This window comes from Robbsia betulipollinis, from assembly GCF_026624755.1.
Lineage (GTDB): Bacteria > Pseudomonadota > Gammaproteobacteria > Burkholderiales > Burkholderiaceae > Robbsia > Robbsia betulipollinis.
Genome location: NZ_JAPMXC010000001.1, coordinates 2,242,576 through 2,680,366, shown reverse-complemented (window position 1 = coordinate 2,680,366; position 437,791 = coordinate 2,242,576). Strand labels below are relative to the sequence as shown.

Here is a 437,791-nt window from a genome sequence, read left to right as displayed (position 1 = left end):
GTCGTGATTCGTGTCGATCTCGTCGATCGCGCCCAGTTGGGAACGTGGATCGGCGAACGGCTGGCGGCCCAGCAGCAGCGGGTCGCGCCCGGCGAGCCGGGACGGCAGGCCTTGCAGTTCATCGTCGAACGCGTCGAGGGCAATCTGCTCGCGGCGTACCAGGAAATCCAGAAGCTCGGCCTGTTGTATCCGGCCGGGTCGTGATTCGTGTCGATCTCGTCGATCGCGCCCAGTTGGGAACGTGGATCGGCGAACGGCTGGCGGCCCAGCAGCAGCGGGTCGCGCCCGGCGAGCCGGGACGGCAGGCCTTGCAGTTCATCGTCGAACGCGTCGAGGGCAATCTGCTCGCGGCGTACCAGGAAATCCAGAAGCTCGGCCTGTTGTATCCGGCCGGCGTGCTGAGCGCCGAGCAGATCGAGGCCGCGGTGATGAACGTCGCCCGCTATGACGTTTTCAAGCTCCTGGCCGAAATCGAATTCCAGCTTGTAGTTCTTCGTCTCGCTGTCCTCGGCCAGTACTCGGGCGAGGACGGCGGCGAACCGCCCGATTTCTCCGCGCAGACGCCGGTGGGCGCCTGTCCGAAGTGCTCGTCCCATGTCTATGAACATGGCATCAGCTGGGCGCACCGCGAGCTCGCCGGGCAATACGGCATGGTCGTGTCGATGAGCCGGCGGGCGAACGCCTGGGACAACGCTCCGATGGAGAGCTTCTTCAAGACGTTGAAAGTGGAGCAGACTTCACGATGCCGATACGAAACTCGGGCACAGGCGAGACTGGATGTGGTCGATTGGATTGAAGGGTTTTACAATCGCGAACGCATCCACTCGTCAATCGGATACCGCACGCCTTGTGATTACGAAGCTATGCAAAAAGTAGCGTGAGTTGCTGTACGTGGAACCGAGGCATGGTCATCTTGCTGGACGTCATGCTGCAAGCGAAGCCGCCGCCCTTGTCGCTCTCGCACCCTCGTCGACCCCGGCACCGAAATCCGCGGATTCGTTCGACGTGTACGTGAACGCGCACCTGAACGACTTCACCCGGGTCGGTTGCATGCGGACGTACATCGCGACGCACGGTTACACGTACGTGCCCTTTGCCAAGCCCCACGCTGTACCTCACGACTTGACCAAGTTGACCACCTACGACGCGTTCCTAGACCCGCGATATGGCGCGAAGTGCGGCAAGGTCATGACGAGCAAGGACAAGTTGGCTGCCCGTTGGATCGCTATCAACGCGATTTGGGATGACCGAATCATCGGTTGGTTTGCCACTCTTTAAAGGAGGAATCGCATGTACAACCCCGTTTCATGGCGCAGCAAAGTCTATGACCGCATCGGACGAGCGATTTTCGGCGAACCGCCATCCAAGGATTTTTACTACATCGAAGGCGATCGGGTGTTGGAACAGACGCATGCCTCGTTCATACGCAGTGTGCACGCCAACCTCCTGCGTCGCGACCTGCGAGCGTTGGTGTCGTGCCGAATGTTGATCTTGGGGATCGTGCTTGGGGCGATCTGTTGGTGGAACGCGGGGGAATACACCGGGGCGTTGTCCCAAGCGATTCATTGGCACTGAGCAAACAACACAACGGAGAAGACCATGACCATCAAACTTGCGAAGGTATCGAAGCAAAGTACGAGTCGTCGCGGCGGGCTTTTGAGCTTTTTTGCGCCCTCGGCGTCCAGCAAGGTGCAGGACCGTGTGGCGCTCCAATGCCGCAACATTTTGGAAAGTGATGTCGAATCGCGCAATGTGCCGTTCGATCTGAAGGACATGAACGGTCAATGGCAACTTGCTGCCGACGGGACACCGCTGGTGCAACTGGTGAAGCTGGACGGTCCGCAGAGTGAGATTGGCGTGGGCAACGCCAGTCTTTCCGAGACCGCCGTTCAATACGCCTACCCTTTTATGACGCTCGCTGGCCAGGTTATGGCCGGCCAGCACTGGATCGGCCTCGGCACGTTCATGGGGCTGCAACTTGCCTGGGCGGCTGGTACCCTGCCGTTGATGGGCCGGAACTGGCGCCAAGGTATGCTGCCGATGGTCCGTTTCACGGTCGGGCTGACGATGCTTCAAGCTGCCGCATCGTACTTCTTGGGCTCCTTGGCGTCATCCTTTGTTGCTGCGGCGAGCATGCTCATGGTCGCACGCCCGTTTATCGAGCAGTTTCTGGTGAACGTCGACGGGTCCAGTCGCCCGATGCCAACGGACACCCCGTTCCATGCGCCGAACACGGAGCGCGAACTCGCGGCACGACGCCAGCAGAACGATTTCGCCCGGAAAGACCAAACCCCGGTCATGGTTCTTGGGTTCAGTGCGGGCGTCATGAAGGCCATGGGGGATCGCCGAGCGGCCGACCAAGGCATGCCGGTCGGCGTGACGCAAAACGAGCTGTCACAGCACATCATGATTTTCGGGGCATCGGGCAAGGGTAAGACGTACGGCTTTCTGACACCCCTCTTGAAGCAGTTTGTGACCCTTGGTCGTGTCGTCGTACGCAACGGCGCCAAGGTGTTTGTGAACGGTGGCGGAGCGCTTTTGCTGTGCGGAAAAGGCGTACTGGGCCGTGACCTCGTGAGCGCGCTGCGAAAAGACGGCCTCGACCGAACATTGAACATCCACCTGATTTCGCCCGACGAGGGCGATAGCCGCGTCGCTGTGCTGAAGGGCTTGACCGCATCGCAAGTCCAGTCAGCGTTCTACAAGCTGTATGCCTCGTCCGCCGACAGCGACTTCTTCGTGGGCGCCGGCGCGGAGCGCCTCGGAACGTCAGTCCAGTTGCTGGAGGCCGCCGTGGAACTGGAAAAGCTCAAACTCGAAGCACGCGCAGTAGCCAAGGGATTTCCGAACTACCAAGCATGGCGCGAAGCGATCGATGACGAGGTGCGCTCGAGGGTCCGCTCGACGGGAGAATCGTTTGGTTTCGAGGATCTTGACCATTTCAACGGTTACCTCGTTGCACAGAGGCAACCCCAACGGTACGAAGAGGCTCTACGGCGCTTCAAGTGGAACGTGACCATGCTGCACGACGCTACCGTCATGTGGTACGACGACCCAGTCTTTTTGTTGGGTGTCGCAGGCGCGGCTGCCGCTGGTATAACGTTGCCGTCCAGCGCGAACGCCCCGAAGTTTGACGAGGGGTTCAAGCGTTGGATTATGCAGCATCCCGACGTGCTGAATGGTACGCCACGCGGCCAGGTCATCGTCGATTCCATTCACGCGGCCGTCAAGGCGTTGGAGGATGATGGGAAAACCCGCGGCAACATCCGTGCGACGGTTCAACAATGGCTTAAACCTCTGATGTCCGACCCGGTGCTCCGAGGTTGGTGCGACATCGAAGACGGTCCTTACGTCGACGAGTTGCTCCGGACAACTGGAGCGGTGCGCACCGACGATAAGTGGATGCAGTCTCCCGTTGCGGACGTGTCAGACTGTTTGCACGGCGCGGTTATTGGCGTTTCACTCCCCAGGACTATTGCCGGTGAAACTTTTACGCACCTGATCAAATCGCGTGTGTACGGCGACCTTAACGAAAGGACGTCGGACTGGCGGGATCGAGACCCGACTGCGACTTCGGTGATGGTGATGATCGACGAGGCGCATCTGGTGATGAAAGGGTCCCAAAATGTCGAACCTGATGAGATCAAGATGGCGTCGATCGGTCGTTCGCTGGGCCTGGTGCTTGCTGAAGCTACGCAATCGCGCGATACCCTTGACGCAAAGTTCGGTGCGAACGCCACGGACGGTATGCTCGCCAACTTTGCTCATATTATTTCGTTCGACTCGACCCCATCGACCCTGGGCTACATGAACAACCGCATCGGTAAAGCTCCGATCTACAAGTACAACATAAACCTATGGAACGGTTATGTTGGATCCATCGCCTCGGACTTCCAACGGCACCGTGACTCGGCACGCCAGGACGTGCACGACGCTGGGACGATGGCGCTGCTGCATCGGCGCTATCGGTACGAAGCGTCCAAGCCCGCCGGTGTGTTATCCGTGTTGAGCAATGACGTCGAGCAAGGGACCGAGGACGTCCGGGGAACTGTGTTCCGATCGTCAATATCCCTACTGGAAACGTTCACCACGGGCCTCGTGACGAGTTTCGGTGAGGTCTTCGCTGGCACCAAGGGTTTGGTGGGAGCATCGTTCCGCGCTGCATCACGGGTTGCGCACGGGAAATCCCGCGACCTTAACGCGTACAAGGTCCCTGCGCTGCGCGAAATCTCCGGTCAAAAAGGGGAGAACGGTGAAACATCCGCGGGTCATACCGTCGAACTCTTCCCCGCGGAAAAGTGGCACGAGGTCGCAAACCATGCCTTCCATGCTGTTGCGTTCATCACCCGCGGCAAAAGCCCACGCCGAGAAATCATCGAGGGGTTGGGGGCCATCGGCCGTGTTGAGTTGGACCGTATAGCATCCCGGCAACCGGGTGTTGTCTCGCTCTACACCTTCCAGGAGGGAACGATGGGCAACTCGGAAGAGGCTCGATTGAGAGTGGAAATCGCTGGTCTTCATTCGGAAATCGCCGCTCGCAAAAAGGCGGGTAAAAAGGCATTATAAAAAACAGAAGGTCGCTCAACCAGCGGCCTTCTTATGTGCAAAGGCACAGATTTATTTATGCCTGGCTATTGACAGGCTCTTCCCTCGAGTTACTGTAAATACAGAGACATAGCGTCCGGAAAGGACCGTAACCCGAGGAGACTTTCAACATGAGCACCGCTAACCTTTCGTTCGATCATGCCGCCGCGAGTGCCGCCATGGACGCCTTGCATCCACCGAAGGTGCCGGATGGTCCCATCGGCTATCTGAGTGTCGACGGCTACCGGCGCCGATTCGAGGTCATTGCCGCGGGACTGGACCGCCAAGCCCGAATGCACCTCGCAGCCACCGTGCAACGAGTCGCCGAGTTTTTGATCGTTCGCAACGCGCCGGCCATCCACATTCTCATCAAGCTTCCCGATGGGTCGATCGTGTGCGCCCCTGCACTCGTGACGTCCACCCAACCGGAATGGCAAGGGCCCCGTGGAACGTTCATCGAACTAGCTGCGACCAAGGCCGGCATTGATCCCATGTTCCTGCGTTACCACATCGATATTTTGCTCGCCAAGACCTGGGAGCGGAAGGACCAACAATGGGCGGCGCACCGTCAGAACATGAGTCGTTATGAGGGTGACGCAGCGGCTCGTGTGCAAGCTTCGGCGCGTCGGTGAACCCATGACGAACAACGAAGGCTATGTGTATGTTCTGACCAATCCAAGCCTCCCCAGCCAAGTCAAGGTCGGCCGCACGGAGCGGGATCCACATACTCGCTTACGGGAGTTGTCGGCTGCCACGGGTGTGCCGACCCCGTTCGAGTTGGCGTACAGCGCTCATTTCTTGGACTGCCATGCGGCCGAAGCTTCGGCCCACGCTGAATGGAAAGACAAGCGAGTGAACGACGGTCGTGAGTTTTTCCGTGTGACTGTCTCCGAGGCTCTGCGTGTGCTGCGCAACTTGTCGGCCATCGAACGTCAGACCAACGACCCGCAGGTTATCGAAGACCTTTTGATTCGCGGGCGTCAATACCTGTTCGGCGCCCAGGGTGTACTTCGAAATCCCGAACGTGCGTTGTCGTTGTTCGAGGAAGCTGCTGCCATGGGGAGCGCCGGTGCTGCCTACTTTGCTGGCCGTGCGGCGTACAAGCTCGGCGACGACGGGACCAGGCAGGGCAAAGCGCAGCAAGCGAAGGCCAAGGCGTTCATGGAACGTGCGCTGGGCCATTTTCAGACGGCCATTGGGCTCGGCCACGCCAACGCCTGCGCATGAGCGTCGTGGGTCTACCGGGCGAACAAGCAGTACAACGAGGCCAGTGATGCCTGGCGTCTCTTCTTGACCCGGACGGATGCTGCCGGCGGACCGAAAGGAGAATCGATTCGATGGGTGCTGAACTGGGCGAAGGGAGATGTACACCATGGCAAGCCGCTGACCGACCCGTTTCTGTTGAAGCACAAGGGCGTGCTGCTCACGAAGCTGGACGAGAACACTAAAGTGTTACGCAGACCGTTGGGGCGGCTTGGCGAGTCCTGGCTTGCGTCGGTCGGGCATGGGCTGTTGGACGGCCTGGCGCGTTGCGGCAAAGCGATGGTTCGAGACTGGGTGTCGGCCTTGCTGATAATGCTGCCAGCAGGGATTGTCTACCTTGTTGGAGGCTTCCCGTTCGCGCTCCTGCCGTTGGTCGCGTGGCCCCTGCTCGTGTTGTTCAGAAGCCGTTCAGAACGGGGCGCCAAGGCGTATGTGCCGACGGCAAAGCCTCGTCGCCGGATCTCACGGTCAACGCGCCGGCGTTGATCTTCATAACTTTGATAGGAGACACATTATGTTTGCTTTGTACGTCATTTTTGGGATCGTCGTTGCCGCCGTCCTGTTGCGCGTTTTCTTCGTCAAAACGGGGCTCCGTGACCAGTTCCGTGCAAACTTGGCCAAGGTCGAGGCGGAATACGCGGCGAAGACCAAGGCTCAGGGTCCGGACGCGTAAAACCCACCTTGGGGGCTAGCGCCCCTTCCGTTGCCTACGGCCCGTTAGGGTGAGGAGGCGCCACGCGCCAAATGGGTTTGTTTTTTCCAGGGGCTGAAAGGCCCCTTGTCTTACATCAGCCAGCGCGGCCCACCGTCCTGCTGCGCAACATTGTTGTTCAGCAGAATCAGGCGGCGGGACGTGTTGAACACGTCGATGTGCCTGCGAACGACATGTTGAATCGCCTCGGGCAAGTCGCAAGTTAGATAACCCAGGTCTTCCAACACGCCGAGCGGCTCGTCCTCATCAGGTACATCCCCGAGCAATCCGCCGAAAAGCTGTTGCTGGATTGCAGATTTCAACTCGCGCCAGTCCCCGCCTTCGAAGGCGAACATGCGGGAGTTCACCGGTTCCTCAGGGTCGAAGTCATCGAGGTCCACGTCACGCATGCGCTGCACGAACGGCTCACGCTCTTCCACTGTCACTTCGTACGTTGTTCCGCGGAACCGTATGGCCACGGTCGCTGAGATGAGGTACGTCGAAAGTAAGGGGGTGCTCGCAAGACGCTCGCCCAGACGTACTACTTTGACGCTGCGTTTGATCGCTTCCAGTTCACGTTTACGATCGCCCCACTTGATGTTCGTCATCATCGCCTCCCTCAGCAAAGCTTGCCGTTCAAGAAACCTGACGACGACAACCATTTAGGATCGGGGTAATACGAGAACAGGTACGCCCCGGACTTGAGACTGTTGATCATGGGAACGATCACCCCACGTTGCACCGCGGCGCACCCTTCCGACGTGCTCACCGCTCCGCGAGCCGCGCGCTGGTCGTTGACGTAATCTGTTCCGTGCAGCCACAGGCCTCGCTCGACAGCATTGGAGTTGACCCCCTTTTCAAGACCGACCAATGGCATGGCCGGCCCGAACGGACCGTTGAACTCTTGCCCAAGCTCGAAAAGTCCGAGCGACGACTTGTTGGAATCTGGCACGTTCGAGAACGACCGAGCGTACAAGCCCTCGCCGGAACCGCTCCCGTGCAGGACATACTCATTCCACAGCAATGCAGGCCGTTTTACGTTGAACGCCCACAGGCGTCTGGCGGTGCTGGGCAACGAGTAGTCGATAACGATTAGGCGCTCCCGATCGCCGTACGTCTTGCTTGCACATTGCATCGCACGCAAAGCCAACCGCAGGGCCGTGGGATTGATCTCTGGTGCGAGGCTTTCTAGCCGTTCTCCGAGGGTTTGCGTGTCGGGATTGCGTACCGTCACGGGCACGCCTGACACGCTCAGACCAGACTCGACCTGCAACGATTTTGGCATTGTTGTCGGAATCGTGAACCGACGCATGGCGGAGGGCTTGGTGGTGAGCTTAGGCACACCTTGTGGGAACGCCACCTTGCCTTGCAGCAACACCTCGGCCGGCGTGATGCCGTGCCGAAGTACCGGTGCACGCGTTGCTGTTTGAAGCATGGGGATCAGCCCTACGCCCAGTGCCGTTCCAACGACGAAGGTCGTTGCGGCTTCTTTGTATGAAAGTCTCATGAATGTCTCCTCCTGGTGATGCCGCTTCGCCTCCTTTGCGTCGCTTGCGTTGTTCATAAAAAAGCCGGCCCAAAGACCGTCGGTCTTGCTACTACCCTCTGCCAAGCCCTGCTTTACATCGAGCGGCCCATGGTCCGCGTGCGCGCAGGCTCTTGTTCGTGACGCAGTACGCGTTCGTTCAGCGCGGTCCGATCGGGTATTGTCATCTGCGGTGCGGTCTGTTGCTGGTTCGACGGGGCTTGCTCGTGCTTGCGTTCGTCGGACTTCTGTTGCCACAAGTCTCGGACCTTGTTCATCGAAAACTTCTCGCGTTCTTGCTGCGGCGCGGGCTCGGCTTTCCGAGCAAGTTCGGCTTGCAACGAGGCGTTGACACGGCGCTGATGCTCCTGCTCGGCACGGCGTTGCGACTCTTGCTCAACCATTCGTGTTTGCATGTCCAACGTTGCTCGCTGTGCTTGCAGCGTGGCCGTCAGCAACATGTTTTGCGTTATTTCGTTCAGGCTCTCGACGAGAATGTCCATGGACCCTTCCAACAGCGCCACCTCGGGATTTTGCTGCTCGATGCCGTCGTTCATTTTCTTGCTCATTACCTACCCCAGTTGGTTTTTATGTGCTTTTGCACATCATTAAACCTAGCAAGTTTGATAGGTTTGGCAATAGCCGCGCGCTGTAAAAACCGTTTGATTTTTGACTTTTTCAACGAACGAATCGCGGCATTCCATTGATAAATAACACCGTCATACGTGGGACAAAAATAGTTCTAGAGATTTTCGCATGGCCATTGACGGGTTTAAATAACCTGCTTTACTGGGTCAACAAAGGCCCTACACGAGGCCTCCAAATTGACACATCGGGGAGACCAACATGCAGAGAAAGGGACTGTTGTACCGTGCGTTGAAGGCGTGCATCGCAATCGCGTCATTAGGTTTAACACTGAGCGTCGCAAGCCCTGCGGCGATGGCAAATCCCTTGCCGTTTTCGTGGACAGGTGAGCACCATTTCAAGTTGTACGAGGACGTGAGCGTGCGCTCGTATCACGTCGATCGTGCGGAGAAACGCGAGAACAACTTCAACGAGGCCAACTACGGTGGGGGCCTCGAACTCACCAACGAGACTTGGGGTGTCATGGGCGGGTATTACCGCAACAGCATCCGACGCCCATCGTTCTACGCCTTGGTCCGTTTTACCCCTTTTCACGTTCACTTTTCAGGCAAAGACGAACTTTCCATCGGTGGTGTTGCTGGTGGTCTATCGGGCTATGTCAAGCAGTTCACGGCGACGACCTCGACGTCGGATTGGGTCGCTCACACGGACAGCAACGGGTACCCCTACCTGACCCGCGGTGTTGATACTCAAACGCAATGGCATACGAAAGGCCGTGGATGGATGCCAGGCGCAGGAATCATGTTGAGTTACGAGCATGGGCAAGCCTGGGGAGCGAACGTGCTCGTCGTGCCCGAGGTCAAGTCACTGGGCGTGGCTGCGTTCGTCGGGCTGCAGCTAAGATTTCATCTGTTCAGCATCGCAAGTTTGTGAGCAATCCATCTGTGATTCGACCTGCATCCCTGCCCACCTCGCTTTTTTAAACTGATTGCTTTCTCGAAGCTTCATCGGAATGCCTATGTGTCCAGCATGTCCCATTCGTCCCCGAGAATCCATCGCAACGCGGAGAGCTTACCGTTGATCATTCCCCATTCGAAATCGTCCCACGGGCCGAGGTTCTCAATGCCGACCTCGTCTTCGGTCCGCCTCGCGGCCACGAGTGCACTTTCCCACACGGTATCGAGCGTCTGATCTGTCCGATAGGGGCTCCGGCTGTAGTCCTTCTCCGCGACGATATGATGTTTTCTAGTCTGAATCTCGTGGCGAAGGTTCCAGTGGCGGTTGTACCAGACCTGCAGGAATAACAGATGCTCGGCTTCGAGGATCTCCGGTAACCGCCGCGCTTCCTGCGAGTAGTTGAAATCAAAGTTTTGGTCGCCAAGAAGATCGGGGCAGTAATCATTTAGGAATTCAGCCATCGATATCCAATAAGATGACTTCGGAGCATCGAACAGATGCACGAGGTCGGCGTGCGCTTTCCGAAAGTTACCATTTGCGTCGCTGAAATCCTTCGTGTTGTGAGTGATGAACGCGCACGGCGCGTCCGTGGTCGCGTCCGAAGCAACATCGATGTACATTTCGACAAGGATGGCGTCTCCCACACTGTTCTTCGCACGATGATACGGGGCTTGCTTCGCGAGCGCGCGCTCAGTGACGCGCTGCTTGACCGCGTCGCTGGTTGCAAGCACGGGAGCGCGGTGTAGAAGTTTGTCGATGCGTTCGATGAAACCGCCTACCGCGTCGGCATTAACTCCTACCTGGTGGTCAACCTCGTTTAGCCCAGCCAGCAAATCGGCTTTCGCGCCGTCGTCACCGAACTGACTCACTGCCTGCCTGACCAGCCGGAAATGCGGCTGCAAGCCGCGTCGAGCCTCGTCGATGATGCGGGCCTTATTGCGGTCGAATTCGTCCACCACCTGCTGCGGCACGACGAGTTCAATATGACCGTTTTCCACAAGGTCTTCGAGTACATTGATGACGGGTTGCTCGCGATAGTCCTTTGCGAGGTCGAGCCAGACGCATGTATCAACCAGCAGCCGGATAGCCATGCCGCGCCTCTTGTATCGATGGGAAACCAGGGATTCTACGGGAGCATGAATGTTGATCGCGTTGACCAAGGCGCAGACGTGCCGCATGAAGATTCCGCCGAACAACACCTGAGCACAGGCCACGCAATGAAAGCGAAAGACTTGCTGATGCTCATTGTGCCGTCCGCGAACGCGGTAAGATCGCGCTCGAATTCACCATGCCTTGACTTTTAGAGTGGGCGGCACCGGTCCCCGGCCTGAAATACGATGTCCGGGTCGATGGCATCGACCATGCGGATGCTCTCCTGTACGTTTTCGCTCGAACGGATTGCGGTTTGCAACGTGTCAACGTACAGATCGTGCAACGCTTGCCGCTTCTCGCCGTCAAGCCACACCGACGACATGATGTCAGCCGTAGATCGCCACTGAACTGAAATATCTGGATCGGTGAGATAAGCATCAAGCTCGTCGATGGTCAACGCGTTCGCATGGGACACCACGACCGTTGTTTCCACGCCACCATTGATTGCATGCGTAACGAACCAAGGCTCGTCGTCTTGAAGGTCGAGCAGCGCTTCAAAAGACAAGCCCTTACGATTTCGGACAGCGGCTTCCCGCGGGTTGTTCAGCAATCGAGCGTCACGCCATCTTCTAAGATCGCCCATCCGGTATGTGACCGCATGATTGCGGGCGGTGCTCATACCATGCTTATCTTGCACGTAAGGCGGACCGGCCCCCTCACTCCGCAGTCGTTCTAGGCTTCGAGGCGAGCGGGCCAGAAAAAGCCCTGCGATTTCTGGGGAAACCGACACGTCGTCGTTGAGCGCTGCGATGCGATTCAGTCGCTCAACCATCACATCGTCAGACAGCGTTTCAAGCGTCAACATCGTGCTCGTCGTCCTCTTCTGAGCAATCATCCTCGCCCTTTGGGCTTCCGGAGACCCCATGTTTTCGCCAAAGTTCGGGCGGCACATCCCGCACTTCGATGCTGGCTCGGGGCTTGGGCCATTCCAAGGGTGTCGGCACCCAGACTTGCATCGGCGGATAATCCGGCGTCATCAACAGATTGTACAAGGCGGGACACCGAGTCAGGATGGTCGTCTCGATCGATTGCATGGCCTCCCTCAGCCGACCCTCTTCTACCTCCGTATACCGATTCGTAACGTTCGACAGATCCCGCGTGTTCATCAGCGTATGAGCAACGTTTGGCGTCAAAGCGTCGCGGAGTTCGATCCGCTGGTCCGTTTGCGAGCGTGCGTTCACAAAGTGATTCAAGAACCGCTTCGTTGTTTCTTCCGTCAAATGCAGCGCATCGGTTACCCCTGCGAAGGTTCGTCGAAGGTCATGCATTCCGAGAGCGGGCACTGGCACCTGAAAGCGATTCCCATTGGGATCGGTCTTGATCGACCACTTTATGATTCCAGCGTCCCGGCATAGGTACGCTCGCAGGGACTTGCTATCTTTATAGTGCGGCGACTTTCTGAGACGTGACACCGAGGACGGCGGGAACACCCACTGGATCCGAGCCGCTCGACGGAACGGGTCCCGATCTCTTGCAGCTTCTTCATCGCGTATTTGCTGCCGCTGTCGCAAAATCTTGGTGGCCGCATGAGCCAACGGCAGCGTGTGGTTCAGCCCGTTCTTGGTATCGCGGAGCAATACCAGTCGTCGATCCAAGTCGATGAACGAGACATGCTTCGCCATCTCTTCGGAAATCTTGTCGCGCCACATCAAATCGCTCGCTTCGGCCGACCGACATCCCCAGAGCGTTGCTAATAGTAGATAGTCACAACCCGTGCGGTTGTGACCACGCCGCTTGAAGATAGCCTGTAACCATGGCCCTAAGCTTTTGTCGAGGCTCAGCGGTGCTCGCTTGCCGTGCTCTTTGATTTGTTCTTCGAGTTCTTGCCGCGATCTGTACTTGCCACGCAACACACCAAAAGGGTTGTAGTTTAAGACCGGCGCTGTCGAGGCCCGAAGCGCAATCCGCCGGTCCCGCTCTATCGCGAAGTCTACTGCTGTTGATGCCCATCGCATGGTTTGCTCAGCAGTCGTTCGGGCAGTATTGGCAATCTCGTCGAAGCGCTCGATAACTACGTCATCGTAAAGTTCGTTAACGCGTTTATTGAGCCACGGCTCCAGCTTCCGAACTGCTTTGTCGAGTGACCGAAAGCTATTGACTTTGGCGGGCTTCTTGCGAGTCAGCAGCTCTGTTCGATACAGTTCAAAAACCTCACCTAGGGTAAGGTCTCTTGATTCCCGTGCCCGCTTCGATGGCCCTGGCGCGCGCCCCGTCTTCTGTATTTCGTGGGCCAGTTCACGGGCTCGGTTCCTTGCTTGTTGCAAGGTGAAGTCGACAACTTTGCCTATCGTGGCTCGGATGACCGCACCCGGGCCCGAAGCTCGAACCCGCCGCTGAACTATATAAGTGCTGCTGCCCGATGTGACTTTAAGGCCAAAACCGGTGGGCACGTCGCTGCTGGCATCGGTGATAATGTAGGCTTTTCGGCCAGGATTCGGCGGCCACTTGGCAACGGGCTCCCCTTCAATGGGAATCCTATCGACGTTTGCGTTCGTAGCGATCTGACTTGTGAGTTTGAGCTTCATCAGAGTGTATTCCGGGAAGAGCGCATGTATTCCGACCAATGTATTCCAAACGCATTTTACGTTATCCAGCATACGCTGGGCATACTTTTTAGTGCGGGCACTTGGCGGCATATGCCGATTAAAACCAGCGTCGATACGCATAAAATGGTATTAATAACATGCAGTTAGGTGAAAAAGGAGTCGTTTCATTCAGCGAAAATAAAGGGATGGAAAAACACACCCCGATGATGCAGCAATACCTCGGCATCAAGGCGGCGCACCCGCACACGCTCGTGTTCTACCGGATGGGTGACTTCTACGAGCTGTTCTACGACGATGCCGAGAAAGCCGCCCGGCTGCTGGACCTGACGCTGACCCAGCGCGGCGCCTCCAACGGCGTACCGATCCGCATGGCGGGGATCCCGCATCATGCGTCCGAGCAATACCTGGCCAAGCTCGTGGCGATGGGCGAATCGGTGGCGATCTGCGAACAGATCGGCGACCCGGCGACCTCGAAAGGCCCGGTGGAACGCAAGGTGGTGCGGGTCGTCACGCCCGGCACGCTGACCGATGCGGCCCTGCTCGCCGACAAGCGCGATGCCTATCTGCTCGCGGTGTCCTTCGTCCCGGCCAAACGCGGCGCGGCGGCGCTGGTGGGACTGGCATGGCTGAATCTGGCCAGCGGCGGCCTGCGGCTCGCGGAGACGACGCCGGCGGCGCTCGCCACGCTGCTGGAGCGCATCCGCCCGGCCGAGACGCTGATCGCCGACGGCGCCACGCCCGCCGAGTGGACGTCCGGCGGCGCGGGGGCGCTGACGCGCGTCCCGGTCTGGCATTTCGACGCGCCGGGCGGCCATGAACGGCTCTGCCAGCAATTGGGCGTGCAGACGCTGGACGGTTTCGGCGGTCAGGGGCTGAGCGCGGCGTGCGGCGCGGCCGGCGCGCTGCTGATCTACGCGGCGGCGACGCAGGGCCGGCAACTGACGCATATCCAGAGTCTGAAGGTGGAGCGCGAGTCCGAATATATCGGCCTGGATCCGGCGACCCGGCGCAATCTCGAACTCACGGAAACGCTGCGCGGCACCGATGCGCCGACGCTGATGTCGCTCCTCGACAGTTGCTGTTCGTCGATGGGCAGCCGGCTGTTGCGCCACTGGCTGCATCACGCGCCGCGCGATGCGGACGTCGCGCGCGCGCGGCACCAGGCGATCGGCGCGCTGCTCGCCGACGATCCACGCGGCGGCGGCATCGCGCCGCTGCGCCAGACGCTGTCGCGCATCGCCGACGTGGAACGCATCAGTGGACGCATCGCGCTGCAAAGCGCGCGCCCGCGCGACCTGTCGAGTCTGCGCGATACCTTCGCGGCGCTGCCGCGCCTGCAGGCGGAGCTGGCGACGCTAACAGGCGATGCGTCCGTTCTGGTGACGCTGCACGCGGCGCTGACGCCGCCGGACGAGACGCTCGCGCTGCTGCGCGAGACCATCGCCGACGAGCCCGCGGCGATGGTGCGCGATGGCGGCGTGATCGCCCGCGGCTACGATGCGCAACTCGACGAATTGCGCGATATCTCGGAAAACTGCTCGCAGTTCCTGATCGATCTGGAGACGCGCGAGCGCGCGCGTACCGGTATCGCGAACCTGCGCGTCGAGTACAACCGCGTGCACGGCTTCTATATCGAGGTCACGCGCGGCCAGACCGACAAGGTGCCGGACGATTACCGGCGCCGGCAGACGCTGAAGAACGCCGAGCGCTACATCACGCCGGAACTGAAAAGTTTCGAGGACAAGGCGCTGTCGGCGCAGGACCGGGCGCTGGCACGCGAGCGGCTGCTGTATGACGGCGTGCTGCAGACGCTGCTGGCGCATATCGGGCCGTGCCAGCGGGTGGCGGCGGCGCTCGCGCAACTGGACGTGCTCGCGGCCTTCGCCGAACGTGCGACCGCGCTCGACTGGAACGCGCCGCAACTGGTCGCGGACGAAGGGATCGAGATCGAGGCGGGCCGTCATCCGGTGGTGGAGGCGCAGATCGCGCATTTCACGGCAAACGACTGCCGCTTCCACGACGAGCGGCGCATGCTGCTGGTGACCGGCCCGAACATGGGCGGCAAGTCGACCTTCATGCGGCAGACGGCGCTGATCGTGCTGCTCGCCTACGTGGGCAGCTACGTACCGGCGCGCCGGGCGCGGATCGGTCCCATCGACCGGATTTTCACGCGCATCGGCGCGGCCGACGATCTGGCGGGCGGGCGCTCGACCTTCATGGTGGAGATGACCGAGGCGGCGGCGATCCTCAACGAGGCGTCGGCGCGCAGTCTCGTGCTGATGGACGAGATCGGCCGCGGGACGTCGACCTTCGACGGCCTCGCGCTCGCCTGGGCGATCGCCCGGCACCTGCTGGCCCACAACCGCTGTTTCACGCTGTTCGCCACGCATTATTTCGAGTTGACGCAGTTGCCGGAGAGTTTCCCGCAAGCGGCCAACGTGCACCTGAGCGCGGTCGAACACGGCAAGGGCATCGTGTTTCTGCACGCGGTCGACGACGGTCCGGCGAGCCAGAGCTATGGCTTGCAGGTCGCCCAGCTCGCCGGCGTGCCGGGTGCGGTGATCCGCGCCGCGCGCAAACATCTCGTGCTGCTGGAACGTCAATCCCTGGGTCATCCCACGCCGCAACTCGATTTGTTCGCCCCGGACGAGGCGACGACCGATGCGTCGTTCGACGACCCGGCGCCCCCGGATGGGCCCGATTCGGCCGTTCCGGAGGATGGCGACGCGCTGGCGCATGACGGCATGAATTCCTCTGCGACCGCGAGCGTGCCGGTGGCCGGCATGCCGCCGGCGGAACATGCGGCGCTGGCCCGGCGTCTGGCGCAGATCGACCCCGACGAGTTGCGTCCGAAGGAAGCGCTGGATGTGCTCTACGAGCTGCGCGCGATCCTGTATCCACGCCGCGCGGACGGCGACCCGGACCGGTGATCGCCATGCCGGGATGCCGCGCCCGCTCCCGCACGCCGTCACGGCGGCGCATGCTGGCGCTGGGCCTGTCCCTGGCGGTGCTGCTGGCCGCGTCGATGCCCGCCACACGGGCGTGCGCCGCGACGACAGCACGCGAAGCGGGCGCCGCCGAGCACGCGCTGTCCTTCGCGGTGGTGGCGGACCTGCCACAGGCGGCCAGCGAGGTGGCGCAGGCCGGCGCGCTGCTCGACTGGGTGGGAAAGCACGGCAAGGTGGCCTTCGTCGTGCATCTCGGCAATCTGAAAAACCGCGACGAGCCGTGCAGCGATGCGCTGTTCGCCGCGCGCCGCGCGCTGCTCGACAGCAGTCCCGTGCCCCTGATCTACCTGCCCGGAGAGAACGACTGGATCGCCTGCGCCCGTCCCGCGGCCGGCGGCGCGGATCCGCTCGAACGGCTCGACGCGCTGCGCGAGACGCTCCTGGGCGGCACGTCGAGTCTCGGACACCCTCCCCTGACCCTGACGCGTCAGTCGGAAATGGCAGCCTTTCATCCATACCGGGAAAATGTGCGCTGGAGCGCGGCGGGCGTGCTGTTCGTCACGCTGGACGTCCCCGCCGACAACAACCATTTCCGCGACGGCGGCGGACGCAACGGCGAATTCGAGGACAGGGAGGTGGCAAACCGCGCGTGGATCGCCCGTTCGACGATCGATGCGCAACGCCGCCATGCCCGCGCGCTGGTGTTTCTGTTCCAGGGCAATCCGCGCACCGCGCGCGAGCGCCGCGCGCCGATGGCGTGGTGGTTCCAGCAACGGCGGCAACGCGACGGCTTCGCAGCCTTGCGTCGCGACCTGACGGCCGCGGCGCGCAGTTTCGAGGGACCGGTTCTGGTGGTTCACGCCGGCGGCGAACATGCGCTCACCGTCGAATCCAGCGTGCTGACCCGCGAAGGGACGGAAATCCGCAATCTCGGCAGAGTCGAATTCGACATCCGCTCTCATCCTGCCCACTGGATCAGGATCAGTGTCGATACCGGCAGGCCAGTATTCCACGCGACCCTGGAACGTCTGCCGCCCGTGCCACCCACCGGCAGTCAGCCGGGCGCGGTGCCCCCTGCCCCGGCGAGCTTTCCGGGGACGGCGGATCCGGCCTTCGGGGATATCGCGACACCCACCCTGCTGCCGCTCCCGCCCCTGGGACCCGCGGGCGTGGCCGAGCCCGCGCGTGCGGCTTCGGCGCAGTGAAAACGCCGCGCCAAAGCTGAATCAGTGCAACGTCGGCGGCGAACCGGCGTCTTCTTCGTCCTCTTCATCCTCGTCGACCACTTCCAGCCCATCCAGCCCGTGCGCGTGTTCGTGCTCGATCTCGTCGGGCGTCGCTTCCCGCACCTCGGTGACCGTCAACGCGAAGCGCAACGCCATGCCGGCCAGCGGGTGATTGCCATCCAGAACCACCTTGTCGTCGGCCAGATCCGTAACGGTGTAGACGAGGGCATCGAGCGAATCGTCGGCTTCGTCGGGCGTGCCTTCGAACTGCATGCCCACTTCCAGCGGCTCGGGGAAGCGGTCGCGCGCCTCGATCTTGACCAGTTCCGGGTCGTAGTCGCCGAACGCGTCCGACGGCTCAAGCTGGATCTGCGTCTTGAAGCCGTCTTCCTGGCCATCGAGGGCTTCCTCGATCTTCGGGAAAGTGCCCTCGTAACCGCCATGCAGATACACCAGCGGCTCGTCGCTTTCCTCGATCATGTTGCCCTGTGCGTCAGAAAGCGTGTACGCGAGCGCGACAACGGTGTTCTTCGCGATTTTCATTCGGTTCTCCCATCTCAAACCCCATTATACGATGCCCGCCGGCCACGGATCGGCTTCCCCGCAGGCGCCGGCTTCCGGTATCGCCGCGAACATGCGACCATGGCGCCGGGCCCATGCGTCGGCCGCCGGAACCCACGGCGTTCGGCGCCGTCCGCCCTACCGCCCAATCCATTCCGCTTCCACCCCGCATACCATGTCAGACAGGCTATCCGCCGCTTCCTCCTCTCCGCGTGCCCGCGCCACCGCGCGGCGCACGGCGCTGCGTCGCCCCACGACACTGTTGGGCGGCCTCAGCCCCCAGACCTTCATGACGGAGTACTGGCAGAAGGCGCCGCTGCTGATCCGCCAGGCCGCGCCGGAGTATATCGACCGCTTTCCGGTGGACGATCTCTTCGAGCTTGCCGGCGACGACGACGTCGAATCGCGCCTGGTCACCCGCACGCGCGGACGCTGGAAACTCAGGCGTGGCCCGTTCGCCGACGATGCACGAGCCGCCCTGCCGCCACGCGACTGGAGCCTGCTCGTGCAGGGCGTGAATCTCTACGACGACGACGCGGCGGCCCTGCTCGAGCGTTTTCGCTTCATCCCCGACGCGCGCCTCGACGATCTGATGATCAGCTATGCGCCGGACGGCGGTGGCGTCGGCCCGCATTTCGATTCCTACGATGTCTTCCTGCTGCAAACGCATGGCCGCCGCCGCTGGCGCATCAGCCAGCAACGCGATCTGTCGCTCGACCCCCGCCAGCCGATGAAGATCCTGAGCCGCTTCGTCGCGGAACAGGAATGGATCCTCGAGCCAGGCGACATGCTGTACCTGCCGCCGCACGTCGCGCACGAGGGCGTCGCGCTGGGCGACTGCATCACCTGTTCGATCGGTTTTCGCGCCCCCTCGGAAACCGAGCTGCTCTCGCAATTCCTGCAACGCATGGCAGAGCGGATCGGCGCAAATGAAGCGGCACCCGTGCGCTATCAGGATCCCGAACAGGATGCGGTGGCGTGTCCCGCCGCGCTGCCGCCCCGCCTCGTCGCCGCCACCCTGAGCCTCGTCGAGTCGCGCCGCTGGGGTGTGGACGACGTGCAGCGCTTCCTCGGAAGCTATCTGAGCGAACCCAAGGCGAACGTGTATTTCGATCCGTCACCCCGTGCGACGCGGCGGGAGACCTTCGTGCGCAGGTGTCAGGCACGCAGTTTGCATCTCGACCCCCGCACGCAGATGCTTTACGATGAACATCGGCTCTATATCAATGGCGAACCGTTCGACGTGGCGTCACCGCGCAGCCGCAAAGTGCTTTTCGGTATGGCCGACGAGCGTTCGTTGGAACCGGTAGATTTTGTAACACTCTCTAACGATTCTTCGATAGTATCCGCGTTGTTCGAATGGTATCTTGCGGGCTGGATCGACCTCGTATGAGTGTTATTGTCAATGATTGCGCATCACTTTCCGAGAGAGACGCAGGCAGCGACAAAAAATACAACGTAGCGATACGTTTACGGAGTCGACGGTCCTACGGAAAATGCATATAATTTTGCGCAAGGCAGTCGGTGGCGGTGATCGGACGAAAGCGGCACGGTTCGCTCCCGCCTTCGCCGCCAACAAAAACGGTTGTTTCGCGCTGTTGCTTACTCTTCACCTATAAAAGGGACGTGATCATGAACAAGACTCTCATCGTTGCTGGTACGCTGGCACTGGCTCTGGCACTCGGCGCATGCGGCAAGAAAGACGACACGAGCAGCTCGGCCGCCGCAAGCGACGCAGCAGCTTCGTCGTCGATGGCAGCATCGGATGCAGGCGCAGCAGCTTCGAGCGCATCGGCAGCGGCGAGCGATGCAGCAGCATCGGCAGCTGACGCTTCGTCGGCAGCAGCAGCAGCTTCGGACACGGCTGCTTCGGCCGCTGTCGCTGCTTCGGGCGCCAGCCAGTAAGCTGTAACGCGTTAAGAAAAACCGGCCTGCGGGCCGGTTTTTTTATGTCCGGTCGCCGGACGCGGCCAAGGCTCGCACCGTCGCCGGCACGGAGCGTTCACACGCTCAACCAGTCGAAGCCCTCCTCCTGGCCCGCGACGATCACCTCGTCCGTCCGGCTCCCCAACGTGGCGGCGATCGCCTGCTGCGCGAGCGCGGACTGGTTGTTCTCCCGGCTCAGATGGGCAACGACGATATGCTGCAGGCGGGGAATGTCGAGTTCGCCTAGGAGCAGCGCGGCGGCATCGTTGGCGAGGTGTCCATGGCTGCCGGCGATACGTGCCTTCAGGGAAGCGTGGTAGCGGCTGTTGGCCAGCATCTCGCGGTCGTGATTGCATTCGAGGACGAGTGCGTCGCAGTCGGCAAGCGTCGCGACGATGTGCGCGGTGCCGCATCCCACGTCGGTCAGGACGCCCAGCTTTTGCGCGCCTGACGAGAAAACGAACTGCAACGGTTCGCGGGCGTCGTGCGGCACCGTGTAAGGCAGGATCTCGAGATCGCCCACGGCGAAGGCCGTGGCGCTCTCGCATACGCGCAGATCGATGCCTGTCGCATCCGCACCCACGGCGCGCGCGGTACCCCAGCTCATGTGCAGGGGCAGTGCGAATTTACGTGCCAGCGTGAGCGCGCCGCCGATATGGTCGGTGTGCTCGTGGGTAATCAGGATGGCATCCAGGTCTTCGACCCGCAGGGATAGGCGTTCGAGCCGCCGCCGCACCTCGCGCGCCGAAAACCCGCAGTCCAGCAGCACCCGCGTGGTCGTCGTGCCGTCGGCGACTTCGACGACCATCGCGTTGCCGTCGCTGCCGCTCCCCAGGCTGGCAAACCGCATCACCGGGGCCGGATCAGCTCAACTGCGCCTGCAACAGCGACAGAAGATGCCGTGCCTGCTTCGAATCGTCGACCTGGCCGTTGCCGTCCACCACCGCAACCTGCGTGCCGCCATTGCTCGCGGTGCGCACGCTCACGCGATACGGTTGACCGCGCGGCGCGCTGCCGGGCTTGCGGCCGAAGAGCTTGCCGAGGAAACCCTGGTGGTCGTTGTCCTTGACCGGATCGGCGTAGCGCACGACGAACATGCCTTGCGGCCGGTCGCGCTCGTCGACGACGAAATTGCTGCGGTCCAGCGCCAGGCCGACGCGCAGCCAGGCGCGCTCCAGCGGTTCGTTGACGATGATGACCGGGGCGCCGCTGCTCTCGTCCACCCGCGCGACACGCTCCACCGCCGGCCGCGCCTGCACGATCAGTTGCTTGGCCTGGGCGTTCGTCAGACCGAACTTTTCCATCAGGCGGCCCATGAAGGCGAGTTCGAGGTTCGGGTCACGCGGCCGGTCGGCCCAGCGTGTCGTTTCCTGATACCGGCCGACCGACTCCTCCTCCATGCCCTGATGCGTGATGAAGATCGCGGTGGAACCATCGGCTGCATGCTCCACACGGGTGCGGAACCGGTCGCGCGTACCCGACGAGTAGATGCCGTCGACCAGCTTGCCGAACGTCTTGCGGAACCAGTCCTGGGGAATCTTCGCGCGGTTCTCTGCCCAATCCGTCTGCATGACGCCGGTAGACGGGGAGTCGGTCGTGATGATGAACCCGTTCGCCGCCCAGAACGCCTTGAGTTCCGGCCACAATTCTTCCGGGGAGCGGCCGTCGACCACCAGCCAATGCTGGTCGCGGTCTTCGGCGACATGCATGCCCAGGGGATCGCTCGCCGTCGGCAGGCCGAGGGTGCGCGCACCGTCCTGGGTGATGCTCAACTGGGGTGCATTGCCATTGAGCACCGTCGCCGGGGGCGCGACGTATTTCGGATCCGTCGGTGGCTTGGTCAGGTCCTGCGGCACTTGCAGGGTGGGCGCGGCGCTGGCCTGCTGATAATTGATCCGGTCGCCGGCGAGCATGTCGCTCCACCCGCTACATCCGGCCAACGTGGACAGCACTGTGGCAGCGATTGCTCCCGTGACGGGAATGCGGCGTGATAAGCGTTTCATGAAGTCCTTCGAAAACAAATCGGAAAGTCAGGGGGTTCAGTGCAGGCCCGCGTCGCGCAATGCCGCGTCGAGGACGTCGTGGAACCCGGCGTGCAACGGCGTCAGCGGCAGACGGATGCCGCTCCCGATCCTGCCCAGACGCGCCAGCGCCCACTTCACCGGGATCGGGTTGGCCTCGACGAACAGCGCGCGGTGCAGCGACAGCAGTTTCAGGTGCAGCGTGCGCGCGGTGGCCAGGTCGCCCCGCATCGCCGCGGCGCACAGGTCGTGCATCGCGCGCGGCGCGACGTTCGCGGTGACGGAGATATTGCCGTGCCCACCGAGCAGCATCAGTGCGACAGCGCTCAGATCGTCGCCGCTGAACACCGAGAATCCGGCGGGTGCGTCGCGCAGCAGGCCCGCGCCGCGATCGAAATTGCCGGTGGCGTCCTTGACCCCGACGATGCCCGGCACCGCAGCCAGACGCAGGATCGTCTCGTTGCCCATGTCCGCCACGGTGCGACCCGGAACGTTGTAGAGAATCACCGGCAGGTCGACCTTCTCGGCGATCGTCGCGAAGTGGCGGTACATGCCCTCCTGCGTCGGCCGGTTGTAATACGGCACCACCTGCAACGTCGCATCGGCGCCCAGTGCTTTCGCCCGAGTGGTCAGTTCGACCGCCTCGGCCGTCGAATTGCCGCCCGCGCCTGCTATGACGGGAATCCGTTTGTCGACGTGCTCGACCGCGGTCTGGATCAGCCGCAGGTGCTCCTCGACCGGCAGGGTCGGCGACTCGCCGGTGGTACCGACGATCACGATGCCGTCGGTGCCTTCGGCGATGTGCCAGTCCAGCAGCGCGCGTAGCGCGGCCAGATCCAGGCTGCCGTCTTCGTGCATCGGCGTGACGAGCGCGACGAGACTGCCGCGAATGGGAGAGGCGATTGTCATGGACACGATGGGGGTCGGTTCTCGGTAATTCGCGATTGTAACGGATTCCGGTGCGCGGACCTATGGGGGAAGATCTGAGGCCGCGCCCACGCGGTTACGGTTTCTTTCGCCGGCGCCGTACGCAGGGGCGACGCGGACCCGCCCTGATTCAGCGGACCAGCGCGATCAGCGGCAACAGCAGCACGCTGATCGCGCTATAGGCCAGGTCCATCAGGGGCGTGAGCCAGAAACGTCCGAGCAGCCCGGTCAGCACCAGCGCCATGACGATGAAGAACCCGTACGGTTCGAGCCGCGCGAGTGCGCGCGATTGCCGCGGCGGCAGCACGCACAACAGCATGCGCCCGCCGTCCAGCGGCGGCAGCGGGAACAGGTTGAACACGCACATCACGAGATTCACCAGCAGGCCCGCCGCGGCCATGCGCAGGAAAAAAGGCTCGGTGACGTTGCCCAGCCGCAGCAGCACGGAGACCACGCCCCACAGCAGGGCCTGAACGAAATTGCACCCGGGGCCGGCCAGCGACACCAGCAGCGCGTGCCAGCGCGGATTGCGCAGCTTGCCGAAGTCCACCGGCACCGGTTTCGCATAACCGAAAAGAAAGGCGCCGCCGGTCGCGAAATACAGGACCAGGGGCATCAGCAACGTCCCGACGGGGTCGATATGCCGGGCGGGGTTCATGCTCACGCGGCCCAGCAGCAGCGCCGTGTTGTCGCCGAAACGCTGGGCGACGTAACCGTGGGCGGCCTCGTGGAGGGTGATGGCGAACAACACCGGGAGGGCGTAGACCGCGACGGTCTGGATAAGCGATTCGATCATGGTGCGGCATTGTAGCAAGACGCCGGGCCGTCCCAGGCGTCAATGCGCGGACGAAGCGCGGCCGCTGCATCGCGAACGCACCACACATGCATCGCACGCCCGCGATGCGCGCGGGCTATTCCTCGTCCGACAGCCCGAACGGTACCAGCGATCCCCGGCCGCGGCGCACCAGCACCGGCTCCGGACCCGTGAGGTCGACGACCGTCGACGGCTCGGCCGGGCAAGGCCCCCCGTCGATGACCAGGTCCACCACCTTTTCCAGACGCACGCGGATCGCGTCCGCTTCGTTCAGCGGCACGGTATCGGGCGGCAGGATGAGGGTCGAGGCGATCAAGGCCTGGCCCAGCCCTTCCAGCAGCGCGAGGGTCAGCGCATGATCCGGCACGCGCAGGCCGATGGTCTTGCGCGAAGGATGCGAGAGACGCCGCGGCACCTCCTTGCTCGCATCGAGGACGAAGACATACGGGCCGGGCGTGACGGCTTTCAGCAACCGGTACTGGCGGTTGTCGACGACTGCGAAATTCGCCAGCTCGGACAGGTCGCGCACCAGCAGCGACAGCAATTGCCGCTCGTCGAGGCCGCGGATGCGGCGCAGGCGTTCCACCGCGGCGCGGTCGTCGAGATGGCAGGCGAGCGCGTAGCTGGAATCGGTCGGCAACGCGACGATGCCGCCGGCGTTGATGATCTCCACGGCCTGCTTGATCAGACGCGGCTGCGGGTTGTCGGGATGAATGCGAAAAAACTGTGCCATCTGTGTCCGCGATTCCTTACCAGTCCTGCCATACCGGCACCAGGCCCGCCGGCAGCGGCGGCAGCGTGCCGGGCGCGTGCCGGCCCTCGCCCAGACCATGGAAATCCGAGCCGCGCGACGCGCGGAACCCGTAGCGCTGCGCCACGTGCGCGTATTGCGTGTACTGGTCGGGCGTATGGCTGCCCGTCACGACCTCGATCGCCGTGCCGCCCCGCTCCTTGAACTCGTCGAACAGGGCGCCGAATTCGGTCGGCGTGAAGCCGTACCGCCCGGGGTGCGCGACGATGGCCGTGCCGCCAGCGGCATGGATCCAGTCCATCGCGTCGCCCAGCGTCGCCCAGCGATGCGGCACGAAGCCGGGGCGGCCTTCGGCGAGGTAGCGGGTGAAGACGTCGCCCGTGGAGCGCGCCGCCCCGCTTTCCACGAGGAACCGCGCGAAGTGCGTGCGCGACACCATGTCGGGGTTCGACACGTACCGCATCGCGCCCTCGAACGCGCCCGGCACGCCGACTTCCGCCAGCCGCTCGCCGATCAGGCGCGCGCGCGCCAGGCGGCCGGAGCGGGTCCGTTCCAGACCGCCGACGAGGGTCGGATGCGCCGGATCGATCCGCAGACCGACGATGTGCACGGTGCGCGCGGCCCAGGTGACCGAAATTTCGACGCCGGCAACGTAGCGCATCCCGAGCGCAGCGGCGGCATCGCGTGCCGCGGCCTGGCCGTCGAGCTCGTCGTGGTCCGTCAGCGACCAGAGGTCGACCTTGCCCCGGGATGCGAGCGCGGCGACATCGGCCGGCGCGAGCATGCCGTCCGAGACGGTTGAGTGGCAGTGGAGATCGGCATTGAGCGTCATGTCCTCATTCTACCGTAATGACCGGCATGCGATGCGCGCTCAGGGCACGCCCGCGTCGCGCTGCAATGCATCCAGTTCGTCTTCGCCGAAGCCGGCCGCGCGTCGCGCCGGCAGGTTGAACGGCCCTTTCAGGCGAGGTGCGCGATAGTCGCGCGCGAGCACGGCGTAAAACGCCAGCGGGTCGTGACCGGCACGTTGGCACAGCCAGCGAAACCAGCGGTTGCCGATCGCCACATGCACGATCTCGTCGCGCAGGATGATGTCCAGGATGCCCGCGGCGACGGTATCGCCCGCCTGCGCGAGTTTCGCGCGAATCGGCGGCGCCGCGTCCAGCCCGCGGGCCTCGAGCGTGCGCGGCACCAGCGCCATGCGCGCCAGCACGTCGCCACGGGTGCGCACCGCCATGTCCCACAGTCCGTCGTGCGCGGGGTGCGCGCCATAGGCGCCGCCGAGCCGCTCCAGGTGATCGGCAAGCAGCGTGAAGTGGTAGCCCTCTTCCGCCGCCACCCGCCCCCAGTCCAGGTAATAGTCGAGCGGCAGCGCCGGAAACCGGGCGATCGCGTCGAGCGCCAGATTGATCGCGTTGAATTCGATATGGGCGATCGCGTGCAGCATCGCCACCCGGCCTTCCAGCGTCTGCACGCCGCGCCGGGACAGTTCGCGGGGCGCGACCAGCACGGGCCGCTCGGGACGTCCGGGCAGGTCGGGCAGCACGATGGGGCGGGCCGGATCGATTGCGCAGGCGCCGGCGCGCAGGCCGTCGTAGAGCCTGCGTGCGGCCTGTGCCTTGCGCCGCGGATCGGCTTCGCCAAGCGCGCACGCCGCAAGCAGGCGAGCCTCCGGAAGCGCGCCGTCGGGCGCGGGCGAACGCGACGGACCGGGCAAGCGGGAGGCGGAGGACGGTATCGGTAGCACGTGAGCGGCGTTCGGACGATAAGGGAGCGCAGCGGCGCATGGGGACGCAGGCGCTCATGCGATGGACGGGTTGCGGCGGCGCGGCCGAGGCACGGCGGCCGACAGCGGCGCGGCGCACGTTACAATCGGTTATTTACGGCCCGATAGCGGGACTGTCGCGCGGGTTCCGGCGGTCGTGGCGCCAGGCGCTCGCGCCGCCGCGCGCGGCTTGCAGCGTCGGGTCGCACCGCATCGAGCATACGCGAACACGGCGAACACAACGAACACGGCGAACACGGCGAACGCAGTGACCGGCCCGGCCGGAAGCTCTTTATTTTAGGCCATTTACCCCCATATCGGCTGGAGCGCGCCACGTGCCGGCTTCACCCCGGCCCGCGGTATTCGCGCCTTCGGCGCAACAGGAAACGACATGACGATTTACCGCCTCGGCGAGCATGTGCCCACCATCGACGAAACGGCATTCGTCGCGCCCGATGCCACGCTGATCGGCCAGGTGGTTCTCGAAGCCGGTGCCAGCGTCTGGCCGGGCGCGGTGCTGCGGGGCGATAACGAGGTCATCGTGGTGGGCGCGGGCAGCAATGTCCAGGACGGCGCGATCCTGCATACCGACGCGGGCTATCCGATGCATATCGCGCCGGGCGTGACGATCGGGCATCAGGCGATGCTGCACGGCTGCACGATCGGGCGCAACGCGATGATCGGCATCCAGGCGATTCTGCTCAACGGCGCGGTCATCGACGAAAACACGCTGGTGGGCGCAGGTGCCGTCGTCACCGAAGGCAAGCGCTTCGGCCCGGGCGTGCTGGTGCTGGGAGCGCCCGCCCGAGTCGCGCGCGAGCTGACCGCGCAGGACATCGCGGCATTGCGACGCAATGCGCAGCATTACGTCGAGCGCTGCCGTTACTACAAGGAAAACCTGGTGCGCGTGGGATAAAACGCCGCGCCATCGCTAGATGGGCGTATGCCCTCCGAGGAAAATGTCGTGAACGACCAGTTGCAGAGATTCATGTTCAAAACCGCGCCCGTACGCGGCGAATTCGTTACGCTCCACCAGACCTGGCACGACGTGCTGTCGCGCCGCGACTACCCGGCGCCGGTGCGCGCGATGCTCGGCGAAATGATGGCCGCCGCCGCCCTGCTCTCGGCGAATCTGAAATTCGACGGCGCGCTGGTGATCCAGATCTACGGGGATGGCCCGCTGCGCATGCTGGTGGTCGAATGCCATGCGGACCTGACGATGCGGGCCACCGCGAAACTTTCCGTCGATGCCGCCGAGATCGCGCCTGACGCCAGCTTCACCGATCTGGTCAACACGAACGGTCAGGGACGCTGCGCGATCACGCTCGACCCGCGCGACAAGAAGCCCGGCCAGCAGCCCTATCAGGGCGTCGTGCCGCTCACCGATGAAACCGGCCCGATCCCGACGATCGCGAAAGTGCTCGAACACTACATGCATCGGTCCGAGCAACTCGATACGCGGCTGTGGCTGGCGGCGGACGCGCAGCGGGCGGTCGGCATGCTGCTGCAGAAGCTGCCGCTCACTGGCGGTCCGAATGCCACGCAAGGCACGACGGAAGTGGATGCCGATACCTGGGACCGCGTCTGCACGCTCGGGAGCACGCTGAACGCGCCCGAGATGCTGGGCGCCGACGCGGCGACGCTGCTGCACCGCCTGTTCTGGGAAGAGCCGCGCGAACCGATGGCCTCCGGAACGACGCGTTTCGCCTGCACCTGTTCGCGCGACAAGGTGGGTGGCATGCTGACGATGCTGGGGCGTGAGGAAGTCGAAAGCATTCTCGCGGAATCCGGCGAAGTCGAGGTGCATTGCGAGTTCTGCAACCAGCGCTATGTGTTCGATCCCGTCGACGCCGCGCAGCTTTTCGTCGGGGATGCCGCGCGTACCGTCGCCGCAGCGCCCGACCAACGCCACTGATATCGCAGCGCCGCTGCCAGGAAACCCCCATGACACCCGTCCTTGCCGCTATGCGTGCCACCTCTCGAACCGGGTCGCGCCTGCGCACCGCCGCCTTCGCGCTGACGGTGCTGGCGGGGTTGGCCGGCTGTGCGGCGCCGCCGCTCGCCCCGGACGGCACGATTCTGAGCCGTCTGCCTGCGGATGCGCCGGGCGCGGCGGCATCGTCCGCAATCGCGCCCCTGCCCGACGCGGACGAACAGGCACGGCGATACGACCAGATCGACCGGCAGGCGCTCCAGGATTCGGAAAACGCGATTCGCGCCGACGCCGCGGCGCGCGCCGCGAGCGCGCTTGCCGCACAGTCACCGCTGTATTACGGCGATGGTTACGGCGGCTATGGCTGGACGGGACCGGCGTTTTACGGCTGGGGTGGACCCGCGTTCTATTGCTGGGGAGGACCCGGATGGTATGGGTACGGATACGGGTACGGGCCGAGCGGGTACGGAGGCGGTTGGAGAGGACCGCGCTCCGGGGTATTCATCGGTCGGCGTTGGGGCCGGTAGCGCCCCGCGCCGCACGGGATTTCTCCGCGCCGGCCTTGTGCCGGGCCGCCGCGGCTTCCAGCCGCTTGGTCTCGGCGCGGCCATGCGCCGGCGGTTCGGGCACCACGCGCAGGGGTGCCGCCGATACCTGGCCGCGCGTGGACGGCAGATTGGAACTCAGCGACGGCAGCCGTGCCTGGTCCTGCGGCGAGACGAACTGAACGAACACTTCGTCGTTCTTGACCATGCCCAGTTCGTAGCGCGCCCGTTCCTCGATGGCCGCCGTGCCGTTCTGCAGGTCGTCCACTTCTCCGGCGATGCGATCGTTGCGCGCCTTGAGCTCGGTATTCGTGCGCAGCTGGTCGGAGAACTGCTGCTGCAGGTCATGAACGCGCAGCCATCCGCCCATTCCCCACCACAGGGGGTACTGGACGAACGCGAGCAAGGCAATCAGAACAAATGTAACAGGCCGCATAGGATCGAATTTGCCGCCGCAGCCCGCACCCGGCGGGGCGGCGGCATCGCAGGGCCTTATCGTGCGAGGTTATAGAAGGTCGATCGACCCGGGTAGCTGGCGATGTCGCCCAGATCTTCCTCGATGCGCAGCAGCTGGTTGTACTTCGCGATGCGATCGCTGCGGGACAGCGAACCGGTCTTGATCTGCCCGACGTTCAGTCCGACGGCGATGTCGGCGATCGTGGAATCCTCGGTTTCGCCCGAACGATGCGACACGACCGAGGTATAGCCGGCGCGCTTGGCCATCTCGATGGCCGCGAACGTCTCGGTCAGCGTGCCGATCTGATTGATCTTGATCAGGATCGAATTCGCGACGCCCTGGGCAATGCCTTCCTTCAGGATTTTCGTGTTCGTCACGAACAGATCGTCACCCACCAGCTGCAGCTTCTTGCCCAGCGTGTCCGTGTGGTATTTCCAGCCTTCCCAGTCGTTCTCCGCCATGCCGTCCTCGATCGAGACGATCGGGAACTTGCCGGCCAGCGTTTCCAGGTAGTGCGTGAATTCCTCCGACGACAGTTCCAGATTCTCGCCCGCCAGCCTGTAGCGGCCGTCCTTGTAGAACTCCGACGATGCGCAGTCGAGCGCCAGCAGGATATCCTCGCCAGGGCGGTAACCCGCCGCCTCGATTGCCTGGAGCACGGTCGACAGGCAGTCGTCGTTCGACGTGAAGTTCGGCGCGAAACCGCCTTCGTCGCCCACGGCGGTGCTGAAACCCCGGTCGGCCAGGATTTTCTTCAGCGAGTGGAAGACTTCCGTACCGGCGCGCAGCGCTTCGCGGAACGTCGACGGACCCACCGGCACGATCATGAATTCCTGGATGTCCAGGCTGTTGTTCGCGTGCGCGCCGCCGTTGATGATGTTCATCATCGGCACCGGCAACTGCATCGCGCCGGAACCGCCGAAATAGCGATACAGCGGCAGGCCGGCTTCCTCGGCGGCGGCCTTGGCGACCGCCATCGACACCGCAAGCATCGCGTTCGCGCCCAGGCGCGACTTGTTGTCGGTGCCGTCGAGCTCGATCAGGGTCTTGTCGAGGAAGGCCTGTTCGGCCGCGTCCAGTCCCAGAATCGCTTCCGAGATCTCGGTATTGAGATGCTCGACCGCCGTGAGCACCCCCTTGCCGAGATACCGGCGCGCGTCGCCGTCACGCAGTTCGATCGCCTCGCGCGAACCGGTGGACGCGCCCGAGGGGACCGCCGCGCGGCCCATCGTGCCCGACTCCAGCAACACGTCGCACTCGACGGTGGGATTGCCGCGCGAATCCAGAATCTCGCGGCCGATGATATCAACGATAGCACTCATAGTTTTCTCGAAATGACAAAATCCGTCGGGCATCCCGGCCGCCAAGCAATGCGACCCCGGCATGCGTTATTTTTGGCAAACTGATCAGGCGATTGGCCCCGCGCCCTGGCCGGGCACGCCGGCCCGGCGTGTGCGGCTTGCACGCTCTAGTTGAAGTCGTTCTCCAGGAACGGCTCGCGCTTGACCGCCTCGTCCAGCGTCTTCAACGTCTCCAGCAGGCGGCGCATCTGTCGCAACGGCACCGCGTTCGGACCATCCGACATCGCCTTCGACGGGTCCGGATGGGTTTCCATGAACAGGCCCGCCACGCCGGTCGCCACCGCGGCGCGCGACAGCACCGGCACGAACTCGCGCTGACCACCGGAACTCGTGCCCTGCCCGCCCGGCAACTGCACCGAGTGGGTGGCATCGAACACGACCGGCGCACCCGTTTCCCGCATGATCGCAAGAGAACGCATGTCCGACACGAGATTGTTGTAACCGAACGAAACACCGCGCTCGCACGCGAAGAAGCGATCCTCGGACAATCCCGCCTCGCGTGCCGCATCCCGCGCCTTGTCGATCACGTTCTTCATGTCATGCGGCGCGAGGAACTGGCCCTTCTTGATGTTCACCGGCTTGCCCGACTGCGCGACCGCCCGGATGAAATCCGTCTGCCGACACAGAAAGGCCGGCGTCTGCAGCACGTCGACGGCCGCCGCAACCTGCTCGATCTCGTCGATCGCGTGCACGTCGGTCAGCACCGGCACGCCCAGCTGGCGACGCACCTCGGACAGGATGCGCAGACCTTCGTCCATGCCCGGCCCGCGGAAGGTCTTGCCCGAACTGCGGTTCGCCTTGTCGTACGAAGACTTGTAGACGAACGGAATCTGCAGTTCGCGGCACAACTCGACCAGATGGCCCGCGGTGTCGATCGTCATCTGCTCGGACTCGACCACGCAGGTGCCGGCGATCAGGAAGAACGGCTTGTCGAGGCCGACGTCGTAATTACACAGCTTCACGAAGCATCTCCTGGGCACGCGACTGCTGACGGGCGAGCGCGGCGCGCACGAACGACGTGAAGAGCGGGTGACCGTCGCGCGGCGTCGACGTGAATTCCGGATGGAACTGGACGCCGACGAACCACGGGTGCAGATCGTCGCGCAGTTCCATCATCTCCGGCAGTTCCTCGGTCGGGGTGCGCGCGCTGATCACCATGCCCTTCTGTTCGAGCTGGGGCACGTAGCGGTTATTGACTTCATAGCGGTGACGATGCCGTTCGTTGACGTCGTCGCCATAGATGGTCTGCGCGCGCGTGCCCGGCTTGATCGCGCAACGCTGCGAACCCAGGCGCATCGTGCCGCCCAGATCCGACTGCTCGGTGCGCTTCTCGACGCGGCCGTCGCGGTCGTACCATTCGGTGATCAACGCGACGACCGGCGCGCCGGTCATCGGATCGAACTCCGTGCTGTTCGCGCCGTCGAGCCCGACGACATGCCGTGCGAATTCGATCACCGCCAGCTGCATGCCCAGGCAGATGCCGAGGTACGGCACCTTGGCCTCGCGCGCATAGCGGATCGCATCGATCTTGCCCTCGGTGCCCCGGCGTCCGAAGCCGCCCGGCACCAGCACGGCGTCGAGGTGCGCGAGCGCGCCCACGCCGTCCTTCTCGATTTCTTCGGAATCGATGTACTCGATGTTGACCCGCGTCGACGTGTGGATCGACGCGTGCTTGAGCGACTCGATCAGCGACTTGTACGACTCGGTCAGATCGACGTACTTGCCGACCATGCCGATGGTCACTTCGTTTTCGAACTTGCCGAGCGCATCCACCAGCCGCGCCCACATCGACAGGTCCGCCGGCTTCGGCGCGAGCTTCAATTCGTCGCAGATGAGCTGATCGAGGCCCTGATCGTTGAGCATCTGCGGGATCTTGTAGATGCTGTCGACGTCCCACACCGAGATCACGGCTTCCTGGTGGACGTTCGAGAACATCGAGATCTTCGCGCGCTCGTCGTCCGGAATCGGCCGGTCCGCGCGGCAGATCAGCGCGGTCGGCAGGATGCCGATCTCGCGCAGCTTCTGCACGCTGTGCTGCGTGGGCTTGGTCTTCAGCTCGCCCGCCGAACCGATCCACGGGACCAGGGTCAGGTGAACGAAGCACGCCTGGTTGCGCCCGAGGCGCAGGCTCATCTGGCGCGCTGCCTCGAGGAACGGCAGCGATTCGATGTCGCCGACGGTGCCGCCGATCTCGACGATCGCCACGTCGGGTTCGCCGCAGGTCGCGAGCCGCGCGCCGCGCTCGATGAAGGCCTGGATCTCGTTGGTGATGTGCGGAATGACCTGCACGGTCTTGCCGAGGTATTCCCCGCGGCGTTCCTTGCGCAGCACCGATTCGTAAATCTGGCCGGTCGTGAAGTTGTTCGCACGGCGCATCTTCGTGCTGATGAAGCGCTCGTAGTGACCGAGGTCGAGGTCGGTCTCCGCGCCGTCCTCGGTCACGAACACCTCACCGTGCTGGAAGGGGCTCATCGTGCCGGGATCGACGTTGATGTAGGGGTCAAGCTTGAGAAGAGTGACTTTGAGGCCGCGCGATTCGAGAATCGCGGCAAGGGACGCGGCGGAGATTCCTTTTCCGAGTGAGGAAACGACTCCGCCGGTGACGAACACATATTTGGTCATCGCAGGATTGCTCGCGGGAAAGCGGAATTATACCGTAGAAGCCGCACCGCACACGCGTCCCCCCGCGCGTTTTTTTACGCCGCGTCCGGTGCGGCGGATTTTCCCCTTCTCCACGGCGCGGCCGGCGTGCCCTGTGCGCGACCCGCGGGACCGTCTCGCGTTGCGGCGCACGGGGCGAAGATACGTGCGTTGCGCGGAAGCCGGCGCGCGCGGGCCGCGCCGGGACGATTAGAGTCCGTCAGAAGCCGTTCCCTCATCCCGCGCCGCGCCGCAGCGTGGTGATTCCCCGCAGCGAACAACTGCTGCGGGTCAATGTGCCGGGGGCCGGAACGCCTTCCATTTCTCGCCAGGGTCTCTCATGCCAAAGATCGGAATGTGGTTCATACGGATCGCCCTCGTGGTGGCCGGCATCGCTGTCCTGTTCTTCTCGATGTGCCATAAATCGGAGCCGGAAAAGGACGCCGCGGTAAAAGAGGCGTTCCCCGACGACGCATCCACGGCGGGGCTCGCGGCACAAGCGGCCTCCGCGACCGGGCTGGATGCGGCCGCGGCGGCGGCGATCGCGCTGGCCTCCGCCACGGCCGCCGGCGTCGCCAGCGCCGCCTCGTCGGCCGGCGCGCCGACGTACCCCGATCCGCAACCCGATACATCGGCCGTGACGCCGCATCCCGATGACACGGCGTCGGAAGCGGCGACCGCCGCGACGTCACACGCGCCGACGCCGGCGCCAGCCGCCGCAGCGGCCGCGCAGGGGCGCCCCGAAGCCACGTTGGTGCCCACGCCCGCCTTGCAGAAACACCGTCAGATACAGATAGACGCGGCGCGGCGCGCGATCGCCCAACACCGGCCGCCGGCCAACCGGATGGCGCGCGCGCCCGCATCGCCACGCACTTCGGCGGTACCTGCCCCGGCATCGCGTCATCCCTCCGCGCCCGCGGCGGGCATCGCCGCCGCGCCGGGATCGGTCGACGCCGGCATGGCCAGTACGCAGCAGGCGGCCGCCGGGATTGCGGCGAATCGCGCGGACGCCACCGGTTCGGTACTGCCGACGTTGCCCGCCTTCGCCCCCTCGCCGGCCACCCGAGCGGGCATCCCGCACACCGTCAAGACGCATCGGACGCCGTACGAGGCCATGCCGCCATCCAGTAGCGTCGAAGATTTCTACGGTAGGCCATAACGTCGAGACGGGCGCCATGCGTTTCGAAGCGCACGGCGCCGTCGCGGTCGCTTCGGTACGACTGCGCCCCTTGCCGCGCGTAGCGTGCGACGACCTGCGGGTGCGGATGCCGGTACCGGTTCAGATAGCCCATCTGAAAGACCACGTGCGCCGGCGCGACCGCGGCGACGAAGGCATCGGTGGAGGACGTCCGGCTGCCATGGTGCGGCGCGAGCAGGATCGTCGCATCGAGTGGCGTCGCGGCACGCAGCATCGCTGCCTCCTGCGGTGCTTCGATATCGCCGGCGAGCAGGAGCGTGTGCCGCGCGTTGGCTACGCGGATCACGCAACTCATGCCATTGGGCGCGGCGCCGGCATCCGGGTCCGCCGGCCACAAAACCTCGAACGTCACCCCGTCCCAGCGCCATGACGCACCTCGCCGACAGCGGGTGACGCGCGCGCCGCCGTCGCGCGCGGTCATCCATAGAGGCTGCGCCGGCGGCAGCGATGCCAGCAGCTGCCGCGTCGTCATCTGGGTGAGCACCGTGCGCGCGCCGCCGTAATGATCGTCGTGATCGTGGCTGACGACCAGCGTGTCGAGCGTGGTCACGCCCTGTACGCGCAGCGACGGCACGATCAGACGTTCGCCGGCATCGGTGCGGCCCATCGGCGGGCCGGTGTCGTAGAGCATGCGGTGCCCGCGTGTCTCGACCAGCGCCGCCATGCCCTGCCCGACATCCAGCAGCGTCACGCGAAATTCGCCGCTGCCCGGCGGCGCCGGCCGGTAGAGAAACAGCGGCGCGCACAGAAGCGGCGCGAGCCGCTGCAACGGCAGGCCGCGCGGGCCGAGTCCCCATGCCACGCCGAGCAGCGCGGCCGCGAGCGTCGGTACGTCGGGCGCGGCGACGTTCAGCATGGCCCACCCGGGCGCGGCAAGCACATCGAGCGCGCGGCCGAGCCAGGCGATCAGCGTATGGGCGGCATGAAACGCCAGCGCATCGCAGGGTGCGGGCAGCACCACGCCCGCCAATACCGCCGGCACCACCAGGAAACTCACCCAGGGAATCGCCACGGCATTCGCGAGCGGCCCGAGCAGCGGCACCTGCCCGAAGAGGCTCGCACCCGCCGGCACCAGGGCGACCGTGACGGCGATCTGCACCCGCGCCGCGCCGCCGAGGCCCGCGGCCAGATGCGGCCAGGCGCGCCGCCAGGCACGGCGCGCGGGACCCGCGGGCGAGCGCGCCGGACCGTGCCGGGGGGAGGCGGGCAACGCCGCTGCTGCCGTCGCCGCGGCCGGCACCGCCGCGTCGTGCGGCGTCACGGCCCGCGCCGTCGACGTCGTTGCGAAGGCGATCGCCGCCACCGCGCCGAACGACAGCCAGAAACCGGCCGCCGACACCGCCCAGGGGTCCGCCACGACGACCGCCAGCAGCGCCCACGCGAGCACCCGCGACGGTGCCGGCGCGCGGCCGGCGAACGCGGCCGCGCACACCACCGCCAGCATCCAGAAAGCCCGTTGCGCCGGGACGCCGAAACCGGCCAGCGCCACGAACCATGCCGCCGCCAGCAGCGCGCAGACGGCGCCCAGGCGCGGCGCCGGCCAGCGCAACGGCAAGGCGCGGCCCCGCCAGACGCCACGCCGCCAGAGACCGCCCCCCAGCAGCGCGGCGAAGCCGGCGACGAGACCGACGTGCAGACCCGACACGGCCACCAGATGGTTCGTGCCGGTCCGACTGAAACGCAGCCAGTCCGCGCGCGTGATCCCGCCCTGATAACCGATCGCCAGCGCGGTCACCACGCCCGCATGCGGCCGCTGCGGCAGGACCGCGTCGATTCGCCGCGCGATGCCGCCGCGCACGCGATCGATCCATGCCCGCGCGGCGAACAGGGTGGCGTCCGGCGGGGAGATGCCATCGGCCGCCACCGCCGGCTGTCCCGTACGGACGTGGCCGGTGGCGCGGATGCCGCGTCGCAGCAGCCACGCCTCGGTGTCGAAACCCCCGAAATTCGCGTTGCCATGCGGCCGTTTCAGACGCACCGTCAAGGTCCAGCGCTGCCCCGCTTCGAGCGCCGGCACCACGCTCCCCCTGCGGTACGCGCTCGTCCACGACAGACGCACGCGCGCCGGGAAGCGCGCCGCGGCCACCCCGGCCGGCAGCGCGGAATGCACCGCCTCCACCCGCAGGACAAACCGCACGCCGTCGTCGGCCGGCTCGGGCAGGCCCTCTACCCGTCCGCTCAGGCGCACATCGCGTTGTTCGAGCGCTTCGGGCAGCACGGTCGAAAGCCGCATCTGCGCACGCCACGCGGCCCAGTCGTATCCGGCGAGAAGCGCCGCGCTGGCCAGCAGGAACGGCGGCACGCAACGCCACGCGCGGGAGTATCGGGACGCGAGCAGGAACAGTACGCAGGCCAGCGTCAGGGCCGCCAGCAGCGCCGACGACGGCAGGCTGGCGGCGCGCTGCACCGCACAGGCCCCCACCGCGAACGCCGGCGCGAAGATCCGCATCCTCCTGCCCCTCGAGTCTGCGGCGCCCGCGCGCCGCTCAGGCAGGAATTATCGCGGCACGTGCGCCAGCCGCGGCAAGGCGGCGAACGCATTGGCCGTCGTGCAGTCGGCCAGTTGGTCGAGGGACAGTTCGCGCAGCTGCGCCAGGGTCTGGGCAATGCGCGGCACCTGATCGGGGCTGTTGCGCTGCCTGTAGCGCCAGGCAGGCGCAATATCGGGCGCGTCGGTTTCGACGACCACCGCCTCGAGCGGCAGCGTCTGCGCGAGCCGCCGGATCTGCAGCGCGCGCTCGAAGGTCATCGCGCCGCCGAAGCCCAGCCTGAAGCCCTGGCGGATGAACCCATCCGCCTGCTGGCGGCTGCCGTTGAACGCATGCGCGATGCCCTGCGTGAGGCCGAAGCGCCGCAAACCATGCAGCACCTGATCCTGCGCACGCCGCACATGGCAGATCACCGGCAGATCGAATTCTCTCGCCAGCCGCAACTGGGCATCGAAGACCCCGCGCTGGCGCGCGTCGTCGAGCCCGGGCACGAAGTAGTCCAGGCCGATTTCGCCGATGCCGACGAAACGGGAATCGTCCAGGCTCGCGACGATCGCCGCGCGCAGGGTCGCCAGCGCCGCGTCGTCGGCCTGGGCGGTGAACAGCGGATGGATCCCCAGCGCGTACGCGCCGCCCTGGATGCGATGCGCCAGCGCGCGCACCGTGGCGAAGTTCGCCGGGGTCACCGCCGGGATGACGATCGTCGCGACGCCCGCCGCCCGCGCGGCGGCGGCGACCTGGTCGCGATCGGCGTCGAATTCACCGGCATCCAGATGGCAGTGGGTATCGATCCACATCGGCTGTCTGCCTAGAGCATTTCCCGGAAATCGGGATGCAGTCCCGTCTGCGCGCCGATCACCTCGGGCTGCTCGTCGAGCTTGCCGGTGCGCAGGCGCAACACCCGGTCGCACCGGCCGGCAAGGTCGAGATCGTGGGTGACGATCACGAAACTGGTGGAAAGCGTCTGCGACAGCTCCATCATCATCGCGAACACCCCATCCGCGGTGTCGCTGTCGAGGTTGCCGGTCGGCTCGTCGGCGAGCACGCAGGCCGGGTCCGTCACCAGCGCGCGGGCGATCGCCACGCGCTGCCGCTCGCCGCCGGACAGCTCGCCCGGGCGGTGGTGCGAGCGATGCGACAGCCCCACGCGGTCGAGCAGCGCCGCCGCCTTCGCGCGCGCCGCTTTCTCGGACAGGCGGCGGATACGCAAGGGCATCGCGACATTGTCGAGCGCGCTGAATTCGGCGAGCAGGTGGTGAAACTGGTAGATGAAGCCAAGCGAGCGGTTGCGTACCTGATCGCGCTCGCCTTCGCTCAATGTCGAGTACGGGCGGCCCAGCACCGCGACCGTGCCGGACGTCGCGTCGTCGAGTCCGCCGAGCACGTGCAGTAAGGTGCTCTTGCCCGAGCCGGACGCGCCGACGATCGCCACTTTCTCGCCGCGCGCGACGGTCATCGAGGCGTTGCGCAACACGTCCACGCTGATGCGCCCCTGCAGGAAGCTTTTCGACACGTCGCGCGCCTCGAGGACCAGGGACGGGTCGAGGGCGAGGGCCGGGGTCAAGGTGTCGGGATGCTTACTCATAGCGCAGTGCCTCCGCGGGTTTGACGCGCGAGGCGCGCCAGCTGGGATAGAGCGTGGCGAGCGCCGACATCGCGAAGGCGATCACGCCGATGCGCAGGACGTCGCTCGGCTCCAGCTGCGACGGCAGCTCGCTGATGAAATACACCGATGGCGGCAGGAACTGCACCTGGAATACATGTTCGATCGCCGGCACGATGACCGGGATGTAATAGGCGAGCAAGCTGCCGAATCCCACGCCCAGCGCGGTGCCGATGAAGCCGATCGTCACGCCCTGGATGAAGAAGATCTTCATGATCGAGCGCCGCCCCGCGCCCAGCGTGCGCAGGATCGCGATATCCGGCTGCTTGTCGGTGACCGTCATCACCAGCGAGGACACCAGATTGAAGGCCGCCACCGCGATGATCAGCGTCAGGATGATGAACATCATGCGTTTCTCGATCTGCACCGCCGAGAACCAGGTCTTGTTCTGCCGGGTCCAGTCGCGGATGTACAGGTCGCCCGAGAGCGTCTTCGACAGGTCGTACGCCACCTGCGGCGCGCGCTCCATGTCCTTCAGCTTCAGACGCACGCCCGAGGGCGCCGGTCGCCGGAACAGCGCCTGCGCGTCGACGATGTCGATCAGCGCGAGGCCGCTGTCGTATTCGTAATGCCCGGACGAGAACACGCCGACCACCGTGAACTGCTTGAGCCGGGGCAGCACGCCCGCCGGCGTCATCGTGCCCTCGGGCGCGACCAGCGTGACCTTGTCGCCCAGCCCCACGTCGAGGTTGCCGGCCAGCTCCTTGCCCAGCACGATGCCGAAGCCGCCCGGCGTCAGGTTCGCCAGGCGCCCCGCGGTCATCTCGCTGGCGATGTCCTCGACCTTCGCCTCGGCGCTCGGTTCGACGCCGCGCAACGCGACGCCGGAGACGGTCTCGCCGCGCGTGAGCAGGGCCTGCGCATCGACATACGGCGCGGCCGCGACGACCTCGCGATTGCGCAGCGCCTCGGTCGCGGTCTGCCGCCAGTCGGGGATCGCGCCCGTCGGCGAGTAGATCTCGACGTGCGCGAGCACCGACAACATGCGGTCGCGCACCTCGCGCTGGAAGCCGTTCATCACCGACAGCACGACGATCAGCGCGGCCACGCCCAGCGCGATGCCGACCATCGAGATCACCGCGATGAAGGAGATGAAACCGTTGCCGGTGGTGCGCTTGCCGGCGCGCGTATAGCGCCAGCCGATCTGCCATTCATAAGGGAGTTTCAAATGCGGTCTTCCTGGTCATAACGGGGTCAGCCGGCAAGTTTGCCATACAATGCGGTGATCTATGCATGAACCCACCCTTCACTTTCTCTTGCCGTTCGCGTTGCCTGCCGCGCAGGAAGGCGCCGCGGTACTGCCCGCGCGCGCGACGCCCGGGCTCGACCAGCTGGTGCGCCGGGCCACGCTGCGCGAACGCGTGCCCGGCGAGGATTTCCAGCGCAGCCTGCCGCACGAGCAGTGGCTGGCCGCGCGGCACGGCATCGCGGTACCCGACGGCGGCGACACCCCGCTCGCGCCCTATATGCTGCTGGCCGACGGCGGCGCGCCCGGACGGGCGACGTGGGCGTGCCTGCAACCGGCGCACGTCGCGGTCACGCACGACCATCTGGTGTTGCTCGACCCCGACACCCTGGCGCTCGACGACGCCGACGCCCGCGCGCTGATCGCGCAGGCGCAGGCGTCGTTCGACGAACGCGGCCTGACGCTGGTCGCGCCGACGCCGTTGCGCTGGTACGTCAGCGGCGACGCCCTGCGCGAGCTGGACGGCGCGGCGCCGCTGCGGGCGATCGGCCGCAGCATCGATATCTGGCTGCCGCTGGCCCGCGCCACGGGCGCGCGTTCGCGCCCGTGGATGAGTCTGCAAAACGAGATCCAGATGGCCTGGCACGAGCATCCGGTCAACGAAGCCCGGGAACGGCGCGGGCAACTGGCGGTGAATACCGTCTGGCTGCACGGCCAGGGCGCGCTCGCGGAGCCGGATGGGCCGGCGCACCCCGCCCGGGATGCGTCGTCGGATGCGTCGTCCGAACCGGCGCTGGCCCGCGCATTCGACACGCTCTATTCCGACGCCTGCGCGACGCGCGGCCTCGGGCTGGCGACGCGGGCCGGGGTCGCGCCGCTGCCGCCCACGTTCGCGGCGCTGTTGACCGGGATGACGGGCGCCGCCGCGACGCGCGCATCCGCACGTCCGGGGGACGGGCCCGTACCCCGCCCGGCCGACCCGCGCGCGCTGCCGATCCTGATCGAAATCGGCGGCCTCGCCGCCGCCTTCGTCAACCAGGACTGGGGCGACTGGCTGGCCCGGCTCGCCGACATCGATGCGCAGTGGTTCACGCCCGCGCTCCAGGCCTTGCGGGACGGCCGCGTAGGTCGGCTGCACCTGACGCTGGGCAGCGACACCGGCACCGTGACGCTCACCGTGACGCGTGGCGATCTGAAGAAATTCTGGCGCCGCCGCACCCTTCTTTCCCTGCTTGCCGGCACGGCCGACGTCATGGCCGCCGATGCCACGGCGGCCCCGCCCGCGACCCCCTCGGCGCACCCATGACCCGGATTCAAACACGCCCCTGCGCACCCGCCGACACCGAGACCCTGATCCGGCACGGCCTGCATCCCGTGCTCGCGCGGCTGTACGCGGCACGCGGCATCCGCGCCGCGCCCGATGTCGAGACCGGCCTCGACAAATTGCTGCCGCCCCACCTGCTGCGCGGCATCGATGCGGCCGCCGCCCGGCTTGCCGACGCCATCGCCGCGCGCCGGCGGCTGCTGGTGATCGCCGATTACGACTGCGACGGCGCGACCGCCTGCGCCGTCGCGGTGCGGGGCCTGCGCATGCTCGGCGCCGACGTCGACTATTTGGTGCCGAACCGCTTCGAATACGGCTACGGCCTGACGCCGGAGATCGTCGCGCTCGCCCTGTCGAATACGCGCCGCCCGCCCGAGCTGCTGATCACCGTGGACAACGGCATCGCCAGCGTCGAGGGCGTGGCGGCGGCGAACGCGGCCGGCGTCGACGTCGTCGTGACCGATCACCATCTGCCGGGCGACACGCTGCCCGACGCGTGCGCCATCGTCAACCCGAACCAGCCGGACTGCACGTTCCCGAGCAAGCATATCGCCGGCGTGGGCGTCATCTTCTACGTCCTGCTCGCGACCCGCGCGGCGATGCGCGCGCGCGGCGTGTTCGACGCCGCCAGCCAGCCGAAACTCGTGCGGCTGCTGGATCTGGTCGCGCTGGGCACGGTCGCCGACGTCGTGCGTCTGGATCCGAACAACCGGGTACTGGTCGCCCAGGGCCTCGCACGCATCCGCGCCGGCAAGACGCAACCCGGCATCGCCGCGCTGTTTCGCGCCGCGGGCCGCGAGGCGCGCACGGCCGGCGTGCAGGACCTCGGTTTCGCCGTCGGGCCGCGCCTCAATGCCGCGGGACGCCTGGCAGACATGTCGCTGGGCATCGAGTGCCTGCTGACCGACGATCCGGGCCGCGCGTGGGAACTCGCGCAGGAGCTCGACGGCATGAACCGCGAGCGCCGCGAGATCGAGACCGGCATGCAGCACGAAGCGCTCGCCGCCCTCGACAGCATCGACCCGAGCGACCCCGGCCGCACCACGCTGACGCTGTACGATCCGCTGTGGCACCAGGGGGTGATCGGCATCGTCGCCTCGCGCTTGAAGGAACGCTTCTACCGGCCGACGATCACCTTCGCCCCCGCCGACGACGACGGCGAACTGATCAAGGGCTCCGGCCGCTCGATTCCCGGTTTTCATCTGCGCGACGCGCTCGACCTGGTGTCGAAGCGCCACCCCGGCATGCTGCTGAAATTCGGCGGCCACGCAATGGCCGCCGGCCTGACGCTGCGCGCCGACGACTTCGCCCGCTTCACCGAGGCGCTGGAAACGGTCGGCCGGGAGTGGCTGCCGGAACAGGCGCTGCAACGCGTGCTGGAAACCGACGGCGAGCTCGAGGACGCGTATTTCACCGCGCAAGTGGTGGAGATGCTCGACGCGGCGATCTGGGGCCAGGGCTTTCCCGCGCCGGTGTTCTCCGGCGTGTTCGAGGTGCGCGCGCAGTCGCTCGTCAAGGACAGGCACCTGAAGCTGCAGCTCTTTCGCGGCACGCGGCGCTTCGACGCCATCTGGTTCAACCGCACCGAGCCGCTGCCCGAGCAGGCGAGCGTCGCCTACCGGCTCACGCGCGATACGTGGAACGGCGTGACGCGCGTGCAGATGATCGTCGAGCACGCGCACGCCTAGGCCGGCCGGGGATGCGATCGGCTATAATCCTCCGCTTGAAGAATCCCGTAAAAACCTAGCTTTTTGGAATGAAACGACATGGAAGCGGAACGTCTGAACGCAATCGACTCGACCATCGCCGATTTGCGCATTCGTGCGTCCGACCTACGGGGGTATCTTTGACTTCGATGTCAAGCAGGCGAAACTGATCGAAGTCAACAAGGAACTCGAGGACCCGACGGTCTGGAACGATTCGAAACACGCGCAGGCGCTCGGCCGCGAGAAGAAGCTGCTCGACGGCGTGGTCACCTCGCTGGTGCAACTCGACGAGGATCTGCTGAACGCGCAGGAACTGTTCGAACTGGCCCGCGAGGAAGGCGACGAGGACACGCTCGTGTCCATCGAAGAGGAAGTCGCCGAACTCTCCGCGCGCGTGGAGGGTATCGAGTTCCGGCGGATGTTCAGCAATCCGGCGGACCCGAACAACGCCTTCATCGACATCCAGTCGGGCGCGGGCGGCACGGAAGCGTGCGACTGGGCGGCGATGCTGCTGCGCCAGTACCTGCGCTACTCCGAGCGCAAGGGTTTCAAGGCCGAGATCCTCGAACAGTCCGACGGCGACGTCGCCGGCATCAAGAGCGCCTCGATCAAGATCGAGGGCGAGTACGCGTACGGCTATCTGCGCTCGGAAACCGGCGTGCACCGCCTCGTGCGCAAATCGCCGTTCGATTCCTCGGGCGGGCGGCACACCTCGTTCAGCTCGGTGTTCGTCTATCCCGAAGTCGACGACTCGATCGAGGTCGACATCAACCCGGCGGATCTGCGCATCGACACGTATCGTGCCTCCGGAGCCGGCGGCCAGCACATCAACAAGACCGATTCGGCGGTGCGGATCACGCACGTGCCGACGAACATCGTCGTGCAGTGCCAGAACGACCGCTCGCAGCACCGCAACCGTGCCGAGGCGATGGCGATGCTGCGCTCCAAGCTGTTCGAGGCGGAGATGCGCAAGCGTCAGGTCGAACAGGACAAGCTCGAAGCAGGCAAGACCGATGTCGGCTGGGGCCACCAGATCCGCTCGTACGTGCTGGACCAGAGCCGGATCAAGGACCTGCGCACCGGCGTCGAGATCAGCAACACCCGCTCCGTGCTGGACGGCGACCTCGACGAATTCATCGGCGCCAGCCTGAAACAGGGCGTCTGAGCGGTACGGACGCCACCGCTCCACCGCCACCTTGCCGGGCCCGCGCGTTCATCGCGCGTTCGGCACGGTCGGCCCGAATAATGCACCCGCTTGCCCGACGCTCACCCCGCAATGACCGATACCCAGAACACGCCCGCCCCGGATTCCGCTGCCGTCCCGGTCGCCGAAGACCATTCGATCCTCGCCGAACGCCGCGAGAAGCTCAACGCGATGCGCGCGGCGGGCCCCGCCTACCCGAACGATTTCGCCCCCACCCACCACGCCGCGCAGCTGCATGCCGCGCATGGCGAGTCGGACAAGGAGACGCTGGAAAGCGCCGCGCTCGACGTCGCGATCGGCGGCCGCATGATGCTCAAGCGCATCATGGGCAAGGCCAGTTTCGCCACCATCCAGGACGATGGCGTGCAGATCCAGCTGTTCGTCACCCCCGCCGACGTCGGCGCCGAGACCTACGACGCGTTCAAGAAATGGGACCTCGGCGACATCGTCGCCGCCAAGGGCAAACTGTTTCGCACGAACAAGGGCGAATTGTCGGTGCGCTGCGAGAGCCTGCGCCTGCTTGCCAAGTCGCTGCGGCCGCTGCCCGACAAATTCCACGGTCTCGCCGATCAGGAAATGCGCTATCGGCAGCGCTATGTGGATTTGATCGTCACGCCGGAGGCACGTCGCACCTTCGCGAATCGCACGCGCATCATCGCCGCGATCCGCCAGCAGATGGAGGGCGCGGGCTTTCTCGAAGTCGAGACGCCGATGCTGCACCCGATCCCGGGCGGCGCGAGCGCGAAGCCGTTCACGACGCATCACAACGCGCTCGACATGCAGATGTATCTGCGCATCGCGCCCGAACTCTATCTGAAGCGCCTGATCGTCGGCGGCTTCGACCGCGTGTTCGAAATCAACCGCAACTTCCGTAACGAGGGCGTGTCGCCGCGTCACAATCCGGAATTCACGATGATGGAGTTCTACGCCGCGTACGCCGATTACCGCTGGCTGATGACCTATACCGAGGACCTGATACGCGGCGCCGCCATCCGCGTGCTGGGCAGCGCGACGATTGCCTATCAGGGCCGCGAGCTGGACTTTTCCAAGCCCTTTCACCGCATGACGATCAAGCAGGCGATCCAGGCGCACGCGCCGCATTACAGCGATGCACAGCTGACCGACAGCGATTTCCTGCGCACGGAGCTGCGCACATTCGGCCTCAACACGGCGGCCGCGCCGCTTGCCAAGGCCGGCATCGGCGCGCTGCAACTGGCGCTGTTCGAGGAAACGGCCGAGTCCAAGCTGTGGGAGCCGACCTTCATCATCGATTATCCGGTCGAGGTCTCGCCGCTTGCGCGCGGCTCCGACGCGGACCCGGAAATCACCGAGCGCTTCGAGTTGTTCATCACCGGACGCGAAATCGCCAACGGCTTCTCGGAATTGAACGATCCGGAAGACCAGGCGGCGCGCTTTCGCAAGCAGGTCGAGCAGAAGGACGCGGGCGACGACGAGGCGATGTACTACGACGCCGACTTCATCCGCGCGCTCGAACACGGCATGCCGCCCACCGGCGGCTGCGGCATCGGCATCGACCGTCTGGTGATGCTGCTCACCGACAGCGCGAATATCCGCGACGTGATCCTCTTCCCGCATTTGCGCCGGGAGGACTGAACGCCGCGCGACCGGTACAACTCGTTACATCTTGTCACCCATGCCTTTCCTTTAATATCAGACACTAGTCTCAATAAAAATGCGTAAAGCGCACGGAGGTGGAAGATGGAACCAGTCAAATCAAACGGCAATGGCCGCTCGCGGATTCATCCGCTGATGGCGGGTGCCGCGGGCGCGGTGATCGTGGCATGCGGCGTGGGTGTCGCCGCCATGACCGGGATACTGCCGCACGCGGGTGCGCAGAATTCGCCGCCGCCGGTCGCGGCGCCCGCGCCGCTCGCCGCGGTGCCGCTCGCGCCCACGCCGGTCGCCCCGGCGGCCGCCCCCGCGCCGATGCAGTTGGCTCAGAACGAGGCGCCGCGGCCCGACTACCGGCCGGCTCCGCCGCCGCCGCCCCGCCCCGCGTTCTGTCACACGTGCGGCGTGGTGACTTCCGTCTCCCAGTACAAGACCGAAGGCCATGGCACGGGCCTGGGCGCAGCGGGCGGCGCGATTGCCGGCGGTCTGGTCGGCCATTCGTTCGGCGGCGGTAACGGCCGCACCGCGACGACGATCCTCGGCGCGCTCGGCGGCGGTCTGGCCGGCAACAGCGTCGAGCGGCACGTGCGCAGCACGACGTCGTTCCGCGTGAACGTGCGGATGGAAGACGGCACGTATCACAGTTTCAACTATGCCAACCCGCCGCCCGTGTCGCAAGGCGAACGCGTGCATATCGTGCACGGCGCGCTACGCGCGGGTTGAGCGCGGGTTGAGCGCCGCGGGCCCGGTCCGGCGCCACGCCAGGGTCGGCCCGATGCCGGCCGGTTCGGTTTTCCCCTAGCTTTCTTCCGGCCGGGTTCGGCGCAATTGCGCTTCGAACGCGTCGTCCAGTTTGCTGCGCCGCACCGGCCGGGCCGGGCCGAACGCATTCACGAAGGTCACGAAATCGTCCAGCGGCAGGCGCGGCGACAATGCCGCGTCGCCCTGGGCGCGGTCGACCAGATAGAACAAACCCCCGCTGACCATGACCATCGCATAGCGCGGATGGCCGGAACGTACCTTGAGCCGCTCGATGGCGGCGGTTGCGCGTGTGGAACGCATCATTTCTCCGCGGGTGGCGTCCGGCCCGACCGCCGCGCATGCTGTCGCGCGCGAAAGACGCCAGGGCCCGGACAGGGGACGACCCCCACTGTAAACCATCGACGCGCGGGCATCGCGTGCTTTCGTCATGGGCAGCAATGCAGGCGTTCAGACTTGCCCTATGGCTTTCGGGAGATGCCGCCCCTATAGTGGCATCTCAGTCGCCTGACACAGGCTTTTCGGACGCGCTGACGTCCCTCCCGTCCCTATCAATGCGACCCGGCCCGACCGACCGCCCGACCCATCATGAACGATCTCATCCGCGCTTCGCAGTCCGACGTCAGCACGCGACATTTCTTTAGGACCACACAATATCGCTCCCGAACCGCACGGCCGACACGTTCACGCAAACGGCAACGCGGTTTCGACCTCATACAGCTGGCGCTGGTCGTCGCGCTGATCGGCATGCTGATGAGCGGCGCGCTGGTCGGCGTGCCGCGGCTGATCGATTCGATCAAGACGGGTCAGCAGGCCGACGACATCCGCGTCTTCGCAACCCAGGTCCAGGGCAACGCGGCGATGTATCCCGAGCCGGAGATCACCGCCGCGGTACTGCACGGCTTCGACGTCTACCCGCTCGGCCAGGGGAACGTGAGCGGAACGGCGATCACGTATGCGGGGCGGCTCAACAGCGATGTGATCGTGACGAAGGTGGAGAAGCAGCGTTCGCTCACCGTGACGCTCTCGGTGCCGACATCCGCCTCCTGCCAAAAACTGGTGCGCGAGGTCGGGCCGCTCGCACGGGCGATCAAGATTGCCGGCAAGAGCGTCGAGCGCGGCACGAATTCCCGCTTCGACAACACGACGATTTCGACGAACTGCCAGGCCGCCGAGGGCGAAGATGCCGGCCGGGAGATCATTTTCACGATCGACATTTGACGCCCGGGCGGAGTTTGCGGCATGCGCATCACCTTTCCATCGATCCGTCGTCTCCCTTACGCCCTCCTTTATGCAGTCCCCTTGCTGACAAGCGTCGGCCCGGCCATGGCATTGCCGGAAGCCGCCTTCGACGCGTCGCCGCCGCCGTCGCCATCGGCGGCGGCGGCGGATAGGGCATTGGATGTGGCGGCCGGCATGGGAACCGCCGGCGTCCCGGACGACACGACCGCCGAACCGGACGTCACGCTGATGCTGCGCTCCGGCGAAGCGCGACTTTCCACCGTACTCGCCGAATTCACCCGGGATCACGGCTGGGAGCTTGCCTGGGAAATCGACCGCGACTTCCCGATCGATCATCCCGCGCGTTTCGACGGACCGTTCCTCGACATCATCGCAGCGGTCGTCGGTTCGCTGCGCAAAACCGATGCGCCGGTGCGGGCGAAGATCTACCGCGCCAACAAAGTCGTGAGGATCGTGCATGCGACACGCTGACCCCCTTCGAATGACATGGAAGACCATGCTGCTGGGCGGCACGGTCGCATTGCTCTCGGCCTGCCAGAACCTGAGAACCGTCGAAGAGGGCAAGGCCCGCGTCGATGCCGTCAGGTCCGACATCGACGCGGCGCGGGTCAATGCCGACAGTGCGCGGCAATTGCTGGCCCCGCTGGTGGAGGAAGACGGCGCCTGGCTCGCGCGACGCTCGATTCCCATCGAGGAAACCGACGTCATTCCCGCGCGGTTCCACCGGCCGGCCAGTTTCCATTCGGGACGCGGCTTGCCGCTGTCGCTGATCCTGGAAAAAATCGCGGCCGGACAAGGTATCGCCATCCATGTCGCGCCCGACACGCTCGCGACTCACCCTACCCCGCCACCGACGGGCCGGCCGCCGCACCACGGCGGCGCGCTACGCGCCTCGGTGGATGGAAAGGCCGATGTCGGCGAAGCGCGCGTCCAGCTCAATTACGCCGGTACGTTGCGGGGCCTGCTCGACGCATTGGCCAATCGCTCCGGCACCTATTGGACCTATCGCGACGGCAGCGTCGTCTTCGCCCGTTACAAGACGCGCACCTTCCAGATCGCGTCGATGCCGGGGACCTCGGTCTTCGCGTCCTCGGTGGGCAGTCAGGTCAAGACGACCGGCGAAGGCGGGAGCGGGAGCGGCCGGAATGCCGGCGAAGCCGGTTCGATGCAGATGAATTTCGGCGGTACGTCGCTGGTCGGCATGGGAACGAACCTGAACTTCTGGGAGGAAGCCAATACGGCGATTCAGTCGATGCTGTCGCCCGCCGGGCGAGTCAGCGCCTCGATCGCGACCAATTCGGTGACCGTCACCGATACCGCCGACGTCATCGACCGCATTCGTCGTTTCGTCGAGCGCGAGAACGCCGTTCTGGGCCGCCAGGTCAGCCTTCGGGTGCAGGTGTTCTCGGTCAAGCTCAAACAGGCGTCGCAAAGTGGCATCGACTGGAGCCTCGCCTTCCAGGCCGGTGGCGTCAATGCCGCGATCGGGGCCGGCAACCCCGACGGCGCGGCCCTGCGCGGCGCGCTGATCTCGGCGTCGAGCGGACCCTGGAGGAACAGCCGCTTCCTGGTGGCCGCGCTCCAGGAACAGGGCGACGTCACGACCGTCGTCGACACCGCGATCGTCACGCTCAACAATCAGCCCGCCCCGCTCGCGGTCACGAACAACCTGACCTATCTGTCGAAGATCAGCGTCAGTCAAAGCATGGCTTCCAGCGGCGGCGACCGCCTGTACTCGGCGGAGCCGGCGAACCTGACCACCGGTTTCATCATGAATCTGATGCCGACGCTGCTCGATAACCGCAGCGTCATGCTCCAGGTACAGCTGAATCTGTCGAGCCTGATCAGCAAGGGCAAGGCGGCATTCGGGCCGACAGGGGCGAACAGCAGCATCACGACGCCGGAGACCTCGGCCATCCAGACCCTGCAACGTGCATCGCTGAAGTCGGGCGATACCCTGTTGCTCACGGGGTTTCGGCGCGACGACAACGACAATCAGCGCCGGGGCCTGTTCAGCCTCCTGACCGGTCACGCCACAACCGCGAAGCAACAGGAGGAATTCGTCATCCTGATCACTCCGCAGTTGATCGAGGGCGTGTGACATGGCCCGTTACGTCAGCGACATCGGTGACATCGGCGGCATCGGTGGGGACCTGATGGTCGAACTGACCTGGGAAAACCTGCTGGGCGTCGACAAGGAAGCGCGCGAGATCGGCGACCTGTGCGCGCGGCGCGACGCGGATCGCGTGGTCGTGATCACCGACGATCTCGGATTGCGAACCGCGGGGCTCGTGGGCCGCGAGGATGCACGCGCCGATCCCGAGACGTCCGCGATCTACGCGCTCGCGGGCATTCTCGCCGGCCGCAGCGCGGGGCGCCCGCTGGTCTTCCTGCACGCGCTGGACGCGCGGGAAAACGATACCCTCCTCATCGCCGTGAAGGCCGGACGTCCCGAGATCGATCGGGTTCTGCCCTTGCCGGGCGCGCTGCGCGAAGCCGAACGCTTCATCGAGACGCTCGACGACGACTGCCGGCTTTGCGGCACCCATTCGGTTCCGGGAACGGTCGCCGAACCGATGCCGCTACCAAGCGGCGCGACGCTGTCCGACACGGAACGGAACAGGTATCGCATCGTTCGGCAGCACACACGTTTCGCCCGCCGCACCGTCACGCTGCGCGCGCGGCGCACGCAGGTACTGGCCGCCGGCGGCGGCGTACTCGCGCTCGCGCTCGTCGGGGTGAGCGCCGGCATCGCCACGCGGTTATGGCGCCGGCCCCCGTCTCCCGCGGCGCCGCGGGCCGCGCTGCCAACCGATGCCGTCGCGCTGCATCGGCAGCGTGTCGCGCATGCGATGGCACAGGCACGCAAGGCGCCGGGTCGGGCACATGCCGCGCGCATGGTCGCGCTGCTGCGCGACCTGCCGATCGACGCGGCACGGTGGCGCCTGGCCGAGATGCGGTGCGTGGATGACACCTGTTCGATCCTGTGGCGACGGCATCCGGGCGGGACGCTGGAGGATCTGCTCGACGTCCGCCCGGCGGCGCAGCCGTGCGAGGACGATTTCGATCGCGCAGCCGAGCACATCGCATGGCATGACGACACATCGGCCGCCGCACCGGCTTCACTCGCGCTGCAAAAGCGCGAGGACTTTTATCGCATCGCCAATTCCCGCGCGCAACGGTTGCGCGACGCCGGCCTCGCGATGGAACTGGGACCGACGAGCCCGATCGTGGCGATGCCATCCGACGTCGCCCTGCCCGCATCGGTGCCGGTTCCCGCCAAGGGCGAGTGGGCGGTGTCGGGGCATCTCGCCTTCATCGACTCGGTGCCGGGCCTGCTCGGCAGGACGGGAAATATGAGCGTGCGCGAAATGACGATCGAAACCGATCCCACGCCACCGCGGTTTCGCGCCGCAGGAGACTTCTATGTCGAATAAGACCGCTCACGCCACGCTGCGCGCGATGCGGTTCGCGCTGCCGTTCGCGCTGGCGATAGGTTTCGCGCCGTGCGCCGGCGCATCGCCCGCCGATGCATCGCCCGCCGATGCATCGCCCGCCGACGCAGGCGCGACCGACGCGCAGGAAGCGGTAGCGGCGAGCGAGAGCGTCGACGCGTTCGCGCGGCGCCAGCTGGAGGACCATCCGCGCGGGGCGGCGTCACCCGGCAGCGGACTCGAACTGATGTTCACACAGGCAGAAGGCAAGGCCCGTAGCGCCTATCTGCTGGTCGACGGACGCTACGGCAAGGACGTGCGACGCGGCGACATCGTCAAGGGCTGGACGGTTCGCGCGATCGATAGCGACGCCGTGGAGATCGACAAGGACGGACGGCGCGAGAAATTGTTGCTTGCCAGCGAGGCGACGTCGCATCAGGCGACGGCATCGACCGATCGCGCGCAAACCCGGTGACGCATCCCATGCGCACGTCCCTCCGCTCTTTCCTGACGCGTTGCCGTCCCGGAAGGACGGCGCGGCCGCACGGGACCACGCGCGCCGACGCGATGTCCACCGCGGTGCCCACGACGGCGGCGCTGCCGATCAGGCAGTTGTCGGTGGAGACACTGCGCAAGCACCATTGGCGGCTGGAGGTCGACCTCGTCCTCCCAGGGTACGAAGATCAATCGCTGGTGCTCGTGTCGCGCGCCACGATGCGCTATCTACTGCTGATCGACGAACAGGCGTTCCAGCGCATCGGGCCATCGGACCTGCTCGAACGGTTCGACAGCGCGCTGCGTTCCAGTCGCAAGCTGCGACGCGAAGGCCTCTACATCGGCGACATGGAAACGCTGCTCCTCGCCCATTCCCGGCTGCAGCAGGATACGGCGGTGGCCGCCAGGGTGATCGAGCAGCGCACCGGCGCGCACCGCAATTTCAACCTGCTGCTCGAGACCGCACTGGAACTCGACGCCTCCGACATCCATCTCGAATTTCGCGAGGGCAAGGACGTCGCCGTACGCTTTCGCGTGCATGGCAAGATGCGCAGCGGCCGCGAGACGTCGCCGCTGTTATCGGATCACGTCGCGATGCTCGACGCGGTGACCGCCGCCTACAACTCGCGCGCCGATTTCAGCAGCCGCAGCCACAACCACTTCGACGAGCATCAGCACCAGAGCTGTTCCGTGCCCGTGACGATCCGGGGCCGCCGGTATCAGCTGCGTTTTCAAAGCGTGCGGGAGAATCGCGGCCTCGACGTGGTGTTGCGGATCCTGCTCAACGAAGCGCGAGACACCGATGTGATGACACTCGCGGATCTGGGCTACGCCCCGGACCAGATCACCATCCTCGAAAACGCCGTGCTGCGCTCGCCGGGCCTGTTGATCATCGCCGGGGAAACCGGCTCGGGCAAGTCGACGACCCTGCGCACACTGATGGGCTATGAACGCGCGGCGGGCAAGAAATTCTATTCGATCGAGGATCCGGTCGAATACATCCAGCCGCACGTGACGCAGATCCCCATCCAGCGCCGTGCCGAGGCCGGCGGCGAATCCGCGTTCGGCGCGGCGGCGCGCGTCGTCCTGCGAGGCGACCCGGACAAGATCATGCCGGGGGAAATCCGTGACCGCGAGACCTGTGGTTTCGCGAAAGCGATGACCGAAACCGGCCATCAGGTGCTGTCCACCGTGCATGCATCGAGTTGCTTCGGCATCCTGCAACGCCTGACCAGCGAGGAGCTCGGCATGCCCCTGCATGCGATCGCGGCGCCCCGCTTCCTGGTCGCGCTCGTGTATCAGAAACTGCTGCCGGAATTGTGCGATCGGTGTCGCCGTCCGGCGCGCAGCCACCTCGACGACGCGCGTTGCGCGATCCTGTGCGAGCTCGGGTTCGCGTTGCAGAGCGTGCAGGTCGCCGGGCCGGGCTGTTCTTACTGCAAGTACCTGGGCACGCGGCGCCAGACCGTCGCCGCGGAGGTCTGCGAGATCGACGAGGCGATGCTGCCGCTGATCGCGGAGCGACGCTTCTGGGATCTTGAAAACCGTTGGCGCATGCTGTCCGACGCCTGCCTGGACAGTGCGCGAATGAGCGGTAAAACCGCGATGGAACATGCGCTGTACAAGATGTCGATCGGGCGGGTGGATCCGTGTGACGTCGAAGCGGCATTCTATCCATTGCGCAAACTGATGGAGGAACGGCGCGTGGCGCGTCCTGCCGCCGCGCCGCGAGGTGCGTCATGCTGATGCAGCGGCTACGCGCCATCCGCGCGCGCGCCGCCGTGCTGCCGCGCGGCGCGGCGTACCGAGGTTTGCGTGCGGCGGTTCGGCGCTTTCACAAACGCCGCGCCAAATTCTATGGCGACTTCGCCGACGCGCTCGAAGACGGCGCCAACCCCTTCGATCTGTTTTCCCGCAAGCATGCCCGCGCCGTGCAACGCAAGGATCCGATGGCACCGCTCTATGCGCTGTGGCGCGACCGGACCGGTGCCGGAAGTTTGCGCAAGGCATGGCATGGAACCGTCCCGGATGACGATCTGATGATCGTGGCTGCCGGCGAAAAGGCGGACCTTCCCGCGGCCTTGCGCTTCCTCGCGAAGGTCATCGCGATCCGCGCGCGGAACCGCACGGCCGTCATGCTCGCGGTGGCGCTGCCGGTGTTTCTGTTCGTGCTGATGATGGGCGTGCAGATCGGCGTGGCGCTCGGCATGATGCCGATCATGGTGCAGATCATCGCCGTGGAGCACATGCCGCCGGTCGGGCGCGCGCTGCATGACGTCTCGCTTTTCGTCGCGCGCTACTGGACAGTGGTCTATGGCGCGCCGGCGCTGCTCGCGCTGGCGTTCTTCCATTCGCTGCCGCGCTGGACCGGGCGGCTGCGCGCGAAACTCGACCGCTTCCCGCCGTACTCGATCTATCGGGATTTGCGTTCAAGCGAATTCCTGGTCTCGCTCGCCGCGCTGACCGCGGCCAATACCTCGACCTACGACGCCGTCGCCCTGCTTTCCGCCAATGCGTCGCCCTGGCTGCGGCAGCATCTCGCGCGCATGCGGCTGTCGCTGCGCAGCAGCCGCAGCATGCTGCTGGCGATGGACACGGGCCTGTTCTCCGACGAGATTTTCGACCGTGTCATCGAATACGCGGAACGCAGCAATTTCGAGCAAGGTCTGCGCAAGATCGGCATGACGACGATCGAGGAACTGGCGGAGACCCTCTCGCGGCGGTCGGTGGTATTGCGCAACGTCCTGCTGGTGGGCGTCGGGGGATTCATCCTGTTTACGGTGATGGGGATGCTGCAGATCGGTCAGGAAGCGTCGAACCGCATGCAGGCTTTGATGTGAAGAAGCCCTCGCCCGGCATGCGTAGCCCTTCCCATCGTCCTGCCGATGCGGCCTCGCGGCGCACGCAGCGCGGATTCGGTCTGATCGGCGCGGTGGTTGCCGCGGCCGTGCTGAGCATCCTGATGGGGACGATCGCAACGCGGATGTTGCACGACATGCGGGTGCGACAGGGGGAACTGATCGGCCAGGAAATGGCGCGCGTGAACAGTGCGGTGATCGATTTCACGCGCCGGTATCCCGAAGCGATCAAACGGCGCGCGTTTGGCGAAACCCCCTTCTCCTCGCCCGAAGCGATGAAAACGGAGCAAGATCGCGCCGCGGCACGGCTGCTGAATGAAACCCGGCTTCTCACGCCGCCCCGCACGCGGACGCCGTACCGCCTGCAACTCCGAGACGGCGCGCTGCACGACCTCTTTTTCAGTGTCTCGGCACGTGGCGTCGGCGTCGCACCGCCGCTGCCGGACCATCGCTATGTCGTTCATTTCGATGTGGGCGGCCCGCTGTGCGACGCGACCCGACCCGGACGTTGCGCGATCGACAGCACCCTGTATATCGACAAGCCTGTCCGGCGCAGCGAAAACGGCAAGGCGATCGATGACATCAAGCTGAATGCCGCCCTGCGTCAGCTTGGTCCCGGTGGCGGCATGTCCCTGCCCTCGTCGCCGCAGCGCATTACGTTCGCCGCACCGCAAAACGACAGGGAACGCCCTCCACACTACGACAACCCCGCCGAAAGCCACCCCGCCGGCATCCTGCTGATCGACAACCTGCGCCGCGTCGATCACCTCCCCTTCCTGCGCACCACGGGTGGCGAACTCAGCGGATCGATCGATATGGCCGGGAACGATGTGGACAACGTTCGCACGCTCGCGGTCGAGGAAATCGTGGTGGGATCTTCGGCACACGGCGAGGGAGGATCCGCCATCACCCTTGCGTCGGGGAGAATCAACCTTGGGGGCGCGGCGATCGATTCGGCGGGAAGCATCGGCGCCCAAAGCCTGTCCGTGAAAGACACGATCCTCGCCAAAGGCTGGCTCGAAGGCGGCAGCATAAAGACGGACGGCACCGTGCGCGCCGCGGGCGACATCGCCTCCGGCGGCGATCTTTCCACCGCGGGAAGCCTGGTTCTGGGAACGAAGAAAAAAGGACAACGGTGCGCGCCGGATGGCGCATTTTCCTCGGGAGCCGGCCCCATCCTGCTGCAGTGCCGGGCCGGACAATGGACGGAGATCGGCGCCGACGCCCGGACCGTCGCCAGCGAAGTGCGGATCATACAGCGGCGGGAGGAAGGCCGACTCGAGCAACGAAGCCTGAGCGTCAGGGTTGGACCGCGCTATCCACTGCAATACAACTACTCTTCCGCATCGATCGAGGACGAATGGGACAGCTGCGCGATCGATTATGTCGACGATCTCTTCGATGCCAGTCTGCGTTACACCCAGGGTACCTTCCGCAAACGCTGGTCGGTGCGCGGGCAGGCGCCGTATGCCTACGTAAGGGAGATGTGGGGCACGGCCTACGTCAAATGTGAAAGACGCATATTCGATTGAGATGTCCCATCATGCAACTGCGAGTCCGGCGCCTTCTCGCTCCGCACTCTCGCCGCACCGGCCACGTTCAATAATCCGCTTCCTCGATCCACGCCGATTGAATCGCTTCCAGGATCTTCTCGTTCGAGCGATCCGGCGCATCGTCGAACCCTTCCAGCGCCACCACCCATTTGTGCAGATCGGTAAACCGCACTTGCTGGGGATTGACGTCGGGATGCGCCTCCGACAGGGAGATCGCGATGTCGTTGGTGTCGTTCCATTTCATGATCCGGACTCCGTTCAGTGTTCTTCTTTCGCGTGGTTGATCGTGTAGCGCGGAATCTCGACGACGAGATCCGTATCGGCCGGCACGAACGCCTGGCACGACAGCCGCGACGCCGGCTCCAGTCCCCAGGCCTTGTCCAGCAGATCTTCCTCGTCATCCTCGGCCGGCGTCAATGCATCGAAACCCTCACGGATCACGACGTGACAGGTCGTGCACGCGCACGACTTCTCGCACGCGTGGTCGATCTCGATACCGTGGTCGAGCAGATTGTCGCAGATGGTCTTGGCGGTATCGGCGTCGATCACCGCGCCCTGCGGGCACAGCTGCGCATGCGGCAGCACTACGATTTGGGACATGGCATTCTTCCTGTTCAAACGGTCCTGACGTTTCCGGCCCCCGGGCCGGAACGCCTCAAAGAGTATGACGCAGCCTCTAGTCGATCTCGCGGATGTTGCGCCCGGCAAGCGCCGCGCGGATGCTCTTGTTCATCCGCCGCGCGGCGAACTCGTCGGTGACGGCGGCCATGTCCTTGATGGCGGCCTCGATCGCATCGGCGTCCTCGCCCGCGGCAACCGCGCGAAGCGCGATGACCGCCCGGTCCACCGCCTGCCGCTCCTCGGCGTCGAGCAGCTCGCCGTCCAGTGCCAGCGCGGACGCCGTGGCATCGAGCAGCCGTCCGGCATCGACCTGCTGTTCGCGCAGCGCACGTGCCTTCATATCGTCGGAGGCACTGCGGAAACTGTCCTCGAGCATCCGCGTGATGTCCTCGTCGCCCAGCCCATACGAAGGCTTGACGACTACCGACGATTCGACGCCCGAGAGCGTTTCGCGCGCGGACACCGACAGCAGGCCGTCCGCATCCACCTGATACGTCACGCGGATGCGCGCGGCGCCCGCGGTCATCGGCGGAATACCGCGCAGCTCGAAGCGCGCCAGCGAACGGCAGTCGGTGACCAGTTCGCGCTCGCCCTGCATGACGTGGATCGCCATCGCCGTCTGGCCATCCTTGAAGGTCGTGAATTCCTGTGCCCGCGCGACGGGAATGGTCGAATTGCGCGGGATGATCTTCTCGACCAGTCCGCCCATCGTTTCGACGCCGAGGGACAGCGGAATGACATCGAGCAGCAGCCAGTCGTCGCCGTCCGCGCCGCGGTTGCCCGCCAGCAGATCGGCCTGGATCGCCGCGCCGACGGCGACCACCTGGTCCGGATCGATGTCGGTGAGCGGCGGCTGGCCGAAGAAGACCTCGACCGCACGGCGCACGCAGCGCATGCGCGTCGCTCCGCCCACCAGCACGACGCCCTTGACGTCGGCCGGCGCCAGCGAGGCATCGCGCAGCGCGCGGCGCGTGGGAGCGAGCGTGCGCTTCACCAGCGGTTCGACCCATTGCGCGAAATCGGTTTCGGAAAAAGTAAACTGGATCACCTGTCCGCTCGATAGCGTCGCATCGACGCGGGCGTTATCGGCCCCCGACAATGCCTCCTTGGCGACCCGGACGCGATCGAGCAGCAACCGCGTGTCCTCGGCGGGCAGCGTGCCGTTCACCCCGGCCGCGTGCAGCAATTGCGCCAGCACGGCCTGATCGAAGTCGTCGCCGCCCAGTTCCGTGTCGCCGCCCGTCGCGAGCACTTCGAAAACGCCCTGCGTCAATCGCAGGATCGACAGGTCGAACGTACCGCCGCCGAGGTCGTAGACCGCGTACGTCCCTTCCGCACCATTGTCGAGACCGTAGGCGATCGCCGCGGCGGTCGGCTCGTTCAGCAGGCGCAGCACCTCGAGGCCGGCCAGTTGCGCGGCGTCCTTGGTGGCCTGACGCTGCGCCTCGTCGAAATATGCGGGAACGGTAATCACGGCGCCCACGAGGGACTCGGCCAGCGTCGCTTCGGCGCGCGCGCGCAGCACGGCGAGGATGTCGGCCGAGACTTCGACCGGACTCTTCACGCCCTGCACCGTGTCGATCTTGACCATGCCCGGTGCGTCGACGAAGGCGTACGGAGCCTGGCTGCGCTGTGCATCGGCGAGGCCCCGTCCCATGAAGCGCTTGACGGACACGATGGTGTTGCGGGGGTCGATCGCGGCCTGTTGCTTCGCGGCGCGGCCCACGCGGCGTTCGCCATCCGGCAGGTAACGCACGACGGATGGCAGGAGCACCTGCCCCGCTTCGTCCGGCAGGACATCGGCGATGCCGTTACGTACCGCCGCGACCAGGGAATTCGTGGTACCGAGATCGATGCCCACGGCGACGCGACGCTGATGCGGGGCGGGCGCCATGCCCGGTTCGGATATCTGAAGTAAGGCCATCTTGTCGTTTTAAGGGGGAGTGAATGGCGCAGGGCCGCGTCATGCAGCCGGGAGCGGAACGGCGGGGTATCGCGGCTTCGGCGCGTCGGTTCCGCACGGCGCCGGTGCATTGGCCAGGATCCGCGGCGCGTCGGCCGGCACCGCAGCGCCCACGCGGCGTGCGCCTGCGGTTACCGCCGTGCCGCTCATGCGTCTTCGAGACGCTCGATCTGCCTGCCCGCGGCCTCGGCGACGCGCTGTATGAACAACAGCTCGCGCGCGGTTTCGGCGGCGGGCTGATCGGCCCCGCCATCGAGCCAGCCGGCGAGCTTGTCGAAACGGATGCGCGCGGCATCGCGCAGTTCGCTCAGCACGGCGTCCAGCGCCGCGACATTGCGCGCCGCGGCGCCGTCGTCGATCGCTTCGCGCCATTCGATCTGCTGCATGAGAAAATCCGGCGCGATCGCCGTGTTCTGCTCCGCCTGCACGTCGATGCCGCGCAGTTGCAGCAGGTAGATCGCCCGTTTCAGCGGATCGCGCAGAACCTGGTACGCCTCGTTGGCGCGCGTCGCCCATTGCATGGCGACGCGTTTTTGCGCATCGTCGCCGCCTGCGAACCGGTCCGGATGCACCTGTGCCTGAACCGTGCGATAGGCGCCATCCAGCGCGACCTGGTCGAGCGCGAAACGCGCCGGCAGGTCGAACAGCGCAAAATGCGTCGCGTCGGCAGTAAGGGTGGAGATCGGCATCGGGATCGTTCCGTCGAAGCGAGTAACCGTCCGTCAGGAAAGGTCAGATGCGGAAGGATTCACCGCATCCGCACTCGTCCTTGACGTTCGGATTGTTGAACTTGAAGCCTTCGTTCAGGCCTTCGCGCGCGAAGTCGAGTTCCGTGCCGTCGATATAGGCAAGGCTTTTCGGATCGACGATCACCTTGACCCCATGGCTTTCGAAAACCTGGTCCTCGGCAGCCAGCGCATCGACGTATTCGAGCTTGTACGCCAGGCCCGAACAGCCGGTCGTGCGCACGCCCAGGCGCAGACCCATGCCCTTGCCCCGCCGCACGAGGAATTTTGCGACGTGCTGCGCCGCCTTCTCAGTCAAAGTAATCGCCATTTCTCTCGTCACGCCCCGCTGCGAGGCGCTCCTGTGGTCCGTCGTCGCCGCGGGAGGCCGAATCTCCCGCGGTCATGCTGTATACCCGCAGCGATACCGCTGCGTTCTCGCCGTACGCGGCGCGTCAGGCCGCGCGCGCCGCGCCTTCGTGGGCGGCGGTGCTGTCGCCAATCGCGTTGCCGGCCAGATCGGTCGATGCGCCGTGACGCTGACGATAATCGGCGATCGCGGCCTTGATCGCATCTTCGGCGAGGATCGAGCAATGGATCTTCACCGGCGGCAGCGCGAGCTCCTCGGCGATCTGCGAATTCTTGATCGATGCCGCTTCGTCGAGCGTCTTGCCCTTCACCCATTCGGTGATCAGCGAACTCGACGCGATCGCCGAGCCGCAGCCATAGGTCTTGAACTTCGCGTCCTCGATGATGCCGTCCGCGCCCACGCGGATCTGCAGCTTCATGACGTCGCCGCACGCCGGCGCGCCGACCATGCCGGTACCCACGCTGTCGTCGCCCTTGTCGAAGGAGCCGACGTTGCGGGGGTTTTCATAATGATCGAGTACTTTTTCGCTGTATGCCATAGTGCTTCTCCAGAATCAGTGAGCGGCCCACTGGATCGAATTGATGTCGATCCCGTCCTTGTACATTTCCCACAGGGGCGAGAGGTCGCGAAGCTTGGAAATCTTGCTCTTCATCAACTCGATGACGTAATCCACCTCGGCCTCGGTGGTGAAGCGGCCGATGGTGAAGCGGATCGAGCTGTGCGCGAGTTCGTCGTTGCGGCCCAGGGCGCGCAGTACGTACGACGGCTCGAGCGACGCCGACGTGCAGGCAGATCCGGACGACACGGCCACGTCCTTCACGGCCATGATCATCGACTCGCCTTCGACGAAATTGAAACTGATGTTCAGATTGTGCGCGACCCGGTGCGTCAGGTCGCCATTCACGTAAATTTCTTCCATACCCTTCAGGCCCGTCAGCAGCCGGTCCCGCAGCGCGCGGATCCGCTCGTTCTCGGCGGCCATCTCCACGCGCGCCAGGCGGAACGCCTCGCCCATGCCGACGATCTGATGCGGCGCCAGCGTGCCCGAACGCATACCGCGTTCGTGCCCTCCCCCATGCATTTCCGCCTGGATGCGCACACGCGGCTTGCGGCGCACGAAGAGCGCGCCGATACCCTTCGGCCCATAGGTCTTGTGGGCGGAGAACGACATCAGGTCCACTTTCAGCGTGGCGAGGTCGATCACGACCTTGCCCGTTGCCTGTGCGGCGTCCACGTGGAAGATGATGCCCTTCTCGCGCAACAGCTCGCCGATGCCGGCGATGTCCTGGATCACGCCGATCTCGTTGTTGACGTACATCACCGACACCAGGATCGTGTCGGGGCGCAGCGCCGCCTTCAGGACCTCGATATCGAGCAGGCCATCGTCACGCACGTCCAGATAGGTCGCTTCGAAGCCTTCGCGCTCAAGCTCGCGCACCGTGTCGAGCACCGCCTTGTGTTCGGTCTTGACGGTGATGATGTGTTTGCCCTTGCTCGCGTAAAAGTGTGCGGCACCCTTGATCGCGAGGTTGTTCGACTCGGTCGCGCCGGACGTCCAGATGATCTCGCGCGGATCCGCGTTCACCAGCGCCGCCACTTCCCCGCGCGCTTCCTCGACCGCGCGCTCGGCGTCCCACCCGTACGGGTGGCTGCGCGACGCGGGGTTGCCGAACTGCTCGCGCAGAAACGGAATCATCTTGTCGACCACGCGCGGATCGACGGGCGTCGTCGCGCTGTAATCCATGTAAATCGGCAAATGGGGACTATCGTTATTCATTATGTGCTCCGTAAGCGTGCTGCCAAACGTACTGCTTCTTTAACCCCGGCCGGGTCCGGCGAAACGCTCAGGACCGGGCCAGATTGAATACTGAATTCGGTCCCCGGGGCGTCACCCGCGCCGGCGGTTCGATCACGGGCGCCGCCTGCCGGCGATCGCGCACGACCGCCGTGGCATGCGGCTGGCCGCCCTGCTGATCGACGAGGTCCTGAAGAGAAACGGAATCCAGGTACTCGACCATTTTGCGGTTCAGCGTCGACCAGAGTTCGTGGGTCATGCAGTGCCCGTCGAGCTTCTTCGCACCCTCGCATTCGCCCTTGCCGCCGCACTGGGTGGCATCGATCGGCTCGTCGACGGCGATGATGATGTCGGCGACCGTCACGGCGTCCGCGGCGCGCGCCAGATTGTACCCGCCGCCGGGGCCGCGCACGCTCTCGACGATCTCGTGCCGCCGGAGTTTGCCGAACAGCTGCTCCAGATACGACAGGGAAATATGCTGCCGCTGGCTGATGCCGGCGAGGGTCACCGGACCCTGATTCTGGCGCAGCGCCAGATCGATCATCGCGGTGACGGCAAAACGACCTTTCGTGGTGAGTCTCATCAGGGAGCCTCAATCAGATGGTGGAGAATTCTCGACAAGTTTAGTCAAGTATAAATCTCCTAGTGAATTAGTCAAGTATTACCCCGCTCCGCCACGATGGGTATCGGATACGGAGCGGAAAGGCGATGCAAGAAAGACGCAAGCGTCGTAATACTTGTAAAGTGGCGGGCATGCGCTGTCCGCAGACCCTCACTCAGGCTGAACCGCCCATCATGACGACCCGAATGCGCCCTGTGACCACCCTGCTCCGGAGCGGCGTCCCCGCTCTGCGACGCACCCTCGCACGCCTCGCGACGGCTGGCGCCTGTCTCGCGCTCGCCGCCTGCGTCGTCCCGCCGTATGGCGGGTATGCCGGCTATTCCGGACAGCCGGCCTATATCGAGACAGGGCCGGCATATTACGCACCCGCGCCGTATTACGGCGCCGTCGAGGGCGGTGCGGCGTATTACTACGACGCAGGTCCCCGCTGGCGCGGCCCGCCGCCCGACCATGGCGAGGGCCCGCGCTTCGGGCCGCGCGGTGGCGCTCAGGACGGCCGCGGTCAACCCGGCCCCGGACGGGATGGCGAACCGGGTCGTACCCAGCAAGGGGGCCCGGGACAGGCGGCACAGGGAAGCCAGCCGGCGCGTTCCGGGCTCGCCACCGGTGCCCGGCCCGGCGATGGCGGTGTGCGCTCGGGAGGGGGTGAAGGACGCTGGAATGGCGGCTCGGGCGGCCACGCCGCGCCAGGCCGGGCTGCACCAACGGGCGGCGCCCGGGGGGCCGGCGAAGGCGGCTAGCGGATTCGATGCGCTTTCGTCGGTCCGCGCATCACGCCGCACATGGGAGGCCTCACGCTGGAAAGCGCAGAAATCGGCCGGGTCGTCAGGCTGCAGCCCCGCTGCCCGCTGCCCGCTTCCGGCGATTTACCGTGCCGATTGCTGGGCAGCGGCGAGCTGCTCGTTGCGCTGCGTGAGGAACGTCAGCAATCCGGCCACGCCCGACTGCTGCACCTGCGCGGCGAACTGCTGCCGATAGGCCTGAATCAGCCAGGCGCCCAGCACGTTGACATCGTAGATCTTCCAGCCCTCGGGCGTCTTTTCGAGCCGGTAATCGACGGGATAGGCGCGGCCCTGACTCATGACCTCGGTATGCACCACGACGTCGGATTGATCCGGCGTGGCGCGCAGCGGCTTGACCCGGACGGTCTGGTCGCCCACCTTGGCCGTCGCGCCGGCATAGGTATGAATCAGCAACATCTCGAACTGCTTGACCAGCTGATCCTGCTGCGCAGGCGTCGCCTGATTCCAGAAACGCCCCAGCGCAAGCCGCGTGGTGCGGCGAAAGTCCGTGTGCGGCAGCAGTTTCTCGTTCACCAATTGCGTGATCCGCGCCATATCGCCCGCTTTCACCTGCGGATCGGCCCGGACGGTCTGCAGGATGTCGGCGGCGAGCGTGCCGATCATCACGTCCGGCGCGCTTTCGTCGATGGCCGCTGCGCTGACCGGCGCCGCGATCGACCCTGTGGCCAGCATCGGCAGCCCATACAACGACGACGCCAGCAGCGTCGCCGCGCAAAGACGCTGCAAAGACCCTTTCGTACACCGCAACGCCACCATCAGCCATTCCTCGCTTTCGATTCCCGCCGGGTTGAGACACGCTCGACCATGCGCCGGCAAGCCCGCTGCCGGCCCCGAGACTCTATCATGCCCGCCTCATTTGCCGGACAACGGCCGCGCGGCGAAGGCGCCCGATGCATCCCACCCGCGGGTGAGACGAAAAAACCGCGTCCAGAGCAATATCGCGGCCGTGCTCAACCCCGCCAGCAAACCGATCCACATGCCCGGCGCGCCGTCGCCACGATGGATCGACAGCCAGATCCCTACCGGCATCCCCACCCCCCAGTAGGCGAACAGGGTCAGGAACATCGGGATGCGGGTGTCTTTCAGACCGCGCAGCGCGCCATTGCCGGCGACCTGCAGGCCGTCCGAGATCTGAAACAGTCCGGCAAGTTGCAATAGCAGCGTCGCGCCCGCGACGATCGCCGTCGAATCCGTATAAAGCGAAACGATCGCACCCGGCAGGAGCAGCATCACACTTCCCGACACGAGCTGCAGGCCGAGTGCGAGCCCCATGCCGACGCAGGCTGCACGCCGCACCCCGGCCGCGTCGCGCCGTCCGCGCGCGTCCGCCACCCGGACCGTGATCGCCATCGACAATCCCAGCGGCACCATGAAGGCGATCGTGATCACGTTCATCGCGATCTGATGCATGGCGACCGCCCGGTCGCCCAGCCGGCCGATCACCAGCGCGGTGGCGATGAACAATCCCACCTCCATCAGCAGCGTCATGCCCATCGGTATGCCCACGCGCAGCAACTCGGCGATGCGGGGCCACGACGGCGCATAGCCCGGCCGCTCCTGTCCCAAACCGCGATAGCGGGGATGGAACGCGACGTAGCACAGAAAGCCCAGCGCCTGGATCCAGAGCACCAGCGCCGTGGCGATGCCGCTGCCGAGCACACCCAGTGCGGGAAAGCCGAAACGGCCGTACATCAGCGACCAGGCGACCGGCGCGAGCAGCAGCGGCCCGAGAAGACCGAACCAGAACGAGGGGCGCGCGATCGACAGCCCTTCGGAGAGCCCCCGGCAGCTCAGCAACACCGCCAGCGCGGGGGCACCCAGCGCGATGGCGCGCAGGAAGCGCGAGCCGTCTTCGACCAATTCGGGCGCCACGCCCATGGTCGCCAGCATGTACGGGCCGCCGATCGCCACGACCAGTCCCATCCCCACGCCGATGCCGGCGGCCAGCCACAGCGCCTGCCGGAATAGCACCCAGATCTCGCGGCGCTGCCCCGCGCCGTTGAGCTGCGCCACGGCGGTGGGAACCGACAACAGCACGCCCTGGATCGTCGCCAGCGCCAGCGACCAGATGCTCGCGCCCATCGCGACCGATGCCAGCACGTGGACGCCAAGATGCCCGGCGAGCAGCACATCGATCAGGCTCATCCCGGTGGCTGACAGCTGGGCGGCAATGATGGGTACCGCCAGACGCAGCAGCAGGCGCGCTTCGAGACGGATGGAGGGCGGGAATGGCGGAAACGGGATGAAGGGCATTCAGGGGCTTGAAGACGCGGAGCAGGCCGTCATTATACCGGCCAAGCAGTGGCACCAAGCCGCAATCTGTCATTGCGGGTCGTCCAGAGGCGGGAATTCTCACGACGCATTTTCGAGATACATATTTTTTTCGGCACAGCCGATGTCAGCTTCGAAACGTCCCTCTGATAATTCGGAACGACAGCGATGCCATTCAGGAATTTTTCATTACCTTCGTAAAAATTCGCGATTTTTATTCCAGGTTCAGTACCCGGAAATGACGCTCTTTCGTATCGACTGAGTTGACTTTCACCGCGAACTTGCCAAAGAGTCCAAGAACATCCCAGGATTCAATGGGTTGCGCGGCTTGACCATTTTCCTGGTATTCATCCAGCACAAATTCAAGATTGAGGGAATCGATCTGGGGCGGCCAGTCCTGTTCGGTCACGCGCTTTACCTGTCGAATCTCATGACAGCCTACCGCCAGGAGTATGCAGGCATCATGGCGCATTTTTGGACGCTATCGATTGAAGAACAGTTTTATCTGATCATCGCTCCCGTGTTGCTATTCGCCACTGCGCGGCATCATATTGCGATTTACGCAGTTGGATTGCTGATGGCCATTGCAAAACAATATGGTTTCGCGATCGCGGGACAGGATGCAATCTTCATCCCTACTTTCTCGATCAACAATTTCGGCGTGATGTTGTGGGCAGCTTGGCCGTCCTGGCCGGTTATTCGTTCCGAACATCGGAGATGGCGGAAAACTCGCGACGGCACTGCATCTCAGCGGCAATTCTTTTATCACAAGATTTATAGGACTGCTTATTTATTTTTTCGTGTCAGTTATCGTTTCCCACCTTTCGTGGCGCTTCATCGAGCAACCAGTTTTGCGACTCAGGAATCGATCTGGCAGCCACAATGAAGGCAGGCGACACCGGCACGATAAAGAGATTTGGTGTCGCCATGATTCGACCAGCGCTGCGGGAACCAAATCACGGCGAACCAGCGGACTGCGGATCTTTATTTTCGCAAAAATAAATGAAGCCGGCTTGCTTCGAACGGAATTCTTGGTGCCGAGGACCGGACTTGAACCGGTAAGCCCGAAGGCGGCGGATTTTCGTCACACTACGTCTTTCGACGCCGCGCCAAGCGGGGGGTCGGCTAGCCGGAAAATGTCCCGGCTCCCTTCTCGTTCCGCCAATGGCCCGTTCGTGCGCTGGACTATGCCTTCACCCTACACGCCGCCGATGCTGCGCGGGCGGTGCGCTTAGGTGCCCTCCGTCTAGTCTCTACACCTTCCGCCCCGAAGCGAATCCGGCGCGGCTTGGCTCGGCGTTGCCTCGACCGCGCGGGTCAGGGGGTTCACCGAATTTGAAGGGTTCTACTCCACCCGTTTCCAGGCGGGCACTCAATGACTCAAGTCCGCTATGTTTACCAATTTCATCACCCCGGCAGGGGAGCAGGCGATTCTATCACCGTCGGCCGGTTCACTCCACTGATCTCGGCGCGACGCGGTACGCCAAGCCCGCTTATACTATCGCGGTAAAGGCCACGTTCGCCCTTATATTTGCCGTCGCGGTGCGCGCTGCCACGTCGTCTGCCTGCCACGGGCCGACACCGGCGACGACGTCCCCGCCGGCACGCCGCCCGATTGCTGCACCATTCCTGCCCCGATGCCCTCTCCCGCTTCCCCGTCCGCCGGTTCGCGCGGCACGCTGCTGTTGCTGGCCACGATCGCCGGCCTCTCCGTTGCCAACATCTACTACATCCAGCCGCTGCTCGATGTACTGCGGGCGGCGTTCCCGCACGACGCACGCTGGGTGGCGATCGTGCCGGCCGCGACCCAGCTGGGTTACGCCACCGGGATGTTCTTCGTCGCCCCGCTGGGCGACCGGATTGCCCGGCGCACCATCATTCTCTGGTTGATCGCCGGGCTCACGCTGACGCTGGCGGCAATGGCGTGGTCGCCTTCCCTGCTGTGGGTTGCGGCACTATCGGTACCGGTTGGCGTGCTGTCGACCATCGCCCAGCAGGCAGTGCCGTTCGCCGCCGAGATTTCCGCGCCCGAGAATCGGGGGCAGGCGGTGGGCACGGTGATGAGCGGCCTGCTGCTCGGCATCCTGCTGGCCCGTACGGCAGCAGGCATCATCGCCGAGCATGCCGGATGGCGGGCGGTCTACATCGTGGCCGCGCTCACCATGCTGGCATTATGGTTCCTGGTGGCCGCGCGCCTGCCGCACCGCAAGCCGGCCGACGCGCCCCGCTACCCCGCGCTGCTGGCGTCGATGTGGGTCCTGTTCCGCACCGAGCCGGTACTGCGCGATACGTCGATCACCGGTGCGGCGATGTTCGCCGCCTTCAGTGCGTTCTGGTCGCTGCTGGCGCTGCTGCTTGCGGGTGCGCCGTTTCATATGGGCGCACAGAGCGCCGGGCTGTTCGGGCTGGCCGGGGCGGCAGGCGCCCTGATCGCGCCGTTCGCCGGCAAATCCGCCGACCGGCGCGGACCGCGGCGCATCATTTCGATCGCGATCGCCGTGACGGCGTCGTCCTTCGTGATTTTCGCCTGCTCGGGGCATAGCCTGCTGGGGCTGGGCATCGGTGTCGTCGTGCTCGACGCGGGCGTGCAGGCCGCGCAGATCTCGAATCAATCCCGCATCTACGCGCTGCGTCCCGAGGCGCGCAGTCGCCTGAACACCGTCTATTTCGTCTGCTCTTTCCTCGGCGGCGCGCTGGGGTCGGCGCTTGCCGCGCTCGCCTGGGCGCACGCAGGCTGGCTCGGCGTCTGCGCGGTGGGTCTGGCCTGCACCGCGATCGCCGGTACCAATCACGCGCGCGGCGGCGCCTCGCTCACGCCCGCCATACGGTAACGCCTACCCAAACCATGAAACTTTTTGCCGACCTGCCGGCCGATGACGGCCTCCCCGGACGGGAACGACGCCTGGCGATGGCCGCCGTCATGCTGGGTACGACGATGGCCGTGCTCGACGGTTCGATCGTCAATGTCGCGCTACCGACGATCGCACACGCGCTGCACGTGGACGCGCCGGCGGCGATCTGGGTCGCGAACGCCTATTTGCTCGCCACCGCGATGCTGCTGGTGAGCTTCGCATCGCTTGCCGACATCGTGGGCTTTCGGCGTCTCTACGCGACGGGCCTGCTGGTGTTCACGCTGGCGTCGCTGGGCTGTGCGCTGTCGGGGTCCCTGGACATGCTCGTGGCGATGCGGCTGCTACAGGGAATCGGCGGCGCGGCGATGTTCAGCATCGGCCCGGCGATCTACCGGATGGTGTTTCCGACCCGGCTGCTGGGCAGCGCGCTGGGTATCAATGCGCTGACCGTGGCAGCCTCGACGGCGGCGGGTCCGGCGATCGGCGGTGCGATGCTGGCGGTGCTGGGCTGGCAATGGCTGTTCGCGATCAACGTACCGCTGGGCATCGTCGCGATCGCACTGGCGCTGCGCGCGATCCCGCAGCGGGAAAACCAGGGACGCTCCCCGGCGGGGCATGCAGCGGAACCGGTGGCGGCGCATGCCGCGGACCTGCCGCGGCGATCCGCGCGGTTCGATCTGGCGGGTGCCGTCCTGTCGGCGACGGCGATGGGCATGCTGATCATGGCGGCGGACGCGTGCGCGCAACTGACACTCCCGGGCAACCATTCGCGGGCCGGATGGTACGGCGTGATCGCGGTCGCCGCGACGTTCCTGTTCATCTGGCGTCAGCGACACGCCGCACGCCCCTTGCTGCCGCTCGACATCTTCGCGTCCGGACGCTTTTCGATGGCCGCGCTGACATCCTTCTGCTCGTTCGTCGGGCAAGGCATTACCTTCATCGCGCTGCCGTTTCTGTTCCAGGGCGCGCTCGGCTATTCGGCCCTGGAATCCGCGCTGCTGTTCACGCCCTGGCCGCTGGCAATCGTGCTGGCCGCACCCTATGCCGGCCGTCTCGCGGACCGCCACTCACCAGCGGTGCTGTCGAGCATCGGGCTCGCCGTACTGACCCTGGGCGTCGCCTTGCTGGCGGCCCTGCCGACGCACGCAACGGCGCTGGACATCTGCTGGCGCGGCTTCGTCTGCGGCCTGGGGTTCGGCTTTTTCCAGAGCCCGAACAACCGCGAGATGCTCGGCAATGTCGTGCGCGCGCGCAGCGGCGCCGCCTCGGGAATATTGGGGATCGCGCGCACGTTCGGGCAGTCCCTGGGCGCGGCAGTGGTGGCGCTGGTTCTCGCCGCCTATGCGTATCGCATGGATACCGCGGGAACCGGTCCGGCATCGGTTGCGTTGCAGGACGCAGCCGCCATGCACGGCGCGCTCTGGATCGCGGCTGCGATGACGTTGCTGGCGACGCTGTTGAGCGTGTCGAGGATCCCGCGCAAGGTCGCGGCTGCCGTCTGATTGGCGGGAGGGCGTCATCCGGGGGCGTCATGGTTCGCCCCAGGCCCGCTTTAGTCGATCAGGCGGTTCTTGATGGCGTAGTACGTCAGATCGGCATTGTTGTTCATGCCCATCTTTTCCAGCACGCGTGCCCGGTAGGTACTGACCGTTTTTACGGAAAGATGCAGTTCCTCGGCGATCTCGGTCGGCAGACGCCCCGAGGATAATTTACAGAACACCTGGAATTCCCGCTCTGAAAGCAACTCGTGCGCAAGCTGGTCGGCCGGCTGCGAAAGCTTGTGCGCGAGCGCATCCGCGGTGGACTCGGAAAGATAGCGGTGACCCCGCGCAACGGTACGGATCGCCCGCAGAATCTCGTTCGGCGGCACGTCCTTGGCGACATATCCATCGGCGCCGGCACGCAAAAGACTGATCGCATACTGACTTTCGGGATAACCCGAGAGCATCAGCACGGCCTGGTTCGGGCGAATCTGCTTGATGATGCGGAGCGTGTCGATGCCGTTCTTGTCCGGCATCGCGATATCCAGCAAGACGACATGGAAAGCCATTTCGCGCACTTTCGCAATGGTTGCGTCGCCTGTCGCCGTTTCCGCGGCCACGCGCATGTCCGCTTCTTCGGAAACGATCTGTGCGAGACCACTACGTACGATCGCATGGTCGTCCGCAATCAAGATCTCGATCATGGGCGCTGTCCAAATGGAAAGCGCCATTCTACCAACTCGCCCGATGCAGCGGCGTGAAAGCGCGCAAGCGCGCCGGCGGCCCCGCTATCTCACGATAGCCGGGCCGCGGGCGCGCTCGCATGGGTAGGCATCACAACAGGAAATGCTCCTCCTGTCGCGAATCCAGCCTATGGTATGGACCGTGTGGCTTAGTTCTTCGCGCCGTCGTCGTGATCGAGGAAATCGGCCATGTCGTCGGCGTGCTCCTCTTCCTGTTCAAGAATTGTCTCGAAAATGCGACGGCTGGTGGAGTCGCGGTCTCCCAGGTACTGGATGATTTCGCGATAGCTGTCGATCGCAATACGCTCGGCAATCAGATTTTCGCGAATCATGTCGTTCAGGGTGTTGCCTTCGACATACTGCGAGTGGCTGCGGCTGAGGAGGCCGTCCGGCGAGAAATTCGGCTCGCCGCCCAGCTGCACGATACGCTCGGCCAGCATGTCCGCGTGCCGCTGTTCGTCACCGGCGTGCTCGAGAAATTCTGCGGCGACCGGTTCGGCGTGGATGCCCTTCGCCATGAAGTAATGGCGCTTGTAGCGCAGGGTGCAAACAATCTCGGTCGCAAGCGATTCGTTCAACAGCTTGAGTACGGTCTCGCGGTTCGCACCATACGAATCGGTGACGGCGCCGTCCTTGATGTGCTGGCGGGCCCGCTCGCGGATGGCGGCGAGATCGATCGAGAATTCATCGTTCGAGGGCTGGGCTTGTTGCAAGGCGTTTGCCATAACTGCTCCTGGTATCGGGTCGGTGGGAGGCGACGCCTGCCGCCGATGGCGGACCGGGCGTCGCATGCCGTAGCGCTACGCAAGGTCTGCGCCAGCTCCCGGCACAAACCCGCTTGCTGGCGCCCGCGGCGGGTTGCGGCGTCTAGTCGACGACTTTCTTCGTGACGAAAAAGCCCAGCAGCAGGAACACCACGAACAGCACGAGAAACAGGATGAACAGGAATTTGGCGATGCCGGCGGCACCCGCAGCGATTCCGGTAAAGCCGAAGACGGCGGCGATCAAGGAAATGACCGCGAAAATCAAAGCCCATTTCAACATGGCACAACTCCTTTTTTTCAGTTGCGCCCATCGTAGCGACATGCGCGCACCCCACGCATCCGTCTCCATCCTGTTTTGCTGTGGGAATCCACCGACAGAAGAGGCGCTGGCGTAGGGTTCGCGTCGGCGCGTGCTCGAGACGAACCGGCCTTTACAGGACAATATTCACGACCGGCACGAGCGCGCTTTGGCAGGCGGGAAAGCGGCGTGCTGTGGTATCCATGCCGACAATGTGATTCGCGCGGGGGACGCGCTATCGCACGCCATGCCGCCGGGTGTAAAGTGGAACCGCATGTCGGACGGCGCTGACATGGGAATCCGTTTTCCGCCGACAGTCGCCATTGCGGCGACCTTCTAGGATACGGCCATGCATCGATACCGCTTTGCGGTATCGGGCAACCATGCCAACGATCAGCGCCGATAAGCTGCGAATGGCCCAACAACACAAGAGGAAAGTCACTATGAACCGCATCATCGCTCTGCTTCTGATCGCCGGAACCGCCGCTCTGGCCGGTTGCAACACGATGTCCGGCGCAGGCCAGGACATTTCGAAGGGCGGTCAAGCCCTGTCGAACACGGCGGAAGAGCACAAGTAACTCGCGGTCCGTAATCCGTACGCGCCGCACTGGCGCCAGCGGAAGCCGGACTCACGCATTCCCGATTGCGGGAATGCGTAAAAAAGGGCGTCGCGCTTTCGCGTGACGCCCTTTGTCTTTGGCGATCGCCAGTTGCTCTAACCTTGCAGACTCATCCACGAAGCGGCCGGCCGTGCCTGCTGGCGGTCGAGTTGACGAATGCGGAACTCGAGGTCGTGCAGGTCAGTGGCTTGCGACAGATAGTTCGCCTGGCGCGCTTCGCGACGCGCGTCGGCGCTAGTCGACAGGAAAACACTCAGCGAACGGAACATTTTCATTGCGGCTTTCATGACCAACACTCCACGGAATCTATTTAAGGGTTAACCCTATTGTAGGGTAATCCCTAGTCCCTGTCCATGCGAATGCGGCCTTGCCCCCGATCCACGCCGGGGTGTATCGTTTACGCTTCAAAGCGCGGGGGTCCTGCAACGTGTCGTTGTGGGTGAGAAATACCCTTTGAACCTGATCTGGGTAATGCCAGCGAAGGAAGCGCATCGGGATCGGACCCTCTCCAGGCGCTCGCATTCCGTCCGCGTTCAAGTCTCCCCTGCGCTCCCCACCCGGAGACGTCATGAACGCCAAGCCCGAATTCCTCTCGTCCGACGCGCGCGTCGACGCCGCAGCGATCCAGCCGCTGCCGCAGTCGCACAAAGCCTACATCACCGGTTCGCGACCCGACCTGCGCGTACCGATGCGCTTGATCCACCAGAGCGACACGCCCGCGAGCTTCGGCGCCGAGCCGAATCCGCCCGTCTTCGTCTACGACACCTCCGGCCCCTACTCCGACCCCGGCGCCACGATCGACATCCGCTCCGGCCTGGCGCCGATGCGTGCCGGCTGGATCGAGGAACGTGGCGACACCGAGGCGCTGGGCGGACCGTCGAGCGAATTCGGCCGCGCCCGCGCCGCGGACGAACGCACCGCCGCGCTGCGTTTCCCGGGGCTGCAGCGCACTCCGCGGCGCGCACGCGCGGGCGCGAACGTGACGCAGATGCACTACGCGCGTCAGGGCATCATCACGCCGGAAATGGAATACGTCGCGCTGCGCGAGAATCAGCAACGCGACGCCTACCTCGACAGCCTGCGCCGCAGCGGGCCCCAGGGAGACAAGCTGGCGGCTCTGCTCGGGCGCCAGCATCCGGGCCAGTCTTTCGGCGCGAGCACGCCCGGCAGCATCACGCCGGCGTTCGTTCGCGACGAAATCGCCCGCGGCCGGGCGATCATTCCGAACAATATCAATCACCCGGAAAGCGAGCCGATGATCATCGGCCGCAATTTCCTGGTGAAGATCAACGCCAACATCGGCAACTCGGCGGTATCGTCCTCGATCGGCGAGGAGGTCGACAAGATGACCTGGGCGATCCGCTGGGGCGCGGACAATGTGATGGATCTGTCCACCGGCAAGCATATCCACGAGACGCGCGAATGGATCATTCGCAACAGTCCCGTGCCGATCGGCACCGTGCCGATCTACCAGGCGCTGGAAAAGGTCAACGGCAAAGCCGAGGACCTCACCTGGGAAATTTTCCGCGACACTCTGATCGAACAGGCCGAACAGGGCGTCGACTATTTCACGATCCACGCCGGCGTTTTGTTGCGCTATGTCCCCATGACCGCGTCGCGGATGACCGGGATCGTGTCGCGCGGCGGCTCGATCATGGCGAAATGGTGTCTCGCGCATCATCGCGAAAGCTTTCTGTACGAGCATTTCGAGGATATCTGCGACATCATGAAGGCCTACGACGTCAGCTTTTCGCTGGGCGACGGTCTGCGTCCCGGTTCCATCTACGATGCCAACGACGAGGCGCAACTCGCGGAGTTGCGCACGCTCGGCGAGCTGACGCAGGTGGCCTGGCGCCACGACGTGCAAACGATGATCGAGGGCCCGGGGCATGTGCCGATGCAGTTGATCAAGGAAAACATGGACCTGCAGCTGACGTCGTGCGCCGAGGCGCCGTTCTATACGCTCGGACCGCTGACGACGGATATCGCGCCCGGTTACGACCACATCACCTCGGGCATCGGCGCGGCGATGATCGGCTGGTTCGGCACCGCCATGCTGTGCTACGTGACGCCGAAGGAACACCTGGGACTGCCCGACAAGGACGACGTGAAGACCGGCATCATCACGTACAAGCTCGCCGCCCACGCCGCCGATCTTGCGAAGGGACATCCGGGCGCGCAGATTCGCGACAACGCCCTGTCGAAAGCGCGCTTCGAGTTCCGCTGGGACGACCAGTTCAACCTCGGCCTCGACCCCGACAAGGCGCGCGAATTTCACGATGAGACGCTGCCCAAGGATTCGGCGAAGGTCGCGCACTTCTGCTCGATGTGCGGCCCGCATTTCTGTTCGATGAAGATCACGCAGGATGTGCGTGCCTATGCCGCCGAACAGGGTCTGTCGGAAAAGGAAGCATTGCACCGGGGCATGGAGGTGAAGTCGATCGAGTTCGTCAGAAACGGTGCCGAACTCTATCGCGCGCAGTGAGCGCGACGCGCGGGAGAGGCTGGCGCCACCGCGCACCGGGGTAAGGCATGTAAGGTTGACCCCGGGGGCGGCAAGAATTGCGCACGGGGGCGGCAGCGCCTGCCGAAAAGCATGGAAAGAACCGTGAAGCGCGCGGTTGCCGAGCCTGCATGGCGCGCTATTTGCTTTTTGTGTCCTGCACGAGTCGCCCTGCCTGGGGCGACAACCAATAAAAAGATAGGAGCAGCAAATGAAATCGATCAAGCATCTGGGCGCCCTGGCCGTCGTCGTGACCCTGGTGACGGGCCTCGCGGGCTGCGAAGGCATGACGACCCGTCAGCGCGACACCGCGCTGGGTGCGACGGCGGGCGGCGTGGCCGGCGCGGCCCTGGGCGGTGGCGCGCTCGGTACGCTCGGCGGCGCGGCGGCGGGCGGACTGATCGGCAACCAGGTCGGCAAGTAAGCCGGTACGCAGGCGCACAGGCGAGCAGCCTGGCCGGCGAACAAGCCGGCACGGCCGCCCCGCCGGCGCGCTGCGGCATGCACGGCGGGCGATGGCGGGCCCACGCGGGCCGTCGACCTGCCCGTCTGCGCAACCCGGCGGCCGACGCTGCCGCGGCACGGTATAATCCCGCCAGCCCGCGGCAGCCTTCTTCATCGCAGCCTCTTCATCGCGGCCCCGCCTTGCCGCCATTTCACGTCTCTCCCGCCGCCCCGCCATGTCCGTTCCGACCATCCCAGACCACGAGATCGAGATCAGCGCGATCCGCGCGCAGGGCGCCGGCGGCCAGAACGTCAACAAGGTGTCGAGCGCGATCCACCTGCAATTCGACATCCTCGCATCCTCGCTGCCCGCGGCGCTGAAGGAACGACTGCTCGCGATCAGCGACCACCGCATCACGCGCGGCGGCGTGGTCGTCATCAAGGCCCAGGTGCATCGCAGCCAGGAACAGAATCGCATCGACGCGCTCGAACGCCTGTACGAACTGGTCGCGCGCGCCAACGACGTCCCCCGGGCACGCAAGGCCACCCGCCCGACCCGGGCGTCCGGACGCCGACGGCTCGATGGCAAGACGCGGCGCGGCGCGATCAAGGCCCTGCGCACACGCGTCACCGAGTGAGTCCGGCGGCGTCAGGCTACCGGGCCACGGCCGACGACGTCCGCGCACGCCGCGCCGCCGCGTTTCCGTCGGCCTTCCGGTTTGTCTCCCCCCACGTTAGACTGGCGGCTCATCGCTACCGGCCGCCATGCGTTACTCGATCGAATTAAGGAAGTTCCTTTACAGTCAGCATCTCTTCAGCGGCTTGCGGATCTCGCTGGGCATCGTCCTGCCCGCCGTGGTGTTGCTGCTCGGCTTCGACGACCGGGAGCTGGGGTTCACCCTGGCAAGCGGCGCGATCGCGGCCAGCGTGGTCGACCTGCCGGGGCCGCTGAAGTACAAGCACAACGAGATGCTCGCGTGCTCCTTCCTCGGCTTCCTGTCGGCGCTGGCGACCGGCATCGCGACCTCCAGCGGCTTCGCGCTCTGGCTCACGGTCGTGCCGCTGACCTTCCTGCTGTCGATGATCGTCATGTTCGGCGCGAAGGGGCCGCAGATCAGCTTCGCGACGCTGTACATGATGATCACCAACCTCGAGCAGCACTTCACGCCCGTGGAGGCGCTGGTCAATGCGCTCTGGCTGCTGGGAGGCAGCCTCTGGTACACCTACTGGAGCTATCTGATCAGCCGCTGGCAGATCGAACGCATCGAACGGCAGGTGATCGCCGATGCGATCTTTTCCACCGCCGACTATCTGCGCGCGCGGGCGCGCTTCTACGATCCGGACACGGCGCTTGCGGACGACTACGAAGATCTCGTGAAGAAGCAGATCGCCGCCGTCGAGCAACAGGACGCGGCGCGCGACATCGTGTTGCGTACCCTGCCCCGCCTCAAGCGCAGTGACGGCGACCCGCGGCGCACACGGCTCTTCAACCTGTTCATCAATTCGGTCGACCTGCACGATACGGCCGTGAGTTCGCATACCGATTACGTGCTGCTGCGCAATACGTTCCGCGACGCGGACCTGCTCGTCTTCTTCCACGACCTGCTCGAAAAATTCGCCAACGAACTGGAAACGGTCGGCCTGGCGATCCTGCAGGATCGCGCATCGGTACAGCACGTGCGCCACAAGGCGGAACTGCGGGCGATCGAATTCGAGATCGACCGGATGCGTCGCAAGGATTTCCCCGCCCGGGATTCGGAAGCCTACGCGTCGACGGTCGCCACCTTCCGGCGCATGTGGACCGTGTCGCGTCTGACCGAGCGGATGCACCGCAACACGCGCGCGGCCACCGAGGGCAAGCTCGAAACCGAGATGCGCGTGGATCAGGCGCTGCACGGTTTCCTGAAAAGCCGGCGCATCAGCCTCTCGCAACTGCTGTCGAACCTGACCATGTCGTCGCCACCGTTCCGGCATGCGCTGCGGGTCACGATCGCGGTGGCCGCCGGCCTGGGCATCGGCAAACTGCTGCCGATCACCAACAGCTACTGGATCGTGCTGACCACGGTGATCATCCTCAAGCCTGGATTCTCCCTGACGCGGGAGCGCAATACGCAGCGCATCGTCGGCACGGTGATCGGCTGCGCGGCCAGCCTGGCCTTCCTGTTCGTGGTCAAGAGCACGCCGGTCATCCTCGGCGTGGTGTTCGCGTGCATGTTCATGGCGTATTCGCTGCTCTTGATCAACTACGCGGCGGCGGTGGTGTTCATTTCCGCCTATGTGCTTCTGCTGTATCACCTGCTGGCCCCGGTGGGCATGCGGCTGATCGGCGAACGCGCGCTGGATACGGTGATCGGTTCGTCGATCGCGGTGGCCATCAGTTATCTGTTCGCCAACTGGGAATACCGTCTGATGGGTCCGCTCGTCAAGGCGAGCATCGCATCGATGCGGGAATACGTGGATGCGATCCGCGCGGCGCGTCCGCGGGCGGGTGCCGTGCCCGCGTCGGCGGCCCCCGGTGGCGTCTCCCCCGGCGTGGCCGCTGGTCTGGACGCGGATTATCGATACCGGCTCGCGCGCAAGACGGTGCACGTCAGCTACGCCAATCTCGGGCAGGCTTTTCGGCGGATGATGCGCGAACCGAAATCGAAGCAGTATTACGTCGCGGAACTGAACGATCTGCTGGTGCAAAGTCATGCGCTCGCGTCGCAGATCACCGCCGCGGCACCCATGATCGCGGCGGTCGGCTCGCCCGAGCCGCCAGCGCTGCGGATCGCGCTGGACGCGGTGCGGCGCAATCTGGCGGAGGCCGAGGCGGCCGCATCGCGTGCCGCGGCCCCCACGCTGCCCGGTGTGCCCGCCGTCGGCGACACGCCGGACGCCCTGCGTGCGATGGGCAAGGCGCTCGACGACATGGCGGTGGCGGTCGAGAAAACGCAAGGCGTTCCCGCCGACGCCACGCACGAGATCAAGCTGCTGGTCTATCAGTGCAAGCAAATGCTGCGCTCGTCGCAGTTGATCCGCAAGGATGCGAGCGCGATCCATCTGCTGCTCGAGCATGATGACGCCCAGGCTGGCGCCGACACCGGCGTCGCGGCCACGGCGGCGGCCGCCGCAGCCGGGATCGCGGCCCGGGCCGAGGCCGACGGCGCCGCCGCGCGCGCGGCCGACGGCGCGACTGCATTTGCGGACGACAGGGCGGACGACGGCGCGGGCACCAGCGCGGGCACCGGCGCGACCGGTGACGCCGCCGCAATCAAGCCCGAAATCGAGGCGGAACCGGACGCATCGAGACCGACCGCCTCGGCGCGAGACGCAGTGGAATCCGGCGCGTCAGGGCCGGACGGAAGAAGCGGATAAGGGCGCCGCCGGAACCACGTCCGGGTGCGTGCGCTCCCAGGCGCGCGCCTGCGCCTCCTGCTCCGCCTGATAGGCGGCCTTGCCCGACAATGCCTTGTACAGCAAGGTGCCGAAGACGAAAAGCACCGCGACGACGACGATGAACATCACGGGCCGCGTCGGATCCCGCGGACGGGGCATTTTCCTGCCGTTTTCTACCATGTTGCATTACCTGCGAGGAGTGACCGGCGGACACCGGCGGATCCCCGATTGTACGCTGCAGCAAACGCCGCGCCGCATGCCCCGCCCCGGCGCCGGCACGGCGGGATCGCCCCTGCGGCGGACGATGAGCGAGCGCTTCGCGTCGGCCCCGCGCTCTAATTCTCGCGCACCGGCAGCGCGGTCGAATATTTCACCTGCTCCATCGCGAAATTCGACGTGACGTCGTGGAGCTGGATGGACTGGATCAGCGTGTGGTAGACGCGGTCGTAATCGTCGATGCCGCCCACTGCGAGGCGCAACAGGTAATCGCGGTCGCCGGTCATTCGGTAGACCTCGACCACCTCGGGCACGGTGGCGACCAGCGCCGAAAACCGTTCGCTCCACTCCGCCGAATGCTGCGCGGTGCGCAGCGACACGAACACGGTCGTGCCGACGCCCAGCGCGGTGGGATCGCACAAGGTCACCTGCCGGCGGATCACGCCCGAACGCTTGAGCCGCTGCACCCGCTTCCAGCACGGCGTCTGCGTCAGATGCACATGTTGCGCCAGCTCCGCGAGCGGCATCGAAGCATCCATTTGCAGCAGTTCCAGAATACGTCTGTCCGTGGCATCGAATCGCATGGTGTCTCCCCCGGGAAAATTGGATGATCTTTTTTATCAAAATTTCCCGGGCTTAGAAAGCGCTTTCTACGGACTCCTAGTAAATTGCACCACGCGAAAATGCTTAGAAGCGCCGCGTTTAACGGCTTACTTTCTCTTTTGCATTAATACAATAGGAAAAGGATGATTCTCAACGCGCCATGAAAGAAACGATTCCGCCTTTCGCCACCCGCGTCGCGAAAGGCGCTGCCGCGCGTTTTCAGGATGAAGCCGGGCCCGCCGGCGCGTCGCCGCCCGACACCGATGTCACGATCGGGGGCGCCGCCGCGGCCTGAAGCGGTGCCGGCGCCGCGGCAAGAACGGTCATGTGCGGCGTCGGCATGACCATTCCCGCCTCGTCCATGCGCATTTTGAGCAGCAGATTGAACGCCCGCCCCACCCCACTTTGCTGCAGCGGGCGCGTCTTGATCTGGCCTTTGACGATCATCCAGTTGGCTTCGAAGCGGTCCAGCCCCCAGATTTCCACCGGCCCGAGGATATTGGCACGATAGCGCACATCCTCGAGCATCTCATCGCCCACCGCGCGAATCATCCGGGTCACGTCGTCGATATCGGTCGCGAACGCCAGCCGCACCTCGAAGACCGCATAGGCGAAATCGCGCGAGAGATTCTTGACCGTCTTGATCTGACTGAACGGCACCGAGTGGATCGCCCCCTGCCCGTCGCGCAGCCGCACGGTGCGCACGGTAAGGTTTTCGACGATGCCGGCGTGGCCGCCGTCGACCTCGACCGAATCGCCGATCGAGATCGTGTCCTCGATCAGGATGAAGAGCCCGGTGATCACGTCCTGCACCAGCGACTGGGCGCCGAAACCGATGGCCAGGCCGATCACGCCGGCACCGGCGAGTAGCGGCGTGACGTTCAGCCCCATGTTCGCGAGCGTCGAAATCGCCACGATCACCACCAGCGCGCCCAGCAGGACATTGCGCAACAGAGGCAGGATGGTGCGGGCGCGGGTGCTGGGCGCGGCGCGCGACTTGCCGCGATGGCCCGACGGATGGAGCGTCTCGACGATCGCCGTGTCGATCACCAGCCAGAGAAGCCAGGCCGAGAACAGGGTCACGCCCGTGCTCGCCAGCGCATGACTGATACGCTGCGCCGCCGGTGAGCTCGACAGCGCGGTGAGCAGCGAGTGCCCCCAGAAACGGGCAGCCAGCTCCAGGAAGACGCACCACACCCCGAACACCAGCAGGGTGCCGAAGAAATGCACGAAGCGGCCGACATAGCCGGACAGCCGGCGTTGGCGGCGCACCCTGCCATGGCGGGCGCCGCCGGGAGGGTCGCCGAGACTCGCGACGTTGCCGGACGGGCGCGTGATGCGCCGCACCACCGCGGTGATGAAGAAGGCCAGCACCAGCAGCAGGGCCGTGACGATCGCGCGCCGCAGCGCGTCGGTCGACGAGTCGAGTCCCGCGAGGGTGGCGGTCACGGCGATGACCGCGAGCAGCAGCATCGGCAGGTGCCAGAGCGTGCCGAGGATCTCGAAGACTTCCGTCAACGCCTTCTGCCGCAGCCGCTGGTCGTGCGAGCGGTTGATGAAGAGATGCGCGACCGGACGGCGGAAGGCGAGCGCGAAATAACCCGTCAGCACGGCCGCGCAAAGATTGGCGGCGGTGGAGATCAAACCGGCGAGATTCGAGCCGAGCATCATGCTGACGTCGTAACTGCGGGTCGCGTCGCCCAGCGCGCCGCAGGCGCCGATCAGGAACAGCAGCCGGCGGGAATGCGCGATCAGCAGATGCACCGCGACGCGCCGGTGTCCCGCCCCGAACAGGGAGAACATCGTCAGGCACAGGGCCGAGAACACCGCGCCCACCACGACCGCGTAGGCCAGCACCATGGCGACCGTGCGCCCGAACGAAGGGACGAGCGTGCGCGCCAGCACCAGGCTGATCAGGAAGGCGATGATCCAGGGACCGACCCGGCGTGCGAGGAACACCATCAACTGCCGCGTCGTGGGTTCCGCCTCCAGACCCAGCACGATGCCCAGACGCCGGTGGACGCGATACTGGACATAGATCAACAGCGCCGCGCTGCCGCCCCAGAGCGCGAGCGTGGCGAGCAGGTCGAGCAGCGCGCGCCCGGTCGAATAACTGCCGCGCCCTGCCGCGATCGTGTTCAGTTCGTTGCCGGCGGCATTGAAGCGGCCCGACCAGTACTGCACCGGTGCGTCCTCGCCGGCATGACGGCTCAACGCGCCGACCGCCGAGCCGAGCATCCCCAGCAGACCAGCCTGGACGGCGCGTACCGTTTCGACCGCCGACCCGCTGCCGGGCGCGGGCGCAACGGCGGACGCCGCGCCGGCGGCACCCGTCCCGCCCGATGGGTCGGCGGCATCGTTCGCCGGCGCCCCGGCGCCGGTCGCCGCGTCCGTGTCCGCGACGCCGGCCTGCGTCGCGGCGGCCCCGTGCGCCGCCTGCGTGGCGGCGCGCAATTGCCGGAGCTGGGCGAGGAGCGCGGCGCGTTGCCGGTCGCTCTCCAGCGTGGCGATGACGCGGTCGAGCGAACCCGCGAGCGCCGCATCCCGGCCGGCGACGCGTGCCGCGTTCGCGCGCGCAGCATCGCCCGCGGCCCCCTGTGCCGCGCCGTCGGCCGCCACGTCCGGCGCGCTGTCGGCATCGCCGCTGGCTTGCGTGCCGTCCATGCCCGCGCCCGTGCCTTTGCGCGCCGCTTCGGACGCGTCCGTGACGCCGGCACCCGACCCCGCGCGGGCATCCGAGGCCGGCGCGGCGGGCGGCGCCATCAGCGCCTGGAGCGCCGCCGGCACATGCATGACCGGCGGCGCCGCCTGCGCGAAAACGACCGCTCCACCCAGCAACGCACCGACCGCGGTCGCCACCGCGCGCCGGGCGCCGGCCCGTGCGCCCGGAATCCGCCCGCTGAGCGCAATGGCCCGCGCCGGCCATGCCGCGCGCACCGGAAACCCCGGAGACCCCGGAAACACCGGAGACGCCGAGGCGCCACGGGTACGGCAGGAACGGCAGCAACGGCGGGCGCGGCGCAGCCAGCGCGCCAGGGTCGACGCGGCATCGATCGTCATGCGCGAATCTCGAAAAAACGGCGGGGTCCCATCTTAGCCGAACTCGGATCGCGCTCGCGCGCCGGGCACGCCGAGCACGGCCGCAACCGTTGCCGCACGCCCGGTCCGCCGCGTGCTGTGGTCCGTCCGCATCGCTGTAATGCATTGCAAAGTGGCGCCGATGGACGCGCGTGTGAATGTTCCGTAGGATTCGTTATCCTGCCAACCTGACGCGCGCGGCCCCTGCTACGGCCTCATTGCGCCTTCACTGCCGTACTCACTACGTATTCACTAGCCTAGCGATGGACGAAACCAAGCCCGATTCCGCTGCTCCCGTCACGCCTGCCGCTTCTTCTGCCGCACCCACGCCCGCGCCGCGCGCCGCCGCCCCGGCGCCCGGTGCGCCGTCGGTCCCGCCGCCCCTGCCACCCGAACCACGCCCCGCGCGGCGAGGCGGCAAGTCACGGCGCGTGATCTGGCTGATCGTCCTGTTGCTGGTGATCGCCGCGGTGTTGCTGATCGCGATACGGCCGTGGGGCCAGGCCGGCGGCGCGCGCCATGGCGGTGGCGGTGGCGGCGGACGGCATGGCGGCGGCGGCATGCCCACCGACCAGACGCAGACGGTGCGCACCGCGAGCGCCGTCATCGGCGAAATTCCGATCATCCGCAACGCGCTGGGCACGGTCACGCCGCTCGCCACGGTGACGGTGCACACCCAGATCGCCGGCACCCTGCAGAAAATCGGTTTCGTCGAAGGCCAGCACGTACACAAGGGCGATTTCCTCGCGCAGGTCGACCCGCGCCCCTACGAAATCCAGATGCGCCAGGCCCAGGGCACGCTGCGCAAGGATCAGGCGCTGCTGACGCAGGCGCGCCTGGACCTGCAGCGCTACAAGACCCTGCTCGCGCAGGACTCGGTCGCCCGCCAGACCTATGACGATCAGGTATCGCTCGTCGACCAGTACGTCGGCACCGTGGCCGCCGATCAGGCGTCCGTCGATACGTACAAGCTCGACCTGACGTACGCGCGCATCGTCGCGCCGATCGACGGGCGCGTGGGTCTGCGCCAGGTCGATGTCGGCAACTATGTGCAGACGAGCGATACCGACGGCGTGGTGGTCATCACGCAGACGCAGCCGATGAGCGTGCTGTTCACGCTGCCCGAGGACGATTTGCGGGTGGTCCTGCCGCGCATCGCGAGCGGCGCGGTGCTGTCTGCGTCCGCCTACGACCGCACCAATACCACGCAGATCGCCGTGGGCAAGCTCGCCACCATCGACAATCAGATCGATACCACGACCGGCACCGTCAAGCTGCGGGCACTGTTCCCGAACACCGACGAGGCGCTGTTTCCGAACCAGTTCGTCAATATCCGCCTGCTGGTCGACGTCCTGCGCAACGCGGTCGTGGTGCCGAGCGCGGCGATCCAGACCGGTTCGGTCGGTACTTTCGTCTACGTCGTGAAGCCCGATCACACCGTGACGGTGCGCAAGATCGTCGCCGGCGCGGTCGACGGCGAGCGCACTGCCGTCAGCCAGGGGCTGCAGGCGGGCGAGGCGGTCGTCATCGATGGGGTCGACCGCCTGCGCGAAGGCGCGAGGATCAGCGTCGCCGGCACCCAGTCCGGCGCCGGGGCCAGCCCGGCTTCCGGCACGCTGCCCGGCAGCGGCGCGGCACGCCGGCACGGTGGCCATCGCCCGCATGCCGCCAGCGCCGCCAGCAGCAATTAAGCCCGCATGAATCCCTCCCGCATTTTCATTCTGCGTCCGGTCGGCACGGCGCTGCTCATGGCGGCGATCCTGCTCGCCGGCCTGCTCGCGCTGCACTTCCTGCCGGTCTCGGCGCTGCCCCAGGTCGAGTATCCGACCATCCAGGTACAGACCCTCTACCCCGGCGCGAGTCCGGACGTGATGACCACGTCGGTGACCGCGCCGCTGGAGCGGCAGTTCGGGCAGATGGCCAGCCTGAACCAGATGTATTCGCAAAGCTCGGCGGGCGCCTCGGTCATCACGCTGCAGTTCGCGCTCGACATGCCGATCGATATCGCCGAGCAGGAAGTGCAGGCGGCCATCAACGCGGCGAACAGCCTGCTGCCAAGCGACCTTCCCGCGCCCCCGATCTACGCGAAGGTGAACCCCGCCGACGCGCCGATCATGACGCTGGCGATCACCTCGAATACGCTGCCGCTCACGCAGCTCGAGGACTACGCCGATACCCGCATCGCGCAGAAGATCTCGCAGGTGGGCGGCGTCGGCCTGGTCAGCATCAGCGGCGGCCAGCGCCCGGCCGTGCGCATCCAGGCGAACCCCCGCGCGCTCGCCGCGTACGGGTTGGGCATCGACGATCTGCGCACCACCATCGCCAACCTCAACGTCAACACCCCGAAAGGCAGTTTCGACGGGCCATCGCGCTCGTTCACGATCAACGCGAACGATCAACTGCAAAGCGCCGACGAATACGGCCGCGCGGTGATCGCCTACCGCAGCGGCCGCCCCGTGATGTTGACCGACGTCGCGACCGTCACCCAGGGCCCGGAGAACAAATACCTCGGCGCCTGGATGAACGGCACGCCCGCGGTCATCCTCAACATCCAGCGCCAACCCGGCGCCAATGTGATCGCCGTCGCGCAGCAGATCAAGCAACTGCTGCCGCAGCTGCAGGCCGCGATGCCCGCCGCGGTCAACGTCACGATGCTCGGCGACCGGACCACGACGATCCGCGCCTCGGTGCGCGACGTGCAGTTCGAACTGGCGATGTCGGTGGCGCTGGTGGTGCTGGTGATCTATCTGTTCCTCGGCAACTGGTACGCGACCCTGATACCCAGCCTGTCGGTGCCCCTGTCGCTGGTGGGCACGCTGGGCGTCATGTATCTGTTCGGCTTTTCGCTCGACAATCTGTCGTTGATGGCGCTGACGATCGCCACCGGCTTCGTCGTCGACGACGCCATCGTGATGATCGAGAACATTTCCCGGTACATCGAAGCGGGCGACCCGCCGCTGCAGGCCGCCCTCAAGGGCGCGCAGCAGATCGGTTTCACGATCATCTCGCTGACCGTGTCGCTCCTCGCCGTGCTGATTCCGCTGCTTTTCATGGGCGATGTCGTCGGCCGGCTGTTCTACGAGTTCGCCGTGACGCTGGCGGTGACGATCGTGATCTCGGCGATCGTCTCGCTCACGCTCGTGCCGATGCTGTGCGCGAAACTGCTGCGCCACCAGCCTCCCCGCAGCGACGCCGCGGGCCAGCCGCTGCCGCCGGTGCAGAGCCGTTTCGAGCGCGCCTCGCACCGTTTCTTCGAGGGCGTGATCGGTCAGTACGACCGGGCCTTGCGCGTCGTGCTGGATCACCAGCCGCTGACCCTGCTGGTCGCGATCCTGACGCTGGTCGCCACGATCGCGCTGTATATTTTCGTCCCGAAGGGATTCTTTCCGGTTCAGGACAACGGCCAGATCGAGGGCGTCTCGGTTGCCGCGCAATCCACCTCGTACCAGGCGATGGCCGCCAGCCAGCGGGCGCTGGCGGCGGTGATCCTGCAGGACCCGGACGTCGAGAGCCTGTCGTCGTTCATCGGCGTCGACGGCACGAACGTGACGCTCAACAGCGGCCGTTTCCTGATCAACCTGAAACCGCGCGACGACCGCAGCGCGACGGCGAGCGCGATCATCCGCCGTCTCAACGCCGCGGCCGCCCACGTGGCCGGCGTCTCGCTGTTCATGCAGCCCGTGCAGGATCTCACGATCGAATCCAGTTCCGGTCTCACGCAGTACCAGTTCATCCTGCAGAACCCGAATTTGCAGGCGTTCGACACCTGGATGCCCCGGTTGATCGCCAAACTGTCGGCGTCGCCGGTGCTCGCCGACGTCAGCAGCAATCTGCAGCAAAACGGCCGCTCGATCTACGTCGATATCGACCGCAACACCGCGGCACGCTTCGGCATCACGCCGGCGACGGTCGACAACGCGCTGTACGACGCGTTCGGACAACGCATCATCTCGACGATCTACACGCAATCGAACCAGTACCGCGTGATCCTGGAGGCGGAGCCCGCGCTGCAGCAAAGCATCGCCGCGCTCGGCGCGCTGCGTCTGCCGTCGTCCAGCGGCAGCAGCGATCAGGTGCCGCTGTCGGCGATCGCGCGTTTCGAGGAACGCCCCGCGCCGCTGCTGATCAACCACCTGGGCCAGTTCCCGGCGGCCACGGTGTCGTTCAACCTCGCCCCGGGCGCATCGCTCGGCGAGGCCGTCAACGCGATCACGGCGGCGGAGCAAGCCGTCGGCCTGCCCACGTCGTTCACGAACAATTTCCAGGGCGCGGCGCTCGCGTTCCAATCGTCGCTGTCGAACGAACTGTTCCTGATCCTCGCGGCCGTGGTGACGATGTACATCGTGCTCGGCGTGCTGTACGAAAGCTTCATCCATCCGATAACGATCCTCTCGACCCTGCCCTCGGCGGGCGCCGGCGCGCTGCTGGCGCTGATGCTGAGCGGCAACGACCTGGATGTCATCGCGATCATCGGCATCGTGCTGCTGATCGGCATCGTCAAGAAAAACGCGATCATGATGATCGATTTCGCGCTGGTCGCCGAACGCGAACAGGGTATGTCGCCGCGCGACGCGATCCATCAGGCCTGCCTGCTGCGCTTCAGACCGATCTTGATGACGACGATGGCGGCGTTGCTGGCGGGGCTGCCGCTGATGCTGGGCACCGGCTCGGGATCGGAACTGCGCCATCCGCTGGGCGTGACCATCGTCGGCGGCCTGATCGTCAGCCAGTTGCTGACGCTCTTCACCACGCCGGTCATCTATCTGGCATTCGACGGTCTGGGCGCGCGCTGGCGTCGCGGCGTGGCGGCACGCCGGGCGCGGCGGGCGCAACGTGCCCAACGCCCGCGGCCCTGAGCGCACGCCGATGAATCTGTCGCGTCTCTTCATCCTGCGCCCGATCGGCACGGTCCTGCTGTCGATCGGGCTCGCGCTGGCCGGCGTCTTCGCGTTTCTGAAACTGCCCGTCGCGCCGCTGCCGCAGATCGACCTGCCGACCATCGTGGTGACCGCCACGCTGCCGGGCGCCAGTCCCGAAACCGTGGCCACCAGCGTCTCCAGCCCGCTCGAACGCCGGCTGGGCGCGATCGCGGACGTGACCGAGATGACGTCGATGAGCACCTCGGGCACGGCACGCATCATCATGCAGTTCAGCCTGAACCGCGACATCGATGGCGCCGCGCGCGACGTGCAGGCGGCGATCAACGCGGCGCGCGCCGATCTGCCGGCGAGTCTGAAAAGCAATCCGACCTATCGCAAGTTCAACCCGTCGTCCGCGCCCATCCTGCTGCTGACGATGACCTCGCCCACGCTCTCCATGGGTCAGCTGTACGACACCGCCGCGACGGTCCTGCAGCAATCGTTGTCGCAGGTGGAGGGCGTGGGCAACGTGACGATCGGCGGCAGCGCGCTGCCCGCGGTGCGCATCGAACTCGACCCGCAGACCTTGTCGCAATATGGCATCAGCCTCGAGGACGTCCGCGCGGCGCTGGCCTCGGCGAACGCCAACAGCCCGAAAGGGTCGTTCGACAACGGCGCGCTGCGCTATCAGTTGTACACCAACGACCAGGCGCGGGCCGCGGCGCAATACCAGGATCTGATCGTCGCCTATCGCAACGGTTCGCCCGTGCATCTGTCGAGCCTCGGCAAGGTCGTCAATTCGGTCGAAGACGTGCGCAATCTCGGCATGTCCGGGAACCAGCGCGCCGTCATCATGATCATCTTTCCGCAACCGGGCGCGAATCTGATCGAGACGGTGGACCGCATCCGGCAGCGGATGCCGCAACTGCTCGCCGCGCTGCCCGCCAGCGTCGACGTCGAACTCACCCAGGACCGCACCACGACGATCCGCGCGTCGCTGCACGATACCGAACTGACGTTGCTGATCGCCGTGCTGCTGGTGATCGCGGTCGTATTCGCCTTTCTGCGGGACGTACGCGCCGTGCTGATCCCGGCCGTCGTGGTGCCGGTGTCGATCGTCAGCACCTTCGCCGCGATGTACCTGCTGGGCTATACGCTCGACATCCTGTCGCTGATGGCCTTGACCATCGCCACGGGCTTCGTCGTCGACGACGCGATCGTCGTGCTGGAGAACATCGCGCGGCACGCCGAAAACGGCATGTCGCGCCGCGAGGCCGCCCTGCTCGGCGCCAAGGAAGTCGGCCCGACGGTGGTGTCCATCACGCTCTCGCTGATCGCCGTCTTCCTGCCGATCCTGCTGATGTCGGGCATCGTCGGCCGGCTGTTCCGCGAGTTCGCGGTGACCTTGTCGGTGTCGATCGGCGTCTCGCTGCTCGTCTCCCTCACGCTCACGCCGGTGATGTGCGCGCTGCTGCTCGGCGGCCCCGCGGAGCGGGCCACGTCTGCCCGCGAGACCGCCGCCCCGGGCTTCTGGCAGCGTTGCGGCGCGATGCTCGCCCGCTGGGGCACGCGGGTGAGCGAGGGCTACGGCACGACGCTCGACTGGTCGCTGCGTCACCCGCCCGCGGTCCTGTTGCTGTTGTTTTTGACGATCTGCCTGAACAGCTATCTCTACGTAAAAATTCCAAAGGGCTTTTTCCCGCAGCAGGACACGGGCCGGCTGATGGGCGGCATCCAGGCCGACCAGAACATCTCCTTCCAGGCGATGGAAGGCAAGTTCGCCGAGATGATGGCGATCGTGCGCGCCGATCCCGCGGTCGCGAGCGTGGTCGGTTCGACAGGCAGCTCCTCGAACAGCGGCATGGTGTTCGTCCAGCTCACGCCCCGCTCCCAGCGCACCGTGTCGGCCGATCAGGTCATCGCCCGCCTGCGTCCGCGCCTCGAGGGGCTGCCGGGCGCGCGGCTGTTCCTGCAATCGGCGCAGGACATCCGCTCGGGCGGCCGGCAAAGCAACGCGCAATACCAGTACACGCTGCTGGGCGACTCCTCCGCCGAACTGTACCAGTGGACCAACAAGCTCACGCAGGCGTTGCAGGCATCGCCCGAAATGACCGACGTCAGTTCCGACCTGCAACAAAAGGGGCTGGAGACCGATATCGAGATAGACCGCGCGACGGCGGCCCGCTACGGCATCACCCCCGCGCAGATCGACAACACGTTGTATGACGCATTCGGACAGCGTCAGGTATCGACGATCTACAACGCGATGAATCAATACCACGTCATTCTGACCGTCGCGCAGAAATACTGGCAGGATCCCGAGATCCTCAAGCAGATCTGGATCAGCACCTCGGGCAACACGTCCGGCACCAGCTCGACGAATGCGACGACCGATTCGACGGCGACGACAACGACAACGACAACGACAACGACCACAGCGACGGCCACCTCAAGCAGCAGCACCACCGCCGCCCTGAACGCCGCGGCGACGCAGAATCAGGCGACCAATTCGATCGCGTCGTCCGGCAAGAGCGCGACCTCGACCGGCGCCGCGGTCAGCACGTCGAAGGAAACCATGGTGCCCCTGTCGGCGATCGCGCGTTTCGGTACCGGCAACACCGCGCTGGCGGTGAACCACCAGGGGCAGTTCGTGGCGACGACCATTTCGTTCAATCTGCCGCCGGGGCGCAATTTGAACGACGCCCTGGCGGCGATCCGGCAGAAAATGGCGCAGATCGGCGTGCCGGGCACCATCCAGGGCTCGGCGAGCGGCACCGCGGCGACCGCGCAGCAATCGCAGTCGGACATGCCGCTGCTGATCCTGGCGGCGATCGCGGCGGTGTACATCGTGCTCGGCGTGCTGTATGAAAGCTATGTGCACCCGATCACGATCCTCTCGACCCTGCCCTCGGCGGGGGTCGGCGCGCTGCTGGCCTTGCGCCTGTTCAACACCGAATTCGGCATCATCGCGCTGATCGGCGTGATCCTGCTGATCGGCATCGTGAAGAAAAATGCGATCATGATGATCGACTTCGCGATCGTCGCCTCACGGGTGCCCGGCACGAGCGCGCACCAGGCGATCTATCAGGCCTGCATGCTGCGCTTCCGGCCGATCATGATGACCACCTTCGCCGCGGTACTCGGTGCCGTGCCGCTGACGCTGGGCATCGGCGAAGGCTCGGAGATGCGCCAGCCGCTGGGCATCTCGATCGTCGGCGGACTGCTGGTGAGCCAATTGCTCACGCTCTACACGACGCCGGTGGTGTATCTTGCGCTGGAATGTCTGCGCACGCGCTGGACGACGGCACGCGAACGGCGGCGCCTGCGCCGGGCGGCACGCTGACGGGCGGCATGCCGAACGGCGCCGTACCGCGGGCGCCTGCCGTCCCCTTGCAGGCGTGCTGACCGGCGGCGGCCCGGCTGCCCCTTCCCCGGCCGCCCCTTCATTTCATGCCCTCGGGCTTCTGGACGCCATGACCATTCAGACCGACGACCTGCTGCAACACGACGTGGCCCCCGCTGCCGATGACGCGCGGCCGCTTCGCACCGATGTGCTGATTATCGGCGCCGGCCCGGTCGGTCTGTTCGCGGCGTTCCAGGCCGGGGTGCTCGGGCTGAGTTGCGCGCTGGTCGAGGCGCTGGACGAGCCGGGCGGCCAGTGCATCGAACTCTATCCGGACAAGCCGATCTTCGACATCCCGGCGCTGCCGGTCTGCACCGCCCGGGAACTGGTCGAACGCCTGCTCGAGCAGGCCCGGCCGTTCGGCGCGCCGATTCATCTGGGGCAGCGGGCGCAGACCCTGACGCGCGGCGCCGACGGGCGCTTCACGGTGCGCACCGACACCGGTACCGTGTTCGACGCGGCCAGCGTGCTGATCGCCGGCGGCAACGGTGCCTTCATGCCGCAGCGCCTCGCGGTGGAACGGGCCGGCGCGCTCGAAGGCCACAGCGTTCATTACGCGGTCCGCCAGGTCGAGGCGCTACGCGGCCAGCGGGTGGCCATCGCCGGCGGCGGCGATTCGGCGCTGGATTGGGCACTGGCGCTGCGCGACGTCGCGGCGAGCGTGACGCTGATCCATCGGCGCGATACCTTTCGCGCCGCGCCCGCCACCGTCGAGGCGCTGCGCGGTGCCGTCGCGCGCGGCGAGATCGCGCTGGAGGTCGGCGTGATCGACGCCGTCGAGACGTTGCCGGGAGCGCACGCGAGCGCGCTGGCGGCGCTCCAGGTGAAGCGGCGCGACGGCGAAGTCCGCCTGCCCGCCGACCAGCTCATCGTGCTGTACGGGCTGGTCGCCAGTCTCGGGCCGATCGCCGAGTGGGGCCTGGCGCTCGCCGGCGGCCGGGCCGAGGTCGACACGAGCAGTTACCAGACGTCGTCGCCGGGCGTTTTCGCGGTCGGCGACATCGCCACCTACCCGAACAAACAGAAACTGATCCTTTCCGGATTCCACGAGGCCGCCCTGGCGCTGCGGGCCGCCTACCGGCTTGCGAAACCCGATCAGACCCGCACGCACATCCACTCCAGCTACGACCCGCGCCTCGCGGCGACGGTTCTCGGCACGGACATGCAGGACGGCGGCGCGACGCGGGCCCCCGGCCGGTAAGCCGAGCGCTGTCCGCCATGCCGACCATGCCCTCCCGCCAGCGACGCATCTTCCGCGCGCTGCGCCTCCCCGAAGGCCATGCGATGCTGCTCTGGGGCGCCCTGGCCGGGGCGATCGGCGCGCTCGCCACCATCGCGTTTCGCGACGCGATCCGGTTGCTTCAGGGATGGCTGGCGGCGGGCGACCTGAGCGCCGGCAACAGCGACTCGGTGGTCGAACTGGCCCGGCATCTCGCCTGGTACTGGCGCCTGCTGCTGCCCGCCGCCGGCGGTCTCCTCGCCGGCGCCTTTCTCCTGCTCGCGCGTCGCATCCCGGCGCCCGCGGCCGGCGTCGACTACATGAACGCGATCGCGGTGGGCGACGGGCACGTTCCCGCCCGGCAGAGCGTGCTGCGCGCCGCGTCCTCCCTGTTCACGATCGTGTCCGGCGGTTCCATCGGCCGCGAGGGGTCGATGGTGCAGATCGCCGCGATGTCGGCTTCCCTGCTCGGCCGGGGCGTGCGCTTCCGACCCGAGCGGCTGAAGCTGCTGGTCGCCTGCGGCGCCGCCGCCGGCATCACCGCGGCCTACAACGCGCCCATCGCCGGCGCCTTCTTCGTCACGGAGATCGTGCTCGGCTCCATCGTCATGGAGCGCTTCGGTCCGATCGTCGTCGCCTCGGTCGTGTCGAACATCGTGATGCGCGCGTTTCCGGGCTACCGCCCCACCTATGAAATGCCGGCGTTCCCCGAGGTTTTCGGCATCGAGCAGTTGCTGTTCGTCGGGCTCGGCCTGGTCGCCGGCGTGCTGGCGCCGCAGTTCCTGCGTCTGCTGGAGACGTCGCGCCGGCAGTTCGCCCGGCTGCCCGCGCCGTTACCGCTGCGCCTGGCGCTGGGCGGCTTCGCCGTGGGCCTGCTCTCGATCGCCGTGCCCGAGGTCTGGGGCAACGGTTACAGCGTCGTCAATTCGCTGCTGCACCACGACTGGCTGTGGACCGCGGTGCTCACGATCCTGTTTTTCAAGGTGCTCGCCACCGCCCTGACCGTGGGCTCGGGCGCGGTCGGCGGCGTTTTCACGCCGGTTCTGTTCGTGGGCGCGGCGGTGGGCTGGCTCGAGGGCGCGGCGGTCCACGCGCTGTGGCCCGCCACGACCTCGGCCCCCTTCGTCTACGCGATGGTGGGCATGGGCGCTTTTCTCGCCGCGGCCAGCGGCGCGCCGCTGATGGCCATCCTGATGATTTTCGAGATGACGCTGAGCTATCAGGCGGTGCTGCCGCTGATGCTCGCCTGCGTGCTCGCCTATTTCACGGCGGGGGGCAGCGGCGAACGGTCGATGTACGCGATCATCTCCGTGCGCACCCAGCGCGCGCGCGCGAAAACCGCGCTGCGCAACGCGCATATGGGCGATCTGATCCGCCCCGCGCAAACCGTGCTGCCGCTGGACGCCGACGTCGCCTGCATGGCGGCGTTGTTCGCGCAGCATCCGGTCAAATACCTTTACATCGTCGACGCGCGACAGCATTACCTGGGCGTGGTCGCGCTGCAGGATCTGACCGCCGCGCTGCTGGCGGCGGATGCGCTCGGCCGCGAAAAACACGCCGCGGATTTCGTGCGCCGCGACCTCATCAATGTCGTCACGCCGGAGATGTCGCTGGCCGCCGGCCTCGAGCGCTTCATCGCCCACCAGGGCGAGCGGCTGCCGGCCGTGCGCTCGCTCGCCGAACCGGTGCTGCTGGGCGCCGTGTACAAAACCTCGCTGCTCGATGCGTATTTCCGGCTCGACAAGGACAGTTGAGGCACGCCGCGCGGCCCGCGCGCCGGCGCGGCCGCCAAAACTGCGCTAGGCTTTCAGGCAGGGGGCGAACGTCGTCGCCCTCACCGTCCACCGCCTGGAGCGCAGCACGCATGGATCTCGTCGTCGCCCGACCCGAAGGGCTCTACTGCCCGCCGGGCGATTTCTACATCGATCCGTGGCGGCCGGTGCCGCAGGCGATCATCACCCACGCGCACGCCGATCACGCCAGAGTGGGCCATGGCCGCTACCTGGCCGCGGCGCCGGGCGAGAACGTCCTGCGCGCGCGGCTCGGCGAGATCGCGCTGCGCACCCTGCCCTATGGCGAAACGCTGCGCGTGGGGGACACGCAGGTGTCGCTGCATCCGGCGGGGCATGTGCTCGGCTCCGCACAGGTGCGCATCGCCCATCGCGGCGAAGTATGGGTGGCCTCGGGCGACTACAAGACCGAGACCGATCCCACCTGCGATCCGTTCGAGGCGGTGCGCTGCGACACCTTCATCACCGAATCGACCTTCGGTCTGCCGATCTACCGCTGGGACCCGCCCGCGCAGACCATGGAGCAGATCAACGAATGGTGGCGGCACAACGCCGCGCTGGGGCGCCCGTCGGTCCTGTTCTGCTACGCGTTCGGCAAGGCGCAGCGCGTGCTGGCGTCCATCGACCCGTCGATCGGCCCGATCTTCTGCCACGGCGCGGTCGAACCGCTGAACCAGGCCTACCGGGAAGCCGGCGTCGTGCTGCCGGACACGACACGCGTGGCCGATGTCGACGCCAGGCACCGCTTCGCCGGGGCGCTGATCGTCGCCCCTCCCTCGGCCGCCGGCTCGACCTGGATGCGCCGCTTCGGCACGTATGGCGATGGCTTCGCCTCGGGCTGGATGCGCCTGCGCGGCGCGCGCCGGCGCCGGGGCGTCGACCGCGGTTTCGTGCTTTCCGATCACGCCGACTGGCCCGGCCTCCAGCAGGCGATCGTCGCCACGGGGGCGAGCCGCGTGATCGTCACACACGGTTCGATCGCGCCGATGGTGCGCTGGCTGAGCGAACAGGGCCTGGAAGCAGGGGCGTTCTCGACCGAATACGGCGACGAGGACGACGCGGCGACGCGTGGCGGCGACGCGACACTCTCCGGCAACGACGCCGCCGACGGTACGCCGGCCGCTTCTCCCGAAGACACTTCCTCCGCGGCATCATGAAAGCGTTCGCGCAGCTCTACACGACCCTGGACGCCACGACGTCGACGCGCGACAAGCTCGACGCGCTGACCGCTTACTTTCGCGACGCGCCGCCCGTCGACGCGGCCTGGGCCGCCTACTTCCTGGCCGGCGGCAAGCCGCGCCGGGTCGTGCCGACGCGCGCGATGCGCGAACTCGCGCAGGCGATCGCGGGCCTGCCCGAATGGCTGTTCGACGAGGCGTACCAGGCCGTGGGCGACCTTGCCGAAACCATCGCCCACATCCTGCCCCCGCCCCGCACCGCGACCGATATCGGTCTCGCGGTCTGGATGGAGGCGCGTCTGCTGCCCTTGCGCGGCGCCGCGCCCGAAGTGCTCGCCGAGCATCTCGCCGGATATTGGGACGAGCTCGACTGGTCCGGCCGCTTCCTGCTGAGCAAGCTGATCGGCGGCGGGTTCCGGGTGGGCGTATCGCGGCAGCTGGTGGTGCGCGCACTCGCCGAAGTGGCCGGCATCGACCACAAACGCGTCGCCCACCGCATGGTCGGCTGGACCGACACGCGCCGCATGCCCACCGCCGAGCGCTTCCTGCGGCTGGTGGCGGGCGATCCGGCCGCCGACGCCGCTGCCGCTGCCGCTGCCGCTGCCGACGCTACGGCAACGATCGAAGTCGCGGCCGACACGGCGGCATTGCCGGGCCAGGCGGTGGACCCTCCACGGAACGATTCGGCGCACGACCCCGCGCTTCCCCTGACGGGCGACGGCCGCGACGTCGCGCACGACGACGATGTCGGCCTGCCCTATCCGTTCTTCCTCGCGCACGCGCTGCAGGAGTCGCCCGAGATCCTCGGCGAGCGCGAGCGCTGGCAGGCAGAATGGAAGTGGGACGGCATCCGTGCGCAACTGGTGCGCCGCGCCGGCGGCACCTGGCTGTGGTCGCGCGGCGAGGAACTGATCACCGACCGTTTCCCGGACGTGATCGCGTTCGCCGCCGCCCTGCCCGACGGCATCGTCCTCGACGGCGAGATCCTCGCCTGGGAAAGCGGCGCGACGGCGCCCCTGCCGTTCGCGCGCCTTCAGACCCGCATCACCCGCAAAACCGTCGGCCGCAAGATCCTGGCCGATTCGCCGGCGCGCTTCATGGCCTACGACCTGCTGGAAGAACGCGGCGAGGATCTCCGGCAGCAGCCGCAGTCGGTGCGACGCGAGCGTCTCGAAGCGCTGCTGGCGCCTTCGCTGACGCGGATCGCCACGGCCCCGCCTGCCTCGTCGCTGCCCGCTTCGTCGCTGCCTGACTCGTCGCTGGCAGCGCTGCAGGTCTCGCCGCTGGTCGAGGCCGACTCCTGGGAAGCGCTCGCGCGACTGCGCGCGGAGAGCCGCGCGCGCGGCGTCGAGGGCCTGATGCTCAAGCGGCGCGACGCGCACTACGGCGTGGGCCGCACGCGCGCCGGCGGCGAATGGTGGAAGTGGAAGGTCGACCCCTATACCGTCGACGCGGTGCTGCTGTACGCGCAACATGGCCACGGCCGGCGCGCCAATCTCTACACGGACTATACCTTCGCGGTCTGGAGCGGCCCGTCGACCGACGCCGAACGGACGCTGGTGCCGTTCACCAAGGCCTATTCCGGGCTGACCGACGAAGAGATCCGCCAAGTCGACGCGATCGTGCGCAAGACGACGGTCGAGAAGTTCGGGCCGGTGCGCAGCGTCAAACCCACGCTGTTGTTCGAGATCGCCTTCGAAGGCATCGCACGCAGCCCGCGTCACAAATCCGGTATCGCCGTGCGGTTCCCGCGGATGTTGCGCTGGCGGCTCGACAAACCGCTGGAAGAGGCCGATACCCTCGACACGCTCGCCGCGTTGCTGGACGCGGCGGCATGAATGCACGGGATCGGGAGGTCGAGGGAATCGCGGGAATCGAAGAAATCGGTACCGGAAAGCGCGCGGCCCGCGGCGCGGGAAAACCCCTGAACGCCTGGTTCAGGACGCGCGGCTGGCGGCCGTTCCCGTTTCAGCGCGACGTCTGGGAACGGCTTGCTGCCGGCGACAGCGGCCTGTTGCATGCCACCACCGGCGCCGGCAAAACCTTCGCCGTCTGGCTTGGCGCCATTCTCGCATATGGCGGAGACCAGGCGCTGACCGCGCCGGATGCGCCGGCCGCTCCGGCGGCGCCCGTCGATTCGCCGGCCGCCACTCCGCCGGCGTCCGCCGCCGCTGCCCGGGCCATGCCGGCCGCCGGGCGCCGCCCACGCGCCGTGCCCGCGCCGCCGCTCACCGTCCTGTGGATCACGCCGATGCGCGCACTGGCAGCCGACACCGCCCGCGCGCTGAACGAGCCACTGGAAGCCATCGGCTCGCGCTGGCGCGTCGGCTTGCGCACCGGCGACACGCCCGCCGCCGAGCGTGCCCGGCAGGACCGCCGCCTGCCGACCGCGCTCGTCACCACGCCGGAGAGCCTGTCCCTGCTGCTCACCCGCGCGGCGGCGCACGACACGATGGCCGGCGTGCGGCTGGTCGTGGTCGACGAATGGCACGAACTGCTCGGCAGCAAGCGTGGCGTGCAGGTGCAGCTCGCGCTGGCGCGTCTTGCGCAGTGGCAGCCGGCCCTGCAGGTCTGGGGTCTGTCGGCGACGCTGGGCGACCTCGACCTGGCGCGCGACGCACTGCTCGCGGCGGTGCGCACGCCGACGCATCTGGTACGCGGCCTGACGCCGAAAAAACGCCTCATCGACACCCTGATCCCCGACACCATCGAACGCTTTCCGTGGGCCGGGCATCTCGGCACCCGGCTGGTGGCGGCGGTAGCCGCGGAAATCGACCGGAGCGACAGTGCGCTGGTGTTCACGAACACGCGCGCGCAGGCGGAGATCTGGTATCAGGCCCTGCTCGACCAGCGCCCCGACTGGGCCGGCGTCATCGCCCTGCACCATGGCTCGCTGGACAGCAGCGTGCGCGGCTGGGTCGAGACGGCCCTCAAGACCGGCAAGCTGCGCGCCGTCGTCTGCACGTCGAGCCTGGACCTGGGCGTCGATTTCGCGCCGGTCGATCGCGTATTCCAGGTGGGCTCGCCCAAGGGCATCGCCCGGCTGCTCCAGCGCGCCGGCCGCTCCGGCCACTCGCCCGGACGCGCCTCGCGCATCACCCTCGTGCCCACGCATGCGCTCGAACTGGTCGAAGCCGCTGCCGCGCGTCACGCGGTCGAGCTCGGGCGGATCGAATCGCGCGCGCCGCCCGAGGAACCGCTCGACGTGCTCGTCCAGCACCTCGTCACGGTGGCGCTGGGCGGCGGCTTCACCGCCGACGCGCTGCTCGCCGAGGTGCGCCGCGCCTGGTCGTTCCGGACGCTGAGCGCCGCACGATTCCAGTGGGCGCTGGCGTTCGTCGAGCATGGCGGCGGCTCGCTGGGCGCCTACCCGGATTACCACCGCATCGCACCCGACGCCGCAGGCGTCTACCACGTACCGCGCGCCGATCTGGCGCGCCGCCATCGCGCCAACATCGGCACCATCGTCGCCGACGCCGCGATGCGCATCGAATGGGTCAGCGGCGGGCGCATCGGCACCGTCGACGAAGCCTTCGTCTCGCGGCTGCGCCCCGGCGACGCGTTCACTTTCGCCGGGCGCACCGTCGAACTGGTACGGGTGCGCGAGATGACCGCCTACGTGAAGCGGGCCGCGGCGCGACGCGGAACGGTGCCGCAATGGCAGGGCGGCCGGATGCCGTTGTCGTCCGAACTCGCCAATTCGGTCATCGAACTGCTCGGCGCCGTGGGTGCCGGCGACGCCGCCGCGTCCGGCGCGCCCGAAATGCGTGCGATCGCGCCCCTGCTCGCCCTGCAACGCGACTGGTCGCAACTGCCGCGTCCCGGCGTCCTGCTGATCGAAACCCTGCATACCCGCGAGGGTTGGCACTTCTTCTGTTATCCGTTCGCCGGACGCACCGCGCATCTCGGGCTTGCCTCGCTGCTCGCCTGGCGCGCCGCGCAACGCGCACCGCGTACCTTCTCGATCTCGATGAACGACTACGGGTTCGAGCTGCTCAGCGCCACACCGGTGGACTGGCCCGCGTTGATCGCGGACGGCCTTCTCGCCGAAACCGGTCTCGAAGCGGACGTTCTCGCCAGTCTCAATGCGTCGGAACTGGCATCGCGGCGTTTTCGGGAAATCGCCCGGATCGCCGGCCTGATCTTTCAGAGCCACCCCGGCGAAGGCCGGAGCGCGCGACAGTTGCAGGCTTCGGCCGGCCTCTTTTACCAGGTGTTCGCGAAACACGACCCCGGCAACCTGCTGCTCGAACAGGCACGCAACGAGATTCTCCTGGAGGAACTGGACATCGGCCGCCTGCATGACGCGCTGCAGCGCATCGCGCGCGGCAGCGTCGCGATCGAAACCCCGGCCAAGCCCACGCCCTTCGCTTTTCCGTTGATGGTGGGCCGTCTGCGCGAACGCATCAGCACCGAACAACTCGCCGACCGCGTGCAGCGCATGCTCGCCGACCTGGAGCGGGCCGCCGGTCCGGAACCGAGCGACCCCGCCGCGCCCGTGCGGGCGGGACGCGCGTCACGTCGCGCGCAGGCCGATCCGGGCGGCGCATCGGTGCCCGACGACAGGCCCGCTGCCGGGGCGCAGTCATCCGGCACGCAACCTGCCATGTTGGCTGGCGTGGACGACGCTCCCGACGCCCACGCCAGTTCCGATGCCGATGCCGATGCCGGTGCCGATGCCGATGCTCCCGGCGAGTCCGGGCGGCGGATGCCGGGCCGCCGGCCGCGCCGCGCCCGGCAGCGTCGTCCTCGTCTGCGTCCGTTCTGAGCGCTACCCCTTATCGCGATATCGCCATGTCCCTTCCGTCCCCGCTCCCATCCCTCGCGGCGCGCGCCGAATCAGGCGCCGAATCCCTCGTGACTTCGCTGGCGATCGAGGTCGCGGGTCGTCCGCTCTGGCTCTGTCCGGAGCGGGCAGCCTTCGAGCCCCTCACCCGCAGTCTGCTGATCGCCGACGTTCACTTCGGCAAGGCCGCCACTTTCCGTGCCGCGGGCATCGCCGTGCCGGACGGCACCACCGGCGACAACCTCGCGCGCATCGACCAGCTCATCGCGCGGCATGCGCCGCAACGCATCGTTTTCCTCGGCGATCTGCTGCATGCGCGCCCGGCGCAAGCCGCGTCGATCGTCGCCGCGCTGTCAGCCTGGCGCGCGCGCCATCCCACGCTCGAATTGATTCTCGTCAGGGGCAACCACGATATGCATGCCGGTTCGCCGGCCGCGCAATTGCGCATCGAAGAGGTCGACGAGCCCTGGCGGCTGGGCGGCTGGACGCTGTGCCATCATCCGGGCACGGTCGCGGGAGAATATGTGCTGGCCGGGCACGAGCACCCGACGTTTCATCTGCGGGGCGCGGGCGACGCGCTGCGACTGCCGTGCTTTCGTTTCGGCGCGGCGCTCGGCGTGCTGCCCGCGTTCGGCGACTTCACCGGTGGCTATCCATCGGATGTACGGCACGACCAGGTGTATGTGGTCGCGGGCGAGCGCGTCATCGCAGTGGATCGACGCCATACCGGCCGGTCGAATCCGCGTGCGCGGCAGCGATCGCCCATGCCGCGCGAATAATGAGACAGGCGTGGTAGTCTTTCGCGCAACGTCCGTCACTCACTTACGCCATGACTTCCGTCAATCTCAATCTGGACGCCCGCAAGGCGCTGCTGTTCGCCCTGACCGCGGAGCGTCTTGCCGTGTATTACGAACACGGCCAATGGCCCGACGACAAGACCGCGGCGAATACCGCGACCGTCTGGCTGTACCGTCAGGCGCTGGTCGCGGACGCGAAATTGATTCGCGAACTGTCCACATTGAGCAACGAATTCGCGCACACGCTTGCCGCCACGCTGTCGCGCGAGGCGGGGCTCTATACCTCGCACGAAATGAGTCAGTCCCTCGACCCGAACTACCAGTCGCCGGTGGCGATGGATCTGCTCGAGGAATGCGCGCGCTTGCTGGCCGAACGCGATCTCGCCGGCTGAGGGCGCGCCACACGGCGCAGGTGGCGCGGGCCAGTCAGCCGTCGCGACCGAACCCTGCGTGGCCGAACACCAGGAATTGCGCGATATCGTCGTGGTCGAGCGTATCGAAACCCTCGGCCACCCATCTCGACAGCGCGACGGCGGCGGGATCGAGCGTCACGGGCGTGGACGCGGCGGCCTCCACGACCGGCGCGAGGTAAAAGCCGGCGCCGGACGGCGCGACCGAAGCGGAGACGGCAGCGCGGCCCGGCCGGAAACTGCGCTTGCGATTGACATCCATTAAGCCCATGGCGATCTCGGTAACATGAAAGCGATTCAAGCCTCCACGATAAAGGATGCGCCGTTCGCCAATCCCCGGGACAACCGTCCTTTTACCCGTCTGTTTCGTGTTTGCGAACGTCTTCAGCGGTTAACCCAGACGCTGAACGGATCGAAGACGTCGGTATCGCGCCCCATTTCTTCATGGCAGACGCCGCAACGATAGATCGCCTCCTCGCCGCCGATCCAGCCAGCGGTCTTGTAGGGGCGTCGACCGGTCTCGACGAGCGACGCGTGCGGCGGCGTCGCGACGGGCTGACCGGTGAGCGCCTGGCAGGGAAGGCAGCGCATGGGGAGTATCCAGTGGTTCGTGACGATGTTCGCATCGGGTGTGCGATCTTCGGCCGCGACGAATCCGTGAACAGCCCGACTCGCGAAGAATGTGAAGCCCGACTCGACACCGCCGGCCGCCGGCCGCCGTCCGGGCATTCTGCCGGTAGAATTGAAAAACGGCCCAGGCGGGCCGTTTCGTCATCGTATTCTGGCGGAGAGACGGGGATTCGAACCCCGGTTAGGTTTGACCCTAAACACGCTTTCCAGGCGTGCGACTTAAACCGCTCATCCATCTCTCCGAAGCCGCGCATTATAGCAAGATCCGGCGCGTGACAGGCACTTTTCGCCGTGTGATCGATAAAAAACATTCCGCGGCCCGACCTTCCCGCCGCGCCGCGCGTTTCGCCTCGGTCAAGACGGGTTTCGCTCCCGCTTCCCAGACCGACTCCCGGACCGACTCCCGGACCGCTTTCCCGTCGCCGCGATGCAGGGAAAACCCGATCGATCCCCGACTTTTGATCCGGCGATAATGACCGCGTCCCTTCGTCGTTCCCGTCAGGAAATCCTATGTCCCGTGTTCCCGCCGTCCCCACCCAGCAGGTATCGAACGACCGGGCCATCGTCACCGAATGGCGTTTTGCCCCTGGCAGCGAGACCGGCTGGCATATTCACGCGCACGACTACATCGTCGTCCCGCAAACGGATGGCGAACTGCTGCTCGAAACCCGCACCGGCGACCGGGAGTCGACATTGCGTGCCGGACAGAGCTATGCGGGCCTGAAGGGCGTGGAGCACAATGTCGTCAACCGGACGGACCGGGAGATCGTGTTCGTCGAGATAGAGATCCGATAACGCGGCGGGTTCGCATTGCAAGGTGCGGACGGCACGGGACCGACCGCCCGAAGCGCATCGCGCCCGCATCTGAAATCACGCGCCTATGATGCCCCCCGCACGTTCGAAACCGATCTTCCATGTGAGAATGACACATCGAATAGGCCATCAGACAGAACGGAGCCGGCATGGACACCGACACGCAACGCGCGATCACCGAGTTGAAACAGGAAGTGGCCACGCTCACCACGGCCCTGCTGCAGGTCCAGAAAACACTGATCAGCAGTTTTACCGCTCATAATGCGTCGATCAACGCCCATACCCAGGCGATCGACACGCATACCGCACAACTGTCGGCGCTGACGCCGATCAGCCAGGCGACGGTGATGCGTTTCGAATCCGATCCGGAATTCGCGCCGCTGCTCAAGCGCATCCTGGAAGAGATTTCCGCAAATCAGAACGCCTCGACGATTCCGGACAGCGCGCTGGAGCGCAGCGAACGTTATCTGCGCCGCCTCGTTCCGGCCCACCTGCTGCCCTGATCGGTTCGCACCCAATCCGACGCGTCGGCTCCGCCGACAGCGACCTACCGGACGGCGAGCGCCTGACCTGCCGTTAGTGCGGCGCCGACCGTGAGCGCCTGCGGCGTCGCATTCGCGGCATCCGCCGCATTCGTTGCGCCCGCCGTCACAGATCCCGCCGCCGCGCTTTCCCGAGCCGCCCGCGCCGCGCTGTTCAGCGCATCCGTCACGTAGGCGTTCAGCAAGGCCTGCGACTTGTCGCGCATGATGCTGCCCACGTCGCCCCGCTTCGCATTGAAATCGGCGATCCGGTCCGACGCCGCGCCCTGGTCGGCGAACGAACGCAGCTCTTCCTCGGTGTACACGGCGCTGTAGGCCGCGGCCAGATTCGCATCCCATTGTTCCTGATACTTCGGCGCGAACTGCACGAGCTTGTCGTGCACCAGCGTGTCGCCCGCGTGGTCGCCCAGCGCCTGCACGATCGCCGGATAGGCACGGCTGTCGCGTGCGACGTTCAAACCGATGCTCTGCAGATTCCGGCCGAAATCGTAGCGCTGCACCATCGTCAGGGCGGTGTCCTGCGTGCCCGCCACCGCCTGGTGGCTCAGGCCAACGAGGGGCAGCAAGGGCAACAGGGCGGCGGTAGCCACGGCGAGGCGCAGGCGCTGCGAAAGGCGAAGAGTCATGGTGAGGTCGGTGTCCGGTAAATTCTACGTCCTAACAGCGAGCGGGAGCGTGCCGGTAGGAATGAATCAGTGTGTCGTAACCACCAGCGAATTGTAGGTTCCCGAACGACAACGCTAGACGCCGATCAAAAGGGGAATCGCGCCGCATTTCAACGTTTGGCATTTTTTACCGATTTTCGGGATGGATATCCGGACATGCGCCCGAGACGCACGACAGGCGCGGTGGCGCGAGACCGATGCACGGGGCCTGAAGAAGTCGCGTCTCGGGTTCCGGCGGGATTGCGCGGGAATTTTGCATCTGCAAGAATGGGGCACTCCACCGCAGAGCCACTCGCACAATGAAATACCGCACCGCCCTTTTGTCCTCGGTCCTCGCCGGGCTCACGCTGACGAGCGCCGCGGCGCATGCCGATTCCCTGTCCGAAATCCAGAGTCGCGGGATGATCCGCATCGCCGTCCCTCAGGATTTCCCGCCTTTCGGGTCGGTCGACACGGACATGAGCGTCAAGGGGCTCGACATCGACGTCGCGACCCTGATCGCGAAATCCATCGGCGTGAAGCTGGACCTCGTCCCGGTCACGAGTGCGAACCGCATCGCCTATCTGCAGACCCACAAGGTCGACCTGGCGATCTCCACCCTTGGCAAGAACGCGGAGCGGGAAAAGGTCATCGCTTTCTCGCAGGCGTACTCGCCCTTCAACAATGCCGTCTATGGCGCCGCGAGCCTGAAGGTCACCGGCCCCGCCGATCTGGCGGGCCAGACCATCGGCGTGGCACGCAGCACGTTCGAGGACCTCCAGTTGACCGCCACCGCGCCAGCCACGGCCGTCATCAAGCGCTACGACGACAACAACGGCATGATCAGCGCCTATCTCGCGGGCCAGGTGCAGTTGGTCGGCACGGGCGACTTCGTCGCCAATGCGATCGCCGCGCGCAATCCGCCGAACAAGCCGGTCGAGAAATACGTGCTGCATGAGTCCGCCTGCTATGTCGGACTGAACAAGAACGAGGCGCCGCTGCTGGCAAAGGTCAACACCGCCCTGACCGCCGCCAAGAAGGACGGCGCGCTGAATGCCATCGTGCAGAAATGGCTGCACGTGCCGATGTCCAGGACGATGGCGACGACCTACGAGTAAGCGCACAGGCGACGCCATGCCCCTGATCGAAGAAATCGTCGCTCACCGGCCGGAGATCCAGGCGATCCGGCGGGATCCGATCGCCATGCAGATCGCCCGGGCGTGGCGGACGATCGTGTCACGCAATACCGACCCCAACGACGCCGCGATGACCTGTTGCCGGTCGGCGCTACTTATTGGGTGAGACTCGCGCCAGCATTCCTGAAACCGCCGGTGTAGCATCGTCGTCGACCTTCGGCGACGCATGGCGCCAGCCTCGCGCATGCCGGGGGCTGCCGCTGCGTCGATACCCCTCCGCTCCTGCCCGCGCGCGGTCTTTCCAACCTGGCATTGCTTCGCGTTCACGTCCTGTGCGCTTTTCAGGCGCCTTCCGCACCCTGCGGGCGCGCCACGGGCAAGCGGGACAGCAATGTCGACAAACCGTACACGATGGCCTATCAATTCGATTTTCCGGCGGTATTCGATTACACGCCGGTGCTGCTCAAGGGTATCTCCGTCACGATCGAGCTGATCGTGATCGGCGGCGGCCTCGGCATCGCCCTCGGCATCTTCGGTGCCTGGGCGCGCACCCAGGGGCCACGCTGGCTCAGGCCCATCGTCGGCGTCTATGTCGAACTGATCCGCAATACGCCGTTCCTGGTGCAGTTGTTCTTCATTTTCTTCGGCTTGCCGGGCGTGGGCCTGCGCATCAACGAGATGGAAGCGGCCATCCTGACGATGGTGATCAATCTGGGCGCCTATAGCACCGAGATCATTCGCGCCGGCATCGGCGCCGTCGCGCGCGGCCAGACCGAGGCCGCGCTGAGCCTGGCGATGACGCGCTTCCAGGTGTTCCGCTACATCATCCTGCGCCCCGCGCTGCAGAAGATATGGCCGGCGCTGTCGAGCCAGTTGGTGATCGTCATGCTGGGGTCGGCCGTCTGCTCGCAGATCGCCGTCGAGGAATTGTCCTTCGCCGCGAACTTTATTCAGGGCCGCAACTTCCGCGCGTTCGAATCGTACGGGGTGGCAACCGTCGTCTACCTGATCCTGGCGATCCTGCTGCGCCAGCTGCTCAGGCTCATCGGCGAGCGCTATGTGCTCGCCCGTCCCGCCCGCACCACCGACGGCCCCCGCCTGCGCAGGAGATCCGCATGAACTTCACTCTGTGGGACATCGTCCGCGCGCTGTTGCTCGCGTTGCGCTGGACCGCCCTGCTGTCCGTCGGCGCCTTCGTCTTCGGCGGCATCGTCGGCCTGCTGGTGCTGTGGTGCCGCATCTCGCGCGCGGCGCTGCCGCGCGTGCTGGCACGTTGCTATATCGAGCTCTTCCAGGGCACGCCGCTGTTGATGCAGCTGTTCATGATCTTCTTCGGTCTCGCGCTGTTCGGCCTCGAGGTGCCCGCCTGGCTCGCCGCCGGTCTCGGCCTGACGCTGTGGTCGAGCGCCTTTCTCGCCGAAATCTGGCGCGGCGCGGTGGAAGCGATTCACCGCGGCCAGTGGGAAGCCGGCGCGAGCCTGGCGATGAGCCGTATGCAACAGATGCGCCATATCGTGCTGCCGCAGGCGATGCGCATCTCGATCGCGCCGACCGTCGGCTTTTGCGTGCAGATCGTCAAGGGCACGGCCGTCACCTCGATCATCGGCTTCGTCGAACTGACGAAAGCCGGCACCATGATCACCAACGCGACCTTTCGTCCGTTCGAAACCTTCGGTCTGGTGGCCCTGATGTACTTCGCGCTGTGCTGGCCGCTTTCCGTCTATAGCCGTTTTCTGGAGAAAAAATTCCATGCCGCTCATCACCATTGACGACGTCAAGAAGCGCTTCGGCAGCAATGAAGTGCTCAAGGGCATTCGCCTCTCGGTCGAAAAGGGCGAAGTCATCGCGATCATCGGCAAGAGCGGTTCCGGCAAGAGCACCTTGCTGCGCTGCATCAACGGCCTGGAGACGATCGACGAAGGCGCGATCAACGTCGCGGGGGCTTATCTCGGACAGGGCGAGGCCGAACTGCGGCGGCTGCGGTTGAAAGTCGGCATGATCTTCCAGCAGTTCAATCTGTTCCCCCACTTGAGCGTGGGCCGCAACGTGATGATCTCGCCGATGGTCGTCAAGGGCACCAGCGAAGCGGCCGCGCGCAAGCTGGCGGTGCAGAACCTGGAACGGGTCGGGCTGTCCGAGAAATTCGACAGCTTTCCCGAGCAGCTTTCGGGTGGACAGCAGCAGCGGGTGGCGATCGCGCGCGCGCTCAGCATGGAGCCGAACGCCCTGCTGTGCGACGAAATCACCTCCGCGCTCGATCCCGAACTGGTCAACGAAGTGTTGAACGTGGTCCGCAAGCTGGCCGACGAAGGCATGACGCTGCTGATGGTGACGCACGAGATGCGCTTCGCGCGCGAAGTATGCGACCGTGTGGTTTTCATGCATCAGGGCAAGGTTCACGAGATCGGACCGCCCGAGGAACTGTTCGTGAACCCACGCACGCCCGAACTGCGTCAGTTCATCGGTATGACCAATCTCTAGCCAGGGAACGAAAAGGCGCAGGCGAAGGCAGGCGCGCCCCGCGCCGCCCATGAAAAAAGCCCGGCGGGATGAACCGACCGGGCTTTTTTTTCAGGACGGCACCAGTAGGCGCCGCCTGACGAACGACCGAACTTAGGGCTTCGGTGCCGACGACGGCGTTGCGTTGCTGGCTGCAACGCCGTGGTGCATGCGGTGATGCTTCTTGTGGTGATGCTTCTTCTTGGCCATCGTGCCGCTTGCCGGCGCCGCGTCCGTCACGGCCGGCGTGTCCGCTGCCGGTGCCGATGCCTGTGCGAAGGCAGCGACCGACGAAAAGCTGATCAGTGCCGCGATGATGAGTTGCTTCTTCATGTCAGAAACCCTTTGGTATTGAGTGCAGGAACTGCCCGGCAAGCCACGTGGCCTGTATCTACCTAAACGCCCCAGCCGGAATTAGGTTGACAGGAATTCGCGACGCCGAAGCGAAAGTTTGCGCCGACCCGCTACAATCGCGACATCCCACCCGGTTTCTCCATGAACGATCTCAAATATCTGGGCGCCTACCCGGCGGCGCTGCAGGACAAAGTGCGCCGCCTGATCGCCGACGACAAGCTGGACGCCTATCTGGCGGAGAAGTATCCGGACAGACATCCGGTGCAATCCGACCGGATGCTGTACCAGTACTGTGCCGCGCTGAAACAGGACTACCTGCGCGTGGCGCCCGCGATCGACAAGGTCGTCTACGACAGCAAGCTCGACGTGGTGCGCCACGCGCTGGGGCTGCACACGGCGATCTCCCGGGTACAGGGCGGCAAGCTCAAGGCGAAAAAGGAGATCCGCATCGCCTCCCTCTTCAAGGAAGCGCCCGCGCCCTTCCTGAAAATGATCGTGGTGCACGAACTCGCGCATCTGAAGGAAAGCGACCACAACAAGGCGTTCTATCGGCTCTGCGAATTCATGCAGCCCGATTATCATCAGATCGAATTCGACCTGCGCCTGTATCTCACGCACCGTGATCTGTCGCACCGGGCGCGCGGACCCGCGCCAACCGGACCCGCGCCAACCGGACCCGCGCCAACCGGCGCCGCGGACCCGAACCGGCACTCTCGTGTAAGCTAGCCGCAGGCCGCACGCCGCCCACGCGGACCCCGTTCCGGGTCAAAGCGCGCGAAGCTCGACTCCCGCCACGCACCGTTGCCAATAACAAGCAAATGAATAATCGCCGGGTATACGAAAAATCGTTTCACATCCTTCTGGTAATCGTCACGATCGGCATGGGCTCGATCCTGCTGCCATTTTTCAGCGCCGTCTTCTGGGGAGCAATCCTCGCCCTGATGTTCCAACCGGTGCAGCGCTGGCTGCTGGTGCGCATGGGAAACAAGCCGAATCTGGCGGCGCTCGCGACGCTCGCCTTCATCCTGCTGCTGGTGATCCTGCCTCTGGCGCTCGTAGCCGGCACGCTGATCCAGGAAGTCGCGCTGATCTACGCGCGCATCCAGCACGGGCAGTTGAACGTCGCGGGTTACTTCCAGAAGGCGCTCGCCCTGTTGCCCGCATCCGCCCAGCACCTGCTCGCCCGCTTCGGCCTGACGGATTTCGGCGACCTCCAGGCGAAGCTGACGGCCGGGGCGGCCACCATCAGCCAGGTGCTGGCCGCGCGTGCCCTGACCTTCGGGCAGAACACCTTCCAGTTCGTGGTCGCGTTCGGCGTCATGCTCTACCTCGTGTTCTTCCTGCTGCGCGACGGCCGGCACATCGGCCGTCTGATCCGACACGCGCTGCCCTTCGACGAATCGCACAAGGTACATCTGCTGCGCAAATTCACGACGGTCGTGCGCGCCACGGTGAAGGGCAATATCGTGGTGGCCCTGGTGCAGGGTCTGCTCGGCGGCATCATCTTCCTGATCCTCGGCGTTGAGGGTGCGTTGCTCTGGGGCGTGCTGATGGCCTTCCTGTCGTTGCTGCCCGCCATCGGCGCGGCGCTCGTCTGGGGTCCGGCGGCCATCCTGCTGTTCGCCACCGGCCACGAATGGAAAGCCACCATCCTGCTGCTGTTCTGCGTGTTCGTGATCGGCCTGGCCGACAACCTGCTGCGCCCGCTGCTGGTCGGCAAGGACACCAAGCTGCCGGACTGGGTCGTCCTGATCTCCACGCTGGGCGGCATGGCCCTGTTCGGCATCAACGGTTTCGTGATCGGCCCGCTGATCGCCGCCCTGTTCATGGCCAGCTGGACGCTGTTCGCGCAGCAGAATCACTCGCAGGATTGAAGCCGGCCGGGCGCGTAACCCGGGACTCGTACGCGGCGAATATCCGCTAGACTGTGCGACGATGTCCGTGTCGACGCCGCCCTGGCGTCCATGCGCCCCTGGCCTGTCAGTGTGCCCCGGCACCACCGCACGGAGACGTTCCCATGCACACCACCGTCGTTCCGCTGGAAAGCCTCACCGTCAAGGACGTCCCCCCCGGCGCGGCCATGGCGGACACGCCGCGCGACCTGCGCCGCGTCGACATCCATCCCGATCACTGGTATCCGCTCGCATGGTCGCGCGAACTCAAGCGGGGCAAGACCCATGCGGTGCGCTTCGCCGGCGATCCGATCGTCCTGGTGCGCACCGGAACCGGCAAGGTTTTCGCGCTCGAAGACCGTTGCGCGCACCGCCAGGTACCCCTGCATGCGGGCGTGGTCGAAGGCGAGACGATCCGGTGCTGCTATCACGGCTGGACCTACGACTGCGCCGGGAAGTGCATCGACGTCCCCTATCTGGGGCGCGAGCGCCTGCCCAACGGCGTGCGCGCCTACCCTTGCCGCGAGGAACAGGGGCTGATCTTCGTTTTCCCGGGGGACCCGGCGCTGGCCGAGACCGTGCCCTTCCCCACGTTGGGATCCGTCGCGGACCCGGCGTACAAGACCCGGCGTTTCGGCCGCGAAGTGCAGTGCCATTACTCGTTCATGCATGAGAACCTGATGGACATGAACCATCAGTTCCTGCACCGGCGCCAGATGGGACAGATGCAGGCGCGTTCGCTGGGCCGCCGCAAGAGCGAGGATTGGGTCGAGGTCGAATACACCTTCTCCCGCATGGCCGGCAAGCAGCCGATGGGCGAGGCGCTGGTCTTCGGCGAACGACGCCGGGTCGGTGCGAAAAGCGCCGACGCGAACGGCGGCGATACCAAGGGCAGCGCCGGGAGCCCCAAGGACGTGATGACGATCCGTACCGCCTACCCGTACCAGACGCTGCGCATCGAGACCTCCGACGGCACCCGGGTGATGGATTTGTGGATCGTCTACGTGCCGCTCGACGCGGAACAGCGCACGAACCGCACCTTCGGGCTGCTGTCGATCCGCAAGCCGAAGCTCGCGCCCCTGCTCGACGTGGCCTGGCCGCTGCTGGTCTGGTTCACCGAACGCATCTTCAAGGAAGACCGCTGGATCGTCGAGCGCGAACAGGCCGCGCACGACCGGCAGGGCGAGGATCTGAACCATGAGGTCTTTCCCGTGATTCTCGATCTGCGCGCGCTGCTGCGCGAATGCGGTGCGCCGGCGGGTTTCGCCACGCGCCCGCTGACGCGCCGGAGCACGTCGGCGGATGCCGGGCATGCCATGCAGCGGGTACCGCGTCCCGATGCGGCATCGTTGCCGGTGCCTGCCGATATCGGGGAAATGGCGGCGTTGCGCCAAAAAGAGGCACAATAGCGCCGCCAGCCTTTTTTAGTGGACGCCATCGCATGTCATCAGACCCCATTTCCTCCCCGGCGCCCCGCGCCGCCAACGCGCCGCTTCCGTTTTTCGAGGAAGCGAACGTCACGGTCAGCACCGCCCGCATCGTCGTCTATGGCACGCCTTTCCCGCTGAAGGACGCCCGCAGCGTGCGGGTCTTCGTCGATCAGCCCCACCGGCGTTTCGCCGTGCCGATCCTGGTCGTCGCCATCCTGGTGGCGATATACGGCATCGTGATCCGCTCGAGTCCGACGATCGCCATCGGCGTCATGCTTGCAGTGGTCAGCTACCTGACGTGGAAATTCCAGACGATGCGGCACCGCGTCCTGGTCGTGCGCGATGCCGGCGAAACCGAGGTGCTGGCGACGTCGGACCTGGGCTTCGCCAAACGCGTGGCCGCCGCGCTCGAGCAGGCAGTGGCCCTCGCGCCAACCCCGTCCGCCGCACGCGCCGCGGCGCCGCCGACCGCATGAAGGTGGCGCATTCGCGGGTTGACGCCCCGGCGTCGGCCGCTCCCATCGACGCGGCCTCTCCCGCTACCGGTGCGTTCGACGTCCCCGCCTTGCTGGCCCGGCTCGACCGCCCGATGGTGTTCGTCGATCTCGAGACCACCGGCTCGGACCCGCTCAAGGACCGGATCACGGAAATCGGTCTGGTCGAGGTCGGGCCCGAGGGTTTGCGTGAGTGGACGATGATGGTCGACCCCGGCCAGCCGATTCCGCCGTTCATCGAACAACTCACCGGCATCAGCAACGCGATGGTGCGGGGCCAGCCGAGTTTCGCCTCGCTCGCGCCCGCGCTGGCCGCGCAACTCGAGGGCAAGCTTTTCATCGCCCACAACGCGCGCTTCGACTACGGTTTTCTGAAAAGCGAATTCAAGCGGGCCGGTCTGCGCTTTCGCGCCGATGTGTTGTGTACGGTCCGGCTCTCGCGCACGCTGTTTCCGACGGCACGCAAGCACGGCCTCGATGCGCTCATTGAACGTTTCGCGCTGGTCCCGCGCGGCCGGCACCGCGCGCTCGCCGACGCCGATCTGCTCTGGCAGTTCTGGCAGCATCTGCACCGCCAGCACCCGTTCGCCACCATCGACGCCGCCGCGCGCACCCTGATCCGACGGGCGAGCCTGCCGGCGGCGCTCGACGAGGACGCGCTCGACAGCCTGCCCGCCCTGCCCGGCGTGTACGTCTTCTACGGCGCACAGGGCCTGCCGCTGTTCGTCGGCAAGGGCGCCGACCTGCGCAAGAGCGTGGGCGCGCACTTCTCCGCCGACCACCGTCAGTCGAACGATCAGCCATTGTCGTCGGCGGTGCGGCGGATCGAGCATCGGGTGGCCGCCGGCGAGACCGGCGCCGCGCTCGTCGAGGCGCAACTCGTCAAGGCCCTCGCGCCGCCGCACAACCGCGTGCTGCGCCGCCGCAGCACGCCGTGCAGCTGGTACTTTCCGCCGGAGGCGAGCGTGCCGCGCCTGGCCTGGCCGCATGAACGGGACTTCGGTCGCACCGAGGATCTGTTCGGCATCTTCGATTCCCGCGCGAAGGCCGAGTCGCGCTTGCGCAAGCTCGCGCGCGAAAACGGCGTGTACCCGGCGGCGCTCGGGCTGGAAAAGGACGCGCCGGCATGGGAAGCGGGCGAACTTGCCGATGACGCTGCCGATGACGTCTCTTCCGCAGAAGCGGCGGGCGCGCAGGCGGCGCGTCTGCGCGAGGCGCTCGCGCCGCTGCGCATCGCCTGCTGGCCGCACGATGGCCCGATCGCTTTCGCCGAGCGGCATCGCACCGGCCTGACCCAATGGCACGTGGTCGACAACTGGAGTTACCTGGGCAGCAGCGAGGATCCGCGCGCGTTGCCGGGACTGGCCGCCGCCACGCCGGTGCCGCTGTTCGACCGCGACACCTACGCGATCCTGCGCCGTGCGTTTCGCGACCCCACGCTCGATGTACTGCCGCTGCGCGTCGCACGTGCCCTCGAACTGGTCGCCCCCCCCGCCCCCGCCGCCCCCACCGTCGAACCGGATGCGGATGCCGCTCCCGCGGTCCTCTCCCGCACCGGCCCGGCAGCGCCGGCCGCGACGCGTGCCCGCGTGAGCGGCGCAGCGCGCGACGACAGGCAATTGCTGATCGATTTCGACGCTGCCCCGGGCGATCCCGCTACCGCGGGCGCCCGCGAGGCATAGCGCTCGGGAAACGGCGCGCCCGCGGGCAAGGTCCCGGCGCGCTACAGCGCCTCGCCGAGTTGCTCGAGAATCGCCGGGTTCTCCAGCGTCGACGTATCCTGCGGGGCCGTTTCGCCCTTTGCCAGACCCCGCAGCAGACGGCGCATGATCTTGCCCGAACGCGTCTTCGGCAGGTTGTCGCCGAAACGCAGATCGCGCGGCTTGGCGATCGGCCCGATCTGCTTGGCCACCCAGGCACGCAGTTCGTTCGCGATCGCCCGGCCCTCGTCGCCCGTCGGCCGCGTCCGTTTGAGCACCACGAAGGCGACGATCGCCTCGCCGGTGGTGTCGTCCGGCCGCCCGACGACGGCCGCCTCCGCGACCAGCGGATGGCTGACCAGCGCCGACTCGATTTCCATCGTGCCCATCCGGTGCCCCGAGATGTTGAGCACGTCGTCGATCCGGCCCATGATCGTGAAATTGCCCGTGGTCGCGTCGCGCACCGCGCCGTCCCCCGCCAGATAGAGCGTCCCGCCCAGTTCCTCCGGGAAATAGCTCTTGCGAAACCGCTCCGGGTCGCGCCAGACGGTGCGCAGCATCGCCGGCCAGGGCCGCTTGATCACCAGGATCCCGCCCTGGCCGTTCGGCACCTCCTGACCGGTCTCGTCGACCACCGCGGCCAGAATGCCCGGCAGCGGCAAGGTGCACGAACCCGGCACGAGCGGCGTCGCGCCCGGCAACGGGCTGATCACGTGGCCGCCCGTCTCGGTCTGCCAGAAGGTATCGACGATCGGGCAGCGTCCGCCGCCCACCTCGTCGTGGTACCACATCCAGGCCGCCGGATTGATCGGCTCCCCTACCGTGCCGATGACGCGCAGCGAGGACAGGTCATAGCGCCGCGGATGCACCTCGGGGTTCGCGTCCGCCGCCTTGATCAACGAGCGGATCGCCGTGGGCGCGGTGTAGAAGACCGTGACCCGGTGCTGCTCGATCATCTTCCAGAAACGGCCGGCGTCCGGATAAGTGGGAACGCCTTCGAAGATCACCTGGGTCGCGCCCGCCGCGGTCGGGCCATAGCAAATATAGGTATGCCCCGTGATCCAGCCGATGTCGGCCGTGCACCAGAACACGTCCTCGGACTTGATGTCGAAGGTCCACTGCATCGTCTGCTGCGCCCACAGCAGATAACCGCCGGTGCTGTGCTGGACGCCTTTCGGCTTGCCGGTGGAGCCGGACGTGTAGAGGATGAAGAGCGGATGCTCGGCGCCCACCCACTCCGGGGCACAGACGTCCGATTGCGTCGCGACCAGTTCGTGCAGCCAGAGATCGCGCGCCGCGTCCCAGTGCACGTCACCGCCGGTACGCCGGTAGACGATGACGCTCGTCACCGTCTCGGTGCCGCCCGCGGCGAGCGCCTCGTCGACGATCGATTTCAACGGCAGCGCGCGGCCGCCGCGCATCTGCTCGTCGGCGGTGATTACCGCGACCGCGCCGGCGTCGACGATCCGCTCGTTCAGCGATTTCGACGAAAAGCCGCCGAAGACCACCGAATGCGTCGCACCGATGCGCGCGCATGCCTGCATCGCGACCACGCCCTCGACCGACATCGGCATATAGATCACCACCCGGTCGCCGGTCTTCACGCCGCGGGCCTTCAGCGCATTCGCCAGGCGGCTCACGCGCGCGAGCAGGTCGCGGTAGCTGACCCGCGTCACCGTGCCGTCGTCGGCTTCGAAGATCAGCGCGGCTTTCTCGCCCAGACCGTTCTCGACGTGCCGGTCCAGACAGTTGTACGACGCGTTCAAGCGGCCGTCCTCGAACCATGTGTAGAACGGCGCACGGCTTTCGTCGAGCACCTTGGTGAACGGCGTCTGCCAGTCGAGCGCCGTACGCGCGAGCCGTCCCCAGAAACCCTCGTAATCGCGCTCGGCCTCCGCCACCAGCGCATGGTAGGCGGGCATTCCGGACACGGCCGCGGTTTCGACGATGCTCGCGGCCGGCTCGAATACCCGGCCCTCGTGCATGACTGACTCAATGGCGGCCATCGTTGTCTCCTCCTGTTCGCTGTGAATACGGCAGCGCGAAAACCGCGTTGCCGAAATGAGATTATGCCTCCGACGGTAAGGCCGGGACCTTACCTGAATCTTACGCCGCGAGCGCGACCCGGGCACGGTGGCGCCGGCGGTGACCGCGCTGGCCGACACCGCCGCGAAATCGTCCGCGAGCGCCCGGCGAACGCGCGAAACACCGCCGTCGCCAGTCTTGCGAAAAATTACGGAAAAGGCGAAAAAAGCCCGTAAAACGACGAAAAACCCATCTGAATGCGAATATTTCTGATTCAGGATCGCGATAGGGCGTCCTTTTCGCGCAATTTTATCGTCATGCTTGGCTTTTCCGCGCCGACCGATTATCGTGGGCGAACTTCCGCGCCGTGATCCGTCGCCGGGCGCTCCGATACCGATCGCGGGCGCCCGGCGAATCGCGGCGCCATCCTGCCCCACAGAAGGAAATTTGCCATGAAAAGCGACCCCAAGGTCATCGAATATCTGAACGCGCAGCTGAAAAACGAGCTGACCGCGATCAACCAGTATTTCCTGCACGCGCGGATGTACAAGCACTGGGGCCTGGAATCGCTCGGCAAGAAGGAATACGACGAGTCGATCGGCGAAATGAACCATGCCGACTGGCTGATCCAGCGGATCTTCATGCTCGACGGCCTGCCGAACCTGCAGGACCTGCACAAGCTGATGATCGGGGAAAACACGCCGGAAATCCTCGCCTCGGATCTCAAGCTGGAATACATCTCCCAGGCGACCTGCAAGGAAGGCATCGCCCACTGCGAGCTGGCACGCGATTTCGTCTCCCGCGAAATTTTTCAGAAGATTCTTGATGACACCGAGGAGCATATCGACTGGCTTGAAACCCAGATCGAACTGATCGACAAGCTGACGCTGCCGAACTACCTGCAAAGCGCGATGGGCGGCATCAATCAGTAACATGCGCACCGAGGGCGCGGCGCCGGTGGGCGTGTTCGATTCCGGCGTCGGAGGCCTGTCCGTGCTGCGCGCGATCCGGCAGGCACTGCCGGGCGAATCGCTGGTCTATTGCGCCGATTCCCGCTATGCGCCCTATGGCGCGCGCAGCGATGCCTTCCTCATCGACCGGTCGCTGGCGATCGGCCACTGGCTGGTCGCCCAGGGCGCGAAAGCGCTGGTGGTGGCCTGCAACACGGCGACCACGGTCGCGATCGCCGCGCTGCGCGCGGCACTCACGGTGCCGATCGTCGGCGTCGAACCGGGCATCAAGCCCGCCAGCCAGGCGAGCCGCAGCCGCGTCGCGGGCGTGCTCGCGACCGCCGCAACGCTGCGCAGCGACAAATTCCAGCATCTGCTCGCCACGCACGCGGGCGATTGCCGGCTGGTCTGCGTGGCCGGCGTCGGCCTGGTCGAGGCGATCGAGCGCGGCGATACCGGTTCTCCGACGCTGGCCGCCCTGCTCGAAGGGTATCTCCAGCCGATGCTCGATGCCGGCGCCGACACGCTCGCGCTGGGCTGCACCCACTACCCTTTCCTGATTCCGTTGATCCGTTCGCTGACGGGCGAACGCCTGCGCATCATCGACAATAGCATGCCGGTCGCCCGGCAACTCGGCCGGCTGCTCGACGCGCGCGGACTGCGGGCACCGGCGGCCCCTGTGGGTGCAGCACCGTCGGAGGCCGCGTTGACGCTGCTTTCCACCGGCTCGACCCACGCGCTCGACGGGCTGGCACGCGTGGCGTTGTCCGGCACGATGGTCCCGGCGGCAGTCCGGGATATCCCGTCGGTGCTGAGCGCAGCCGATGGCCCGTACGGCGGGCACTTCCCGGCGCATCACGCGGTGTGACGCTGTCCCGCGCCGGTCCGCGGCTGTGGGCCGGCGCCACGATCGCCGGCTCGGCAAAGCTTCGAAGACCGTTGCGTTGCCGCAGCCGGCGCGGCCAGGCGACGCCATCTCCCGGTTGATGTTGACGCAGGCATCCGCCAAACAAGGCGCGCGCCCGGCGACGTTCGCGCAGCCGCCATCACATGACATGGAAGCAACGCACTTGCCAAGTCTTCCATATTGAATGATAATAATTCGCATTACCCGCTTCCGACTCGCTCGCTCACTTATGATCGTCTGTGTCTGCAAGGCAATTTCCGACCGGCAACTGCGTGCCTCGATGCAAGCGGGTCACGATACCTTCGAAGCATTGCAATTCGAACACGGTGTCGCGACCTGTTGCGGACGGTGCGAAGAATCGGTGCATGAAGTTCTGGCCGGGCGCGAGATAGGATGTTCGCGCGCGGAACGCGCCGGCGATCGCGCGCAGGCCGTGCCCATGATGTTTCACGCGCGGGCCGCCTGAGCTGCGACGACAGGGTGCAAAGGTTCGTCCCGTTGCTCCTGCCCACGCCGCGCGGGCAGGAAACGCGCCTCCCTGGGCTGCTTGCCCGGGCGCGGTGCGTGATGCGTTCGAGCCCCTGCAGCGCCGGGTGATCGTCGGCGGGTTGAGATTTGCGAATACAATTTCCCATGGGTTGCCGCGCCGGCTCCGCGCACCGAATCACTCCCATCCCAGACGAACATGACACTCGGCCTTGTCTCTCGTTGCCTGGTTGCCCTGCACGGCGACGGCGGCGGGAAGCCCTCCTTCCGTGAATCGACGGGGCGCGACGCCACCGCGCAGCGCCCCGATCCAGGACAGCGCTCGAATTCCCGGCAGTGCGCATGAACTCGCCCGCCCATTCCGCCCTCACGCGTGATTTCACGCGCGTCGCGCCGTCGCATCGCGCTGCATGGACCGCGACCGCCGTCGTGGTCGCAGCCCACGCGCTGGCGATCGCGGCCTTTTTCCTGTTCAAACACCCCGATCCGGTGACAATCGTCCCGCCCCGGGTCGTCACGGCTTCGCTGATCAGTCCGGAACCGGCGCCCGTCCCGGTGGCCGCACCGACGCCGCCGGCGCCGCCCAAGACCGTCACGCCGCCGAAGCCGCAGGTGCACCGCACACCACCCAGGGTCGTGCCCCGGCCAACGCCCGCACCGGTCACGACATCCCGTCCGACACCGGTCGCCGCCGCGCCCAGCGCGCCACCCAGTCCACCGCAGCCTGCCGCGCCGCCGCAGCCCGCCGCACCACCCGCGCCTGCGCCCGCCCCCGCAGTCAATCCGAACATTCCGAAGGATGTCCGCCACCTGACCTGCAGCAGCACGCCGCCGGACTACCCGTCGCTGTCGCGCCGCCGTGGCGAAACCGGCACGGTGGTCATTCAGTTCATCGTCGACACGCACGGCAATGTCGAAAGCGCGCGCGTCAAATCGAGCAGCGGTTTCGACCGTCTCGACCAGGCGGCCCGCGCCGCGGCGCTGGCGAGTCCCTGCACTCCCTATATGGAAGGCGGTCAGGCGGTCAAGGCGATCACCGAACGGCCGTACAACTTCAGTCTGGATCAATGATTCATCGATTAAGGAATCGACATGCAACAATACGGTTTGGCCCACGTCTGGGATCAGGGTGACTTCGTCACACGCGGCATCGCGCTGCTGCTGCTCGTCATGTCGGTACTGTCGTGGACGGTCATCGTCGTCAAGTCCTGGCAGGCCTGGCGCCTGAAACGCCTTTCGAAAACGGTGGAGCAGGACTTCTGGCACGCCGGCGATTTCGACGACGGCATCCAGCGCATCGGCGGCGCGCTCGACAACCCCTATGTCGTGCTGGCACTGGCGGGCAAGGATGCGACCGAGCATCACCAGTCGAACGTGAAGGAACTGCACGGCGGAATGAACACCAGCGACTGGGTCGCCCGCTGCCTGAAAAGCTCGATGGACGAAATCGTCGCGCGCATGCAGGCCGGCCTCGCCGTGCTCGCCTCGATCGGCAGCACGGCGCCCTTCGTCGGCCTGTTCGGTACGGTCTGGGGCATCTATCATGCGCTGCTGGCCATCGGCGCGAGCGGCCAGACGTCGATCGACCATGTCGCCGGTCCGGTCGGCGAAGCGCTGATCATGACCGCTTTCGGTCTGTTCGTGGCGATTCCCGCGGTGCTCGGCTATAACGCCCTGACCCGCTCGAACAAGGCGAACGTGACCAAGCTGAACCGCTTCGTCCACGGCCTGCACGCCTATTTCGTCACGGGCGCGCGCGTGCGTTCGTCACGGCACGAAGGCCGCGGCGAAGGCCTGAAGCTCGCCGCGCGCGCGCAATGAGCCGGGAGCGCCAATCATGTCAATGAGCCAACTCGACAGCGATGACGACGACGGTCTGATGAACGAGATCAACATGACGCCGCTGGTCGACGTCATGCTGGTGCTGCTGATCATTTTCCTGGTCACCATCCCGGTGATGAACAACGCGATCAAGGTCGATCTGCCGCGCGCCAGCAGCCAGCCGCTCGATCAGAAACCGGCCTTCGTCGATGTCGCGGTCCAGGCGGATGGCACCGTGGTCTGGGACAAGACGCCGGTCAACGACGCCGCGCTCGACCTGCGCATCGCCGAGGCCGCGAAACGCGAACCGCAACCGGAACTGCGGCTGCGGGCCGACCGCGCGGTCCGGTACGAACGCGTCGCCCAGGTCATGGCGGCGGCGCAGCAGGGCGGCCTGTCGAAGATCGGCTTCGTCACCGAGCCCCGGTCGAAGTAAGCGACCGAAGCAAGCGACCGAACGGGCGCTCAGCGGCGGCGGGGCGGTCGTGCGAAAATGCAGCACCCGATGCGGGTCGCCACGTCCCGCCACGCCGGCGCAGATGTGCGCGGATCCGCTCTTTTCATGCCCCATACCGGAACGTCAGGCTTGAACTACGAACATCTCGTCCAGATCAACGACCCGCTGAATCCGCTGATCGCCCCGCTGTCGCGGGAACAACTCTGGCAGGGGCTGGTCCTGCGCGCCGAGCAGCCGGAACTGTTCGTCCTGGGGCTCGAAGGATGCACCATCCTGTCGCGCGAGGGAAATATGCTGCGGCGCGAACTCGATTACGGTCCCGCGAAGGTGCGGGACCGGGTCATCCTGCAGCCCCACGACCACGTCGAATACATCATCGAACCGACGGCCCATCACGTTGGCGGCAGCCTGCGCATCACCATCGAGACGCCCGACGCGCTGCAACTGTTCCTGCGCTTCGCGTATAGTACGTCCCTCCCCGCCGCCGACGATGCCGCAGCGGACGCCGAAACGGCCCGTACCAGCGAGATCGTCAAATCGGCCTACCGGGAAGCAGACATCGACACGGTCCGCACCATCCGCGAACTCGCCGATGCGGGCAAGCTGATCACCCCGTCAGGTCCGCTGCACTGACGCTGGCGCCGCCCGCAGCGCGAAGCGTCGCGGGCGGGGGTCGGACGGACACCATCGGAAAAGCCCGAAATTCTTATTGCAAATGGGAATGGTTATCATTTAATATAAACACATCGACGCCGCTTGGAGAGCCGACACATGAACCCCCTGCACCGCAGCATCACGCCCCGCACGCTTCACCTGCAGCGCCGCGACGCATCGGAGAGGACGTCGGCGGCACGGGCCACCGTGCTGGCACCGCGCCGCGTCGTGGTGCCGCTCAATGCAGCAGGCCAGGAAGTTGCACGCTCCGGCGCGGCACCGTCCGCAGCGGTGACGGTGCAGGCGGCATCCCCTGCCGCGCCTTCGGAGGCCATGCCGTCGATACGCAGCGCCCTGCCGTGCGTCGACGGCAGCGTGACCAGTGAAAATCTGCTGCGTGGCGGCAAGGTCGTGCGCATTCTGCACAACGGCGAGTCGTACCAACTTCGCGCTACGCGTCATGGAAAGCTGATCCTGACGAAATAGCCTTACCGTGTATTGTGGGGATCACCTCGACGAGGTGTTGGGTAGTAGCCAGCAAACGGGATCGCCGCGGAGGAACTAGACCCCTTCCGCGATGGTCCGGACAGCCAGCGAGACCATTTTTTTGCTACCAATGCCAGAACATCAGCCACCAGGCGCTGTCGGCCAGCGCCAGCGCGGCACCGAAACATAGCAGCGACGCACAGCGGGCGGCCCACGACGGGGCATAGCGCGCAACGAGCCGCGCAGCCAGCCAGACGCTCCAGGCGTTGGCACCCGCCAGCAGCAGCAAACGGGCGTCACCCGCCCAGGCGGTCGGAATATCGTGATGGCGCAGAATCGTGAGCGTCGTCGCCGTCAGACCCAGGAAGACGCCGCACCCCGCCTGGGGAATCAGCGCCTGCGCGAGATGATGCAGGCGACGCGTATCCCACCGGCCCAGACAGCGGTTTGCCGCTGCCAGCAGCAACCCCAGCAGCGTGCCGTAGATCAGGCCGGTGCCGAGCATGTAGCCGATCACCATCGCGCCATCCAGCCAGGTGAAGACGTCGTTCTGATCGGGATAATGCGTGAACACGTACCAGGGGGCATTGGTCGCGAGCGGCCACATGATGTCCCGATCGATCAGCCAGCCCGCGAGAAACACCTTTATCTGCACGAACCAGGGGCTGACGGTCCAGTGAAAGCCGCCGATCGCGACGCCCATCATGCCGTAGAGGATCAGCAGGGTGTCCCAGCCGCTCGCCCGCTTCGCCCCGGATTCGACGATCTCCTGCGATGCCGAACGCGTGCCAAGGGCGATCGCGTCGCGGTGTCCGCTACAGCGGCCGCACATATGGCAATCGGCCGCCTGGATGTTGCGCAGGGGCACCAGGGGCGCGCAGTTGATCGGGATCACCCGGTGGCCATGCTCGCCCTCTTTATAGGACCGCCGCCAGGCATCTTCGTCCACCTTGTAATGCACCGGGGAGAGCCGCGCAAGCAGACCGAAGACGCCATTGACCGGGCACAGATACTTGCACCACACCCGCTTTTCGCGACCATACAGCAGACCGATGACGATGGCCGCAACGGTCGATCCGCCCAGCACCACCATCACCGCTTTCGGATACTGGTACACGCTGACCATCTGGCCGTAGACCGTGGTGCCGCCGAATGCCACAAAAGGCCAGCCGCCCCAGCGCATCCAGCGAGGAATCGCCCGGCCGCGGCCATATTTGCTGGCGAACTCGCTGAGCGCGCCTTCCGGACAGAGCACGCCGCACCACACCCGGCCCAGCATCACCATCGACAGCAGTACGAAAGGCCACCAGATACCCCAGAACGCGAATTCCGCAAACACGGTCAGGTTGTTCCATAGCCGCGCGCTGTCCGGTGGCAGGGGCAGCAGCACCGGGCCGATGATCAGCACCGCATAGGCAAGCACGATCACCCATTGCAGCCAGCGTATGGGTGCTGCGTGACGCTGCATCCAGTCGCCCGCCCGTACGAGGACGCCGGTACGGGACGCGCCGCCCGTGCCCCTGAGCGAACTCATGCGGTTTCAGGCCGCGGGCGTGGGTCGAGACGCCGCGATGTATAGCGAAGCAAGGCCCAGACGACCACCCAGTAGACGAGATAGGCCAGCAGATTGGTCAGCGACGGATGCGCGCGGTAGCCGGTCAGCGTGGCGACGAGAGAGCCGAAGGTGGACGAATCGTCGAGCAGCGCGCTGCTGTCCCAGAGCTGATCGTTCAGCGTGGGCAGCAATTCCATGCCGATCAGCTTGTCGATACCCGTTTCGAACAGGCCCGCGGCCAGGAGCAGCAGCATGATCTCCGTGACACGGAAAAACAGACGCCACGAGAACACCTTGCCGCCGAGTTGCAGCAGGTAGAAGGTGGCGAAGGCCAGCGCCAGCCCGATGAAGACCGCGCCCACCATCGACGGCGCGACGTGACCGGACTGGCCGAAGCCCAGCCCGTACAGAAAGATGACCGTTTCGCTGCCTTCGCGCGCGATCGCGAGCGCGACAAGCAGGGTTACGCCCCACCAGTTCGCCGCTTCGGCACGCTGCCGCAGCGACGCTTCCATCTCGTGCTTGAGCGTGCGCGCGTGATGCTTCATCCAGATCACCATCTGCACGATGAGCACGCAGGCGATCAGCACCATCGCCGCCTGGAAATAGTCCTGCGCGGAACCGGACAGCACGTCCGTGAAACCCACGAGCGCCGCGCCCAGGCCGCATGCCGCCAGCAGGCCCAGCGCGACGCCGGCCCACAGATAGGGCAGGCCCTTGCGCGCGACCGCGTCGCCGTTCTTCAGCCAGGCATACAGAATGCCCACCACCAGCAAGGCTTCGACGCTCTCGCGCCACACGATGAAAATGACCTGCCCCATACCCTGCTCCCGCCCTGTATTCGCGCATCCGGACGCGCAGTCCCGCGTCGTGGACGACCCGGTCCCGCTATTTCGCGACGATCACGCCCTGCGCGGACTGATGAAAATCGTCGAAGAATTTATATTCGCCCGGCGACAGCGGCGCGATCACGACGAAGGATTTCGCGCCGGGGGCAAGCACCTTCTCCTTGCGCAGCTGGATGCTTTCGAATTCCGCGGCACCCTTGCCCGCATTCGTGATCTCGATCTTGATGCGGGTCTGGGCCGGCACCTGGATGCGCGCCGGCGTGAGCTTGCCGTCGTTCAGCTCCAGCGCGAACGTCGGCAGGTCGGCCGCGACCGCCGGCCTGATCGGCAAGCCCAGGCCCAGCAGCACGACGGCGAGCGCGGTGCCCGCCATGGCGCGACGCCCGGCGGCGTGCCGCGCACGTGCCACGGCGACGATCGCGTCTGTTTGCATGAAATCGCTCATCCGGTTCAGTAGCCGCCCTTCTTGCCCACGCCGGCGAACGGGAAGTCGTATTCGATCGTGAAAGGCTTGAACCACGGACCGACGCCGGTTTCCTTGTCGACATGGCGGCCGAATTCCTTGCCCGGCGGGTTGATCGTCAGTTTCATGTGGTATTTGCCCGGGCCGAACAGCTTGACGTTGTCGCCGTAGTGCGGGCCGTCGTTGGCCACCATCGGCATCATGTCGCCCTTGACCACCTGCGTCGTGCCGGCCTTCGACACTTCATAGGTGACATGCAGATACGGCATCCAGTCGCCCTCGGCGAACCCGGTCGGATTGTCCTTGACCGCGTGGATGTCCGCCTCCAGATGGACGTCGGACTCCGACGCCTTGCGCATCATGCCTTCGGGCGCCATCGTGATCGGCTGCAGGTACACCGCGCCCACCTCCATTCCGCCTTCGATATGCTGCTTGCCGATCGGGTATTCGGCGGCTCCGGCCGAGGCGCAGAGCGCGCCGCCGGCGAGCACGGCCACCATGGAACGAAGAGCGAAGCGCGTTGCGGCCATTCCTGACTCCCAGACGGCACGCGGACAGCGCCGCGCACCCAGTGTATGAATTCGAAGAACCGGCATCGCTGCAAAACGAAATGCGAACGATTCTCAGATCGAAAATTCTAACACTTTTTGTCTGTCCGGAACATGGGCACAATGTCACGCCGCGCCGCTGCTGGTCAGCGTGTCGTCGCCCCGGGCGCCGAAGACCTTTTGCCGCAGACTCGACAGCGCATCGCGCGCCTGGGCGGCCTTCTCGAATTCGAGATTCTTCGCGTGGTCGGCCATCTGCTTCTCCAGTCGCTTGATTTCGCGCGACACCTGTTTCTCGCTCATGTCCTCGAAGCGGGCACGCTCCTCGGCCGCCTTCAGCTCGGTGCGCGCGTCGTCGGCATCGTAGACGCCGTCGATGATGTCCTTGATGCGTTTGACCACGCCGGTCGGCACGATGCCATGCGCCAGATTGTGCGCGACCTGCTTGGCGCGGCGACGTTCGGTCTCGTCGATCGCGCGGCGCATCGAGTCGGTGACGCGGTCGGCATACAGGATCGCCCGCCCGTTGACGTTGCGCGCCGCGCGCCCGATCGTCTGGATCAACGAGCGTTCCGCCCGCAGGAAGCCTTCCTTGTCCGCATCGAGAATCGCCACCAGCGAGACCTCCGGGATGTCCAGCCCCTCGCGCAGCAGGTTGATGCCCACCAGTACGTCGAACGTCCCGAGCCGCAGGTCGCGGATGATTTCCACGCGTTCGACCGTATCGATGTCGCTGTGCAGATAGCGCACCTTGACGCCATGCTCGGCGAGGAAATCGGTGAGTTGCTCGGCGATGCGCTTGGTCAGCACGGTCACCAGCACGCGCTCGTTGACCGCCACCCGGGCGTGGATTTCCGAGAGCACGTCGTCGACCTGGGTGCGCGCCGGCCGCACCTCGATCTGCGGATCGACCAGCCCGGTCGGCCGCACCAGCTGCTCGGCCACCTGCCCGGCGGTGCGGTTCTCATAATCCCCCGGCGTCGCCGAGACGAAGATCGCCTGGCGCATCTTGCGCTCGAATTCGTCGAACTTGAGCGGCCGGTTGTCGAGCGCCGACGGCAGCCGGAAACCGTAGTCCACCAGGTTTTCCTTGCGCGCCCGGTCGCCGTTGTACATGCCGTTCAACTGCCCGATCAGCACGTGTGATTCGTCCAGCAGCATCAACGCGTCGCGCGGCAGATAGTCGACCAGCGTCGGCGGCGGCTCGCCGGGGGCGGCACCCGAAAAGTGACGCGAATAATTCTCGATGCCCTTCGTGAAGCCCAGTTCCTGCAGCATTTCGAGATCGAACCGCGTGCGCTGCTCGAGCCGCTGCGCCTCCACCAGCTTCCCATCCTGATAGAAATATTCGAGACGGTCGCGCAGTTCGCCCTTGATGGTTTCCACCGCGCGCATCACCGTGTCGCGGGGCGTGACGTAATGCGAGGACGGATAGACGGTGAAGCGCGGTATCTTCTGCCGCACGCGTCCCGTCAGCGGGTCGAACAGCTGCAGGGACTCGATTTCGTCGTCGAACAGCTCCACCCGCACCGCCAGTTCCGCATGCTCGGCCGGAAAGATGTCGATCGTGTCGCCCCGCACGCGGAACGTGCCGCGGCTGAAATCCGCCTCGTTGCGGTTGTACTGCATCGCGATGAGCCGCGCGATCACCTCGCGCTGCCCGATCCTGTCGCCGGTACGCAGCGTCAGGATCATCTTGTGGTACTCGCCGGGGTTGCCGATACCGTAGATCGCCGACACCGTCGCCACGATCACGACGTCGCGCCGCTCCAGCAGGCTCTTGGTGGCCGAGAGCCGCATCTGCTCGATATGCTCGTTGATCGAGGAATCCTTCTCGATGAACAGGTCGCGCTGCGGCACGTACGCTTCCGGCTGGTAATAGTCATAGTACGAGACGAAATATTCCACCGCGTTGCGCGGGAAAAAGTCGCGGAACTCGGAATACAATTGCGCGGCGAGCGTCTTGTTCGGCGCGAAGACGATCGCGGGCCGCCCCAGGCGCGCGATGACGTTGGCCATCGTGAAGGTCTTGCCGGAACCGGTCACGCCCAGCAGCGTCTGGAACGACAGGCCGTCGCCGACGCCCTCGACCAGGGTATCGATCGCGGTGGGCTGGTCGCCAGCGGGCGCGTAAGGCTGGTAAAGCTGGTAAGGCGAATTCTCGAACTGCACGAATTTCGACTCATCAAGCGCGTTGGTGACTTCCCGCAGTTCGGTCATTGGCTTAAAATATCGGGTCGGTACATCATTCTATTCCTTCCGACAGATGCCGGTCTCCACACCGCGGTTTTCTCACCGAGCCCTCGAAATGACGTTGTTTTCCGCAGTTGAACTCGCCCCGCGCGACCCGATCCTTGGCCTGAACGACGCCTTCAACGCGGATGCGCGCCCGTCCAAGGTCAACCTGGGCGTGGGAGTCTATACCAACGACGCCGGCCGGATTCCCTTGCTGCGGGCCGTCAGCGAGGCGGAAAAGGCGCGCGTCGCCGCAGCGACGCCGCGAGGCTATCTGCCGATCGAAGGGATTGCCGCCTATGATCAGGCGGTGCAGTCCATGCTATTTGGGAACGATTCCGCATTAATCAAGGCGCATCGCATCGTGACGGTGCAGGCGCTCGGGGGCACGGGCGCGTTGAAGATCGGCGCGGATTTCCTGAAGCGGCTGAACCCGTCGGCACAGGTCGCCATCAGCGACCCGAGCTGGGAAAATCATCGCGCGCTGTTCGAAGGCGCGGGTTTCGCGGTCGTCAACTACCCGTATTACGAGTCGGCCACCCACGGCGTGGCGTTCGACGCGCTGATCGCCGCGTTCGAATCCTATGCGCGCGGAACCATCGTCGTGCTCCATGCCTGCTGCCACAATCCGACGGGCGTCGATCTGACGACCGAGCAGTGGCGCAAGGTCGTCGAGGTCGTGGCGGCGCGCGGCCTCGTTCCCTTCCTCGACATCGCCTACCAGGGCTTCGGCGACGGCATCGACGCGGACGCGGCGGCCGTGCGCCTGTTCGCGGACGCCGGCGTCTCGGCCTTCGTCTCCAGTTCCTTCTCGAAGTCGTTCTCGCTGTATGGCGAGCGCGTGGGCGCGCTGTCGATCGTCACGCAAAGCGCGGACGAATCGAAGCACGTGCTGTCGCAACTCAAGCGCGTGATCCGGACGAATTATTCGACGCCGCCGACGCACGGCGGCATGATCGTCTCGGCGATCCTGAACGATTCGGCCCTGCGCGCGATGTGGGAAGAGGAACTCGGCGAAATGCGCACGCGGATCCGCACGATGCGCACGTCGCTGGTCGAGAAGCTGCGGGCTGCCGGCGCACGGCGCGACTTCGGTTTCGTCAGCGCGCAGCGGGGGATGTTTTCGTATTCCGGCCTGAGCGCGCAGCAGGTGGACCGTCTGCGCGAGGAATTCGGCATCTACGCGGTCGGGACGGGGCGGATCTGCGTTGCCGCGCTCAATACCCGCAATATCGACGCGGTGGCCGCAGCCATTGCCGCCGTCATCGACTGATCCCCATCCTACGCAGTAGAAGAGCCGGTGCGGCAGGACGCGCAAGCGTCTTCCGCCCGGCTTTTTTTTCGGAATAGGCATCGGCACGCGCGTCGCATCGTCGTCGCCGCGCGGGTCGACTTCGCAAGCGCGGGGCCGCGCGTGCCGATCCGCGCGCTGCCTACCCGGCAAAAGCGGTCGTTCCTGCGCTGCGTTACCCTAGAAAGACGCGCGGCGCGGCCATCGGCAGCCCGCAGGGCAAACGAGATCACCACTTCCGGCCAGAAGCCGGATCAGGAGCGAGACATGAACTATCGTAGATTGGGCAGATCCGGGCTGCAGGTCAGCGAACTGTCGATCGGATCGTGGGTGACCTATGGCAACCAGGTCGATGCCAAGGCGGCGCGCGAATCGCTCGCCGCGGCCTACGATGCGGGCGTCAACTTCTTCGACAACGCGGAAGTCTACGCCGGCGGTCAGTCCGAGACCCTGATGGGCGACGCACTCAAAACGCTGGCCTGGCCGCGTCTGAACTACATCGTGTCGACGAAGTTCTTCTGGGGAATCGACAAGGGTCCGAACCGTCATCACACGCTGAATCGCAAATATCTGCTCGACGCGATCGACCATTCGTTGAAACGTCTGCAACTCGATTACGTCGATCTGGTCTACTGCCACCGGCCGGACCCGCGCACGCCGATCGAGGAAACGGTGTGGGCGATGCATGACATGATCGCGCGCGGCAAGGCGCTTTACTGGGGAACGTCGGAGTGGAGCGCCGACGAGATCCGCAGTGCGTACGATATCGCCGAGCGTCATCATTTGCACAAGCCCGTGATGGAACAGCCGCAGTACAATTTGTTTCACCGTCAGCGCGTCGAAAAGGAATATGCGCGCCTGTACGAGGATATCGGTCTGGGACTGACGACCTGGAGTCCGCTGGCCTCGGGCCTGCTGACCGGCAAGTACCGTGACGGCGTGCCGCAGAACAGTCGGGCCGCGCTGAAGGGATATGAATCGATGCGCGAGGAATTGACCCATCCGGAGAAGAACCGGGCGGTCGGCGAACTCGCCGTCATCGCGCGCGAACTCGACGCCTCGGTCGGCCAGCTCGCGCTGGCGTGGATCCTGAAAAATCCCCACGTCAGCACCGTCATCACCGGCGCGTCCCGCATCGAACAGATCGGCGAAAACATGAAGGCCGCCGAACTGGCGACGCGGCTGACACCGGAGATCGTCGAGAAGATCGAACAAACGGTGGGCGATCTGGCCGACTGAGGGCATGCCGCCCTCCCGCAGATCCCCAAAGATCACCCTGAACGGAGGACACCATGTATAAGAAAATTCTTGCCGCGGTCGACGGCAGCGAAACCTCGAAACGCGCGTTCGCCGAAGCCGTGGGACTGGCCAAAACCCTGGGTGCGGAAATGCATGTGATCTATGTGGTCGACAGCCCGGGCATGTTGTACGGCGTCGGCTTTTACGATCCGGGCGAGTTGAAGAAGGCCTTCGTCGAGGAAGGCGCGTTGCTCACGCGCGCGGCACTCGAGACGCTGGCCGCGGCCGGGGTCCCGGGCGACAGCACGATCGTCGACGCGCATACCGCGGATGGTGACGTGGTCACCGCGATCGCGCAGGAGACGCGGCGCTGGGGCGCGGATCTCGTGGTGCTCGGCACGCATGGGCGCCGCGGCATGCAGCGAGCCCTGCTGGGCAGCGTCGCCGAGGAATTCATGCGTGTCGCGCCGGTACCCGTGCTGCTCGTACGGCACGCCGTCGACGCCTGATTCGGTGACGGGGCCGTGCGCCCACGCGCGGCCGTGGTTCGGCTTGCGCGCGGATCGGCTACACTCCCGCTTCCATCCGGCGTCCGCCGCCCGCCTCCCGTCAGCGCACCACTGCGCTTCTGCTTCTCCACGCCTCATATGTTCAGCTATCGTCACGGTTTTCACGCCGGCAATCATGCCGACGTCCTCAAACACGCGATTCTGGTGTCGTTGCTCCAGTACATGGCGCGCAAGGACAAAGCCTACTGGTATATCGACACCCACGCGGGCGCCGGCGCCTATTCGCTCGTCGAGGGCTTCGCCGCGAAACGCGAGGAATTCGGCAACGGCATCGGCCGGCTATGGGGCCGGTCCGATCTGCCGCCGGCGCCGCCGATGATCGCGGACTATCTCGCCGCGGTCGCGACGATGAATCCGGATGGCGCGTTACGCTACTACCCGGGCTCTCCCTACCTGGCCTGGCAGCATCTGCGCGAGCAGGACCGCATGCGGCTGTTCGAACTGCATCCGAGCGAAATCGACATCCTGGGCGAGAACTTCGACCAGGCGGGCAAGCGCGCGATCCTTACCCGCGCCGACGGCTTCGACGCGGTGCGCAGCGTCCTGCCACCCCCGACACGGCGCGCGCTGATGCTCATCGATCCCTCCTACGAGGACAAGCAGGACTACGGCCGCACCCTCGACAGCCTCGTCGAATCGGTCCGTCGCTTTCCGAGCGGCACCTATGCGGTCTGGTATCCGATCGTCACCCGTGCCGAGGCCCTTGCCTTCCCCCGGCGCCTGCGCGAACTGGGTTTCCGGTCCTGGCTCGACGCGAGCCTGTCGATCTCGGCAGCGCCCGCGGACGGCTTCGGTTTGTACGGCAGCGGCCTGTTCATCGTCAATCCGCCCTTCGTGCTGGAGGGCGAACTGCGCGACGTGCTGCCCTGGCTGGTAGATACGCTCGGGCAGGATGCACAGGCGCGTTTTACCCTCGACGCCGTGATTCCCTGACCCCGTGGCGCCTCGGAGTCGTGATTCCGACGGGGTCTTTTCGCCATGATTTCCGTTCGGGGCCGACGCAGCGGCGGCGGCCCCCACCCGCACCCTACTTCGTCACGCGCCAGACGGTATTGCCGACATCGTCGGCGATGATGAGCGCACCGTCCGGATCCTGCGCCAGGCCGACCGGTGCGCCATACAGCGATTTTTCGTCGGCGGAAGCGAAGCCCGTGACCACAGGCTTCGGCGGGCCGACCGGCCGGCCATTCTCGAAGGCGACATACGTGACCGCGTAACCGCTGAGCGGCGACCGGTCCCAACTGCCGTGCTCGCCGATGAATGCGCCCCCACGATACTGCGCCGGCAGATTGGTGCCCGTATAGAACAGCACGCCCAGCGGGGCGACGTGAGAACCGATCGCATAATCGGGCTTGATGGCCTTCGCGACCAGATCGGGGCGCTGCGGCTTGACCCGCGTGTCGACGTGCTGCCCGTAATAGCTGTACGGCCAGCCGTAAAACCCGCCATCCTGCACCGAGGTCAGATAGTCGGGGACGAGATCCGCGCCGATTTCGTCACGCTCGTTCGCGACCGCCCAGAGCTTGCCGGTTTTCGGCTCCCATTGCAGCCCCGTAGGATTGCGTATGCCGGCCGCGTAGATGCGACTGGCGCCCGTCACGATATCCACTTCCAGCACGTTGGCGCGCCGGTACTCGACATCGAGCCCGTTTTCCGTGATGTTGCTGTTCGATCCGACGCCCACGTACAGCTTCTTGCCGTCCGGGCTGGCGAGCAGGGCCTTGGTCCAATGGTGGTTGATCCGGTCCGGCAGGTCGGCGAGTTCGACACCGGGCCCCTGTATGGCCGTCTCGCCCGTCTTGTACGGAAATTTCAGGATTGCATCCGTGTCCGCCACATAGAGCGTGTCGCCCACCAGTTGCATGCCGAACGGCGAATGCAGATGGTCGATGAACACATGTCTTTCCCATTCGCCCGTGCCGTCCGCTCGCTTGCGCAGCAACGTAATCCGATTGGCGCCTTTCGCGCTCTTGCCCGAACGGCTCGAGACCAGACCCGCGATGGCCTGCTTCGGAGAGGTGAGCGGCTCCGCGCCCGGGCTATTGGATTCCGCCACCAAAATATCGCCGTTGGGCAAGGCATAAACCTGCCGCGGATGCATCAGCCCGGAAGCGATCGACTGGATTTTCAGCCCGTCCGCCACCTTCGGCGTCGCGCCATTCAGCCAGCCGACACGTTTGGGCACCTGCATCGGCGGGGTGAAGAAGCTTTTCGCGTTGGGCAAGGGCGGGTTGGATCCCGATTGCTGGGAAGGGTCGTAACTGGCGTGCTCGTTGCACCCGGTGATCGATGCCACGAGGGCGACTGCGAGCGCGACACGGAATGTCGGCTTGATCGGCTTATTCACGAACGCCCTCCTTGAAACCGAATTTATTGAACGCGAGCACGATATGTCCGAGTCCGATCAGAACCACCGTAAGAACAGAAAGGATGACGTTTTCCGGAACGATCCCGTAGGCATCCCGACTATGCACGAACGCGTTGAGGATGGCTGCCACTATGCCCAGTAAATTGAACCAGAAATCGATTCTCTCGGCCGGACCCACGGCGCCACGGGGGGCGAACCATACATGCGCAAGATTGATGAAACGCGGAATGATCGCGAAAAAGAGACCGATCGTGACAAGCCACGCCGCGCCCTTTGCCCACAGTACATCGGCGTTGGCTGTGTAGATAAGATCGAAGATCAGTGTCCCTACGAAAAATCCATAGGGGATGGGATTCAGCAGATCGAAGATCGCCGTGGCGGGTCTTGACCTGTATCTGAGACGGGTGGGTGTCATGCGCGAATCCTTTCTTGGGCGTTGACCGTATGGCGAATCGAGGTGCTGGCAACCATGTGACACATTGTCGCTGTCGAGCGAGCCTCGACGTATGCGCACGTCATGTGCCCGGCGACAGAAACTGCCGATGCGTTTTCATTTCCCTTTCGGGTACGACGCTTGCGACGTCACAGGGGGCGCTGGAAGCGGCGCTTTTCACGGCGACGGGTTTCACCAATCCGTTCGTTCTTTTTCGCTGGACGAGGAGGTCATATGCAATGGGTCACGCCGAGTTTTGTCGATATGCGTTTGGGCTTTGAAATCACGATGTACGTTTTCACGCGATGATGTTCCCGGCGGCCGCACCACGCGGCCGCCACTTATTTTCGGGATGCGTTGCGACGACGGCAACGCGTGCCTGACCTTCAAGCGTCTCCCTCCCTGGTGGATCTGTCATGAGACTACGGGTATTGGGGTCGGCCGCAGGCGGCGGATTCCCTCAGTGGAACTGTAATTGCCGCAATTGTGCGGGTGTCAGACAAGGCACCGTGAACGCCAGAACGCGCACCCAGTCTTCGATCGCGGTCAGCACGAACGGGAACGACTGGCTGCTCATCAACGCTTCGCCCGACATACTCTCCCAGATCGCCGCGTTCCCCGCGTTGCAACCCGCCCGGCAAACGCGCGATACGGGCATCGCCGCCGTATTGTTGATGGACTCGCAGATCGATCACGTGACGGGTCTGCTGATGCTGCGCGAAAACGCTGGCCCCCTGCATGTCCACAGCACGGAACCGGTCTGGAACGACCTGAATTCCGGTTTCCCGATCGGCCGCATGTTCGAGCACTACTGCGGCATGATGCATTCGCCGCTTCCCATCGACGGCAGCAAGATCGCGCCCGCCCCATTGGTCGAGGTGGACATCACGGCGGTACCGTTGTCGAGCAAGGCGCCGCCCTACTCGCCACACCGCGAAGCGCCCGTCCCGGGCGACAATATCGGCCTGTTGATGGAAAATCGTGCAACCGGAAAATCCGCCTTCTACGCACCGGGCCTGGGTCACGCCGACGCGCGCGTCATCGAAATCATGCACGGCGCGGATCTCTTGCTGGTGGATGGCACCTTCTGGACCCAAACCGAGATGATCGATCTTGGCTTCTCCAAAAAGACGGCGCTGGACATGGGGCACCTGGCGCAATCGGGGAAGGGGGGAATGATCGATCTCCTGGACGCACTGCCACGCCGCGACAGCCGCAAGGTGCTGATTCACATCAACAACACCAATCCCATTCTGATCGAGGACGGTGCGCAGCGCCGCATGCTGCAGACGCACGGCATCGAAGTCGCCCACGACGGCATGGAATTCCAGCTATGACGGCCTGCCGCGCCGGCCACTGTTCCTGACGTGTCCTTCCCTCGCCTGTTTTCCCCTTGATAAGCCGCCTCCCACTATGAACCCGGCCTCCCCTGCTTCCCCCCACCTGCAACTCAAGCCCCGCTTCCGGCTGCAGTGGGAACCCGCGCAAAACGCCCACGTGCTGCTTTATCCGGAAGGCATGGTCAAGCTCAACCTCAGTTCCGCCGAAATCCTGAAGCGCTGCGACGGCACGCGCGATCTCGCGAAGATCGTCGAAGACATCGAGGCTGCCTTCAACACGGAGAACCTGGGCGACGAAGTGCGGGGATTCATTGGCGAAGCGCAGCGGCGTGGCTGGCTGGAGTGAGGCCATGACCTTTTCCGCAGAGGCCGACGGCGCTCTATCGCCGCCGCTTTGGTTGCTGGCCGAACTCACCTACCGCTGCCCCCTGCACTGTGCGTTCTGCTCGAATCCCGTGGATTACGCAAGGCATCCCAACGAGTTGAGCACCGCGCAATGGGTCGACGTGCTGCGTCAGGGGCGCGCCCTGGGCGCCGCGCAGCTCGGGTTTTCCGGCGGGGAGCCCTTGCTCCGGGACGACCTGGAGGAGCTCGTCGCGGAGGCCCGACGTCTGGGCTTTTATACGAACCTGATCACCTCCGGAATTGGCCTGAATGAAGAGCGCCTCACGGCGTTGAAAACCGCCGGTCTGGATCACATCCAGCTCTCGTTCCAGGATTCGACGCGGGAACTGAACGACTTTCTCAGCAACACCAAGACATTCGATCTGAAAAAACGTGTCGCGTCCGCGATCAAGGCCCATGGTTTCCCCATGGTGATGAACTGCGTCCTGCATCGCTACAACCTGCCGCATGTGGACAAGATCATCGATATGGCATTGGCGATGGGCGCGGAATACCTTGAACTGGCCAACACGCAGTACTACGGCTGGGCACGCGCGAACCAGGCGCAACTCATGCCGACGGCCGCGCAGTTGCAGGAAGCGGAGGCCGTCGTCAACCGTTATCGCGAGACCATCGGCGAGCGCTGCAAAATTTATTTCGTTGTGCCGGACTATTTCGAAAACCGGCCCAAACGCTGCATGAACGGTTGGGGTGCGGTGTTCCTGGGCATCGCGCCGGACGGCGCCGCCCTGCCTTGCCATACGGCGCGGTCGATACCGGGTTTGCACTTTCCGAGCGTTCTCGAGCACACGTTGCGCGACATCTGGCACGACAGCGCCGCTTTCAATCGCTTCCGTGGCCTGGACTGGATGAAGGAACCCTGCCGGAGTTGCGATGAAAAACATCTCGATCTGGGCGGCTGCCGCTGCCAGGCCTACCTGCTGACCGGCGATGCGGCCAATGCGGATCCGGTCTGCGACAAATCGTCGAACCACGAGAAGGTCATTCAGGTGATCACCGCCGCCGCGATGCGCGACCGTACCGAGCAGCCCATCACGTTTCGAAATGACAAAAACTCCTTGGCGCTGTCCGCGAAGGCAAGCCACTGAGTCCCCCACCGGTAGTTCCTTCCATTCGGATAGGAGGTAAAAATTGGCCGATCTGCAGACTTCCGCCGTGCCGTCCCACGGGGCAGGCACCCCGCCGTCCGACGCAGCGCTTCCCTGGACACGCGAAGAATTCGAAGCGCAATTGCGTCTGAAAGGCAGCGCATATCACGTGCACCACCCCTTCCACGTCAAGATGAACCAGGGCCAGTGCTCCCCGGAACAGATTCGGGGCTGGGTTGCCTGCCGTTTTTACTATCAGGTCAACATTCCGCTGAAGGATGCGGCGGTCCTGTCGAATTGTCCGGATCGGGAGGTGCGGCGCCGCTGGGTGTTGCGGATCCTCGATCACGATGGGTACGGCGATAACGAAGGCGGCATCGAAAGCTGGGCCCGGCTTGGCGACGCCGTCGGCTTGCCGCGTGCGGAGCTGCTATCGATGCAACATGTCGCGCCGGGCGTCAAATTCGCCGTGGATGCCTACGTGAACTTCGCCCGACGTGCACCCTGGCAGGAGTCCGTGTGCTCGTCGCTGACGGAGCTTTTCGCGACGGACATTCACCGGCAACGGCTCGCCAGCTGGCCCGAACACTATCCCTGGATACAGCCCGAAGGCCTGCATTACTTCCGCTCACGCGTGTCTCTCGCACAACGCGATGTGGAGCATGGCCTGGAAGTGACACTGGATTATTTCAAGACACGGGAACAGCAGCGGCGCGCGCTGGACATCCTGCAGTTCAAACTGGACATCTTGTGGTCCATGCTGGACGCCATCGATAAGGCCTTTCCCGCCTGATCGATCCGGGTGGCGGCGTTCCGACGGCAGGACCCGCATCACGACCCGCATCGCCATGGCGGCCGACGTCATGCCGCCGTCACGTGTCCCGCTGCGGCGGCGCAGCCCGGTGCCGTGGCGCCCTGCCCGAGTCCGTCGAGAATGGGGCAATCCGGCCGGTCGTTCCCCTGACAGGCCTGCGCCAGATGATGCAGGGTCGCGCGCATCGCCGCCAGTTCGGCGATCCGGCGGTCGAGGTCGGCGACATGCTGCAACGCGATCGCCTTGACATCGGCGCTGCTGCGCCCATGATCGTTCCACAGCGCCAGCAGGCGCCGGATGTCATCGAGCGAAAAACCGAGGTCGCGGGCCTGTCGCACGAAACGCAGCGCATGCAGATCCTGCGCGCGATAGACGCGGTAGCCGGCGTCCGTGCGCGCGGTGGGCGCGAGCAGGCCGATGCTTTCGTAATAACGGATCATCTTCGCGCTGACGCCGGAGCGGCGCGCGGCTTCGCCGATATTCATGCGGGTTCTCACGGTTCGGTGACGCGGGGGACAGGCCGCCACCGCGACAGCAGCAAGGCATTGCCGACGACGCTCACGCTGCTCAGCGCCATCGCCGCGCCGGCCAGCACCGGACTCAGGAAGCCCAGCGCGGCGAGTGGAATGCCCACCACATTGAAGATAAAAGCCCAGAAGAGATTCTGCCGAATCTTGGCGTAGGAGCGCCGCGCGATATCGAGCGCGTCGGCGACACGACCGATATCGTCACCCATCAGCGTCATCCCCGCAGCCTGCATGGCCACGTCGGTGCCGCCCGACATCGCGATGCCGACCGCGGCGGTAGCCAAAGCGGGCGCGTCATTGATGCCGTCGCCGACCATCGCCACGGTCTCCCCGCGCGCGCGCGCCTGTCTCAGCCAGTCGGCTTTCTGCTGCGGCAACAGACCCGCGGCAACCGTGTCGATTCCCGCTTGCGCGGCGATCCGGGCGGCCGCGCCGGCGTTGTCGCCGGTCAGCATCGCGACCTTCACGCCTTGCGCCTGCAGCCGCACGATCGCCCCGCGCAGCCCCGGGCGGGGCGCGTCCGCGAAACTCAGAAAACCGAGCAGTCGTACGGCGGTACCGTCCGATGCACCCGATGCACCCGATGCACCCGATGCACCCGATGCACCCGATGCGCAGGACACCGCGACGGATGCGGGGTTCCCGCCGAGCCAGGACACCGTCTCCCCTTGCGCCTCGCGTTGCGCCGCCATCCGGGCGAGGGGCGTGCAATCGACGCCCGCCTCGCGCATCAGCGCCGCATTGCCGAAAAACCAGGGCGTACCGTCGATTTGGGCGCGCATGCCTTGCCCCGGAACGGCACGGATCTGCGTCGCGGCAGGCAGCGCCGCGCCCGCCGCAGGCCGCGAATCGCCGGACGCCGCCGGGTCCCGGTGCGCCGCATGCGCGAGCACCGCGCGCGCGAGTGGATGCGAACTGCCCGCCTGGATCGCCGCGACATGCCGCAACAGCGTCGCGGCGTCCAACCCGCCCCCCGGCACGCCCTCCACCGCCACCAGCCGCGGCCGCCCTACGGTCAGCGTCCCGGTCTTGTCGAAGGCGACCCGGTCGACCCGGTGCGCGGTCTCGAGCGTGGCGGCGTCCCGGATCAGGATGCCGTGCCGCGCCGCTACGCCCGTGCCCGCCATGATGGCGGTGGGTGTCGCCAGCCCCAGCGCGCACGGGCAGGCAATGACCAGCACCGAGACCGCGTGAATGATGGCGAGCGGCAGTGCCAGACCCGCCAGCCACCAGCCCGCCAGGGTCAGCAACGCGATCCCGAGCACGACCGGAACGAATACCGCCGCCACGCGGTCCACCAGGCGCTGGACCGGCGCCTTGCCGGCCTGTGCGTCCTCGACCGCGCGGATGATCCGCGCCAGCGTCGTGTCCGCGCCGATCGCCACCGTGCGCACGTCGAGAGCGGCGTCGCCGTTGATCGATCCGCCCATGACCCGCTCGCCCGCGGCCTTGAACACCGGCACGCTCTCGCCGGTGATCAGGGACTCGTCGATGTCCCCGCCGCCATGATGCACGACGCCATCGACCGGCACCTGCTCTCCCGGCGCAATGCGCACGATGTCGCCGACGCGCACCTCGGCGATCCCCACCGCGTCCACGCGTCCGTCGCGCAGCACGCGGGCCGTCACGGGCCGCAGGTGTTGCAGCGCCCGGATCGCATCGGTGGTGCGGCGCCTGGCGCGGCGTTCGAGCCATTTGCCCGTCAGCACGAGCGTGATCACCGCTGCCGAGGCCTCGAAATAGAGCTCCGGCGTCATGCCCGCCGGCGCATGCAGCAGCAGGTAGACGCTCAGCAGGTAACTTGCGCTCGTGCCCAGGGCGACCAGCAGATCCATATTGCCGCTACCGGCGCGCGCCGCGGCCCATCCGGAGCGGTAGAACCGCCACCCCAGACCGAACTGCACCGGCGTGGCCAACGCCCATTGCCACATGCCCGGCAGCATCGCATGGACGCCGAACGGCGCGGCAAGCATCGGCGCGAGCAGAGGCAGCGAGAGCAACGCGCCCAGCACGATTGGCCAGGCGTCGCCGAGCCGCACCGCCAGACGCGTTTTCGCCAGCCAGGAACCGGACAGACGCGTCGGTGCGCCGCGATCCGCGCTACCGGCACCGTCATCCGTTGCATCCGTTGCATCCGCACCCGGCGCCTCTTGCGACGTGTTCGCCGCAGCCGATATCGCGCGCGCGCCGAAGCCCGCCCGTTCGATCGCGGCGATCAGCGTATCGGTGGCCGCGCTGGCGTGTATGCGCGCCCGCTCGGTGGCCAGGTTGACGCTCACGGCGGCGACGCCGGGCACGCGCGAGACGACTTTCTCGATTCGCGCCGCGCACGACGCGCAACTCATGCCGGCGATATCGAGGTCGACCTCGCGTTCGCGGACCTGCCCGACGTCGCGCAGGTCGTCGGACAGGTCGTCGGACAGGTCGTCCTTTGCCGCCCGCGGCAAAGCGGAACGCGGCACCGCCAAGGCAGTTTCTTCAACTGCGTTCATCGCCGATGGCTCCTGGTGAGATGTGCGCACACCGCGTGAAATGTCACGCGATACCTGCATCCTATACCTTCCCACGATGGGAAGGAAAAATGGGGAAGCACCCCCACCTTCCCACGCGGGAACGCCGATAATGATCTGCATGCACGCGCGGTGGCGCGGCCCCGGCGAGTTTGCCGGCGCGCGCCGATGCCGCCGCTTTCGCTTCGTTCACCAGGAGATGACAATGAGCGTATTCAAGGTCGAAGGGATGAGTTGCCAGCATTGCGTGCAGGCCGTCACGCAGGCGGTCCGGCGGGTGGACCCTGCCGCCAGGGTCACGATCGATCTGGACGCCGGCACCGTGCATGTCGCGGGCAGCGGCAGCGATGCCGCGGTCAAGGCCGCGATCGACGATGCCGGCTATACGGTCGCCGGCTGAAGACGCCCGTCCCGCATGCCGCGATTCAGGCGACCGGCGGCGCCAGAAACGCGCTGAATATCGCCTGCGCGTAGGGCGCGGCCCGCTCCGCCAGGAACCGCGCGAACGACGCAGCGGCATGCTCGTCCGCCGTGTCCGAGATCGTTCGGACCATGGCGAACGGCACGTCGTGCTCGTAGCAGACCTGCGCGACCGCAGCGCCTTCCATATCCACCGCCAGCAGGTCGGGCAAGGCCCGTCTCAGGGCCGCGCGCTCGGTGTCGCCGGAGACGAAACGGTCGCCGCTCGCGATCATGCCCCGATGCAGTCGCGGCGGTGACCCGTCTTCCAGCACGGGCGCGCGCGGCAGAAAGGCGCCCACGGCTTGCGCGAGCCGGCCGGTCAGCCCGGGGTCGGCCTTGAAACGGGACTGGCCCAGCAGCGGCACCTCGAATCGCGGAAAGAGCGGCGAGGCGTCGAGATCGTGCTGGATCAGCGCTTCGGCCAGCACCACGTCGCCCACGCGCACGGCAGGTCCCATACCGCCCGCCACGCCGCTGAAGACGATCGCTTTGACATCGAAACGGTGAATCAGCGTCGCCGCGCTTGCCGCAGCCGCGACCTTGCCGATGCGGGACAGCGCAATGACGCAGGATTGACCGTGCAGGATGCCGGCATGGAAGTCCCGCTGTCCCCACCGCGCGACGCGCCGGGACGACATCTGCTCCACCAGTCCGGCAATCTCTTCGGGAAGCGCGGCAAGCATGCCGAGGGGACGCGCGGTGGAACCCGTCGGCGGCGTCAATCGCGCGCGACCATCAGGGTTTCGGCGAACGGCCAGACCTCGTCCACCCACTGCCCCAGCAGCGCGAAACGCGCGTCCTGGCCCATGTGCACGATTTCGTCCGCCAGATACTTGTGGCTGCTTTCCGTCCAGATGGTTTCGCCGGGCTGAAACGCCACGTTGACATCGGCAGCATGGATCACGACGTTCTGCGCCCGTACCGCGCGCAGGTGCATCTCGACGCTGCGCGCCTGCGCGTTGAAGCGCGCCTCATGCACGAAACCGTCGATCTCGATTCCGGCGCCGAGATCGCGATTGAGCCGGGCGAGCAGGTTCAGATTGAACGCCGCGGTGACGCCGATCGGATCGTCGTACGCACGCAGCAGTTCGTCGACCGGCTTGAGCAGGTCCGCGCCGAGCAGCAAGGCATCGCCCACATGCAAGGAAGCGCGGATCGATTGCAGGAAACGCGTGGCCGCGAGTTGGGGGAAGTTGCCGATGGTGCTGCCCAGGAACAGCACGAGCGTCGCCTCGCCGGGGCGCCGCGCGGCGCTCGCGGCGGCAAGACCCGCCACGTAGTCGCTTTCGAACGGTTCGACGCGCACACCCTCGATATTGGCCATCGCCTGACAACATTGCACCAATGCCGAACCCGATATGTCGATCGGACAATAGGTCAGGGGTGTCCCGTCCCGGGCAAGTGCCTCGAGGATCAGGCGCGTTTTGCGCCCGGTGCCGCTCCCCAGTTCGATGACGCGCACCGGCGCGGGCGCGCTGTCGCCCGAACGCCCCGGCACCGCCGCGCGGAACGCCTGGGCGATGCGCGCGCCGTGCTGCGCGAGCACGCGCTCCTCGGCCCGCGTGACGCCGTATTCGGGCAGTGCGGTGATGACTTCGAACAAGGCCGAACCCACCTCGTCGTACAGATAGCTCGACGGCAGGGACTTCTGCCCGCTGGCGCCCAGCCCCGTCCGTACCTCGGCGGCGAATGCCGCAAACGGCGCTTCGCGCGCCTTCTCCACTACCGGTGTCGACATATAACAGTCCCTTTTCGGCGTGCCGCGCGCACGCTAGACATCCTGCACACAACGCAACCCGACATAGACGTACGGGTAGTGCGGCTGAAACCAGTTGCGAAACGACGGCCGCAGCATGCGCGCCGCGGTACGCGGCGAGCCACCCTTCATGACGAAGTGCTGGCCGTCGAAAAAATCGGCCGAATAGCCGGGATAGAACGGAAACGCCACGAACCCGGGCAAGGGGGCAAAGGCATCCGACGTCCACTCCCAGCCATTGCCGAATTGGCCCTCGACCCCATGCATGCTGCGGTTGCGTGGATGCGCGTGAACCGGCGACGGGTCCCATGCCCGGAAATCGAAGTTGCCGTCCTCGGGCGGCGCCTCCTGCCCGGCCGCGCCTTCGGCCGCGCGCAGCCACTGCGCCTCGGTGGGCAGGCGCTTGCCGACGAAGCGCGCGTACGCCTGCGCCTCCGCGTGACTGACGTACACCGGCCAGTCGAGCGGCAACGGCAATTCCTCGAACATCGTGCGTTGCCGCCAGCCCGCCGCCTCGCGCCGCCAGAAAGCCGGATGGGCGATGCCGCCTTGCGTGAGCCAGGCCCGGTCGGCGTCGGACCAGAATTCCGGCCGCTGGTAACCGCCGGCATCGACGAATGCCAGGAATTCGCCGTTCGTCACCATATGGCGGTCGATCAGGAAGGCGGGAACCGCCACCTCGCACGCGCCGAACTCATTGTCCCAGCCGAAGCGGCCCACGCCGGCGGGCATCTCGCCACCGCCGGCCACCGCGTCCTTCACGTCCGGCGTGCGCGGGATTCCCAGCACAGCCGTACCCGCGGGTATGCGCCGCATCTCGGCCGCCGGCCGTGGCGGCAGCCGGGCGGGGAGCGACAGCGAGCCATCGGTGGGAATCCGTTTCTGCGCCAGCGGCATCTGATGGATCAGGTAGGCCAGTGTCTCGGCGTGCATCTGACGGTGCTCGATGACGACCTGTAGCAAGGTCGCCGGATCTACCTGCGCGCCGGGCTGCCCCGCGCCGGGTTGCCCCGCGCCGGGCTGCCCCGCGCCGGAAAAATCCGTGTCGGCGATCTGCGCGACGATGCGACGCCGCACTTCGTCGCGGTATTCCCTGATGGCCTCAAGGGACGGCCAATCCGCCGGCTGGTCGGTCGGCAGGCCTCCGCCGACGGGATCGATGCCGAACGCGAACAGGCGGTCGAAGGCCGGGTTGAACGCCGGCACGTCGAACAGGCGGCCCGACAGCAGGTTCCAGTCGAAGGCCTCCAGATGGCCGATGTAGAACAGCAAACGGTGTCGTTCCGCCACCGGACGTGCCACAAGGTATTCCGGATGGATCCGATCGAACAACTCGTCGGTGTGGCGGCAGGCCTCCCGGTACTGAACCGCGAAAGATTGCGCCGCGAAAGGGTCGCGTTGCATCGAAACAAGCTCCTCTGGACGAATGGCTGGATACGGTAATCGAATCAGGCCAGCATACAACATGCCCGCGCCGCGCGCAGTGCATGCCGCGGCGCGGGCGGGCGTCGGATCGCGACATTGGCCCCCTGTTCGTCGGGACACGAGATATCGGTCGCCAGCAGTCCGTCCTCGTTCGGGATCGACCAGCGCGCCTCGCTCTCCCATAGGTCAATGCCCACCCCGCCGACCGGTTCGCGCTGCCGCCGGCCTAAGCCGCGCCTTAGTGCGCCGTGACGACACCGGACATTCGCACGGGGCCGCCTGAGTGTCTGCTGTCCGATGCCGGCGCCCCGTACCTAGGACGCCATGCCAAAACGCCTATCTCTTTTGGTGAGGACGCGGGAAACCGCCGAATTTGCAATGATTCATCTCCTCGGGTTGCGGGTCCGGCGTCACCTCGCCGGCCCGGAAACCCGGACCTGACGTCGCGGGAGTGAGTCATGAAGTTTCTCGTCATTAGCAAGCAATCCGAACGAAGAGAAGAAATGAAGTCCTTGCTGCGCCAGCTCGACCGGCGCGCGCTGACGCAGGAAGCGCACGACTGGCGGCAGGCCGATCACGCGCTGCGGCGCGAGCCGCGCGATCTGGTAGTGGCCGATCTTGCCGAGAGCGACGGTCAGGGCAGCGAGCGGGAAGCGGCCGCGGCGCTGTGGTCGCGCCATCCCGACATCGTCCTCGCGGCGATCTGCGACGAACTCGAAGCGGCGATGGCGGTCGATCTGCTGCATGCGGGCCTGCGCGCCGTGATCCCCCGGGAACTGGACTGGCGCTCGATGATCCGTGCGCTCGAACTGGTGCTGCTGGGCGGCCACTACGTTCCCGCGCGGGCGCTGCATCTGGGTGCGGCGCGCCCGCCCGCGTCGGCCACGCGGCTCCACGCTGCCGAGCACACGCTGCCTTACAGGCGCCGGCTGATCGACGCCACGGGCCTGTCGCCGCGCCAGCAACAGATCATGCGCCTGGTGCACATGGGCAGCACCAACAAGGGCATCGCACGCGCCCTGGGCATCAGCGAAGGCACCGTCAAGATCCACCTCGCGACGGTGTTCAAGATGCTGGGCGCCACCAATCGGGCCGCGGCGGTCGCGATCTACAATGGCTGGCTGTTCGACCAGGCGCGCGGACTGCGCACATCGATCGTCACCGCGCCCGACGCAGGAGCGGTCGTGGGGCAGACGGCGCATTCCGCTCCCGCGGCCAACGCCGGCGAATGGCTCGCCGCCGAACCCTGCGCGGCCTTTCCCGTCGCCGCCGCGCCGCCCGCGCCCTTTTTGACCACCGGTTCCGTCACCGAAACGGAGTATCCTCTGGAAGAGTCCGACGCCAAGTCCCCCGGGACCGAGCGATGACGGCTTGGCGCCGCGCGATATGCGTCATCCGGCCAACGGGGCGCGCTGGAACGCGCTGGGGCGAATTCGCAACGACGTCGGTACTGGCCGCTATCCCGGGCCCGCACCAGCGAGTAAGATCGACTCATGGGATTTCTCTATTCACCTCTGCCGCTCTGGGTCGCCATCGCCGGATGGGCGGTCGCGCTCTGCGCGCTCGCCATCGCGGTGCGCGGTCGGCCTTTCGTCAAGCTGAGCACCGATGCCCTGCAGCATCTCTGGCTGTCCACCGTCGTGACGCTCGCGGTGCTCTGGGCCTTCGACATCTGGGTCCAGGACGGCGCGGTACTCCACCTGCTGGGCGCCACCTTGATGGTCACGCTTTTCGGCTGGGCGCTCGCCTTGGTCGGCAGCTGCGTGGTGGTCGCCCTGGTGGCGCTGATACTGGGTTCGCCCTGGCAGGGAATCGGTCTGACGATGCTCGCGCTGGGGGTGCTGCCGGTGCTGATCTCGGCCGGCGTCCAGCATGTGCTGGCCGCACGCCTGCCAAGCAAGCGCGCGGCCTTCGTCCTCGGACATGGCGCGGCGACCTCGATCCTCGCGGTACTGGTCGCGATGGGTGCGGTCGTGCTCGGTCATGCGCTCGTCGGCGACGTTTCCTGGCCATCGGTTTCCGGGGCCTTCCTGAGCGCGACCGCGGTGCTGATGGTCGGCGAATGTCTGTTTACGGGCGTGATGACCGCGCTCATCGCGGTCTACAAACCCGCCTGGATGAAAACCTTCGACCAGCGGCTCAATCGCGTCGACCGGTAAGGAAAGCCTCGTCTCCCCCCGTCTTTCCCCGTCACGCATCGTCACGTATCGTTACGCATCGTCACGCCAGGGACCTTCTATAATTCCCTGCGTCCCCGATGTTCCCCGCAGCCGGGTACCGCCCCATCCCGTCACGCCGATGCTTGTCGTCGGGCGTGAATGTGAAATAGTTTGAACTCCGCCCGACCGGACGCCTCTTATTCGCTTCGCCTCTCATCCGCTTACCCCCAACGCAGCAAGATGCCTCTATCGATTTCCGCCCCTTTCCTCTGCGCTTTCCTCCGCCGGATCGTCTCGCCCTCCCACCGATGGCTCACCGGCCTCACCCTGACGTTCGGCCTCGTATGCGCCGCGCCGGCGTTCGCCGATCAGGCGGACTCGCACGACGCGCTGGTCGAGCAGCTGGTGCAGCAACAGCACGCGTCGCCCCTGGTCGCCGATTGCGCCGCGCATGCGGCCTATGTCGTGCCGACTTCGCCGGTGTACGATCACGTGGCATTCCTGAACACGGCCTTCGACGCCCAGCACGCCACCGTCGAACCCTGGAATCAGCCTTTCGACAATCACAAGCAGCGCATCACCGTGGACACGCTCGTCTCGGTCAGCGGCCTCGGTTACCGCAAGAGCACGAGCGACGGACGTCAGCCGGATCTTTTGACGTTCCGCTGTGGTTATGTCGCCGACAAGCTGCTGGCCTTCGGCTACAACGAACCGGAATCGACCGCCGACGTGCCGCTGGCACCACCGCCCGGGCGCCATGCGAGCGCACGGCGCGGCGGCGGCAGCCGGCATCACGCGACAAGGCCGGGTCGACGTGCCACGGCGGGCGCCGGTTCGTCACGCGGCGCGGCCACCCACAAGAAACGGCACGGCAGGAACTGACGCTCAGGCGGTCTCACGCCCGTGCGTCGCGCACAGGTGCTGGTAGATCGCCTGACACATCGCCGCGCCCAGTGCCGCGCTGCGCGCGCCATTCCAGCCGGTCCGCGGCTCGGGCTGGTCGGCATTGTCCTTGAACGGCATCTCGAGCGTCAGGGACAGGCAGCCGTAATGGTGCGCGATGTATTTCGACGCCAGCGTCAGCGCGTCTTCCTGATACCGGTCGTTCGAGTAACCGTGCACGTCCTGGAACTCGGGACTCGCGGCCTTGAACAAGGCGATGAAACGGTCCTGCGTCTGCCGCTGCGCCGCCGTGAAATCGGGCAGCATCTCGCTGCCCGCCACGAAGTTGTAGGGCAGCACCTCGTCGCCGTGGATGTCGAAGAACAGGTCGACGCCACTCGCGGCGATCGCCGCCCGCACCGCCACCACCTCGGGGCTGCGCGTGGCATCGGGCGCCATCCATTCGCGATTCAGGTTCGCGCCGGCCGCGTTGGTGCGCAGATTGCCCAGCGCCGAGCCGTCGGGGTTCATGTTCGGCACCAGACGGATTTCCGCGCGTTCGCGCAGCAGTCGTCCGATCGGGTCGCCGGCCCACTCGCCCAGGCCCGCCAGCCGACGCGCCATGCCCTCGACGAACCATTCGGCCATGGTTTCGCCCGGATGCTGCCGGGCGATGATCCAGATCCGCGCCTTCGCCGGTGCGGCCGTCCGCGTCGCGGACGCGGCGGCGGCGGCCGTACCGAAGGTCAGCACCGTCATCGGCCGGCCCTCGCAACTGCGGCCGATGTCGCTCGCCACCGCCTTGCCGCTGGCCTGCATCTCGCCCACCAGCGCCTGCCGGCGGGCTTCGCCATAGGGTTCGAAGTACGCGTAGTAGACGACATCGTGCGCGGCGGTATGGTGCATCACCAGCGCCTGTCCGTCGTAGTGCGTCGTCTCCACCCGGAACCAGTCGCGCGTGTCGTAACTAGCGGCCACGGTATAGCCTTCCCAGCCGCCCGGATAGGCACTCTGGCCGGCGTTTTCGAACGTATAGCGCGCCGCGACGTCCCGCACGCCGCTGACGCGAAAATGGAACCACTGCGCGAAATCCGCGGCGGAATCTCCCCGGATGCGCAAACGCACATCGTCGGGGTGCGTCGCGTCGACGACGTCGATCGCGCCGCTGTCGAAGCGGGAAGTGATGTGTAGGGACATGATGACTCGCGGGTGAGCGCCTTGCGCCTGCGGCAAGGCAGAGGGGAATCAGGCCTGGCGCCGGCGGAACACCCACCGGTTCGCATCGGATGCCGCCGCGGCGAACGCATAGCCTTCTGCGGCGAACGCCTTCAGACCCTCGGCACGGTCGAGCCGCGCCGTGGTGGCATAACGTGCCATCAGGCCGCGGGCACGTTTCGCGTGGAAGCTGATGATCTTGTAGCGGTCTGCCTTCCAATCCTCGAAGACCGGCGTGACGACGGGGGCACGCAGTTCGCCGCGCGTCACGGACTTGAAATATTCTTCGGATGCGAGATTGATCAGCACACGCTCGCCTGCGCGGGGATGTTCGTCGAACGCCTGGTTCAGGGCGTCGGCGATGCGCGGCCCCCAGAACGCGTACAGGTCGCGCCCGCGGTCGTTGGCGAAACGCGATCCCATCTCCAGCCGGTAGGGCTGGATCAGATCGAGCGGGCGCAGCAGCCCGTACAGGCCGGAGAGGATTCGCAGATGTCGCTGCGCATAATCCAGGTCTGGGCCACCTAGCGAGGCGGCGTCCAGCCCGGCATACACGTCGCCATCGAAGGCCAGTACCGATTGTTTCGCGTTGCGTGCGTCGAAAGGGGTGTGCCAGTTCGCGAAACGGTCGAAATTCAGATGGGCGAGCGGGTCGGAGATGCGCATCAGGCTCGCGATCTGGGCCGGCGACAAACGCCGCAATGCCGCGATCAACTGCGTCGAATCGTCGAGCAGGTCGGGCAGGGTATGTTTGCTGGTATGCGGCGGCGTGTCGAAGTCGAGTGACTTGGCGGGCGACAGAACGATTATCATGACGGCTCGGCGACAAAAAGAGATGATTGTAACCGCCCCTTCGACCGAACCACGCCCGGATCCCATGCTCGCGCCCGACCTCCCTTCCGCCGCTCCCGCCGCTCCCCTGCCCGGCTCGCCCGCCGCGCCTTCCGGGGCCAACCCGGTCATCGACACCGCGGCCGCCAGTGCATCGACAACCGCATCGACAACCGCATCGGCGCTGCTCACGGTACTCGATTCCAATGTCTGGATCGACATTCTGGTGTTCGACGACCCCGACAGCCGCCCGATCCGCACAGCGCTGGAGACGGGTACGCTCGCCGCGGTGATCGACCCGGCCTGCCTGTACGAGCTCGACCGCGTGCTCGACTATCCGCAATTCGCGCGTTTCGCGCTCGACAAGGCCGCGGCACTGGCGACAACGCTGCGTCTGGCGTGCCTGCTCGACGCGGCCCCGCCCGCCCCGCCCATCGATGGCGGCATGGCGGGTGCCGCCGCCGCGATGCCCCTGCCGTCCACACCGCCCTTGCCGCGTTGCAGCGATCGCGACGACCAGAAATTCCTGGAACTCGCCGCGCGCAGCGGCGCGCGGTGGCTGGTCACGAAAGACAAGGCCTTGCTGAAGCTCGCGCGCCGCTTCACCCGCGATTTCGCCTGCCGCATCGACCGGCCGGGCGATTTCGTCGCCGCCGCACTGTCGCCGCCGGAAGCGCGTCCCGGTCAGCCGGATTAGAATACCGACCTGCCGCCGCCCCCTTCGCCGCCCCACGCTCCCACCACGATGAACCAAGCCGCACAGAGTCTGCATACCCCGTCATTCCCCTCGCGCCTGCCGAAAGTCGGCACGACCATTTTTTCGGTCATGTCGGCGCTGGCGACGGAGAAAAACGCCATCAACCTGGGCCAGGGCTTTCCCGATTTCGCGTGCGATCCCAAGCTCGTCGACGCGGTGGCGCAGGCCATGCGCGACGGCCACAACCAGTATCCGCCGATGGCCGGAGCGGCGTTGCTGCGTGAAGCCATCGCCGACAAGGTGCGCGCCATCTACGGGCGCACCTATCATCCGGTGAATGAAATTACCGTGACCGCCGGTGCCACCGAGGCCTTGCTCTCGGCCATCCTGTGCGCGGTCGGCGCGGGCGACGAGGTCATCGTCATCGAGCCCAGCTACGACAGCTATCTGCCGACGATCGAGCTGGCGGGCGGCGTGCCGGTCCTGGTGTCCCTGGCCGCGCCCGACTACGCGATCCCCTTCGAGGCGCTGGCGGCGGCGGTGACGCCGCGCACGCGCATGATCATCATCAACACCCCGCACAATCCCACCGGGCGGATCTGGCAGCCGGAAGACATCGAACGGCTCGCCGACATCGTACGCGACACGAACATCGTCGTGCTGTCCGACGAGGTCTACGAGCATATGGTCTTCGACGGTCGCGCGCATGCCAGCGTCGCGCGTCATCCGGAACTGGCGGCACGCAGCTTCGTCGTCTCGAGCTTCGGCAAGACGCATCACGTGACCGGCTGGAAGGTGGGTTATGTGCTGGCCCCGGCGGCCCTGACGATCGAGTTCCGCAAGGTGCACCAGTTCAACGTATTCACGGTCAATACGCCGATGCAGATCGGCATCGCGAACTACATGCGCGACCCCGCGACCTACCACGGTCTGCCCGCATTTTATCAGCGCAAGCGCGACCTCTTCCGGGCGGGGCTCGTGCGCACGCGTTTCGCGCCGCTGCCCTGCGAGGGCACATTCTTCCAGTGCGTCGACTACTCCGCGATCAGCGATCTCCCCGAGGCCGAATTCTGCCGCTGGCTGATCAACGAAGCCGGCGTCGCGGCCATTCCCCTGTCCGCCTTCTACCGGGATGGACGCGACTCCGGCGTGATCCGCTTCTGCTTCGCGAAAAGCGAAACGACCCTGCAGGCGGCATTGGAAAAGCTGATGGGCGTTTGATGGGCGTTCGACGCCGCACCGCCCGGCGAAAGTGGAAAAACGCCAGTCGCGTCCCGCGGAAAAACGGCGAAGCGTGGCAACCGGCCAAGCGCGCGGCCCACCAAAACGGAGCGTTGATGAAAGCGATCGCGAAACGGCGGTCACGACGCCAGCCGGGGGACACCGCCTATGCGAGATCTTGCCATTCACGCCTGCATCGCGCCGCAGGAAAGCCGCGAACGGACGAAAAACCATGACATTGCCCTGATCGGCCTGTCCAGGCTGATCAATCGATGCTGTCACGAATCGCTGCGGGAATGGCTGACGCTACGCTGTTTCCTCGATGCGCGTGGATCTTCCCGCCCCTGTGCCGCTTTGCTGCCGCACGGCGCCATCACACGGTATCTCGAACGTCATCTGCGCGACCGGCACGGACGCAGCCTCCTGGCGGAGCGGCAGGCGTTCGAACGGCGCTACCTCATCGCGCAACTCATCGCGGCGCTCACCGAACCCGTGGACGGCACGCCCTCTCTTGCGACGCGCATCGACCAACGCGTGCGCGAGACATGGTCGCACACGGCCCCGGAAGACGGTTGTCCCGCCCACGCTGCGCAAAAAAGGCTCGATCGGGCGCTACGCACGCTCACGCAGGCATTCATGCGCTTCGATGCCGATTCGCCCGCACCCGCGCGACATGCCGACGCCGGCAGGGATGTCTTCCTCGCGGTCTTGCGCGACCCGCGCAGTCCGCGAGAGATATTCGACGGCCTGCATGCGGAGCTGAGCCGGGCGGACGGCGTCGTTTGCGCCGACGCGGCGCAGCCGCTCGACATCGTTTCGAAAATTCAGGCAGGTGATATGCGTTTGCTGCGTGCCACCGCATGCGCCGTCCCGGCCCATCTCGAAGTCCGCTTTCCCACGCAACCCTCACCCACCACGCTGCGTCTTGTCCTGCCGCGGCGCATCGCGCGTTGTCTGCCCGGCGTGCGCAATCCGCTTTCCCCGCTCGAAAGAAACGCCCTGAAGGCGCATCTGGTGCATCTGCCGGCCTGCCGCGAGGTCCTGAACGACGACCGTCGGCGTCTTCGGCTGTATCGGTCCGCCGCCGCCCGTTACGCAACGCCGCCGGCGCCGCGGCGCGGCACGCATCGGCGTGCCGCTTCCTGGCGGGGCGCGCTACTGCGCGGCATGCTGATTCTTGGCAACTGGCGCGGCGGCGGTGGCGACGCAGGCACGCTCGCGCGTCATTCACCGTCCGAACTCCCCGCGGTGGGCGAGGCACCCGTGCCCGCACCCGATACGGCTTGGATACATGACGACCCCACCGCTCCCTGGACGATGCCCGCCTGGGCCGAGTGGTCACAATCCGCACGCCTGCGCCAGGAGGCGTCGCCCGAGCCGCATTCCGCAAACGCTGCCGAGCCCCCTCCCCTCTTCACGACGCTGGCCCCGGATGCGACGGGCACGGGGCGCGCGCAAGCCATGGCAGATGCGGCGCGCGAAACGAATGAGACGCGCACGGCGAACGATGGCATCACCCTGATATGGCGACACTCGCCTGTCGCGGACCGCCGTCGCATCGTCGATGGCGCGCGGCAGTTCGCGCTCTATGCCGTGGCCGCGAACGAATCCGCGCGCGTGCGTGACGACGACGCGCTGCGCCGGGTCAACCAGGACGGCTGGTATGCGTATAGCAATATTCCCGTGATCTTCCTGACCTGCGACAAAATGCTGAACGAGGACCATGTGCTCGACGGCGACATGTTTCATGCCTTGCTCGGCGAAATCGGACGCGCAGCGGTGCACGAACGTCCCTCGCATTTGCTGTGTTTCGAAAACGACAGGAATGGCTCTCTGTCATGGCGGGTCGACAGGCTCTCCCCGACCCGTGTCGATGTCGTGGCGCTTCCCAGCCAGGCGAACGATATTCCCGACGCGGCCCACAGGACCGATCCGGATCGCGAGCAGAACCACCGGCGCGTTCTGAAACAGATCCTGTCGACGCTGGCGGAAATGAACGATCCGCCCTTCGATCCGGACGCCCTGCTTTTCGCCATGTTCGAGATCAAGCATCGGTTCGACACGAATATCACGCATTACGCCGATACCCCCGCAGGCGACGTCCGCTCCAGCATGCGACATGCGGCGCTATCGCGACTCATCGATATCAACCGGCGCGAGTTTCCCCAACGTTTTCCCCGCGTGGCAGACATCGCCACGCCGGGCGCGCTCAAATTCGTCGACTTTTTGCTCGGCATGCTCGATCCCACCCTGTTGGCCGCGCCCGCGACCCTTCCCTATGGCGGCACAGAGATCTTCCAGGCACGCTTCGGTCATCACTTCTCCAACCAAAGCGACGCGCTGGCGATGAACGCCGAGAATTGGGAGGCGATCGTCGCGCGCGGAGAATACTATGTAAAAGGCTGGTGCGTGCTGACGCGAGATGCGGAATACCTCGCGGTGATGCACGCGGAGAATGCCCATCTCACCCGCCATTTACGGACGCTTTTCGCCAATGAAATCGCGCGCGGGGCCTGGCAGTTCGATCTGTTCCGCACGGGTGGCCCCTTGTCCCGGCGCGCCATCGCCACGCAACTCCTCACCGACGCGGGAATTCCGGCAGACCATCCGGTTCGACTACGCAAGCTCGTCACGCTGGGCGAGGCGCAAACCGCGCATTCCCTGCTGCGCAAGATCGATGGCGGCACATTAACCGATCTCTACCTCACGGTCGACAACGGTCTGGCGCATTTACGCGACGCGGAACCCGCTTATGCCGGCCTGCTGCCGGACAGGGCGCTCCAGCGCCTGCCGTCGCGGCGCGCCGTGATCGCGCTTTTCAACAAAGCATACGAAGAGAAGATGGAATTCATCTGGCGCTCCTCACGCAGCGTCATCGCCATGGGCTTCAACGCCCTGCAGCCCGAGATCAGGCATGACTTCGCGAGCGCGGTGCGCCTCCGGCTGCATATCTATCGACCATTCGTCATCGAGCCGTCTTTGATGTCGCAATACATCCCGCCGCTGGAGGTCGACACGCACCTTTATCGGCGCGGTCTGTTCGGCCATGCGAAAGCCGCGATCATCGAAACGGTCGCAGCGTCCGGAGCGTCACGCTTCTACCTGTTCGATCTCGCGCTGTATACCATCGGCAACCGTACCGAAATGCTGACGTTCCTTCCGGAGATCATCGATGCCGGTGACGCGGGAAGATATATGCAGTCGTTGCCGGACGAATTTTTTTTCGAGAAATTTCCCAGCATCTATGAAGAGCCGGTCTACTACAAGAACGACGTCGAACCCCATCTTCAATTCGAATGCGACGGGCTCGAAGCGGTATGGGAAAGCTGGATCAATTTTCGCGGCAGTCATCGAAACTGGCAGAAAAAAGCCCTGCTCGAACAGAGCGGCATCGAAAAGATGCAGGACGATCCCATCGCGCTTTACCTGCCCTTGCTGCCTTTCTATACCTGCGACTCCGTGCTGCATGCCCGCGCCCTGACCCTGTCGGCGGTGCTGGACGGGATTTTTTGTCTGATCGAACTGTCCGCCCTGCGCCACGTCGCGACACCGGTCAGAACCTGGATCGCGCACAGCGCGGGCGTCCAGTTCGTCGAGAACCGGCTCGCCTGGTACAACACTTTGGCCATGTTTTTGCCGGTCAACTCGGAAACCGTCGCCCGGCATGTCGCGCTTCTGCGCGATGCGCGCACGTCCATAGATAACCTCCGTCGCCAGCGCTCCAGCCGGGATCTCGCCCATGCGTTCCGAAAGATCAGCCACGTGCCTTTCCTCGACGCGACTTCGACGACCTATCGCTTGTACCAGGCGACGCAAATCGCGCTGGAACTGCAAAAGCTTGCCGCCCCTTTGTTGACCGACACTCGCGAAAGTCCGGTGCAGCGCATCCTGCGCTGGCGCGACCGCAACGTGCTTTGGGGACGAGATCCGAGCCGGGCGTATCTCGTGGAGCAACAGGCGCAACGCGGGCGGACCACGATCGTCGGCAAGCTGCGTCACGCGGAGGAAGAAACCTTCTCCGGTCAGCTGCGCGAAGCGACCTGCACGCCGGGCGTATGCGTTCCCACCTGCATTTTCGACTCCCTCGCGAGTCTGACCACCCAGCGGCGCATGCGCACGTTCGTGCGATTGCTCGATGGCGATTCACCCGGACACATCGCGCGCCGGGCGGCGCGCCAAGGGCTGGTCTTCGCGCCAACCCTGGTCGGCGAACTGCGGTGGCTGGCAGCCGATATCGGGCCCTTGCGCGAACAATTCGCGGCATTGTGCGCATCGGACTTCGCGCCGCGGGCCCACCGGCGCGAGATATTGAATCAGGCGCTCCTCCATCCGCACGCCAACAACACCGAATCGGCCGGGCTGCGCGCGTTGCCGGGTTATCCGGAACTCGCCGAACAACTCTACGCGCTGAATTTTTTCTTCGAATCGCTGTTGCACCAGCAAACCGCGATTCTCGATGCCCTGACCCTGGAAGACGGAAAAGCCGAAGGACGCGATGCCGCGCAGGCAATGCCGGTCAACCCTAAGAATGGCGTATGCACACGCCCCGGCGAGGACAACGAAATCCGCACCTGCATGCTACCCATCACCTATTGCGCCGCGCAGACCAGCGTCGCCGCCGATGACGGTTAGGGGCATGAGATGTTCGCTCGCCGGTAACGCGACAGCCTGCGAGGGGGCGCTTCGCCGGCATCGCACATGCGGCACGGGGTCACTGCGCTCGCGGGCGATACGCTGCTTTCCGGCATTCGGCAGTTCGCCCTGCGAACGTCCTACTGCAGGGATCCTTTCGCGGCCACGGGCATCGGCAATGCGACGATGTCGATCCCTTCGTCGGCAAGCTCCGCTGCCTCCCGCGGGCTCGTTACGCCCCGGATCGCACGCGCCGGTGCTTCCTGGTAATGAATGCGGCGCGCTTCCTCAGCAAACGCCTGTCCGACGTCCTCCGTCTGACGCACCATCTCACGCACCATTCCTAGCCACTGCGCCTGCAGACGGGGGACCGTGGCGGCCTGCTGCGGTACCGTCACGGCCGGCGGCGATGCAGGGCCCCGTGTCCGGGCGGTCCCGAGATTCAAATGCGGCACGGACGGCAGGCGTGCGATCCTCGTGTCGCCGCAGACCGGACAGGCGATCAGATCACGTGCGAGTTGATCGTCGAACGCAGCGCTCGAGGCGAACCAGCCCTCGAAACGGTGGTCATGCGCGCAGCGCAGATCGAAGACCTTCATCTCAGATGCCGGCCCATTGTCCGGACAGGAATTTTTCCAGCCAGAACGCGCCGATGATGGTCTTCACGTCGGTGATCTCACCGCGCCGCACGGCGGCCATGAGGTCCTCGGGCCGCACGATTTCCAGATCGAGGAACTCGCCTTCGTCGAGGCGCCGCTCGCCCGCGCTCAAGCCGCGCGCGAGATAGAGTTCGATGAATTCGGTCGAGTAGGAAATGACCGGATGCACGCGTGTCAGATGGACAAGCTCGCGAGCGCTGTATCCCGTTTCCTCGCGCAGTTCGCGATGCGCGCAGACCTGGGGGTCTTCGCCGGCGTCCAGCTTGCCGGCAGGAAATTCGGTCATCACCCGGCCCATCGGATAGCGATACTGCCGCTCGACCAGGACGCGACCGTCGTCGAACAGGGGAATGACCATGACCGCGCCCGGATGCACGATGAATTCGCGCGTTGCGGACTTGCCGTCCGGCAGACGCACGGTATCGTGCTTGACCGTCAGAAAATGCCCGTCGTAGGCGGTGCGACTATCCAGCGTCGTCTCGATCAGGCCGGCGTCCGGGTCGGCCGGTGCGTCAAAGCGGGGTTCGGTCGTCATCGGGTGGGCTTGGGGGATGGGTGCGTGATGTGATGCGTCAAGTGCGGTACTTGACCAGATAGCGGGCGGTGAAACCGGGAAACGCGAAGACCACGAACAGGCTGAAGGTCACCGCGTAGAACTGCCAGCCCTGGGGAAAGACATTGCCGGCGCGGGCTTCGAGCAGATACCCGAACGCGCCCACGATGAAATACGCAACCACCAGTTCGCCGATGCGCATCCAGGCCGTCTTGCGGCGCCCGAGTGGAATCAGCGCGAACACCCGCTGGTTCGCGAAGGGCAGATTCGCGAACAGCACCGCGAACAAAACGATGAACCACCCTGCTACGGACATCCGTCAACCTCCATAAGCGCGGCGCATCGCATGCAGACACAGGGTCAGCAGCGGCCCCGGCACGACGCCGAGTACCAGGATCGCGAGGCCATTGACCGTCAGGACGGAACGGGCGACCGGATTGGGCTCGACCGGCGTTTCATCCAGCGGCACGTCGAAATACATCAATTTGACGATGCGCAGGTAGTAGAAGGCGCCCACCAGCGACGCGATCACCGCCAGCACCGCCAGCCAGATGAAGCCGGCGTTGACCACCGTGCTCAACACCGAGAGTTTCGCATAGAAACCCGCGGTCGGCGGAATCCCCGCCAGCGAGAACATCAGCACCAGCATGATGAAGGCGGTCCAGGGGCTGCGCTGGTTGAGCCCTTTCAGGTCCTCGAGCTGATCGGCCTCGACGCCCTGCCGCGAGATGATCAGGATCACGCCGAACGCGGCCAGCGTGGTCAGCAGATAGACGACGCTGTAGAACATCGCCGAGCCGTACGCGCTCGCGGCATTGTCCGCATTGCCGTTGAACACCCCGCCGATCAGCCCGAGCAGCACGAAACCCTGGTTCGATATCGCCGAATACGCCAGCAGGCGTTTGATGTTCGTCTGCACCAGACCCATTACGTTGCCGATGATCAGCGACAGCGCCGAGACGATCACCAGCATCTGCTGCCAGTCCACCGCCAGCGGCAGCATGCCGTCGACGAGAAAACGGAAACCGAACGCGAACGCCGCCATTTTCGGACCGGCGCCGATGAGCAGCGTCATCGCCGTCGGCGAGCCCTGATACACGTCCGGGACCCACATGTGGAACGGTGCGGTGCCCAGCTTGAAGGTCACGCCCACCACCACGAAGACGATGCCGAACAGCAGCACGGTGTTGTTCACGCGGCCGGACGCCAGCACCCGGTAGATCTCGCCAAGGTCCAGGGAGCCGGTCGCGCCGTAGGTCATCGAGATGCCGTACAGCATGAAGCCCGACGCCAGCGCGCCCAGCACGTAGTACTTCATCGCCGCTTCGCTCGACGTCGCGTCGTCGCGGCGCAGCGCGATCAGCGCGTACAGCGACAGCGACATCATTTCCAGGCCCAGGTACAGCGTCAGCATGTTGCTGCCGCTGATCATCACCAGTTGCCCGAGGAGCGAGAACATCCCGAGCATGTAGAGATCGCCGCCGAAAAGCCCGCGCAGCGCCACGTAACGCCGCGAATAGATCAGCGTGATGGCGAAGCCCAGGCAGACGAAAGCCTTCAGCGTGCTGGCCATCGGGTCGACCACATACATGTTGTCGAAGAAATGCATCGTCGCCGGCGACGTCGCCAGCACCGCGTACCAGGCGGCCGCGACGAGCGACGACACCAGGGCGATGGCATAGGTTATCCGCCGCCCGCCCACCCCGCCGAACGCATCGTTGATGACGGTCAGGATCGCGGCCACGAGCAACAGCAGCTCCGGTAGCAGGACACTCATATTCGCATTTTGCATAGCTTCTCTTCTTTCCTCGCCGGACTACAGTTTCGACTGGCCGACGTGGGTGAGCAGGCTCACCACGGATTGATGCATCGTGTCGGTAAAGGGTTTGGGATACAGGCCCATGATGAGCACCAGCGCGCCCAGCACGGCCAACAGGGAAAATTCGCGCGCACCGATATCCTTGAGTCGCGCGACCCGCTCGTTGGCGACCGCGCCGAAATACACGCGCTTGTACATCCACAAGGTGTACGCCGCGCCCAGCATCAGGGTCGTGGCGGCGAGCAGGCCGATCCAGAAATTGAACTTCACCGCGGACAGGATCACCATGAATTCGCCGACGAAACCGGAGGTGCCCGGCAGGCCGCAGTTGGCCATCGCGAACAGCAGCGCGAAGGCGGCGAACTTCGGCATCGTGTTGACCACGCCGCCGTAGGCGCTGATGTCGCGCGTGTGCATGCGATCGTACAACACGCCGATCGAGAGGAACATCGCGCCGGAGACGAAGCCGTGCGAGATCATCTGGACGATCGCGCCCTCCATGCCGAGATCATGAAACATGAAGAATCCCAGCGTCACGAACCCCATGTGCGCGATCGACGAATACGCGACCAGCTTCTTCATGTCGGTCTGCACCAGCGCCACCACGCCGACGTAGACCACCGCGATCAGCGACAGCGTGATCATCGTCGACGCGAAAAAATGGGAGGCGTCGGGCGTGATCGGCAGCGAGAAGCGCAGGAATCCGTAGGCGCCGAGCTTCAGCATGATCGCCGCGAGCACCACCGAGCCGCCGGTCGGCGCCTCGACGTGCGCGTCCGGCAGCCAGGTATGCACCGGCCACATCGGCACCTTCACCGCGAACGCGAAGAAAAAGGCGATGAAGAGGAAGATCTGCTCGGAGAACGTCAACGGCAGCGCATACCAGCGCTGCATCTCGAAGGTGCCCGATTCCCGGTACAGATAGATCAGCGCGATGAGCATCAGCAGCGAACCGGCGAGCGTGTACAAAAAGAACTTGAACGCCGCGTAAACCCGGTTCGCCCCGCCCCAGACGCCGATGATGATGTACATCGGAATCAGCGTGGCTTCGAAGAACGTGTAAAACAGCAGCCCGTCGGCGGCGCAGAAGACGCCGACCATCAGACCCGAGAGAATCATGAACGACGCCAGGTACTGCGCGGTCTTGACCTGGATCACCTCCCACGCCGAGATCACGACGATCACCGTGACGAAGGCGGTCAGCACGACGAACCACATGGAGATGCCGTCGACGCCGAGATAATACTCGACGTTGTAGCGTTCGATCCAGCTGATGCGCTCGACGAACTGCAACGAGGCGGAGCTGGCGTCGAAGCCGGAGATCAGCGGCAATACGACCAGCAGGCCGAGGAGCGCGCCGCCGAGCGCGATCCGGCGCGCGACGCGCGGGTCACGGCTGGAACCGAATACGAGCGTGACGATGCCGGTGACGATCGGAATCCAGATCGCCAGACTCAACAACGGAAGTGCATGCATCCGAGATCCCCTCGCCTTAGTTCCCGCCGAGCGTGACGAACAGCGTCAACAACACCACCACGCCGATGATCATCGCGAACGCGTAGTGATAGACGTAACCGGTCTGCAGGGGCCGCAACAGGCGCGCCACCCAGCGCATCGCATTGGCGCTGCCGTCCACGGCACCGTCGATCACGGCCTGATCGCCCTCTTTCCACAAGCCGCGGCCGACCGCCAGCAGCCCCCGCGCGAACACCGCATCGTTGATTTTGTCGAAGTAGTACTTGTTCTCCAGCAGCGTGTGGATGCCCGAGAAACGGCGCTGCAGCATCGCGGGGATGTCCGGGCGCTTGATGTAGAAGATCCATGCCACCACCACGCCGAGCAACGCCAGCCAGACCGGCGCGCCTTGCAGCGAATGCAGGGTCATGCCGAGCCAGCCATGATAGCCCTGGGCCATCTCCTCGAGCCCGGCGTGGTTCGCGCCGATGAAGATGACTTTGCTGAATACGACGCCGTGGCTGAAAAAGCCGCCATAGAGCAGCGGCGAGATCGCCACCGCGCCGATGATCACCGACGGAATCGCGAGCAGGATCAGCGGCAGCGTGACCACCCACGACGACTCGTGCGGCGGCTGCTGACCGTGCGCGTCGCCCGCGTCGGAATGGCCGTGCGCGTGGCCGGCGTGCGCAACGGCGTGTGCAACGGCGGGTGCGCCGGAATGTGCGTCGGGATGCGACCCGTGCACCTGCGCTTCCTGACCATGCTGCGTATGCGGTCGACGGAAACGCTCCGCACCGTGGAACACCAGGAAATACATCCGGAAGGCGTACAGCGCGGTGATGAACACGCTGAACAGCACCGCGAAATACGCGAAGCCGGAGCCGGGCAGATGCGACTCCCGCACCGCGTCGATGATCGAATCCTTCGAATAGAAGCCGGAGAAGAACGGCGTGCCGATCAGCGCCAGGGAGCCGACCAGCGAGGTGATCCAGGTGATCGGCATGTATTTGCGCAGGCCGCCCATATTGCGCATGTCCTGATCGTGATGCATGCCGATGATCACCGAGCCGGCCGCCAGGAACAGCAACGCCTTGAAGAAGGCGTGCGTCATCAGGTGGAACACCGCGACCGGATAGGCGGACGCGCCCAGCGCGACCGTCATGTAACCGAGTTGCGACAGCGTCGAATACGCGACCACGCGCTTGATGTCGTTCTGCACCAGTCCCAGGAAACCCATGAACAGCGCCGTGATCGCGCCGATCACGAGGATGAAGGACAGCGCGGCGTCGGACAGTTCGAACAGCGGCGACATGCGCGCCACCATGAAGATGCCGGCGGTGACCATCGTCGCCGCGTGGATCAACGCGGAGATCGGCGTCGGGCCTTCCATCGAATCCGGCAGCCAGACGTGCAGCGGGAATTGCGCGGACTTACCCATTGCGCCGATGAACAGGCAGATGCAGGCGACCGTCAGCAGCCCCCAGTGCGTACCCGGGAAACTCAGGGCGGCGAGCGCCTCTCGATGCGCGAAGACGTCGCCGTAGTTCAGCGACCCGGCATTGGCGAGCAGCAGGCCGATACCGAGGATGAAGCCGAAGTCGCCGACCCGGTTCACCAGGAAGGCCTTCATGTTCGCGTAGATCGCGGTGGGTCGCGTGTACCAGAAACCGATCAACAGATAGGACACCAGCCCCACCGCTTCCCAGCCGAAGAACAGCTGCAGGAAGTTGTTGCTCATCACCAGCATCAGCATCGCGAAGGTGAACAGCGAGATGTAGCAGAAGAAGCGCTGGTAACCGTCGTCGTCGGCCATGTAGCCGATCGTGTAGATGTGGACCATCAGCGACACGAAGGTCACGACGCACATCATCAGCGCGGTCAGCGAATCGACGAGGAAGCCGACTTCGAGCTTGAGCGGCCCGACGTTCATCCATTCGTAGATCGTGCCGTTGAAGCTCGCCCCGTGCAGCACGTCGACGAACACCATCGACGACAGAACGAAGGAGATCGCGACCCCGGCGATGGTGACGACATGCGCGCCGCGACGGCCGATCGCATGGCCGAACAGGCCCGCGACCAGGGAACCGAACAGCGGCGCGAGCGCGATCGCGAGCAGCAGCGTGGGATTGATTGTATTTGCCATGACAGCCTTGCCTATTTCGCCCGGTCGGTTGGACCGGACAGCACTCGTGAAGTATCCGACCCGCATTCGCCCGGCGCGCTGCCGGCGCCTGCCGGGCCGAAAGCGCGCATGGCGCGGATACTAGCCTTTGAGACGGTCGAGATCTTCCACATTGATCGTATCGAGACGACGGAACAACGCGACCAGGATCGCCAGCCCGATGGCCGCTTCCGCCGCGGCCACGGTCAGCACGAAAAATACGAACACCTGCCCGTTCGCGTCGCCGAGATAATGCGAGAACGCGACGAAATTGGTGTTCACCGCCAGCAGCATCAACTCGATCGCCATCAGGATGATGATCACGTTGCGCCGGTTCAGCCAGATTCCGACGATGCTGATCGCGAACAGGATCGCACCGAGAACCAGGTAGTGGGCGAGGGTCAGCATGGCTTGTCTCCTCTCTTTTTCATTGTTTGGGTGCGGCCGGCGTAGGTGCGGCCGGCGTAGGTGCGGCCGGCGTAGGTGCGGCCGGCGTAGGTGCGGCCGGCGTCGGTGCGGCCGGCGTCGGTGCGGCCGGCGTCGGTGCGGCCGGCGTCGGTGCGGCCGGTGTCGATACCGCCGCGCTCGATACCGGCGTCGCGACGTTCTGCGGCACGCTGGGCGCCGCGCGCGGGGCGCTGGCGGGCACCACGCTGCCGGCCCCCGCATTGCCCGGCGTCGCCGGCGCGGTGTCGGCTTCCGGCGCTTCCATCTCGGACGCCATCTTCACGATGCGCACGCGGTCCGCGCGACGCACATGCACCTGCTGGTTCGGGTTCGTGCGCTTGACACCCGTGCGGTGGCGCATCGTCAGCGCGACCGCGGCGATCAGGGACACCAGCAGGATCAGCCCGGCGATCTCGAACGCAAAAATGTAACGGGTATAGATCAGCCGCCCGATGAGATGGGTGTTCGGCAGCGCCGCGTCGGTGGCGTTCATCGCAACCGGATCGACCGTGGCACCGTAACCGCGCCAGATCACCAGCGCCAGCTCGACGACGATGATCGCCCCGACCACGGTGGCCCAGGGCACGAAACGCTTGAAGTCGCGCCGTAGCAGCTCGGTGTTGATGTCGAGCATCATGACGACGAACAGGAACAGCACCATCACCGCGCCGACATAGACGAGCACGAGCACGATGGCGAGGAATTCCGCCTGCAGCAGCATCCAGATTCCCGCGGCATTGAAGAACGCCAGGATCAGGAACAGGGCCGACTGCACCGCGTCGGGCGCCGTGATGACCCGGAAGGCCGAGCCGACCAGCAGGATCGAGAACACATAAAACAGTACGGTGGTGAATGCCATGTCTAGCCAATCTTCATGAGGTCGCGGGGACCGACTGCGGTCGTGACGTGCGCCGGGCGTTCAGCGGTACGGCGCATCGGCGGCCTTCGCCGCGGCGATTTCCTTCTCGTAATGGTCGCCCACCGCGAGGAGCATGTCCTTCGTGAAATAGAGATCGCCGCGCTTTTCGCCGTGGTATTCGAGGATCTGCGTCTCGACGATCGAATCCACGGGGCAGCTTTCCTCGCAGAAGCCGCAGAAGATGCACTTCGTCAGATCGATGTCGTAGCGCGTGGTGCGGCGGGTATTGTCGGCACGCGTTTCCGATTCGATCGTGATCGCCAGCGCCGGGCAGACCGCCTCGCACAGTTTGCAGGCGATGCAGCGTTCCTCGCCGTTCTCGTAGCGGCGCAGCGCGTGCAGGCCCCGGAAACGCGGCGACAGCGGCGTCTTCTCCTCCGGGAACTGCACGGTGATCTTGCGCTTGAACACGTACTTCCCGGTCATCGCCATTCCGCGCAATAACTCGAGCAGCAGAAAGCTGCGGAAAAAATCTCTGATTGCAATCATCTCGTTCCCTTCCCCGGGCAGCGTGCGCCGCCCTTATTTCCAGATGTTGAGCGGCGACATGATCCAGAAGCCGACCACGACAACCCACAACAGGCAGACCGGCAGGAAAACCTTCCAGCCCAGGCGCATGATCTGATCGTACCGGTAGCGCGGGAACGTCGCGCGCACCCAGACGAAAACCGACAGCAGGAAGAACACTTTCAGCACCAGCCAGACCGCACCGGGAATGAAGGCCAGAAAGCCGAACGGCGCGCTCCAGCCGCCCAGGAACAGGGTGGCGGTCAGCGTCGAGATGACGATCATGTTCAGGTATTCGGCCAGGAAGAACAGCGCGAAGACGATGCCCGAATACTCGACCATATGCCCGGCGACGATTTCCGACTCGCCCTCGACGACGTCGAACGGATGCCGGTTCGTTTCCGCCAGCCCCGAAATGAAGTAGACGACGAACATCGGCAGCAGCGGCAGCCAGTTCCACGACAGGAAGGTCAATCCGACCGACGCGAAATGCCCGTGCTGCTGCTGCACGACGATGTCGCTCAGGTTCAAGGAGCCCGACGTCATCAGCACCGTGACCAGCGCCAGACCCATCGACACTTCGTACGAGACCATCTGCGCCGACGCGCGCATCGCGCCGAGGAACGCGTACTTCGAATTCGACGCCCAGCCCGCCAGGATCACGCCGTAGACGCCGACCGACGAGATCGCCATCGCGTACAGCAAACCGGCGTTGACGTTGCCCAGCACCGCTTCCGGCTGGAACGGGATCACCGCCCAGACCGCGAACGCCGGCGCCACCACCATGATCGGCGCGATCAGGTAGAGCCAGGGCGTGGCCTGCGTGGGCATGATCACTTCCTTCAGGATCAGCTTGAGCACGTCGGCGATGGTCTGGAACATGCCGCCGGGGCCATTGCGATTCGGCCCCAGACGTACGTGCATCCAGCCGATCAGCTTGCGCTCCCACAGCACGAGGTAGGCCACGCACAGCAGCAGCACGACCGACAGGACGACGATGCGCACCAGCACCCAGACCGTGGGCCAGGCCGCGCCGAGGACGCCGAGCCCCGCGGTGTTGATCGAATCGAACAAGCTCATTTAGACCTTCTCCACCACCAGATCACCGAACAGGCTGCCCAACGCGGCAGACGCCGGCGTGGCTGCCGACACTCTGACCACGTTCGGCGCCAGCTTCTCGTCGCGCCATGCGGGCAGCGTCACCGAACGCTCGCCCTGGGTGACGCGTACCGCGTCGCCCTGCGCGAGGCCGAGGCGGTCGAACAGGCCCGCCGGCAATGACGCCCGCACGGCCTGCCGCGCGGCCAGCGTCAGGTGCAGGGACGCCGCGCGCCGCACCAGCGGATCGGCATGATAGATCGGCACGTCCGGCAAGCGCTCGTAGCGTTCGAAGGTCGCGCCGGACGTATCGTCGGGGGACGGGACTGCCGCCGGATGCGGCGCATCCACGACGGCCGAGGCGCTGCCATTGTCGAGCCGCGCGGGAATGTCCAGGTCGCGCAGCGCCGCGCGGCGCACCTGTTCGACGCTGTCGAATTCGAAGTCCGGCAGTTCGAACAGATTGGCGAGCACCCGCAGCACCTTCCACGCGGGACGCGTCTCGCCCAGCGGCGGCGCCACGCCATTGAAGGCCTGCAGGCGGCCTTCGCAGTTGACGAAGGCACCCGCGGTTTCGGTGAACGGGGCGATCGGCAGCAGCACGTCGGCATAGTCCGCGCCGTGCTTGAACATGCTCAGACTGACCACCAGGCCTGCCTGCGCCAGCGCCGCGAGCGCGCGCGCCGGGTCCGCCGAATCGAATTCCGGCTCGACGTTCATCAGTACGTACGCCTGACGCGGCTGGTCGAACATCGCCGACGCGTCCAGGCCGTCCGGGCCCGGCAGCGCGCCGACCAGCTGCGCGCCGACGGTGTTGGCCGCCTCGGTCAGGAAACCCAGCTTCGCGCCCGCCTGCTCGGCGATCCACGCGGCCAGCGCATGCAGCTTCGTGAACTCCGGGTGGCGCACCGCGTCATTGCCCAGCAGGACGACGGTCTGCACGCCGGCGACGAAGGATTCCGCCGCGCGTCGCGCGTCGTCGCTTGGCGTCAGCGCGTCGCCGCGCGCGAAGCCTTCCGGCAGCTCGACGCCGCGCACCGTCGCGATCGCGCGGGCGATGGCCGAGAGCTCAGCCAGCCAGGCGCTCGGCGCGACCACGACCGGATGCGCGCCGGGAATCAGCGAATCGTCGGAACTGGCGGCGACGAAACCTACCCGCGCGCCATTGCGCGCGGCCTGACGCAGACGCGCGGCCAGCAGCGGGTGGTCGCGTCGCAGGTGCGAACCGATCACCAGCGCGCGGTCGACGTTCGCCAGATCCGCGATCGGCATGCCCAGCCAGCGCACGCCCTGACCACCCTGCACCTCACCGGCGAAATCGCTCTGGCGCAGACGATGATCGACATTCGGCGTGCCCAGCCCGTTCGCCAGCGCCTTGAACAGGAACAGTTCCTCCAGCGTGCTGTGCGGGCTGGCCAGCATGCCGATCGCGTCCTGCCCATGCTGAGCGGTGATTTTCCCGAAGCTGTCGGCGACGTACGACAACGCCGTCTGCCAGTCGACCTCATGCCAGTCGCCGTTTTGCCGGATCATCGGCCGCGTCAGACGCTCGGCGCTGTTCAGACCCTCGTACGAAAAGCGGTCCTTGTCCGAGAGCCAGCACTCGTTGACCGCCTCGTTCTCCAGCGGCAGCACACGCATCACGCGGCTGTTCTTCATCTGCACGATCAGGTTCGCGCCCACGCCATCGTGCGGGCTCACCGACTTGCGGCGCGTCAGTTCCCAGGTCCGGGCGCTGAAGCGGAACGGCTTCGACGTCAACGCGCCCACCGGGCACAGGTCGATCATGTTGCCCGAGAGTTCGGAATCGATCGACTGGCCGACGAAGGCGGTGATCTCGGCATGTTCACCGCGCCCGAGCATGCCGAATTCCATGACCCCGGCGATCTCCTGCCCGAAGCGCACGCACCGCGTGCAATGGATGCAGCGCGTCATTTCCTGCATCGAGATCAACGGACCGACGTTCTTGTGGAACACCACCCGCTTTTCCTCGCGATAGCGCGAGGCCGACTTGCCATAACCCACCGCCAGATCCTGCAACTGGCACTCGCCGCCCTGGTCACAGATCGGACAGTCCAGCGGATGGTTGATCAGCAGGAATTCCATCACCGCCTGCTGACTCTTGACCGCCTTGTCGGACTTCGTGCGCACGATCATCCCGGACGACACCGGCGTCGCGCAGGCCGGCACGGCCTTCGGAATCTTTTCGACATCGACCAGGCACATCCGGCAATTGGCCGCGATCGACAGTTTCTTGTGGTAACAAAAGTGCGGGATATAGGTATCCGCCCGCTTGGCAGCTTCCATCACCATGCTGCCTTCCGGGACCTCGACCTTCTTGCCGTCTATTTCCAGTTCAACCATGATGGCTCAGACTCGCTTCTGCCCCCGCCGACACCAGGCAATGCTTGTGCTCGACGTGATACTCGAATTCATTCCAAAAGTGACGCAGCATGCCCTGCACCGGCATGGCGGCCGCGTCGCCCAGCGCGCAAATCGTTCGACCGGAGATATTGTCGGCGACCGAGCGCAGCAGGTCGAGATCCTCCTGACGGCCCTCGCCTTCCTCGATGCGCTTGACGATCCGGTACAGCCAGCCGGTGCCCTCGCGGCACGGCGTGCACTGGCCGCAGGATTCCTCGTAGTAGAAATACGAGAGACGCAGCAGCGAGCGCACCATGCAGCGCGTTTCGTCCATCACGATCACGGCGCCGGAACCGAGCATCGATTTCGCCTTCGCGAGCGAGTCATAGTCCATGTCCGTTTCCATCATGATCGCGCCGGGGATCACCGGCGCCGACGACCCACCCGGAATGACCGCCTTGATCTTGCGCCCGCCGCGCATGCCGCCCGCCAGTTCCAGCAGCTTCGCGAACGGCGTGCCGAGCGGCACCTCGTAATTGCCAGGCAGTTCGACGTCGCCCGAGACCGAGAAGATCTTCGTGCCGCCGTTGTTCGGCTTACCCATTTCCAGATAGCGCTGCGGCCCGGTCGCGAGCAGGAAAGGCACCGCGGTGAAGGTTTCCGTGTTGTTGATCGTCGTCGGTTTGCCGAACAGCCCGTAGCTCGCCGGAAACGGCGGCTTGAAGCGCGGCTGGCCTTTCTTGCCCTCGAGCGATTCGAGCAGCGCGGTTTCCTCGCCGCAGATGTAGGCGCCGTACCCGTGATGCGCATGCAGCTCGAACGAAAAGCTCGTTCCCAGGATGTTGTTGCCCAGATAGCCGGCCGCGCGGGCCTGGTCGAGCGCCTGCTCGAAACGCTGATACAGTTCGAAGATCTCGCCGTGGATGTAGTTGTACCCGACCGTGATGCCCATCGCGTACGCGCCGATGGCCATGCCCTCGATCAGCGCGTGCGGGTTGTAGCGCAGGATGTCGCGATCCTTGAACGTGCCCGGCTCGCCTTCGTCCGAATTGCAGATCAGGTATTTCTGCCCCGGGAACTGGCGCGGCATGAAGCTCCACTTCAGTCCGGTGGGAAAGCCCGCGCCGCCACGGCCACGCAGGCCGGACGCCTTGACCTCGGCGATCACCTGCTCCGGCGCGATCTTTTCCTCGAGGATACGCCGCAGCTGCGCATAGCCGCCCCGCGCCACATAGCCATCGAGGTCCCAGTTTTCGCCGTTCAGGCCCGCCAGGATCAGCGGCGTGATATGTCGATCGTGCAGACTGGTCATTTTGGAACGTCCTCCTCGGATGCCCGGCCGGTTACCGGATCGGCAGCCAGGCTCGACGCCGTGCGCATCGCCGGCGGGACCGCCGTGCCGATTGCCGCGTCATGGGTGACGTCGAAGCGCGCATTCAGGTCGGCGATCAGCGCGTCGATCTTCTCGCGGCTCATGAAGCTGCACATTTTTTTGTTGTTCAACAGCATGACCGGCGCGTCGCCGCAAGCGCCCATGCACTCGCCCTCCTTCAACGTGAACCGGCCGTCGGGCGTGGTTTCGTTGAAATCGATACCGAGCTTTTCCTTCAGGTAGTCTGCGGCCAATTCCGCATCGCGCAGCTGGCACGGCAGGTTCGTGCAGATCGTCAGCTTGTACTTTCCCGGCGGCCGGGTCTCGAACATCGTGTAGAAGGTGGCGATTTCCTGCACGGCGATCGCCGGCATTCCCAGATAATCGGCGACGAACTGCATCGCCTCGGGCGACACCCATCCCAACTCGTCCTGCGCAAGCGCCAGCGAGGCCATCACGGCCGATCTTTTCTGGTCGGGCGGGTACTTCGCCACCGCGCGATCCATTTCCTTCAAAGCTTCAGCAGAGAGCATTTTCAAACACGACTCTTTCAATTCCTACCGACTGACATCCTGCCATGGCAACAAACTAGGCTCCATGGCAGACCCAGCGCTGGTGAGCGGCGCTCAGCGATCGATCTCGCCAAAAACGATATCCTGCGTGCCGATGATGGTCACCGCATCGGCGATCATGTGACCCCGCGCCATTTCGTCGAGCGCCGCCAGATGCGCGAAACCCGCGGCGCGGATCTTCAAGCGGTACGGCTTGTTGGCGCCATCCGATACGAGATAGATGCCGAACTCGCCTTTCGGGTGCTCGATGGCCGCGTACGTCTCGCCCGGCGGCACGTGAAAGCCTTCGGTGAAAAGCTTGAAATGGTGGATCAGCTCCTCCATGTTGCTTTTCATGTTGATGCGCGCCGGCGGCGCGATCTTGTGATTGTCGATCATCACCGGGCCCGAATTCTTGCGCAGCCAGTCGACGCATTGACGGATGATGCGATTCGACTGCCGCATCTCCTCGATGCGCACGAGATAGCGGTCGTAGCAATCACCATTGACGCCCACCGGAATGTCGAAATCCATCTTGTCGTAGACTTCGTAGGGCTGCTTCTTGCGCAGATCCCACTCGATGCCGGAGCCACGCAGCATCGCGCCGCTCAAGCCCAGCTGCAGCGCGCGCTCCGGCGACACCACGCCGATGCCCACGAGGCGCTGCTTCCAGATCCGGTTGTCGGTCAGCAGGGTCTCGTATTCGTCGACGCAACCCGGGAAACGGTCGGTGAAGTCCGAAATGAAATCGAGCAGCGAGCCGCTGCGGCTGTCGTTCATCCGTTGCAGCGCCTTCGCGTTGCGGATCTTGGACGGTTTGTACTGCGGCATCGAATCGGGCAGTTCGCGATAGACGCCGCCTGGCCGATAGTACGCCGCGTGCATGCGCGCCCCCGAGACCGCCTCGTACATGTCGAGCAGGTCCTCGCGTTCGCGGAACGCATACAGCATCACGCCCATCGCGCCCACGTCCAGCCCGTGCGAACCGATCCACATCAGGTGGTTCAACAGGCGCGTCAGTTCGTCGAACATCACGCGGATGTATTTCGCCCGCTCCGGTATGTCGATGCCCAGCAGCCGTTCGATCGCCAGCACGTAGCCGTGCTCGTTGCACATCATCGACACGTAGTCGAGACGGTCCATGTACGGCACCGACTGCAGGAAGGTCTTCGATTCCGCCAGCTTTTCGGTGGCGCGGTGCAGCAGGCCGATATGCGGGTCGGCCCGCTGGATCACCTCGCCATCGAGTTCCAGCACCAGGCGCAGCACGCCGTGCGCGGCGGGATGCTGCGGCCCGAAATTGAGCGTGTAATTCTTGATTTCCGCCATCAGAAGCCCCAACAAATTGCATCAACGTCGACCCGACGCAGGTCGAGGGCCCCGCGCGCACGCGCGCCTGCGGGCCGCGCCGCGACGGGGTCGGCCGGCATCAGTATTTCAGCCCGCCGTACGATTCTTCCCGGATCACGCGCGGGGTGATCTCGCGCGGCTCGATCGTGATGGGTTGATAGATCACGCGCTTTTCCTCGGGGTCATAACGCATTTCGACATACCCGGACACCGGGAAGTCCTTGCGGAACGGGTGCCCGACGAAACCGTAATCGGTCAGCAGACGGCGCAGGTCCGGATGCCCGTCGAAAATGATGCCGAACAGGTCGAATGCCTCGCGCTCGTACCAGTTCGCCGAATTCCAGACCTCGATCACCGACGGAATCACCGGCATGTCGTCATCCTCGGCGAATACCCGCACCCGCAGGCGCCAGTTGTGCGTGATCGACAACAGCTGCAACACCGCGGCGAAGCGCCGCCCCTCGTAGGCGCCATCGCCGTAGGTCGAATAATCGACGCCGGCGAGATCCATCAACTGCTCGAAACGAAGCGACGAATTGTCGCGCAAAAGCGCAACCACATTCAGGTAGTCTTCCACCTTCACCGTCAATGTGAGCTGGTCGATCGATTCAGCGAGGTGAGAGACCCGTTCGCCCAGCGCCGATTCAATCGCGGCCTTCAGTGTCTCGAGTTTGCTTGCCATAGTGGAAAGTGCAGCCTTATTGCCGGGCGATGGTGGTGGTCCGCTTGATCTTGGCCTGCAATTGAATGATGCCGTAGATCAGCGCTTCCGCGGTCGGGGGACAACCCGGTACATAGACATCCACCGGGACGATGCGGTCGCAACCACGCACCACCGAATACGAATAGTGATAATAGCCGCCGCCGTTCGCGCAGGAACCCATCGACAGGACCCAGCGGGGCTCCGCCATCTGGTCGTACACCTTGCGCAGCGCCGGCGCCATCTTGTTGCACAGCGTGCCGGCGACGATCATCAGATCGGACTGGCGCGGGCTTGGCCGGAACACCACCCCGAAACGATCGAGATCGTAGCGCGCGGCGCCGGCGTGCATCATCTCCACCGCGCAGCAGGCCAGACCGAACGTCATCGGCCATAGCGAGCCGGTCCGCGTCCAGTTGATCAGCTTGTCGGCGGAAGTGGTGACGAATCCTTCCTTCAAGACCCCTTCGATACTCATTTGCTCATACTCCAGGCACTGCCGGACAGGAAACCCGATGCCACCGTTCGTGGCAGATCGGGCCCGGCCTGCCAGGCATCGTCCATCAAGGAATCATTCCCAGTCGAGCGCACCCTTCTTCCACAGAAAGGCGAAACCGATCACGAACTCGAGCAGGAAGACCATCATCGCGAGAAAGCCTGGCCAGCCGATATCCCGGAGGGCGACGCCCCACGGAAACAGAAAGGCCGTTTCAAGGTCGAAAATGATGAAGAGGATGGCGACCAGATAGTAACGCACGTCGAATTTCATGCGCGCGTCTTCGAATGCCTCGAAGCCGCACTCATACGGCGCGTTCTTTTCTGTATCGGGTTTGTGGGGGCTGAGGAGTTTGCCGACGCCTATCAGGCCGCCGCCCAGACCGATGCCCACGATGATGAAGAGCAGGACGGGATAATAGGGCGCGAGGTTCACGGCAATCCTCTTATTGGTTGATGCGCATTGAAAACAGGTGTGTCCTTTCGAGGATACCCTGTTCGGGAGCCACAATGACCGACAATCCGGCAGCCTGGCGATCGTGTCGCCGGCGGCCCGCTTCATCGCGATCCTACGCCTTACGAAACAATGCCAGCCGAAGCGTCTCTGCAACAGGCTGGCATTGTCTTCAATCATGGTGCCGACGATGAGACTCGAACTCATACGACTTGCGTCACTACCCCCTCAAGATAGCGTGTCTACCAATTCCACCACGTCGGCATAAAACTTTTGTACTGCGCATGACCTGTGAAGCCATACGCATCTTACTGCGTAATCGGTTCGGTCGCGCTACCACGACGCTCAACAATGCATTGCGTTTTCAGTGCGATGCCGCCGCACTTTCCACACAGCGCCGGAGCACTGCCGCAGCCAGCGCCTCCTGAAAATTATGCTTCGCTTTCCAGAAAAAGCAACAATTTCCAATTTTTTTCTGCATGCGCGCCGCAAGCAATACTTCTTATGAATCAGTGCTTTAATGAAGCATGTTAAAGCTTTTAAAGCACTTGCCTTCACATCGCGACAAGAATCAAATTATAGCGTGACGAGATCGTTTGATCAACCGAAATCGAATGATTGCTCAGGCTTCGGGTTGCTTCGACCGCCCTTACTTCGGTACGTCCTGCGCGGGCACCGGATTCGTCGGCGTGACAGCCGTCGGCGGAACGCTGCTGCCGCCCATGACGCCGCTCGCGGCCCCGACCGGCGCGGTGGCCGTGCCCATCACACCGACCGAGGTGGTCGTGCGGCCGGTCGAACCCAGGTAGGTCAGACCCAGCGTGCAGATGAAAAACAGCGCTGCGAGCACACCCGTCGTGCGGGACAGGAAATTCGACGAGCCGGACGCGCCGAACAGACTGCCCGACGAGCCGCTGCCGAATGCGGCGCCCATATCCGCGCCCTTTCCGTGCTGCACCAGCACCAGCCCGATGACGCCGAGCGCCGACAGGATCTGGATGACGACAATCAAGGACTTCAACAACACCATTACTTTGTCATTCGAATTATCGAATGCCTCATTGAAACGCAAAATTGTGACGTGAGACGACGCGGGCGACCCTGCCCCGTTCTGCTCCGTGCCCGCTCGATGTCCTTTCGATGCCCGTGGGCGCGTCAGGCGCCACCGGCGGCATGGCAGATGGCGATGAAATCATCGGCCACCAGCGCGGCGCCGCCGATCAGACCGCCATCGATATCCGGCTGACCAAACAGTTCGGCCGCATTCCCCGGCTTGACGCTGCCGCCATACAGCAGCGAAATGCCGGCCAGCGATGCATCCTTTTCCCGCAGACGCGCGCGCAGGAAAGCGTGCACATCCTGCGCCTGCTGCGCCGAAGCGCTCTTGCCGGTGCCGATCGCCCATACCGGCTCGTAAGCGAACACCATCTGACGCAGCGCGGCGACGTCGAATGCCTCGAGCAGCGCCGCGAGCTGGGTGCCGATGACGTCCTCGGTGCGGCCGGCCTCCCGGTCCTCGAGCGTCTCGCCGACGCAGACCACCGGGGTCAGGCCCCATTCGAGCGCGCAACGCGCCTTGTCGACGACATGGCCATCGGTTTCACCGCACAGATTGCGGCGCTCCGAATGACCGGCCAGCGCCAGCGTCGCGCCGAAATCCACCGCCATCGTCGCGGACACCTCGCCGGTGAAAGCCCCCTTGTCGGCCGCGTTGCCCGAGAGGTCCTGCACGCCCCAGGCGACCGGACCGCACTCGAGCGCCGACTGCGCCTGCCCCAGATACGGAAACGGCACGCAGACGCCCACGCGAACCTGGGCGGGGAGATGCTTTCCCGCCGCGACCAGCGCATCCAGCAGCGCTGCGTTGACCGCGCGGTTGCCGTGCATCTTCCAGTTACCGATCACCAGCTTCACGCGCTTTTCGGGCATTTCGGACATTGCGGCGGCACTCACAAGAAAAAAGGGGGGACGGCTGGGCGCAAAACCGCCTATTTTACGTTGGCAGGCCCCAATGGGTCAAACAGGACTTGCCACGGCCCGCGCGCGGCGGCGCCTTGCCAGCCACAACGGCGCCGCGCGGCCACACGCCGCGGCTACCAGCCCAGCACGATCTTGCCGATATGGCTGCTCGACTCCATCAGGGCATGCGCCCGCGCCGCCTCGGCTGCCGGAATCACCTCATGGACGATCGCGCGCATGCGGCCCGCCTCGATCAGCGGCCAGACCTGGCTGCGCAGCTGCGCGGCGATCTGCGCCTTGAAGCCGCTGGAACGCGCGCGCAGCGTCGAACCGGTGATGGTCAAACGGCGGCGCAGCACGGCATTCAGGTCGATCTCGGCCTTCGCGCCGCCCAGCAACGCGATCACCGCGATACGCCCGCCCTCGGCCAGCGCCTGCAGCTCGCGCGGCAGATAGTCGCCGGCGACCATGTCGAGCACCACGTCGACGCCGCGCCCGTCGGTGAGCGCATGCACCGCCGCGACGAAATCGTCCTTCTTGTAATTGATCGCCTTTGCCGCGCCGAGCCGTTCGCAGGCCGCGCATTTCTCGTCGCTTCCGGCGGTCGCGAACACCCGGTAGCCGAGCGCGCTGGCGAGCTGGATCGCGGCGACGCCGATGCCGCTCGAGCCGCCCTGCACCAGCAGCGTCTCGGCCGAACCGCCTTCGCCGCGACCGAGCCGGGCGCGGTCGAAGACATTGCTCCAGACCGTGAACACCGTCTCGGGCAGCGACGCCGCCTCGACATCGGACAGGCCCTTGGGCACCGGCAGACACACGCCGACCGGCGCAACCACATATTCCGCGTACCCGCCGCCGGTGAGCAACGCGCACACGCGGTCGCCCATCTTCAGGCCGCTCGCGTGCGCGACGTCGCCACCGACGATGGTACCGGCGACTTCCAGCCCGGGCAGGTCGGATGCGCCGGGCGGCGGCGGGTAATGCCCCTGGCGCTGGAACACGTCGGGGCGGTTGACGCCCGACGCCGACACCTTGATCAGGACTTCGCCCGTCTTCGGCTCGGGCATCGGCCGCTCGGTCAGGCGCAGCCCCTCGGGACCGCCGAACGCGCTGATTTCAATGGCTTTCATGATTTCATCTCGCAAAAAGAACATCGCCGGCGTCCCGTCATGGCGACACCGGCGATCGGTTACTTCATTCTGCCTTATTCAGCGGCAGGCGGCGCGTCCTCGGCCAGCAGCGCCTTCGCCGACAGGCGGATGCGACCCTTTTCGTCCGTCTGGATGACCTTCACGCGCACGACCTGACCTTCCTTCAGGTAGTCGTTGATGTCCTTGATCCGCTCGTTGACGATCTCGGAGATGTGCAGCAGGCCATCCTTGCCCGGCAGGATGTTGACGATGCCGCCGAAGTCCAGCAACTTCAGCACCGTACCGGTGTAGACCTGCCCGACCTCGACCTCGACGGTGATGTTGGCGATGCGGCGCTTCGCTTCCTCCATCCCCTCGGTGCTGGTGCTGGCGATCGTCACCACGCCTTCCTCGCTGATGTCGATCGTCGTACCGGTTTCCTCGGTCAGCGCGCGGATCACCGAACCGCCCTTGCCGATCACGTCGCGAATCTTTTCCGGATTGATCTTCATGGTGATCATGCGCGGCGCGAATTCCGACAACTCGGTCCGTGCGCCGGACACCGACGCCGCCATCTTGCCGAGAATGTGCATGCGGCCCTCGCGCGCCTGCGCGAGCGCGACCTGCATGATCTCCTTGGTGATGCCCTGGATCTTGATGTCCATCTGCAGCGCGGTGATGCCGGTCTCGGTGCCCGCCACCTTGAAGTCCATGTCGCCGAGGTGATCCTCGTCGCCGAGGATGTCGGTCAGCACGGCAAAGCGCTTGCCGCCCTCGCCTTCCTCCAGGATCAGACCCATCGCGATGCCGGCGACATGCGCCTTCATCGGCACGCCGGCATGCATCAGCGCGAGGCAACCGCCGCACACCGAGGCCATCGACGACGAACCGTTCGATTCGGTGATTTCGGAAACGACGCGAATCGTATAGCCGAATTCCTCCTCGCTCGGCAGGCAGGCGGCCAGCGCCCGCTTGGCCAGACGGCCGTGACCGATTTCGCGGCGCTTCGGCGTGCCGACGCGACCGGTTTCGCCGGTCGCGAACGGGGGCATGTTGTAGTGCAGCATGAAGCGTTCGCGATGCTCGCCCTCAAGCGCGTCGATGACCTGCTCGTCGCGCTTGGTGCCCAGCGTCGCGACGACCAGCGCCTGCGTTTCACCGCGGGTGAAGAGCGCCGAGCCGTGCGTGCGCGGCAGGATGCCCGTGCTGATCTCGATCGGACGCACCGTGCGGGTGTCGCGGCCGTCGATGCGCGGCTCGCCGGCCAGGATCTGGCTGCGGACGATCTTCGATTCGAGATCGAACACGATGTTGCCCAGCGTGGTGGCATCGGGTGCCGCCATGTCCGCCGTGGCGCCCGGTTCCGTCGTGGCGGCTTCCAGCGCCCGCTTCACGCCGGCGGTCGCCTCGCGCAGCTTCGTCGTGCGGGCCTGCTTGTCGCGAATCTGGTACGCGGCGCGCAGTTCCGGCTCGGCGAGCGCCGCGACGCGCGCGAACAACGCCTCGTCCTTCGGCGCCGGCTGCCAGTCCCACTCGGGCTTGCCGCCGTCCTTGACCAGGTCGTGGATCGCGTCGATCGCGACCTGCATCTGCTCGTGGCCGAACACGACCGCGCCCAGCATCACGTCCTCGGGCAACTGGTCCGCCTCGGACTCGACCATCAGCACGGCGGTCTCGGTACCGGCGACGATCAGGTCCATCTTCGAACCCTTCATCTGCGAACGGTTCGGGTTCAGCAGGTACTGGCCGTCGACATAGGCTACGCGGGCGGCGCCCACCGGACCGTCGAACGGCAGACCCGACACGGCCAGCGCGGCCGAGGCGCCGATCAGCGCGGGGATGTCCGCCGGCACGTCCGGGTTGATCGACAGCACGTGGATGACGACCTGGACTTCGTTGTAGAAGCCTTCCGGAAACAGCGGGCGCAGCGGCCGGTCGATCAGGCGCGAGGTCAGCGTCTCGCCCTCCGACGGGCGGCCTTCGCGGCGGAAGAAACCGCCCGGGATACGACCCGCGGCGTAGGTCTTCTCGATGTAATCGACGGTCAGCGGGAAGAAATCCTGGCCCGGCTTCGCGGTTTTCGCGCCCACGACGGTGGCGAGCACGACGGTCTCGTCGACATCGACGAGGACGGCACCGCTCGCCTGACGGGCGATCTCGCCCGTTTCCAGGCGTACCGTGTGTTGTCCCCACTGGAAGGATTTGACGATCTTATTGAACATGTACGCTCCTTTGGTACGACGGCGCCCGGGGGCGCGGCAGGACGGGTCGGCCAGCGGCGCGCCATGCCATTCCAGCGATGCATCGGCGGGCGGACCCGCGATCCGGCGGGGCCGCACGGCGGCCGATATGCCGCTGGAATGACACAAGACACCGGTCGACTCGTCTTATCGGGTGATACGGTAGACGTGAGGCCAGCTCGGGGACGTCGCGGCGCGACGTCGCGCCCGAAAAGCAAAATGCCTGCATCAGCGATGCTGACACAGGCATTTTCGGAACCGGCTAGCGTTCGTCCACGGGATGGGCGCTTGCCGGCGCGCGCCAGTTACTTGCGCAGGCCCAGTTCTTCGATCAGCTTGCGGTAACGATCGGCGTTCTTGCCCTTCAGGTAGTCGAGCAGCTTGCGGCGGCGGCTCACCATGCGCAGCAGACCGCGACGGCTGTGATGGTCCTTCTTGTGTTCCTTGAAGTGACCGGTCAATTCGTTGATGCGGGTGGTCAGCAGCGCGACCTGGACTTCGGGCGAGCCCGTGTCATTCGGCGTTTGCGCAAACTTCGCGACGATCTCGGACTTGTTGATATCAGCTACGGACATGATTTTCCTTGAATTCACTGTGGACATGCGGTCACGGAAGAAAGGGCCGTGCCGTGAAGTCGTCCTCCGCCCAATGGTCGGCCGAAGGTCGAATCGCGGATTCTAGCATAAGATGCATGTCACGGACACCATCGCGTGTCGTCATGGAGTTTTCCGGATGATCGTTCCCGTGATCGCCGCCCGCGGCGCCTGCCGTGGCGCGGCCCGGCTGGGCAGCCGCGTCGCCGCCCTGCTGCTGGTCGGTGCGCTGGGCGCCTGCGCCGCGCCGTGGCAACGCTTCACGGCCGGCGAGGACGCCTCACGCGTCACCGCCGCGCTGGGCAGCCCGAAGGAAAGTTATCCGCTGCCCGATGGCGGTCACCGCTGGTTGTGGCCGACCCGTCCTTTCGGCGAGACGACCACCGCGGCGGACGTGGACGCGGCGGGCAGGCTGGTGTCGATCCGCCAGGTGCTGACGAACGAATCGTTCGCGCAGGTGGTCGTCGGCCAGTGGACGCGCGAGGACGTGCAGCGGCATTTCGGCCTGCCGGAAGAAACGGCCTATTACCCGTTGATGAGACGGGCGGTATGGAGCTACCGCTATATGGACGCCGACGTCTGGTACATGCTGTACCACTTCTATTTCGACGACGCCGGCATCGTGCGCTCCACGCAGAAGACGCCCGACCCCCTGCACGATCCGGACCGCCATTTCGGGAATTTCTGAGGCGTATCCGTGCCGGGCGGGCAGGCTGTCCGCCCGGCCTGTCTAACCCGCGGACACCGCGCCGCGCCGCCCGCGCAAAGCCCGGTACACCCAGAAGACATAGCCGGACAGACCGTACAGCACGAACAGGCCGAACAGCATGATGGGCGGATCGGACGAGATGGCGATGAAGCCCACGACCAGCAGCACGATCACGCCGAACGGCACCCGGTGGCGCACGTCAAGCGCCTTGCCGCTGTAGAACGGCGCGTTCGACACCATCGTCAGCCCCGCGTAGATCGTCAGCCCGAACGCCACCCACGGCAGCCAGAAGAGGCTGACCGGCAGGCGGTTGTCGATCGCGAGCCACACGAAGCCGGCGATCAGCGCCGCTGCGGCGGGGCTCGGAATCCCCTGGAAGAAGCGCTTGTCGACCACGCCGATATTGGTGTTGAACCGCGCGAGGCGCAGCGCGGCACCCGCGCAGTAGACGAAGGCCGCCAGCCAGCCCCAGCGCCCCAGGTCGCGCAGCGCCCACTCGTAGACCACCAGCGACGGCGCCAGGCCGAACGACACCATGTCCGAAAGACTGTCGTACTGCTCGCCGAACGCGCTCTGGGTATTGGTCATGCGCGCGACCCGGCCGTCCATGCCGTCGAGCACCATGGCGACGAAGATCGCGATCGCGGCGCTCTCGAAGCGCAGGTTCATCGCCTGGACGATCGCAAAGAAACCGCAAAACAGCGCGGCGGTGGTGAAGGCGTTCGGCAGCAGGTAGATGCCGCGCTTGCGCAGCAGTTGCTGCCGTTCGGCCCGCCGGCGTGCCCGCGGCGTATCGGCATCGCGCGGATCGACGCGCTTGGGCCGCCGCCGGAACCGAAGGGGCACCGAGGAAGAGGACGGATTCTGGAGGCGATTACGCCGCGGCTTCAGGGCCAAATGCCTTCTCCTGTACGAATGAAAGGGACCTCGGGGAGCGCCGTCGTCGACGCCCCCGGACCTGGGCGAGCGGCACCGTCTCAGGCAAGATCGGCGAGGATCGTCGACGATGCATGAACTTTCTCGCCGATCGCCACGCGCGGGCGGCTGCCGATCGGCAAATAGACGTCCATGCGGGAACCGAAGCGGATGAAGCCGTAGCGCTGACCACGCGCGAGCGTCTGGCCCGTCCTCGCATAGCAGAGAATGCGCCGGGCGACCAGCCCCGCCACCTGCACGCAGCTGACGACCTGCCCGCCGGGCAGGTCGAACACCAGCGCGTTGCGCTCGTTGCGCAGCGAGGCCTTTTCCAGTTCGGCATTCAGGAAGGCGCCGGGGAAATATTCGATCTTGCGCACCGTGCCATCCACCGGCGAGCGTTGCGAATGGGCATTGAAGACGCCCATGAAAACGCTGATCTTCAGCGCCTCGCGATCGGCGTACTGATCGTGCACGGTCTCGACCGCGACGATGCGGCCATCGGCCGGGCTCAACACCGCGTTGGACTGCGCCGGAACCGCACGCGGCGGATCCCGAAAGAACTGCACCGTGAAGATCAGCAGCAGCCAGAACGGCCAGGCCCAGCCAAAACCGTTCAGCGACTGGATCAGCACGGCCAGCACGGCGGCGATGCCGATGAACGGCCAGCCCTCGCGCGCGATGATCGGGTGAGGATAATTCATGAATTCGGTCGAACGGTTGACAATGGGATGCCCGTCGGCGAAAAAGCCGCGCCGGGCACGATGACCCGGCGCGGCTTTTTCCGTGACATGCCCGAAGGCACGCCGGCGCGCTATTTTCCCACCTTATCGCGCGTTTGTGCCGACGCGCCGCGTCGATTTCAGTTTTTCGACTGGTCGACGAGCTTGTTTTTCGCGATCCACGGCATCATCGCGCGCAGCTTCTCGCCGACCTGTTCGATCGGATGGTCCGACGTCAGGCGGCGGCGCGACTGCAGCGTGGGCTGGCCGGCGCGGTCCTCGAGAATGAACTGCTTCGCGTATTCGCCGGTCTGGATGTCCTTCAGCACCGCGCGCATCGCGTCCTTGGTCGCCGAGGTGACGATCCGCGGCCCCGTCACGTATTCGCCGAACTCGGCGTTGTTCGAGATCGAGTAGTTCATGTTGGCGATGCCGCCCTCATAGATCAGGTCGACGATCAGCTTGAGCTCGTGCAGGCACTCGAAATACGCCATTTCGGGCGCGTAGCCGGCCTCCACCAGCGTCTCGAAACCCGCCTTGATCAGGTCGACGGTGCCGCCGCACAGCACGGCCTGCTCGCCGAACAGGTCGGTCTCGGTCTCTTCGCGGAAATTCGTCTCGATGATGCCGGCGCGTCCGCCGCCGTTCGCCGCCGCGTACGACAACGCGATGTCGCGCGCCGCGCCGGACTTGTCCTGCGCCACGGCGATCAGATGGGGCACGCCGCCGCCCTGCGCGTACGTCGAGCGCACGGTGTGACCCGGCGCCTTCGGGGCGATCATGATGACGTCGAGATCCTTGCGCGGCACGACCTGCCCGTAGTGCACGTTGAAGCCATGCGCGAACGCGAGGGCGGCGCCGTCGGCGATGTTCGGCTCGATGTCGTTCCTGTACACCGCGGCGATCTGCTCGTCGGGCAGCAGCATCATGACGACGTCGGCGCCCTTGACCGCTTCGGCGACTTCCTTCACCGGCAGGCCCGCAGCCTCGGCCTTGCTCCACGACGCCCCGTTGCGGCGCAGGCCGACGGTGACGTTGACGCCGCTTTCCTTCAGGTTCAGCGCGTGCGCGTGGCCTTGCGAGCCGTAGCCGACGATGGTGATCTTCTTGCCCTTGATCAACGAGAGATCGGCGTCTTTGTCGTAGAAAACCTTCATTTGGTTCTTCCTTTCGAATGATGTGATGGCGTGCAATGACCGGCCTGGCCGGTGGAAACCTTCAGAAACTAGACCTTCAGGATCCGTTCGCCCCGGCCGATGCCCGAGCGAAGGCGTCGAGCTTCGCGCTGTCGCCGGTCAACTCGATGGTGTAGGTCTTTTCGGTGACGTCGATGACCCGGCCGCGGAAGATGTCCGCCATGCGGGTCATTTCGTCGCGCTCCTTGCCGACCGCCCTCACCTTGATCAGCATCAACTCGCGCTCCACATGGCCGGCCTCGGTCAGGTCGACCACCTTGACCACCTCGATCAGGCGGTTCAGGTGCTTCGTGATCTGTTCGATCACATCGTCGGAGCCAATGCTGGTGATGGTCATGCGCGACAGGGACTGATCCTCCGTCGGCGCGACCGTCAGGGATTCGATGTTGTATCCCCGCGCCGAAAACAGGCCGACCACGCGCGACAGCGCGCCTGGCTCGTTCTCAAGCAATATCGAAATAATGTGTTTCATAGTGAACTGTCGTCTTCCTGTCCGTCCTCGCCGTCAGCGGCGGCGACGGCGGGGTGAGCGGTAAGCGGTGCTTCGAACATCGCCCGGCGCGCGCCCCCGGGACGCGCGGCCGGGGACTAGGCCAGATCCTCGGATCCGAGCAGCATTTCCGTGATGCCCTTGCCCGCCTGCACCATCGGCCAGACGTTCTCGGTCGGATCGGTCTGGAAATCGAGGAAGACCGTGCGGTCCTTCAGGCGCAGCGCCTCGACCAGCGCGGGTTCGACGTCCGCGGTGCGCTCGATGCGCATGCCCACGTGCCCGAAAGCCTCCGCCAGCTTCACGAAGTCCGGCAGCGCGTCCATGTAGGAATGGGAGTAGCGCTTCTTGTACTCGATCTGCTGCCACTGCCGCACCATGCCCAGATAGCGGTTGTTCAGCGAGACGATCTTGATCGGCGTGTTGTGCTGCTTGCAGGTGGACAGCTCCTGGATGCACATCTGGATCGAGCCTTCGCCGGTGATGCAGACGACGTCGTCGTCCGGATGCGCCATCTTCACGCCCATCGCCGCCGGCAGACCGAAACCCATCGTGCCCAGGCCACCGGAATTGATCCAGCGGCGCGGCTTCTCGAACGGGTAATACTGCGCGGCCCACATCTGGTGCTGGCCCACGTCCGAGCAGACGAACGCCTCGCCCTTCGTCAACCGATGCAGCGTCTCGACGACATACTGCGGCTTGATGATTTCGCTGTCGCGGTCGTACTTCAGGCAATCGATCGCGCGCCAGGCCTCGATCTGCCGCCACCAGTCGGCCAGCGCCGCGGTGTCCGGCCCCTCGCTGGCGGTCTGCAGGTGCTCGAGCATGTCCTTGAGCACCTCGCGCACGTCGCCGACGATGGGAATATCCACCTTGACGCGCTTGGAGATCGACGAGGGATCGACGTCGATATGGATGATCTTGCGCGCGGCCGAGGCGAAATGTTCGACGTTGCCGATCACGCGGTCGTCGAAACGTGCGCCGACGGCGATCAGCACGTCGCAGTGCTGCATCGCCATATTGGCTTCGTACGTGCCGTGCATGCCGAGCATGCCGAGGAACTGCTTGCTGCTCGCGCGGTAGCCGCCCAGCCCCATCAGCGTGTTGGTGACCGGAAAGCCGAGCAGATCGGCGAACTGGTTCAACTCGCGTGCCGCGTCGGCCAGGATCACGCCGCCGCCGGTATAGATATAGGGGCGCTTGGCCGACATCAGCAACGCCAGCGCCTTGCGGATCTGACCGGAATGGCCCTTGAGCACCGGATTGTACGAGCGCAGCGCGACGTTCTTGGTCAGCACGTACTCGCACGCCTCGCGCGACACGTCCTTCGGAATGTCGACCAGCACCGGGCCCGGCCGGCCGGTACGCGCGATGTAGAACGCGCGGCGCACGGTGGCCGCGAGATCGCGCACGTCCTTGACGAGGAAATTGTGCTTGACGCACGGGCGCGTGATGCCCACCGTGTCGCATTCCTGGAAGGCGTCCTGACCGATCGAGCCCGTGGGCACCTGGCCGCACAGCACGACCAGGGGGATCGAGTCCATGTAGGCCGTGGCGATGCCGGTCACGGCGTTGGTGACGCCCGGGCCGGAGGTCACGAGGCAGACGCCGACATTGCCGGTCGAACGCGCGTACGCGTCCGCCGCGTGCACGGCGGCCTGTTCGTGGCGCACCAGAATGTGGTGAATCTTGTCCTGCTTGTACAGTTCGTCGTAGATGTAGAGCACCGAGCCGCCGGGATAGCCCCACAGGTACTCGACGTTCTCTTCCTGCAGCGCGCGCATCAACACGGTCGCGCCGATCGACTGGTCGGGAACTTCGGGCGTGGTCGACGAGACGTGCACGGACGGCGGCACGGGCGTCGTGGAGGAAGCGGGAACGGAATCGGGGCGAGTGGTGCGCGACGCGGGAGCGTTGGCATCGTGCGGTGGCAGTTCCGCGCGTGGCATGTTCATGATCGGCCTTTGCAATTTTCGGCAAAAAATTGATCGGTTGCTCTCTCCTCGCACTTATGGCGCGGGTTCGAGCGATGCGTCCAACGAAAGGGTGACCGGGTAGGTACAGCCCTCGATGAGACAGAGCTTCGGTAAGAGCGTGAAAGCAAACAACAGCAACAACAGCAACAACAGCAACAACAGCAACAACAGCAAGCGGACAACAGCGACGTTCGCCGCGCGTGTGAACGATGTGACGTTTTCAAGCGACAACGGCGAGTCCGCTAAGATAGCGGGCGCCCCCTGTGGGGTCAACCATTTTTTTCGGCGTCGAAATAGGGTATAAGCGCCCACAGCGTCATCCATGCCCCCGTGTGTGCGCCGCCGTTGACCCGCGATTCGCCCGCCGCGGCCGTGCAACACCCGGCACGGCGCCGACATTTTTGGTAACATCCACCGTTTTTGCCGCCCGGCAAGCCACAAGCAGGCCCGCCTGCGCACGTCGAACGACGGATGGCAACAGACAAGGAACTCGCCGATTTCCTGGCCAGCACCGAGCGCCGCGCGCTGAAGCAGACGATCTTCGCGGTGCGCGACGAAGACGCCGCGCTGGACATCGTCCAGGACGCGATGATCAAGCTCGCCGAACACTATGGCGACAAGCCCGCCGCCGAACTGCCCTTCCTGTTTCAGCGTATTCTGCAGACGACGGTACTCGACCATTTCCGGCGCAAGAAGGTACGGGACGCGCGCATCAGCCTGTTCTCGAGTTTTCAGTCCGACGACGACGGCGATCCGATGGAACGCATCGATGCCCAGTCGACGAGCTTTACCGCGAGCAGCGAGGACACCGTGAGCCGCGAGCAGATCGTCGGCATGATCGAGGCTGAAATTCAAAATCTCCCGACGCGTCAACGGGAAGCGTTCCTGATGCGTTATTGGGAGGATATGGACGTCGCCGAGACCGCAGCCGCGATGGGCTGCTCGGAGGGCAGCGTCAAGACGCATTGCTCCCGCGCCGTGCGCGCCCTGTCCGATGCATTAACCGCCAAGGGAATCACGTTATGAGTTCCGCTCCTGACTTCAACGAGGTCATCCTCGCCAGAAAGATTCGCCGGGTGCTCGACGAGGGCGCTGCACAGGTATCGGACACCGCCGCGGCCCGCCTGGCCACGGCCCGGCAACTGGCGATGGCGCGCAAGAAAGCCGCCGTGCCGGTGGCTGTCCGTCAACCGGTCCTGGTGCCCGCGCTGGCCGGTACCGGCGCCTCGCGCCCGGCAGGCCCTGCCCGCCCCGCCCGCCTGCGCGTCTGGTTGCCGCTCGCGGCGCTGGTCGCGGTGCTGTTCGGCGTCGTGCACTGGGAAGATCAGCAGCGGGTGGCGGAACTGGCAAGTCTCGATGCGGAAGTGCTGAGCGACGCGCTGCCGCTGGACGCCTATCTCGATCACGGTTTCAACGAATATCTGGCACGCAGCCGTTGAACTCGCGCATCGACAGCCGTCCCGGGCATACCAGCGGCGGCACGACACGCATTCCGGCGCTGCTGCTGACCGCCGTCGTGGCCGCCGCGGTCTGCGCGCTGGCCACCTGGCCGCGCTGGCATCCGGTTGGCGTCACGTCCGCCGCCGCCCAACTCCCGGCGTTGAACGTGCCCGAGGGCGTGACATCGGGCGCGTCGGGCGCGGCGGGTCCGTCGAGTGCGTCGGGCACGCCGCCTGTGCCGCGGGGCACGGTCCGGAAGGCGGGGTCGGTGCCGTCCGTCGCGCCGCCCGCTCCGCCTTCCGCCGCGTCGGCCACGTCGCCTCCCGTCCCGTCGCCTGCCACGCCACCCGCGGCCCCCGTGGCGCGCGCCCGATTCGTCCCGGAGGTACCGGACAGCGGGGTAAGCTGGCGTCGTCTCGACGAAATGCAGCGCATCGCGCTCGCCCCTTTCGCCTCCGAATGGGACGGGTTCTCGTTTCCACAGCAGCGCAAGTGGCTGGCGATCGCCTCGGTGTACACCCGGATGTCGCCCGAAGCCCAGCAGCGTCTGCACGCACGCATGCTGCGCTGGACGCAGATGACGCCCGATGAGCGCCGGATCGCACGCGAAAATTACGAAATGTCGCGCGTGCTCCCGCCCAACGCCCGTCAGCAGGCCTGGCACGCCTATCTCGCGCTGCCCGACGCGCAGAAGGAGAACCTCGCCGCCGCCGAACGCAGTCACCGACGGCCGCTGGTGGTAAGCGCGCCGCCGGGCGGCAATCCGGTGCCCCACTCGCGGCATGCGCCACCGCGCGCGGCGGCGCACGCCGCCAGCGACACGTCCGCCCCGCGCCCCACCCCCGGCCCCGGCGCAGCCGCGCCGGCGAACGTCGCGCCCGCGGCAGCCATGGCGACTCCCGTGCCGACGCCACCGCCGGCCAGTGCCAGCCATCGGCATAGTGGCGCTGGCGCCCTTCCGGCGGTCAACCAGGGCGACGGGGATCTGTCCCGGCCCTGATCCCGTCCACCGGGGCCCCCACGCACGGCCGCCGCACGCCATGCGTGGACTTATGGCAAATTACCCAGTTATCGCGCGTGGCGCGAGTCAACGGAGAAACGCGATGAGTCAAACAAGCAGCCGCCGCCTCGAGGTCGACGTTGCCGTCATCGGCGCCGGTTCGGCCGGGATGTCGGCCTACCGCGCCGCCGTCAAGCAAGGCGCGCGGACGGTGCTCATCGAATCCGGCGAATACGGCACGACCTGCGCGCGTCATGCGTGCATGCCCTCCAAGCTCCTGATCGCCGCGGCGAATGCGCTGCACGACACGACGCTGCTCGACGGTTTCGGCATCGCGCTCGACGCGCCGCCGCGCGTGGACGAGACGCGCGTGCTCGAACGCGTGCGCCGTGAGCGCGACCGTTTCGCGGGTCTGGTGGTGGACGAGGTGGCAACATTCCCGGCCGCGGACAAGCTCCGCGGCCTCGCCCGTTTCTTGTCGGACACCGTGCTGCAGGTGGGGGACGACACCGAAGTGCATGCCCGCGCCAGCGTCATCGCCACCGGCGGCGCCGCCGTGATCCCGGAGGAATATCGGGTGCTCGGGCCCACGCTCGTCACCAGCGACGATGTTTTCGAATGGCGCACGCTGCCCCGCCGCCTCGCGGTGGTGGGCACCGGCGTCATCGCAATCGAACTCGGACAGGCGCTGTCGCGGCTCGGCGTCGACGTGACGATGTTCGGCAAGGGCGGCGGCATCGCCTCGATCAGCGACCCCAAGGTCGCCGACTATGCGCTGCGACGCTTTACCCGCGAATTCCCGATTCATCAACATGCCGAGGTACACGCCGCGTTGCGCGCCGACGGCCGCGCCGAACTGCGTTTCGCCGACGCCCAGGGCGTGGCGCGCTGCGAAACGTACGACTTCGTGCTGATGGCCACCGGACGCGCGCCGAACCTGAAGAAACTGTCGCTCGAGAACACCTCGGTGCGGTGCGATGCGCATGGCGTGCCGCTGTTCGACCCGGACACGCTGCAGTGCCTGAGCGAGCGCACCGGCCGTGATGCCGCCGCGCATCCCGGCGCAGGCGCACCGATCTTCATCGCCGGCGACGCGAACCATCAACGCCCCTGGCTCAACGACGCATCGAACGAGGGTCGTATCGCGGGCGAAGGCGCCGTACGCTGGCCCGCCGCCGTGCCGCAGTCCCGCCCGGTCGTACTGTCGCTCGTGTTCTGCGACCCCGGCGTGCTGATGGCGGGCCAGCCGCTGTCGGCGCTCGATCCGGACGCCATCGTCATCGGCGAGGTGAGCTTCGAGAATCAGGGACGCAGCCGGGTAACGCAGCGCAATCACGGGCTGCTGCGCGTCTACGCCGACCTGCGCACCGGCCATCTGCTGGGCGCCGAAGGCATCGCACCGGCCGGCGAGCACCTCGGGCATCTGATCGCGTGGTGCGTACAGCAGCGCATGACGCTCGACCAGATCCTGACCATGCCGTTCTACCATCCGGTCTTCGAGGAAGGATTGCGTACGGCCCTGCGCGATGCGGCGAAGGCGCGGTTCCGCGCGCATCCGTGCGCGGACCCGTCGCTGAGCGACGCCGTCGGTGCCTGAGCCAGGCCCGGCCCGAGGGCGGCCCGGCCTGGATGCGGCGCGCTCCCATTGCAATGAAAAGCGGCACCCGTGCGCGCGTATAATCGGCCGATACCTCACCGTTGCACGCGCAGCAAACCCGCGGCGATCCGCAGGAGACCATGGAAGCCAAACCGCGACGCCGTACACGCGAACGGATACTCGAGTTGTCCCTCCGACTCTTCAATGAACTCGGCGAGCCCAACGTCACGACGACGACGATCGCCGAGGAGATGGAGATCAGCCCGGGAAACCTGTATTACCATTTTCGCAACAAAGACGACATCATCAACAGCATCTTCGCGCAGTTCGAAAGCGAGATCGAAAAGCGTCTGCAATTCGCCGAACGCCGGCCGACCATCGATGAGGTCTGGCATTACCTGAAGTACATGGCAGATTTTCTCTGGACCTACCGTTTCTTCTATCGCGATCTGAACGATCTGCTGGCGCGCAACCGGACGCTGGAACTGCACTTCAAGCAGATCGTCGGGCACAAGGTGCGCTTCGCGCGCGATCTGTGCGAGCAACTCGTCGCCGACGACGAAATGCTGGCGACACCGGCGCAGATCGGCGTCATCTCGACGAATATCGGCGTGATCGCGACGTACTGGCTGTCCTACCAATTCGTGATGAATCCGCGACAGTACAACGAACAGGAAGCGATCCGCACCGAACTGCACCAGGCCAGCCTGCAGATCCTGTCGATCATGGCCCCCTATCTGAGGGGCCGCTCGCGGCAAATGTTCGACGACATCGCCAGCGGCACGCTGCCGCCGCCCGTCCCGGACGTCGCCGGCACGCCCGCCCCCGCGCGCGCGTCGCTCCCTCCGGCCGGCGCCGCCCCCCTTCCCCTCGCTTCAGAAAAATCACCATGATTCAAGCCGTCTGTGTTTATTGTGGCTCGGCCTTCGGTACCCGGGACACTTATCGCGAAGCCGCGACCGCCCTCGGCCAGGCGCTGGCCGCCGCGGGCATCACGCTGGTCTACGGCGGGGGACGGGTCGGCCTGATGGGCCGCATCGCCGACGCCGTGCTGGCCGCAGGCGGACGCGCCATCGGCGTCATCCCGCAGTTGCTGGTCGACCGGGAAGTCGCGCACACCGGATTGAGCGAACTGCACGTGGTGGCCGACATGCACGAGCGCAAGCGCATGATGGCGGACCTGTGCGATGGCTTCATCGCAATGCCCGGCGGCGCCGGCACCCTGGAGGAACTTTTCGAGGTCTATACCTGGGCGCAGCTGGGCTATCACAACAAGCCGATCGGCCTGCTGAACGTGGCGGGGTTCTACGATCCGCTGCTGGCGATGCTGCGTCACACCGCGCAGGAAGGCTTTTTGCGGGAAAGCTTCGTCGACCTGCTCGTCGTCGAAAACCAGGTACCGGCATTGCTGGCGGCGCTACGCGAGCGCAAGCCGGTGACGATCGACAAGTGGGCGCGCCACCACGACGCCGTCTGATGCCGGCACCGTCCTCCCCCATGAACGAATCCACCGTCGATTCCGTGCCCGGCGCCGCGGCGGCGCCGTCCGCGCCCCTGCGCGTGTTGTTCCATATCGTCGACTTCGGCCGCGGCGGCACCGAGACCGCGCTGATCGGCTGGCTGCGCGCGCTGCCGCCCCGGCAGTTCACCCTGGGCTTGTCGATCGCCTATCCGACGCCCGAGTTCGAGGACATCTATCGGCAGCAACTCCCGGCGGGCATCGAAGTGCATGTCCTGCACGCCCATCCGCTGCTCAACGGGCTGCACACGCGCCGCCGCGAGGGCAGACTGGGCAAGCTCGGGCGCCTGGCGCGTACCGTCTTCGCCTCGACGGTCAACAAGCAATGGGCCCGGCGACGCATTGCGTCGATCGCCGCCGATTACGATGTGATCGTCGATTTCGATCTGTCGCTGCGGCATCTGGCGGGCCGCTTCGAGCGGCCGTGGATCGGCATCAGCCACTTCAGCTTCGCCGCGCGCCTCGTCGGCCGGCCGGCCAAGATCGCCCGGCTGGCGCGGCAATACGCCCGCTACGACGGTATCGCGGTACTGAACCGCGCCATGGCCGAGGAGGCGCGCGAGCTGTTCGGCGACGCGATCCGGCAGGTGCTGATGCTGCCCAACGCCATCGACATCGAAGAGATCCGGCGCCGTGCCGCCCTCCCCGGGCCGGTCTTCGACAAACCGTACATCGTCTCGGTCGCGCGGCTGGACGAGGCGCAGAAGGATCACGCGACCCTGTTCCACGCCTACGCGCGGCTGCTGCGAGAGGGGCGCGCCGATGTGGATCTGGTGGTCGTGGGCGACGGGCCCGACCGCGCGCAGGTCGAGGCCGCGGCGCAGGCGAGCGGCCAGGGCGCGCGCATCCATTTCACCGGCTATCTATCGAATCCCCATCCGGTCGTCGCCGGGTCGGAGCTGCTGGTGTTGAGCACGCGTTACGAAGGCCTCGGCATGGTGCTTGTCGAGGCGCTCGCGCTCGGGCGGCCGGTGGTGTGCAGCGACTGCCCGACCGGCCCGCGCGAGGTACTGGACGATGGCCGCGCCGGCATCCTGGTGCCCTGCGGCGATGCGGCGGCGCTCGCCGACGCGCTCGCCGACGTGCTGACGGACCCCGCACGCCGCGCTACCCTGCTCGCTGCGGCGCCGGGCCGCGCGGACTTCTACGGCGGCCCCGCCAGCACCGAGCGCCTGCAAGCCTACTGCAGCGCGTTGCTGGCCACTTACCCTGGCCACCCCGGCCAGCGTGCGCTCACGTCTCGCGCAACGACTGCAACGCCGGCCGCCTGAGCACGTTGCGCAAGCTCCACCAGCCGCCGACGATCGAGCAGACCAGCCCGGCGGCCACGCCCACCAACCCCATCCACGGATTGGGCGTCAGCGGGAAATCGAACACGCGCTGCGCGAGCAACCAAGCGATGGACTGGGCGCCCAGGGCCGCCATGGCCCCGGAGAGCGCGCCGACGATGGTAAACTCGGCGAGCTGCGCCGCGCGTACCTGGCCGTGCGAGGCGCCCAGTGCGCGCAGCAGCGCGGATTCGCGCGAGCGTTCGTCGCGCGATCCGGCCAGGGCTGCGTAAAGCACCACCAGCCCCGCGGCCAGCGTGAACAAGAACAGAAACTGCACCGCGTCGATCACCTGATCGAGAACCCGCTGCAACTGCGCGAGGATGGCGCCGGTGTCGATCACGGTCAGATTCGGGTACTGCCGCACCAGGGTATCGATCGCCGGCTGTTGCCTCACATCCGCATGGAAGCTGGTGATGTAGGTCGACGGGAAACCGGCCAGCGCGGCGGGCGGCATCAGCACGAAGAAATTGACCCGGAAACTGCCCCAGTCCAGCTTGCGCACGCTGGTAACCGGCGCCTCGACCGCCTGCCCGGCGACCTCGAAGCGCAGCCGGTCGCCCACCTTGATGCCGAGATCGCGGGCCAGCCCCGCCTCGATCGAAATCTGCGGCGCGGGGTCGGCGCCGTACCAGTGGCCCGCGGTGAGGCGGTTGTCCGCCGGCAAAGTGGTTCGATAGGACAGGTTGAATTCGCGCTCGACGAGGCGCTGCACGCGGTCCTCCTTGAACTGCGCGGGCGCGACGGCCTGCCCGTTGCGCGCGGTCAGCCGGCCGCGGATCATGGGTGCGGGCGCCGCGCGGCTCAACCCGTTGGCCATCAGGTAACGCGTAACGGACGGCATCTGGTCGGGCTGGATGTCGATGATGAAACGGTTCGGCGCATCCGGCGGCGTCGACTTGCGCCAGCCGGCGATCAGATCGTTGCGCGTCATGCCCAGCAGCAGCAGGCACATGAGCGCGATGCCCAGCGCCGTGATCTGCACCGCGCTCGCGCCGCCACGCCGCTCCAGCGACGCCAGCGCATAGCGCCAGCCGAACCCGCGGGCCGTCGCGCGCGCCTTCCCCATTCCCGGCCGGCGCGTGCCGCGATGCCGCGCGATCCGGCCCAGCGCCTTGATCGCCAGCCAGCCCACGGCGGCGAACACCAGCACACCCACGGCGAAGCCCCCCGCCACGATCAGCCCGAGACGCCACTCGCCCGCCGCGGTAATCAGCAGCCCCGCGAACAGCACGATGCCGATCGCATAGCGCCAGCGGCCGGCGTCGACCGTGCCCCAATCGCGCCGCAGCACCCGTCCGGGCGGCACGCGCGTCAGGGGAAACAAGGGCGGCAACGCGAAACCCAGCAGCAGGATGAGACCCGCCCCCATGCCCTGCGCCACCGGCCAGAGCGTGGGCCAGGGCAAGGCGACGCCGATCAGGCCGGCCAGCCAGCGCAGCAGTACCCAGTGCCCGACGAAACCGAGCACGCTGCCGAGAACGCCGCCCAGCACGCCCAGGAACAAAAACTCGATAACGAACAGGCCGCGCAGCGTGCGCTCGCTGGCGCCCAGGCAGCGCATCACCGCGCAGCCGTCGATATGCCGGCGCGCGTAGCGTTGCGCGGCCATGGCGATCGCCACCGCGGCGAGCAGCGAGGTAAGCAGGGCGACCAGGCGCAGGAAACGGTCCGCGCGCTCGAACGTCTCGCGGACTTGCGGCTGCCCCTGCGCGAGCGACTCGAGGCGCACGCCGCGCAGGTCGCCGCCATCGGGCCCGTGCGCGATTCGCGCCGCAGCCCAGCGTTCGTACGACGCAAGCGCGCGCGCGTCGTCACCGGCGACCAGCAGCCGATAGGTGACCCGGCTGCCCCGCCCCGTGAGACCGGTGGCGGCCAGTTCGTCGGCACGCAGCATCACCCGCGGTGAAAAATCGAGAAAGGAGAAACCGCGATCCAGCTCCCGGACGATCACGCCGGCGATGGTGAAATCGCGATTGCCGAGTTGCAGCGTGTCCCCCAGACGCAGCTGCAACGCATCGAGTAGCGCCGGGTCGACCCAGACCGTGCCGGGCGTCGGAATCGCACGCGCGTCGCGCTCGGGCGCATGCGGCCCCCGCTGCGTGACGATGGTCACCGCGCCGCGCAGCGGGTAGCCGGCGGAAACCGCCTTGACCGCCGCGAGTCGCGTCGCCTGCGCAACGGGCGCGGCGGAGGCCGGGTTCGAGGCCGCCGGCGTCGGCCCGGCCGCCCCTACCGCCGCAGCCATGCTGGGGAACTCCGCGGTCGTCGCGCTGCGCAGTCCGCGACGCCGCGCTTCCTGCTCGAAAACCGGATTCATCGGCCGGTCCGAGCGGATGCGGAGGTCCGCGCCGAACATCTGACGGGCATCCCGTTCGAGCCCCTGGCGCATGCGATCCGCCACGAAACCGACGCTGGTCAGCGCGGCGACGGCCAGTACCAGTGCCAACAGCAGCGTGGTCAGTTCCCCCGCACGCCAGTCGCGGCGCGTCATGGTCCAGGCGAACGATGCCAGAAGACGCGCCCGTGTCGGCCAGGCGCGGTTCAATCGCGCTTGCCGAGCGAACGGTAGTCGCTACGCGAACGAATGCGCGCGCCGACCATCTGCGTCGACATCCGCTGCCAGCCGCCCTGCACGCCGCGCCACAGGCGCGGCAACGCCCAACCGGCCACCATCAGGAAAGCCAGCATCAGGGCCAGGAAGGCCATCGGCATGAAGAGCGCCAGGGTCAGACCCACCAGCACCAGCACGTCCTCGGCCGAGGAAGCCAGCCAGTTCGACAACGATGCCGGCGAAAAGTTGATCAATGCGCGGGTGCCTGCCTTGGTCAGATGCGCCGCCCCGGAGAGACCCGCGCCGAACACCGCCGCGACAGACAAAACGGTCGCGTCGGCATGACCGAACGCGGCCGTCGCCAGCAACGCGCCGGCGGGAATGCGAATCACGGTATGGAAGGCATCCCAGAGCGAATCCAGCGCCGGAATCTTGTCGGCGAGGAATTCCAGGGTCGCCAGGATGGCGGCAATGCCGATGATCCATGGCGAGGACAGAATATGCAGGGTACCGGGCAGATCGGCGATGCCGCTGCGGCCGGCGAGACCGGCCAGAAAGACGGTGAGGTAGAGGCGCAGGCCACTGGCCCACGCCAGCCCCGCCGCCAGCGAAAACGCTTCGATCATCGCCGTCTCCATGAAAATCCGCACTGACCGCCCCGATCCGGGCCGGCGCCCCGGCCTGACAAGGCGTGCATCGTCCCTACTAGTATAGACCCGCAGTGCATGCCCGAAGCCTGCGATGCCACCTCGGCATCCCATTGATGCGTCATGACGTCGCGCCGCCGCGACAATCGTGTCGGGCGTCGGTGCGTCGGTGCGTCGGTGCGTCGGTGCGTCGGGCGCCGGTGCGTCGCATGCCGCCGCGTTCTTCGCCTGTCAGTTCTTGGTGCCGAAGAGCCGATCGCCTGCGTCTCCGAGGCCGGGCACGATGTACGCGTGTTCGTCCAGGCGCTCGTCGAGCGCGGCCACGTAGAGTTTGATGTTCGGATGCTTCTGCGCGAACACGCTCACGCCTTCCGGCGCGGCCACCAGCGCCAGGAAAAGGATGTGCGACGCCGGCACACCGCGCGCGACCAGCACGTCCGCCGCGTGCGCCGCCGAATAACCCGTCGCGACCATCGGATCGCACAGGATGAACACGCGCTCCTCGACGTCCGGCAGCTTCACCAGATATTCGACCGGACGCTGGTCGGCGGCGCGGTAAACGCCGATATGCCCGACACGGGCCGAGGGCACCAGATCGAGCAGGCCGTCCGACATGCCGATTCCCGCGCGCAGAACGGGCACGATCGCGAGCTTGCGCCCGGCGATCACCGGCGCCTGCATCGGCGTCATCGGCGTCTCGATCGCACGGCTCGCGAGCGGCAGGTCGCGCGTGATCTCATAGCCCATCAGCAAGGTGATTTCGCGCAGCAGTTCGCGAAACGTGCGCGTCGACGTCGTCCGGTCGCGCATGTGCGTCAATTTGTGCTGGATCAGCGGATGATCGAGGATGAAGAGATTCGGAAAACGCGGATCGGTCTTCATGAGGGTCGGGAATCCTGAAATCGGTGAGGTCGAGAGTGTAAACAATGGCGGGCGGACGCGCGCATGACACGCACTTCTTCCGCGTCGCGAAATGGGAAAACAGCTGTCACGCGCCAGTCTACCGGGGCTAAAAACTTCGCGGACGGCGATTCGTTCCCCGGCGATCCGTCGCCCGGCGATCCGGCGATCCGGCGATCCGGCGATCCGTCGCCCGGCGATCCGCCGCGCCAAGCCGGGCCGTCCCACGCCTCCCGCCACGCGATGCCGGGCCGCTGGCGGTAGACTGTAGGAAATTGCGCAGCGCACGGCATATGGCACGCATCCCGCCGCGCCGCACGCCGTGCCACTCCCTCCGAGTCACAGGAATCATCATCATGGATATGGGTATCGCCGGCCGCACGGCCCTGGTATGCGCGGCCAGCAAGGGGCTGGGCCGCGGCTGCGCCGAGGCGCTCGCCGCCGAGGGCGTGAATCTGACCATCGTCGCGCGCACCGCCGCCGACCTCGAAACCACGGCCACGGCGATCCGCGCCGCGACGGGCGTCACGGTTCTCACCGTCGCCGCCGACATCACCACCGCCGCTGGCCGCGCTTTGGCCCTTGCTGCCTGCCCCGCCCCCGACATTCTCGTCACCAACGCCGGCGGTCCGCCGCCGGGCAATTTCCGCGACTGGGACCGAGACGCGTGGATCAAGGCGCTGGACGCCAATATGCTCACGCCGATCGAATTGATCCGCGCGACCATCGACGGCATGATCGCGCGCCGTTTCGGCCGCATCGTCAACATCACCAGTTCCTCGGTCAAGGCCCCGATCGACATCCTTGGCCTGTCCAACGGCGCGCGCTCGGGGCTGACCGGCTTCGTCGCCGGCGTGGCGCGCACCGTCGCACAACACAACGTGACGATCAACAATCTGCTGCCCGGCATGTTCGACACCGATCGCCTCGGCGCCACCATCAAGGCGGGCGCCGCCGCGAGCGGCACCTCCGAGGCCGCAGTCCGCGAGGCGCGCCGGGGCACGGTTCCGGCGCGGCGCTTCGGTCGGCCCGACGAGTTCGGCGCGGCATGCGCCTTCCTGTGCAGTGCCCACGCAGGCTACATGACGGGCCAGAACGTGCTGCTCGACGGCGGCAACTACCCCGGTACGTTTTAGAGGGAGTCATGCGGTTTTGCAGCCCCGCGCGAGGGTCGGAACGCGCCGGAAAACGGCGCGCACGACCGGCCGCCGAGCGACAAAACCGTCCATTTGACCGGCTTTCTTCGCGAATCGACCCGCGCCGCGCCAACCACCGGTAAAATGGCAGTCTTGCCGCCCCTGGCGCGGCCGATGACGATTCGAGGAACATGCTGAAATGGCTGGACATTCAAAATGGGCCAACATCAAACATAAGAAAGCCGCCGCGGATGCAAAACGCGGCAAGGCCTGGACCCGCCTGATCAAGGAAATCACCGTTGCCGCGCGTCTGGGCGGCGGCGATGCCGACACCAACCCGCGGCTGCGCCTGGCGATGGACAAGGCGATGGACGCGAACATGCCGAAGGACAACATGCAGCGCGCGATCCAGCGCGGCGTGGGCGGTCTGGACGGCGCGAACTACGAGGAAATCCGCTACGAGGGCTATGGCATCGGCGGCGCCGCGGTGATCGTCGATACGATGACCGACAATCGCACGCGCACGGTGGCGGAAGTCCGGCACGCGTTTTCGAAATACGGCGGCAACATGGGTCAGGACGGTTCGGTCGCCTTCATGTTCACGCAGTGCGGGCAGTTCCTGTTCGCGCCCGGCACGTCCGAGGATGCGCTGATGGAAGCCGCGCTCGAAGCCGGGGCAGACGATGTCACGACGCACGAGGACGGCAGTCTCGAAGTGGTGTGCCCGCCCACGGAATTCGCGCAGGTGAAAAGTGCGCTCGAAGCCGCCGGGTTCAAGGCGGAAATGGCCGAGGTCACGATGAAACCGCAAAACGAGATCGCGCTGGGCGGCGAGGACGGCGCACGGATGCAGAAGCTGCTCGACGTGCTCGAGAATCTGGACGACGTGCAGGAAGTCTTTTCGAACGCGATCATCGACGACGAATGAGCGCCTGCTGAACGGGCGCCGGGTCTCGGGCGACGAAAGGCCCTGGCGGACGCGCGGTGATGCGCCGGTCTGCGGGGCGGGCAGTCGCGGCGAGCCGGTTCCGCCATGCAACACAGCGAGACCTTACGTATCGATCACGGGGCCGCAGGCGCCAGCCGCGCGGGCGTGCAACGGCAGGGCATCGTGCCAGGACAGCGAGACAATGCGCCGCAGAGCGCCGTGTCGCCGCGCCGGCAGCGGCCAGGGCAATGGCGCTCGGCCAGGGACGGAAGCGCCGGGCCTCATCCGTTGCCCCGCGCCCCCTCGGCCAGGGGCACCCCTGGCCGGCCGCCCGTCTTTGAATACGGCATCATCTTTCGGGGAAATACAATGAATCTACTGGTAGTCGGATCCGGCGGTCGCGAGCATGCGCTGGCATGGCGGCTCGCGCAATCGCCACGGGTGCAGACCGTGTTCGTCGCGCCGGGCAATGGCGGCACCGCGCACGACCCGCGGCTGCGCAACGTCGTCCTCCCCGAACTCGCCGACGGCTATACGCCCGCGGCGCTGGAGGCGCTGGCCGATTTCGCCGAGCGCGAAAAGGTCGGCTTCACCGTGGTCGGGCCGGAAACGCCTCTGGCCGCCGGCATCGTCAACCTGTTCCGGGCGCGCGGTCTGAAGATCTTCGGGCCCAGCAAGGAAGCCGCGCAACTCGAATCGTCGAAGGATTTCGCCAAGGCCTTCATGAAACGCCATGGCATTCCGACCGCCGACTACGCAACGTTTACGGTCGCCGCGGACGCCCATGCCTATCTCGACAGCAAGGGCGCGCCGATCGTCGTCAAGGCCGACGGCCTCGCCGCCGGCAAGGGCGTGGTGGTCGCGCAGACGCTCGAGGAAGCCCATGCCGCGGTGGACGCGATGCTGGCCGACAACCAGCTCGGCGACGCCGGGGCACGGGTGGTCATCGAGGAATTCCTGACCGGCGAGGAAGCGAGCTTCATCGTCATGGTCGACGGCAAGCATATCCTCGCCCTCGCCTCCAGCCAGGACCACAAGCGCCTGCTCGATGGCGACGCCGGCCCGAACACCGGCGGCATGGGCGCGTATTCGCCGGCTCCGGTGGTGACGCCGCAGCTGCACGCCCGGGTGATTCGCGAGATCATCCAGCCGACGGTGCGCGGCATGGAGGCCGACGGCATCCGCTACACGGGGTTCCTGTACGCTGGCCTGATGATCGACGCGCAAGGCAATCCGAAGACGCTCGAATTCAATTGCCGGATGGGCGACCCGGAAACCCAGCCGATCATGATGCGCCTCAAGGGCGACTTCTCGAAAGTGATCGAGCAGGCGATAGCGGGCCAGTTGAACGACGTCGAACTGAGCTGGGACCGCCGCACCGCGCTGGGCGTCGTCGTGGCCGCGCGCGGCTACCCCGACGCGCCGCGCAAGGGCGACCTCGTGGGCGGCATCCCGGAGGAAACCGAAGCGGCGGTGACCTTCCACGCGGGCACCGAACTGGTCAACGGCAGGCTGCTCACTTCCGGCGGCCGGGTGCTGTGCGTGGTGGGACTGTCCGACTCGGTGCGCGGCGCGCAGTCCATCGTCTACGATGCGATCAATCAGATCGCATTCGACGGCATGCAGTACCGCCGCGATATCGGCTATCGCGCGTTGAACCGGAAACACTAGGCAAATAGCGTGGATGACGTTTCGAGCACACACCCGCGGCCAGAAGCCGCGTCCCGGCCGGGCGGCGCACGGCCCCCTGGCGCTCCACCAGAGGGCGCACCGATGATCACGACCATCGACACCGCCCCGGTGCGCGCCTATCTGCTGGGTCTTCAGCACCGCATCGCCGAGACGCTCGGCGCCTTCGACGGCAGCGCCTTCGCCACCGATGCCTGGCAGCGCGCGCCCGAGGAACGCCTGCAAGGCGACGGCATCACCCGCATCGTCGAGGAAGGCGCGTTCTTCGAGCGCGGCGGCGTGGGTTTCTCGCACGTGCGCGGCGCGGCGCTGCCGCCGTCGGCCACCGCGAACCGGCCCGAGCTGGCGGGTTGCGGATTCGAGGCGCTCGGCGTCTCGCTCGTGATGCACCCGCGCAACCCGTACTGCCCGACCGTACACCTGAACGTGCGCATGTTCGTCGCCCAGCGCGACGAGCAGACGGTGGCCTGCTGGTTCGGCGGCGGCATGGACCTGACGCCCTACTATGGTTTCGAGGACGACGCGCGGCATTTCCATCGTGCCTGCCGCGACGCGGTCGCGCCGTTCGGCGACACCCTGTATCCGCGCTTCAAGGCCTGGTGCGACACGTATTTCCATTTGAAGCACCGCAACGAGCCGCGCGGCATCGGCGGCATTTTCTACGACGACTTCGCCGAACTCGGCTTCGAACGGAGCTTCGCAATGATGCGCAGCGTCGGCGACGCCTTCCTGCCGGCCTACGTGCCGATCCTCGAGGCACGCCGCGGCCTGCCCTATGGCGAGCGCGAACGGGATTTCCAGGCCTATCGGCGCGGGCGCTATGTGGAATTCAATCTCGTGTTCGACCGCGGCACCCTGTTCGGGCTGCAAAGCGGGGGACGTACCGAGTCGATTCTGATGTCGATGCCGCCGCTGGTGCGCTGGCGCTACAACTGGCAACCGGAGCCGGGTTCCGCGGAGGCGCGGCTCACGACCGACTTCCTCACGGGCCGGGACTGGCTGGAGTCCGCATGACGCGCCGCATCGCGATTCTGGGCGGCACGTTCGACCCGATCCACGACGGCCATCTGGCGCTTGCGACGCACTTCTCGGCATTGCTGGCGCTCGACGAACTGGTGCTGATGCCGGCCGGCCAGCCCTGGCAGAAGACCGGCGTCTCGGCCGCCGCGCAGCGGCTGGAGATGACGCGCATCGCCGCGGCGCACCTGCGGCTGCCAGGCACCCGCGTGAGCGTAGGCACCGACGAGGTCGAACGGCACGGCGACACGTATACTGTCGACACGCTGGCCGCCTGGCGCGAGCGTGTCGGGCCCGACGCGTCGCTGTCGCTGCTGATCGGCGCGGACCAGCTGGTCGCGTTGGATCACTGGCATGACTGGCTCGATCTTTTCGAACTCGCGCATATCTGCGTCGCGGCGCGCCCCGGCTTCGATCCGACCGCCGCCTCGCCTGCGGTCGGTGCGCAGATCGCGCGCCGCGAGATGCCGCTGGAGGACATCCGGCGGCACGCGCATGGCGGCATCCTGATCGACCAGTCGCTACATCTGGACATCTCGGCCACCCATATCCGCCAGTGCGCGCAACAACGTCTGGCGGCGGACGCAAAAGCCTGCGAACATGTGCCCGACGCCGTCTGGCACTATATTCGTCAACATCGCCTCTATGGCGAATCACCGGTTTCGGACGCATCGTCCAAAATCGCATAGCGCGGCAGATCGCCCGACGCTGCTGCACTTCAAGCGCCCCGGCGCCGCACCAGAGAACTCATGGATATCAAAATACTACAGCGCGCCATCATCGATGGTCTCGAAGACGTCAAGGGCCACGAAATCAAGGTTTTCGACACGACGCATCTGACGTCGCTGTTCGACCGCGTCGTGATCGCCTCCGGCACGTCGAACCGGCAAACGCGTTCGCTGGCTTCCAGCGTGGCCGACAAGGTGCGCGAGGCCGGTGGCCGCGTCATCAGCACGGAAGGAGGCGAGACCGGCGAATGGGTATTGGTCGATTGCGGCGACGCGGTCGTGCATATCCTGCAACCGGCGTTGCGCCAATACTACAATCTCGAAGAGTTGTGGGGCGGCAAGCCGGTCAAGGTCACGCTCGCATCGAAGACCCGCTCGATCGCTGGCGGCGTGCGCGAAGGCGCGGACGAGGAAGAGGACGAGCAGGAAGCCGTGATCAACAAGGCGCGCTTCGCCAAGCCCCGCCTCGCGCCGGTGAAACCGGAAGCGGCCGTGCCGGCGAAGAAGGCGCCCGCGAAACGCGCCGCGCGCAAGAGCGCGGACGATGCGGGCGACGCTGCGCCGAAGCCCGCCACCAAGCGGGCCGCGACGGCTCGCGCTCCGGCGGCCGGCGCTCCGGCCAAGAAAGCGGTCGCGCGCAAGGCACCGGCCCGCAAGACCGTGGCCAACAACGGCGCGGACGAGTAAGCAGCAGCCGGCGCGCGGGCGATGAAACTGCATATCCTCGCGGTCGGGCATCGGATGCCCGGCTGGATCGCGACCGGCTTCGACGAATACGCGAAACGCATGCCGGCCGAGCTGCGCATCGAATTGCGCGAGATCAAGCCCGAGCCGCGCACCGCGAACCGCCCCGCCGAGCAGGTGATGGCGATCGAGCGGCAACGCATCGAGGCGGCACTGCCCAAATCGGTGCGCATCGTCGCGCTCGACGAACGCGGCGCCGACTGGACGACCATGCGGCTCGCCGCCGCCCTTCCGGAGTGGCAGCGCGCGGCGCTGGACGTCGCCTTCGTCATCGGCGGTGCCGACGGCCTGGACCCGGCGCTCAAGGCCCGCGCCGACGTGCTGCTGCGCCTGTCGAGCCTGACGCTGCCCCACGGCGTCGCACGTCTGTTGCTCGCCGAACAGCTCTACCGCGCGTGGACCATCAATCAGAACCATCCCTACCACCGGGCCTAGAGAGTGTGACGCATGCCCGATACCGCCGCCCCTTTCCCCTTCGTCTATCTCGCCTCGCAAAGTCCGCGCCGTCGCGAACTGCTCGACCAGATCGGCGTGCGTTTCGAGATGTTGCTGCCCGAAGCGCATGAAGACGCCGAAGCGCTCGAGGCATTGATCGCGGGCGAGCCCGCGCCCGGGTACGTGCAGCGCGTCTGCCTCGCGAAGGCCGATGCCGCGCTGGCGCGACGGGTGCGGCGCGCCTTGCCCGCGGCGCCGATCCTGAGCGCGGATACGACCGTGGCATGCGAGGGCGCGATTCTCGGCAAGCCGCGCGACGCCGACGACGCGGCGGCGATGCTGCGGCGCCTGTCCGGCCGAACGCATCAGGTATGGACCGCGGTCGCCGTGGTGGCGGGCGACGCCCATCCGGCACCCGCGGGCAGTGTCGGCGGCACGCCCGCCCGCCACGCCTTGGCGCTGTCACGTTCCGACGTCCGCTTCGCTGCGCTCGACGACACGGCGATCGCGCGCTACATCGCCGGCGGCGAACCGTTCGGCAAGGCCGGCGGCTACGGCATTCAGGGCACCGCCGCCGCATTCGTCGAGAATCTGTCGGGCAGCTATTCCGGCGTCATGGGCCTGCCCCTGTTCGAGACCGCCCGGCTGCTGCGCCAGGCCGGCGTGCGGTTTTGAAACGGCGCGCCGGCCCGGCGCACGCCGGTCGCCGCGCGGCGTCGCAGCCCGGCGACCGGAAAGCACGCGCATGACGTAGGATGTCGGGAACCCACCATTGCGCGGTTCTCCTCCCTTGCGGGAAAGACCCGCCGTACGCCACGAGCACGATGAACGAAGAGATCCTGATCAACGTCACGCCGCAGGAAACCCGGATCGCGCTCGTGCAGCTGGGCGCGGTCCAGGAACTGCATATCGAACGCACGCTTTCGCGCGGCCGCGTCGGCAATGTCTATCTCGGCAAGGTCGTGCGGGTGCTGCCCGGCATGCAGTCGGCCTTCATCGACATCGGCCTCGAACGCGCGGCCTTTCTGCACGTCGCCGACATCTGGCAACCGCGCCAGGACCACCACAGCGCCAACGCGCCGCAAAGTCCGATCGAAAAAATCATCTTCGAGGGCCAGACGCTGATGGTCCAGGTCATCAAGGACCCGATCGGCACCAAGGGCGCGCGCCTGTCGACCCAGATCAGCATCGCCGGGCGCAATCTCGTCTACCTCCCGCAGGAGCCCCATATCGGCGTGTCGCAGAAGATCGGCAACGAGGCCGAACGCGAGGCGATGCGCGCGCGCCTGATCGCCGTGCTGCCCCCGGACGAGAAAGGCGGGTATATCGTGCGTACGATGGCCGAGGACGCAAGCGGCGAGGAACTCGCGGGCGACGTCGCCTACCTGCGCAAGACCTGGGCGACGATCGCCGCGCAGGCCACGCGTCTGCCCCCGGCCTCGGTCCTGTATGCCGATCTCGATCTCGCGCAACGCGTGCTGCGCGACTTCGTCACCGAACAGACCAGCAAGATCCAGGTGGATTCGCGCGAGACCTTCGTCAAGCTCGGCGGCTTCGCACGCGAATTCACGCCGGCGGTCGCGCCGCTGCTGCACCACTATACGGGCGAGCGTCCGCTGTTCGACCTGTACAACGTCGAGACCGAGATCCAGAAAGCGCTGTCACGGCGCGTCGATCTGAAATCCGGCGGCTATCTGATGATCGACCAGACCGAGGCGATGACGACGATCGACGTCAATACCGGCGGCTATGTGGGCGCCCGCAATTTCGACGAGACGATCTTCAAGACGAATCTGGAAGCCAGCCACATGATCGCGCGGCAGTTGCGGTTGCGCAATCTGGGCGGCATCATCATCATCGATTTCATCGACATGGAAAACGCCGAGCATCGCACCACGGTGCTCGGCGAATTGACGAAATCGCTCGCGCGCGACCGTACCCGCGTCACGGTGAGCGGTTTCTCGCAACTGGGCCTGGTCGAAATGACGCGCAAGCGCACGCGGGAGTCGCTGTCCCATGTGCTGTGCGAGGCCTGCCCGACCTGTTCCGGCAAGGGACAGATCAAGACGCCGCGCACGCTGTGCTACGAAATCCTGCGCGAGGTCCTGCGCGAATCGCGCCAGTTCAACCCGCGCGAGTTCCGGGTGGTGGCGTCGCAGGCGGTGATCGATCTGTTCCTCGAGGAGGAATCGCAACACCTGGCGATGCTGTCGGACTTCATCGGCAAGCCGGTGTCGTTGCGGGTCGAATCGAACGTGGCGCAGGAACAGTACGATATCGTGCTGATGTAGCGGTGCCTGACGGCGATGCGGCGCGGCGCACACAGGGAAGCCCCGTTGGTCTCGGCGCACGCCGCCCCCGTGCCGGGCTGACTGGGGTAGGATGAAGGTTGGCTCACCCCATCCAGCGTGAGCGCTCGTGCCGGCACGCTCTCATGGTGCCGTGTCGACCCTATTTTCCTCATGGAGCAACAATGACAAAAGCAACATGGTTGGCTGCCGCGACGTTGGGCGCCGGCGTCCTGCTCGCCGGCGCGCTGCCAAGCGCTGCCCAGGCGCAGACGATGCATTTCGGCGAAGGCCAGTCGAACATTTCGGATGCTCCGCCGCCGCATCACGCTCCGCCGCCGCGCCATCACAGGCGCCCGCCGCCGCCGCCGCGCCCGCACCATCCCAGGCCGCCGCACCCGCCGCAACCGCTGTAAGCCGCGCGCAGACCGGCCGGCGAGCCGACGCCACCCCTTCGGGCGGCGGATGGCGTCGGCCTTCACGCCTCACGGCGCGTCAGGCTTCCTCGCGCTGATACTGGATGTTGTGCAGATTGGCATAGAGCCCGCCTCGCTTCAACAGCTCGGCGTGGCTTCCCTCTTCGATGATTTGGCCCGCCTCCATCACCAGGATGCGATCCGCACGCTCGATGGTCGATAGCCGGTGCGCGATCACCAGCGTCGTGCGTCCGCGCATCAGCACCTCGAGCGCTTCCTGTACGTGCCGCTCGGATTCCGAATCCAGCGCCGAGGTCGCCTCGTCCAGGATCAGGATCGGCGCATCCTTGTAGATCGCCCGGGCGATCGCCAGCCGCTGCCGCTGGCCGCCGGAGAGCCGCATGCCGTTGTCGCCCACGAGGGTATCCACGCCGTCGGGCATCGCCGCCACGGTGTTGCGCAGATTCGCCGCGGCCAGCGCGGCATCCACCCGCGCGGCATCGATCTCCTGTCCATAGGCCACGTTCGCCGCGATGCTGTCGTTGAACAGCACCACTTCCTGACTGACGAAGGCGATCTGGCGCCGCAGATCCTCCAGCCGATACTCCTCGACCGGCACCCCGTCGACCAGGATCCGGCCATCGGTCGCATCGAAAAACCGCGGCAGCAGGTTCACCAGCGTCGTCTTGCCGCTGCCCGACGGACCCGCCAGCGCGATCATCTCGCCCGGCCTGGCGACGAAGGACACCGCGTCGAGCGTCGGGCGTGTGACGTTGCCATAACTGAAGCTCACGCGCTCGAAGCGGACTTCGCCGCGTGCGCGCTCCAGCCGACGGTCGCCGCCCGAGGTCTCCGGCGGCTCGTCGATCAGGCCGAAGATCAGCTCGGCCGCCGTCATGCCGCGCTGCAACGGCTGGTTGACGTCCGTCAGGTGCTTCAATGGCGAAATGATCAGCAGCATCGCGGTGACGAAGGACACGAAGCCGCCCACCGTCGTCTGATCGTGCGCGGACTGAATCATCGCGATCGCCAGGACGATCGCCAGGGCGATCGAAGCGATGAACTGCGTGAGGGGCTGCGCGAGACCGCCCGCCACCGTCATGCGCATCGAATAGCCGCGCAGGCGCCGGCTCATTTCCTCGAAGCGGCCCATCTCGTACGCTTCGCCGTTGTGCACCTTGACGACCTTGTAGCCGCCGACGGTTTCCTCGACGATGTAGGACAACTGGTTGGTCTGCTGCTGATAATCGCGATTCAACCGCCGCAGCCGGCGGTTGATCTTGCCGACCAGCCAGGCGATCACCGGCAGGATCACCGCGATGACGAGCGTCAGGCGCCAGTTACGGTAGAACAACAGCGCGAGCAGGCACAGCACCGTCATCGAATCGCGCACCAGCGTGACCATCACGCCGCTCAGCGTGTTCAGGATCTGATTGACCTCGAAGACCACCGCGTTGATGATCGTACTCGCCGTTTCGCGCTGAAAGAACGCGACGCGCGCGTGCAGCATCTTCCGGAACATCTCGCGCCGCAACTCCTGCAGCACGCGGTTGGTCACCCAGCTCAGCAGATAGCCGGAGCCGTATTGCGCCACGCCGCGCACGAACGCGAGCACGACCACCGCCACCGGGATCATCCAGCGGGAGGTCCCCGATGCGCCCTGGCCGAACCCCCGGTCCACCAGGGGTTTGAGCAGCCAGGGAATGCCGGCCTCGCTGGCGGCCACGAGCGCCATCGACAGCGCCGCGGCGATGAGGACGAAGAGATGCGGCTGCAGATAGCGGCGCAGACGCCTGAACACCGCCATATTGGCGATCGGCTTGGCGGTCAGGGGCGCCTTCACGTCGCCCGGTCCTTTTTTCGTCATCGCATTCCGTCCTCAGTTTCCGACCCGACGCAGGCGCCGCATCGCCACCGAACGTCCCGAGGCCATCCGGTACCGGATCATTCCGGAAAGGCGCGCGCGCCCGAGCAGCCAGCCGGCCTGTCCCCAGAACGCGAGGCTGGTCGACTGCCACAGGAAATCGTCCGTCAGATTCTTGCTGATCACCCCGCACACCAGCGCGACGCCCGCCGCGCGCAGCCAGACATCCGCAGGGGCGGTGCGCAGGAAGGCGCGGATCAATGCGACGAACAGCAAGCACTCGAGCACCAGCCCGACCACGCCGACCTGCAACCAGGTATTGAGGAACAGGTCATGGGAATGGGTTCTTGCATGGGGTTCCTGAGAGGTGAGATCGGGCGGCAGCGCCTCCGCGTACGCGTAGGCCGGCAGCGGTTTGCCGAAGCCCACGCCCAGCCAGGGGTGCCGCATGCCCAGCTCGGCATACGCGTGCCAGATCTGCGGCCGCGGATCGACCCGGACCATGCGTTGCAGGCTTTGACGCCAGCGCTGCGCGTCGAGCGCATGCTCGAATACCTGCGATTTGCTCTGGCCGGCGTTGTTGCCCGGGCCGGGCAGGCGCTCGCTGTTGCTATACGTCAACGCGGCCGCGAGGCCGGCGAGCACACCCAGCAAAAGCACGCACGTGAGGATTTTGCGCCGGCGCAACGCAGGTGCCAGACCGATCAACAGCGTCACGACGGCGCTCACGCCAAAAAATCGGTTCAGGCTCACCAGCCCGATCACGATGGCGAGCACCGCGCCGCTCAGCCCGGCGAGACGGGTCGCCGGACGCACGCTCATGGCCACGAACAGAGGCAGAACGATCAGTGCGAACGTACTGGTATGACCGACCCGCTCGTAGAAGTGCAGCACGCCGGGTTTCGGCAATTCGGGCGCCAGCTGATTCACGCCGTAGAGACTGAGGGCGGCCAGCAGGAACGTCGCGACCCAACAGCTGGCCTCGAAGGCGACCGCGGAACGCGGCCGGTCCGCACGATCCCGCTCTTCGGGCGGCGCCGCCAGCGCATTCGACGGCGCCGCGCCCACGGCGCGCTCACGCGGGCGCGCCTTCGCGGATCGCGCGCCGGCCGCCGACGCCGCGGGACGACCGATCGACGCGATCCGATAGAAAGCGAAGAAGCCAAGCGTCGGGATCGCCACCTCGTCGACCCAGGCGGCGGCGCTCGCGGCCGGAAACACCGACCAGGCGAGCGACGCGGCCGTCCACGTCATCCAGAGCACGAGCGGCACCAGCAGGCCGGCGTCCGGCCAGGGCGCGTAATGGGCATCCGCCGGAGGACGCTCGCGCATCAGCGCGACGGCGAGCAGACCGAGCGCCGCGAACGCCAGCGCGATGTTCTTCACACCGGTGAAATGCCCGAACATGACGGCGAACGCCACTGCGCATATCGCGCTCAGCAACAGCCCTTCGGCGAACTTCTGTTTCATCGAACTCCATCGATCAAGGTATCGAGCCGCGTTTTCACGACAGCCTCGGAAATGTCGGACATGCAGGCCGCGCCGGCGCCGCGACGATTGCGGCAGGTAGCCAGGTCGCGATCGCACCGGCGGATCCAGCTTACCGTACTCTCGAACAGCGTCGGCTGATCGCGGCACGCGATGTCGACGGTCTCGGCGACGAACGGCATCCGGTCCCAGAATTGGCCCGCGCCATGCACGCGCGCGCTCCCCGGGCCGAACAGCGCGAGCGTCGGCACGGCGAGCAGCCGGCCGAGGTGCGCGACCCCGGTATCCGGGCAGACCAGCAGCTTCGCACCGCGCAACAAGGCGGCGAGCTGCGCGAGGTCGAGCTGTTCGGCGTAGCTTGGGTAACGGCGCTCGGGGTCGATCTGCGCGATCAGTTCCCCCTCGCCGGGGCCGCCGCTCCAGACCGGACGCCAGCCCCGCGCCGTCAGGGTGTCGGCCAGCGCCAGCCAGCGCGCCGCCGGCCATTGCTTGACGGGATTGCTCGCACCCGGATGCAGCACCACGTAGCCGGCCGGCGGCGGCGCAAACGGCGCCGGCGCAGGCATCGGCCACTCGGTTGGATCGAAACGCCCGGGCGCCGCGCCGCGCACCAGCAGGGCGAGTGCATCCGCCCACGCGACGGGACTGTCGGGAAAGCGCGGCAACGCGTCGATAGGCCAGCGTTTCCACGCAGGTGTGTCGGCCTGGTAGGCGACGATCCAGCGGCTGTCCGCCGCCAGCGCGAGCCAGGCGTAACGCTGGTCGCCGGCGACGATTGCGAGATCGTACGGGCCACTGGCGACGATGCGCGCGATGCTGGCGGCGCTGCGTGGATCATAAGGCAAGGCGGTCGCCCCGTACGGCCGGCACGCGAAAAGCGGCGCCACGGCGGGCGGACAGGTCAGCACGATCGCGGCATCCGGATGCTGCTCCCGCACTTTCTTCAGCAAGGGGGCGAGCAGGAGCGTGTCGCCCAGCAGCAGCCGGTGCGCGATCAGCACGCGCCCCACGGTGCGCGGCTCGCGCCGCCACGGCTTGAGCAGCAGGCGAGGCAACGCACGCGAGAAGATCCGGAGACGGCCGCTCAGACGACTCATCGGCGAACGGGAATTGAAAGAAGCAAGGCGAACCTTCCCGGTTATACTTGGCCCGAAAGTATATCAGGACGCCCGCGCCGCGAAGCCGTCCGGATGCCTGTAATCGTTGCGGTGCCGCTTTGTCGACCTGCCTGTCGACCTGCTTTTCGACCTGTCCACCAACCCGTCCGCCGCCTTGCCCTCGCCCACCGTGCCGCCGCCCGCCTCGTCTCCGACACCTTCCGCCCGGCCGCGGCCGACGCTGGGCATCGCCGTCATCACGCTGGACGCCGCCGCGCATCTGGCGGACTGTCTGGGCGCGCTGTCCTTCGCCGACCGGATCGTGCTCGTCGACAGCGGCAGCCGCGACGCCACGCTCGCGATCGCCGCCCTGCACGGTGCGCAGATCCACCACCGTCCGGATTGGGCAGGGTTCGGCGTGCAGAAAAACCGGGCGGTCGATCTGCTCGACACGGACTGGGTCCTGGTGGTCGATGCCGACGAAGTCGTGAGTCCGGCGCTCGCGGCGTCGATTCGCGATGTCGTCGCAGCCGATGCCGACGGCGTCCATGCCCTCGACCGTCTGTCCGCGTTTTGCGGACAATGGGTGCGCCACTCGGGATGGCGGCCCGATGCGGTGCCGCGCCTGTTCAAGCGCGGCACCGCGCGTTTTTCCGAGGACCGGGTACACGAACGTCTGGTGTTCTCCGGTACCGCCGCGCTGCTGGACGGCGTGCTGCTGCACTACAGTTATGACGACATCGGCGCGGTGCTGCGCAAGCTCGACAGCTATTCCGGCGCAGGCGCGCGCCAGCGTTTCGAACGCGGCGACCGTGCCAGCTTCGGCAAGGCGGTGCGGCGCGGCCTCTGGGCCTTCGTGCGCACCTATTTCCTGCGGCTGGGCTGCCTCGACGGCCGTGCCGGCTTCATGATCGCCGTGTTCAACGCGGAAACCGTGTACTACCGTTTCCTGCGTCTCGCCGAACTCGGGCGAGCAGAGCCTGCCCCGGGGATGCCCGGACCGGACCGGCCGCCGCAAAACGGACGGGACTAGAGATCGGGATCAGGCCGCCGCGCGCGGCTGAAACCCGCGTTCGGTATCCGCCGTCGCGCCGAAGGCCGATACCTTGGCGAGCGCCAGCAACGACATCAGGGCCGCCACATGCCGGTCGATGTCGGGATCGTAATGGATCGCCTTGCCCAGTTCCCGCGCGCCCGCCATGCCGAAACCCGCATGCCGCTCCACGGCATCGGCGACCGCGCGCGCCAGCGCCCCCGGTTGCGTCGCATCGAAGGTCAGGCAGGCCTCGCTGGACAGCACCTCGGTACAGGCGATCCGCGCGTTCAGGACCACCGGGGTGCCGCACAGGATCGACTCGATGCCGATCAAGCCGAAGGGCTCGTAGCGCGACGCCAGAATCGAATAATCGACGGCGCGGTACAGGTCCGCCATGTTCGGCTGATAGCCCAGGTAGCGGATCGCGGCGCTGGATGTTTCGACGGGCCGTCCGGCGACGGCCAGCATGACCGGCAGCGTGGTCCGTTCGAAGAATTCGGCCAGTTGCGCATAGCCCTTGCGCTCGTGGCTGCTCGACGGGAACAGAAACACGAGCTTGTCGCGCGGCAAACCGAAACGTTCGCGCAGGTGCGCCCGTTGTGCGGCATCGCCCGGCGTGAAGCGGCTGGCGTCCACCGGCGGGTATAACAGCGCGATCTTTTCCACCGGTACGTCGTACAGGGTGCGCAGCTCGTCCACCATCATCTGCGAATGCGCGACGATTTTCCCGGCATGCCGATATTGCGCGGCTTCCAGCCCGATCTGCCATTCGTCGGCCCGGCCCGGCGCACGCGCGCAGGCCTGCAGGAAGCCGCGGTGGGTGCCGCCACAGATCGCGATGTCGGCGCATGCCGTGCGGTCGACGCCGATCAGCACGTCGACGCCCAGCCGCTTGCGCAGCGTGGCGACCCGCCGCGAGAAATAATGATCGCGCAGCTTGCCCGGCAACAGGGAGACGCCGATGCGTTGGGGCACGATGTCGTAACGCGCCAGCAACGCCGGGTCGAAGCTGCGCGCGAAGACGACCGGGCGAATGCCGAGACGGTTCAGTCCGCCGATGATGTCCAGCGCATAGCGCTCCAGTCCACCGCTTTGCCGGAAAGACTTGCATGCGATTCCGATGTTCATCCGTTCCTCGCCTCGGTGGAGTTCAATACGAAATCTCTGCGGCGCCGCGCCCGAACACCTCCGAAAGCGCACCGATCAGCTCGTCGCTCGGCTTTACGCACCAGCCGTTGCCGAGCGCCACCTCGGTCGAGGCGTCGGCGCTGCTGTAACGGATCTCTACCCGCAACCCGTTGCGGGCGGGCGCGGCGTCGCGCCCGGCCCCTCTTCCCCTGCCCCCCCGGCCACCGCCGTCCGACGATGCACTGCCCGAAGATGCACCGCCGTAGGGCGCGCCGCCGTAGGGCGCGCCGCCGTAGGGCGCGCCGCCTCCGGCCGGCATATCCTCAAGCGGCGACCGGTATGGCGAAAGCAGTTCGCGCAGCCGCGCGGCGTCGGCGTTGCCGTTGACCGACAGGCGCACCGAGCGCGCGTAGCGGCTGCGCGCGCGCTCCAGATCGAGCACCTGCTCCGCCGTGAAGCGCAGACCGCCGCTGAAACTGTCATAGCGCGCGCTCCCGCCCACCACCAGCAACTCGTCTTCCTTCAGCAATGTCCGGTTCGCTTCGTACAGTTCATTGAAAATGGTGATTTCGCATTGCGCCGAGCCATCGTCGAGCAGTGCGATCACCATCTTGCCACGCTGCGTCATCTGTGTCCGCAGTCCGGTGACGATGCCGGCGACGATCTTGTCGCGGCCTTCCTTCAGATCGCCGATCGTCTGGCGCACGAAACGCCGTACCTCCGTCTTGTAGGCGTCGAACAGGTGACCCGACAGGTAGAACCCCAGCGAGGCCTTTTCCTCCTGCAGGCGCCGCTTGTCGGTCCAGGCCGGTACGGTCAGCAGTTCATGACGGGGCACCTCGCCCCCCAGATCGAACAGTCCCGCCTGGAGCACGTTCGCACTCGCCTGGTCGGCCGCTTCCATGGCCAGCGGCACCGACGCCAGCAGGCGCGCCCGGTCCGGCTCCAGCGAATCGAATGCCCCCGCGCGGATCAACGCCTCGACGGTGCGGCGATTGACGATGCGCCGGTCGATCCGCTCGCAGAAATCGAACAGGTCGTCGAATGGCCGCTCGCTGCGCGCACGCAGGATCTCCTCGATCGCGCCCTGGCCGCTGCCCTTGACCGCGCCGAGCCCGTAGCGGATGGTGCGGGAACGCGGCGGCGATCCGTCCGCCCTGGCTTTGGCATCGGCGGTCCCGGCGACCGGCTCGAAACGGTAGGCGGATGCGTTGACGTCCGGCGGCAACACGGCCAGCCCGTTCGTCAGGCAGTCCTCGAACAGGATCTTCACCTTGTCGGTGTCGTCCATCGCCAGGCTCATGTTGGCCGCCATGAATTCGGCCGGATGGTGCGCCTTGAGCCAGGCAGTGTAGTACGCCAGCAAGGCGTACGCGGCGGCGTGCGACTTGTTGAAGCCGTAGCCCGCGAACTTCTCCATCAGGTCGAAGATCTCGTCGGCTTTCGCCGCGGTCAGACCATTGACCGCGGCGCCCTCGCGGAACAGCGCACGGTGCTCGGCCATTTCCTCGGCCTTCTTCTTGCCCATCGCGCGGCGCAGCAGGTCGGCGCCGCCCAGCGAGTAGCCGCCGATGATCTGCGCCATCTGCATCACCTGCTCCTGGTAGACCATGATGCCATAGGTCTCCTTGAGCACGGTCTCGACGCGCGGGTCCGGATACTCCACCGTCTCGCGCCCGTGTTTGCGCGCGCAAAAGCTGGGAATCAGATCCATCGGGCCCGGCCGGTACAGCGCGACCAGCGCGATGATGTCCTCGAACCGGTCGGGCTGCGCGTCCTTCAGCATTCCCTGCATGCCCCGGCTTTCCAGCTGGAACACGGCCACCGTGTTGGCTTTTTTCAGGATCGAGAACGAGGCGGCATCCGTGAGCGGCACCTCGGCGAGCGACCAGTTTTCCTTCGCCGGGTCCAGACGCCGGATGTAGCGCTCGGCCCAGTCGAGGATCGTCAGCGTGGTCAGGCCCAGGAAGTCGAACTTGACGAGGCCGACGGCCTCCACGTCATCCTTGTCGTACTGGCTGATGACGCCGCCGCCGCCCTCCTCGCCCTGCGTGTACAACGGGCAGAAATCGGTGAGCTTGCCCGGCGCGATCAGCACGCCGCCGGCGTGCATGCCGACGTTGCGGGTCAGCCCCTCGACGCGCTGCGCGAGGTCGAACAGCTGCTTGACCTCGTCCTCGGACTCGTAGCGTTCGGCAAGCTGCGGCTCCTCCTTCATCGCGTCCTCGAGCGTGACGTGCTTGCCCGGCTTGAACGGAATGAGCTTCGCGACGCTGTCGGTAAAGTTGTAACCCAGGTCGAGCACGCGGCCCACGTCGCGCACCGCCGCCTTGGCGGCCATCGTGCCGAAGGTAGCGATCTGCGACACCGCGTCGGCGCCATACTTGCGCTTCACGTACTGGATCACGCGATCCCGGCCTTCCTGGCAGAAGTCGATATCGAAGTCGGGCATCGATACCCGCTCCGGGTTCAGGAAGCGCTCGAACAGCAGGTTGTAGCGCAGCGGATCGAGATCGGTCACGCCCAGCGCGTAGGCGACGAGCGAACCCGCGCCCGAGCCGCGCCCGGGGCCCACCGGCACGCCGTTGCCCTTCGCCCAGTTGATGAAGTCGGCGACGATCAGAAAGTAGCCCGGAAAGCCCATCTTGATGATGGTGTCGGTCTCGAACTCGAGGCGGGCATAGTACGTCTGCCGCTGCGCGTCGCGCGCCTGTTCGTCGGGATAGAGAAAGGCAAGGCGCTTCTCCAGACCGAGCTTGGACTCCGCGACGAGAAAATCGTCCAGCGTGACGCCATCCGGGGTCGGGAACAGCGGCAGGCGCGGCCGGCCCAGTTCGAGCGTCAGATTGCAGCGCTTCGCGATTTCGACGGTGTTCGCCAGCGCCGACGGCAGATCGGCGAACAGCGCCGCCATCTCGTCCTGCGTCTGGAAGAACTGCTTTTCGGTGAAACGCTTGCCGCGGCGCGGGTTGGCGAGCATATCGCCTTCCGAGATGCAGACGCGCGCCTCGTGCGCGGTGTAGTCGTCCGCGGTCATGAACTGCACCGGATGGGTGGCGACCACCGGCAGGCCCAGTTCCGCGGCCAGTGTCGCCGCCTGGCCGACATAGGCGCTTTCGCCGGCCTGCCCGGCGCGCTGCAGTTCGATGTAGAAGCCGTCCGGGAAGATCGCCCGCCAGCGCTCGGCGCACCCCCGTGCCGCGGCACGGTTGCCGGCGGCCAGCGCCAGACCGATATCGCCGCCCTGCGCGCCGGACAACGCCAGCAGCCCCTCGGCGAAACCCTGTTCCAGCCACTCCGCCTGCACTTCCGCGCGGCCCCGGTACTGGTTCGTCAACGACGCGCGCGACAGCAATTCGCACAGGTTCAGGTAACCCTGGCGGTTGCGCACGAGCAGCAGCAGCCGCGACGGCTTGTCGCGATCGGCGGGATTGGTGATCCAGACGTCGCATCCCGCGATCGGCTTGACGCCCGCGCCGCGCGCGCTCTTGTAGAAACGGACCAGGCCGAAGGCATTGCTCAGATCCGTCAGGGCGAGCGCGCCCTGACCGTCCCGGGCGGCCGCCGCGATGGCGTCATCGAGGCGAACGATCCCATCGGCGATCGAGTATTCGGAATGGAGGCGGAGGTGAACGAAACGTGGCTCTGACATACCCGCCATTGTACCTCCCAAGGGCAGGTTTTCGGACTTTTCGAGCGTGCCGGGGCGAACCCGTGACATGACACGCAACGGTTTTTCCGGGCATCGCCCTCGCCGTCCGGCATGGCCGGAAGCGGCGCCTCCGGCGCGCGGCCGCCGCGGGCGCGATGCGCCGATGCGCCACGCGGCCCCGGGACACGGAACCGGCAAGGAACGGCAAGAAATCACGCCCGCGAACCCGTGTGCCGGGTGCCGGGAGCAGTCCCGGGAAACCCGCCAAAGAGACGGCGAAGGGGTACGAAAGGCAACGCGGATGCGGGATAATACGGCTTTGCCACCCCATCCGGCAGGGCCGCCCGCGGGCCGTCTCCGTACCCGTTCCCCGAATCATGCGCATCGTCAATCTTGCTGGTTATCTGTTCGTCTCCCTGGCGCATTGCGCCGCATGGCGCGCCCCGCTCGCCGCCCGCTGCGAGGCCCTGGACCTGCGCGGCACGATTCTGCTGGCGCCCGAGGGCATCAACGCCTTCGTCGCCGGCCCGGAAACGGCCATCCAGGCCTTTCTGACCTATCTGCGCGAGGACCCGCTGTTCGAGGGTCGCTTCACGCCGCTCACCTTCAAGGTCAGCTTCTCGGAGGCGCAGCCTTTCAAACGCATGCGGGTGAAGCTGAAGAAGGAAATCATCACGATGCGGCACCCTGCCATCCGTCCGGAAGCGGGCCGCGCCCCGGCCGTCGCGCCGGCGACGCTGAAGCAATGGCTCGACCAGGGCCACGACGACGACGGGCGCCCGGTGGTATTGCTCGATACCCGCAATGCTTTCGAGGTCGACGTCGGCACGTTCGATGACGCGATCGACTGGCGTCTGGACAAATTCGGCGATTTCCCCGACGCCGTGGCCCGCCACCGCGCGGGTTTCGCAGGCAAGACCGTGGTGTCCTTCTGCACGGGCGGGATCCGTTGCGAGAAAGCGGCGATTCATCTGGCCGAGAAGGGCGTCGAACATGTCTACCAGCTCGACGGCGGAATTCTCGGCTACTTCGAGCACGTGGGCACGGCGCACTATCACGGGGCCTGCTTCGTCTTCGACGAGCGCACGGCGCTGACGCCGTCGCTGGCCCCCGCCGCGGATCCGGCCCGCACGGCGGCGCAGACGGGACATCCCGCACCGGCCCTCACGTCCCGCCATGACGCCCCGACCGCCGGCTAGCGGCTATCGGGGCCGCTTCGCGCCATCGCCCACCGGGCCGCTGCACCAGGGTTCGCTGATCGCGGCGCTGGCCAGCTATCTGGATGCCCGCGCGCATGCCGGACAGTGGCTGGTGCGCATCGAGGATATCGACGGTCCGCGCAGCGTGCCGGGCGCCGCCGAGGACATCCTCGAAACGCTCGCGGCCTATGGAATGTGCTCCGACGCCCCACCGATATGGCAAAGCAACCGGAGCGCCGCGTATCAGGCGGCGTTCGATGCGCTGCTGGCGAGCGGCAGGGTCTACCCGTGCGCGTGCACGCGGCGCGAGATCAACGACGCCCTGTTGCGCACCGACGCGGGCCATGCCCGCCATACGACCCTCGCCTATTCCGGCACCTGCCGTGCCGGGCTGCACGGCCGGCCGGCACGGGCCTGGCGGTTGCGCGTCCCGGCGGATGTCGATGCGGCGGCCGCCGACCAGCCGCCTGCGGACCCGCGCATCCGTTTCCGGGACCGGTGGCAGGGGGACCGGGTGCAGGATCTGGCGCGCGAGGTCGGCGATTTCGCGCTGAAGCGCGCCGACGGCCTATGGGCCTATCAGCTCGCCGTGGTCGTGGACGATGCGTACTCGGGCATTACCGATATCGTGCGGGGCGCGGATCTCCTCGACTCCACCCCCCGGCAGATCTACCTGCAGCGCTGCCTCGGACTGCCGACACCGCGCTACCTCCACGTGCCGGTGCTGACGCGCGCGGATGGCGAGAAACTCAGCAAGCAGCACGGTGCGCAGGCGCTGTCGCGCGCGCCGGAATCGCGCCTGCGCGCGCTCGGCGAGGCCGCGCGCTTCCTCGGCCTCGCGGTGGAGGCACCGGATCAGCCGCGCTTTTTCCGCGATGCGATCGCCGCGTGGCGCGCTCAGGTCGTCTTGCGCGGCATGCCGCCCAGCAACGCCGCGACCTGACGCTTGGGTGCGCGGCGCGGTGCGCCCGATGCGACCTCGGCGGCCGCGTCGCGTTGCGCGCTGGGGGACGGTTCGTACGGTCGCGTGAAAATATCGTCGACGGGCGCCGCCGGCGCGCCGTGGCGCGACCGTCCTTCGCCCGGCCGGTTGAAGCGTGCACTACCGCCCGCCCCGCCCGTCATGCTTGCACCCGTACGCGTCGGGCCGCCGCGCGTCGCGTACGGCCCGCTCGACGACGCGGCGTCGCCCGGACGGCGTTCGCGCGCGGGGCGCGCGTCGCCGCGTTCTTCCCGCCGTTCCCGCGCCACCGGGGTCAACGCCAGCGCTTCACGTTCGAGCGGCCGCTTGATCAGCGCCTCGATATCGGCAAGCAGCTTGACATCCTTCGCGGTGCACAGCGACAACGCGTCGCCCGATGCACCCGCACGGCCGGTGCGGCCGATACGGTGCACGTAGTCCTCGGCGCTGAACGGCAGATCGTAGTTGATCACCGCCGGCAATTCGGCGATGTCCAGACCCCGCGCGGCCACGTCGGTGGCCACCAGCGCCTCGATCTCGCCGCGCTTGAACGCGTCGAGCGCCTGCATCCGCTCATTCTGCGTCTTGTCGCCATGGATGGCGGCGGCGACGACGCCATCGCGTTCGAGCTGGCGCGCCAGCCGGCTCGCGCCCAGCTTGCTGTTGCAGAACACGATGACCTGCTTGAGGCCGCGTCGGCGGATCAGCTCCGTGACCGCGCGCTGTTTGTCCGCGTCGTCGACCTCGAACAGGATCTGGCGCACGTTCGTCGCGGTCGAGTTGCGCTGCGCGACCTCGATCGTCAGCGGCGAACGCAGGTAGGTGGCCGCCAGCTTTTTGATTTCGTTCGAAAACGTCGCCGAGAACAGCAGCGTCTGCCGCGCCTGCGGCAGCAGGTTCAGGATGCGCTGCAGGTCCGGCAGGAAACCCATGTCCAGCATCCGGTCCGCTTCGTCGAGCACCAGCATCTGCACCTGGCCGAGTTGCGTATTGCGTTGCTGGACGTGATCGAGCAGGCGGCCCGGCGTCGCGATCAGCACCTCGACGCCGCGCCGCAATTCCGCTGCCTGCGCGTTCATGTCGACGCCGCCGAACACGACCACGCTGCGCAGCGCGGTGTGTTTCGCATAGGCCGCGACATTCGCCGCGACCTGGTCGGCCAGTTCCCGCGTGGGCGTCAGGATCAGTGCGCGCACCGGGTGCCGCGCCGGCGAGGCGCTATGGCTCGCGAACGGCAGCAGCCGCTGGATGATCGGTAGCGAGAAGCTTGCCGTCTTGCCGGTGCCCGTTTGCGCGGCGCCCATGATGTCGCGCCCGGTCAGCACGACGGGAATCGCCTCGGCCTGAATCGGCGTGGGACGCGTGTAGCCGGAGTCCGCGATGGCGCGCAGGATGTCGGGGTGCAGACCAAACTGATCGAACGATGTCGCCAGCGCGGCAGGCGCCTCGGATGCGGGCGTCGTTTCCGATCGTTGCATCTCATGTGCCGGGGATGGGTCCGCGCCGACCGCGGGGCCTGCGGTGTCCGTCGCTTTCGTTGAAGCCTCGAGGGCGCGATCATAGGCGGCGTCGGAAGCGTTGGAAAATCCTGTCTCGGGCATGAGGAATGAGTTCAAAAGGCCTGGCATCGAGCCAGGCGGCGGACAAACGGTCCGCGCGCACCGCTTGCATCGCGCCCCTTTACGGCGGGCTCGCGACGGGAGCGCGAGGAGGCGGGATGACGGCAACGGGTGATTCGGGGCGGCGTCGAAGAACCGCCTTTCCGGGTGTGCGCCTTGGCCTGCAAAGCGCCACGGTACGGGATCGGAGCTGATGCATCGGCGTCACTCATGTCCGGCATCGGCGTCACTCATGTCCGGCGCCCGTTTCCCTTATGCTTGCGTGGGATGTTTCGCGTCGCCCTGCGTCGGAACGGCTCGACCCGCTCGGGCTGGCGGCGACGGCACGCGCCACCTGCCCGCATTGTAGCATCCGCACTATTCCGGTCTGCGGACGGGACGTCCACATGCGACGAACGGCCCCGCGGCGCCGCTTGCCCTAGACTCCGGCGGGCGATCCCGCGGCGGGCGATCCCGCGGCGGGCGATGCCGCGGCCGCCACTGGCCGCACCAGACTCGCCGCCGCACGCGCCCGCTCCCGCGCCTGCGTGATGTCCGCGCCGGTGGCGAGGGCCACGCCCATGCGCCGTTTGACGAAACTCTCCGGCTTGCCGAACAGACGCAGGTCCGCACACGGTACCGCGAGCGCCTCCGCCACGCCTTCGTAAGCGATGCCCGGCGCGTCCAGACCGCCGTAGATCACCGCCGAGGCGCCGGGTTCGCGCAGCGTCGGATCGACCGGCAGGCCGAGAATCGCGCGGGCGTGCAGTTCGAATTCCGAGTATCGCTGGGTGCACAGCGTCACCAGCCCCGTGTCGTGCGGGCGCGGGCTGACTTCGGAAAACCATACTTCGTCGCCGCGCACGAAGGCTTCGACGCCGAACAGACCGCGCCCGCCCAGCGCCACGGTGACCGCATGCGACAGATCGCGCACGCGCTGCAGCGCTTTTTCCCGCATCGGCTGCGGTTGCCAGGATTCGACATAGTCGCCGTCCACCTGGCGGTGGCCGATCGGCTCGCAGAAAAAGGTCTCGACCGCGCCGGATGCCCCCACCGCGCGTACCGTCAATTGCGTGATCTCGTAATCGAAGTCGACGAACCCCTCGACGATGATGCGCGTTCCAGCCACGCGCCCCCCCGCCATCGCGTGCGACCACGCCGCGTCCAGGTCGGCGGCGGAACGCAATACCGACTGCCCTTTTCCGGAAGAGGACATGACGGGCTTGACCACGCAGGGGTAGCCGATGCCCGCTGCGATCGCCGCTTCGAGAGCGGCACGCGAATCGGCGAACGCATAGGGCGACGTGGGCAGGCCCAGCTCCTCGGCGGCGAGCCGGCGGATGCCCTCGCGGTTCATCGTCAACTGGGTGGCGCGGGCGGTGGGCACGACGCGGCTGATGCCGGCCTGCTCGATCTCGGCGAGGGTATCGGTGGCGATCGCCTCGATTTCCGGCACCACCAGATGCGGGCGTTCCGCCTCGATCAGCGCACGCAGGGCCGCGCCATCGGTCATGTCGATCACGTGGCTGCGGTGCGCCACCTGCTGCGCCGGCGCGTCGGCGTAGCGGTCCACCGCGATCACCTCGACACCGAGCCGCTGCAGCGCGATCACCACCTCCTTGCCCAGCTCGCCGCTGCCCAGCAGCATCACGCGGTACGCGGTGGGACTCGACGGTGTACCGAACGAACAAACGAAAGCGTCATCTTGCGCAGCGACGCGCTGGCGGGCATCGGCAACTGGGGTAGCGGTGTTTTTCATGGCGACGAATGGAGGGCGGACGGGACGATTCGCGATTTTACCCGTACCGCCGGGTATGCGATCTGCTTATAGTGTAGCAATCAGGGCGCGCCTGCCGTGCGCCCGCCCACACCGTCCTTCCAGGCACACCGAATATCATGAAAAATACGCTCGGCAATACGTTCCGCACGACCCCCATCGCCACTGCGCGGCAAACCCCCGGCGCGCGGCGCGCGGCACCGGCGATCATCGCGCTGATGCTGGCGCTGGCGGGCTTCGGCAGTGTCGCCGAAGCGCAGACCGGCCCCATCACGTCGGGCAATTCGGATGGGTCGGGCAGCGGCTCGTCGATATCCGGGGGCGCCTCCGGACAGACGCCGGACGGCCGCAACTCGGCGATGGGCGCGCAGGCCCAGGCCTCGACGCGTACCGTGGTCGAAGGATCGGAAAAACCCACCGCGGAACACCCTGCCAACAATCGGCGCAGCAAGTCCGCCAGCCACAAGTCGACCAAGAAGTCCGAAGGCTCCTCGGGTTTCGAGAAAGGGATGTACGGCACCGGCACCGGCTCGACCGGCAACAAGTAACCGGACGGTACCGCAGACCCCGCAGGCGCTGTCGGCCGTCGATGACGGCCGCGGGGGTCGGCGTTATTGCTGCCGCTGGTTGCGCTGCGCCTCGGCCAGGGTCTGCGCCGGCGACTGTTGCTGCGCGGCGATCTCGTCCGGCGCCAGCGCGCGCGGTAGCGATACCTCCGTATGACGGCCGCGCAACGGCACATCGGACGGGTCCGTCCAGGCGGGATTCGGGATTTCCCCGAAGATCTGCCGCAGGCGCTCGCCCCAGGTCCGGTGGATCATGCGGTAGTACGCATTTTCCTGGTCGAGTACCGCGAAACGCGTTACCTTCAGCGCGTCCCGCTCGTATACGAGCAGGTCCAGCGGCAGCCCTACCGAAAGATTCGAGCGCAACGTCGAATCCATCGAGATCAGCGCGCACTTGGCCGCCTCGTCGAGCGGCGTCGCGGGCGTGATTACCCGGTCGACGATCGGCTTGCCGTATTTCGATTCGCCGATCTGGAAATACGGGCTGACGCGTGTCGACTCGATGAAATTGCCCGCCGAGTAGATCATGAAGAGCCGGGGCGCGAGGCCTTTGATCTGACCACCGAGAATGAAGCTGCAGTTGAAGGTGAGATCGAACTCTTCGAGCGGCCCGGCATCGCGCTGGTGCACCTCGCGCACCGCGTCGCCCACGACGCGCGCCGCTTCGGCCATGTTCGGCGCATTCCACAATGTCGCGCGCCCGCCCTCTCCCGGCTCGCTCAGCAGCTGCACGACCGACTGTGTCAACGAGAGGTTGCCGGCACCCATCAGCACGAGCACGCGGTCGCCCGGCTGCTCGAATACCGACATCTTGCGCGCGGCGCTCACATGGTCCACGCCGGCGTTGGTGCGCGTATCGGACAGAAAGACCAGCCCTTCATCGACGCACATCGCCACGCAATAAGTCATATTTGCAAATCTCAGTGGAAACAGGTGTCATTGTACTGGGTCGTTCGCCGGGGAAACCGGCGAACGTTGCGAACGTTGCATGTCCCGCACGACGTGGCGCGAGCACCGCGACGCCGTGCCGCGGGCATCGATGCCTATTGCAGCGCCTCCACATTGACGAATACCATGACATCGAGTGTCTCTTCCTTGCCACCGACGCGCGTGCCGCGCACCGGCGACGCGGCCTCGTAATCCCGCGCGACTGCCAGCCGGCAGTACTTCTCGCTGGCGAACGCCGTGTGCGTTACGTCGACCGACACCCAGCCGAGTTCGCCCAGCCAGACATCCACCCAGGCATGGCTCGCCGCGTGCGGCACGTCGCCCGGATCGATATAGCCGCTCACATAGCGCGCCGGCACACCGCGCGCGCGGCAGCACGCCAGCATCAGGTGCGCGTGGTCCTGGCACACGCCGTTGCCCAGCGCCAGCGCTTCCGCCGCGCTGCTGGTCACCCGGGTCACGCCCGGCAGGTAATGCACGCGGGATTCGATGCGCTCGGCCAGCGCGATCAGTCCGGCCGGCGACGTCGGCGCGGGCGCGGCGAACGCGAGCTCGTGGATGGCTTCGTCGACCTCGGTCAGCGGCGTCTGCGTCGTGTAGTGCTCGATCGGAATCAGACCCGGGCCTTCGGTCAGCCGCCCATCGTGCAGCGGCGTCGTGTCGATCTCCCCGGAAACGGAAAAGAAGATTTCCTGATGCGCCCGGGTCAGCACCAGCGTGTGCAGAACGTTGCCGTACGCATCCTGGGTGGCATCGAGCTTGCCCGGTGCGTCGACGTGCCAGCGGCGCACCAGTTGCGAGGGGCTGGTCGACGGCGTCAGCCGCAACTGCTGAATCGAATACTGAACCGGCGTCTGGTACCGGTAATGGGTATCGTGTCGGATGGTCAGATGCATGGTCGGGTCCGTTCGGTCCGTGGGTTCCTAAAGGCATACGCGCCAAGGGCGCGCACTATGGCGTGGCGCGCAGCGCGGGTGGCGCGCATCACGCAAGCGGCAACATCAGGTAGGTCCGCATCACCAGCGTTCCCAGTTCATGTACCCGTTCGAGGAACTGCGTCAGATAGTCATGCAGATCCGCCTCGAAAATCTGACCGATATCGGCATACAGCAGCTCGGCGCGCAGCTTGCCGGCGAAACGTTCGCACGGCGTCGACCCCGCGGTGCGCAGTTGCTCGAGCGTGTCGCAGACCTCGACCAGCGAGGCGAGCAGCGAACGCGGCATCTGCGGATTGAGGATCAACAGCTCGACCACGCGCGACGGCGTCACGACATCGCGATAGACCTTGCGGTAGATCTCGAGGGCGGAGACCGAACTCAGGATCGACGTCCAGTAATAGAAATCCTCCAGCTGACGGGTCGAATCGCGCGGGCTGCCGGAGTGCGAGAAGCGTACGTCGAGAATCCGCGCGGTATTGTCGGCGCGTTCGAGGAAGGTGCCCAACTGGCCGAAATAGAACGCGTCGTCCTTGAGCGCGGTGCCCACGGTCACCCCGCGCGAGAGATGCGAGCGGGTCTTCACCCATTCGAACAGGGCTTCCGGGTTCGACCGCAGCTCGCCCGCGCCGAGCCGGTCGACGAAATCGAGCCAAGTGAAGTTGATGGTCTCCCAGCTTTCCGTGGTCAGCGTGCCGCGCACCGCCCGGGCGTTCTCTCGCGCGGCCTGCAGGCAGGCGAAGATGCTCGACGGATTTTCCGGATCGGCGACCATGAATTCGAGCACCCGCTCGTTGGTGGGCGGCTCGCCATAGCGGTCGCGGAATGTCGTTTCGAGTTCCGAGATGCGCAGAATCGAGCGATGCGCATCGGTTTCCTGTTCGGCGGTCTGGGGCAGCAACATGCCCTTGAGATTGATGTCCAGCATGCGCGCGGTATTCTCCGCGCGCTCCATGTAACGCGCCATCCAGAAAAGGTGGTCGGCAGTCCGGCTCAGCATGATGGCGTTCCTTCGAAGCGAGGGCCTGTTCCCCCATGAACCCGGACAACATTACGTGCCGGGTCGGAAATACTGCGCCGGGCGCGTCGCGCAGGGGCGCGGGCGAGTGTGCGGATCGCGACGCCCGCCGCCCTGTCGCGACGTCCGGTCAATCGGCGATCCAGGTATCTTTCGTACCACCGCCTTGCGAGGAATTCACGACCAGAGAGCCCTCCTTGAGCGCGACGCGCGTGAGTCCCCCGGCTGCCAGCGTGACGTCCCGCCCCGACAGCACGAAGGGCCGCAGATCGATATGACGCGGCGCGATGCCCGCGTCGACGAACGTCGGGCACGCGGACAGGGACAGCGTCGGTTGCGAGATATAGCCACTGGGCCGGGCGATCAACCGGGCGCGAAAGTCCTCGATTTCGGCCCGCGTGGACGCGGGTCCCACCAACATCCCGTAGCCGCCCGCGCCATGCACTTCCTTGACGACGAGTTCGGGCAGATGCGCGAGCGTATAAGCCAGGTCCTCGGGCTTGCGGCACTGATACGTGGGAACGTTTTTCAGGATCGGTTCCTCGTCGAGGTAGAAGGCGATCATGTCCGGCACGAAGGGATAGATCGACTTGTCGTCGGCGATGCCGGTGCCCATCGCGTTGGCCAGCGCCACGCGGCCGGCCCGGTAGGCGGTCAACAACCCGGGAACGCCCAGGGCCGAATCCGAGCGGAACGCCAGCGGGTCGAGAAAATCGTCGTCGATACGGCGGTAGATCACGTCCACCCGCTTCGGCCCCTGCGTCGTGCGCATGAACACGTAGTTGTCGTCGACGAAGAGATCCTTGCCTTCGACGAGTTCGACGCCCATTTGCTGGGCGAGAAACGAGTGCTCGAAATACGCGGAGTTGTACATGCCCGGCGTCAGCACCACGACGACCGGATCGTCCGCCCCGTCCGGGGCGACCGAACGCAGCGATTCGAGCAGCAAATCGGGATAATGCGCGACCGGCGCGATCCGGTTCTGGACGAACAGTTCGGGAAACAGACGCATCATCATCTTGCGGTTCTCGAGCATGTACGACACACCCGAAGGGACCCGCAGATTGTCTTCCAGGACGTAGAAGTCGCCATCCTCGCCGGAGCGCACCACATCGACGCCAGCGACGTGCGCATAGACGCCCAGCGGCACATCGACATTCTGCATTTCCGGCCGGTACTGGGCGTTCGTATAGACCTGCTCGGCCGGCACGCGACCGGCGCGGATGATGTTGCCGTCGTGATAGACGTCGTGGATGAACATGTTCAGCGCCCGCACGCGCTGCCGCAATCCGGCCTCGAGCGTGCGCCACTGCTCGCCGGGAATGATGCGCGGAATCAAATCGAATGGAATGAGGCGCTCGGTGCCCAACAAGTCGCCGTTCATCGCGAAGGTGATGCCCACGCGGCGGAACAGTAAATCGGCTTCGGCCCGCTTGCGGGTCACGGAGTCGTCCGGCTGCGCATCGAGCCAGCGTTGAAAGCGCGCATAGTGCGGACGGATCGCATCGCCGTCGCGCATTTCGTCGTAGATCTGCATCGTCTGCGCCCTGTCTTATTTGAATGGCGACGCTTGCGCGTCGCGCCAGTGTTGACGCTTTGTGCTCATGGCCGGACATATCAAGCAAGCCATATGCCCGTCTTGATTCTACGCCGGCTGACACGGGCATCACGCGCGACCAGGAAGGAAAGGCAAGACGGGGGAAGGTTGCTGAATTTTTTGCACCAATAAAGTGCAAAAGAAGGCCTGTCCCGTCCGGATTGGGGCAGGCACACATTCTATGGACGAAAAAAAACCTTCCGGCATCTGCCGGAAGGTTGCATCTGGTGGGCCTCCCGTGAGTCGAACACGGCACCAACGGATTATGCGTACCACTATGCCTTTCGACACCCCTTTCGGGTTTGTGGTCTGGACTGTCTCTTGTCTTTACGACCTACCCGTACAGTCTCTACACCTTCCCGAGCGTGCGCCCGGGCTTGGCTCGGGATTACCACGGCGGACCGGAACGGCACGCGCCAGAGGCTTCCCCGAATTTGAGTAGTTCTACCGGGGAGCAGAGCGAACTTGCTCCCCGGCAACCCATATGGCGGCCCACCATGGCTCCGACGCAGTCGAAGCGGTAGGCGAGCCGCCGATCAAGTCCGCTGCTCTAACCAACATGAGCTAGAGGCCCAGAGGCGCCGATTATCGCACGCCGGTGAAAGCTTTTTCAACTTGTTCGCTGCCCGGCCGCGTCGAAAGCGTTCGGGCGGCGAGCACTCAATTTCCTTCGAGGAAGGACTTGAGCTTGTCCGAACGGCTGGGATGACGCAGCTTGCGCAACGCCTTCGCCTCGATCTGACGAATCCGCTCGCGCGTCACGTCGAACTGCTTGCCGACCTCTTCCAGCGTGTGATCCGAACTCATCTCGATACCGAAGCGCATCCGCAACACTTTCGCCTCGCGCGGCGTCAACGAGTCCAGCACGTCCTTGACGATGTCCCGCATTCCCGAGTGCAGCGCGGCGTCCGACGGCGCGACCGTGTTGCTGTCCTCGATGAAGTCGCCCAGATGGGAATCGTCGTCGTCGCCGATCGGCGTTTCCATCGAGATCGGCTCCTTCGCGATCTTCATGATCTTGCGGATCTTGTCCTCGGGCATCTCCATCTTCTCGGCCAGCGTCGCCGGGTCCGGCTCGAGACCGGTCTCCTGCAGAATCTGCCGGGAAATCCGGTTCATCTTGTTGATCGTCTCGATCATGTGCACCGGAATCCGGATGGTGCGGGCCTGATCGGCGATCGAACGGGTGATGGCCTGACGGATCCACCAGGTCGCGTACGTCGAGAACTTGTAGCCGCGGCGGTATTCGAACTTGTCCACCGCCTTCATCAGCCCGATATTGCCTTCCTGGATCAGATCGAGGAACTGCAATCCGCGATTCGTGTACTTCTTCGCGATCGAAATCACCAGGCGCAGGTTCGCCTCGGTCATTTCGCGCTTGGCCTGACGCGCCTTCAGTTCGCCCGACGCCATCTGGCGGTTGGTTTCCTTCAGGTCGCCCAGCGGCAACACGACGCGCGTCTGCAGGTCGATCAGCTTCTGCTGCTGTTCGCGAATCGCCGGGATGTTGCGCTCGAGCACGGCGCTGTAATCATGCCCTTCGTCGACGACGCTTTGCGCCCAGTCCAGATTCGTCTCGTTGCTCGGAAAGCGCGAGATGAACTCGCTGCGCGACATGCCGCACTTGTCGACCACCGTGTGCAGGATCTGGCGCTCGACGCTGCGCACTTCCTCGACCTGACCGCGCAGTGTGTCGCACAGCCGCTCTACCGTGCGGGCGGTGAAACGGATCGATGTCAGTTCGAGCTGAATCTCTTCCTGCGCGCGCAGGTAGGAGGCCGACTTGTAGCCTTCCTTCTCGTAGGCATCGCGCATCGCCGAGAATTCGGCGCTGATCTTGCTGAACTTGTCGAGCGCGGCCCGCTTCAGCGCTTCGAGCTGGGCGGCGTTCGCCGAGGCCGCGCGCGCGCCTTCGTCTTCCGCCGAATCCTCCTCGTCGCTTTCCTCCTCGTCGTCGGCGGCTTCCAGCTCCTCCGCTTCCTCGGCGGAGAAGCCGTCCGCGTCCTTTTCGTCGGCGGCAGCCTCGGTTTCCGAATCGATCAGACCGTCGACCAGTTCATCGACACGGATCTCGTCGTTCGATACGCGCTCCGCCATCCCGAGGATGTCGGCGATGGTGGTCGGGCAGGCGGAGATCGCCTGCACCATGTACTTCAGACCGTCCTCGATCCGCTTCGCGATCTCGATTTCGCCTTCGCGGGTCAGCAGCTCGACGGTACCCATCTCGCGCATATACATGCGCACCGGGTCCGTCGTGCGGCCGAATTCGGAGTCCACGGTCGAGAGCGCCACCTCGGCCTCTTCCTCGACCTCGTCGTCGCTCGCGGCGGCGGGGGCGTTGTCGTTGAGCAGCAGCGTTTCCGCATCGGGCGCCGTTTCGTAGACACGCACGCCCATGTCGCTGAACGTGCCGATGATGCCCTCGATCGCGTCGGTCTCGACGATGTCGTCCGGCAGATGGTCGTTGATCTCGGAGAACGTCAGGAAACCGCGCTCCTTGCCGAGCACGATCAATGCACGCAGCTTCGCCCGGCGCTCTTCGAGCTCCTCGGCGGTACCCGGCTGCTGCGACGCGAAAGCGTCCTTCAGCAGCGCTTTTTCTTTCGCGCGGCGCTCACGCACCTTCACCACCACGGTCTTCTCGCCCTTGCCCGCGTCTTCCACGGGGGTGACTTCTTCTTCGGAGGAGACTTCGTTCAACGTTTTTTTCATGGAGTTCGCCATAGTGGCCTTATCTAGGACGCGCACATTGCGCAACGTTGCATCGGCCCTGGGTTCCTTGGTTGCACGTGCCGCTGCAATACAGACGGCCGCCGCATGAATCGCCCGTCGCGAATTTCCGGTTTCTGCTGTAATCTTTCGTCGTGAGAGGATTACGCTCGACCGGGCACCGGCGGAACCGAGCCGGTGTCATTCGCCTTCAGGCGTTTTGTTCGCAGGTGCGGGTGCAGCGGGCGGCGCCTGCGACGCCTTCGATGCGCTACGGGGTATCCGCAGCACGCCCTTGGCTTCAAGAGATCCGGCCCTCGGCCCTGGAGATCCCGTCCGACCCGGCATGCGCCCGGCCGTACCAGCAATTGCCCAGCAATCGCAGAAGCACTTACACCCGTTTAAAACCTTAAATTATAGCACCGATAAATCCTGATTTATTGCTTCGCGATGGCGGAATGCTTCAATTCCGCCACCTGACGCGACAGACCGGCCACTTCGAGACTTTGTTCCGGCGTCAGCTTCGCTTGTTTGCACAACTGGTCGAGCCGTTCGCACAGCCCGTCGTACCGCATCTTCGCCAGCGACGCATCGATTTCCTGAAACGCCAGATCCTCCAGCTCCCGGCGATGCTCGGCCATCGTCGCGCCACGCCCACCAGCGTCGGCGCCCTCCTCCGCCATCAACAGGTCACGCACGTTTTCATCGTAGACCAGGATTTCGCGAAAGATTTCCTCATAGGTGGAGACGTTTTCCGAATTTCTCAAGACGTCGGACAACAAACGAAATTCCGCGCGCTCGCCCAGTTCCCGTGCATGGGCCACCACTTCCTCGAACAACGGGCGGTGATGCGCGCATTCGGCGATGACCTGCAACGCCGCCGCGTCCAGGCGCAGCGCCAGTCTAGGGTGCATCACGAGATTGCGCAGCGCCCGCCGTTCGCTACCTGTCACACGTCTTCGTTCGGACACCGGCGCGGCCTGCCTGCGCGGCGCAACCGCCCGCTCGTCCACCGCGCACAGTGCCGCCACCTCGCCGGTCGACACCTTCAGACGGTCGGCGATCTCGTGCAGTATCTGCACGCGCAGCGCGTTCGGCGGCAATGCCTGCAACAACGGTTTCGCATCGAACAGCGCCTTCGCCCGCCCTTCCGGCCGCTCCAGTTCCTTGCCCGCCAGCGCCTCGGCGATCAGGAACTCGGACAGCGGCGTGGCCTGCGCCACGGCCGCGGCGAACGCCTCCGTGCCGCGCTCGCGAATGAAGCTGTCCGGATCGTGCTCGCTCGGCAGGAACAGAAAAGCGATCTCCCGGTTGTCCGCCGCGTGGGGCAGGCTCGCTTCCAGCGCGCGACGCGCGGCGCGCCGTCCGGCCGCATCGCCATCGAAACTGAACACGATGCGTTCGGTCTGCCGCACCAGTTTCTGCACATGCACCGGCGTGCAGGCGGTACCCAGCGTCGCCACCGCGTTCGGAAACCCGAGCTGCGCGAGCGCCACGACGTCCATATAGCCTTCCACCACCAGCGCGAAACCCTGCTCGCGAATCGCCAGGCGGGCCTCGAACAGGCCGTACAACTCGTTGCCCTTGCTAAATAGCGACGTTTCCGGGGAATTCAAATACTTTGGTTCGCCGGAATCGAGAATTCTGCCGCCGAAACCGATCACATGCCCGCGCGCATTGCGGATCGGGAACATCACCCGTTCCCGGAACCGGTCGTAGCGCCGCTCCTTGCCCTGCGCGTCCTGCTTCTCGCTGACGATCACCAGCCCGGTTTCCACCAGCACATCGTCGCGATAATCGTCGAACGCGGTTTCCAGATTCTGCCAGCCGTCGGGCGCGAAACCGAGACCGAAACGCGCGGCGACAGGCCCGGTCAGGCCCCGGCGCTTGAGGTAGGCGATCGCCGTGGGCGACTCGCGCAACTGCCGCCGGTAATAATCGCACGCGGTCTGCATGACATCCACGGCCCGCTTGGTCGCCGCGGCGTGGCCGTCGGCGCGCGGTGCGCCGCCCTCGCCCGCGAACGCGCGCCGGCCCATCTGTCCCGGGCCCGGTTCATGGGGCACCGTGAGACCCGCGCCCTGCGCGAGATCGTTCACGGCTTCGGGAAACGGCAGCCCCGCGTGCTCCATCAGAAAACCGATCGCCGTGCCATGCGCGCCGCAACCGAAGCAGTGATAGAACTGTTTGGTCGGGCTGACGGTGAAAGAAGGGCTTTTCTCGTTATGAAACGGGCACAGGCCGGAAAAATTGGCGCCGGCCTTCTTCAACTGCACGTAGCGGCCGACCACCTCGACGATGTCGACGCGGTCGAGCAGATCCTGGAGAAAGGAGTGAGGTATCACGAGAAACGGCCCGAATGGACTTGAACGGCGGTCGCACGCTCATACTGGCCATACTACTGAAACGGCACGACGCCCGCCCGCTCATCGGCGCGGCGCGTGTCGTGCGACGGGCGGCTCGCCGCGGCCCGCGCCCCGGAAAGGGCGCGACGCCTACCGGCTCAGCGCCGCCTTCACACGCGCGGAGACGCGCGTCATGTCGGCGCGGCCGGCGAGTTCGCCTTTCAGACGGCCCATGACCTTGCCCATGTCCTGCGGGCCGCTGGCCTGCAGCGCGGTCACGGCGGCGCCGACCTGGGCATCGATCTCGGCATCGTCGAGTTGCTGCGGCATATAGCCCGCCAGCACGGCGAGTTCGGCGGTTTCCTTCTGTACCAGATCGTCGCGCCCGGCCGCGCCGAACTGCTCGATCGAATCCCGGCGCTGCTTGATCAGCTTCTCGACGATGGCAGTCACGGCGCCGTCGTCCAGCACGATCCGCTCGTCGACCTCGCGCTGCTTGATGGCGGCCAGCAACAGACGGATCGTACCGAGCCGCTCGCTGTCGCGCGCGCGCATCGCGGTCTTCATGTCTTCGGTAATCTGTTCTTTGAGGCTCATCGGGTGGCAACTCTGAAGGTGATCGGGACGGGTGGCGGCGGTCACTGCCGACGCGAGGATGCGACGCGGCGAAAAACGTGCGATACGGCATGCCCGAAGCAGCGGGATTTTAACACACCGGGCCGTCTATACCGCCTGCCGACTGGCCGCGCGCGCCGCCGCCACGCCCGACGCCCAGGCCCACTGGAAGTTATAGCCGCCAAGCCAGCCGGTCACGTCCACCGCCTCGCCGATGAAATACAGGCCCGGGCAGGATTTCGCCTCCATCGTCGACGACGACAAGGCGCGCGTATCCACGCCGCCGCGCATCACCTCGGCCTTGCGCCAGCCCTCGGTGCCGGCCGGATGCAGGCGCCAGCCATTCAACGCCTGGCCGAGCGCGCGCAGCGTGCGGTCCGGCAGATCGGCAAGCCGGGCGTCGCGCGGCACGCCGGCCACGTCCGCCCAGACACCGGCGAGACGGGCGGGCAGCCAGTCGGCCAGCAGCGTCGCGAGTTGCCGGCGCGACGTGGACTTCGCCGCCAGCAGTTCGGCGCCGGCGTCGCGCCCCGGCAGCAAATCGATATCGATGGGCGCCGGCGCCGTCCAGTAGCTGGAAATCTGCAGCACGCCGGGGCCCGACAGCCCTCTGTGGGTGAGCAGCAGATCCTCGACGAAGGCGCCGCGCTCCCGGCCCGCGCCCGTCTGGATGCCTACCTCGATCGACACCCCGGCCAGTTCGGCGAACGGCGCCCATTCCGCGACGGAAAACGTCAACGGCACCAGCGCCGCGCGCGGCGCGACCACCGGGATATCCCATGCGCGAGCCAGCGCCAGCGCGAAATCGCTGGCGCCGATCTTCGGCACCGGCAACCCGCCGGTCGCGATCACCAGCGCATCGGCGGCGATCGCGCCGGCATCGGTCGACAGCGTGAAGCGCGCCTGCGCGCCGCCACGCGCGATGTCGTGTACCCGCACCGGGTGCCGCCAGCTGACCCGGCCGGCATCGCATTCGGCCTTCAGCACGTGGATCACGGATTCGCTCGACACATCGCAGAACAGCTGGCCGCGGTGCTTTTCGTGCCAGCCCACACGGTACGATTCGAGCAGGCCGATGAAATCCCGCGGGGTATAGCGCGCCAGCGCGGAGCGGCAGAAATGCGGATTCTCGGACAGATAGTGCGCGGGCGCCGCATGCAGATTGGTGAAGTTGCAGCGCCCGCCGCCGGAGATGCGGATCTTTTCGCCGATCTTCGCCGCGTGATCGAGCAGCACGACGCGCCGGCCCGCCTGCCCGGCGACCGCCGCGCACATCATGCCGGCGGCACCGGCGCCGATGACGGCCATATCGAATTTTTCCATCGCGTGATTGTACGCATTGCCCGGGACGGCGGGCGATTCGCGCGGCGCTGTTATACTCGTCGCCTTTGCTGCCGGCGGCATGCATCCGCCGCCCGCCCCAGCGCGTTCTGCCGCTACCTCACTCGCCCCGCCCGCGCCATGCTCGTTCTCGGCATTGAAAGTTCCTGCGACGAAACCGGCCTCGCCCTGTACCGGCAAGGCAGCGGACTGCTGTCACACGCATTGCACTCGCAAATCGACATGCATCGCGAATACGGCGGCGTGGTACCGGAACTCGCGTCCCGGGACCATATCCGGCGCGCGCTGCCGCTGCTCGAAACCGTCCTCGCGGCCGCCGGCGTGCAGGCCGCCGAGATCGACGCGGTGGCCTACACGGCCGGCCCCGGCCTGGCGGGCGCGCTGCTGGTGGGCGCGAGCGTGGCCAACGGTCTGGCCTTCGCCTGGGGCAAGCCGGTGATCGGCATCCATCATCTGGAAGGCCATCTGCTGTCGCCGCTCCTGGCGCAGCGCGCTCCCGCCTTTCCCTTCGTCGCCCTGCTGGTGTCCGGCGGGCATACGCAGTTGATGCGGGTGCAGGACGTCGGCGAATACGAGATCCTGGGCGAGACGCTCGACGACGCCGCCGGCGAAGCGTTCGACAAGACCGCCAAACTGCTGGGGCTCGGCTATCCGGGCGGTCCCGCGGTCTCCGCGCTGGCGGCCCGGGGCCGGCCGGGCGCCGTCGTGCTGCCCCGGCCCATGCTGCATTCCGGCGATCTGGATTTCAGTTTCAGCGGGCTGAAGACCGCGGTGCTGACGCAGGTGCGCCGCCTGGCCGAGCCGCTCGACGAGCAGGCGCGCGCCGACATCGCACGCGCCTTCGTGGACGCCGCAGTGGACGTGCTGGTCGCGAAATCGCTGACCGCCCTGAAACGCACGGGGATGAAACGGCTGGTGGTGGCGGGCGGAGTGGGGGCGAACGCGCAGTTGCGCGCGGCGCTCGATGCCGCCGCGACGCGCCGGGGCTTCGCGGTGTTCTACCCGGAACTGGACTTGTGTACCGATAACGGCGCGATGATCGCGCTCGCCGGCGCGCTGCGCATCGCCCGCTGGCCGGAACAGGCGCGTCACGACTACCGTTTCAGCGTCAGCCCGCGCTGGGAACTGGGCCAGCCGCAGCCGGCCTGATGCGGCATCCCGCCTGAGGCACATCCGGCCTGAGGCACATCCCACCTGAAGCATATCCGGCCTGGAATGCATCCGGGGATGTGGGCAGCACGGCGCCTGCCCGCTTCCGGTCTCAGGCGACGAGCTTGGCGCCGCCGTCTGTCGCGTCCGGCGCTGCCGTCACCGCATGGGAAGGCGGTGCATCGGAAGGCGCGGGGTCTGCGGCCGGTGCGCTCGCGGCCGAAGTGCTGGCGGCCGAGGTGCTGGCGGCTGGCGCGTCGGCGATCGGAAAACGCCGGCGAATCGACGCGGCGATGCCGCTGGCATCGAGCCCGCACTGCGCCAGCAGCTTCGCCGGGTCGCCGTGATCGATGAACGCGTCGGGCAGGCCCAATTGCAGCACCGGCCCGACCCAACCCGAGGCGAGCAGGCTCTCGACGCAGGCGGAACCCGCGCCGCCCATCACGCACCCCTCTTCCACCGTCACCAGCGCGTCGTGCGTGGCCGCCAGATGCGCGAGCAGTTCGGCGTCGACCGGCTTGACGAAACGCATGTTGACGACCGTCGCGTCGAGCGCCGTCCCGGCCTCGAGACTCTGCGCCACCATCGTGCCGTAGGCCAGGATCGCGATGCGCTGCTGGCCCAGGGCGCGCCCCGACTCGCGGCGCACCTCGCCCTTGCCCACCGGCACGCCCGTCATCTGCTTGACGGTCGCCACGCCGGTGCCGGCACCGCGCGGATAGCGCACCGCCGCCGGCGTACCCAGCTGGCTCGCGGTAAACAGCATCTGGCGCGCCTCGTTCTCGTCGGCCGGCACCATCACCGTCATGTTCGGGATGCAGCGCAGGAACGCCATGTCGTACGCGCCGGCATGCGTCGCGCCGTCCGCACCCACCAGTCCCGCGCGATCGATCGCGAACACCACCGGCAGATTCTGCAGCGCCACGTCGTGGATCAACTGGTCGTAGCCGCGTTGCAGGAAGGTCGAATAGATCGCGACGACCGGCAGCAGACCCTCGGTGGCAAGGCCCGCGGCGAAGGTCACCGCGTGCTGCTCGGCGATGCCGACGTCGAAATACCGGTCCGGAAAGCGCTGCTCGAACTCCACCATCCCCGACCCCTCCCGCATCGCGGGCGTGATGCCGACGATGCGCGGATCGAGTTCGGCCATGTCGCACAGCCACTCGCCGAAGACCTGCATGTAGGCCTTCTTGCCGGCCGCCGCGGGCCTGATGCCCTCGGCCGGATTGAACTTTCCGGGGCCGTGATACAGCACCGGGTCCGCCTCGGCCAGCTTGTAGCCCTGCCCCTTGCGCGTGACCACATGCAGGAACTGCGGGCCTTTCAGCGCCTTGATGTTCTGCAACGTCGGGATCAGGGAATCGAGATCGTGACCGTCGATCGGGCCGATATAGTTGAACCCGAACTCCTCGAACATCGTCGCCGGTCCGACCATGCCCTTGGCATGCTCCTCGAAGCGGCGCGCCAGCTCCAGCACCGGCGGGGCGACGCGCAGCACGCGCTCGACGCCCTTGCGGGCGGTCGCGTAGAACTGCCCCGACATCAGGCGCGCCAGATACCGGTTCAGCGCGCCGACGGGCGGCGAGATCGACATGTCGTTGTCGTTCAGGATGACGAGCAGCGGCAGGTCCTCGGACACCCCGCCGTTGTTCAGCGCCTCGAACGCCATGCCGGCCGTCATCGCGCCGTCGCCGATCACGGCGATCGCGGTGCGTGCCTCGCCCTTGATGCGGCTGGCCGCCGCCATGCCGATCGCCGCGGAGATCGACGTGCTCGAATGGGCGGTGCCGAACGTGTCGTATTCCGATTCGGAACGGCGCGGGAATCCCGAAATGCCGCCCCACTGCCGCAACGTGGGCATCGCATCGCGGCGCCCCGTCAGGATCTTGTGCGGGTAGGTCTGGTGGCCCACGTCCCAGACCACCCGGTCATAGGGCGTGTTGAATACGTAGTGCAGGGCGATCGTCAGCTCGACGGTGCCCAGATTGGACGACAGGTGCCCGCCCGTCTGCGATACGCTTTGCAGAATGAATTCCCGCAGTTCGTCCGCGAGCGGGCGCAGGGAGTCGCGATCGAGCTGGCGCAAGGCCGCCGGGTCATCAATGGTTTTCAGCAAATCGTACATGACAATCCAGTATTGAAACCGCCCTCAAGCAGGCGGTCAGCAAGCGCCGCGCGCCGCGCGTTCCGCGGCAGGGCCACACCTGCTTCTTAGTATGCGCGCTCGACGATCAGGTCGGCCAGCTGCGCCAGGCGCAGCGCGCGGGCGCCGAACGACTCGAGCGCCCGATGCGCGTCGTGGCGCAGGCTCTTCGCCAGCGCGCGTGACGCGTCCAGCCCGAGGATCGAAACATAGGTCGGCTTGTCCGCGAGGGCGTCCTTGCCGGCCGTCTTGCCCAGTGTCGCGGAATCCGCGGTCACGTCCAGAATATCGTCCACCACCTGGAAAGCCAGGCCGATCGCATCCGCATACGCGTCGAGCGCGGCACGCTGCGCGTCGGCCACGGGCGTACCGGCTACGGGCGTACCGGCCACGGGCGTACCGGCCACGGGCGTACCGGCCACGGGCGTACCGGCGGGCGCCACTTCCGTGGCCTGCCCCATCGCGCCCGTCAACGCCCCCATGCGCACCGCCGCGCGCAGCAGCGCCCCGGTCTTCAGGCGATGCATCGTTTCCAGCGCCGCGCGATCGAGCTTGAGGCCCACCGAGGCCAGGTCGATCGCCTGACCGCCCGCCATGCCGACCGAGCCGCTCGCCACGGCCAGCTCGCCGACCAGCGCGGCGCGCAACGGCACCGGCAGCACCGGCGCGCACAACGTGACGAACGCCTGCGATTGCAGCGCATCGCCGACCAGCAGACCGGTCGCGTCGTCGTACCGGACGTGCACCGTCGGTTTGCCGCGGCGCAATGCGTCATTGTCCATCGATGGCAGGTCGTCGTGCACCAGTGAATACACGTGGATCATCTCGACCGCGGCGGCGGCGGCGTCGAGCATCCCGGGCGCGGCGCCCAGCGCCTCGCCCGCCGCGTGGCACAGCAGGGGGCGCACCCGCTTGCCGCCCCCCAGCGCCGCGTAGCGCATCGCTTCGTGCAGCCGCGCGGGCGCCTGCCCCGCCGCGGGCAGGTAGTGATCGAGCGCGGCCTCGGTTCGCGCCTGCACGCCCTTCATCCAGTCCGAAAAATCCATCGTCATCGCCGCTCGCCGTACGTCCTGTTCAAATGTCATCGCTCGGGCGCTCCCCGCCACGCGCGGCATCCGGCGCCATCGCCTGCAACGTCTCGCCATCGAGCACCCGCACCTGCTGGTCGACTTTTTCCAGTTGCTGTTGGCAAAACGCGACAAGTACCGCGCCGCGCCGGTACGCGGCGAGCGAATCCTCGAGATTCAACGCTCCGCCTTCCATGCGCGCGACCAGCGCCTCGAGTTCGGCCAGCGCCGACTCGTAATCCGCCGGGGCGACATCCGCCGCGGCCAATCGATCCTTTCGTGCGGACACAGCCATCTTTTTCGAGCCGGTGGGAACAAGTCCGGCATTTTACGGCAAAAATCGGCCACACCGGGCAAGCCGGCGCGGAATATCCTTGCTTCAACAAACGACGCTGCGTCCACGCCGGGCCCGATGCACGCCGCGTCGCCGCAGCGCGCGAAAAGAACATGGCGGGAAAAAGCAAGGGCAATTCGTCGCGGTGCTGCGCTTGGCGACCCCTATTTTCCCATCGCGGTTATAATCAAGGGTTCCCTAAGTCGATTTTTCGATGGTTGGGTTGTTCACTACTTTCCTCGTTTTCACGGGAGTGGGAATGTCCAATCTCAGCAACTCCCCGGAGTTGAAGGCACTGCCCTCGCAACTACCGGTTTCCGCTTATTTCGACGACGCCCTGCTGGCGCGCGAGAAAGCCGAACTCTTCGACCGCGGACCGCGGTATGTCGGACATGAACTGATGGTCCCGGAACCCGGGGACTACTTCGCGCTGCCCGGCGAAAACGAAGGGCGCGTGCTCGTGCGCAACCACGACGGCGGTATCGAGCTGCTGTCGAACGTCTGCCGGCACCGGCAGGCCGTGATGCTCAACGGCCGCGGCAATACCGCGAACATCGTCTGCCCGCTGCACCGCTGGACCTACGACCTGAAGGGCGAGTTGCTCGGCGCGCCGCATTTCGAACAGAAACCTTGCCTGAACCTGGGCAGCACGCCGCTGGTCAACTGGAACGGCCTGCTGTTCGAGGCGGCGGGCCGCGATGCCCGCGCCGACCTCGCCGCGCTCGGCACCGCCAGACACTTCGATTTCACCGGCTATCGCTTCGACCATGTCGAGATACATGAGTGCCGGTACAACTGGAAGACCTTCATCGAGGTCTACCTGGAGGACTACCACGTCGTGCCGTTTCATCCGGGGCTGGGCAGCTTCGTCTCGTGCGAGGACCTGGAGTGGGAATTCGGCCGCGACTACAGCGTGCAGACCGTCGGCATCCACAAAAGTCTGTCGACGCCGGGCAGCCCGACATACCGGCGCTGGCACGAGGCGGTCCTTGCGTTTCACGGCGGCCTGGAACCCGCGCACGGCGCCATCTGGATGCTCTATTATCCGAACGTGATGCTCGAGTGGTATCCGGGCGTGCTGGTCGTCTCGACCCTGGTTCCCCGCGGGCCGCAGCACACGACGAATATTGTCGAGTTCTACTATCCGGAGGAAATCGCCCTGTTCGAACGCGAGTTCGTCGAGGCCGAGCGCGCCGCCTATATGGAAACCGCGGCCGAGGACGACGAAATCGCCGAGCGAATGGACGCCGGACGACGCATTCTGATGGCGCGCGGCGTGTCCGAGGTCGGGCCGTATCAAAGCCCGATGGAAGACGGCATGCGGTGTTTTCACGAATATCTTCGCAGTCGTCTCAGTTCGATCTGAGTCCGCTTCCCGAATCCGCCATCCCGGAGCCCGCACGATGCCCGTTCGCCATACCACGCTGATCGATCCGGCCACGCTCGCCACCCGCATCATCGAAGGCGCGGACTCGCTGTGCATCATCGATTGCCGGGCGGATCTGCTCGACCCCGAGGCCGGCGCGCGCGCATTCGCGGAGCGCCACCTCCCCGGCGCGCGCTTCCTCGATCTCGCGCAGGACCTGTCGGGGTCGAAGACCGGCACGAACGGCCGGCATCCACTGCCCGATCGCGACGCGCTGGCCGCGCGGCTCGCGGCGTTGGGCGTGCAGCACCACACGCAGATCGTCGCCTATGACGCGCACGGCGGCAGCTACGCGGCCCGGCTGTGGTGGTTGCTGCGCTGGCTCGGCCACGCGGACGTCGCGGTGCTCGATGGCGGCTTTCAGGCCTGGGAGGCGGAGGGCGGCCTGGTGGAATTCAGCGAACCGCGCCCCGCCACGCCCGGCGATTTCGCGCCCCGCGCCCCGCTGGTCGGCACGATCGACGCGGCGGCGATTCTCGCGGATATCGGACGCGGCGCGTGGCAGGTGGTGGACGCGCGCGCGCCCGAACGCTTCCGGGGCGACGAGGAACCGATCGACCCGGTCGGCGGCCATATCCCCGGCGCGCGCAACCGCTTCTTCAAGGACAATCTCGACGCCGAAGGCCGCTTCAAACCGGCGGCCGCGCTGCGCGAGGAATTCGCGGCACTGCTCGGCGCGCGGCCCGCGACGCAGACGGTGATGCAGTGCGGCTCCGGCGTGACCGCCTGCCACAACCTGCTCGCGCTGGAAGTCGCCGGCCTTGGCGGCGCAGTGCTGTACCCCGGCTCCTGGAGCGAATGGACGGCCGACCCCGCGCGCCCGGTCGCCACCGGCCCGGCGACCTAGTTCGTGGCGTCCGCGCTGTCGACCACGGTCGATGGCGGCGTCGAAGCCGTGGCGGGAATGGATGACGGCCGCCGCTTTTCCGTTCCCTCGCTGACCGGTTTGCTGCGCTTCCTACTGGGCTTCCTGCTCCACTTCCTGCTCCACTTCGTGCTGCTCGCCCTGGCCATCGCGCTCGTGCACTGCGCGGCCCACGCCGAGTCCGCGCGCGACCCGGTCCGTGACGCCGCCGCGTCGCCGCCCCCCGTCGTCACGATCGCCCCGCAACAGCACTGGCCCATCGATCTGCGCGGGCACGTCGAGGTCCACGAGGACCTGTCGGCGACCGCGGACTTCGCGCAGATCGCCGCCCTGTCCACGGACGCGCCTCACGGCTTCGCACCGCTGCATCCCGACGCGGTCAATCCCGGCTTCGGCCGGGCCAGCTGGTGGCTGCGCTTCGATGTCGAGAACACGACCCGAGGCGCTGTGACCCTGCGCCTCGCGCTGCCCTCGCCATGGTTGCACTATGTCGATTTCTACGTGCGTACGGACCAGCGATGGCGTCATTCGCGCACCGGCAGCGCGGTGCCGCCCGCCGAACGCGATCCGGCGGTGCGCGACAGCCGTCTGCCGGCCGCGGCATTCGAACTGCCAGCGGCAGGACGTGCGCAGATCTATGTGCGCATCAGCGGCGCGGCGCCGGTCTCGCTGCTCGCCCGCCTCTACTCGCAGGCGGCATACGATGCCCATGAGGCACGGGCGGCCTACCTGGTCAGCGCGCTCGTCGGCGCGGTGTCGTTATTGGCGTGGAGTCTGCTGGCCACCAGCGTCCTGTACCGCACCTGGACGTTTACCTACCTCGCTGCGATGTGCGGCGTGCAGGCGCTCAACTATCTATGCGTCTACGGCTACGCACGAATCCATCTGTGGCCCGCCGCCACCGAATGGGCCTATCGCAGTCCCCCGATCCTGGGGTTGGCGATCCTGGCGGTCTGCACCGTCGCCCTCCACGCCGCGCTGCGCTTGCAGCAATCCGTATCGCTGGGACGACGTTTGCACCTCGGCGTCTTCGCGGTCACGCTCACGTTGGCGGCGTTCGCCTGGCTGGGTGATATCCGCGTCGCCACGCAAGTCGCGACGCTGTTCTCCGTCGTCTTCCTTCTCATGACGACGGCACTGATGCTCCTGCTCTACCAACGCGCCGTGCCGACGGCCGAGTTCATGCTGGCCGCGTTGGTGATCGCCACCCTGATCTACGCTTTGCAGATCGCCCAGTCGCAAGGTCACGAACCCGCGTTCATCGAGCGGATTTCCGTGGGAATCACGCCCGAACCTCTGTACGATATTTTCGGCTTGGCAAGCGATGTCATCGTGTTCGTCGCCTGGATTCGCCACATCAGCCGACAACGCGCGCTCGCCGTGCGGCGTCTGACGGACTGGCAGCGCGAGGAGGAACAGCGGTTGCGACGGGAAGTCGCCACCCGGACGCGCGAACTCAAGGAAGCGCTGCTGGTCGTGGAGGAAAAGAACCGGCAGAAAATCGAGACGCTGGCTTTCGTCGGACATGACCTTCGCGCCCCGCTCGCCACCATCGCCGGCTATGTAAAGCGCCTGCGCCGGGAAGAAGACGGGCACGGCGATCGCGGGCCCGCGGCGGCGACGGACGCGGCGTTCGGAAGCGCACCCGGGTACCTCTCGAGAACGTCGTCGATCGAGGCGATCGAACGCAGCATCGATTATCAACTGAGTCTGATCGACGAGCTTCTTGAATTCTCCCGGGGCGAGCTGCAGCCGCTCCAGTTGCGCGTCGGCGCCGTGCGCATCGGCGCGCTGCTGGAGGAAATCGCCGACCATGCGGCGGCGCTCTCGGCGCAACGCGGCAACCGTCTGATCTTCGGCATGGAAATGGCCGTTCCCGCGCTGGTGCGCACCGATGGCAAGCGGCTACGCCAGGTGTTGCTGAACCTGCTGTCGAACGCCGCGAAGTTCACCCGGCGCGGCACCATCACGCTCGACGTGCGCGCAAGCATGCACGGCGCCCGCGCGGATTTCCACTTTGCGATCGCGGATACCGGCGACGGTATCGACCTGCAAGCGCAACAGGACATCTTCCGCGCGTTTCACCAGATCGAGCGTTCGCGCGGCGGCGTGGGACTGGGTCTGCATATCGTCGAGCGCATCTTGCGCGAGATGCATAGCGGCCTGCACCTGCAGAGCACGCCGGGGACGGGCAGCCGCTTCAGTTTCGACATCGCGTTTCCGATCGTCGATGCGACGCCGCACTGGTGCCTGCCGCTGGATACCGCACCCGTATTCGCGCCGGCCGCCGCCGACCCGCTGTCCCCGCCACCCGCGCCAGCGTGTGCCGAACTTCTGTCGCTCGCCGAAGCCGGCAGCCTGAGCGCGCTGGAAGACTGGCTCGACGACGCGGCGCGTCGCTACCCGGCTGCGCGGGGTTTCTGCACCGCGATACGCGAAGCCCTCGAACGCCTCGACTTCGAACGCATCGTCAACCTCGCGGGAACGGGCACGGCCTGAGGGCGGGCGCATGCCAGCATGCATGCCATCGCGGTCCGTTCGACGCGCGGCCGCCCCGACACGCCCCGTGGCTCCGGATTCACGGCGTTGGCCGCGACTGCTCCCGAAAAGCGCTGGGCGTCAGGCCGACGTGATGGCGAAAGGCCGTGCCGAAGTTCGCCGCGCCCGAGAAGCCGACCTCGGCAGCGATATCGCCGATATTCAACGACGAATCGCGCAGCAGACGCGCCGCCAGACGTAGCCGTTCCTCGCGCACGAATTCGAAAACGGTTTTGCCGAGCACGTCGCGAAAGGCCTGCGACAGTTTTTTTTCGTAGGTTCCCACCCGTTGCGCCAGACCGGCGACCGAGGGCGGACGCGCCAGGTTCGCGAGCAGGTAGCTCATCGCGGCGCGCACCAGGACCTGTTCCTCGCTGGCCTGCGGGTCGAGACTCGCCCGGCTGGCCGCTACCGTCTGTAAATGGCGGGGCAGATGGATATGGATGCGGGCGATGACCTCGGCCGCGTCGAACGGCTTGAGGACGTAATCCACGCCGCCGTTGCGTAAGCCTTCGAGCCGGTCCGACAGACTCGCCATGCTCGTCAGGAAAATGATCGGGATATGCGCGGTCTGCGGCGTCGCCCGCAACAGACGGCAGGCGGCGAAACCATCGATCCGCGGCATGCGCACGTCCATGAGAATCAGATCCGGCAAGGCCGCCACCGCACGGTTGTGCGCCTGATGGCCGTCGAACGCCACGCTGATGCGAAAATTCTCGGCTTTCAAGAGTGCGATCAGAAGCCGCAATTCGTCGGGACGATCGTCCGCGACCAGTACATGCGGCTGCTCGGACGCCTCGACAGGCTTTTTGAGATACAAAGTGGACGGGAGAAGAGGTCCTTCGTTCGGCATGGTGGTCAATCGCTTTGTGCAACGTCCGGAAAACGCTGGTTTCGCCACATTAGGCTTTTTGGCAAAACTTTTCGCTGCTCTATCAAAAACCTCTTGCGGCGATATCGGCAATCCTGGAAAGGAACACGCGGCCGTCCTCTTCCACACTGACCGGTATCGACATGACGGATTTCATCAAACCCCAGACGATGATCCTCACGCTTCAGGCCTTGCAACACATGGGACGATGCCAGTTGAGCGTCGGACTGATCGCCTGCTTTCGCTTCGGCGCGGCCCATCTTGACTCCCTTCTCAGCGAAACGGCCTCGCACGCGCTGTGGTCCCGGCTTGTCGGACCGCTCATTCCCATCGATAGCGGCATCCCCGCGAAGACGCAGCGCATCATCGTGCACGACGGTTACACGCTCGTGTCCGCTCCGCGAACGGAAGATGCGGACCCGCCCTGCCTGTTCGGTTCAGAGACGATCACGCTGGAGAGCAAACTACGCGGCAGACCGGCCGTCAGTATCCGCCTTCCCGGCATTCGGGCGCAGGGTTTCGTCGAATGGAATACCCCTTCCGGTAAACAGGTGCGCAAACTCGACGCCCGCATCGAGGGCCTGCGCGTTTCTCCGCGACTGGGCTGCGCCTGGCTGCTGTACCGGGCCATGACGCCGCTGGCTGGTGCATGCGTCGACGACATCGTCGGCATGACCGCGGACTGGGGCGCGATCGACCGGCCCACGGCGCGGCCGGGACATTGCCTGCCCGCCGGCCCGGACCGGTGCGCCGTCACACGACATCGGCACGCCGCCGAGCGCGAAGCGCAGCGGCAAGGACTGGCCGGAGCGACATGCAGGGGTTGAAGGCTGGGGTCAGGCGTCGATCCGCGCCCCGGCCGGCGTCGTGCGCGCGCGCTTCGCGCTGCCCGCTGCGATCGCTTGCGCGCACATCGGGAAGATCACGGGCACGTCTTCAGTGCGCCTCCTCCCAGTTCGCGCCGGTGCCCACTTCCGCCACCAGCGGCACGCGCAGCGCCGCGACATCGCACATCAGCTGCGGCAAGGCGGCACGCACGCGGTCGAATTCCGCGTCCGGGGCCTCCAGTACCAGTTCGTCGTGCACCTGCATGATCATGCGGGTCTGCAGCGCTTCCCGCTCCAGCCAGGCCTGCACCGCAACCATCGACATCTTGATCAGATCGGCGGCGGTTCCCTGCATCGGCGCGTTGATCGCCGCCCGCTCCGCACCCTGGCGCCGCGGACCGTTGCCGCCATTGATCTCGGGCAACCACAGACGGCGGCCGAACACGGTCTCGACGTAGCCCTGCTGGCGGGCACGCAGCCGCGTCTCTTCCATATATCGCGCCACGCCCGGATAGCGGGCAAAGTAACGATCGATATACAGCTTCGCCGCGTCGCGGGTGATGCCGAGATTCGCCGCCAGGCCGAAGGCGCTCATTCCGTAGATCAGACCGAAGTTGATCATCTTGGCGACCCGCCGTTGCTCGTTCTGCACGTCCTGGGGCGCGACGCCGAAGATCTCGCCCGCGGTCGCACGGTGAATGTCCTCTTCCTGCGCGAAGGCCTTCAGCAAGCCTTCGTCCTCGGAAATATGGGCCATGATGCGCAGTTCGATCTGCGAATAGTCGGCCGATATGAGCCGCGTGCCGGGCGCCGCGACGAAGGCCTCGCGGATGCGGCGTCCCTCGGCGGTACGCACGGGGATGTTTTGCAGATTGGGCTCGTTCGAGGCGAGCCGGCCGGTCACCGCGACGGCCTGCGCGTAGTTCGTGTGCACCCGGCCAGAGGCCGGGTCGACCATGCGCGGCAACTTGTCCGTATAGGTGGATTTCAGCTTCGACAGGCCCCGGTAGTCGAGCAGGACCTTGGGCAGCGGGAAATCCTCGGCCAGCTTCTGCAGCACTTCCTCGTCGGTCGACGGCGTGCCGCTGGGCGTCTTCTTGACGACCGGCAGGCCCAGCCGCCCGAAAAAGATCTCGCCGATCTGTTTGGGCGAATTCATGTTGAATTCGCCGCCGGCCAGCTTGTACGCCTCGGCTTCGAGTTCGACGAGCTTGCCGCCGATCTCGTGGCTTTGCCGGCCCAGCAGCGCCGAATCGATCAGGACGCCGTTGCGCTCCATGGTGCGCAGCACGCGCGACACCGGCATTTCGATGTCGCGGTAGATGCGCGCCAGTCCGGGTTCGGCCTGGATCTGCGGGTAGAGCGCCAGATGCAGGCGCAGCGTGATGTCGGCATCTTCCGCGGCGTACTCGGTGGCCTGGTCGACCGCCACCTGATCGAAACCGATCTGCGACGCGCCCTTGCCGCAAATGGCCTCGTATTTGATCGTCGTCACGCCCAGGTGGCGCGCCGCGAGGCTGTCCATGTCGTGCTTGTGATGCGATTCGAGCACGTACGATTCGAGCAGGGTATCGTGCGCGATGCCGCGCAGCGCGATACCGTAATTCGCGAGCACCTGTTCGTCGTACTTCATATGCTGTCCGACCTTCGCGCGCGCCGGATTCTCCAGCCAGGGACGCAGGCGCGCGAGCACCGCGTCGCGCGGCAGCTGGTCGGGCGCGCCCGGGCCGCAATGCGCGACCGGCAGATAGGCCGCGCGTCCCGGCTCGACCGCGAAGGACAGCCCGACCAGTTGCGCGTTCATCGCGTCGAGCGACGTGGTTTCGGTATCGAAGGCGGTCAGCTCCGCCGCCTCGATGATCGCCAGCCAGCGCTCGAAGCTCGGCCAGTCGAGAATCGCCTCGTACTCGCGCGGCAGGTCCGCACCGCTGCCCAGCGCCGGCGCCGGCACGGTGGCGGCATCCGCCGCCGTGGCACCCTGCGCGTCGAGCGTGCCTTCCAGCTCCCGCAGCCAGGTCCGGAAACCGTGGCGGTTGAAGATGTCCTCGAGTTCCTCGCGCGCCTCGGGCCGCGCGCGCAGCGATTCGGCGATCGAGCTCATGTGCGCGGCGAGATCGCAATCGGTGTCGACGGTCACGAGCCGGCGCGCCATCGGCAGCCAGTCGAGCGCGCGGCGCAGATTGTCGCCGACGACGCCCTTGATACCCGCGGCGTTGGCGATCACGCCATCGAGCGAACCGTATTGCCCGAGCCACTTGACTGCGGTCTTCGGACCGACCTTCTCGACGCCGGGGACGTTGTCGACGGTGTCGCCGATCAGCGACAGATAGTCGACGATGCGCTCCGGCGCGACGCCGAACTTCGCCGTGACGCCCGGCACGTCGAGCACTTCGTTGCTCATCGTGTTGACCAGCGTGATCCGGTCGCTGACCAGTTGCGCGAGATCCTTGTCGCCCGTGGAGACGATGACCTTCATCCCCAGCGCCTCGGCGCGGCGGCACAGCGTGCCGATCACGTCGTCGGCCTCGACGCCCTCCACCATCATCAACGGCCAGCCGAGCGAGCGCACCGCGTGATGGATCGGCTCGATCTGCCGCGACAGGTCGTCCGGCATCGAGGGCCGGTGCGCCTTGTATTGATCGTACAACGCATCGCGAAACGTCTTTCCCTTGGCATCGAAGACGCACGCGCTATACTCTGCCGGATGGTCCCGCCGCAGTCGCCGCAGCATGTTGACGATGCCGTAGAGCGCGCCGGTCGGTTCGCCATCCGGCCCTCGCAGGTCGGGCATCGCATGAAACGCCCGGTACAAGTAGCTCGATCCATCGACCAATAGCAGGACCTTGCCGTCCAGAGTGTGTTGTTCCGACATATGAACCAGAGAAAAGTGATACCGAGTCTGCGATCGATCGCAGATCTTGATCGCGCGACGGCAAAGAAAGCCCGTGCGTCGTGGCAGATGTTCACGATTATGGCAGAGTTTGTGGAGGCCACCGAGTACCTGTCGGAGATCCGGCCGGCGGTCAGCATCTATGGTTCGGCGCGCACCAAGATCAATACCAAGTACTACAAGCTGACTGCGACGATCGCGCGCAAGCTCTCGGACGCCGGCTTCGCGGTGATCTCCGGCGGCGGCCCCGGCATCATGGAGGCGGCGAACAAGGGCGCGCACGCGGGCAAGTCGCCATCGGTGGGATTGAACATCGAACTGCCGCACGAGAAGTCGGGCAACGTCTGGCAGGACATCTCGCTGCGCTTTCGGCACTTCTTCACCCGCAAGGTGACCTTCGTCAAGAATTCGGACGCGGTGATCGTGATGCCCGGCGGGTTCGGTACGCTCGACGAACTGGCCGAGGTGCTGACGCTGATCCAGACGAAGAAGTCGCGCCGCGTGCCGATCATCCTGGTGGGCAGCGAGTTCTGGGGCGGCCTGCTGGCCTGGTTCGAGTCGGAACTGCTGCCGCGCAAGCTGATCGGCGAGCACGACATGGATCTGTTCCAGGTGATCGACACCCCGGACGAGGTGCTGGCCGCCGTGCTGGCGTTCTACGAAACGAACGACAGGCAGGCGGTGGTGCCCGAGCCGACGAAATCCGAAGACGACCGGATGTTCTACCTGTAGAAAGCGCCTACTGGAACGCGACTTCCGCGAAACTGCGCAGCTTGCGGCTATGCAGTTTCTCCAGCCCGTTCTCGCGCAGCAGTTCCATGGCCCGCACGCCGATCTCCAGGTGCTGGTTGACCTGCTGCCGGTAGAAGGAGTCCGCCATTCCCGGCAACTTCAGCTCGCCATGCAGCGGCTTGTCCGACACGCACAATAGCGTGCCGTACGGCACGCGGAAACGAAACCCGTTCGCGGCGATCGTCGCCGATTCCATGTCCAGCGCGATCGCCCGGCTCTGCGACAGACGCTGCACCGGCTCGCGGTAATCGCGCAGTTCCCAGTTGCGGTTGTCCACGCTCGCCACCGTCCCGGTACGCATCACGCGCTTGAGTTCGCCGCCTTCGAGTCGCGTGACCTCGGCGACCGCCCGCTCCAGCGCCACCTGGATTTCCGCCAGCGCCGGCACCGGCACCCACAGCGGCAGGTCCGCGTCGAGCACGTGATCCTCGCGCACGTAGCCGTGCGCGAGGACGTAATCGCCGAGGCGCTGCGTGTTGCGCAGCCCCGCGCAATGTCCGAGCATGATCCACGCGTGCGGGCGCAGCACGGCGACGTGGTCGGTGATGGTCTTCGCATTCGACGGACCGACGCCGATATTGATCATCGTGATGCCGCTGCCGTCGGCGCGCTTCAGGTGATAGGCCGGCATCTGCGGCATGCGCGGCGGCGGCATGCCGCTGGGCGGCAGGCCATCGGTGCCGGGCGCGGCGAGGTTCGCATTGTGCGTCACGACATCGCCCGGCTCGACGAAGGCGGTGTACTGCTGGCGATAGGCGTTCACGGCGGGGTCCTCGCTGCGCGTCATCAGCGCATGCCCGAAACGCACGAACTCGTCGATATAAAACTGGTAGTTCGTATAGAGCACGTAGTTCTGCACGTGATCGGGCGACGTCGCCGTGTAGTGGCGCAGGCGGTGCAACGAGAAATCCACCCGCGCCGCGGTAAACAGCGCGAGCGGCGACGGCGCGTCCTGCGGCGGCACGTAGGTGCCGTTGACGATGCCGTCGTCGAGCTGCGCGAGGTCCGGCGTGTCGAAGAAGCGGCGCAGGTGCCGCAGATGCTCCTGCCCGAGTTCGCCTTCGAGATGCAGGCCTTCGGGAAAGGCGAAATGCAGGGGAATCGGCTGCGAGGAGACACCGATCTCGATCGGCGACCCTTCGTGGTGGCGGCGCAGCAGGCGCAACTGCTGCCGGTAGTAGTGACCGAACAGATCCGGCCGGGTGACGGTGGTCTCGAACACGCCGGGCCCTGCCACGAAACCGTACGAGCGCCGCGCATCGACCTCGGTGCTCGACCCCGCCGTGATGCGAATGAAGGGGTAGCAGGCGCGCACCGGCGCGTGCATCGGTTCGCCGCGCTTGAAGCGCCCGAACGCCTCGCGCAGCGACGCGACGCTCTGCTCGTACAGGACCTGAAGGCGCGCCACGGCCGCCACGGGATCCTCGAAACGTTCCACTTCGGCCTGCCGGCCGTTCTCCATTTGCGCTTGACTCGTCATTCGTGGGCTTTCCCTTGATAAAACGCTTGCCGTTCGCCGACCTTACCATGGAAACTGTGTCGAAACCGCCTCAGAGGGGCGGCAAACAGGCCGCAGTTTGCTAGAATTCGGGCAGCTCCTGGAGACCCGCTATGAAATCCCTTGCCGTCGGCTTTTACGTCGGCGCGCTGTTGTTCGCGAGTCCTGTATTTGCACAGACGACCGATACCCCAGACGTGTCTCAAAGTGCGCCGTCCCATGCTCCGGCCGCGCATGCGATGTCGGCCAACGAGGCGGCCGGCCTGCCCGATCTGGAGGCGATCAACCGCCCGGCCGGCACCGCGTCGTCGAAGGTCGAACTCAACGGCATCCGGCAGCCGAGCTATCACACCCGCGAACGCGACGGCACCGAGGTCACCGAGTATCGCGACCGCGGCAAACCGACGGAAATCGACGTGCGCTCGAATTTCGGCACACATTATCAGATGTCCACGCCGATCGACAACTCGCCCCGGGTACCCACCAACGGCGCGCCGAACGGGCGGGTACCGTCGATCCGGCTGACGTACTGAACCGCCCGGGCGGCGCACGGCGTCGGCATGACGCCGCCCGGCAGGGCAGGGCGAAACCCCGCGCGGCCCGGCGCACCGCGCCTGACGACGGGTTCGCCCGCCGCTCCCCCGGGAGCGGGTCCGCCCCGCTCCCGGCCAGCCGTCATGGCGGCCGGCCTCTCCTCCCTCTCCGTTCCCGATCCCATCGCATGGCCGTCTTCACTCCCGTCACCGCATCCGATCTCGGCCACTGGCTGACGCACTACTCGCTGGGCGATCCGATCGACTTCCGCGGTATCGCGTCCGGCATCGAGAACAGCAATTTCTTCCTGACCACCACGCAGGGCGAATTCGTCCTGACGATCTTCGAGAAATTGCAGCCGCAGGAATTGCCTTTCTATCTCGACCTGATGCGCCACCTCGCCGCGCGCGGCGTGCCGGTGCCCGACCCGGTGCCGCGCGACGACGGCGCGCTGCACGGGCTGCTGCACGGCAAGCCGGCGGCGATCGTCACCCGCCTCGCGGGCCAGGCGCAACTCGCGCCGCAGCCGGCTCATTGCGCGCAGGTCGGCGCGATGCTGGCGCGCGCGCATCTCGCCGGGCGCGACTTCGGCGACACCCAGCCGAACCTGCGCAGCCTGGACTGGTGGCAAACGACGGCGCCGGCGCTGCACCCGCATCTCGATACGGTGCAAAGCGACCTCCTCGCCACCGAACTTGCGCACCAGACCACGTTCTTCGCGTCCGACGACTACCGGCAACTGCCGGGCGGGCCGTGCCACTGCGACCTGTTCCGCGACAATGTGCTGTTCGTCGCCGGAGACTCCGGGAACGCAGGGAACGCAGGGAACGCCGGCGCGGACCGGCTCGGCGGCTTCTTCGATTTCTACTTCGCCGGTTGCGACAAATGGCTGTTCGATCTGGCCGTCACCGTCAACGATTGGTGCGTCGACCTCGACAGCGGCGCGCTCGATCTGCCGCGCGCGCAGGCGCTGCTGCGCGCCTACCAGGCGGTACGCCCGCTGACCGACATCGAAGCGCGTCACTGGCAGGACATGCTGCGCGCGGGCGCATTGCGCTTCTGGGTGTCGCGGCTGTACGATTTCTACCGTCCCCGGTCCGCCGAGCTTCTGCAACCGCACGACCCGGGCCGCTTCGAGCGGACGCTGCGCGCGCGAATCGACGCGCCGCCGCCGTCCGTGTCGGCCCTCCCCCTCTGAGCCGCTCAGTTACCTACCGCCATGCACCTGAAACACGTTTCCGCGAAAGCCGGCTATATTTGGTTCCGCCAGGGGCTGGGCATCTTCCGGCGCCATCCGCTGGTGTTCGTGACGCTGTTCTTCGCCTACCTGTTCATCATGCGGCTGGTCTCGCTGCCGCCGGTCATCGGCTCGCTGATCCTGCTGTTGCTGATTCCCGGCGTCTCGGTCGGGTTCCTGGCCGCGAGCCGCGACGTGCTCGCGGGCAAGCCCGCCTTTCCGACGGTCCTGATCTCGGGCTTTCGCGAACACGGCAACGCCACGGCGAAGCGCCTGCTGGGGCTGGGAATCGTCTACATCGTCGCCATCGCGCTGGTGTTCGCCGTCTCCGCGCTGGCCGACGGCGGCGTGCTCGCGCAACTGGTGCTGCTCGGCAACAACCCGAGCGAGGAACTGACGCGCGACGCCAGCCCGAACGCCGCGGTGCTGGTCTCGCTGCTGGCCTACGTGCCCGTGGCGATGCTGTTCTGGTTCGCACCGGTGCTGGTGGCCTGGCACGACGTGCCGCCGCTCAAGGCGCTGTTCTTCAGTTGGGTGGTTTGCTGGCGCAACCGCGCCGCCTTCATCGTCTACGCGCTGCTGTGGGGCGCGCTGACGATGTCGGTGTCGCTCGTGCTGACGCTGGTGCTGCAGCTCTCCGGCGCCGGCGCGATGGGACTGGTGGTCCTGATGCCCGTCTCCGCGGTGATCACGGCCATGCTCTACTGCTCGTTCTACGCAACCTATCGCGGCTGCTTCGACGTCGACGGGCCGGAGCTGCCGCTCGTGCGCCTCAAAGCCTGACACGCCGGCCCCTGCCCCCGGATAACCGCGCTAGTCCTCGATCAGTTGCAGTTTCGCGACCGACAGCGCGAGCCATTTCTGGCCGTGTCGCTTGAAATTCACCTGGGCCCGCGCATCGGCGCCGCTGCCTTCCAGACCGGTCACCGTGCCCTCGCCGAACTTCGTGTGGAACACCGCCTGTCCCACGCGAAAACCCGCCTCGGCGGCGCGATTGCGCTCGACATAGGACGGCAGCGCGGCGGGCACGGGTGCCGCGGCCACGCCACCGCGCGCGAACCAGTCCTTGCCCCAGCCGGCATTGTCGCTCCTGCCGCCCCAGCGCGCGCCCGCCTCGACCTTCGCGGTCAGCCATTTCAGCGCACCCTCGGGCAGTTCGTCGAAGAACCGCGAGCGGACGTTGTAGCGCGTCTGACCGTGCAGCATGCGGCTTTGCGCGAACGACAGGTAGAGCCGCTCCTTGGCGCGGGTGATCGCGACGTACATCAGACGCCGCTCCTCCTCCAGACCGTCGGCCTCGGCCGCGCTGTTCTCGTGCGGAAACAGGCCCTCCTCCAGACCCGTCACGAAGACCGCCGTGAACTCCAGCCCCTTCGCGGCGTGGATCGTCATCAACTGCACGGCGTCCTGCCCGGCCTGCGCCTGGTTGTCGCCCGCCTCCAGCGACGCATGCGACAGAAAACCCGCCAGCGGCGTCATCGCCGCCACGAGTGTGGTCGCGCCGGGCGCCGCGGCGTCGAGCACGGCGTCCACCATGTCGGCGCCGGCATCGGCCACCGCCGGTGCCGCCGTCGCGCCGGCGTCCATCGGCAGCACACGGGCCGGCGCGTCGCGGCGGAACCCTTCCTCCGAGATGAACGCGCTGGCGGCATTCACCAGTTCCTCCAGATTCTCCAGCCGGTCCTGCCCTTCGCGCTCGTTCTGGTAGTGCGCGGCGAGGCCGCTCGCCTGCACCAGGTGCCGCACCAGATCCGGCAGGTTCATCAGCCGCGTCTCGGCGCGAATGCGTTCGATCAGGTGCAGGAACTGCCCGAGACTGCTGCCCGCCTTGCCCGTCACGTAGGCGACCGCCGATGCCAGGGGGCAGTTGTGCGCACGCGCGAGATCGGACAGTTGTTCGAGCGAGCGCGCGCCGATGCCGCGCGTGGGGAAATTGACCACGCGCATGAAGGCGGTATCGTCGGTCGGGTTGTCGATCAGGCGCAGATAGGCCAGCGCGTGCTTGACTTCCTGGCGCTCGAAAAAGCGCAGGCCGCCGTAGACCTTGTAGGCGATGCCGGCGGCGACCAGCGCGTGCTCGACCACCCGCGACTGCGCGTTGCTGCGGTACAGCACGGCGATGTCCAGACGCGACACACCCTGATTGATCAGTGCGCGCATCTCCTCGACCAGCCAGCCCGCTTCCTGGGTGTCGGTGGCGGCCTCGTAGACCCGCACCGGCTCGCCATAGCCGGCATCGGTGCGCAGGTCCTTGCCGAGCCGCTTCGAATTGTTGGCGATCAGGATGTTCGCCGCGTCGAGGATATGCCCGTGCGAGCGGTAGTTCTGTTCGAGCTTGATCAGGTGCCGCACATGGAACTCGCGCTCGAAATCGCGCATATTGCCCACGTTCGCGCCCCGGAACGCATAGATGCTCTGGTCGTCGTCGCCCACCGCGAAGATCGAATTGTGCGCGCCCGCCAGCAGCTTCAGCCACGCGTACTGCAGCCGGTTCGTATCCTGGAATTCGTCGACGAGGATGTGCGAGAAGCGCGCCTGGTAATGCTGGCGCAGCGCCACGTCGCGGGTCAGCAATTCGTAGCTGCGCAACAGCAGTTCGGCGAAATCGACCACGCCCTCGCGCTGACACTGCGCCTCGTACGCGGCGTACAGTTCGACGAACCTGCGGTTGAACGCGTCGTTGGCCTCGACCTGGTCCGGGCGCAGCGCCTCTTCCTTCGCATTGTTGATGAAATACTGCAGGTTCTTCGGCGGGTATTTCTCCTCGTCGACGTTCAACCCTTTCAACAGGCGCTTGATCGACGACAGCTGATCCGCGGTGTCGAGGATCTGGAATGCCTGCGGCAGGCCGGCCTCGCGATAGTGCGTGCGCAGCAGCCGGTTGCACAGGCCGTGAAAGGTGCCGATCCACATCCCGCGGGTGTTGATCGGCAGCAGCGTCGTGAGCCGCGTGAGCATCTCCTTGGCGGCCTTGTTCGTGAAGGTCACGCCGAGGATGCCCGACGGGCTTGCCTGACGGCCTTCGATCAGCCAGGCGATGCGGGTGATCAGCACGCGCGTCTTGCCGCTGCCCGCGCCTGCCAGGATCAGCGCCGATTCGTTGGGCAGCGTGACCGCGGCGAGCTGTTCGGGATTGAGATGGGCGAGCAAGTCGGGCATGGATGTCGTTTTCCGGTGGGGGGTCCATTATAATCGTTGTTTTACAAGCATTCTCAGGCCTCAGGCACACAATGAGCGACAGCGATCACAGCACCCCGGCACCCGGTTCGTCCCTTCCCTCCGGCAGCGACGGCGCGACTGCCGGTGAAGACAACACGCTCGCCAAGAGCTTCGATCCGGCCGAAATCGAATCGCACTGGGGCCCCGAATGGGAGCGGCGCGGTTACGCGCGGCCCACGCTGGACGACGCGCGCGCCGACTTCTCGATCCAGTTGCCGCCGCCGAACGTCACCGGCACGCTGCACATGGGCCATGCGTTCAACCAGACGATCATGGACGCGCTCACCCGTTATCACCGGATGCGCGGCGCCAACACGCTGTGGCTGCCCGGCACCGACCACGCCGGCATCGCCACGCAGATCGTCGTCGAACGCCAACTCGACCGCCAGGGGCTGACGCGCCAGGCGCTCGGCCGCGAGGCCTTCGTCGAGCGCGTGCACGCGTGGAAGGAAGAATCCGGCTCGACGATCACGCGGCAGATCCGCCGCCTGGGCGCGTCGATCGACTGGTCGCGCGAATACTTCACGATGGACGACAAGATGTCGAAGGCGGTACGCGACGTCTTCGTCACGCTCTACGAGCAGGGTCTGATCTACCGCGGCAAGCGGCTGGTCAACTGGGACCCGAAGCTGATGACGGCGGTGTCGGACCTGGAAGTGGTGTCCGAGGAAGAGACCGGTTCGCTCTGGCACATCCGCTATCCGCTGCCGGACGGCGCGGGCCATCTGACGGTGGCCACCACGCGGCCGGAAACGATGCTGGGCGACGTCGCGGTGATGGTGCACCCCGAGGACCCGCGCTACGCGCATCTGATCGGCCAGAGCGTGACGCTGCCGCTGGTCGGGCGGGAGATCCCGATCATCGCCGACGACTACGTCGATCCGGCCTTCGGCACCGGCGTCGTCAAGGTCACCCCGGCGCACGATCAGAACGATTACCAGGTGGGCCAGCGCCACAAGCTGCCGCAGATCGAGATCCTGACGCTCGACGCGCGCATCAACGACAACGCGCCCGAACGCTTTCGCGGCCTGGACCGGTTCGACGCGCGCAAGCAGGTGGTGGCCGAGCTCGAGGCCGCGGGCCTGCTCGAGGCGGTCAAGCCGCACAAGCTGATGGTGCCGCGCGGCGACCGCACCAACGCGATCATCGAACCGATGCTCACCGACCAATGGTTCGTGGCGATGAGCCAGCCGGCGCCGGCCGACAGCCGGCACCCGGGGCGCTCGATCGCCGAGGTCGCGCTCGACGTGGTGCGCGACGGCCAGATCCGCTTCGTTCCGGAGAACTGGACCAGCACCTACTACCAGTGGCTCGAAAACATCCAGGACTGGTGCATCTCCCGGCAGCTCTGGTGGGGCCACCAAATTCCGGCATGGTACGACGAACACGGCGGCGTGCATGTCGCGGCAACCGAAGCCGAGGCGCGCGCGAAGGCGGACGCGGCCGGCGTCACCGGGCCGCTGCGCCGCGACGAGGACGTGCTCGACACCTGGTTCTCGTCGGCGCTGGTGCCGTTCTCGTCGCTCGGCTGGCCCGAGGCGACGCCGGAACTGAAGCACTTCCTGCCGTCGTCGGTGCTGGTCACCGGGTTCGACATCATCTTCTTCTGGGTCGCGCGGATGGTGATGATGACGACGCACTTCACCGGCAAGGTGCCGTTCGACACCGTCTACGTGCACGGGCTGGTGCGCGATTCGGAAGGCCAGAAGATGTCGAAGTCGAAAGGCAACACCCTCGACCCGATCGATCTGGTGGACGGCATCGCGCTCGACGCGCTGGTGGCGAAGCGCACCACCGGCCTGATGAATCCGAAGCAGGCCGCGCAGATCGAAAAGAAGACCCGCAAGGAATTCCCGGACGGCATCGCCGCGACCGGCACCGATGCGCTGCGCTTCACCTTCGCGTCGATGGCGACGCTGGGCCGCAACATCAATTTCGACCTGTCGCGTTGCGAAGGCTATCGCAATTTCTGCAACAAGCTGTGGAACGCCACGCGCTTCGTGCTGATGAATTGCGAAGGCCACGACTGCGGCGTCACGGCCCCCGGGGCGGAGACCGCGACGGATGGCGGCGCCGACAGCCACCTGGATTTCTCCGCTGCCGACCGGTGGATCGTCTCGGCGTTGCAACAGGTCGAGGCCGATGTCGAAAAAGGTTTCGCCGACTACCGGCTCGACAATATCGCGGGCGCGATCTACCGTTTCGCCTGGGACGAATACTGCGACTGGTACGTCGAATTCGCGAAAGTCCAATTGCAGAAGGGCACGCCGGCGCAGCAGCGCGCCACGCGCCGCACCCTGCTGCGCGTGCTGGAAACCATTCTGCGGCTCGCGCATCCGATCATTCCGTTCATCACCGAGGCGCTGTGGCAAAAAGTGGCGCCGCTCGCGGGCCGGTACCCGATATCTCCCGCCGCAACGGCCGATGCCGACGCGCAACACCCCTCGATCATGACGCAGGCCTACCCCCGGGCGGACCTCGCGAAGATCGACGCGCCATCCCTTCTGTGGGCCAGCGAACTGAAGGGAGTGGTCGATGCATGTCGTAATCTGCGTGGCGAGATGAGTCTGCCACCTTCGAAACGCGTGCCCTTGCTCGTCACGGGCGATTCGGCGCGGCTGGCGAGCTTCGCACCGTACGTTCAGGCGCTGGGGCGGCTGTCGGAAGTGCAGATCATCGACGACGAAACGACGCTCGACGCGCGTGCCGCGGGCACGCCCGTCGCAATCGCCGGTTCGACGAAAATGGCGCTCGAGGTGGAAATCGATCTTGTCGCCGAAAAAGAACGGCTGACAAAGGAAATCGCCCGTCTCGAAGGCGAAATCGGTAAAGCGCGAGCGAAGTTACAAAACGAGAGCTTTGTTTCACGCGCACCGGCCATAGTGGTGGAACAAGAACGGAAAAGACTGGCAGAATACGAAACAACGCTTGCGAAGCTGGCGAGCCAGCTGGCACGAATGCACGCTTGATTCCTATTCTTCTTCCAATATAAAACGCGGGGTTTTCAAACATGTTGAAAGTAACGAAAGCGGTATTTCCCGTTGCTGGCCTGGGAACGCGTTTCCTGCCGGCAACCAAGGCCAGTCCGAAGGAAATGCTGCCGGTGGTCGACAAGCCATTGATCCAGTACGCGGTCGAGGAAGCGATCGCCGCCGGCATTACCGAGATGATTTTCGTGACGGGCCGCAGCAAGCGCGCGATCGAGGACCATTTCGACAAATCGTACGAAATCGAGGCCGAACTCGAAGCCCGGGGCAAGCAGAAGCTGCTGGACCTGGTACGCAGCATCAAGCCGGCGAACGTCGATTGCTTTTACGTGCGTCAGCCGGAAGCGCTTGGCCTGGGCCACGCGGTGCTGTGCGCCGAGAAGCTGGTGGGCGACCACCCGTTCGCGGTCATCCTGGCGGACGACTTGCTGTACGGCAAGCCGCCCGTGCTGACGCAGATGGTCGAGGTGTTCAATCACTACCATAGCTCGGTGATCGGCGTCGAAGAAATCCCGGCATCCGAAACGGCGTCCTACGGTATCGTCGACGGCCGCCAGCAGGAAGAGAACATCTACAAACTGTCCGGCATCGTCGAGAAGCCGGCACCCGAAGTCGCACCGTCGAACCTGGGCGTGGTCGGCCGCTACGTATTGAAGCCGCGTATTTTCGACCACATTCGCGCGTTGAAGACCGGCGCGGGCGGCGAGTACCAGCTGACGGACGCGATCCAGGCGCTGCTGGCCGACGAGCAAGTGCTGGCGTACAAGTACCACGGCACGCGTTTCGACTGCGGCAGCAAGCTGGGTTACCTGAAGGCGACCGTCGAGTTCGCGCTGCGCCACCCGGAAGTGAAGGACCAGTTCGAGGAATACCTGCGGACCCGTTCGCCGGTCATGGAAAGCTGATCGTTGCCTGAGTAGGTCCCCGCGTCTTTTCTGCCTACGGGCGGGAAAGCATCTACGCCTCGCCTCCCGAACGGACGCGAGGCGTTTTTTTTCCCGGTCGCCGAAGGCGCCCTGTCAGCGCCGACGAATCAGGAACACGAAGACCTTGTCATGCGAACTCGTTTCGACGATGGCATTGCCGGTCTGTTTCGCGAAGGCCGCGAAATCCCGCTGCGAACCCGGGTCCGTGGCGCTGACCTTCAGAATCTCGCCGGTGCTCATGTCTGCAAGCGCCTTCTTCGCGCGCAGGATCGGCAACGGGCAGGTCAGACCCCGCGCATCCACTTCCTTGTTCACTTCGAGCATCGTTGCTTCCGGTTGCCGCGTCTAGGCGGCGGTGGGTTCGATGGGCGGAACGGCGGCCGGCGCGACTGCCCGGCCGGCCATCACGGCCGCGTTCAGTTCGGCGGCGAAACGCGCCACCGTCTCCGGCGCCGTATCCCATGCGCACATCAGGCGGCTGCCGCCCGCGGCGATGAAATCGTAGAATACCCAGCCGTTTTGCCGTAGCGTGCGTGCCGCGTCCACCGGCAATTCGGCGAACACCGCGTTCGCCTGCGGCGGGAACATGATCCGCACGCCCGGAATCGCACCAATGCGCTCGGCGAGCAAACGCGCCATCGCATTCGCATGCCGCGCGTTGCGCAGCCACACGTCGTCGTCCAGCAGACCCAGCCAGGGCGCGGAGATGAAACGCATTTTCGACGCGAGCTGGCCGGCCTGCTTCACGCGGTAGGCGAAGTCCGCGGCCAGCGACTTTTTGAAGAACACCACCGCCTCGCCCACCGGCAGGCCGTTCTTGGTGCCGCCGAAGCACAGCACGTCGACGCCCGCCCGCCAGGTCATGTCCGCCGGCGACACCGCCAGCGCCGCGACCGCGTTCGCGAAGCGCGCGCCGTCCATGTGCACCGACATGCCGTGCCGGTGCGCGACCTCACTGATCGCCCTGACCTCCTCGACCGTATAGAGGGTACCGACTTCGGTCGCCTGCGTCAGCGTGACCGCCTTCGGACGCGGCGAATGGATATCGTTGCGCCGCGTCACCAGCGCTTCGATCGCCACCGGATCGAGCTTGCCCAGCGGTCCGCGCGACGTGATGAGCTTGGACCCGTTGGAGAAGAACTCCGGGCCACCGCACTCGTCGGTCTCGACGTGCGCCAGTTCGTGGCAGATCACAGATTGGTACGACTGGCACAGCGACGCCAGCGCCAGCGAATTGGCCGCCGTGCCGTTGAAGACAAAGAATACCTCGCAGTCGGTCTCGAAAAGCGCGCGCAGCCGGTCGCAGACCCGACGGGTCCAGGAATCGTCGCCGTACGCCACCTCATGACCGCTGGCATTGGCCTCGACCAGCGCACGCAGCGCCTCGGGGCACACGCCGGCGTAATTGTCGGAAGCGAAATCCTGCATGAGCCACCTTCTGGAGATGAAAAACCGCCGCGGATGCGGCGGCGTTGCATGAGATCGATGATGCCCGGATCAGGTCCGTCAGGCCAGCAGCGCTTCGATCCAGCCGGGCACTGCGGCCAGTGCCGCGGGCAGCGCCGCCGCGTCGGTCCCGCCTGCCTGCGCCAGGTCCGGCCGCCCGCCGCCCTTGCCACCCACCTGCTGCGCGACGAAGTTGACGAGGTCGCCCGCCTTGACCTGCTTCGACGCATCGGCCGTCACACCGGCAACCAGGCTGACCCGGCCGTCGGTCACGGTCCCGAGCACGATGGCCGCATGCTTGAGCTTGTCCTTCAGACGGTCGACCGACTCCCGCAGCACCTTCGGATCGGCGCCGTCGAGCTGGGCGGCGAGGACCTGCACCCCGCTGACGTCGACCACCTGCGCGAGCAGATCGTCGCCCTGGCTCGACGCCACTTTCGACTTCAGTTGTCCCAATTCCTTCTCGAGCGCGCGCAGTTGCTCCTGCTGTTGCAGGATGCGTTGCGTCACCTCGGCCGGCGGCACCTTGAGCGCCGCGGCCGCCGCGCCCAGGCGCTGATCGAGCCCCTGCACGAAGCGCACCGAATTGTCGCCGGTGATCGCTTCGATACGGCGGATGCCCGCCGCGACGCCCGTCTCGGCGAGCACCTTGAACAGACCGATGTCGCCGGTGCGCGACACATGGGTGCCGCCGCACAACTCGCGGGAACTGCCCAGATCGAGCACGCGGACTTCGTCGCCGTACTTCTCGCCGAACAGGGCCATCGCCCCGGACTTGACCGCGTCGTCATAGGCCATCGAACGAATCACCGCCGGCGCGTTCGCCAGCACCTCGGCGTTCACCAATTCCTCGATGCGGCGGATCTCCTCCGCGCTCAGCGGCGAATGGTGCGCGAAGTCGAAACGGGTCTTGTCGGCATCCACCAGCGAACCCTTTTGCTGCACGTGGCCGCCGAGAACATCGCGCAAGGCCTTGTGCATCAGGTGCGTCGCCGAGTGATTGCGGGCGGTGCGCGCGCGGCGCACGCCGTCGACCGTCGCGTGGACGACATCGCCACGCGCCAACTCGCCCTGCTCCAGCATGCCGTGGTGGCCGACGACGTCAGCCTGCACCTTCAACGTATCGGTCACCGCGAAACGCGCGAGGTCGGTCGACAGCACGCCCTGATCGCCCACCTGACCACCGGATTCCGCGTAGAACGGCGTGTGGTCGAGGACGATCACCGCATCCTGACCGGCGACGATGCGCTCCACCGCGGTGCCGTCCGCATATAGCGCGACGATACGGGCGTCGTCGGCGACGATCGCGTCATATCCAAGGAAGGATGTCTTCGCGCCGTTGTATTCGAGCGCGCTCGCCATCTTGAATTTGCCGGCCGCGCGCGCCTGCTGCCGCTGGCGCGTCATCGCCGCGTCGAAGGCGACCTCGTCGACGACGATGCCGCGCTCGCGGCAGACGTCGGCGGTCAGATCCAGCGGAAAACCGTAGGTGTCATGCAGCTTGAACGCGATGTCACCCGAGAGCACCAGCGGCGCGGGAGTCGCGTCGGCGCCCGCCACGGCCGGGGGACGCCCCGCTTCCAGCGCACCGATCGTCGCGTCGAGAATCTCCATCCCGTTTTCGATCGTCTCGAAGAAACGCTCCTCCTCCTGACGCAGGATGTCGGTGACGCGCGTGCGCGCCTCGGCCAGCTCCGGATAGGCGGTGCCCATCTCCGCGACCAGATCGCCGACCAGACGATGGAAGAACGCTCCCCGGCGGCCCAGCTTGTAGCCGTGGCGGATCGCACGGCGCACGATGCGGCGCAAGACGTAACCGCGCCCCTCGTTACCCGGGATGACGCCGTCGACGATCAGGAAGGAACAGGCGCGGATATGGTCGGCGATCACCTTCAGCGAGTTGTTGCCGAGATCGCTCACGCCGGTCTCGCGTCCCGCGGCCTTGATCAATGTCTGGAACAGGTCGATTTCGTAGTTGCTGTGCACGTGCTGCAACACGGCCGCCACCCGTTCGAGCCCCATGCCGGTGTCCACGCACTGCTTCGGCAGCGGCGTCATATTGCCCTGGGCGTCGCGGTTGAACTGCATGAAAACCAGATTCCAGATCTCGATGTAACGGTCGCCGTCCTCGTCGGGAGACCCGGGCGGCCCGCCCCAGATCTCCGGGCCGTGGTCATAGAAAATTTCCGAACAGGGGCCGCACGGACCGGTATCGGCCATCTGCCAGAAATTGTCCGACGCGTAGCGCGCGCCCTTGTTGTCGCCGATGCGGATGATCCGTTCGGCCGGCACGCCCACCTCGTTCGCCCAGATCGCGTACGCCTCGTCGTCCTCGTGATAGACGGTGACCCAGAGCTTGTCGGCGGGCAAGGCGTAGACCTGGGTCAACAGCTCCCATGCGTAATGGATCGCATCGCGCTTGAAATAATCCCCGAACGAGAAATTGCCCAGCATCTCGAAGAAGGTATGGTGACGCGCCGTGTAGCCGACGTTTTCGAGGTCGTTGTGCTTGCCGCCGGCACGCACGCTGCGTTGCGCGCTGGTGGCGCGCGAGTACGGGCGGGGGTCGGTGCCCAGGAACACGTCCTTGAACTGCACCATCCCGGAGTTGGTGAACAGCAAGGTCGGATCGTTTGCCGGCACCAGGCTCGACGAACGCACGATCGTGTGTCCTTTCGACTCGAAGAAACGGAGGAACTTGCTGCGGATATCGGCGGCTTTCATGGCGTGGAATGCTGGAATGCGAAGCGTGGGATGCAATACGGTCGACGGGAAGCGGAACGCCGCCGCACAACGGGAAGACGGGCGCCTCGGCAGTCCTTTCCCCGCGCATGCGCAAGCCATGGGCCTGCGTCCGACTGCAAACCGCCGATTATACAGTTAGCCCCGCACTCACGCCCATGGGTAGGGCGATGTCTCGGGGGGTGTCGTCCCAGAAGGGGTGATGCACTTTTGCGGCCCCGCTTTCAGCATGCCGCGGGGCCGCGGCACGTACACCGTGACTTTACTTGACGATCAGCGTGACGCCTCGGCCTCGCGGGTCGGCCATCGGCGTGGCGGTGCGGCCCTCGACCTGAATCGCCTGGATATCGCCATTGAACGACTGGGCTTGCAGCTTGTATCCCAGCGCTTCCACCTGTTTCGCCAGGTCCCCGTCGAGCGGCGCATAGGGCTCCCAGAAAATGGTGTTTTCAGGCAACAACTGATGATGGAAGCGCATCTGCGCGACCGCGCCGTCCAACGACATGTGGAAACCGTAGAGGTTTTCGATCACCTGGAAGATCGACGTGAAGATCCGCGAACCGCCCGGCGTGCCGATGACCAGCGCCACCTTGCCGTCCCGCGTCAGAATGGTCGGCGACATCGAGGACAGGGGGCGTTTCCCGGGAGCGATCGCGTTCGCGTCGCTGCCCACCACGCCGAACATATTGGCGACGCCGGGCTTTGCCGCGAAATCGTCCATCTCGTCGTTCAGCAGGAAGCCGGCTCCCGGCACCACGACGCCCGAACCAAAATAGCCGTTGATCGTATAGGTGTTCGATACCGCGTTACCCCATTTGTCGACGACCGAGTAATGGGTGGTCTCGGCTTTCTCCGGCATCGACCCGGCCACATCGGCATTGCCGCCGGACTGCACGCCCAGCGCTGACACGTCGAGTCCCGGCCGAATATTCTTCGTGACCGAGATATGGTCCGGACTGATTTCGTCGGCACGCTTTTGCAGATAGGCGGGATCGATCAGGCGCGCGACCGGCACCTTGTAGAAATCGGGGTCCCCCAGGTATTCGGCACGATCGGCGAAGACCCGCTTCTCGATCTCGGCGACCAGATGAATGTATTTCGGCGAATTGACCGGCACGCCCTCGAAGGCAGGCGCCAGATCGGACTTCATCCGGAGCATCTGCACCAGTCCTATCCCGCCGGAACTGGGCGGCGGCGCGGTGATGACCCGGTATCCGTTCCAGTCCGCCTGCACCGGTTCGCGCCAGACCGCGCGATAGGCAGCCAGATCGTCCTTCGAGATCAGCCCGTGGCCGCGCATCGCCTCGGCGATCAGGTCCGCGGTCTGACCGGTATAGAATTCGGTCGCACCGTCATCCGCGATGCGCGTCAACGTGGCGGCGAGCTCGGGCTGACGGAAGGTCGCGCCCCGGTTCAGGCCGGAGAAGTACGCATCGAAATTGGTCTTGCCGGCGAATTCCGCATGGGCCTTGTCGCGGCGCGACTGAAGTTGCTCGTCGACCTCGAAGCCGTCGCTCGCGTAGGCGATGGCCGGGGCGAGCACCTGCTTCCACTTGAGCTTGCCGAACCGGCGTTGCGCTTCCCACATGCCCATCACCGTGCCCGGCACGCCGGCCGAGCGGCCGCCGATCAGACTCGCGCCCGGAACGACCTTGCCCTTGTTGTCCAGATACATCTCGCGCGTCGCCGCCTGCGGCGCGCGTTCGCGGTAGTCGAGGAAATACGGCTTGCCGTCGACGTAGAGCGTCATGAAGCCACCGCCGCCGATATTGCCCGCCTCGGGATAGGTCACCGCGAGCGTGAACGCGATCGCCACCGCCGCGTCGACCGCGTTGCCGCCGGCGCGCAGGATCTGCTCGGCGGCCTGCGCGCTGTAGCGGTCCGCAACCGCGACCGCCGCGCTGTCGAGCGCTGGCGCGGGGGCGCGTTTCGCCAGCGCGGGCGCGGTGCCGGCAAAGGCGGTGACAGTCGCCAGCAGCGCGCACGCGCACCATCTGGCGACACCGGAAGAACGGGACAGGCGGTCGAGAATCATCGAAGACTCCATATTGCATCGAGCCGCCATCTTGCCGTGCGCGCTTCCGGTTAGGCAAGCCCGTCCTGGCTTTTCATCGAATCGGAGAAAATTCCCAGACCCGCCGCGGGCACCGGAATCCGCGTCATCCGCGTCTGCGCACCGCGGCGGTGCGGTAAAATGACCGGCTATCCACCCATAGTCCGGATTTCCGACTCCGCCATCGCATGAGCACCGACTCCAAAGACGCGCCGGTCGCGTCCAACTTCATCCGCAATATCATCGACGAGGATACGCGTTCGGGGAAATGGAACGGTCGCGTCGAGACGCGCTTTCCGCCCGAGCCGAACGGTTATCTGCACGTGGGCCATGCGAAGAGCATCCATGTGAACTTCGGCATCGCCCGCGACTACGGCGGCGTCTGCCACCTGCGCTTCGACGACACCAACCCGGAGAAGGAAGACACGGAGTACGTCGATTCGATCATCGACTCGGTACGCTGGCTGGGCTTTTCCTGGACGCGTCCGGACGATCCCGCGGCCACCGCGCATCTCTACTATGCGAGCGACTACTTCGAGCGCCTGTACCGGCTCGCCGAGCGGCTGATCGAACTCGGCCGCGCCTATGTCGACAGCCAAAGCGCCGAGGCGATGCGCGCCGCGCGCGGTTCGCTGACCGAGCCAGGCACGCCCTCGCCCTACCGGGACCGCGGCGTCGACGAGAATCTCGCGTTGTTCCGGCGGATGCGCGCGGGTGAATTCGGTGACGGCGAACATGTGTTGCGCGCGAAGATCGACATGGCGTCGCCGAACATCAATCTGCGCGACCCCGTGCTGTATCGCATCCGCCACGCGCACCATCACCGCACCGGCGACGCGTGGTGCGTCTACCCGATGTACGACTACACGCACTGCATCTCGGACGCGATCGAGAACATCACGCATTCGCTGTGCACGCTCGAATTCGAGGACCACCGCCCGCTCTACGACTGGGTGCTCGAGCAGCTGGCCGAAGCCGGGGAATTCAGCCGGCCCCTGCCGCAGCAGATCGAATTCGCGCGGCTCAACCTCACGTACGCGATCACCAGCAAGCGCAAGCTGCTGCAGCTCGTGAACGAAAAGCATGTCGACGGCTGGGACGACCCGCGCATGCCCACGCTCGTCGGACTGCGCCGGCGCGGCTTCACGCCGGAATCGATCCGGCTCTTCTGCGAGCGCATCGGCGTCTCGAAGGCGGACTCGTGGATCGACATGGGGGTGCTCGAGCAGTCGCTGCGCGACGATCTCGATCCGCTCGCGCCGCGCGCGATCGCGGTGCTCGACCCGCTGAAGCTGATCATCGACAACTTTCCGGAAGGAACCGTCGAACCCTGCCTCGCGCCGGTCCACCCGCATCATCCGCAACGCGGCAACCGCGAATTCCCGCTCACCCGCGAGTCGTGGATCGAACGCGAGGATTTCAACGAAACGCCGCCGAAGGGGTATTTCCGTCTGTTCCCGGGCAACCGCGTGCGTCTGCGCTACGGCTTCGTCGTCGAATGTACCGGTTTCGACAAAGATGCCGACGGCAAGGTCACGGCCGTGCACTGCACCTATTTCCCCGACAGCAAGTCCGGCACCGACGGGGCCGGCACCTACAAGGTCAAGGGCAACATCCACTGGGTCAGCGCGGCGCACGCCTATGCTGCGGAGGTACGACTGTACGACCGGCTGTTCAGCGATGCTCACCCGGGCGCGGGCGGCCAGGATTTCCTCGCCGGTCTGAACCCGAACGCGAAGCGGGTCGTGCCGGCCTACCTCGAAACCGGCGCGCGCGCGCTGGCGCCCGATACACGGGTGCAGTTCGAGCGGCATGGGTACTTCGTCGCCGACCGGGTCGATTCGGTCCCGGGGCGACCGGTGTTCAACCGCATCGTCTCGTTGAAGGACAGCTGGGGAAAATAAGCGGCCCCGAGGCGATCTTCAGGACGCGTCCGCGAGGACGCGCAACACGTGCGCGGCGGCGGCCAGACCGAAGCTCGCGGTCACGCAGACGCTGGAGCCGAAGCCGGCGCAGTTCAATCCGGCCGGGCCGCCCATCGGCAGCGCTGCGCCCTGGTCCTCCGCCCCCGGCGCGGCGGGTTCGCCGATCGCGCATGCCTCGGCGCCGGGACCGGCCGCATCGGGATACCGCAGCGGCTCGTCGGAGTACACCGCGGCAATCCCGAAACGCGTCTTCGGCGAGCGGGGAAAACCGTGCTGCCGGCGCAGTTGCTGGCGCACCTTCGCCAGCAGGGGGTCCTGGATGGTGCGCGACAGGTCCTCGATCCGGATGCGCGTCGGATCCAGTTGCCCCCCCGCCCCCCCGATCGTGACGATGTTCAGTCCGCGTGCCGCGCACCATGCGATCAGCGCGGTCTTCGTGCGCGTGTCGTCGATCGCGTCGATCACGTAGTCGCAGCCGCTGCCCAGCACGGTCTCGAAATTTTCCGGCCCGATGAAGTCGTCGATCTCGTCGACACGGCAATCGGGATCGATCAGACGGATCCGCTCGGCCATCGCCGTGATCTTGGCCTTGCCATAATTGCCGTCGAGCGCGTGCAGTTGACGGTTGGTGTTGCTTTCGGCGACATGATCCAGATCGACCAGAGTCAAGCGGCCCACCGCGGTGCGCGCCAGCGCTTCCGCCGCCCACGAACCCACCCCGCCAATACCGATGACGACGACATGCGCCGCTGCGAAACGCCGCAGCGCCGGCGCGCCATAGAGGCGTGCGACGCCGCCGAAGCGCCGTGCGCGGTCGGGCGCTTCATGTTGCGCTTCGTGTTGCGCTGCGTGCGCCGACGATGCGACGTCGACAGGCGCGGCGGGAAGATTCATGGCGGTACGCAGGGTCATGGGGGTCGGCAGCCACGCTGCGGGATGCGGTCCGTCGCGGATACCGCGGCGTGGGTCAGGAAGCACCGACGACGCACTGGCCGCGACAGGGTGATGCGCAAAGAAAAACAGCTTTCGCTATACTTGTCACATTGTAGTGCCTGGCCTCGAAATCGTGAACCAACTCTCTGATATCAGAAAGAATTATGCTTACGGATCCCTTTCGGAATCCGATGTAGATCGCGATCCCATCGCACAATTCGCGCGCTGGTTCGACGAGGCACTGAAAAGCGAGATTCCCGAGGCGAACGCGATGACGCTCGCGACCGTGGGCACCGATTTCCGCCCCTCCTCGCGTATCGTTTTGATCAAGGGGTTCGACGCGCGCGGCGTCGTGTTCTTTACGAACTATCAAAGCCGCAAGGGCCGGGAACTTGCCACGCACCCGTACGCCAGCCTGTTGTTCCACTGGATCGAACTGGAGCGGCAGGTGCGCATCGAAGGCCGGGTGGTGAAGACCTCTGCCGCTGAAAGCGATGCCTATTTTCATTCCCGGCCGGTCGGCTCGCGCATCGGCGCGTGGGCGTCGGAACAGAGCGAAGTGGTCGCGAACCGGGAGGCGATCGAATCCCGCGAGACCGCGTTTCGCGAACGCTTCGGCGACACGCCGCCCCGTCCGGAGCACTGGGGGGGCTACCGGTTGCTGCCGGACGCCTTCGAGTTCTGGCAGGGCCGCCCTTCCCGTCTGCATGACCGCATTCGCTACCGTCGCCCGCTCGCAGCGGACGACACGGGCCAGGCGACGGCGTCGCGCGATGCCGCGCCCTGGAGGATAGAACGGCTGTCGCCATGAGTGTCGCACCCCGCATCACGCCAGGAAGCACGCTGTGAATCCCCCCGGCGCCGGCCGTCCCCCTCGCCCAGGACATCCGCTCAAGAGATATCCACTGCGGCCGCGCTAACCACCACGCACACACGATAGACTTGCACGGAGAATGTCATGTTTTGGGAGAAAAAGCTGGCACAGTGGATCGAAGAGGTCCGCACACGAAGCAATGTGCCCGCGCGGCTCGCCCTGTGGGATGGGCAGTCCTACGATTTCGGTACGTTCGAACGGCCCTCGGTCACGCTGCGCGTGAAATCGGCGGCGGCCATGCCGCTGCTGCTCGACCCGAGCCTCGACAATCTGGGCGAGGCCTACGTCAAGGAAAAAATCGACGTCGAAGGCCGCCTGACTGACATCATCAATGTCGGTTATGCGCTCGCCAGGGCCTCGGCCGACGCGCCGAACAAGCTGCAGCGCGTCGCGCGCTACTTCACCCACTCGAAGGCATCCGACAAGAAGTCGATCCAGTATCACTACGACGTCTCGAACGATTTCTACAGCCTGTGGCTCGACCCGAACATGGTGTACTCGTGCGCCTATTTCGAAAATGGCGACGAGGACCTGACCACCGCCCAATTGAAGAAGATCGATCACATCCTCCGGAAGATCGATCTGCAGCCGGGCCAGACGCTGCTCGATATCGGCTGCGGCTGGGGCGCGCTGGTGATCCGGGCGGCGCAGAAATTCGGCGCGCGCTGCGTGGGCGTGACGCTGTCGCAGAACCAGTTCGATCTCGCGACCGAACGCGTCAAGGCGGCGGGACTGGCGGACCGCATCGAGATCCGGCTGCAGGATTATCGCGACGTCACCGGCCAGTTCGACCGCATCACGAGCGTGGGCATGTTCGAGCATGTGGGCCGCAAGAACCTGCCGGAGTACTTCACCCGCGTGGCGAAGCTGCTCGCCGACGACGGCGTGGTGATGAACCACGGCATCACGTCGACCGATCCCGGCAGCGGCGAGACGTCGCACGGCGGCGGCGAATTCATCGACAAGTACGTATTTCCCGACGGAGAACTCCCGCACATCAGCCTGACCTTGCAGGCGATGCAGGAAGGCGGACTGGAAGCGTTCGACGTCGAGAACCTGCGCCGGCACTACGCGCAGACCCTGCGGATCTGGAGCGACAACTACGAAGCCAGGACCCCTCAGGTGCGTGAACTGATCGATGAGGAAAAGTACCGCATCTGGCGCCTGTATCTGGCGGGCTGCGCGTATGCGTTCGAGAACGATGATGTCGCGATCTACCAGATCGTCGGACGCAAGGCGGGCCGTCCGGCCGCCGCGCTGCCGTGGTCGCGGCGCTACATCTACGAGGACGGTTCCCGCTGATTTTCGCGACCACGCTGCCTTCGCGGGAAAACGCCCCGCGCACGCCGCATGGCTGAGCAGGAGGATCTGTTCGGCCACGCGCCCGCGCCCACCGACGACGGTGCGGCGCACGCGCGTCCGCAAGCGCCCCGCCGCTCCCGCCGTGTCGCGCAGGACGATGTCCCATGCCGCCCGCCCGACGCGGTGCCCGAGTTTTTCGCCCGAGCCGGCGCGGCCCTTCCCGCGGGCGTACACCTGGGCACCTCTTCCTGGTCCTTTCCCGGGTGGCGCGGGCTGCTTTATCAGGATACCTATACTGCGAGCGCGCTGGCACACACCGGGCTGGCAGCCTATGCCGCGAGTCCGCTGCTGCGCTGCGTGGGCATCGACCGCTCCTTCTACGCGCCGCTCGCGGCCGACGAATACGCGCGCTATGCCGCGCAGGTGGCCGACGACTTCCGCTTCGTCGTCAAGGCGCCGGCCCGCGTCTGCGACGGCGCGATCCGCGGCACGGGCGGCGCGCCCGCGCGCGTCAATCCCGATTTCCTCGACCCCGCCGTCGCCATCGGCGATTTCATCCAGCCGTGCGTCGATGGTCTCGGCGCGAAGATCGGCGCCCTGGTGTTTCAGCTCTCACCCCTGCCCGACGCGCTGGCCGCCGACCTTCCCGCGGTGATCGACCGGCTGGGACGCTTCTTCGATGCCCTGCCCCCGGCGCCGCACCGTTACGCGCTGGAGATCCGCGACCCGGCATTGCTCACGCCGCGCCTGATCCGCATGCTGCGCGAGCATGGCGTGCGGTATTGCATCGGCATCCATTCCCGGATGCCCGACGCGGCCCGCCAGGCCACGGCGCTCGATCATCTCGACGACGGGCACCCCGGTCCCTTGATCGTACGCTGGAGTCTGCACGCGGGGATGCGTTACGAAGGCGCGCGGACCCGCTACGAACCGTTCGATGCGATCGTCGATCCGGACCTGCCCACGCGCACCGCGCTCGCGGCGCTGGCGGCTCGCGCGGTGCGGGCCGGACAGCCCGCGTATGTGATAGTCAACAACAAGGCGGAAGGCTCCTCCCCGCTGAGTTGCGCCTGGCTGGCCCTGGCCATCGCCGAGGCGATGCGCGCGCGGTAGAATCACGCTGCGCGACCCCGCGCCTACCCGCGGACCGGAACCAAGCCTCCATGGACCCCCAAAACGCCTTCACCCCCGCCGAGACCGCCGCGGTCTACCGCGCGATCCACGAACGGCGCGACATGCGTCATTTCGTGCCCGGCACGGTGCCGCCGGACCAGCTCGCGCGCCTGATCGACGCTGCGCACCATGCGCCCAGTGTAGGCTTCATGCAGCCCTGGCGCTTCGTGCGCGTCACAGATGGCGACATGCGACGCCGGTTGCATGCCCTGGTCGAAGCCGAGCGCCGACTCACCGCCGAAGCGCTCGGCGAGCGCGGAGATGCGTTCATGCAGTTGAAGGTACAGGGGGTGCTCGACAGCGCCGAGGTACTGGTCGCCGGTCTGATGGAAGGGCGCGAGGCCCATGTGTTCGGCCGCCGCACCTTGCCGGAGATGGACCTCGCATCGGTGGCCTGCGCGATTCAGAACATGTGGCTCGCCGCCCGTGCCGAAGGGCTCGGGCTGGGGTGGGTATCGCTGTTTTCGGTGGCCGACGTGCAGCGCCTGCTGGGTATGCCCGAGGGCGCGCGACCCGTCGCCATCCTCTGCCTCGGTCCGGTCGAACGCTTCTACGACGCGCCCATGCTGCAAACCGAGGGCTGGGCGCGACGCCAGCCGGTGGAGCGCTGCCTTGCGGAAAACCGCTGGCCCTCCGCGCCTGCCGAAACCGGCCGCGCGACGGGACCGGAGCCGGTCTAGCCGGCCGCGCGTTTCAGCCGGTGCGCGAAGGACTTGCGCAGCTTCGCGACCTTCGGCGCCACCACGAAAGAGCAGTATCCCTGGTTCGGGTGATTCGCGAAGTAGTTCTGGTGGTAGGCCTCCGCCGCAAAGTAATTGCCGTCCAGTGGCGTGACTTCGGTGACGATCGGCCGGTCGAAGACCTTCCGTTCGTTCAGCGCATCGATGGTTTCCCGTGCGACGCGCGCCTGCTCGTCGGACTCGGTGAAGATCGCCGAACGGTATTGCGTGCCGACATCGTTGCCCTGACGGTTCAACGATGTCGGGTCATGCGTGCCGAAAAAGATTGCCAGCACGTCGCGGTAGGCGATGATCGCCGGATCGAACTGCACGCGTACCACTTCCGCGTGCCCGGTCGTGCCGTTGCAGACCGCTTCGTACGAAGGCTGTCTGACGTGGCCGCCCGCATAGCCCGACTCGACCGCGCTCACGCCCGCCACTTCGAGAAAAATCGCTTCCGTACACCAGAAACAACCGCCGCCCAGCGTCGCAGTTTCCTTGTCCTGTGCCATTTCCATTCTCCATTACGCGTATCAGAGCAGGTTAGCGCCTTTCCGCGTTTCGCGTCCGCCCGGACGCCGGGCGCCGCGCGGCACCTCGGGGCTTTCCGATACAATAGGCCGGTCAGGCATCGTTCAATCCCGCATTCATGCCGCGTACGCCAGGAGCCCCTTACATGCGCGAAGCCGCCGGGCGGGAAGCCGCCCTTCCCGATTTCGACGCCGCCGTCTTTCGGCAGACGCTGGCGCAGTTCGCCACCGGCGTCACCGTCATCACAACCCGCGCCACGAATGGCGAACTTCTCGGCATCACCGCGAGTTCCTTCAACTCCGTCTCGCTGGCACCACCGCTGATTCTCTGGAGCCTGGCGCGCACCGCCAGTTCGATGCCGGTATTCCGGGACAACGCGCACTATGTCGTCAATGTGCTCGCCGCCGAGCAGGTCGACCTGTGCCGGCATTTCGCGACCGTGAAGACCGAGCGCTTCGCCGGCATCGCGCACCGCGTGGGCACGCGCGGGCTGCCGATCCTCGACGGCGCGCTGGCCTGGTTCGAATGTCATAACCGCAGCCGTTACGACGAGGGCGACCACACCATCTTCGTCGGCGAGGTCGAGCGCTGCGGCATGCAGCCTGATCCCGCCACCGGCCGCCCCCTGGTATTCCAGGACGGCCGCTTCCATACGACAGGCCCGCTGGCCGAATGACGGGCGGGAATGGATACAACTCGAAACAAGCTTGCCCGCTGCGGGGCTGCCGCTGTCCGAAATTTCCGTTACGATAATATGCGTTCCGGCGACCGCCTCGATAAGACATCGGCGCGGCATCGATCCTGCCGGCGTCACATAAGGAGAAGTTCATGACGGATATCAAGGCCGTACTGGCAGACGCGGAAGATCTGCTCAAGCAAGCGGCAAGTACGACGGGTGACCGCGCGAACGAACTTCGCGAAAAAGCAATGGCGCAACTCAAGCAGGCGAAGGAAAAGGCTGCCGACGTACAGGTCATCGTCGTCGAAAAGGGCAAGGCCGCCGCGCGCGTGACCGACGACTACGTCCACGATCACCCGTGGCAGTCGCTGGGCATGGCGGCCGCTGCGGGCTTCGTCGTCGGCCTGCTGATCAATCGCAAATAAGCGCCTGGAGCGGCGGCGGTACCGACGCGACGCATGCCGCGCAGCCCATGCTCAGTGTCGCGTCCCGCTCCAGCACCCCTCGAAGGTCTGACGGCCATGCGCGTCCGTGCGTCGGTTGCCCCGCCTTCCCAGGGCATCCAGCGTGAATATGCCGCATCGGTCGGCCCGCTGCGGCCCGCAGGATCGCGGCATCGCTTCGATGATGTACACCGGCATGTCCCGCGCGGCTCCCGTATGCGCGATCCGCACTGAAATCCCGTACGCCGCCGTCGTCGCCGTGCATGCTCCGCCCCCGCCCTGCTCGGCACCGGCACCGTCTCCCTGCAAGCTCCTCTGCGCACCACCCTCGCCGTCCCCGGCCTCCCGCTGCAATGCGCAGGCGTACAAGGCGTGGACCGCGCTTTGGCGGTGGCCGCGCGCCACGTATTCCCGATAGGCCGGCACCGCGTAGGCGCTTACCAGCGCCGCGATCAGAAGCGCCAGCATGGTTTCGATCAGGGTCATGCCGCGCGTCGGTGCATGCATCGTCATCGTCGCGTCTCCTTGCGCGCGTCAGCGTGCGACCGGCGGCGGTTCGGCAACCGCCCGCCAGTGACGCCGCATCCCCCACGCCGTGCGTATCAGGATCGATTGCAGCCAGGTGCCGTTGCCCGCCCCCGGTTCGGTCGCCGGCACACGCAGGGTCAACAACAGCACGTGCCCGAAACCGGGCGCATCGACCCAGGTTTCCACCAGGCAGACCGGCGCCAGGTTGCGGCGTGGCGCGGCCAGCACGACCGGCAACACGATACGCCACAGGTCCGGTCCGGCGGGCCCCTCCGGCCCGTCCGCATCGAAGGCGCGCGCCGCGCGCCAGCGTGCCGGTTCCGGCCGTCGGGCCATCGCGTCCCGCAATACCCGCATCGGATCCCTGAAGGCGGGGACGGCGTCCGGTAGCGCTGCCGGCGCACTCGCGGCGATCGCCGTCGTGGATGCCGTCGTGGATGCCGTCGTCGATGCCGTCGTCGATGCCCTCGTCGGCGGCCCGCCGGGCACCGGCCACGCCAGCATGTGCGTCACGTGGCGTTCGCACAGCGTCAGCGCGGTGTCGGCAAGATGAAAATCGACCATCCTGTCGATGCCGCGGCGCTCGGCACGCATCGTCAACAAAAAAGCGTCGAGCGACACCGCGTTCGACGCGAGCAACAGGCCGGCGACCAGCATCGCGAAAATCAGCGCGGCGCCCGACTGCCGCTTCCTGCACCGGCGCCCTCCCGAACGCCGCCGCATCATGACGCTCCCGTGGGCGTACGCATGTCCCGGGCATCGCCCTGCGCAGTCGCCGCGTTGCGCAGGGCGACGGTGGCGGTGAAAGTGCGACGCAGGTAGCCGTCCTGCGCCGCAGGCCGCCAGCGGCCGTCGCAGTCGCGATAACCGCTGCCCGGCGCCGCACCGCGCGGCCGGCGCACATGGCCGCGGACCGTGACGCAGAATTCCATCCCGCGGACCGAGCGTGTGTGGGTGCCGAGCGCCTGCGCGGCAAGCGGCTCGCGCGCGCCGGGCAGCCAGTAACGGATCCGCAGGCGCTCGACGCCCTCGACGAGCGGATCGCTGCCGCCCCCCGGGCCGTGACAATGCAACCGTAACAAGCCGTAGTTGGCGTCCTTGCGCACGGCGATGCGCGCCGCGGTGACCGTACCGCGGCTGGACAGCAGATAGCCGCCGCAATCGAGGAGTCGGCGCGACTCCGCGCCCTCGCTGGCGGACGCGGGGTCGGCACGGTAACGCATCACCAGACCATCGGAGCCGGGGACCGACGTCAGGCAGACCGGTCCCGGCGATGCGCCCGCCGGGCAATTCACGATGGCCGGCAAGGCGCGCGACGTGCCCGCCGCGAACGACAGGCCGTAGCCGGCCAGGCGGCCATACGCGCGCAGCAGATCGATCGCCGCCTGGCCGTCGAGACGCAGCCGTGCGTCATCGACGCGTCGCGCCTGGCCGTCGCGCCGCATCTGGTAGACGGACAATGCGGTCGTCACGACCATGCCGCCCAACACCGCGGCGATCAGCAATTCGAGCAGCGAGTGGCCGGCGGCCCGCGCGCGACTGCGCGACGGCGCGCGAGACGTAGGCAACGCGGGCGACGCCACGGAAGTCGCCGGCGCCGTGAGGACTTTGGCCGTGGGAGCCGGCGCCGTGAGGGCCTCGGTCGTATCGGGCACGTCCGGTTCGGCGGGCCGGTCGATCAGGACGATGGCCAGACAGTCGCGCCCCGCTCCTGCAGCAGTGCATGCCGCGGCCGCGGACTGCCCGCCTGGCGTCGCGCCGCGCCAGCTCGCCTCCACACGAATCGCGCCACCGTCGAGCGCGATCGCGGCGATCCGCCCCTCGGGAAGCGTGTCCGCCATCCGCGCCGCCAGATCGATCGCCGCGCCGTCCTCCCCGACGGCGCGCCGCGTCTCCGCGAAGGTATCGAGCACGAATGCCGCCCGCAGACGCAGGTCGAGCGCCTGCCGCAGGCGCAGCTGCTGGATCTCCACGCGCGCCAGTTCCAGGGAGAGGGCGGCGACGAGCCACAACGCCAGCAGTACTTCGATCAGCGATTCGCCGCGCGCGCCGCGCGCCGCGCGATGGCCGCGCGCCGGCGGGCGGAACCGACGCCCACTCATTTTCGCACCGAGGTGCAGGCGCTCTCGCTCACGCGAACCCGTCCGCTCAGGCCGATGTACAGACACCGGTTCAGCCGCGCGAGACGGGCGTCGCGCGGTGCGCCCGCCCGACGGTCCGAGGGGGTGCTCGCCAGCACTTCGATATGGCTCGTCGTTCCCGGGGCGAGGCCGGACGGTGGCCGAAAGGTCAGCGACTGAGACGCGCGCGTACCGATCACCGCCACGCCCCGCGGCGCGGAAAAACGCCGCAGCACCGGCAGGGGTGCGGCCGGGCGCGCGCGCCCCGCGCGACGCCCCGCAACGACTGCCCAGCCGCAGCGCCAGTCGTGCCCCGGCGCGGTCCGTCCCGCGCATTCGCGAGGCTGGGTCGAACAGCGATCCTGCGCATCACTGCGGCACAACGTCACCGACGCGCCGCGACGCACCGCCTCGGCGCGCGCGTAGCTCACGGCGCTGACCAGCGCGTGGGTCGTCCATTCGACGCGAAACCGGCGCACGGCGTCGGTGAACACCGGCCAGACGAAGGTCGCCAGACCGCACACCAGCGCGAGCACCAGCAGGGATTCCAGTAGCGAGAACGCCTGACATCGACAGTGCCGGACACCGCGCGCGTACCGCGTCGAAGCATGTCGACGCAGCCCCGCATACCGGCATGGGCAGGAGCGCACGCCGCGAACGGGCAACGACGAAACGGGATCAGCGAGCATGGGAAACACCGGTACCAGGACGATACACGGCAGGGTAGCGGCGCGCCGATGGTGCGGCGAGTCAGCCATCCGGTCAGAGTCGGTCAGGATCGCACGCGCATGCGCTGCCCGAACGTACCGACCCGGCACGGCGCCCGGGGCAGGCGCATCTAGTCGCGCGTGCCCGGCGCCGGCGTGCTGGTGCGGTTGAACTCCTCGATGACGTCCTGGAAATCGGACACGTCCTCGAATTGCCGATAGACCGAGGCGAAGCGGACGTAGGCCACCTTGTCGAGACGACCCAGCGCCTGCATCACGAGTTCGCCCACCGCATCGCTCTTGACCTCGCGCTCGCCGGTGGCGAGCAGCTGGAATTCGATACCGGCGATCGCATCGGCCAGCGCGTCGGCGCTGACCGGGCGCTTGCGCAGCGCGAGCTGCATGCTCGCGGCAACCTTGCGTCGGTCGAACTCGACCCGGCTGCCATCGCGCTTGACGAGCGCGGGCAGCGCCAGCTCGGAGCGCTCGTAGGTCGTGAAGCGTTTGTCGCAGGACGGGCAGCGCCGTCGGCGGCGGATCGCCGCGCCGTCCTCCGACACGCGCGAGTCCACCACCTGGGTGTCCTCATGCCGGCAAAACGGGCAGCGCATCGCGCGCCTCAGCCGTAGACGGGAAAGCGCTTCGTCAGTTCCCCGACCGACTCCCGCACCCGGGCCAGATTCGCCTCGTCCCGCGGCTGCTCGAGCACATCCGCCATCAACTCGCCGACGCGGCGCGCTTCCTCGACACCGAAACCGCGCGTCGTCATCGCCGGCGAGCCCACCCGGACGCCGCTGGTGACGAACGGCTTTTCCGGGTCGTTCGGGATCGCGTTCTTGTTCACGGTGATGTGGGCGGCGCCCAACGCGGCTTCCGCTTCCTTGCCGGTGATCTGCTTGGCACGCAGGTCGACCAGCATCACGTGGCTTTCGGTGCGGCCCGAGACGATGCGCAGTCCGCGCGCGACCAGCGTCTCGGCGAGCACGCGGGCGTTGTCGACGACCTGCTGCTGATAGCGCTTGAAGTCGTCGCCCGCGGCTTCCTTGAAGGCCACCGCCTTGCCCGCGATCACATGCATCAGCGGGCCGCCCTGGATGCCCGGAAAGATCGCCGAGTTGATCGGCTTCTCGAACTCCGCACGGGTCAGGATGACGCCGCCACGCGGGCCGCGCAGACTCTTGTGCGTGGTGGTAGTGACGAAGTCCGCGTGCGGCACCGGGTTCGGGTAGACGCCCGCGGCGATCAGCCCGGCGTAGTGCGCCATATCGACCATGAAGTACGCGCCGACCGACTTCGCGATCGCCGCGAGCCGTTCGAAATCGATCTTCAGCGAGAACGCCGACGCGCCCGCCACGAGGATCTTCGGCTTGCGCTCCGCCGCCAGCCGTTCAGCCGCGTCGTAGTCGATGTCCTCGGCCTCGTTCAAGCCGTAACTGACCACGTCGAACCACTTGCCCGACATATTGACCGGCGAGCCGTGTGTGAGATGGCCGCCATGCGCGAGGCTCATGCCCATGATCGTGTCACCCGGCTTGAGCATCGCGAAGAACACGCCCTGATTGGCTTGCGAACCCGAATTCGGCTGGACGTTCGCGGCCTCGGCGCCGAACAGCGCCTTGACCCGGTCGATGGCGAGCTGCTCGACGATGTCGACATATTCGCAGCCGCCGTAGTAACGCTTGCCCGGATAACCCTCGGCATACTTGTTGGTCAACTGCGAACCCTGGGCGGCCATCACGGCCGGGCTGGTGTAGTTTTCCGAAGCGATCAACTCGATGTGATCTTCCTGACGCTGGTTTTCCTGCCCAATGGCCGCGAACACTTCCGGATCGACGGTCTCAAGCGCGTACTTTTCTTTTGCGAACATAGGGGCTTTCCGAGGATTGATGAGGTTGGCCGGTGCCGGCACGCGGTGCCCCGGTACCTGTTCGCTACGGCAGGGTCCGGCCGAAAGCCCGGTTGGCGTACGAACGTGAAGACAGGACAGTCGATGTGTCGACTCACGGCTGCCCAGGCGAACGGCGGAAAAGCCTAGCGCTTCACGGTGGGCGGTTCCACCTCGGGCCCGTGGCGGGCTCGTATCGCCAGTTACGCTAAGCTGTGACCCGACAGCTTACGCGATTGGCGCATGTCTGGCAATCGCGGCGCGGGAAGCGCCCCGCGCCGCGTTGCCGCCGCGCACGCCCGACGGGGAAGTACCGCAAACTTGTAACAAGTTTTTCCAAGACGTTTCGGCCCCCCGGGCATCGGGTAGAATTCCGCGCATGAATTCCGACCCGCCGCTGCAGGATCCGCCCCCCGCTTTCGTATGGATGAATCGGATCTACTACGAGGACACCGACGCCGGCGGCATTGTGTTCTATGCCAACTATCTGAAGTTTTTCGAGCGGGCGCGTACCGAATGGCTGCGCGCGGGCGGCATCGACCAGCACGCGCTGAGCGAGCGCTCGGGCACGCTGTTCGTGGTGCGGCGTACCGCGGTCGAGTATCTCGCGCCGGCCCGCCTCGACGACCTGTTGCGCATCGACAGCCGGATTACGCGGCTCGGCCGCGCCTCGGTCGAATTCATGCAGACCGCGACATCGGGCACGGCCGCGCTGGCAACCGGAACCATTCTGGTGGCCTGCGTCGACCGCGTTCGGATGCGGCCGACGGCGCTGCCGCCGCAGGTCGTCGCGGCACTGACAGTGCCGGTGCCCGTGCCGGCGAGAATGTCGATCTGATGCCCGTCATGAATGTTTATTGCTGTCCCGAGTGCTTCCGCCTTAACCGTACGACCCTGACCAGCCCGGCCGATCCGGTGCCCCGCGCATACCGCCAGCCATTCAGCCAAGCCCAATGACTCCTACCGAAGATCTGTCGATCGTTTCCCTCGTGTTGCACGCCAGCCTGCTCGCGCAGGCGGTCATGGCGCTGCTCCTCGTGCTGTCCCTGGTTTCCTGGACGTTCATCTTCCGCAAGTGGGCGACGATTCGCCGCGCCCGGGCGCAGACCGAACGCTTCGAGCGCGACTTCTGGTCGGGCGGCGACCTCAACGCCCTGTACCAGAGCGCGGCACACAACCGTCATACGATCGGCGCGCTGGAACGCATCTTCGAGGCGGGCATGCGCGAGTTCCTCAAGGGCAAGGAGCGCCGCGGCGGCGATCCGGCGGCCATCCTGGACGGCGCCCGGCGGGCGATGCGCGCGTCGTTCCAGCGCGAACTCGATATCCTCGAAACCAACCTGCCGTATCTGGCATCGGTCGGCTCGGTGAGCCCGTATATCGGTCTGTTCGGCACGGTGTGGGGCATCATGAATTCCTTTCGCGGCCTCGCGAACGTCCAGCAGGCCACGCTCGCGAACGTCGCGCCCGGCATCGCCGAGGCGCTGGTCGCCACGGCGATCGGCCTGTTCGCGGCGATTCCGGCGGTCGTCGCCTACAACCGTTTTGCGACCGACGTGGATCGCCTGGCGATCCGCTTCGAGACCTTCATCGAAGAGTTTTCGAACATTTTGCAGCGTCAGGCTGCCTGAGCTCAAGGAGAGAAGCGATGGCAGGTTCGATGCGATCCAGCATGCGCGGCGGCCGCGGCCGGCGGGCGATGTCCGACATCAACGTCGTGCCGTATATCGACGTCATGCTTGTGCTCCTGGTGATCTTCATGGTCACCGCGCCCCTGGTGACGCCGGCGGTGGTCGATCTGCCGACCGTGGGCGGCACGGCCGCCGCGCAGCAAACGCCACCGGTGATCGTCAATGTCCGGGCGGACGGCACGATGTCGGTGCGCTACAAGGACGAGGGCGGCGCCGCGCAGGAACTGCCGATGACGCAGTCCGACCTGACGGCCTTCCTGCAACAGCGCCAGCAAGCCTCGCCCGATCAGCCGGTGGTGATCGCCGGAGACAAGGCGGTGCGTTATGAAAAAGTCATGAACGTGATGTCGGAGCTCAAGACGCAGGGCATCAAGCGCGTGGGGTTGCTCGTCAAATCGCAATGAGAAGCGAAAACCATAGCGAATCCGCCCAGGTAAGCGACACGGGCCGCGGCGCTCCGGAAGGTCCCGATCGCGCGGAGTCGCGCCGCGAGGCTGGCCTCGGCCGTGCGTTCGCGTTCGCGGCGTTGATCCACCTGCTGCTGTTCGCCTTCCTCTACTTCGGCATCCAGCGTCCGGTCACCGATTCCTCCGGCGTGCAGGCGGAAATCTGGACCGAGGTGCCGCCGGAGCTGCAGACGCCGCCACCCACGACGCGCCACACCCCGATACCCGCCGTCCCGACGCCGGCCGCCCCGCCGCCGCCGCCGCCGCCGCGCGTCAAAGCCGCGCCCGCGCCGGCTGCCACCGCGCAAGCCGAGGATGCGGAAATCGCCCTCGAAAAAAAACGGCGCCAGCAGGAATCCGAGCACCAGGCCGCGCTCGTCCAGCAACAACGGTTGAAGCAGGAACAAGCGGCACGGGACGCCGCGGCGGCCGAACGCCAGCAGGAGGCGGCAGCCAGACAGCGTGACGCGCAGAACGCCAAGCAGGCCAAGGCCGACGCGCAGCACAGGCAGCAACTGGCGCAGGAGCAGGCGGAACTGGCTGCGCAGCAGGCGCAGAAAGAGGCACAAAAAGAAGCGCAGCAGAAGAAACAGCAGCAGCTCGCACAACAAAAGGCCGCGCAAGCGGCCGATGCGAAGCGTGACGCGCAGAAGCAGGCGCAAGCCGCGGCAGAACAGGCGGCGGAAGAAAAGCAGGCACAGGAAAAAGCGGCCGCGCAAAAGGCCGCACAAGCCAAGCAGGCCGCGAAGACCGCGGCCCAGGCAGCGGAGAAAGTCCAGCAGGCGAAGGCCGCCGCGGCAGCGAAGCGCCAGGCGGATCAGGCGCGTGAATCGCGGCTCGCTGCGTTGCAGGGCATGGCTGCCACCGGCGGGACGGCGGGCGGCGGCGGCGCCGGGTCTACCGGCACGGGTTCCGGTTCCGGCACGGCCTCCGCCGGCTACGCGGACAAGGTCAGGCGCCGCGTGATCCCCAACCTGATCTATGCAGGCAGCACGGAAGGCAACCCGGTGGCAATCGTCGCGGTGACCTGCGCTCCGGACGGCCGGCTCCTGAGCCGGCACCTGACGAAGTCGAGCGGCAACGCCGCCTGGGACGAAGCGGTCATGAAAGCCATCGACGCGTCGGACCCGATGCCGCGCGACGACGACGGCAAGGCGCCGCGCAGCTTCAGCGTGCGCATGCGCCCGCTCGACGCCAAGTAATGCCCAGCCCCCCCGCCCCGCCGGTGCGTGACACGGAGACCGGGACGGGAGCCCGTGCGGGTTCGGGACCGCACACGCCCGCCGACGCGAGTCGTGCTATGTTTATTTTCGCGTCGCCATCCAGCTATCTTTAAAGGCATCGATATACAGCCCATGAATTCAGTCGCCAAATTCGGTCTCAAGGCACTCGTCACTTCCTGCCTGTTCGCGAGCATCGGCGCGGCCCACGCGCAACTCACGATCGATATCTCCGGGGTCGGATCCAATCTGTATCCGATCGCCATCGCCAATTTCAAGAACGAAAACGCCAGCGCGCAGCAGATCGCCGCGGTGATCCGGGCCGATCTGGCGCGCAGCGGACGTTTCTCGAATATCGATCCGGGCGCGACGCCCGTCGGCGAGACCGATTCCGTCGACCTGGGAAGCTGGAAGGCGCGCGGTGCGAACGCGTTCGTCTCGGGCAGCGTGACGCCCACCGCCAACGGCCAGTTCGACGTGCGCTTCCGCCTGTATGACACCGCCACCCAGCAAAGTCTCGGAGGCTTGTCCCTGGTCAGCCCGGCGAGCGGACTGCGGATGAGCGCCCACAAGGTGGCCGACTATATCTATGAAAAGCTGATGGGCGTGCGCGGCGTGTTCGCCACCCGCCTCTCCTACGTGGTGAAAAGCGGCGGCCGCTACCAATTGCAGATTTCCGATTCCGATGGCCAGAACGCGAACATCGCGCTCTCCAGCCCGGAGCCGATCATCTCGCCGGTCTGGTCCCCCAACGGCACCAAGGTGGCATACGTTTCTTTCGAGAAAAAGAAGCCGGTGGTCTACGTTCATGACCTTCCCACCGGACGCAGGACCGTGGTGGCGAACCAGAAAGGCGACAACAGCGCGCCGGCCTGGGCCCCGGACGGGCAGCATCTGGCGGTCGCACTGTCGCAAGATGGCAACACCCAGATTTATATGGTCAATGCCGACGGCTCGGGGCTGCACAGGCTGTCAAATGGCAGTACGATCGACACCGAACCGACCTTTTCGCCCGATGGCCGCGCGGTGTACTTCACCAGCGACCGTGGCGGCGCGCCCCAGATCTACAAAATGTCCGCCAGCGGGGAACGTTCTGGCGGCGGGGCGCAGCGCGTGACGTTCAAGGGTAGCTACAACACCAGTCCGAAAGTCAGCCCCGATGGCAAGCTGCTTGCCTATATCTCGCAGGGCGGCGGTGGATTCAAGTTGTACGTCCAGGATCTCAGCACGGGTGAGGTGAACGCGCTCACCGACACCAACCATGACGAATCGCCTAGTTTTGCGGCCAATGGGCAGTACATCCTGTACGCCACGCGGTCCGGGGGGCGTGGTGTGCTGGCAGCCGTTTCGACAGACGGCCGCATCAAGCAGATTCTGTCGGTTCGGGGCGGCGAAGTTCGTGAGCCGTCCTGGGGCCCATTCATGCAATAACACAAAGGAGAAGTAAAAATGGTACGTGAGCTACGCGGGATCCTGGCCGTCAGTCTGGTTGGCCTTCTGGCCGCTTGTCACTCGGGCGTCAAGCTGGACAAGGATGCGAACGGCAATGGCGCCGGCGCCGGATACGGTACGCAACCGAACCCGAACGCCGTGTCGCAGGTCAACGTCGACCCGCTGAACGATCCGAACAGCCCGCTTGCCAAGCGCAGCGTGTATTTCGACTTCAACAGCTATGCCGTCAGCGACCAATATCAATCGCTGCTGCAACAGCATGCCGAATACCTGAAGGCGCACCCGGAACGGCACGTGCTGATCCAGGGCAACACCGACCAGCGCGGTTCGAGCGAGTACAACCTGGCCCTGGGCCAGAAGCGCGCGACCGCCGTGCAGCGTACGCTGGAAACGCTGGGCGTCCCCGCCTCGCAGACCGAAGCGGTCAGCCTGGGCAAGGAAAAGCCGATGGCCGAAGGTACGGATGAAGATGCATACGCACAGAACCGCCGTGCAGACCTGAACTACCAGTAATCGTGATGCAACGAAAATCGCTCCGTTTCAACCTGTCCCGGACGGCTTTCGTTGCGCTGACTGCCTGGGGGGCGCTGTTCGCGGCGCCTGCCCATGCCTTCAGCGACGACGACGCACGCAAGGCGATTCTCGAACTGCGTTCGCGGCTGGATACCACCAACAATCAACTGAGCGCTGCCCAGCGTGCGGTCATCGATCTGCAGAACCGGCTCGACCAGGCGCAGCAGCAAATCGCGACGGTGCGCGGCCAGAACGAAGAGCTGACCAACCAGCTCGCCACCGTGCAAAGCACGCAAAAAGACTATTACGCGGATCTCGACGCGCGTCTGAAAAAATTCGAGCCGCAGCAACAGACCGTCGACGGCGTCCAGGGCACCGTGCAGCCCGGCGAGACCGAGGCGTTCAATGCTGCGCTCCAGCAGTTCCGTAGCGGCGACTTCAAGGGCGCCGGCGGCGCCTTCAGCGAATTCGTCAAACGCTATCCGCAGAGCCCGTACAAGCCGACCGCCCTCTTCTGGCTGGGCAACGCGTACTACGCGCAGCGCGACTACGCGAAATCGACCGCCACGCTCAAGAGCGTGATCGACGGCTATCCGACGCACCCGCGCGCGGCCGAGGCATTGCTGGCGATCGCCAACAACCAGGCGGAACAGGGCCAGGCAAGCGCGGCGCGCAAAACCTTGCAGCAAGTGATCACGCAGTACGCGGGTTCGCCGTCTGCGCAGGCGGCGCAGGATCGTCTGGCCAAGCTGCACTGAGCCGGCAGGCTGCCATGAGCACATGCGTGATCCCCCAGGCCCGGACCGGTCAGTCTGATCACGCCAAATCAGCTTTACACTTCATGCAAAGCTTCCTATAATAGCGCTCTTGTCTTTTGGGTCGTTAGCTCAGTTGGTAGAGCAGCGGACTTTTAATCCGTTGGTCGCAGGTTCGAGTCCCGCACGGCCTACCAAAGCATTCAAGAAGGGCTTAGCTTCGGCTAGGCCCTTTTTCATTGGCGGAATGGGTAAAATATTAGACATTGTCTAAAGCCTGGCTCATTTTCACCTATCAGCGGCCCCAGGCTCCAATCTCACTCGATCCATCCCGAAGTGCGCATCGTGGCTTCCCTGTGCCATCCCTACGGATTCCGCGCGGGATGGCGTAACACACTCCAAACATCTCGGCAGACTTCTTCAGACTGCCTGTAACCAATATCCCCTTCAACGTTGCACCAGAAACGCAACGTCCCGCCTGCTTGAACATGAAACGGTTGTCGATGACGTCGCGGCAATAGCGTCAGCGCATCGCGCTTGGTTCGATAGCGTGCGGTCTGCGAGCGTTAAACCGCTTTTCAATCAGGTAGAAGCTAAGAGACGCTGCGCCTAGCGTTTCCGCAATCGACAGTGGAAAGCCGAATGCCATCCCCTCATTCAGTCCATTAAAAAGCTGTTGCCACAGATACAGACTGTATGAAATCGTGCCCAGAAACAATACCGGACGGCACAGGAAAACCGATCGCAGGAAGAAATCCTTCCCGATCGCCAATGCGAGGATGAAAACCCCAATCGTTGCCGCCTCGAATGTTCGCAGATAAGTCGCGGTCCAGTACCCTCGCAAATAATGGTGGCAGATCGGAAAGAGGAAAAATATGACGAGCGTCAGGCAGGTCAACGCCGCCTTGCTGTCGAGAATCTTGGAAAACAATATCTTCGCTCTTTCTTGATGAATTGCAAACAGACAGCCGACCAAGATGGAATCGATGCCCGTATGAAACATCGTATTCAACTGCCCTCGAACAGCAGGGAACATGAAGTACGACACAATGCGGATCGAAGGCACGATGACAATCAATGCGGTCAGTACCCACGTGCGCCTGAATTTCATCATGAAAATGAACAGCGCCGGCCAGAACCAATAGAACTGTTCCTCAAGCGACAAAGTCCAGAAATGGCCGAGATACCAAATGCCATCCGGACTCGCCTTGCTCAGAGAATCAAGCCCCAGGATTCCCGCATAATTCCAGAGATAGAACGTTGCGACAAGCATTTGGCGTGAGTCAATGGATAGATACCCTATTGCGCCCACAGTACCGATGATGATCAGATAAATATAAAAAGCAGGGAATATCCGACGCGTACGGCGTAGGTAGAAGTTGGCTAGATCGATGCGTCCGGTCTTTGCGAATTCGCCAAGCAACAGCCGGGTGATGATGAATCCGCTAAGCACAAAAAACAGATGTACGCCCAGATCACCTGCGGAAAACCACTTCAACGGCGTCAGGATTCCAGAATAGCCGCCAGGTACAGTACGTTCAGCATGACCAATGAAAACCATTGCGACTGCCCAACCTCGCAATCCGTCCAGGCTTGCTATCCGTTTCATGAATCCTCCGTAATCAATATATAACGTTAAATTTCTTACGCAGAATTTAAATATCATGAAAATCAATGGTAGTCATGTGGTTAACCGTACGAAATTACCTAATAGCGAATTTATTCTAGGCAACAACACTATCGAAGCATGCTGAGCCAGACATAATTAAAATCTTCGTTGATTATTAAATCGCGAAAAATCAGCAAAAACGAACAAATTAACGGAATCACAAAGCGAACCGATCGACGGTTGGAAGAGACGATGGTCGCTTACCTTGTTCCGCTGTACTTGAGAGATGGCCGACTTACAGGAACGCCTTGTGACGTCGCCCCCTTCTCCTCTAACCCCGGCGACCGATGACCCGCTGTGCCGAACGCAGTCCGATATTTCCTGTGAGATGCGCATCCGATGGCGAGCGGTAGACGCCAGCGAAAAGGGCGCGCCGGCGGCATGATCCCAAGCAGCAACACCGGCTGTTCGTCAATCCCTCCGCACAAAACATACGGTCGTTTGTCTCGCATATGCAGCAACAACAAACTGTTGCGCGAAACGGGATGCCCGGGGAATCCCGCTGTCCTACACTGCGTTACCCGTGCAGCACGTGAAACGCCGCACGGACGCTGGAGCGGACGTCGCAACGAATGGAACGGCGTCGTTCGTCACCGCGCGAGCGGCAGCGTTGCAGGCAAGACACTCGACCGAATTTGGAGATGGAAATGAAAAAGACCCTTCTGGCCGCTGCCGTGACCGGCGCTTTCGCGATGTCCGCACACGCGCAAAGCAGCGTGACGCTCTACGGTACGCTGGACGCGGGCCTGGTTTACACGAACAACCAGGCGGGGCACAGCAGCTGGCAGGAAAACAGCGGCGGCGTATCGGACACGCTGTGGGGCCTGCGTGGCGGCGAGGATCTGGGCGGCGGTCTGCGCGCGGTGTTCAATCTCGAAAACGGCTTCAACATCAATAACGGCACGTTCCGGGAAAGCGGCTCCGAGTTCAATCGTCAGGCCTACGTCGGCTTGCAGAGCGCGCAATTCGGCACCCTGACGCTCGGCCGGCAGTACGACTCGATGGTGGACTTCCTGCAACCGATCGCGGCGACAGGGTCCGGCCTGGGCAACAACTTCGCGTCGCATCCGTTCGACAACGACAATCTCGACAACACGTTTTCAATCAAGAATTCGATCAAATATCATAGCGCGAACTATTCCGGTCTCGAATTCGGCGGTTTGTACGGTTTCAGCAATGGCGCAGGCCAGTTCTCGAACAACCGTGCATACAGCGCGGGCGTGTCCTACTCGAACGGCCCGCTGAATGTCGCGGCGTCGTACCTGCAATTGAACAACGGCGGAACGAACACACTGGGTGCGACCTCCCTGGCCCAGGGTGAAACCAATGTGTCGGCGGGCCTGCAACGCACCTATGGCGTGGGCGCGAACTACGCGTTCGGCCCGGCGACCGTCGGCCTCGTCTGGACCCATACGCAACTGGACAACATCCAGGGCGCGAATGTGGACGGCACGATCGTCACCGGTTTGAGCGGCACCAATCTGCATCTGAACAACTACGAGATCAATGGCCGCTATGCATTGACGCCGGTCCTGAGCCTCACCGCCGCCTATACCTATACCGACGGCCACCTGTCCGGCACCTACGGTTCGGGCGACCCGAAATGGCACCAGGTCAGCCTGTTGAGCGACTACATGTTGAGCAAGCGTACGGACATCTACCTCGAAGGCGTGTATCAACACGCGGCCGGCGACCTCGGCGATGCGGGTTCGAACGTTGCGGCGATCAATTCCCTGAGCCCGTCGTCGACGGCCAATCAGGTCGCCGTCACGGTAGGCATGCGTCACCGCTTCTAAACGTGGGACCGGGCTCCGCGAGGCGCCCGGCGGCGGAGAAGAAAGAGAAAGGCCCGGGGTCGCATCGCTGCGACCCCGGGCCTTTTTCATGGGCCTTGCCGAATTTAACGCGACATCATGTTGATCGATACGTTGTGCATGATCCACAGCGAACCGACGATCAGGATGAAGGCCGTCAGCACCGTGAAGCCGAACGCCATGACGTTCCAGCGCTGCGCCGACGAAGCGTTCATGTGCAGGAAGAAGGTCAGGTGCACGACGATCTGAACCAGTGCCAGGATCGCCAGTACCGGAATCGCCGTGGCGGCCGGCATGACGTGATCCATCACCAGCGCGAAGGCCAGCGCCGTGAGCACCACGGAGAACACGAAGCCGAGGATATAGGCCTTGACGCTGCCGTGACTCGCGCCGGAATCCCCTGCATGCGAAGAATGCGAAGAATGCGCCATCAGATCACACTCACAAGATAGACGAAGGTAAAGACGCAGATCCAGATAACGTCCAGGAAATGCCAGAACAGGCTGAGGCACGCCAGACGCGTGATCATCTTGTCGCTCAGGCCGCCCTTGCCCATCACCTGGAATATCAGTACCGCCATCCAGATCAGACCGATCGAGACGTGCAGCCCGTGCGTGCCGACCAGCGTGAAGAACGACGACAGGAACGCGCTGCGGTCCGGGCCGGCACCGTCGGCGATCAGATGCGCGAATTCGCGCATTTCCAGCCCGATGAAGCCCGCGCCCAGCACGAAGGTCAGCACCAGCCAACCCACCGTCGCGCTCTTGTTGCGGTTGTATGCGCCCAGCATCGCGAAACCGTAGGTGATGCTGCTGACGAGCAGCAGCGCGGTTTCGAGTGCCACGCCGGGCAGTTCGAACAGTTCCTTGCCCGTCGGGCCACCGGCGAACTCGTGCGACATCACCGCGAACACCGCAAACAGCGACGCGAAGATGATGCAGTCGGTCATCAGGTACAGCCAGAAACCGAAGACGGTGGAACCGCCCGCGTCATGACTGTGATGCTCGTCGGGACCATGATCGGCCCCCAGCGGCGTGATCGCCACTTTTGCATTCGACATCAGTTTGCCTCCAGAGTCAGGCGTCGAGCGTGCGCCTCTTCGGTCGCCCGAACGGTCGCCGCGGGAATGTAATAGTCGATGTCGTCATTGTTGCTGCGCACGATCGCCGTCACGATGATCCCGGCCAGGCCGATGATCGCCATCCACCAGATATGCCAGATCGCGGCAAAACCCAGGATGGTCGCGAACAGACCCACCATGACACCGGCCGCCGTGTTGCGCGGCATATGGATGTCCTGATACACCGGCGGTTGCTTCTGCTCGAGAGCGACGTCCTTCGCGTGATGGAAGTGGTCCAGATATTCCACCTGCGGCAGCACCGCGAAGTTGTAGATCGGCGGCGGCGACGACGTCGACCATTCGAACGTGCGGCCATTCCACGGGTCGCCGTTGACGTCGCGGTTACCCGGCAGATTGCGGTCGCGGATGCTGACGTACAGTTGCAGCAACTGGCAAGCGATGCCCAGGGCGATCAACGCCGCGCCGAACGCCGCGAGCAACAGCCACGGGTGCCACGCGGGGTTGTCGTAGTGGTTCAGGCGACGCGTCATGCCCATGAAGCCCAGCACGTACAGCGGCATGAAGGCGACATAGAAACCCACCAGCCAGAGCCAGAAAGCCGCCTTGCCGAGCTTCTCGTTGAGTTTGAAACCAAACGCTTTCGGGAACCAGTAGTTGAAACCGGCCAGATAACCGAACAACACCCCGCCGATGATCACGTTATGGAAGTGGGCGATCAGGAACAGGCTGTTGTGCAGCACGAAGTCCGCACCCGGAATGGCGAGCATCACGCCGGTCATCCCGCCGATCGTGAACGTCACCATGAAGCCGATGGTCCACAGGATCGGCGGCGTGAACTGCAGACGGCCCTTGTAGATCGTGAACAGCCAGTTGAACACTTTGACCCCGGTCGGGATCGCGATGATCATCGTCATGATGCCGAAGAACGAGTTCACGTCGGCGCCGGAGCCCATCGTGAAGAAGTGGTGCAGCCAGACGAGGAACGACAGGACGGTGATCGAGCAGGTCGCGTAGACCATCGTCTTGTAGCCGAACAGCGGCTTGCGGGCGAACGTCGACACGACTTCCGAGAAAATACCGAATGCCGGCAGCACCAGGATGTAGACCTCGGGATGACCCCAGGCCCAGATCAGGTTCAGGTACAGCATGACGTTGCCGCCGCCGTCATTGGTGAAGAAGTGCATGCCGAGATAGCGGTCCAGACCCAGCAGCGCCAGGGTCACCGTCAGAATCGGGAATGCGGCCATGATCAGCACGTTCGTGCACAGCGCCGTCCAGACGAACACCGGCATCTTGAACCATGTCATGCCCGGCGCACGCATCTTGACGATGGTGACGAAGAAGTTGATGCCGGTCAGCAGCGTGCCCACGCCCGAGATCTGCAGACTCCATATGTAGTAGTCGACCCCGACGCCCGGACTGAACTGCAGTTCGGACAACGGCGGGTAGGCAAGCCAGCCGGTCTGCGCGAATTCGCCGATCACCAGCGAGAGGTTGATCAGGACGACGCTCGAGATCGTCATCCAGAAACTCAGCGAGTTGATGAACGGGAAGGCAACGTCGCGCGCGCCGATCTGCAGCGGCACCACGATGTTCATCAGCCCGATCATGAAGGTCATGGCCATGAAGAAAATCATGATCACGCCGTGCGCGCTGAAGATCTGGTCGTAGTGATGCGGCGGCAGGATGCCGGGCGCGTTGAAGGCCATCGCCTGCTGGGTGCGCATCATGATCGCGTCGGCAAAGCCGCGCAGCAGCATGACGAACGCGACGATGATGTACATCACGCCGATGCGCTTATGGTCGACGCTGGTCAGCCATTCGGTCCAGAGGTAGGTCCACTTCTTGAAATACGTCAGCGAGCCGATGACCGCCAGCGCAGCCACGACCATCATCAGGCCTGCGCCCATGATGATCGGCTGGTCGAAGGGGATCGACGAGAGTGTTAGATTTCCGAACATGCTTTATCCCCGCGGACCGGCGGCGTGAGCGGACATATCCATGCCCGCCATGCCGTCCTTCCCGCCTACGTTGTACTTGGCCACGATTTCATCGAACAGATCGCCATTCACCGTCGAGAAATACCGTACCGCGTTCTTCTCGCTGGGCGCTGCAACTGCCTGATAAACGCTCATGTTGAGCGGCTGGGAGGCCGCCCGGACTTTCTGCACCCACGCCGTGAAATCCTGCGGGGACAATGCCAGCGCGCGGAATTTCATGTCGGAGAAACCCCGGCCGCTGAAATTCGCGGACAGACCGGCATAATCCCCGGTCTGGTCCGCGATCAGATGCAGACGCGTCTTCATTCCGGCCATCGCGTAAATCTGGCCACCCAGTTGCGGGATGAAAAACGAATTCATCGCGGCATCGGAGGTAATCTGGAAGTTGACCGGTGTGTTGACCGGCACCGCCAGTTGATTGACCGTCGCGATGCCCAGATCCGGATAGATGAACATCCACTTCCAGTCGAGCGCGACCACTTCCACGCGGATCGGCTTGACCTGCGACTCGAGCGGCTTGTACGGGTCGAGTTCGTGGGTCGAATTCCACGTCAGGATACCCAGGTAGAGAATGATCAACGCTGGCACCGTCCAGATGACGACCTCGATCGCAACCGAATGCGACCAGCCCGGCTTGTATTCCGCCTCGGCGTTGGTCGCGCGATAACGCCACGCGAAAAAGAGCGTCAGGAAGATGACGGGCAGCACGACGATCAGCATCACCCAGACGGATGTCGCGATCAGGTTCCTTTCGGCAAGGCCGACGCTGCCCTTCGGATTGAGCAAATCAAGATCATTACATCCTGAAAGGCACGCGCTCAGAACCACGGCCGATAACCCCGTCAGAGTGGGCATCGCCTTTTCTTTCAAATATTTCACCGGCTTCTCCGCTACCCGAGGGCGAAAGGTCGCACTTCGGGCCCATGAATGGAAGTGCGCAGAGAATAACTCGACCTGTGACATTTTTACACTTAAAAAACACGCAATGATCTATTAACCGCGTTGGCATGCGGCGAATTGTCGCGTTTATGCAAGCGCTTCCATGGCCTGTCTTGAAAAAAAACGCGAATGGGATTACGGCAAATTTCGAGGCGCCGGTGGGGGGAAACCTTTGGCCCGCACATGGCGCCGCGCCGGGATCGCGAATGGCGGGCATCGCCGCCACCGCGCAGCGCGCGGTTTCGGTAAAGTGGGAACCGGGCCTGTTTTCGCGAGACGCCACGCCACCGCGCCACGACCGCCAGCGACTATCCGCATCGTTCCATCTTTTTACTGAGACGCATGGACTCCCCTACGCCGCCCGTCCTTCTTCCCCGCCAGCAGGCATTGCTCGAACGCGTCAAACGCGACGGTTTCGTGACCGTCGACGAACTCGCGACGTCGTTGCAGGTGACGCACCAGACGATCCGGCGCGACATCAATCAACTGGCGGCGCGCGATCTGTTGCGCCGCCATCACGGCGGCGCCAGCCTGCCCACCACGTCCGAAAATGTCGCGTACACCGCACGTCAGCAGATGTTTCTCGCCGAAAAACAGCGCATCGCGGAACTGGTGGCCAATCATATCCCCCATCATGCGTCCCTGTTCGTCAACCTCGGCACCACCACCGAGGAGGTTGCGCGCGCGCTGCATCGCCACGAGGGCTTGCGCGTCATCACCAACAATCTGAACGTTGCGGGAATGATGAGCGAATATGCGGATTGCGAGGTGACGATCACCGGAGGCAGCGTGCGTCCGTGGGACAAGGGGATCGTCGGCGAGATGACGGTCGACTTCATCCGGCAGTTCAAGGTCGATTTCGCGGTGATCGGCGTGTCGAGCATCGAGGAGGACGGGACGCTGCGCGATTTCGACATGCGCGAGGTACGCGTGGCCAGCACGATCATCGATAACGCGCGTACGGTCTTCCTGGTGGCGGACCGCTCCAAATTCGGGCGTCCCGCGCTGGTGCGTCTGGCGGACATGGGGCGCATCCATGCGCTGTTTACCGACGCGCCCCCGCCGGCAAGCATGGCCGCGGTCTTCGAACGCTGCGGCACGCAGGTGTTCGTCGCGTCCTGAGTCGCGTCCTGAGTCGCCTCCTGGGTCGCGCTGCGACGCGGGCCACACCGGCCACGCTTCCGCCGGCGCGCGGGTTCGTTTCCGAGTTTCTCCCGTCGCCGCTTCCGTTCTCCTGTTTTCCATCGCTTCCCGGCCCGTGCGGGGCACGACAGCCCAGGGCGCGAAAGCCCGCATGCCCTACCCTCCCCTTGTCCGTACCGGCCGCCACAGGCCGCTCGCAGGCCGCTTGCAGGCCGCCCGCAGGCCGGCCCATAATTTCCGCCGCGCCGATGTTCGAATTCTCTCGAATTAGAGCAATCCCCTCTATCATTTTTCGAAAACATTGCTTATATTTTCGAAAACGAACATGCAATGTTGAATTTATCTCGAACATGCGCGCTTTCTCACACTGCGCAGTGGGTTCGGGAATTAGGCAAGGGACCCTGGCATGCAAAGCGAATCGATCGAGTATGACCTGCTGGTGGTGGGTGGTGGCATCAACGGCGCGGGTATCGCGCGAGACGCGGCAAGCCGCGGTTTGCGGGTGTTGCTCTGCGAAAAGGACGACCTGGCAGCGCACACGTCGTCGGCGAGCACGAAACTGATTCACGGCGGCCTGCGCTATCTCGAATACTACGAGTTTTCCCTGGTGCGCAAGGCGCTTCAGGAACGCGAAGTCCTGCTGCGCAGCGCGCCGCACATCATCTGGCCGTTACGCTTCGTGATGCCGCACGTGCCGTCGCTCAGACCGGCCTGGCTGATCCGCGTGGGCCTGTTCCTCTACGACCATCTGAGCCGGCGCGAACTGCTGCCCGCGTCGCACGGGATCGACATGCAGCGGTTTCCGGCGGGCCAGGCGCTGGTCGACACGATCAAGCGCGGCTTCGTCTACTCGGACGCCTGGGTCGACGATGCCCGACTGGTGACGTTGAATGCCCTTGCGGCGGCCGAGAGCGGTGCCGCGGTCCGCACCCGCACGCGCGTCGTGGGAGCATCGCGTGAACAGCGCGACGGCGTGCCATGCTGGCAGGTCCAGCTGCGTGACGCGTCCGGCGGCGAATACGCCGTCCGTGCGCGCGCCATCGCCAACGCGGCCGGGCCTTGGGTCGGCAGATTGCTGAAGGAAGCGGTGACCGGTGCCGCCAGCCAGCACAGTGTACGTCTGGTCAAGGGCAGTCATATCGTCACGCCCCGGCTGTTCGAGCACGACTACGCGTATATTTTTCAAAATCCCGACAAGCGCATCATTTTCGCGATTCCGTACGAGCAGGATTTCACGCTGATCGGTACCACCGATATGGAATTCACGGGCGATGCGTCGAACGTGAAGATCGATCCCTCCGAGATCAGTTACCTGTGCGACTCCGTGAACCGCTATTTCAAACGTCAGATCGGCCCGGACGATGTCGTCTGGACCTATTCGGGCGTGCGGCCGCTGCTGGAAGAAGAAAGCGACAACCCGTCGGCGGTGACCCGCGATTACCACCTCGAGGTGGAAGCGGCACCGGGCGCGGCGCCGCTCCTGTCGGTGTTCGGAGGCAAGATCACGACATTCCGCAAGCTGGCCGAGCAGGCGGTCGACAAGCTCGCGGACGCACTTGCGAACCTGCCGTCGGGCAAGGAAACGCGCGCCGCGCTGCGGCCCTCGACCACCGCCACCGACGCCCTCCCGGGGGGTGACATGCCGAATGCGGATTTCGCCGCCTTCGAACGCGCGTTCGCGCAGCGCCACCCCTGGCTTCCCGCCACGCTGGCCCATCGCTACTGCCGTGCGTACGGCACCCGCGCCGAGCGTCTGGTGGGCGACGCGCGCGAGATCGCCGATCTGGGCGAGGCGGTCGCCCCGAGTCTCTACGAAGCCGAACTCGTCTACCTGCAGGCGCACGAATGGGCGCGCTGCGCAGAGGACGTGCTGTGGCGCCGCTCCAAGCTCGGATTACATTTGCCCCGCGACGCGGCCGAACGCATCGATGCGTGGTTCGCCCGCGGCACGAACGCCCGCGGCACGAACGCCCGGGGCACGAACGCCCGGGGCACGGGGGCAGGAAACGCGGCCGCGACGATCGCCGCCCCAGCCGTTGGCGCGCCGCCGTTCGACCTTCCCGTGCCCGCGGTCGTACCGATTCACCACTGACGCTGCATCGCTGGAACAAAGCACGCCGGCGGCACCACGCCGTCCGGACGACAAAAGAGACCTGACCGGTCTCACCACATCCTGGAACTGGAGAAGACACATGCAGGAAAAATACATTCTGGCGCTGGACCAGGGGACGACAAGCTCGCGCGCGCTGCTGTTCGACCGGCGCGGCCGGGTCGTCTCGTCGGCGCAAAAGGAATTTCGCCAGCTCTATCCGCAGCCGGGCTGGGTCGAACACGACCCGATCGAGATCTGGTCGACGCAAGCCGGCGTTGCCGCCGAGGCAGTCACCCGCGCCGGGTTCAACGGTACGGCGATCGCCGGCATCGGCATCACCAACCAGCGGGAAACCACGGTGGTGTGGGATCGCGAAACCGGGCGCCCGATCTACAACGCCATCGTCTGGCAGGACCGGCGCACCGCGGACTACTGCGACACGCTTCGCGAAAAGGGCTTGAGCGAGATGGTCCGCGCGAAGACCGGGCTGCCGATCGATTCCTATTTTTCGGCCACGAAGATTCGCTGGATCCTCGACAACGTCAGCGGCGCGCAGCAGCGGGCGGCGGAAGGCAAGCTGGCCTTCGGCACGATCGACAGCTGGCTGATCTGGAATTTCACGCAACGCGGCTCGCACATCACCGACGTCACCAACGCGTCGCGCACCCTGCTGTTCAATATCCACACGCTGGAGTGGGACGAGGAACTGCTCGACGCGTTCCAGATTCCACGCTCGATGCTGCCCGAAGTGCGCGGTTCGTCCGAAGTCTATTGCGAGACGAAGACCACGGTGTTCGCCTCGAAGATTCCGATCGCCGGCATCGCGGGCGACCAGCACGCGGCGCTGTTCGGACAGATGTGCACGGAACCCGGGATGGTCAAGAATACCTACGGCACGGGCTGTTTCCTGGTGATGAACACGGGCGACAAGCCGATCGAGTCGAAGAACAGCCTGATCACCACGGTGGCCTGGAAGATCGGCGACCGCGTCGATTATGCGCTCGAGGGCAGTATCTTCATCGGCGGCGCGGTCGTTCAGTGGTTGCGCGACGGACTCGGCATCGTCAAACACGCGTCGGAGATCGAAGCGCTGGCCCGCTCCGTTCCCCATAGCGACGGTGTGTACGTGGTGCCCGCCTTCGCCGGACTGGGCGCGCCGCACTGGAACCCGCGCGCGCGCGGCACCCTGTTCGGCGTGACGCGCGGCACATCCGCCGGACATATCGCCCGTGCGGCCCTGCAGAGCATCGCCTATCAGTCGATCGACGTGCTCAAGGCCATGGAAGCCGACTCCGGCATACGCGTGGGGGAATTGCGCGTGGACGGCGGCGCCGTCGCCAACGATCTGTTGATGCAGTTTCAGGCGGATATACTCGGCGTGGACGTGGTACGCCCCGAGATCAGCGAGACGACCGCCCTGGGCGCCGCGTATCTCGCGGGGCTGGCGATCGGTTACTGGGAGAATCTCGACGAGATCCGCGAGCAGTGGAAACTCGATCGCCGTTTCTCACCCGTGATGCCGAATGCCGAAGTGAGCGAGCACATGCGAGGGTGGAAGCGCGCGATCCGGGCGGCAAACGCCTGGGCAGACGCGGGTCCCGAAGCAGGCTGAACCCCGGTCGCGTTCGCTCGACCGCGCATACACTCGTGTTTATCAGGATGACTATATGTCGCAATCAACCATTCAACCGGGGCGCCGGCAATTCATCGGCGAATTGATATCGGAAGCGGTGGCGGTCTTCATCATCATCGCTTTCGGCAATTCGGTCGCCTGCATGTTTACGCTTTACGACCCCAGCCCCTACCAGAACGCGTACTGGGGGGTGTGCATTTCATGGGGACTCGCCGTTACGCTGGCGATTTACGTGACGGGATCGGTCTCGGGCACGCACGCGAATCCCGCGGTGACCCTCGCGCTCGTGCTGTTCCGAGGCTTTCCTGCGCGCAAGATGCTGCCCTACTGGCTGGCGCAGATCGTCGGTGGTTTTCTTGGCGCCGCCATCGTGTACACGCTGTTCGGGCCGGTGATCGATCACTTCAATACGCTGCACCAGTTGACGCGGGCGGGCGGTGGCGCCGCGGGCGTGTTCTTCACGCACCCGGGGCTGGCGATCACACCGATGCATGCGCTGCTCGATGAAGCGATCCTCACCGCGTTCCTGCTGTTCGGGATCTTCGCGATCACCGAGCAATATAACGAGATGGCGCCGCAGGCGAACTCGGGGGCGTTGATGATCGGTCTGCTGGTGGCCACGATCGGGGCCTCAATGGGCTATCTGGAGGCGTGGGCGATCAATCCGGCACGGGACTTCGGGCCGCGTCTGTTTGCCTTTTTCGCCGGCTGGGACGCATCGGCATTCCCCTCCCCCGGCAATTACTGGTGGGTGCCGATCGTGGGCCCGCTGGTGGGCGGCGTGGTGGGTGCCGGTGCGTATCAGTTGCTGATCCATCCCTTCCTGCCGGCGCGGCAGCGCGCCTACGCGCTGGCGGCGAATGGCAAGGCACTTGACGGGTCGGGAACGGCACGCTCGCCGCAGGCCGCCGTCGCTCTGCCGGGCGACACCCTGCTTGAACAAGACCGCCAGATCGGTTGAAGACGGGCACGGGACGCAGGAACCCGGATCGGACCATTCGCGAATGCGAATGGTCCGATCCGTCACGTCAACCGCCGAAACGACCTTCGAATACCAGATCCGACAGCGGCTGCCGCATGCTGGGCGTTTCACGGCCCTGAAGCATCTCCGGGAGTTGCGACTTGTCGCCAAGCCGGCCGATCGCCACGGCGGCTTCCACACGGAAGCCCGCCGGCACGCCAAGCTCGCCGAATGCCCGGTCGAAATCGACGCCGGTCATGCCGTGCGTATACCACCCGAGACGCGTCGCTTGCAGCGCCAGCGAGGCCCATGCGGCGCCGGCATCGAAAGAATGACTGCGGGCGGGAACGTCATTTGCTGACCCTGGAGGGCGCATCACCGAATTCGAGAGGATGAAAACGAGCGCCGCGGCGTTTTTCGCCCACCCCTGGTTGAATTCGTTCAACAGACCCAGCAACCTCGGCCAGGCAGCCGTATCCCGGCGGGCGTAGATGAAACGCCAGGGTTGGGAGTTATAAGCGGAAGGTGCCCAGCGTGCCGCTTCGAACAGGGTGAGCAGGTCTTCTTCGGGGATCGGCTCCGGGCCGAAGGCGCGGGGCGACCAGCGTTCAAGGAACAGGGGTTCGACCGGATAGGCGGATTGGCGTACGTTTTCGCTCATGGTGGCTTCCTATGGATAGCGGCGCGCCTGTCGCGCGGGCCGCGGAACAAGGCCGGCTCAGTTTTCGTAACGTTTCAACAGGTGCTGCGCCAGCGCGCCGGCCTGTTCGAGCGCCTCGCTCTCGGAGTCCAGCGTGGGTTCGGCCCGGTAGACGCGTGCATCGTCCTGCGTCGCGCCGCCGTGGGAAATCAGGACCAGACCGCGGTAGCGGCCGTCGTCCAGCGCATTGACGAATGCGCTGGCGACGATATCGCCTTTCGTGAATCGAAGTTCGGGCATGTTCAGCCTCCTGGGCCGCCAGACGCCGCCTGCATTACCGTCGGCCCGATTGACCTGCGGCAATCCGCGTTCGCGAGCCGGGGGACAAGCGGGCAAGCGGGCAAGCGGGCGTTCGGATCAGTATCGGAATCGGAACAAGAGCATGTGACACGCACGGCCGACGGCACGTCGCCGCGCTGCGGCATGTTCTCATTACCAGCGCTTACTTCATATATACCAGCATCCGCCGGATCGCGCCGGCGCGGCCGGTGGCGGCCACGGTGGCCAATGCCTCGACCCGTGCCCGGAAACACCGGTCTGCTCCCCCGCCAGCCTGCCCGTCATCTCCCCTGTTGAGAGCCCGTGAACGGGTCTAGGCGTTGCCGACATCCGCGAGCAGCCGGTGCGCCAGCGCGTGCCCTTCCTCGAAGGCTTCCGCTTCCGAACTGCTGTATGCCTGCGTGCGATGCACCTGCTTGCTGTCGCGTTCATCGGTGCGTTCCAGCGACACGAGGCCCTGGTAGCGTCCGTCGTCGAGAAGTTCGGCGTGGACGGTGGCCTGATACGGGCCCTTGGTATAGGTCGGATGTGCCATGGTCTGGTTCTCGAGAGTGAAAGGCATGTCTACATGCAAAAGCCGTTCCTTTACGCAGGCTGGCGGGGAAAGCACGCCCGATGCGTTCCTGCGAAAGCGTGCGGCAGCCTCTACACTGGAAATTCCCGACACCATCGACACAATCGCCGCAATTGTCACAGCGGGCACAACAGGAAAGCAAGATGACCGAATTTCGCCTCATGTCCGACGCCTTTGCCGCCGACGGCTATTTCAGCAAAGAACAGGAATTGAACGATCCGGCATTCGGCGCCAGCGGTGGGAACCGCTCCCCCGCGCTGCGCTGGGAAGGCGTGCCGGACGAAGCCAAGAGTCTGGCATTGACCGTCTACGATCCGGATGCCCCCACCGGCAGCGGTTTCTGGCATTGGGTCGTCGTCAATCTGCCGGTTGCGACGCGTTCCCTGCCGATGGATGCCGGCCGCGCGGCCGGCGACCTGCTGCCGCCAGGCGCCGTGCAAATGGCCAACGATTACGGCTTGCCGGGCTTCGGCGGCTTCGCGCCGCCCAAGGGCGACAAGCCGCATCGCTATATTTTCCGTATACATGCGCTCAAGGTCGCCTCCCTGCCGCTGGACGCGCACAAAACCAATGCCGTAGCGCGTTTCATGCTGCACCTGAACGAAATCGATTCGGCGACCGTGACGGGTTTGTACGAGATCAGCTGATCGCAGGCTCGCGCGCCGCTTGTAAAGTTTCCCGATAGGGTGTTCGGCACGCGGCCCGCAGGCGCATCGGGACCCGTTGGCACAGGCAGCGCGCTGCGATGGCATCGCACGTCGCCACTGCCAGCCGCTGCCCCACGGGGTGGCGCCGTGGGCATGTGTATTGCTTTATACCGAGTCATTCCGCGTCGTCCTGTCGGACAGACGATGCCACCTTCATTCGGAGCACATGCCATGACGTCATCCAACACCACGCCATCCCGTTCTTCGCTCGACGGCCTCAAGGTTGCCATCCTTGCCACTGATGGTTTCGAACAGGCGGAACTTTTGTCGCCGCGCGAAGCGCTACAGCTCGCAGGCGCCAGGGTCGACGTCATTTCCGACAAAACCGACACGATCCAGGGCTTCGACCATGTCGACAAGTGCGAAACCGTGAAGGTCGACAAAACGTTCGAGCAGGCCCTCGCATCCGAATACGACGCGGTCGTGCTCCCCGGCGGCGTGGTCAATGGCGACGCCATCCGCCTGCTGCCGCGCGCGCAGGCCTTTGTCCAGGCGGCGAATGCCGAGCGCAAGCCGCTGGCCGTCATCTGTCATGGCGGCTGGTTGCTGATTTCAGCGCGAATCGTCGAGGGCCGCACGTTCACGAGCTGGCCGTCGCTGCAGGACGACTTTCAGAACGCCGGCGCGAAGTGGGTGGATCGGGAAGTCGTCGAGGACGGTAATCTGATCTCGAGCCGCAAGCCTGACGACCTGCCCGCATTCAACCAGGCGCTGATCGCCGCCCTGGGAAAAGTCGCGCCGCGTTCCGCCGTCTGAACCACGTCGGCGATTCCCGCCCCGTGCCGTTGGTGAATACAAACGCCGTCTGACGAACGCGGGCGCTCCAGGCTCGACCCTCAGGAAGCTCATCATGAACATTTTCGCCTACCGCCGCCACCTTCGGTTCCTGTCGCATGCGCAACGCCGCCGCTGGTGGGAACAGCGCAAGTACCTGAAACCGAAAGTGGCGATCGGTGGTTCGTACGTACCGCGCACCATTTCCAGCCAGTTCGCCTACGTCAAGGTCAGCTGACGCGGCAATCCGGACGCAGCCCGCGAGCGCGCGTCGACAGGAATGGACGAGCGTCAAGGCACGACATCATGAAGCCGGGAGCATCCGACATGGAAATTTTTTTCCCCGAAGAAGCGCCAGAATTCTCGGGCACACCGCCGGAGATCCGGTTCACCGTGCTTGTCGATGGCGAGGAGGTCGTGTGCGCCATCTCGGCGGAAGCGCTGAGCGATCATTTCGATGCCGCCGGTCCTTTCGAGGAGGCAATGCTCGCCGCGTTCCACGCGGGCCGTCACAAGATATTTTCGGTCTGCCGGGCGGCACTGGAGCGGAGTGCGGGCCACCCGGTGATCCTGCGCAGCGGTATCTTCCGCTTCGCCAGCGCATCGGGACAGGCATGATGCCGTCCCGATTTCACCCGCATGCCGCATGCAATCCGGAGAAGACATGTCATTGATCGTCGCAGGCCGTTTCGGCACATTTGAAGACGGCGAACGCGCCGCACAGACGTTGTTCGCCAATGGCTTCGTGGAAGACGACGTCACCCTGTTTTTCGTCAATCCACGCGGACGCCATCACCAGCTCGCGGGGGGTGGCGATCAGCATACCGATGCGGGTTCAGAGCATACGCCCGCCGGCGCAACGAAAGGTATCGCAATGGGCGCCGCGGTCGGCGCGGTGGGAAGCGCGGTGATCGTGTACTTCGTTCACTGGCCCTTCTATTATTTCCTCATTGCCGCGGGCATCGGTGCCTACATCGGATCTCTCGGCGGCGCCATGGCGCAGACCCATACGAAAGGACATGATGCCCAGGCGACAGTGCCGGAAGCCCCGCCGGTGCGCGAGTCGGGGGTGTTGCTGGCCGTACATGTCAGCGAGGCGACCCGCTCCCTCGCATCTGCGATGCTGCGCCGGGAAGGCGCGATCGAGGTCGAAAATGCGACCGGGCGCTGGGCCAACGGCCACTGGAGCGATTTCAATCCCGTCACGCCGCCGAATATCGAAAAAGCCACGGGACCCGATGCGCCTTCGCTCGGCGGTTTCGGCACGCCGGCTGTGTCCACGGCTTCGCATACCTGAGGCAGAGAGACGGTCCGGCAGCGCGCTGCATCGTGCCGCGCGCGGGAATGGCTAAAATCTTCGCCCAGCGCGGCGCCTGCCGTTACCGCGTGCCGCGGCTCACGCCTGACGGGCAGTGATCCACGCATAGCGACGATTCTCCGCCTGAACATCGCGCGCATACTGCATCGCATCGTCCATGCGGTCAAAACGCGCCAGCGGACGCTTGGCCGCTTCCTGCGTCACTTCCCAGCGCCCGTCCTTGCCACGCAGTACCCGGAAGATGGTCTCGTTCGTCGTGTCGTAATACATGCGGATTCTCCAATAGCTTCGATGAGGATGAGCGGAACATCAACGAACACGCTCGAACGGGCCGACCGTCAACGATATGCAGCGACGATCATAAGTTAGACACATGGAGTATTAGCAACCGGCATGCCACCCCCTCGAATCTGCGTCGATATGCTGGCTGACGTGCGATCGGAATCGAATGTTCAGCCGTGTCGAAAAAGAACCGGCAAGCGAGGCGAAGGTGCATGCAAAACTTACGCGCCCGGTAAATCAAGGGCTCGTCCTACGATCATCGAGGGAACGATGGAGCGTTATTCAGGACACCCATGCGAATACACCGGGGCCAATCACGACGGCGCATCGATGGCAAGCCAACGGCACCAACCTCCGTGCAGGTACTGCCGCTCTCCGCGCATCCTGCCTGGCACGCGATGTGCTAAATAGTCCGGGTATGGCGCATAGTCAGCGTCATCGGGACGCATCCGCCAGCGTCCGGTTGGATCGGACGCCTGGGCGACACCCTCAAACCAAGGAGATGAACAAATGGCTAACGAAGTCGCTTCCGTACTGAATGATTTGATCGAAACCTCGAAGGATGGGGAACAAGGCTTTCGCAAGGCCGCAGAGGACACGAAGGACGTCGAACTGAAGGCATTGTTCGCGTCGCGCGCACAGGCGTGCGCCACGGCCGTCAGCGCGCTGCAGGCGGAAGTGACGCGTCTGGGCGAAAAGCCGGAGACGAGCGGCTCGGTGACGGGTGCGCTGCACCGCGGCTGGCTGCAGGTGAAGTCCGCGGTCACCTCGCAGGACGACCATGCGATCCTGGCCGAAGTCGAGCGTGGCGAGGATGCCGCCAAGAAGAACTACCGCGAAGCGCTGGACAAGGAACTTCCGGCAGATGTGCGCGTTCTGGTCGAAAAACAGTACCAGGGCGTGCTGCAGAATCACGATGTCATCCGTGATCTGCGCGACAAGTTCGCGGCACGTGGTTAAGCGTTTGCCGTGAAATAAAAAAACGGGCCTAGGCCCGTTTTTTTTCGAGAAAGCTGCCGCGCATCGCGCAACGGCAACCCTCCGAAGCGTGCTTACTCCGCAGCGCTCGCGCCATCCATGCTCGACGCCTTCTTGTGCTTCTTCGCATGCGTGGTGTGATGACCCGCGCCGGTCGACGAAGCGCCCGTCGTCGTCGAAGCCGTCACGTCCGAATTGGTCGTGCCTGCGGTCGGATCCTTCTGAGCGAAGACCGGCGCGGACACGCCAATCGACAGTGCCGCGATCAAGGCGATTTTGGAAAACTTGTTCATGTCAGACTCCTGAGAAAGACGATTGAAATGAAACGCGTGCTACTTATTCTGCGACCAGCTTCAGATGGTTGCGAACGGACTTGACGCCGCCCACGTTCGCAGCCGTTTCAGCGGCCAGCGACTTTTGCGCCGCATCCGGCACCGAACCCGTCAGACGCACGACGCCTTCGCGGGTCTTCACATGGATGTGCAGAGCCTTCAGGCCCTTCTCGGTCGCCAGCGCTGCCTTGACCTTCGTGGTGACGGTCGCGTCGCTGATATGCTCGCCGGCCGTCTCGTGCGTCGGGGTTGCCGCGGTGTGGCTGGCAGCGGAATCGGTGACAGTAACTTGTGCATTAGCGGCCAATGCCAAAGACAGGCACGCAATACCCCCGACGGATTTGATGATGTGAATCGCCTTCATATTGTTTTCTCCTTTTGCTAGTGTTGTCGAGGATCGTATGTGCCACCTTCGAGATGGCAATCGTCCTCTATCTGTCACCGGCCGCGCGTTCCACGCGCAACTGGTTGTCGATTCCCTTCACACCGTCGCACCCTGCGACGAGTTGTTCGATCTGTTCCGCGCCCCGCTCTTCCGGGACGGAGCCGCTTAACGTCACCATGCCATCCTGGATGGCGAGACGCACATGGGACGTGTCGAGGTAATCCGTCGACATGACCCGCTTCGTTACCTCTTCCAGCAAGGTGGCGACCCTATTCGGCGCATCGGTGGTTACACACGCCTGCTGGCGCCCGTGCGTTCCCGCGCCACTCGACCGTGATGCGCTGGAGAGGGTCGCATACGCATGCGCCGGGTCCAGCCAGTCGTCAGGTCCGGCACCTTGCGCCGGGTGCCACTCGGCAGATCCGGTGCCGGTGGCCTTGACCTCGGACGACTGGCTCGGATCCTCCTGGGTGCGGACCGCACGCTCCAGCAATCGAGGATCGTAGGTTTCACGCTCTTCATGGTTGGCCGTCATCGCGATTTCTCCATTCTTGCCAGCCGTTGCAACATCTACCGTCATCAAAGCAATTGCCGTGCCGGAATAGGACCGCCGCGACCGGAAAACCTGCATGCCCGCGCTTTCGGGGACGAGCATCGTGCTCGCCGGACCTCTGGTAGCAAGCATTTCCGGATATCGCGGAGCGGTAAGCCACGTGGTCCGCCCACGCCGCGGGTCGAATCAGAAGCGAGACTACCTTTACGCGCCTCATTAAGACAGCTTTTTTCCGTGTCAGGATGTAAAAATTTCGCGCATTGTTGCGGGAATCCCTCGCTTGGCGTACATGAATTCCACAATGGATCCACAAGCTGGTACGCGGGTTGCTTACGTTACTTGATCAAGCAACTCCCAGATTTTATTCCAGAGGTTTCCGTGACGCATCCCTCCATTGAACTCCGGGCAAGGCAAAGCCTCACACTGACGCCGCGCATGCAGCAATCGGTGCGTTTGTTGCAGTTGTCGGCGCTGGAATTCACCCAGGAAGTCAACAACGCACTGGCGACGAACCCGTTCCTCGAGGCGGAAGAAAACGCGCAAAGCGGCAACGGCGAAGCGCCCGCGCAAGGCACGAACCTGGCCGCGTCGGGTCAGGCCGATCCGCGGGAAATGTCGCTCGACGGCGGTAGCGGCGAGCGCGAACCGTCGAGCGACAATTCGGCGGAAACCTCCCGCGACAACGATGTGGAAGGCGTCGGCAACACGGATAATCTGAATTCCGAGGGCGGAGAATATGCATCGGATTCCTATTCATCCGATTCCTATTCGTCGCGTAGCGGCACAGGCGACGGGGATGGCTTCGAGGCGGGCGACTGGATGCACGTGGTGCCCAATCTGCGCGAAAAGCTTCATCAGTCTCTGCGCCTCTCGCCATTGATGGGCCGCGACCGCCTCGCCGCACAAATCGTGATCGAATCCCTTGAAGATGACGGTTATCTACGTCAATCGCTGGACGAGCTCGTCGAGTTGGGCGATTGCGATCCCCCACTGAGCACCGATGAATTCGCCAACGCCGTGCGGCTCGTGCAGACGCTGGACCAGCCGGGTATCGCGGCGCGCTCGCTCGCAGAGTGCCTGACGCTGCAACTGGAAGCCTTGCCCGAAGAGACACCGCATCGCCTGCTGGCGATCGAGTTGGTCAACAATTATCTCGAAAAGCTCGCCAAGCGGGAGCATGCGGAACTCCAGAAGCGCCTGGGATGCGACGCGGAGGCTGTCCGGGCGATCGCCGCCCTGATACGCACGCTCGACCCGAAGCCGGGCGAAAGCGCCGCGGTTCAGGAAAACAATTATGTCATTCCCGACGTCATCGTACGGCAGGTCAAGGGGCGCTGGGCGGTGGCGATCAATCCCGCGGTCATGCCGCGCGCGCGGGTGCATCGGATGTATGCGGAAATGTTCGCGCAAAGCGAAGGCAGCTCCCGCTCGCCACTGGCACAACAGCTTCAGGAAGCAAGGTGGCTGCTGCGTAACGTTCAACAGCGTTTCTCGACGATCCAGCGGGTCGCCGAAACCATCGTCGCGCATCAGCGTGCGTTCTTCGATTACGGCGAAATCGCGTTGAAGCCGCTGGTGCTGCGCGACGTGGCCGACGAGCTCGACCTGCATGAGTCGACCGTCTCGCGCGCCACGGGCAACAAATACATGGCGACACCGCGCGGCATTTTCGAATTCAAGCATTTCTTCCCGCGGGAACTGGGTACCGAAAGCGGCGGCACCTGTTCCGCAGCCGCGGTACGCGCGCTGCTCAAGGAAATGATTTCGGCCGAACCGGGCAATGCCCCACTCTCGGACGTTACGCTCGCCAAGCTGTTGGCGCAGCAAGGCGTCATCGTTGCGCGTCGGACGGTGGCGAAATATCGGCGGCTGATGAAAGTCCCGCCAGCGGAAATGCGTCGCGCCTGACGGCCCAGGAGGCAGTTCCGGCGCTGTCATGCGGGAGATTTGCTGTTGGCCGCGCCCGTGCAGGGCGCGATGCCGGATGCAAACGCCCGGCGAGCTGACGGGCATCGGCTCGCAGATGCCCGTCAGGATCCCGGGGCAGACGTGCGCACGGGTTGCCGTAGCCGCTTTGGCTTGCGCGCGGTCCTCGGATGAGGTGCCATGTCGCCGCTGCGGCGCGCGCTGGCCGCAGTGACCTCGGCACCGAGCAGGAACACGGCGGCGGAATAGTACAACCACATCAGAACAACAGCCAGCGATCCAGCCGCGCCGAAGGAATTGGCCGTACCGGCATGGGCGAGGTAAAAACTGAACAGATTCTTTCCGCCGGTAAACAATAGCGCGCTCGTCGTGCCGCCAATGAAGGCGGCGCGCCAGGGTATGGGCGCGTCGGGAAGCAACTTGAGCAATGCCGAGAAAGCGCCCAGGAGAATCAGGAAACTGACGAAGCGCTGCGCCAGATTCGCGAGGATGAAAGACGGGTTTTCCGCGCCCAGCAGCCAGGCCCCGGCGACATTGATCACGGCATCCAGCACCAGCAGCACGACGACCAGGAAGCCCGCACCGATGACCAGCCCGAACGAGATCAGGCGGATGCGCACCATGCTCAGGATGCTGGCGCGGGCACCCTCGGCGGTGCTGTCCGGCGGACATATTTCATTGAGCGCGGTGTTCAGGGAGGAAAACGTCGCGGATGCCCCGATCGCGACGACGATGATCGAGATCACCGTGGTGCCGGTGCCGGTGCGCGCATTCCAGGCGCTGCTGATCAGGGTCTGGATCCCGGCGGCCGCCTGCTCGCCCACCACACCACGTATCTGCGCCACCAGTTTTCCCTGCGCGGCATCGGCGCCGTAGAAAAAACTGATGATAGCGATGATCAACACGAGCGTGGGTGCGAGAGAAAACGCCGAGTAAAAGGCGATCGATGCGGAGAGTGAGGAACAACGGTCCGCGATCCAATCGCGCACCGGCTCGTAAAACCACATTCCCCATTTCTTCAGATGCCCGAGCCAGCCTTTGGGGGTAGCGCCGGCTTGCCGCGTGGGCTCGCCATCGGCGTGAATCGTTCCACGCAAGGGGGTTTCGACCAATCGTTCGGGCAAAGTGCGTTCCTGAGGGGTCATGCGGGCTTATCGTCTGATCGGTTCAGGTGCCGGACGGCTCGGCTGCGACCTCTCCCTGCCCATTCCCGATCGACGTCGGGGCGAAGGAGGTCGCAGCAGGTTCGTGATTGCGCACCGACAGACGGCGCGCCTGGTTACGCAAAAAACGCTCAAGTACATCGGGGTTGGACGGCTTGATCAGATGGTGATCGAACCCCGAGCGAATGGCCTGCGCGATATCCTCGGGAGAACCATACCCCGTCACCGCCACGAGCAATGCCGGCCCCGAGCGTGCGCGGGCCTCCGCCTGCCGTATGCAGCGAGCGGCCTCGTAGCCGCTGAAGCCCGGCAGTCCGATGTCGAGCAACATGGCATGCGGATCGAAACCCTGAGCAAGTTCCAGCGCCGCGTAGCCGTCGTAACCGACCCGCACATCGTAACCCCACAGTTCCACCAGCAACGCAAGGGCCGATGCCGCATCCTGATGGTCGTCGATTACGACCACGCGCATCGCGGTCGTATCGTCACCTTGCGCTGCAGCTACGTTCCGCTGCATGGCTGGCACGGTGGCCTGCCCGCACGCGGCGGCACTCATCGACGGTCTGCGCGGCGGGCCGCGGCGTCCGCAGCAGCGTCGTCGTCGAGCGCGTCCTCGGGCAAGGAGGCGTCATCCGCGATATCGGCGATCGATTCGACCGAGTCGGGCAGGATGTCGCCATCGAGACGCAGATCGCCGTCGCCATCCGCCGAAGCGCGTTCGCCCGTGCCACTTTGATCGGTATCGCTGTCGAACTCGAGCGCCCCCTCCTCGAGCGCGTGCGCGTCCAATTCGTCGTCGATATCCGATGGATGACGCACCGCGCCTTGCACGTCGCTGCCGCTATCGCTGGAATCGCTCGGTCCCAATTCCGCCGTCGAGTGACCGATGCCGGTCCCCGGAGGGCTCTCTGCCGGCGGGTTCAATGTGCTTCCTGACATGATATGTCCTCCGTTACGTCACAGCCGGATAGATTGCAAGATTCATACCATGGATTTCGCGCGCCACGGTGCGGAACGCCGTGCATTGTCCACCCATGCTCCCGGGTCGTTTTGCAATCTCCCGAAAAGGATGAGCCGGGAAAGCACGCCATGTTACGGAAATCTTTACAGACCTTCCCATGCCCTGCCCCGCCGACGCTTGACGGGCAAACCATATGAAAGAAGCGTAAGGAAGACATCCCTCCTGAGCAAAGCGGTTTTTTGAACCTGGCGCGCTAATTGCTTATCCTGATATGTCAGTGAGACATTCGTGGCAATCACCACAACCGAGGAGAACCAAATGAAAACGAAGCGCATCATATCGAGTGCCGCAGCCATTGCCCTGATCGCCCTGAGCGTGTCCGGCGCAGCCATCGCCCAGGGCGCGGGCGGCGGTGGCGGCGGCGGTGCCGCAGGCGACGACGGCGGTGCCGTGGGCACCAGCCGCGGCGGCTCGATGGACGACAGCGCGACCACGACCGGCACCGCCAAGTCGGGTACGACCACGAAGCACCGCATGAAGCACAGCAAGGCCAAGCCCAACACTAGCATTACCAGCGACAGCAATTCGACGCACATGCTGGGCGCCCATCAGGGCGGTGCGGCGGTGACGTCGGGCCAGAATTCGTTGAGCGGTGGCGAAGGCGGCGCGAGCGGCGGCGGCAGCAGCAGCGGCGGCAAGTAAAGGTTGACCGGCCTGCCGGGACGATGTCCCGCGGGCGTGCAAAGGGGGACGGTTCATGCCGTCCCCCTTTTGCATTGTCCAGACCCGGTGCGCCGCTCAGTTCGCCGGTTTGCGCTTCACGCGGCGCAGGTCGACCAGAAAGGTATCGCGCCACACCGAAAGATTATTACGGCGCAGCGGCACCATCATGTCGCGGTAACGCGATTGTCGCTCCGGCAAGGGCATGGTCAGCGCGCGTTCCAGCGCTTCGGACATCTGTGCGACGTCGAAGGGATTCACCACCAGTGCGCCGGACATCTCTTCTATCGCGCCGGCGAATTGCGACAACACCAGCACGCCTGGGTCGTCCGGATCCTGCGAAGAGACATATTCCTTGGCCACCAGGTTCATGCCGTCGCGCAAGGGCGTCACGAAACCCACCTGGGACGCGCGGAACAGCGCCATCAGCACATTGCGCTCGTACTTGCGATTGAGATACTGGATCGGCGTCCAGTCGAGTTGCGCGAACCGGCCGTTGATGCGCCCTGCCTGGGCCTCGAGCGACTGACGGATTTTCTGATATGTGCTGACGTCGGAACGGGTCGGCGGTGCGATCTGCACCAGCGATACGCGTTCCTGCATGCCCGGCGAGGTCTGCAACAGCCGCTCGAAAGCGGCGAAACGCTCGCCCAGTCCCTTCGAGTAGTCCAGCCGGTCCACGCTCATGATCAGCGCGCGTCCGCGCATGCTGTCGCGCACCTTTGCCACCAGGCGGCGATTGGAGTAGTCGCGCGCCGACGCCGCGATCGCATCCGGATACACGCCGATCGGATAGGCGGCCACGCGTGCACGACGTCCGAACGCCGACGTCCGCCCCTGTGCATCTACCTTGCCGCCGACATCGCGGACGATGTAGTCGTTGAAGGACTGCACGTCGGCGGTCGTCTGGAACCCAATCACATCGTATTGCATCAGGGCTTCGATCAGTTCGCGATGCGGTGGCACCGTGTACAGCACCTCCGGCGCCGGAAACGGGATGTGCAGGAAGAAACCGATCGGATTCGTCACCCCCAGCCGCCTGCAGGCCTGCGCGAACGGGATGAGATGGTAGTCGTGCACCCAGATGATGTCGTCCGGCTCCAGCAGCGCCACCAGCTGCCGGGCAAGCGATTCGTTGACACGGTTGTAGCCGGCGTATTCCTGACGATCGTAACGCAGCAGGTCATTACGGTAATGGAAAGCCGGCCACAGCGTGGCATTCGAGAATCCTCTGTAATACTGATCGTAGTCCCGCCGTGTAAGACCGACCGTCGCGTAGGTCACCTTGCTACGCAATTCGATGTGCGGCGGCGCGGCTTCCGCGACGATGTCCCCGCTCCAGCCGAACCAGACGCCGCCCGTTTCCTGCAGGGCATCGAGTACTCCGATGGCCAGGCCGCCCGCCGCCGGGCGGCCCTCCGACGTTGGCGCGACACGATTTGAAACGACAATCAATCGACTCATTCACTCATCCATTTCACGCATGCAATGTGCATTTCATGCAAGTTATATGCCTTTCGCGAAATGCGCGGCCAGCAATTGGGTCACGCTCGATGGCGCCACCGGCTTGACGAGATACGCGTCGAAACCTGCCGCCAGCGCATGATCGCGGTCTTCCGGGCGGGCGTAGGCGGTCACTGCGATCGCATACAGGCGCGTGCCTGCCACGCCCCGTTCCGCCGCCCGCACGTCGCCGATGAAGGCATAGCCGTCGCGTTCCGGCAAGCCGATGTCCGAGACTACGGCATCGGGCCCGCGCGCAGCGATCAGTGCCAGCGCGACCGCCGCCGAATGCGCGACCCGCACGCTCGCGCCCTCGTCGTCCAGCGCGTGCGCAAGCATGTCCGCCGCGGACGCATCGTCCTCGACGATCAGAATGTCGCGTCCTGCAAGCGGCTTGCGGGCAGTCGCCGTGCCGGTGGCATCCGCGGTCGAGGCGCCCACGGTGTCGGGAGGCCCTTCGCTCGCCACACGCACCGGCAACTGGATCGCGAACGTGGCGCCCTTGCCGAGGCCGGCACTTTCCACCGACACGCTGCCGCCGTGCAGTTCGACCATGTGCCGCACGATCGCGAGTCCCAGGCCCAGCCCCGCATGCCGGCGCTCGATCGAGGAATCGGCTTGTCGGAAGCGATCGAAGACATAGGGCAGGAAAGCGCCATCGATACCTTCGCCGGTATCGGCGACGCTGACCACGAAGTGCTGCGCCGCGCGCGACAGGCCGACCCGCACGCGCCCGCCCGAGGGCGTGAACTTGACCGCATTCGACAACAGGTTCCAGATCACCTGCTGGAGGCGCTCGGGATCGCCATTGACCGGCGCCTCGCCGCCCGCCGGAATCCGCTCGTCCGTCAGCAGCAGATGGATCGCTTTCGCATCGGCGGTGGGACGCAGGGACTCCACGACCACCCGCACGACATCCAGCAGATCGATCGGCCGCACCACCAGCCGCACCTTGCCGGTGACGAATGCCGAGACATCCAGGATGTCCTCGATCACGCGCGTCTGCGCGCGGACGTTGCGACGAATGACGTCGAGACCGCGCGCCTGAGTCTGCGCATCGGGCTTGCGCTGCATGATTTCGAGCCAGCCGTGCATGGCGTTGAGCGGCGTGCGCAGTTCATGCGACACCGTCGCGAGGAATTCCTCCTTCAGGCGGCTGGCATCCTCCGCCGCGCGCCGCGCCGCGATCGCCTCGGCCAGCAACTGCTGCCGTTCGGCGTGGACATGCTTCATCGCGGAAATGTCCACGAATACCGCGATCGCGCCGACCACCGCGTTGTCCTGATCGATCACCGGCGCGCTGTACGCCATGACCGTGGCGCTCGTGTCGGCCGTACGGATTTCGATTTCGAGCGGCGTGATCGCGGCGCGTTGCGCCACCGCCGCGTGCAGGGGCGACTCGTAGGCCTGCATGGGCTGCCCGTCATGCCAGAGAGAATACGTTGCGGCATGGTCCAGCGTCACCTCGGCCGAACGCTCCACCCCCAGCATCCGCGCCAGCGCCAGGTTCGGCCGGACATGCAGGCAGTCGGGTGAATCGGCGATGGCCATGCCAACCGGCGCGATGTCGAAGATCGCCTGCAGTTCCTGGGCACGCCGCACGAGCTGCGCGCCGAGATGCCGCACCCGCCGTTCGCCGATGCGCCGTTCGTGGATGTTGCGCAGCACCAGCACCGCGTGCCGGTGGGCGCCGGCCGCGACCTCGATCCGGAACGCCGTCAGCGACACGTCGCATTCGCGGCCATCGCGCGTACGAATCGTCAGGTCCCGGTCGCTGAAACACTCTCCCGCGAGGGCGGCCCTGACTGTCTGCTCGAGCGCCTGCTTGCGATCGGCGGTCACGAGCATGGCGAGCGATTCGCCGGTTACCTCGTCCTCGTGGTAGGAAAAGAGCTGGGTGGCGCCCTTGTTCCAGCGACAGATCGTGAGATCGGCGTCGATATCGATGACCGCGTCCAGCGTGGCATGCGTGACCTGCCGGGCGTACGCGTCGTTCTGAGCCGCCCGGTGCGCGCGCGCGCCGTCGCGCACGAACAGCAGCGCGCCCTCGACGCGCCGCGTCTCCGAAAGCAATGGAAGGACGGATAACTGTATGGGGCGCGTCGTGCGGTCCGTCGCGCGCAGAAACGCAAAGGCGGCCAGCGGGACATCCCCACATGGCGACACGCCATCGGCCTGGCGGCAATCGAGCGGGTCGATGCGCCCACCCGAAGCGAGATGCAAATTCAGCACCGCATCCAGCGGCTCGCCGAGGGCGTTCGCGGCCGTGACACCGATCAGCCGCTCGGCGCTGGCGTTCAGATACACGATGGCGCCGATCACGTTCGTTGCAAGAACGGCGTCTCGTGCCGCGTCGTGGGCGGCCGCCAGCGTCTCGTACACGCGTTTGGGGGAGGTCCGCTGCCGCCCGTCGCGGGCCATGTGCCAGACTTCGACCAAACCGATCAGCAATGACGACGCGGTCCAGAGCACGAGCAGCCGCGTCAGCCACGCATGGCTGACGAGCGCATCGTTCGATAGATACAGCGCGCACAGCAGGGGCACGGCGACGACGCCGGGCACGAGCCGGAACCAGCCACGATAGGACGCGCCGCGCTCCGGCCTTAAAAGGTAACGCATTCTCAGCCCGGCCCCCGTGACAGTAAATAGTATGGATCAATCCGGCGCGCACCCGCTACGGTGCCTGCCGGCTCATACCCGACGCCATGTCCCTGTCCGGCAACCCGCGTGAATCGCGTGGTCCCTAGGCGGAAATGCTCGGCGCCTCGCCGGGCTGGGCAGGCGGATCGCCGATGGGTTGTACGTCAGGCGTACTGGGTGGCGGCTCGATAGGCACCGGTTCGCTCGGCGCAGGGCCCGGCGGGATCTCGGACGGCATCGGCGGCTCGGGGGTTTGGGCACGGTAGGTCATGATTTCTCCTGGTGATCCTTCGAATGGTGGGATCACGCAAATTTCATGCCGTGCAATTTCCTGCCGAGCGTGGACCGGATCCACGTCCGATCCCGCCGTTGTGCGGGGCGCCCGTTGTTCAGGCCCCTGCTTCCGCCGAGGTGTCGCTTTCGCCGGCAGCCGCGTTGCGGGCATCGTCGCCGTATTCGACGAGACGGTTGTAGAGGGTCTTCAAACTGATCCCCAGAATTTCCGCCGCACGCGTCTTCACGCCGCCACACTGATCCAGCGTCGCCAGGATCAATTGCCGGTCCGCTTCCGCCAGCGACGTCCCGAAAGGAATCGTCACGGCGGTTCCCACCGCAGGCTTGGACAGCGAGATCTGCAGCGGCACGGCCGCGGTGTTGATCGAATCCGTCGGCGCCATGATGTAGGCACGCTGCACGTAATTCTTCAACTCGCGCACGTTGCCCGGCCAGCCATACGACATCATCGAATCAAGGCCCGTGGCGGGAAACGTCTTCTGCGTCGAATACCGCTCGTTCAGGCCGCCCAGAAAGCTTTCCGCCAGCAACTGCACATCCTTGCCGCGCTCGCGTAGCGGCGGCAGCTGGATCGGGAAAACGTTCAGGCGATGATACAGATCCAGACGCAGTTTGCCATCCAGCACGGCTTCTTCCGGATCGCGGTTCGTCGCCGCGATCAGCCGGACGTCGGTTTCGATCTCCTTGGCGGTCCCCACGCGCATGAAAACCCCGGTTTCCAGCACGCGCAGCAACTTGACCTGGAGTTCGATCGGCATCTCGGTGATTTCGTCGAGAAACAGGGTGCCACCGTTCGCCCGCTCGAAATAGCCCTTGTGCTGACGGTCCGCGCCCGTGAAGCTGCCGCGCTCATGGCCGAACATCTCCGACTCGATCAGATTCGGCGAAATGGCGCCGCAGTTGACCGCGAGAAATTCATGCTTGCGGCGCAGGCTGAGTTCGTGGACCGTTTGCGCCGCCAGTTCCTTGCCCGTGCCGCTTTCGCCGATCAGCAACACCGACGCAGCCGTGGGGGCGACGCGATTGATCTGATCGTAAACTTCCTGCATTGCCTGCGAATTGCCCAGCATCAGACCGAAACGGCCGAAACGCCGCAACTCGCCGCGCAGGCTGCCGATCTCCGCTTTCAGATCGCCCGCGCGGGGTATGCGATTGATGATCGCCTTGACGCGTTGCAGATTGATGGGCTTGACGAGATAGTCGGTGGCGCCCTTTTTCAACGCGTCGACGGCGGACTCCACCGTCGCATGACCGGTGAAAACGATGATCTCGACACCGGTGCGAGGGTCGAGATCTTCGAAGAGTTCGACGCCATTGCCGTCGGGCAGCTTCAGGTCCGTGAAAACGACGTCCGGCATCTGGCGCACGATTTGAATCCGCGCCTCGCGAAGATCACCGGCCGTGGCGATCGTCAAACCCTCGCTCGTGATCACCTCGACCAGTGCATTACGGGTGTTGACGTCATCGTCGACTACGAGAATGTGTGGCATTGCTTGGCTATTATAGAAATCGTTGCCGTGAGCCACCTGCATAAGCGATTCACGGTGCCGGAGCGGACGTCCGCATGACAAGGTGACCGATCCATGCGGATGGCCAGCTTGTCTGGAGACGAAGTCCGGTCGGCGGGTAAGGTGCGTCTGATCTGCCCGCCTCCGGCACCCGCGCTGTCTTCACGCCGGTACGGGCGCGAACACAAACGGTGACGAGCCGGACAATAACGGGTCGATTATAAAGCTATAAGAGATATCTGAGGGTACAACGAACCGACGGCCGTGCTGGCCGCTGGAAAGACGGGCTTTTTTCCGACCGGCGTGACGGTCAAAATGGACCCTGGGAGGTGCTGCCGAGGCGCGACATATTGCCAGTCGGCGTCGTCGCCGCGCGGGAGCGCGGGCCCGACGGCATCGCCGGATCGGGCGCAGGCGCTGCGTCCGAACCGGCATTTCGACAGGCTAGCCGCGCGGAAATTCCCACGCGTCCCGGGTCGAACCACCTGCCGTGGACGGCTGCGCGGGTTCGGCCTCCGCATGCTCGCCCTTCGACAGAAGCGCGCGGTCGCCATGAAACGCCCCGCCTTCATCTTCCCAACGCGTGATGTCGCGGTGCGGCATGGCGCGCGCCTTGTTTTGCGACTGCTGGCGCAGCCAGTACACCGCGCCCGTTACCAGCGCCGCCACCAAAAAGCCTGATTTCCGACCCATTACAGCCTCCCTATCACGTAAATCCTGTCGTTATGAATGCGCCGCGCTTCGGTGTGCAGGCGCTGCTTCAGTGAAAACGCTGCCACAGGCGCCAGACCGTCCAGCCACGGGTCAGCAGGGACGGAAGCGAGCACAGGCGGGGCCGCATGCGAAACGCCAGCAGCGCGATCACCGGCGCGACCGGATACAGCCAGTGTCTGGCACCGCCCGCACGCTCGCGCAGCGCCTCGAAGCGGTGCACCGGCACCAGCAGTTCCGTGACCGCCTCGCGCATCTTGATGCGCTCGAGCGTGATCTCGTCGAGCACCCGCTCGCGTCGCTCCGCGAGGGTGCCACCGGCCTTCGATTTCTTCGCGCTCATTGAAGCGTCTCCACCGCCTTGCGATCCTTTTCCAGTTCACTCAGGCTATGGTTGAACAGCGTCGTCGGCTTCTTGACGCGATAGATGAAGAACACCACGGCAAGCACCGCCACCAGGAAGGCACCGCCCGCCAGCCAGCCGATTGCCGCCAGTCGCGACGGCGTGTCCCAGTACGCGGCGATGATCAGCACGGCGCCGAAGATCACCGCCATGAAGACAAAGAAGCAGGCGACCAGCGCGGCGACAAGCAGCGCCAGGACGCGGTCCCGCTCCTCGATCACTTCCAGCGCGAGCAGGCGCAGCCGGCTGCTGGTTTGCGAGATCGCGCCGACCAGCAGCTGCCTCAGAGATTGAACTAGGCTAGCCTGGGCCATGGCGTGCTTCCTCTTGACGTGGATAATGAGTAAAAAACATGAATGGAATCAACGGGCCAGGAGCGCGCCCAGGACGATGCCGGCGGCGACACCGAGCCCCAGCGCCTGCCACGGTTTTTGCCGCACGTAGTCGTCTGCGTTGCCCGCGAGCGCGCTGGCGTTCGCATGCGTGACGCCTTTCGCTTCTACCGCCTTGTTCTTCAACGCGCCCAGCCGGCCACTCAGGCGGGTACGCAGTCCGTCCAGCTGTTCGCCGGTTGCCGATGCCGTCAAACGCAGGAGCTCCTGGGTGTCGGATGCCAGAACACGCAGGTCTTCGTTGATCTTTGCACGTCCCAGGGAAATTTGTACGCTGTTTTCCGCCATTGTCCTCTCCTCGTTATTTGTTGGCCATATGCCTGAATCATCGCCCTGCCCGCGGCATCGTCACCGGTTCCGGCGCCGACGCGTCGGTCGTGACGATCGCGTGACAGAAGCAAACGCTTCGGGACGTCTCAGCGAGTAATTTAGCACGAGTAAATTAGCACCTTCCGTGCCAGGCAAAAATGCCGCGCGAGCAAAGCTTACCGCTCACATCGCGTTCCGCATGGACGTAATTTTTACTGAAGCGATGTAAGGGCCGAAGCGGCATGGCCGCCGAATTCTCGCACTGCCACAGGGATGCCACAGGGATGCCCCACAGGGATGCCCCACAGGGATGCCCCACAGGGATGCTCCACAGGGATGCTCCACAGGGATGCTCCACAGGGAGCGCTTTATGTCGCTGTCGTGTCTGGCGTGGATCGGTTAGCATGACGCGATGCCGGTACGCTTGCCGCCTGCACCCTTGTGGCGTAACGCGGATAGCAGCCGAGGCAACAGCTATTCAAGGCTCTATACGGAAAAATTTATGTCGTCGACTGATCCCGATCGTACTGCTTCACCTGTCGGGGAAACGCCGCCCGCGCGCAAGCGCGCCGCCAGCAAACCCAGCGGACTGAAATCGTATGGAGCGCTGTTCGGCGGCTCCGACGCGATGCTGTCCCTGTACGAACAAATCGAACGCGTGGCGGGGACGGACGCCACCGCGCTGATCATCGGCGAAAGCGGCACGGGCAAGGAATTGATCGCGCGCACGATCCACGATTTCAGTGCACGCCGCGACGCGCCCTTCATCGCCGTCAATTGCGGGGCGATCCCGGATAACCTGATCGAGGCGGAACTGTTCGGGCACGAACGCGGCAGCTTCACCGGCGCGGCGCAGGCGCGCGTCGGCTATTTCGAACACGCCAAGGGCGGTACGATCTTTCTCGACGAAGTGACGGAAATGGCGCCGGTGCGCCAGGTGAAACTGCTGCGGGCGCTGGAAACCGGCCGTTTCTTCCGGGTGGGGGGCAGCGAGGAAGTCGTGTCGGACGTACGCATCCTGGCCGCGACGAATCGCGACCCGGCGACCGCGGTCAAGGAAAACGGGTTGCGCGAAGATCTGATGTATCGGCTCGCGGTTTTCCCGCTGCGCGCGCCGCCGCTGCGCGAGCGCGAGAACGACCGCGAACTTCTCGCCGAGCATTTTCTCGCCAAACTCAATACGCAGCACAGCACGACGAAGATTTTCTCGAAACGTGCCATCGAGACGATGCGGGGATATTCCTGGCCCGGCAATGTGCGGGAATTGAAGAATGCGGTCTATCGCGCGTACATCCTCGCCGAGGAAACCGTCGAGCTGCCGCATCCGCATTTGAACAGCCGGGGCAAGCGGCCCATCACCCAGGGCGACGCGATGAGTATCTGGGTCGGCACGCCACTGGTCGACGCGCAGCGCCAGATCATCCTGGCGACGCTGAAACACTGCGGCGGCGACAAGCGCAAGACGGCCAAGGCACTCGGCGTCAGTCTGAAGACCTTGTACAACCGTCTTGGCAGCTACGAAGAAACGGCGGCGGAAGTCGAAGGCGGTGCTCCCGACGACGGTACGGCTTCCTGAGCTTCAACGACTAAAGCGCGTCAGACCGGGTCGCGCCAGACCGGGTCGCGCCAGACCGGGTCGCGCCAGACCGGGTCGCGCCAGACCGGGGCGCGTCGCGCCGTTCAGCTTTCCACATCCTCGAGACTGAAGGTCTCGGCCTGGTCGTTGTAGGAGAAGATCTCCGCGTAACGTCCCCAGTTGATCACGGCGTCGAGCGTTTCCTCGGCGGCGCTGTCGGACAGGAAATCCTCCAGCTCCTGTTCGAAGCGCACACGCGGCGCCCGGTGGCCGGGGCGCTCGTTCAGGACCTTCTTGATCCGCGCCGCCAGCGGCACGTTGCGCAGCAGATGCTCGGCGAACAGCATCTTGCGCGCCTGCGTGCCGTAGTCGGCGAACACCTTGGCCGCGGACGTGAGCAGGATGTCGCCTTCCCGCAGTTCGGCGAAGTGCAGGTTTTGCAGCACCTCCGCGACGGGGAACAGATCGTCGACCTCCAGATGCAGGCTGCGCGCGATCTCGGGCAGATCCGCCTTGCCGTTATAAGGCGCCGCCGCGAGCGTCTCGATCAAACCCGCCATCAGATTCGTCGACACATGCGGCAACCAGCTGCCGAGCGACAATTCGTTCTTGCGCATCGCATCCGCGCCGCCGCGGGTCGTCATCTTCGCGTAGATGTCGTCGACCAGCCGCCGGAACGCCGGATCGAGCCGGTTGCGGGGATGCTTGAACGGCACCTTGATTTCCGCGATCACCCTGCCCGGGTTCGACGACAGCAGCAGGATGCGGTCGCACATGAAGACCGCTTCCTCGATGTTGTGGGTGACGATCAGCACGGATTTGATCGCCAGCTTGTTGTCGGTCCACAGATCCAGCAGGTCCGTGCGCAGGGTTTCGGCGGTCAGCACGTCGAGCGCGGAGAACGGCTCATCCATCAGCAACACCGTGGGATCGACCACCAGCGCGCGCGCAAAACCGACGCGCTGCCGCATGCCGCCCGAGAGTTCGCGCGGATAGGCGTTCTCGAAGCCGTCGAGGCCGATCAGGTCGATGGCCGCCAGCGCGCGTTCGCGCCGCGCGCGTGCGGGCACGCCCTGCGCCTCGAGCCCCGCCTCCACGTTCTGCAACACCGTCAGCCACGGAAACAGCGCGAAGGTCTGGAAGACCATCGCCACCCCGGCGGCCGGGCCTTCCAGCGTCTTGCCCAGATAGGTCACCTTGCCGCTGGTGGGCTTGATCAGGCCGGCGATGATGCGCAGCAGCGTGGATTTGCCCGAGCCCGAGCGGCCGAGCAATCCGACGATCTCGCCGTTGGACAGCGTCAGGTTGGCGTCGTCGAGCACCAGCAACTCGCCCTGCGTCTTGTCGAACCCGCGCGAGACATGTTCGACCCGCAGGATTTCCTGGGCCGGCGCCGCATCCGGCGCGACCGCGGCACGTGGCGTGGACGAGAGAGACGGAGTGGGAATGGAATCAGCCATGGTTTTCAGTCGAAGCGAAGACGCGTCTCGGCATAGGCGTACAGCGGGCGCCACAGCAGCCGGTTGAAGAGCGTGACATAAAGGGACATCACGGCGATGCCGAGAATGATGTGCGGATAATCACCGGCCGCCGTCGTCTCGGCGACATAGGCGCCGAGACCATGCGCGACCACCTTCGAATTGCCCCACGATACCGCCTCGGCGACGATGCTGGCGTTCCACGCGCCGCCCGAGGCAGTGATCGCGCCCGTGATGTAGTACGGAAACACGCCCGGCAACATCACCTTGAACCACCACTGCCAGCCGCGGATGCGCAGGTTGGTGGCGACCTCGCGGAAATCGTTCGGGAAGGCCGATGCGCCCGCCACCACGTTGAACAGGATGTACCACTGCGTGCCCAGCACGATCAGCGGCGACAACCAGATGTCCGCGTTCAGATGATAACGGACGATCACGATGACGAAGACCGGAAACAGCAGGTTCGCCGGGAATGCGGCCAGGAATTGCGCGAGCGGCTGAACCTTTTCAGCCAGCGCCGGGCGCAGGCCCACCAGGATGCCCACCGGCACCCACACCAGCGATGCCAGCAACATCAGCACGGACACGCGCAACAGGGTGATCAGACCCAGCCCGAACACGTGCAGCACATCGTGCAGACTCACCGTCGCGGACATGTAATGGACGACGCGCCAGCCGAAATAGAGGGTCATGCCCAGCAGGACGGCCGCGAGCAGGAGGTCGACCGCACGCGTCGACAGACGCAGGCGGCGCCGTTGGCCCGCCCTGCGCCCCAGCCTGCGTTCGAGCCCGCGCTCCAGCCCCCGGCCCAGCGCGGCAGTCGTTTCCCGTCCGCTGCCGAGCCACGCGGTAACCCGCGCCGGCAGCGGCAGCTTCACCGGCAAACGGGCCAGGGTGGCGAGTACCCATCCGGCCGGGACCAGCAACTGATGGATCAGCCGGGTCTTGCGGATCAGATCCAGCAGCCAAGAATGCGGCTGATGCTGGCTGCCCGTCGTTTCCATGCGGAATTTGTCCGCCCAGGCCACCAGGGGCCGGAACAGCAATTGATCGTAAAGCAGGATGACGACCACCATCGTGACGATGACCCAGCCGATCGCCCGGGTATTCTGCGCGTCGATCGCCTGCGCCAGATAGGCGCCGATGCCCGGCAGCGCGAATGTGTGGTTGCCGACCGTGATGGCCTCGGAGGCCACGACGAAGAACCACCCGCCGGACATGCTCATCATCATGTTCCAGACCAGTCCCGGCATCGAGAACGGCACGTCGAGCTTCCAGAAACGCTGCCAGGCGGTCAGCTGGAAATTCTTCGAGACCTCGTCCAGATCGCGCGGTACCGTGCGCAACGACTGGTAGAAGCTGAACGTCATGTTCCAGGCCTGGCTGGTGAAGATGGCGAAGATCGCCGCCAGCTCCGCGCCCAGCACCCGTCCCGGAAACAACGCCAGGAAGAACGTGACGGTGAAGGAGATGAAACCGAGCACGGGCACCGACTGCAGAATATCGAGGATCGGCACCAGGATCTTCTCGGCGCGGCGGCTCTTGGCGGCCAGCGTGCCATAGGCCAGCGTGAACACCAGCGAGGCGATCATCGCGGCGAGCATGCGCAACGTGGTGCGCAACGCGTATTCGGGCAGACGCGACGGATCGAGCGAGATCGGCTCGGCCGCCAGCGTGGACATGGGCGCGAGGGTTTGATGAAAGCCCACGGCGGCCATGGCCAGCAGGCCCAGGATCATCGGAAAAGCGACGAAATCCCAGCGGTTCGGCCGCAGGCGCCAGGCCGAGACGTTCGCACCGCTCAGGGTCTCCGGGGTCTGCCGCATCAGAAGGGCTCCCGGCGCGCGGCCCGCTCCCCACCCCGCGCCGAAGACAGGCGTGGCGGACGCGAAGGCAAGCCGTGTAAGGTACGAATCGGTGACATGCGAATGACTGTCCTGTCGAGCGGTGGGCGTGATTGCCGAACGTGGCGAACGTGCGCGATGGCGGCGCGCGTTCGCCACGGCGGCGCGGCGTTCGGCGGCGCCGTTCGGCGACGGACCGACACTACACCAACCTGTGTTTCACGCACAACCCCGCGCAACCGTTTACCGGTGGTTTCGGCCGCTTTCCGGGGGAAATGCGTCACCGCCGTCCGTTTTTCCGCCGCCAGCCGATGATTGCGTACGCAATGCCGGGTGGTTCGGGTCCGCCTTCCGCCCACTCGCCGGCAGGTACCGGGACGCGGTATCATCGGCTTCCCATCATGCTGATGCAGGAGACGAAAATGAAAGGCAACTATGTGATTGTGTGTCGCGATCAGGATGCCCATGAATGCGATCAGATCATGGCGGAATACGGCGCGCAGCAGACCCGCCTGTCATCCACGGCCTGGTATCTGAAACTCGACGCGGTTCCCGAGGTCATTCAGGAACAGATCATCCAGCGGATCGGCAAGTACGCGACCCATTACATTTTCGAAACCTCCAGCGTGACCTACAACACGGTCGACAGCGATGCCGCCACCGCGTTGAACACGCTGTTCTCGGACTGAGACCCCACGCTCCGATTCAGGCGGGACCTCATCCCGCACGGAAGCGCAATTCCACGCGCAGCCCCCCGGCCGGCCCGTTCGACAGAACGCACTGTCCGCCAGCGCGCTGGGCGAGCCGTTCGACGATCGCCAGCCCGAGACCGCAGTGCGCATTCCCACCGCGCGCCGGGTCCAGCCGAACGAAGGGCCGGCTCGCCGAACCCAGCTCCGCCTCCGGAATGCCGTTGCCTTCATCCGACACCGCCACGAACCATCCGGAGGTGATAACGGGGCCCGCTCCGTCCTCCCGCTCGTGCGCGACGCGAGATGGCAGCGCGCCCGGCAACGCCGCTTCGGTCACCGCGCCCGTGGAAATCGTCACGGGCGGCGCGCCGTACTGGTAGGCGTTTTCGATCAGATTCGACAGCAGGCGGTCAAGCGTCGCGGCGCTCAGTTCGCAGTCGTCGCGCGCCTGCAGATCCAGGCGCAAGGGCGCGCGCTCCGGCCAGGCGCTGTGGAAATTGCGCGCGTACCGCAGGCAGTGGGCATTAACCGATTGCAGCGGGCTCTGATCGGCGCCGTCGTGCGCGAACACGAGGAACTGGTCGACGATATGCGTAAGCGAATCGACATCGCGCACGAAACCGTTGCGCTGCTTTTCGTCGTCGACCATTTCCGCACGCAGCCGCAGGCGCGAGAGCGGCGCCTTGAGGTCGTGCGCGACGCCTGCGAGCATGATGCCGCGATCGCTTTCGTTGCGAGAGATATCCGCCACCATCTGGTTGAAACGCCGCGTGAGCATCCGAAATTCCTGTGGCCCTTCCTCGACGACGGGCGGTACGTCGCGACCGCGACCGAAACGCGCGGCCGCGGTCGCCAGCTTGCGGATCGGACGCTGGAGGCGCCATGCCGCGAATAACGCGAACAGCACGGCCGCGGAAAAACTCGCGATCAGCCAGATCAGCATCCGGTCGCCTTCCGGACGGGGCGGCGCCCGTGGGCGCACCGCCATCACGATCCAGTTCGGCTGCTCGGGCAGCAGCACCCACATGAGCGGATCGCGCGCCTTGCCGGCATCTTCCGGCATGCGGATCTGCGTGCCGGCCGGCAAACGCTCCGTCAGCTCCGCGATGAAGGCGCGCAGATTGGGCACGATCGGCGTGCGGCCGCTGGGCACACCCGGGCCGGCGAGCGGCACCGTGCGCAGCCGCCACGGCAGGGGCTCCGTCGACCCGCTGGCGACGTGCTGCTCCACCGCTTCGATCAGAAAGCGCGTTTCCTCGACCGCGTAGTGGCTGCGCATTTCGCTGCGCTCCACGTTGACGAGCGCATACCAGACGAAATGCGGCAGCAACAGGACGACGATGACCAGCGCCGCGAGCCGGCCGAACAGCGAATTAAGTCCCCTTGGCTTCACGATCGCCTTCCGGGACGAACACGTAACCGCGACCGCGCACCGTCTGGATGAAGCGCGGCACCGACGGATCGTGTTCGAGGATCCGGCGCAGCCGCCAGACCTGGACGTCGATGCCGCGGTCCGTGCCGTCGTACTCCGGGCCGTGGAGCAGCTCGAGCAGCCGCTCGCGCGCGAGCGTGCGCATCGGCTGCGAGACGAATACCTTCAAGAGCGCGAATTCGCCCCCCGAGAGGGGCAGCACGGTGCCTTCCCGGCTCAGCGTGCGTGCCTGGAAATCGAGCGAGAAACGGCCGAACACATAGGGTGCGCGCTGCTCGGGCGCGGCGCTGGGGACATTGCGGCGCCGGCGCAGGACGGCCTGGATGCGCGCCAGCAGCTCGCGGGGATTGAACGGCTTGCCGATATAGTCGTCGGCGCCCAGTTCGAGGCCGACGATGCGGTCGACGTCGTCGGCGCGCGCCGTGAGCATGATCACCGGGATGTCGTCCCCGGCACCGCGCAACTGGCGCAACGCCGTCAGGCCGTCCACGCCCGGCATCATCAGGTCGAGCACGATCAGATCGGGGCGTTCGCGCTCCAGGCGGCGCTCGAGTCCGCCGCCATCGTGCAGCACGGAGACCTCGATGCCCTGACGGTTGAGATAGTCGCGCAGCAGGTCGCGCAGTTCGGGGTCGTCGTCGACGATAAGTATCTGGGTAGCCATGGCGGGATTCTACGAGTTTTTGGTGGCGGAGGACCCTGGGCCGCAGGGCAAGTGGTTACTGCATATTACCCGTGCGCCGGATCGACCCCGCGCCGTAAACCGCAGTAATCAAAAAGGCGATACGGTAACACCCGTCCCCGCTGAAAGCTTTTACGCTTGCCGAAAGCGACGAGACGTAAGGATTCACCAGGCGATTCACACAACGAATCATCGTCGCCAACGTTCACAAGGAGAATTGCGCATGTTCAAGACCCGCAAAGCACTGGTCGTCGCGGCGGTGGCGCTTGCCGCCTCGTTCGGCGCGCACGCTGCGCCGAACGCCGCGGAGGCGACCGCCGCATCGGACGTCGCGCCGCCGCACGGCAGCCCCCATGGTCACTGGGGCGGCCCGGGCCATCCCGACGGCCCGCACGGCCCGCACGGCGCGGGTCCGATGGGACAGCCGGGCGGCCCGTGGCTCGCGCACGTGCTGCAGCGGCTGCACGATCAGCTGAAACTGACCCCCGCGCAGGAACAGGCCTGGAATCAGGCGCGCATGAACACGCAGCACAATTTCATGGCGATGCATGCCAATCACGACGAAATGCGCAAGCAGATGGAAGCCGCGGCACAGCAGCCGATCCTCGACTTGAGCGCCCTGCAGGCCACGCATGCGCAGAACGCTGCACGCGAGCAGACGCTGCGCGCCGACACCGAGCAGAACTGGATCACGTTCTATAACAGCCTGAGCGATCCGCAGAAGACGCTCGTGAGCACCGAGATCAAGCAGCAGTGGCAGCGGATGATGCATCATCGGCCGCATGACGGCCGACCGATGCCGGGCGGCCCGGAGCACGACCCCCACAAGCACGGCGGCCCGCAAGGTGGCCCGCCCGACGGCCCGCCGCCTGGCGACGCCCCGCCGCCGCAACCGGCCGACTGACCCTCCGCCCCGTTCCCCGCGCTGCATCCCGGGCCGGGGGGACGATTCCGCGGGAACGCCTCCCCAGGGCGCCCCTCTCCCGCGTTCCTCGTGCGCCATGTCATCCCGGCCTACTCGTGCATTGCCGCAAGCGCGCCGGGGAGGCGCCGCGCATCTCCTTGCCACCTGTTTTTTACCCGCCCATCGCCCCGTTCCTTTTGGATCGGGGACCTGATCACGCGCCGGTAAAAGTGCATGCCTCCCTCAGGTAACAGCCGATCGCGTGCCGATCAGGTTAAAATGCGCCCCGTCATCCCGCTCCCATACCGTGAAAGAACGGGATGACGGCCGCTCTCGCGACCTCGCCCGAAATCGAACGGACGTGCGAACCGCGTACCGTTGATGTTTTTGATTGCCTAGAATGGGGCCGCCGGGCACACGATCGCCCGGCTCCAAGACCGCTGCTAGAACGAGGATCCAATGAAAAAACTCGCCGTATGTATTGCCATGGCGCTCGTCGCCACCGGGGTTAGCGCAAAAGAATGGAAGAACATCCGTATCGGTGTCGATCCGACCTATGCCCCGTTCGAGTCGAAGGCTCCGAGCGGTCAGCTGATCGGTTTCGATATCGACCTGGGCAATGCGCTCTGCGCGAAAATGCATGCGAAGTGCGAATGGGTCGAGAACGATTTCGACGGCCTGATTCCGGCGCTGAACGTCAAGAAGATCGATGCCATCATTTCCTCGCTGTCGATCACCGACAAGCGCAAGGAACAGATCGCCTACTCGGACAAACTGTTCAACTCGCCGTCGCGGATGATCGCGAAAGACGGCTCGGGTCTGATGCCGACGGTCGAGTCCCTCAAGGGCAAGCGCGTGGGCGTCGAACAGGGCACGATCCAGGAAACCTACATCAAGACCTACTGGCAGCCCAAGGGCGTGATCCTGGTGCCGTACCAGAACCAGGACCAGGCCTATGCCGACCTGGTGGCAGGACGCATCGACGCATCGTTCCAGGACGAGGTGCAGGCTTCGATCGGCTTCCTGAAGACGCCGCGCGGCAAGGGTTTCGCGTTCGCCGGCGCCAGCATCGACGACAAGAAGACGCTGGGTGACGGCGCGGGCATCGGCCTGCGCAAGAGCGACGACGACCTGCGCACGCAGTTCAACGCGGCGATCAAGGCCATCCGCGCCGACGGCACCTACGACAAGATCGCGAAGAAGTATTTCGACTTCAACATCTACGGCCACTGATCGTCGGATGGCGGCGCGCGGTCGATCCGGCGGGGTCGCCCCTCTGTTCCGGCGGCCGCGCGCCGACGCTTTTACCGCCATACCGCGAAGGAAGTCCCCATGTTTTTGTATGGCTACGGGCCGGTCATCCTGCAAGGGGCCTGGCAAACGGTCCAGCTGGCCGTCCTGTCGTTGATCACGGCGATCGTGATCGGCCTGATCGGCGCCTCGTGCAAGCTGTCGCGCAACCGCGCCGCGCGCGCGCTCGCCACCGTCTACACCACGCTGATCCGCGGCGTGCCCGATCTCGTCCTGATGCTGCTGCTGTTCTACGGCATTCAGATCTGGCTCAATACGCTCACCGACTGGATGAGCCTCGACCAGTTCAACATCGACCCGTTTCTCGCCGGCGTGCTGACGCTCGGCTTCATCTACGGCGCCTATTTCACCGAAACCTTCCGCGGCGCCTTCATGGCCGTGCCGCGCGGCCAGCAGGAAGCCGCGCTGGCGTACGGCATGAAGCCGTTCCAGACGTTCAGGCGCATCCTGTTTCCGCAAATGATGCGGCACGCGCTGCCGGGCATCGGCAACAACTGGCAGGTCATCGTCAAGGCAACCGCGCTGGTGTCGATCATCGGCCTCGCCGATCTGGTCAAGGCGACGCAGGACGCCGGCAAGGGCAGCCTCGATTTCTTCCTGTTCACGCTCGTCGCGGCGGGCGTGTATCTGGGCATCACGACCCTCTCGAACCTGGTATTGATCTTCCTCGAACGCCGGTATTCGGTGGGTGTCAGAAAGGCGGACCTATGATCCAGATCCTCCACGATTACTGGAAGCCCTTCCTCTACTCGGACGGCTTTCAATACACCGGCCTCGTCATCACGCTGTGGCTGCTGGTTTTTTCGATCAGCGTCGGCTTTTGCCTGTCGATCCCGCTGGCGATCGCCCGCGTCTCGCCCAAGCCCTGGCTGCGCGCGCCGGTCTGGCTGTTCACCTATGTGTTTCGCGGCACGCCGCTCTATGTGCAGCTGCTGCTGTTCTATACCGGTCTCTACAGTCTGCATGTGGTGCGCGACACCCCGGCGTTGAACGCGTTCTTTCGCGAAGGCATGAACTGCACGCTGCTGGCCTTCACGCTCAATACCTGCGCGTACACGACCGAGATCTTCGCCGGCGCGATCAAGGCGACGCCCAGCGGCGAGGTGGAGGCGGCGCGCGCCTACGGCATGTCGTCCTTCACCGTGTACCGCCGCGTGATCCTGCCCTCGGCCCTGCGGCGCGCGTTGCCCTATTACAGCAACGAAGTGATCCTGATGCTGCATGCGACCACGGTCGCCTTCACGGCCACCGTCCCGGACATCCTGAAAATCGCCCGCGACGCGAATTCGGCGACCTATATGACGTTCCAGTCGTTTACGATCGCCGGGGCGTTCTATCTGGTGATTTCGTTCGCCCTCGTCTACCTGTTTCGGCGTGCGGAGCGACGCTGGCTCGCCTATCTCCAACCGCAATCGAACTGACCGCCCGACCGACCCATGTACAAACTCATCGTTGACGACCTGCACAAGCGCTATGGAGAGCAGGAAGTTCTCAAAGGCGTTTCGCTGAAGCTGCGCGCCGGCGACGTCACCAGCATCATCGGATCGAGCGGCTCGGGCAAGAGTACCTTCCTGCGCTGCATCAATTTCCTGGAGCAGCCGAACGCCGGCCGGATTCTGCTGGACGGCGAGGAAATCCGCACGGCCCCGACCCGGGACGGCGCCCTGCGGGTGGTCGACGCGCGCCAGCTGCAAACGTTTCGCAGCCGGCTGGCAATGGTGTTCCAGCATTTCAACCTCTGGGCCCACATGACGGTGCTGGAGAACGTGACCGAGGCCCCGATCCACGTCCTCGGCCTGTCGCGTGCCGAGGCGCAGCAGCGCGCGCGTCGCTATCTCGAGAAAGTCGGTCTCGGCCCGCAGATGGAACGCAAGTATCCGTCGCATCTGTCCGGCGGCCAGCAGCAGCGCGTGGCGATCGCCCGCGCGCTGTCGATGGAACCGGACGTGATGCTGTTCGACGAGCCCACGTCGGCGCTGGATCCCGAACTGGTGGGGGAAGTGCTGAAGGTGATGCAGACGCTGGCCGAGGAAGGCCGCACGATGGTGGTGGTCACGCACGAGATGAGTTTCGCGCGCAACGTCTCGAACCACGTCGTTTTCCTGCATCAGGGCAGGATCGAGGAGGAAGGCAGCCCGCAGGCGGTCTTCTCGGAAACGCGCAGCGAGCGGCTCCGGCAGTTCCTGTCGGGGAGTCTCAAATAGGCGTTCCCGCGCGCCGACGGGACCTGAGCTTCCCCTGCGGGAATCGACGCACCGCTTCGGCTTTCACCAGATCGCCGGCTGCTCTTTCGTTAGATTGACGTGATTTGGAAGCCTTTTGCCATGGAGCGCGTCAGATCGTCCCCGTCGTCCTTACCCTCCACCGCACCATCTGACGAATCCGCCGGGCCGAGCCGTCGCGGGAGCCAGGCATCGACGCACAGCGTCTCCGGTGAACTGGCCGGACTGCCGACGCAGCGCGCGGCGGCGCCCAAGCCGGCACCCGGATCCGGATCCGGACGGCGCGCGAGCTTGCCGCTGTTGCCGTCGGAAATCCTCAGCCGTATCGCGACGCATCTCGAAGGCAGGGAAGTCCTGGCGTTTGGCAATACGGCAAAATCGATCTATCCGGCAATCTCCGGGGAGATCGACAGCGCACGTCTTGCAGCTCATACGACGCGAACGACCGGCACGCGAAAGACCGACACCGGCGCTCTCGCCCGCTTGCTCGGCAACGACGCCCCGCCTGCCCCCCCGACCTCCCTCCACCCACGCGGGCGCCCGAACACCATCACCGGATTGCGGGACAGCCTGCGGGACGCCCCGTACGCGGCGGCGGCGCGGGTGTTGGAGGACCAAGCGAGCACACTGCACGAGGGCGAAGCGATAGACCAGATCCAGGCATATAGCCACATTCGCGTGGCGATGGCGGCCGTTCCGGTCGGACATCGGTTGCCCATCCTCGAGGTCCTCGCTTCGGGCGTCTCGAAGTTGCCCACACCCATCAACGCCGAAGCGCACGATCATTTGTTGGACGAGGTTCTCGGACAACCGCTGGACAGGCAATCGAAGGCGTTGAAGAGACTCGCGAGCGGGCTGCAGAAACTGACCGAGCCACAACGCTTCGAACGCTTCGAACGCTTCGTCAGCGCGATCGGCGCGCACCCTTCTCGGGCCCGCGCCGACCTGTTGCAAGAACTCCTTCCCGTCATCAGAAATCTGCCCGCGGCGACCCGGCTGCAAGCCTGCCGCGTCATGCTCGGTGCCATGGAGACGCTGTCGGCGGATCACCGGGACGGTCACCGGCGAATGAAGGACCTGTGCCATGGGATGTGCCATTACGTCATGACGGACACCGCGCCACCCGATCAGGACACCTTGTTGCGTTCGCTGGCGCGCCTGATCGCTCGGGTGCCCGACTACCCCATCGATACCATGATCCGACACCTTTCCATGCCCGAGCGGGCCAGGGTAAGGGAGGCGATCCAGGTGGCGAGGAAGGACTCGGGCGATCGGCGAACCGGGCGTGCATGATCGCCGCGCCGAGTGGCTGCCCGCCGCGGCTCGGGACGATGCCGCCACAACGGTCGATCGAATCCGACAGCATGCCCGCCACGGCCGGCGGGAGGAAGCCGGTTTGTTCTCAAACGGCGGCGGACCGGCCGCCGCCGGCCAGCGCGGCCGTCAGGATCTCGGACGCACCGATGAAGGCTGGATTGTCGGCGGTGATCACATAGGTCGGGATGTTCGCCAGATACTGGTCGAAACGCCCCTTCTGCTCGAATCGTTCCCGGAACGCCGACGCGTAGAAACGCTCGCCGAGCTTCGGCACGACGCCGCCGCCCACATAGACCCCGCCCTGCGCGCCGAACGTGATGGCGACGTTGCCGGCGAAGCTACCCAAGATCCCGCAAAACACGTCGATGGCTTCGAGCGCCAGCGCATCGCCCTCGGCAGCGCGCTGCACGATCGCGGCGGTGTCGGTGGGCTGCGCGGCTGCGCGGCCCTGCGCGAGCACGGTATGGATCAATTCGATCCCGGGGCCCGACGCCACGCGTTCGAACGAGACATGGCCCCATTTCGCGCGCGCGTACGCGAGGATGGCGTCTTCGCGGGCGTCCAGCGGCGAGAAGCTGGCATGACCGCCTTCGCTCGACAGCGCGATCCAGCGCGCGTCGGCCCGCACGAGCCCCGCCACGCCCAGCCCGGTGCCGGCGCCCAGCACCGCCATCACGCCGTCGGATTGCGCATGCCCGCCGCCGAACTGACGACGCTGCCGCACATCCAGCGCGGGCACGGCCTGCGCCAGCGCGGCGAAGTCGTTGACGACCTTCAGCGTGCGCAGCCCGAGCGCGTTCCGGGTCGCCTCGATCGAGAACCGCCAGTCGTGATTCGTCATGGCGACGAGATCGCCGTCGATCGGATTGGCGATCGCCACCGCCGCATGCAGCACCGGCTGTCCCGCATCCACGTCGGTATCGGCATAGAAGCGCTGGATGGCCTCGACGATGCCCGGAAAATCCGTGCACGAGTAAATGCGGATGGCGCCGATCACGCCCGGCGCGCTTTCCAGCGCGAAACGGGCGTTCGTGCCGCCGATATCCGCCAGCAGGCGCGGGCCGTCCGCGTGCGGCGTGCCCGTTGCCGCTGCCTGCCCGCCCTGGCGCTCGGGCATACCCTCAGGCGTACCAATAAACATCGATCGTGACTCCCCCGTCCACGGCGAGGCGCGAGATCGCATTGTGCTGCGGCAGCGCTGCCGCAGCATCAAGGACCGCACGCTTCTTCTCGCCGCCAATTTGTAGAAATAGTGTGTTGATGTGTTGCAGCGCGTGCAGCGACCAGCTGATGCGCGCATGCGGGGCACTGCCGGGATGCACGACGACCAGACGCTCGCGCGTCGTCGTCGCGTGCTCCCACTCCGGGGCGTCCGCGAAGATCGACGCGGTATGACCATCCTCGCCCATGCCCAGCACCGCGACATCCGGCAAAGCGGGCGCGCTGCTCTGGTTCAGAGCGGCGACGACCTGCGCGGGATCGCGCGTCGCGTCCACCAGCGGCACGAAGCGCGCCGCGGCCGCCGCGTTTTGCAGCAGCGTCTCGCGCACCATGCGCGCATTGCTGTCGGCATGCGCTTCGGGCAACCAGCGGTCATCCACCAGCGTGACGTCGACCCGCGCCCAATCGAGCGGCGTGCGCGACAGGTGCGTGAAAAACGTCACCGGGCTTTTGCCGCCGGAGACCGCGAGCGTCACCCGCGCCGTGGTGACTTCGCCGACGCCCGCCTTGGCGTCACGTTCGCTCAGCGCGTCCTGCAAGGCTTGCGCGACCGCCCGCGCGAGCGCCTCGGCCTGCGCGTCGGCGGTGTCGAATGCGTGGAAATCGATCATGTGCGACGCGCTCCTCAGTTTTCTTCCTCGAACCAGTACGTGCCGTGTTGCGCGAGCATCGCGCTGGCGGCCGCCGGTCCCCATGTGCCCGAGGCATAGGCCTTCGGCTTCTTGCCGGAGGTCGCCCATTCGTCGATGATCGGCTCGACCCAGCGCCATGCCGCCTCCTGTTCGTCGCGCCGCACGAACAGCGCCAGCCGCCCATGGATCACGTCGAGCAGCAGGCGCTCGTAGGCCTCCATCCGGTTGCCCTTGAAGAACTGGTCGAAATCGAGGTCCAGATAGACGCTCTGCACCTGCATGCCCTCGCCCGGCTGCTTCGCCAGACAGTAGAGACGGATCGACTCGTGCGGCTGCAGGCGGATCACCATCCGGTTCGCGCCGGCGCGCAGGGCGCCCGGGCCCAGCGCCGAATGCGGCACCGGGCGGAAATTGACGACGATCTCCGCGGTCCGCTCGGCCAGCCGCTTGCCGGTGCGCAGGAAGAAGGGCACGCCCGCCCAGCGCCAGTTCTCGATCTCCACCTTGAGCGCGACGAAGGTTTCGGTTTCGCTGCCCTCCTTCACGCCCTTCTCGGTCGCGTAGGCCGGCACCGATTCGCCCCGCACCACGCCCGAGGCGTACTGACCGCGCACGGCCACCTTCGAGATGTCGCTCGCGCTCAACGGCTTGAGCGCCCGCAGCACGCGCAATTTCTCGTCGCGCACGCTATCGGAGGAATCGAGCGCATGCGGCGGTTCCATGGCAACGATCGCCAGCAACTGCAACAGGTGGTTCTGCACCATGTCGCGCAGCGCGCCCACCTGGTCGTAGAAGTCGCCCCGCGCTTCCACGCCCAACTGCTCGGCGATCGTGATCTGGATGCTTTCGACCCACTCGCGGCGCCATAGCGGCTCGAACAGCGCATTGCCGAAGCGCAGCGCCAGCAGGTTCTGCACCGGCTCCTTGCCCAGGTAATGATCGATCCGGTAGATCTGCTCTTCCTGGAAGATCGCACCGACCGCGTCGTTGATCGCTTTCGACGACTCCAGATCGTACCCGAGCGGCTTTTCCAGCACGATGCGGGCATGGGTGTTCAGTTGCTGCTCGGCCAATGCCTCGCAGATCGGCACGAACAGCGACGGGCCGGTCGCAAGATAGAAAACGCGCGTACCGCCGTAGGTTTCGAGCGTGTCCTTGAGCTTGACGAAATCGGCCTGCTGGGTGGCATCCAGCTGCACGTAGGCGATGCGTTCGAGGAAACCGCGCCAGTCGTCGTCGTTGAACTCGGCCTTGGGCACCTTCGGCTTCACGTTCTCCTCGACCCACTCCAGGTAGCCGGGAAGATCGGGCGCGGCACGCGCCACCGCGAGAATCCGGCCCGAGGCGTCGATCAGCTTGTCGCGATGCGCCTGGTACAGCGCCGGCAGGATCTTGCGCATGGCCAGATCCCCGGTGCCGCCGAACAGCACGAAAGTGAACGTGCTCTCGTCGCGGCCGGCGCTCTGCTTGTCGGCTTGTTTGTCGGCCTGCTTGCCGCTTGCCCTGTCGCCCGTCTTGTCGTGGTGCCTGTCGCTTGCCTTGTCGCCTGCCTTGTCGTTCTGCTTGTCGCTTTTTTTGTCGCTTTGCATAACTGCGTCGCCCGTTGGTGGGTTGGAATGTAGCGTCTCATCGCAGTTTACCGACAAATCGTCGACGCGGCGCGTGCAGCCGCGACTTACCGCCATATTTAATCCGCGCGGCGCGCCCGTGCGCTCAGGCCTTCACCGGCCGGCCGTGCAGCCGCCGCAGCAGGCCGCGGCCCACGAGCATGCAGATCCCGCACGCGGCGATCACGCCACCCAGCGCCAGCGGCGTCCCGTTCGACAACAGCCCCAGCACGCTGCCCGACAGCGCCCCCAGCCCGAACTGGACCGCGCCGAACAGCGCCGCCGCCGCGCCCGCGTTATGGGGGTAGCGGTGCATCAGCTCGGTCACGCAGTTCGCCCCCAGTATCCCCGTCGTGCCGACCACGAAAAACAGCGCCGTGGCCAGCAGCGGCAGCCCGCCCCAGCCGGTGAGGCAGGCCAGACCGGTCAGCAACGCCGCACCGCACGCGATCGCGGACGCCCACGAAATCAGGGTCAGGGTACCCAGCCGGCCAACGCAGCGCGCGTTCAGAAAGTTGCCGCCGACCAATCCGACGATGTTCGCGGCGAAGAAGAAGCCATAGCGCTGCGGCGAGACATGGTAATAATCGATGTAGACGAACGGCGTGCCGGCGATGTACGCGAACATCGCCGCGAACGACATGCCGCCGCACAGCAGATACGCGAGCACGGTCGGATCGGCGAGCAGGCGTCCATACGCCAGGAAGGAATGGGCGAGCGCCGCCTGACGGCGTTTCGCGCGCGGCCAGGTCTCGGGTATCCGGCGCGCCACCAGCACCGCGCTGAGCACGCCATAGGCCGTCAGCGCCGCGAACACCGCGCGCCAGCCGCCCAGCAGCAGCAACTGGCCGCCGATCAACGGCGCGAGCAAGGGGCCGACCGAGGTGACGATCTGCAGGAAGGACAGCACCCGCGCCGCGTCCGCGGGCGCATGGGCGTCGCGCGCGATCGCGCGCGCGAGCACCGAGGCGGCGCCCGCGCCCAATGCCTGGACGAAGCGCAGCGACGCCAGCGACAGGATGGTGGGCGCCAGCATGCAGCACAGCGACGCGGCCGCGTACAGGATGACGCCTGCCAGCAGGACCGGACGGCGGCCGTAGGCGTCGGAGAGCGGCCCATAGAGCAGCATGCCGACGGAGAAACCCACCAGGAAAGTGGTGAGCGTGGCTTGCGCAAGCCCCTCGGCCACGCCGAACTGCGCCGCCATCGACGGCAGCGCCGGCAGATACATGTCGATCGAGAGCGGTCCGCAGGCGGCGAGCGCGCCCAGCAGGTAGAGCAGGCGTCGCGCGTTGCCGACGGGAGTGGCCAGATGAGCGGGCATGGTAACCGGATAGGACGGATAGGAAAGCGCGAACAGGGAACGCGCGGCAAGGGACCGCGACGAACGAAGCGGCCGATTATATGCCCGCGTATATGCCCGCGTCGCCAACGCCGATATTGCCGTACGGTACAATTTAAGGATTCGCCGCTCTCAGGTAACCAGATCCGATATGTCCCGTAACCAAGAACTCTTCACCCGCGCGCTGGACAGCATTCCGGGCGGCGTCAACTCGCCCGTGCGCGCTTTCGGCTCGGTGGGCGGCACGCCCCGCTTCATCCAGCGCGCCAACGGCCCTTATTTCTGGGACGCGGACGGCAAGCGCTACATCGACTACATCGGCTCCTGGGGTCCGATGATCGTCGGCCATGCGCATCCGGCGGTGATCGAGGCGGTGCAGCGGGTGCTGGGCGACGGCTTCAGCTTCGGCGCGCCCACCGAGGCGGAAATCGAGATCGCCGAGGAAATCCGCAAGCTCGTGCCCTCGATCGAACAGGTGCGCATGGTGTCCTCGGGCACCGAAGCGACGATGAGCGCGCTGCGTCTGGCGCGCGGCTTCACGCGGCGCGACCGCATCGTCAAGTTCGAGGGCTGCTATCACGGCCACGCGGACAGCCTGCTGGTGAAAGCCGGCTCGGGCCTGCTGACCTTCGGCAATCCGACCTCGGCGGGCGTGCCGGCGGACACGGCGCACCACACCACGGTCCTCGAATACAACAACGTCGAGCAGCTCGACGAGGCGTTCGCGGCGTTCGGCGATGAAATCGCGGCGGTCATCGTCGAACCGGTGGCGGGCAATATGAATCTCGTGCGCGGCACGACCGCGTTCCTGCAGGCGCTGCGCGAGCGCTGCACGCAGCACGGCGCCGTGCTGATCTTCGACGAGGTGATGTGCGGTTTCCGCGTCGCGCTGGGCGGCGCGCAGGCGCTGTACGGCATCACGCCCGACCTGACCTGCCTGGGCAAGGTCATCGGCGGCGGCATGCCGGCCGCCGCGTTCGGCGGGCGTCGCGACATCATGGCGCAGATTTCGCCGCTCGGCCCGGTCTATCAGGCCGGCACCCTGTCGGGCAACCCGGTCGCCGTCGCGGCGGGCCTGGCGACGCTGAAACTGATCCAGGCGCCGGGCTTTCACGCGCGTCTCGGCGAGCAGACCGCCAAGCTCGCCACCGCGCTCACCGACGCGGCGCGCGAAGCCGGCGTGACGTTCAACGCGGCCAGCGTCGGCGGCATGTTCGGCATGTATTTCGCCGCGCACGCGCCGCAGCGTTTCAGCGACATCCAGGCCGCCGGCACGCCGCTGTTCAACGCCTTCTTCCACCATATGCTGGATGCCGGCGTCTATTTCGCGCCCTCGGCCTTCGAGGCGGGTTTCGTCTCCAGCCAGCACGACGACGCGGTCATCGATGCCACGGCGCATGCCGCGCGGGCCGCATTCGCCGCGCTCGCCGAGGGCGCGCCAGCGCGCTGAAACGCGCCCCCCCTCTCCACCCACAGGCCGGCATGTTCTCCGAAACCGATTTTGCCTACATGCAGCGCGCGCTGCTGCTCGCCGAGAAAGGGATGTACAGCACCACGCCGAACCCGCGCGTGGGCTGCGTGCTGGTGCGCGACGGCGTCATCGTCGGCGAGGGCTTCACGCAGCCGGCGGGCTTCGATCACGCCGAGGTCCAGGCGCTGAAGGACGCGCGTGCGCGCGGCGCCAGCACGCTGGGCGCGACCGCCTACGTCACGCTCGAACCGTGCAGTCACGTGGGCCGCACGCCCCCCTGCGCGAAGGCCTTGATCGATGCCGGCATCGCGCGGGTCATCGCCGCGATGGAGGACCCGAACCCGCGCGTCTCCGGGCGCGGCCTGGACATGCTGCGCACCGCCGGGGTGGATGTGCGCTGCGGGCTGCTCGAACGCCCGGCGCGGGAGTTGAACATCGGCTTCGTTTCGCGAATGACGCACGGACGCCCCTGGGTGCGGTTGAAGGCGGCCGCGTCGCTCGACGGGTTCACCGCGCTGCCGGGTGGCGAGAGCCAGTGGATCACCAGCGAGGCATCGCGCGCGGACAGCCACGCATGGCGCGCGCGTGCCTGCGCGATCCTCACCGGCATGGGCACCGCGCGGCAGGACGATCCGCAACTGACGGTGCGCGCGGTCGAGACGCCGCGCCAGCCGCTGCGCATCCTGGTCGACAGCCGGCTCGGCCTGCCGCTGACGGCGCGACTGCTCGACGGCGCGCCGCCCCTGATCGTGTGTGCCTCGGACGCCGACGAGGCCGCGCCACGCGCGGCGGCGCTGCGCGAACGCGGCGCCGAGGTGATCGCGCTGCCCAACCCGCAGGGCAAGGTCGACCTGCCCGCGCTGATGAACGTGCTGGGCGAGCGCGGCATCAACGAGCTGCACGTGGAAGCCGGCGCGAAGCTGAGCGGCTCCATGATCCGCGAGGGCTGCGTCGACGAATGGCTGTTGTATCTCGCGCCGAACCTGCTGGGCCAGGGGTTCGGCCTGTTCGACCTGGCGCCGCCGGCGTCGCTCGCGGAGCGCCGGCAACTGGCCTTCCACGCGGTGGACCGGGTCGGCGACGACTTGCGCATTCTCGCGCGCTGGCCGTCCTGACGCCTGCCTGGAACCCGCTTACATAGCCAACGATGGAATCAACGATATGTTTACTGGCATAGTCGCGGCGATCGGCCGTATCGACAGCGTCACCCCGCTCGGCGCCGGCCCCGAGGCCGGCATGCGCCTCACCGTGGACGCCGGCGATCTGCCGCTGGACGACGTCGCGGTGGGCGACAGCATCGCCATCGAGGGCGCCTGCATGACCGCGGTGACGCTCGACCGGGAAACGCGGCGCTTTGCCGTCGACGTCTCGCAGGAGAGCCTGTCGCTCACGGTCGGCCTGGCGCGACCGGGAGCGGTCAATCTCGAGAAAGCGCTGCGCGCGAACGACCGCCTGGGCGGCCACCTGGTGTCGGGACACATCGACGGCCTGGGCCAGGTGGTGCGCTTCGAACCGGTGGGGGAATCCTACCGTCTCGACATCGTCGCCCCGCGCGCGATCGGCCGCTATCTGGCGTACAAGGGCTCGATCACCGTGAACGGCGTCAGTCTCACGGTCAATGCGGTCGACGACACCGCGCAGGACGGCTGCGCGTTCTCGATCAACCTGATTCCGCATACGATCGCCGCCACCACGCTGAAGCATCTGGCGCCGGGCGCGCGGGTCAACCTCGAGATCGATCAGATCGCCCGCTACGTCGAGCGCATCCTGAGCGCACCGAAGCAGGACTGAGGCCGGGCTGGGCCGGGCTGAAAAGCGCCGCGACGCCCTACGGGTGGGTGGGACAGTATTGCGACCAGCGCCCTTCGAAATGCTCGTCGAGCGTCTTGATGGCGATTTCCTCGGCGGTGCGATTCGCGTCGATGCCATCGATCCCGGCGGCCGCATCGTACTGCTCGACGAAGCCCAGGCGCTCCTGTTCCAGATCGGCGGCGTCGATCGCGATTTTCCGGCCGTCGAGCGACAGACCCCAGGGCGCCAGTCCCTCCACGTAGAACGCCGGCACCGACGGCACGACGATGAAGCGACGCCATCGGGCGGGATCCAGCGCCACCAGCCGCTGGCCGGCGTCGGCTGTCGGCCCCGACCCGGCCCTCGACCCGGCCCCCGGCCCGTCGCCGATGCGCCGGCCACCGTTGACGTTGGTGACCTGTCCGCACAACGCCCCCTCCTCGCCCGGCGCCTCGTCGCGAAACCGCGCGGTGCCGGTCACCGGCAGCGTGTCGAGCAGGTGCTCGCGCACCGGCTTGATCCGGAACAGCGGATCCCGATAGACCAGCGCGAACCAGGCCGCCCCGATACCCGCGACGGCCACCAGTGCGAACCACCACCAGCCCTTTTTCATGCGATTTCCGTGGTTAGACCTGCGATGAGCACGCATTTTCGCATGCTCCGTGGAGATCGGGCGCCGTTTCCGGGGAAAGAGCCGGGGTCAGGGGCGCGGCGATGGCGTAAAATGACGGCTTTTTCCAGCCTCGGTCACACCATGAACCTCGCGTCCACTCCTGAGATCATCGCCGAACTGAAAGCCGGCCGGATGGTGATCCTCGTCGATGAAGAAGATCGCGAGAACGAAGGCGACCTGGTCCTGGCGGCGGACTACGTCAACGCGGAAGCCATCAATTTCATGGCGACCCACGCCCGGGGCCTGATCTGCCTGACGCTGCGCCAGGACCGCTGCCGGCAGTTGAACCTGCCGCTGATGACCGCGCAGAACGGTACGCAGTACGGTACCGCCTTCACGATCAGCATCGAGGCCGCCGAAGGCGTCACCACCGGCATCTCCGCGCCGGACCGTGCCCGCACGATCGCCGTGGCGGTGGCGCGCGACGCGCATGCGCGCGACATCGTCCAGCCCGGGCACGTGTTTCCCGTGATGGCGCAGGAAGGCGGCGTGCTGATCCGTGCCGGACACACCGAAGCAGGCTGCGACCTGACCGCGCTGGCCGGGTTGACGCCGGCATCGGTGATCTGCGAAATCGTGAAGGACGACGGCACGATGGCGCGGCTGCCGGACCTGATCGAATTCGGCCAGCGCCATGGCCTGAAAATCGGTACCATCGCGGACCTGATCCACTACCGGCTACGGCACGAATCGATCATCGAACGCGTGTCGGACCGGGTGATGCACACCGCGTACGGCACCTTTCACGCGACGCTGTACCGCGACCTGCCCACCGGCGCGCCGCATCTCGCGCTGGTGCGCGGCAAGCCCCGTCCCGACATCGATACGCCGGTACGGGTGCACGAGCCGCTGTCGGTGCTCGATCTGCTCGAAACCGCGTCGTCCACCCATTCGTGGACGCTGGACGCCGCGCTGCGGGAAATCGCCGCGCGCGAACTGGGCGCGGTCGTCATGCTCAACTGCGACGCATCGCGCGAGCGCTTTTTCGAAACCTTCGCGGCCTTCGACGAAGCCGAGAAGGCGCGGCGTCTCGCGCACCGGCCGGTCGATTTCAAGACCTACGGCGTGGGTGCGCAGATTCTGCGCGATCTCGGCGTGGGCCGCATGCAGGTGCTGTCGGGACCGCGCAAGCTCGGCAGCATGTCGGGCTATGGACTGGAAGTCACCGGCTTCATCCCGATGCCCGGCCAGGCGCCCACGCCGCCGGAGACCTGCGGCGCATGAGTTCGCGCCGCCGCGCCTGCGCCCTCATTCCCTGGGCTTCGGCCCGTGCCCGGGTCTCGCGGTCTCCTCAACCCGGGCCCTCTTTATTATGGAAACGAACATGATGGAAATCGGCGAATATCATTTGAAACTGGACGGCAACGGCCTGCGCATCGGCATCGTGCAGTCGCGCTTCAACGAAGATGTCTGCACCCAGTTGCGCAGCGCCTGCGTCGCCGAGCTCGAGCGGCTCGGCGTGACCGGCAGCGACGTGCTGCTGGTGACCGTGCCGGGCGCGCTGGAGATCCCGGTAGCCCTCGCCAAGCTCGCGCAAAGCGGGCAGTTCGACGCGCTCATCGCGCTCGGCGCGGTGATCCGCGGCGAGACCTATCACTTCGAACTGGTGTCGAACGAATCCGGCGCGGGCATCTCGCGCGTCGCACTCGACTTCGGCGTGCCGATCGCGAATGCGGTGCTGACCACCGAGGACGATCCGCAAGCCCTGGCGCGCGCCAGCGAGAAGGGCCGCGAGGCGGCGAGCGCCGCGGTCGAAATGGCGAACCTGTGCGGCGCGCTCGACGAACTGGCCGACTACGGCGACGAAGAAGACGAAGGTGCAGCATGAGAAATGCCCGCCGGCGGGCGCGCGAACTCGCGACGCAAGCGCTCTACCAGTGGCTGGTGTCGGGGGCTGCGCCGTCCGAGATCGACGCGCACATCCGCGGCACGCAAGGCTTCGACAAAGCGGACCGCGCGCATTTCGATGCGCTGCTCTACGGCGTGGTGCGCGAGGCGGAATCGCTCGACGCCGCGATCGGCCCCTGTCTGGACCGTCCGGTCACCGAACTGTCGCCGGTCGAACGCGCGGTGCTGATGGTGGGGACCTACGAATTGCGGCATCACGTCGACATCCCGTATCGGGTCGTCATCAATGAAGGCGTGGAATTGGCGAAGACCTTCGGCGGCACAGACGGCTACAAGTACGTCAATGGCGTGCTCGACAAGCTGGCCGCGAAGATCCGCCCGGACGAAGCGCAACGGCGCGGCGGTCCGGCGAAAACCTAGACCGGCGGGTGCCGCTGTTCAGGCGGCGCCCACCGACGCCGCAACCGGCTCGCTGTTCGTATCCGGGTGATGCTCGCCGACGGTCTTGTCGACGCCGCCATCGTTGGCCGCCGCATTCGGCGCGGCACCGACATGCCCGGGCGCGGCGACCGCGGGGTGTGCGGCCGCAAGGGTCGCGACACGCGGTTTGGCCGTCGCCAGTACCGGACCGCCGCCGGCGATACCGACCGCTTCGCGCAACCGCGCGCGCTCGGCCAGCACCTTCGCGCCATAGCCGCCGTCGCCAGGCGTGGTCGCGCCGACATAACGGCGCAGGCCGCCGGCCACGGAACCGCTCTGACCGATGTAGTCCTTCAGGATCAACGCACCGACGCGCAGGTTCGGCACCGGTTCGAGCGCTGCCTTCGGACCGCCGTAATACTGGAACTTGTCCGAATGGATCGTCGGCATGACCTGCATCAGGCCGCGCGCGCCGACGCCGCTCTCCGCATAGGGATTGAAACCCGACTCGACGGCCATCACGGCCAACAGCAGCAGCGGGTCGACTCCGACGTCGCGTCCGGTCTGGAACGACGCCCGCACCAGCGTGTCGATCGGCTCTTGCGCGACGCGATAGCGGCGGGAAATGTAGCTGGCCACGCGTCCCTGATCCCGATTCGAAAGCGCGCCCGGGGCGCCCGCGACGTCACCGGCATGCCCGGCATGGGTGTTCGCCACGCTCGCCGTCGGCAGGGCCAGACGCACGACCGACGCCGGCAGATTCGCCGGATCGAGCGGTGTGGCGAAGTTTCCCAGCGCGATCTGGGGAACCGCCGGCGGGACCGCCGCGGTCACGTCGGCGGCGACGCGCATCGGCGTCGGGGCGCCGCCGATCGCCGTCGGCGCGAGCGGCAAGCGCGGCAGGCTCACGTCGCTCGACAGTAGACGCGCGGCGCCCGCCTGCGAGTCCGGCATCAGGTGCGGCAGTACGCGTTCGACCAGCACCGCGCGCAGTCCCGGCTGGAACCACAGGGCCAGCGCGCCGACGATGGCCAGCAGGCCCACCGCGCTCGAACAGTAATGGCCGACGCGGGTGCCGCGACGCAGCGCGATGCGCGCGGCGACGGACAGACGCCTGCCCGGCTGGGCGGTAATGACAGCACTCATCAAAGAATCTCCCTCTCGTGAGGTGACGCGCCCGGAACTCGAACGTCGCCATCTGGGCAGCACACGGTCCATCGGGACCGCACGCTGCCGGGATCGAGTGGCCCTGGCCACTCGGCGCGGCGCTTCCTGATGGAGAGGCGCACGCGTCCAAATCGAATCCGGCGCTGCGGGAAAGGACTGCCCGGCGCCGGCATGGATGCCCGAAATCGCTTGAAAAGCGAGGGCGAAAAGAGGAGCGGTTCGCAAGAAACGCCGAAATCATCGTCCGGCTTTTCGTTTTGCCGGACCTGCTGACGAGGGATTCTAACAGGCGATCCTAGTCGGTCAACACTATAGAATAGACAATCGATAACTTATGGTTATATAGAAACAGTCGTTTTAAACGGTGAAACTTCGAGTCAGCAAGGCTTTCCGGGGTATTTGAGGGGGTCTCACGCCTTGCCATCATTAACGCTTTGTTACAAGGGTAAATTGAAAATTATTTTCCCGAAATGGACCCGGATAACGCGATCCTGGCCGTTTCGGCGTCGCGCGGCGGGATTCCGTACAATGGCAGTGGTAGCGCCTCGCGCAAAAAAACGACTGAATTCAAGCCTCAAGCCAAGGTTTTATGAAATACAAGGACCTGCGCGACTTCGTCGCACGACTCGATACCCTGGGAGAACTGCGTCGCGTCGCGGCGACGGTGTCGCCGAAACTGGAGATCACGCAGATCTGCGAACGTTCCCTGCATGCCGGCGGCCCCGCCCTGCTGTTCGAAAACGTCGACGGATCCACGCTCCCGGTGCTCGGCAATCTCTTCGGCAATACCCGGCGCGTGGCGCTGGGCATGGGCATCGACGCACCCGCGAGCGCCCGACGCGGCGCGCTGGACAGCGACATCGGCAGCGATACCGCGACGCTCGAGGCGCTGCGCGACGTCGGCCGCCTGCTCTCCGCCCTGAAGGAGCCGGAGCCGCCGCGCGGCGTGAAGGACCTGGGCCGGCTCGCCTCGCTCGCGAAGGCGGTGTGGGACATGGCGCCCAAGACGGTCTCCGCGCCGCCCTGTCAGGAGATTGTGGTCGAGGGCCGGGACGTCGATCTGACCCGCCTGCCGATCCAGCACTGCTGGCCCGGCGACGCCGCCCCGCTGCTGAGCTGGGGACTGACGGTCACGCGCGGGCCGAACAAACCGCGCCAGAATCTCGGCATCTACCGCCAGCAACTGCTCGGCCGCAACAAGTTGATCATGCGCTGGCTGGCGCACCGCGGCGGCGCGCTCGACTTCCGGGAATTCGCGGCGACGCATCCCGGCCAGCCCTATCCGGTGGCGGTGGCGCTGGGCGCGGACCCGGCGACGATTCTCGGCGCGGTCACGCCCGTGCCGGATACGCTCTCCGAGTACCAGTTCGCCGGTCTGCTGCGCGGCGGGCGCACCGAACTGGCGCGCTGTCTGACGCCGGGTCTGGAGGGATTGAGCGTGCCGGCGCGCGCCGAAATCATCCTCGAAGGCTTCATCCACCCGCAGGACCCCGCGGACCTGCCCGAGGCCGCGGGCGCGCCGTCACGCCCGCGCAAGGGCTCGAGCGCGGCCTACGAGCACGCGCTCGAAGGGCCGTTCGGCGACCACACCGGCTACTACAACGAGCAGGAGTGGTTTCCCGTCTTCACCGTCGAGCGCATGACCACGCGCCGCGATCCGATCTACCACTCGACGCACACCGGCAAACCGCCGGACGAGCCCGCCGTGCTCGGCGTCGCGTTCAACGAAATCTTCGTGCCGCTGTTGCAGAAGCAGTTTCCGGAGATCACCGATTTCTATCTGCCGCCGGAGGGTTGCAGCTACCGCATGGCGATCGTCCAGATGAAGAAGAGCTATGCCGGGCATGCCAAACGCGTGATGTTCGGCGTCTGGAGCTTTCTGCGGCAGTTCATGTATACGAAATTCATCGTCGTCGTCGACGAGGACGTGCGCATCCGCGACTGGAAGGAAGTGATCTGGGCGATCACGACCCGGGTCGATCCCTCCCGCGATACGCTGCTGGTGGACAATACCCCGATCGATTATCTGGATTTCGCCTCGCCGGTCGCCGGACTGGGCTCGAAGATGGGCATCGACGCCACCAATAAATGGCCGGGCGAGACGCAGCGCGAATGGGGCGTGCCGATCGAGATGGACGCCGCGGTCAAGGCGCGCGTCGACGGGCTGTGCCGCGACCTCGGATTCTGAGGGTCTGCACGCCGATCGGCCGCGCGCCGGACCGGCTGACCGCGGGGATCACCAGCGCGGGCCGTAATAGCCGCGGTGGGCGTAATAGCCAGGATACGGGTGCCAGGGCCGCGGGCCGTGGCGATAACGATACACCGGCGGGCCATACACCACCGGCGGCGGCCCATAAAACGGCGCCGGGACATAGGCGACCCGCGGCGGCGCGTAGACTACCGGAGGCGGGGCGTATATCACCGGCGGCGGCGGTGCGTAGTACGGCACGCCGACGCCGATACCGATCGAGACATGCGCGCATGCCGCGCTGCCGAAGCCGGCCCACAGTGCGCCAGCGGCAGCGAGCAAGAGGAATTTTTTCATGGTGCTTCTCCAGGAGACCGTCGCGCGTGGCCGAGCCAGCGCGTCGGGGGATAGCGACAATCTACAGAAATCCGCGCAAAGGAAACGAAAGAAAGTGTTGCAAAATGCGACCATGTCGCCTGGCGCGTCGCCGCTTCGCATGACGGCCGCGCGCAGTCCTGTCGCGCTGGCCGGCATGCTGTGCGCCGCGACGTTCGCCCTTGCGGCCTGCGCGCCGGCCACGCCGCCCCGGGTCGCGCAGACGCCGGCCGCCACCTATCGCGCGGCGGATACGCCCGCGGCCACGCACCGGCCCGCGCCGGCATCGTCGGGCACGGCGTCGTCCCTGTCCTCGGCTCTCCCGTCGTCCTCCACACTGTCGCCCACCGCCTCGCTTTTCCCGCTGGAACGCTACGATCAGGATGTCGACCGCTGGATCGACCCGCACGGGCCGGACATCGATCGCCCGGTATTGAGCGCGGCGCAGCAGGCCGCCGCCGTCGTGCAACTCAAGACCCGCTACTTCGGCGCGCCGGCCGCGCCGCGGCCGCGTGCCCACCCGGCCCACCCGGCCAACCCGGCAGCCTCCCGCCTCGGCCGGGAAACCGGTCATGTCGCGGCCGGCATGCCCGAAATCCCCACGCCTTCCGCGGACGCGGCGGCCTCCCCCTGGGAACCGGAGGTCATCGCCCACCTGCTCGACCCCGACACGGGCATCGATCTCGCGGCGCGCGTGACGGCCACCGTGAACCGCTTCGGCGCCGCCTCGGCGCAGCCGGGCTTCGGGCGCAATCTGCGGCCCTATGCGCCGGCATGGATCGAAGCGGTGCGGCGCAACGCGCAAGCTGCCCAGTTCACCGGCCAGCGGAACTACCTGCCCGGCAACCGGGCGATCACGACCACGACCGGCGCACTGCGCCTCCTGCCCACGTCGGAACCGTTCTTCTACGATCCGCGCCTGCCCGGCGAAGGCTATCCGTTCGACAATCTGGAGCAGACGGCGCTGCGTCCGGCCACGCCGCTCTACATCCTGGGCCGCAGCCGCGACGGCGGCTGGCTCTACGTGCTGGCGCCCGACGTGGCCGGCTGGATTCGCAGCGACAGCGTGGGACGCGTGGACGCACGCTTCGTCGCGCAATGGCGCGCGGCGGCCTGGCATGCGCTGGGTGCGGTCACCGGCGCCGCGGTCAGCGTGACGGACCGCACCGGCGTGTTCCGCTTCGCCGCGCCGATCGGCACGGTGTTGCCGCTGGTGGCCGAACACGGCGCGACGCGCACGGTCATGACGCCGGTGCTCGACGCCGATCACCGCGCGCAGTGGCGCCTCGCCGACCTCCCGGCCAGCGACGTGGCGGCGATCCCGCTGGCGGCCACGCCGGCGAACTTCGCGATGCTGCTGCGCCGCCTGCAGAGCCGGCCCTACGCCTGGGGTGGCAGCGAGATCTACAACGATTGCTCGCTCGAACTGAAAAGCCTGTTCACACCGTTCGGCGTCTGGCTGCCGCGGCATTCGTCCGAGCAGGTCCGGGGCGCGGACGTGGTCGATCTGCCGACGGCCACCCCCGCGGCACGCATCGCCGCCTTGCGCGAGCACGGACGCCCCCTGCTGAGCGTGATCGATATCGGCGGCCACGTGATGCTGTACCTGGGGAATGGGATGGTCGACGGGCGCACCGTTCCCATCGTCTACGAAGATGTCTGGGGTCTGTCGCCCGCCGACGGCAGCCGGCGTGCGATCCTCGGTCAATCGGTGATCCTGCCCCTGCTCGAGCACTTCCCCGAGGACACGGGCCTGGCGTCGCAGGCGGACCGGCCGCGCTTCCGCTTCGGGTCCGTGCCCGCCGCGCAATAGGCGGAGTATCATCTCGCCTTCATGAACTCCAGACGATGCGCCGCGTGTCGCCACTTGCGCTTGCGCTCGTGCGCCGCGCCCGGTCCTCGCGCCACCCAGCATGGCCCTCAAGGCAACCATTTACAAAGCCGAATTGCAGATCGCGGACATGGATCGGCATTACTACGGCACGCACACCCTGACGATCGCCCGGCACCCCTCGGAAACCGACGAGCGCATGATGGTGCGTCTGGCCGTCTTCGCGCTGCATGCCTCGGACACCCTGACCTTCACCAAGGGCTTAAGCGAGGTCGACGAACCGGACATCTGGCAGAAGGACCTGACCGGACGCATCGAGAAGTGGATCGATCTGGGGCAGCCGGACGAGCGGAGGATGGCACGCGCGGCGGGCCGCGCCGACGCCGCGCTGGTGGTCGCGCACGCCGGCCGCACCGCCGACATCTGGTGGCAGCAGGTCAGGAACAAGGTGGCGCGGCTGGACCGGCTCGAGGTGTGGAGTCTGGCCGACGGCGCCGCCGCCGGTCTGGCCGCACTGGCGGAACGCAGCATGTGCCTGCAGTTCACGCGTCAGGACGGACAGCTGTGGGCGGGTTCGGCCAGCGCGGACCCGGTGCTGGTCGAATGGCAGGTGCTCAAGGCGCCGGGCAACGCGGCGTAGGCCGGCGCGCGGGTGCCGTTTCGACGGGGGCGGGCCGTCGGGACCCGGACGCTCAGAGCCAGCCGGCGCGGCGAAAGCGCCAGAACAGCATGCCGCAGCCGCCCACGGTGAGCGCCAGGACCGCCGGATAGGCCCACGGCCAGTTCAGTTCCGGCATCACCTTGAAGTTCATGCCGTACATGCTGAAGACCACGGTCGGCACCGCCAGCACGGCGCCCCACCCCGCCAGACGCTTGACGATCTCGTTCTGCGCGACCGAGACCAGCGCCAGATTCACCTGGATCGCCGTGGTCAGCATTTCCCGCACGACGTCGACGATATTGATGACGCGCGACACATGATCCTGGACGTCGCGGAAATACGCCCGCAGGTCCTTCGACACGAGATCCTCGTGCAGCCGGATCAGTTCGCTGCAGATGATTTCGACCGGCATCGCGAAACCGCGCAGGCGCAGCAGTTCGGACTTGATGTCGTACAGGCGCTCGATGGCCTGCCGATCGAAACGGTCGCTGAAAATCGCGGTTTCCAGCGTGTCGAAGCGGTGCTCCAGCGCCGTCGCGACCACGCCATACTGATCGACGATGAAATCGAGCAAGGCGTAGAGCACGTAGGCCGGCCCTTTCGCCAGCAGATGCGACGCCGCCTCGGCGCGCTGGCGCACGGGTGCGAACGACAGCACCGGCCCGTGCCGCACTGTGACGACGAAACGCGCGCCGATGAAGATATGCACTTCGCCGAACTGGACTTCGCCCTCGACCAGTTGCACCGTGCGCAGGGCGATGAACAGCGTGTTGCCGTAGGTTTCGATCTTGGGCCGCTGATGCGCATTCAGCGCGTCTTCGATCGCCAGGTCATGCAGACCGAACTCCTCCTGCACGCGGCGCAGTTCGGCCGTGTCCGGATCGGCGATGCCAAGCCAGACGAAGGTATCCGGCGCCTGCAGCGCATCGCTGATGCGATCCATCGCGACGGGACGGGGCGGCCAGCCAGACTTGTACGCCAGCGAATTGACGATCATCGGAAAGACGGGAAATAACGGCAGGCGCGGCGCGGGGGCACGCGAGGACGGACGGCACCGCCGCCAGCGTACCGCCGACGCTCAGAGCGTCGCGCGGCGTGCCGGATGATGCGCTTCGCGCCCGGCAGCGTCAAGGGCGCCGGCACCGCGCGTGGCGGGCGCCAGCCGCGGACGGGTCGCCCACATGCGCCACGCCACCACCGCGAGGTTCAGAAACACGATGAAAGAGATGATGAGAGTCGTCATGACCGTCCGCCTTGGAGAGAGATAGTCCGCCCTCGCTATCTCGTTAAGGCAAAGAGTACCGATGAATCGGCATAAAAGGAAAAAATTTCTGATTTTCGGTAAAAAATGGCTTTCGGTGCAGGCGTCAAAGCAACACCGCTGCCCATCGCGCCCGGGATACCGCCCGCGACCGGCACGCCCCGCGCAGGGCGGCCATGTCTGCGCGCAACGAAATGCGTTGGTGGATCCGCTCAATACCCTTATACTGCGTGCCTCTGCGGGCGTCGTATAATGGCCATTACCTTAGCTTCCCAAGCTAAAGACGTGGGTTCGATTCCCATCGCCCGCTCCATCATGAAATTTTCCCCCTCTCTCGCTTTTCAAGTCAGTCCTATCCCCGTTCTGCATGGCATGATTCGGGGCATGGCGTCCAATGAGCGACGAATGTCGTTCTACTTGGCATGTTGCGTGAAAAATCCGGAAAGTGCCCTTAGCGGCGCAGTGATCTTCCAACTTTTGGAGCGGTAGATCGCCTCAAGTTCAGTTCTCGCTACTGCAGCGTCGGCACGGGTCGCCATCGTCATATCGTTCGCGGTTGCCAATGCAGTCAAAGCGGATTCGAGACGAACCTTCGATTCGCTTTCGACGGCAACGTAACGCTCATGTCCGGCGGCGTGATCTGCCTCCGCGGCGGCAAGACGCCGCTGATCTTCCGATCGCATAACCAGATATTCGCGTTTTTCCTGTTCCAGGCCCAACAAGCGCCGCTCGGCGATGCGAAGTGCCTTCAGGACTCGGCGCATGCGTACGAAATCGGCAAGATGCGCCTCACCGATAGCGGGTTCGCCCTGCCTGACATGCACGATGTCCGCGTTCGAAAAACTGAGATCGAATGACGTAACGGGCGACAGGCCATCGCGATTCAGATTTTCCAGCCAATCGAAAACGGGAACCCCCGGCAGCGGTTTGCCGTCGTCACGATCTATCGAAACAAATACGATGGAATCGGAACGGCTTTTTAGATATTCAAGATTCTCCTCCCTGGTTTTATTGTTTTCCCATTGGAATAAATCGATTGCGACCACTGCCTGAAAATCCATATCCGGAGCAGAATTTAGCCCCTGCGTGCAAAAATTCCGTACATCTATTCTGACATCATCGATGTTCGTCGAATTGAAACATTCGCATCGGGTATCGACCCCGCGGTCCCAAAGCGCCTCGATCAAAAGCCCTACAGGTTCCCCAATGACCAAAATTCGGGATGGCTTGAACGATCGGACCAGCTGATCCGCTAATACGTTGAAGGTGTAATGCGCCTCATTGCTGCGTGAGAGCAGTACAGAATGGATATTTTCTTGCATGGCGAAAATCCGTCTCCGATATTATCGTGAATTCGTCTATCTGGTTCACCGGGTGCCATGGGCGACCTGACGAGAAAATGCTTTCAAACGTCCGCTGTTGAGGAAGCTTCATTCCTGATGGCATTGAGTCGCTCCTCCCGGTCGGCCAGCGCGATTTTCAGGCGGATTGACTGCGCGAAGAGCTGTAGGTGGACCAGATCGATTGCCGATTCGGTCCGTCGCATGACGAACGCCTGAGGCGCCAGAAACGAGGCATCGACGAGCACATCTGGCGCGAATCCACGTTCCGCGAAACGCATCAGCCAATAAATCGGTGGTTTGACATTGATGTGCGTGGGTTCGGTTAGATCCGTCGGCGAGGAAGAAAAGAGAATCACGGAGGTGGCCGCGGTCATCGCCTCAATTGCTTTTAATGCTTCCACTTCCGGGATATGTTCTATGACCTCGATGCACGTTACTAGATCGTACGTGCCGTTGAATGAGTCTGTAATGGATCCCACTTCGCAGAAGGCGGCGATGTCGGGCCTGACCTGTGAAATTGCGAAAGTGGAAAAATCCCGACCTTTCGTTCTGACGCCACGATCCCAAAGCGATTCAACCAGGAAACCAAGAGCGCAGCCGGCGTCGAATACATTTTTTGGCTTCAGATGTCGAATTATTTCGTCGGCGACTCCTCCAAAAAAATCCAACCAGAGCCTGCTCCGTTCATATGGAATCTTTCCGCAATGGCTTTTGTAATATTCACCATTATAAATATTCTGTAACGAATCTATTTCGGGCGAATTGTCAGTTTTCATCATCTGGTCTATGACCCACGATTCCCGCCTGCACGAGAATTGTCAGTGGTTCGGAGTTATGCCACATCCGGAATGCAAGATCGACTGCGAGCCATCCTGCTTCTCGCCTGCTTCTTCCCTTAAAATCATTCATCTACTGCGAAAATGGACAAACCATGGTCCAGTGAAAACATATCGGAAATGTACTCAATTGCCTAGTCGCCGAAAATTCCCTACAATTGCTTATCTTCGGACGACGCCATAGCTCGCCTGGCATTGTGGTGAATTGATTGCCTTTACACCCGCTTACAAGCGCAACACATATTTACCCCGCTTTTCCACGCCCATAGTTTGCCACATGCAAGACTTATGGCATTTTCCCCGCAGTTTTCTTTTTCATGCCAGCCCACGATGATCTCGTTTTCGCTTATGCTGCGACGGCTTCCCGTCTCGATACCGATATGACCGTTTTACACGCATCCTGTTACCCGGCAAACGTCACCGAGGCACCGACAGACGGCGAATCGATCGCGGCGGAAGATGTTGGACGAGCACTTTCTGATGACGGCGATTCAGGTCAATCCGTCCCCGCCCACCACCGCCGCATCCGCAGCTTCGTCACCCGCGCCGGCCGCCTGTCGACGGGCCAGCGCCGCGCGATCGAGCAGCACGGCGCACGGTTCGTGGTGCCCTTCACTCCCGCTCCGCTCGACTGGCCGGCCCTGTTCGGGCGCGCCGCGCCGCGCATCCTCGAGATCGGTTTCGGCATGGGCGCCACCACCGCGGAGATCGCGGCGCGCCGGCCCGGCGACGATTTCCTCGGCATCGAGGTGCATGCGCCCGGCGTCGGCGCGCTGCTCAAACTGCTGGGGGAACGTGAACTCGACAATGTGCGGATCATCCAGCACGATGCCGTCGAAGTGCTCGAACGGCAGATCGCGCCGGACTCGCTCGACGGCGTGCATATCTATTTCCCCGACCCCTGGCACAAGGCACGGCACAACAAGCGCCGGCTGATCCAGCCGGCCTTCGTCGCCCGGCTCGCCTCCCGTCTCAGGCCCGGCGGCTACCTGCATTGCGCGACCGACTGGGAACCCTACGCCCAGCAGATGCTGGAAGTGCTGGGGGCGGAACCCACGCTCCGCAATACCGCGGACGCCTTCGCGCCCCGCCCGGATTACCGCCCGACGACGAAGTTCGAGCAGCGCGGCATCAATCTCGGGCACGGCGTCTGGGACCTGCTGTTCCAGCGCGCTCACCCGGCCCAGGTCACCAGTCCGCTATAGCCGGAACCCAGGATGACGCAACCGAAGACGATGCGGTACCAGGCGAAGACGGTGAAATCGTGCGTCGCGACGAAACGCAGCAGCCAGCGCACGCAGACGATCGCCGACAGGAACGCCGCCAGCAGCCCCAGCAGGAAGAGACCGAGATCGGCTGCGGCGAGCACGTCGCGGCTCTTGTAGAGGTCGTACACGGTCGCGCCGAAGATGATCGGAATCGACAGGAAGAACGAAAATTCGGTGGCGACCTTGCGGTCGAGCCCGAACAGCATCCCGCCGATGATGGTCGAGCCGGAGCGCGAGGTGCCCGGAATCAACGCGAAGCACTGGGCGAACCCCACCTTGAGCGCGTCGCGCACGCTCAGATCGTCGATCGAATGCACGCGCGCGAGCGGATTCGCCGCCGCCGCGCCCGTGCTTGCCGCCCCGTGCACCGCGAGGCCCTGCGCGGCGGCGGCGCGGCGGTTGCGGCGCTCGGCCCACAGGATCACCACGCCGCCGACGATCAGCGCGACGGCCACCGGCGCCGGCGAGAACAGCGTCGCCTTGATGTATTTGCCGAACGCCAGCCCGAGCACCACCGCCGGCACGCAGGCGACGATCACGTTCAACGCGAAGCGCCGCGCGCCGGGCCGCGACGCGAGCCCCGCGACCGTGCCGCCGATGCGCCGCCGGAATTCCCAGCACACGGCGAGCGTCGCGCCGAACTGGATCACCACGTCGAACAGTTTCGCCCGGTCGTCGGTGAAGTCGAGCAGGCTGCCGACGAGGATCAGATGCCCGGTGCTCGACACCGGCAGGAATTCGGTCAGGCCTTCGACGATACCGAGGATGAGGGCTTTCAGCGCGAGCGTGAGATCCAATTGGGGCGTCCTGTGGAGGGAATGAAAAGCGGCGCGTACGCCATTCCCGAAAATCGGGCGAATCGGCCGGGCCAGCCGTCGTGGGACCATTCAGCGAAAGTCTTGTGACAGGTTGTCGACAGCCATTCGAAAGATACCCGGATTATCGCTCGACGATCTGTACGCGAACACCTTTTGGCAGCACATTGATCTCGCCCGGTTCGTAATGCACGCCGGCGAAGCTCAACTGGTCGGGCTTGAAGGTGTAGATCGGGAAGCCCTCCAGCAGCTGCGACACGGCCAGTTCGAGCGCGCCGCGAATTTCCCCGCGATAGGGACCCGAGAGATCGGGAAAGTCGAGCGAATCGATCGCCGGGCTACGCAGGACGATCGCCTGGCGCTCGCGGTCGTAGGCCAGCGCGCTCGTCAGCACGAAATGGCCGTCGGCGGGCGCTTGCAGGAACGGGCTCTCGATATGCGCGTGCGCGCCGATCGAGAGCCGGTTCGCGTCCGGCCGGGTTCCCAGGACCGGGTCGTCGAGCGTCAGATCGACGATCTGCGAGATGCGCTTGTGATAAGGGAACTTGCGGGCCACGGCGCGCTGCATTTCCGCCACGCTGAACGTGTAGTGATCCGGGAGAAAGGGAAAGGTCGCGCACGCGCCCAACGGCAACACGCCGGCCAGCGCCGTCGCCACGCCCAGCTGCAACACCAGACGGCGCCGCTCGGATACCGTCCGCCGGTCCAATTCACTGCTCATCGCACTCGCTCCTTTGCGGGATCCGGCCGCGCGCCGGATGGTTGATTCGATCCGCCGGACCACGCGCGCCGGACCCTGCGCGGCCGGTGCGCCGACCCCACGGCGAACGACGATCTTACCGGAAGCCTTCGCGCTTGCCACGGCAATGCGCTGCCGGGATGCAAACCGATTTGTTACAATCCCCGGTGCGGCATTCCCCGACATCGGCAGGCATTGGCAAACATCATGAATATCGAACAAGCGCGCTTCAACATGATCGAGCAGCAGATCCGGCCCTGGGAGGTGCTGGACAGCGACGTGCTCGAACTGCTGGCGGTCGTCAAACGCGAGCAGTTCGTCACGGCGCCGTACCGCAATCTGGCCTTTGCCGATTTCGACATTCCGCTGCCGCACGGCGAGCACATGCTGTCGCCGAAGATCGAAGCGCGCATCCTGCAGGAACTCGCGGTGCGCAAGCATGAATCGGTGCTGGAGATCGGTACCGGCTCGGGCTATATGGCCGCCCTGCTCGGCGCCCGCGCGCAGCAGGTGCTGAGCGTCGAACTGGACCCGGAGATCGCCGCCTTCGCGCAGCAGAACCTGCTCGCGAACGCGGTATCGAACGTGGAACTGGCCGTCGGGGACGCCGCGCGCGGCTGGCCCGCGAACGCGCCGTACGACGTGATCGTCGTCTCCGGCGGCCTGCCGGTACTGCCGCAGACGCTGCTCGAGCAATTGAAGGTGGGCGGCCGGATGTCCGCCTTCGTCGGCGATGCACCGGTGATGAAGGCGCAGATCGCCACGCGGCTGAACGAAACCGAATTCCGCATCGTCGACCTGTTCGAGACCTATGTGACGCCGCTGCGCAACGCCTTGCAGCCGCAGCGTTTCACGTTCTGACCGGCCTTTTGACCGCATGAGGGTGCCGTCGGCGCCAGCCGCCGGCACCACTTTTCCGTTTCGTGTCTCATTTTCCGGACCTTCGATGCAACAGCTCGCCCCCACCGCTCTCGCCGAACGCCTCGCCGACGCGTCCCGCCCCGCTCCGGTCCTGCTCGACGTGCGCGAGCCCTGGGAAGTGCAGACGGCCGCGATCGCCGGCAGCACGTCGATCCCGATGAGCCAGATCCCGGCGCGCAGCGAGGAAATCGACCCGGACGCCGAAGTCGTCTGCATCTGCCACCATGGCGCGCGCAGCGCGCAGGTCGCGATGTTTCTCGAATCGCGCGGCTTCACCCAGGTCTTGAACCTGTCGGGCGGCATCGACGCATGGTCGCGTCAGGTCGACCCGTCGGTGCCGACGTATTGAGCCGTCTGCCGTGAATTACCGCTCGCGCCGTTTTCGCCGCTAGCGCGCCAGATACGTCGCGAGCGCCTCGACCGTGCGCGCGGTGGCGCCGCGATCCCGTTCGGCGAACGCGCGCGCCGCCGTCGCCATCGTCCGCCGGCGCGCGGGGTCGGACAATAGCGCGGCCACCGACTCCCCCAGCGCCGTGGGCGAATCGACCCGCAACGCGGCGCCCGATTCGATCGCATGCAGGCTGGCCTGCGCGAAATTGAAGGTGTGCGGCCCGACGAGCACCGGGCAGCCCACCGCCGCCGCCTCGATCAGGTTGTGGCTGCCGGTGGGCACGAGGCTGCCGCCGATGAAGGCCAGATCCGCCGCGGCGTAATAGGCCGCGAGTTCGCCCATCGAATCGCCGACCATCACCTGGATGTCCAGCGCCAGCAATCCCGCATCCGGTGCCGCCGCGGCCCATGCCGTGCGCCGAATGCCGCGCCACGCGCGCGACACCAGATCGCTCACCTCGTCGAAACGTTGCGGATGGCGCGGCACCAGGATCAGCAGCGCGTCGGCCGGACCGACGGCGAGTTGCCGGGCGAACGCTTCCAGCACCAGCGTTTCCTCCCCTTCCCGCGTGCTCGCCGCCACCCACACGGGCCGGGCGCCGATCGCCGCGCGCCAGCGCTGTCCGCGCGCGACGAGCGCCGGGTCGATCCGCACGTCGAACTTGATGTTGCCCAGCACGTCGACCCGCCGCGCGCCGAGCGCGGCCAGGCGCTGACGGTCCGCCTCGGTCTGCGCCAGCACCGCCGTCAGCCCCCCGAAGACCGCGCGCGCGCCGGCGCCAAAGCGCGCCGCGCGCCGGAACGAGCGCTCGGACATGCGGGCGTTGGCGAGCACCAGCGGCACGCCGGCCCGTGCGCATTCGTCGATCAGCGTCGGCCACACCTCGGTTTCCATCACCACGCCGACATGCGGCCGGTAGTGCCGCAGGAAACGCCGCACCGGACCGCGCATGTCGTACGGCAGATAGGCGCGGATCACCCGGTCGCCGAACAGCGCGAGACTGGCCGCGCGGCCGCCTGGCGTCATGTGCGTGATGAGCAGCTGCGCCTCGGGATGGGCGGCCAGCAAGGCGTCGATCAGGGGTTGCGCGCCGCGCGTCTCGCCCACCGAGACCGCATGCACCCAGATCAGCGGACGAACGCCCGGAGACACGCCGCCGGAGGGCGCGCCGCCAACGACCGCCCCGCCGAATCCGAAGCGCTCGCCGATATGGCGCCGGTAACCCGCTTCCTGGCGCGAGCGCCACAGCAGACGCACCACGGCGCCCGGCGCGACCAGCCACCAGAGACAGCGATAGACGGCGCGCAGCAGACGAATCCGCCACGCGGGCACGGCAGACGAGGAAGGCATGCGGCGGCTCAGATCAGCGTGCGGCCGGTCAGCCGTTCGAGCACGCCCAGCGGCGCGCACGCGGGCTCGACTATCGCCGCGGCGGGCAGGAAGAAGGTTTGTTCGAGCATGAACTGCCCCGACATCACCGCATGCGAGGTCTGGTCCGAGAAACAGACCCAGACGCTGCCGGGCGGAAACGGCATCGTCTGCTGTTCGCAACTTTTTTGATATTCGAGATCGGCCTTCATCGCATCGTGCAGGCCGAGCATCAGGTGATCGTACGGCGTGCGCCGCGATTTGGTGATGCCCAGCGTCTGCAACAGCCAGGCGCTGCCCGGCCGTTGCGGCGCGATGCGGGGCAGGAAGCGCCGCGCGGCGTCCTCGAACGGTTCGCCGACGCGCCACACGCGCGGCTCGCCCCCGGGATTGACGTTCGTGAAAATGCGCAGGATCCGCTCGCCGCGGTTCGGGCGGGACGGAAAGGCATCCAGGTGCAGCCGGCTGTCGTCGGCACGCCACGAGGTCTGGCGCGTCTCCACGCGGTGCAGGCGCAGGCTGGTGGGCGCCGCGCGCAGGCGGCCGCGGTAAGCCGGCGCGAGACCGTCGATCAGGCTTGCCGCACGCGCCTGGTAGCGGGTGATCAGCGCGCGGACCCGGGCCTGCGCCGCCGCGTCGCCGGCCACGCCGGCCAGCGCGCCATCGGGCGCGAGACTGATGTTCTTGCGCTTGGGATCCGCGATCGCCGGGTCCAGCAGGGCGGTCTCGTCGGCATCCAGCGGAAAATCGAGATGGGGGAAGTACAGCACGCGGCCCCGCTCGAGCGCGGCCACCAGGGTTTCGCGGGGCGCCGACAGGTGACGGGCATCCCAGTCGCCTTCGACTTCGATGATTTGAGAGGTGCTCATGGACAGGCGCTTTTCAGAAGATCGGACCGATCATCCGGCAGGATAGCCGATTTGCGGCGCGCCGGGCCCGCGCGACGTCACAGGAGACCGAAATCGCCCAGCGCGCGCTTGACATCCACCAGGTGCGGCGGCTGGTTCGCGGCGCCGATCTCGATGACTTTCTGCGACCAGTAGCCCCCGGTGCGCCAGGCGGTCGAGAAATTGTACAGCTCGACGGTCGGCCGCTTCAGCGCCGCGGCGATATGCACGAGCCCGGTGTCCACGCCGACCGTCGCGGCCGCGCCGTCGAGCAGCCCGACCACCGCGGGCAGCGAGAGACGCGGCGGCACCAGCGCCGCGTCGCCGAACGCCTCGGCGATGCGCTTGCTGCACAGGTGCTCTTCCTCGTTGCCCCAGGGCAGGACGATGGAGGCGCCCCGCCGCACCAGCGCCTCGCCCAGCGCGATCCACTCGGTTTCCGGCCATTGCTTGTCCGCGCGGGAACTGGCGTGGACGAAGACCACATACGGCACCGGCAGGTTCATGCCCACTTGCGCCAGCGCCAGCGCGCTCGCGCGGGTGTCGAGGCCGAAATCGATCTGCGACGGATCGACCTCGGGCACGGGCAGCCGCAACGCCGCCGCGACGAGCTGGCGCGAACGCTCGACCACGTGGGTGCGGCGCTCGATGGGAATCGACGTCTGGTAGAAATAACGGGCCGGCCATTCGTAGCCCGCGCCGTCGGTGCGGTTCGCGAGTCCCGTCACCGGCCCGCGCGCGCGCGATGCCAGCCAGGCGGTTTTCACCAAGCCCTGGCAATCGATCACGTGGTCGTATTGTTCTTCGCGCAACTGACGCTTGCAGGCCGCCCACTCGCCGCGCGTGCGCGAGGCGAACGGCTGGTGCCGCCAGCGCCGCAGGGCGACCGGAATCACCCGCCGTACGCCGTGCACCAGACGCACCAGGTCGACGAACGCCTCCTCGACGACCCAATCGATCTGCGCATCGGGATGATGCCGGCGAATATCGGCAATAACCGGCATGGCATGCACCACATCGCCCAGCGACGACACTTTTACGATGGCGATTTTCAAGGGCGGACGGTCAGAGGCAGTCATTCGTTGAAAAAAACAACGATTTTACCGCGTCAATAGGACGCCACATGAAACGATGTGGTAACAAATCTGTAACCAATCGTGTGCAGGGGCGGTGCGCGGTCCTGCCGCGCACCGCCCTTCCGGGTCACCGAACGTGCCGTCGAACCTCTTGCCGTCGAATCTCTCGCCGGCGGACCTGCGGCCAGGCGGCGCGGCGCGGTCCGGTGGCGCTGCCGTCAGAACGGCAGTTTCGCGTCCGGCTTCTCCGCCAGGATGACACGGCGGAAGTCCTCCTGGATGCGCGTCAGCGCCGCCTCGTTGTCGGCCTCGAAACGCAGGACGACCACCGGCGTGGTGTTCGACGAGCGTGCCAGACCGAAGCCGTCCGGATACTCGACGCGCATGCCGTCGATCGTCACGACGTCGTCCGCACCGGTGAACTGGGCGTTTTTCTGCATCTTGGCGATCAGGGCGACATTCTCGCCTTCCTCGAGCTTGATCTGCAGTTCGGGCGTGGACAGCGAGTTCGGCAGGCCGTTGAGCAGGGCGCTCGGGTCGGCCACGCGCGAGAGGATCTCCAGCATCCGCGCGCCGGTGTACAGGCCGTCGTCGAAACCGTACCAGCGGTCCTTGAAGAACACGTGGCCGCTCATCTCGCCCGCGAGCGGCGCGCCGGTTTCCTTCAGCTTGGCCTTGACCAGCGAGTGGCCCGTTTTCCACATCAGCGGCTCGCCGCCCTTCTCGCGCACCCAGGTGGCGAGGTTGCGCGTGCACTTCACGTCGTAAATGATCTGGCCGCCCGGGTTGCGCGACAGCACTTCCTCGGCGAACAGCATCAGTTGACGATCCGGATAGATGATCTGGCCGTCCTTGGTCACCACCCCCAGGCGGTCGCCGTCGCCGTCGAACGCGAAGCCGATCTCGGCGTCGGTCTCGTTCAGCGCGCGGATCACGTCCTGCAGGTTCTCCGCGTGCGCCGGGTCTGGGTGGTGGTTCGGGAAATTGCCGTCGACCTCGCAGAACAGTTCCTGCACCTCGGCGCCCAGCGCCTTGAACAGACGCGGCGCGAGCCCGCCCGCCACGCCGTTGCCGGCGTCGAGCACCAGCTTCATCGGGCGCACGGCCTTGATGTCGCCGACGATGCGCGCGATGTACTCATCGGCGATGTCGTAGGCGTGCAACGCGCCCGCGCCTTCGGTGAAGCGCTGGTCGACGATCCGCTGGTACAGGCCCTGGATCGCGTCGCCGTAGATCGCCTGGCCGCGCAGGACCATCTTGAAACCGTTGTAGTCCGGCGGATTGTGGCTTCCCGTGATGACGATGCACGAATCCACGTCGCGCTCGCCGCCCTCCAGCTTCAACGGCACGTTCGTCGCGAAATAGCCGACCGGCGTCGGCACCATGCCGATGTCCACCACGTCCACGCCGGCCGAGCGCAGGCCTTCGGCCAGCGCCACGGACAGCTCCGGGCCCGACAGGCGGCCGTCGCGGCCGATGACGACGGCATCGCCGCCCTTCTCGCGCACTTCGCTGCCGTAGGCCTTGCCGATCTGTCGCGCCACGTCCGCGTCCAGCGTCTTGCCGATCACGCCACGGATGTCGTATGCCTTGAAAATGGAGTTGGAAACCATTGCTGTGCCGTACCTTTGTTTTTTGAAAATCATCGGATCGGCATGCAGAAACCATGCCGACTTCAATATAATTGCGGGCTGATTACGGGTTGTCACTGCCAAACCGACGTGCGGACGATGTCCCCGTCGGCTGACGCCGCCCCCGCACCCCCGTGCCGAGGCAGGCCCCTTACCGGACATTCTATGCGAAGCCTTGCGCGCGTATTGCTCTCTACCGCACGTAGCGGCACACTTCCCGCTCCCCCTGCCGGCCGTCGCGCCGCTGCCACGCGCCGCGCCGCGTGACGGGCGGCATGGATCGCCCATGGCGCGGCGCGGGCCGGCTGCTGCGCGGCGACGCGGGCGCGGCGCTGGCCAATCTGGGCTGGCTCGCGGCCGAACGCCTGACGCAGATCGGTGTCGCGATCGTCACCAGCGGCGTCCTCGCGCGCTACCTGGGACCGGACGTCTTCGGCAAGTGGCAGTACGCCAACACCCTGCTGACCGTGGCCGCGCCGCTGACCTGGGTGTGTGGCGCCGAGATCCTCGTGCCGGCGATGGTGGCCGCCGGCGCGCGCGAGGAGGCCTCTCGGAATGACGGTCGACGCCCCGATCATACCGCACCGCGCCCCGGTAAAAAATGCGCGCCGGGCGCCGCGCCCGACGGCGCCCCGCTCGCCAGCATCATGGGTAGCGCGTTCGCGCTGCGCATGGCGGTGTCGCTCACCGCCCTCGCGCTGGTCTGGACGCTGCTCGCCGCGGGCCGCGCGCTGGGCCACGCGCAGGGGCCGTTCGATCCGGTCGTCGCGGCCATGCTCGCCGGCCTGGCGCTGACGCTGGTGTTTCGGGAACCGTTCGGCGTGGTCAGCGCCTGGCTTCAGGCGCGCACCTATTCCAGACCCGCGCTGCTCCTGAGCCTGTCCAGCGCGCTGGTCAAGGCGCTTGCGGTCTTCCTGCTGGCGCGCGCGGCCTTGCCGCCCGGCGGCTTCGGCGGGGTCTGGGCGGTGGAATCCGCCGTGATCGGCCTCGGCTTGCTGATCTATCAACGCCGGCATGCCGGTTTTCGCTGGCGCGTCGACCCGGCGCTGCTGCGCCATTTCGCCGCCGCGGGCTCGGTATTCTGGCTCGGTCTGGTCTGCATGTACCTGTTCATGAAGCTCGACCGGCTGATGCTCCAGCACTATGTCGGCTTCGCCGAACTGGGCCGTTACGCCGCCGCGCAGCAACTGAACGAAAACTGGATCACCCTGGCGCTGATGCTCGCGCAGACCGTGGCGCCCGCCTTCGTCTATCGCGTCGCCGAGCCGGCGCGGCTGCGTCGCAATCTCGTCCGCCTGCTGATGCTCACGGGCGCGACGATGGCGCTCGGCGCCGTGGTGATCGGCGCGTGCGCGCCCTTCATCATCCGCCTCGTCTTCGGCCCGGGCTTCGAGCATGCGGCCGCTTTCCTGCGATGGGCCGCGTGGCTGTCCGTGCTCGCCGGACTCGAGGCGATCTGCAACCTGATCGTCCTCAAATACCAGGCGCGTTACGTCGTGCTGGCAAAATGGGCGGCCGCCCTGTGCGCCGCCTGCGTCGCGAACCTGCTGCTGATTCCCGCCTTCGGCGGCTTCGGCGCGCTCGCGGGCCTGGCAATCGGCTATGGCGTCGCCCTCGCGGCCGATGCCGTCTATATTCAACGGGTGCTGTCCGTGAGTCCATCATGAATGCTGCCGCACCCTCCTCATCCGTCGCGGTCCTGCTGCCGGTCTACAACGCGCTGGCCGACGCCTGGCGCACGATCGTCTCGCTCGACGAGCCCGACTGGCCCGTGCTGCGCGTGCTGGTCGTGGACGACGGCAGCCAGCCGCCCTTCGACCCCCACGCCCCGCTGGCCGGCGCGCCGCCCGCGAACCTGCGCATCGAGGTATTGCGCATCGCGCGCAATGGCGGCATCGAAGCCGCGCTCGCCGCTGGCGTCGAACGCCTCCTCGCCGATGGCGACGACGCGGGCGCCAGCCGCGTCGACTACATCGCGCGCATCGATGCGGGCGACCTGGCGCTCCCCGGGCGCCTGTCGAAACAACGCCGCTATCTCGACGCCCATCCCCGCGTGGGCGCGGTGGGCATGTGGGCACAGGCGGTTCGCCGCGCAAACGCGGGAGGCGCAGGAGGCGCGGGGGCGTATGTGCTGGCCCCTCCCGCCGCGCCGGCCGACATCCGCCGCCAGCGCTTCGCGCGCAGTTGCTTCATTCATCCGGCCATGATGCTGCGCGGCGACGCGGTGCGGCGCGCCGGCAACTACCGCGCGGACTATCCGGCCGCCGAGGACCTCGATCTGTTCCTGCGGATCATGCGGCACGACGACTGCGCCAACCTGCCGGAAATCGGCATCCGTTACGAACTCAACGAAGGCGGCATCAGCGCCACGCGCCGGCGCCAGCAGATCCGCTCGACGCTGCGCCTGCAATGCCGGCACGCGGAACCGCTCAACCCCTTCTACTGGCTCGGCCTGGCGAAAAACCTGACCCATTTCATCATGCCCTACGCCTGGCTGCAATCGCTCAAGCGAACCCTGTTCGCCCGCGGCCCGGACACGGCCGCGCCCCTGCACATCTGCCTGGTGTCGAACACCGCCTGGTCGATCCTGAATTACCGGCGCGGCCTGCTCGAGGCGCTCGCGCGCGCCGGCGCGCGCGTGACCATCGTCGCGCCGCGCGATGCCGCGTTCGCGCCGCTCACGGCGATGGGCTGCACCTGCGTCGATCTGGCGCTCGCCTCGCAGGGCACGCGGCCGGTGGAAGACCTGCGCACGCTTGCCAGCCTCTTCCGGATCTATCGCCGCACGCGGCCCGACGTCGTCTTTCACTACACCATCAAGCCGAACATCTATGGCACCCTGGCCGCCGCCCTGGCGCGCGTGCCGTCGGTCGCCGTCACCACCGGTCTGGGCTACGTCTTCCTGCACGCCAGCCGCGCCGCGCGCATCGCGCAGGGCCTGTACCGGCTCGCCTTCCGCTTCCCGCGCGAAGTCTGGTTCCTGAATCCCGACGACCGCGACGCCTTCCTGTCGCGCGATCTGCTCGTGCATCCCGGGCGCGCGCGGCTGCTGCGCGGCGAGGGCGTGGACCTGGCCCGCTTCGCGGTGCGCCCGCACGCGCCGGACGGGCGGTTTCGCTTCCTGCTCATCGGCCGCCTGCTGTGGGACAAGGGCGTGGGCGAATTCGTCGATGCCGCCCGACAGCTCAAGGCGCGCTTCCCCGAGGCCTGCTGGCAACTGCTCGGCCCGGTGGGCGTCGCCAACCCCAGCGCGATTTCCCGCGCGGAAGTCGACGCTTGGTGCGCTGAGGGACTGATCGATTACCTCGGCGAAGCCGATGATGTGCGTCCGCATATCGCCGCGGCCGACTGCATCGTCCTGCCGTCCTATCGGGAAGGCGTGCCGCGCACCTTGCTGGAAGCCGCCGCGATGGGCCGCATCGCGATCGCCACGCGGGTGCCGGGTTGCGTCGAGGTCGTGGAGGACGGCGTCAATGGCATACTGTGCGAGGCCCGCAGCGCCCAGCGGCTCGCCGAGGCGATGCAGCGGGTACTGTGCCTGCCGGCGCAGCAACGCAAAACGATGGAAGACGCCGCGCGCCGCAAGGCCGAGCGGGAATTCGACGAACAGGTCGTCATCGGCGCCTATCAACGGACGCTGGACCAGGTCAGCGGCAAGACCATTTTTCTATCAGGGAAGCAACCATGAACGGCAAGGGAACCATCCTCGTCACCGGCGGCGCGGGATTCATCGGCGCGCACACCAGCGTGGAATTGTTGGGCGAGGGCTACGATGTCGTCGTGCTGGACAATCTCGTGAACAGCAAGCGCGAGGCCATCCGCCGCATCGAACGCATCGCCGGCCGTCCCGTCAGCTTCGTCGAAGGCGACGTGCGCGACACCGCCCTGCTGGAGCGCGTATTCGACGCGCACCCGATCACCGCGACCATCCACTTCGCCGCGCTCAAGGCCGTCGGCGAATCCGTCGCCAAGCCGCTCGCCTACTTCCGCAACAACCTCGAAGGCCTGCTGGCCGTGCTCGACGTGATGGCGCGCCGCGACGTCAAACAGTTCGTCTTCAGCTCGTCGGCCACCGTCTACGGCGACCCGCACACGGTGCCCATCGACGAGAGCTTTCCGCTGTCGGCCACCAACCCCTACGGCCAGACCAAACTCATCGCCGAGCAGGTGCTGCGCGACCTGCTGATCTCGGACCCGAGCTGGCGCATCGCCACCCTGCGCTACTTCAACCCCGTGGGCGCGCACGAAAGCGGCCTGATCGGCGAGGATCCGCAGGGCATCCCGAACAACCTGATGCCCTACATCGCCCAGGTCGCCGTCGGTCGCCTCGCCAAGCTGCGCGTCTTCGGCGGCGATTACCCGACCCCGGACGGCACCGGTGTACGCGACTACATCCACGTCGCCGACCTCGCCCGCGGCCACCTCGCCGCGCTCGACGAACTGCAGCGCCGGCCGGCCAGCTTCACCGTCAACCTCGGCACCGGACAGGGCTATAGCGTGCTCGAAGCCATCCAGGCGTTCGAGAAAGCCTCCGGCAAGACCATCGCGCACGAGATCGTCGCGCGCCGGCCGGGCGACATCGCCGCCTGCTATGCGAATCCGGCCGCGGCCACGAATTTGCTGGGCTGGCGGGCGGAACGGGATCTGGCGCAGATGTGCGTCGATCAGTGGCGCTGGCAGTCGGGGAACCCGGCGGGCTACACCGCCGAGGCCGACTGACGCGGCCGATTGATGCGGCCGCGTCGCCGCATCCTCTATAATCGGCCGTCCGGCCGCATCGATCCGCTCGGCCGCCGGCGCCGGCCAGCGCCGCGTTCCCACCCGTCACCGGCCACCCGCCACCCGCGTCAGCCAATCTCACTCGCGTCATGCTCAGTCTCGCCCTCGGCTTTCTCGTCTCGCTGCTCGCCACGCTGTTGATCGTGCGCTACTCCCATCTGCACGCGGGCCTGTCGGCGGATGTCGATCTCGTCGGCGTGCAGAAATTCCACGCCACGCCGGTGCCGCGCATCGGCGGCGTGGGCATCCTGCTGGGATTCGTCGTCGCCGGGCTGCAACTGCATTTCGCCTACCCGGCGGTCTCCTACGGCATGCTGGTCATCGCCGGCTGCGGGCTGCCCGCCTTTCTCTCCGGCCTGACGGAAGACCTGACGAAGCGCGTGACGCCGACGATCCGGCTGCTCGCCACGATGGCCGCCGCGCTGCTCGCGTGGTGGGCGATGGGCATTCGCGTGACCCATATCGACATCCCCCTGCTCGATCCGTTTCTGGCCTACGCCTGGCTGGGCGTGCCGCTCACGGTGCTGGCGGTGGCCGGCCTGGCGAACGCGGTCAACATCATCGACGGCTTCAACGGTCTGGCGGCCATGGTCGCCTTCATGATGTTCGTCTCGCTCGCCTATGTCGCGTTCCAGGTGGGCGACGCGGTCGTGCTGTCCGCCTCGCTGGCCATGATGGGCGCGATCCTGGGGTTTTTCATCTGGAACTACCCGGCCGGCCTGATTTTCCTGGGCGACGGCGGCGCCTACCTGCTCGGCTTCATGCTCGGCGAACTGTCGATCCTGCTGGTGATGCGCAACCCCTCGGTCTCGGCGTGGTACCCGGTGCTGCTGGCGATGTATCCGATTTTCGAGACGTGCTTCTCGATCTACCGCAAGCGCTTCGTGCGCGGCATCTCGCCGGGCATCCCGGACGGCGTGCACCTGCACATGCTGGTCTACAAACGCCTGATGCGCTGGGCGGTGGGCGCGCGCACCGCGCGCGAACTGACGCGCCGCAACTCGCTGACCTCACCCTATCTGTGGATGCTGTGCCTGCTGGCGGTGATCCCGGCGACGCTGTTCTGGCGGCATACCGCGGTGCTGATCTGCTTCGTGGTGGTGTTCGCGGCGACCTACGTCTGGCTGTATGTGAGCATCGTGCGGTTCAAGGCGCCGAAGTGGCTGGTGGTGAGAAGGCGGGCGTGAGCGACGGGCGGCGACGACGCGCCGCACGCCACGCCTTTCTTCATCTGGCACGACGCGGTCGGTCGCAACGGCTTTTTCCGGTTGAGCCGCAGACCCTTCGTGATCGGGATAGCCGGCGGTTCGGGCGCGGGCAAGGCGCTGCCTCCGCATAACGGCTGTCTCTTTCAGCAGTTCGCGGAACTGCGGCGTCTGATCGCTAGACCGGGAGTTCGAACATGAGCGCCACGCACTTCCACGGACGGAATCCGTCGTTCAATATTGCGCGGATATCGGCAAGGCATGATTTCGAAAAAAGACGAAGAAATCATTCAGGAAATGACTGCGTCACTCAGGCAGGGCTGGCACCGGTCCTGTTTGCGGCATGGTTCTCCCTGTCCGGCTGGTTTTCATTTGCCGTCATGATCAGCCGCGCGCCGGGCATGCCGGACATCGGCAATTCGCAATAGCAGGGACTCGCCGACGCCATCGATGCACAAAAGCCGATTTGCGTGCCAATCGATCCCTTCGGATGGACCTTTCAACGCGATTGCAAGGTGCTCACACCAAATATCAATTGGCGCGGCGCCCCTGAGTTTCATTCGATCGCGCGGGGCGAGGCGATCAGTTCCCTCGACATCCCGGTCCCTCCCGCTCTCCGGCAGAAGACCTTGCTTTCCCTGAGCTTCCTGGTGAGGCCGCAAGGCGGTCAGAGACTGCAGGCAAGGGCCAAGGTGACATTGACGAGTTTTACGCTTTTCGGCCGTCCAGATAAAGATGCAGCGCAGCACGCCAATCCGGCAGGTGCAGGCTGAACGTTTCCATCAGCTTCGCATTCGACATGCGGGAGTTTGCGGGCCGTCTTGCCGGGGTCGGATAGTCCGCCGAAGCAATCGGCTCGACCCGGCAGGCGCACTGCGTATGCGCGAAGATTTCCGCAGCGAACGCCGCCCAGTTCGTGACGCCGTCGCAGCTCAGATGATAAACGCCGGAGCGTTGCGCCCACCACGCTTCGGGCGCGACCGCCGGCGACACCGATTGGGCGACGATCTGCGCGGTCACGTCCGCGATCGTCCGCGCCCAGGTGGGTGCGCCGAACTGATCGCCTACGACGCGCACGGCATTCTTCTCTGCCCCCAGGCGCAACATCATCTTGACGAAGTTCGCGCCATTCGCGCCATAGACCCAGCTGGTTCGGAAAATCAGATGCCGGCAGCCGGCAGCGGCGATCGCCGTTTCGCCCGCGAGCTTCGACCGGCCGTACACATTCTGCGGATCGGTCGGATCGCTTTCCACATACACGTCTTCCTTGTCGCCGGCGTAGACATAGTCGGTGGAAAAGTGAATGAGGGGAATGCCCAGCCGCTGCGCTTCCTCGGCCAGGATGCCGGGCGCCCGCGCATTGATGCGCGATGCCGGCTCCGGCTCGCGCTCCGCCCGGTCGACCGCGGTATAGGCGGCGGGATTGACGATCAGCGACGGCGACTCGGACCGGACCACCCGGCGAATGGCGTCGGGATCTCCCAGATCCAGCGCGGCGCGGTCGAGTCCGACCACGTCGCCCAGCCCCTGGAGGGTGGACATCAGTTCATGGCCGAGCTGTCCGCTGATGCCAGTCACCAGGATCACGCGCGTGCGGCGGTTCGCGACCCCGGGCGCGGTCGTGCCTGCCGGCGAACCTGACCGGGGACTCATGGATACAGCGCCGCGTCGGCGAAGCGCACGCCCGCCGCATCGCGCGGCGCCAGCCGGGCCGGTGTCACGTCGGTCGGCCAGTCGACGGCCACTGCGAGATCGTCCCAGACCAGGCAGCACTCGTGTTCGGGGTACCAATAATCGGTCGTCTTGTATACGCATTCGGCGAACTCGGACAACACCATGAAACCGTGGGCGAAACCCTCGGGTACCCATAACTGCCGCCGGTTCTCCGCGGACAGACGCGCGCCCACCCACTTGCCGCAGGTCGGTGAACGCCGGCGCAGGTCCACGGCGACGTCGAACACTTCGCCGGCAATCACCCGCACTAGCTTGCCCTGGGGATGCGATATCTGATAATGCAGCCCGCGCACGACGTTTCGCGCCGATCGCGAATGGTTGTCCTGGACGAAAACCGTTTCGCGCCCCAAGGCCGCGGAAAATTCGCGTGCGTTGAAGCTTTCATAGAAAAACCCCCGGGCGTCGTCGAACACGACAGGTTCGATAATCTTGACGTCGGGGATCGCGGTATCGCGCAGGATGATGGGCATGCGGTGGCGGAAGAAAGCGGAGTAATCGAAACGGCAGCAGAATCAGAAACAGAACCCGAACCGACGCGTGGCGCGCTCAGCCGGCCTGATCCAGGTACCAGCGGACCGTTTGCTCCATCCCGGCCGCAAACGCGCGCGTCGCCCGCCAGCCGAGCTCCCGCTCGATCTTGCGGCTATCTATCGCATAACGTCGGTCGTGCCCCGGCCGGTCTGCGACGAACACGATCTGCTCGCGGTACGAGCCCGTGGGGCAGGGTCTGAAAGCATCGAGGAGATCGCATATGCGGTGCACCACGTCGAGATTCGTGCGCTCGTCCGACCCTCCGATATTGTACGTCGCGCCGGGCGTGCCGCGCGCCAGCACGACGCGCAGCGCTGCGCAGTGGTCGCCGACGAACAGCCAGTCGCGGCTATGACCTCCGTCGCCATAGATCGGCAGCGGTTGTCCGGCTAATGCCCGGGCGATGACCAGCGGAATCAGTTTCTCCGGAAACTGGCTGGGGCCGTAGTTGTTCGAACAGTGGGTCGTGAGCGTCGGCAAGCCATACGTATGGCAATAGGCGCGCACCAGATGATCCGCTCCCGCCTTGCTGGCCGAGTAAGGGCTGTTGGGCGCGTAGGCGGTAGTTTCCGTGAACGCGGCGGCGCCGGGGGCGAGGCTGCCGTACACCTCGTCGGTGGAGACATGCAGAAAGCGGAAATCGTCCTTCTCCCGGCCGGCCAGTCCATTCCAGAACACGCGTGCGGCTTCGAGCAGGGTGAAGGTCCCGACCACGTTGGTCTGCACGAACGCAGCCGGACCGTCGATGGAGCGGTCGACATGGCTTTCCGCGGCGAAGTGCACCACCGCGCGCGGCCGGTGCCGCGCGAAGAGCGCGTCCAGCGAGACCCGATCGCAGATATCGGCGTGCGCAAAAATATAACCCGGATGCTGCGCCAGCGGCGCCAGCGTTGCGGGTCTGGCCGCGTAGTTCAGACTGTCGACGTTGACCACGGGTTCGTCCGACGCAGCGAACCAGTCGAGGACGAAATGCGCTCCGACGAAACCGGCCCCGCCCGTAGTCAAAAGCATGTTCGCCCTCCGCGCCGGATGAACTCCGGGCAGCCCCTGCGCAACGCCGTCATGGGCGCCCCGGCAACGCCGAACCAGACGCCAATGCAGACGCAGGCGCGGGCGGGACCGGCGCACCGGCGTCCGGCGGCATGTATTCCGGCACCCACCGCAATAATCCGCTACGCACCTCTTCGTCCTCCGGCACGCGTTCCTGCGTAAGCCACGCCAGCACCTCCTCGACCAGCGTCGCGGGAACATCCCGCGTGCGGGCGATCAACAATTTGGGATGACGGGTGGGTCGTGTTTCCTCGTCGCACGCAAGCAGTTCCTCGTACAGCTTCTCGCCGGGCCGCAGGCCCGTATATTGAATCTCGATCTGATCGTCCATGAAGCCGTACAAGCGGATGAGATCCCGGGCGAGGTCGACGATCCGCATCGGCTTGCCCATGTCCAGCACGAATATCTCACCGCCGCGCCCCATGCTGGAAGCCTGCAGGACCAGCTGCGACGCTTCGGGAATCGTCATGAAGAACCGGGTGATGTCCGGATGGGTCACCGTCACCGGGCCGCCCCTGGCAATCTGCTCCTGGAATTTCGGGATCACGCTGCCGGCGCTTCCCAGCACATTGCCGAACCGGACGATTTCGAACTGCGTGTGGCGGGTGGTCTGTTGCAGCGCCTCGCACATCATTTCGGCCAGGCGCTTGCTGCCGCCCATCACATTCGTCGGATTCACCGCCTTGTCGGTGGAAATCAGCACGAAATGCCGTACGTTCGCGGAGATCGCCGCCCGGCCGATGCGATAAGTGCCCAGCACGTTGTTGCGCACCGCCTGCCATGTGTTGACATCCTCCATCAGCGGCACATGCTTGTAGGCCGCCGCATGGAAGACGATATAGGGGTTATAGGTCTGCATGACCTTCGTCAGCAGCAACACGTCCTTCACGTCGCCGACGATCTCCACCAGGGGCAACTCGCCAAACTTGTCTCTGAATTCCTCGCCCAACTTGTATATTGAAAATTCCGAGAAATCGTAGGCCACCAGCAAGGCGGGCTGGAATTGTGCGATCTGCCGGCACAGTTCCGAACCGATCGAACCGCCCGCGCCCGACACCATCACGACACGGTCCCTGAGCAGCGCGCCGACATGTTCCGTATCGATGCGAACGGGGTCGCGCCCCAGGAGATCCTCCAGGTCGATACTGCGCACGCGCGACAGGAAATTCTCGCTCGACGCCACGTCCGCCAGCTCGGGGAGCATCATGACCCGGACGTCTACGCGCATGCACAGCGTCGCGACGCGACGTTTCACCTGCGCATCCGCCCCGGGCATGGCGATGATCACATGCCCCGCCTTCCCCGGTCCGGTCCATTTTTCCAGATCGTCGATCGATCCCAATACCCGGTAGCCATAGATGTCGCGTCCTATCCGGGTCGGGCTGTCGTCGAGCAGTCCGAGCAGGCGCCATTCGTGCGAATGCGACAGTTCCCGCGCCAGCAACGCGCCGGCGCGGCCCGCGCCCAGTATCAGCACGGGCTTGCCCTTGCCGTTCGGCCCTTTCTCCTGGCCCTTGCGGCTGTTATAGGATTCCTTGCCGACGCGGTACAGCGCCCGCACGCCTCCCATGAGCAGCAACAGCAACACGGGCGTGACAATCAAAACGGAGCGCGGCACCAGCGGTAGGGGTTGAATCAGCACGCTGCCGATGATGACGAGCAAGGCGCCCATCGATACGGCCTTGCCGATTCGCATCAGGTCGGGCAGGCTGGCGAACAGCCAGATACCCCGATACAACCCGAACACCCGGAACATGACCGCGTAGATCGGCAGCACCCACACAAGTTGCCGCCACGCCGAGACCGTATAGGCATGCGGCAGCGTGCCGTTGAACCGCAACAGGTAGGCCGTCATCCAGGCCAGGAAGATGGCACACAGGTCGAATACGAAGGCCGCTGTCGAGCGCCACCTTACTTTTTCTTCAGACATTACGTTTCTTGCCCCTACTTGCCAACGCGCCCGGTATGTCCCGTTGGCAGAATTTTTTCCAATACCGGTCTATCGTAATGCCCGCTGACAATAATATGAACAACCAGAACGCCGTACCGATAATCCAGCTGCCCGGACACGCGGACAACAACGACAGCGACAGCGCAAGTGCCGAGGCGGCGAGCATGCTGGCATACCATAGCGCGAGCACGCGTCGTCGCCCCCAGTTCATGCGGATCATCCGTTGATAGTAATGTTCGCGATGCGCTTCCCAGAAGCGTTCTCCACGCAATATCCGCTTGAGCAGAGTCGTGGACGCGTCGAGAAGAAAAGGCGAGAACACAAGCAGCGGGAATACCGGGTTCCACGCCTCCGCGCGCCAGCCCGCCAGTCCCAGCGCCCCGACGAAAAATCCCAGGGGCACGGAACCGGCGTCGCCCAGAAACAGCCGGGCCGGGGGGAAATTAAAAATAAGAAAACCCAGCGCGGCACCGGCGAGCGTGAAGCAGGTTCCCGCCAGCGGCATGTCGGAGGAAGCCGCGGCAACCGCGAAACTGCCGAATCCGAATAGCGCCATGCCGCCGGCCAGACCGTCGGTGCCATCCATGAAGTTGTACAGATTCATGACCCAGATCAGGGCCACGACGAGCAGCGGCAAAGCCCACCAACGCACATCCGTTGCCGAGTACGCCACCCAGACGGCGGCCAGCGCATGGGCGGCGAACCGGACGCGGGCCGGCAGACCGCGCCGGTCGTCAATCTGGGATATTACTGCGAGACATAGTGCGAGGAAAGCGATGCCGCGCAGCGCCGGCGCCCATGCCAGCATCCCCGTCAGCGCAACGGGCACCAATCCCCACCCGCCCACCCGGGGCGTGGGCTGCGTATGCAGCGACCGGTGATTGGGCACATCCGTGGCGAGCGACCATGCCCATCCCGTTTTCAGCAGCATCCAGAGGATCGCACCGGACAGCGCCCAACCACAGGCGAAGGTGAGCAGATAGGCGACCGGAAGCGTAGTCACAGGGAACGGCCACGCCAGTGGCGCGGCTGAAGTCTCCATCACCGGCATGCTCACTGCCCCCGCCGCTGCAGTTGAAACCAGGCGGCTGTCTCCATGAGACCCCGCTCGACGGAATGCGGGGGTGTCCAGTGTAGGGTCCGGCGGATAAGATGGATATCGAGCCGCAACGGCGACGTCAGTTTCTGAATCTGATCCGCGCGGCCGCTCAGGCGCCCGGCGAGGGTCAGCCAGTCGAGCGGGACATCGAGCAGACGCGCCCGCTTGCCGAGGCCGCGTTCCAACACGCGAATCATTTCGCCGACGGTCATGTCCTGGCCATCGCTGACATGAAAAATATGGCCGCTTGCCGCCGGATGATGGCAGCACAAGGCGATTGCGTCGCCCAGGTTCTCGACGAAGATGATGCTGCGTTTCGCCGTCACGCCGCCGAGCGGCATCGGCCAGCCCGACGCAGTCGCACGCATGAGCTGCAGAAAATTGGCACGCACCTCGGGCCCGTACACGAGCGGCGGGCGCAGTCCCACGACTTCGATCAGGTTGTTGCGGGAGAATTCGAGCAACGCGTCTTCCGCTTCCCGTTTGGAAATGCCGTACGGATCGCACGGGTGCGGCACGTCGTCTTCCCGCCAGGGATGCGCGGACGTGCCGGGCTCCGTGTCGCCCAGCGCCTTGATACTGCTCAGAAAGACCAGACGGCGCACGCCCGCGGCCTGCGCGGCCTGCGCGACGCGCACACTGCCGTTGACGTTCGTTTCCCGATATTGCGCGAGCAAGGCGGCGCCCTGCTGCCGGTTTTCATCGCGCTTATGCACACGGGACGCAAGATGCACCACACAGTCGATTGGGATGTCCCGCTGCCAGACGTGCGCCAGATCGACGAAATCGCGCCGCGCGCAGAGCCACTCCTTCACGCCCGGCAGGCATTCTCCCGCGCGCGACGTCACACCGAACACGGTGTGATTGGCGCGCAGCAATGCTTTCGACAGCGAACGGCCGACAAAGCCGTTCGCGCCGGTGATCAAAATATTCATAGTGTCCGGATCAAATCAAATCGCCCACTGCGCCGGGCGCCGTCCCCTGGCAACGCGCCGCGCGCCGGACGGGGCGCATGGCCGCGTGCGGCCTACCCTTCCTGGAAAACGGCGGTACCGGCCATCGCAACTTTACCAGCAGCGTCGCGCCCCCGGTGTGCACCCGGCCAGGCTTGCCGCGGCAAGCCGCCATGCGGCCCCGGCCGGGGCATCCGGGCACGGCCAAACCCACGTTGCCGGGAACCAACAGTTACCGCTGTCTCCGCGCAGCGTAACCGGAACGCGTCTCGACGCGTCTCGACGCGGATCCAAACGGATGCGCTTTCCCATAGTGAGCCCGTGGCTCTGGGGTAGAATTCCGTGGACATTGCTGCCATCGCGATATTACGTCAGTTTCCCCTGGACATCCTCCTATAAAAACCTTGATCTCTGCCCCTATTTCCCCCGTCGACGGCTCCCGTGACACGTCCTCCCGCCTGCAGGTCGCATTGGGCGCCACCGTCCTCGAACGCGCGATGAACTCGAACGGGCACCTGGATGGAATCGGTACGTACACTGCCGAATTGCTCAAGCATCTGGGGGACGCCCGAATCGATCCGCATCCGATTGCTTGCGAAGGGTTTCGCGGTACGCGGGTCAGCAGCGGGGTGGAGACGATGCCGGGCTCGTTCTCGATCAATCTGTTGCGAAGTGCGGCGACAGGCGTGGCATTCACGGGAAGCCGCAATCTTGCGAGCCGCTTCGACGTGTTCCACGCTACTGATCATCACGTGCCGAAACTGCGCAATATTCCGGTCGTGGCAACGGTCATGGATCCGATTCCGTTGATGCATCCGGAGTGGACCGACGTCAACCATCGCGCGTTGAAGAACTGGCTCTTTCGCCGCTCCGTCCAGTGGGCGGACCACTACATCACGATTTCGAAATTCGTCATCGACGACATCGCCCACCACTTCCGCATTCCGGCGGAGCGCATCACGCCGATAGAACTCGGCGTGAACGACGATTTCTTCATCATGCTTTCGGAAGAGGAAAAGCTCGCGAGCCTTCGGGAACTGGGCCTGATGCCACCCTTTTTCCTGTTCATCGGCACGTTGCAGCCGCGCAAGAACATCCTGCGCATCGTCGAAGCGTTCAAATCCCTGCCGCTGGATATCCGGCGCGCCTGCCCATTGATCGTGGCCGGCCGCGAGGGATGGTCGTCGGAAGCGGAACGCGCTGCACTGGCCACGCTGCAGGAGGATGGAACGGGACGCTGGCTGAACTATGTGACGCCACTGCAGAAAAAAGCGCTTCTGCAATCGGCGCGGGCACTTGTGTTTCCATCGCTGTACGAGGGTTTTGGCCTGCCCGTTCTCGAGGCTTTCGCCTCGGGTCTGCCGGTCATCACATCGAACACCACCTCGCTGCCCGAAGTCGCCGGGGATGCCGCCTTGCTGGTCTCGCCACTCGATGCGAGCGAAATCGCCGCCGCCATGCGACGCTTGCTGGAAGACGACGAACTCTGGCGCACGCTCCAGGCACGGGGCGCCGCTCGCGCCCGTGCATTCAGTTGGGAACAAACCGCCAACCGCACGGCCGAATTATATCGCCGGATCGCGTCGTAGACGCGCGTGGGGCGGGCGGTCACCGGCATGACGGGTGAGACGCCCCCCGGGGCCCCGCCCAGGGCCGCAACGGCATCGATGACGCCCCGGCATGCGAGGGGGATCCGCATGCCGCCGGTGTCCGGCTGGGACGCAACGGCCGAAATATCCCGTATTCACAATGCTTCCGACATGTCCAACCTTGCTCACCCGCACCACGATCCGGCCCTTGCCGACACCATCGGCAGACTGCGACGACATTACGCAGAAGTCGTCGTTCCCATGTGGCGCGGGCCGGGCTTCGATCAAACGCTCGGACTGCCGCACGAAGCGATGCTGGGCGTCGCGCCGGTTGCCGCGTCGCGCCATCGCGCGATGGCCTGCGCGAGGCAGCTCTACATTTTTTCCAGACTCGGCGACCAGCGGCACGCCGACGCGCTGTTCGCCTCGCTGCAGCGGCATTTCCACGACGCCGAGCACGGCGGTTATGTCTACAGCATCGACGGCACGGGTCACGTCCTGGACGCGAACAAAGACCTCTACACCCATGCCTTCGTCATCTTCGCCTGCGCAGCCTATCTGGGCGCGTTCGGGGCGCAGGACGCGCGTCAGGCCGTCTCCGACACCGCCCGCCTGATCACCGAGCGGTTTCCCACGGACCCCGCCAACGGGCTGCCGGCATCCCTCGTCAGCCGCGATTTCAAGACAACGCACAGCACCGCGCAGCAGAATCCGCTGATGCATCTCACGGAAGCCTATCTTCTCGCCAGACAGGTGGAGAGCGATGCGCGCTTCGACGCTGCGCTGGATGCCGTGCTCACCGGCATCCAGCGCGTTTTCATCGACACGTCGAGCGGCTGCGTCATGGAACTGCCGGAGTGCCTGGACGCAGCCTGGATCGAACCCGGCCACCAGTTCGAGTGGTTCTATCTGGCCTACCACGGGAGCTATCCCGGCTTCGCGCGCACCGGCCTCGATCGGCACCTGCTGCGGGCATTCGACTTCGCGCAAACGCACGGCGTGGATCCGCTCACCGGTGGCGTCGCCGCCGTTCTCGACCGGCACGGTCGGGTATGCGAAGCGCAGCAGCGGATCTGGGCTCAGACCGAATACCTGCGCGCCCTGGCATGTCACCCGGCGGCACTGCAGCGCGAGAAGCTGCCGGCGCAGGCCGCGCTTTTCGAGACGCGTTTCGTACACGCCCAGGGCTGGCACGAGATACTTGCAGCGGACGGGGCGATTCGCCGCGCCGACATGCCGTCGACCACGCCCTACCATTTGCTGGGAAGCTACGAGGCCTTGCCCTGAGAAGGGTCGCGGGCCCGGGCCGGTGCCGGCGTGCGCGAGCGCCCTGCCCGGCAGCCGGCGTCTGGAACGGTTTGGAACCGTTTCGCTTCGCACAACATTCCGTCCCATCCCGAACACCGAGCCGTCATGCGCATTCTGCATTTTTACAAGACCTACAAGCCTGACTCTCAGGGCGGTGTCGAACAATTCATTTGGGAACTCTGCACCGGCGCGGCGGCGCAGGGGATCGAAAGCGATGTGCTGACGGTCAGCAAGACGCGGGGCACCACCGATTTTGGCCACCACCGCCACTATCGCGCCCGTCAGGATCTCAAAATCGCGTCGTCCAGCTTTTCCCTGTCCGCTTTCGGCCAATTCAGGCAACTCGCGGCGCGGGCCGACATCGTGCATTACCATTTCCCCTGGCCCTTCGCGGACATGGTGCATTTCTGCACGCAGCTGAAAAAGCCGACCGTCGTGACGTATCACTCGGACATCGTCAAACAGCAAAGACTGCTGCGCCTGTACCGGCCTTTGATGCAGCGTTTTCTGGCAAGCGTCGACTGCATTGTGGCCACGTCGCCAAACTACATCGAGACCAGCACGGTACTTACGGCGTATCGCGAAAAGACCGTCGTCATTCCGCTGGGACTCGACAAGGCGGCCTACCCCGCGGCCAGCGTCACACGGCTGGCGCAATGGCGCGCCTGCCTGCCGGACGGGTTTTTCCTGTTCGTGGGCAATTTGCGCTATTACAAGGGACTGCACCATCTCCTCGAGGCGCTGCGGGGAACCACCTATCCGATGGTCATCGTCGGTGCCGGCCCCGAGGAATCCGCCCTGCGCCAGCAGGCGGCCGCCCTGAAGCTGACGCATGTGCATTTCGTCGGCGCGGTGGCGGACGAAGACAAAATCGCGCTGCTGACGCTGTGCAAGGCATTGGTGTTTCCCTCGCATCTACGCTCCGAGGCATTCGGCCTGTCGCTGCTTGAAGGCGCAATGTTCGAGAAAGCTCTGTTGTCCTGCGAACTGGGCACGGGCACCTCGTACGTCAATATCGCGGGTGAGACGGGTCTCGTCGTGCCGGCGGCTGATCCGCAAGCATTGCGCGACGGTATCGCGTGGCTGGCGACCCACCCCGTCGAAGCCGCGGCGATGGGAAAACAATCCGGCGCACGTTACCAGCGCTTGTTTACCTCCGCGGTCATGGTGGACCGGTATGCGGCGCTCTACCGGCGTCTCCTAGCCTGAATCCGACGGCGCGCGACGGACCCGACGTCTCGCGAAGACCACGCACTGCAACGTTTCTCCGGATATACGGTTGCATGGCAAGGCCTCGTGCTATCCTCGTTTGCGTGTATTCCCAGGTAAATATTTAACGAATTTGTTGTAACGGAAATGCCCATGCTTTCATACGCGCAAATATTTGAAGATGTTTACCTGGAACGTTGTTTCGCAAACAAGAAACAGGGGTTTTACATCGATCTGGGCGCATGTCATCCGGTCGTTTCAAACACTGCCTATCATTTCTATCAACGGGGATGGCACGGCATCAATGTCGAACCCACGCCGTTTCGTCTGAAAGAACTGCAGGCCGCACGGCCCAGGGATATCAACCTGGGGGTAGCCATCGGCCGCAGGAACGATCGGGCCTATTTCAACATCAGCGCGAACGCCGACCATCTGTCGTCGCTGTTGAAACAGGAATCGGACCTGATCGAGCGCCACGCCGCGCACATCGAATCGATTGCCGTGGATGTGCTGACGCTGGCCACTTTATGCGAACGCCATGCTCCCGCTTCCATCGATTTTCTCAAAATCGATGTCGAGGGCGCCGAGGCGGACGTCATTGCCGGAGGGGACTGGGCGCGCTGGCGGCCCGCGGTCGTGGTGGTGGAAGCCACCCTGCCCGGCCTGCCGACGCCGGCGTGGGACGGCTGGGAACCCGACCTGCTGCGCGCGGGCTACCACTTCGCTTTCTTCGACGGAATCAACCGGTACTACGTGGCGCAGGAACACGCCGCGCTCGCGGAACATTTCAAGACGCCGGTCAATCCCTTCGATGGCGCCGTCGCGCTCAACAGCTATGGATTCGCTCTGGACGACGCACGGCATCCGGATCACGCATGGGCGAAAGTGTTTGCACAACGGGTGTTCGGTGCCGCCTCCATCGAAAGCGCGGACCACCTGGTTCGGCTGATGACGTGGGATCTGCTCGACGGCGAACTCAACGCGCCGACAACGGTCGCCGGCATCACGCTGGCATTCGAGAGAATTCTGGCGCGCCCGCCAGGAGCGCACGATATCCAGTATTGGGAAAACCGCGCCGACCTGCCCCTCGTGCGGCTCTATCAGGAGCTGCTGAAGGGGGAGGAATTCCGGGTGCACCGTTCCCGCATCTCCGCCAGATCGATGTGGCGTTGAGGCGGGTGCCGCGCCCAGCGAAGAAGGATCAAGGCATCCGGGAAATCGTTAGATTCTTGAAGACCAATTCGCCGTGGCCCGAGAACCATGTGCGTACCTCGAAATTCCCGATGGCGTTCTGTTCCGTATCGATGACCGTGCCGATCTCGTGCTCGCCGTCACGCTGCAACTCCTGCCGGAACAGCTGAACTCCCGTCTTCGCCTTGACCGTGCCGATCATGTCGAGATAATTGCCGCCGTCGCCGCCCCGGGTGACGTACGAGATCGTCACCCGGTAGCGTCCCTTTCGCAGATTCGCGTAGGGGCCATAGGTCAGAAAACCGGCTGCATCCGTGCCCGCCGCCGCGCGGCGCGTCGTACCGGACATGGCGCCGGTCGTTCCCGGTAGCGATTGCCCCGCCTGCGCGAATGTCCCGGCCAGCCCCTTGTTGAAAAGAAACTGATCGAACGCGTTTTTCAGGGCGACATCCAGATCGTCATTCGCGTAGATCCAGACCGTTGCATGGCTTGCCGGACAGTACAGCTTGCGACTCGGCTCGGGCAGCAGTTTGCCGATGGTCTGCGCCGTATAGTCGAAGTAGATCGGGGTTCCCGGGTCGCGGATGATGACGAAATTGTAGTGATAGCCGTAGTGCTGGCGTTTCGCTATCGGCCCCAGCGATGACATCCAGAACAGAGGGCTCATGTCGTGATCGGTGGTCACGATCCAGTTCTTGTTGGGCAGATAATGACTGACGCCGCGGGCGTACCAGTAATCCGCCGTTCCCGCTTCCAGGTGGAACCCATCCTTTTCTATCTTGTCCAGGCACGATACGATGGGCGGCACGCCCGCGTCATGACTTCTGCCGGCGAGAAAGAAACCTGCACTCGCGAGCGTCAGAAAGATCGCGACCGCCCGGCATGACCAGCCGACATGGCGGCGCAGCAGGAACCCGTCCCGGTCGGCCACCGTCACGGCCAGGACCATGACGACCGCGATCAGGCCGGCGAAATATCTGAAGCCCTCCAGGTCCACATAGCCGCCGGACAGCACCGCACCGAGAAAATTGATCGGCGCCACGAAGCAGACGAACAGCGCCACGAAAGCAAAACCGTCGACCTGCGTCGCCGCTTGCTCCGCAGACTCGCGGCCTACCGGTGCCCGCGAGTCTGCAGGGTTCCTGAAAAGCGTTCCCGTGCGCGCTTTCGATATGAGAAAAAGAACGCAGGCAAGCGCCGCCACGCTGAAGACGAGGCGATAGCCGCTTTCCAGAGAGAACGAATTCACCAGTGTCTCGAAGCACAGCTTCAGCGAATTGCGCGCGGCCTTGAGGGTGAACGGCACCCGCTGCCCGAGCACATCGTTTTTCGAGATAAGGGGCGACAGGACGTTTTCCACCACGAAAGTCAGCGGGTTCGCCAGCGCAAACCCGATCTTGGTGCCCGCCCCGATGTCGGGAAACAGCGCACGCCCCTTTCGGGTAAGCAGAAACAAGGCGAACAGGATCGCCGGAAACAGAAACGAAAGAAAATATATCCTCGTCGACAAGGCGGCTAGAATGCCCGTTGCGATGAACAGCACCGCCTTGCCCGCGCTGGGCCGTCTGAAAAACCGGATCGCGACCGCCAGATTGAAAACGGTGAGCAGCAACGAAGCGAAATGGCTGTTCGTGGAATAAAAATAGATCCATATGGCGGACTTCGCGCACACCAGCGTGAAGAATCCGATCAGCAGCAACAGGATGGCCAGCGCGCGTGCCGACACGGCAGGATGGAGGGTGCGTGCCAGCCAGACCACCGCGGCGGACAGAAACACCACCTGCAACGCGGATACGATGAATATCCTGCATACGGTCGACGCGATGAACTTCGCGCACAGCAGGTAGAGCAACATGTCCGGAAAATAGTCCGGGGCCGGCGAGAATTTCCAGTCGGACCAGTGCCCGCCCAGCAGGAGCAGGTCCTTCGATATTCCCTCCATGTACAACTGATCGCTATCGAGCCAGCCGCTGTTGATTTTTATCCATAGCAACGCTGTTACGGCGAGCACCGCAATACCGGCGAGAACCAGCTCGCCTGTCCCGCTCTTGTTCATCCGCATATACATTCAACCATTGAAGTGTTGCCGCGGCCCACGCCCTGGCGCCGCGTGTTGAAAGTTCAGTGCCGGCACGCGCTGAGCGGACCGTGTGCTCCGGACGGCTGCTGCGAAACGGTTCACCCGTCGACCGGTGCAATCTCCATATTCTTGACCAGCAGCATGCCGTGTCCGGAAAACCAGGACCTTACCTCGAAGTGGATGACGCCGCCCGGCGCAATGGTGACCGTGGTGCGCATTTCAAGGTCGTTCCCGGAGCCGAGACTTTGTTTGAAAAGCGTCGTTCCGGCGACGCCTTTGAGCGTTCCGATGATGTCGAGATAGCCACTGCCGTCATCGCCCGATGCAGCGTACCAGACCGTTACCCGATACCGTCCCGGTGCCAGCGTCAGATAGGGGCCGTAAGTGCGGATGCCCGGCCCGTCGGTGGGCTCGACCGCGCGGCGTCCCGAGTGAAACGCCCGGCCCACCACGCCCGGCGCATTGCTGCCTTCCTGCCGGTACACCCTGCCCCATTTCTGATCGTACAAAAAGCGCGTAAACGCATTCTTGGATTGGCCATTCCACTACGTTTTTCACTTAGAACCGCTTATTTGTTCAGCGTCATACGATAACGCTCCGCGTCCCAGTTGAGCAATTGGCCGATATCCTGCTGACTCAACGAGTACAGTGCATCGGTTTCGCCTTGCCTGACGAGCACATCCGCGTAGCAGCGCAGCTGCACCTGTTTGGCGATGCTGAAACCGCTGTGGGCAAAGACGCCGTGACGCCGCACGAAAACGAGTTCGGGAAAGACGCCGGCGTCCGGGAGGACGTCCGCGAATGCGCACGGGCCGTCGCGCACGATCGCCTGCGCGCCCAGGAAGACGACGTGATCCGGGTACAGCGCCCAGTCGCGCTCGACCCTGGCCAGCAAGCCCGCATCCAGCGCGAGCCCCTGCACGATGCGATCGTCGATCGGTGCGTAGCCCGCCGCGCGCGCTTCGGCGCAAATCCCCTGCCCTGCCGCGTCGGCGAGGACGTTTGCCGACACCGGACAACGCAAGGACGCGGTGATCCGGCCCAGCATCTCCTCGAGTTGCGCCACCGTCTCCGCCCCTACGACCACCCCGTGGTTCCCCAGAAAGACCACCGGAGCGGCGCCGTCATGGGCCAGCGCCTGGGCCACGGCCTGCGCCAGTTCGGCGCCCGGCTTGTGATAATCCGTGGCAACCCACCGCACCGATGGATCCAGTTTGGCGCGAATCTCGTCGAGCCCGTCGATTCTGACCAGATGGGCCAGCGCTTCGACTGCATGCAGGTGCGCCACCACCGGCTGCGGCATCAGCGCATGCAGCAGCGTCTCGATCGACGGTTTCAAGGCACCGTTGACCAGCGTCTGCGGCGCCACCGCGTAGTCGCCCTCTGCCAGCGCATGCCGCAGCTGCGAGAGATCGACGGGCAGGAAGATCTCTTCCCGGTCCGCTTCCGCCAGCCATTTTCCCGACGCCTTGATCCACAGCGCATCGTCCTGTTTCCAGGACACATTACCGCCCGCCCCCTGGACGAGCAGCGGGTCCGCGCCGATTCGGGCACAGAACTCGATGACGGATCGCCCCAGCGCATTGATTGCCGTGCTCATTTATCGCCCCGCAAATCGGCGATGAGCCGACGGAGTTCCTTGAATTCCCGAAAAGACGCATCGGGCGCGTTTTCGCCGATCCCCAGTGGCGTTCCTTCGTGGATTTTCTGCAGCGTGATCGCATTGATCTCCTTTCGGGCACCCTGGATATCGTTGATCGGATTGTCCCCGATCATCCATATCAGATCGCCCTTCGGACGAATCTTCTCCAGCGCGATATGAAACGGCGCGCCGTGCGGCTTGTCGAAGCCCGCCTCCTCGCTCGTCACGATGTAGTCGAAATAGTGATCCAGCCCGAAATAGACGATTTTCCGAAACTGGATCTGCGCGGTGAGATCGGTCACGATCGCGGTTGGGACGCCCAGCAGGCGCAGATCGTCCAGCAGATCCTTGACTTCGTCGAACAGGACCGCGTTGCTCAGAAAGGTACGCCAGTAGGTTTGCTCGAAATCGAGCGCGAGTAGGACCTGGGAACCCAGCCCCATGATCTCCAGCATTCTTTGCAGATACAGCAGGCGGCTGTGAGAGGACGCCGTGTGCGCAAGACGCGTCTTGATCTGCTGCCGCGCTTCGTGAAACGCCTTGTCGAATACGGCGGGCGTGATCTTGAAACGGCTGACGACCTTTTCCCGCACGGCCTGCATGGCCACCGCGTGCGCCGGATCGTACGGATAAAGCGTATTGTCCGTATCGAACAGGATCGCGTCCGGGAGGCGATCAAACCTCCCCGGGTGATAAATTTTTACCATATGAACCGCTCCGTCAACGCCTGATTGATATGTGACAGCGTCACCAGTTGCATCAGCCCCATCATGCCATCCTGCCAGACGGGCACGGTATCGAGAAACTCGAAAATGCGCGGGCAGATCATGCGCGCCGCCATCTCGATATCCGCTGCGGAAGTGTCGCCCTCGATGGCGAACGCGATGCGCGAACCGTCGCGCGCGGGAATTTCATCGACGTGCAGCCCGCACACGCCCACCAGCGCCCGGGTCAGCGATATCGAGCTGAGGCCGTGCCGCGACTGGACGACGAGCTTGAACGGCAGCGTCTGCTCGACGCGGATGTCTTCCAGCATGCGCGGATGAATGGGCTGGAGCGACAGGATGAGATCGGCTTCCAGCGCCTGCGGCCGGATGAAACGCGCCGCATCGGGCTCGCGCCGGAGGAAGGACGCTTCGACCTGCGCCACGCTATGGCCCCGCACCGTGACGTCGCGCCGCATCTTGAAGTATCTGCGCAGGTCTTCGTCGATATCCAGATAGATGCTCAGATCGTAGCAACGCCGGGCGATGGGCAGATAGAGCGCATGCAGGCCGCTGGCGATGATGAAATCATTGCTGCGGATCGCACGCGGACGGCTCATCCGCCCTGTCTGGTGGTCGTAATGCGTGGACTGAACCGGCTTGCCGTCGATGAGCGAGACCAGATCGCTGGCGAACCGGTCGAGGTCGTTGGCGACTGGGTTCAGATGCGTCATCACCTGCCACATCGGCCGTTGGCGGTCCCACAGGTGATAGTCGTCGCCCGTGAGCATGGTGACCGAATGCTGACCGAACAGGCCTTCGATCGCATCGGCGAAGGTGTCCTTTCCGGCGCCCGAATCACCGGCGATGCCCAGGACGAACGGCTTGCGGCTGAGACGGAAAAAATCGTTGCGGCTGACGGTCTGCCGCCAGATGCGAACGGCCAGAACCGCGCCGATCGCCACCATCGCCGTATAGAAAAGCGACGGGAAGCGCCTGCCGAAATGGTCGGCCAGCAGACGGCTCGCGTCGAAGAAAACCCCGCCGACGACGATCGTGCCGGGGGCGAGTTCGAGCATGCTGCTGATGACGTAGAGAATGGAAAACAGCCAGGCGAGCATCGTCGCCACCCTGTCGCCCATCGCCTGGTAGGTCAGCAGCAGCGGCGTCAACCAGATGAACCAGCCCGGAGAAGCCGGGGTCATCAGCACGACCGCCATGAATCCCAATCCCAGCATCGCCTGGAACAGATCGAAATTCATCCGCTTGACGCGCCACGCCGCATACAGCACCAGGATATAGACCAGCGGCACCAGGTAAATCGAAAAAGTGGGGCCCAGATCCATCGTCAGGCGAAAGACTTTTCCGGTCTCCGGATTGCTGAGCAGCATCATGACCGCGGAATGCGACAAGGCGAGATACGGCACCAGCAGCAGGACGCCGCCAAGCGCGATACCCGCCACGAAGCGCGGCAGGAATCTCCGGTAGGCGAGGTTGTGCGCGAAGTAGATAATGAAGAACGGCAGGGCGATCACCATGCTCGCTTTCGCGGAAATCGCCGCGATGAAGACGAAACCGGAAAGGGCGAGCCGATGGCGCCGGAAATGATGCAGGGACAGCACCAGCAGCGTGACGGGGATCAGATCGTTCAAACCCAGCAGATAGGTCGCGACGATGACGATCGGAGAAAACCAGTACACTGAGAGCAACAGCCTGACGCGCCCGGGAATCATCCTGCCGAGCAGATTCAGCATGATGAAATCGACGCACAGCAAGGTGCCGGCATAGCCATACAGCAGCGGCATGCCCAAGCCTTTGCATATCAGCGTCAGCGGCAGGAAACACAGCCACATCGCATACCCGTAGGGAAAGGCGATGGGCGTGCCGCCGCTGGCCAACCAGGCCGTCCAGGGGTCGGTGCTGAACGAATGGGTGCTCACGTTCATGAACGGGACATACCACTGCATCGCCGCGGCGGGCAGCGCCAGACCAATCAGCACAAGCCGCAGCAACAGACCGGCGAGGAACAACGGATCCAGCAAAAGCTTTTTCATTCCCTGCCCGTAGAAAGCTCCCACAATTCAGGCCTTTTCGTGCAAACCGCGTCCGCACGAATACCGCGCGCCTGCAGGATCTGCCGCAGCAGGGGGATGTCGGCATCCGCGTCCCACCCCTGCAACTCGGGCGAAACCAGACACAGCCGGAAACCGGCCTGCGTGAGGCGCTGCGCGTCGTGTTCGTCGAGCGGGAACTTCGTGAAACAGTCCACCCACACCCAGTCGACCTTGCCGGCCAGCGTCAATGCGGTCTGGATCGATTCGTACTCGGACACGCGCACCGCGCACCGCCCTTTCGCCGCTTCCGCCCAGCGCATCATGAAGGGGAAGGATTGGTCAAGGAAAAAATAGTCCTCGATGCCATGGGCCGCCATCAATGCGATCAGACGCGCTTCCAGACCTTCTTCCTTGACGTTGAGGATCAGCGTTCCATGGCGGTATTGCGCAATCCACTCGTCGAACCCCTCGCCCGCGGCGAACGGATCATGGTGCATCACGAGCCTGTCGCCCTGACTGCGGATATCGACCTCGACGCCGTAGCGCGTATCGGTTTCAGCGAGTTCGGCGAGCGTATTGCGGCGATGTCGGATCAGTTTCATTTTTTCAGATTTTTTCGCAATTCTAAACTGAAGGTCACAGTCCTTTCGATAAATTTTCGCTTGGCCGACCAGTTGACGTTCCAGTGCGAAACACCGTGCGCCCGTTCGCCGAACGTGACGGGAAACCGGTGGGTCGCGAGTTTCGCCAGCCGGGCCCGGTAGTACGCGAAGAGATCGAGTGAAAAGTCGTGTGGCGCGGCATCCCAGGATGCGAAGAACTGTTTCGAGAACATGGTGGGCTGCGCATTGATGTCATACAGGCCGGTACGCAGCAGCAGCGTTTCGAAAACACTCATGCCCACCGTGAAGACCGTATCCGCCAGGGGACGTCCCCGGCGGTGCCCCTTCACGAAGATATCCAGCCCATGCTGCCTGAAGAATTCAAGACCCCGTACCGCATCGAACGGATCGGTCTGCATGTCCGCGTGCGTCCACGCGAGAACGTCGCCGTGCGCGGCGCGCAGGCCCGACAGGATGCCGAAGCCATAGCCCTGGTTCTTTTCCACGCGCACGGACCGGCAGCCCGGATAGCGCGGGAGCAGTTGTGCGAGCACCGCCGGCGTGGCGTCGGTGGAGCCGTTGTCCACGAGAATGACCTCGGCGTCCGCGGACCGGGCAACGATCGCGCAGCGCTCCAGCAGCAGCGGCAAGTTGGCCGCTTCGTTGTAGCAGGGAATCACGAGCGACAGCTTCACAGCACCACCTCCGGGCGGGCAGTCCGGAAAACGAACCATTTCATGCCGATGAAATTGAGAACGGTCGACGTACCGGTCGCAAGAACGAACGCCACGCCGACGGCGCCGTGCACGTCGCGCAGGATCTTCAGGACAGCGGCATTGACCACAATGTTCGCGCCCAGCGTCAGCGCATACAGCAGGCCGAAGCGCCAGCCGCTACCGCTGGCGGAACGGGCATGACCGAAAGTCAGCGCGCGGTTGGCGAAATAGGAAAAGACCGTTCCCGCAAGAAAGCTGCAACCCTTCGCATAACTCGCATTCCAGCCGAACAGCCAGACGATGCCGCGGTAGACCGTGAAATCGATCAGCACCGTCACGATGCCGACCAGAATGAAAATCCGGATTTCGCGACCGATCATGCTTTGCGCGCCGCGGGCCGCTCGGGGCGCAGCGCGGCATAATCGTTTTCAAGCTCTGGCAAGGCGCTTGCCGCAACCCGGCCATCCCGTTCGAGACGATACGGATGCGACGCCCATTTATGAAAACACGACTGCCAGTAGGTGAAGGTCCGGAGATCATTCGGCGTTCCCCACGACAGAAATGCATCGACCTCGAACAGCCGGCATTGCAGCCCCAGTTCGATCGCGTCGTTGATGCAGGCGTCCAGATAGAACTCGCCGCCGATCCGGCCATCGCGCGCGATGAGGCGGGCAAGCGCCCGGCGGAAATCCGCGGCGCGCCGGAACGTGAAAGTGCCGATGACGATGGGATCGCTGGCAGGCGCGTCGAGCGGCGTCTTGACGGAGATATGACGGATGACGCCGTCCTGCGCGTCGATCCACCCGAACATCGCGGGACGGCGCACCGCATTCGCGTGCCCGCGAACGCCCCATACGATCACGTCCACCGTCGGGTCGTCCAGCAGGCCCTGCAACGCCGCGGCGTCATAGAGAACGCCGTTGTCGCAGGCGCCGAAGGTCAGCGCACCGGAGAGCGGACCGTCACGTTCCTCGAGCGCATCCACGCCCAGCAACGCGGTGCAGGCCTGCCCTTCGGTGACGGCGGGAATCGTGCTGATCACTGCATGGGGATAGAGCGGCAACAGTTGCTGCGTGATGTCCTCGTGCCCGGCCATGTCGCCGCGCAGCACGAACGCGTGCTGCGCGGCGGCGGGCAGATCGTGCACCGCTTGCGCGACCATCGGCTTGCCGGATACGGGAATCAGCGGCTTCGCCAGGGTATAGCCCTGCTGCGCGAACCGCTGCCCCAGGCCCGCCATCGGCATGACGACCGCTTCGTTGCTGGCGGATGCGTCCGCTTCGCTGGCAATCAGTCGTTTGAATGCCAGCGACCATCCGGTGAATTCCGCGACGTCGTCGGGCGTGCCCCACTGCATGAAGTGCTGCAACGGATAAACCGCCACGGGCAGATTCACCGCGAGCATCGGCTTGTAGGACAGGCTGACATAGTACTCCCCGGCCACGTTCAACTGCTGCGCCATCGTGGCCTGAAATGCATCGGCCATGATGCGCCCGGACGCAAAGTAGTAGGTGCCGCTGGACGCGAACTCGTTCATCCGGTCGTTCGTGTAGGGCTGCTTTTCCTGGATGTCGTCCACCCATCCTCCGGTCTCCCGAAGATAGGCGTAGTTGGTGCTGCCCAGGCTGTGCGGGTGAAAACCCTTATATGCGGGGATCGCGCCGGCACAACCGGTGGCGGCCACGAAGTCCTTGAAATCCTGCCAATCCCAAAAACAGGTGAAATCGCAGTAGTTCACGACTGTCGGCTGCTGGGGATCGACCAGATCCAGCACCTGGCGAACGGCATGCACCGGACCGAGTTTATGCGGTGCGATGCCGACGATCCTGCCCGATGGACAATACCGTTGAAGTATTTCCCTCATTCCATAATCAGGATTGTCCAGGTGGTCCCGATTGCAGATGAAGATGAAGTCCTGCTCGCCCGGGAACATGTCGATCACATGAGCGATGATCGGCTTGCCGTCTATCGGAATGAGCGGCTTGGGAACGCTGTACCCGGCGCGACGAAAGCGTTCGCCGAAGCCGGACATAGGGACGATGATTTGCACGAAAACTCTGCCTAAATGGAGTCGCGAGCCCGGCAGGAATGGTCGAAAGTATCCGGCGTCGGTCGATGATTCAAAAAAATTAACATCATACAGATACCTTTTCCCAATCGGCCATACCGCCCTTGGTGGCAGTGCTCAATTGTTGCTAGCTCAACCCATCCACCCGCGCGCCATTTGATTTCATGGTAAACGTCACTCAAGCTCGAGGAGGTGCTGCTCGACAAGGGTGGAGATCCGCCGCCCCAAACGCCCGAGGCCCGCGAGCGGACCCAACGCACGCGCAAGCCCCTGCCCGAGCAGCTGCCGCGCGAGACGATCGATCACGCGCCTCCGCACGATCAGTGTCCGGACTGTGGCGGTATGCTTAAAGCCATCGGCGAGGATGTCGCCGAGCAACTCGAATACGTGCCGGCCAGCTTCCGGGTGATCCGTCATGTACGGCGCAAACTCAGCTGCGCCTGTTGCCAGACGCTGGCACAGGCGAGCGCACCATCGCGGCCCATCGCCCGTGGCCTCGCCGGCCCCGGTCTCCTGGCCCACGTGGTGGTGAGCAAATACAGCGATCGTTTACCCCTCTACCGGCAGGTGCAAATCCACGCGCGAAGCGGCGTGGAGATCGAGCGCTCGACCCTTACCGAGTGGGTCGGCGGCGTGACGCGTTTGCTGCGGCCGTTGGTGGACGCGTTGCGGCGCTACGTGATGGCCGGGGCCATGCTGCATGCCGACGACACGCCGGTGCCCGTGCTCGCACCGGGACGAGGCAAGACCGCGACGGGGCGCCTCTGGGCCTACGTACGTGACGAGCGGCCTAGTGGGAGCACGGCACCGGCCGCCGTATGGATGGCGTACACGCCGGATCGGCGGGGCGAACATCCGCAAAACCATTTGCAAGCGTTCGACGGCATCATCCACGCCGATGGCTTCGCGGGTTACGACAAGCTCTACGTCGACGGCACGCGCGTGCCGGCCGCGTGCTGGGCGCACGTGCGCCGCAAGTTCCACGACATTACGCAGTCGCATCCGTCCCCGACAGCGGGCGAGGCGGTGCGCCGGATCGCGGCACTTTACGCGATCGAAGCCGAGATACGCGGCCAGCCGCCGGACCAGCGCCTGGCCGCTCGCGTCGAGCGCACGCAACCCCTGCTGCATGATCTGCATGCCTGGCTGCAGGGCTTGCTGCCGGCCCTGTCGAGCAAGTCCGCGCTTGCCGGGGCGATCCAGTACACGTTGAAGCGCTGGGAGGCGCTGAACACGTTCGCTCGCGACGGCCGTGCCGAAATCGACAACAATGCGGTGGAACGCGCCCGGCGCGCGGTCGCGCTCGGACGTAAAAACTATCTGTTCGCAGGTTCGGACGCCGGCGGCCACCGGGCAGCGGCGATGTACAGCCTCATCGGCACGGCCAAACTCAACGGTCTGGACCCCGAGGCGTATCTGCGCGAGGTGCTCACACGCATCGCCGAGCATCTGGTTAACCAGATCGATGCGTTGCTGCCGTGGACGCTGATGGGTTCAACGCCCGCGTCATCGCGCCTCTGAAAATAGGTCCACGCTTACGAAAATAAGTGGGGACCTAATGGCGCCCCATCTCGCGCTTCATCGCGCCTGCACCCAGCCAATATCCATCACGCAAGATGCCTTGCCTGGACGTACATGGACGCCCCCGGTTTGCCAAGCTTTCAGTTCATGATGGTTTGAGAGAGAAGATTGCACCCGTACATCCGGACTTTGTTCGCGGGCGTAGCTCGCTGTCCCTGATGGGTTTTGCTGGTCAGCCCCACAATCGCTTACACGCACTCTAGGTGCCTCGTCCAGCGCGGGTTTTGCCAACCACGGTCTTACCTGTCTCTCCATCATTGCGTGATTACTTGTGCAATCGTTGGATCGTTCGCCTGTTAACCAGTCATAGAAAAATTTAGTCTTATACAGATGCGCGATCTGCTTTAAATATCGGATTAAAATCTCGGTTATGAACTAGCATTGCCCAGATAATTCTTGCGGTTTTATTGGCTAAGGCGACTGCCGCGACGTTTGCGTTACGTCGATTGATTAATTTAAATAACCATGCGTGAGTCTCGGCCCGCTGATTTGCCCGGTAGATCACAGAGCGTGCGCCATGAATAAGCAGCGTGCGCAAATAGGCGTCGCCACGTTTGCTCATGCCCAATAGGGTCGACTTACCGCCGCTTGAATTCTGTCGCGGAACAAGTCCTAGCCATGCTGCTAGCTGCCTTCCGTTTGTAAAATTCTTTGCGTCGCCGATCGTCGCTGTCATTGCACTTGCAGTGATGGGGCCGATACCAGGTATTCTCTCGAGCCTGCGGCTCATCTCGCTGTTTTTATGCCAGTCTTTGATCTGAGCTTCAAGTTCATCAACCTGTTTGTCCAGTAATTTAAGATGCTCCAGCAGTCGGTTAATTAATATTCGAAATACGCCCGTCAATGGCAACGTCGCGTCTTCGATAAGTTCAGGAACGCGCTTGGCTATGTACGCAATGCCCTGCGGGATGACAAGCCCAAATTCAGCCAGCAGTCCACGTATCTGATTAGCCTGTGCCGTGCGTGCCTTTACGAATCCTTGCCGTGCGCGATGTAACGCGAGCACAGATTGCTGTTCGATGTTCTTGATTGGGACGAATCGCATGGTCGGACGCGACACAGCCTCACAAATTGCCTCGGCATCGGCAACATCGTTTTTATTGCTCTTGACGTAGGGCTTAACGAATTGCGGAGCGATCAGCTTGACGTCATGCCCTAGCGCTTCAAGCTTACGAGCCCAATGGTGCGCCCCACCGCATGCTTCCATTCCTGTCAGGCATGGTGGCATATTGGAAAAAAAGACCACAACCTGATCGCGACGTAGCTGTTTGCGCAAAATCGGTTTGCCGTGTTCGTTAGCCCCGTGGACTTGAAAAACGTTCTTGGCCAGATCGATTCCGATAGTCGTGATTTGCATGATGGTCGCTCCTTGCGGGTCGAGAGGTGACGGACTCCGTTACTTTATACGCCGACACCCCGATGTGTGGTGGGGGCGTCCATCCCATTGCTTACGATTACCGCATGATAGGCGCAATTTCACGACGCGGACCGTCATCCGCGCGCGGGCGACTCCTCCGCTGGGATCGGTTGTCGAACAAGGAAAGTATTCAGGCAGGCGGCGGGTCCGGCACGCCAGGGGAACGGCGCTCACGGCGAAGACCTGCCGCCTTGCGCCGCAGACGCCGTACACGTCGTCCGAGACGGGTGCGAGGCCCTTCCGCGCGCAGTCCGGCACGGAGGAATGCCGGCTGTTGACCGCAGCGCGATACGGCGGACTTCAGGAAGCGGCGGGCGCCGAATGATACATATCGCTCAGAGTTTGCCGCATCGCGATCCGCGGGGGCAGCGATATCTCGGCGGCAAGGCGGCCGGGGTCGCCTTTCAGCACCGGAATTTCATTGGCCCGGACGAAAGCCGGATTCACCTCGACCTGAATGGGATAGCCGGCAATCTCTTCCATCATCGCGATGATGCTGCTCAGCGACATCGCCTCGCCGGAACAGATATTGATCACGCCGCTTTTGAAAGCGGAGGTCAGCAGGCGGGTATAGGCGCCAACCAGATCCCGGACATCGGAAAAATCGCGGCTTACGTCGATATTGCCGAGTTCGATCTTTTTCCTGCCGGCCACAAAGTGGCTGACGATCTTGGGGATGAGGAACTGCACTGCCTGCCCCGGTCCCGTGTAGTTGAAAGGCCGGGTGATGATGATCGGCAGCTTCTCGAAATACGTCGCCACGATGCATTCCATCGCCAGCTTGCTGCATGCGTAGTGGTTGACCGGCCGTGGCGTCACATCCTCGCTGATCGATTCGATGCCGGGGGTACCGTAGACATTCGCGCTGCTGGCGATCAGGACCTTCTCGATGTTCGGAACATGGCGCACCACGGCATTCAGGAGATGCTGGGTACCGAAGATGTTGACGTGATAGAACGCCTTCTGGTCGTCATGTCCGACAAACGCCAGCGCCGCCAGATGCACGACCACGTCCGGTTTGACGCGTGCGACGATCGCATTGATCGCGTCGGCATCGGTCAGGTCACACGCCACCATCTCGTCCGCCGCCGTTTCGCTACTGCCCAAGCCAACCACCACGTAGCCGGCCTCTTTCAGGGAGCGGACCATGTATTGCCCCGTGAACCCCGAAGCCCCAGTAACGAGAGCTGTCCGCATGTCTTACCTCAAAAAGAAAAACCTTGATTGTTTCGGCGGATATCAGCCTCGACCATCATTTTGCAAAGTTGCTCCAGACCCGTCGACGGCTCCCATCCCAACACGTTCTTGGCCTTTTCCGGGTTGCCGATCAGTAGTTCGACCTCTGCGGGACGGTAAAACTTGGGATTGATCGACACGATCTGCTTGCCGGTCTTCGTATCGACAGCAGTCTCGTTTTCCGCGCTTCCCTGCCAACCAAGCTCGATGTCGACCGCACTAGCCGCCAGCGTCACGAAATCGCGTACCGTTTCCGTGCGGTTGGTCGCCAGAACAAAGGTATCGGCGACCTCCGCCTGCAGCATGCGCCACATGCCCTCCACATATTCCTTCGCGAATCCCCAGTCGCGCTTGGCATCCAGATTGCCCAGTTCGAGCTTGTCGAGCTTGCCCAGCTTGATCTTGGCGATCGAGTCGGTAATTTTGCGAGTGACAAATTCCCGGCCACGCAGCGGCGACTCGTGATTAAACAGGATACCGCTCGTCCCGAAGATGTCGTACGACTCGCGATAATTGACGGTCATCCAGTGTGCATAGAGCTTTGCCACACCGTAGGGGCTGCGTGGGTAAAACGGCGTGCTCTCAACCTGCGGAATTTCCTGCACCTTGCCGAACATTTCCGACGTGGATGCCTGATAGAAACGGATCTTCGGATTGACGATGCGGATGGCTTCGAGCAAATGCAGGGGCCCCACGCCGGTGATTTCGGCCGTGGTGATTGGCTGATCGAAGGACACGCCAACGAAGCTTTGTGCCGCGAGATTGTAGATCTCGGTGGCTCCCGTGTTTTGCAATAAGCGGATGCTCGAGGAGAGATCCGTCAGATCATATTCGACAAGATGAAGATTGGCATCCTGGGTGATGCCCAGTTCGTCCATCCGCCAGAAATTCACGGAACTGGTGCGGCGGTACGTACCGTAAACCGTGTAGCCCTTGCCCAGAAGGAGCTGCGCTAGATAAGCGCCATCCTGTCCTGTGATGCCGGTAATGATCGCAGTTTTGCTCATCTCGTTGCCTGTTCGGTCGTTTTCAATACATTCATGTAAAAGCGCGCCTGCTCTTCCGCAAACTCGACGTCCTGCATGTCTTCCGCGGGGCCGCCCGGGTGCAGCGTGTCGTAAAGCAAGGTCTTCAGTTTCAGCTCTTCGATATTGCTGATCTCGAACAACTCGAGATTCTTACGCTTGTCAAATTTCACATAGTCGGAAAAAGCGAAGTTTCGAGAGACCAGCATTCTTTTCGATAACTCTGCAACCTCGCTGCAGATTGCCGATGCTTCCTGCCCCACTTCGCGGTAAGGCAGCCAGCTAAAATCGACCCCCGCGATGGCGCGATACAAATCGTCGTCGTCGACTGCCCCCAAGAAAGATACGCGATCAAGTACTTTGAGCTTGGCCGCGAGCTTCGTCAGCATCTGGATTTGAGACGTGTCGCCGCTTTTGATACTGGAGGGATGCAGTCCCGCGAATACCAGCAACTGATATTGCGCGGGAAGCCTGGCCAGGCACTCGATCGCGTAATCGAAACCCTTGTAGTTACCAAAGTAGCCGAATACCCCGACCGTAATATGTTCGTCCGGAATCGCGTATTTGGCGCGCAGGGCGGTCCGCGATCGCGTATGGTTGAACACGTCCCTGTCGACGCGCCGCGTATATGACAACGGATGACAATAAGCACGCTCGATCGAAAAAAGATGCTCCAGCAACTGCCGGGTAGTCTTTGTGTGAACGACGATCTTGGCTTTCTTTTCTTTGAGAAAGTTGAAAAGATCGATTTCCATGAGCACGTCGGCATTCTTCCTGCGCAGGTGCAGCCACTGCGTGATCGCTCGCTTGGGGCGCAGAAACTTCGCATAGGAAAAACGATCCTTCTGTGGCCGGCCCGCGCGATTCAAGACGGTATGAAACGTGATAGTGGTATTTGGATTGGCTGCAACCAGCTTCTTCACCCGCGTATTGGATTGATGCAAGGTGCTGGCGAAAAGACTGTACTCATGCTGGATCGATACAGCATCGAAACCTTTCAATTTGGCAACAATATGGGCAATAGCCTTGTCCGCCGACTCATCCGTCCCTCCGAACTCTTCTTTGAGTTCGTGTCGATTCAACGGGAAAACTGTGACCTCGGCGTACTGGGAAAGGTCGCGCTCCAGAATCTGGGCAAATCGTGCAATCCCACATTCGATCGCGTAAGTCGAAACAATTGCTATCTTCATACCGTGCCACTCACTAGGGAATCACTTACGATTACGCCTTTCTCGAGGCGTATGGTCCGGTTACATATGCTGTCGATGATCGACGGCATATGCGATGCGATAACGAGGATCGCCGCATGCGCAGTCATATCCTTGAGCTTCTCGTTTGCCTTTTGCTGGAACTCCGCATCTCCCACTGCCAGCCATTCATCCATCAACACGATATCCGCGGGCACGCAGGTGGATATCGCAAAACCCAGCCGCACCAGCATGCCGGAAGAATAGATCCGCGCGGGTAGTCGAAGGTAGTCGCCGAGTTCAGAAAACTCCGCGATCTCGTCACTCAGTTCCCGCATCTTCCGTGGCGTGTGTCCGAGCATCAGGCCGCGCAGCACGATATTCTCGTAGCCCGTAGCATCCATATCCATGCCCAATGTGATGTCGAGCAGTGACGTAATGCGTCCCTGAGTCAGCAGGCTGCCCGACGTCGGCTGATACACGCCCGCAAGCGCTTTGAGCAGCGTGCTCTTGCCGGAGCCATTGTGCCCGAGCAGACCTAGACGATCTCCGGATTTCAACTCGAACGAGATGTCGTCGAGCGCCTTGATCGTGACTTTCGCCTGCTTGCTCGAACCGAAACGCCCTCCCGTCACCAGGCTGAAGGCCTCGCGTTTAAGGGAGCGGTTCGAAACCTCGTTGATCGGGAATTCAATCGCGAGATTCTTGCTTTTTATAAAAGACATTTCAAAGCCAGTAGGCAATTTTCTTGTAGGTTCGCATCAGTATCACGATCGCGAACAACCATGCGACGGCGCCTATTGACGCGGTCACCACGAAACTACTCACTGGAAAATGGTCGGACAGCAGCGGATCCCTGACCATGCTGATCATGTAATAGAACGGGTTCCATGCCATGTATTTCAGCAGGCTCGGTACCTGCTCGACGCGCCACATCACCGGCGTCACGAAGAATAAAAGCTGCAGCAGCGCGGAAACCATAGGCAGGATGTCACGGTACCGCAGACAGCTTATCGCGAGCAGCATGCTCAGGGGGAAAAGCGTGAGTAGCAGGATTGCCATACCGAGAAACGAATAGATTATTCCCGATACATTGAGCGTCCCGAATAGATACAGAACCGGAAACAACACCACCCAGCTATGCAGGAATATCAGAAAATTCCGGTACAGAGACCGCATGATATGCGACGTGAACGGTATCCTTACCTGCTTGATGACGTTCTCCACGCTGATCAGCGAGTTTGCCGCCTCGTTAAGGGCAGTCGTAATGAACGTCCAGATGATCAAGCCGGCGGCGAGATATGGGAAATAACCATTCAGACTTATCTTGAACAGCCGTGAATACACCTGGGACAAGGCCGTGACGAAGATCGCCGTGCTGATCGTAATCCAGAACGGACCAACAATGGACCGACGATAGCGCTGCTTGATATCCTGATATGCGTAGTGCAGCCATAGATATCGATGATTGGTAAACGCCTGCAATTCGAATCGCAGGTTTGAAAAATGATTCATGAATCCATCCAGTTCTAGTGACGGCCATCCCTATCCGACCGTCAGGGTGCCGAAAACAGACGGCGCCATCTTTCCTCAAGCCACCCTGTGCCACCGCTTTGTCAGTACAAAAACTGGTTGCTTCTGGATTTGAGTCGATTTTGAGGCAAAGGCGAAAGGGTGAAAACACCCCTTGTTCGGCCCGTAAGACGCCGTTACGTCATCCACGCTTGCTGCGTCTGCCTCCCCAGCGATCATGTTGCGCAAGGCGTTGTCTTCCTTCCAGCATGTGCCAGTCGATCGCGACGCCAGTATAAATGCGTCGTTCCCCCTTGTCACGGCCGGTTCGGGCTCGGGCAACGCAGTTCCAACAACCCGTGGACGACCATTGAATCGGTCCGGCCACACAAGACGAGCTTGTAAGTTGCCGCAATATCTACCGGAGTCCCCCGAATTCCCTCAATTCGCCAAATACGGCGAATGCAGCAGCACGGGAGGCAACGCCGCCGCACCGCTGATCTTCTCGAAGGCGTACCGCAAATATACCCCGCCGAACCACTGGCTATAGTCGCGCGCGTTGTCGGTGCCGGCGCTGCCGCCGAAGAACATCTGCGGAGCGAACTGGTATTCGGCGCTGGCCTGCAGGCTGTAGCCCAGCCCGGTCCTGCTCTGGCCCGGGTAGAACGACGTGCTGCCCGTCGCGTAATCATCCGATGCGTTTTCGCGAAAGTGCTGGATACCAAGTGAACCCTTCACCTGGTAACTGAATTTGCCGTTGCGATCCGTCCAGGACACCGGCATGTTGAGGCTGACGTATTGCTGCGGACTGAAATAGCCGCCCTGGCCGTAGGTGAAATACCGCAGATTCTTGTCGTAACTGAACCAAGTGACGTTGACGCCCGCGCTCAGCTCGCGGTCGGTTTGCTTTAGCAACCGCGTGTAGAAACCGCCACCCGCCTCCACGCGCGTATTGTTCTCGACATTGTTTCCCGCCAGGAACCCATAGGACCCATAGCCGTAGACGCCGTTGGTGCCGTCATCGTGCGTGAGGTCGGCGCGTGCGCCGGAGGACGTCACTCCCCCCCAGGTCTTCCCCGTGCTGCCGTCGCGCACGCCGGCGTAAGACAGCAAACTGTCCGTGACGGCGCGTCGCGATATGTCAAGCACGTACGTTGTCTGGTCGTTCAGACTGCCGCGATAGTTGACGCCACCGACGATATTCGTTTCCCGAAAACCGACGGGGGTGCTGCCCACATCGGCGCGCAACCGGTCCGTTTCGTAACCGCCGGAAATGCCGGCGCCGGACGCGTTCTGGGTGGTGGTCGCGATACTGGTGCCGGCGTCGAGCGTGACGGGCGTGACGCGCACGACGAGCTGGCCGTTGCCGGCCTGCACCCGGCCCTCGAGCGGCGCTTCGATATCCGTGAGCGACGACGTGCCGGATTCGCCGCCCCGATTGTGGATGCTGACGCCGGCGGCCACAGTGCTGGCGGTCTGCTGGTTGATCTGGTCGAGCTCCTGCTGAACCGTCAGCGGACCGCTCGGTACGCTCCCTGACGCCCCGGCCGGATTCCACTGCGGCGCGGGGCCGGATGCTTGCATGGGGGCTGGCTGCGCCGGAGCGTATTGCTGCGCCGGAGCGTACTGCTGCGCCGGAGCATATTGCTGCGCAGGGGCGTATTGCTGCGCCGAAGCATATTGCTGCGCCGGGGCGTATTGCTGGACCGGCTGCGGCTGGCCGGGCTGCGTCGCATATTGCGGCAGCGGTGGCGGTTGCACGTATGCGGAGGCATAGGCCGGCCGTGCGACGCGGCGGGCAACCTTGCGCACAGTGTGGTGCGGTGCCGGGGGCAGGCAGACGAGCGGCGGTACGGCGGTGACGGGGCCGCCCGTTGCCGAACTGGTACCACCGTCCGCGCCACTGCTGTCGCAGTTGCCATCGGTGACGCTCGTTTGCACATAAGCAGGATCCGCAGGCCAAGGCGCATAGCCACCCGCCGGTCGCACTGCCTGCTGCGGCTGTTGATATACCTGAACCGGCTGCGGCACCGCGTAGCCATAACCGGTGCCGCTCGCAGTCGTTCCGTTATAGTCGGCGCCCGCACTGTCCTCGCCCGTCATCCGGACTTCGGCGACGCTGTTCGATACCGGTGCCAGTCCGCCCTGCGTCACGGGGAGCGTCGTCGGCATGGCGGCCGGCGCCGCGCCGGCCGGGACCTGCTGCGAATATGGCGCGGGGGCATTGCTCGGAAGATAGGGCATGGTCTGCGACGAGGACGGTGGCAACGGCGGCCGCATGGCGGGCGACGACGGATAGGCCTGCGTAGGATAAGGATAGCTGCCCTGGAACGACGGAGACGTCCCGGTACCGGGCGCCCCCACATTGGGCGTCCCAAGACCGGGCGTCCCAAGACCCGGCGTCCCCGACGGCCCGCCGGTCCCGCTGAACTGCCCGGCCGTCGGTGCGCCGCCGAAGCTCGCGCCCGGCACCGCCGGCCCGTTCGCCGGCGCCGCGGCGTCGATCACCTTGCGGCCGATGAAGGGGTTGGCCGGCATCCGGTCGTTCGCGTATTGCTCGATGCCGGCCGCCCCGCCCTGCGCGCCGCCGGTCGTGCCGTTGCCGCCCACCGCGGCGCTTTCCGCCGCGAGCGCCTGCCGGAAATACGCGGCGGCCTTGCCGTTCTTGCCCTCGGCGCGGTAGATCCGCCCGGCGGCGGCGAGCACGCGCGCGTCGGCGGGCGCCTGCTGCAGCGCCGAACCGATCGCTTCCTCGGCGAAATCGAAATTGCGCGCCTGTGCGGCGGTACCGGCGGCCGCCATCGTCAAATCGAGGTCATCGGGCCGCGCCTTGTGCGCGGCAACATAGAGGCGCAGGGCCTGATCGTATTCGCCGGTGGCGGCATACATGCGCGCGAGCGCCGCCTGCAGATCGGGGTTGTCCGGGTCGGCCGCGATGGCGGGCGCGATCGCCTCGTACGCGTTCGCGAGATCGCCGCCCAGACGCAAGGCGTCCGCCTGACGGATCGCCAGGGCCCGCTGCAATTGTCCGAAATCGGCACGCTGCGCGTCGGTGAGCGCCATGCCCTGAATCTGCCGCAATACGCCGACCAGCTCGGCATCCTGCCCGGTGCGCAACAGGATGCCGGCGTATTGCATGCGCACTCCCGCATCCGGCTGCGCGCTTTGCGCCATCACCTGCCGGATCAGGCCGATGGCGCGGTTGTCGTCGTGGGTCTCGGCGAAGGCGGCCGCGACCACGCCCAGCAGTTCCGGATCGGTGCCGGCGACGGTCTGCGCCTGTTCGAGCAAGGCATGCGCGGCACCCGCCTGGCCTCGCTGCGCCAGCGCGCCCGCGCGCGCGACATTCGCATGCACCCATGCACGGCGCTGCAGGGCGGCCATGTCGCGCGTGCGTTTCTGCGGCGCGATGCGGTCGAGCATCTGCAGGGCGTGATCCCAGTCGCTCAGTTCGGCATACAGAAGCGCGGACGCGTACAGCGCATCGGGCATGTCGGGGTTCGAGGCGACCAGGCCGTCCATGACGCTGCGCGCGTTCGCCTGCGCGCCGAGCTTGTGATAGACGCGCGCCAGGTCGAGCCTGATCCACGGGCTCTGAGGATCGTTCAGCAGGGCGTTTTCGAGGTCGGCGCGGGCGGTGGCGAGGTCGCCGTGCTGCTCGGCGGCCCGCGCGCTGGTCTGTTGCTGCTGCGCGCGCAACGCACCCAGGCCGCCGATGCGCTGCCGCTCCTGCTCGCTCAGGCGGCCGGCGAACGCCAGGGCCTCGGACGCCTGGCCCTGTTGGGACAGGGCGCCGACGACGCCGCGGATCGCGTCGGGATTGTCGGCCTGGCGGCGCAGCACCATCCGGTACGCCGCCTCGGCACCCTTCGGATCGCGGGCGGCCAGCAGCACGTCGCCGAGCGCATTCTGCGCCGTGATGTCGTTCGGGTCGACGCGGATCGCGCGCTCCAGCAGATCGCGCGCCCGACCCATGTCGCCGGCCTGACGGGCAGTGCTCGCGCCGTTGACCAGCGCCCAGTACGTCGCGCTGGACAAGGCGGAGCGCCAGCGCTCGGGGTTGGGTCCGCGCGATGCCCGGTCGAGCAGTTGCTGGGCCTCGGCGAATTTCTCCTGCTTGAGGCGCAGCACGCCCATGCCGCCAAGTGCGTCGGTGTCGTTCGGACGATCGGCGAGCACGCCGGTGAAACGCGCGGTGGCGGTGTCGAGGTCACCGTTTTGCAGGGCGGCGAAGCCCGCCGCGACCACGCGACCGCGCGCGGCGGCCGCCGCATTGCCGGCCGCCGCCGTGCTGTTCGCCCGCGCCGCCTGTTCCTGGTTCTGTTCCCGCTGCACGATCGCGTCGAAGCGGGCCTTGACGGCGGCGTCGTCCGGCGTGGCCTGCAAATAGGCCTGGTATGCCGGGGCGTCGGAGGCGCGCGCGCTCAGCCAGATCAGCGCCTGGCGCCAGCTCGCCTTCGCCGCCGCGCCCACGTCCGCGCGGGGGGACAACCGCGCGAGCTGGCGGATGCCCTCGCGGCGCGTGGCCTCGCGGTAGGTCAGGTGCTGCGCGAGCGCCAGCGATACGCGCGCGTCGTCCGGGCGGTCGTGCGCGAGTTTTTCGAGACCGCGCCGCGCTTCGTCCCAGCCCTCGGCGGTGCCGCCCAGGGTCTGCAGGTATTCGAGCGTCACCTGCGGCGTGGCGACGGCAGTCTTGCCGTCGAGCGCTTCCCGGTAGCGCTGCGTGGCCTGCGCGGGCTGGCCCGATTGCGCGAGTTGCCGCGCTTCGCCCAGCTTGATCTCCTGGGGGGTCGGCGGCGCGGGTGGCGCGCCCTGTCCGAGCCGGGTGGCCAGGGTGCCGATCAGGGCCGAGCCCGGCGCCGCCCGGCGCAGTTTGTCGAGATAACCCTGCGCGAGATCGGCATGGCCGCGGTCGGCTTCGACCAGACCCATCCCATACAGACCTTCGGCCTGGTTGGGGTTCAATTGCAGCAATTTCTGCCAGGCCTGCGCGGCCAGATCGCCACGCCGGTTGGCCTGCCAGTAATTGCCTTGATCGATCAGCAGTTTCGCCGCATCGGCGGACTGGCCGGGTGCGCTGCCCACGCCGCCGGCGGCGAATGCGGTTGCGGGCACGGTTGCAGGCACCGTTGCAAGCGAGGTTGCAAGCGAAGTTGCAAGCGCCGCGCCCGCCGTGCGCCGGCGCCACGCCCGGACGTTACGCTGTTTCGAGAACATCGCCATCAATGCGTCCCCGCGCCGCACAGATTCGACCAGGCCGGTTGCAACCGGCCGCGCGAGGTGAACTGAAACCGGCCGTCGGCCGCGCCCTCCCCGAACAGGACCAGCACGCTATCGTAATAGCCCAGCGGCCCGTGCGACGCCAGTTCGGCGACCCGACCCCGCAACGCCGCGAAGGCCGGGCCCGCGCCATTGGCGCGCAGATACGGCAGCAAGGCCGCCGAGAAACCGAGCGGCGCGTTGCCCGTGCCGATCCCCGACAGCGTGGCGACCTTCTCGGGCAACTGGCCGTTACGGGCCAGCGCCGCCTGCATGCCGCCCAGCGCGGCGCGCAGCGGCGCGGACGCCGGGTCCGCGGGCGCGGTGAGCCCAGCCCAGAGATAGACGCGGATCGCGTCGTAGCTGCCGACGTCCCCGTTGACCGGGTCGACGACGAAGCCCTTGCCTTGCTGGTACCCGGCCCAGTCGGGCGCGAAGCCGCGTGGACTGGTCGCCTGCACGAACCGGACGGTGTTCGCGGCGATGCGCTGCCACGGGCCGCCCGGATCGAGTTGCGCCGCTACCCGCAGGAGGGGAATCGGCAGGTAGCTCGGGTTGAGCCGCCAGAGGTCCGCCGCCAGCGCGAAACCGTTCGGCCCGGGCGCCAGCATCGCGCCGAAATCCGGCAAATCGAATACCTCGCGGCTGCCGATCTGCGCCACCAGCGCACGCGCGAGCGAGGTATAACGCGGTTCGCGCCAGAGCCGGCCCGCTTCGGCGAGATCGTAGGCGATCCAGAGATCCGCATCGGCCGCGGCGTTCGGGTCGAGCACGCCGTACTTCCCGTCGCGCCCCGCGCCCCAGCGCCACGCCGGCAGACGCGTGCGCAGATCGCCGCCCGCGAGATTCGACTGGGTCCAGCCGAGGATGCGCTCGAACGTCGAGCGATCGTTGTTGACGAGCGCGAAGAACATGCCGTACGACTGCCCCTCGGAAGTGGTCTGCGCGGGCGGGCCGATATCGATGACGCGGCCGTCCGCCTGGACATGGCCGCGGATGAAGGCATCGAGCCGCGGCCAGTTGCACGCGCCGGCCGGCACCGCCGGTGCGGGGGCGTCGGCACCGGCACGCATGGCGCGCGGCGCGCGCGTGCCGGCCGTCGCGACGGACGTCGTACCGCCGGCCGCGCCCGCGGCGCTACCGTTGCCCGCGCCATTCGCCGGCGTCGCGGCGGTTTCATTGGCGCCCTGCGGCCCGGCGGCCTGCGCGTGGGCGTTGCCCGCGAGCAGCACGCCGCCCAGCATGCCCCCGGCAAGCAGCGGTGCGGCAAGCCCGCACAGGCCGAACAGCATACGGGCCAGACGGTGGACAGGTCTGGCGGGGCGAGGTGCGGCGCGAGCGGACGGGTTCTTCATCTTGTGCGCTTACTTCTTCAGTCGACGCGCCGCGATGCGTCGCAGCATTCGGTACAGCAGGGCCGCGATCACGACGGCAAGCACCAGGGCGGCGAGCGCGAGCAGCAAGGGATGCGCGGACAGGACCCAGTGCAGGTATTCGAGCGGCGGCAAGGCGCCCACATAGTACACGTCGCCGCTCGCGATGCTGGACACGGTGCGCGCGTGGACGATCGCCAGACCGCCCTGGAGCTGTTTGACCAGATCCGCGTCCATCAGCACGTCGAGCAGTTCGGCGTGGTTCTGCGGGGTCGAACCGATCAGCGCGACCACGCTGCGTCCGTTCTTCAGCGGCGACTCGAACCCCATCACCACCGCGTCTCCCATGCCGCCGCCGCTCAGCGACAGATGCGCGTGGCGCGGTCCGAGCACGGTACGGTCGGTACCGTGCCACCAGTCGAGCAGGCCGAAGGCGAAATCGGAGACATTGAAGGTGTCGGTCGACGCGCTGGCCGAGAACGGCATGCTGTCCGCCCAGCCCTGCAGCAGCGACAGGTTCGAGGGCGCGCCGATCAGCAACAGATCCTTGTCGGCCACCGTCTTCACGTCCGCCGCGCGCGCGAGCGTCACGCCCAGCGCCGGGTAGCCGGTGGAGGCGCCCATCATGCCGAGCGCGGCGAGATAGGTGCCGTAGTCGCTCGCGCTCGGGCTGTCGGGCAGCACCACCGCCGTCTCGGAAAGATCCGCCATCCGCGTGAAGGGAAAGCCGCCGTTGCCGAAGGCGGCGAGATCGGGCATCGCGATGTAGTGCGGGAACGACGACAGGTCGAGCGTCGAGTTCGGATCGATCGCGCCGCGCACGTTGTCGAGCGGCACGTCCTTGCAGGCGCCGTTCTTCACGTAGTCGTAGTAGTAATGGAACTGCATCTGGCTTTGCGACGGCAGCAGATAGCTCGGGATCGCGAGGTCGACCGCGCGCGATACGGTACCGTCCGCCGCGACCGAACCGGTCAGCGCGTCCAGACTCACCCCCCCGGCGGCATAGGTGGGAATCCGCAGCGATGCCACGAAGTTGTCGTTGACGCTGATGTTCAGCGTGGATTTGTCCGCGCTCGGACGCGGCGTGAAGCGGTAGATCAGATGCAGCGGCACGCCGTTCGTGCGCCATGCGAACAGATCGGGCGGCAGGCGCAGGTTGAGCCGGATCAGATCGGGGTTGTAGCCCGACACGCCCAGCCCGCTCAGCGCATTGAGTTCGCCAAAACGCACCGCGCGGTCGCTCGGCACCCAGTTCGGCGCATCGTAGGGTTTGCGCGGCTCGACGCCCTTGAGCGCGGTCACGGTGACGCTCTGGCCATTGAGCGAGATCCGGCCCAGCGCGAGCGCCGTTGCCGCGGTTTTCAGTTCGTTCGCGTCGCGGCCCAGCACCAGCAGCAGGCGCGCCTTCGGATCGTTGGGCTGGGTGGCGATCGCGATCGTCGGCCCCTGGATCACGGGCAGCGTCAGGCCCGCGGGCCGTTCGTCGCTGGTGGCGAACACCACCGCGTTGCCCGTGGCGGGCAACGCGTTCAACTGCGCGGGGAACACGGCCCCCCGATACCCGGCGAGCGAACCGAACCATGAGGACACGATTCCCGCCGCTTCCAGCGTCGCATTGCCCGGCGTTGCGCCGAAGACGAACGGCAACTGCAGGCGGCGGATGTCGCGCCGGTCGAAGAACGGCAGCGGCAAGGCGCTGAGATCGTTGGCCTGGGGCAAGGAGGCGACGGTGAGTTCGAGCGAACTCGCGTTCGACAGGTTCGCCCAGAGCGAGGAGTGCGCCGGGTCCTCGCACTGCATCGTGTAATGTCCGATCAACTGGATCGACAACTGGTTGAAATCGGTCACCATCCGCGGCTCGATCGGAATGTCGCGGGTCACCGGCATGCCGGCCTGCTCCTTGGGCAGAGGTACGGTGGCCGCCACCACGCCGTTGACCATCACCTTCAGATGCGACAGATTGGTGATCAGCGCCGGCGAATAGCTATAGACCAGGTGCAGTCTCGCACCGGTGACGATCTCGTCGCTGCGCACCGCGAACGGCACGCCGACCGTGCCGTCGGTGCCGCGCAGTTCGGGCGGATACAGAATGCCGAGCTGTCTGAAGCTCAACACGTAACGACGCCCGCCATTGGGCAGGACCTCGCCCGCGTCGGCAGTGGTCAGCGTGCGGTTCGGATCGGCAGCGGGCGCGGGCGCGGTCGCCGCCACGGGCGTAGCCAGGGTCGTCAGCGCAGGGGCGGTACCGTCGGCCGTCGTGCCGGCCGCGGCGAGCGCACCGGGGGTGGCGCCAGGGATCGCGGCCGGGCTGGCAAGCGTGACGGCGGTGCCCGCCGCGGCAGGGGGCGCGGCCCGGGAACCCAGCGGCGCGAGCAGCAGACCCGGCATCGTCATGGCCAGCACGCAGGCTTTGACGAACGCCCTGCCGCGGCCGCGATGCGAAGAAGACGGCACGTGGTGATCGGCACTACCCATATCAGCTTCCGGAATCCATGTTCGCGTTGGCGGGTGCGATTTTTCCCGTTCGTATTCTTCTGATATCCCTGCCGACATGGCGGAAGAGATGGTAAAACCCCCGGAAGCCGGCCCCCAGCACATGGGCGAGCCCGCGCAGCGGCGCATCGCGCTTGCGCCCCTCGGACCAATCGGTCCAGGCATCGGCGCGCGCGAACGTGCACTGCACGAGGTCGATTTCCTGTTCGAGCGACAGTTCGTGAAAATGCACGCCGACCCGGTCGTCCCGGCTGAACGCGACCAGCGCCGGGAAGGCGAACTCTTCGTCGCCGCGATACAGCGAGACCGTCACCGCCTCCTGCAACGGCAACTGCGCCGCCGCCGGCAAGCGCAGGCCGAGGCCGCCCTCGGAGTAATCGATCGTCCGGCACGCGATGGTGCGGCCGGTGGACAGGCGCAGCATCGCGCGCAGCGTCATCGTCACGCGGTGCGAATCGCGCACCTGCCGCGCCTCGCTCGCCGCGGCGACCGACGCGCCGAGAAGCAGCATGTTGTACAGCGTCCAGGCGAGATTGAGCAGCGTCGTGTTCACCTCGCTGGTGCTGCCCATGAAGATGCGCACGCAGCCGATCAGAAAACCGATCAGGTTCATGCCGAGCATCAACAGGTAGGGCCGCGAGATGTTCCAGTCGAAATAATCCTCCTCGATCCGGCCGCCCTTCGCGGTCACGTTGAAGGCGCCCAGCTTCGGATTGACCAGCGCCATCAGCGTCGGGCGCATGATGTACCAGGCCAGCACCGATTCATACACCTCCGCCCAGAACGAATGCCGGAACGCGCTCTGCATCCGCGAATTCGTGACGTTCGCATGGAAGATGTGCGGCAGGGCGAACACCGCGATCATCAATGCCGAGGCCTGGATCACGTGCGCGTTCAAAAACAGGAAGAACAGCGGCGCGGTCAGAAACACGATGCGCGGCAGGCCATAGAAAAAGTGCAGCATGGCGTTCGCGTAGCACAACCGCTGTCCGATCTTCAGCCCCTTGCCAAGCAGGGGATTGTCCACCCTGAAGATCTGCGCCATGCCGCGCGCCCAGCGAATGCGCTGACCGATATGGCCGGACAGGCTTTCCGTCGCGAGGCCCGCGGCCTGCGGAATCGAAAGGTAGGCGGTGCTGTAGCCGAGACGATGCAGTTTCAACGCGGTATGCGCGTCCTCGGTGACGGTCTCGATGGCGATGCCGCCGACCTCGAGCGTCGGCGCGCGGCGCAGCACGGCGCATGATCCGCAGAAAAACGCCGCGTTCCATAGGTCGTTGCCGTCCTGTACCAGCCCATAGAACAGCTCGCCTTCGTTGGGCACCTTGCGGAACGTGCCGAGGTTCTTCTCGAACGGATCGGCCGAGAAAAAATGATGCGGCAACTGCATCATCGCCAGCTTCGGGTCCTTCAGGAACCAGCCGAGCGAGATTTGCAGGAAAGAGCGCGTGGGGACGTGATCGCAGTCAAAGACCGCCACGTACTCGCCGTCGGTGATCTTCAGCGCTTCGTTGATATTGCCCGCTTTCGCGTGCCGGTTGTCCGAGCGCGTCGTCCATGTCACGCCCACGCGCTCGCAAAATGCCTTGAAATCCGCGCGCCGCCCGTCGTCGAGCACATGGATGCGCAGCTTGTCGCGTGGATAGTCGAGCGCCATCGCGGCGAAGATCGTCGGCTTGACCACCGACAACGGCTCGTTGTACGTGGGAATGAAGACGTCGACGCTCGGCCAGTCGCGCGTGTCCGGCGGAAGCGGTACGGGCCTGCGCTCCAGCGGCCAGGCCGTCTGAAAATACCCGAGCAGCAGCACGATGACCGCATAGAACTCGGCGCCGAACAGCAGCAGGCCCCCGAGCATGTCGACCGGCGTCTCCCAGGTCAGGGTCTGGGTGATCCGCCAGTACATGTAGCGGATCGACGTCGTGGACGACAGGATGATCATCACCAGCGAGACAAAGCGCCCGGGCCGGTTGCGAAGCGCCAGCGCGGTCGCGAGCGTGATGCCGGCGAAGGTGAGCTGCGCCCGGAAATCGAGCGGCACCGTGACGATGAAGACGAATACCGCGGCGGCGATGGCAGCGATGGCGACGCGTAACGGCGTCGCGTTCCAGAAAGACGCCTCCACCAGACGGCTCGCCCAGCGTTCGAGGCGCGTCGCGGGAGTCGGCGTGGAAGGGGCGGCCGAAGGCGCGTCGGCGGCAGCGGCGTACGGGAGAGAAGACGAAACCGTGCCCGCGCGCTCGGCGGTGTCCGGCGCGTCGGGCCGTGCGTTGCGCGTCGGGCGGAAGATCATGCGACGGTGCCCCGGTCGAGCGCGGCCGCGACCCATTGGGCACAGGCCTTGAAATCCTGCGTCGCCTGGCTCGCGGCGTCGTAATGCAATGCCGTCGTGTCGTAGGCCAGTGCCTCGCTCACCGCCTGATCGAGATGAACGACGCCGGGAAAGAGGCGTTTGCCGAGCGTTGCACGCAGCACCTTCACGACGTCGCGGCCCAGCAGACGCGACGAGTCGACCTGATTGATCACATAGGACACGCCGACGAAATCGGCGCGGTCCGCGCAATAGGCGCCCAGCAGGTTTTCCATCAGCGGGATCGTCGCGCACGAGGCGGCGTCGGCGAGCACCACCGCGAGGGCGAACTGCGCGGTCGACAAGGCCTGGCGCAGATACACCGACGGGCCCGGCGGCGTATCGATGACGACGATGTCGCGCGCCCCGAGTCCGAGCGTCGCCAGATGGTCGCGCAGCCAGTGAGGCCGGGCGTCGATTTCCTGCTCGAAAAGGCGGCGGTCGCCCTCGTTCAGATTGCCATACGGCAGCACGCCGACGTCGCCGACGCCCATGTACAGCGCCGTCTGCCAGGGTTCGCCGCTCAATGTCGCGCGGGCGAGTCCGCCGATGCGTTCCGGCGCCATCCCGAAATGCAGCCGCAGCGCATTCTGCGGGTCGAGATCCACGGTGACGACGCGGCGCCCTCCCAGCGCCAGCGCAGCGGCGAAGTTGGCGGCCAGGGTGGTCTTGCCGACGCCGCCTTTTGCAGAAACCACCGCGACAATTTTCACAGACGGCTCAACCTGGCGAACAGGGAGGTTTTCTGTGGATTGAGGCCGGGTGCCGGGTCCGCCGCAGGTGGCTCCCCGGCAAGTTTGGCGAATACGGCGGACAGGGGACGCGGGCCGGCCGGCGCGGCGTCCCCACGCCGCGCGCGCGACAAGGCGGATGCCGGCGCGGCGCCGGGTGCGGCCATGGACCGCGCATCGCGGGCGCCCGCGATGCTGGCCGCGCCGGCGGCATCCGCCGCGCCGGCCAGTTGCGCCAGGGCCCGCGCGCCGCGATCGGCCGGTGCGCTTTGCGCCGCCGTGACGCCGGGCAAACGCGATCCGGCCGCCATGGCGGCCAACGGCGACGACGCGCGGCCCGCACCCGCGGTTTTGGAGAACAGTGTACGTCCGACGCTGCCGTGCGGAGCCCCCTCCTCGCCGAGCGAGGCTTCGTGGGCTGCCGCGCGCACCGCCTCGAGCGTGACTTCGGGCACGGGCGCGAACGGCGAAACGCCCGCGGCGCGCTCGCGTCCCCGGAGATTGGGCACCGGCGCGCCCTCGACCGGCTGCCGCCCGTCGCGCACCGACGGCGCGACCGCGTGCTCGGCCAGCCGCAGCGATGCCAGCAATGGCCAGCGGGCCTTCGATTCCTCCGCCTGGGCGTCGCGCGACAATTCCTGATACTGCTCGGGCTGGCCGCCAAACTTGCGAAACAGGTTGGATACATCCTCGGATGTGGTCATGCAGCGGCTCCTTGTTTGATTGGCCGTCCGGTGCCGACGCTCAGCGTCCCAGACGGAACTCGAGCACGCCGTCGTCCACGCCCGGCGCTTCGCGCACGCGCAGCACCGGGTCGATCCCCAGCACGCTGAACCAGTGCTGGTAGACGCCCTCGAGAAACGCCGGTGCCCAGCCCGCGCCGCCCTTGCCGAATGCCGCGCGCAGCGGAGCGCAGGCATGACGGATCGCGAGGTAATCGGCGTCGTCCTCGATCGTCACCCAGCCCCAGTCGAGCAGCACCCAGGTCTCGTTGATGGCCTCGGTCAGTTGTTCCAGCGTTTCGCAGGGCGGCAAGGCCGTGGCACGCGCGAAACGCTCGCCGATCCGCGTCATCAGCCCGCGCAACTCCGACGCGCCCAGCTGCTCTTCGAATTCCTCGGCGAGCGCGAGCAGGAACCCACGCCATTGCTTCGAACATTGATGTTCTTCGTAATACCCGAGCATCATCGCTTGCTGATCGACCATAGATCCCTGCCCCCTGTTTCTTGTCGGCGCGGCCCGCCTGCCGGGCGCGACGAGAGGATGTAGTACGCCGTGGTGTAAGCCGGAAGCGCCCGCGATTGTACGGTAACGCACACAGCAGGGCGAAGGCGCGCCCATCATAGCGCATCCATATGTCCCTCCGGTCTTGATTTTAGCGGGATTGAGACAATGTAAATAGTGCGACGATACAACGCGAAAACGGTAATTTTGAGAAAAATACCCGGATGGGCCGCGCATATCCGTCCCGACTGTGGCACGCAGGCGCGTGCCGACGGCAATTGTCCGCGGCCCACCGGGCGGGACCGTCGCGGCGGGATTTGCGGCACAATGGGACAGCAACCTTCTTCTTCGGAACCACCGCCAGATGAGCCCCATTTCGCCTTTATCCGATGCCGCGTCGTCGCCGGTCGCCATCGGCGACCTGCAGGGGTGCCGCGACGCGCTGGACCGGCTGCTCGAAAAAATCGACCGCGACGTGCCGGCATCGGATGGGCAGGGCCGCGCGCCGGCTCCGCTCTGGTTCGCCGGCGACCTGGTCAACCGCGGTCCGGATTCGCTGGGAACCCTGCGCCGCCTGATCGGACTCGGCGAACGCGTCACCGCCGTGCTGGGCAATCACGACCTGCATCTGCTGGGCGTTGCCGCGGGCGCGCGCGCGCTGAAGAAAAACGACACGCTGAGCGACATCCTCGAGGCCCCCGACGCCGAGGCACTGCTGGACTGGGTGCGGCACCGGCCGCTCGCGCATTTCGCCGACGGCATGCTGATGGTCCATGCCGGGGTGTTGCCGCAGTGGGACGTCGATGAAACGCTGGCGCGCGCGCGGGAAGTCGAGAGCGGCCTGCGCAGCGACGACTGGCGCGCCTTCGTCGCCCGCCTGTTCGGGGGCGACGGCACCGCATGGCAGGCGGATTTGACCGGCGACACGCGGCTGCGGGTCATCGCCAACGCGTTGACCCGGCTGCGCTTTTGCAACGCCGACGGCGTCATGGAGTGGAAAGCGAACGGCGGGCTGGATTCGGCATTGCCGGGCTTCATGCCCTGGTTCGACGTGCCCGGCCGGCGCACGGCGGACGTCACCGTGGTTTTCGGCCACTGGGCCGCTCTCGGCCTGATACGCCGCGACCGGCTGCATGGCCTCGACAGCGGCTGCGTCTGGGGCAACGCACTCAGCGCGATCCGCCTCACCCCCGACCCCGGCACGCGCGAACTTTTTCAGGTCCCCTGCGCGAAACGGCCGGTACCTGCGCCGGTCGCCCTCTCCCACAGATCCCCCTGAAAGCAGGCTGCTTACCCTGTCAGCCCAAGGCGGCCGTCATCAACGGGCCGGCAGGCGGGATGATGCGCAACGCCCCCTAGCGCGCCGGGCGCACGCCCGCCTGCAATTCCGCCAGGGCCGCGGCCACCGCCGCATGCGCGGCGACGGCGGCGGCGCGCCGGTCCGGCAGGTCGCGCAGTGGCACGCCGACATGGAGATGCGCGATCAGCGGGGCGCCCGTCAGTACCCGTCGCACCGATTCGCCGAACGTCATGTCGCCGACGAAGGCCGGCGCGAGCGACTGATGTCCGCGCGCGTCCTCATACATCACGCACAGCGGCTGCACCGGCACCCCGGCAGTGACCGCCGCCTGCATCAGGTTCGCATGGAACGGCGCGACGCTGCGCCCGTCGCTGGTCGTCCCCTCGGCGAACACGCAGATCAGGCCGTCGGCGGCGAGCACGCCGGCCAGTTGCTCGACCACCCGTTTCGCATCGCCGCGGCGTTCGCGCCGGATAAAGACGGTGCCCGCCGATTTCACCAGCCAGCCGATCAACGGCCAGCCCTCGATCTCCGCCTTCGCGACGAACGGTGTCGGACGCCAGGCATCGATGACCTGGATATCGAGCCAGGAAACATGGTTCGACACCACCAGCGCGCCCGCGGCGAGCACCTCGCCCTGTGCGTGCACCCGCAGCGTCACGCCGCACAACGCGAGCAGACGCTGCGACCAGGCCCGCACATGGGCCTGCCGACCGGCCGCGTCGGCGCGGCGGTACACGGTGCGCAGCACCAGCATGCCGCGCAGCAGGTGCAGGACCAGACGCGCCCGGGCGAACCGCGCGGGCGGCGCCAGTGGGTGCGCCTGCATGGCGGCGTTCACTGGGACAGGGCCGGCGGCATCGGGCTCTCGTGCCCCGGGCTTTCGTGCCCCGGGCTTTCGTGCCCCGGGCTTTCGTGCCCCGGGCTCTCGTGCCCCGGGCTTTCGTGCCCCGGGCTCTCGTGCCCCGGGCTCTCGTGCCCCGCACGCTCGTACACCCAGCGGCCCGCGACCATCGTCGCCAGCACAGGCGCCGGCAGTTCGAACCCGGCGAAGGGCGTGTTGTGTCCCTGGCTGACGAAGGCGTCAGGCACGACCTGCCAGAAGCCCGCCGGATCGAACAGGCAGAGATCCGCGGCCGCACCGGGCGCCAGCCGGCCCGCCGGCAGCCCCGCGAGCGCCGCCGGAGACGATGTCACCCGCGACAGCGCGTGCGCCAGCGGTATGCCCTGCTCCTGTGCCCACTTGACGCTCAGCGAAAGCAGCAGTTCCAGCCCGCTGGCGCCCGGGCTCGCCTCGCCGAACGGCATGAGCTTTTCGTCGTCGTCGAGCGGGGTGTGATCCGAGCAGATCGCATCGATCGTGCCGTCGCGCAGGCCGGCGTGGATCGCCTCGCGGTCGCGCGTGCCGCGCAGCGGCGGATCGAAGCGATATTGCGCGTCGAAATAGCCGATATCGAGATCGACCAGATGAACGTGATGGATCGTCACGTCGCAGCTTACCTTCAGCCCCTCGGCCTTCGCCGCGCGCACCAGCGCGATACCGGCGGCCGACGACAGATGGCAGAGATGCACCCGCGCGCCGGTGGCGCGAACCAGTTCGAAAATGGTGTGCAGGGCGATCGTCTCGGCCGTCACCGGCACGCCGGAAAGGCCCAGCCGCGAGGCGAACGCGCCGCTCGCGGCCACGCCGCCGGCCGCGAGCGATGCCTCCTGCGGCCGCAGCCAGACGCCATAGCCGTACGTCGTCGCATACTGCAAGGCGCGCAGCAGCACCTTGATGTCGCGCAGCGGCGCGTTCGCCTGCGAAAAGCCGATACAGCCCGACTCGGTCAGCTCGGCCATCTCGGTGATCGCCGCGCCCTCGAGGCGGGTGGTCAGCGCGCCCAGCGGATAGACCCGCACGCCGTTCAGGCCGCGCGCGCGGAACTTCAGCATTTCGACCAGGCCCGGTTCGTCGAGCGGCGGATCGGTGTCGGGCGGGCAGACCAGGCTGGTGACGCCGCCAGCGGCCGCGGCGGCCATCTCCGATTCGAGCGTCGCGCGGTGCTCGTAGCCGGGCTCGCGCAATCGCGCGGACAGATCGACCAGACCGGGCATGACGATCCTGCCGCTGGCGTCGACGATGGTGACATCGTCGCCCGCGAACCCGGGCGGCGCTTCGGTGACACCGGGTTCGTTGCCGGATGGGTCGGCCAGCGCGACGATGCGCCCGTCGGCGATGAACACGTCCTGCCGGCTTTCGGTGTGCGCGACCGTATCGAGCACGGTGCCACCCTTGATATGGATCTTCATTGCGCGTGTGTTTCCGTGCTCTTTAGTCATGATTGCCCGCGACGATGCCCATGACCGCCATGCGCACCGCGATACCGAACGTCACCTGGTCGAGGATCACCGACTGCGGGCCGTCGGCCACGCGCGAATCGATCTCGACGCCCCGGTTCATTGGGCCCGGGTGCATGACGATCGCATCCGGCCGGGCCAATGCCAGCCGCTCCGGGGTCAGGCCCCAGCGCTTGAAATATTCCTGCGCCGAGGGCAGCAGCGCGCCGCTCATCCGCTCGTTCTGCAGACGCAGCATGATGATCACGTCCGCGCCGCGCAAGCCCGCGTCGATATCGTGGAACACCCGCACGCCGAGTTGTTCGAGGCCCGCCGGCAGCAAGGTGCGCGGCCCGACGGCCCGTACTTCCGGCACGCCCAGCGTGGTCAGCGCGTGAATGTCCGAACGCGCCACCCGCGAATGCAGGATGTCGCCGACGATGGCGACCGTCAGGCCGGTGAAATCGCGCTTGTAGTGGCGGATCGTGTACATGTCGAGCAGGCCCTGCGTCGGATGGGCATGACGCCCGTCGCCGGCATTGATCACGTGGACGTGCGGCGCACAGTGTTTGGCGATCAAAAACGGCGCGCCGCTCTCGGCATGACGAACCACGAACATGTCGGCATGCATTGCCGAGAGGTTGTTGATCGTGTCGAGCAGGGATTCGCCCTTGCTGGTGGACGACGCGTTGATGTTCAGGTTCAGCACGTCCGCCGACAGGCGTTTCGCGGCGATCTCGAAGGTCGTGCGGGTGCGGGTCGAATTCTCGAAAAAGAGATTGAAGACCGACTTGCCGCGCAGCAGCGGCACCTTCTTGACCTCGCGCTCGGTGACGCCGACGAACTGTTCGGCGGTATCGAGGATGTGCGTGACGATGGCGCGCGGCAATCCTTCGATCGTCAGCAGGTGCTTGAGTTCGCCGTTGCGCGTGAGTTGCGGATTGCCGGCGCGCGCCGATGCGCGCAGCACGGCCGGCGCGCGCGAGGCGGCGGGCTCGGCGGGCGAAGCCGCATGGGGATTATTCATGGGTGAAGGACTCGAAACGGTGACGGGTGCGGTACATCGAAGCGCGATGAAGAAAAAAAGCGGAAGCCGGGACGGCGGCGGAAGCCATGGCGGACGCTATCCGGCCGTGCGGCGCGCCAGGTCGAATCCGAAACCGCCCGCGTCGTCGCGCGTCATGACCAGGGACTGCGCCGCCTCCAGCGCGATCCGCGTGGCCGCGAAACGCGCCTCGATCGGCAGTTCCCGGGCGCCCCGGTCCACCAGCACGCCCAGCTCCACCGAAGCGGGCCGGCCGTAATCGTACAACTCATTGATGGCCGCGCGAATCGTCCGTCCCGTATGCACGACGTCGTCGAGCAGCAGGATGTGGCGGCCGGCGATGTCGAACGGCAGATGCGTCGGACTGGATTGCGCGTGCAAGCCCTTGCTGGCGAAATCGTCCCGGTGCAGCGATACGTTGACCACGCCGTAGCGCACGGGATCGTCCGGAGCGACGGCGGCGCCCGCCGCCGGCATACGCATCAGATCGGACGCGAGACGTTCGGCCAGCCAGGCACCGCCACTATAGATTCCCACCACCGCGATGCCCTCGCGCGTGCCAAGCGACGGCCCGTAGGCGTCGACCAGTTGCGCGAAAAGCGTGCGATAGAGCGCCTCGGCGTCAAGCGTGTGCATAGTCGTCCAGATATTGTTGCAGAATGATTCGCGCGGCTTCGTCGTCGATCGCCGTACCGGGCCCGGGCCGCCGCGCGCCTCGCTGGGGCGCACGACGCGGGACATTGCCGTCCCGCGCGGCCACCGAGGAGTAACGCTCGTCCACCCAGACCACCGGCAGATCGAAGCGGCCGTTCAACTGGTTGCCGAAGCGGCGGGCGAGCTGGGTCATCGCGTGCGGCGCGCCGTCCGGATGACACGGCAGACCGACGATCAGCGTGTCCGGCTGCCAGGCGGCGATCAACTTGCCGATCTCGTCGAAGCGATACTGCCGGTCGCGGTTCTCGACGATGCCGAGCGCGCGGGCCGAACCGGTCAGCGAATTGCCGATCGCCACGCCGATGCGTTTCTCGCCGTAGTCGAATCCCAGCAGCACCGAAGCGGCCGGGCGCGGGGCCGCGCCCCGCGCGAGGTCGCGGCCCGCTTCCGTCCCGGGCGTGCTTCCCGGCGCCTCGGGCGTGCCCGCGGCCGCTTCAGGCGTGACCGGCTTCACCCGACAACATCGTCAGCGACACGCCGAGGAGCCCGAGCGCCGCTTCGAGACGCTGCTCGGCCGGCACGTCGAACACGATGCTCGGATCGGCATCGACGGTCAGCCAGCCATTGCGCGCGATCTCGTCCTCGAGCTGTCCGGCGGCCCAGCCGGCATGACCGAGCGTCAGCAGGAACTTCTTCGGCCCCTGCCCGCTCGCGACCGCCTCGAGCACGTCTTTCGACGTGGTCATCTCCAGCCCCCCCGGCACGACCATCGACGAGGTGTAGTCGCCGGCGGCCTCGTGCAGAACGAAGCCGCGCTCGGTCTGCACCGGGCCGCCAAAGTACACTGGCAGCGAGGACAGCGTCGCGCTCTCGAGCTTCAGATCGATGCGTTCGAACAGCGATTTCATATCGATGTCGGTCGGCCGGTTGATCACCAGGCCGAGCGCGCCCTGCTCGGTATGCTCACAGCAATAGACGACCGTACCCGCAAACGTCGAGTCCGCCATGCCGGGCATGGCGATCAGAAACTGGTTGGTGAGGTTGATGCGATCGGCGGGTGTCTTGGACATAATGCAATCTTAGCAAATACACGGTGGTGGCATGCCCGAATTCAGTAACGCCTTGATGTGGTTCCGGCGCGATCTCCGCACCCGCGACCACACTGCACTTTACCACGCACTGCGCGCGGCCAGACAGGTGCACTGCCTGTTCGTTTTCGACCCGGCGCTCCTCGCCCCGCTGCCCGCGGACGACCGGCGCGTCGCCTTCATCCATGCGTCGCTCGCGGCGCTGGGCGAGGCGCTGCATGCCGCCGGAGGTCAGCTCTGGATCGCACGGGGCGACCCCGCCGCCGCGGTACCCGCCGCCGTCCGGGCACTGGGCGCGGACGCCCTTTTCTTCAACCACGACTACGAACCGGCCGCACGCCGGCGCGACGCGACGATCACCGCGGCCCTGACAGCAGAAGGCTGTGCCGTGCGCAGCTTCAAGGACCAGGCGATCCTCGAACGCGACGAGGTGCTGACAGGCAGCCGTCGCCCCTACAGCGTGTTTACGCCCTACAAGCGCTCCTGGCTGCAAACCGCCGCAAGCGCCCGGGCGTTCGACCCCTGGCCGTCGGAACGGCATCTCGACCGCCTCGCGCCGCGCGCCGGCGTGGTGCCGGACGCCGCGTCGACGGACGCCGCGTGCGACTTCCTGGCCCCCCGCCTGCCGACGCTCGCCGAACTCGGTTTCGCCGCCGCCCGCGCGCCCACCGCGGGCGGCGAGGAGGCGGCGCTACGGATGCTGGAGGATTTCGAGCCGCGCATCGACGATTACCACCGCACCCGTGACTTCCCTGGCCTCGCCGCCACCAGCGGGCTGTCGGTGCATCTGCGGCACGGCACCCTCTCGGTCCGCGCGCTGGCCCGCACCGCCTATGCCGCCGCGCAATCCGCGCGCGCACGCGCCGGTGCCGAGACCTGGCTATCCGAACTCGCCTGGCGGGATTTCTTCTTCCAGGTGCTGCACCATCACCCGCGGCTGGTCGAGAAGGACGAACACCGCGCCTTTCGCCCGGAGTACGACGCGATCCAGTGGGAGACGGGAGATGCCGCGGACGACGACTTCGCGGCATGGTGCGAGGCACGCACCGGCTATCCGCTGGTCGACGCGGCGATGCGGCAGATCAATCAGACGGGATTCATGCACAACCGCCTGCGGATGGTGGTCGCGACCTTCCTCTGCAAGGATCTGGGCGTGGACTGGCGACGCGGCGAGGCCTATTTCGCCCGTCAGCTGAACGACTTCGACCTGTCGGCGAACAACGGCAACTGGCAATGGGCGGCGTCCAGCGGCTGCGATGCGCAACCCTGGTTCCGCATCTTCAACCCGCTGACGCAATCCGCCAAATTCGATGCCGACGGCACCTTCATCCGCCGTTACGTGCCTGAACTGGCCGCACTGGACAATACGGCGATCCACGCCCCCTGGCTCGCCAAAGCCGGCGTCCTCGCTCGCGCGGGAATCGAACTCGGCCGCGACTATCCTCACCCGCTGGTCGATCACGCGCTGGCGCGGGAACGGACGCTGGAACGCTATGCGGTCGTCAAATCCGCCCGTGCGCGCGACGCGGTGCCCGACGCGACAGCGGACGAGAGCGGAGACGGAGACGACTGATCAGATCTGCACCATCTCGAAATCTTCCTTGCGGGCGCCGCATTCCGGGCAGGTCCAATTGATCGGTACGTCTTCCCAACGCGTTCCCGGAGCGATGCCTTCCTCGGGCAGGCCGGCTTCTTCGTCGTACATCCAGCCGCAAATGAGGCACATCCAGTTCTGATATTCCATTCTCTCGATGCGTCGCATGACGATCCGTTACAATATGAACTGTGATGGTACCGTTTCGGCGCGCCGCTGAGAAGCCGCCCACGTCAAACATTCGTCGCAAAAAAAGATAAACGGACCTCTATTTTCCTTCATGACCAGCGACGCTCCTCCGATTGTGCTGACTTTCGGGATTTCCGACCCGACGGGTGCTTCCGGCATCCAGGCCGATTTGCTGACTTTGGCCAGCATGGGTTGCCATGGCGTCACCGTATTGACGGGTTATGCCGCGCGCGATTCGCTGGACAGCGGCGAACTGATCTCGGTCGATCCGGAGCGCGTCGCCAGCCAGGCGCGGATGCTGCTCGAGGATATGCCGGTCGCGGCGTTCAAGATCGGCGCCACGACACGCGCGGAGATCGTCAGCGCGATCGCCGAGGTGGTCGCCGACTACGATGACGTGCCGTTGATCGTGTGCCCGGACTTCACGCTGGACGACGAGCACGTGCTCGCAGGCGATGACCTGCGCGAGGCGATCGCCGAGTTGCTCGCGCCGCAGACGTCGGTGATGGTGGCGGACCGCAGCATGGTGCTGCAGTTGATGCAGTCGGACAGCGAGGGCGACGCCCCCACCCTCGAGCAGGCGGTCGCACAGCTGGTCGAAGACGGGTGCGAGTACCTGCTGCTGAGCGAGCATACCGCCGGGCGGTATATCAACACCCTGTTCGGCGAGGAAGGCGAGATCCGCCAGGATGTGTTCCTGCGGGATCCGCAGCCGATGCTGGGCATCGGCGACACGCTGGCGTCGGCGATCGCGGCGCTGCTGGCCACCGGCATGACGCCGCCCGATGCGGTGCGCGAGGCGCAGAACTATCTCTACCAGGCGGTGCGCGCCGCGTTTCGGCCCGGCATGGGGGCCTACATACCGCAACGTATGTTCTGGGCGCACCGTCATGCCGGGGCCGATGCACCGCCGATGGCCGGCATCATCGCCGACCCGGGCGGCACGGCCCTGCCTTCGGTCCGTCACTAGCCACGGCCCGTCACGCGCGGCGCCAGGCTGTCGGGCGGTCCGCTTCCGGTCCTTGCGCCGCACACGACGAAAAAACGCCACCGTGGACTGCCCGGTGGCGTTTTTTTGTCGTGCGCCCTCCCCATTCGGGGAGGCAGGCCCGGGACCCCGCCGACAGGCGGCGCCCCGGAAGGACATTACATGTCCATGCCCATGCCGCCCATGCCGCCCATGCCGCCCGGCATGCCGCCGCCGGCAGGTGCTTCTTCCTTCGGCAGTTCGACGACCGCGCAATCCGTCGTCAGCAGCAGGCCGGCGACCGATGCAGCGTTCTGCAGCGCGGTGCGCGTGACCTTCGTCGGGTCGACGACGCCGGCTTCCACCAGATCGCCGTACTCGCCGGTCGATGCGTTGTAGCCGTAGTTGCCCGTGCCCTTCTTCACTTCCGCGACGACGACGCTGGCTTCTTCGCCACCGTTCGACACGATCTGACGCAGCGGCTCTTCCATCGCGCGCAGCACGATCTTGATGCCGGCGTCCTGATCGGCGTTCAAGCCCTTCAGGCCCTTGATCGCTTCACGAGCGCGGATCAGCGCCACGCCGCCGCCAGGAACGATGCCTTCTTCGACGGCTGCGCGCGTGGCGTGCAGTGCGTCTTCGACACGTGCCTTCTTTTCCTTCATTTCGACTTCGGTCGCCGCGCCCACCTTGATCAGCGCCACACCGCCAGCCAGCTTGGCGACGCGTTCCTGCAGCTTCTCACGGTCGTAATCCGACGAGGCTTCCTCGATCTGCGCACGGATCTGCGAGACGCGAGCTTCGATGTTCTTCGCTTCGCCGGCACCGTCGATGATCGTCGAATTTTCCTTGCCCACTTCGATGCGCTTCGCCTGGCCCAGTTCCGCCAGCGTAGCCTTCTCGAGCGTCAGACCGGTTTCCTCGGCGATGACCTGACCACCGGTCAGGATCGCGATGTCTTCCAGCATCGCCTTGCGACGGTCGCCGAAGCCCGGCGCCTTGACGGCGACGGTCTTCAGGATGCCGCGGATGCTGTTGACGACCAGGGTCGCCAGCGCTTCGCCTTCGATGTCTTCTGCGATGATCAGCAGCGGACGGCTCGACTTCGCGACCTGTTCGAGGATCGGCAGCAGATCGCGGATGTTCGAGATCTTCTTGTCGTGCAGCAGGACGTACGGGTTGTCCAGAATCGCAAACTGCTTTTCCGGGTTCGTGACGAAGTACGGCGACAGGAAGCCACGGTCGAACTGCATGCCTTCGACCACTTCCAGCTCGTCCTCGAGCGACTTGCCGTCTTCGACGGTGATCACGCCTTCCTTGCCGACCTTGTCCATCGCTTCAGCGATGCGATCGCCGATCGACGTGTCGCTGTTCGCCGAGATCGAGCCGACCTGCGCGATTTCCTTGGTCGTCGTGCACGGCTTGCTCAGCTTCTTGAGCTCTTCGACCGCCGCGATGACCGCCTTGTCGATACCGCGCTTCAGATCCATCGGGTTCAGGCCCGCGACCACGAACTTCTGGCCTTCGCGCACGATCGCCTGTGCCAGCACGGTCGCCGTCGTCGTGCCGTCGCCGGCGTTGTCGCTGGTGCGCGACGCGACTTCCTTGACCATCTGCGCGCCCAGATTCTGGAAGCGGTCCTTCAGTTCGATTTCCTTGGCGACCGACACACCGTCCTTGGTGATCGTCGGGCCGCCGAAGCTGCGCTCGAGCACGACGTTGCGGCCCTTCGGGCCCAGGGTGACCTTGACCGCATTGGCCAGGATGTTGACGCCCTCGACCATCTTTGCGCGGGGGCTATCGCCAAACGAGACTTCTTTCGCTGCCATGTCTTTGAAACTCCAAGAATGCTTTGAACATATGAGAATGCGGAGGCGGCGGACCCGGAAGCGGGCCGCCACCCGAACCGACGACGGGTGACGGGCGACCCGGCCTGACGGCCGGGCCTGCGCGGTCTTGTCGCGGGTTCAGCGCGGGCTGTCGCAGGCTTGTTGCGAACTTATCGCGAACGTGTCGCGAACTTATCGGTTGACGATCGCCATGATGTCTTCTTCGCGCATGACCATCAGCTCGTCGCCGTCGACCTTCACGGTCTGACCAGCGTACTTGCCGAACAGCACACGATCACCCACCTTCACGTCGAGCGCATTTTGCACGCCCTTGTCGTCCCGCTTGCCGGGACCCACTGCCAGGACTTCGCCCTGATCCGGCTTTTCGGCGGCCGAATCCGGCAACACGATACCCGAGGCGGTCTTGGTTTCTTGGTCGAGACGCTTGACGATGACGCGATCATGCAAGGGACGCAGGTTCATACACACTCCTTTCAATCGGTACAGGAACCACGGTGAGGCCCCCGGCGCCAGGCGCCGGGTGGCGAGATGTTTTGTTAGCACTCTCGTCTAACGAGTGCTAATTATAGGGACGGGATGAGGCAAATTCAAGGCGTACCCACCAAATGACCCAAACAAATTTTCGCCTTGGGGGAACACGACCCCTCACGGCGCTCAGGCATTCGCGCAGACCCACTCGGCGATGCGCGCGATACGCTGACGGCGAAACGCGCGCGAGGCGGCATGGTTCTCGAATTCCTGACGAATGAGGTCCAGCAGCCCCATGCCATGCGCCTCCAGCATCATCGGAAACACGCTGGAGCGGCTCAGACCCGGGCGTGTCCCCGCTTCCAGGAAGCGCAGACGCCCGTCGCGGCCCGCCAGGAAATCGAGCCGGCAGTAGGTTTCGTCGCGAAACGTCCGGGCAATGCGCTCCGCGGCGCGGCAGGCCTGCATGGCGAGCGGGTCATCGGCGGGCAGGCGGCGGATGCGGCCGCCGCCCGGCACCGGCTCGCCCTGTCGGACGCCCGCGGCGCGCACGGGCGGTTTCAACTCGAAAACCGGCAGCAGTTGACGCTGCCCGGCCGCGCAGACCATGCCGACCACGATCTCGACGCCGTCGATGCGTTCCTGGATCAGGAAGTGATCGTCGAACGGGGCGATCTCGTTGGCGTAGCGCTCGATTTCCTCGTCGATCAGCAGATCGAGCGGGAGAATCTTGAACGAACCGCCCGCGGCGTTCGGTTTGAGCAGCACCGGGCGCTTGCCGAAGCGTTGCACCGTCTCACGCACCGCGCCTCCCGGCTGACTGCTGGACACCAGCACGGTCTCGAGCGGCGCCAGCAGGTCGCCGGCGAGCTTCTCGACGACGCAGGCCTGCGCGAACTTGTCGAAGGCCAGCGCCGCGCTCAGCGTCGACCCCGCGTTATCGGGAAAATCGAAGAAGCGCGCGAGCCCCTGGAACGTGCCGTCCTCGCCGTCCTGCCCCTGCAACAGCGAAAAGACGAAGTCGCCGTCTTCGCACAGGGTGTCGACGAACGCCGCCGCCGATATCTCCCTGCCGCGCGCGAGCAGCTGCGGCGCCGGCGGCAGCCCATCGTGATCTCGTGGCCCGGACGCCCGCAGTTTGCCGTTCGGCGCGATGCCGATCACGTTCGCGACCGAGATGTCGTCGGGGCGCGCCTCGAGCAGGCACTCCCGGACATGCTCGTACATGCGGCAGGAAGTGCGGTTCTCGACGGATCGCCCGCCGAATAAAAGGGTGATTGCTGGCATGGTGACTCCTGGTGGTCCATCGTCCGCCCGCGCATCGCGTGCCTGGATCGACCGTCGCCGCCCGCGGCGACCGGTCAATGATTCGTCATCCTTATCATTCGGGAAGACCGGGTGCATTCTACGACGCGACCGCGAGTGATGGTTCTACGAAAAATCGTAGCGCCCGGACCGGGCCGCGTCCACCCGGCCGGTTGGCCAGGCGTGCAAGGCGTGCGAGGCGTGCGAGGCGTACGTGGCGGCTAGCCGGACGCCAGGCCCTGCGCGTCGAGCCCGCTGGCGTCGAGCCCGATCTCGCGCAGCACGTCGAGCACCAGGGTCGCAGCCGGCGACGGCAACTGCGAGAAGCGCGTGATGATGCCGAAATTGTCCAGTTCGCAGCACAGCACCAGCGGCAGGATCTGCATCACGCCATAGCCTTCGTACTGGCGTGCGATTTCGGTGGGCAACACCGCCAGCATGTCGCTTTGCTCCAGCAGCGAGGCGATCACCGGCAGGCTGCCGGTATTGACGACGTTCAACGGCGGCGCCAGACCCAGCGAGGCGAACAGCATGTCGATGCGATGCCGCAGCACGCTGCCGGAGGGATGCAGGATCCACGGCTCGCCGCACAGCGCGGCGAGCGAGAGGTCGTCTCTCGCGAGCAGGGGATGGCCGGGACGCACCACCAGGCAGAGCGGTTCGCGTCCCAGCGGCTCGTACTTGAGCCCATGGTTGAGTCCGTAGTTGCGCCCGTGACGCACCGGCGCCTGCCCTTCCAGCACCCGCCCGATCATGATGTCCAGTTCGCCCTGCGCCAGCAGGGGAAGCAGCAGATTCGAGGTCTCGACCTGGATCGAGACCCGCAGCCTAGGGTAATCCCGCTTGATGCGCGCCACCGCGCGCGCGACAATCGACGCGCCCGCCACCGCGATCGTACCGATGCGCACTTCGCCGGCCAGACCGGCACGCAGCGACGAAATCTCGTCGTAGGCGTGCGACAGGTCGGACAGGACCATCCGCGCATGCCGGATCATGACTTCCCCGTAGACCGTCGGCCGCATGCCTTGCGGCGTGCGGTCGAACAGGCTCACGCCCAGCATGTCCTCCAGATCCTTCAACAGCTTCGAGGCGGCCGGCTGCGCCATGCCGATCACCTCGGCGGCGCGGCGCACATTGCCTTCTTCGTCCATCGTCGCCAGCAGCAGCAACTGCCGCGTCTTCAGCCGCGCGCGGATGAACCAGTTCGATTGGGCATCGCGATTCATCGTTGCCGCCTCCTTTCCGGCCATCCGGAGAGCGGCCTTCTGTCATGGGTATTCGGCGCGCGTCGCGCCGATCGAAGATACCGCCGCAGCGATTCCGCATCGTATAACGAAATAGTTATAGAGATCCAAAAATTTGATATTGGAAAGTTATCGGACTCCAGCATAAGATGGCTGCAGCCTTGTCAATAAACCAACTAATAACGGAGACAGACAATGCGTAATCCCCCTCGCAGACCCGGCGCACGGCGCCGTGCGCGCGAGCGCGCGTCCCGGTGCGCCGCACGGCCGGGCCTCGCCGTCTCACCCGTCATCTAGGTATTTTCCCGCGCTTCGCTCGCCATACGGGCGAAGCGCGGTGGCACCGGCTCGCCCGCCGGCGACCATGCGCGAGCACGACACCCGGGATCGAACATCCCGCGTTCGCCGCGACACCCGCCGACGAAGCGATATGCCGCTCATGACGAGCGGCCAAGACACGACGGCCGATGATGCCGTCGACATTCGAAAAATAGTTGGGAGACAAAGTCGATGATGGGATTTTTCAAGAAACTTGCTTGCGCATCGGTCGTGGGCGCCAGCCTCGCCGCACCATTCGCCGCCGGCACCGCGCACGCCGACGAGCCGATCAAGATCGGCTATCTGGTGAAGATGCCGGAACAGGCGTGGTTCATCAACGAGCAGCGTGCGGCCACCGACTACGCCAAGCAGAATCATTTCACCGTCATCAACATCGGCGTGCCCGACGGCGAGAAGGTGCTTTCCGCAATCGACAACCTGGGCGCGCAGGGCGCCAAGGGCTTCGTGATCTGTGCGCCGGACGTGCGGCTCGGCCAGGCCATCCGCGCGCGGGCGAAGCGCTACAACATGAAGTTCGTCACGGTCGACGACCAGTTGGTGGATTCGGCCGGCAAGCCGATCGCCGACATTCCGCACCTGGGACTGTCGTCGTTCAATATCGGCATGCAGGCGGGCGAGGCGATCTCGGCGGAAATGAAGCACCGCGGCTGGAAGCCGGAGGAAACCGGGGCGTTGCGCATCACCGACTATGAATTGCCGACCGCGAAGCTGCGCACCGACGGCGCGACGAAGACGCTGCTGGCCGGCGGCTTCCCGCAGGCCAACATCTACGACGCGCCGCAGAAGACGACCGACGACGAAGGCGGCTTCAACGCCGCCTCGCCGGTGCTTTCCAAGCACGCGAACGTCAAGCACTGGGTGATCTTCGGCATGAACGAAGAAACCGTGCTGGGCGCGGTGCGGGCGACGGAGCAACTGCATATCGCGCCGGCGGACGTGGTCGGCGTGGGCATCAACGGCGCCGGCGAAGCGTTCGCCGAGTTCCAGAAGAAGACGCCGACGGGCTTCTACGGCACGATCGCCGTCAGCTCGACCACGCATGGCCGCGAAAGCGTGAAGAACGTGTACAACTGGGTCACGAAGAACGAGATGCCGCCGCTGTACAAGGAATCCACCGGCACCCTGATGACGCGTGACAACTGGCAGCAGGTCCGCAAGGATCTGGGTATCTGATCGCCGCGCCCGTTCCCCTGGAGAGATTTCGGATGACTGAGCAAAGCGACTATTACCTATCCCTGGACAACGTTTCCGTACGCTTCCCCGGGGTGCTCGCCCTCGATCGGGTGTCGTTCGGCGTGAAGCCCGGCGAGGTGCTGGGCTTGATGGGAGAAAACGGCGCGGGTAAATCGACGTTGCTCAAGGTGCTGTCGGGCGTGAACCAGCCGGCCGCCGGGCATGTCGTCCTGCAGGGTCAGCCGCGCGCGTTCACCACGACGCGCGCGGCCATCGACGCCGGCATCGCGATCATCTACCAGGAACTCCACCTGGTACCGGAACTGACGGTCGCGGAAAACCTGATGCTGGGTCAGATTCCGAACCGTCTCGGTGTCGTCGACCGCCGGCAGATGGTCGCGCGGGCGATGGCGGAGATCCAGCGTCTGGGCGAGACGCTCGATCCGGATATCGCCGTCAAGCACCTGTCGATCGGCCAGCGTCAGATGATCGAGATCGGCAAGGCGCTGATGCGCGACGCGCGGGTCATCGCCTTCGACGAGCCGACCAGTTCGCTGTCGGCCCGCGAATCGGACCGGCTGTTCGAGATCATCCGCGCGCTGCGCGCGGAGGGCCGCTCGATCATCTACGTGACGCACCGGATGGACGAGGTCTACACGCTGTGCGACCGCGTCACGGTGTTTCGCGACGGCCGCCACGTCCAGACCTTCGACACGGTGGCGACGCTGGAGCGCGACCGGCTGATCAGCGCGATGGTGGGCCGCTCGATCGAGGACGTCTACGGCTATCGCGGCCGCGCCTGCGGCGACATCAAGCTGACGGTCAAGGATCTGTGCGGCCCCGGTCTCTCGGCGCCGGCGAACTTCACCGCGCGCGCCGGCGAGATCGTCGGCTTCTTCGGTCTGGTGGGCGCGGGCCGCTCCGAGCTGATGAAGCTGATCTATGGCGCCGTGCCCAAGACCAGCGGGCAGATCGAATTGCGCGGGGCGCAGATCGATTTCAAGAGTCCGCGCGACGCGGTGCGCGCCGGCGTGGCGCTGTGCCCGGAAGACCGCAAGCAGGAAGGCATCGTGGCGATCGCCTCGGTATCGGACAACCTCAACATCAGTTGCCGCCGACGCTTCAGCCCGGGTGGGTTCCTGCTCGACCGCAAGCGCGAGGAAAAGGTCACCCAGGAGTACATCGGCAAACTGGGCATCAAGACGCGCACCGGCGAGACGCTGATCGGCACGCTCTCGGGCGGCAACCAGCAGAAGGTCATCCTGAGCCGCTGGCTCGCGGAGGACATCGACATCTTCCTGATGGACGAGCCGACGCGCGGCATCGACGTCGGCGCGCGCAGCGAGATCTACTCCTTGCTGTACGGGCTGGCGGAGGCGGGCCGCACGGTGATCGTGGTGTCGAGCGACCTGGCCGAAGTGATCGGCGTCGCCGACCGGATCCTGGTCATGAAGGAAGGACAGATCGTCGGCGAATTGCCCAAGGCCCAGGCCACGCCCGAGCAGTTGATCCGGATGGCGTTGCCGCACTAGACGCGGGCGCCGTCGATTTTTACCGCGGATTTTTGCCGCACGCACATCGTAGAGACCATTCATGCACTCCCCTCAACCTCCGTCCGCTCCGGCCCCGGCCGACAATCCCAAAGCCAGCGTCGGCGCGCGCGAACGCGTGGCCCGCACCTGGGACCTGATCAACAAATCCGGCATCGTCGTGGTGTTCGTGCTGCTGTTCATCGCACTGTCCGCGGCGGTGCCGGACTTCCTCACGACCCGCAACATCCAGGGCCTGCTGCTGTCGGTGACGCTGATCGGTTCGATCGCCGTCACGATGATGTTCGTGCTGGCGCTCGGCGAGGTCGACCTCTCGGTGGCGTCGATCGTCGCCTTCTCCGGGGTGGTGACCTCGGTGCTGATCACCGCCACCCATAGCGTGCTGTTCGGCGTCGCGGTCGGCATCCTCGCGGGCGGAGCGGTCGGGCTGGTCAACGGCGTGCTGGTCGCGCGCTTTCGGATCAACTCGCTGATCGTCACGCTGGCGATGATGGAAGTGGTGCGCGGCCTGGCCTACATCACGTCCAACGGCGACGCGGTGATGATCTCCGAGGAGCGCTTCTTCGACCTGGGCGCCGGGGAATTCATGCACATCAGCTACCCGGTGTGGAGCAACATCATCGGTTTCGTGATCTTCGGCTTTCTGCTGAAGAAAACCGTTTTCGGCAAGAACGTGCTCGCCGTGGGCGGCAACGCCGAAGCGGCGCGTCTCGCGGGGTTGTCGGTGGTGCGCATCAAGATCACCGTGTTCGTGCTGCAGGGTCTGGTCGCGGGTCTCTCCGGCGTGATCCTGGCGTCGCGGATGAGCCTGGGCGACCCGAAAACCTCGGTGGGCCTCGAACTCGGCGTGATCTCCGCCTGCGTGCTGGGCGGCGTGTCGCTGACCGGCGGCGTCGCGACGATTTCCGGCGTGCTGGTGGGCGTGCTGATCATGGGTTCGGTACAGGACGCGATGAGCCTGCTGAACGTGCCCACCTTCTATCAGTACCTGATCCGCGGCGGCATCCTGCTGCTCGCCGTGCTGTTCGACCAGTTCCGCCGCTCCAAGCGCGCGGTCTGAGCGCGCTGTCGAAGCGCGCTTTCCCGGGCCTCAGCCACCCTGCCCCATCTGCACGGATGGGTCGTGGGCGCGGCGCGCGATCAGGTCGATTTCGACCAGCGCGTCGCGCGCCAGCCCGGTCACGCCGATGCAGGTACGCGCCGGCAGGCGCCCCTCCGGGAAATACCGCCGATAGGTCTCGTTCATCACCGCGTAGTCACGCTGGAAATCGGTGAGATAGGCGCGGACCTGAACCACGTCGGCCAGCGCATATCCCGATCCCTCGAGCACCAGGATCAGATTGTCCATGACCCGCTGGGTCTGCGCCGCGATGCCTTGCGGCAGCGGCGCAGCATCGTCGTCGGGCCAGGTGGGCATCTGGCCGGTGACGAACAGCCAGCCGTCGGTTTCCACCGCGTGCGAGAACGGTGCGACCGGCGTGGGCGCCTGGTCGATCATCAGAAAACGGGGTGCGGTCATACGGGAGAATTCCGTGAGGTGGAAAACCCGATTCTAGAATGCTTCGAGCCGCGCGAACAGCGCGTCGAGCGGCAGGCTGTGCGCGAACAGACGACCCAGGCTGCGGCTCGCGAAACGCGCGACGTCCGGCGGCGCCACCCACCGGAACGCATCCATCTCGGGAATCGCCCGGCCGTCGCGCAGGCTCGGAAACAGGGAAACGCATACGCACCGTGCCGGATCGATCTCGCCCGCGGCGGTGCGCACGCCGAACAGATGCAGCGCCTTGTCGGGCCGATAATCGAACTCGCCAAGATCGCACAGACGCGACGCCGCGAGCACGATGCCGGTTTCCTCGCGCATTTCCCGCAGCGCGGTTTCGCGCCGCGTCTCGCCCGGGTCGCCCATGCCTTTGGGAATATCCCAGTGCCGGGTCTGGGTCGCGTGACAAAGCAGGATCTCGCCGCGCGCATTGAACAGTACGACGCCCGACGATAAATGTTTGCTCATGGCCTGGGTACTTTCGTCATTGACTGCCGGAAATCCGTACGACGCGGAACGCATGCCGGCGCGAATTGATATATTATTACATTCCACGCTCGACCGCAGCGCAGTGCGCGCGCCGGGTTGCGCCGTCATATCGCGCCGTTACATCGTGCCCTTATCCGATCGGAAGTTCCCAGACATGCATATCGCGCCACGACCGCACCGCGCCCGCGGCATCCCGGCTCTGTTCGCCCGTATCGGCCTGAGTGTCATTCTACTCGCCGTCGCCGCGGCACCCGCTCATGCGGCACCGGCGGCGCACGTCGCGCAGGTGGTGGCGGCCGAGAACTTCTACGGTGCGTTGATACAGCAACTGGGCGGCCCGCAAGTCAGCGTCACGAGCGTGCTGTCGAACGCCGACCAGGATCCGCATAGTTTCGAGGCCAGCCCGAAGATCGCCCGGGCGCTCGCCCGCGCCGATCTGGTCGTGTACAACGGCGCGGCCTACGACCCGTGGATGACGCCCCTGCTCAAGGCATCGACGCATGTCGGCCGCACGGAAATCGTCGCGGCGGCGCTGCTCGGCACGCCCGCCGGCGCCAATCCCCATCTCTGGTACGAGCCGCGCACGATGCCGGCGCTGGCCCGGGCGGTGGCGGCTTACCTGAGCGCACGCGACCCGGCGCACGCGGCCGACTATCGGCAACGCCTCGCGGACTTCCTCGCTGCGATGCAGCCGGTCGCGGCGAAAATCGCCAGCCTGCGCGAGAAGTACCGCGGTACGAAAGTCAGCGCGACCGAGCCGGTGTTCGGGTACATGGCCGAGGCGATCGGCCTGGACATGCAGAACGAGCGCTTCCAGATGGCCGTGATGAATGAAGCCGAACCCAGCGCGGCCGATGTCGGCGCGTTCGAACAAGGCTTGAAATCGAAGACGATCAAGGTCCTGATCTACAACGCGCAGACGTCGGGTCAGATGAGCCGGCGCCTGCTGTCGATCGCCCGGACCGCCGGCGTGCCCGTCGTGCCCGTCAGCGAGACGCAGCCCGCCGGCATGCGCTACCCGCAATGGATGCTCGACCAGCTCGATCGGCTCGACCAGGCGCTCGCGCATCCGCCTGCGCAATGAGGATCGACGATGACGACGCAGAATGCCTCCCTCCCGACCGCCATCGCGCTGGACGCGGTCAGCATCGCGCTCGGGCAGCGCACGATCCTCGAACAGGTGAGCCTGTCGATCAACGCGGGGGAATTCGTCGGCGTGCTGGGTCCGAACGGTGCCGGCAAGACCACGCTCATGCGGGCGCTGCTGGGGCTGGTGCCGCTGGCGGCCGGCCGCATCGCCCTCTTCGGCGAACCCGCGGCAGGCGCCCGGCGTCTGGTCGGGTACATGCCGCAGATCCGCGCGATGACGCAGGCGCAACGGGTATCCGGGCGTGATTTCGTCGCCTGCGTGCTCGACGGCGAGCGTTGGGGCCTGCCGCGTCTGGACGCCGCCGGACGCCGCGCGGTCGACGCCGCGCTCGATGCGGTGGGCGCCACCGAACTCGGCCGACGCGCGGTCGGCGAGATGTCGGGCGGCGAGCGGCAGCGGCTGTTGCTCGCGCAATGCCTGGTGGGCCAGCCGCGCATCCTGCTGCTCGACGAACCGTTGATCAGTCTGGACCCGCATCGCCAGCAAAGCGTGGTCGACCTGGTCGCGGAAGTCTCGCACCGGCTGGGCATCACCACGCTGTTTTCCGCGCACGAACTCAATCCCCTGCTGGGCGCGATCGACCGCGTGCTCTACCTCGGCAACGGCGCCGCCGCGCTGGGCACGGTGGAGGACGTGATCACCGGACCGATCCTGAGCCGGCTCTACGGCGCCCCGATCGACGTGATCCGGGTGGACGGCCGCATCTTCGTGATGTCCGGCGGACAAATGATGGAAAAGGACGCGCATCACCACCATGTTTGAATTCGATTTCATGACGAATGCCTTCATCGCCTCGGGCATCGTCGCCGTGGTCGCGGGCATCGTCGGCTATTTCCTGGTCCTGCGCGGCCAGACCTTCGCCGGGCACGCGCTCGCCCACGTGGGCTTCACCGGCGCGACGGGCGCGGTCCTGCTCGGGATCGCGCCACTGTGGGGCATCGTCGGTTTCACGCTGAGCGCGGGTCTGGGCATGGGGCTGCTCGGCGAGAAACTGGCGGGCCGCGATCTCGCGATCGGCATGATCCTGTCGTTGTCGCTCGGCTGCGGTCTGTTGTTCGTGCATTTCTTCACCGCCTATGCCGGGCAGGTGACCGCGCTGCTGTTCGGCAATGTGCTGGGGGTGGACCGCACCACGCTCTGGCAACTGGCGCTGCTCGGCGCGGTGAGCCTGCTGGGGCTGGGCGCGATCGCGCGGCCGCTGATCTTCACCACGCTGCAGCCGGAACTCGCGGAGGCGAAAGGTGTATCGCTGCGGCGCGTGTCGATGCTGTTCCTGGCGATCGTCGCGCTGGCGGTGGCGCTGAGCACGCAGATCGTCGGCGTGCTGCTGGTGTTCACGCTGATGGTCGGGCCGGCGGCCGCGGCGCAGAACCTGACACCGCGTTTTGCCCGGGGCGTGGCGCTGGCGGCGCTGCTGGCAGTCGCCGAAGCCTGGCTGGGCATCACGCTGGCCTTCTACACGGATTGGCCCTCGAGTTTCTGGATCACGGCCTGTAGCGCGGCGATCTACCTCGCGAGCCTCTTCTGGCCGTGGTGGCGCGGCCGCATGACGGCGCGCTGAGCGGCTGCCGCGCCAGACGTCCCCCCGGGCCCCCGGCGCGCTTCAGACGCCCGTCGACCGGGCGTTCAGGATGGCCGCGTGATGCGCGATATGGTCGCCCATGAAGGATGAGACGAAGTAATAACCATGGTCGTAGCCGGGATGACGGCGCAGCGTGAGCGCCTGCCCGGCCTGCGCGCAGGCGGCCTCGAATGCCTCGGGCAGCAGTTGCCCGTCATGCAGGAAGGCATCCGCCAGACCCTGGTCGACGAGAATCGGCTGGGCATGCGGCGCGACGCCCCCCGCGCCCAGCAGCCGGCTGGCATCGTAATCCGCCCAGCGGCGGACGTCGCCGCCCAGGTAATGGCCGAATGCCTTGCGGCCCCATGCACAGTCGCTCGGCGCGGCGATGGGAGCGAACGCGGAGATCGACTTGAAGAGATCCGGGTTGCGCAGTCCCAGCACCAGCGCGCCATGCCCGCCCATCGAGTGACCGAAGATGCCCAGACGCGCCGCGTCCACGGGCAACTCCCGGGCGACCAGCGCCGGCAGTTCGTTCACCAGATAGCTGTACATGCGGTACCGGTCGCGCCAGGGCGCCTCGGTCGCGTCCACGTAGAAGCCCGCGCCGACGCCGACATCCCACGCATCCGTCTCGCCGGGAAGGCCCGCGCCGCGCGGGCTCGTGTCCGGCGCGATGAGCGCCAGGCCGTGGCGCGCGGCATGCTGCTGCGCGCCACCCTTGGTCGGAAAGGTTTCCTCGGTGCAGGTCAGGCCGGCCAGGTAGAACAACCCGGGCACGGGATCGGCGTTGGCGCCGCGGCTCGCGACCGCATCCGCTGCCACGTTCGGCAGGAAGACCGAAAAGCGCATCGGCAGACCGATTTCCGCTGACGCATGGCGGTAGAAGCGCTGGACGCCACCAAACGCCTGGTGTTCCGAAAGCAATTCAAGCATGCGAGACTCCATGGGAAATGAAAAATGCCGCGTTCTTCCGGCCGGTATCGGCACGGAACGAACGCGGCATCCCGGAACGCGGCGTTCGGCGTCCGGGCATCCGGACGCCTGGCGGCACTCAACCGCCGTGCTTCGCCTTGTCCGGAAGCGGCGTGCCGTTGCGGTCGACGTTCGCGTAGTCGGGTGGGGCATCGGCCGGACGGGGCGCATCGCCCGTGCGCGCCAGCCAGCCGCCGCCCAGGCGTTGATACAACAGCACCAGATTCGTCGCGCGGTCCATCTGCGCGGTGACCAGCATCTGCTGCGCCGTGTAAAGGTCCGTCTGCGCGGTCAGCACCGAAAGGTAACTGTCCACGCCGTTCTTGTAGCGCAGATCGGACAGATCGAGCCGGTTCTGCTGCGAGGCCACGTAGCGCGTCAGGGCATCGATCTGGTCGTCGTAGGTTCCGCGCGCGGCGAGACTGTCGGAGACTTCGCGAAACGCGGTCTGAATCGCTTTTTCGTAATTCGCGATGCCGATGTTCTTGCGTACCTTCGCGATATCCAGATTCGCCGTGTTCTCGCCTCCGGAGAAGATCGGGATGTTGATCTGCGGCGCAAATGTCCAGTAGGCTTGCCCCGCCTTGAACAAGCGGCCCAGATCGGAACTCGCCGCACCGGCGCTGCCGGTGATCGAGATGCTCGGGAAGAAGGCCGCGCGCGCCGCGCCGATACTGGCGTTGTCGGCCAGCAAGGTCTGCTCGGCCTCGATGATGTCGGGACGGCGCGTCAACAAATCGGACGGCACGCCGGCGGGTATGTCGGCGATGATGTGCTGGTCGTCGAGCGGCAGCGGCGGCGGCAGTTCCTCGGGCAATGGCGCGCCGACGAGCAGCACCAATGCGTTCACGGCCTGGGCACGCGAACGGATCTGATCCTGCAGGTTTGCCTGCGCCTGGTCGACGATGCCTTCCGACTGCTTCAGATCCAGCGCGGTACCCACGCCGTTATCGAATTGCAGCTTCGCGATCCGATACGACTCTCCCGCCGTTTTCAGGGTGTTTTGCGTGACCACCAGTTGCGCATCGTATCCACGCACCGTCAGATACTGGTTCGCCACCTGGGCGACCAGGGAAATCTCGGCCGCCTTGCGTGCCTGCGCGGTCGAGAAATACGTGGCCAGGGCCGCGTCGCTCAGACTCTTTACCCGGCCGAACAGATCCAGTTCCCACGACGCGTTGCCCACCGCGGTGTATTCGCTGCCGAGCGTCGGCCGACCCGTGTAGGTGAGATCCGCCGGCGTGCGCGCGCGGCTGTCCGCGGCGCTCACGCTGAACGACGGCAGAAGACCCGCCCGTTCCACCTGGAACTGCGCGCGCGCGGTGGCCACATTGAGCACCGCGACGCGCAGATCGCGGTTGTTCTTCAGCGCCAGCGCGATGATGGCCTTCAGACGGGCATCGACGAAAACGTCTTGCCAGCCCAGGTCCGCCGCGGCGACGCCGCTGCCGACGGCGTCATTCGTCTTGTACGCATCGCCGCCCGGAAAGGCGGCCGATACCGGCGCGGCCGGACGCTCGTAGTGCGGCGCGAGCGAGCACGCGCCGAGGACCGCCGCGGCCAGGACCGCGAGCGGCAGGGAACGTGCAAACCGCGGCGCGAAGGACGTCCCGGTGCGCGCCGGCGCGCGCGCGGCGCCCGTGCCCGTGCCCGCACCGCGCGCGACGGCACGTCCCGATGACAAGTACTTTTTCATATCAGTGTCCTTCGTTCGCACGGCCGTGCTCCGGGTCCGTGGGGGCGTCGCGACGGGAATCGGCATGGAGATCCCCGCCCTTTCCACCGTCCCTATGCTTTTTTTCGTGTTCCGAGAACTTGCCGGCGATGACGACGTAGAACATCGGCACCAGCAGCACCGCGAGGAAGGTCGCGGTCAGCATGCCGCCGATCACTCCCGTGCCGATCGCATGCTGACTGCCGGAACCCGCGCCGCTGCTGATCGCGAGCGGCAGCACGCCGAGGATGAAGGCCAGCGAAGTCATGACGATGGGCCGCAGCCGCAGCCGCACCGCCTCCAGCGCGGCGTCGGCGATGCTGCGCCCCTGCTCGTGCAGGTCCTTGGCGAATTCCACGATCAAAATCGCGTTTTTCGCCGACAGGCCCACGGTGGTCAACAAGCCGACCTGGAAATAGACGTCGTTCGACAGGCCGCGCAGGGTGGTCGCAAGCAGCGCGCCCAGGATCCCCAATGGCACCACGAGGATGACCGATACGGGAATCGACCAGCTTTCGTACAGCGCGGCGAGACACAGGAACACGATCAGGATCGAGATCGCGTACAGGGCCGGCGCCTGGGAGCCGGATTGCCTTTCCTGGAACGACAGGCCCGTCCATTCGAAGCCGATGCCGTCCGGCAGTTTCTTCGCGAGCGTTTCCATCTCGTCCATCGCCTGGCCGGAGCTATAACCCGGCGCCGACTCGCCCTGCAATTCCACCGCCGACACGCCGTTGTAGCGCTCGAGCTTTTGCGCGCCGAACGTCCACTGGCCCGTGGAGAAGGCGGAGAACGGCACCATCGTCCCCAGGGCATTGCGTACGTACCACTTGCCCACGTCGTCCGGATTCATCCGGAACGGCGCCGCTCCCTGCAGGTAGACCTTTTTGACACGGCCGCGGTCGATGAAGTCATTCACGTACGCCGACGCCCAGGCGATCGAGAAGGTGGTGTTCACGTCCGACAGCGACAGGCCCAGCGCGGACGCCTTCTCGTCGTCGATCTTCACCTTGTAGGTGGGGGCGTCGTCGAGACCGTTCGGCCGGACCCGCGTCAGGATCTTGCTTTGCGCGGCCATGCCCAGCAGTTGGTTGCGCGCGGCGATCAAGGCGTCGTGTCCCACGCCGGCCCGGTCCACCAGCTCGAAGTCGAAACCGCTACCCGTGCCCAGCTCGGGGATGGACGGCGGATTGATCGGGAAGATCGTCGCGTCCTTGATTTGCGAAAAACGCATGAAGGAGCGGCCGATGATGCTGTTGATGGACAGATCCGCGGACTTGCGCTCGCTCCAGTCCTTGAGACGCACGAACACCAGGGCCGAGTTCTGCCCCCGTCCCGCGAAACTGAAGCCATTGACCGTGAACACGGACTCGACCGCCTTCGATTCGTCCTTGAGGTAGTAATTCGTGATCTGATCAAGAACATTGCCGGTGCGTTCCTGCGTCGAACCCGGCGGCGTCTGCACGATCACGAACATCGTGCCCTGGTCCTCGTCGGGCAGGAAGGACGACGGCAGCTTGACGAACAGCAGGCCCACGGCGACGACGATCACCGCATAGATCAGGAACCAGCGCCCCGAGCGGTTGATGATGCCGCGCACGCCCTTCAGCGATTTGTCACGCCCCTTGTTGAAGGTGCGATTGAACCAGCCGAAGAATCCCGTCGTCTTCTCGTGATCCTTGGAAATCGGCTTGAGGATCGTGGCGCACAGCGCAGGCGTCAGAATCAGGGCGACGAGCACCGAGAGCACCATCGCCGCGACGATGGTAAGCGAGAACTGGCGATAGATCGCCCCCACCGAGCCGCCGAAGAAGGCCATTGGCACGAACACCGCCGAGAGCACCATCGCCACGCCGACCAGGGCGCCGGTCAGCTGCCCCATCGCCTTGCGCGTCGCCTCCACGGGCCCCAGCCCCTCGTCGGCCATCACGCGCTCGACGTTCTCCACCACCACGATGGCGTCGTCGACCAGCAGGCCGATCGCCAGCACGAGGCCGAACATCGACAGGGTATTGATCGAGAACCCGGCCGCCGACATGACGCCGAACGTTCCCAGCAGCACCACCGGCACCGCGATCGTCGGAATGATCGTGGCGCGGAGGTTTTGCAGGAACAGGTACATCACCAGGAACACCAGCACGATACCTTCGAGCAAGGTCTTGAAGACCTCCTCGATCGACAGCCTCACGAAGGGCGTCGTGTCGTACGGATACTTCACGACCATGCCGTTCGGGAAGAACTTCGACAGCTCGTCCAGCTTTTGCCGCACCGCTTTCGCCGTGTCCAGCGCGTTCGCGCCGGTCGCCAGCTGGATGCCGAAACCGGCCGTGTGCTGACCGTTGTACTTGGTGTCGAAGTTGTAGCTTTCACCGCCCAGCCCGATGGTCGCGACATCGCGCAGATGCACGACCGCGCCGCTGAGCGACGACTTCAGGATGATGTTGCCGAACTCCTCGGGCGTCTGCAGACGGGTCTTTTCCGTGATCGCGGCGGTCAGCTGCTGTCCCGGCACCGCGGGCGTGCCGCCCAGTTGTCCGGCCGCCACCTGAACGTTCTGCGCGGCGATGGCGGTCTGCACGTCCACCGGCGTCAGCCCATAGCTGTTCAGCTTGTTCGGGTCGAGCCAGATACGCATCGAATACTGGCTGCCGAACAGCGTGACCGTTCCCACGCCGTTGATGCGGCTGATCGGGTCCTCGACGTTGGACGCCACGTAGTTCGCCAGGTCGTACTTGTTCATCGTTCCGTCTTCGGAAACGAAGGCCATGACCATCAGGAAGCTGCTGCTCGACTTCGTGACCTTGACGCCCTGCTGCTGGACTTCCTGTGGCAACAGGGGCGTCGCGAGCGACAACTTGTTCTGCACCTGAACCTGGGCGATGTCGGGGTTCGTGCCCGCGGCGAACGTGATCGTGATGGTCGCGCTGCCGGAGTTGTCGCTGGTCGACGAGATGTACAGCAGATGGTCGATACCGCTCATCTGCTGCTCGATGACCTGCGTCACCGTGTCTTCCACGGTCTTCGCCGATGCGCCCGGATAGGTGACGCTCAACTGCACGGACGGCGGCGCGATCGTCGGATACTGGGAAACCGGCAGCTGCAGGATGGACAGCGCGCCCGCCAGCATCAGGACGATGGCGATCACCCATGCGAAGATGGGGCGATCGATGAAATACTTTGCCATTTGGGAAGCCCCGTTATTGAAGCGTGCTCGACGCACCGACGGCAGGTGCCGCGGAAGCGCCCGCTACTGCCGAAGCCGCCATCGTCGTCGCACCGTCCTTGCCGCCGTCCGCACCGCTGGAGTCCGCGGAGACACTGCTCGGGGCCGGCAGGTTGGCCGCCACCGGCGACACGGTCTGACCCGGCTTGGCCTTCTGCGTGCCCTCGACGATCACGCGGTCGCCCGGGTTCAGGCCGGCGGTGACGACCCACTTGCTCCCGATCGTCTGCGTGGTGGTCAGGTTGCGCAGCTCGACCTTGTTGTCGGCACCCACCACCATCGCGGTGGGAATGCCTTTCTGGTCGCGCGTGACGCCCTGCATGGGCACCAGCAGGGCGCGGTCGTTCGTGGCTTCCTGGACCCGCGCGCGCACGAACATGCCCGGCAGGAGATTGCGCTGCGCGTTCGGGAAAACGGCCCGGACCGTGGTCGTACCGGTGTTCTGGTCGACGGTCACGTCGGTGAACTCGAGATGTCCGGTATCCGGCATCACCGTACCGTCGTCGAGCACCAGCGCCACTTTCGTCGCGTTCGCGCCGGCGCTCTGAAGCGAACCCGCGGCGAGGTTGCGGCGCATGCGCAGCAAGGCATTGCTCGACTGCGTCAGGTCGACGTACAGCGGCGCGATCTGCTGCACCGTCGCCAATAGCGTCGCAGCGCTCGACTGTACGTAGGCGCCTTCCGTGACCGATGCCTTGCCGATGCGGCCGGCGATCGGCGAACGCACGGTGGTGTAACCGAGGTTGATCTCGGCGGTACGCACCGCCGCCTGGCCCGCGGCGACGTCGGCCTGGCCCTGCCCCTGCGTGGCGACCGCATCGTCGTACGACTGTTTGCTGACGGCATTGGCCGCCACCAGCGTCTTGTACCGGCCGGCCTGCGCGCGGCTGGACGTCAGCGACGCCTGCGCCTTCGCCAGCGTCGCCTGGGCGCTCATCAGCGCCGCCTGGTACGGTGCCGGGTCGATCTGATACAGGACCTGGCCTTCCTTCACGTCGCTGCCTTCGACGAAATTGCGCTTGAGCACGATGCCGTCGACCCGCGCGCGCACTTCGGCGACCCGGTAGGGCGTGGTACGGCCCGGCAATTCGGTATCGACGGCGACGCTTTGCGGCTGCACGGTCACCACGCCGACTTGCACCGGTCCCGGTGGCGGTGCAGCCTGCTTCTTCTCGCCGCAGGCGGCCAGCGCCAGCAATGCTGCCCCCGAGACAGCGCAAATAAGACGGTACTTGACCCGATCAACGCGCATGGAACGACCTCTGACAAAAAATGATCTTTGGAAACCGCTGTTTTTGATGACCGACTCGCGCCGTCCGGGGTCACGCCGGTCTTCCCGCCAGCGCGGGAGGAAAGACGTCGTCTCCGGAAACGGCACGAACGGCGACGCAACCCATGGAACCGGAACCGCGCGCACGTGACGGACATCGCTCGACCGTGAAGGTTTCAAAATTCCCCGTGAAACCACCCGGCTTGCCGAAAGTGGATGCTATTATATATACATTCAATGTTGAATGTATTCAATCGTACAAAAGCGCCGAGGGCAATTCGCCACAGGCTTTTCCCCCTTTACAAGACGACCTCATCCCGCCACCCGCGCGTCGGGGCGGTGCGAGTCGCACACGGCATCATGGCTAGACGCACCAAGGAAGAAGCGCAGGCGACCCGTAGTCTGATTCTGGACACCGCGGAACGGACGTTCTCCGAAAACGGCGTGTCGCACACGTCGCTGTCGGACATCGCCGTGGCCGCCGGTCTGACGCGCGGCGCGAT

385 protein-coding genes, 4 tRNA genes, 16 pseudogenes and 2 riboswitches (1 of these 407 cut by a window edge) are annotated in these 437,791 nt (G+C 65.6%); of the genes and pseudogenes, 189 read left to right on the top strand and 216 right to left on the bottom strand.

All coding sequences use genetic code 11. The features are described 5' to 3' along the window. The 9 genes and pseudogenes from OVY01_RS11795 to OVY01_RS11755 all read left to right on the top strand — a co-directional run. Window positions 1-198: pseudogene (locus OVY01_RS11795) on the top strand (DNA polymerase III subunit delta); the annotation flags it as partial. Between the two features lie 14 nt (window positions 199-212). Further along, window positions 213-461, top strand: a pseudogene (locus OVY01_RS11790) (DNA polymerase III subunit delta); the annotation flags it as partial. A 153-nt stretch (window positions 462-614) separates the two neighbouring features. Beyond that, window positions 615-881, top strand: a pseudogene (locus tag OVY01_RS11785) (integrase core domain-containing protein); the annotation flags it as partial. Window positions 882-1,290: 409 nt separating this feature from the next. Next, window positions 1,291-1,575, top strand: a complete 285-nt coding sequence (locus OVY01_RS11780) for a hypothetical protein (protein ID WP_267847612.1) — start codon at window positions 1,291-1,293, stop codon at window positions 1,573-1,575. 24 nt (window positions 1,576-1,599) lie between these two features. Further along, window positions 1,600-4,566, top strand: a complete 2,967-nt coding sequence (locus OVY01_RS11775; RefSeq protein WP_267847611.1) for a type IV secretory system conjugative DNA transfer family protein — start codon at window positions 1,600-1,602, stop codon at window positions 4,564-4,566. A 149-nt stretch (window positions 4,567-4,715) separates the two neighbouring features. Then, window positions 4,716-5,216, top strand: a complete 501-nt coding sequence (locus OVY01_RS11770; protein WP_267847610.1) for a hypothetical protein — start codon at window positions 4,716-4,718, stop codon at window positions 5,214-5,216. Window positions 5,217-5,220: 4 nt separating this feature from the next. Beyond that, window positions 5,221-5,811 (top strand): GIY-YIG nuclease family protein, encoded by a 591-nt coding sequence (locus OVY01_RS11765; RefSeq protein ID WP_267847609.1) that lies wholly within the window; start codon window positions 5,221-5,223, stop codon window positions 5,809-5,811. Between the two features lie 63 nt (window positions 5,812-5,874). Further along, a complete protein-coding gene (locus OVY01_RS11760; protein WP_267847608.1) occupies window positions 5,875-6,333 on the top strand; it encodes a hypothetical protein in 459 nt (152 codons plus the stop codon). 28 nt (window positions 6,334-6,361) lie between these two features. After that, window positions 6,362-6,520, top strand: a complete 159-nt coding sequence (locus tag OVY01_RS11755; RefSeq protein ID WP_267847607.1) for a hypothetical protein — start codon at window positions 6,362-6,364, stop codon at window positions 6,518-6,520. A gap of 110 nt (window positions 6,521-6,630) precedes the next feature. Here the strand turns inward: OVY01_RS11755 and OVY01_RS11750 are convergent, their stop codons facing one another. From OVY01_RS11750 to OVY01_RS11740, 3 genes are all read right to left on the bottom strand, one after another. Then, entirely contained in the window at window positions 6,631-7,146 is a 516-nt protein-coding gene (locus OVY01_RS11750; RefSeq protein ID WP_267847606.1) for a hypothetical protein, read from the bottom strand. Window positions 7,147-7,157: 11 nt separating this feature from the next. Further along, a complete protein-coding gene (locus OVY01_RS11745; RefSeq protein WP_267847605.1) occupies window positions 7,158-8,045 on the bottom strand; it encodes a murein L,D-transpeptidase catalytic domain family protein in 888 nt (295 codons plus the stop codon). 113 nt (window positions 8,046-8,158) lie between these two features. Continuing rightward, window positions 8,159-8,632 carry a hypothetical protein gene (locus OVY01_RS11740; RefSeq protein ID WP_267847604.1) on the bottom strand — a complete coding sequence of 158 codons (474 nt, stop codon included), beginning with the start codon at window positions 8,630-8,632 and terminating at the stop codon, window positions 8,159-8,161. Window positions 8,633-8,909: 277 nt separating this feature from the next. On the opposite strand from OVY01_RS11740, the gene OVY01_RS11735 reads away from it, so the two are divergent. After that, window positions 8,910-9,581, top strand: a complete 672-nt coding sequence (locus OVY01_RS11735; protein WP_267847603.1) for a hypothetical protein — start codon at window positions 8,910-8,912, stop codon at window positions 9,579-9,581. Window positions 9,582-9,664: 83 nt separating this feature from the next. On the opposite strand, the gene OVY01_RS11730 is transcribed toward OVY01_RS11735, so the two are convergent. From OVY01_RS11730 to OVY01_RS11720, 3 genes are all read right to left on the bottom strand, one after another. Then, complete coding sequence (locus OVY01_RS11730) at window positions 9,665-10,696, bottom strand: PIN domain-containing protein (protein WP_267847602.1); 1,032 nt, start codon at window positions 10,694-10,696, stop codon at window positions 9,665-9,667. 209 nt (window positions 10,697-10,905) lie between these two features. Further along, window positions 10,906-11,562 (bottom strand): hypothetical protein, encoded by a 657-nt coding sequence (locus OVY01_RS11725; RefSeq protein WP_267847601.1) that lies wholly within the window; start codon window positions 11,560-11,562, stop codon window positions 10,906-10,908. Continuing rightward, on the bottom strand, window positions 11,549-13,423 hold the full coding sequence (locus tag OVY01_RS11720) for an integrase arm-type DNA-binding domain-containing protein (protein ID WP_267847600.1): 1,875 nt from the start codon (window positions 13,421-13,423) through the stop codon (window positions 11,549-11,551). Before OVY01_RS11720 ends, OVY01_RS11725 begins: the two co-directional genes overlap by 14 nt. A 65-nt stretch (window positions 13,424-13,488) precedes the next feature. Between OVY01_RS11720 and mutS the strand changes: the two genes are divergently transcribed. Continuing rightward, a complete protein-coding gene (gene mutS / locus OVY01_RS11715) occupies window positions 13,489-16,233 on the top strand; it encodes a DNA mismatch repair protein MutS (RefSeq protein WP_267847599.1) in 2,745 nt (914 codons plus the stop codon). A 50-nt stretch (window positions 16,234-16,283) separates the two neighbouring features. Then, window positions 16,284-17,456 (top strand): hypothetical protein, encoded by a 1,173-nt coding sequence (locus tag OVY01_RS11710; RefSeq protein WP_267847598.1) that lies wholly within the window; start codon window positions 16,284-16,286, stop codon window positions 17,454-17,456. A 21-nt stretch (window positions 17,457-17,477) separates the two neighbouring features. Here OVY01_RS11710 and OVY01_RS11705 read toward each other — a convergent pair whose 3' ends face one another. Beyond that, window positions 17,478-18,020, bottom strand: coding sequence for an FKBP-type peptidyl-prolyl cis-trans isomerase (locus tag OVY01_RS11705; protein ID WP_267847597.1), 543 nt, complete (start codon window positions 18,018-18,020; stop codon window positions 17,478-17,480). Window positions 18,021-18,213: 193 nt separating this feature from the next. Between OVY01_RS11705 and OVY01_RS11700 the strand changes: the two genes are divergently transcribed. Next, complete coding sequence (locus OVY01_RS11700; RefSeq protein ID WP_267847596.1) at window positions 18,214-19,431, top strand: cupin domain-containing protein; 1,218 nt, start codon at window positions 18,214-18,216, stop codon at window positions 19,429-19,431. A 239-nt stretch (window positions 19,432-19,670) separates the two neighbouring features. Then, window positions 19,671-19,943, top strand: a complete 273-nt coding sequence (locus tag OVY01_RS11695) for a hypothetical protein (protein ID WP_267847595.1) — start codon at window positions 19,671-19,673, stop codon at window positions 19,941-19,943. Window positions 19,944-20,040: 97 nt separating this feature from the next. Here OVY01_RS11695 and OVY01_RS11690 read toward each other — a convergent pair whose 3' ends face one another. From OVY01_RS11690 to OVY01_RS11660, 7 genes are all read right to left on the bottom strand, one after another. Continuing rightward, on the bottom strand, window positions 20,041-20,814 hold the full coding sequence (locus OVY01_RS11690; protein WP_267847594.1) for an MBL fold metallo-hydrolase: 774 nt from the start codon (window positions 20,812-20,814) through the stop codon (window positions 20,041-20,043). Between the two features lie 13 nt (window positions 20,815-20,827). Further along, on the bottom strand, window positions 20,828-21,967 hold the full coding sequence (gene bamC, locus OVY01_RS11685) for an NlpB/DapX family lipoprotein (protein WP_267847593.1): 1,140 nt from the start codon (window positions 21,965-21,967) through the stop codon (window positions 20,828-20,830). Window positions 21,968-22,003: 36 nt separating this feature from the next. Next, entirely contained in the window at window positions 22,004-22,894 is an 891-nt protein-coding gene (gene dapA / locus OVY01_RS11680) for a 4-hydroxy-tetrahydrodipicolinate synthase (RefSeq protein ID WP_267847592.1), read from the bottom strand. Window positions 22,895-23,042: 148 nt separating this feature from the next. Next, the gene (locus tag OVY01_RS11675; protein ID WP_267847591.1) at window positions 23,043-23,708 is read right to left on the bottom strand and encodes a site-2 protease family protein; all 666 of its coding nucleotides are present in this window, start codon (window positions 23,706-23,708) and stop codon (window positions 23,043-23,045) included. Window positions 23,709-23,823: 115 nt separating this feature from the next. Further along, the gene (locus OVY01_RS11670; RefSeq protein ID WP_267847590.1) at window positions 23,824-24,459 is read right to left on the bottom strand and encodes an L-threonylcarbamoyladenylate synthase; all 636 of its coding nucleotides are present in this window, start codon (window positions 24,457-24,459) and stop codon (window positions 23,824-23,826) included. Window positions 24,460-24,475: 16 nt separating this feature from the next. Continuing rightward, window positions 24,476-25,309 (bottom strand): 3',5'-nucleoside bisphosphate phosphatase, encoded by an 834-nt coding sequence (locus tag OVY01_RS11665; protein ID WP_267847589.1) that lies wholly within the window; start codon window positions 25,307-25,309, stop codon window positions 24,476-24,478. Window positions 25,310-25,348: 39 nt separating this feature from the next. Continuing rightward, complete coding sequence (locus OVY01_RS11660) at window positions 25,349-26,194, bottom strand: ferritin-like domain-containing protein (protein ID WP_432422208.1); 846 nt, start codon at window positions 26,192-26,194, stop codon at window positions 25,349-25,351. Between the two features lie 439 nt (window positions 26,195-26,633). Between OVY01_RS11660 and OVY01_RS11655 the strand changes: the two genes are divergently transcribed. Genes OVY01_RS11655 through OVY01_RS11645 form a run of 3 tightly spaced genes read left to right on the top strand, consistent with a single transcriptional unit; the run spans window position 26,634 to window position 28,702 of the window. Further along, window positions 26,634-27,158, top strand: a complete 525-nt coding sequence (locus tag OVY01_RS11655; RefSeq protein ID WP_267847588.1) for a gamma carbonic anhydrase family protein — start codon at window positions 26,634-26,636, stop codon at window positions 27,156-27,158. A gap of 48 nt (window positions 27,159-27,206) precedes the next feature. Then, on the top strand, window positions 27,207-28,157 hold the full coding sequence (gene hslO, locus OVY01_RS11650) for an Hsp33 family molecular chaperone HslO (protein WP_267847587.1): 951 nt from the start codon (window positions 27,207-27,209) through the stop codon (window positions 28,155-28,157). 29 nt (window positions 28,158-28,186) lie between these two features. Next, entirely contained in the window at window positions 28,187-28,702 is a 516-nt protein-coding gene (locus OVY01_RS11645) for a hypothetical protein (RefSeq protein WP_267847586.1), read from the top strand. Here the strand turns inward: OVY01_RS11645 and ftsB are convergent. The 4 genes from ftsB to pyrG form a co-directional block, all read right to left on the bottom strand. Continuing rightward, window positions 28,677-29,156, bottom strand: a complete 480-nt coding sequence (gene ftsB, locus OVY01_RS11640) for a cell division protein FtsB (protein ID WP_267847585.1) — start codon at window positions 29,154-29,156, stop codon at window positions 28,677-28,679. The two genes, OVY01_RS11645 and ftsB, sit on opposite strands and share 26 nt — an antisense overlap. Before the next feature lie 56 nt (window positions 29,157-29,212). Continuing rightward, the gene (eno, locus tag OVY01_RS11635; RefSeq protein ID WP_267847584.1) at window positions 29,213-30,499 is read right to left on the bottom strand and encodes a phosphopyruvate hydratase; all 1,287 of its coding nucleotides are present in this window, start codon (window positions 30,497-30,499) and stop codon (window positions 29,213-29,215) included. 146 nt (window positions 30,500-30,645) lie between these two features. Next, window positions 30,646-31,500 (bottom strand): 3-deoxy-8-phosphooctulonate synthase, encoded by an 855-nt coding sequence (gene kdsA, locus OVY01_RS11630; RefSeq protein WP_267847583.1) that lies wholly within the window; start codon window positions 31,498-31,500, stop codon window positions 30,646-30,648. After that, window positions 31,487-33,160 carry a CTP synthase gene (gene pyrG / locus OVY01_RS11625; RefSeq protein ID WP_267847582.1) on the bottom strand — a complete coding sequence of 558 codons (1,674 nt, stop codon included), beginning with the start codon at window positions 33,158-33,160 and terminating at the stop codon, window positions 31,487-31,489. Before pyrG ends, kdsA begins: the two co-directional genes overlap by 14 nt. A 358-nt stretch (window positions 33,161-33,518) precedes the next feature. Between pyrG and OVY01_RS11620 the strand changes: the two genes are divergently transcribed. After that, window positions 33,519-34,337 carry a hypothetical protein gene (locus OVY01_RS11620; protein ID WP_267847581.1) on the top strand — a complete coding sequence of 273 codons (819 nt, stop codon included), beginning with the start codon at window positions 33,519-33,521 and terminating at the stop codon, window positions 34,335-34,337. Here OVY01_RS11620 and OVY01_RS11615 read toward each other — a convergent pair. Genes OVY01_RS11615 through OVY01_RS11600 form a run of 4 tightly spaced genes read right to left on the bottom strand, consistent with a single transcriptional unit; the run spans window position 34,264 to window position 39,696 of the window. After that, entirely contained in the window at window positions 34,264-36,825 is a 2,562-nt protein-coding gene (locus OVY01_RS11615; RefSeq protein ID WP_267847580.1) for a DNA internalization-related competence protein ComEC/Rec2, read from the bottom strand. The genes OVY01_RS11620 and OVY01_RS11615 overlap by 74 nt on opposite strands. Before the next feature lie 48 nt (window positions 36,826-36,873). Further along, on the bottom strand, window positions 36,874-37,662 hold the full coding sequence (locus tag OVY01_RS11610) for a TatD family hydrolase (protein ID WP_267847579.1): 789 nt from the start codon (window positions 37,660-37,662) through the stop codon (window positions 36,874-36,876). Window positions 37,663-37,673: 11 nt separating this feature from the next. Next, complete coding sequence (gene lolD, locus OVY01_RS11605) at window positions 37,674-38,450, bottom strand: lipoprotein-releasing ABC transporter ATP-binding protein LolD (RefSeq protein ID WP_267847578.1); 777 nt, start codon at window positions 38,448-38,450, stop codon at window positions 37,674-37,676. Continuing rightward, a complete protein-coding gene (locus OVY01_RS11600) occupies window positions 38,443-39,696 on the bottom strand; it encodes a lipoprotein-releasing ABC transporter permease subunit (protein ID WP_267847577.1) in 1,254 nt (417 codons plus the stop codon). The genes lolD and OVY01_RS11600 overlap by 8 nt, the downstream gene beginning before the upstream one ends. Window positions 39,697-39,757: 61 nt before the next feature. Between OVY01_RS11600 and OVY01_RS11595 the strand changes: the two genes are divergently transcribed. The 5 genes from OVY01_RS11595 to OVY01_RS11575 all read left to right on the top strand — a co-directional run bounded on the left by OVY01_RS11595 (window position 39,758) and on the right by OVY01_RS11575 (window position 46,303). Then, window positions 39,758-41,020 carry a regulator gene (locus tag OVY01_RS11595; RefSeq protein WP_267847576.1) on the top strand — a complete coding sequence of 421 codons (1,263 nt, stop codon included), beginning with the start codon at window positions 39,758-39,760 and terminating at the stop codon, window positions 41,018-41,020. Continuing rightward, window positions 41,017-42,726: a single-stranded-DNA-specific exonuclease RecJ gene (recJ, locus tag OVY01_RS11590; protein WP_267847575.1), complete on the top strand. Its 1,710-nt coding sequence runs from the start codon at window positions 41,017-41,019 to the stop codon at window positions 42,724-42,726. Before OVY01_RS11595 ends, recJ begins: the two co-directional genes overlap by 4 nt. Window positions 42,727-42,804: 78 nt before the next feature. Continuing rightward, window positions 42,805-43,909 (top strand): peptide chain release factor 2 gene (gene prfB, locus OVY01_RS11585; RefSeq protein WP_267847574.1). Its coding sequence is split into 2 segments (ribosomal slippage): window positions 42,805-42,885 and window positions 42,887-43,909, totalling 1,104 coding nucleotides; the frame shifts between segments, so codons are not numbered across the junction. A gap of 111 nt (window positions 43,910-44,020) precedes the next feature. After that, a complete protein-coding gene (lysS, locus tag OVY01_RS11580) occupies window positions 44,021-45,562 on the top strand; it encodes a lysine--tRNA ligase (RefSeq protein WP_267847573.1) in 1,542 nt (513 codons plus the stop codon). 105 nt (window positions 45,563-45,667) lie between these two features. Further along, window positions 45,668-46,303: a glycine zipper 2TM domain-containing protein gene (locus OVY01_RS11575; RefSeq protein WP_267847572.1), complete on the top strand. Its 636-nt coding sequence runs from the start codon at window positions 45,668-45,670 to the stop codon at window positions 46,301-46,303. A gap of 75 nt (window positions 46,304-46,378) precedes the next feature. On the opposite strand, the gene OVY01_RS11570 is transcribed toward OVY01_RS11575, so the two are convergent. Then, window positions 46,379-46,642 (bottom strand): hypothetical protein, encoded by a 264-nt coding sequence (locus OVY01_RS11570; RefSeq protein ID WP_267847571.1) that lies wholly within the window; start codon window positions 46,640-46,642, stop codon window positions 46,379-46,381. A 285-nt stretch (window positions 46,643-46,927) separates the two neighbouring features. On the opposite strand from OVY01_RS11570, the gene OVY01_RS11565 reads away from it, so the two are divergent. From OVY01_RS11565 to OVY01_RS11530, 8 genes are all read left to right on the top strand, one after another. Next, window positions 46,928-47,560: a hypothetical protein gene (locus OVY01_RS11565; protein ID WP_267847570.1), complete on the top strand. Its 633-nt coding sequence runs from the start codon at window positions 46,928-46,930 to the stop codon at window positions 47,558-47,560. 81 nt (window positions 47,561-47,641) lie between these two features. Continuing rightward, window positions 47,642-48,052, top strand: coding sequence for a TcpQ domain-containing protein (locus OVY01_RS11560; protein WP_267847569.1), 411 nt, complete (start codon window positions 47,642-47,644; stop codon window positions 48,050-48,052). A 10-nt stretch (window positions 48,053-48,062) separates the two neighbouring features. Beyond that, a complete protein-coding gene (locus OVY01_RS11555) occupies window positions 48,063-49,682 on the top strand; it encodes a secretin N-terminal domain-containing protein (protein ID WP_267847568.1) in 1,620 nt (539 codons plus the stop codon). A gap of 1 nt (window position 49,683) precedes the next feature. Continuing rightward, window positions 49,684-51,018 (top strand): hypothetical protein, encoded by a 1,335-nt coding sequence (locus OVY01_RS11550; RefSeq protein WP_267847567.1) that lies wholly within the window; start codon window positions 49,684-49,686, stop codon window positions 51,016-51,018. Then, complete coding sequence (locus OVY01_RS11545) at window positions 51,008-51,490, top strand: hypothetical protein (protein WP_267847566.1); 483 nt, start codon at window positions 51,008-51,010, stop codon at window positions 51,488-51,490. Before OVY01_RS11550 ends, OVY01_RS11545 begins: the two co-directional genes overlap by 11 nt. Window positions 51,491-51,498: 8 nt before the next feature. Further along, window positions 51,499-53,256, top strand: coding sequence for a GspE/PulE family protein (locus OVY01_RS11540; RefSeq protein WP_267847565.1), 1,758 nt, complete (start codon window positions 51,499-51,501; stop codon window positions 53,254-53,256). Further along, complete coding sequence (locus OVY01_RS11535) at window positions 53,250-54,350, top strand: type II secretion system F family protein (protein WP_267847564.1); 1,101 nt, start codon at window positions 53,250-53,252, stop codon at window positions 54,348-54,350. The genes OVY01_RS11540 and OVY01_RS11535 overlap by 7 nt, the downstream gene beginning before the upstream one ends. A gap of 17 nt (window positions 54,351-54,367) precedes the next feature. Beyond that, window positions 54,368-55,900: a hypothetical protein gene (locus tag OVY01_RS11530; protein WP_267847563.1), complete on the top strand. Its 1,533-nt coding sequence runs from the start codon at window positions 54,368-54,370 to the stop codon at window positions 55,898-55,900. Window positions 55,901-55,967: 67 nt separating this feature from the next. Here the strand turns inward: OVY01_RS11530 and iscX are convergent, their stop codons facing one another. The 8 genes from iscX to iscR form a co-directional block, all read right to left on the bottom strand. Beyond that, window positions 55,968-56,165, bottom strand: a complete 198-nt coding sequence (gene iscX, locus OVY01_RS11525; protein ID WP_267847562.1) for a Fe-S cluster assembly protein IscX — start codon at window positions 56,163-56,165, stop codon at window positions 55,968-55,970. Between the two features lie 14 nt (window positions 56,166-56,179). Further along, window positions 56,180-56,521, bottom strand: coding sequence for an ISC system 2Fe-2S type ferredoxin (gene fdx / locus OVY01_RS11520; protein ID WP_267847561.1), 342 nt, complete (start codon window positions 56,519-56,521; stop codon window positions 56,180-56,182). Window positions 56,522-56,597: 76 nt separating this feature from the next. After that, the gene (hscA, locus tag OVY01_RS11515; protein WP_267847560.1) at window positions 56,598-58,466 is read right to left on the bottom strand and encodes a Fe-S protein assembly chaperone HscA; all 1,869 of its coding nucleotides are present in this window, start codon (window positions 58,464-58,466) and stop codon (window positions 56,598-56,600) included. A 185-nt stretch (window positions 58,467-58,651) separates the two neighbouring features. Further along, window positions 58,652-59,194, bottom strand: a complete 543-nt coding sequence (hscB, locus tag OVY01_RS11510) for a Fe-S protein assembly co-chaperone HscB (RefSeq protein WP_267847559.1) — start codon at window positions 59,192-59,194, stop codon at window positions 58,652-58,654. Between the two features lie 43 nt (window positions 59,195-59,237). After that, the gene (gene iscA / locus OVY01_RS11505; RefSeq protein WP_267847558.1) at window positions 59,238-59,561 is read right to left on the bottom strand and encodes an iron-sulfur cluster assembly protein IscA; all 324 of its coding nucleotides are present in this window, start codon (window positions 59,559-59,561) and stop codon (window positions 59,238-59,240) included. 124 nt (window positions 59,562-59,685) lie between these two features. Beyond that, a complete protein-coding gene (gene iscU, locus OVY01_RS11500) occupies window positions 59,686-60,138 on the bottom strand; it encodes a Fe-S cluster assembly scaffold IscU (protein WP_267847557.1) in 453 nt (150 codons plus the stop codon). A gap of 15 nt (window positions 60,139-60,153) precedes the next feature. After that, the gene (locus OVY01_RS11495) at window positions 60,154-61,377 is read right to left on the bottom strand and encodes an IscS subfamily cysteine desulfurase (protein ID WP_267847556.1); all 1,224 of its coding nucleotides are present in this window, start codon (window positions 61,375-61,377) and stop codon (window positions 60,154-60,156) included. 67 nt (window positions 61,378-61,444) lie between these two features. Next, the gene (iscR, locus tag OVY01_RS11490) at window positions 61,445-61,978 is read right to left on the bottom strand and encodes a Fe-S cluster assembly transcriptional regulator IscR (protein ID WP_267847555.1); all 534 of its coding nucleotides are present in this window, start codon (window positions 61,976-61,978) and stop codon (window positions 61,445-61,447) included. Between the two features lie 212 nt (window positions 61,979-62,190). On the opposite strand from iscR, the gene OVY01_RS11485 reads away from it, so the two are divergent. After that, window positions 62,191-62,757 carry a hypothetical protein gene (locus OVY01_RS11485; RefSeq protein ID WP_267847554.1) on the top strand — a complete coding sequence of 189 codons (567 nt, stop codon included), beginning with the start codon at window positions 62,191-62,193 and terminating at the stop codon, window positions 62,755-62,757. 126 nt (window positions 62,758-62,883) lie between these two features. On the opposite strand, the gene OVY01_RS11480 is transcribed toward OVY01_RS11485, so the two are convergent. The 3 genes from OVY01_RS11480 to OVY01_RS11470 all read right to left on the bottom strand — a co-directional run bounded on the left by OVY01_RS11480 (window position 62,884) and on the right by OVY01_RS11470 (window position 65,500). Further along, window positions 62,884-63,492 (bottom strand): MlaC/ttg2D family ABC transporter substrate-binding protein, encoded by a 609-nt coding sequence (locus OVY01_RS11480; RefSeq protein ID WP_267847759.1) that lies wholly within the window; start codon window positions 63,490-63,492, stop codon window positions 62,884-62,886. A 180-nt stretch (window positions 63,493-63,672) separates the two neighbouring features. After that, window positions 63,673-65,073, bottom strand: a complete 1,401-nt coding sequence (locus tag OVY01_RS11475; RefSeq protein WP_267847553.1) for an MATE family efflux transporter — start codon at window positions 65,071-65,073, stop codon at window positions 63,673-63,675. Window positions 65,074-65,305: 232 nt separating this feature from the next. After that, window positions 65,306-65,500: a hypothetical protein gene (locus OVY01_RS11470; protein ID WP_267847552.1), complete on the bottom strand. Its 195-nt coding sequence runs from the start codon at window positions 65,498-65,500 to the stop codon at window positions 65,306-65,308. 21 nt (window positions 65,501-65,521) lie between these two features. Here OVY01_RS11470 and OVY01_RS11465 point away from each other — a divergent pair, with 21 nt between their 5' ends. The 3 genes from OVY01_RS11465 (at window position 65,522) to OVY01_RS11455 (ending at window position 69,445) form a co-directional block, all read left to right on the top strand. Beyond that, on the top strand, window positions 65,522-65,977 hold the full coding sequence (locus OVY01_RS11465; RefSeq protein ID WP_267847551.1) for an acyltransferase family protein: 456 nt from the start codon (window positions 65,522-65,524) through the stop codon (window positions 65,975-65,977). A 751-nt stretch (window positions 65,978-66,728) separates the two neighbouring features. After that, complete coding sequence (locus OVY01_RS11460) at window positions 66,729-67,922, top strand: MFS transporter (protein ID WP_267847550.1); 1,194 nt, start codon at window positions 66,729-66,731, stop codon at window positions 67,920-67,922. Between the two features lie 14 nt (window positions 67,923-67,936). Beyond that, window positions 67,937-69,445 (top strand): MFS transporter, encoded by a 1,509-nt coding sequence (locus OVY01_RS11455; RefSeq protein WP_267847549.1) that lies wholly within the window; start codon window positions 67,937-67,939, stop codon window positions 69,443-69,445. Window positions 69,446-69,495: 50 nt separating this feature from the next. Here OVY01_RS11455 and OVY01_RS11450 read toward each other — a convergent pair whose 3' ends face one another. The 3 genes from OVY01_RS11450 to OVY01_RS11440 all read right to left on the bottom strand — a co-directional run bounded on the left by OVY01_RS11450 (window position 69,496) and on the right by OVY01_RS11440 (window position 71,211). After that, a complete protein-coding gene (locus OVY01_RS11450) occupies window positions 69,496-70,128 on the bottom strand; it encodes a response regulator (RefSeq protein WP_267847548.1) in 633 nt (210 codons plus the stop codon). 188 nt (window positions 70,129-70,316) lie between these two features. Further along, complete coding sequence (locus OVY01_RS11445; protein WP_267847758.1) at window positions 70,317-70,892, bottom strand: ferritin-like domain-containing protein; 576 nt, start codon at window positions 70,890-70,892, stop codon at window positions 70,317-70,319. A gap of 142 nt (window positions 70,893-71,034) precedes the next feature. Next, complete coding sequence (locus OVY01_RS11440; RefSeq protein WP_267847547.1) at window positions 71,035-71,211, bottom strand: DUF1328 family protein; 177 nt, start codon at window positions 71,209-71,211, stop codon at window positions 71,035-71,037. Window positions 71,212-71,672: 461 nt separating this feature from the next. Between OVY01_RS11440 and OVY01_RS11435 the strand changes: the two genes are divergently transcribed. Next, window positions 71,673-71,807 carry an entericidin A/B family lipoprotein gene (locus tag OVY01_RS11435; RefSeq protein ID WP_267847546.1) on the top strand — a complete coding sequence of 45 codons (135 nt, stop codon included), beginning with the start codon at window positions 71,673-71,675 and terminating at the stop codon, window positions 71,805-71,807. A 137-nt stretch (window positions 71,808-71,944) separates the two neighbouring features. Here the strand turns inward: OVY01_RS11435 and OVY01_RS11430 are convergent, their stop codons facing one another. Further along, window positions 71,945-72,136 (bottom strand): DUF3563 family protein, encoded by a 192-nt coding sequence (locus OVY01_RS11430; protein WP_267847545.1) that lies wholly within the window; start codon window positions 72,134-72,136, stop codon window positions 71,945-71,947. Between the two features lie 116 nt (window positions 72,137-72,252). Next, a riboswitch (TPP riboswitch) is annotated at window positions 72,253-72,352 on the top strand. 65 nt (window positions 72,353-72,417) lie between these two features. Between OVY01_RS11430 and thiC the strand changes: the two genes are divergently transcribed. The 4 genes and pseudogenes from thiC to OVY01_RS11410 form a co-directional block, all read left to right on the top strand. After that, a complete protein-coding gene (gene thiC, locus OVY01_RS11425; protein ID WP_267847544.1) occupies window positions 72,418-74,334 on the top strand; it encodes a phosphomethylpyrimidine synthase ThiC in 1,917 nt (638 codons plus the stop codon). Window positions 74,335-74,563: 229 nt separating this feature from the next. Next, window positions 74,564-74,776 carry a YMGG-like glycine zipper-containing protein gene (locus OVY01_RS11420; protein ID WP_267847543.1) on the top strand — a complete coding sequence of 71 codons (213 nt, stop codon included), beginning with the start codon at window positions 74,564-74,566 and terminating at the stop codon, window positions 74,774-74,776. A gap of 256 nt (window positions 74,777-75,032) precedes the next feature. Next, window positions 75,033-75,434, top strand: coding sequence for an alternative ribosome rescue aminoacyl-tRNA hydrolase ArfB (gene arfB / locus OVY01_RS11415; protein WP_267847542.1), 402 nt, complete (start codon window positions 75,033-75,035; stop codon window positions 75,432-75,434). A gap of 127 nt (window positions 75,435-75,561) precedes the next feature. Beyond that, window positions 75,562-77,841 (top strand): annotated as a pseudogene (locus tag OVY01_RS11410) (FUSC family protein); the annotation flags it as partial. 285 nt (window positions 77,842-78,126) lie between these two features. Here OVY01_RS11410 and OVY01_RS11405 read toward each other — a convergent pair. The 3 genes from OVY01_RS11405 to OVY01_RS11395 form a co-directional block, all read right to left on the bottom strand. Next, window positions 78,127-78,333 carry a hypothetical protein gene (locus OVY01_RS11405; RefSeq protein ID WP_267847540.1) on the bottom strand — a complete coding sequence of 69 codons (207 nt, stop codon included), beginning with the start codon at window positions 78,331-78,333 and terminating at the stop codon, window positions 78,127-78,129. 176 nt (window positions 78,334-78,509) lie between these two features. Continuing rightward, window positions 78,510-78,974, bottom strand: a complete 465-nt coding sequence (locus OVY01_RS11400) for an Lrp/AsnC family transcriptional regulator (protein ID WP_267847539.1) — start codon at window positions 78,972-78,974, stop codon at window positions 78,510-78,512. 238 nt (window positions 78,975-79,212) lie between these two features. Continuing rightward, entirely contained in the window at window positions 79,213-82,053 is a 2,841-nt protein-coding gene (locus OVY01_RS11395) for a mechanosensitive ion channel family protein (RefSeq protein WP_267847538.1), read from the bottom strand. A 281-nt stretch (window positions 82,054-82,334) separates the two neighbouring features. Here OVY01_RS11395 and OVY01_RS11390 point away from each other — a divergent pair, with 281 nt between their 5' ends. The 10 genes from OVY01_RS11390 to OVY01_RS11345 all read left to right on the top strand — a co-directional run bounded on the left by OVY01_RS11390 (window position 82,335) and on the right by OVY01_RS11345 (window position 100,495). Continuing rightward, window positions 82,335-83,762 carry an MdtA/MuxA family multidrug efflux RND transporter periplasmic adaptor subunit gene (locus OVY01_RS11390; protein ID WP_267847537.1) on the top strand — a complete coding sequence of 476 codons (1,428 nt, stop codon included), beginning with the start codon at window positions 82,335-82,337 and terminating at the stop codon, window positions 83,760-83,762. A 6-nt stretch (window positions 83,763-83,768) separates the two neighbouring features. Continuing rightward, window positions 83,769-86,927, top strand: coding sequence for an MdtB/MuxB family multidrug efflux RND transporter permease subunit (locus OVY01_RS11385; RefSeq protein WP_267847536.1), 3,159 nt, complete (start codon window positions 83,769-83,771; stop codon window positions 86,925-86,927). A gap of 10 nt (window positions 86,928-86,937) precedes the next feature. Beyond that, window positions 86,938-90,273: an efflux RND transporter permease subunit gene (locus tag OVY01_RS11380; RefSeq protein ID WP_267847535.1), complete on the top strand. Its 3,336-nt coding sequence runs from the start codon at window positions 86,938-86,940 to the stop codon at window positions 90,271-90,273. Window positions 90,274-90,403: 130 nt separating this feature from the next. Then, window positions 90,404-91,534, top strand: a complete 1,131-nt coding sequence (locus OVY01_RS11375; RefSeq protein ID WP_267847534.1) for an NAD(P)/FAD-dependent oxidoreductase — start codon at window positions 90,404-90,406, stop codon at window positions 91,532-91,534. 17 nt (window positions 91,535-91,551) lie between these two features. Beyond that, window positions 91,552-93,306 (top strand): ClcB-like voltage-gated chloride channel protein, encoded by a 1,755-nt coding sequence (locus OVY01_RS11370; protein WP_267847533.1) that lies wholly within the window; start codon window positions 91,552-91,554, stop codon window positions 93,304-93,306. Between the two features lie 110 nt (window positions 93,307-93,416). Next, window positions 93,417-94,499 (top strand): ligase-associated DNA damage response exonuclease, encoded by a 1,083-nt coding sequence (locus OVY01_RS11365; protein ID WP_267847532.1) that lies wholly within the window; start codon window positions 93,417-93,419, stop codon window positions 94,497-94,499. Continuing rightward, window positions 94,496-96,358 (top strand): cisplatin damage response ATP-dependent DNA ligase, encoded by a 1,863-nt coding sequence (locus OVY01_RS11360; protein WP_267847531.1) that lies wholly within the window; start codon window positions 94,496-94,498, stop codon window positions 96,356-96,358. Before OVY01_RS11365 ends, OVY01_RS11360 begins: the two co-directional genes overlap by 4 nt. Beyond that, window positions 96,355-99,288 carry a ligase-associated DNA damage response DEXH box helicase gene (locus OVY01_RS11355; protein ID WP_267847530.1) on the top strand — a complete coding sequence of 978 codons (2,934 nt, stop codon included), beginning with the start codon at window positions 96,355-96,357 and terminating at the stop codon, window positions 99,286-99,288. The genes OVY01_RS11360 and OVY01_RS11355 overlap by 4 nt, the downstream gene beginning before the upstream one ends. 26 nt (window positions 99,289-99,314) lie before the next feature. After that, the gene (pdeM, locus tag OVY01_RS11350; RefSeq protein WP_267847529.1) at window positions 99,315-100,085 is read left to right on the top strand and encodes a ligase-associated DNA damage response endonuclease PdeM; all 771 of its coding nucleotides are present in this window, start codon (window positions 99,315-99,317) and stop codon (window positions 100,083-100,085) included. A gap of 50 nt (window positions 100,086-100,135) precedes the next feature. Then, window positions 100,136-100,495 (top strand): hypothetical protein, encoded by a 360-nt coding sequence (locus OVY01_RS11345; RefSeq protein ID WP_267847528.1) that lies wholly within the window; start codon window positions 100,136-100,138, stop codon window positions 100,493-100,495. Between the two features lie 34 nt (window positions 100,496-100,529). On the opposite strand, the gene OVY01_RS11340 is transcribed toward OVY01_RS11345, so the two are convergent. From OVY01_RS11340 to OVY01_RS11330, 3 genes are all read right to left on the bottom strand, one after another. Next, on the bottom strand, window positions 100,530-100,784 hold the full coding sequence (locus tag OVY01_RS11340) for a hypothetical protein (protein ID WP_267847527.1): 255 nt from the start codon (window positions 100,782-100,784) through the stop codon (window positions 100,530-100,532). Between the two features lie 113 nt (window positions 100,785-100,897). Beyond that, window positions 100,898-101,104 carry a hypothetical protein gene (locus tag OVY01_RS11335; protein ID WP_267847526.1) on the bottom strand — a complete coding sequence of 69 codons (207 nt, stop codon included), beginning with the start codon at window positions 101,102-101,104 and terminating at the stop codon, window positions 100,898-100,900. 191 nt (window positions 101,105-101,295) lie between these two features. Beyond that, a tRNA-Ser gene (locus tag OVY01_RS11330) sits at window positions 101,296-101,385 on the bottom strand. A gap of 268 nt (window positions 101,386-101,653) precedes the next feature. Between OVY01_RS11330 and OVY01_RS11325 the strand changes: the two genes are divergently transcribed. Together OVY01_RS11325 and OVY01_RS11320 are read left to right on the top strand one after the other, a co-directional pair. Continuing rightward, window positions 101,654-101,938 carry a cupin domain-containing protein gene (locus tag OVY01_RS11325; RefSeq protein WP_267847525.1) on the top strand — a complete coding sequence of 95 codons (285 nt, stop codon included), beginning with the start codon at window positions 101,654-101,656 and terminating at the stop codon, window positions 101,936-101,938. 167 nt (window positions 101,939-102,105) lie between these two features. Then, complete coding sequence (locus OVY01_RS11320) at window positions 102,106-102,459, top strand: hypothetical protein (protein WP_267847524.1); 354 nt, start codon at window positions 102,106-102,108, stop codon at window positions 102,457-102,459. Window positions 102,460-102,503: 44 nt separating this feature from the next. On the opposite strand, the gene OVY01_RS11315 is transcribed toward OVY01_RS11320, so the two are convergent. Further along, window positions 102,504-103,124 carry a hypothetical protein gene (locus OVY01_RS11315; protein WP_267847523.1) on the bottom strand — a complete coding sequence of 207 codons (621 nt, stop codon included), beginning with the start codon at window positions 103,122-103,124 and terminating at the stop codon, window positions 102,504-102,506. 338 nt (window positions 103,125-103,462) lie between these two features. On the opposite strand from OVY01_RS11315, the gene OVY01_RS11310 reads away from it, so the two are divergent. The 5 genes from OVY01_RS11310 to OVY01_RS11290 all read left to right on the top strand — a co-directional run bounded on the left by OVY01_RS11310 (window position 103,463) and on the right by OVY01_RS11290 (window position 106,759). Further along, complete coding sequence (locus OVY01_RS11310; protein ID WP_267847522.1) at window positions 103,463-104,260, top strand: transporter substrate-binding domain-containing protein; 798 nt, start codon at window positions 103,463-103,465, stop codon at window positions 104,258-104,260. A gap of 16 nt (window positions 104,261-104,276) precedes the next feature. Then, window positions 104,277-104,444, top strand: a complete 168-nt coding sequence (locus OVY01_RS11305) for a hypothetical protein (protein WP_267847521.1) — start codon at window positions 104,277-104,279, stop codon at window positions 104,442-104,444. A 245-nt stretch (window positions 104,445-104,689) separates the two neighbouring features. Further along, window positions 104,690-105,397, top strand: a complete 708-nt coding sequence (locus OVY01_RS11300) for an amino acid ABC transporter permease (RefSeq protein ID WP_267847757.1) — start codon at window positions 104,690-104,692, stop codon at window positions 105,395-105,397. Continuing rightward, window positions 105,394-106,047, top strand: a complete 654-nt coding sequence (locus tag OVY01_RS11295) for an amino acid ABC transporter permease (protein ID WP_267847520.1) — start codon at window positions 105,394-105,396, stop codon at window positions 106,045-106,047. Before OVY01_RS11300 ends, OVY01_RS11295 begins: the two co-directional genes overlap by 4 nt. Continuing rightward, a complete protein-coding gene (locus tag OVY01_RS11290; RefSeq protein ID WP_267847519.1) occupies window positions 106,028-106,759 on the top strand; it encodes an amino acid ABC transporter ATP-binding protein in 732 nt (243 codons plus the stop codon). Before OVY01_RS11295 ends, OVY01_RS11290 begins: the two co-directional genes overlap by 20 nt. 132 nt (window positions 106,760-106,891) lie before the next feature. Here the strand turns inward: OVY01_RS11290 and OVY01_RS11285 are convergent, their stop codons facing one another. Next, window positions 106,892-107,110: a hypothetical protein gene (locus OVY01_RS11285; RefSeq protein ID WP_267847518.1), complete on the bottom strand. Its 219-nt coding sequence runs from the start codon at window positions 107,108-107,110 to the stop codon at window positions 106,892-106,894. 162 nt (window positions 107,111-107,272) lie between these two features. Between OVY01_RS11285 and OVY01_RS11280 the strand changes: the two are divergent. The 5 genes and pseudogenes from OVY01_RS11280 to OVY01_RS11260 all read left to right on the top strand — a co-directional run. Further along, window positions 107,273-107,767, top strand: a pseudogene (locus OVY01_RS11280) (M48 metallopeptidase family protein); the annotation flags it as partial. A gap of 182 nt (window positions 107,768-107,949) precedes the next feature. Then, window positions 107,950-109,005 (top strand): AI-2E family transporter, encoded by a 1,056-nt coding sequence (locus OVY01_RS11275; RefSeq protein WP_267847517.1) that lies wholly within the window; start codon window positions 107,950-107,952, stop codon window positions 109,003-109,005. Window positions 109,006-109,148: 143 nt separating this feature from the next. Further along, window positions 109,149-110,276, top strand: a pseudogene (locus OVY01_RS11270) (Rieske 2Fe-2S domain-containing protein); the annotation flags it as partial. Window positions 110,277-110,464: 188 nt separating this feature from the next. Beyond that, window positions 110,465-110,929: a DUF6232 family protein gene (locus OVY01_RS11265; protein ID WP_267847515.1), complete on the top strand. Its 465-nt coding sequence runs from the start codon at window positions 110,465-110,467 to the stop codon at window positions 110,927-110,929. After that, complete coding sequence (locus OVY01_RS11260) at window positions 110,926-112,629, top strand: exonuclease domain-containing protein (protein WP_267847514.1); 1,704 nt, start codon at window positions 110,926-110,928, stop codon at window positions 112,627-112,629. Before OVY01_RS11265 ends, OVY01_RS11260 begins: the two co-directional genes overlap by 4 nt. A 41-nt stretch (window positions 112,630-112,670) precedes the next feature. On the opposite strand, the gene acs is transcribed toward OVY01_RS11260, so the two are convergent. Next, window positions 112,671-114,653, bottom strand: coding sequence for an acetate--CoA ligase (gene acs, locus OVY01_RS11255; RefSeq protein WP_267847513.1), 1,983 nt, complete (start codon window positions 114,651-114,653; stop codon window positions 112,671-112,673). 471 nt (window positions 114,654-115,124) lie between these two features. Between acs and bfr the strand changes: the two genes are divergently transcribed. The 8 genes from bfr (at window position 115,125) to OVY01_RS11215 (ending at window position 120,433) form a co-directional block, all read left to right on the top strand. Then, a complete protein-coding gene (bfr, locus tag OVY01_RS11250; RefSeq protein WP_267847512.1) occupies window positions 115,125-115,604 on the top strand; it encodes a bacterioferritin in 480 nt (159 codons plus the stop codon). 1 nt (window position 115,605) lies between these two features. Then, window positions 115,606-116,490, top strand: coding sequence for a glutamate racemase (murI, locus tag OVY01_RS11245; RefSeq protein ID WP_267847511.1), 885 nt, complete (start codon window positions 115,606-115,608; stop codon window positions 116,488-116,490). Between the two features lie 268 nt (window positions 116,491-116,758). After that, window positions 116,759-116,995: a (2Fe-2S)-binding protein gene (locus OVY01_RS11240; protein WP_267847510.1), complete on the top strand. Its 237-nt coding sequence runs from the start codon at window positions 116,759-116,761 to the stop codon at window positions 116,993-116,995. Between the two features lie 362 nt (window positions 116,996-117,357). After that, window positions 117,358-118,086 (top strand): energy transducer TonB, encoded by a 729-nt coding sequence (locus OVY01_RS11235; RefSeq protein ID WP_267847509.1) that lies wholly within the window; start codon window positions 117,358-117,360, stop codon window positions 118,084-118,086. A gap of 21 nt (window positions 118,087-118,107) precedes the next feature. Further along, window positions 118,108-118,836: a MotA/TolQ/ExbB proton channel family protein gene (locus tag OVY01_RS11230; protein ID WP_267847508.1), complete on the top strand. Its 729-nt coding sequence runs from the start codon at window positions 118,108-118,110 to the stop codon at window positions 118,834-118,836. A 16-nt stretch (window positions 118,837-118,852) separates the two neighbouring features. After that, window positions 118,853-119,272: an ExbD/TolR family protein gene (locus OVY01_RS11225; protein WP_267847507.1), complete on the top strand. Its 420-nt coding sequence runs from the start codon at window positions 118,853-118,855 to the stop codon at window positions 119,270-119,272. A gap of 150 nt (window positions 119,273-119,422) precedes the next feature. Continuing rightward, window positions 119,423-119,926 carry an SRPBCC family protein gene (locus OVY01_RS11220; RefSeq protein ID WP_267847506.1) on the top strand — a complete coding sequence of 168 codons (504 nt, stop codon included), beginning with the start codon at window positions 119,423-119,425 and terminating at the stop codon, window positions 119,924-119,926. A gap of 138 nt (window positions 119,927-120,064) precedes the next feature. Continuing rightward, window positions 120,065-120,433, top strand: a complete 369-nt coding sequence (locus tag OVY01_RS11215) for a hemin uptake protein HemP (protein ID WP_267847505.1) — start codon at window positions 120,065-120,067, stop codon at window positions 120,431-120,433. A gap of 124 nt (window positions 120,434-120,557) precedes the next feature. Here OVY01_RS11215 and OVY01_RS11210 read toward each other — a convergent pair whose 3' ends face one another. From OVY01_RS11210 to uvrB, 5 genes are all read right to left on the bottom strand, one after another. Further along, a complete protein-coding gene (locus tag OVY01_RS11210; protein ID WP_267847504.1) occupies window positions 120,558-121,967 on the bottom strand; it encodes a 4Fe-4S binding protein in 1,410 nt (469 codons plus the stop codon). Beyond that, entirely contained in the window at window positions 121,964-122,809 is an 846-nt protein-coding gene (locus OVY01_RS11205) for an FTR1 family iron permease (protein WP_267847503.1), read from the bottom strand. Before OVY01_RS11205 ends, OVY01_RS11210 begins: the two co-directional genes overlap by 4 nt. 67 nt (window positions 122,810-122,876) lie before the next feature. After that, on the bottom strand, window positions 122,877-123,209 hold the full coding sequence (locus OVY01_RS11200) for a cupredoxin domain-containing protein (protein ID WP_267847756.1): 333 nt from the start codon (window positions 123,207-123,209) through the stop codon (window positions 122,877-122,879). A 77-nt stretch (window positions 123,210-123,286) separates the two neighbouring features. Further along, a complete protein-coding gene (locus OVY01_RS11195; RefSeq protein ID WP_267847755.1) occupies window positions 123,287-123,799 on the bottom strand; it encodes an iron transporter in 513 nt (170 codons plus the stop codon). Window positions 123,800-123,973: 174 nt separating this feature from the next. Next, window positions 123,974-126,067 (bottom strand): excinuclease ABC subunit UvrB, encoded by a 2,094-nt coding sequence (uvrB, locus tag OVY01_RS11190; RefSeq protein WP_267847502.1) that lies wholly within the window; start codon window positions 126,065-126,067, stop codon window positions 123,974-123,976. Window positions 126,068-126,155: 88 nt separating this feature from the next. On the opposite strand from uvrB, the gene OVY01_RS11185 reads away from it, so the two are divergent. The 4 genes from OVY01_RS11185 to OVY01_RS11170 all read left to right on the top strand — a co-directional run bounded on the left by OVY01_RS11185 (window position 126,156) and on the right by OVY01_RS11170 (window position 130,114). Further along, window positions 126,156-127,355: an amino acid aminotransferase gene (locus OVY01_RS11185; RefSeq protein ID WP_267847501.1), complete on the top strand. Its 1,200-nt coding sequence runs from the start codon at window positions 126,156-126,158 to the stop codon at window positions 127,353-127,355. Between the two features lie 285 nt (window positions 127,356-127,640). After that, window positions 127,641-128,612, top strand: a complete 972-nt coding sequence (locus OVY01_RS11180; RefSeq protein ID WP_267847500.1) for a potassium channel beta subunit family protein — start codon at window positions 127,641-127,643, stop codon at window positions 128,610-128,612. Window positions 128,613-128,665: 53 nt separating this feature from the next. Next, window positions 128,666-129,121, top strand: a complete 456-nt coding sequence (locus OVY01_RS11175; RefSeq protein ID WP_267847499.1) for a universal stress protein — start codon at window positions 128,666-128,668, stop codon at window positions 129,119-129,121. Window positions 129,122-129,259: 138 nt separating this feature from the next. Continuing rightward, window positions 129,260-130,114: a 23S rRNA (adenine(2030)-N(6))-methyltransferase RlmJ gene (locus tag OVY01_RS11170; RefSeq protein WP_267847498.1), complete on the top strand. Its 855-nt coding sequence runs from the start codon at window positions 129,260-129,262 to the stop codon at window positions 130,112-130,114. A 94-nt stretch (window positions 130,115-130,208) separates the two neighbouring features. Here OVY01_RS11170 and OVY01_RS11165 read toward each other — a convergent pair whose 3' ends face one another. Together OVY01_RS11165 and OVY01_RS11160 are read right to left on the bottom strand one after the other, a co-directional pair. After that, the gene (locus OVY01_RS11165) at window positions 130,209-131,528 is read right to left on the bottom strand and encodes a PQQ-dependent sugar dehydrogenase (protein WP_267847497.1); all 1,320 of its coding nucleotides are present in this window, start codon (window positions 131,526-131,528) and stop codon (window positions 130,209-130,211) included. Beyond that, window positions 131,521-131,964 (bottom strand): DUF2231 domain-containing protein, encoded by a 444-nt coding sequence (locus tag OVY01_RS11160; protein WP_267847496.1) that lies wholly within the window; start codon window positions 131,962-131,964, stop codon window positions 131,521-131,523. Before OVY01_RS11160 ends, OVY01_RS11165 begins: the two co-directional genes overlap by 8 nt. Before the next feature lie 102 nt (window positions 131,965-132,066). Between OVY01_RS11160 and pqqA the strand changes: the two genes are divergently transcribed. The 5 genes from pqqA to pqqC all read left to right on the top strand — a co-directional run bounded on the left by pqqA (window position 132,067) and on the right by pqqC (window position 135,608). Further along, window positions 132,067-132,291: a pyrroloquinoline quinone precursor peptide PqqA gene (gene pqqA, locus OVY01_RS23285; RefSeq protein ID WP_432422207.1), complete on the top strand. Its 225-nt coding sequence runs from the start codon at window positions 132,067-132,069 to the stop codon at window positions 132,289-132,291. A 107-nt stretch (window positions 132,292-132,398) separates the two neighbouring features. Beyond that, window positions 132,399-133,319 (top strand): pyrroloquinoline quinone biosynthesis protein PqqB, encoded by a 921-nt coding sequence (gene pqqB / locus OVY01_RS11155; protein ID WP_267847495.1) that lies wholly within the window; start codon window positions 132,399-132,401, stop codon window positions 133,317-133,319. A gap of 76 nt (window positions 133,320-133,395) precedes the next feature. Beyond that, window positions 133,396-133,668 (top strand): pyrroloquinoline quinone biosynthesis peptide chaperone PqqD, encoded by a 273-nt coding sequence (gene pqqD / locus OVY01_RS11150; protein WP_267847494.1) that lies wholly within the window; start codon window positions 133,396-133,398, stop codon window positions 133,666-133,668. Window positions 133,669-133,672: 4 nt separating this feature from the next. Continuing rightward, window positions 133,673-134,815, top strand: a complete 1,143-nt coding sequence (gene pqqE, locus OVY01_RS11145; protein WP_267847754.1) for a pyrroloquinoline quinone biosynthesis protein PqqE — start codon at window positions 133,673-133,675, stop codon at window positions 134,813-134,815. A 67-nt stretch (window positions 134,816-134,882) separates the two neighbouring features. Further along, the gene (gene pqqC / locus OVY01_RS11140; protein ID WP_267847753.1) at window positions 134,883-135,608 is read left to right on the top strand and encodes a pyrroloquinoline-quinone synthase PqqC; all 726 of its coding nucleotides are present in this window, start codon (window positions 134,883-134,885) and stop codon (window positions 135,606-135,608) included. A gap of 68 nt (window positions 135,609-135,676) precedes the next feature. Here the strand turns inward: pqqC and cueR are convergent, their stop codons facing one another. Beyond that, on the bottom strand, window positions 135,677-136,114 hold the full coding sequence (gene cueR / locus OVY01_RS11135) for a Cu(I)-responsive transcriptional regulator (protein ID WP_267847493.1): 438 nt from the start codon (window positions 136,112-136,114) through the stop codon (window positions 135,677-135,679). Between the two features lie 8 nt (window positions 136,115-136,122). Continuing rightward, window positions 136,123-138,648 (bottom strand): heavy metal translocating P-type ATPase, encoded by a 2,526-nt coding sequence (locus OVY01_RS11130; RefSeq protein WP_267847492.1) that lies wholly within the window; start codon window positions 138,646-138,648, stop codon window positions 136,123-136,125. A 223-nt stretch (window positions 138,649-138,871) separates the two neighbouring features. On the opposite strand from OVY01_RS11130, the gene OVY01_RS11125 reads away from it, so the two are divergent. Next, window positions 138,872-139,066 (top strand): heavy-metal-associated domain-containing protein, encoded by a 195-nt coding sequence (locus tag OVY01_RS11125; RefSeq protein WP_267847491.1) that lies wholly within the window; start codon window positions 138,872-138,874, stop codon window positions 139,064-139,066. 25 nt (window positions 139,067-139,091) lie between these two features. On the opposite strand, the gene OVY01_RS11120 is transcribed toward OVY01_RS11125, so the two are convergent. From OVY01_RS11120 to OVY01_RS11105, 4 genes are read right to left on the bottom strand one after another with little or no spacing between them, the layout of a single operon-like run. Beyond that, complete coding sequence (locus OVY01_RS11120) at window positions 139,092-139,850, bottom strand: 5'-methylthioadenosine/adenosylhomocysteine nucleosidase (RefSeq protein WP_349293507.1); 759 nt, start codon at window positions 139,848-139,850, stop codon at window positions 139,092-139,094. After that, on the bottom strand, window positions 139,847-140,866 hold the full coding sequence (locus OVY01_RS11115) for an L-histidine N(alpha)-methyltransferase (protein WP_267847490.1): 1,020 nt from the start codon (window positions 140,864-140,866) through the stop codon (window positions 139,847-139,849). Before OVY01_RS11115 ends, OVY01_RS11120 begins: the two co-directional genes overlap by 4 nt. 33 nt (window positions 140,867-140,899) lie before the next feature. After that, window positions 140,900-142,288, bottom strand: a complete 1,389-nt coding sequence (locus tag OVY01_RS11110) for an SUMF1/EgtB/PvdO family nonheme iron enzyme (protein ID WP_267847489.1) — start codon at window positions 142,286-142,288, stop codon at window positions 140,900-140,902. Between the two features lie 44 nt (window positions 142,289-142,332). Continuing rightward, window positions 142,333-142,506, bottom strand: a complete 174-nt coding sequence (locus tag OVY01_RS11105) for a hypothetical protein (RefSeq protein ID WP_267847488.1) — start codon at window positions 142,504-142,506, stop codon at window positions 142,333-142,335. A gap of 306 nt (window positions 142,507-142,812) precedes the next feature. On the opposite strand from OVY01_RS11105, the gene OVY01_RS11100 reads away from it, so the two are divergent. From OVY01_RS11100 to OVY01_RS11090, 3 genes are all read left to right on the top strand, one after another. Beyond that, a complete protein-coding gene (locus tag OVY01_RS11100; RefSeq protein WP_267847487.1) occupies window positions 142,813-143,676 on the top strand; it encodes a response regulator transcription factor in 864 nt (287 codons plus the stop codon). Window positions 143,677-143,802: 126 nt separating this feature from the next. After that, window positions 143,803-144,468, top strand: coding sequence for an energy-coupling factor ABC transporter permease (locus tag OVY01_RS11095; RefSeq protein WP_267847486.1), 666 nt, complete (start codon window positions 143,803-143,805; stop codon window positions 144,466-144,468). A gap of 240 nt (window positions 144,469-144,708) precedes the next feature. Continuing rightward, a complete protein-coding gene (locus OVY01_RS11090) occupies window positions 144,709-145,350 on the top strand; it encodes a BspC domain-containing protein (protein ID WP_267847485.1) in 642 nt (213 codons plus the stop codon). A gap of 3 nt (window positions 145,351-145,353) precedes the next feature. Here OVY01_RS11090 and OVY01_RS11085 read toward each other — a convergent pair whose 3' ends face one another. Then, window positions 145,354-146,547 carry a M14 family metallopeptidase gene (locus OVY01_RS11085; protein ID WP_267847484.1) on the bottom strand — a complete coding sequence of 398 codons (1,194 nt, stop codon included), beginning with the start codon at window positions 146,545-146,547 and terminating at the stop codon, window positions 145,354-145,356. 48 nt (window positions 146,548-146,595) lie between these two features. Further along, window positions 146,596-147,378: a peroxide stress protein YaaA gene (yaaA, locus tag OVY01_RS11080; RefSeq protein WP_267847483.1), complete on the bottom strand. Its 783-nt coding sequence runs from the start codon at window positions 147,376-147,378 to the stop codon at window positions 146,596-146,598. A gap of 106 nt (window positions 147,379-147,484) precedes the next feature. Between yaaA and OVY01_RS11075 the strand changes: the two genes are divergently transcribed. The 3 genes from OVY01_RS11075 (at window position 147,485) to OVY01_RS11065 (ending at window position 153,946) form a co-directional block, all read left to right on the top strand. After that, on the top strand, window positions 147,485-148,093 hold the full coding sequence (locus OVY01_RS11075) for a putative toxin-antitoxin system toxin component, PIN family (protein WP_432422233.1): 609 nt from the start codon (window positions 147,485-147,487) through the stop codon (window positions 148,091-148,093). A gap of 48 nt (window positions 148,094-148,141) precedes the next feature. Next, window positions 148,142-149,314 carry a pyridoxal phosphate-dependent aminotransferase gene (locus OVY01_RS11070; protein WP_267847482.1) on the top strand — a complete coding sequence of 391 codons (1,173 nt, stop codon included), beginning with the start codon at window positions 148,142-148,144 and terminating at the stop codon, window positions 149,312-149,314. Between the two features lie 168 nt (window positions 149,315-149,482). Then, window positions 149,483-153,946 (top strand): hypothetical protein, encoded by a 4,464-nt coding sequence (locus OVY01_RS11065; protein WP_267847481.1) that lies wholly within the window; start codon window positions 149,483-149,485, stop codon window positions 153,944-153,946. Window positions 153,947-154,086: 140 nt separating this feature from the next. On the opposite strand, the gene OVY01_RS11060 is transcribed toward OVY01_RS11065, so the two are convergent. The 23 genes and pseudogenes from OVY01_RS11060 to rpsO all read right to left on the bottom strand — a co-directional run bounded on the left by OVY01_RS11060 (window position 154,087) and on the right by rpsO (window position 176,757). Beyond that, window positions 154,087-154,545 (bottom strand): DUF1178 family protein, encoded by a 459-nt coding sequence (locus OVY01_RS11060; protein WP_267847480.1) that lies wholly within the window; start codon window positions 154,543-154,545, stop codon window positions 154,087-154,089. A gap of 1 nt (window position 154,546) precedes the next feature. Then, on the bottom strand, window positions 154,547-155,140 hold the full coding sequence (locus OVY01_RS11055) for an NUDIX domain-containing protein (protein WP_267847479.1): 594 nt from the start codon (window positions 155,138-155,140) through the stop codon (window positions 154,547-154,549). Between the two features lie 37 nt (window positions 155,141-155,177). After that, window positions 155,178-155,474, bottom strand: coding sequence for a DUF2818 family protein (locus OVY01_RS11050; protein ID WP_267847478.1), 297 nt, complete (start codon window positions 155,472-155,474; stop codon window positions 155,178-155,180). Between the two features lie 3 nt (window positions 155,475-155,477). Then, window positions 155,478-156,950, bottom strand: a complete 1,473-nt coding sequence (gene nuoN / locus OVY01_RS11045; RefSeq protein ID WP_267847477.1) for an NADH-quinone oxidoreductase subunit NuoN — start codon at window positions 156,948-156,950, stop codon at window positions 155,478-155,480. A 24-nt stretch (window positions 156,951-156,974) separates the two neighbouring features. Then, window positions 156,975-158,453 carry an NADH-quinone oxidoreductase subunit M gene (locus OVY01_RS11040; RefSeq protein WP_267847476.1) on the bottom strand — a complete coding sequence of 493 codons (1,479 nt, stop codon included), beginning with the start codon at window positions 158,451-158,453 and terminating at the stop codon, window positions 156,975-156,977. A gap of 16 nt (window positions 158,454-158,469) precedes the next feature. Beyond that, window positions 158,470-160,578, bottom strand: coding sequence for an NADH-quinone oxidoreductase subunit L (gene nuoL, locus OVY01_RS11035; protein WP_267847475.1), 2,109 nt, complete (start codon window positions 160,576-160,578; stop codon window positions 158,470-158,472). A gap of 120 nt (window positions 160,579-160,698) precedes the next feature. Further along, entirely contained in the window at window positions 160,699-161,004 is a 306-nt protein-coding gene (gene nuoK / locus OVY01_RS11030) for an NADH-quinone oxidoreductase subunit NuoK (RefSeq protein WP_267847474.1), read from the bottom strand. Window positions 161,005-161,254: 250 nt separating this feature from the next. Next, window positions 161,255-161,902 (bottom strand): annotated as a pseudogene (locus OVY01_RS11025) (NADH-quinone oxidoreductase subunit J); the annotation flags it as partial. Window positions 161,903-161,962: 60 nt separating this feature from the next. Then, window positions 161,963-162,451 (bottom strand): NADH-quinone oxidoreductase subunit NuoI, encoded by a 489-nt coding sequence (gene nuoI / locus OVY01_RS11020; protein ID WP_267847473.1) that lies wholly within the window; start codon window positions 162,449-162,451, stop codon window positions 161,963-161,965. Between the two features lie 33 nt (window positions 162,452-162,484). Further along, window positions 162,485-163,549, bottom strand: coding sequence for an NADH-quinone oxidoreductase subunit NuoH (gene nuoH, locus OVY01_RS11015; protein WP_267847472.1), 1,065 nt, complete (start codon window positions 163,547-163,549; stop codon window positions 162,485-162,487). Then, window positions 163,550-165,931 carry an NADH-quinone oxidoreductase subunit NuoG gene (gene nuoG / locus OVY01_RS11010; RefSeq protein ID WP_267847471.1) on the bottom strand — a complete coding sequence of 794 codons (2,382 nt, stop codon included), beginning with the start codon at window positions 165,929-165,931 and terminating at the stop codon, window positions 163,550-163,552. It abuts the gene before it with no gap. Next, on the bottom strand, window positions 165,924-167,243 hold the full coding sequence (nuoF, locus tag OVY01_RS11005) for an NADH-quinone oxidoreductase subunit NuoF (protein ID WP_267847470.1): 1,320 nt from the start codon (window positions 167,241-167,243) through the stop codon (window positions 165,924-165,926). Before nuoF ends, nuoG begins: the two co-directional genes overlap by 8 nt. Before the next feature lie 122 nt (window positions 167,244-167,365). Then, window positions 167,366-167,836: pseudogene (gene nuoE, locus OVY01_RS11000) on the bottom strand (NADH-quinone oxidoreductase subunit NuoE); the annotation flags it as partial. Between the two features lie 93 nt (window positions 167,837-167,929). Beyond that, window positions 167,930-169,183, bottom strand: a complete 1,254-nt coding sequence (locus OVY01_RS10995; RefSeq protein WP_267847469.1) for an NADH-quinone oxidoreductase subunit D — start codon at window positions 169,181-169,183, stop codon at window positions 167,930-167,932. A 100-nt stretch (window positions 169,184-169,283) separates the two neighbouring features. Continuing rightward, window positions 169,284-169,886: an NADH-quinone oxidoreductase subunit C gene (locus OVY01_RS10990; RefSeq protein WP_267847468.1), complete on the bottom strand. Its 603-nt coding sequence runs from the start codon at window positions 169,884-169,886 to the stop codon at window positions 169,284-169,286. A 16-nt stretch (window positions 169,887-169,902) separates the two neighbouring features. Continuing rightward, window positions 169,903-170,382, bottom strand: a complete 480-nt coding sequence (locus OVY01_RS10985) for a NuoB/complex I 20 kDa subunit family protein (protein ID WP_267847467.1) — start codon at window positions 170,380-170,382, stop codon at window positions 169,903-169,905. Between the two features lie 93 nt (window positions 170,383-170,475). Next, on the bottom strand, window positions 170,476-170,835 hold the full coding sequence (locus OVY01_RS10980) for an NADH-quinone oxidoreductase subunit A (protein ID WP_267847466.1): 360 nt from the start codon (window positions 170,833-170,835) through the stop codon (window positions 170,476-170,478). A gap of 197 nt (window positions 170,836-171,032) precedes the next feature. Next, window positions 171,033-171,117, bottom strand: a tRNA-Leu gene (locus OVY01_RS10975). A gap of 385 nt (window positions 171,118-171,502) precedes the next feature. Further along, window positions 171,503-171,883: a preprotein translocase subunit SecG gene (gene secG, locus OVY01_RS10970; RefSeq protein ID WP_267847465.1), complete on the bottom strand. Its 381-nt coding sequence runs from the start codon at window positions 171,881-171,883 to the stop codon at window positions 171,503-171,505. Between the two features lie 125 nt (window positions 171,884-172,008). Then, window positions 172,009-172,782 (bottom strand): triose-phosphate isomerase, encoded by a 774-nt coding sequence (tpiA, locus tag OVY01_RS10965; RefSeq protein ID WP_267847750.1) that lies wholly within the window; start codon window positions 172,780-172,782, stop codon window positions 172,009-172,011. A 164-nt stretch (window positions 172,783-172,946) separates the two neighbouring features. Then, entirely contained in the window at window positions 172,947-173,942 is a 996-nt protein-coding gene (locus OVY01_RS10960; RefSeq protein ID WP_267847464.1) for an NAD(P)H-quinone oxidoreductase, read from the bottom strand. Between the two features lie 74 nt (window positions 173,943-174,016). Continuing rightward, on the bottom strand, window positions 174,017-176,164 hold the full coding sequence (gene pnp, locus OVY01_RS10955; protein WP_267847463.1) for a polyribonucleotide nucleotidyltransferase: 2,148 nt from the start codon (window positions 176,162-176,164) through the stop codon (window positions 174,017-174,019). Window positions 176,165-176,487: 323 nt separating this feature from the next. Continuing rightward, the gene (rpsO, locus tag OVY01_RS10950; protein WP_267847462.1) at window positions 176,488-176,757 is read right to left on the bottom strand and encodes a 30S ribosomal protein S15; all 270 of its coding nucleotides are present in this window, start codon (window positions 176,755-176,757) and stop codon (window positions 176,488-176,490) included. Window positions 176,758-176,914: 157 nt separating this feature from the next. On the opposite strand from rpsO, the gene OVY01_RS10945 reads away from it, so the two are divergent. Next, on the top strand, window positions 176,915-177,463 hold the full coding sequence (locus tag OVY01_RS10945; protein ID WP_267847461.1) for a hypothetical protein: 549 nt from the start codon (window positions 176,915-176,917) through the stop codon (window positions 177,461-177,463). 42 nt (window positions 177,464-177,505) lie between these two features. On the opposite strand, the gene pssA is transcribed toward OVY01_RS10945, so the two are convergent. The 6 genes and pseudogenes from pssA to OVY01_RS10915 form a co-directional block, all read right to left on the bottom strand. Then, entirely contained in the window at window positions 177,506-178,330 is an 825-nt protein-coding gene (pssA, locus tag OVY01_RS10940; RefSeq protein ID WP_267847460.1) for a CDP-diacylglycerol--serine O-phosphatidyltransferase, read from the bottom strand. 131 nt (window positions 178,331-178,461) lie between these two features. After that, window positions 178,462-179,103 (bottom strand): phosphatidylserine decarboxylase, encoded by a 642-nt coding sequence (locus tag OVY01_RS10935; protein ID WP_267847459.1) that lies wholly within the window; start codon window positions 179,101-179,103, stop codon window positions 178,462-178,464. 158 nt (window positions 179,104-179,261) lie between these two features. Then, window positions 179,262-180,278 (bottom strand): ketol-acid reductoisomerase, encoded by a 1,017-nt coding sequence (gene ilvC, locus OVY01_RS10930; RefSeq protein ID WP_267847458.1) that lies wholly within the window; start codon window positions 180,276-180,278, stop codon window positions 179,262-179,264. A 68-nt stretch (window positions 180,279-180,346) separates the two neighbouring features. Further along, window positions 180,347-180,789, bottom strand: a pseudogene (gene ilvN, locus OVY01_RS10925) (acetolactate synthase small subunit). A 116-nt stretch (window positions 180,790-180,905) separates the two neighbouring features. Beyond that, window positions 180,906-182,591 (bottom strand): acetolactate synthase 3 catalytic subunit, encoded by a 1,686-nt coding sequence (locus tag OVY01_RS10920; RefSeq protein WP_432422232.1) that lies wholly within the window; start codon window positions 182,589-182,591, stop codon window positions 180,906-180,908. A gap of 225 nt (window positions 182,592-182,816) precedes the next feature. Further along, window positions 182,817-183,095 carry a hypothetical protein gene (locus tag OVY01_RS10915; protein ID WP_267847456.1) on the bottom strand — a complete coding sequence of 93 codons (279 nt, stop codon included), beginning with the start codon at window positions 183,093-183,095 and terminating at the stop codon, window positions 182,817-182,819. 159 nt (window positions 183,096-183,254) lie between these two features. On the opposite strand from OVY01_RS10915, the gene OVY01_RS10910 reads away from it, so the two are divergent. From OVY01_RS10910 to OVY01_RS10880, 7 genes are all read left to right on the top strand, one after another. Beyond that, window positions 183,255-183,809, top strand: coding sequence for an RNA polymerase sigma factor (locus OVY01_RS10910; RefSeq protein ID WP_267847455.1), 555 nt, complete (start codon window positions 183,255-183,257; stop codon window positions 183,807-183,809). Continuing rightward, window positions 183,806-184,222 carry a DUF3619 family protein gene (locus OVY01_RS10905; RefSeq protein WP_267847454.1) on the top strand — a complete coding sequence of 139 codons (417 nt, stop codon included), beginning with the start codon at window positions 183,806-183,808 and terminating at the stop codon, window positions 184,220-184,222. The genes OVY01_RS10910 and OVY01_RS10905 overlap by 4 nt, the downstream gene beginning before the upstream one ends. Next, window positions 184,219-185,223: a DUF3106 domain-containing protein gene (locus OVY01_RS10900; RefSeq protein ID WP_267847453.1), complete on the top strand. Its 1,005-nt coding sequence runs from the start codon at window positions 184,219-184,221 to the stop codon at window positions 185,221-185,223. The genes OVY01_RS10905 and OVY01_RS10900 overlap by 4 nt, the downstream gene beginning before the upstream one ends. A 103-nt stretch (window positions 185,224-185,326) precedes the next feature. Then, the gene (locus tag OVY01_RS10895; protein WP_267847452.1) at window positions 185,327-186,820 is read left to right on the top strand and encodes a dihydrolipoyl dehydrogenase; all 1,494 of its coding nucleotides are present in this window, start codon (window positions 185,327-185,329) and stop codon (window positions 186,818-186,820) included. A 140-nt stretch (window positions 186,821-186,960) separates the two neighbouring features. After that, on the top strand, window positions 186,961-187,713 hold the full coding sequence (locus OVY01_RS10890; RefSeq protein ID WP_267847451.1) for a TetR/AcrR family transcriptional regulator: 753 nt from the start codon (window positions 186,961-186,963) through the stop codon (window positions 187,711-187,713). After that, window positions 187,713-188,297, top strand: a complete 585-nt coding sequence (locus tag OVY01_RS10885; RefSeq protein WP_267847749.1) for an LOG family protein — start codon at window positions 187,713-187,715, stop codon at window positions 188,295-188,297. The genes OVY01_RS10890 and OVY01_RS10885 overlap by 1 nt, the downstream gene beginning before the upstream one ends. Window positions 188,298-188,317: 20 nt before the next feature. Continuing rightward, complete coding sequence (locus tag OVY01_RS10880) at window positions 188,318-189,610, top strand: glycosyltransferase (RefSeq protein ID WP_267847450.1); 1,293 nt, start codon at window positions 188,318-188,320, stop codon at window positions 189,608-189,610. Here OVY01_RS10880 and OVY01_RS10875 read toward each other — a convergent pair. From OVY01_RS10875 to upp, 3 genes are all read right to left on the bottom strand, one after another. Next, entirely contained in the window at window positions 189,573-192,161 is a 2,589-nt protein-coding gene (locus tag OVY01_RS10875) for an ABC transporter permease (RefSeq protein WP_267847449.1), read from the bottom strand. The two genes, OVY01_RS10880 and OVY01_RS10875, sit on opposite strands and share 38 nt — an antisense overlap. A 50-nt stretch (window positions 192,162-192,211) precedes the next feature. Continuing rightward, window positions 192,212-192,847 (bottom strand): DUF4126 domain-containing protein, encoded by a 636-nt coding sequence (locus tag OVY01_RS10870; RefSeq protein WP_267847448.1) that lies wholly within the window; start codon window positions 192,845-192,847, stop codon window positions 192,212-192,214. Between the two features lie 252 nt (window positions 192,848-193,099). Then, window positions 193,100-193,750, bottom strand: a complete 651-nt coding sequence (gene upp, locus OVY01_RS10865; RefSeq protein ID WP_267847447.1) for a uracil phosphoribosyltransferase — start codon at window positions 193,748-193,750, stop codon at window positions 193,100-193,102. Between the two features lie 374 nt (window positions 193,751-194,124). On the opposite strand from upp, the gene OVY01_RS10860 reads away from it, so the two are divergent. The 10 genes from OVY01_RS10860 to OVY01_RS10815 all read left to right on the top strand — a co-directional run bounded on the left by OVY01_RS10860 (window position 194,125) and on the right by OVY01_RS10815 (window position 203,149). Further along, window positions 194,125-194,904, top strand: coding sequence for an SDR family oxidoreductase (locus tag OVY01_RS10860; RefSeq protein WP_267847748.1), 780 nt, complete (start codon window positions 194,125-194,127; stop codon window positions 194,902-194,904). A gap of 199 nt (window positions 194,905-195,103) precedes the next feature. Next, the gene (locus OVY01_RS10855) at window positions 195,104-195,832 is read left to right on the top strand and encodes a YebC/PmpR family DNA-binding transcriptional regulator (protein WP_267847446.1); all 729 of its coding nucleotides are present in this window, start codon (window positions 195,104-195,106) and stop codon (window positions 195,830-195,832) included. Between the two features lie 369 nt (window positions 195,833-196,201). Next, window positions 196,202-197,503 carry a phosphoribosylamine--glycine ligase gene (gene purD, locus OVY01_RS10850; RefSeq protein ID WP_267847445.1) on the top strand — a complete coding sequence of 434 codons (1,302 nt, stop codon included), beginning with the start codon at window positions 196,202-196,204 and terminating at the stop codon, window positions 197,501-197,503. Window positions 197,504-197,605: 102 nt separating this feature from the next. Then, window positions 197,606-198,535 (top strand): oxygen-dependent coproporphyrinogen oxidase, encoded by a 930-nt coding sequence (hemF, locus tag OVY01_RS10845; RefSeq protein ID WP_267847444.1) that lies wholly within the window; start codon window positions 197,606-197,608, stop codon window positions 198,533-198,535. Next, window positions 198,532-199,227 carry a nicotinate-nucleotide adenylyltransferase gene (locus OVY01_RS10840; protein ID WP_267847443.1) on the top strand — a complete coding sequence of 232 codons (696 nt, stop codon included), beginning with the start codon at window positions 198,532-198,534 and terminating at the stop codon, window positions 199,225-199,227. The genes hemF and OVY01_RS10840 overlap by 4 nt, the downstream gene beginning before the upstream one ends. Window positions 199,228-199,287: 60 nt before the next feature. Further along, a complete protein-coding gene (gene rsfS / locus OVY01_RS10835; RefSeq protein WP_267847442.1) occupies window positions 199,288-199,953 on the top strand; it encodes a ribosome silencing factor in 666 nt (221 codons plus the stop codon). Window positions 199,954-199,974: 21 nt separating this feature from the next. Then, entirely contained in the window at window positions 199,975-200,445 is a 471-nt protein-coding gene (gene rlmH, locus OVY01_RS10830; protein ID WP_267847441.1) for a 23S rRNA (pseudouridine(1915)-N(3))-methyltransferase RlmH, read from the top strand. Between the two features lie 12 nt (window positions 200,446-200,457). Further along, on the top strand, window positions 200,458-201,120 hold the full coding sequence (locus OVY01_RS10825) for a Maf family protein (protein WP_267847440.1): 663 nt from the start codon (window positions 200,458-200,460) through the stop codon (window positions 201,118-201,120). A 149-nt stretch (window positions 201,121-201,269) separates the two neighbouring features. Then, entirely contained in the window at window positions 201,270-202,736 is a 1,467-nt protein-coding gene (rng, locus tag OVY01_RS10820) for a ribonuclease G (RefSeq protein WP_267847439.1), read from the top strand. Between the two features lie 182 nt (window positions 202,737-202,918). After that, complete coding sequence (locus OVY01_RS10815; protein WP_267847438.1) at window positions 202,919-203,149, top strand: hypothetical protein; 231 nt, start codon at window positions 202,919-202,921, stop codon at window positions 203,147-203,149. 79 nt (window positions 203,150-203,228) lie between these two features. Here the strand turns inward: OVY01_RS10815 and msbA are convergent, their stop codons facing one another. Genes msbA through OVY01_RS10800 form a run of 3 tightly spaced genes read right to left on the bottom strand, consistent with a single transcriptional unit; the run spans window position 203,229 to window position 207,598 of the window. Then, window positions 203,229-205,016, bottom strand: a complete 1,788-nt coding sequence (gene msbA / locus OVY01_RS10810; RefSeq protein WP_267847437.1) for a lipid A export permease/ATP-binding protein MsbA — start codon at window positions 205,014-205,016, stop codon at window positions 203,229-203,231. A 12-nt stretch (window positions 205,017-205,028) separates the two neighbouring features. Continuing rightward, on the bottom strand, window positions 205,029-206,483 hold the full coding sequence (locus OVY01_RS10805) for an O-antigen ligase family protein (RefSeq protein ID WP_267847436.1): 1,455 nt from the start codon (window positions 206,481-206,483) through the stop codon (window positions 205,029-205,031). Then, window positions 206,480-207,598, bottom strand: coding sequence for a glycosyltransferase family 9 protein (locus tag OVY01_RS10800; RefSeq protein ID WP_267847435.1), 1,119 nt, complete (start codon window positions 207,596-207,598; stop codon window positions 206,480-206,482). Before OVY01_RS10800 ends, OVY01_RS10805 begins: the two co-directional genes overlap by 4 nt. A 190-nt stretch (window positions 207,599-207,788) precedes the next feature. Here OVY01_RS10800 and OVY01_RS10795 point away from each other — a divergent pair, with 190 nt between their 5' ends. Next, complete coding sequence (locus OVY01_RS10795; protein ID WP_267847747.1) at window positions 207,789-208,631, top strand: glycosyltransferase family 2 protein; 843 nt, start codon at window positions 207,789-207,791, stop codon at window positions 208,629-208,631. Between the two features lie 9 nt (window positions 208,632-208,640). Here OVY01_RS10795 and OVY01_RS10790 read toward each other — a convergent pair whose 3' ends face one another. Beyond that, a complete protein-coding gene (locus OVY01_RS10790) occupies window positions 208,641-209,762 on the bottom strand; it encodes a glycosyltransferase family 4 protein (protein WP_267847434.1) in 1,122 nt (373 codons plus the stop codon). A gap of 22 nt (window positions 209,763-209,784) precedes the next feature. After that, a complete protein-coding gene (dnaE, locus tag OVY01_RS10785; RefSeq protein WP_267847433.1) occupies window positions 209,785-213,414 on the bottom strand; it encodes a DNA polymerase III subunit alpha in 3,630 nt (1,209 codons plus the stop codon). Between the two features lie 377 nt (window positions 213,415-213,791). On the opposite strand from dnaE, the gene OVY01_RS10780 reads away from it, so the two are divergent. Then, the gene (locus tag OVY01_RS10780) at window positions 213,792-214,613 is read left to right on the top strand and encodes a sulfurtransferase (protein WP_267847432.1); all 822 of its coding nucleotides are present in this window, start codon (window positions 213,792-213,794) and stop codon (window positions 214,611-214,613) included. After that, on the top strand, window positions 214,591-215,556 hold the full coding sequence (gene gluQRS / locus OVY01_RS10775) for a tRNA glutamyl-Q(34) synthetase GluQRS (RefSeq protein WP_267847431.1): 966 nt from the start codon (window positions 214,591-214,593) through the stop codon (window positions 215,554-215,556). Before OVY01_RS10780 ends, gluQRS begins: the two co-directional genes overlap by 23 nt. Here the strand turns inward: gluQRS and OVY01_RS10770 are convergent. Both OVY01_RS10770 and purT read right to left on the bottom strand, forming a co-directional pair. Next, complete coding sequence (locus OVY01_RS10770) at window positions 215,511-217,052, bottom strand: DEAD/DEAH box helicase (RefSeq protein WP_267847430.1); 1,542 nt, start codon at window positions 217,050-217,052, stop codon at window positions 215,511-215,513. The two genes, gluQRS and OVY01_RS10770, sit on opposite strands and share 46 nt — an antisense overlap. 559 nt (window positions 217,053-217,611) lie before the next feature. Continuing rightward, window positions 217,612-218,931, bottom strand: coding sequence for a formate-dependent phosphoribosylglycinamide formyltransferase (purT, locus tag OVY01_RS10765; RefSeq protein WP_267847429.1), 1,320 nt, complete (start codon window positions 218,929-218,931; stop codon window positions 217,612-217,614). A gap of 137 nt (window positions 218,932-219,068) precedes the next feature. Here purT and OVY01_RS10760 point away from each other — a divergent pair, with 137 nt between their 5' ends. Next, the gene (locus OVY01_RS10760; RefSeq protein ID WP_267847428.1) at window positions 219,069-219,497 is read left to right on the top strand and encodes a hypothetical protein; all 429 of its coding nucleotides are present in this window, start codon (window positions 219,069-219,071) and stop codon (window positions 219,495-219,497) included. Window positions 219,498-219,560: 63 nt separating this feature from the next. Here OVY01_RS10760 and OVY01_RS10755 read toward each other — a convergent pair whose 3' ends face one another. From OVY01_RS10755 to OVY01_RS10720, 8 genes are all read right to left on the bottom strand, one after another. Next, complete coding sequence (locus tag OVY01_RS10755; protein ID WP_267847427.1) at window positions 219,561-220,424, bottom strand: proteasome-type protease; 864 nt, start codon at window positions 220,422-220,424, stop codon at window positions 219,561-219,563. A 134-nt stretch (window positions 220,425-220,558) separates the two neighbouring features. Continuing rightward, a complete protein-coding gene (locus OVY01_RS10750) occupies window positions 220,559-221,359 on the bottom strand; it encodes a transglutaminase family protein (RefSeq protein ID WP_267847426.1) in 801 nt (266 codons plus the stop codon). 88 nt (window positions 221,360-221,447) lie between these two features. After that, the gene (locus OVY01_RS10745) at window positions 221,448-222,398 is read right to left on the bottom strand and encodes an alpha-E domain-containing protein (protein WP_267847425.1); all 951 of its coding nucleotides are present in this window, start codon (window positions 222,396-222,398) and stop codon (window positions 221,448-221,450) included. A gap of 148 nt (window positions 222,399-222,546) precedes the next feature. After that, window positions 222,547-223,953 (bottom strand): circularly permuted type 2 ATP-grasp protein, encoded by a 1,407-nt coding sequence (locus tag OVY01_RS10740; RefSeq protein WP_267847424.1) that lies wholly within the window; start codon window positions 223,951-223,953, stop codon window positions 222,547-222,549. A 720-nt stretch (window positions 223,954-224,673) separates the two neighbouring features. After that, window positions 224,674-226,869, bottom strand: a complete 2,196-nt coding sequence (rpoD, locus tag OVY01_RS10735; RefSeq protein ID WP_267847746.1) for an RNA polymerase sigma factor RpoD — start codon at window positions 226,867-226,869, stop codon at window positions 224,674-224,676. Between the two features lie 290 nt (window positions 226,870-227,159). Next, on the bottom strand, window positions 227,160-229,067 hold the full coding sequence (gene dnaG, locus OVY01_RS10730; RefSeq protein ID WP_267847423.1) for a DNA primase: 1,908 nt from the start codon (window positions 229,065-229,067) through the stop codon (window positions 227,160-227,162). A 150-nt stretch (window positions 229,068-229,217) separates the two neighbouring features. Continuing rightward, a complete protein-coding gene (locus OVY01_RS10725; protein WP_267847422.1) occupies window positions 229,218-229,664 on the bottom strand; it encodes a GatB/YqeY domain-containing protein in 447 nt (148 codons plus the stop codon). 126 nt (window positions 229,665-229,790) lie between these two features. Beyond that, the gene (locus OVY01_RS10720; protein ID WP_267847421.1) at window positions 229,791-231,005 is read right to left on the bottom strand and encodes a BaiN/RdsA family NAD(P)/FAD-dependent oxidoreductase; all 1,215 of its coding nucleotides are present in this window, start codon (window positions 231,003-231,005) and stop codon (window positions 229,791-229,793) included. 138 nt (window positions 231,006-231,143) lie between these two features. Here OVY01_RS10720 and tsaD point away from each other — a divergent pair, with 138 nt between their 5' ends. Next, window positions 231,144-232,172, top strand: a complete 1,029-nt coding sequence (gene tsaD, locus OVY01_RS10715) for a tRNA (adenosine(37)-N6)-threonylcarbamoyltransferase complex transferase subunit TsaD (RefSeq protein WP_267847420.1) — start codon at window positions 231,144-231,146, stop codon at window positions 232,170-232,172. 256 nt (window positions 232,173-232,428) lie between these two features. On the opposite strand, the pseudogene dxs reads toward tsaD, so the two are convergent. The 3 genes and pseudogenes from dxs to OVY01_RS10700 form a co-directional block, all read right to left on the bottom strand. Then, window positions 232,429-234,297, bottom strand: a pseudogene (gene dxs, locus OVY01_RS10710) (1-deoxy-D-xylulose-5-phosphate synthase); the annotation flags it as partial. A gap of 86 nt (window positions 234,298-234,383) precedes the next feature. Beyond that, window positions 234,384-235,361, bottom strand: a complete 978-nt coding sequence (locus OVY01_RS10705) for a polyprenyl synthetase family protein (RefSeq protein WP_267847745.1) — start codon at window positions 235,359-235,361, stop codon at window positions 234,384-234,386. A gap of 28 nt (window positions 235,362-235,389) precedes the next feature. Then, window positions 235,390-235,677 carry an exodeoxyribonuclease VII small subunit gene (locus OVY01_RS10700; protein ID WP_267847418.1) on the bottom strand — a complete coding sequence of 96 codons (288 nt, stop codon included), beginning with the start codon at window positions 235,675-235,677 and terminating at the stop codon, window positions 235,390-235,392. A gap of 298 nt (window positions 235,678-235,975) precedes the next feature. Here OVY01_RS10700 and OVY01_RS10695 point away from each other — a divergent pair, with 298 nt between their 5' ends. The 3 genes from OVY01_RS10695 to OVY01_RS10685 are packed head-to-tail and all read left to right on the top strand — an operon-like array spanning window position 235,976 to window position 240,506. Then, window positions 235,976-237,082 carry an aromatic ring-hydroxylating oxygenase subunit alpha gene (locus OVY01_RS10695; RefSeq protein ID WP_267847417.1) on the top strand — a complete coding sequence of 369 codons (1,107 nt, stop codon included), beginning with the start codon at window positions 235,976-235,978 and terminating at the stop codon, window positions 237,080-237,082. 37 nt (window positions 237,083-237,119) lie between these two features. Continuing rightward, window positions 237,120-237,989: a sulfurtransferase gene (locus tag OVY01_RS10690; RefSeq protein WP_267847416.1), complete on the top strand. Its 870-nt coding sequence runs from the start codon at window positions 237,120-237,122 to the stop codon at window positions 237,987-237,989. A gap of 3 nt (window positions 237,990-237,992) precedes the next feature. Then, window positions 237,993-240,506, top strand: coding sequence for a sensor histidine kinase (locus OVY01_RS10685; RefSeq protein WP_267847415.1), 2,514 nt, complete (start codon window positions 237,993-237,995; stop codon window positions 240,504-240,506). Window positions 240,507-240,585: 79 nt separating this feature from the next. Here OVY01_RS10685 and OVY01_RS10680 read toward each other — a convergent pair whose 3' ends face one another. Beyond that, on the bottom strand, window positions 240,586-241,365 hold the full coding sequence (locus tag OVY01_RS10680; protein ID WP_267847414.1) for a response regulator transcription factor: 780 nt from the start codon (window positions 241,363-241,365) through the stop codon (window positions 240,586-240,588). A gap of 194 nt (window positions 241,366-241,559) precedes the next feature. On the opposite strand from OVY01_RS10680, the gene OVY01_RS10675 reads away from it, so the two are divergent. Beyond that, complete coding sequence (locus OVY01_RS10675; protein WP_267847413.1) at window positions 241,560-242,243, top strand: hypothetical protein; 684 nt, start codon at window positions 241,560-241,562, stop codon at window positions 242,241-242,243. Between the two features lie 109 nt (window positions 242,244-242,352). On the opposite strand, the gene polA is transcribed toward OVY01_RS10675, so the two are convergent. Then, on the bottom strand, window positions 242,353-245,115 hold the full coding sequence (polA, locus tag OVY01_RS10670; RefSeq protein WP_267847412.1) for a DNA polymerase I: 2,763 nt from the start codon (window positions 245,113-245,115) through the stop codon (window positions 242,353-242,355). On the opposite strand from polA, the gene OVY01_RS10665 reads away from it, so the two are divergent. After that, complete coding sequence (locus OVY01_RS10665; RefSeq protein WP_267847411.1) at window positions 245,116-245,865, top strand: LOG family protein; 750 nt, start codon at window positions 245,116-245,118, stop codon at window positions 245,863-245,865. 7 nt (window positions 245,866-245,872) lie between these two features. Here the strand turns inward: OVY01_RS10665 and OVY01_RS10660 are convergent, their stop codons facing one another. After that, window positions 245,873-247,405 (bottom strand): AMP nucleosidase, encoded by a 1,533-nt coding sequence (locus OVY01_RS10660; protein ID WP_267847410.1) that lies wholly within the window; start codon window positions 247,403-247,405, stop codon window positions 245,873-245,875. Window positions 247,406-247,536: 131 nt separating this feature from the next. Here OVY01_RS10660 and OVY01_RS10655 point away from each other — a divergent pair, with 131 nt between their 5' ends. The 3 genes from OVY01_RS10655 (at window position 247,537) to OVY01_RS10645 (ending at window position 249,977) form a co-directional block, all read left to right on the top strand. Then, window positions 247,537-247,956, top strand: coding sequence for a hypothetical protein (locus OVY01_RS10655; protein ID WP_267847409.1), 420 nt, complete (start codon window positions 247,537-247,539; stop codon window positions 247,954-247,956). 188 nt (window positions 247,957-248,144) lie between these two features. Continuing rightward, window positions 248,145-249,155, top strand: coding sequence for a homoserine kinase (locus OVY01_RS10650; RefSeq protein WP_267847408.1), 1,011 nt, complete (start codon window positions 248,145-248,147; stop codon window positions 249,153-249,155). Window positions 249,156-249,176: 21 nt separating this feature from the next. Beyond that, window positions 249,177-249,977, top strand: a complete 801-nt coding sequence (locus tag OVY01_RS10645; RefSeq protein WP_267847407.1) for a BPSS1780 family membrane protein — start codon at window positions 249,177-249,179, stop codon at window positions 249,975-249,977. 30 nt (window positions 249,978-250,007) lie between these two features. Here OVY01_RS10645 and OVY01_RS10640 read toward each other — a convergent pair whose 3' ends face one another. Continuing rightward, window positions 250,008-252,353 carry a UvrD-helicase domain-containing protein gene (locus OVY01_RS10640; RefSeq protein WP_267847406.1) on the bottom strand — a complete coding sequence of 782 codons (2,346 nt, stop codon included), beginning with the start codon at window positions 252,351-252,353 and terminating at the stop codon, window positions 250,008-250,010. 71 nt (window positions 252,354-252,424) lie between these two features. Between OVY01_RS10640 and OVY01_RS10635 the strand changes: the two genes are divergently transcribed. Continuing rightward, window positions 252,425-255,382 carry a valine--tRNA ligase gene (locus tag OVY01_RS10635; protein WP_267847405.1) on the top strand — a complete coding sequence of 986 codons (2,958 nt, stop codon included), beginning with the start codon at window positions 252,425-252,427 and terminating at the stop codon, window positions 255,380-255,382. Window positions 255,383-255,423: 41 nt separating this feature from the next. Next, window positions 255,424-256,305, top strand: coding sequence for a UTP--glucose-1-phosphate uridylyltransferase GalU (galU, locus tag OVY01_RS10630; protein WP_267847404.1), 882 nt, complete (start codon window positions 255,424-255,426; stop codon window positions 256,303-256,305). Window positions 256,306-256,419: 114 nt separating this feature from the next. Here galU and OVY01_RS10625 read toward each other — a convergent pair whose 3' ends face one another. From OVY01_RS10625 to ggt, 4 genes are all read right to left on the bottom strand, one after another. Beyond that, the gene (locus OVY01_RS10625; RefSeq protein ID WP_267847403.1) at window positions 256,420-256,650 is read right to left on the bottom strand and encodes a sulfurtransferase TusA family protein; all 231 of its coding nucleotides are present in this window, start codon (window positions 256,648-256,650) and stop codon (window positions 256,420-256,422) included. A gap of 21 nt (window positions 256,651-256,671) precedes the next feature. Then, window positions 256,672-257,754: a threonine aldolase family protein gene (locus OVY01_RS10620; RefSeq protein ID WP_267847402.1), complete on the bottom strand. Its 1,083-nt coding sequence runs from the start codon at window positions 257,752-257,754 to the stop codon at window positions 256,672-256,674. A gap of 78 nt (window positions 257,755-257,832) precedes the next feature. Continuing rightward, window positions 257,833-260,496 carry an alanine--tRNA ligase gene (alaS, locus tag OVY01_RS10615; protein WP_267847401.1) on the bottom strand — a complete coding sequence of 888 codons (2,664 nt, stop codon included), beginning with the start codon at window positions 260,494-260,496 and terminating at the stop codon, window positions 257,833-257,835. 280 nt (window positions 260,497-260,776) lie between these two features. Continuing rightward, the gene (gene ggt / locus OVY01_RS10610; RefSeq protein WP_267847400.1) at window positions 260,777-262,549 is read right to left on the bottom strand and encodes a gamma-glutamyltransferase; all 1,773 of its coding nucleotides are present in this window, start codon (window positions 262,547-262,549) and stop codon (window positions 260,777-260,779) included. A 206-nt stretch (window positions 262,550-262,755) separates the two neighbouring features. On the opposite strand from ggt, the gene OVY01_RS10605 reads away from it, so the two are divergent. Further along, window positions 262,756-264,471, top strand: coding sequence for a glutamine--tRNA ligase/YqeY domain fusion protein (locus OVY01_RS10605; protein WP_267847399.1), 1,716 nt, complete (start codon window positions 262,756-262,758; stop codon window positions 264,469-264,471). 18 nt (window positions 264,472-264,489) lie between these two features. Here OVY01_RS10605 and OVY01_RS10600 read toward each other — a convergent pair whose 3' ends face one another. After that, the gene (locus OVY01_RS10600; RefSeq protein ID WP_267847744.1) at window positions 264,490-265,386 is read right to left on the bottom strand and encodes a tRNA threonylcarbamoyladenosine dehydratase; all 897 of its coding nucleotides are present in this window, start codon (window positions 265,384-265,386) and stop codon (window positions 264,490-264,492) included. Between the two features lie 172 nt (window positions 265,387-265,558). On the opposite strand from OVY01_RS10600, the gene pdxH reads away from it, so the two are divergent. From pdxH to bluB, 4 genes are all read left to right on the top strand, one after another. Then, on the top strand, window positions 265,559-266,236 hold the full coding sequence (gene pdxH, locus OVY01_RS10595; protein WP_267847398.1) for a pyridoxamine 5'-phosphate oxidase: 678 nt from the start codon (window positions 265,559-265,561) through the stop codon (window positions 266,234-266,236). A 147-nt stretch (window positions 266,237-266,383) separates the two neighbouring features. After that, complete coding sequence (locus OVY01_RS10590) at window positions 266,384-267,601, top strand: SAM-dependent methyltransferase (protein ID WP_267847397.1); 1,218 nt, start codon at window positions 266,384-266,386, stop codon at window positions 267,599-267,601. A 48-nt stretch (window positions 267,602-267,649) separates the two neighbouring features. After that, the gene (locus OVY01_RS10585) at window positions 267,650-268,714 is read left to right on the top strand and encodes a DUF72 domain-containing protein (protein ID WP_267847396.1); all 1,065 of its coding nucleotides are present in this window, start codon (window positions 267,650-267,652) and stop codon (window positions 268,712-268,714) included. Window positions 268,715-268,764: 50 nt separating this feature from the next. Next, the gene (gene bluB / locus OVY01_RS10580) at window positions 268,765-269,454 is read left to right on the top strand and encodes a 5,6-dimethylbenzimidazole synthase (RefSeq protein WP_267847395.1); all 690 of its coding nucleotides are present in this window, start codon (window positions 268,765-268,767) and stop codon (window positions 269,452-269,454) included. Here bluB and msrA read toward each other — a convergent pair. After that, the gene (msrA, locus tag OVY01_RS10575) at window positions 269,451-270,005 is read right to left on the bottom strand and encodes a peptide-methionine (S)-S-oxide reductase MsrA (protein ID WP_267847394.1); all 555 of its coding nucleotides are present in this window, start codon (window positions 270,003-270,005) and stop codon (window positions 269,451-269,453) included. The genes bluB and msrA overlap by 4 nt on opposite strands. Before the next feature lie 164 nt (window positions 270,006-270,169). Here msrA and OVY01_RS10570 point away from each other — a divergent pair, with 164 nt between their 5' ends. After that, on the top strand, window positions 270,170-270,700 hold the full coding sequence (locus tag OVY01_RS10570) for a flavin reductase family protein (RefSeq protein ID WP_267847393.1): 531 nt from the start codon (window positions 270,170-270,172) through the stop codon (window positions 270,698-270,700). Window positions 270,701-270,852: 152 nt separating this feature from the next. After that, window positions 270,853-271,128: an ElaB/YgaM/YqjD family protein gene (locus OVY01_RS10565; protein ID WP_432422206.1), complete on the top strand. Its 276-nt coding sequence runs from the start codon at window positions 270,853-270,855 to the stop codon at window positions 271,126-271,128. Between the two features lie 51 nt (window positions 271,129-271,179). Here the strand turns inward: OVY01_RS10565 and OVY01_RS10560 are convergent, their stop codons facing one another. The 6 genes from OVY01_RS10560 to glyA all read right to left on the bottom strand — a co-directional run bounded on the left by OVY01_RS10560 (window position 271,180) and on the right by glyA (window position 276,368). Continuing rightward, window positions 271,180-271,659, bottom strand: coding sequence for a type IV pilin protein (locus OVY01_RS10560; RefSeq protein ID WP_267847392.1), 480 nt, complete (start codon window positions 271,657-271,659; stop codon window positions 271,180-271,182). 21 nt (window positions 271,660-271,680) lie between these two features. After that, window positions 271,681-272,400, bottom strand: coding sequence for a hypothetical protein (locus OVY01_RS10555; protein ID WP_267847391.1), 720 nt, complete (start codon window positions 272,398-272,400; stop codon window positions 271,681-271,683). After that, window positions 272,397-273,776, bottom strand: a complete 1,380-nt coding sequence (locus OVY01_RS10550) for a hypothetical protein (protein WP_267847390.1) — start codon at window positions 273,774-273,776, stop codon at window positions 272,397-272,399. The genes OVY01_RS10555 and OVY01_RS10550 overlap by 4 nt, the downstream gene beginning before the upstream one ends. Further along, window positions 273,773-274,483, bottom strand: a complete 711-nt coding sequence (locus tag OVY01_RS10545; protein WP_267847389.1) for a GspH/FimT family pseudopilin — start codon at window positions 274,481-274,483, stop codon at window positions 273,773-273,775. Before OVY01_RS10545 ends, OVY01_RS10550 begins: the two co-directional genes overlap by 4 nt. Before the next feature lie 149 nt (window positions 274,484-274,632). Next, window positions 274,633-275,112, bottom strand: a complete 480-nt coding sequence (gene nrdR, locus OVY01_RS10540) for a transcriptional regulator NrdR (RefSeq protein WP_267847388.1) — start codon at window positions 275,110-275,112, stop codon at window positions 274,633-274,635. 8 nt (window positions 275,113-275,120) lie between these two features. Then, window positions 275,121-276,368 carry a serine hydroxymethyltransferase gene (gene glyA / locus OVY01_RS10535; RefSeq protein ID WP_267847387.1) on the bottom strand — a complete coding sequence of 416 codons (1,248 nt, stop codon included), beginning with the start codon at window positions 276,366-276,368 and terminating at the stop codon, window positions 275,121-275,123. A gap of 134 nt (window positions 276,369-276,502) precedes the next feature. Next, window positions 276,503-276,603: riboswitch (ZMP/ZTP riboswitch) on the bottom strand. A gap of 153 nt (window positions 276,604-276,756) precedes the next feature. Between glyA and ybgC the strand changes: the two genes are divergently transcribed. The 8 genes from ybgC to OVY01_RS10495 all read left to right on the top strand — a co-directional run bounded on the left by ybgC (window position 276,757) and on the right by OVY01_RS10495 (window position 282,660). Further along, entirely contained in the window at window positions 276,757-277,224 is a 468-nt protein-coding gene (ybgC, locus tag OVY01_RS10530) for a tol-pal system-associated acyl-CoA thioesterase (protein WP_432422231.1), read from the top strand. A 115-nt stretch (window positions 277,225-277,339) separates the two neighbouring features. Next, window positions 277,340-278,017, top strand: coding sequence for a protein TolQ (gene tolQ, locus OVY01_RS10525; protein WP_267847385.1), 678 nt, complete (start codon window positions 277,340-277,342; stop codon window positions 278,015-278,017). A 17-nt stretch (window positions 278,018-278,034) separates the two neighbouring features. Next, entirely contained in the window at window positions 278,035-278,481 is a 447-nt protein-coding gene (gene tolR / locus OVY01_RS10520) for a protein TolR (protein ID WP_267847384.1), read from the top strand. Then, window positions 278,478-279,725, top strand: coding sequence for a cell envelope integrity protein TolA (gene tolA / locus OVY01_RS10515; protein WP_267847383.1), 1,248 nt, complete (start codon window positions 278,478-278,480; stop codon window positions 279,723-279,725). The genes tolR and tolA overlap by 4 nt, the downstream gene beginning before the upstream one ends. Window positions 279,726-279,878: 153 nt before the next feature. Then, on the top strand, window positions 279,879-281,174 hold the full coding sequence (gene tolB / locus OVY01_RS10510) for a Tol-Pal system beta propeller repeat protein TolB (RefSeq protein ID WP_267847382.1): 1,296 nt from the start codon (window positions 279,879-279,881) through the stop codon (window positions 281,172-281,174). Between the two features lie 18 nt (window positions 281,175-281,192). Then, window positions 281,193-281,708, top strand: coding sequence for a peptidoglycan-associated lipoprotein Pal (pal, locus tag OVY01_RS10505; RefSeq protein WP_267847381.1), 516 nt, complete (start codon window positions 281,193-281,195; stop codon window positions 281,706-281,708). A 5-nt stretch (window positions 281,709-281,713) separates the two neighbouring features. Further along, on the top strand, window positions 281,714-282,466 hold the full coding sequence (ybgF, locus tag OVY01_RS10500; protein WP_267847380.1) for a tol-pal system protein YbgF: 753 nt from the start codon (window positions 281,714-281,716) through the stop codon (window positions 282,464-282,466). Window positions 282,467-282,584: 118 nt separating this feature from the next. Next, a tRNA-Lys gene (locus tag OVY01_RS10495) sits at window positions 282,585-282,660 on the top strand. A gap of 326 nt (window positions 282,661-282,986) precedes the next feature. Here the strand turns inward: OVY01_RS10495 and OVY01_RS10490 are convergent. Continuing rightward, window positions 282,987-284,072 (bottom strand): acyltransferase family protein, encoded by a 1,086-nt coding sequence (locus tag OVY01_RS10490; RefSeq protein ID WP_267847379.1) that lies wholly within the window; start codon window positions 284,070-284,072, stop codon window positions 282,987-282,989. A gap of 707 nt (window positions 284,073-284,779) precedes the next feature. Here OVY01_RS10490 and OVY01_RS10485 point away from each other — a divergent pair. Further along, on the top strand, window positions 284,780-285,928 hold the full coding sequence (locus tag OVY01_RS10485; RefSeq protein ID WP_267847378.1) for a porin: 1,149 nt from the start codon (window positions 284,780-284,782) through the stop codon (window positions 285,926-285,928). Between the two features lie 104 nt (window positions 285,929-286,032). On the opposite strand, the gene cyoD is transcribed toward OVY01_RS10485, so the two are convergent. From cyoD to cyoA, 4 genes are read right to left on the bottom strand one after another with little or no spacing between them, the layout of a single operon-like run. Beyond that, window positions 286,033-286,377, bottom strand: a complete 345-nt coding sequence (gene cyoD / locus OVY01_RS10480; protein WP_267847377.1) for a cytochrome o ubiquinol oxidase subunit IV — start codon at window positions 286,375-286,377, stop codon at window positions 286,033-286,035. Next, window positions 286,377-287,006: a cytochrome o ubiquinol oxidase subunit III gene (gene cyoC, locus OVY01_RS10475; RefSeq protein ID WP_267847376.1), complete on the bottom strand. Its 630-nt coding sequence runs from the start codon at window positions 287,004-287,006 to the stop codon at window positions 286,377-286,379. Before cyoC ends, cyoD begins: the two co-directional genes overlap by 1 nt. Beyond that, complete coding sequence (gene cyoB, locus OVY01_RS10470; RefSeq protein WP_267847375.1) at window positions 287,006-288,988, bottom strand: cytochrome o ubiquinol oxidase subunit I; 1,983 nt, start codon at window positions 288,986-288,988, stop codon at window positions 287,006-287,008. Before cyoB ends, cyoC begins: the two co-directional genes overlap by 1 nt. Before the next feature lie 3 nt (window positions 288,989-288,991). After that, on the bottom strand, window positions 288,992-289,882 hold the full coding sequence (gene cyoA, locus OVY01_RS10465; protein WP_267847742.1) for a ubiquinol oxidase subunit II: 891 nt from the start codon (window positions 289,880-289,882) through the stop codon (window positions 288,992-288,994). Window positions 289,883-290,308: 426 nt separating this feature from the next. On the opposite strand from cyoA, the gene OVY01_RS10460 reads away from it, so the two are divergent. The 4 genes and pseudogenes from OVY01_RS10460 to OVY01_RS10445 all read left to right on the top strand — a co-directional run bounded on the left by OVY01_RS10460 (window position 290,309) and on the right by OVY01_RS10445 (window position 295,795). Beyond that, window positions 290,309-291,088: a DeoR/GlpR family DNA-binding transcription regulator gene (locus OVY01_RS10460; protein ID WP_267847374.1), complete on the top strand. Its 780-nt coding sequence runs from the start codon at window positions 290,309-290,311 to the stop codon at window positions 291,086-291,088. Between the two features lie 427 nt (window positions 291,089-291,515). Then, window positions 291,516-293,066: pseudogene (gene glpD / locus OVY01_RS10455) on the top strand (glycerol-3-phosphate dehydrogenase); the annotation flags it as partial. A gap of 235 nt (window positions 293,067-293,301) precedes the next feature. Beyond that, window positions 293,302-294,813: a glycerol kinase GlpK gene (gene glpK / locus OVY01_RS10450; RefSeq protein WP_267847373.1), complete on the top strand. Its 1,512-nt coding sequence runs from the start codon at window positions 293,302-293,304 to the stop codon at window positions 294,811-294,813. A gap of 55 nt (window positions 294,814-294,868) precedes the next feature. Then, complete coding sequence (locus tag OVY01_RS10445) at window positions 294,869-295,795, top strand: MIP/aquaporin family protein (protein ID WP_267847372.1); 927 nt, start codon at window positions 294,869-294,871, stop codon at window positions 295,793-295,795. Between the two features lie 67 nt (window positions 295,796-295,862). Here OVY01_RS10445 and OVY01_RS10440 read toward each other — a convergent pair whose 3' ends face one another. The 3 genes from OVY01_RS10440 to OVY01_RS10430 form a co-directional block, all read right to left on the bottom strand. Then, entirely contained in the window at window positions 295,863-296,456 is a 594-nt protein-coding gene (locus OVY01_RS10440) for a nitroreductase family protein (RefSeq protein WP_267847371.1), read from the bottom strand. A 57-nt stretch (window positions 296,457-296,513) separates the two neighbouring features. Further along, entirely contained in the window at window positions 296,514-296,735 is a 222-nt protein-coding gene (locus tag OVY01_RS10435; RefSeq protein ID WP_267847370.1) for a hypothetical protein, read from the bottom strand. Window positions 296,736-297,087: 352 nt separating this feature from the next. Further along, complete coding sequence (locus OVY01_RS10430) at window positions 297,088-297,309, bottom strand: hypothetical protein (RefSeq protein ID WP_267847369.1); 222 nt, start codon at window positions 297,307-297,309, stop codon at window positions 297,088-297,090. 182 nt (window positions 297,310-297,491) lie between these two features. On the opposite strand from OVY01_RS10430, the gene OVY01_RS10425 reads away from it, so the two are divergent. The 5 genes from OVY01_RS10425 (at window position 297,492) to OVY01_RS10405 (ending at window position 300,126) form a co-directional block, all read left to right on the top strand. Next, window positions 297,492-297,995 carry a YbhB/YbcL family Raf kinase inhibitor-like protein gene (locus tag OVY01_RS10425; RefSeq protein WP_267847368.1) on the top strand — a complete coding sequence of 168 codons (504 nt, stop codon included), beginning with the start codon at window positions 297,492-297,494 and terminating at the stop codon, window positions 297,993-297,995. A gap of 231 nt (window positions 297,996-298,226) precedes the next feature. Further along, on the top strand, window positions 298,227-298,811 hold the full coding sequence (locus tag OVY01_RS10420) for a type 1 glutamine amidotransferase domain-containing protein (protein ID WP_267847367.1): 585 nt from the start codon (window positions 298,227-298,229) through the stop codon (window positions 298,809-298,811). A 94-nt stretch (window positions 298,812-298,905) separates the two neighbouring features. Next, window positions 298,906-299,067, top strand: coding sequence for a hypothetical protein (locus OVY01_RS10415; protein ID WP_267847366.1), 162 nt, complete (start codon window positions 298,906-298,908; stop codon window positions 299,065-299,067). An 89-nt stretch (window positions 299,068-299,156) separates the two neighbouring features. After that, complete coding sequence (locus OVY01_RS10410; protein ID WP_267847365.1) at window positions 299,157-299,447, top strand: DUF1488 family protein; 291 nt, start codon at window positions 299,157-299,159, stop codon at window positions 299,445-299,447. A 46-nt stretch (window positions 299,448-299,493) separates the two neighbouring features. Continuing rightward, the gene (locus OVY01_RS10405; protein ID WP_267847364.1) at window positions 299,494-300,126 is read left to right on the top strand and encodes a hypothetical protein; all 633 of its coding nucleotides are present in this window, start codon (window positions 299,494-299,496) and stop codon (window positions 300,124-300,126) included. A 99-nt stretch (window positions 300,127-300,225) separates the two neighbouring features. On the opposite strand, the gene OVY01_RS10400 is transcribed toward OVY01_RS10405, so the two are convergent. Then, window positions 300,226-300,417: a DUF2188 domain-containing protein gene (locus OVY01_RS10400; protein WP_267847363.1), complete on the bottom strand. Its 192-nt coding sequence runs from the start codon at window positions 300,415-300,417 to the stop codon at window positions 300,226-300,228. Window positions 300,418-300,939: 522 nt separating this feature from the next. Here OVY01_RS10400 and OVY01_RS10395 point away from each other — a divergent pair. Continuing rightward, window positions 300,940-301,389 (top strand): PA2169 family four-helix-bundle protein, encoded by a 450-nt coding sequence (locus tag OVY01_RS10395; RefSeq protein ID WP_267847362.1) that lies wholly within the window; start codon window positions 300,940-300,942, stop codon window positions 301,387-301,389. A 92-nt stretch (window positions 301,390-301,481) separates the two neighbouring features. On the opposite strand, the gene OVY01_RS10390 is transcribed toward OVY01_RS10395, so the two are convergent. From OVY01_RS10390 to OVY01_RS10380, 3 genes are all read right to left on the bottom strand, one after another. After that, on the bottom strand, window positions 301,482-301,700 hold the full coding sequence (locus OVY01_RS10390) for a hypothetical protein (RefSeq protein WP_267847361.1): 219 nt from the start codon (window positions 301,698-301,700) through the stop codon (window positions 301,482-301,484). A gap of 43 nt (window positions 301,701-301,743) precedes the next feature. Continuing rightward, window positions 301,744-302,103 carry a BON domain-containing protein gene (locus OVY01_RS10385; RefSeq protein WP_267847360.1) on the bottom strand — a complete coding sequence of 120 codons (360 nt, stop codon included), beginning with the start codon at window positions 302,101-302,103 and terminating at the stop codon, window positions 301,744-301,746. 67 nt (window positions 302,104-302,170) lie between these two features. After that, complete coding sequence (locus OVY01_RS10380) at window positions 302,171-302,659, bottom strand: BON domain-containing protein (protein WP_267847359.1); 489 nt, start codon at window positions 302,657-302,659, stop codon at window positions 302,171-302,173. A gap of 453 nt (window positions 302,660-303,112) precedes the next feature. On the opposite strand from OVY01_RS10380, the gene OVY01_RS10375 reads away from it, so the two are divergent. After that, window positions 303,113-304,585, top strand: a complete 1,473-nt coding sequence (locus OVY01_RS10375) for an RNA polymerase factor sigma-54 (protein ID WP_432422230.1) — start codon at window positions 303,113-303,115, stop codon at window positions 304,583-304,585. A gap of 122 nt (window positions 304,586-304,707) precedes the next feature. On the opposite strand, the gene OVY01_RS10370 is transcribed toward OVY01_RS10375, so the two are convergent. Genes OVY01_RS10370 through OVY01_RS10360 form a run of 3 tightly spaced genes read right to left on the bottom strand, consistent with a single transcriptional unit; the run spans window position 304,708 to window position 306,705 of the window. After that, window positions 304,708-305,727: a YihY/virulence factor BrkB family protein gene (locus OVY01_RS10370; RefSeq protein WP_267847358.1), complete on the bottom strand. Its 1,020-nt coding sequence runs from the start codon at window positions 305,725-305,727 to the stop codon at window positions 304,708-304,710. 43 nt (window positions 305,728-305,770) lie between these two features. Beyond that, the gene (locus OVY01_RS10365; protein WP_267847357.1) at window positions 305,771-306,322 is read right to left on the bottom strand and encodes a response regulator; all 552 of its coding nucleotides are present in this window, start codon (window positions 306,320-306,322) and stop codon (window positions 305,771-305,773) included. Beyond that, on the bottom strand, window positions 306,319-306,705 hold the full coding sequence (locus OVY01_RS10360; RefSeq protein ID WP_267847356.1) for a chemotaxis protein: 387 nt from the start codon (window positions 306,703-306,705) through the stop codon (window positions 306,319-306,321). The genes OVY01_RS10365 and OVY01_RS10360 overlap by 4 nt, the downstream gene beginning before the upstream one ends. Before the next feature lie 340 nt (window positions 306,706-307,045). On the opposite strand from OVY01_RS10360, the gene OVY01_RS10355 reads away from it, so the two are divergent. Next, entirely contained in the window at window positions 307,046-307,429 is a 384-nt protein-coding gene (locus tag OVY01_RS10355) for a hypothetical protein (RefSeq protein WP_267847355.1), read from the top strand. Window positions 307,430-307,525: 96 nt separating this feature from the next. Here the strand turns inward: OVY01_RS10355 and otsA are convergent, their stop codons facing one another. The 7 genes from otsA to OVY01_RS10320 form a co-directional block, all read right to left on the bottom strand. Continuing rightward, window positions 307,526-308,911 (bottom strand): alpha,alpha-trehalose-phosphate synthase (UDP-forming), encoded by a 1,386-nt coding sequence (gene otsA / locus OVY01_RS10350; protein WP_267847354.1) that lies wholly within the window; start codon window positions 308,909-308,911, stop codon window positions 307,526-307,528. A 42-nt stretch (window positions 308,912-308,953) separates the two neighbouring features. Further along, complete coding sequence (locus OVY01_RS10345; RefSeq protein ID WP_267847353.1) at window positions 308,954-311,569, bottom strand: ATP-binding protein; 2,616 nt, start codon at window positions 311,567-311,569, stop codon at window positions 308,954-308,956. Window positions 311,570-311,979: 410 nt separating this feature from the next. Next, complete coding sequence (locus tag OVY01_RS10340; protein WP_267847352.1) at window positions 311,980-313,374, bottom strand: sigma-54-dependent transcriptional regulator; 1,395 nt, start codon at window positions 313,372-313,374, stop codon at window positions 311,980-311,982. A 462-nt stretch (window positions 313,375-313,836) separates the two neighbouring features. Continuing rightward, complete coding sequence (locus tag OVY01_RS10335; protein ID WP_267847351.1) at window positions 313,837-314,085, bottom strand: hypothetical protein; 249 nt, start codon at window positions 314,083-314,085, stop codon at window positions 313,837-313,839. Window positions 314,086-314,152: 67 nt separating this feature from the next. After that, entirely contained in the window at window positions 314,153-314,446 is a 294-nt protein-coding gene (locus OVY01_RS10330; protein WP_267847350.1) for a hypothetical protein, read from the bottom strand. Further along, window positions 314,443-314,820, bottom strand: coding sequence for a phage holin family protein (locus OVY01_RS10325; RefSeq protein WP_267847349.1), 378 nt, complete (start codon window positions 314,818-314,820; stop codon window positions 314,443-314,445). The genes OVY01_RS10330 and OVY01_RS10325 overlap by 4 nt, the downstream gene beginning before the upstream one ends. Window positions 314,821-314,868: 48 nt before the next feature. Further along, entirely contained in the window at window positions 314,869-315,186 is a 318-nt protein-coding gene (locus OVY01_RS10320) for an ElaB/YgaM/YqjD family protein (protein WP_267847348.1), read from the bottom strand. A gap of 523 nt (window positions 315,187-315,709) precedes the next feature. Here OVY01_RS10320 and OVY01_RS10315 point away from each other — a divergent pair. Beyond that, window positions 315,710-316,783 carry a sigma-54 interaction domain-containing protein gene (locus tag OVY01_RS10315; RefSeq protein ID WP_267847347.1) on the top strand — a complete coding sequence of 358 codons (1,074 nt, stop codon included), beginning with the start codon at window positions 315,710-315,712 and terminating at the stop codon, window positions 316,781-316,783. A 104-nt stretch (window positions 316,784-316,887) separates the two neighbouring features. Here OVY01_RS10315 and OVY01_RS10310 read toward each other — a convergent pair whose 3' ends face one another. Beyond that, window positions 316,888-318,243 carry an ABC transporter ATP-binding protein gene (locus OVY01_RS10310; protein WP_267847346.1) on the bottom strand — a complete coding sequence of 452 codons (1,356 nt, stop codon included), beginning with the start codon at window positions 318,241-318,243 and terminating at the stop codon, window positions 316,888-316,890. Between the two features lie 5 nt (window positions 318,244-318,248). Next, a complete protein-coding gene (locus OVY01_RS10305; protein ID WP_267847345.1) occupies window positions 318,249-320,087 on the bottom strand; it encodes an ABC transporter permease in 1,839 nt (612 codons plus the stop codon). 440 nt (window positions 320,088-320,527) lie between these two features. Here OVY01_RS10305 and OVY01_RS10300 point away from each other — a divergent pair, with 440 nt between their 5' ends. Further along, the gene (locus tag OVY01_RS10300; RefSeq protein WP_267847344.1) at window positions 320,528-320,794 is read left to right on the top strand and encodes a hypothetical protein; all 267 of its coding nucleotides are present in this window, start codon (window positions 320,528-320,530) and stop codon (window positions 320,792-320,794) included. Window positions 320,795-320,822: 28 nt separating this feature from the next. Here OVY01_RS10300 and OVY01_RS10295 read toward each other — a convergent pair whose 3' ends face one another. Together OVY01_RS10295 and OVY01_RS10290 are read right to left on the bottom strand one after the other, a co-directional pair. Beyond that, on the bottom strand, window positions 320,823-322,190 hold the full coding sequence (locus tag OVY01_RS10295) for an ATP-binding protein (RefSeq protein WP_267847343.1): 1,368 nt from the start codon (window positions 322,188-322,190) through the stop codon (window positions 320,823-320,825). After that, window positions 322,171-322,893 (bottom strand): response regulator, encoded by a 723-nt coding sequence (locus OVY01_RS10290; protein WP_267847342.1) that lies wholly within the window; start codon window positions 322,891-322,893, stop codon window positions 322,171-322,173. The genes OVY01_RS10295 and OVY01_RS10290 overlap by 20 nt, the downstream gene beginning before the upstream one ends. 241 nt (window positions 322,894-323,134) lie before the next feature. Here OVY01_RS10290 and OVY01_RS10285 point away from each other — a divergent pair, with 241 nt between their 5' ends. From OVY01_RS10285 to OVY01_RS10260, 6 genes are all read left to right on the top strand, one after another. Next, window positions 323,135-323,815 (top strand): Spy/CpxP family protein refolding chaperone, encoded by a 681-nt coding sequence (locus OVY01_RS10285; protein ID WP_267847341.1) that lies wholly within the window; start codon window positions 323,135-323,137, stop codon window positions 323,813-323,815. Between the two features lie 459 nt (window positions 323,816-324,274). Next, complete coding sequence (locus tag OVY01_RS10280) at window positions 324,275-325,048, top strand: ABC transporter substrate-binding protein (protein WP_267847340.1); 774 nt, start codon at window positions 324,275-324,277, stop codon at window positions 325,046-325,048. A 99-nt stretch (window positions 325,049-325,147) separates the two neighbouring features. Beyond that, window positions 325,148-325,837, top strand: a complete 690-nt coding sequence (locus tag OVY01_RS10275; RefSeq protein ID WP_267847339.1) for an ABC transporter permease — start codon at window positions 325,148-325,150, stop codon at window positions 325,835-325,837. After that, the gene (locus tag OVY01_RS10270) at window positions 325,834-326,547 is read left to right on the top strand and encodes an ABC transporter permease (RefSeq protein ID WP_267847338.1); all 714 of its coding nucleotides are present in this window, start codon (window positions 325,834-325,836) and stop codon (window positions 326,545-326,547) included. The genes OVY01_RS10275 and OVY01_RS10270 overlap by 4 nt, the downstream gene beginning before the upstream one ends. Before the next feature lie 15 nt (window positions 326,548-326,562). After that, window positions 326,563-327,330 carry an ABC transporter ATP-binding protein gene (locus OVY01_RS10265; RefSeq protein WP_267847337.1) on the top strand — a complete coding sequence of 256 codons (768 nt, stop codon included), beginning with the start codon at window positions 326,563-326,565 and terminating at the stop codon, window positions 327,328-327,330. Between the two features lie 309 nt (window positions 327,331-327,639). Continuing rightward, on the top strand, window positions 327,640-328,641 hold the full coding sequence (locus tag OVY01_RS10260; RefSeq protein WP_267847336.1) for a hypothetical protein: 1,002 nt from the start codon (window positions 327,640-327,642) through the stop codon (window positions 328,639-328,641). A 112-nt stretch (window positions 328,642-328,753) separates the two neighbouring features. Here OVY01_RS10260 and OVY01_RS10255 read toward each other — a convergent pair. The 4 genes and pseudogenes from OVY01_RS10255 to OVY01_RS10240 form a co-directional block, all read right to left on the bottom strand. Beyond that, a pseudogene (locus OVY01_RS10255) lies at window positions 328,754-329,782 on the bottom strand (glucokinase); the annotation flags it as partial. A 4-nt stretch (window positions 329,783-329,786) separates the two neighbouring features. Continuing rightward, window positions 329,787-330,497 carry a 6-phosphogluconolactonase gene (pgl, locus tag OVY01_RS10250; RefSeq protein WP_267847335.1) on the bottom strand — a complete coding sequence of 237 codons (711 nt, stop codon included), beginning with the start codon at window positions 330,495-330,497 and terminating at the stop codon, window positions 329,787-329,789. A 14-nt stretch (window positions 330,498-330,511) separates the two neighbouring features. Beyond that, complete coding sequence (zwf, locus tag OVY01_RS10245) at window positions 330,512-332,107, bottom strand: glucose-6-phosphate dehydrogenase (RefSeq protein ID WP_267847334.1); 1,596 nt, start codon at window positions 332,105-332,107, stop codon at window positions 330,512-330,514. Between the two features lie 124 nt (window positions 332,108-332,231). Beyond that, on the bottom strand, window positions 332,232-333,449 hold the full coding sequence (locus OVY01_RS10240; protein WP_349293506.1) for a Bcr/CflA family multidrug efflux MFS transporter: 1,218 nt from the start codon (window positions 333,447-333,449) through the stop codon (window positions 332,232-332,234). Window positions 333,450-333,618: 169 nt separating this feature from the next. Here OVY01_RS10240 and hemL point away from each other — a divergent pair, with 169 nt between their 5' ends. Genes hemL through OVY01_RS10225 form a run of 3 tightly spaced genes read left to right on the top strand, consistent with a single transcriptional unit; the run spans window position 333,619 to window position 336,729 of the window. After that, window positions 333,619-334,917, top strand: coding sequence for a glutamate-1-semialdehyde 2,1-aminomutase (hemL, locus tag OVY01_RS10235; RefSeq protein WP_267847332.1), 1,299 nt, complete (start codon window positions 333,619-333,621; stop codon window positions 334,915-334,917). A 32-nt stretch (window positions 334,918-334,949) separates the two neighbouring features. Beyond that, window positions 334,950-336,053 (top strand): bifunctional diaminohydroxyphosphoribosylaminopyrimidine deaminase/5-amino-6-(5-phosphoribosylamino)uracil reductase RibD, encoded by a 1,104-nt coding sequence (ribD, locus tag OVY01_RS10230; protein ID WP_267847331.1) that lies wholly within the window; start codon window positions 334,950-334,952, stop codon window positions 336,051-336,053. A gap of 46 nt (window positions 336,054-336,099) precedes the next feature. Then, a complete protein-coding gene (locus OVY01_RS10225; RefSeq protein ID WP_267847330.1) occupies window positions 336,100-336,729 on the top strand; it encodes a riboflavin synthase in 630 nt (209 codons plus the stop codon). A 37-nt stretch (window positions 336,730-336,766) separates the two neighbouring features. Here the strand turns inward: OVY01_RS10225 and OVY01_RS10220 are convergent, their stop codons facing one another. Next, the gene (locus tag OVY01_RS10220; RefSeq protein WP_267847329.1) at window positions 336,767-337,342 is read right to left on the bottom strand and encodes a hypothetical protein; all 576 of its coding nucleotides are present in this window, start codon (window positions 337,340-337,342) and stop codon (window positions 336,767-336,769) included. Between the two features lie 141 nt (window positions 337,343-337,483). Between OVY01_RS10220 and ribBA the strand changes: the two genes are divergently transcribed. From ribBA to nusB, 3 genes are all read left to right on the top strand, one after another. Then, on the top strand, window positions 337,484-338,626 hold the full coding sequence (gene ribBA / locus OVY01_RS10215) for a bifunctional 3,4-dihydroxy-2-butanone-4-phosphate synthase/GTP cyclohydrolase II (protein ID WP_267847328.1): 1,143 nt from the start codon (window positions 337,484-337,486) through the stop codon (window positions 338,624-338,626). A 103-nt stretch (window positions 338,627-338,729) separates the two neighbouring features. Beyond that, window positions 338,730-339,230 carry a 6,7-dimethyl-8-ribityllumazine synthase gene (gene ribH / locus OVY01_RS10210; RefSeq protein WP_267847740.1) on the top strand — a complete coding sequence of 167 codons (501 nt, stop codon included), beginning with the start codon at window positions 338,730-338,732 and terminating at the stop codon, window positions 339,228-339,230. Then, window positions 339,227-339,670 (top strand): transcription antitermination factor NusB, encoded by a 444-nt coding sequence (gene nusB, locus OVY01_RS10205; protein ID WP_267847327.1) that lies wholly within the window; start codon window positions 339,227-339,229, stop codon window positions 339,668-339,670. The genes ribH and nusB overlap by 4 nt, the downstream gene beginning before the upstream one ends. Before the next feature lie 18 nt (window positions 339,671-339,688). Here nusB and OVY01_RS10200 read toward each other — a convergent pair whose 3' ends face one another. Beyond that, on the bottom strand, window positions 339,689-340,816 hold the full coding sequence (locus OVY01_RS10200; RefSeq protein ID WP_267847326.1) for a transglycosylase SLT domain-containing protein: 1,128 nt from the start codon (window positions 340,814-340,816) through the stop codon (window positions 339,689-339,691). Between the two features lie 610 nt (window positions 340,817-341,426). Here OVY01_RS10200 and OVY01_RS10195 point away from each other — a divergent pair. Beyond that, the gene (locus OVY01_RS10195) at window positions 341,427-343,025 is read left to right on the top strand and encodes a UbiD family decarboxylase (protein WP_267847325.1); all 1,599 of its coding nucleotides are present in this window, start codon (window positions 341,427-341,429) and stop codon (window positions 343,023-343,025) included. Between the two features lie 48 nt (window positions 343,026-343,073). On the opposite strand, the gene OVY01_RS10190 is transcribed toward OVY01_RS10195, so the two are convergent. Continuing rightward, on the bottom strand, window positions 343,074-343,382 hold the full coding sequence (locus OVY01_RS10190; RefSeq protein ID WP_267847324.1) for a hypothetical protein: 309 nt from the start codon (window positions 343,380-343,382) through the stop codon (window positions 343,074-343,076). A 97-nt stretch (window positions 343,383-343,479) separates the two neighbouring features. Here OVY01_RS10190 and OVY01_RS10185 point away from each other — a divergent pair, with 97 nt between their 5' ends. Both OVY01_RS10185 and OVY01_RS10180 read left to right on the top strand, forming a co-directional pair. After that, entirely contained in the window at window positions 343,480-345,213 is a 1,734-nt protein-coding gene (locus OVY01_RS10185) for an SH3 domain-containing C40 family peptidase (RefSeq protein ID WP_267847323.1), read from the top strand. A gap of 100 nt (window positions 345,214-345,313) precedes the next feature. Continuing rightward, the gene (locus OVY01_RS10180; protein WP_267847322.1) at window positions 345,314-345,871 is read left to right on the top strand and encodes a YaeQ family protein; all 558 of its coding nucleotides are present in this window, start codon (window positions 345,314-345,316) and stop codon (window positions 345,869-345,871) included. A gap of 52 nt (window positions 345,872-345,923) precedes the next feature. Here OVY01_RS10180 and corA read toward each other — a convergent pair whose 3' ends face one another. Together corA and OVY01_RS10170 are read right to left on the bottom strand one after the other, a co-directional pair. Next, entirely contained in the window at window positions 345,924-346,889 is a 966-nt protein-coding gene (corA, locus tag OVY01_RS10175) for a magnesium/cobalt transporter CorA (protein ID WP_432422205.1), read from the bottom strand. A gap of 81 nt (window positions 346,890-346,970) precedes the next feature. Beyond that, entirely contained in the window at window positions 346,971-347,135 is a 165-nt protein-coding gene (locus tag OVY01_RS10170) for a hypothetical protein (protein ID WP_267847321.1), read from the bottom strand. Between the two features lie 256 nt (window positions 347,136-347,391). On the opposite strand from OVY01_RS10170, the gene OVY01_RS10165 reads away from it, so the two are divergent. Beyond that, window positions 347,392-347,466 (top strand) — tRNA-Gly (locus OVY01_RS10165). A 100-nt stretch (window positions 347,467-347,566) separates the two neighbouring features. Here the strand turns inward: OVY01_RS10165 and OVY01_RS10160 are convergent. Together OVY01_RS10160 and OVY01_RS10155 are read right to left on the bottom strand one after the other, a co-directional pair. Next, on the bottom strand, window positions 347,567-348,475 hold the full coding sequence (locus OVY01_RS10160; protein WP_267847320.1) for a hypothetical protein: 909 nt from the start codon (window positions 348,473-348,475) through the stop codon (window positions 347,567-347,569). Between the two features lie 83 nt (window positions 348,476-348,558). After that, window positions 348,559-349,272: a class I SAM-dependent methyltransferase gene (locus OVY01_RS10155; protein ID WP_267847319.1), complete on the bottom strand. Its 714-nt coding sequence runs from the start codon at window positions 349,270-349,272 to the stop codon at window positions 348,559-348,561. Window positions 349,273-349,712: 440 nt separating this feature from the next. Between OVY01_RS10155 and trmB the strand changes: the two genes are divergently transcribed. Further along, window positions 349,713-350,537: a tRNA (guanosine(46)-N7)-methyltransferase TrmB gene (trmB, locus tag OVY01_RS10150; RefSeq protein WP_267847318.1), complete on the top strand. Its 825-nt coding sequence runs from the start codon at window positions 349,713-349,715 to the stop codon at window positions 350,535-350,537. Here the strand turns inward: trmB and OVY01_RS10145 are convergent. Further along, the gene (locus OVY01_RS10145; protein ID WP_267847317.1) at window positions 350,507-351,397 is read right to left on the bottom strand and encodes an undecaprenyl-diphosphate phosphatase; all 891 of its coding nucleotides are present in this window, start codon (window positions 351,395-351,397) and stop codon (window positions 350,507-350,509) included. The genes trmB and OVY01_RS10145 overlap by 31 nt on opposite strands. Before the next feature lie 142 nt (window positions 351,398-351,539). Further along, entirely contained in the window at window positions 351,540-352,136 is a 597-nt protein-coding gene (locus OVY01_RS10140) for a DUF1439 domain-containing protein (protein WP_267847316.1), read from the bottom strand. 225 nt (window positions 352,137-352,361) lie between these two features. Between OVY01_RS10140 and OVY01_RS10135 the strand changes: the two genes are divergently transcribed. Both OVY01_RS10135 and OVY01_RS10130 read left to right on the top strand, forming a co-directional pair. Then, window positions 352,362-353,015, top strand: coding sequence for a protein-L-isoaspartate O-methyltransferase family protein (locus tag OVY01_RS10135; RefSeq protein ID WP_267847315.1), 654 nt, complete (start codon window positions 352,362-352,364; stop codon window positions 353,013-353,015). A gap of 85 nt (window positions 353,016-353,100) precedes the next feature. Then, window positions 353,101-353,424 (top strand): rhodanese-like domain-containing protein, encoded by a 324-nt coding sequence (locus OVY01_RS10130; protein WP_267847314.1) that lies wholly within the window; start codon window positions 353,101-353,103, stop codon window positions 353,422-353,424. Window positions 353,425-353,463: 39 nt separating this feature from the next. On the opposite strand, the gene waaA is transcribed toward OVY01_RS10130, so the two are convergent. The 4 genes from waaA to OVY01_RS10110 form a co-directional block, all read right to left on the bottom strand. After that, entirely contained in the window at window positions 353,464-354,777 is a 1,314-nt protein-coding gene (gene waaA / locus OVY01_RS10125; protein ID WP_267847738.1) for a lipid IV(A) 3-deoxy-D-manno-octulosonic acid transferase, read from the bottom strand. Window positions 354,778-354,824: 47 nt separating this feature from the next. After that, window positions 354,825-355,703, bottom strand: coding sequence for a Kdo hydroxylase KdoO (gene kdoO, locus OVY01_RS10120; protein WP_267847313.1), 879 nt, complete (start codon window positions 355,701-355,703; stop codon window positions 354,825-354,827). Between the two features lie 77 nt (window positions 355,704-355,780). Then, window positions 355,781-356,725 carry a lipopolysaccharide heptosyltransferase I gene (waaC, locus tag OVY01_RS10115; protein WP_267847737.1) on the bottom strand — a complete coding sequence of 315 codons (945 nt, stop codon included), beginning with the start codon at window positions 356,723-356,725 and terminating at the stop codon, window positions 355,781-355,783. A gap of 290 nt (window positions 356,726-357,015) precedes the next feature. Beyond that, window positions 357,016-358,410: a phosphomannomutase/phosphoglucomutase gene (locus OVY01_RS10110; RefSeq protein WP_267847312.1), complete on the bottom strand. Its 1,395-nt coding sequence runs from the start codon at window positions 358,408-358,410 to the stop codon at window positions 357,016-357,018. Between the two features lie 293 nt (window positions 358,411-358,703). Here OVY01_RS10110 and OVY01_RS10105 point away from each other — a divergent pair, with 293 nt between their 5' ends. The 6 genes and pseudogenes from OVY01_RS10105 to OVY01_RS10080 all read left to right on the top strand — a co-directional run bounded on the left by OVY01_RS10105 (window position 358,704) and on the right by OVY01_RS10080 (window position 364,840). Next, the gene (locus OVY01_RS10105; protein WP_267847311.1) at window positions 358,704-360,095 is read left to right on the top strand and encodes an oligosaccharide flippase family protein; all 1,392 of its coding nucleotides are present in this window, start codon (window positions 358,704-358,706) and stop codon (window positions 360,093-360,095) included. Next, window positions 360,092-360,961, top strand: a pseudogene (locus tag OVY01_RS10100) (glycosyltransferase family 2 protein); the annotation flags it as partial. The gene OVY01_RS10105 and the pseudogene OVY01_RS10100, both read left to right, overlap by 4 nt. A gap of 30 nt (window positions 360,962-360,991) precedes the next feature. Beyond that, window positions 360,992-362,116, top strand: a complete 1,125-nt coding sequence (locus OVY01_RS10095; protein WP_267847736.1) for a glycosyltransferase family 4 protein — start codon at window positions 360,992-360,994, stop codon at window positions 362,114-362,116. Continuing rightward, window positions 362,113-363,147, top strand: a complete 1,035-nt coding sequence (gene galE, locus OVY01_RS10090) for a UDP-glucose 4-epimerase GalE (protein WP_267847310.1) — start codon at window positions 362,113-362,115, stop codon at window positions 363,145-363,147. Before OVY01_RS10095 ends, galE begins: the two co-directional genes overlap by 4 nt. Before the next feature lie 149 nt (window positions 363,148-363,296). Continuing rightward, complete coding sequence (locus OVY01_RS10085; protein ID WP_267847309.1) at window positions 363,297-364,394, top strand: MraY family glycosyltransferase; 1,098 nt, start codon at window positions 363,297-363,299, stop codon at window positions 364,392-364,394. A 215-nt stretch (window positions 364,395-364,609) separates the two neighbouring features. Further along, window positions 364,610-364,840 carry a hypothetical protein gene (locus OVY01_RS10080; protein ID WP_267847308.1) on the top strand — a complete coding sequence of 77 codons (231 nt, stop codon included), beginning with the start codon at window positions 364,610-364,612 and terminating at the stop codon, window positions 364,838-364,840. Between the two features lie 280 nt (window positions 364,841-365,120). Here OVY01_RS10080 and rfbD read toward each other — a convergent pair whose 3' ends face one another. The 6 genes and pseudogenes from rfbD to OVY01_RS10050 all read right to left on the bottom strand — a co-directional run bounded on the left by rfbD (window position 365,121) and on the right by OVY01_RS10050 (window position 371,712). Continuing rightward, window positions 365,121-366,065, bottom strand: coding sequence for a dTDP-4-dehydrorhamnose reductase (rfbD, locus tag OVY01_RS10075; RefSeq protein ID WP_267847307.1), 945 nt, complete (start codon window positions 366,063-366,065; stop codon window positions 365,121-365,123). Next, window positions 366,062-366,616 carry a dTDP-4-dehydrorhamnose 3,5-epimerase gene (rfbC, locus tag OVY01_RS10070; protein WP_267847306.1) on the bottom strand — a complete coding sequence of 185 codons (555 nt, stop codon included), beginning with the start codon at window positions 366,614-366,616 and terminating at the stop codon, window positions 366,062-366,064. Before rfbC ends, rfbD begins: the two co-directional genes overlap by 4 nt. An 88-nt stretch (window positions 366,617-366,704) precedes the next feature. Next, window positions 366,705-367,688, bottom strand: a pseudogene (gene rfbB / locus OVY01_RS10065) (dTDP-glucose 4,6-dehydratase); the annotation flags it as partial. Window positions 367,689-367,737: 49 nt separating this feature from the next. Further along, window positions 367,738-369,657: a polysaccharide biosynthesis protein gene (locus OVY01_RS10060; RefSeq protein ID WP_267847305.1), complete on the bottom strand. Its 1,920-nt coding sequence runs from the start codon at window positions 369,655-369,657 to the stop codon at window positions 367,738-367,740. Next, complete coding sequence (locus tag OVY01_RS10055) at window positions 369,650-370,720, bottom strand: MraY family glycosyltransferase (protein ID WP_432422229.1); 1,071 nt, start codon at window positions 370,718-370,720, stop codon at window positions 369,650-369,652. Before OVY01_RS10055 ends, OVY01_RS10060 begins: the two co-directional genes overlap by 8 nt. A gap of 11 nt (window positions 370,721-370,731) precedes the next feature. After that, window positions 370,732-371,712: an NAD-dependent epimerase/dehydratase family protein gene (locus OVY01_RS10050; protein ID WP_267847303.1), complete on the bottom strand. Its 981-nt coding sequence runs from the start codon at window positions 371,710-371,712 to the stop codon at window positions 370,732-370,734. A gap of 422 nt (window positions 371,713-372,134) precedes the next feature. Here OVY01_RS10050 and OVY01_RS10045 point away from each other — a divergent pair, with 422 nt between their 5' ends. The 4 genes from OVY01_RS10045 (at window position 372,135) to OVY01_RS10030 (ending at window position 377,009) form a co-directional block, all read left to right on the top strand. After that, entirely contained in the window at window positions 372,135-373,319 is a 1,185-nt protein-coding gene (locus OVY01_RS10045; protein ID WP_267847302.1) for a glycosyltransferase family 4 protein, read from the top strand. Between the two features lie 171 nt (window positions 373,320-373,490). Beyond that, a complete protein-coding gene (locus OVY01_RS10040) occupies window positions 373,491-374,606 on the top strand; it encodes an AGE family epimerase/isomerase (protein WP_267847301.1) in 1,116 nt (371 codons plus the stop codon). A gap of 126 nt (window positions 374,607-374,732) precedes the next feature. Next, a complete protein-coding gene (locus OVY01_RS10035) occupies window positions 374,733-375,836 on the top strand; it encodes a glycosyltransferase (protein ID WP_267847300.1) in 1,104 nt (367 codons plus the stop codon). 153 nt (window positions 375,837-375,989) lie between these two features. Further along, a complete protein-coding gene (locus OVY01_RS10030) occupies window positions 375,990-377,009 on the top strand; it encodes an FkbM family methyltransferase (RefSeq protein WP_267847299.1) in 1,020 nt (339 codons plus the stop codon). Window positions 377,010-377,037: 28 nt separating this feature from the next. Here OVY01_RS10030 and OVY01_RS10025 read toward each other — a convergent pair whose 3' ends face one another. From OVY01_RS10025 to OVY01_RS09985, 9 genes are all read right to left on the bottom strand, one after another. After that, window positions 377,038-379,089: a hypothetical protein gene (locus tag OVY01_RS10025; protein WP_267847298.1), complete on the bottom strand. Its 2,052-nt coding sequence runs from the start codon at window positions 379,087-379,089 to the stop codon at window positions 377,038-377,040. Window positions 379,090-379,205: 116 nt separating this feature from the next. After that, window positions 379,206-379,616 (bottom strand): hypothetical protein, encoded by a 411-nt coding sequence (locus OVY01_RS10020; protein ID WP_267847297.1) that lies wholly within the window; start codon window positions 379,614-379,616, stop codon window positions 379,206-379,208. 59 nt (window positions 379,617-379,675) lie between these two features. After that, window positions 379,676-380,707: a class II aldolase/adducin family protein gene (locus tag OVY01_RS10015; RefSeq protein WP_267847296.1), complete on the bottom strand. Its 1,032-nt coding sequence runs from the start codon at window positions 380,705-380,707 to the stop codon at window positions 379,676-379,678. Continuing rightward, window positions 380,704-381,456 carry an HAD family hydrolase gene (locus tag OVY01_RS10010; RefSeq protein ID WP_267847295.1) on the bottom strand — a complete coding sequence of 251 codons (753 nt, stop codon included), beginning with the start codon at window positions 381,454-381,456 and terminating at the stop codon, window positions 380,704-380,706. The genes OVY01_RS10015 and OVY01_RS10010 overlap by 4 nt, the downstream gene beginning before the upstream one ends. Then, window positions 381,450-383,507: a nucleoside/nucleotide kinase family protein gene (locus tag OVY01_RS10005; RefSeq protein WP_267847294.1), complete on the bottom strand. Its 2,058-nt coding sequence runs from the start codon at window positions 383,505-383,507 to the stop codon at window positions 381,450-381,452. The genes OVY01_RS10010 and OVY01_RS10005 overlap by 7 nt, the downstream gene beginning before the upstream one ends. Next, window positions 383,504-384,109 (bottom strand): phosphatidylinositol-specific phospholipase C/glycerophosphodiester phosphodiesterase family protein, encoded by a 606-nt coding sequence (locus tag OVY01_RS10000; RefSeq protein ID WP_267847293.1) that lies wholly within the window; start codon window positions 384,107-384,109, stop codon window positions 383,504-383,506. The genes OVY01_RS10005 and OVY01_RS10000 overlap by 4 nt, the downstream gene beginning before the upstream one ends. Further along, window positions 384,106-384,804: a glycosyltransferase family 2 protein gene (locus OVY01_RS09995; protein ID WP_267847292.1), complete on the bottom strand. Its 699-nt coding sequence runs from the start codon at window positions 384,802-384,804 to the stop codon at window positions 384,106-384,108. The genes OVY01_RS10000 and OVY01_RS09995 overlap by 4 nt, the downstream gene beginning before the upstream one ends. Beyond that, a complete protein-coding gene (locus OVY01_RS09990; RefSeq protein WP_267847291.1) occupies window positions 384,801-385,205 on the bottom strand; it encodes a GtrA family protein in 405 nt (134 codons plus the stop codon). Before OVY01_RS09990 ends, OVY01_RS09995 begins: the two co-directional genes overlap by 4 nt. Beyond that, complete coding sequence (locus OVY01_RS09985; protein WP_267847290.1) at window positions 385,202-386,875, bottom strand: NTP transferase domain-containing protein; 1,674 nt, start codon at window positions 386,873-386,875, stop codon at window positions 385,202-385,204. The genes OVY01_RS09990 and OVY01_RS09985 overlap by 4 nt, the downstream gene beginning before the upstream one ends. Before the next feature lie 195 nt (window positions 386,876-387,070). Here OVY01_RS09985 and tnpC point away from each other — a divergent pair. Continuing rightward, window positions 387,071-388,414, top strand: a pseudogene (gene tnpC / locus OVY01_RS09980) (IS66 family transposase); the annotation flags it as partial. Between the two features lie 382 nt (window positions 388,415-388,796). Here tnpC and OVY01_RS09975 read toward each other — a convergent pair. From OVY01_RS09975 to bcsD, 13 genes are all read right to left on the bottom strand, one after another. After that, window positions 388,797-389,831, bottom strand: coding sequence for an IS110 family RNA-guided transposase (locus OVY01_RS09975; RefSeq protein ID WP_267847289.1), 1,035 nt, complete (start codon window positions 389,829-389,831; stop codon window positions 388,797-388,799). A 360-nt stretch (window positions 389,832-390,191) separates the two neighbouring features. Then, a complete protein-coding gene (locus OVY01_RS09970) occupies window positions 390,192-391,088 on the bottom strand; it encodes an NAD-dependent epimerase/dehydratase family protein (protein ID WP_267847288.1) in 897 nt (298 codons plus the stop codon). 8 nt (window positions 391,089-391,096) lie between these two features. Further along, window positions 391,097-392,134: a GDP-mannose 4,6-dehydratase gene (gene gmd / locus OVY01_RS09965; RefSeq protein ID WP_267847287.1), complete on the bottom strand. Its 1,038-nt coding sequence runs from the start codon at window positions 392,132-392,134 to the stop codon at window positions 391,097-391,099. Next, window positions 392,131-393,342 carry a glycosyltransferase gene (locus tag OVY01_RS09960; protein WP_267847286.1) on the bottom strand — a complete coding sequence of 404 codons (1,212 nt, stop codon included), beginning with the start codon at window positions 393,340-393,342 and terminating at the stop codon, window positions 392,131-392,133. Before OVY01_RS09960 ends, gmd begins: the two co-directional genes overlap by 4 nt. Then, on the bottom strand, window positions 393,339-394,064 hold the full coding sequence (locus tag OVY01_RS09955; protein WP_267847285.1) for an ABC transporter ATP-binding protein: 726 nt from the start codon (window positions 394,062-394,064) through the stop codon (window positions 393,339-393,341). Before OVY01_RS09955 ends, OVY01_RS09960 begins: the two co-directional genes overlap by 4 nt. Before the next feature lies 1 nt (window position 394,065). Next, window positions 394,066-394,854: an ABC transporter permease gene (locus OVY01_RS09950; RefSeq protein WP_267847284.1), complete on the bottom strand. Its 789-nt coding sequence runs from the start codon at window positions 394,852-394,854 to the stop codon at window positions 394,066-394,068. Window positions 394,855-395,292: 438 nt separating this feature from the next. Beyond that, window positions 395,293-399,966 carry a cellulose synthase subunit BcsC-related outer membrane protein gene (locus OVY01_RS09945; RefSeq protein ID WP_267847283.1) on the bottom strand — a complete coding sequence of 1,558 codons (4,674 nt, stop codon included), beginning with the start codon at window positions 399,964-399,966 and terminating at the stop codon, window positions 395,293-395,295. A 107-nt stretch (window positions 399,967-400,073) separates the two neighbouring features. Beyond that, window positions 400,074-401,465 (bottom strand): cellulose synthase complex periplasmic endoglucanase BcsZ, encoded by a 1,392-nt coding sequence (gene bcsZ / locus OVY01_RS09940; protein WP_267847282.1) that lies wholly within the window; start codon window positions 401,463-401,465, stop codon window positions 400,074-400,076. 9 nt (window positions 401,466-401,474) lie between these two features. After that, window positions 401,475-403,958: a cellulose biosynthesis cyclic di-GMP-binding regulatory protein BcsB gene (gene bcsB / locus OVY01_RS09935; protein ID WP_267847281.1), complete on the bottom strand. Its 2,484-nt coding sequence runs from the start codon at window positions 403,956-403,958 to the stop codon at window positions 401,475-401,477. A gap of 1 nt (window position 403,959) precedes the next feature. Further along, a complete protein-coding gene (gene bcsA, locus OVY01_RS09930; RefSeq protein ID WP_267847280.1) occupies window positions 403,960-406,269 on the bottom strand; it encodes a UDP-forming cellulose synthase catalytic subunit in 2,310 nt (769 codons plus the stop codon). Beyond that, entirely contained in the window at window positions 406,266-407,039 is a 774-nt protein-coding gene (gene bcsQ, locus OVY01_RS09925; RefSeq protein ID WP_267847279.1) for a cellulose biosynthesis protein BcsQ, read from the bottom strand. The genes bcsA and bcsQ overlap by 4 nt, the downstream gene beginning before the upstream one ends. Beyond that, window positions 407,036-407,761 (bottom strand): cellulose biosynthesis protein BcsP, encoded by a 726-nt coding sequence (gene bcsP / locus OVY01_RS09920; RefSeq protein ID WP_267847278.1) that lies wholly within the window; start codon window positions 407,759-407,761, stop codon window positions 407,036-407,038. The genes bcsQ and bcsP overlap by 4 nt, the downstream gene beginning before the upstream one ends. A gap of 40 nt (window positions 407,762-407,801) precedes the next feature. Then, window positions 407,802-408,263, bottom strand: a complete 462-nt coding sequence (gene bcsD / locus OVY01_RS09915; RefSeq protein ID WP_267847277.1) for a cellulose biosynthesis protein BcsD — start codon at window positions 408,261-408,263, stop codon at window positions 407,802-407,804. Between the two features lie 382 nt (window positions 408,264-408,645). Here bcsD and OVY01_RS09910 point away from each other — a divergent pair, with 382 nt between their 5' ends. Further along, on the top strand, window positions 408,646-409,560 hold the full coding sequence (locus tag OVY01_RS09910; RefSeq protein ID WP_267847276.1) for a symmetrical bis(5'-nucleosyl)-tetraphosphatase: 915 nt from the start codon (window positions 408,646-408,648) through the stop codon (window positions 409,558-409,560). A 76-nt stretch (window positions 409,561-409,636) separates the two neighbouring features. On the opposite strand, the gene OVY01_RS09905 is transcribed toward OVY01_RS09910, so the two are convergent. From OVY01_RS09905 to OVY01_RS09880, 6 genes and pseudogenes are all read right to left on the bottom strand, one after another. After that, on the bottom strand, window positions 409,637-410,410 hold the full coding sequence (locus OVY01_RS09905) for a lysophospholipid acyltransferase family protein (protein WP_267847275.1): 774 nt from the start codon (window positions 410,408-410,410) through the stop codon (window positions 409,637-409,639). Window positions 410,411-410,565: 155 nt separating this feature from the next. Then, a pseudogene (locus tag OVY01_RS09900) lies at window positions 410,566-411,873 on the bottom strand (dihydroorotase); the annotation flags it as partial. A 22-nt stretch (window positions 411,874-411,895) separates the two neighbouring features. Then, window positions 411,896-412,927 (bottom strand): aspartate carbamoyltransferase catalytic subunit, encoded by a 1,032-nt coding sequence (locus tag OVY01_RS09895; protein ID WP_432422204.1) that lies wholly within the window; start codon window positions 412,925-412,927, stop codon window positions 411,896-411,898. A 96-nt stretch (window positions 412,928-413,023) separates the two neighbouring features. Beyond that, window positions 413,024-413,581, bottom strand: a complete 558-nt coding sequence (gene pyrR / locus OVY01_RS09890) for a bifunctional pyr operon transcriptional regulator/uracil phosphoribosyltransferase PyrR (RefSeq protein ID WP_267847274.1) — start codon at window positions 413,579-413,581, stop codon at window positions 413,024-413,026. Continuing rightward, on the bottom strand, window positions 413,568-413,996 hold the full coding sequence (gene ruvX, locus OVY01_RS09885; protein WP_267847735.1) for a Holliday junction resolvase RuvX: 429 nt from the start codon (window positions 413,994-413,996) through the stop codon (window positions 413,568-413,570). Before ruvX ends, pyrR begins: the two co-directional genes overlap by 14 nt. A gap of 97 nt (window positions 413,997-414,093) precedes the next feature. Continuing rightward, window positions 414,094-414,669: a YqgE/AlgH family protein gene (locus tag OVY01_RS09880; protein ID WP_267847273.1), complete on the bottom strand. Its 576-nt coding sequence runs from the start codon at window positions 414,667-414,669 to the stop codon at window positions 414,094-414,096. A 31-nt stretch (window positions 414,670-414,700) separates the two neighbouring features. On the opposite strand from OVY01_RS09880, the gene OVY01_RS09875 reads away from it, so the two are divergent. After that, a complete protein-coding gene (locus OVY01_RS09875; RefSeq protein ID WP_267847272.1) occupies window positions 414,701-416,260 on the top strand; it encodes a cryptochrome/photolyase family protein in 1,560 nt (519 codons plus the stop codon). On the opposite strand, the gene OVY01_RS09870 is transcribed toward OVY01_RS09875, so the two are convergent. Beyond that, the gene (locus OVY01_RS09870; RefSeq protein ID WP_267847734.1) at window positions 416,261-416,431 is read right to left on the bottom strand and encodes a rubredoxin; all 171 of its coding nucleotides are present in this window, start codon (window positions 416,429-416,431) and stop codon (window positions 416,261-416,263) included. It abuts the gene before it with no gap. A 130-nt stretch (window positions 416,432-416,561) separates the two neighbouring features. On the opposite strand from OVY01_RS09870, the gene thiD reads away from it, so the two are divergent. Beyond that, a complete protein-coding gene (gene thiD, locus OVY01_RS09865) occupies window positions 416,562-417,440 on the top strand; it encodes a bifunctional hydroxymethylpyrimidine kinase/phosphomethylpyrimidine kinase (protein WP_267847271.1) in 879 nt (292 codons plus the stop codon). Between the two features lie 176 nt (window positions 417,441-417,616). Here the strand turns inward: thiD and groL are convergent, their stop codons facing one another. From groL to OVY01_RS09845, 4 genes are all read right to left on the bottom strand, one after another. Next, entirely contained in the window at window positions 417,617-419,266 is a 1,650-nt protein-coding gene (groL, locus tag OVY01_RS09860) for a chaperonin GroEL (RefSeq protein ID WP_267847270.1), read from the bottom strand. A gap of 192 nt (window positions 419,267-419,458) precedes the next feature. Then, a complete protein-coding gene (groES, locus tag OVY01_RS09855; RefSeq protein WP_267847269.1) occupies window positions 419,459-419,749 on the bottom strand; it encodes a co-chaperone GroES in 291 nt (96 codons plus the stop codon). A gap of 192 nt (window positions 419,750-419,941) precedes the next feature. Continuing rightward, the gene (locus OVY01_RS09850) at window positions 419,942-421,042 is read right to left on the bottom strand and encodes a D-alanine--D-alanine ligase family protein (protein ID WP_267847268.1); all 1,101 of its coding nucleotides are present in this window, start codon (window positions 421,040-421,042) and stop codon (window positions 419,942-419,944) included. A 239-nt stretch (window positions 421,043-421,281) separates the two neighbouring features. Further along, window positions 421,282-422,286, bottom strand: a complete 1,005-nt coding sequence (locus OVY01_RS09845) for a LysR family transcriptional regulator (RefSeq protein WP_267847267.1) — start codon at window positions 422,284-422,286, stop codon at window positions 421,282-421,284. A gap of 528 nt (window positions 422,287-422,814) precedes the next feature. Between OVY01_RS09845 and OVY01_RS09840 the strand changes: the two genes are divergently transcribed. The 3 genes from OVY01_RS09840 (at window position 422,815) to araH (ending at window position 426,426) form a co-directional block, all read left to right on the top strand. After that, the gene (locus OVY01_RS09840; RefSeq protein WP_267847266.1) at window positions 422,815-423,816 is read left to right on the top strand and encodes an arabinose ABC transporter substrate-binding protein; all 1,002 of its coding nucleotides are present in this window, start codon (window positions 422,815-422,817) and stop codon (window positions 423,814-423,816) included. A gap of 32 nt (window positions 423,817-423,848) precedes the next feature. Next, window positions 423,849-425,348, top strand: a complete 1,500-nt coding sequence (gene araG, locus OVY01_RS09835) for an L-arabinose ABC transporter ATP-binding protein AraG (protein ID WP_267847265.1) — start codon at window positions 423,849-423,851, stop codon at window positions 425,346-425,348. A 61-nt stretch (window positions 425,349-425,409) separates the two neighbouring features. Then, window positions 425,410-426,426: an L-arabinose ABC transporter permease AraH gene (gene araH, locus OVY01_RS09830; RefSeq protein ID WP_267847264.1), complete on the top strand. Its 1,017-nt coding sequence runs from the start codon at window positions 425,410-425,412 to the stop codon at window positions 426,424-426,426. Between the two features lie 30 nt (window positions 426,427-426,456). Here the strand turns inward: araH and OVY01_RS09825 are convergent, their stop codons facing one another. Next, window positions 426,457-426,885, bottom strand: a complete 429-nt coding sequence (locus OVY01_RS09825) for a RidA family protein (protein ID WP_267847263.1) — start codon at window positions 426,883-426,885, stop codon at window positions 426,457-426,459. Between the two features lie 33 nt (window positions 426,886-426,918). Continuing rightward, on the bottom strand, window positions 426,919-427,374 hold the full coding sequence (locus OVY01_RS09820; protein WP_267847262.1) for an NUDIX hydrolase: 456 nt from the start codon (window positions 427,372-427,374) through the stop codon (window positions 426,919-426,921). Between the two features lie 175 nt (window positions 427,375-427,549). On the opposite strand from OVY01_RS09820, the gene OVY01_RS09815 reads away from it, so the two are divergent. The 3 genes from OVY01_RS09815 to OVY01_RS09805 are packed head-to-tail and all read left to right on the top strand — an operon-like array spanning window position 427,550 to window position 430,106. Next, window positions 427,550-428,479 carry a metal ABC transporter solute-binding protein, Zn/Mn family gene (locus OVY01_RS09815; protein ID WP_267847261.1) on the top strand — a complete coding sequence of 310 codons (930 nt, stop codon included), beginning with the start codon at window positions 427,550-427,552 and terminating at the stop codon, window positions 428,477-428,479. Window positions 428,480-428,488: 9 nt separating this feature from the next. Next, a complete protein-coding gene (locus tag OVY01_RS09810; protein ID WP_267847260.1) occupies window positions 428,489-429,307 on the top strand; it encodes a metal ABC transporter ATP-binding protein in 819 nt (272 codons plus the stop codon). Then, on the top strand, window positions 429,300-430,106 hold the full coding sequence (locus OVY01_RS09805; RefSeq protein ID WP_267847259.1) for a metal ABC transporter permease: 807 nt from the start codon (window positions 429,300-429,302) through the stop codon (window positions 430,104-430,106). Before OVY01_RS09810 ends, OVY01_RS09805 begins: the two co-directional genes overlap by 8 nt. A 42-nt stretch (window positions 430,107-430,148) precedes the next feature. Here OVY01_RS09805 and fghA read toward each other — a convergent pair whose 3' ends face one another. The 4 genes from fghA to OVY01_RS09785 all read right to left on the bottom strand — a co-directional run bounded on the left by fghA (window position 430,149) and on the right by OVY01_RS09785 (window position 437,270). Then, window positions 430,149-431,042 (bottom strand): S-formylglutathione hydrolase, encoded by an 894-nt coding sequence (gene fghA / locus OVY01_RS09800; RefSeq protein ID WP_267847258.1) that lies wholly within the window; start codon window positions 431,040-431,042, stop codon window positions 430,149-430,151. 118 nt (window positions 431,043-431,160) lie between these two features. After that, complete coding sequence (locus OVY01_RS09795) at window positions 431,161-432,777, bottom strand: efflux transporter outer membrane subunit (RefSeq protein WP_267847257.1); 1,617 nt, start codon at window positions 432,775-432,777, stop codon at window positions 431,161-431,163. A 1-nt stretch (window position 432,778) separates the two neighbouring features. Then, window positions 432,779-435,979 (bottom strand): efflux RND transporter permease subunit, encoded by a 3,201-nt coding sequence (locus OVY01_RS09790; RefSeq protein ID WP_267847256.1) that lies wholly within the window; start codon window positions 435,977-435,979, stop codon window positions 432,779-432,781. A 13-nt stretch (window positions 435,980-435,992) separates the two neighbouring features. Further along, window positions 435,993-437,270 (bottom strand): efflux RND transporter periplasmic adaptor subunit, encoded by a 1,278-nt coding sequence (locus OVY01_RS09785; protein WP_267847255.1) that lies wholly within the window; start codon window positions 437,268-437,270, stop codon window positions 435,993-435,995. Window positions 437,271-437,648: 378 nt separating this feature from the next. Between OVY01_RS09785 and OVY01_RS09780 the strand changes: the two genes are divergently transcribed. After that, on the top strand, window positions 437,649-437,791 hold the 5' end (the start) of the coding sequence (locus tag OVY01_RS09780) for a TetR family transcriptional regulator (protein WP_267847254.1). It continues 505 nt past the right edge of the window; the window shows 143 of its 648 coding nt (coding positions 1-143); its start codon is at window positions 437,649-437,651; its stop codon lies off the right edge, out of view.

Coding starts and splice junctions, on each gene's coding strand:
- OVY01_RS11480 (WP_267847759.1), bottom strand. CDS start 63,492: ATGCTGGCCACAGGGTCGATCGCGGCGCCGGTCAGCGCAGCGGCCATC.
- OVY01_RS10280 (WP_267847340.1), top strand. CDS start 324,275: ATGAAAAAACTCGCCGTATGTATTGCCATGGCGCTCGTCGCCACCGGG.
- OVY01_RS10755 (WP_267847427.1), bottom strand. CDS start 220,424: ATGACTTATTGCGTGGCGATGTGCGTCGATGAAGGGCTGGTCTTTCTG.
- OVY01_RS10170 (WP_267847321.1), bottom strand. CDS start 347,135: ATGACGACTCTCATCATCTCTTTCATCGTGTTTCTGAACCTCGCGGTG.
- OVY01_RS10690 (WP_267847416.1), top strand. CDS start 237,120: ATGCCCGTTCGCCATACCACGCTGATCGATCCGGCCACGCTCGCCACC.
- OVY01_RS11320 (WP_267847524.1), top strand. CDS start 102,106: ATGGACACCGACACGCAACGCGCGATCACCGAGTTGAAACAGGAAGTG.
- OVY01_RS10665 (WP_267847411.1), top strand. CDS start 245,116: ATGAACCAGAGAAAAGTGATACCGAGTCTGCGATCGATCGCAGATCTT.
- rfbC (WP_267847306.1), bottom strand. CDS start 366,616: ATGCCCATCATCCTGCGCGATACCGCGATCCCCGACGTCAAGATTATC.
- iscR (WP_267847555.1), bottom strand. CDS start 61,978: ATGAGACTCACCACGAAAGGTCGTTTTGCCGTCACCGCGATGATCGAT.
- OVY01_RS10440 (WP_267847371.1), bottom strand. CDS start 296,456: ATGAGCGAAAACGTACGCCAATCCGCCTATCCGGTCGAACCCCTGTTC.
- OVY01_RS10275 (WP_267847339.1), top strand. CDS start 325,148: ATGTTTTTGTATGGCTACGGGCCGGTCATCCTGCAAGGGGCCTGGCAA.
- OVY01_RS10060 (WP_267847305.1), bottom strand. CDS start 369,657: ATGTCTGAAGAAAAAGTAAGGTGGCGCTCGACAGCGGCCTTCGTATTC.
- OVY01_RS11260 (WP_267847514.1), top strand. CDS start 110,926: ATGAAGGTGGCGCATTCGCGGGTTGACGCCCCGGCGTCGGCCGCTCCC.
- OVY01_RS10555 (WP_267847391.1), bottom strand. CDS start 272,400: ATGATGCGGCGGCGTTCGGGAGGGCGCCGGTGCAGGAAGCGGCAGTCG.
- OVY01_RS10420 (WP_267847367.1), top strand. CDS start 298,227: ATGACGTCATCCAACACCACGCCATCCCGTTCTTCGCTCGACGGCCTC.
- araG (WP_267847265.1), top strand. CDS start 423,849: ATGACTGAGCAAAGCGACTATTACCTATCCCTGGACAACGTTTCCGTA.
- rpsO (WP_267847462.1), bottom strand. CDS start 176,757: ATGTCCGTAGCTGATATCAACAAGTCCGAGATCGTCGCGAAGTTTGCG.
- OVY01_RS11545 (WP_267847566.1), top strand. CDS start 51,008: ATGTCGAATAAGACCGCTCACGCCACGCTGCGCGCGATGCGGTTCGCG.
- OVY01_RS10055 (WP_432422229.1), bottom strand. CDS start 370,720: ATGGAGACTTCAGCCGCGCCACTGGCGTGGCCGTTCCCTGTGACTACG.
- OVY01_RS11290 (WP_267847519.1), top strand. CDS start 106,028: ATGCCGCTCATCACCATTGACGACGTCAAGAAGCGCTTCGGCAGCAAT.
- OVY01_RS11690 (WP_267847594.1), bottom strand. CDS start 20,814: ATGCGGTTTGCCAGCCTGGGGAGCGGCAGCGACGGCAACGCGATGGTC.
- OVY01_RS10645 (WP_267847407.1), top strand. CDS start 249,177: ATGCACCTGAAACACGTTTCCGCGAAAGCCGGCTATATTTGGTTCCGC.
- OVY01_RS11755 (WP_267847607.1), top strand. CDS start 6,362: ATGTTTGCTTTGTACGTCATTTTTGGGATCGTCGTTGCCGCCGTCCTG.
- OVY01_RS10995 (WP_267847469.1), bottom strand. CDS start 169,183: ATGGCGGAAATCAAGAATTACACGCTCAATTTCGGGCCGCAGCATCCC.
- OVY01_RS11205 (WP_267847503.1), bottom strand. CDS start 122,809: ATGGGGCAGGTCATTTTCATCGTGTGGCGCGAGAGCGTCGAAGCCTTG.
- OVY01_RS10760 (WP_267847428.1), top strand. CDS start 219,069: ATGAAAAATACGCTCGGCAATACGTTCCGCACGACCCCCATCGCCACT.
- eno (WP_267847584.1), bottom strand. CDS start 30,499: ATGAGTGCTATCGTTGATATCATCGGCCGCGAGATTCTGGATTCGCGC.
- iscU (WP_267847557.1), bottom strand. CDS start 60,138: ATGGCATACAGCGAAAAAGTACTCGATCATTATGAAAACCCCCGCAAC.
- OVY01_RS10600 (WP_267847744.1), bottom strand. CDS start 265,386: ATGAATCTTCCCGCCGCGCCTGTCGACGTCGCATCGTCGGCGCACGCA.
- OVY01_RS11620 (WP_267847581.1), top strand. CDS start 33,519: ATGCCAAAGATCGGAATGTGGTTCATACGGATCGCCCTCGTGGTGGCC.
- OVY01_RS09870 (WP_267847734.1), bottom strand. CDS start 416,431: ATGGAATATCAGAACTGGATGTGCCTCATTTGCGGCTGGATGTACGAC.
- OVY01_RS11375 (WP_267847534.1), top strand. CDS start 90,404: ATGACCATTCAGACCGACGACCTGCTGCAACACGACGTGGCCCCCGCT.
- glyA (WP_267847387.1), bottom strand. CDS start 276,368: ATGTTCGCAAAAGAAAAGTACGCGCTTGAGACCGTCGATCCGGAAGTG.
- pnp (WP_267847463.1), bottom strand. CDS start 176,164: ATGTTCAATAAGATCGTCAAATCCTTCCAGTGGGGACAACACACGGTA.
- ybgF (WP_267847380.1), top strand. CDS start 281,714: ATGCAACGAAAATCGCTCCGTTTCAACCTGTCCCGGACGGCTTTCGTT.
- OVY01_RS10660 (WP_267847410.1), bottom strand. CDS start 247,405: ATGACGAGTCAAGCGCAAATGGAGAACGGCCGGCAGGCCGAAGTGGAA.
- OVY01_RS10270 (WP_267847338.1), top strand. CDS start 325,834: ATGATCCAGATCCTCCACGATTACTGGAAGCCCTTCCTCTACTCGGAC.
- OVY01_RS09970 (WP_267847288.1), bottom strand. CDS start 391,088: ATGCGGACAGCTCTCGTTACTGGGGCTTCGGGGTTCACGGGGCAATAC.
- OVY01_RS11475 (WP_267847553.1), bottom strand. CDS start 65,073: ATGCCCTTCATCCCGTTTCCGCCATTCCCGCCCTCCATCCGTCTCGAA.
- OVY01_RS11395 (WP_267847538.1), bottom strand. CDS start 82,053: ATGACGATCGATGCCGCGTCGACCCTGGCGCGCTGGCTGCGCCGCGCC.
- groL (WP_267847270.1), bottom strand. CDS start 419,266: ATGGCAGCGAAAGAAGTCTCGTTTGGCGATAGCCCCCGCGCAAAGATG.
- OVY01_RS10080 (WP_267847308.1), top strand. CDS start 364,610: ATGAGCGCCACGCACTTCCACGGACGGAATCCGTCGTTCAATATTGCG.
- pyrG (WP_267847582.1), bottom strand. CDS start 33,160: ATGACCAAATATGTGTTCGTCACCGGCGGAGTCGTTTCCTCACTCGGA.
- OVY01_RS09785 (WP_267847255.1), bottom strand. CDS start 437,270: ATGCGCGTTGATCGGGTCAAGTACCGTCTTATTTGCGCTGTCTCGGGG.
- OVY01_RS10380 (WP_267847359.1), bottom strand. CDS start 302,659: ATGACGGCCAACCATGAAGAGCGTGAAACCTACGATCCTCGATTGCTG.
- OVY01_RS11185 (WP_267847501.1), top strand. CDS start 126,156: ATGACGTTGTTTTCCGCAGTTGAACTCGCCCCGCGCGACCCGATCCTT.
- nuoN (WP_267847477.1), bottom strand. CDS start 156,950: ATGCAAAATGCGAATATGAGTGTCCTGCTACCGGAGCTGCTGTTGCTC.
- OVY01_RS10155 (WP_267847319.1), bottom strand. CDS start 349,272: ATGAAAACTGACAATTCGCCCGAAATAGATTCGTTACAGAATATTTAT.
- OVY01_RS11340 (WP_267847527.1), bottom strand. CDS start 100,784: ATGGGCTTAATGGATGTCAATCGCAAGCGCAGTTTCCGGCCGGGCCGC.
- OVY01_RS10285 (WP_267847341.1), top strand. CDS start 323,135: ATGTTCAAGACCCGCAAAGCACTGGTCGTCGCGGCGGTGGCGCTTGCC.
- OVY01_RS11565 (WP_267847570.1), top strand. CDS start 46,928: ATGAACGATCTCATCCGCGCTTCGCAGTCCGACGTCAGCACGCGACAT.
- OVY01_RS10910 (WP_267847455.1), top strand. CDS start 183,255: ATGGCAACAGACAAGGAACTCGCCGATTTCCTGGCCAGCACCGAGCGC.
- thiD (WP_267847271.1), top strand. CDS start 416,562: ATGACCAGCGACGCTCCTCCGATTGTGCTGACTTTCGGGATTTCCGAC.
- acs (WP_267847513.1), bottom strand. CDS start 114,653: ATGGCCGCCATTGAGTCAGTCATGCACGAGGGCCGGGTATTCGAGCCG.
- OVY01_RS10635 (WP_267847405.1), top strand. CDS start 252,425: ATGAGCGACAGCGATCACAGCACCCCGGCACCCGGTTCGTCCCTTCCC.
- nuoG (WP_267847471.1), bottom strand. CDS start 165,931: ATGGTTGAACTGGAAATAGACGGCAAGAAGGTCGAGGTCCCGGAAGGC.
- thiC (WP_267847544.1), top strand. CDS start 72,418: ATGAACGCCAAGCCCGAATTCCTCTCGTCCGACGCGCGCGTCGACGCC.
- lolD (WP_267847578.1), bottom strand. CDS start 38,450: ATGAGTAAGCATCCCGACACCTTGACCCCGGCCCTCGCCCTCGACCCG.
- OVY01_RS10375 (WP_432422230.1), top strand. CDS start 303,113: ATGCAGCAATCGGTGCGTTTGTTGCAGTTGTCGGCGCTGGAATTCACC.
- OVY01_RS11365 (WP_267847532.1), top strand. CDS start 93,417: ATGGATCTCGTCGTCGCCCGACCCGAAGGGCTCTACTGCCCGCCGGGC.
- cyoC (WP_267847376.1), bottom strand. CDS start 287,006: ATGTCGAATGCAAAAGTGGCGATCACGCCGCTGGGGGCCGATCATGGT.
- OVY01_RS10695 (WP_267847417.1), top strand. CDS start 235,976: ATGTCCAATCTCAGCAACTCCCCGGAGTTGAAGGCACTGCCCTCGCAA.
- OVY01_RS11695 (WP_267847595.1), top strand. CDS start 19,671: ATGAACAAGACTCTCATCGTTGCTGGTACGCTGGCACTGGCTCTGGCA.
- nrdR (WP_267847388.1), bottom strand. CDS start 275,112: ATGCGCTGCCCGTTTTGCCGGCATGAGGACACCCAGGTGGTGGACTCG.
- hemL (WP_267847332.1), top strand. CDS start 333,619: ATGTCCCGTAACCAAGAACTCTTCACCCGCGCGCTGGACAGCATTCCG.
- OVY01_RS10130 (WP_267847314.1), top strand. CDS start 353,101: ATGCAACAGCTCGCCCCCACCGCTCTCGCCGAACGCCTCGCCGACGCG.
- pgl (WP_267847335.1), bottom strand. CDS start 330,497: ATGATCGATTTCCACGCATTCGACACCGCCGACGCGCAGGCCGAGGCG.
- arfB (WP_267847542.1), top strand. CDS start 75,033: ATGTCCGTTCCGACCATCCCAGACCACGAGATCGAGATCAGCGCGATC.
- OVY01_RS09990 (WP_267847291.1), bottom strand. CDS start 385,205: ATGATCGGTCGCGAAATCCGGATTTTCATTCTGGTCGGCATCGTGACG.
- ftsB (WP_267847585.1), bottom strand. CDS start 29,156: ATGCGGCCTGTTACATTTGTTCTGATTGCCTTGCTCGCGTTCGTCCAG.
- lysS (WP_267847573.1), top strand. CDS start 44,021: ATGACCGATACCCAGAACACGCCCGCCCCGGATTCCGCTGCCGTCCCG.
- OVY01_RS11285 (WP_267847518.1), bottom strand. CDS start 107,110: ATGAAGAAGCAACTCATCATCGCGGCACTGATCAGCTTTTCGTCGGTC.
- bcsD (WP_267847277.1), bottom strand. CDS start 408,263: ATGGTCGATCAGCAAGCGATGATGCTCGGGTATTACGAAGAACATCAA.
- OVY01_RS10800 (WP_267847435.1), bottom strand. CDS start 207,598: ATGAGTCGTCTGAGCGGCCGTCTCCGGATCTTCTCGCGTGCGTTGCCT.
- OVY01_RS10005 (WP_267847294.1), bottom strand. CDS start 383,507: ATGAAAAAGCTTTTGCTGGATCCGTTGTTCCTCGCCGGTCTGTTGCTG.
- cyoD (WP_267847377.1), bottom strand. CDS start 286,377: ATGGCGCATTCTTCGCATTCTTCGCATGCAGGGGATTCCGGCGCGAGT.
- OVY01_RS10565 (WP_432422206.1), top strand. CDS start 270,853: ATGACGGATATCAAGGCCGTACTGGCAGACGCGGAAGATCTGCTCAAG.
- OVY01_RS10840 (WP_267847443.1), top strand. CDS start 198,532: ATGACGCGCCGCATCGCGATTCTGGGCGGCACGTTCGACCCGATCCAC.
- OVY01_RS11050 (WP_267847478.1), bottom strand. CDS start 155,474: ATGTCCGTAGCAGGGTGGTTCATCGTTTTGTTCGCGGTGCTGTTCGCG.
- OVY01_RS10315 (WP_267847347.1), top strand. CDS start 315,710: ATGTCGTCGACTGATCCCGATCGTACTGCTTCACCTGTCGGGGAAACG.
- OVY01_RS11100 (WP_267847487.1), top strand. CDS start 142,813: ATGAAGTCCTTGCTGCGCCAGCTCGACCGGCGCGCGCTGACGCAGGAA.
- tolQ (WP_267847385.1), top strand. CDS start 277,340: ATGACTCCTACCGAAGATCTGTCGATCGTTTCCCTCGTGTTGCACGCC.
- uvrB (WP_267847502.1), bottom strand. CDS start 126,067: ATGACCGAACTGCGGGAAGTCACCAACGCGCTTGATGAGTCGAAATTC.
- OVY01_RS09910 (WP_267847276.1), top strand. CDS start 408,646: ATGAGCCCCATTTCGCCTTTATCCGATGCCGCGTCGTCGCCGGTCGCC.
- OVY01_RS11720 (WP_267847600.1), bottom strand. CDS start 13,423: ATGCGTATCGACGCTGGTTTTAATCGGCATATGCCGCCAAGTGCCCGC.
- OVY01_RS10620 (WP_267847402.1), bottom strand. CDS start 257,754: ATGCAGGATTTCGCTTCCGACAATTACGCCGGCGTGTGCCCCGAGGCG.
- tolA (WP_267847383.1), top strand. CDS start 278,478: ATGAGAAGCGAAAACCATAGCGAATCCGCCCAGGTAAGCGACACGGGC.
- OVY01_RS10035 (WP_267847300.1), top strand. CDS start 374,733: ATGCGCATTCTGCATTTTTACAAGACCTACAAGCCTGACTCTCAGGGC.
- OVY01_RS09850 (WP_267847268.1), bottom strand. CDS start 421,042: ATGCCAGCAATCACCCTTTTATTCGGCGGGCGATCCGTCGAGAACCGC.
- hemF (WP_267847444.1), top strand. CDS start 197,606: ATGATCACGACCATCGACACCGCCCCGGTGCGCGCCTATCTGCTGGGT.
- OVY01_RS09905 (WP_267847275.1), bottom strand. CDS start 410,410: ATGCAGGCGCACCCACTGGCGCCGCCCGCGCGGTTCGCCCGGGCGCGT.
- OVY01_RS10085 (WP_267847309.1), top strand. CDS start 363,297: ATGCTCAGTCTCGCCCTCGGCTTTCTCGTCTCGCTGCTCGCCACGCTG.
- OVY01_RS11215 (WP_267847505.1), top strand. CDS start 120,065: ATGAACCCCCTGCACCGCAGCATCACGCCCCGCACGCTTCACCTGCAG.
- OVY01_RS11540 (WP_267847565.1), top strand. CDS start 51,499: ATGCGCACGTCCCTCCGCTCTTTCCTGACGCGTTGCCGTCCCGGAAGG.
- OVY01_RS10640 (WP_267847406.1), bottom strand. CDS start 252,353: ATGCCCGACTTGCTCGCCCATCTCAATCCCGAACAGCTCGCCGCGGTC.
- OVY01_RS11300 (WP_267847757.1), top strand. CDS start 104,690: ATGGCCTATCAATTCGATTTTCCGGCGGTATTCGATTACACGCCGGTG.
- OVY01_RS11095 (WP_267847486.1), top strand. CDS start 143,803: ATGGGATTTCTCTATTCACCTCTGCCGCTCTGGGTCGCCATCGCCGGA.
- OVY01_RS10560 (WP_267847392.1), bottom strand. CDS start 271,659: ATGACGATGCATGCACCGACGCGCGGCATGACCCTGATCGAAACCATG.
- OVY01_RS11665 (WP_267847589.1), bottom strand. CDS start 25,309: ATGACGCTCAATGCCGATCTCCACTGCCACTCAACCGTCTCGGACGGC.
- nuoH (WP_267847472.1), bottom strand. CDS start 163,549: ATGAGCTTGTTCGATTCGATCAACACCGCGGGGCTCGGCGTCCTCGGC.
- OVY01_RS10880 (WP_267847450.1), top strand. CDS start 188,318: ATGAACGAATCCACCGTCGATTCCGTGCCCGGCGCCGCGGCGGCGCCG.
- OVY01_RS10330 (WP_267847350.1), bottom strand. CDS start 314,446: ATGAGCGCGAAGAAATCGAAGGCCGGTGGCACCCTCGCGGAGCGACGC.
- OVY01_RS10770 (WP_267847430.1), bottom strand. CDS start 217,052: ATGCAACGATCGGAAACGACGCCCGCATCCGAGGCGCCTGCCGCGCTG.
- OVY01_RS10990 (WP_267847468.1), bottom strand. CDS start 169,886: ATGGCAAGCAAACTCGAGACACTGAAGGCCGCGATTGAATCGGCGCTG.
- OVY01_RS10550 (WP_267847390.1), bottom strand. CDS start 273,776: ATGAGTGGGCGTCGGTTCCGCCCGCCGGCGCGCGGCCATCGCGCGGCG.
- glpK (WP_267847373.1), top strand. CDS start 293,302: ATGCAGGAAAAATACATTCTGGCGCTGGACCAGGGGACGACAAGCTCG.
- OVY01_RS10030 (WP_267847299.1), top strand. CDS start 375,990: ATGCTTTCATACGCGCAAATATTTGAAGATGTTTACCTGGAACGTTGT.
- ribBA (WP_267847328.1), top strand. CDS start 337,484: ATGAACCTCGCGTCCACTCCTGAGATCATCGCCGAACTGAAAGCCGGC.
- OVY01_RS09810 (WP_267847260.1), top strand. CDS start 428,489: ATGACGACGCAGAATGCCTCCCTCCCGACCGCCATCGCGCTGGACGCG.
- OVY01_RS10855 (WP_267847446.1), top strand. CDS start 195,104: ATGGCTGGACATTCAAAATGGGCCAACATCAAACATAAGAAAGCCGCC.
- OVY01_RS10135 (WP_267847315.1), top strand. CDS start 352,362: ATGAATATCGAACAAGCGCGCTTCAACATGATCGAGCAGCAGATCCGG.
- OVY01_RS10345 (WP_267847353.1), bottom strand. CDS start 311,569: ATGCGTTACCTTTTAAGGCCGGAGCGCGGCGCGTCCTATCGTGGCTGG.
- kdoO (WP_267847313.1), bottom strand. CDS start 355,703: ATGAGCACCTCTCAAATCATCGAAGTCGAAGGCGACTGGGATGCCCGT.
- msbA (WP_267847437.1), bottom strand. CDS start 205,016: ATGACGAAAAAAGGACCGGGCGACGTGAAGGCGCCCCTGACCGCCAAG.
- OVY01_RS11070 (WP_267847482.1), top strand. CDS start 148,142: ATGAACCAAGCCGCACAGAGTCTGCATACCCCGTCATTCCCCTCGCGC.
- OVY01_RS11780 (WP_267847612.1), top strand. CDS start 1,291: ATGTACAACCCCGTTTCATGGCGCAGCAAAGTCTATGACCGCATCGGA.
- OVY01_RS10485 (WP_267847378.1), top strand. CDS start 284,780: ATGAAAAAGACCCTTCTGGCCGCTGCCGTGACCGGCGCTTTCGCGATG.
- OVY01_RS11195 (WP_267847755.1), bottom strand. CDS start 123,799: ATGGTGGCCGTGCTCGCCGGCGGCGCGCTCTGCGCCTCGGCCGGAGCC.
- pal (WP_267847381.1), top strand. CDS start 281,193: ATGGTACGTGAGCTACGCGGGATCCTGGCCGTCAGTCTGGTTGGCCTT.
- OVY01_RS10385 (WP_267847360.1), bottom strand. CDS start 302,103: ATGAAGGCGATTCACATCATCAAATCCGTCGGGGGTATTGCGTGCCTG.
- hscA (WP_267847560.1), bottom strand. CDS start 58,466: ATGGCCTTACTTCAGATATCCGAACCGGGCATGGCGCCCGCCCCGCAT.
- rsfS (WP_267847442.1), top strand. CDS start 199,288: ATGGATATCAAAATACTACAGCGCGCCATCATCGATGGTCTCGAAGAC.
- pqqB (WP_267847495.1), top strand. CDS start 132,399: ATGAGACTACGGGTATTGGGGTCGGCCGCAGGCGGCGGATTCCCTCAG.
- OVY01_RS10905 (WP_267847454.1), top strand. CDS start 183,806: ATGAGTTCCGCTCCTGACTTCAACGAGGTCATCCTCGCCAGAAAGATT.
- OVY01_RS11370 (WP_267847533.1), top strand. CDS start 91,552: ATGCCGACCATGCCCTCCCGCCAGCGACGCATCTTCCGCGCGCTGCGC.
- OVY01_RS11225 (WP_267847507.1), top strand. CDS start 118,853: ATGTCAATGAGCCAACTCGACAGCGATGACGACGACGGTCTGATGAAC.
- OVY01_RS10050 (WP_267847303.1), bottom strand. CDS start 371,712: ATGAATATTTTGATCACCGGCGCGAACGGCTTTGTCGGCCGTTCGCTG.
- OVY01_RS11090 (WP_267847485.1), top strand. CDS start 144,709: ATGCCTCTATCGATTTCCGCCCCTTTCCTCTGCGCTTTCCTCCGCCGG.
- OVY01_RS09895 (WP_432422204.1), bottom strand. CDS start 412,927: ATGAATAATCCCCATGCGGCTTCGCCCGCCGAGCCCGCCGCCTCGCGC.
- OVY01_RS10220 (WP_267847329.1), bottom strand. CDS start 337,342: ATGAAAAAGGGCTGGTGGTGGTTCGCACTGGTGGCCGTCGCGGGTATC.
- galU (WP_267847404.1), top strand. CDS start 255,424: ATGTTGAAAGTAACGAAAGCGGTATTTCCCGTTGCTGGCCTGGGAACG.
- araH (WP_267847264.1), top strand. CDS start 425,410: ATGCACTCCCCTCAACCTCCGTCCGCTCCGGCCCCGGCCGACAATCCC.
- cyoB (WP_267847375.1), bottom strand. CDS start 288,988: ATGTTCGGAAATCTAACACTCTCGTCGATCCCCTTCGACCAGCCGATC.
- rfbD (WP_267847307.1), bottom strand. CDS start 366,065: ATGAGTCCCCGGTCAGGTTCGCCGGCAGGCACGACCGCGCCCGGGGTC.
- OVY01_RS10490 (WP_267847379.1), bottom strand. CDS start 284,072: ATGAAACGGATAGCAAGCCTGGACGGATTGCGAGGTTGGGCAGTCGCA.
- zwf (WP_267847334.1), bottom strand. CDS start 332,107: ATGCAAAGCGACAAAAAAAGCGACAAGCAGAACGACAAGGCAGGCGAC.
- OVY01_RS10815 (WP_267847438.1), top strand. CDS start 202,919: ATGACAAAAGCAACATGGTTGGCTGCCGCGACGTTGGGCGCCGGCGTC.
- OVY01_RS11675 (WP_267847591.1), bottom strand. CDS start 23,708: ATGATCGAATCGCTTATCCAGACCGTCGCGGTCTACGCCCTCCCGGTG.
- bfr (WP_267847512.1), top strand. CDS start 115,125: ATGAAAAGCGACCCCAAGGTCATCGAATATCTGAACGCGCAGCTGAAA.
- OVY01_RS11440 (WP_267847547.1), bottom strand. CDS start 71,211: ATGTTGAAATGGGCTTTGATTTTCGCGGTCATTTCCTTGATCGCCGCC.
- OVY01_RS11655 (WP_267847588.1), top strand. CDS start 26,634: ATGACGATTTACCGCCTCGGCGAGCATGTGCCCACCATCGACGAAACG.
- bcsB (WP_267847281.1), bottom strand. CDS start 403,958: ATGGGTAGTGCCGATCACCACGTGCCGTCTTCTTCGCATCGCGGCCGC.
- OVY01_RS10605 (WP_267847399.1), top strand. CDS start 262,756: ATGAGCACCGACTCCAAAGACGCGCCGGTCGCGTCCAACTTCATCCGC.
- OVY01_RS11315 (WP_267847523.1), bottom strand. CDS start 103,124: ATGACTCTTCGCCTTTCGCAGCGCCTGCGCCTCGCCGTGGCTACCGCC.
- OVY01_RS10650 (WP_267847408.1), top strand. CDS start 248,145: ATGGCCGTCTTCACTCCCGTCACCGCATCCGATCTCGGCCACTGGCTG.
- rlmH (WP_267847441.1), top strand. CDS start 199,975: ATGAAACTGCATATCCTCGCGGTCGGGCATCGGATGCCCGGCTGGATC.
- OVY01_RS10305 (WP_267847345.1), bottom strand. CDS start 320,087: ATGCGGCAGACCCCGGAGACCCTGAGCGGTGCGAACGTCTCGGCCTGG.
- OVY01_RS10700 (WP_267847418.1), bottom strand. CDS start 235,677: ATGGCTGTGTCCGCACGAAAGGATCGATTGGCCGCGGCGGATGTCGCC.
- OVY01_RS11385 (WP_267847536.1), top strand. CDS start 83,769: ATGAATCCCTCCCGCATTTTCATTCTGCGTCCGGTCGGCACGGCGCTG.
- upp (WP_267847447.1), bottom strand. CDS start 193,750: ATGAAGACCGATCCGCGTTTTCCGAATCTCTTCATCCTCGATCATCCG.
- OVY01_RS10405 (WP_267847364.1), top strand. CDS start 299,494: ATGTCATTGATCGTCGCAGGCCGTTTCGGCACATTTGAAGACGGCGAA.
- OVY01_RS11705 (WP_267847597.1), bottom strand. CDS start 18,020: ATGAAAATCGCGAAGAACACCGTTGTCGCGCTCGCGTACACGCTTTCT.
- OVY01_RS10400 (WP_267847363.1), bottom strand. CDS start 300,417: ATGTATTACGACACGACGAACGAGACCATCTTCCGGGTACTGCGTGGC.
- OVY01_RS11335 (WP_267847526.1), bottom strand. CDS start 101,104: ATGCGCTGCCTTCCCTGCCAGGCGCTCACCGGTCAGCCCGTCGCGACG.
- OVY01_RS10435 (WP_267847370.1), bottom strand. CDS start 296,735: ATGCCCGAACTTCGATTCACGAAAGGCGATATCGTCGCCAGCGCATTC.
- nuoL (WP_267847475.1), bottom strand. CDS start 160,578: ATGGCAAATACAATCAATCCCACGCTGCTGCTCGCGATCGCGCTCGCG.
- bamC (WP_267847593.1), bottom strand. CDS start 21,967: ATGAAACGCTTATCACGCCGCATTCCCGTCACGGGAGCAATCGCTGCC.
- OVY01_RS11550 (WP_267847567.1), top strand. CDS start 49,684: ATGGCCCGTTACGTCAGCGACATCGGTGACATCGGCGGCATCGGTGGG.
- OVY01_RS11460 (WP_267847550.1), top strand. CDS start 66,729: ATGCCCTCTCCCGCTTCCCCGTCCGCCGGTTCGCGCGGCACGCTGCTG.
- OVY01_RS10225 (WP_267847330.1), top strand. CDS start 336,100: ATGTTTACTGGCATAGTCGCGGCGATCGGCCGTATCGACAGCGTCACC.
- OVY01_RS11530 (WP_267847563.1), top strand. CDS start 54,368: ATGCGTAGCCCTTCCCATCGTCCTGCCGATGCGGCCTCGCGGCGCACG.
- OVY01_RS10320 (WP_267847348.1), bottom strand. CDS start 315,186: ATGGCGGAAAACAGCGTACAAATTTCCCTGGGACGTGCAAAGATCAAC.
- pqqD (WP_267847494.1), top strand. CDS start 133,396: ATGAACCCGGCCTCCCCTGCTTCCCCCCACCTGCAACTCAAGCCCCGC.
- OVY01_RS10890 (WP_267847451.1), top strand. CDS start 186,961: ATGGAAGCCAAACCGCGACGCCGTACACGCGAACGGATACTCGAGTTG.
- OVY01_RS11345 (WP_267847528.1), top strand. CDS start 100,136: ATGACTTCCGTCAATCTCAATCTGGACGCCCGCAAGGCGCTGCTGTTC.
- OVY01_RS10105 (WP_267847311.1), top strand. CDS start 358,704: ATGGATCGCCCATGGCGCGGCGCGGGCCGGCTGCTGCGCGGCGACGCG.
- OVY01_RS10720 (WP_267847421.1), bottom strand. CDS start 231,005: ATGGAAAAATTCGATATGGCCGTCATCGGCGCCGGTGCCGCCGGCATG.
- OVY01_RS09955 (WP_267847285.1), bottom strand. CDS start 394,064: ATGTCTTTTATAAAAAGCAAGAATCTCGCGATTGAATTCCCGATCAAC.
- OVY01_RS10920 (WP_432422232.1), bottom strand. CDS start 182,591: ATGCGCGCGCTGCAGGAAGAGAACGTCGAGTACCTGTGGGGCTATCCC.
- nuoK (WP_267847474.1), bottom strand. CDS start 161,004: ATGCTGACCCTCGCCCACTACCTGGTTCTCGGTGCGATCCTGTTCGCG.
- OVY01_RS09790 (WP_267847256.1), bottom strand. CDS start 435,979: ATGGCAAAGTATTTCATCGATCGCCCCATCTTCGCATGGGTGATCGCC.
- OVY01_RS11325 (WP_267847525.1), top strand. CDS start 101,654: ATGTCCCGTGTTCCCGCCGTCCCCACCCAGCAGGTATCGAACGACCGG.
- nusB (WP_267847327.1), top strand. CDS start 339,227: ATGAGAAATGCCCGCCGGCGGGCGCGCGAACTCGCGACGCAAGCGCTC.
- OVY01_RS10000 (WP_267847293.1), bottom strand. CDS start 384,109: ATGAAACTGATCCGACATCGCCGCAATACGCTCGCCGAACTCGCTGAA.
- yaaA (WP_267847483.1), bottom strand. CDS start 147,378: ATGATAATCGTTCTGTCGCCCGCCAAGTCACTCGACTTCGACACGCCG.
- fghA (WP_267847258.1), bottom strand. CDS start 431,042: ATGCTTGAATTGCTTTCGGAACACCAGGCGTTTGGTGGCGTCCAGCGC.
- OVY01_RS11555 (WP_267847568.1), top strand. CDS start 48,063: ATGACATGGAAGACCATGCTGCTGGGCGGCACGGTCGCATTGCTCTCG.
- OVY01_RS11745 (WP_267847605.1), bottom strand. CDS start 8,045: ATGAGACTTTCATACAAAGAAGCCGCAACGACCTTCGTCGTTGGAACG.
- pqqA (WP_432422207.1), top strand. CDS start 132,067: ATGTGCCCGGCGACAGAAACTGCCGATGCGTTTTCATTTCCCTTTCGG.
- bcsA (WP_267847280.1), bottom strand. CDS start 406,269: ATGATCTTCCGCCCGACGCGCAACGCACGGCCCGACGCGCCGGACACC.
- nuoF (WP_267847470.1), bottom strand. CDS start 167,243: ATGACCAGTCTGCACGATCGACATATCACGCCGCTGATCCTGGCGGGC.
- OVY01_RS11465 (WP_267847551.1), top strand. CDS start 65,522: ATGACAGCCTACCGCCAGGAGTATGCAGGCATCATGGCGCATTTTTGG.
- OVY01_RS10460 (WP_267847374.1), top strand. CDS start 290,309: ATGGACTCCCCTACGCCGCCCGTCCTTCTTCCCCGCCAGCAGGCATTG.
- OVY01_RS11065 (WP_267847481.1), top strand. CDS start 149,483: ATGCGAGATCTTGCCATTCACGCCTGCATCGCGCCGCAGGAAAGCCGC.
- OVY01_RS10570 (WP_267847393.1), top strand. CDS start 270,170: ATGCGCGAAGCCGCCGGGCGGGAAGCCGCCCTTCCCGATTTCGACGCC.
- gluQRS (WP_267847431.1), top strand. CDS start 214,591: ATGACGCCCCGACCGCCGGCTAGCGGCTATCGGGGCCGCTTCGCGCCA.
- OVY01_RS10325 (WP_267847349.1), bottom strand. CDS start 314,820: ATGGCCCAGGCTAGCCTAGTTCAATCTCTGAGGCAGCTGCTGGTCGGC.
- corA (WP_432422205.1), bottom strand. CDS start 346,889: ATGATCGTCAATTCGCTGGCGTACAAGTCTGGCTGGCCGCCCCGTCCC.
- nuoI (WP_267847473.1), bottom strand. CDS start 162,451: ATGATTGCAATCAGAGATTTTTTCCGCAGCTTTCTGCTGCTCGAGTTA.
- OVY01_RS11265 (WP_267847515.1), top strand. CDS start 110,465: ATGTCATCAGACCCCATTTCCTCCCCGGCGCCCCGCGCCGCCAACGCG.
- galE (WP_267847310.1), top strand. CDS start 362,113: ATGAACGGCAAGGGAACCATCCTCGTCACCGGCGGCGCGGGATTCATC.
- OVY01_RS10935 (WP_267847459.1), bottom strand. CDS start 179,103: ATGAATTATCCTCACCCGATCATCGCGCGCGAGGGCTGGCCGTTCATC.
- recJ (WP_267847575.1), top strand. CDS start 41,017: ATGACCCGGATTCAAACACGCCCCTGCGCACCCGCCGACACCGAGACC.
- OVY01_RS11740 (WP_267847604.1), bottom strand. CDS start 8,632: ATGAGCAAGAAAATGAACGACGGCATCGAGCAGCAAAATCCCGAGGTG.
- tolR (WP_267847384.1), top strand. CDS start 278,035: ATGGCAGGTTCGATGCGATCCAGCATGCGCGGCGGCCGCGGCCGGCGG.
- dapA (WP_267847592.1), bottom strand. CDS start 22,894: ATGACAATCGCCTCTCCCATTCGCGGCAGTCTCGTCGCGCTCGTCACG.
- OVY01_RS11420 (WP_267847543.1), top strand. CDS start 74,564: ATGAAATCGATCAAGCATCTGGGCGCCCTGGCCGTCGTCGTGACCCTG.
- OVY01_RS11485 (WP_267847554.1), top strand. CDS start 62,191: ATGACGACCCGAATGCGCCCTGTGACCACCCTGCTCCGGAGCGGCGTC.
- bcsZ (WP_267847282.1), bottom strand. CDS start 401,465: ATGAAGAACCCGTCCGCTCGCGCCGCACCTCGCCCCGCCAGACCTGTC.
- waaC (WP_267847737.1), bottom strand. CDS start 356,725: ATGCCGGTTATTGCCGATATTCGCCGGCATCATCCCGATGCGCAGATC.
- OVY01_RS11060 (WP_267847480.1), bottom strand. CDS start 154,545: ATGAAGGTCTTCGATCTGCGCTGCGCGCATGACCACCGTTTCGAGGGC.
- groES (WP_267847269.1), bottom strand. CDS start 419,749: ATGAACCTGCGTCCCTTGCATGATCGCGTCATCGTCAAGCGTCTCGAC.
- OVY01_RS10300 (WP_267847344.1), top strand. CDS start 320,528: ATGAAAGGCAACTATGTGATTGTGTGTCGCGATCAGGATGCCCATGAA.
- OVY01_RS11110 (WP_267847489.1), bottom strand. CDS start 142,288: ATGCAACGCGACCCTTTCGCGGCGCAATCTTTCGCGGTTCAGTACCGG.
- OVY01_RS11170 (WP_267847498.1), top strand. CDS start 129,260: ATGTTCAGCTATCGTCACGGTTTTCACGCCGGCAATCATGCCGACGTC.
- bluB (WP_267847395.1), top strand. CDS start 268,765: ATGGACCCCCAAAACGCCTTCACCCCCGCCGAGACCGCCGCGGTCTAC.
- OVY01_RS11230 (WP_267847508.1), top strand. CDS start 118,108: ATGCAACAATACGGTTTGGCCCACGTCTGGGATCAGGGTGACTTCGTC.
- OVY01_RS10395 (WP_267847362.1), top strand. CDS start 300,940: ATGGCTAACGAAGTCGCTTCCGTACTGAATGATTTGATCGAAACCTCG.
- OVY01_RS10780 (WP_267847432.1), top strand. CDS start 213,792: ATGCGCATCGTCAATCTTGCTGGTTATCTGTTCGTCTCCCTGGCGCAT.
- OVY01_RS11400 (WP_267847539.1), bottom strand. CDS start 78,974: ATGCGATTCGATGCCACGGACAGACGTATTCTGGAACTGCTGCAAATG.
- OVY01_RS10790 (WP_267847434.1), bottom strand. CDS start 209,762: ATGAACATCGGAATCGCATGCAAGTCTTTCCGGCAAAGCGGTGGACTG.
- OVY01_RS11535 (WP_267847564.1), top strand. CDS start 53,250: ATGCTGATGCAGCGGCTACGCGCCATCCGCGCGCGCGCCGCCGTGCTG.
- cyoA (WP_267847742.1), bottom strand. CDS start 289,882: ATGCCCACTCTGACGGGGTTATCGGCCGTGGTTCTGAGCGCGTGCCTT.
- OVY01_RS11710 (WP_267847598.1), top strand. CDS start 16,284: ATGCTGGCGCTGGGCCTGTCCCTGGCGGTGCTGCTGGCCGCGTCGATG.
- OVY01_RS11235 (WP_267847509.1), top strand. CDS start 117,358: ATGAACTCGCCCGCCCATTCCGCCCTCACGCGTGATTTCACGCGCGTC.
- hscB (WP_267847559.1), bottom strand. CDS start 59,194: ATGCCGATCTCCACCCTTACTGCCGACGCGACGCATTTTGCGCTGTTC.
- polA (WP_267847412.1), bottom strand. CDS start 245,115: ATGTCGGAACAACACACTCTGGACGGCAAGGTCCTGCTATTGGTCGAT.
- OVY01_RS09815 (WP_267847261.1), top strand. CDS start 427,550: ATGCATATCGCGCCACGACCGCACCGCGCCCGCGGCATCCCGGCTCTG.
- OVY01_RS10740 (WP_267847424.1), bottom strand. CDS start 223,953: ATGCAGATCTACGACGAAATGCGCGACGGCGATGCGATCCGTCCGCAC.
- OVY01_RS10895 (WP_267847452.1), top strand. CDS start 185,327: ATGAGTCAAACAAGCAGCCGCCGCCTCGAGGTCGACGTTGCCGTCATC.
- OVY01_RS10365 (WP_267847357.1), bottom strand. CDS start 306,322: ATGAGTGCCGCCGCGTGCGGGCAGGCCACCGTGCCAGCCATGCAGCGG.
- murI (WP_267847511.1), top strand. CDS start 115,606: ATGCGCACCGAGGGCGCGGCGCCGGTGGGCGTGTTCGATTCCGGCGTC.
- OVY01_RS10985 (WP_267847467.1), bottom strand. CDS start 170,382: ATGAGTATCGAAGGGGTCTTGAAGGAAGGATTCGTCACCACTTCCGCC.
- OVY01_RS10390 (WP_267847361.1), bottom strand. CDS start 301,700: ATGAACAAGTTTTCCAAAATCGCCTTGATCGCGGCACTGTCGATTGGC.
- OVY01_RS10960 (WP_267847464.1), bottom strand. CDS start 173,942: ATGAAAGCCATTGAAATCAGCGCGTTCGGCGGTCCCGAGGGGCTGCGC.
- OVY01_RS11305 (WP_267847521.1), top strand. CDS start 104,277: ATGCCCCTGATCGAAGAAATCGTCGCTCACCGGCCGGAGATCCAGGCG.
- OVY01_RS10545 (WP_267847389.1), bottom strand. CDS start 274,483: ATGCTCGCTGATCCCGTTTCGTCGTTGCCCGTTCGCGGCGTGCGCTCC.
- OVY01_RS11735 (WP_267847603.1), top strand. CDS start 8,910: ATGCAGAGAAAGGGACTGTTGTACCGTGCGTTGAAGGCGTGCATCGCA.
- OVY01_RS11610 (WP_267847579.1), bottom strand. CDS start 37,662: ATGTGGATCGATACCCACTGCCATCTGGATGCCGGTGAATTCGACGCC.
- alaS (WP_267847401.1), bottom strand. CDS start 260,496: ATGAAAGCCGCCGATATCCGCAGCAAGTTCCTCCGTTTCTTCGAGTCG.
- OVY01_RS11645 (WP_267847586.1), top strand. CDS start 28,187: ATGACACCCGTCCTTGCCGCTATGCGTGCCACCTCTCGAACCGGGTCG.
- OVY01_RS10015 (WP_267847296.1), bottom strand. CDS start 380,707: ATGAGCACGGCAATCAATGCGCTGGGGCGATCCGTCATCGAGTTCTGT.
- secG (WP_267847465.1), bottom strand. CDS start 171,883: ATGGTGTTGTTGAAGTCCTTGATTGTCGTCATCCAGATCCTGTCGGCG.
- OVY01_RS10190 (WP_267847324.1), bottom strand. CDS start 343,382: ATGAAAAAATTCCTCTTGCTCGCTGCCGCTGGCGCACTGTGGGCCGGC.
- OVY01_RS11725 (WP_267847601.1), bottom strand. CDS start 11,562: ATGTTGACGCTTGAAACGCTGTCTGACGATGTGATGGTTGAGCGACTG.
- tolB (WP_267847382.1), top strand. CDS start 279,879: ATGAATTCAGTCGCCAAATTCGGTCTCAAGGCACTCGTCACTTCCTGC.
- OVY01_RS10240 (WP_349293506.1), bottom strand. CDS start 333,449: ATGCCCGCTCATCTGGCCACTCCCGTCGGCAACGCGCGACGCCTGCTC.
- ribD (WP_267847331.1), top strand. CDS start 334,950: ATGTTCTCCGAAACCGATTTTGCCTACATGCAGCGCGCGCTGCTGCTC.
- OVY01_RS09880 (WP_267847273.1), bottom strand. CDS start 414,669: ATGTCCAAGACACCCGCCGATCGCATCAACCTCACCAACCAGTTTCTG.
- bcsP (WP_267847278.1), bottom strand. CDS start 407,761: ATGACCACATCCGAGGATGTATCCAACCTGTTTCGCAAGTTTGGCGGC.
- OVY01_RS11175 (WP_267847499.1), top strand. CDS start 128,666: ATGTATAAGAAAATTCTTGCCGCGGTCGACGGCAGCGAAACCTCGAAA.
- OVY01_RS10750 (WP_267847426.1), bottom strand. CDS start 221,359: ATGCATCTGACCATCCGACACGATACCCATTACCGGTACCAGACGCCG.
- OVY01_RS09805 (WP_267847259.1), top strand. CDS start 429,300: ATGTTTGAATTCGATTTCATGACGAATGCCTTCATCGCCTCGGGCATC.
- OVY01_RS11125 (WP_267847491.1), top strand. CDS start 138,872: ATGAGCGTATTCAAGGTCGAAGGGATGAGTTGCCAGCATTGCGTGCAG.
- ilvC (WP_267847458.1), bottom strand. CDS start 180,278: ATGAAGGTTTTCTACGACAAAGACGCCGATCTCTCGTTGATCAAGGGC.
- OVY01_RS10340 (WP_267847352.1), bottom strand. CDS start 313,374: ATGCCACACATTCTCGTAGTCGACGATGACGTCAACACCCGTAATGCA.
- OVY01_RS10805 (WP_267847436.1), bottom strand. CDS start 206,483: ATGAAACAGAAGTTCGCCGAAGGGCTGTTGCTGAGCGCGATATGCGCA.
- OVY01_RS11160 (WP_267847496.1), bottom strand. CDS start 131,964: ATGACACCCACCCGTCTCAGATACAGGTCAAGACCCGCCACGGCGATC.
- OVY01_RS10160 (WP_267847320.1), bottom strand. CDS start 348,475: ATGCAAGAAAATATCCATTCTGTACTGCTCTCACGCAGCAATGAGGCG.
- OVY01_RS11310 (WP_267847522.1), top strand. CDS start 103,463: ATGAAATACCGCACCGCCCTTTTGTCCTCGGTCCTCGCCGGGCTCACG.
- OVY01_RS10860 (WP_267847748.1), top strand. CDS start 194,125: ATGGATATGGGTATCGCCGGCCGCACGGCCCTGGTATGCGCGGCCAGC.
- OVY01_RS10945 (WP_267847461.1), top strand. CDS start 176,915: ATGATCGTTCCCGTGATCGCCGCCCGCGGCGCCTGCCGTGGCGCGGCC.
- OVY01_RS11430 (WP_267847545.1), bottom strand. CDS start 72,136: ATGAAAGCCGCAATGAAAATGTTCCGTTCGCTGAGTGTTTTCCTGTCG.
- OVY01_RS10725 (WP_267847422.1), bottom strand. CDS start 229,664: ATGAGCCTCAAAGAACAGATTACCGAAGACATGAAGACCGCGATGCGC.
- OVY01_RS10140 (WP_267847316.1), bottom strand. CDS start 352,136: ATGAGCAGTGAATTGGACCGGCGGACGGTATCCGAGCGGCGCCGTCTG.
- OVY01_RS10415 (WP_267847366.1), top strand. CDS start 298,906: ATGAACATTTTCGCCTACCGCCGCCACCTTCGGTTCCTGTCGCATGCG.
- OVY01_RS11405 (WP_267847540.1), bottom strand. CDS start 78,333: ATGCCCCGTCCGCGGGATCCGACGCGGCCCGTGATGTTCATCGTCGTC.
- OVY01_RS09825 (WP_267847263.1), bottom strand. CDS start 426,885: ATGACCGCACCCCGTTTTCTGATGATCGACCAGGCGCCCACGCCGGTC.
- OVY01_RS09840 (WP_267847266.1), top strand. CDS start 422,815: ATGATGGGATTTTTCAAGAAACTTGCTTGCGCATCGGTCGTGGGCGCC.
- OVY01_RS10010 (WP_267847295.1), bottom strand. CDS start 381,456: ATGGTAAAAATTTATCACCCGGGGAGGTTTGATCGCCTCCCGGACGCG.
- OVY01_RS10705 (WP_267847745.1), bottom strand. CDS start 235,361: ATGGATTTTTCGGACTGGATGAAGGGCGTGCAGGCGCGAACCGAGGCC.
- otsA (WP_267847354.1), bottom strand. CDS start 308,911: ATGAGTCGATTGATTGTCGTTTCAAATCGTGTCGCGCCAACGTCGGAG.
- OVY01_RS10425 (WP_267847368.1), top strand. CDS start 297,492: ATGACCGAATTTCGCCTCATGTCCGACGCCTTTGCCGCCGACGGCTAT.
- OVY01_RS09820 (WP_267847262.1), bottom strand. CDS start 427,374: ATGAGCAAACATTTATCGTCGGGCGTCGTACTGTTCAATGCGCGCGGC.
- mutS (WP_267847599.1), top strand. CDS start 13,489: ATGGAAAAACACACCCCGATGATGCAGCAATACCTCGGCATCAAGGCG.
- dnaE (WP_267847433.1), bottom strand. CDS start 213,414: ATGTCAGAGCCACGTTTCGTTCACCTCCGCCTCCATTCCGAATACTCG.
- OVY01_RS09795 (WP_267847257.1), bottom strand. CDS start 432,777: ATGAAAAAGTACTTGTCATCGGGACGTGCCGTCGCGCGCGGTGCGGGC.
- OVY01_RS10655 (WP_267847409.1), top strand. CDS start 247,537: ATGAAATCCCTTGCCGTCGGCTTTTACGTCGGCGCGCTGTTGTTCGCG.
- OVY01_RS11575 (WP_267847572.1), top strand. CDS start 45,668: ATGGAACCAGTCAAATCAAACGGCAATGGCCGCTCGCGGATTCATCCG.
- OVY01_RS11130 (WP_267847492.1), bottom strand. CDS start 138,648: ATGAACGCAGTTGAAGAAACTGCCTTGGCGGTGCCGCGTTCCGCTTTG.
- cueR (WP_267847493.1), bottom strand. CDS start 136,114: ATGAATATCGGCGAAGCCGCGCGCCGCTCCGGCGTCAGCGCGAAGATG.
- OVY01_RS11115 (WP_267847490.1), bottom strand. CDS start 140,866: ATGTCGACACCGGTAGTGGAGAAGGCGCGCGAAGCGCCGTTTGCGGCA.
- OVY01_RS10195 (WP_267847325.1), top strand. CDS start 341,427: ATGAAATACAAGGACCTGCGCGACTTCGTCGCACGACTCGATACCCTG.
- msrA (WP_267847394.1), bottom strand. CDS start 270,005: ATGGCACAGGACAAGGAAACTGCGACGCTGGGCGGCGGTTGTTTCTGG.
- OVY01_RS11770 (WP_267847610.1), top strand. CDS start 4,716: ATGAGCACCGCTAACCTTTCGTTCGATCATGCCGCCGCGAGTGCCGCC.
- trmB (WP_267847318.1), top strand. CDS start 349,713: ATGACCGTTTTACACGCATCCTGTTACCCGGCAAACGTCACCGAGGCA.
- OVY01_RS10180 (WP_267847322.1), top strand. CDS start 345,314: ATGGCCCTCAAGGCAACCATTTACAAAGCCGAATTGCAGATCGCGGAC.
- OVY01_RS11055 (WP_267847479.1), bottom strand. CDS start 155,140: ATGACGACCGAACCCCGCTTTGACGCACCGGCCGACCCGGACGCCGGC.
- OVY01_RS09975 (WP_267847289.1), bottom strand. CDS start 389,831: ATGCAAATCACGACTATCGGAATCGATCTGGCCAAGAACGTTTTTCAA.
- OVY01_RS11200 (WP_267847756.1), bottom strand. CDS start 123,209: ATGGCGGGCACCGCGCTCGCCGTCGTGCTGCTGGGCCTGGGCTTGCCG.
- OVY01_RS10410 (WP_267847365.1), top strand. CDS start 299,157: ATGGAAATTTTTTTCCCCGAAGAAGCGCCAGAATTCTCGGGCACACCG.
- OVY01_RS10625 (WP_267847403.1), bottom strand. CDS start 256,650: ATGCTCGAAGTGAACAAGGAAGTGGATGCGCGGGGTCTGACCTGCCCG.
- iscA (WP_267847558.1), bottom strand. CDS start 59,561: ATGGCGATTACTTTGACTGAGAAGGCGGCGCAGCACGTCGCAAAATTC.
- OVY01_RS10430 (WP_267847369.1), bottom strand. CDS start 297,309: ATGGCACATCCGACCTATACCAAGGGCCCGTATCAGGCCACCGTCCAC.
- gmd (WP_267847287.1), bottom strand. CDS start 392,134: ATGAGCAAAACTGCGATCATTACCGGCATCACAGGACAGGATGGCGCT.
- OVY01_RS11240 (WP_267847510.1), top strand. CDS start 116,759: ATGATCGTCTGTGTCTGCAAGGCAATTTCCGACCGGCAACTGCGTGCC.
- OVY01_RS10585 (WP_267847396.1), top strand. CDS start 267,650: ATGGCTGAGCAGGAGGATCTGTTCGGCCACGCGCCCGCGCCCACCGAC.
- OVY01_RS10355 (WP_267847355.1), top strand. CDS start 307,046: ATGAAAACGAAGCGCATCATATCGAGTGCCGCAGCCATTGCCCTGATC.
- OVY01_RS11775 (WP_267847611.1), top strand. CDS start 1,600: ATGACCATCAAACTTGCGAAGGTATCGAAGCAAAGTACGAGTCGTCGC.
- iscX (WP_267847562.1), bottom strand. CDS start 56,165: ATGAAATGGAACGACACCAACGACATCGCGATCTCCCTGTCGGAGGCG.
- OVY01_RS10310 (WP_267847346.1), bottom strand. CDS start 318,243: ATGGCTGATTCCATTCCCACTCCGTCTCTCTCGTCCACGCCACGTGCC.
- OVY01_RS10870 (WP_267847448.1), bottom strand. CDS start 192,847: ATGATCGAAGCGTTTTCGCTGGCGGCGGGGCTGGCGTGGGCCAGTGGC.
- OVY01_RS11615 (WP_267847580.1), bottom strand. CDS start 36,825: ATGCGGATCTTCGCGCCGGCGTTCGCGGTGGGGGCCTGTGCGGTGCAG.
- OVY01_RS10825 (WP_267847440.1), top strand. CDS start 200,458: ATGCCCGATACCGCCGCCCCTTTCCCCTTCGTCTATCTCGCCTCGCAA.
- purT (WP_267847429.1), bottom strand. CDS start 218,931: ATGAAAAACACCGCTACCCCAGTTGCCGATGCCCGCCAGCGCGTCGCT.
- OVY01_RS10040 (WP_267847301.1), top strand. CDS start 373,491: ATGTCCAACCTTGCTCACCCGCACCACGATCCGGCCCTTGCCGACACC.
- OVY01_RS10335 (WP_267847351.1), bottom strand. CDS start 314,085: ATGGGTCGGAAATCAGGCTTTTTGGTGGCGGCGCTGGTAACGGGCGCG.
- OVY01_RS10290 (WP_267847342.1), bottom strand. CDS start 322,893: ATGGCTACCCAGATACTTATCGTCGACGACGACCCCGAACTGCGCGAC.
- OVY01_RS11180 (WP_267847500.1), top strand. CDS start 127,641: ATGAACTATCGTAGATTGGGCAGATCCGGGCTGCAGGTCAGCGAACTG.
- pyrR (WP_267847274.1), bottom strand. CDS start 413,581: ATGCACACGCTTGACGCCGAGGCGCTCTATCGCACGCTTTTCGCGCAA.
- OVY01_RS11355 (WP_267847530.1), top strand. CDS start 96,355: ATGAATGCACGGGATCGGGAGGTCGAGGGAATCGCGGGAATCGAAGAA.
- OVY01_RS10675 (WP_267847413.1), top strand. CDS start 241,560: ATGACGGATTTCATCAAACCCCAGACGATGATCCTCACGCTTCAGGCC.
- OVY01_RS09960 (WP_267847286.1), bottom strand. CDS start 393,342: ATGAAGATAGCAATTGTTTCGACTTACGCGATCGAATGTGGGATTGCA.
- ggt (WP_267847400.1), bottom strand. CDS start 262,549: ATGATTCTCGACCGCCTGTCCCGTTCTTCCGGTGTCGCCAGATGGTGC.
- pdeM (WP_267847529.1), top strand. CDS start 99,315: ATGTCCCTTCCGTCCCCGCTCCCATCCCTCGCGGCGCGCGCCGAATCA.
- pqqE (WP_267847754.1), top strand. CDS start 133,673: ATGACCTTTTCCGCAGAGGCCGACGGCGCTCTATCGCCGCCGCTTTGG.
- OVY01_RS10025 (WP_267847298.1), bottom strand. CDS start 379,089: ATGCGGATGAACAAGAGCGGGACAGGCGAGCTGGTTCTCGCCGGTATT.
- OVY01_RS09875 (WP_267847272.1), top strand. CDS start 414,701: ATGCCCGAATTCAGTAACGCCTTGATGTGGTTCCGGCGCGATCTCCGC.
- tsaD (WP_267847420.1), top strand. CDS start 231,144: ATGCTCGTTCTCGGCATTGAAAGTTCCTGCGACGAAACCGGCCTCGCC.
- OVY01_RS11670 (WP_267847590.1), bottom strand. CDS start 24,459: ATGGCACAGTTTTTTCGCATTCATCCCGACAACCCGCAGCCGCGTCTG.
- OVY01_RS11360 (WP_267847531.1), top strand. CDS start 94,496: ATGAAAGCGTTCGCGCAGCTCTACACGACCCTGGACGCCACGACGTCG.
- OVY01_RS11495 (WP_267847556.1), bottom strand. CDS start 61,377: ATGAATAACGATAGTCCCCATTTGCCGATTTACATGGATTACAGCGCG.
- OVY01_RS10590 (WP_267847397.1), top strand. CDS start 266,384: ATGTTTTGGGAGAAAAAGCTGGCACAGTGGATCGAAGAGGTCCGCACA.
- OVY01_RS11445 (WP_267847758.1), bottom strand. CDS start 70,892: ATGGCAAACGCCTTGCAACAAGCCCAGCCCTCGAACGATGAATTCTCG.
- OVY01_RS11040 (WP_267847476.1), bottom strand. CDS start 158,453: ATGCATGCACTTCCGTTGTTGAGTCTGGCGATCTGGATTCCGATCGTC.
- ribH (WP_267847740.1), top strand. CDS start 338,730: ATGGAAATCGGCGAATATCATTTGAAACTGGACGGCAACGGCCTGCGC.
- OVY01_RS11730 (WP_267847602.1), bottom strand. CDS start 10,696: ATGGCTATCCGGCTGCTGGTTGATACATGCGTCTGGCTCGACCTCGCA.
- OVY01_RS10875 (WP_267847449.1), bottom strand. CDS start 192,161: ATGACGCGCCGCGACTGGCGTGCGGGGGAACTGACCACGCTGCTGTTG.
- OVY01_RS11595 (WP_267847576.1), top strand. CDS start 39,758: ATGCATGAACCCACCCTTCACTTTCTCTTGCCGTTCGCGTTGCCTGCC.
- OVY01_RS11750 (WP_267847606.1), bottom strand. CDS start 7,146: ATGACGAACATCAAGTGGGGCGATCGTAAACGTGAACTGGAAGCGATC.
- OVY01_RS11570 (WP_267847571.1), bottom strand. CDS start 46,642: ATGCGTTCCACACGCGCAACCGCCGCCATCGAGCGGCTCAAGGTACGT.
- OVY01_RS11085 (WP_267847484.1), bottom strand. CDS start 146,547: ATGTCCCTACACATCACTTCCCGCTTCGACAGCGGCGCGATCGACGTC.
- tpiA (WP_267847750.1), bottom strand. CDS start 172,782: ATGCCCGAAAAGCGCGTGAAGCTGGTGATCGGTAACTGGAAGATGCAC.
- OVY01_RS10360 (WP_267847356.1), bottom strand. CDS start 306,705: ATGTCAGGAAGCACATTGAACCCGCCGGCAGAGAGCCCTCCGGGGACC.
- OVY01_RS11455 (WP_267847549.1), top strand. CDS start 67,937: ATGAAACTTTTTGCCGACCTGCCGGCCGATGACGGCCTCCCCGGACGG.
- OVY01_RS11295 (WP_267847520.1), top strand. CDS start 105,394: ATGAACTTCACTCTGTGGGACATCGTCCGCGCGCTGTTGCTCGCGTTG.
- OVY01_RS10110 (WP_267847312.1), bottom strand. CDS start 358,410: ATGGTTTCCAACTCCATTTTCAAGGCATACGACATCCGTGGCGTGATC.
- OVY01_RS11450 (WP_267847548.1), bottom strand. CDS start 70,128: ATGATCGAGATCTTGATTGCGGACGACCATGCGATCGTACGTAGTGGT.
- OVY01_RS09845 (WP_267847267.1), bottom strand. CDS start 422,286: ATGAATCGCGATGCCCAATCGAACTGGTTCATCCGCGCGCGGCTGAAG.
- OVY01_RS11390 (WP_267847537.1), top strand. CDS start 82,335: ATGGACGAAACCAAGCCCGATTCCGCTGCTCCCGTCACGCCTGCCGCT.
- purD (WP_267847445.1), top strand. CDS start 196,202: ATGAATCTACTGGTAGTCGGATCCGGCGGTCGCGAGCATGCGCTGGCA.
- OVY01_RS11275 (WP_267847517.1), top strand. CDS start 107,950: ATGAATAATCGCCGGGTATACGAAAAATCGTTTCACATCCTTCTGGTA.
- OVY01_RS11765 (WP_267847609.1), top strand. CDS start 5,221: ATGACGAACAACGAAGGCTATGTGTATGTTCTGACCAATCCAAGCCTC.
- fdx (WP_267847561.1), bottom strand. CDS start 56,521: ATGTCCCAAATCGTAGTGCTGCCGCATGCGCAGCTGTGCCCGCAGGGC.
- OVY01_RS10445 (WP_267847372.1), top strand. CDS start 294,869: ATGTCGCAATCAACCATTCAACCGGGGCGCCGGCAATTCATCGGCGAA.
- OVY01_RS11210 (WP_267847504.1), bottom strand. CDS start 121,967: ATGAGTTCGCTCAGGGGCACGGGCGGCGCGTCCCGTACCGGCGTCCTC.
- OVY01_RS11435 (WP_267847546.1), top strand. CDS start 71,673: ATGAACCGCATCATCGCTCTGCTTCTGATCGCCGGAACCGCCGCTCTG.
- OVY01_RS09950 (WP_267847284.1), bottom strand. CDS start 394,854: ATGAATCATTTTTCAAACCTGCGATTCGAATTGCAGGCGTTTACCAAT.
- OVY01_RS10265 (WP_267847337.1), top strand. CDS start 326,563: ATGTACAAACTCATCGTTGACGACCTGCACAAGCGCTATGGAGAGCAG.
- OVY01_RS11380 (WP_267847535.1), top strand. CDS start 86,938: ATGAATCTGTCGCGTCTCTTCATCCTGCGCCCGATCGGCACGGTCCTG.
- OVY01_RS11700 (WP_267847596.1), top strand. CDS start 18,214: ATGTCAGACAGGCTATCCGCCGCTTCCTCCTCTCCGCGTGCCCGCGCC.
- OVY01_RS10745 (WP_267847425.1), bottom strand. CDS start 222,398: ATGCTGAGCCGGACTGCCGACCACCTTTTCTGGATGGCGCGTTACATG.
- OVY01_RS10200 (WP_267847326.1), bottom strand. CDS start 340,816: ATGAGTGCTGTCATTACCGCCCAGCCGGGCAGGCGTCTGTCCGTCGCC.
- rng (WP_267847439.1), top strand. CDS start 201,270: ATGAACGAAGAGATCCTGATCAACGTCACGCCGCAGGAAACCCGGATC.